This window comes from Chitinophaga sp. 10T418 (genome assembly GCF_056394125.1).
In genome coordinates, this window is the sequence record NZ_JBFTHG010000003.1 from 1 (window position 1) to 461,373 (window position 461,373).

Annotated in this window: 341 protein-coding genes (1 of these 341 only partly in view); 134 read left to right on the forward strand and 207 right to left on the reverse strand. The window is 44.3% G+C overall.

The features are described from left to right. A partial coding sequence (locus tag AC1DCV_RS08285) for a T9SS type A sorting domain-containing protein (RefSeq protein WP_477022751.1) occupies window positions 1-484 on the forward strand: 484 nt, incomplete at its 5' end. Between the two features lie 264 nt (window positions 485-748). On the opposite strand, the gene AC1DCV_RS08290 is transcribed toward AC1DCV_RS08285, so the two are convergent. The 11 genes from AC1DCV_RS08290 to AC1DCV_RS08340 form a co-directional block, all read right to left on the reverse strand. Further along, window positions 749-1,111: a hypothetical protein gene (locus AC1DCV_RS08290; RefSeq protein ID WP_477022752.1), complete on the reverse strand. Its 363-nt coding sequence runs from the start codon at window positions 1,109-1,111 to the stop codon at window positions 749-751. 256 nt (window positions 1,112-1,367) lie between these two features. Beyond that, complete coding sequence (locus tag AC1DCV_RS08295; protein ID WP_477022753.1) at window positions 1,368-2,549, reverse strand: redoxin domain-containing protein; 1,182 nt, start codon at window positions 2,547-2,549, stop codon at window positions 1,368-1,370. A gap of 43 nt (window positions 2,550-2,592) precedes the next feature. After that, complete coding sequence (locus AC1DCV_RS08300; protein WP_477022754.1) at window positions 2,593-4,020, reverse strand: PKD-like family lipoprotein; 1,428 nt, start codon at window positions 4,018-4,020, stop codon at window positions 2,593-2,595. A gap of 20 nt (window positions 4,021-4,040) precedes the next feature. Beyond that, the gene (locus AC1DCV_RS08305) at window positions 4,041-4,745 is read right to left on the reverse strand and encodes a DUF4843 domain-containing protein (RefSeq protein ID WP_477022755.1); all 705 of its coding nucleotides are present in this window, start codon (window positions 4,743-4,745) and stop codon (window positions 4,041-4,043) included. A 13-nt stretch (window positions 4,746-4,758) separates the two neighbouring features. Further along, window positions 4,759-6,174, reverse strand: coding sequence for a RagB/SusD family nutrient uptake outer membrane protein (locus tag AC1DCV_RS08310; RefSeq protein WP_477022756.1), 1,416 nt, complete (start codon window positions 6,172-6,174; stop codon window positions 4,759-4,761). A gap of 10 nt (window positions 6,175-6,184) precedes the next feature. Beyond that, a complete protein-coding gene (locus AC1DCV_RS08315; RefSeq protein WP_477022757.1) occupies window positions 6,185-9,685 on the reverse strand; it encodes a SusC/RagA family TonB-linked outer membrane protein in 3,501 nt (1,166 codons plus the stop codon). Between the two features lie 138 nt (window positions 9,686-9,823). Beyond that, window positions 9,824-10,993: a FecR family protein gene (locus AC1DCV_RS08320; RefSeq protein ID WP_477022758.1), complete on the reverse strand. Its 1,170-nt coding sequence runs from the start codon at window positions 10,991-10,993 to the stop codon at window positions 9,824-9,826. A gap of 85 nt (window positions 10,994-11,078) precedes the next feature. Next, complete coding sequence (locus tag AC1DCV_RS08325; protein ID WP_477022759.1) at window positions 11,079-11,771, reverse strand: RNA polymerase sigma factor; 693 nt, start codon at window positions 11,769-11,771, stop codon at window positions 11,079-11,081. A 584-nt stretch (window positions 11,772-12,355) separates the two neighbouring features. After that, on the reverse strand, window positions 12,356-13,888 hold the full coding sequence (locus AC1DCV_RS08330) for a glycoside hydrolase family 43 protein (RefSeq protein WP_477022760.1): 1,533 nt from the start codon (window positions 13,886-13,888) through the stop codon (window positions 12,356-12,358). Window positions 13,889-14,145: 257 nt separating this feature from the next. After that, complete coding sequence (locus AC1DCV_RS08335; protein WP_477022761.1) at window positions 14,146-15,720, reverse strand: glycoside hydrolase family 43 protein; 1,575 nt, start codon at window positions 15,718-15,720, stop codon at window positions 14,146-14,148. Beyond that, entirely contained in the window at window positions 15,720-16,226 is a 507-nt protein-coding gene (locus tag AC1DCV_RS08340) for a hypothetical protein (RefSeq protein WP_477022762.1), read from the reverse strand. Before AC1DCV_RS08340 ends, AC1DCV_RS08335 begins: the two co-directional genes overlap by 1 nt. A gap of 733 nt (window positions 16,227-16,959) precedes the next feature. Between AC1DCV_RS08340 and AC1DCV_RS08345 the strand changes: the two genes are divergently transcribed. Then, entirely contained in the window at window positions 16,960-20,247 is a 3,288-nt protein-coding gene (locus tag AC1DCV_RS08345) for a T9SS type A sorting domain-containing protein (protein ID WP_477022763.1), read from the forward strand. A gap of 133 nt (window positions 20,248-20,380) precedes the next feature. Here the strand turns inward: AC1DCV_RS08345 and AC1DCV_RS08350 are convergent, their stop codons facing one another. The 7 genes from AC1DCV_RS08350 to AC1DCV_RS08380 form a co-directional block, all read right to left on the reverse strand. Next, window positions 20,381-21,529: a redoxin domain-containing protein gene (locus tag AC1DCV_RS08350; protein ID WP_477022764.1), complete on the reverse strand. Its 1,149-nt coding sequence runs from the start codon at window positions 21,527-21,529 to the stop codon at window positions 20,381-20,383. Between the two features lie 93 nt (window positions 21,530-21,622). Next, the gene (locus tag AC1DCV_RS08355; protein WP_477022765.1) at window positions 21,623-22,540 is read right to left on the reverse strand and encodes a TlpA family protein disulfide reductase; all 918 of its coding nucleotides are present in this window, start codon (window positions 22,538-22,540) and stop codon (window positions 21,623-21,625) included. Window positions 22,541-22,612: 72 nt separating this feature from the next. Beyond that, window positions 22,613-23,899, reverse strand: a complete 1,287-nt coding sequence (locus AC1DCV_RS08360) for a TlpA family protein disulfide reductase (RefSeq protein WP_477022766.1) — start codon at window positions 23,897-23,899, stop codon at window positions 22,613-22,615. Between the two features lie 108 nt (window positions 23,900-24,007). Beyond that, window positions 24,008-25,465 carry a RagB/SusD family nutrient uptake outer membrane protein gene (locus tag AC1DCV_RS08365; RefSeq protein WP_477022767.1) on the reverse strand — a complete coding sequence of 486 codons (1,458 nt, stop codon included), beginning with the start codon at window positions 25,463-25,465 and terminating at the stop codon, window positions 24,008-24,010. A 15-nt stretch (window positions 25,466-25,480) separates the two neighbouring features. Continuing rightward, window positions 25,481-29,038 (reverse strand): SusC/RagA family TonB-linked outer membrane protein, encoded by a 3,558-nt coding sequence (locus AC1DCV_RS08370; RefSeq protein WP_477022768.1) that lies wholly within the window; start codon window positions 29,036-29,038, stop codon window positions 25,481-25,483. 262 nt (window positions 29,039-29,300) lie between these two features. Further along, entirely contained in the window at window positions 29,301-30,506 is a 1,206-nt protein-coding gene (locus AC1DCV_RS08375) for a FecR family protein (protein ID WP_477022769.1), read from the reverse strand. An 86-nt stretch (window positions 30,507-30,592) separates the two neighbouring features. Then, window positions 30,593-31,192, reverse strand: coding sequence for an RNA polymerase sigma factor (locus AC1DCV_RS08380; protein ID WP_477022770.1), 600 nt, complete (start codon window positions 31,190-31,192; stop codon window positions 30,593-30,595). A gap of 302 nt (window positions 31,193-31,494) precedes the next feature. On the opposite strand from AC1DCV_RS08380, the gene AC1DCV_RS08385 reads away from it, so the two are divergent. Continuing rightward, the gene (locus AC1DCV_RS08385) at window positions 31,495-32,475 is read left to right on the forward strand and encodes a hypothetical protein (RefSeq protein WP_477022771.1); all 981 of its coding nucleotides are present in this window, start codon (window positions 31,495-31,497) and stop codon (window positions 32,473-32,475) included. Window positions 32,476-32,599: 124 nt separating this feature from the next. On the opposite strand, the gene AC1DCV_RS08390 is transcribed toward AC1DCV_RS08385, so the two are convergent. From AC1DCV_RS08390 to AC1DCV_RS08400, 3 genes are all read right to left on the reverse strand, one after another. Beyond that, window positions 32,600-33,361 (reverse strand): SDR family oxidoreductase, encoded by a 762-nt coding sequence (locus AC1DCV_RS08390; RefSeq protein WP_477022772.1) that lies wholly within the window; start codon window positions 33,359-33,361, stop codon window positions 32,600-32,602. A gap of 25 nt (window positions 33,362-33,386) precedes the next feature. After that, on the reverse strand, window positions 33,387-34,223 hold the full coding sequence (locus AC1DCV_RS08395; protein ID WP_477022773.1) for a hypothetical protein: 837 nt from the start codon (window positions 34,221-34,223) through the stop codon (window positions 33,387-33,389). Between the two features lie 140 nt (window positions 34,224-34,363). Beyond that, on the reverse strand, window positions 34,364-34,816 hold the full coding sequence (locus AC1DCV_RS08400; RefSeq protein WP_477022774.1) for an Hsp20/alpha crystallin family protein: 453 nt from the start codon (window positions 34,814-34,816) through the stop codon (window positions 34,364-34,366). 149 nt (window positions 34,817-34,965) lie between these two features. Between AC1DCV_RS08400 and AC1DCV_RS08405 the strand changes: the two genes are divergently transcribed. From AC1DCV_RS08405 to AC1DCV_RS08430, 6 genes are all read left to right on the forward strand, one after another. After that, complete coding sequence (locus AC1DCV_RS08405; RefSeq protein ID WP_477022775.1) at window positions 34,966-35,268, forward strand: hypothetical protein; 303 nt, start codon at window positions 34,966-34,968, stop codon at window positions 35,266-35,268. 372 nt (window positions 35,269-35,640) lie between these two features. After that, on the forward strand, window positions 35,641-37,599 hold the full coding sequence (locus AC1DCV_RS08410; protein ID WP_477022776.1) for an amylo-alpha-1,6-glucosidase: 1,959 nt from the start codon (window positions 35,641-35,643) through the stop codon (window positions 37,597-37,599). Window positions 37,600-37,610: 11 nt separating this feature from the next. After that, window positions 37,611-38,897: a glycosyltransferase family 4 protein gene (locus AC1DCV_RS08415; RefSeq protein ID WP_477022777.1), complete on the forward strand. Its 1,287-nt coding sequence runs from the start codon at window positions 37,611-37,613 to the stop codon at window positions 38,895-38,897. 11 nt (window positions 38,898-38,908) lie between these two features. Beyond that, complete coding sequence (locus AC1DCV_RS08420; protein ID WP_477022778.1) at window positions 38,909-39,955, forward strand: polysaccharide deacetylase family protein; 1,047 nt, start codon at window positions 38,909-38,911, stop codon at window positions 39,953-39,955. After that, window positions 39,918-44,111, forward strand: a complete 4,194-nt coding sequence (gene glgP, locus AC1DCV_RS08425) for an alpha-glucan family phosphorylase (protein ID WP_477022779.1) — start codon at window positions 39,918-39,920, stop codon at window positions 44,109-44,111. Before AC1DCV_RS08420 ends, glgP begins: the two co-directional genes overlap by 38 nt. A gap of 20 nt (window positions 44,112-44,131) precedes the next feature. Beyond that, on the forward strand, window positions 44,132-44,590 hold the full coding sequence (locus AC1DCV_RS08430) for a pyridoxamine 5'-phosphate oxidase family protein (RefSeq protein ID WP_477022780.1): 459 nt from the start codon (window positions 44,132-44,134) through the stop codon (window positions 44,588-44,590). A 133-nt stretch (window positions 44,591-44,723) separates the two neighbouring features. Here the strand turns inward: AC1DCV_RS08430 and AC1DCV_RS08435 are convergent, their stop codons facing one another. After that, window positions 44,724-44,960 carry a hypothetical protein gene (locus tag AC1DCV_RS08435; RefSeq protein ID WP_477022781.1) on the reverse strand — a complete coding sequence of 79 codons (237 nt, stop codon included), beginning with the start codon at window positions 44,958-44,960 and terminating at the stop codon, window positions 44,724-44,726. 51 nt (window positions 44,961-45,011) lie between these two features. Between AC1DCV_RS08435 and AC1DCV_RS08440 the strand changes: the two genes are divergently transcribed. Then, window positions 45,012-45,158: a hypothetical protein gene (locus tag AC1DCV_RS08440; RefSeq protein ID WP_477022782.1), complete on the forward strand. Its 147-nt coding sequence runs from the start codon at window positions 45,012-45,014 to the stop codon at window positions 45,156-45,158. Here AC1DCV_RS08440 and AC1DCV_RS08445 read toward each other — a convergent pair. Beyond that, entirely contained in the window at window positions 45,137-45,790 is a 654-nt protein-coding gene (locus tag AC1DCV_RS08445) for a BON domain-containing protein (protein WP_477022783.1), read from the reverse strand. The genes AC1DCV_RS08440 and AC1DCV_RS08445 overlap by 22 nt on opposite strands. A gap of 192 nt (window positions 45,791-45,982) precedes the next feature. On the opposite strand from AC1DCV_RS08445, the gene AC1DCV_RS08450 reads away from it, so the two are divergent. The 5 genes from AC1DCV_RS08450 to AC1DCV_RS08470 all read left to right on the forward strand — a co-directional run bounded on the left by AC1DCV_RS08450 (window position 45,983) and on the right by AC1DCV_RS08470 (window position 52,596). Further along, window positions 45,983-46,801, forward strand: coding sequence for a hypothetical protein (locus tag AC1DCV_RS08450; RefSeq protein WP_477022784.1), 819 nt, complete (start codon window positions 45,983-45,985; stop codon window positions 46,799-46,801). 39 nt (window positions 46,802-46,840) lie between these two features. Next, on the forward strand, window positions 46,841-47,971 hold the full coding sequence (locus AC1DCV_RS08455; RefSeq protein WP_477022785.1) for a site-2 protease family protein: 1,131 nt from the start codon (window positions 46,841-46,843) through the stop codon (window positions 47,969-47,971). Window positions 47,972-48,000: 29 nt separating this feature from the next. Beyond that, complete coding sequence (locus AC1DCV_RS08460) at window positions 48,001-50,709, forward strand: cation-translocating P-type ATPase (protein WP_477022786.1); 2,709 nt, start codon at window positions 48,001-48,003, stop codon at window positions 50,707-50,709. 303 nt (window positions 50,710-51,012) lie between these two features. Then, a complete protein-coding gene (locus AC1DCV_RS08465) occupies window positions 51,013-51,399 on the forward strand; it encodes a DUF302 domain-containing protein (RefSeq protein WP_477022787.1) in 387 nt (128 codons plus the stop codon). Between the two features lie 69 nt (window positions 51,400-51,468). Continuing rightward, window positions 51,469-52,596: a fatty acid desaturase family protein gene (locus AC1DCV_RS08470; protein ID WP_477022788.1), complete on the forward strand. Its 1,128-nt coding sequence runs from the start codon at window positions 51,469-51,471 to the stop codon at window positions 52,594-52,596. 384 nt (window positions 52,597-52,980) lie between these two features. On the opposite strand, the gene AC1DCV_RS08475 is transcribed toward AC1DCV_RS08470, so the two are convergent. Further along, a complete protein-coding gene (locus AC1DCV_RS08475) occupies window positions 52,981-53,379 on the reverse strand; it encodes a hypothetical protein (RefSeq protein ID WP_477022789.1) in 399 nt (132 codons plus the stop codon). A gap of 445 nt (window positions 53,380-53,824) precedes the next feature. Here AC1DCV_RS08475 and AC1DCV_RS08480 point away from each other — a divergent pair, with 445 nt between their 5' ends. Then, the gene (locus AC1DCV_RS08480; protein WP_477022790.1) at window positions 53,825-55,399 is read left to right on the forward strand and encodes a sensor histidine kinase; all 1,575 of its coding nucleotides are present in this window, start codon (window positions 53,825-53,827) and stop codon (window positions 55,397-55,399) included. A gap of 87 nt (window positions 55,400-55,486) precedes the next feature. Here AC1DCV_RS08480 and AC1DCV_RS08485 read toward each other — a convergent pair whose 3' ends face one another. From AC1DCV_RS08485 to AC1DCV_RS08505, 5 genes are all read right to left on the reverse strand, one after another. Then, complete coding sequence (locus AC1DCV_RS08485) at window positions 55,487-56,767, reverse strand: NRAMP family divalent metal transporter (RefSeq protein ID WP_477022791.1); 1,281 nt, start codon at window positions 56,765-56,767, stop codon at window positions 55,487-55,489. After that, on the reverse strand, window positions 56,728-57,684 hold the full coding sequence (locus AC1DCV_RS08490) for a 1-phosphofructokinase family hexose kinase (RefSeq protein WP_477022792.1): 957 nt from the start codon (window positions 57,682-57,684) through the stop codon (window positions 56,728-56,730). Before AC1DCV_RS08490 ends, AC1DCV_RS08485 begins: the two co-directional genes overlap by 40 nt. A 127-nt stretch (window positions 57,685-57,811) precedes the next feature. Next, a complete protein-coding gene (locus tag AC1DCV_RS08495) occupies window positions 57,812-58,099 on the reverse strand; it encodes a zinc ribbon domain-containing protein (RefSeq protein ID WP_477022793.1) in 288 nt (95 codons plus the stop codon). 27 nt (window positions 58,100-58,126) lie between these two features. Beyond that, a complete protein-coding gene (locus AC1DCV_RS08500) occupies window positions 58,127-58,852 on the reverse strand; it encodes a polysaccharide deacetylase family protein (protein WP_477022794.1) in 726 nt (241 codons plus the stop codon). A gap of 26 nt (window positions 58,853-58,878) precedes the next feature. After that, window positions 58,879-59,961: a hypothetical protein gene (locus AC1DCV_RS08505; protein WP_477022795.1), complete on the reverse strand. Its 1,083-nt coding sequence runs from the start codon at window positions 59,959-59,961 to the stop codon at window positions 58,879-58,881. A 441-nt stretch (window positions 59,962-60,402) separates the two neighbouring features. Here AC1DCV_RS08505 and AC1DCV_RS08510 point away from each other — a divergent pair, with 441 nt between their 5' ends. Beyond that, on the forward strand, window positions 60,403-60,918 hold the full coding sequence (locus AC1DCV_RS08510) for a hypothetical protein (RefSeq protein WP_477022796.1): 516 nt from the start codon (window positions 60,403-60,405) through the stop codon (window positions 60,916-60,918). Between the two features lie 102 nt (window positions 60,919-61,020). Here the strand turns inward: AC1DCV_RS08510 and AC1DCV_RS08515 are convergent, their stop codons facing one another. Then, window positions 61,021-61,956 carry a DUF2268 domain-containing putative Zn-dependent protease gene (locus tag AC1DCV_RS08515; RefSeq protein WP_477022797.1) on the reverse strand — a complete coding sequence of 312 codons (936 nt, stop codon included), beginning with the start codon at window positions 61,954-61,956 and terminating at the stop codon, window positions 61,021-61,023. Between the two features lie 385 nt (window positions 61,957-62,341). Here AC1DCV_RS08515 and AC1DCV_RS08520 point away from each other — a divergent pair, with 385 nt between their 5' ends. Both AC1DCV_RS08520 and AC1DCV_RS08525 read left to right on the forward strand, forming a co-directional pair. Beyond that, window positions 62,342-63,085, forward strand: a complete 744-nt coding sequence (locus tag AC1DCV_RS08520) for a hypothetical protein (RefSeq protein WP_477022798.1) — start codon at window positions 62,342-62,344, stop codon at window positions 63,083-63,085. A 535-nt stretch (window positions 63,086-63,620) separates the two neighbouring features. Then, window positions 63,621-65,942: a GH92 family glycosyl hydrolase gene (locus AC1DCV_RS08525; RefSeq protein ID WP_477022799.1), complete on the forward strand. Its 2,322-nt coding sequence runs from the start codon at window positions 63,621-63,623 to the stop codon at window positions 65,940-65,942. A 32-nt stretch (window positions 65,943-65,974) separates the two neighbouring features. On the opposite strand, the gene AC1DCV_RS08530 is transcribed toward AC1DCV_RS08525, so the two are convergent. The 20 genes from AC1DCV_RS08530 to AC1DCV_RS08625 form a co-directional block, all read right to left on the reverse strand. Further along, complete coding sequence (locus tag AC1DCV_RS08530) at window positions 65,975-66,841, reverse strand: helix-turn-helix domain-containing protein (protein WP_477022800.1); 867 nt, start codon at window positions 66,839-66,841, stop codon at window positions 65,975-65,977. A gap of 132 nt (window positions 66,842-66,973) precedes the next feature. Continuing rightward, complete coding sequence (locus AC1DCV_RS08535) at window positions 66,974-68,995, reverse strand: glycoside hydrolase domain-containing protein (protein ID WP_477022801.1); 2,022 nt, start codon at window positions 68,993-68,995, stop codon at window positions 66,974-66,976. 201 nt (window positions 68,996-69,196) lie between these two features. Then, a complete protein-coding gene (locus tag AC1DCV_RS08540; protein ID WP_477022802.1) occupies window positions 69,197-70,927 on the reverse strand; it encodes an alkaline phosphatase family protein in 1,731 nt (576 codons plus the stop codon). A 33-nt stretch (window positions 70,928-70,960) separates the two neighbouring features. Further along, window positions 70,961-72,541, reverse strand: a complete 1,581-nt coding sequence (locus AC1DCV_RS08545) for a DUF5008 domain-containing protein (RefSeq protein ID WP_477022803.1) — start codon at window positions 72,539-72,541, stop codon at window positions 70,961-70,963. 32 nt (window positions 72,542-72,573) lie between these two features. Next, on the reverse strand, window positions 72,574-73,284 hold the full coding sequence (locus AC1DCV_RS08550) for a hypothetical protein (protein ID WP_477022804.1): 711 nt from the start codon (window positions 73,282-73,284) through the stop codon (window positions 72,574-72,576). A gap of 6 nt (window positions 73,285-73,290) precedes the next feature. Beyond that, window positions 73,291-74,805 carry a RagB/SusD family nutrient uptake outer membrane protein gene (locus AC1DCV_RS08555; RefSeq protein WP_477022805.1) on the reverse strand — a complete coding sequence of 505 codons (1,515 nt, stop codon included), beginning with the start codon at window positions 74,803-74,805 and terminating at the stop codon, window positions 73,291-73,293. Window positions 74,806-74,836: 31 nt separating this feature from the next. Beyond that, entirely contained in the window at window positions 74,837-77,950 is a 3,114-nt protein-coding gene (locus AC1DCV_RS08560; protein WP_477022806.1) for a SusC/RagA family TonB-linked outer membrane protein, read from the reverse strand. 50 nt (window positions 77,951-78,000) lie between these two features. Further along, window positions 78,001-79,035 (reverse strand): DUF5007 domain-containing protein, encoded by a 1,035-nt coding sequence (locus tag AC1DCV_RS08565; protein WP_477022807.1) that lies wholly within the window; start codon window positions 79,033-79,035, stop codon window positions 78,001-78,003. Window positions 79,036-79,040: 5 nt separating this feature from the next. Beyond that, a complete protein-coding gene (locus AC1DCV_RS08570; protein ID WP_477022808.1) occupies window positions 79,041-79,697 on the reverse strand; it encodes a fasciclin domain-containing protein in 657 nt (218 codons plus the stop codon). Window positions 79,698-79,709: 12 nt separating this feature from the next. Continuing rightward, on the reverse strand, window positions 79,710-81,233 hold the full coding sequence (locus tag AC1DCV_RS08575; protein ID WP_477022809.1) for a RagB/SusD family nutrient uptake outer membrane protein: 1,524 nt from the start codon (window positions 81,231-81,233) through the stop codon (window positions 79,710-79,712). 52 nt (window positions 81,234-81,285) lie between these two features. Further along, window positions 81,286-84,264 (reverse strand): SusC/RagA family TonB-linked outer membrane protein, encoded by a 2,979-nt coding sequence (locus tag AC1DCV_RS08580; RefSeq protein ID WP_477022810.1) that lies wholly within the window; start codon window positions 84,262-84,264, stop codon window positions 81,286-81,288. 883 nt (window positions 84,265-85,147) lie between these two features. Then, window positions 85,148-87,664, reverse strand: a complete 2,517-nt coding sequence (gene galB, locus AC1DCV_RS08585; RefSeq protein WP_477022811.1) for a beta-galactosidase GalB — start codon at window positions 87,662-87,664, stop codon at window positions 85,148-85,150. 95 nt (window positions 87,665-87,759) lie between these two features. Continuing rightward, a complete protein-coding gene (locus tag AC1DCV_RS08590; RefSeq protein WP_477022812.1) occupies window positions 87,760-89,616 on the reverse strand; it encodes a glycoside hydrolase family 97 protein in 1,857 nt (618 codons plus the stop codon). Window positions 89,617-89,768: 152 nt separating this feature from the next. Continuing rightward, a complete protein-coding gene (locus tag AC1DCV_RS08595) occupies window positions 89,769-92,264 on the reverse strand; it encodes a glycoside hydrolase family 2 TIM barrel-domain containing protein (protein ID WP_477022813.1) in 2,496 nt (831 codons plus the stop codon). Window positions 92,265-92,295: 31 nt separating this feature from the next. Beyond that, a complete protein-coding gene (locus tag AC1DCV_RS08600) occupies window positions 92,296-94,806 on the reverse strand; it encodes a beta-galactosidase (RefSeq protein ID WP_477022814.1) in 2,511 nt (836 codons plus the stop codon). 102 nt (window positions 94,807-94,908) lie between these two features. After that, window positions 94,909-97,104 carry a hypothetical protein gene (locus tag AC1DCV_RS08605; protein WP_477022815.1) on the reverse strand — a complete coding sequence of 732 codons (2,196 nt, stop codon included), beginning with the start codon at window positions 97,102-97,104 and terminating at the stop codon, window positions 94,909-94,911. A gap of 337 nt (window positions 97,105-97,441) precedes the next feature. Further along, window positions 97,442-99,184 (reverse strand): RagB/SusD family nutrient uptake outer membrane protein, encoded by a 1,743-nt coding sequence (locus tag AC1DCV_RS08610; RefSeq protein ID WP_477022816.1) that lies wholly within the window; start codon window positions 99,182-99,184, stop codon window positions 97,442-97,444. Window positions 99,185-99,196: 12 nt separating this feature from the next. Then, on the reverse strand, window positions 99,197-102,544 hold the full coding sequence (locus AC1DCV_RS08615; protein WP_477022817.1) for a SusC/RagA family TonB-linked outer membrane protein: 3,348 nt from the start codon (window positions 102,542-102,544) through the stop codon (window positions 99,197-99,199). Between the two features lie 383 nt (window positions 102,545-102,927). Continuing rightward, the gene (locus AC1DCV_RS08620; RefSeq protein WP_477022818.1) at window positions 102,928-104,091 is read right to left on the reverse strand and encodes a FecR domain-containing protein; all 1,164 of its coding nucleotides are present in this window, start codon (window positions 104,089-104,091) and stop codon (window positions 102,928-102,930) included. 116 nt (window positions 104,092-104,207) lie between these two features. Further along, window positions 104,208-104,798 carry an RNA polymerase sigma factor gene (locus AC1DCV_RS08625; protein WP_477022819.1) on the reverse strand — a complete coding sequence of 197 codons (591 nt, stop codon included), beginning with the start codon at window positions 104,796-104,798 and terminating at the stop codon, window positions 104,208-104,210. Between the two features lie 356 nt (window positions 104,799-105,154). Between AC1DCV_RS08625 and AC1DCV_RS08630 the strand changes: the two genes are divergently transcribed. The 6 genes from AC1DCV_RS08630 to AC1DCV_RS08655 all read left to right on the forward strand — a co-directional run bounded on the left by AC1DCV_RS08630 (window position 105,155) and on the right by AC1DCV_RS08655 (window position 114,494). Then, window positions 105,155-105,754 (forward strand): RNA polymerase sigma factor, encoded by a 600-nt coding sequence (locus tag AC1DCV_RS08630; RefSeq protein WP_477022820.1) that lies wholly within the window; start codon window positions 105,155-105,157, stop codon window positions 105,752-105,754. Between the two features lie 62 nt (window positions 105,755-105,816). Then, a complete protein-coding gene (locus tag AC1DCV_RS08635; protein ID WP_477022821.1) occupies window positions 105,817-107,004 on the forward strand; it encodes a FecR family protein in 1,188 nt (395 codons plus the stop codon). A gap of 112 nt (window positions 107,005-107,116) precedes the next feature. Further along, window positions 107,117-110,653: a TonB-dependent receptor gene (locus AC1DCV_RS08640; RefSeq protein WP_477022822.1), complete on the forward strand. Its 3,537-nt coding sequence runs from the start codon at window positions 107,117-107,119 to the stop codon at window positions 110,651-110,653. A 17-nt stretch (window positions 110,654-110,670) separates the two neighbouring features. Beyond that, a complete protein-coding gene (locus tag AC1DCV_RS08645) occupies window positions 110,671-112,512 on the forward strand; it encodes a RagB/SusD family nutrient uptake outer membrane protein (protein WP_477022823.1) in 1,842 nt (613 codons plus the stop codon). 24 nt (window positions 112,513-112,536) lie between these two features. Beyond that, window positions 112,537-112,920: a BACON domain-containing protein gene (locus AC1DCV_RS08650; RefSeq protein WP_477022824.1), complete on the forward strand. Its 384-nt coding sequence runs from the start codon at window positions 112,537-112,539 to the stop codon at window positions 112,918-112,920. Window positions 112,921-112,964: 44 nt separating this feature from the next. Beyond that, on the forward strand, window positions 112,965-114,494 hold the full coding sequence (locus AC1DCV_RS08655; protein WP_477022825.1) for a sulfatase family protein: 1,530 nt from the start codon (window positions 112,965-112,967) through the stop codon (window positions 114,492-114,494). Window positions 114,495-114,673: 179 nt separating this feature from the next. Here the strand turns inward: AC1DCV_RS08655 and AC1DCV_RS08660 are convergent, their stop codons facing one another. Next, a complete protein-coding gene (locus AC1DCV_RS08660) occupies window positions 114,674-115,705 on the reverse strand; it encodes an alpha/beta hydrolase family protein (protein WP_477022826.1) in 1,032 nt (343 codons plus the stop codon). 483 nt (window positions 115,706-116,188) lie between these two features. Between AC1DCV_RS08660 and AC1DCV_RS08665 the strand changes: the two genes are divergently transcribed. Beyond that, window positions 116,189-118,387 (forward strand): alpha-galactosidase, encoded by a 2,199-nt coding sequence (locus AC1DCV_RS08665; protein WP_477022827.1) that lies wholly within the window; start codon window positions 116,189-116,191, stop codon window positions 118,385-118,387. A gap of 228 nt (window positions 118,388-118,615) precedes the next feature. Here AC1DCV_RS08665 and AC1DCV_RS08670 read toward each other — a convergent pair whose 3' ends face one another. From AC1DCV_RS08670 to AC1DCV_RS08710, 9 genes are all read right to left on the reverse strand, one after another. Beyond that, a complete protein-coding gene (locus tag AC1DCV_RS08670; RefSeq protein ID WP_477022828.1) occupies window positions 118,616-121,753 on the reverse strand; it encodes a glycosyl hydrolase in 3,138 nt (1,045 codons plus the stop codon). A gap of 9 nt (window positions 121,754-121,762) precedes the next feature. Continuing rightward, window positions 121,763-123,676, reverse strand: coding sequence for a beta-N-acetylhexosaminidase (locus AC1DCV_RS08675; RefSeq protein WP_477022829.1), 1,914 nt, complete (start codon window positions 123,674-123,676; stop codon window positions 121,763-121,765). Continuing rightward, window positions 123,676-124,728: a DUF6528 family protein gene (locus AC1DCV_RS08680; protein ID WP_477022830.1), complete on the reverse strand. Its 1,053-nt coding sequence runs from the start codon at window positions 124,726-124,728 to the stop codon at window positions 123,676-123,678. Before AC1DCV_RS08680 ends, AC1DCV_RS08675 begins: the two co-directional genes overlap by 1 nt. A 4-nt stretch (window positions 124,729-124,732) precedes the next feature. Next, window positions 124,733-125,845: a hypothetical protein gene (locus AC1DCV_RS08685; protein ID WP_477022831.1), complete on the reverse strand. Its 1,113-nt coding sequence runs from the start codon at window positions 125,843-125,845 to the stop codon at window positions 124,733-124,735. Between the two features lie 15 nt (window positions 125,846-125,860). Next, the gene (locus AC1DCV_RS08690) at window positions 125,861-127,417 is read right to left on the reverse strand and encodes a RagB/SusD family nutrient uptake outer membrane protein (protein WP_477022832.1); all 1,557 of its coding nucleotides are present in this window, start codon (window positions 127,415-127,417) and stop codon (window positions 125,861-125,863) included. A 12-nt stretch (window positions 127,418-127,429) separates the two neighbouring features. After that, a complete protein-coding gene (locus tag AC1DCV_RS08695; protein ID WP_477022833.1) occupies window positions 127,430-130,861 on the reverse strand; it encodes a TonB-dependent receptor in 3,432 nt (1,143 codons plus the stop codon). 147 nt (window positions 130,862-131,008) lie between these two features. Beyond that, window positions 131,009-132,175 carry a FecR family protein gene (locus AC1DCV_RS08700; RefSeq protein WP_477022834.1) on the reverse strand — a complete coding sequence of 389 codons (1,167 nt, stop codon included), beginning with the start codon at window positions 132,173-132,175 and terminating at the stop codon, window positions 131,009-131,011. A 111-nt stretch (window positions 132,176-132,286) separates the two neighbouring features. Then, window positions 132,287-132,838 (reverse strand): RNA polymerase sigma-70 factor, encoded by a 552-nt coding sequence (locus tag AC1DCV_RS08705; RefSeq protein WP_477022835.1) that lies wholly within the window; start codon window positions 132,836-132,838, stop codon window positions 132,287-132,289. A 166-nt stretch (window positions 132,839-133,004) separates the two neighbouring features. Then, window positions 133,005-133,586 carry an RNA polymerase sigma-70 factor gene (locus AC1DCV_RS08710; RefSeq protein WP_477022836.1) on the reverse strand — a complete coding sequence of 194 codons (582 nt, stop codon included), beginning with the start codon at window positions 133,584-133,586 and terminating at the stop codon, window positions 133,005-133,007. 709 nt (window positions 133,587-134,295) lie between these two features. Here AC1DCV_RS08710 and AC1DCV_RS08715 point away from each other — a divergent pair. Next, window positions 134,296-135,582 (forward strand): EndoS/ChiA family endoglycosidase, encoded by a 1,287-nt coding sequence (locus tag AC1DCV_RS08715; RefSeq protein WP_477022837.1) that lies wholly within the window; start codon window positions 134,296-134,298, stop codon window positions 135,580-135,582. 277 nt (window positions 135,583-135,859) lie between these two features. On the opposite strand, the gene AC1DCV_RS08720 is transcribed toward AC1DCV_RS08715, so the two are convergent. The 4 genes from AC1DCV_RS08720 to AC1DCV_RS08735 all read right to left on the reverse strand — a co-directional run bounded on the left by AC1DCV_RS08720 (window position 135,860) and on the right by AC1DCV_RS08735 (window position 137,842). After that, window positions 135,860-137,062, reverse strand: a complete 1,203-nt coding sequence (locus tag AC1DCV_RS08720; protein WP_477022838.1) for a lanthionine synthetase LanC family protein — start codon at window positions 137,060-137,062, stop codon at window positions 135,860-135,862. 156 nt (window positions 137,063-137,218) lie between these two features. Continuing rightward, a complete protein-coding gene (locus AC1DCV_RS08725; RefSeq protein WP_477022839.1) occupies window positions 137,219-137,404 on the reverse strand; it encodes a class I lanthipeptide in 186 nt (61 codons plus the stop codon). A gap of 27 nt (window positions 137,405-137,431) precedes the next feature. After that, the gene (locus tag AC1DCV_RS08730; RefSeq protein WP_477022840.1) at window positions 137,432-137,623 is read right to left on the reverse strand and encodes a class I lanthipeptide; all 192 of its coding nucleotides are present in this window, start codon (window positions 137,621-137,623) and stop codon (window positions 137,432-137,434) included. A gap of 27 nt (window positions 137,624-137,650) precedes the next feature. Beyond that, complete coding sequence (locus AC1DCV_RS08735; RefSeq protein WP_477022841.1) at window positions 137,651-137,842, reverse strand: class I lanthipeptide; 192 nt, start codon at window positions 137,840-137,842, stop codon at window positions 137,651-137,653. A gap of 421 nt (window positions 137,843-138,263) precedes the next feature. Here AC1DCV_RS08735 and AC1DCV_RS08740 point away from each other — a divergent pair, with 421 nt between their 5' ends. The 9 genes from AC1DCV_RS08740 (at window position 138,264) to AC1DCV_RS08780 (ending at window position 152,523) form a co-directional block, all read left to right on the forward strand. Continuing rightward, on the forward strand, window positions 138,264-139,061 hold the full coding sequence (locus AC1DCV_RS08740; RefSeq protein ID WP_477022842.1) for a LytR/AlgR family response regulator transcription factor: 798 nt from the start codon (window positions 138,264-138,266) through the stop codon (window positions 139,059-139,061). Continuing rightward, on the forward strand, window positions 139,054-142,005 hold the full coding sequence (locus AC1DCV_RS08745; protein WP_477022843.1) for a sensor histidine kinase: 2,952 nt from the start codon (window positions 139,054-139,056) through the stop codon (window positions 142,003-142,005). The genes AC1DCV_RS08740 and AC1DCV_RS08745 overlap by 8 nt, the downstream gene beginning before the upstream one ends. 104 nt (window positions 142,006-142,109) lie before the next feature. Continuing rightward, window positions 142,110-143,318 carry a helix-turn-helix domain-containing protein gene (locus tag AC1DCV_RS08750; RefSeq protein ID WP_477022844.1) on the forward strand — a complete coding sequence of 403 codons (1,209 nt, stop codon included), beginning with the start codon at window positions 142,110-142,112 and terminating at the stop codon, window positions 143,316-143,318. Window positions 143,319-143,473: 155 nt separating this feature from the next. Further along, window positions 143,474-146,272 (forward strand): TonB-dependent receptor, encoded by a 2,799-nt coding sequence (locus AC1DCV_RS08755; protein ID WP_477022845.1) that lies wholly within the window; start codon window positions 143,474-143,476, stop codon window positions 146,270-146,272. Window positions 146,273-146,289: 17 nt separating this feature from the next. Next, complete coding sequence (locus tag AC1DCV_RS08760) at window positions 146,290-147,483, forward strand: Ca2+-dependent phosphoinositide-specific phospholipase C (RefSeq protein ID WP_477022846.1); 1,194 nt, start codon at window positions 146,290-146,292, stop codon at window positions 147,481-147,483. Window positions 147,484-147,847: 364 nt separating this feature from the next. After that, window positions 147,848-150,592: a T9SS type A sorting domain-containing protein gene (locus tag AC1DCV_RS08765; protein ID WP_477022847.1), complete on the forward strand. Its 2,745-nt coding sequence runs from the start codon at window positions 147,848-147,850 to the stop codon at window positions 150,590-150,592. A gap of 255 nt (window positions 150,593-150,847) precedes the next feature. Beyond that, window positions 150,848-151,636 (forward strand): helix-turn-helix domain-containing protein, encoded by a 789-nt coding sequence (locus AC1DCV_RS08770; RefSeq protein WP_477022848.1) that lies wholly within the window; start codon window positions 150,848-150,850, stop codon window positions 151,634-151,636. 98 nt (window positions 151,637-151,734) lie between these two features. Next, complete coding sequence (locus AC1DCV_RS08775; RefSeq protein WP_477022849.1) at window positions 151,735-152,151, forward strand: DoxX protein; 417 nt, start codon at window positions 151,735-151,737, stop codon at window positions 152,149-152,151. An 18-nt stretch (window positions 152,152-152,169) separates the two neighbouring features. Then, a complete protein-coding gene (locus AC1DCV_RS08780) occupies window positions 152,170-152,523 on the forward strand; it encodes a cupin domain-containing protein (RefSeq protein WP_477022850.1) in 354 nt (117 codons plus the stop codon). Between the two features lie 123 nt (window positions 152,524-152,646). Here AC1DCV_RS08780 and AC1DCV_RS08785 read toward each other — a convergent pair whose 3' ends face one another. From AC1DCV_RS08785 to AC1DCV_RS08825, 9 genes are all read right to left on the reverse strand, one after another. Then, window positions 152,647-153,057 (reverse strand): hypothetical protein, encoded by a 411-nt coding sequence (locus AC1DCV_RS08785; RefSeq protein WP_477022851.1) that lies wholly within the window; start codon window positions 153,055-153,057, stop codon window positions 152,647-152,649. 8 nt (window positions 153,058-153,065) lie between these two features. Further along, window positions 153,066-153,308 (reverse strand): hypothetical protein, encoded by a 243-nt coding sequence (locus tag AC1DCV_RS08790; RefSeq protein ID WP_441573843.1) that lies wholly within the window; start codon window positions 153,306-153,308, stop codon window positions 153,066-153,068. 429 nt (window positions 153,309-153,737) lie between these two features. Next, window positions 153,738-154,625, reverse strand: coding sequence for a dienelactone hydrolase family protein (locus AC1DCV_RS08795; protein ID WP_477022852.1), 888 nt, complete (start codon window positions 154,623-154,625; stop codon window positions 153,738-153,740). A 22-nt stretch (window positions 154,626-154,647) separates the two neighbouring features. Next, complete coding sequence (locus AC1DCV_RS08800) at window positions 154,648-155,277, reverse strand: NAD(P)H-dependent oxidoreductase (protein ID WP_477022853.1); 630 nt, start codon at window positions 155,275-155,277, stop codon at window positions 154,648-154,650. Window positions 155,278-155,306: 29 nt separating this feature from the next. Continuing rightward, window positions 155,307-155,756, reverse strand: coding sequence for a DMT family transporter (locus AC1DCV_RS08805; protein WP_477022854.1), 450 nt, complete (start codon window positions 155,754-155,756; stop codon window positions 155,307-155,309). Window positions 155,757-155,811: 55 nt separating this feature from the next. Continuing rightward, the gene (locus AC1DCV_RS08810) at window positions 155,812-156,408 is read right to left on the reverse strand and encodes a Crp/Fnr family transcriptional regulator (RefSeq protein WP_477022855.1); all 597 of its coding nucleotides are present in this window, start codon (window positions 156,406-156,408) and stop codon (window positions 155,812-155,814) included. Window positions 156,409-156,524: 116 nt separating this feature from the next. Next, the gene (locus AC1DCV_RS08815) at window positions 156,525-157,544 is read right to left on the reverse strand and encodes a retroviral-like aspartic protease family protein (protein ID WP_477022856.1); all 1,020 of its coding nucleotides are present in this window, start codon (window positions 157,542-157,544) and stop codon (window positions 156,525-156,527) included. Between the two features lie 130 nt (window positions 157,545-157,674). Next, window positions 157,675-159,219 (reverse strand): aminotransferase class V-fold PLP-dependent enzyme, encoded by a 1,545-nt coding sequence (locus tag AC1DCV_RS08820; RefSeq protein ID WP_477022857.1) that lies wholly within the window; start codon window positions 159,217-159,219, stop codon window positions 157,675-157,677. Between the two features lie 2 nt (window positions 159,220-159,221). Continuing rightward, window positions 159,222-159,884: a DUF4395 domain-containing protein gene (locus AC1DCV_RS08825; RefSeq protein WP_477022858.1), complete on the reverse strand. Its 663-nt coding sequence runs from the start codon at window positions 159,882-159,884 to the stop codon at window positions 159,222-159,224. 196 nt (window positions 159,885-160,080) lie between these two features. On the opposite strand from AC1DCV_RS08825, the gene AC1DCV_RS08830 reads away from it, so the two are divergent. Next, window positions 160,081-161,118 (forward strand): sensor histidine kinase, encoded by a 1,038-nt coding sequence (locus tag AC1DCV_RS08830; protein ID WP_477022859.1) that lies wholly within the window; start codon window positions 160,081-160,083, stop codon window positions 161,116-161,118. Continuing rightward, entirely contained in the window at window positions 161,111-161,788 is a 678-nt protein-coding gene (locus AC1DCV_RS08835; protein ID WP_477022860.1) for a LytR/AlgR family response regulator transcription factor, read from the forward strand. Before AC1DCV_RS08830 ends, AC1DCV_RS08835 begins: the two co-directional genes overlap by 8 nt. Here the strand turns inward: AC1DCV_RS08835 and AC1DCV_RS08840 are convergent. Further along, window positions 161,783-162,619, reverse strand: coding sequence for an AraC family transcriptional regulator (locus AC1DCV_RS08840; RefSeq protein WP_477022861.1), 837 nt, complete (start codon window positions 162,617-162,619; stop codon window positions 161,783-161,785). The genes AC1DCV_RS08835 and AC1DCV_RS08840 overlap by 6 nt on opposite strands. Window positions 162,620-162,743: 124 nt before the next feature. Here AC1DCV_RS08840 and AC1DCV_RS08845 point away from each other — a divergent pair, with 124 nt between their 5' ends. Next, entirely contained in the window at window positions 162,744-163,160 is a 417-nt protein-coding gene (locus AC1DCV_RS08845; protein WP_477022862.1) for a carboxymuconolactone decarboxylase family protein, read from the forward strand. 24 nt (window positions 163,161-163,184) lie between these two features. Continuing rightward, complete coding sequence (locus AC1DCV_RS08850) at window positions 163,185-164,201, forward strand: zinc-dependent alcohol dehydrogenase family protein (RefSeq protein WP_477022863.1); 1,017 nt, start codon at window positions 163,185-163,187, stop codon at window positions 164,199-164,201. Here the strand turns inward: AC1DCV_RS08850 and AC1DCV_RS08855 are convergent. Together AC1DCV_RS08855 and AC1DCV_RS08860 are read right to left on the reverse strand one after the other, a co-directional pair. Beyond that, a complete protein-coding gene (locus AC1DCV_RS08855; RefSeq protein ID WP_477022864.1) occupies window positions 164,198-164,857 on the reverse strand; it encodes a suppressor of fused domain protein in 660 nt (219 codons plus the stop codon). The genes AC1DCV_RS08850 and AC1DCV_RS08855 overlap by 4 nt on opposite strands. A gap of 59 nt (window positions 164,858-164,916) precedes the next feature. Further along, the gene (locus AC1DCV_RS08860) at window positions 164,917-165,072 is read right to left on the reverse strand and encodes a hypothetical protein (protein ID WP_477022865.1); all 156 of its coding nucleotides are present in this window, start codon (window positions 165,070-165,072) and stop codon (window positions 164,917-164,919) included. A 472-nt stretch (window positions 165,073-165,544) separates the two neighbouring features. Between AC1DCV_RS08860 and AC1DCV_RS08865 the strand changes: the two genes are divergently transcribed. Genes AC1DCV_RS08865 through AC1DCV_RS08880 form a run of 4 tightly spaced genes read left to right on the forward strand, consistent with a single transcriptional unit; the run spans window position 165,545 to window position 172,006 of the window. Then, the gene (locus AC1DCV_RS08865; protein WP_477022866.1) at window positions 165,545-168,739 is read left to right on the forward strand and encodes a SusC/RagA family TonB-linked outer membrane protein; all 3,195 of its coding nucleotides are present in this window, start codon (window positions 165,545-165,547) and stop codon (window positions 168,737-168,739) included. 46 nt (window positions 168,740-168,785) lie between these two features. After that, window positions 168,786-170,309, forward strand: coding sequence for a RagB/SusD family nutrient uptake outer membrane protein (locus AC1DCV_RS08870; RefSeq protein WP_477022867.1), 1,524 nt, complete (start codon window positions 168,786-168,788; stop codon window positions 170,307-170,309). Window positions 170,310-170,344: 35 nt separating this feature from the next. Continuing rightward, the gene (locus AC1DCV_RS08875; RefSeq protein WP_477022868.1) at window positions 170,345-170,998 is read left to right on the forward strand and encodes a hypothetical protein; all 654 of its coding nucleotides are present in this window, start codon (window positions 170,345-170,347) and stop codon (window positions 170,996-170,998) included. Between the two features lie 36 nt (window positions 170,999-171,034). Further along, window positions 171,035-172,006 (forward strand): hypothetical protein, encoded by a 972-nt coding sequence (locus AC1DCV_RS08880; protein WP_477022869.1) that lies wholly within the window; start codon window positions 171,035-171,037, stop codon window positions 172,004-172,006. A gap of 37 nt (window positions 172,007-172,043) precedes the next feature. Here AC1DCV_RS08880 and AC1DCV_RS08885 read toward each other — a convergent pair whose 3' ends face one another. From AC1DCV_RS08885 to AC1DCV_RS08900, 4 genes are all read right to left on the reverse strand, one after another. Continuing rightward, window positions 172,044-173,273 (reverse strand): DUF4998 domain-containing protein, encoded by a 1,230-nt coding sequence (locus AC1DCV_RS08885; protein WP_477022870.1) that lies wholly within the window; start codon window positions 173,271-173,273, stop codon window positions 172,044-172,046. Window positions 173,274-173,339: 66 nt separating this feature from the next. Next, on the reverse strand, window positions 173,340-174,593 hold the full coding sequence (locus tag AC1DCV_RS08890; protein WP_477022871.1) for a DUF4959 domain-containing protein: 1,254 nt from the start codon (window positions 174,591-174,593) through the stop codon (window positions 173,340-173,342). Between the two features lie 50 nt (window positions 174,594-174,643). Further along, entirely contained in the window at window positions 174,644-176,554 is a 1,911-nt protein-coding gene (locus AC1DCV_RS08895) for a RagB/SusD family nutrient uptake outer membrane protein (protein WP_477022872.1), read from the reverse strand. A gap of 18 nt (window positions 176,555-176,572) precedes the next feature. Continuing rightward, complete coding sequence (locus AC1DCV_RS08900) at window positions 176,573-179,794, reverse strand: SusC/RagA family TonB-linked outer membrane protein (protein WP_477022873.1); 3,222 nt, start codon at window positions 179,792-179,794, stop codon at window positions 176,573-176,575. Between the two features lie 694 nt (window positions 179,795-180,488). Between AC1DCV_RS08900 and AC1DCV_RS08905 the strand changes: the two genes are divergently transcribed. Then, window positions 180,489-181,025, forward strand: a complete 537-nt coding sequence (locus tag AC1DCV_RS08905; protein WP_477022874.1) for an RNA polymerase sigma factor — start codon at window positions 180,489-180,491, stop codon at window positions 181,023-181,025. 46 nt (window positions 181,026-181,071) lie between these two features. Further along, complete coding sequence (locus AC1DCV_RS08910; protein WP_477022875.1) at window positions 181,072-182,451, forward strand: S41 family peptidase; 1,380 nt, start codon at window positions 181,072-181,074, stop codon at window positions 182,449-182,451. 76 nt (window positions 182,452-182,527) lie between these two features. On the opposite strand, the gene AC1DCV_RS08915 is transcribed toward AC1DCV_RS08910, so the two are convergent. The 7 genes from AC1DCV_RS08915 to AC1DCV_RS08945 all read right to left on the reverse strand — a co-directional run bounded on the left by AC1DCV_RS08915 (window position 182,528) and on the right by AC1DCV_RS08945 (window position 191,297). After that, a complete protein-coding gene (locus AC1DCV_RS08915) occupies window positions 182,528-183,232 on the reverse strand; it encodes a hypothetical protein (protein ID WP_477022876.1) in 705 nt (234 codons plus the stop codon). Window positions 183,233-183,238: 6 nt separating this feature from the next. Beyond that, window positions 183,239-183,997: a hypothetical protein gene (locus tag AC1DCV_RS08920; RefSeq protein WP_477022877.1), complete on the reverse strand. Its 759-nt coding sequence runs from the start codon at window positions 183,995-183,997 to the stop codon at window positions 183,239-183,241. 69 nt (window positions 183,998-184,066) lie between these two features. Continuing rightward, window positions 184,067-185,482, reverse strand: a complete 1,416-nt coding sequence (locus AC1DCV_RS08925; protein WP_477022878.1) for a hypothetical protein — start codon at window positions 185,480-185,482, stop codon at window positions 184,067-184,069. Between the two features lie 75 nt (window positions 185,483-185,557). Then, the gene (locus AC1DCV_RS08930) at window positions 185,558-186,724 is read right to left on the reverse strand and encodes a hypothetical protein (protein WP_477022879.1); all 1,167 of its coding nucleotides are present in this window, start codon (window positions 186,722-186,724) and stop codon (window positions 185,558-185,560) included. Window positions 186,725-186,826: 102 nt separating this feature from the next. Then, the gene (locus AC1DCV_RS08935) at window positions 186,827-186,958 is read right to left on the reverse strand and encodes a hypothetical protein (protein WP_477022880.1); all 132 of its coding nucleotides are present in this window, start codon (window positions 186,956-186,958) and stop codon (window positions 186,827-186,829) included. A 121-nt stretch (window positions 186,959-187,079) separates the two neighbouring features. Then, window positions 187,080-190,307, reverse strand: a complete 3,228-nt coding sequence (locus AC1DCV_RS08940; protein ID WP_477022881.1) for a TonB-dependent receptor domain-containing protein — start codon at window positions 190,305-190,307, stop codon at window positions 187,080-187,082. A gap of 78 nt (window positions 190,308-190,385) precedes the next feature. Beyond that, window positions 190,386-191,297 carry a FecR family protein gene (locus AC1DCV_RS08945; RefSeq protein ID WP_477022882.1) on the reverse strand — a complete coding sequence of 304 codons (912 nt, stop codon included), beginning with the start codon at window positions 191,295-191,297 and terminating at the stop codon, window positions 190,386-190,388. Window positions 191,298-191,556: 259 nt separating this feature from the next. Between AC1DCV_RS08945 and AC1DCV_RS08950 the strand changes: the two genes are divergently transcribed. After that, window positions 191,557-192,003: a DUF1569 domain-containing protein gene (locus AC1DCV_RS08950; protein WP_477022883.1), complete on the forward strand. Its 447-nt coding sequence runs from the start codon at window positions 191,557-191,559 to the stop codon at window positions 192,001-192,003. Between the two features lie 356 nt (window positions 192,004-192,359). On the opposite strand, the gene AC1DCV_RS08955 is transcribed toward AC1DCV_RS08950, so the two are convergent. Together AC1DCV_RS08955 and AC1DCV_RS08960 are read right to left on the reverse strand one after the other, a co-directional pair. Further along, on the reverse strand, window positions 192,360-192,584 hold the full coding sequence (locus tag AC1DCV_RS08955; protein WP_477022884.1) for a hypothetical protein: 225 nt from the start codon (window positions 192,582-192,584) through the stop codon (window positions 192,360-192,362). Window positions 192,585-192,600: 16 nt separating this feature from the next. Then, a complete protein-coding gene (locus tag AC1DCV_RS08960) occupies window positions 192,601-192,768 on the reverse strand; it encodes a hypothetical protein (RefSeq protein WP_477022885.1) in 168 nt (55 codons plus the stop codon). 120 nt (window positions 192,769-192,888) lie between these two features. Between AC1DCV_RS08960 and AC1DCV_RS08965 the strand changes: the two genes are divergently transcribed. From AC1DCV_RS08965 to AC1DCV_RS08980, 4 genes are all read left to right on the forward strand, one after another. Further along, complete coding sequence (locus tag AC1DCV_RS08965) at window positions 192,889-193,950, forward strand: ArsO family NAD(P)H-dependent flavin-containing monooxygenase (RefSeq protein WP_477022886.1); 1,062 nt, start codon at window positions 192,889-192,891, stop codon at window positions 193,948-193,950. 74 nt (window positions 193,951-194,024) lie between these two features. Then, window positions 194,025-194,414, forward strand: coding sequence for an HYC_CC_PP family protein (locus tag AC1DCV_RS08970; RefSeq protein ID WP_477022887.1), 390 nt, complete (start codon window positions 194,025-194,027; stop codon window positions 194,412-194,414). 131 nt (window positions 194,415-194,545) lie between these two features. Next, on the forward strand, window positions 194,546-197,110 hold the full coding sequence (locus tag AC1DCV_RS08975; protein WP_477022888.1) for a TonB-dependent receptor domain-containing protein: 2,565 nt from the start codon (window positions 194,546-194,548) through the stop codon (window positions 197,108-197,110). Window positions 197,111-197,220: 110 nt separating this feature from the next. Further along, on the forward strand, window positions 197,221-197,769 hold the full coding sequence (locus AC1DCV_RS08980; protein ID WP_477022889.1) for a carboxymuconolactone decarboxylase family protein: 549 nt from the start codon (window positions 197,221-197,223) through the stop codon (window positions 197,767-197,769). A 125-nt stretch (window positions 197,770-197,894) separates the two neighbouring features. Here AC1DCV_RS08980 and AC1DCV_RS08985 read toward each other — a convergent pair whose 3' ends face one another. From AC1DCV_RS08985 to AC1DCV_RS08995, 3 genes are all read right to left on the reverse strand, one after another. Further along, window positions 197,895-198,854: a quinone oxidoreductase family protein gene (locus AC1DCV_RS08985; protein WP_477022890.1), complete on the reverse strand. Its 960-nt coding sequence runs from the start codon at window positions 198,852-198,854 to the stop codon at window positions 197,895-197,897. A 200-nt stretch (window positions 198,855-199,054) separates the two neighbouring features. Continuing rightward, a complete protein-coding gene (locus AC1DCV_RS08990; RefSeq protein ID WP_477022891.1) occupies window positions 199,055-200,338 on the reverse strand; it encodes an HAD-IB family phosphatase in 1,284 nt (427 codons plus the stop codon). A 93-nt stretch (window positions 200,339-200,431) separates the two neighbouring features. After that, complete coding sequence (locus tag AC1DCV_RS08995; protein ID WP_477022892.1) at window positions 200,432-201,193, reverse strand: hypothetical protein; 762 nt, start codon at window positions 201,191-201,193, stop codon at window positions 200,432-200,434. A 210-nt stretch (window positions 201,194-201,403) separates the two neighbouring features. Here AC1DCV_RS08995 and AC1DCV_RS09000 point away from each other — a divergent pair, with 210 nt between their 5' ends. Further along, window positions 201,404-201,979, forward strand: a complete 576-nt coding sequence (locus AC1DCV_RS09000; protein ID WP_477022893.1) for a DUF1579 family protein — start codon at window positions 201,404-201,406, stop codon at window positions 201,977-201,979. Window positions 201,980-202,076: 97 nt separating this feature from the next. On the opposite strand, the gene AC1DCV_RS09005 is transcribed toward AC1DCV_RS09000, so the two are convergent. The 10 genes from AC1DCV_RS09005 to AC1DCV_RS09050 form a co-directional block, all read right to left on the reverse strand. Beyond that, window positions 202,077-203,888: an ABC transporter ATP-binding protein gene (locus tag AC1DCV_RS09005; protein WP_477022894.1), complete on the reverse strand. Its 1,812-nt coding sequence runs from the start codon at window positions 203,886-203,888 to the stop codon at window positions 202,077-202,079. A gap of 91 nt (window positions 203,889-203,979) precedes the next feature. Then, window positions 203,980-204,405 (reverse strand): c-type cytochrome, encoded by a 426-nt coding sequence (locus AC1DCV_RS09010; RefSeq protein WP_477022895.1) that lies wholly within the window; start codon window positions 204,403-204,405, stop codon window positions 203,980-203,982. Window positions 204,406-204,411: 6 nt separating this feature from the next. Then, window positions 204,412-205,686 (reverse strand): PQQ-dependent sugar dehydrogenase, encoded by a 1,275-nt coding sequence (locus AC1DCV_RS09015; protein WP_477022896.1) that lies wholly within the window; start codon window positions 205,684-205,686, stop codon window positions 204,412-204,414. A 113-nt stretch (window positions 205,687-205,799) separates the two neighbouring features. Then, on the reverse strand, window positions 205,800-208,925 hold the full coding sequence (locus AC1DCV_RS09020) for a lantibiotic dehydratase (RefSeq protein ID WP_477022897.1): 3,126 nt from the start codon (window positions 208,923-208,925) through the stop codon (window positions 205,800-205,802). A gap of 84 nt (window positions 208,926-209,009) precedes the next feature. Further along, window positions 209,010-209,384: a response regulator gene (locus AC1DCV_RS09025; RefSeq protein ID WP_477022898.1), complete on the reverse strand. Its 375-nt coding sequence runs from the start codon at window positions 209,382-209,384 to the stop codon at window positions 209,010-209,012. Between the two features lie 46 nt (window positions 209,385-209,430). Beyond that, window positions 209,431-209,622 carry a hypothetical protein gene (locus tag AC1DCV_RS09030; RefSeq protein ID WP_477022899.1) on the reverse strand — a complete coding sequence of 64 codons (192 nt, stop codon included), beginning with the start codon at window positions 209,620-209,622 and terminating at the stop codon, window positions 209,431-209,433. Between the two features lie 130 nt (window positions 209,623-209,752). Continuing rightward, window positions 209,753-210,505 carry a LytR/AlgR family response regulator transcription factor gene (locus AC1DCV_RS09035; RefSeq protein ID WP_477022900.1) on the reverse strand — a complete coding sequence of 251 codons (753 nt, stop codon included), beginning with the start codon at window positions 210,503-210,505 and terminating at the stop codon, window positions 209,753-209,755. 5 nt (window positions 210,506-210,510) lie between these two features. Next, window positions 210,511-211,614 carry a sensor histidine kinase gene (locus AC1DCV_RS09040; RefSeq protein ID WP_477022901.1) on the reverse strand — a complete coding sequence of 368 codons (1,104 nt, stop codon included), beginning with the start codon at window positions 211,612-211,614 and terminating at the stop codon, window positions 210,511-210,513. A 621-nt stretch (window positions 211,615-212,235) separates the two neighbouring features. After that, the gene (locus AC1DCV_RS09045) at window positions 212,236-212,610 is read right to left on the reverse strand and encodes a hypothetical protein (RefSeq protein ID WP_477022902.1); all 375 of its coding nucleotides are present in this window, start codon (window positions 212,608-212,610) and stop codon (window positions 212,236-212,238) included. Window positions 212,611-212,627: 17 nt separating this feature from the next. After that, entirely contained in the window at window positions 212,628-213,377 is a 750-nt protein-coding gene (locus AC1DCV_RS09050) for a glycine-rich domain-containing protein (protein WP_477022903.1), read from the reverse strand. A gap of 106 nt (window positions 213,378-213,483) precedes the next feature. On the opposite strand from AC1DCV_RS09050, the gene AC1DCV_RS09055 reads away from it, so the two are divergent. Beyond that, window positions 213,484-214,380 (forward strand): hypothetical protein, encoded by an 897-nt coding sequence (locus AC1DCV_RS09055; RefSeq protein ID WP_477022904.1) that lies wholly within the window; start codon window positions 213,484-213,486, stop codon window positions 214,378-214,380. Here the strand turns inward: AC1DCV_RS09055 and AC1DCV_RS09060 are convergent. The 5 genes from AC1DCV_RS09060 to AC1DCV_RS09080 form a co-directional block, all read right to left on the reverse strand. Then, window positions 214,377-215,300, reverse strand: a complete 924-nt coding sequence (locus AC1DCV_RS09060) for a DUF1266 domain-containing protein (protein ID WP_441573792.1) — start codon at window positions 215,298-215,300, stop codon at window positions 214,377-214,379. The two genes, AC1DCV_RS09055 and AC1DCV_RS09060, sit on opposite strands and share 4 nt — an antisense overlap. Window positions 215,301-215,752: 452 nt before the next feature. Then, entirely contained in the window at window positions 215,753-217,594 is a 1,842-nt protein-coding gene (locus AC1DCV_RS09065; RefSeq protein WP_477022905.1) for a SusD/RagB family nutrient-binding outer membrane lipoprotein, read from the reverse strand. Window positions 217,595-217,613: 19 nt separating this feature from the next. Continuing rightward, the gene (locus tag AC1DCV_RS09070) at window positions 217,614-221,351 is read right to left on the reverse strand and encodes a SusC/RagA family TonB-linked outer membrane protein (RefSeq protein WP_477022906.1); all 3,738 of its coding nucleotides are present in this window, start codon (window positions 221,349-221,351) and stop codon (window positions 217,614-217,616) included. 113 nt (window positions 221,352-221,464) lie between these two features. Further along, complete coding sequence (locus tag AC1DCV_RS09075) at window positions 221,465-222,649, reverse strand: FecR family protein (protein WP_477022907.1); 1,185 nt, start codon at window positions 222,647-222,649, stop codon at window positions 221,465-221,467. 84 nt (window positions 222,650-222,733) lie between these two features. Continuing rightward, entirely contained in the window at window positions 222,734-223,321 is a 588-nt protein-coding gene (locus AC1DCV_RS09080; protein ID WP_477022908.1) for an RNA polymerase sigma-70 factor, read from the reverse strand. A gap of 318 nt (window positions 223,322-223,639) precedes the next feature. Here AC1DCV_RS09080 and AC1DCV_RS09085 point away from each other — a divergent pair, with 318 nt between their 5' ends. Further along, window positions 223,640-224,974: a DUF2252 domain-containing protein gene (locus AC1DCV_RS09085; RefSeq protein ID WP_477022909.1), complete on the forward strand. Its 1,335-nt coding sequence runs from the start codon at window positions 223,640-223,642 to the stop codon at window positions 224,972-224,974. A gap of 102 nt (window positions 224,975-225,076) precedes the next feature. On the opposite strand, the gene AC1DCV_RS09090 is transcribed toward AC1DCV_RS09085, so the two are convergent. The 4 genes from AC1DCV_RS09090 to AC1DCV_RS09105 form a co-directional block, all read right to left on the reverse strand. Beyond that, window positions 225,077-226,366: a DEAD/DEAH box helicase gene (locus tag AC1DCV_RS09090; RefSeq protein WP_477022910.1), complete on the reverse strand. Its 1,290-nt coding sequence runs from the start codon at window positions 226,364-226,366 to the stop codon at window positions 225,077-225,079. Between the two features lie 175 nt (window positions 226,367-226,541). Next, complete coding sequence (locus tag AC1DCV_RS09095; RefSeq protein ID WP_477022911.1) at window positions 226,542-226,961, reverse strand: response regulator; 420 nt, start codon at window positions 226,959-226,961, stop codon at window positions 226,542-226,544. A gap of 10 nt (window positions 226,962-226,971) precedes the next feature. Further along, on the reverse strand, window positions 226,972-231,093 hold the full coding sequence (locus tag AC1DCV_RS09100) for a chemotaxis protein CheB (protein ID WP_477022912.1): 4,122 nt from the start codon (window positions 231,091-231,093) through the stop codon (window positions 226,972-226,974). A gap of 339 nt (window positions 231,094-231,432) precedes the next feature. Beyond that, window positions 231,433-231,840, reverse strand: coding sequence for a c-type cytochrome (locus tag AC1DCV_RS09105; protein WP_441573783.1), 408 nt, complete (start codon window positions 231,838-231,840; stop codon window positions 231,433-231,435). Between the two features lie 260 nt (window positions 231,841-232,100). On the opposite strand from AC1DCV_RS09105, the gene AC1DCV_RS09110 reads away from it, so the two are divergent. Continuing rightward, on the forward strand, window positions 232,101-232,412 hold the full coding sequence (locus AC1DCV_RS09110) for a hypothetical protein (RefSeq protein WP_477022913.1): 312 nt from the start codon (window positions 232,101-232,103) through the stop codon (window positions 232,410-232,412). Between the two features lie 24 nt (window positions 232,413-232,436). Here the strand turns inward: AC1DCV_RS09110 and AC1DCV_RS09115 are convergent, their stop codons facing one another. From AC1DCV_RS09115 to AC1DCV_RS09170, 12 genes are all read right to left on the reverse strand, one after another. Beyond that, the gene (locus AC1DCV_RS09115; RefSeq protein ID WP_477022914.1) at window positions 232,437-233,351 is read right to left on the reverse strand and encodes a helix-turn-helix domain-containing protein; all 915 of its coding nucleotides are present in this window, start codon (window positions 233,349-233,351) and stop codon (window positions 232,437-232,439) included. An 88-nt stretch (window positions 233,352-233,439) separates the two neighbouring features. Then, the gene (locus AC1DCV_RS09120; RefSeq protein ID WP_477022915.1) at window positions 233,440-234,162 is read right to left on the reverse strand and encodes an SDR family NAD(P)-dependent oxidoreductase; all 723 of its coding nucleotides are present in this window, start codon (window positions 234,160-234,162) and stop codon (window positions 233,440-233,442) included. 231 nt (window positions 234,163-234,393) lie between these two features. After that, complete coding sequence (locus AC1DCV_RS09125) at window positions 234,394-235,854, reverse strand: RagB/SusD family nutrient uptake outer membrane protein (protein ID WP_477022916.1); 1,461 nt, start codon at window positions 235,852-235,854, stop codon at window positions 234,394-234,396. A gap of 12 nt (window positions 235,855-235,866) precedes the next feature. After that, window positions 235,867-239,004: a SusC/RagA family TonB-linked outer membrane protein gene (locus tag AC1DCV_RS09130; protein ID WP_477022917.1), complete on the reverse strand. Its 3,138-nt coding sequence runs from the start codon at window positions 239,002-239,004 to the stop codon at window positions 235,867-235,869. Between the two features lie 521 nt (window positions 239,005-239,525). Then, entirely contained in the window at window positions 239,526-240,629 is a 1,104-nt protein-coding gene (locus tag AC1DCV_RS09135; protein ID WP_477022918.1) for a redoxin domain-containing protein, read from the reverse strand. 24 nt (window positions 240,630-240,653) lie between these two features. Beyond that, on the reverse strand, window positions 240,654-242,048 hold the full coding sequence (locus AC1DCV_RS09140) for a TlpA family protein disulfide reductase (RefSeq protein ID WP_477022919.1): 1,395 nt from the start codon (window positions 242,046-242,048) through the stop codon (window positions 240,654-240,656). A 23-nt stretch (window positions 242,049-242,071) separates the two neighbouring features. Continuing rightward, the gene (locus AC1DCV_RS09145; RefSeq protein ID WP_477022920.1) at window positions 242,072-242,965 is read right to left on the reverse strand and encodes a hypothetical protein; all 894 of its coding nucleotides are present in this window, start codon (window positions 242,963-242,965) and stop codon (window positions 242,072-242,074) included. 25 nt (window positions 242,966-242,990) lie between these two features. Continuing rightward, entirely contained in the window at window positions 242,991-244,487 is a 1,497-nt protein-coding gene (locus AC1DCV_RS09150; protein ID WP_477022921.1) for a RagB/SusD family nutrient uptake outer membrane protein, read from the reverse strand. Continuing rightward, on the reverse strand, window positions 244,487-248,044 hold the full coding sequence (locus AC1DCV_RS09155) for a SusC/RagA family TonB-linked outer membrane protein (protein WP_477022922.1): 3,558 nt from the start codon (window positions 248,042-248,044) through the stop codon (window positions 244,487-244,489). The genes AC1DCV_RS09150 and AC1DCV_RS09155 overlap by 1 nt, the downstream gene beginning before the upstream one ends. A gap of 93 nt (window positions 248,045-248,137) precedes the next feature. Then, on the reverse strand, window positions 248,138-249,292 hold the full coding sequence (locus AC1DCV_RS09160; protein WP_477022923.1) for a FecR family protein: 1,155 nt from the start codon (window positions 249,290-249,292) through the stop codon (window positions 248,138-248,140). Between the two features lie 51 nt (window positions 249,293-249,343). Further along, entirely contained in the window at window positions 249,344-249,904 is a 561-nt protein-coding gene (locus AC1DCV_RS09165) for an RNA polymerase sigma-70 factor (RefSeq protein ID WP_477022924.1), read from the reverse strand. A gap of 102 nt (window positions 249,905-250,006) precedes the next feature. Beyond that, window positions 250,007-252,079 (reverse strand): carboxy terminal-processing peptidase, encoded by a 2,073-nt coding sequence (locus tag AC1DCV_RS09170; protein ID WP_477022925.1) that lies wholly within the window; start codon window positions 252,077-252,079, stop codon window positions 250,007-250,009. A 431-nt stretch (window positions 252,080-252,510) separates the two neighbouring features. Between AC1DCV_RS09170 and AC1DCV_RS09175 the strand changes: the two genes are divergently transcribed. From AC1DCV_RS09175 to AC1DCV_RS09200, 6 genes are all read left to right on the forward strand, one after another. After that, window positions 252,511-253,341, forward strand: coding sequence for a bifunctional transcriptional activator/DNA repair enzyme AdaA (locus AC1DCV_RS09175; protein ID WP_477022926.1), 831 nt, complete (start codon window positions 252,511-252,513; stop codon window positions 253,339-253,341). 211 nt (window positions 253,342-253,552) lie between these two features. Next, window positions 253,553-254,296: a hypothetical protein gene (locus AC1DCV_RS09180; protein WP_477022927.1), complete on the forward strand. Its 744-nt coding sequence runs from the start codon at window positions 253,553-253,555 to the stop codon at window positions 254,294-254,296. Window positions 254,297-255,038: 742 nt separating this feature from the next. Next, window positions 255,039-255,458: an SRPBCC domain-containing protein gene (locus AC1DCV_RS09185; protein WP_477022928.1), complete on the forward strand. Its 420-nt coding sequence runs from the start codon at window positions 255,039-255,041 to the stop codon at window positions 255,456-255,458. Window positions 255,459-255,889: 431 nt separating this feature from the next. After that, window positions 255,890-259,846, forward strand: a complete 3,957-nt coding sequence (locus AC1DCV_RS09190) for a Pls/PosA family non-ribosomal peptide synthetase (protein ID WP_477022929.1) — start codon at window positions 255,890-255,892, stop codon at window positions 259,844-259,846. A gap of 126 nt (window positions 259,847-259,972) precedes the next feature. Continuing rightward, the gene (locus AC1DCV_RS09195; RefSeq protein WP_477022930.1) at window positions 259,973-260,509 is read left to right on the forward strand and encodes a GNAT family N-acetyltransferase; all 537 of its coding nucleotides are present in this window, start codon (window positions 259,973-259,975) and stop codon (window positions 260,507-260,509) included. 43 nt (window positions 260,510-260,552) lie between these two features. Next, window positions 260,553-262,040, forward strand: coding sequence for a DUF255 domain-containing protein (locus AC1DCV_RS09200; protein WP_477022931.1), 1,488 nt, complete (start codon window positions 260,553-260,555; stop codon window positions 262,038-262,040). Here the strand turns inward: AC1DCV_RS09200 and AC1DCV_RS09205 are convergent. From AC1DCV_RS09205 to AC1DCV_RS09250, 10 genes are all read right to left on the reverse strand, one after another. Next, window positions 262,037-263,302 carry a DUF2264 domain-containing protein gene (locus tag AC1DCV_RS09205; protein ID WP_477022932.1) on the reverse strand — a complete coding sequence of 422 codons (1,266 nt, stop codon included), beginning with the start codon at window positions 263,300-263,302 and terminating at the stop codon, window positions 262,037-262,039. The genes AC1DCV_RS09200 and AC1DCV_RS09205 overlap by 4 nt on opposite strands. An 18-nt stretch (window positions 263,303-263,320) precedes the next feature. Further along, a complete protein-coding gene (locus AC1DCV_RS09210; RefSeq protein WP_477022933.1) occupies window positions 263,321-264,517 on the reverse strand; it encodes a glucuronyl hydrolase in 1,197 nt (398 codons plus the stop codon). A gap of 22 nt (window positions 264,518-264,539) precedes the next feature. Then, entirely contained in the window at window positions 264,540-265,595 is a 1,056-nt protein-coding gene (locus AC1DCV_RS09215; protein WP_477022934.1) for a LacI family DNA-binding transcriptional regulator, read from the reverse strand. Between the two features lie 30 nt (window positions 265,596-265,625). After that, the gene (gene kduD / locus AC1DCV_RS09220) at window positions 265,626-266,387 is read right to left on the reverse strand and encodes a 2-dehydro-3-deoxy-D-gluconate 5-dehydrogenase KduD (protein ID WP_477022935.1); all 762 of its coding nucleotides are present in this window, start codon (window positions 266,385-266,387) and stop codon (window positions 265,626-265,628) included. 49 nt (window positions 266,388-266,436) lie between these two features. Further along, window positions 266,437-268,662 carry a DUF4861 family protein gene (locus AC1DCV_RS09225; protein ID WP_477022936.1) on the reverse strand — a complete coding sequence of 742 codons (2,226 nt, stop codon included), beginning with the start codon at window positions 268,660-268,662 and terminating at the stop codon, window positions 266,437-266,439. A gap of 22 nt (window positions 268,663-268,684) precedes the next feature. Continuing rightward, window positions 268,685-269,527 (reverse strand): 5-dehydro-4-deoxy-D-glucuronate isomerase, encoded by an 843-nt coding sequence (gene kduI, locus AC1DCV_RS09230; protein WP_477022937.1) that lies wholly within the window; start codon window positions 269,525-269,527, stop codon window positions 268,685-268,687. Between the two features lie 113 nt (window positions 269,528-269,640). Continuing rightward, window positions 269,641-270,909: a DUF2264 domain-containing protein gene (locus AC1DCV_RS09235; RefSeq protein ID WP_477022938.1), complete on the reverse strand. Its 1,269-nt coding sequence runs from the start codon at window positions 270,907-270,909 to the stop codon at window positions 269,641-269,643. A 224-nt stretch (window positions 270,910-271,133) separates the two neighbouring features. Beyond that, complete coding sequence (locus AC1DCV_RS09240; RefSeq protein WP_477022939.1) at window positions 271,134-273,086, reverse strand: heparinase II/III domain-containing protein; 1,953 nt, start codon at window positions 273,084-273,086, stop codon at window positions 271,134-271,136. An 88-nt stretch (window positions 273,087-273,174) separates the two neighbouring features. Continuing rightward, complete coding sequence (locus tag AC1DCV_RS09245; RefSeq protein WP_477022940.1) at window positions 273,175-274,716, reverse strand: RagB/SusD family nutrient uptake outer membrane protein; 1,542 nt, start codon at window positions 274,714-274,716, stop codon at window positions 273,175-273,177. A gap of 17 nt (window positions 274,717-274,733) precedes the next feature. After that, window positions 274,734-277,793, reverse strand: coding sequence for a SusC/RagA family TonB-linked outer membrane protein (locus AC1DCV_RS09250; protein ID WP_477022941.1), 3,060 nt, complete (start codon window positions 277,791-277,793; stop codon window positions 274,734-274,736). Window positions 277,794-278,241: 448 nt separating this feature from the next. On the opposite strand from AC1DCV_RS09250, the gene AC1DCV_RS09255 reads away from it, so the two are divergent. After that, window positions 278,242-279,888: a UxaA family hydrolase gene (locus tag AC1DCV_RS09255; RefSeq protein WP_477022942.1), complete on the forward strand. Its 1,647-nt coding sequence runs from the start codon at window positions 278,242-278,244 to the stop codon at window positions 279,886-279,888. A 96-nt stretch (window positions 279,889-279,984) separates the two neighbouring features. Here AC1DCV_RS09255 and AC1DCV_RS09260 read toward each other — a convergent pair whose 3' ends face one another. From AC1DCV_RS09260 to AC1DCV_RS09280, 5 genes are read right to left on the reverse strand one after another with little or no spacing between them, the layout of a single operon-like run. Continuing rightward, window positions 279,985-281,274: an MFS transporter gene (locus AC1DCV_RS09260; protein WP_477022943.1), complete on the reverse strand. Its 1,290-nt coding sequence runs from the start codon at window positions 281,272-281,274 to the stop codon at window positions 279,985-279,987. Window positions 281,275-281,302: 28 nt separating this feature from the next. After that, a complete protein-coding gene (locus AC1DCV_RS09265; RefSeq protein ID WP_477022944.1) occupies window positions 281,303-281,965 on the reverse strand; it encodes a beta/alpha barrel domain-containing protein in 663 nt (220 codons plus the stop codon). Between the two features lie 3 nt (window positions 281,966-281,968). After that, window positions 281,969-282,967, reverse strand: a complete 999-nt coding sequence (locus tag AC1DCV_RS09270; protein ID WP_477022945.1) for a PfkB family carbohydrate kinase — start codon at window positions 282,965-282,967, stop codon at window positions 281,969-281,971. Further along, window positions 282,967-284,361 carry a glucuronate isomerase gene (gene uxaC / locus AC1DCV_RS09275; protein WP_477022946.1) on the reverse strand — a complete coding sequence of 465 codons (1,395 nt, stop codon included), beginning with the start codon at window positions 284,359-284,361 and terminating at the stop codon, window positions 282,967-282,969. Before uxaC ends, AC1DCV_RS09270 begins: the two co-directional genes overlap by 1 nt. Window positions 284,362-284,370: 9 nt before the next feature. After that, window positions 284,371-285,864, reverse strand: coding sequence for a tagaturonate reductase (locus AC1DCV_RS09280; RefSeq protein WP_477022947.1), 1,494 nt, complete (start codon window positions 285,862-285,864; stop codon window positions 284,371-284,373). 211 nt (window positions 285,865-286,075) lie between these two features. Here AC1DCV_RS09280 and mnmA point away from each other — a divergent pair, with 211 nt between their 5' ends. Beyond that, window positions 286,076-287,185, forward strand: a complete 1,110-nt coding sequence (mnmA, locus tag AC1DCV_RS09285) for a tRNA 2-thiouridine(34) synthase MnmA (protein WP_477022948.1) — start codon at window positions 286,076-286,078, stop codon at window positions 287,183-287,185. Window positions 287,186-287,306: 121 nt separating this feature from the next. Here the strand turns inward: mnmA and AC1DCV_RS09290 are convergent, their stop codons facing one another. The 3 genes from AC1DCV_RS09290 to AC1DCV_RS09300 form a co-directional block, all read right to left on the reverse strand. Then, window positions 287,307-288,464, reverse strand: coding sequence for an RsmB/NOP family class I SAM-dependent RNA methyltransferase (locus AC1DCV_RS09290; RefSeq protein WP_477022949.1), 1,158 nt, complete (start codon window positions 288,462-288,464; stop codon window positions 287,307-287,309). A 177-nt stretch (window positions 288,465-288,641) separates the two neighbouring features. After that, a complete protein-coding gene (gene odhB, locus AC1DCV_RS09295) occupies window positions 288,642-290,225 on the reverse strand; it encodes a 2-oxoglutarate dehydrogenase complex dihydrolipoyllysine-residue succinyltransferase (protein WP_477022950.1) in 1,584 nt (527 codons plus the stop codon). A 101-nt stretch (window positions 290,226-290,326) separates the two neighbouring features. Next, window positions 290,327-293,089 carry a 2-oxoglutarate dehydrogenase E1 component gene (locus AC1DCV_RS09300; protein WP_477022951.1) on the reverse strand — a complete coding sequence of 921 codons (2,763 nt, stop codon included), beginning with the start codon at window positions 293,087-293,089 and terminating at the stop codon, window positions 290,327-290,329. 241 nt (window positions 293,090-293,330) lie between these two features. On the opposite strand from AC1DCV_RS09300, the gene rpsT reads away from it, so the two are divergent. The 3 genes from rpsT to AC1DCV_RS09315 all read left to right on the forward strand — a co-directional run bounded on the left by rpsT (window position 293,331) and on the right by AC1DCV_RS09315 (window position 296,673). Beyond that, a complete protein-coding gene (gene rpsT / locus AC1DCV_RS09305; RefSeq protein WP_331968888.1) occupies window positions 293,331-293,585 on the forward strand; it encodes a 30S ribosomal protein S20 in 255 nt (84 codons plus the stop codon). 74 nt (window positions 293,586-293,659) lie between these two features. After that, complete coding sequence (locus tag AC1DCV_RS09310; protein ID WP_477022952.1) at window positions 293,660-295,384, forward strand: M14 family metallopeptidase; 1,725 nt, start codon at window positions 293,660-293,662, stop codon at window positions 295,382-295,384. 266 nt (window positions 295,385-295,650) lie between these two features. Beyond that, window positions 295,651-296,673, forward strand: a complete 1,023-nt coding sequence (locus AC1DCV_RS09315; protein WP_477022953.1) for a PDDEXK nuclease domain-containing protein — start codon at window positions 295,651-295,653, stop codon at window positions 296,671-296,673. 394 nt (window positions 296,674-297,067) lie between these two features. On the opposite strand, the gene AC1DCV_RS09320 is transcribed toward AC1DCV_RS09315, so the two are convergent. The 10 genes from AC1DCV_RS09320 to AC1DCV_RS09365 form a co-directional block, all read right to left on the reverse strand. Continuing rightward, a complete protein-coding gene (locus tag AC1DCV_RS09320; RefSeq protein WP_477022954.1) occupies window positions 297,068-298,084 on the reverse strand; it encodes a beta-ketoacyl synthase chain length factor in 1,017 nt (338 codons plus the stop codon). Window positions 298,085-298,100: 16 nt separating this feature from the next. After that, entirely contained in the window at window positions 298,101-299,315 is a 1,215-nt protein-coding gene (locus AC1DCV_RS09325) for a beta-ketoacyl-[acyl-carrier-protein] synthase family protein (protein ID WP_477022955.1), read from the reverse strand. Window positions 299,316-299,328: 13 nt separating this feature from the next. After that, window positions 299,329-299,586 (reverse strand): phosphopantetheine-binding protein, encoded by a 258-nt coding sequence (locus AC1DCV_RS09330; protein WP_477022956.1) that lies wholly within the window; start codon window positions 299,584-299,586, stop codon window positions 299,329-299,331. A 92-nt stretch (window positions 299,587-299,678) separates the two neighbouring features. Beyond that, window positions 299,679-300,971, reverse strand: coding sequence for an ABC transporter permease (locus AC1DCV_RS09335; RefSeq protein WP_477022957.1), 1,293 nt, complete (start codon window positions 300,969-300,971; stop codon window positions 299,679-299,681). A gap of 83 nt (window positions 300,972-301,054) precedes the next feature. After that, the gene (locus AC1DCV_RS09340; protein WP_477022958.1) at window positions 301,055-301,804 is read right to left on the reverse strand and encodes an ABC transporter ATP-binding protein; all 750 of its coding nucleotides are present in this window, start codon (window positions 301,802-301,804) and stop codon (window positions 301,055-301,057) included. A 17-nt stretch (window positions 301,805-301,821) separates the two neighbouring features. Further along, the gene (gene darH / locus AC1DCV_RS09345; RefSeq protein ID WP_477022959.1) at window positions 301,822-302,826 is read right to left on the reverse strand and encodes a BtrH-related acyltransferase DarH; all 1,005 of its coding nucleotides are present in this window, start codon (window positions 302,824-302,826) and stop codon (window positions 301,822-301,824) included. A 115-nt stretch (window positions 302,827-302,941) separates the two neighbouring features. Then, window positions 302,942-303,340 (reverse strand): flexirubin biosynthesis protein DarG, encoded by a 399-nt coding sequence (gene DarG, locus AC1DCV_RS09350; protein ID WP_477022960.1) that lies wholly within the window; start codon window positions 303,338-303,340, stop codon window positions 302,942-302,944. A gap of 23 nt (window positions 303,341-303,363) precedes the next feature. Then, entirely contained in the window at window positions 303,364-304,500 is a 1,137-nt protein-coding gene (gene darB / locus AC1DCV_RS09355) for a dialkylresorcinol biosynthesis protein DarB (protein ID WP_441573732.1), read from the reverse strand. Between the two features lie 182 nt (window positions 304,501-304,682). Further along, window positions 304,683-305,603: a hypothetical protein gene (locus AC1DCV_RS09360; RefSeq protein ID WP_477022961.1), complete on the reverse strand. Its 921-nt coding sequence runs from the start codon at window positions 305,601-305,603 to the stop codon at window positions 304,683-304,685. Between the two features lie 323 nt (window positions 305,604-305,926). Further along, window positions 305,927-306,664: a head GIN domain-containing protein gene (locus tag AC1DCV_RS09365; RefSeq protein ID WP_477022962.1), complete on the reverse strand. Its 738-nt coding sequence runs from the start codon at window positions 306,662-306,664 to the stop codon at window positions 305,927-305,929. Window positions 306,665-306,756: 92 nt separating this feature from the next. Between AC1DCV_RS09365 and guaA the strand changes: the two genes are divergently transcribed. The 4 genes from guaA to AC1DCV_RS09385 all read left to right on the forward strand — a co-directional run bounded on the left by guaA (window position 306,757) and on the right by AC1DCV_RS09385 (window position 312,425). Next, entirely contained in the window at window positions 306,757-308,295 is a 1,539-nt protein-coding gene (gene guaA / locus AC1DCV_RS09370; RefSeq protein ID WP_477022963.1) for a glutamine-hydrolyzing GMP synthase, read from the forward strand. Between the two features lie 129 nt (window positions 308,296-308,424). Then, window positions 308,425-309,735: an ABC transporter substrate-binding protein gene (locus AC1DCV_RS09375; protein ID WP_477022964.1), complete on the forward strand. Its 1,311-nt coding sequence runs from the start codon at window positions 308,425-308,427 to the stop codon at window positions 309,733-309,735. Window positions 309,736-309,776: 41 nt separating this feature from the next. Beyond that, on the forward strand, window positions 309,777-310,817 hold the full coding sequence (locus tag AC1DCV_RS09380; protein ID WP_477022965.1) for a ligase-associated DNA damage response exonuclease: 1,041 nt from the start codon (window positions 309,777-309,779) through the stop codon (window positions 310,815-310,817). 3 nt (window positions 310,818-310,820) lie between these two features. Further along, on the forward strand, window positions 310,821-312,425 hold the full coding sequence (locus AC1DCV_RS09385) for an ATP-dependent DNA ligase (protein ID WP_477022966.1): 1,605 nt from the start codon (window positions 310,821-310,823) through the stop codon (window positions 312,423-312,425). Here AC1DCV_RS09385 and AC1DCV_RS09390 read toward each other — a convergent pair. Beyond that, window positions 312,393-313,745 (reverse strand): MFS transporter, encoded by a 1,353-nt coding sequence (locus tag AC1DCV_RS09390; RefSeq protein ID WP_477022967.1) that lies wholly within the window; start codon window positions 313,743-313,745, stop codon window positions 312,393-312,395. The genes AC1DCV_RS09385 and AC1DCV_RS09390 overlap by 33 nt on opposite strands. A gap of 144 nt (window positions 313,746-313,889) precedes the next feature. Between AC1DCV_RS09390 and AC1DCV_RS09395 the strand changes: the two genes are divergently transcribed. The 3 genes from AC1DCV_RS09395 to AC1DCV_RS09405 all read left to right on the forward strand — a co-directional run bounded on the left by AC1DCV_RS09395 (window position 313,890) and on the right by AC1DCV_RS09405 (window position 315,880). Continuing rightward, window positions 313,890-314,384: an Lrp/AsnC family transcriptional regulator gene (locus AC1DCV_RS09395; protein WP_477022968.1), complete on the forward strand. Its 495-nt coding sequence runs from the start codon at window positions 313,890-313,892 to the stop codon at window positions 314,382-314,384. Window positions 314,385-314,414: 30 nt separating this feature from the next. Further along, window positions 314,415-315,023 carry a hypothetical protein gene (locus AC1DCV_RS09400; RefSeq protein WP_477022969.1) on the forward strand — a complete coding sequence of 203 codons (609 nt, stop codon included), beginning with the start codon at window positions 314,415-314,417 and terminating at the stop codon, window positions 315,021-315,023. Window positions 315,024-315,232: 209 nt separating this feature from the next. Further along, the gene (locus tag AC1DCV_RS09405) at window positions 315,233-315,880 is read left to right on the forward strand and encodes a hypothetical protein (protein ID WP_477022970.1); all 648 of its coding nucleotides are present in this window, start codon (window positions 315,233-315,235) and stop codon (window positions 315,878-315,880) included. 19 nt (window positions 315,881-315,899) lie between these two features. On the opposite strand, the gene AC1DCV_RS09410 is transcribed toward AC1DCV_RS09405, so the two are convergent. After that, window positions 315,900-316,484 carry a hypothetical protein gene (locus tag AC1DCV_RS09410; protein ID WP_477022971.1) on the reverse strand — a complete coding sequence of 195 codons (585 nt, stop codon included), beginning with the start codon at window positions 316,482-316,484 and terminating at the stop codon, window positions 315,900-315,902. Between the two features lie 197 nt (window positions 316,485-316,681). Between AC1DCV_RS09410 and AC1DCV_RS09415 the strand changes: the two genes are divergently transcribed. The 4 genes from AC1DCV_RS09415 to AC1DCV_RS09430 all read left to right on the forward strand — a co-directional run bounded on the left by AC1DCV_RS09415 (window position 316,682) and on the right by AC1DCV_RS09430 (window position 319,738). Continuing rightward, window positions 316,682-317,260, forward strand: coding sequence for a porin family protein (locus AC1DCV_RS09415; protein ID WP_477022972.1), 579 nt, complete (start codon window positions 316,682-316,684; stop codon window positions 317,258-317,260). Window positions 317,261-317,359: 99 nt separating this feature from the next. Further along, window positions 317,360-318,217 carry a helix-turn-helix domain-containing protein gene (locus tag AC1DCV_RS09420; RefSeq protein WP_477022973.1) on the forward strand — a complete coding sequence of 286 codons (858 nt, stop codon included), beginning with the start codon at window positions 317,360-317,362 and terminating at the stop codon, window positions 318,215-318,217. Between the two features lie 62 nt (window positions 318,218-318,279). Continuing rightward, complete coding sequence (locus tag AC1DCV_RS09425; protein ID WP_477022974.1) at window positions 318,280-318,678, forward strand: ester cyclase; 399 nt, start codon at window positions 318,280-318,282, stop codon at window positions 318,676-318,678. A gap of 28 nt (window positions 318,679-318,706) precedes the next feature. After that, a complete protein-coding gene (locus tag AC1DCV_RS09430; protein ID WP_477022975.1) occupies window positions 318,707-319,738 on the forward strand; it encodes a S66 peptidase family protein in 1,032 nt (343 codons plus the stop codon). Here the strand turns inward: AC1DCV_RS09430 and AC1DCV_RS09435 are convergent, their stop codons facing one another. Further along, window positions 319,739-321,064: an NCS2 family permease gene (locus tag AC1DCV_RS09435; protein ID WP_477022976.1), complete on the reverse strand. Its 1,326-nt coding sequence runs from the start codon at window positions 321,062-321,064 to the stop codon at window positions 319,739-319,741. 52 nt (window positions 321,065-321,116) lie between these two features. Between AC1DCV_RS09435 and AC1DCV_RS09440 the strand changes: the two genes are divergently transcribed. The 3 genes from AC1DCV_RS09440 (at window position 321,117) to AC1DCV_RS09450 (ending at window position 325,292) form a co-directional block, all read left to right on the forward strand. After that, window positions 321,117-323,567, forward strand: coding sequence for a ligase-associated DNA damage response DEXH box helicase (locus AC1DCV_RS09440; RefSeq protein WP_477022977.1), 2,451 nt, complete (start codon window positions 321,117-321,119; stop codon window positions 323,565-323,567). Between the two features lie 41 nt (window positions 323,568-323,608). Further along, the gene (gene pdeM / locus AC1DCV_RS09445) at window positions 323,609-324,256 is read left to right on the forward strand and encodes a ligase-associated DNA damage response endonuclease PdeM (RefSeq protein ID WP_477022978.1); all 648 of its coding nucleotides are present in this window, start codon (window positions 323,609-323,611) and stop codon (window positions 324,254-324,256) included. A 133-nt stretch (window positions 324,257-324,389) separates the two neighbouring features. Then, complete coding sequence (locus tag AC1DCV_RS09450; protein WP_477022979.1) at window positions 324,390-325,292, forward strand: histone deacetylase family protein; 903 nt, start codon at window positions 324,390-324,392, stop codon at window positions 325,290-325,292. A gap of 12 nt (window positions 325,293-325,304) precedes the next feature. Here the strand turns inward: AC1DCV_RS09450 and AC1DCV_RS09455 are convergent, their stop codons facing one another. Further along, window positions 325,305-325,955 carry an ABC transporter ATP-binding protein gene (locus AC1DCV_RS09455; protein WP_477022980.1) on the reverse strand — a complete coding sequence of 217 codons (651 nt, stop codon included), beginning with the start codon at window positions 325,953-325,955 and terminating at the stop codon, window positions 325,305-325,307. Between the two features lie 100 nt (window positions 325,956-326,055). Here AC1DCV_RS09455 and AC1DCV_RS09460 point away from each other — a divergent pair, with 100 nt between their 5' ends. Continuing rightward, window positions 326,056-326,277: a DUF2795 domain-containing protein gene (locus AC1DCV_RS09460; protein ID WP_012794455.1), complete on the forward strand. Its 222-nt coding sequence runs from the start codon at window positions 326,056-326,058 to the stop codon at window positions 326,275-326,277. Window positions 326,278-326,580: 303 nt separating this feature from the next. Next, on the forward strand, window positions 326,581-327,324 hold the full coding sequence (locus AC1DCV_RS09465) for a hypothetical protein (RefSeq protein WP_477022981.1): 744 nt from the start codon (window positions 326,581-326,583) through the stop codon (window positions 327,322-327,324). Between the two features lie 428 nt (window positions 327,325-327,752). On the opposite strand, the gene AC1DCV_RS09470 is transcribed toward AC1DCV_RS09465, so the two are convergent. The 5 genes from AC1DCV_RS09470 to AC1DCV_RS09490 form a co-directional block, all read right to left on the reverse strand. Then, the gene (locus AC1DCV_RS09470) at window positions 327,753-328,565 is read right to left on the reverse strand and encodes an enoyl-ACP reductase FabI (protein WP_089893210.1); all 813 of its coding nucleotides are present in this window, start codon (window positions 328,563-328,565) and stop codon (window positions 327,753-327,755) included. Between the two features lie 224 nt (window positions 328,566-328,789). After that, window positions 328,790-330,448 carry a DNA repair protein RecN gene (recN, locus tag AC1DCV_RS09475; RefSeq protein ID WP_477022982.1) on the reverse strand — a complete coding sequence of 553 codons (1,659 nt, stop codon included), beginning with the start codon at window positions 330,446-330,448 and terminating at the stop codon, window positions 328,790-328,792. Between the two features lie 32 nt (window positions 330,449-330,480). Further along, the gene (locus tag AC1DCV_RS09480) at window positions 330,481-331,968 is read right to left on the reverse strand and encodes a tetratricopeptide repeat protein (protein WP_477022983.1); all 1,488 of its coding nucleotides are present in this window, start codon (window positions 331,966-331,968) and stop codon (window positions 330,481-330,483) included. A 283-nt stretch (window positions 331,969-332,251) separates the two neighbouring features. Continuing rightward, window positions 332,252-333,004, reverse strand: a complete 753-nt coding sequence (locus AC1DCV_RS09485) for a zinc ribbon domain-containing protein (RefSeq protein WP_079469314.1) — start codon at window positions 333,002-333,004, stop codon at window positions 332,252-332,254. A gap of 3 nt (window positions 333,005-333,007) precedes the next feature. Continuing rightward, entirely contained in the window at window positions 333,008-334,102 is a 1,095-nt protein-coding gene (locus AC1DCV_RS09490) for a Nif3-like dinuclear metal center hexameric protein (protein ID WP_477022984.1), read from the reverse strand. Between the two features lie 60 nt (window positions 334,103-334,162). Between AC1DCV_RS09490 and AC1DCV_RS09495 the strand changes: the two genes are divergently transcribed. Further along, the gene (locus AC1DCV_RS09495) at window positions 334,163-335,674 is read left to right on the forward strand and encodes a carboxypeptidase M32 (protein ID WP_477022985.1); all 1,512 of its coding nucleotides are present in this window, start codon (window positions 334,163-334,165) and stop codon (window positions 335,672-335,674) included. 70 nt (window positions 335,675-335,744) lie between these two features. On the opposite strand, the gene AC1DCV_RS09500 is transcribed toward AC1DCV_RS09495, so the two are convergent. Together AC1DCV_RS09500 and AC1DCV_RS09505 are read right to left on the reverse strand one after the other, a co-directional pair. Then, window positions 335,745-336,437: a rhodanese-like domain-containing protein gene (locus AC1DCV_RS09500; protein WP_477022986.1), complete on the reverse strand. Its 693-nt coding sequence runs from the start codon at window positions 336,435-336,437 to the stop codon at window positions 335,745-335,747. Beyond that, on the reverse strand, window positions 336,419-337,018 hold the full coding sequence (locus tag AC1DCV_RS09505) for a methyltransferase domain-containing protein (RefSeq protein ID WP_477022987.1): 600 nt from the start codon (window positions 337,016-337,018) through the stop codon (window positions 336,419-336,421). The genes AC1DCV_RS09500 and AC1DCV_RS09505 overlap by 19 nt, the downstream gene beginning before the upstream one ends. A gap of 128 nt (window positions 337,019-337,146) precedes the next feature. On the opposite strand from AC1DCV_RS09505, the gene AC1DCV_RS09510 reads away from it, so the two are divergent. The 4 genes from AC1DCV_RS09510 to AC1DCV_RS09525 all read left to right on the forward strand — a co-directional run bounded on the left by AC1DCV_RS09510 (window position 337,147) and on the right by AC1DCV_RS09525 (window position 346,637). Continuing rightward, window positions 337,147-342,021: a PKD domain-containing protein gene (locus AC1DCV_RS09510; protein WP_477022988.1), complete on the forward strand. Its 4,875-nt coding sequence runs from the start codon at window positions 337,147-337,149 to the stop codon at window positions 342,019-342,021. 160 nt (window positions 342,022-342,181) lie between these two features. Next, a complete protein-coding gene (locus AC1DCV_RS09515) occupies window positions 342,182-345,034 on the forward strand; it encodes a PKD domain-containing protein (protein ID WP_477022989.1) in 2,853 nt (950 codons plus the stop codon). A gap of 18 nt (window positions 345,035-345,052) precedes the next feature. Further along, window positions 345,053-346,084, forward strand: a complete 1,032-nt coding sequence (locus AC1DCV_RS09520; RefSeq protein ID WP_477022990.1) for a PorP/SprF family type IX secretion system membrane protein — start codon at window positions 345,053-345,055, stop codon at window positions 346,082-346,084. Between the two features lie 298 nt (window positions 346,085-346,382). Further along, complete coding sequence (locus tag AC1DCV_RS09525) at window positions 346,383-346,637, forward strand: T9SS type A sorting domain-containing protein (RefSeq protein WP_441573702.1); 255 nt, start codon at window positions 346,383-346,385, stop codon at window positions 346,635-346,637. An 83-nt stretch (window positions 346,638-346,720) separates the two neighbouring features. Here AC1DCV_RS09525 and AC1DCV_RS09530 read toward each other — a convergent pair whose 3' ends face one another. Next, window positions 346,721-347,893, reverse strand: coding sequence for a class I SAM-dependent rRNA methyltransferase (locus tag AC1DCV_RS09530; RefSeq protein ID WP_477022991.1), 1,173 nt, complete (start codon window positions 347,891-347,893; stop codon window positions 346,721-346,723). Between the two features lie 128 nt (window positions 347,894-348,021). On the opposite strand from AC1DCV_RS09530, the gene AC1DCV_RS09535 reads away from it, so the two are divergent. The 3 genes from AC1DCV_RS09535 (at window position 348,022) to AC1DCV_RS09545 (ending at window position 350,965) form a co-directional block, all read left to right on the forward strand. Next, entirely contained in the window at window positions 348,022-348,597 is a 576-nt protein-coding gene (locus AC1DCV_RS09535) for a nucleotide exchange factor GrpE (protein WP_477022992.1), read from the forward strand. Between the two features lie 111 nt (window positions 348,598-348,708). Next, a complete protein-coding gene (dnaJ, locus tag AC1DCV_RS09540; RefSeq protein ID WP_441573699.1) occupies window positions 348,709-349,881 on the forward strand; it encodes a molecular chaperone DnaJ in 1,173 nt (390 codons plus the stop codon). Between the two features lie 142 nt (window positions 349,882-350,023). Continuing rightward, on the forward strand, window positions 350,024-350,965 hold the full coding sequence (locus tag AC1DCV_RS09545; RefSeq protein ID WP_477022993.1) for a class I SAM-dependent methyltransferase: 942 nt from the start codon (window positions 350,024-350,026) through the stop codon (window positions 350,963-350,965). A 4-nt stretch (window positions 350,966-350,969) separates the two neighbouring features. Here the strand turns inward: AC1DCV_RS09545 and AC1DCV_RS09550 are convergent, their stop codons facing one another. The 15 genes from AC1DCV_RS09550 to tgt form a co-directional block, all read right to left on the reverse strand. Beyond that, window positions 350,970-352,715 carry a YfbK domain-containing protein gene (locus AC1DCV_RS09550; protein ID WP_477022994.1) on the reverse strand — a complete coding sequence of 582 codons (1,746 nt, stop codon included), beginning with the start codon at window positions 352,713-352,715 and terminating at the stop codon, window positions 350,970-350,972. 45 nt (window positions 352,716-352,760) lie between these two features. Next, entirely contained in the window at window positions 352,761-353,306 is a 546-nt protein-coding gene (gene hpt, locus AC1DCV_RS09555; RefSeq protein ID WP_441573696.1) for a hypoxanthine phosphoribosyltransferase, read from the reverse strand. Window positions 353,307-353,358: 52 nt separating this feature from the next. Beyond that, window positions 353,359-354,807, reverse strand: coding sequence for a glucosaminidase domain-containing protein (locus tag AC1DCV_RS09560; protein ID WP_477022995.1), 1,449 nt, complete (start codon window positions 354,805-354,807; stop codon window positions 353,359-353,361). Between the two features lie 24 nt (window positions 354,808-354,831). Next, the gene (locus AC1DCV_RS09565) at window positions 354,832-355,473 is read right to left on the reverse strand and encodes an O-methyltransferase (RefSeq protein ID WP_477022996.1); all 642 of its coding nucleotides are present in this window, start codon (window positions 355,471-355,473) and stop codon (window positions 354,832-354,834) included. A gap of 250 nt (window positions 355,474-355,723) precedes the next feature. Continuing rightward, window positions 355,724-356,422 carry an LOG family protein gene (locus AC1DCV_RS09570; RefSeq protein WP_441573693.1) on the reverse strand — a complete coding sequence of 233 codons (699 nt, stop codon included), beginning with the start codon at window positions 356,420-356,422 and terminating at the stop codon, window positions 355,724-355,726. A gap of 468 nt (window positions 356,423-356,890) precedes the next feature. Continuing rightward, entirely contained in the window at window positions 356,891-358,015 is a 1,125-nt protein-coding gene (locus AC1DCV_RS09575; RefSeq protein WP_477022997.1) for a TIGR03364 family FAD-dependent oxidoreductase, read from the reverse strand. Between the two features lie 20 nt (window positions 358,016-358,035). Continuing rightward, on the reverse strand, window positions 358,036-358,713 hold the full coding sequence (locus AC1DCV_RS09580) for a phosphonatase-like hydrolase (RefSeq protein ID WP_477022998.1): 678 nt from the start codon (window positions 358,711-358,713) through the stop codon (window positions 358,036-358,038). A gap of 198 nt (window positions 358,714-358,911) precedes the next feature. Beyond that, window positions 358,912-359,505 (reverse strand): hypothetical protein, encoded by a 594-nt coding sequence (locus tag AC1DCV_RS09585; protein ID WP_477022999.1) that lies wholly within the window; start codon window positions 359,503-359,505, stop codon window positions 358,912-358,914. A 41-nt stretch (window positions 359,506-359,546) separates the two neighbouring features. Then, window positions 359,547-360,956, reverse strand: coding sequence for an FAD-binding oxidoreductase (locus AC1DCV_RS09590; protein ID WP_477023000.1), 1,410 nt, complete (start codon window positions 360,954-360,956; stop codon window positions 359,547-359,549). A gap of 47 nt (window positions 360,957-361,003) precedes the next feature. Continuing rightward, window positions 361,004-362,026, reverse strand: coding sequence for a PorP/SprF family type IX secretion system membrane protein (locus AC1DCV_RS09595; protein ID WP_441573688.1), 1,023 nt, complete (start codon window positions 362,024-362,026; stop codon window positions 361,004-361,006). 6 nt (window positions 362,027-362,032) lie between these two features. Continuing rightward, window positions 362,033-365,725 carry a DUF7948 domain-containing protein gene (locus tag AC1DCV_RS09600; RefSeq protein WP_477023001.1) on the reverse strand — a complete coding sequence of 1,231 codons (3,693 nt, stop codon included), beginning with the start codon at window positions 365,723-365,725 and terminating at the stop codon, window positions 362,033-362,035. 194 nt (window positions 365,726-365,919) lie between these two features. Then, window positions 365,920-368,061: an ATP-dependent DNA helicase RecG gene (gene recG / locus AC1DCV_RS09605; protein WP_477023431.1), complete on the reverse strand. Its 2,142-nt coding sequence runs from the start codon at window positions 368,059-368,061 to the stop codon at window positions 365,920-365,922. A gap of 58 nt (window positions 368,062-368,119) precedes the next feature. Next, on the reverse strand, window positions 368,120-369,445 hold the full coding sequence (locus AC1DCV_RS09610) for a citrate (Si)-synthase, eukaryotic (RefSeq protein ID WP_477023002.1): 1,326 nt from the start codon (window positions 369,443-369,445) through the stop codon (window positions 368,120-368,122). 366 nt (window positions 369,446-369,811) lie between these two features. Further along, window positions 369,812-370,891, reverse strand: coding sequence for an LptF/LptG family permease (locus AC1DCV_RS09615; protein ID WP_477023003.1), 1,080 nt, complete (start codon window positions 370,889-370,891; stop codon window positions 369,812-369,814). Between the two features lie 38 nt (window positions 370,892-370,929). Then, window positions 370,930-372,060: a tRNA guanosine(34) transglycosylase Tgt gene (gene tgt, locus AC1DCV_RS09620; RefSeq protein WP_477023004.1), complete on the reverse strand. Its 1,131-nt coding sequence runs from the start codon at window positions 372,058-372,060 to the stop codon at window positions 370,930-370,932. A gap of 210 nt (window positions 372,061-372,270) precedes the next feature. Here tgt and AC1DCV_RS09625 point away from each other — a divergent pair, with 210 nt between their 5' ends. Beyond that, on the forward strand, window positions 372,271-373,410 hold the full coding sequence (locus AC1DCV_RS09625) for a glycosyltransferase (protein ID WP_477023005.1): 1,140 nt from the start codon (window positions 372,271-372,273) through the stop codon (window positions 373,408-373,410). A gap of 741 nt (window positions 373,411-374,151) precedes the next feature. After that, window positions 374,152-374,781 (forward strand): 16S rRNA (guanine(527)-N(7))-methyltransferase RsmG, encoded by a 630-nt coding sequence (gene rsmG, locus AC1DCV_RS09630; RefSeq protein WP_477023006.1) that lies wholly within the window; start codon window positions 374,152-374,154, stop codon window positions 374,779-374,781. Here the strand turns inward: rsmG and AC1DCV_RS09635 are convergent. Then, window positions 374,778-375,659: a cation diffusion facilitator family transporter gene (locus AC1DCV_RS09635; RefSeq protein WP_477023007.1), complete on the reverse strand. Its 882-nt coding sequence runs from the start codon at window positions 375,657-375,659 to the stop codon at window positions 374,778-374,780. The two genes, rsmG and AC1DCV_RS09635, sit on opposite strands and share 4 nt — an antisense overlap. A gap of 90 nt (window positions 375,660-375,749) precedes the next feature. On the opposite strand from AC1DCV_RS09635, the gene AC1DCV_RS09640 reads away from it, so the two are divergent. The 5 genes from AC1DCV_RS09640 to AC1DCV_RS09660 all read left to right on the forward strand — a co-directional run bounded on the left by AC1DCV_RS09640 (window position 375,750) and on the right by AC1DCV_RS09660 (window position 378,814). Next, a complete protein-coding gene (locus AC1DCV_RS09640) occupies window positions 375,750-376,337 on the forward strand; it encodes an RNA polymerase sigma factor (RefSeq protein WP_477023008.1) in 588 nt (195 codons plus the stop codon). An 18-nt stretch (window positions 376,338-376,355) separates the two neighbouring features. Next, entirely contained in the window at window positions 376,356-376,802 is a 447-nt protein-coding gene (locus AC1DCV_RS09645) for a hypothetical protein (RefSeq protein WP_477023009.1), read from the forward strand. 12 nt (window positions 376,803-376,814) lie between these two features. After that, on the forward strand, window positions 376,815-377,024 hold the full coding sequence (locus tag AC1DCV_RS09650; protein WP_441573678.1) for a hypothetical protein: 210 nt from the start codon (window positions 376,815-376,817) through the stop codon (window positions 377,022-377,024). 194 nt (window positions 377,025-377,218) lie between these two features. Continuing rightward, window positions 377,219-377,785, forward strand: coding sequence for a DinB family protein (locus AC1DCV_RS09655; protein ID WP_477023010.1), 567 nt, complete (start codon window positions 377,219-377,221; stop codon window positions 377,783-377,785). Window positions 377,786-377,821: 36 nt separating this feature from the next. Continuing rightward, entirely contained in the window at window positions 377,822-378,814 is a 993-nt protein-coding gene (locus AC1DCV_RS09660) for a patatin-like phospholipase family protein (protein WP_477023011.1), read from the forward strand. Window positions 378,815-378,864: 50 nt separating this feature from the next. Here the strand turns inward: AC1DCV_RS09660 and AC1DCV_RS09665 are convergent, their stop codons facing one another. The 6 genes from AC1DCV_RS09665 to AC1DCV_RS09690 all read right to left on the reverse strand — a co-directional run bounded on the left by AC1DCV_RS09665 (window position 378,865) and on the right by AC1DCV_RS09690 (window position 385,231). Further along, window positions 378,865-380,754, reverse strand: a complete 1,890-nt coding sequence (locus AC1DCV_RS09665; protein ID WP_477023012.1) for a M1 family metallopeptidase — start codon at window positions 380,752-380,754, stop codon at window positions 378,865-378,867. Between the two features lie 66 nt (window positions 380,755-380,820). Continuing rightward, window positions 380,821-381,906, reverse strand: a complete 1,086-nt coding sequence (locus AC1DCV_RS09670; RefSeq protein WP_477023013.1) for a winged helix DNA-binding domain-containing protein — start codon at window positions 381,904-381,906, stop codon at window positions 380,821-380,823. 78 nt (window positions 381,907-381,984) lie between these two features. Next, entirely contained in the window at window positions 381,985-382,653 is a 669-nt protein-coding gene (gene rsmI, locus AC1DCV_RS09675) for a 16S rRNA (cytidine(1402)-2'-O)-methyltransferase (RefSeq protein WP_477023014.1), read from the reverse strand. 102 nt (window positions 382,654-382,755) lie between these two features. Beyond that, the gene (purS, locus tag AC1DCV_RS09680; RefSeq protein ID WP_142683702.1) at window positions 382,756-383,001 is read right to left on the reverse strand and encodes a phosphoribosylformylglycinamidine synthase subunit PurS; all 246 of its coding nucleotides are present in this window, start codon (window positions 382,999-383,001) and stop codon (window positions 382,756-382,758) included. A gap of 46 nt (window positions 383,002-383,047) precedes the next feature. Further along, entirely contained in the window at window positions 383,048-383,815 is a 768-nt protein-coding gene (locus AC1DCV_RS09685) for a CDP-alcohol phosphatidyltransferase family protein (protein WP_477023015.1), read from the reverse strand. A gap of 126 nt (window positions 383,816-383,941) precedes the next feature. After that, window positions 383,942-385,231 (reverse strand): aminopeptidase P N-terminal domain-containing protein, encoded by a 1,290-nt coding sequence (locus tag AC1DCV_RS09690; protein WP_477023016.1) that lies wholly within the window; start codon window positions 385,229-385,231, stop codon window positions 383,942-383,944. 324 nt (window positions 385,232-385,555) lie between these two features. On the opposite strand from AC1DCV_RS09690, the gene pckA reads away from it, so the two are divergent. The 5 genes from pckA to AC1DCV_RS09715 all read left to right on the forward strand — a co-directional run bounded on the left by pckA (window position 385,556) and on the right by AC1DCV_RS09715 (window position 391,573). Then, window positions 385,556-387,157 (forward strand): phosphoenolpyruvate carboxykinase (ATP), encoded by a 1,602-nt coding sequence (pckA, locus tag AC1DCV_RS09695; RefSeq protein ID WP_477023017.1) that lies wholly within the window; start codon window positions 385,556-385,558, stop codon window positions 387,155-387,157. A gap of 228 nt (window positions 387,158-387,385) precedes the next feature. Continuing rightward, entirely contained in the window at window positions 387,386-388,273 is an 888-nt protein-coding gene (folD, locus tag AC1DCV_RS09700; protein ID WP_441573669.1) for a bifunctional methylenetetrahydrofolate dehydrogenase/methenyltetrahydrofolate cyclohydrolase FolD, read from the forward strand. Window positions 388,274-388,387: 114 nt separating this feature from the next. Beyond that, window positions 388,388-389,014, forward strand: coding sequence for a 7-carboxy-7-deazaguanine synthase QueE (locus AC1DCV_RS09705; protein WP_477023018.1), 627 nt, complete (start codon window positions 388,388-388,390; stop codon window positions 389,012-389,014). A gap of 183 nt (window positions 389,015-389,197) precedes the next feature. Next, window positions 389,198-391,090 carry an OmpA family protein gene (locus tag AC1DCV_RS09710; protein WP_477023019.1) on the forward strand — a complete coding sequence of 631 codons (1,893 nt, stop codon included), beginning with the start codon at window positions 389,198-389,200 and terminating at the stop codon, window positions 391,088-391,090. Between the two features lie 21 nt (window positions 391,091-391,111). Further along, window positions 391,112-391,573 carry a DUF1569 domain-containing protein gene (locus AC1DCV_RS09715; RefSeq protein WP_477023020.1) on the forward strand — a complete coding sequence of 154 codons (462 nt, stop codon included), beginning with the start codon at window positions 391,112-391,114 and terminating at the stop codon, window positions 391,571-391,573. Between the two features lie 82 nt (window positions 391,574-391,655). Here AC1DCV_RS09715 and AC1DCV_RS09720 read toward each other — a convergent pair whose 3' ends face one another. Then, window positions 391,656-392,456 (reverse strand): 5'-nucleotidase, lipoprotein e(P4) family, encoded by an 801-nt coding sequence (locus tag AC1DCV_RS09720; RefSeq protein WP_477023021.1) that lies wholly within the window; start codon window positions 392,454-392,456, stop codon window positions 391,656-391,658. A gap of 99 nt (window positions 392,457-392,555) precedes the next feature. Between AC1DCV_RS09720 and dprA the strand changes: the two genes are divergently transcribed. The 8 genes from dprA to AC1DCV_RS09760 all read left to right on the forward strand — a co-directional run bounded on the left by dprA (window position 392,556) and on the right by AC1DCV_RS09760 (window position 403,531). Next, on the forward strand, window positions 392,556-393,662 hold the full coding sequence (gene dprA / locus AC1DCV_RS09725) for a DNA-processing protein DprA (protein ID WP_477023022.1): 1,107 nt from the start codon (window positions 392,556-392,558) through the stop codon (window positions 393,660-393,662). Between the two features lie 175 nt (window positions 393,663-393,837). After that, window positions 393,838-395,310 carry an IMP dehydrogenase gene (gene guaB, locus AC1DCV_RS09730; RefSeq protein ID WP_477023023.1) on the forward strand — a complete coding sequence of 491 codons (1,473 nt, stop codon included), beginning with the start codon at window positions 393,838-393,840 and terminating at the stop codon, window positions 395,308-395,310. Window positions 395,311-395,420: 110 nt separating this feature from the next. Continuing rightward, on the forward strand, window positions 395,421-397,031 hold the full coding sequence (gene lnt, locus AC1DCV_RS09735; protein WP_477023024.1) for an apolipoprotein N-acyltransferase: 1,611 nt from the start codon (window positions 395,421-395,423) through the stop codon (window positions 397,029-397,031). After that, a complete protein-coding gene (locus AC1DCV_RS09740) occupies window positions 397,012-397,803 on the forward strand; it encodes an alpha/beta fold hydrolase (protein WP_477023025.1) in 792 nt (263 codons plus the stop codon). Before lnt ends, AC1DCV_RS09740 begins: the two co-directional genes overlap by 20 nt. 18 nt (window positions 397,804-397,821) lie before the next feature. Then, on the forward strand, window positions 397,822-400,440 hold the full coding sequence (locus tag AC1DCV_RS09745) for a PKD domain-containing protein (RefSeq protein ID WP_477023026.1): 2,619 nt from the start codon (window positions 397,822-397,824) through the stop codon (window positions 400,438-400,440). Window positions 400,441-400,606: 166 nt separating this feature from the next. Next, window positions 400,607-402,433 (forward strand): gliding motility-associated C-terminal domain-containing protein, encoded by a 1,827-nt coding sequence (locus tag AC1DCV_RS09750; RefSeq protein WP_477023027.1) that lies wholly within the window; start codon window positions 400,607-400,609, stop codon window positions 402,431-402,433. A 32-nt stretch (window positions 402,434-402,465) separates the two neighbouring features. Continuing rightward, window positions 402,466-403,221, forward strand: coding sequence for an SDR family NAD(P)-dependent oxidoreductase (locus AC1DCV_RS09755; RefSeq protein ID WP_477023028.1), 756 nt, complete (start codon window positions 402,466-402,468; stop codon window positions 403,219-403,221). A 148-nt stretch (window positions 403,222-403,369) separates the two neighbouring features. Further along, window positions 403,370-403,531, forward strand: a complete 162-nt coding sequence (locus tag AC1DCV_RS09760; protein WP_441573657.1) for a hypothetical protein — start codon at window positions 403,370-403,372, stop codon at window positions 403,529-403,531. 104 nt (window positions 403,532-403,635) lie between these two features. On the opposite strand, the gene AC1DCV_RS09765 is transcribed toward AC1DCV_RS09760, so the two are convergent. From AC1DCV_RS09765 to ruvA, 5 genes are all read right to left on the reverse strand, one after another. Next, window positions 403,636-404,850 carry a sialidase family protein gene (locus AC1DCV_RS09765; protein ID WP_477023029.1) on the reverse strand — a complete coding sequence of 405 codons (1,215 nt, stop codon included), beginning with the start codon at window positions 404,848-404,850 and terminating at the stop codon, window positions 403,636-403,638. 4 nt (window positions 404,851-404,854) lie between these two features. Further along, window positions 404,855-407,137, reverse strand: a complete 2,283-nt coding sequence (locus AC1DCV_RS09770; RefSeq protein WP_477023030.1) for a TonB-dependent receptor domain-containing protein — start codon at window positions 407,135-407,137, stop codon at window positions 404,855-404,857. 63 nt (window positions 407,138-407,200) lie between these two features. Then, a complete protein-coding gene (locus AC1DCV_RS09775) occupies window positions 407,201-407,542 on the reverse strand; it encodes a hypothetical protein (RefSeq protein WP_477023031.1) in 342 nt (113 codons plus the stop codon). A gap of 152 nt (window positions 407,543-407,694) precedes the next feature. Continuing rightward, window positions 407,695-414,960: a T9SS outer membrane translocon Sov/SprA gene (gene sov / locus AC1DCV_RS09780; protein WP_477023032.1), complete on the reverse strand. Its 7,266-nt coding sequence runs from the start codon at window positions 414,958-414,960 to the stop codon at window positions 407,695-407,697. Between the two features lie 36 nt (window positions 414,961-414,996). Further along, window positions 414,997-415,584 (reverse strand): Holliday junction branch migration protein RuvA, encoded by a 588-nt coding sequence (ruvA, locus tag AC1DCV_RS09785; RefSeq protein WP_441573652.1) that lies wholly within the window; start codon window positions 415,582-415,584, stop codon window positions 414,997-414,999. A 191-nt stretch (window positions 415,585-415,775) separates the two neighbouring features. Here ruvA and AC1DCV_RS09790 point away from each other — a divergent pair, with 191 nt between their 5' ends. After that, window positions 415,776-416,789, forward strand: a complete 1,014-nt coding sequence (locus AC1DCV_RS09790) for a beta-ketoacyl-ACP synthase III (RefSeq protein ID WP_477023033.1) — start codon at window positions 415,776-415,778, stop codon at window positions 416,787-416,789. Window positions 416,790-416,875: 86 nt separating this feature from the next. On the opposite strand, the gene AC1DCV_RS09795 is transcribed toward AC1DCV_RS09790, so the two are convergent. From AC1DCV_RS09795 to AC1DCV_RS09810, 4 genes are all read right to left on the reverse strand, one after another. Next, window positions 416,876-418,795 carry a sensor histidine kinase gene (locus AC1DCV_RS09795; RefSeq protein ID WP_477023034.1) on the reverse strand — a complete coding sequence of 640 codons (1,920 nt, stop codon included), beginning with the start codon at window positions 418,793-418,795 and terminating at the stop codon, window positions 416,876-416,878. Beyond that, window positions 418,792-420,717, reverse strand: a complete 1,926-nt coding sequence (locus AC1DCV_RS09800) for an ATP-binding protein (RefSeq protein ID WP_477023035.1) — start codon at window positions 420,715-420,717, stop codon at window positions 418,792-418,794. Before AC1DCV_RS09800 ends, AC1DCV_RS09795 begins: the two co-directional genes overlap by 4 nt. An 84-nt stretch (window positions 420,718-420,801) precedes the next feature. Next, complete coding sequence (locus tag AC1DCV_RS09805; RefSeq protein ID WP_477023036.1) at window positions 420,802-421,497, reverse strand: NUDIX hydrolase; 696 nt, start codon at window positions 421,495-421,497, stop codon at window positions 420,802-420,804. Between the two features lie 47 nt (window positions 421,498-421,544). Next, on the reverse strand, window positions 421,545-422,036 hold the full coding sequence (locus tag AC1DCV_RS09810; protein WP_477023037.1) for a DinB family protein: 492 nt from the start codon (window positions 422,034-422,036) through the stop codon (window positions 421,545-421,547). A gap of 103 nt (window positions 422,037-422,139) precedes the next feature. Between AC1DCV_RS09810 and AC1DCV_RS09815 the strand changes: the two genes are divergently transcribed. The 3 genes from AC1DCV_RS09815 (at window position 422,140) to AC1DCV_RS09825 (ending at window position 424,680) form a co-directional block, all read left to right on the forward strand. Next, on the forward strand, window positions 422,140-423,276 hold the full coding sequence (locus AC1DCV_RS09815; protein ID WP_477023038.1) for a serine hydrolase domain-containing protein: 1,137 nt from the start codon (window positions 422,140-422,142) through the stop codon (window positions 423,274-423,276). A gap of 11 nt (window positions 423,277-423,287) precedes the next feature. Further along, window positions 423,288-423,755 carry an N-acetyltransferase family protein gene (locus AC1DCV_RS09820; RefSeq protein ID WP_477023039.1) on the forward strand — a complete coding sequence of 156 codons (468 nt, stop codon included), beginning with the start codon at window positions 423,288-423,290 and terminating at the stop codon, window positions 423,753-423,755. Between the two features lie 73 nt (window positions 423,756-423,828). Beyond that, the gene (locus tag AC1DCV_RS09825; protein ID WP_477023040.1) at window positions 423,829-424,680 is read left to right on the forward strand and encodes a GNAT family N-acetyltransferase; all 852 of its coding nucleotides are present in this window, start codon (window positions 423,829-423,831) and stop codon (window positions 424,678-424,680) included. Window positions 424,681-424,802: 122 nt separating this feature from the next. Here AC1DCV_RS09825 and fabD read toward each other — a convergent pair whose 3' ends face one another. The 3 genes from fabD to AC1DCV_RS09840 all read right to left on the reverse strand — a co-directional run bounded on the left by fabD (window position 424,803) and on the right by AC1DCV_RS09840 (window position 426,881). Further along, a complete protein-coding gene (fabD, locus tag AC1DCV_RS09830) occupies window positions 424,803-425,693 on the reverse strand; it encodes an ACP S-malonyltransferase (protein WP_441573643.1) in 891 nt (296 codons plus the stop codon). Between the two features lie 132 nt (window positions 425,694-425,825). Continuing rightward, window positions 425,826-426,413, reverse strand: a complete 588-nt coding sequence (gene folE, locus AC1DCV_RS09835; RefSeq protein ID WP_477023041.1) for a GTP cyclohydrolase I FolE — start codon at window positions 426,411-426,413, stop codon at window positions 425,826-425,828. A gap of 54 nt (window positions 426,414-426,467) precedes the next feature. Continuing rightward, entirely contained in the window at window positions 426,468-426,881 is a 414-nt protein-coding gene (locus AC1DCV_RS09840; protein ID WP_441573641.1) for a 6-pyruvoyl trahydropterin synthase family protein, read from the reverse strand. A 114-nt stretch (window positions 426,882-426,995) separates the two neighbouring features. Between AC1DCV_RS09840 and mqnB the strand changes: the two genes are divergently transcribed. From mqnB to AC1DCV_RS09875, 7 genes are all read left to right on the forward strand, one after another. After that, complete coding sequence (gene mqnB / locus AC1DCV_RS09845) at window positions 426,996-427,664, forward strand: futalosine hydrolase (protein ID WP_477023042.1); 669 nt, start codon at window positions 426,996-426,998, stop codon at window positions 427,662-427,664. A 27-nt stretch (window positions 427,665-427,691) separates the two neighbouring features. Further along, window positions 427,692-428,489, forward strand: a complete 798-nt coding sequence (locus AC1DCV_RS09850; RefSeq protein WP_477023043.1) for a 1,4-dihydroxy-6-naphthoate synthase — start codon at window positions 427,692-427,694, stop codon at window positions 428,487-428,489. 32 nt (window positions 428,490-428,521) lie between these two features. Next, window positions 428,522-429,130 (forward strand): RNA polymerase sigma factor, encoded by a 609-nt coding sequence (locus AC1DCV_RS09855; protein WP_477023044.1) that lies wholly within the window; start codon window positions 428,522-428,524, stop codon window positions 429,128-429,130. Between the two features lie 123 nt (window positions 429,131-429,253). Then, complete coding sequence (locus AC1DCV_RS09860) at window positions 429,254-430,261, forward strand: FecR family protein (RefSeq protein WP_477023045.1); 1,008 nt, start codon at window positions 429,254-429,256, stop codon at window positions 430,259-430,261. 98 nt (window positions 430,262-430,359) lie between these two features. Continuing rightward, complete coding sequence (locus AC1DCV_RS09865) at window positions 430,360-433,803, forward strand: SusC/RagA family TonB-linked outer membrane protein (RefSeq protein WP_477023046.1); 3,444 nt, start codon at window positions 430,360-430,362, stop codon at window positions 433,801-433,803. An 11-nt stretch (window positions 433,804-433,814) separates the two neighbouring features. Continuing rightward, the gene (locus AC1DCV_RS09870; RefSeq protein ID WP_477023047.1) at window positions 433,815-435,272 is read left to right on the forward strand and encodes a RagB/SusD family nutrient uptake outer membrane protein; all 1,458 of its coding nucleotides are present in this window, start codon (window positions 433,815-433,817) and stop codon (window positions 435,270-435,272) included. A gap of 6 nt (window positions 435,273-435,278) precedes the next feature. Beyond that, window positions 435,279-436,430, forward strand: coding sequence for a redoxin domain-containing protein (locus AC1DCV_RS09875; RefSeq protein WP_477023048.1), 1,152 nt, complete (start codon window positions 435,279-435,281; stop codon window positions 436,428-436,430). Window positions 436,431-436,520: 90 nt separating this feature from the next. On the opposite strand, the gene AC1DCV_RS09880 is transcribed toward AC1DCV_RS09875, so the two are convergent. From AC1DCV_RS09880 to AC1DCV_RS09920, 9 genes are all read right to left on the reverse strand, one after another. Beyond that, window positions 436,521-437,828 (reverse strand): cryptochrome/photolyase family protein, encoded by a 1,308-nt coding sequence (locus AC1DCV_RS09880; protein WP_477023049.1) that lies wholly within the window; start codon window positions 437,826-437,828, stop codon window positions 436,521-436,523. Between the two features lie 77 nt (window positions 437,829-437,905). Then, the gene (locus AC1DCV_RS09885; protein WP_477023050.1) at window positions 437,906-438,745 is read right to left on the reverse strand and encodes an aminotransferase class IV; all 840 of its coding nucleotides are present in this window, start codon (window positions 438,743-438,745) and stop codon (window positions 437,906-437,908) included. Between the two features lie 391 nt (window positions 438,746-439,136). Further along, window positions 439,137-439,793, reverse strand: a complete 657-nt coding sequence (locus AC1DCV_RS09890; protein ID WP_477023051.1) for a 3-oxoacid CoA-transferase subunit B — start codon at window positions 439,791-439,793, stop codon at window positions 439,137-439,139. A 34-nt stretch (window positions 439,794-439,827) separates the two neighbouring features. After that, window positions 439,828-440,520: a CoA transferase subunit A gene (locus tag AC1DCV_RS09895; protein WP_477023052.1), complete on the reverse strand. Its 693-nt coding sequence runs from the start codon at window positions 440,518-440,520 to the stop codon at window positions 439,828-439,830. Between the two features lie 18 nt (window positions 440,521-440,538). Further along, on the reverse strand, window positions 440,539-441,030 hold the full coding sequence (locus tag AC1DCV_RS09900; protein WP_477023053.1) for a DUF4296 domain-containing protein: 492 nt from the start codon (window positions 441,028-441,030) through the stop codon (window positions 440,539-440,541). An 83-nt stretch (window positions 441,031-441,113) separates the two neighbouring features. Continuing rightward, window positions 441,114-442,043, reverse strand: coding sequence for a type IX secretion system protein PorD (gene porD, locus AC1DCV_RS09905; RefSeq protein ID WP_477023054.1), 930 nt, complete (start codon window positions 442,041-442,043; stop codon window positions 441,114-441,116). Next, on the reverse strand, window positions 442,036-443,262 hold the full coding sequence (gene coaBC / locus AC1DCV_RS09910; protein ID WP_477023055.1) for a bifunctional phosphopantothenoylcysteine decarboxylase/phosphopantothenate--cysteine ligase CoaBC: 1,227 nt from the start codon (window positions 443,260-443,262) through the stop codon (window positions 442,036-442,038). The genes porD and coaBC overlap by 8 nt, the downstream gene beginning before the upstream one ends. A 102-nt stretch (window positions 443,263-443,364) precedes the next feature. Then, window positions 443,365-443,706 (reverse strand): DNA-directed RNA polymerase subunit omega, encoded by a 342-nt coding sequence (locus tag AC1DCV_RS09915; RefSeq protein ID WP_079469388.1) that lies wholly within the window; start codon window positions 443,704-443,706, stop codon window positions 443,365-443,367. Further along, window positions 443,675-444,505, reverse strand: a complete 831-nt coding sequence (locus AC1DCV_RS09920; RefSeq protein ID WP_477023056.1) for an outer membrane protein assembly factor BamD — start codon at window positions 444,503-444,505, stop codon at window positions 443,675-443,677. The genes AC1DCV_RS09915 and AC1DCV_RS09920 overlap by 32 nt, the downstream gene beginning before the upstream one ends. 498 nt (window positions 444,506-445,003) lie before the next feature. Between AC1DCV_RS09920 and mraZ the strand changes: the two genes are divergently transcribed. From mraZ to ftsZ, 13 genes are all read left to right on the forward strand, one after another. Further along, window positions 445,004-445,471 carry a division/cell wall cluster transcriptional repressor MraZ gene (gene mraZ, locus AC1DCV_RS09925; protein WP_106527296.1) on the forward strand — a complete coding sequence of 156 codons (468 nt, stop codon included), beginning with the start codon at window positions 445,004-445,006 and terminating at the stop codon, window positions 445,469-445,471. A gap of 12 nt (window positions 445,472-445,483) precedes the next feature. Next, a complete protein-coding gene (gene rsmH, locus AC1DCV_RS09930) occupies window positions 445,484-446,395 on the forward strand; it encodes a 16S rRNA (cytosine(1402)-N(4))-methyltransferase RsmH (protein ID WP_441573625.1) in 912 nt (303 codons plus the stop codon). Between the two features lie 100 nt (window positions 446,396-446,495). Further along, entirely contained in the window at window positions 446,496-446,873 is a 378-nt protein-coding gene (locus AC1DCV_RS09935; protein ID WP_441573624.1) for an FtsL-like putative cell division protein, read from the forward strand. A gap of 259 nt (window positions 446,874-447,132) precedes the next feature. Beyond that, window positions 447,133-449,241, forward strand: coding sequence for a penicillin-binding protein (locus tag AC1DCV_RS09940; RefSeq protein ID WP_477023057.1), 2,109 nt, complete (start codon window positions 447,133-447,135; stop codon window positions 449,239-449,241). Beyond that, window positions 449,242-450,708 carry a UDP-N-acetylmuramoyl-L-alanyl-D-glutamate--2,6-diaminopimelate ligase gene (locus AC1DCV_RS09945; protein ID WP_477023058.1) on the forward strand — a complete coding sequence of 489 codons (1,467 nt, stop codon included), beginning with the start codon at window positions 449,242-449,244 and terminating at the stop codon, window positions 450,706-450,708. An 87-nt stretch (window positions 450,709-450,795) separates the two neighbouring features. After that, on the forward strand, window positions 450,796-452,055 hold the full coding sequence (gene mraY, locus AC1DCV_RS09950; protein WP_441573621.1) for a phospho-N-acetylmuramoyl-pentapeptide-transferase: 1,260 nt from the start codon (window positions 450,796-450,798) through the stop codon (window positions 452,053-452,055). Window positions 452,056-452,085: 30 nt separating this feature from the next. Next, a complete protein-coding gene (gene murD / locus AC1DCV_RS09955) occupies window positions 452,086-453,426 on the forward strand; it encodes a UDP-N-acetylmuramoyl-L-alanine--D-glutamate ligase (RefSeq protein ID WP_441573620.1) in 1,341 nt (446 codons plus the stop codon). A 93-nt stretch (window positions 453,427-453,519) separates the two neighbouring features. Then, the gene (locus AC1DCV_RS09960) at window positions 453,520-454,716 is read left to right on the forward strand and encodes an FtsW/RodA/SpoVE family cell cycle protein (protein WP_441573619.1); all 1,197 of its coding nucleotides are present in this window, start codon (window positions 453,520-453,522) and stop codon (window positions 454,714-454,716) included. 40 nt (window positions 454,717-454,756) lie between these two features. Further along, a complete protein-coding gene (gene murG / locus AC1DCV_RS09965) occupies window positions 454,757-455,848 on the forward strand; it encodes an undecaprenyldiphospho-muramoylpentapeptide beta-N-acetylglucosaminyltransferase (protein ID WP_477023059.1) in 1,092 nt (363 codons plus the stop codon). 16 nt (window positions 455,849-455,864) lie between these two features. After that, a complete protein-coding gene (murC, locus tag AC1DCV_RS09970; RefSeq protein WP_477023060.1) occupies window positions 455,865-457,220 on the forward strand; it encodes a UDP-N-acetylmuramate--L-alanine ligase in 1,356 nt (451 codons plus the stop codon). 26 nt (window positions 457,221-457,246) lie between these two features. Further along, window positions 457,247-458,335, forward strand: a complete 1,089-nt coding sequence (locus AC1DCV_RS09975) for a cell division protein FtsQ/DivIB (protein ID WP_477023061.1) — start codon at window positions 457,247-457,249, stop codon at window positions 458,333-458,335. Next, window positions 458,332-459,735 carry a cell division protein FtsA gene (gene ftsA, locus AC1DCV_RS09980; protein WP_291922745.1) on the forward strand — a complete coding sequence of 468 codons (1,404 nt, stop codon included), beginning with the start codon at window positions 458,332-458,334 and terminating at the stop codon, window positions 459,733-459,735. Before AC1DCV_RS09975 ends, ftsA begins: the two co-directional genes overlap by 4 nt. 171 nt (window positions 459,736-459,906) lie before the next feature. Next, on the forward strand, window positions 459,907-461,373 hold the 5' portion of the coding sequence (ftsZ, locus tag AC1DCV_RS09985) for a cell division protein FtsZ (RefSeq protein ID WP_477023062.1). The gene runs 381 nt beyond the window's last position; 1,467 of the gene's 1,848 nt are visible here — the first part of the coding sequence; its start codon is at window positions 459,907-459,909; its stop codon lies beyond the right edge, outside the window.

A 461,373-nucleotide genomic window follows, 5' to 3' on the forward strand; every position in this document is an offset into this window, starting at 1 on the left:
TTCGAGTTCGAGGCAATGGAATAAATACGGCACACAGCAGTCTGCTGCCATCAACCTGACTGCGGGCCAGAAATATTACATAGAAGTGCTTCACAAGGAAGGCAGCGGTGGAGATAATGTAGCGGTAAGCTGGCAAGGCCCGGGCATTTCCCAACAAGTCATCAGTGGTAATTATCTTTCTACGTTTGTTCCCGGGGCAGGCGCCACATCCTTTGCCAAAATAGCATCGGACGCCGGTATGAGTGAGGATGCTGTTACCCTGTATCCGAACCCTTCAACAGCAGGAAAGTTTACCATTCTTCTTCCGAAAATTCCAGAAAATACCGTGGTAAGAATTTTTGACAACCAGGGTAGAATGGTTTATGAAAAGAAAGTTCGGGGCAGTAATCAGATAGTGATTGATTCGGGGCTTAAAGCAGGGTTCTATATTGTTATGATCGATTTGAAAACAGGCAGCGTCACGAAGAAGCTGATTGTTCAATAATACGCATACCATCCCGGCATCAAACATGATGTATTGTAAATGATGTTCCTCACTTGACAGGACAAATGAGATTTACTCTCTTTTGTCCTGTTTTTGTTTTAGGAAAAACCATTACCCGGTGCGTATATGAGGCGCATCGCTTCATTGATACGGGTAGTTCGAAGTGAAAATCCGTTAAAACTCAATTTTTCGGGATACATAGAACTTGAAACTACTGTAAAGGTCATGGACAGAGCTCCAACCTGGTATCAAACAAATTGATGGTTATTTATTAAAAGATTCCCAATCAATATTATCTTTTGCCCATTGCTCTGCAGAAGTTATTTCAATTCCCTTTTGAAAATTAAAAGTCTTCTCAAGTTCCCAGGAAACACCTCGTCCTGCTCCGAATATTGAACAATACTTTTTGACAAAATTGGTGGGATCGTTTTTAAGATCATCCTGTATCTCCGTTATGTTAGAGAGTGTGCGCTTAAACTTTTGTCCTGATAATGATTCAGCGATATTAGCTAATTGTCCATATGTAATGGTATCTCCTCCGATATAAACGATTGCATTCTCTATCACCGGTTCTGCAAAAAATAATAACGTCCAGGGAAGAACAACAAGACACCATATTATCAGCAAAAATCAATGGTGAATTTAATGGCAAATGAGTAAATATCAAATAAATCTGCGTTAAACAGCACACCGGCTGCTATTTTTGAAATACGTTGCTTTGAATAAAGTGTTATTAAGCCCGTCTTTTGATATACGCATAATTACCTGTGAGAAAGAACTTTTCTCACAGGTAATATTTGACCAAACTTTCCGGCCCGGCAGTTCCAACCGGGTACCTGATGTTATTCCATTTTGCCCTTAACAGGGCTTTGGGACATCATATTTAGTTAAAAATATTTTCCAACTCTTTATATAATTGCTCTCCACGTAAACCCTTGGCTATAATTTTTCCACTGGGGTCAATCAAGAAATTTTCCGGAATTGACTGGATCATATATTTGCTACCGGCTTCATTTTTCCAGCCCTTCAAATCGGAAACCTGTAACCAGGGTAACTTGTCTGCCTTCACCGCCTTCAACCATGCTGCCCGGTCTTCATCCAATGAGACGGATAATATTTCAAGGCCTTTTTTATTAAAAGTGTTGTAGGCTTTGAGCACATTGGGATTTTCAGCACGGCAAGGGCCACACCAGGACGCCCAGAAATCCAACAGCACATATTTGCCGGCATAATCGGACAGTTTAACGATCTTGCCATCAACACCAGGTTGACTAAAATCAATTGCCTGTATACCGGATCCAATTTGTAACCGCTTTCTTTGATCGGCTATTGCACTGATAATATTTTTTGCCAGGAAAGATGATTGAAGTTGTTTATCGAACTTCTTCAATTTATTCTCCAGTTCCGTCAGCCCGCTTTCTTCACGGGGGATATAGTCACTTAAAAGGTACAGATTAACAAAACTGGCAGGATGCGTACTTGTGTATTCTTCCATATAATCAGTATACTTTACCATCGCTGCTGTTCCTTCCTTTTCGAGGGCGGCAAGTTTCGCGGTATCATTTTTTTTCATGGCTACTTCATACAGCCTCCTTATTTCAGTTCTTCCTGAAATGTTGTTCGCATTTTCAAATAACCCGGCATATTCATCCTGTACTGCAGATCCTTTTATTTGCGGATCCTTTACTGAATTTTCATCCGGGCTGTATTTGCCGGTAACAGAGATATTTGAATTTTCAAGAAACATCGTTAGGACAACAGGGAAATTACGTTCTCCGGGCTTACAGAAAATATAGGCCATGGAAGGTTCATCAACATTTCCCGTGAATATAAAACGGCCATCAGTTAGTTTGGCGGAATCCGTTGTGTAGGCACCGTTACGCACTATTCCTGAAAGGTAAACATACCCTGCTGTAAAGTTCTTCCCTTTAGCATATCCGGCCTTACTCACCAGGCCTTCAATATTACCGGTTAAGGTATATTTTGCATTTTTTACCTGCTGTCCGGACGCAGTCAGGGAAAATAATATAAAACCAAGGAAAAAAAATAGTCTATTGCTGTTCATACTTTTAGTTAATAATAGAAAATGAAAAAAATTATTGCCTATCTCAGTTGGCTGATCTGTAGCTGAGATTTATAATCTCACCAAACCCGGTGAATTTCTTAACATAGGTGTGATTGATAATATCTCCCAGATTATCCAGGTCGAAATAATATACTTCCCCCGCAGTTCCTGTGTTGGTAGCCACCACAATTCTTTTACTGGTGATGGACAACATTTTCAGGTCTTTTATTTTTACGCCATCGGGAAACGTGTATACCATTTTCGAAGAATTCGCCAGTATATCATAGAGATAAATTTTATTACCTGCAGCATAATAAAGATGCTTTACAACCCCGGAAGCAGCAAAAGCGGAGGCTTTCTCTATGTCCGGACTATTGCCGATCTGCTGGCTTAATTCCGGGATTGCCCCTTTAAGCGAGTACAGGTAGCGGATACCGGCATCATCCTGCATAACAAAGTAGATTTCATCAGATGAAATTACAGACTGCGTTCCATAGTCCCAGCCAATCATCTTCTTTCCAACATCAGCCATATTGAAAACAGCGCCCGGACTCGCAGATACAGGACTCAACATTCTGTCGCCCAGCGGAACAGACATAAATCGCCTGTACTTATTATCATAAAATAAGGTGACAGCAGTGGCGGAGTTTATCACCACCGGGAAAAGGGTATAATCACCTGTTAATCTTTCAGAATAAGGCTTCAACACATCCTGGGGATAAAACAAAGGTCCGATGCCTGCATACAGTCCTCCGTCAGCGACAATATACTGATCGTAAGGTATTTTACTCATGGCATACGCGCATGAAGCAGAAAATTGCTTCGGCTCCGGAAAAATATCTGCTGTAGTACCATTCTGAATAAAATTGTCGGCATTGAACCTGTAAACACCCTGGTCAGTATAAAACATCACCAGCGCAAGATTTGCATAACTACTGGTAATACCGGCATTGACCCCCAGGGCCTTTCCAGGGTAACTAGTCTTGTTCACATCTTCCGCCGGAGAAAAAAACACGGAATCGTTTGCCCGGATAAAAGACAACCGGGCCTTCCCATCCTGGTTTGCAGCCACCAGCCACCCCTCATAAAATGCTCCGTTTACAGTAAGCGGATACAACATAAAAGAAGATATACCCGTCTTCACACTTGTTACGGTATATATCAGGTCATATGAGCCTGGTGACAGGTTAACTGCCACTTTCAGGTCTTTCTTATCAGATAATATCACGGCATTTTCTCCTACCATATAGGCCTTCCACTCATAAGTATAACTATCCCCTGAAGGTATAGACTCTGTCAGTTGTGTTTGAATACTAAGTGTATCCAGTTGTGTTATCACAAATGACGAATCAGCTGTTTTGATGGAAACTGTGTTTAGTTTATCATAAACAAACCGCTGATTATCCTTTTGACAGGAAGCCCAGGCCAGCGCCAATATTGCGAGGAATGCTCTGAATATATATTTACGCATGAATTTAATTTTGAGTTGAACTAAAAGGTGACCACGTTGCCGGATTCATCTATCAATGGCCCATTGACGACTTCATATTCGGCAAGGGCATTTCGTAATTTAACCGGCAAATTGTAATAACCATCCACGCCGATTGCATCGGAAGAAAAATCAGAAAGACCGGTAACTTGCACCATAAACCTGAACTTACGCTCACTGAATGTTCCGAATGCACTCTCTACCTCGTCCCAATAAGAAGGTTTAATGATCTTGTTACTCACGTCAATGATAATTTTTTCGAGGCTGGTTGTTCCTCCGGTCTCACGCCCTGTGGCGCCTACCTGAAAATCTTTACCCGGGGCAACCTGGGCAACAAGCCGGAAAGTGGTGGTAGTCATCTCCGGTGAATTCAACAGCACCACAGGATACAGCACAGTTAAAGCGCCGGCCGGCAACGTAATTTCCGGTAGCTCGTAGTCTTTACCCTGCCTGGCTGTTGACCCCGCGCCTGCTGTTACGGAAATAACCCGGGGATAGTCGGCTGCCGCGCCTACCACACGCATTTTAAGAAAAACGGTATCCCTGTTTTTGGAAACCGGGGAATACGCAAAGGAATAATTGAGGCTGTCTGCTTCATACTCATCTACATAAAATGTAATCCCGTCGGGACCTTTATAGGTTGATATATTCTCCTTTTTACAGGCTGCCATCAGAAACAATATGTTGAGAAATAACAGGTACTTCATAAAACAGGATTTATCAGTTGTAGTTAGGATTAAATTCCAGTTCAGCCGCAGGTATAGGAAGCACATACTTACTAAGCGGAATCTCAGCGGTCATAAACAGCATTTTGGTTATCTTTTTTCGTTTATAGTAAAAGAATAACTGCCCTTCCGCGTAAAACTCCTTCTGATACTCTTTAGTGATTTCTTTCTCCAGTATTTGCTGGGTAATGGTACCTGCCTGGAGCTCAGGCAGCGCCCTGTTTTTCCGCACTATATTCAGATAACCGGCGCCTTCTTCCGGTGTTACAGCCGCTTCCGCCATGATATAGTACATTTCAGATAAACGGATGGCTGGTACATGCTGATCCAGCCTGTTTGAATCCAGTGTATTAAACTGATATGTCTGCCAGAATTTAGAAGGAAAGGGGACGCCTCCGTCCTGTTCTATACGGTAAAGAAATCTGAAATCAGTGGCGCCGCCTGCTGCAGTTTCATAAAGTGTGCTAAAGTTGCTGGCACTTCTTGTCAGCTTCTGGTTGGCGCTTCCGTTAAAGCGGAAATATTGCCGTTCCGCCCAGTTCTTTATATCACGCACACGGATACAAAATATCTCTTCATCAATATAAAGACGATCCCGGTAACCTGCGGCGGATGAAGCGGCATAAGGGGTTACAAACGGGAATTTACCGGAGTTCACTACCACAGCAGCTGCCTGGAAAGCGCCCTGTTTGTCTCCTGCGTAAATGCGGATTCTTGCCTCCAGGGCCTTTACAGCAAAATAATTCATCCTGATGCGCCTGTTCTGTGAACCCGTTAAAACAGGATCAGCATCTTTCATCAGATCTTCCGCCTCGCTAAGATCTGCGAGCGCCAATGTCACTACTTCCGACGTAACAGAAGGTATTTTTGCGTATTGGTCAACGGTGGTTTTATAGGGGATAGCCTTCATCGCTGCGCCTGTGGTATACTCAGGACCAAACATTCGCAATACTTCAAAGTGAAGGAATGCCCTGAGCGCAAGCGCCTCTCCCCGTATAAGCGCATAGCTGGTGGCAGAGAGAACATCTTTTCTTTTTTCAGTGCTGACAATGATCTTGTTTACACCGGCGATGGCAGCATATGCCGTATCCCAGATATTATTGGTATATCCAATTACTTCTGCAGATGCAAAGTTCAATGCCCGTGTTTGAACAAATGGCGCGCCGGCTCCAGACACTGCGTAGTTTTGCGCCAGTGCTGACACAAATCCCATTGACAGGTTATCGCCATATAATGCCCGGCTGGCCAGCTGGGAATATACACCGGTAAGCGCCTGTTGGAAACCAATTTCAGAAGCGAACAGCTGATCTTCCGAAATAACAGATTTAGGCTTTACGTCCAGGAATTTTTTACAGCTGCTGAACACCAGAGATGCGACCAGGCATATTATTATAGTCAAACTCTTTTTCATATTCATAATTTTAAAAGCCGGCTCTGAGTGAAAAGGAATAAGTACGGGCAAATGGATTGCTGGTACCACGTTCTATCTGAATACTGCTTGCACGGAAAAAGTCATTGGTGATGGCTGTTACCTGTAAGCTCCGCATGCCAAGTTTTCTTATAAACGGACTCCTGTAAAAGTTATATCCGAAGGAGGCCGAACTAAGTGTCAGGTTATTATCGTTTTGAACAAAACGGGAGGTCAGGCGGGTAGGTTGAGTGGAAACACCGATACGTGTATATGGACTTACATCTCCCGGACCGGACCAGCCGAGATCATATGCCCTCCGGTCTACGTTAAACGCGGGATCCACTGATTCAACACGGTCTATCAGTGTCTGATTATAGAGCTGGCCACCACATTGGTAATTGAAGATGAGGTTGACCTCAAAGCCCTTCAGCATAAAGTTGGTACCGAAATTACCATTCCATTTAGGCTGATTAATGCCCACCGGTACTTTATCTGCTGCATCCCAGGTGAAAGTTCTTTTTCCGTCTTTTGTAAGATAGACTTCCGAACCGGTTGCAGGGTCTACACCTAGCGAACGAACCGCATAAATGGTGTTAATAGATTCTCCTTCTTCAAACTGTATATTGGGAGTGACCTGATCACTATTAGCCACATTGAGTTTATTATTGGAAGCCTTCAATTTATTGGATAACTCTTTCAGAATATTTTTATTAGTGAATCCATTTACGTTCACTGACCATAAGAGACCCTTAGCAGGCTTCTCCAGGATTTTATAGCGTACAGAGAATTCGAGCCCTGTATTCTGTATCTGGCCTAAGTTCTCCGCAAAACTGCTAAAGCCTGTGGATGGAGCAAGGGTGATCTGTGTCAGCGAATTTTTGGTATTCTCACGATACAAGTCCAGCCGGAGATCCAGTTTCTCTTTTAATAATACCGCATCCATACCAACATTCGCCTTATACACATTCTGCCAGCTCAGGAACTCGTTGCCCAGCCCGATGAGGACCGCTCCCAGTTCTCCGAAATAGCTGGTATTTACACCAAAGTTATACCGGGATTGAGCGCTGTAAGCCGGAATATTGAGTGAACCCGTAGAACCGTAACTGGCTCTCAGTTTAAGCCTGTTCACCAGGCTGCTTTTATTGAAAAATGCTTCATTATGGATATTCCAGCCAATACCTGCCGACCAGAATGTTCCAAATTTCTTTTCAGTTCCATATTGTGATGATCCGTCCCGGCGGGCGGAAACATCGGCCAGGAAACGGTTGTCATAACTATAACTTCCACTGTATACCACACCCACTCTCCTGATGGTGCTCTCATCACCGGTTGGTCGCCCGTTTGTTTCGTATTGTGCCGCAAACAACAGGTTATCCAGCTTGTCAAAAGGAAAGCCCTCCGTCACAACAGAGTAATAGTTGCTATTACTGCTGGAAACATTAAACCCAAGCATTGAAAATAACTGGTGAGGTCCCCGTGAGATATTGAGGTTAGCGGTTGTCAGGCTCTCATAGTTAAAACTATTTTCATTTCTTACGGTATAACTTCCCTTTCTGCTGAGGTCCGTTATCTCTGCAAAACGGGAATCCTGGGCGGAATAAAACTGATCTCCCGAGGCATTCTGTTTATTAATACTCAGGCTTGTTTCCATATACAGGAATGGTACCGGCGTATAACGCATCTGGAAGTTATTGGAAATACCAAAGTACTGGTTGCTGTTCACAGAATGAAGACCCGCATCATACGCGGGATTTGTTTGCCTGTAGTAGGTGTTATTTATCCACAGATTCTCCAGCATTTGCTTTGGTTTTCCTTTCTCATCGTAAGGCGCCCAATAAGGATTCATTGTTACATATTCACTGAAGTCGCCGTAAGGAGATTCATTTGACTTATTCTGGAAGATGCGGACAGAGTTTTTGAATTGCAGTTTATTGACCACATAATTAAGATCAAACTGCCCGGAATAATTTTTCCGGTCTTGTCCCTTCATCACGCCTGATTGCAAATCGGCGGAAAACTGTAACCCATAGCGGATCGATTGGTCTCCCCCCTGCAGATACAATGAGCTGCGGTTACTGATGCCATCCTGAACCGGGATCCTGAGCCAATCAGTATTCACGCCGCTTTTCATGGCTTTATACCTTTCATTGCGCAGTACATTCAGCTTGTGCTGAGCCTGCGCACTGGAGGAAGTATAAACTCCTGCCCGCTGTTCAAAATCGAGTTTTTCCGCAGCGTCTAAAAGATGATATACAGACAGGTCAGGAGTCGTAAACCGGAAATCATTGTTGAATGTTACCTGTATCCTGCCTGGCTTTGGTGTAACCGTAGTAACCACCATTACGCCGTTTGCTCCGCGGGAACCGTAAATGGCGGTAGCAGACGCGTCTTTCAGCAAGGTGATACTATTGATCAGGTTCATGTCCAGGTCCACGATACGTTGAAGCGTTACTTCAAATCCATCAAGGATAAATAAAGGGGCATTAGGATTGGCAGAAAGCTGACCGGTGAGATTGGGAAATGAGTTCTGCCCGCGCATCTGGATTTCAGGAAGCTGGTTAATATTGCCACCGGCTACATTATTGGGCACAATCCTGAGGGAAGGATCAAGTGCAGATACAGCTGCGAATACATTATTGGCGCTTACCTTTTTCAGTTCTGCACCGGAAATTGTTTTCGATGCGCCGGTAAAATTATTACCCGAACGTTGGAAAAGTCCTGTTACCACTACACCCTCAATGCCTTTGATCAGCCGGGCTAAACGGACATTTACCATACCGGAAGACAGCATGCGAAAATTGCTTTGGGCATTGCCTTCGGTTTGATCTGGCTGCCCGTTGCCTGTAGTAAAACGTACCGGATCAGGCATAACAGTATTATTGGCCGACAGTCGAAGCCCCATTGGCATATAACCGATAGATGATATGACAATGCTGGCATTGTCCGGTATACTATTCAGCAGAAAACGCCCTTGCCCGTCGGTGGAAGTAGCAATCGCTGTTTTCCATACCATTACTGTGGCTCCCGGAAGCGGGTTTCCATCAATATCAGTTACCTGCCCGGAAAGAGAAGCGGCGGGGACTGTTACCTCCTTCTTTGCCTCAACCGGTACCGGACCTTTCATCTGCAATGCGATGGTATTATCACCCAGCTCATAGATGAATGGCGTTTCTTTAAGCAGCTCGTCCAGGAATTGCTTAAGCGGCATATTCTTCGCAGCAATGGTGATATTGCTGGTTTCCGTCAGCTGCTGAACATCACGGCTCTTAAAAAAAGTATAATAACCTGTTTGTCGTTCCAGCGCATCGAATGCTTTGATCAAGGATACTTTTTTAGCAGAAAAAGTAACCGATTGCGCCAGCCCGGATGCAGACACCTGTAGAAAAGCTCCTGTTAAAAGGAGAATGGTTAGTTTCATTACCAGCAATGTTTGGTTGACAATCTTTTTTTCCCGGACCGCAGCGATATGGCATGCGCCGAAAATGCTTAGCTGATAAGCAGTTTTTTGCATAATTTGCACGTGTTTGGTTGATAAATTGAGCGGCACGCTCTTTAATAACTAAACTTTACACCGGAAGTGGCTCCAATCACTTCCGGTTTTTCTCTTGGTTGGCCTTGTCCTTCTTACATATATTCTTTTATCTGAAATTTATTTTCTTTCTGTTATTATCAGCTTGCGGCCTTCTGTGAGGCGGAAATTAAGCCCTGTACCATCCATTAACCGGACCAATGTTTTCAGGCTGACCTTCCGGCTTACTTTCCCGCCAAACGGTACCTGTGAAATATGATGATCATAGATCACCTCTATATCGTACCAGCGCTCCAGCTGTGTAGCCAATTCTTCTATAGTTACATTATTGAAATCAAAAGCACCGTTTTTCCAGGCAATCGCTTTATTGATATCTGCATGATCAGCCACCGTAATATCGCCGGCTATACTGGCTTCCTGCCCTGGTACCAGGAGAGCTTCGGCTTTCCCGCTACGGATATTTACCTTACCTGTCACCAACGTTGCTTTCACTCCTGGCTGGTCAACGTAAGCGTTTATATTAAAAGAAGTACCTAACACCAACACCTGGGTTCTATCATTAACCAATACCCTGAAAGGTTTGGATGGATTCTCTGCAACCTCAAAATAAGCCTCTCCTGTTAGCTGCACCTGGCGTTCTTTTCCCGAAAAGCGAACAGGAAAACGGAGTGAAGACTCCGCATTCATCCAAACCTTTGAACCATCGGGTAAAACAATGGAGAACTGTCTTCCCCGTGGAGTAAGAACAGTATTCAGCGCTTCTGCGGCCACATCTCCTGACGTGGCATGTGCATAGGCCAGCGCGTCCTTGTTCAGCACGATGTCAACACCTGCCTGGGAGGCGACTGTTCCGCTACCTGCGGTATCCAGCACTACCCGATTCCCATTTGCCAGTATAAGCACGGCGCCGGGGCGACCAGGGGTAATGTCCTGAACAGCGATCTGGTCTTCATGGACCGGCTTTGTTTTTAACCTGTTAACGGTATACCAGCCGATAGCCAGCATGGTAAGTACGGCAGCCGCAACAGACAACCATTTCCGCCGTTCCGGCATAAACCTTTTCACTGGCGTTTCTGCCTCAATCTGCCGGAGTATTTCTTTCAAAACAACCTGTTGCCGCGTTTCATCCCACAGCTGTGCTGTTGATTCAAGCGAGCCCTGGATAGACGCTTTCACGGTTTCATCGTAAGCGCCTGTACCTATGGCTTCTGTAAATGCTGACAACTCGCCGGCGGAAATTTCGTTCTTACGGTATTTCTCCAGTAAGGATTGGAAATAAATCTCGTCCATAAACAGTTTTTAACGCGATACAATATAAAGACGACCACCACGCTAAAAGTGGGTAGTTAAATTGAAAAAAAATMTGTGTTGACTATTATTGCATCAACAGCACCAACAAAATCATTAAAATTTCGGGGTCTTCTATATGAGCCGTTACATAGTGACGAACTGCCCGGGTAGCTAATTTCAGATGGGTTCGTACAGTCTGGATACTGATCTCCATTCTTTCTGCGATTTCAGCATGGGAAATGCCTGATTCTTTTGCCAGCTGAAATATAATACGCTGCTGCGGGGTAAGGGACTCCACTGCTTGTTTCAAAATCCCTGTATATTCTTTGGCAGCCAGGATCTTAATAGGCGAATCAGGGCCGTCGTGAAGCAATTCTCCCAGCCGTAGCTGGTGATGTAGCTGGCGTGCACGCGCTTTAAAAGTGTCGAAAATAATATTCCGGGCGAGTATGTATAGGTAATGTTCTGGTTTTTTTAGCGTTCCCGGCTTTGTGCGGTTTTCCCACATACGCATAAAAACAAGCTGCACAATATCTTCACATAACGACTGATCCCCTTTGGTAAAAACCATAGCAGTATTATATACTGCAGCACTATATTTATCATAAAAAATAGAAAACTGCCTTACATCTTCATCCGGGATCTTTTTATCACTGGCTATATTGATATTAGACTGCTGATTGCCCAACCTTTCGCGTTTGGTCAAATTTAGAAAAAAACCACGAATAGTTCTAATGGCGAGTCGGGCCCTATCGTCAAGCGATATGATTTTGAACAACTGCAAAAAATCGGCAGACAAACTTTCCAGGGAACATTTTCAGCAAGAAATACGGAGGAGAATAAGAGAGCTATAAGCTTTTATAAGTATACCCAACAGTTTCGCCACTAACAGCGCTTCGCACTTAATTTCTCCGGGCTGCGGAAGAAATAGTCTCAATCGAAGGGATGTTAACCGTTAATTACTATTCTTCTTTTCATGGAATTTAAATTTATTGGCTATTGCTATTTGCGGGAGTCACCTGTCTTTTCCCGGCAATTCGTGGTTTATAACAGAAACTGATAACTGAAAGAACAAACTTACTCGTAAATACTTATCAAACATTTAGCTTAAAAAGACTTTTTATATACGAAACCGACTATTTATCTATTTAAATGATAATATTATTAACTATCAGGCAGGCGAAGGAGTTCAGAAAGCAACGCCTCACCCACCAAATGTTTCAAGGTCAATCTCTTTACGTTAATTGATAATAGGATTTAGAGAATGATGCCTGCAAGAAATTCGTTGGTACAAAAAGAGCGGCGACACATATGAGACGTGTCGCCGGGAATGTTTCAATATCAATAAGCCAGCAACCGGAATTAATACGTGAATTTCCATTCATCAAACAAAAAATTCTCTCCATTAAATACAAAATAGATATTCCTTACTCCTTTATCTATTTTCCGTTCTATTTTCTTTGAGAGGGTAGTCCATTCCTTCTCATCACATATAAGGGAAACAAGAGCTGTACCTTTAAGATTATTTACATAAACATCAATTTTACCTTTTCCTCTCACCCTGGCTTCGAATTTGGCAGGAATCTGTTTGGTAAAATCGGCTCCCCGGACCATGAGACATTGTTTATCTGCTTTTCCTTTAGCAACCATATTGCCCGGATTACCCAGTGCTTCGAACCGGACTTGTGCTGAAGTGCCTGCAGTGGTTTCTGCTTGCTGAAGAACAAAGGGATTTAATGGGTTAAGTTGTGACGGACCTTTAAAAGTTGCTTCGCCCATGCGGATATTAACATTTTTCTCATCCACCTGCACTTCGTCGATACATACATTACGAAAACCACCCTTAGTGCCGAAATAATCCTGTAAATACATGGCATGGTAAGTAATATAATATTTTCCTTTAAACTTCAACAGGTGAGTGTGATTATTTGTATAAGGCCCGATATTATATTCACCGGGATTCTTAAAGTAATTATCGCGATACTTCCAACTGTCCGGATTTAAGGGCGTTTTACTTGTCATATAACACATACTGCATTGGGTTGGTTTATCAATATTGCTATAAGGCCATTCAGTACGTCCTTCCCAACTCGTATTATAGGTATAAACCCAGGTTCCATTGATAAAATTAAGGTCGCTTGCCTCAAAAAAATAAGGAGCGGGTATCTTAGCAACATCGCTGGCCAGACTGATCATATCTGCTCCCAATTTGACGATTCCGGAATTACCCGGCATATATTTCGTTTTTGGCGATCCTCCTCCAAAAGTCAGCCAGCCTATACCCTGATCGTCAATAACAACTCCGGGATCGAATGGAGCTTCGCAATCCACTCCGGGGACAGACCGATCGACTATATTCTTTCCTAATGGGTCACTCCACGGGCCAACGGGCGAGGTGGAAGTAAGCATGGCTGTGCCAACACCACTATTGGAGTAATACAAATAGAAATGTGTCTTACCATCTGCTTCCAGTCTGGATGTAATGGAAGGCGCCCAGGAATTCTGACTCCATGGCGATAGCGCTGCTGTATTTATGATGCCATGATAAGTCCAGTTCACCATATCATCGGAAGACATCATGACCAGTGAACGGATATACTGGTATTCATTTTTCCCATCCTTTCCTACATTCTCATACTGTTGATGATCATTCGTGGCATACACATAAACTCTTCCATTGTATTCTACAGCTGTTGGGTCGGCCGTAAATATAAAATCTAATAAAGGATTCGCATTATTGGATGTAAGTTTCGGCGAAACATTGGCGAATTTTTCTTCCAGTTTTTCATTAACCACTTTCGGTTTATCCACATTAATCTGAGMTGCTACATCTTTTTTATGTCCCCAAAAAGAGATGGCAAGGACCGTACTTAATAAGACTTTTTTTCTAAACATATTTTTTACTTTATCTAAAAAACGAATACTCGTTAAGGGTTAATTTCAATTGATTAACTATCCTTTAAGATACTGTAACAAAGAGGTTACTACCTTCCTTCCCGGGATGTTCCCCATTACAACTATCTACATGTGTTTCGATAAAAGCACAGAATACTTCCATCCTGCATGCAATCCAGCAAGTTTATATTTAAAAAATTCTGTGATCCACAAGGATTATGCTCTTCAAACATCAACCTGTCGACCGTTGAATCTTATCATTGAATCGTATCCGTAATATGAAAGAAATCAAAAGCGGCGGTACCACCGGTTATTTTGGTGGCATAGTTAAACAACGCAAAACGATAGCCCATAAAATGTGGAAACGTGTAAGTCATTTTAAGCGTTGTGCCTAATGCTTTCCAGGTTTTTCCATCAAGGCTATAAAAGAAATTTGCTTCATCTTTTTTGTTGGTGAAATCGCACACTGCTTTAAAGAAGACGGTGTTTTGAGTTAATGGTATCGGTTGTACTTCTTTTGGGTTTCCGGTGCTGACATTAATCATCACGATTGACTTACTATCGCCGTCAACTCTTACACCAATCAGTCCGAAGTTCTTTTGCAAAAGCCCGAGGCCTGCGAAGTCGCCGTCTTTCATTTTCGATACATCCAACGAAACAGAACCGCTGCAAACCGGGCCAATAGTGCGCTGGGTCAGCGTATTTCTTGCAAGCAGGAAACTGGTATCAATCCTTCCTGTTTTAAGCGTTAAATACCCTTTGCGTTCTGTTACTGACCATAAACTGTTATCGGGGTTATGATTCCACTGCCAAACCGGTGGCAGGGCGGGCTCTCCTTTTTTGCGTTCAAATTCATCTGAATGCACAATACCGGGAATAAGACCTTTACTGGCAGGCAGATCGAGGGTTTGCGGAACCTTTCCATCTATTCCCAGTACGGGCCAACCATCTTTCCACGTAACAGGAACGAGGTAAGGGATACGACCCACTGCGCCATAATCGCGGAACAAATAAGCAAACCACCTGCCATCGGGCATATCAATTAAACCACCCTGCGCAATACCCGAATCCTGCAATGCCAAACGTCCTTCCCATGGACCGGTGATTTTATCGGCACGATGAATGACTACCGTACGCATGCTTCCGGGAGGCCAGGTGATATTAAACAGGTAATACTTGCCCTTTACTTTAAACAATTGCGAACCTTCTGCACCAAGGCCACCTTCTTTTCCTTCAACCTGGCTCGGAGCGCTGGCGTTTTCAATAGCTACCTGGTTGATGCCCCCCTCCTTTACACCGGTTACATTTTCATTTAATTCCAGAAGGCTTAGTTTGCCGCCTCCGTAAATCACATACACTTTTCCATCGTTATCAAAAAACAAGGAATGATCGCCCAAACATGGCGAAAATGAAACGGACTTCCATGGGCCTTTTTCAATATTTTTTGTAGTGTAGATATGCGTTTTACCAGTAGTTGATGCAAACGTGGTTACATAAAATGTGTTGTTATGATAACGGATGCTGCTTGCCCATGAACCAAGTCCATAAGCGCTTTTGCCATTGGTCAGATTTAGTTCGTCGATGTTGGCAAGGGTATCATAAGCATAGCTTACCAATTGCCAGTTTACAAGATCCTTCGACTTCATAATAGGCACTMCGGGGCTCATATGCATGGTGGTACTGCTCATGTAGTAAGTATCGCCCACACGAATCATCGACATATCGGGAACATCTGCAAAAATGATTGGATTGGCTGCTTGTTGTGCATGAACATTATTTAAAAAAAACATGCCACTCAAAAGCGCAACGCGGAATAAAAAAGTTTTGATCATTATTTAAAAATGGTTGTTTGTGATGGACCAATGACCCAGTCTGACAGCCCCCTCTGAACCTCTCTTAAAAACAGGAGGGATTTAAAGGGCCTGTTTACGCTGTTCCACCAAATTGTAATTTTTAATACGGTCGCCCTGACCGCTATTTCAGATAAACCGGCCATTCGATTACTAACGCCTTGCGCTATATTATAAATTATTCTATTTTTTACAACGCTGAAATTATCAAAGCCAACATAAAAGCCGGTAGAGGTAGCTGATGTGACGTAATTTTTAATCCTTACATGACAACTGGTTTTACCGGTGCCTGATAAACCTGAGAGTGAAGTAACGGGAATCCCCCTTCCTTCACCAGGTGTAGCATCGGTTGATAGTAGCAGTGCTGTATAAGAACCAGTGAAGATCATTACCGCGCTCGGGAAGGTGATACAGAAAGATGGTACAGCTACCAACTTTTTTGCTAATACAAAATTCAGCATCCCTGACAGCAACGGTCGCAATTTCATACACGTGGATTAGTTGCTGTAAAATTAGTGCCAGACTGCAAAAGGCAGGGAGGCAAATGATTCAACAACAGGACCCAAATGTTACAAATGAATGAAATATTAATCTGCCGGAAAACCAATGGCAGAAATTCCTTATGCTAATGACCAGGGTTCCATGGGTCCGTGTGTAACAGGCATAATAAATGTCAATTTGACGCTTATATATTCATTGTTATAAAAAAAGCGACTGACTCTATCGAATCGCCATCATTGACTTGTTAGCCGGAAAGATTGTTGGATGGTACAATGGCTATGTTATGAAAGCCGGAGAAATTATTGCAGCACGGAATATGGCTATCTGCGTATAACAGGTATCTGTATCATTTCCTACCCTAATCTGCGACATTTGAGTACCCTGACCCGGGGGGAATCTTTGTAGTTTTATGGTATTCGTTTAAGAGAAAGATTCCAGTTATGAAAATATGTCTGTTGCGACTAATCCTTCAGGGCAGGCCCCCGTGTATTGACATGTTGTCAGCATCATCGTCATACACCCAAACAAAGGTTAGCGCTAATCGTTTTACCAATTTTTCTCCACACAAGGTCAACTTCTCTTTTCCATTCCAAATTGCAGTCCCCGTTCTAAACCGATGGGATGCTGTGTTCCTGTAGCCATTATGCACTCAATTAATCTGTAAACTATCTTTTCAATTTTGCCTTCTCCGGGCTTAATCTACTTAAACCATTAACCTTTATGAAAACAAAATTACTGACACCATTTAAACAAACGATTATGCTTCTTTTGGATTTCGGATTTTTTAAATCCATAGGAACATTTTCGAAGGTCAGGCAAAAATCACTTGCCATCCTCTATTTACTTCCCGTTGTTATTATGCTTCATGCCTATGAACTGAAGGCCCAATCCACAGCCAGCTATACCTGGAAGAATGTAGCTATTGGTGGTGGCGGATTTGTTTCCGCCATAATTCCGAGTAAAACCGAGCAAAACCTGGTTTATGCCCGGACAGATGTGGGAGGAGCTTACCGCTGGAATGCCACCACTTCAAGTTGGGTACCGTTGTTAGATTGGGTGTCGGACGATGAAGTCGGATATCTCGGTGTCGAGTCTTTGGCCACAGATCCCCAATCGCCCGGCAGAGTCTATATGCTGGTAGGTATCTCTTATTTCAACAGCGGGAAAACAGCCATACTCCGGTCTACCGATTACGGCAATACCTTTTCCGTTACAAACGTTACTACACAATTCAAGGCCCATGGCAATGGTATGGGCCGGCAAACCGGAGAAAAGCTTGTAGTAGACCCTAACAACAGCAATATTCTATATTGCGGTACGCGTTGGAATGGATTATTCAGAAGTACCGACGCTGGTGCTACCTGGAGCAGACTGAACTCACTGGATGTAACCACAACCCCTAATGAAAACGGGATAAGCTTTGTGGTTTTAGACGGAAGCAGTGTTTCAGGAGGAGCTACCCAAAGGATCATTGTCGGAGTTTCACGCAGCGGGAGTACCAACCTGTACAGAAGTGATAATGGCGGACAATCTTTTTCTGCTATTTCCGGCGCTACCACCACTTATATGCCACATCGGGCTGTTTTAGCAAGTAACGGAAACCTGTATCTCACTTATGCCAATGGTGCGGGGCCGTCCGGGCATTGGTCCTTACCGGAACCTATGGATAACGGACAAATCTGGAAGTACAGCATTTCCACCGGTACATGGACAAACATTACACCTTCCGGTTTCAACAGGGCATTCGGAGGCATCAGTGTTGATCCCAATAATCCCAACAGAATTGTGGCTAGTACCATCAACACCTATATGAACCAAAATGGCGCCTGGGGCGACAGGATGTTTCTGAGTACAAACGGTGGTTCAAGCTGGGTGGATGTGGTAGACAGGGGATTTACCATGGATCCGGATGGTATCACCTGGGTTAGCGGTCATGCCATCCATTGGGCAGGCTCAATAGAATTCGACCCCTTCAATACCGAAAAGGTTTGGGTCACTTCAGGTAATGGTGTTTTTAGAAATGATAACATCAGCTCCAGCGGCACCTGGCGGTTTGCAGTAAGAGGGCTGGAAGAAACGGTACCGCTTGGCCTGGAAAGTATCCCCAATGGTCCTGTAATTTCTGTTATTGGCGACTACGATGGGTTCAGACACACCACCAATGTTAGCCAATATGCACCAATTCATAATCCGCAAATGGGGACCACCAGCGGATTGGCAGTAGCTGCTCAAAATACAAACAAAATTGTCCGGGTAGGAAATGCTATGTATTACTCCAATGATATGGGGGTAACCTGGACGCAAAATAGTATGAATGGCTCTCACGGACAGGTGGCATTATCAGCTAATGGTAATACTGTGCTGCACTCCCCGAAGGAATCTTCTGCTACATACCGGTCAACTAATAATGGATCCTCCTGGTCTGCGGTAAGTGGTTTGAGTTTTAATGAAGCAAGGCCGGTTGGCGATCCGGTTAATTCCGATAAATTTTATGCCTATAATCCCGGAAATGGAGCAGTAATGGTGAGCACCAACGGAGGATCTTCTTTTTCCCAAGCCGGTTCAGTTGCAAGCGGTGGCTCCAAAGTCATCCGCCTGGCGCCCGGAAGGGAAGGGCATGTCTGGATAGCTTTGAACAATGGAGGACTCACACGTTCAACTAATTCAGGGCAATCATTTTCCACCATAAGCGGTGTCAGTAATTGCGGAGCTGTTGGTTTTGGGGTGGCTGCAACCGGGACAAATTATCCCACGATTTACATTTGGGCTACCGTCAATAATATCAGAGGCGTTTATCGCTCCACAGACCAGGGAGCTTCATGGGTTCGTGTAAATGATGATACCCATGAATACGGCGGCCCGGGTAACGGGCAATTCGTACAGGGAGATATGAATGTCTTCGGAAGAGTATATATGAGTACAGCAGGCAGAGGTATCGTTTATGGAGATCCCTCCGCCTGTACACCTACTGCGATTACCCCGTACGCACAGATTAATGGCGGAACATGGCAGCAAACAGCCAATGCAACTGTAACTGCCGGAAACAGTGTACAGTTTGGTCCTCAGCCTACGCAGGGAGGGTCCTGGAGCTGGAGCGGCCCCAATAATTTCAGTGCTGCCACCCGTGAAATATACCTCTCAAATGTCCAGGCCAACCAAACAGGGAACTATGTAGCCACCTATACCAATAGCGGAGGATGCCAAAGCACGCAAACCTTTAATATCAGCCTTACAACTGGTACAATATTGAGAGAAGTCTGGACAGGTATTAGCGGTACTACCATCAGTAGCCTCACCTCCAATAGTAATTATCCTAACAATCCTACCAGCAGAGACCAGCTCACCAGCCTGGAAGGCCCAACAAACCAGGCGGATAATTATGGCACCAGGATCCGCGGATATATACATCCTCCTGCCACCGGAAGCTACACATTCTGGGTCGCAGGAGATGACAACACAGACTTATACCTGAGCTCCGGCGACAACCCCGCCAACAGCTCAAGAATAGCCTATGTGAATGACTGGACCGATTCGAGGCAATGGAATAAATACGGCACACAGCAGTCTGCTGCCATCAACCTGACTGCGGGCCAGAAATATTACATAGAAGTGCTTCACAAGGAAGGCAGCGGTGGAGATAATGTAGCGGTAAGCTGGCAAGGCCCAGGCATTTCCCAACAAGTCATCAGTGGTAATTATCTTTCTACGTTTGTTCCCGGGGCAGGCGCCACATCCTTTGCCAAAATAGCATCGGACACCGGTATGAGTGAGGATGCTGTTAGCTTGTATCCGAACCCATCAACAGCAGGAAAGTTTACCATCCTTCTTCCCAAAATTTCAGAAAATACGGTGGTAAGAATTTTTGACAACCAGGGTAGAATGGTTTATGAAAAGAAAACTCACGGCAATAAAAAGATAGAGATCGATTCACGGCTTAATCCAGGGTTCTACATTGTCACGATAGAATCGAAAAGATTTAGTTCCACTAAGAAACTCATCATTAATTAACAAATTTTTCACCAATGACTGGGAATGCTTCGCTGGAGCATTCCCAGTTTCTTTCATAGCTGGTTCTCCATAACCAGCTTTTTCCAACTGCTTACTCATGCAGCTTAACTCAGCAATACGCTACATATCGGCGTCAGTTAGCCGTGTGCATAGGATGAAATATTTCGCTTAATGTTTCATCCAACGCTTTTCCAGACAATGTTTTTCCAACTATAATTCCATCAGGATCGATCAAAAAATTCTGAGGAATTGCCTGGACACCATATGATTTCGCAGCCCTACTATCCCAAAATTTCAGATCAGAAAGCTGAAGCCATAGAAGTCCGTCATTTTTAACTGCCGCCAACCACAACGCCTTGCTGTCAGATTTATCGAGAGAAATACCGACAATTGTGAAGTTCTGGTCCTTGAATTTATTGTAGACTTTAAGCAGGTTTGGGTTCTCTGCCCTGCATGGCCCGCACCAGGAAGCCCAAAAGTCGACCAATACATACTTACCACGAAATGACGAAAGTTTAACCAGCCTCCCTTCTGCATCGGGTACTTCAAAGTCCGGCGCCGGTTGCCCTATTGCAGTTACTCTCATTTTATCCAGGTTAGCGGCCACCTTTTTACCTTCCTTACTATTTTTAATTTTGAATGATAAACCGTCGAACAAGGGCTTCACTACGTCATAGCGTTGCTCATAGGCGATTTTGGGAAACAATTCTAAGCTAAGCATTGATGCAGAATGGGACCTGATGAACTTAATATAGGCATCTTTGGTCATGTCACTAAATCGCTTTCGAAAGCCTTCCACTTTGGCCTCGTAATCCTGCGTGGCTTGTGGCGACAACTTCCCTTCCATGAATTGCCTGTCTTCATCGGTCATTTGTGAAAAGCCGGCATCAACCAGGCTATTAAGATCATTATAATCATTATTCCTGGGCGTTCCGGTTACCTGCACTCCTTCTACTGTAGCTCCATTCGCTTTAATATGAATGCTACCCGGCTCGAGATAAACCGTTATCTGTTCAAGGCTGTTAGCTCTCCCAACACCTTTCGTATCAAAGGTTAATGTAGCGGATACCGGCGAAGTGGACACCGCACCCGCAAATTTGAAAACGCCATCCTTTAACCCGACGGAATCAATGATGGACTTACCTTTCATCGTATACTCCAGGTATGCTTTTTCAGGAGCGTTGCCTGTACCATATTTGCCATTGATAGTAAATTTATTATTACTCTGGGCGAAAGCTGTCAACGGCATTATTGACAAACCGGCTATAATTAACGTTCTCAATTTAAATAAGATTAATTTGGATTCAGAAATCGAATTCCGGTATGAATTGCCACCGGTGACTACTACATTGCCCTAAGGGGAAACGCCTTTCATTTAGTTAAACAGTTCCATCAGCTTTGCTTCCAACTCTTTTCCATGGAGATCCCTGGCAACAATTACACCGTTGTTATCGATCAGAAAATTCCTGGGAATAGCTTTAATCTGATATTTTTTAGTAACAGGAGAATCAAATCCTTTCAGGTCTGCCAGGTTTGTCCAGGTATAACCATCCTTCTCTATTGCCTTTTTCCAGGCAGCGGCATCTGTATCGAGAGAAACGCCAATTACACCCAGCCCTTTGGTCCTATACTTGGCATAAAGCGGAACAAGCGCTTTTGCCTGCATTCTGCATGGCGAACACCAACTGGCCCAGAAATCAATAAATGTATACCTGTTCCCCGAGATGATTGTTTTGGTGGAGATTTTTTTTCCTTTTACATCCGGCAGCGCAAAGTCCTCATACTGTACTGCTTCCTGCATACCCGGCACCTGTACATTTTTTTCATTTTCAGCAGTAACAATAATACCGTTAGCATCATTTACAATCAGCGTATACTCCTTTGATGAAGGAGGAAGACACATTTGATTATTGCATGCCATGTACCTGATCCGGAAATGCAATACTGTCTTCTCATCTGCCCTGAGTTTGATAGTTTGTGAAAACGTAACCCCCTTCGCGTAATAAGCCACAGTTTCCCCGGCAGAAGATGCTGCTCCTTTTTCCTCCATCTCTCCTATCAACTGAACATTCGGATTTTCTCCCCATGTAATAGTAGTAGGCATTCCCATTCCACCATCATAAGACTGTGGATAAATATGAAAGGGTTCGTTGACAGACGCCACGAAGGCAATCTTAAAAGTGAGTGGCGCTATTGAGTCACTGCGGAATTTCCACGAAACCGGGTGGTTATCCTGCGCAATGCCAGACAAAACTGCCAGACTGGTCAATATCAAAAAAATCACTCTTCTCATAAATACATTTTGCAGGGCAAAAGCCACATTCGTTTAAATTCAGTTATTATCATCTAACAGGCGCAAATTGCATTACCCTTTATACCTGGATTTTGTGATCTCTACCATAGACTTCAGTTTATAATACTCCCTGTCTGTGGAACCGGCGTAACCAGAACTAAAGAATCTTATATTACCCAATGGGTCAAATATGATTTTCGTGGGTGTTCCCTGGACATCAAAGAACTTGTTTTCTTCATCCTGTAAAACATCGAGGGTAATCCCTTTTTTCTTCACGAAAGTTTTCACGGTAGCCCTGTCTTCAAACAGGCTTACCACAAACATTTGAAATACATCTTTTTTATAGTCTGCCACCACGCGCTCAAATCCGCTGAAGGCAGCTACGCATGGGGTACATCCTGTAGACCAGAAATCAAGGGCCAGCACCTTGTTTTTATAGTCCCTCAGATGAACGACTTTTCCGTCCAGGTCCGGCAGCGATACTTCTTTTACAGGTTTCGTGGCGTGAAAAAGTGTAAACATTTTACCATCTCCTCCCTGGCTGGGTATTGCACCGTCAAGCGTTGTTTTCGGTGATGCTATGTACAACTTTTCCACTTCCTTATAACAGTGATGGTATGCTTCATCCTTCAGGGATTTAAGATATTCCTCATATCCATTTTCGGTACCCTTTACCTTTTTATATACCAACCTGAATGTATTAACCATAACCGGGTTGGACTCCGCCTCCCTGAATGCTTTACTTAAGGTATCGAATGCCACCTGATACTTACCGGCAGCAAACATCACTACTCCATACCGGTTCAGGTAATTGGATTTTGCATCTTTGAAATAGCGCATTTCGCGCATACCGTCTTTTACCTCCGAAGATTTCGCCAATAACTGTAATGCCGTATCTGTATTTCCCAGTTGAGCATTAGTGGCAGCATTTATCTCCAAAACGGTCTGAGTTCTGCCAATTCCATCTTTCAGTGCTCCTTTGCTCAGATCTTCCAATATCCCGGCTGACACCTTTTCCACATCGCCCGGATTAGTATTTGCATCAAAGAGGTTGTCCAGTGCATAAGTCAGATACAGGAATTGAAGTACGTTGAATTTCGGCCTGGTGTTTTTATAATACCAGTAACGTTCAAAGTTTCCTTTGGTAAGCCATCCCATAGCCAGCTGCGCACGGTATTCCTCATACATGGATGGCTTGGCAGGGTCTATTGGATTTGCTTTCAACATTTCATTGTATTGCTTCTCCTGGTCTTCCACGTTTACTATTGAAGTAAAATCATTAAAGTTATACTTCGCGGAGGGCAATTGCTGTGCGAAGACGGACCCCGAAATCAGCAACAGCAAGATTAACATTTTCATTTTCATCAGATTCAGATTAAACAGTATTAAAAATTTTGAATTATTACGATTGAAATTTCCTGCCAGGTAAATGTGGTACAACTGTATGCTGCCATTAACTTACCAGTTCTATTCATTTTCCACTAATCCCTTGTTCGCGGCCAGCATCCTTTCCCCGAACTTCAGGGCAAATCTCGCGGGCCTGAGCGTATAGGTGGCCACTACGTTGCCGGCGTCATCATAAAGTTTATGTGTGTACTTAACCGTATTGCTATAAACCGGGTCAACTGAAAGCCGGCGCATATCCCACCAGCGCATGCCGGAGGTGGCGAATTCACGAATACGTTCATCAAGGATATAGCGAACCAATGCCTCTTTGCTTGCCGCTATATTGGCAGGTACAGTTGCGATATTTGCAGGCATTCTTTTGGACCGCAACATTTCGAGATCGCTCTTTGCCCCTGCAAGGTCACCTGCCCTTGCTTTAAGCTCTGAGCGCATCAGGTAGAGGTCAGGCAATGAGGGGCCGATTTCCAACCCGGAAAAAAGTGATGCGGAGTAGCGCCTCATTCCTCCCGGAAAGGTTTTGTCGGGATTGAACATTTCCATTCCTGAGAACAGTTCCAGGCGTTTATCTGCCGGATCATATAAGGCAGCCGTTTCCGGAGAAAACACATAGGTATTGGCTTGTTGCAGCTGAAAATTAATCATACTGAGATTGTATATCACTTGTGCATTATTGGCAGCCAATGGATAATTTGAAAGTCCGAAACCGAAGTCTGGAAACCATGAATTATTGTTATCGGGATCAAGCACTATGTTATAATCGTATAACGCGAGAGGCACTGCAGCTTTGCCAAGTTCCGCAAATGCAGCATCCACATGTGTGCTGGCCTCATTAAACTTTGCCATATACAGATAAACACGGCCCAATATAAATTCTGCCGCCAGCCTGGAAAATTTCCGCCTGTGTATTAATGGGCCAAGGTCCGGCAAGGCATCTGTTAAATCCTTTATGATAAAATCATAACATTCCTGTACAGAGGCCCGCACAAATGTTGTTTGCGTTACATCCGCCTTTGTAAGCAGTGGCACCCCCAAATCCGTAGCAGCAGTAGCAGCATTATAAGGCAACGAAAAATCATTCAGAAAATAAAGATGGCAAAGCGCCCGTCCTACTTTGGCCTCCGCCAGGATAGCACGTTTTTGCTGATCGGTTCCTCCCTCTGATTGCATTACTTCGTTTATAACCTTATTAAAGGTATAAATGTTGGTTAGAGGCCAGGTTTCATTGGGAAGCTGATCTTCATCGTATATCCTTGCTTCAAACCTGAACAGTCTTTGCGTTCTGATTTGGGCAGCATCCATATAGGTTGCCTGGGCTGCCATTTCATCACCCATGTATAAAGATGGAGGATAGGAAACCTGCAAGCTCACTGCATTCATTAATTGCTCGTAGTCCAGCGTCGTTTTTGCCACACGGGAGCCTTTAGGCTCAATTTCCAAAAAGTCTTTGGAGCATGAAGTCTGAAGCATCAACAATATAAACAGAATGGGTAATGATACCCTATGAATGGATTTCATCATCTTAAGCAGGTTTAATTAAAGAGTAATGTGTGCGCCAACTGTGAATGTACCTTGTCCTATACGGATATTTCTGACACCTGCAGGCGATTGAAACTCCGGATCGATCCCGAGGTGGTTCTTCTTCCAGAGCATGAGATTGGATACCTGTGCCCTGAAAGTCAATCCTTCAGCATGTAGTCTCCGAACCAATGTCTTACCCACATCATAGGAAAGCGTGATCTCCCTAATCTTTGCATAAGATGCGTCAAATGAATTCAGATTGGAGTAAGTATAGTAATAGATATTTCTGCCGTTGTCAATGGTAGTGTTATAGGCATACCTGGGAATATTGGTTTTATTTTCATCTCCCGGCGCCTTCCAGCGATTAGCAAATTCAGGTTGAAGCGTGTTCTGATAAAGGGGATCTTGCCAGAAATTATTAAAATCACGGAACAATACATGTCCTAAGTTAAAGCTGATATTAATTCCCAATTGAAATCGCCTGTAATAAAATGTGTTGAATAATCCACCTGTCGCGATAGGTTGAGAAGTTCCCGCCAAATGAACGTCTTCTGGCTTGGAGCCATTTTTATCAGACAGTATTTTTCCGTCGGCCTGGATGATCTGTGGATCTCCTGCAGCGTTAAGCCCACCGTTGATGAATTCAAATACAGCGTATGCAGGTTTACCTTCCACAAAGGAAGTTCCAATCATTCCTGTACCGGTTGTGATGGCAGTTGCTGTTGCCATCCTTGTTATCTTATTTTTGTTGTACGACAGGTTCAGGACAGTATTCCAATTGAAATCCCGGGAAATGACATTAAGTGAAGTCAAACTAAACTCAAATCCCTTATTTTCAAGGTCTCCGTAATTACCGATAACAGTTGCATATCCAGTCAACGGCGCCGTCATCAATGAGCCGATCAGGTTACTGGTCTTTTTTATATATCCGTCTATCGAACCGCCCAATCTGCCACCAAGCACTGTAAAATCCAATCCTGCATTATAGACAGTGGTTCCCTCCCAGGTAAGCTTGTCGTTGCCGGGAGTTCCGATAACCAAACCAACTCCCGTTACATAGTTTACGTTCGATGAGGATTGCAGGATATCGAATGATGCTGCCTGAGCAGGCTTGGGTGCATTACCTGTTATGCCATAGGTGAATCTCAGGTGGAGCCGGTCCAGCCATGTAAATGATTTCATAAAGTCTTCCCTGTTCAGCAACCATTTACCGCCTATGCTATAAACGGGCCTGTTTTGAGCAGATTTGGCAAGGCCAAATAAATTGCTCTCATCAATCCTCCAACTCCCATTCAGTGCATACTTCCATTGGTACATGTATCCCAATGTAGAATAGTAAGAGGTGGTTCTTGCGATAGCCCCCTCTCCTCCACCCACATTATTTGATGGTAACACTCTTCCCAGCTGGCCGGATACCGTTCCTGTAATCCCCTTCATGAGTGTATCAATATTTACCGGACGGGAAACCTGCAACTGATCATCCCATCCATAGTAGGTAGCGGATGATGTCAATGGTGTGGTACTTGTAGCTTCCTGTCCTGCCATTACAGTCAGCTGGTGCGGATCCCAGTTCCGATCAAATATCAGCTGATTTCTTACCGTCCAGTTTTTCTGAGACGCATTATTTACATTGAGCATCCCTCCATCCTTTGGCAACCAATACCTGGGCGTGCTGTTTACTGTTGGCGCCTGTGTAAATCCTACCAGCTGGTCTCTTACCGCGTAACTTTCCTGGTACTGAACTGTCCGGTTGTTTCTTGCAAATGTCTGGTAGCCATAAGTACCCTCAAAGCGAAGTCCTTTCAGCAATTGTAATTTCGCGCTTCCCACTACTCTTCCGGATATACTGCTACTCTTTGAATATCCCCTGTTAAACTCATCAAGCGGAACGTAGTCCAGGTTAACCCGGCTCCTGGCAGCATAATCAAGCCTGAGAGAATCGCTGTAATTTCCCAGGAAATTCACTGCCAGCGGATTTCCTGCATTATCGCGGAACCGCTGATAAGGTACGATGGAAACATCCGGGGCCTGCACTCCTATACCCAGATTTGAAGTACTTGCTACCGTATTGGTAAGATCAGTGATGACCGATAACTGCAATTTTTTATTGAAATTGAAATCCTGTCTGACATTCACCTTATACGAATTGTTCCGTTCACCTGGTGTGCTGCTTTGAATACCGGTATAGCTCAGCGATCCATAAAAACTGTAAATGTCACCGCCCCCTGAAAGCGAGACTGTATGATTAGTTGAGGCTGCATTTCTGTAAAAAATACTGGAAATTTCACTCCTGTTATCGATGGCAGCCAGGCTGTCCAGCGCCTTATTCGCCTGCACACCGCTGATTAGCCCCCGGTACTCATCATATTGAATTTGCAGGTGCGGAGGAACCGGAGCAAAAGTCTGTACTGCATTCCAGGTATAATAAGGCGCAAATTGAGGAAAGATTTCCTTTGCGGTAGCAATAAAATCCCTGCTGTTCATTTTCGGGATATAGGACAGATCCGGTTTACCCTGGAAATTATAATACCCGTCGTAATCGACCCGTAATTTTTGTCCGGTTTTACCCTTTTTGGTAGTAATAACAATTACTCCGTTCGCCGCTTTTGCGCCCCAGATAGAAGCTGCGGAGGCATCTTTCAGAACAGTTATATCCTCAATATCCTGCGGATTGATATTGGCGATGGGGTTAGAGGTATTCATAATATTATTACGGGATGCATCACTGGTATTATCACCTGGTAATTCCACGCCGTCTACCACGATCAATGGCGACCTTGTAGAGTTGAGAGAAGTCAAACCCCGAATCAGTAACGGCTCTCCACCCGGTGCATTGTTTACCACCAGGCCGGGTACAAGCCCGTCCAGTCTTTGGAGAATATTGGTACTGCTGGATCTGCTGGCAACAGTGCCCATGTCCACTTTTGCTACTGCCCCCGTATTTCGTTCCCTGCTAATATTCTGATAACCCGTAGAAACAATTTCAATAGCGCCCAGCTTTTGTTCCGAAGGCACCAGAATAACCGAAATCATTTCTGAATCGTTCACCTTCACCTCTTTTTCATTGAATCCTATGAAGCTTATTATCAGCACTGCGCCTTTTCCCGCTTCTATATGAAACAGCCCCTTTTCATCGCTCACAGCTACTATCTGGCTACCTTTAATACGGATAGTAGCCCCGGGCAGAGGATTTTTATCAGCGTCGGTGATTGATCCCGACACTTTTGTTTTAGGCTCCACAGCAGCAGATAAACTTCCATTTTTCCCTGATGCGTCACTATCTCTGCGCGTCACTACCACATTACCCTGCTTTATCTCGAAAGCAAGTTTCTCCGGCTTCAAAATGGCGGTAAGGAAATCATCCAATGGCATCTGCTGTGCCTCAATAGTCACAGGATGCGCATTCTTAATATGTTCATCATTATAGAAAACAGTTACTCCCGTCTGTTTCTMAATAATTTTAAACACATTACGCAAAGGCTCTTTGTGTAGTTTGACAGTGATAGATTGCGCCAATCCTATGGCTTGTGCCTGAACTAAGACGACAGTTAATAAAACAAATGTTAGTTTCATCGCGAACCGTATTTTGGTTGATACCGGACGGCAGGAGAAGCCACGCCAGGCTAATCCTAGCCTCCACGGCTGGTTTAAAGCAGGAAAACGCATACTTTCTGAATAATTTTGGTTGGTTTCTATTGATCCCGAACAAGATGCTTTATTGGCATACCAGGTCATTACCGGAGAGATTCCCGGCATTTTTGGTTTTTACCAAGCGGCCTGCTCAGTGCATTATTTTGTTATCAATAACACTTACTGAATGACTAGTCAACAGCCATCAGGGAAGTATAATTAATGTCCTGTTGCCTTGCAGTTTGTAGTGAAGTCCCACGTTGCTCAAAAAATACAGCACATCGGTAAAAGGAAGGCTTCTCTTAATAGTACCGCCCAGCTGTACCTTCGGAATTGTTTGCTGATAAATTACTTCAATATCATACCACCTTGCAAGTTGCCGCATAGCCTCCTCCAGCGGAACATCATCAAAGTCAAAGACACCATTTTTCCAGGCAACAACTGAAACTGCATTTACATCGTCAAAAACCTGGATAGACCTGTTTCCGGTGGTTGTGAGCGCCTGTTGCCCGGGCTTAAGCAGTTTGTAGGCTGCCCCTTTCATTGCAACCCGTATCGCTCCAGCCAGCAGCGTGGTTCGAACGGATTGCTCATTGCTATATGCATTCACGTTAAAACTTGTTCCGAGTACTTCAACAGAAGGCCCACCTCTAACCTCTACCCTGAAAGGAATGGAAGGGTTTTGAGCTACTTCCGTGTACACTTCTCCTGTAACACTAATAAGTCTTTCCTTACCCGTAAATACTACCGGGTATTTAATGGAACTTTCCGCGTTCAACCACACACTGGTTCCATCTGATAACCTAAGCTGGAACTGCTTTCCTTTCGGGGTAGATATGGTATTATACTGAACTTCTGAACCTGTTCTTTCGTACTCCAATACCTCATTGGTTACTTTGGCAACTGTTCCTCCCTGTAATGTTATCCGGCCATTTTTAACAGTATCCAAAAGTACCTGTGATCCGTCTGATAAGGTAAGTAAAACGCTGCTTTCCCCCTGTTGCGCATTTGTTATCGACTGCACAACACCAGTTGGCGTTTCCGCTTGTTTTTTGTGATATAAATAATAAATACCAACACCAATTATCAATGCCACAGAAGATGCTACAGCCCAACTCCATTTCCGTATGAACGAATTCCTGTGACCAACATGCATACCCTTCCCTGTTGCCTTATCAACAGGGAACTCTCTGCCGGGATAGCGATCCAGGATATTTTTGATCATCGTTTGCTGCTGAGCTTCACTAAAGAGGCCTTTATCCTCTATTTTTTCCCACATGTCCTCCAGTACAGGAATAATTTCCTGTTCAGTAGAAGCCGATTGTAACATATCAATAAGCTCCCGTCTTTCTGCTTCGGTAAACCGGTCATCTGACCATCGTTCCAATAGGTACTGTAATCTACTATTCACAATCAATTTATTTCAACGGATATGATCCATCTTTATCTTAGGAGAAGGCTTTTGTAAAAAAGGGGGTATTCCAATGAAAAAAAAATTTACAACTTTATAATCAGGAAGGAAATTATGATTGGCAGGCCATTATTCCTGATGTAGTCAACGATAGATGAAGAGGAAATCTGCAGGTATTTTTTTACGGTTTCCCGGCTAATCTGCATTTCGGCTGCTATTTCGGCATATTTTTTCCCTTCTAACCGGGCAAGCATCCAAACCTTCTTTTGCTGCGGCGGGAGCCGATCAATCGCATTTTTCACCAATATATCATACGCTTCCTTTAAAGAGGCCTCGTCCTCTGCCTCCAGGCCATCGGCCGCAGTTTGTGTAATTTGATGCCACTCCTCCCGTTTTTTGTACTCTCTGTCGATGTTCTTCAGCATCCTGACTGCATGATGCCTCGAGATTACGAATAACCAGGAACGAAAGCTTTCCACTTCTCTCAGAGACTCCCTCGTTAGCCATAGTTGAGTGAAAATCTCCTGTACCACGTCGGAAGCTATATCCTGATCTTTGGTAATTTTGACCAGGTATGTAAAAAGAAGGCCGGAATACGCTTTCACAAGCATAGCAAACGCCTGCTCATCCCCTTCAGAGATCTGCAGCAGCAGTTGACGGTCACTGTTATGTTTAATGCCTGACAATTAATAAATTGATTGATCCGAATTAGCCACAATGTTATTAAAAATTTCACACAGTTAGTATTAGCTTTTGGCTCATATCATAATATCTCTCTTCGGCAGATCAGACCTATGATCTTAAAACAAGTAGTGATTTTTCCGTTCTTCTCACTCAGCTACCAATTTCCAACGATGGCGGAACAATTGACATCAACGTATCCGAAGGAAAAGGCAGAATCCACTATATTGCAAGTGGAAAAATAATAGGGCGAGTGGATCCATATGAATCGAAAATAAGTTGGGAACTGCCCATAATATAAAAGATAATGACAAAATTTATATTTACAGTGTTATTGATAGCAAGCCTTAATAGCTGTGCACAAGAATCAAAAAGGAAAGCAATGACAACTGAACAAAGAATAGAATATCTTTCTAATAAAGTTCAGAAATTTGCCACTGAACCTATTTACGAATTAGATATCCAATCTGCATTTAGCTTCAGGGTAATGGTAAACGGAGTTCCAGTTTATTCAAACTTTGATGTGATTCCGGGAATAGCAAGAATCAATATTAATTCATCAATTCTTAAAAAAGGGAAACAAAATATTGAAGTTGAGCTTTATCCTGGATTTGACCATAATAGAACTCAAAAACGCTACCTTGACAATGGTGAGAATTTTATTCTGAAAGTAGAAAAAGCCGAATGGAATAAGGATGGTTCAACAGAAACACCGCAAGATGTACTTGAGTTTAAAAATAATGATAAAAATATTGACTACTCAAAGTTAACAGAATTTAAAACCGAACTCAGTTTCGATGCTTCCCTTCCCTATTCCATCAAAGGATGGGAGGAAGGGGAAGATTTGTCTACATTGAATCAAAAAGATTTAGAATTAAAAGTAGTCAGCTTTTATGAAAAAACTATTGCAGCCTTTAAAGAAAAAGATTATGATTATTTGAATACTATTTTTTTAAACGCGGACGCAGAATGGTATCAGGCAGAGTATTTTGCTAAAGATATCATAACAAAACTTCAGTCAGGCAAGGGTAGAAAGGGGAAATCCGTATCTACAACACGTGCGAATTCAGATAAATCTTCACAAAATTTTTATCCTATAGAAAATTACACGATGAAACTTTACGCTAATAACAGATTAGTTAGATTAGAACCGAAAGAAGGTTATAGTCGTGGAGAGTCTTTATTGGGCTATGATGATATCGATAAAAATGGGATGAATAGAAAAACTTTTATAGACATGTTGCTATACATTCCAAAGGGTACACAAACCTTACAAATCATTAGATAGCCAGTTTTGTTATTCCCAGATGACTTCCAGCTCCTTACTTCCTTTTCGAGTACCCCGTTTAGGAGACCGTGGTTATATAAATTTTTCCATATCGCACTTTCCTGCTATTAGAATTTTTTTGGTTTCAAGAAGCAATCCATCCCCCGTCAACCGGCATTGCATGTCCGGTCACAAATGACGCAGCATCGGAACACAACCAAACAACTGCTTCCGCAACTTCAGCTGGTTCGCCAAACCTGCCTATCGGTTCCATGTTCACAAACTGCTGCTCCACTACCTTGTCGTTGCCAGTGATCCTGTCCACCATAGCTGTTCTTATTACTCCCGGGCATACAGCATTCACCCGTACTCCCAGCTTCGCGCTCTCCAGTGCGGCTGTCTTTGTAAGACCAATCACGCCATGCTTGCTGGCCACATATGCAGGAAGACCTACAAATCCGATCAGTCCTGCTACAGACGCGCAATTAACAATGGCACCTTTCCCCTGTTTAAGCATATGGGGCAGCTCATGTTTCATGCATAGCCAGATACCGGTAAGGTTTACCGCAATTGTTCTCTCCCAATTGTCCTGTGTGCACTCCTGCGTTGGCGCAGACACTCCTTCAATGCCTGCGTTATTGAAAGCAAAGTCGAGCCTGCCATAGGCAGAAAAGGTTGCATCGATCATTGCCGTTACATCCCCAGGCTTCGAAACATCACATTTCACAAACAGGGCTTCTCCTCCCATTGCTTCAATCTGTTTTAGCGTCGCCTGTTCCTTGTCTTCTATCCAGTCGGCAACAACCACCTTTGCACCTCTCCTGGCGAAGGCCAGGGCCGTTGCCTGGCCAATTCCAAAGCTGCCACCGGTTACGATAGCTACCTTGTTCTCAAATATCTTTTCCATACTGATTTTTTAATCATTAAATAATTCAGGGATGGGTAATAAATACAGGTATATTGACTGTCCGCAAAATATTGTCAGCATCACTGCGGTGGAAAAACCGGGAAACACCACTCCTTCCATATGCTCCATAGGTAACGATACAATCCTTCCGGTGTATCAGCAGAGCAAGGAATTCTGTTGCCGGTTCACCATTCAGCACAGTATATTCTACGGTATCATAATGCATATCAAGATATTCGTGGAGTTCGCGTTCCCAGGGCATTGCCTGTTTCTTTTTTTCCGCTACATACACCACTTTTACCGGCATATCAGCATATCCCGGGAAAAGCTGGGTAAACTGTTTGATGGCAAACATGGAAGAAAATGTGCCATTGTAGGAGAAGATAATTTCCCTGATGGGCGATATAACTTCCGGCAAAACCATCACCGGGCACTCCGCTTCCGCGAGCAAATCCTTTACAAACCTGGGCGGGTTTGTATCAAATACTGCCGCAAATGATGTACTGTTATTAATCAGCAAAAGATCGGCAAACCTGCTTTCTTCCGCTACTTTCTCTGCAGGTATTCCCGCAGTTTCGTGCACCTTGATCTGCGCATTGCTGCTATCACACATCTCATGCAGTTGTTTCAGATTGTTATCCCGCTGTAATTCCAGTGCAGCCCTGCTTTTACCGGTAATCTGTTCGTAGTTATAAGCATACCCTTCCGGGTACATGTTGGCGATGGGCGTCAGCTCACCTACAATATTATCCAGGCATACCACAGTTAACGGGCCACCCGCTTCCTCAGCAATATATTTAAAGGCTTCCACCTGTTCGCCGGAAAAGTGAAGTACATCTATGGCAGCAATGATCTTTTTCATAATAATTATAATTTAAAACAATTAGTAATGGGTAATAAAACAAGGTATATCACAACCGGTACGGCAGGGTTGTGAGTATTGTTATACAGTTTTTTATAAAACCCGGTCAGAAAAAACTGGCCGGGTTTGCAGATCAACATCTATTTAACAGCAATCTGAATGCTCTTGCCATTCTTCTTTGCATCTTCATTTTTGGGGAGTTTCAATTTTAAAACGCCTTCATCATAGTGCGCTTCAATTTTTTCTTTGCTGATACTTTCAGGAAGATTAAAACTGCGGGAAAAACTGCTGTAATTATATTCCTGCCTGCTGTACTTTTCATTTTTTTCTTCCTTTTCATTTTCTGCTTCTGCGCTGACGGTAAGCACATTGCCCTCCAGGTTGATTTTGAAGTCTTCCTTTTTCATGCCGGGAGCAGCTACTGATAATTTGTAACTGTCTTTATCTTCACTCACATTCACTGCCGGAACGGTTAGCTCTGCTAAGAACCGGCCACCATTGGAATCACTTGTCCATTCCCGCCAAGGTTTAAAGAAATCATCAAATAAGGCTGGAAAGAGTGTACTGCGTTTGGTTAGTGCTTGGGATGACATAAAATACCTCCTTGTTTTTTGGTTAAATAATTTTACGCTAAACTATTATGTACCGATGCATAAAAAAATGATCAATCTCAATAGTAATCCTGATTTTGATCATACCTCTGCGGCTGTGTCCATAATCATCTTTCCGGCTGACCACAGTCATGGTTAGAAGGGTTGTCATTGCGCCGTCTTCCTTCTCCCCGATACAGGAAATTGTATTTTGTCAGGATGGCAGCCCATCTTCTGTATTTGCTATGAAACAATTAACCTATCTCTTACCGGAGCTTAGCGAAACAAGAGCCACCGTGGTACAGATCAAAGAAGAAAAAGAGTTGCCTGCTGCTGAAAGAAAAAGAATTGCAAACTGGCTCAGCAAGCATTTTGAATATACAGATATCACAGCCATAAAAGGTGATTCGGAAAAAGCCCAGTCTGACTACTTCCTAAAAAACAACATGCACTGATAGTTATGGGCGCTTACGGCAGAAACATGATTTCAAGATTATTCAGGCTGAGTCATGCTGATCTGCTGATCAAAACGCCGGCATATCCTGTTTTTATTACCCATTATTGAACCCGAAAAAATAAAATTTATGCAACACATACGTCAATTTCCGTCCATACATTATGTAATCCCCTATGGAAAAGATGTTGCCCTGGACTGTAGCCCTCTTGTTGTCGGTCACCCGCATATCACTGACTTTCGTCAACCTTGCAGATGATGCTGGTCTAAAAAACCGAAAAGATTGATAACAATCATATCTCTGCCTAATCATGATCATAAATAAACATCAACCGCATTGGTACTTTTGGACATACATTAATTATTTCACCCCATGCTAACCATTAACAAAAAACAACCGCTATTCAGGAAACTGGTGCTGGATCAGGCAGAACAGCCCGACTGCCGGGAATTTCTGCTGGTTAGTGATAATGGCACCTACGCAGCAGGCACTTTGTGCAACTGTAACACCAGGAAATACCATGGAATGCTGGTAGCTCCGCAGCCACATCTGGATGAAGATAACCATGTATTACTGTCTTCACTGGATGAAACGGTACTGAAAGATGACCAAACATGGATGCTAAGCACGCACGCTTACCCGAATACATATTACCCCGAGGGCTTCCGTCATATTTATACATTCGACAACAACCTTATTCCAACCTGGACCTATAGATTAGGCAATATGGTACTGGTGAAAGAATGGCTATTTCTGACAATGGACAATACCCTATATATTAAATATACACTGCGGGAAGCCGATGCAGGCGTCACGTTGCGGTTGATGCCTTTCCTTGCATTCAGGAACATGCATACCCTCACTCACCGGAACAACCAGGTAAATGAAACTGTAAAACCAATTAAAAACGGGATATCAATTCAACTCTATCCTGCTTATACTCCTCTTTTCCTGCAAACCTCTGTCAATGGAGAGTTTATTCCCACTGCCGACTGGTATTATAACTTCGTTTATCCTGAAGAACAAAAAAGAGGATATGAGTACCAGGAAGACCTGTATACCCCGGGATATTTTGAATTGACAATAGAACCGGGACAATCCGTATTTTTTGCGGCCGGCATGAGAGCTGCCAACATGGAGAGATTACCTCTACGGATCAACAACTGGTTCCAGGCACAAAAAAAACCCGTTACGCTCTGCGATTACCTGAAGAACAGTGCCCGGCAATTTCTTATTAACAACAACGAACGAACTATTATCAAAGCCGGCTATTACTGGTTTGGTGCCTGGGGCAGGGATACGTGCATATCGCTACCCGGATTAACATTGCTGACCGGAGAGGTATATTACTTCAGGAAAATAACCGACGCTTTGCTGGAAGATATGCGCAATGGTATCATACCTAATACCGGTACCGGCAACAAAGCAGCTTACAATACCGCCGATGCCTCTCTCTGGCTGATTTGGGCCATGCAACAATTTGTTCATTATTATATACCAGAAGAAAAACTCTGGGAGATGTACGGCCCTTACCTTTCCTCCATATTAGACCACTACCGGCAAGGTACCTTACTGGGTATCGGCATGGAGGAAGATGGATTAATATATGCCGGAGCAGAAGATTATGCACTCACCTGGATGGATGCCATCATCAATAACAAACCGGTTACGCCGCGCCAGGGGAAGGCGGTTGAAATAAATGCCCTCTGGTACAATGCTGTTTGTTTCTGCCTGGCAACAGCCGCTAAAGCAGGTGATAAGGACTTTGTAACAAAATGGTCCTCCTACCCCCAAAAAATAAGAGACTCCTTTGTCCGCTGTTTTTGGGATGCAGAAAAACAATATCTCGCAGACTGTGTGAATGTTTCATATATGGATTGGTCCGTACGTCCCAATCAATTATTTGCGGTCTCACTTCCTTTCTCTCCGCTAACGGAGGAACAACAAAAGGCTGTGATAGACAAAATAAAAGAGGAGCTGCTAACTCCGCGGGGACTACGGACCTTATCCCCTCATGATGCAAATTATCATGGACAGTATTGTGGCAACCAGCCGGCCCGCGACATGGCCTATCACCAGGGTACTGTATGGCCCTGGATGCTGGCGCATTTCGCAGAAGGCTACCTCAGGGTGTACAAAGAGGATGGGCTTCCCTTACTGGAAGAAATATATAAAGGGCTGGCTCCGGCCCTGGAAGAAAGCTGCCTTTATACAATGGCAGAAGTATTTGATGGCGACTACCCCCACCGGGCCGGTGGCGCCGTTTCCCAGGCCTGGAGTGTGGCGGAACTTTTACGATTCAGAAATCTGTTGGATAATTATAAATCATAAATATAATTTATATGCGGGTGCTCATGTTTGGCTGGGAATTTCCACCACATATTTCAGGAGGATTAGGTACAGCATGTCTGGGTATAGCAACCGGACTCGTGGCAAATAACGTAGAGGTACTATTTGTGGTGCCCAAAAAACATGGCAATGAAGATGCCGGGGACATTAAAGTAGTTGGCGCAGGTGACGTATACATACCCCAGCCATATGTACATGCAGAAAAATTACAGGAAACATTCTCCTATTTTGAAGTAAATAGCCCGGTAGTCCCTTATCACAGCCCCGAAACATTTGCCACTTCAACTACAACAACCACTGTTAGCAGTAATCAAATCAGCAACAGCCAGGCAATGCGGTATCCATTCACGGGAGGGTATGGAAAAAACCTGATGAAAGAAGTATGGCAATACGCATTAACAGCAGCAACTATTGCCTCGCAACATGATTTTGATGTTATTCATGTGCACGACTGGCTTGCTTTTCCTGCCGGCATTATGGCCAGGGCAGCGAGTGGAAAGCCACTGATTGTACATGTTCATGCTACGGAATTCGACCGTTCAGGAAGCCATATTAATACACAGGTATATGAAACTGAACGGAATGGGATGATGCAAGCAGACAAAGTCATTGCAGTCAGTGAATTAACAAGAAGGGTAATCATTGACCAATACTCCATTCCACCTGAAAAAGTAGTGACGATTCATAACGCGGTGTTACCGGTCGCGGAAAAAGAAAGTGACCCGCCGCCCAAGTCCTTCAAAGAAAAGGTGGTCACTTTTGCCGGCAGGATAACCTACCAGAAAGGCCCTGCCTATTTCATCGAGGCTGCACATAAAATATTGAAAATAGATAAGTCATTCCGTTTTGTTATGGCAGGAAGCGGAGACCTGCTAAAAGCGATGATCTCTTATGCAGCCCAACTACGTATTTCACAATATTTTCATTTTCCCGGATTCCTGAAAGGGGCCGAACTCGACAGGCTACTCGCCACCAGTGATGTATTCGTAATGCCTTCTGTTTCCGAACCGTTTGGTATCATTCCGCTGGAAGCCATCAGAGCCGGCGTCCCTGTTATTATCTCCAGGCAGTCAGGAGTACAGGAAGTATTGCAATATGCTTTGAAAATAGACAGCTTCGACACCTCGGATATGGCTAATTGTATACATGCACTGGCCAGGTATAAAGGTATTCACCGGCTATTGAAACGCGAAAGTACACAGGAACTAAACGCGCTTAGCTGGGAAAAACAAGCATCCCATATTAAAAAACTATATGAGCACCTTATCTCCAATTATTAATCATTTTTTCTATGAAAAATATCTGTCTTTATTTCCAGCTGCATCAACCTTTCCGGTTAAACAAATTCTCATTTATGGATATAGGCAGTGGCATGCCTTATTATAATGAAACTTTAAATAGTGAAATACTCCGGCAGGTATCGCTCCAAGCCTATTTACCGGCCAACAGGGCATTACTGAAACTGATAAAAGCGGGGAACAGGCGGCTTCGTGTAAATTTTTCCATTTCAGGTACCCTACTGGATCAATTTCAAATGTACATGCCGGAAGTGATTGAAAGTTTCCTTGCGCTTGCAGATACAGGCTGTGTGGAATTTACGTCTGATACTTACAGCCATTCACTTGCTGCTTTGAAGAGTAGTGAAGAATTTAATTTCCAGGTAAAACAACATACCGCCAGCATAGCCGCATTATTCGGAAAAACACCCCAGGTATTTCGCAATACAGCGCAGACCTACAATAAAAAAATCGCTGACATGGCCGCAAACATGGGTTTCATTGCAACACTTACCAACAGCGATTTTACTGAAAACAAAATCATCAACCTGTTCAAAGACTATCGCATATTCGGCAAATTTCATGAGCATGCAGACGTGATAGCTGATTTTGCCAAACACTTACCGCCGGAAGTACTGGAACAAAACAATCACCTGATGGCACCGCAGGAAGTCATAAAACTGCTGCCGACAGTAGCTTCCATCATGAGGCCACAAACAACCACCTTGCCTGACGCACTTCATGATTTACAACCCTGGCTCAACAATGATATGCAACAGGATGCGTTCGATACCTTGTATGCACTCGAAAAAAAAGTGCATGCTGCCGGTGACGCACAGCTGACAGAGGACTGGTTATACCTGCAAAGCGCCGACCACTTTTATTATATGGGCATCCAGGACAACGGCAATCCTTTGAGTCCTTACGACACCCCTTTTGATGCCTTTATCAATTATATGAATGTACTGACAGATTTTTCCCTGCGTACAGACAACTCCCTTGAAAAGAAAAAAATGACGACCAATGGACGATATACGCTGGAAGCCGGATTACATCTTTGAGGTAAGCTGGGAAGTATGCAATAAAGTAGGCGGTATACATACAGTATTGATAACTAAAGCCCGTTTGCTGCAGGAACAATGGGGTAACCGGCTGATCATGATTGGCCCTGACCTCCCATCCGGCATCGCCGGCAATCCCGAATTTACAGAAGATAAAAACCTGTTTCCTACCTGGAAAATGCACATGCAGCAAGCCGGCCTGAGGGTAAGAGCAGGCAGGTGGAATATTCCCGGGAACCCATTGGTTATACTGATAGACTTTACACCTTTTTTCCAGCAGAAGAATGAAATTTTCACCCATTTCTGGACAAAGTTCCGTTTAGATTCTTTGTCCGGTCAATGGGATTATATTGAACCCGCTATGTTTGGATATGCGGCCGGTAAAGTCATTGAAGGATTTTACCATTGTCATCTCAACGCTACAGATCATATTATTGCGCAGTTCCACGAATGGATGACTGGCACAGGCATTTTGTATGTAGAAGAAAATATACCCCAGGTAGCCACCGTATTTACCACCCATGCAACTGTATGCGGCCGGGCAATAGCAGGCAGTGGTTCGCCATTTTACAGTTGCTTCGATAACCTTAATGCCGATCAATCTGCCAGGGATTTTAATGTCATCTCGAAACATTCCCTTGAAAAAATTGCGGCGACAACAGCTGATTGTTTTACAAGCGTAAGCCGCTTTACTGCAAAAGAATGTGAAAAATTCCTTGGCAAATATCCCGATGTTATCACACCAAATGGTTTTGACACAAACATGGTGCCCATCGCTCCATTATATGATACTAAACGGAACAGGGCAAGAAATATACTCCTCAAAGTCGCTTCCGCACTTTTGGGTCAGCAGCAACCGGACGACAGCCTGCTCGTGATCAAAAGTGGCAGATATGAATACAGAAATAAAGGCATTAATACCTTTATTGACGCCATTTCATTACTGAATAAAACAAACGGAATAAAACGGAATATCCTGGCATTTATTTTCGTGCCTGCCAATCACACCGGTCCGCGTAAAATACTACTGGATAATCTACTGTTGCAGGCGCCACTGCCCACCCCGACCGGGGAAGTCCTGACACATAATTTACAAGGGGCAGACACTGATCCTATCTTAAATCATATCCGGCAACAGCAACTGAATAACGCGCCTGCCAATCACGCCAGGATCATTTATGCACCGGTATATCTCGATGGAGCGGATGGAATATTCAATCTCAACTATTACGATACGCTTATAGGGTTTGACCTCGCTATATTCCCTTCCTATTATGAACCCTGGGGATATACTCCGCTGGAAAGCGCAGCATTTCACATTCCGGCTGTTTCTACCAGCCTTTCAGGCTTCAGTGAAGCTGTTGGCAGGTTGCCTGGTTTTAATGGCAAAGGAATATTTATAGTAGAGAGAAATGATAATAATGAAAATGCAGCAGCAGCCAACATCGCTGACATTATCTGTAATTATGCCGCTGAAACTCCGGCGCTCATTGCAGCCGCCAGGGAGAGCGCCGCTCATATTGCAGAACAGTTCCTGTGGGATCATCTCCTTACCTATTATTATCAGGCGTATGATCTGGCATTGCAGAAAAGTATCCAACGGGAACAACTTTTTTACAACAAACCACAGGTATCTCCTGCGGAAACAATTATTGAAACGATACCGGCATCAAAGCCGGTCTGGAGGGAAATAACCCTGCAACCGATGTTCCCTGCCGCTCTCCAGCCATTACAACAGATCAGCAGAAACCTCTGGTGGTCCTGGAATCCGGAGGCAGGTGCGTTATACGCATATGCCGATAAAAACGAATGGCGCTATAAACAAAATCCGTGTCTGTTACTAAAAAAAATCAGCCCTGCCAGCCTCCTCCAACTAGAAAAAGACAAAGTCTTCCGGCAGAAGCTGCAAACAATATCGGCAGCTTATGAAAAGTATACGCAACCTACCGATCAACCAGCGCCATTGGTGGCATATTTCTGCATGGAATATGGGTTGCACAAAGACCTGAAACTTTATGCTGGTGGACTCGGGGTATTGGCCGGCGATTATATCAAAGCTGCAAGTGATAACCGGGTAAACCTGGTAGCAACCGGCCTGCTGTATAAAGGGGGATACTTTAAACAAAAAATATCCCCTGATGGTGTACAACTGGCTATTCCGGATGTAATGGAAACAGAAAACCTGCCGGTTTACCCCGTACAAAATAACCAGGGCGAACAGGCAGGCATTGAGCTTGTTTTCCCCGGACGCATCGTATATGCCGCTATCTGGAAAGTAGCTGTAGGACGAGTCTCCCTCTATCTCCTGGATACAGATATAGCAAAAAACAATGAAGAAGACCGGCTGATATCGGCCCGGCTATACAGCAGTCAGCCGGAAATGAGATTGAAACAGGAAATCCTTTTGGGAATAGGCGGCGTGAAAATGATGGAAGTATTGGGTATCCAACCCGATCTGTACCACATCAACGAAGGCCACGCCGCATTTACCGCCCTGGAACGGATTCATATCATGATGCAGCAATCACATCTTAGCTTTGAAGAAGCACTGGAGATTGTTAAAAATTCCACCCAGTTTACTACACATACTGCCGTACCTGCCGCAATGGATATTTTTGATGAAGTCCTGCTCAGGACCTATTTCGCGTACCTGGTAAAAGATTTCAACATCTCCTGGAGTGCCTTTATGCAACTTGGCAATACAGGCGATGAGCATAATCCTGGTAAATTTTCTATGCTGAACCTGGCAGCCACCCTCTCACAGGGAATAAATGCAGTAAGCAAACAACACCGCGGAATATCCTGCGCTATAATGCAGCCCCTGTGGAAAGATTTCAAACCGGATGAACTACATATCACCTATATCACCAACGGCATACATCTGCCTACCTGGATGGCTTCCGCCTGGAGGCCATACTATGACGACATCATTGCCGGTAAAGCCAAACAGATCCCGGATAATATTATATGGAACATACGTAAAAAACTGAAAGGGGATATGTGGCAAGGTATTGTGAATAGACGACAAACAGTTACACCTGCGCTTTACCTGGCCAGTCAAAAAAATAACTTTCCCCCGGAAGATCTATCTATGGAGACGTTGGTGATTGGTTTTTCGAGACGGTTTGCTACCTACAAAAGGGCCTCATTGCTTTTTGCTGATATACAACGGTTGACAGCTATCGTCAACAATAACAAGTGCCCGGTGTTAATTATTCTTGCAGGCAAAGCCCACCCGGATGATGCCGATGGTATTGCGCTATTGAAAAAAGTGATCACCGCAACAGCGATGCCGGCATTTAACGTGCGTGTTTTATTCCTGGAGGACTATGACATGGAACTGGCGGCATTGTTGACACAGGGAGTGGATTTGTGGTTAAATACACCCGAACATAATATGGAAGCTTCCGGCACCAGCGGTATGAAAGCCATTTGCAACGGTGTTCTCCACTGCAGTCCTGAGGAAGGTTGGTGGGCGGAAGCCAACCGCGAAAATGCAGGATGGACATTGGAAACCAGTAACCATCCTGAACAGGATACCTACAGAGAACGATGCGATGCTGCCTTCCTATACGATTTGCTGGAGAAGGAAATTATACCGCTTTTCTTTGACCGTAATACGGAAGGATTGCCCGAAAAGTGGATTAGTATGATTAAAAACGGATTTGACAATATTACACGTGAATTTGACATGACCCGTGCAATTGCCGGATACAACCGCTGCTACAGAGAATTATATGAGAGGAGCAAATTACTGCTGGCCTCGGGATACAAAAACACAAGAGAGCTGGTAGCCTGGAAAAACAGGATTCGCAACGCGTGGCATGAAATACATGTGGTAACAATAGAAGAACCTCAGCGCAGTAACAGCCTGCAGTCTCCGGGAGAAACCTTCCAGGCCAGAATAATCCTTTCTATTGGCACATTACATGTTAATGAAATAAGTGTAGAAGTGGTTTTCTATCATAAACAGCAGCCTGACAGCTACACAACAGTGCAGGAATTAACAGTTGAAACGGTGAGCCATGACTATATCACTTATTCATGCCAGGTATTGCTACACTTTACCGGCGCTCTTGTTTATAGTTTCAGAGTTGTTCCCAGGCATCCGCTGCTGCCCAACCGGCAGGACTTTCCGTTGATGACCTGGATTTAATTGTTATAAAAACCGATTGTATGTTAGGCAAATTAAACCTGGATCAGATTGATCAAGTACTGGCCAATAATGTAACAGGCCGCATCGGGTGTACCGATGGACAAAAAGTATATATAGTGCCCGTCAGTTATGCATTCAATAACGCTTATCTCCTGATACATTCAAAAGAAGGAATGAAAATAAATATGATGCGAAAACATCCGCATATTTGCTTCCAGGTAGACGAAATCATTGATCAGGCAAACTGGCGGAGCGTTGTTTTATGGGGAGATTATGAAGAAATAACAGATCCGAAAGAAAGATTTTATGCCATGAAATTCCTCATAAGCCGGCTGGCTCATCTGCGGGTAAGTGAAACGGTGGGAGTATCTGAGATGCATGAGGAAATGACGACGAAAAAAATACCGGAACATATTATCCGGCCTATTGTTTACAGGATAAGGATCAGTGAAAAAACCGGCAGATTCGAAAGAACCTGATCTACCTGCCGGTAAATGATGTCAGATCAATACGGTAACGCATTTGTGATTGACATCATATTCATCATCCGCTTTACAAATATTGGCAATACCTCCAATAAAGCATAGGGTTAAAAGACATGCTATTGATCCCCTATGCTACGGAAAAAGCTCCAAAATCAGGTAAGTCGGCTGACATCCACCCGGCCGAAATTTGCATCATCCAGCTTTTGTCGACAGGCATTTCCCGTGGCACCAATTCCTCCTTTGGAGCACATGCTCCTTTATGGCGCGGATTACGGTAAAACGCCAGTTTGAGGTTAGGATAAAACTCCCTGAATTTTTCCTGTATATCCACGACCACAGCATCTTCACTAATATAGACATCCATGATAAAAGGCTTATTTTACCTAAATATTAGTCTACCGCGGATTCCCTCAAAATGAGATCAGCCAGTTCGCTGTATGATAGCGGTCATACACCGGCATTCAGGTTACCTGCGCAAAAAATGACCTGGCAATACCGGGAAAACGGTGATATTGCCCGGTCATCTTCCGGCATATCGGTTTATGAATTTATCTCCAGCTGATTAATTACCTCCACAACCCCTGGTGTAGCCCAAATTGCTCTTTCTGCCTCTTCTTTTTCAGTCCAGGAATGAACCTTACCTTTTATCGTAACCGTACTATCTAAAGCATCAACCGTAATTTTATCTGCTTCCAGATCAGCGTTACGCTCCAATGCTTTTCTGATATTGCTTTTGATGATATGCGAGTTCACTGCTGGTTTGAGCTTTATCAGGTTAATCACACCGTTTACACCTAACAGGTTTTTGACAGCATTCTTTGCAGCATCGCGCTGATACTGCCATTCCAGTTCGCCCTCCAGTGTCACCCATCCGTTCTCCACCTTTACAGATACCGTGTCATTCGGAACATCGATATTCCATTTCAGGGCATTTACAATTTCCTCCGCAATTTCTTCATCATTTTTCTGTGCACCATAAGGCAAACGCACCTCGATATCTTCCGCTACTGCTTTTACACCTTTTACTCTCTTAACCACCTTTTCAGCAGCCAGCTTCTTGCTATAATCGCTTACATAGCCGGAAAGAGTAACAATACCATCTTTTACCGTTACTCCAATTTCTGATGGACGTAACATGGGTTCCCACATTAATTCATCTAATATGTCTTCCCTTAATTGCAAATCTGTTTTCATAATAAATAGTTTTTTAAGGTTAAAAAAATAAAAGCGAATGTACCTTCCCTGGCTCCTGTTTTAAATGACAATTATTAGGATGTTTTCTGATCTTCATCATGTTTTTTGGGGCTGACTAAAATCAATATAATGGTTGCCGGAAATCATTTTTCCTGAAAGCATAACCGGGTAGCTTTATCTTAAAACTGATGTATGAAAAAGATATTACTGGCTTTTGATGGCGTCCATTTTGCCAAAGGAGCTTTTGAATTTGCATGCCGGCTCAATGAACTACAACCTATTCTTTTGACCGGCACCTTTTTGCCACGGGTAGATTTATCTGCTTCCTGGAGTTATGCAGCAGGCGGCGGCCCTTTTTTCATACCAACCATGGAAGGCTATAGTGCCGGGCAAATAGAGCAGCATATAAAAACATTTGAAAGCGAATGCATCCGCAGAAATATTGAATACCGGGTGCACAAACATCCTAATGAAGCGGCGATGTCCGAACTGAGAAAAGAAACCCGTTTCACAGATCTGTTGATGCTGGATAGTGAAAAGTTTTATGAAGATGTTGCCATGAGATCGCCTAACGAATTTATCGGTATGGCTGTACATGATGCGGAATGTCCTGTGCTGCTGGTACCTGAAGAAGCGGCTTTCCCCGAAAGCATTGTTCTTGCATACGACGGCAGCGAAAATGCTGCTTTTGCAATCAAGAACTTTTGTTACCTGTTTCCCGAACTTTCTGATAAAAAAGCGATCCTCGTATATGCCACTTCCGGAGAAACAGTCATTCCGGACCTTTTGTCTATAGAGGAGCTGGTAACAAAACACTTCTCCCATCTCACTATACAAAAACCGGAAGCAACGCCACGAAAATATTTCGATACCTGGCTGGCAGAAATCGAAAAGCCTATGCTGGTATGCGGAGCATTGGCACGTTCCGAAGTATCTCAGTTATTCAGGAAGAGCTTTGTGGCTGAAATACTAAGTGAGCACAAGGTGCCCGTTTTCATCGCACACCGGTGATCTTTATCTTCTATAGATGTTTCAATTAAATATCAGGAAATGAAAAACAGTATAAAATTATTCACTATTAATCATACCAGCATTTACCTGCATTGGTCTTTCGGATTGCTGATAGCATTGATGCTGTTTATACAAAGCGCCACAGGAACAGCGGCCAGCGAGGTACTGTGGTCAGTAATAGCTGTTACGGCTGTATTTGCATGTGTAATATTCCATGAGCTCTGCCATTCGCTGGCCGCAGGCAGGTACGGCATTCATACCAAAAGCATCACCTTGCTCCCTATTGGAGGCATTGCTGCTATGGAAAAGATGCCGGAAAAACCGGCCGCTGAAATTGTTGTCAGCGCGGCAGGCCCGATGGGTAACCTGTTGATTGCAGTTGCTTTGCTTCCTTTCATCCCGGGATATCCTCCGTTCTGGAAAGCGGCAGACGTAATAGGATCTGTTGACAGCTATAATTTCCTGTATTACCTCTATGTTGTAAATATAATGCTGGCATTATTTAACCTGATCCCCGCTTTCCCTATGGATGGCGGAAGAATATTGAAAGGAATACTKGGACTACGAATGGATCCTACCCGCTCAACCGCTATAGCAGCATTTACCGGCAGAATAATAGCGGCACTGTTTATCATAGGCGGACTAATCGTCTTTGATATTATCCTGATGTTTATTGGTTTCTTCATCATCGTCAGCGGGGCCGGAGAGGAAAAAATAGTCTATCTGAAAGCAGCAGCAAAAGGTCTGTATCTGAAAGACCTGGCAATAGATACTGCTTCCTCATTTCCTGCAACTACAACAATTGAGGAGGCTGCCGAAAAAATGTTGCACTACCAGGATAAATGTTTTCTGGTGACAGATAATACAACTACTGCCGGTATAATTGACCGGAATACTATTCTCCGTGCGCTATCAGGCGGAAAACATGAAGCAACAATCAGTCAGTTCATGACAGCGGATGTACCAACGCTTAATGAAGAATGTACTATGGAAGAGGCAATTGATAAACTGTCGGGGAATAAAGTAACAGCAATGCCTGTGGTTACGGGGAACCGTATAATGGGCATCGTTAACATGCAAAACATCATAGAATACCTGGCAGTCCATGATATACAACTGCGGGAACATAGCCACAGTGGTGCAATGTATAAATTCCTTAGGGCCAGCTAAACAAAGCACTGACGCAAAAAAATAAAAAGATGAATCTGTCGATCAGGAAGGAAAACGACCAATACTGGGCATTAACGGCTGAAACCATCATCCAGGTCTGCTCAACAGATGCCATCCGGGGATTAACAAAAGAAGAGGCTGTAACAAGATTGCGCAGGTATGGCTACAATAGCATCACCAGTCCCAAAAGCAATCCACCATTATTAATATTACTGCGGCAGTTTACCAGTCCTTTTATAATACTGCTGGCCATTTCAGCGCTGCTTTCCTTCTTCTTCAAAGAATGGCTGGATGGCTTTGCTATCCTTGCGGTACTGATCCTGAATACCATCATTGGCTTCTGGATGGAATACCAGGCCCATCGTTCTATGGAAGCACTCAAAAAAATGAGTGTTGTTCCGGCCAGGGCTATCCGGAGCGGCGAGATGATGGAAATAAAATCGGAGTTACTGGTTCCCGGTGACCTGCTATTTATCGAGAGCGGAGAAATGGTAACCGCCGACGCACGGGTTCTCTCCGCCAATCAATTACAGGTCGACGAATCAACCCTCACGGGTGAATCTTTTCCTGTAGACAAATTTCAACACCAGCTACCGGAAAATACTTCGCTTTCCGACAGGAACAACATGTTATACAAAGGCACTTTTGTTACGAGAGGTAATTGCCGGGCGATAGTGGTAAACACTGGTATGAAAACAGCATTTGGCAAACTGGCCGGTATTGTTCAACAGACCGAACAAACGGCCACTCCATTGGAGCAAAAAGTGCGGTATTTAAGTAAAAAACTGATCTGGATTACATTGGGACTCATTGTTATTATATTCTCCGTGAGCGCGTTCTATGGCACGCCTTTCACACAGATATTAAAGACAGCAATAGCATTGTCTGTTGCCGCCATTCCGGAAGGATTACCCGTTGTAACTACGCTTGCTTTGTCCTTTGGTATGTTGCGGATGGCCAGGCATAATGTCATCGTAAAAAAACTATCTGCCGTAGAAACCCTTGGGGAAACAAATGTTATTTGTACCGATAAAACAGGCACGCTTACACAAAATCAGATCGAAGTATCGCTTATCCATACCGCCGGGCTATCGGCACATGTTCAGGTCGATGCGACCAATTTCTCCATTCACTGGCTGGGAAACCACGTTATCGCAGAAGCAGCTGCCTATGCTCATTTACGCCATATCTCAGCGTTATGCAATACCGCCAGCTATCAGCCTAATAACAGTGGAGCAAATACTTCAGGAGATCCGCTGGAGATAGCCTTACTAAAAATGGTATACGCATCGGGAGTGAAGCCAGCCTATTATCAGCAACAATTCAGCAAAACAGCTGAAATACCATTCTCCTCCGAAACGAGATTCATGGCCACCCTTCATCGGCAAAAGGATCAGGATCTGCCCTACTACGTCGCGGCAAAAGGAGCCGTKGAGGAAATACTTTCATACTGCACTTCAGTACTTACTGAAAACGGGAAACTTCCAATGGAGGAAGAACAAAAGGAAGAATGGAAATCCATTGCCACAAAATATGCCCGCTCCGGGTTCCGCATACTGGCTTTTGCTTACCGGGAAACAACAAAACAGGAACCATCTTTCATGAATAACCTGACGCTGGCCGGCATTATCGGGTTCAGTGATCCGCCAGCAGCCGGTGTTATGGAAGCTATTAAAGAATGTAAAAATGCTGGCATACGTGTGATCATGATTACGGGCGACCACCCGGCAACCGCAAAAAATATTGCGTTGCAATTAGGTATATCCACTTCAGGCAATGATGTAATGCTTGGTGGCAAAATGAAACCTTATGCTCAACTAACAACAGCAGACAGGGCGCTATGGTTGAATACCACTGTATTTGCCAGGGTGAGCCCCGAACAGAAGCAACACCTGGTTAAAGTTTTGCAGGATGAAAAAATGATTGTAGCCATGACTGGTGATGGCGTAAATGATGCCCCCGCGCTAAAAAAAGCAGATATCGGTATTGCCATGGGGTTACGAGGAACACAGGTAGCACGGGAAGCAGCAGACATGATCCTGAAAGATGATAGCTTTACGGCCATTGTATCTGCCATCAGGCAAGGGAGAATTATTTTCGAAAATATCCGGAAATTCGTGATTTTCCTGCTATCCTGTAATTTAAGCGAGTTGCTTGTAATTGCCGTATGCGCCTTATTAAACCTGTCGTTCCAGCTGCTCCCGTTACAGATCCTGTTCATTAATTTCCTGACAGATGCAATGCCCGCACTGGCACTGGGTGTCAGTAACGGCGGTGATCAAATTATGAAACGGAAACCTTATCCGCCCGAAACCTCCATTATTGACAAAAAAAGATGGACCGCCATTTTTGTTTATGCGCTTGTTATCACAACCACTACCCTGGGAGCAGTAGCTATCAGCCATTTCCTGCTCCACCGGCATGATCATTGGAATAACAGGATATACAATAATATCCTTTTTTATACCCTGATCTTCTCCCAGTTATTCCAGGTACTTAATATGACTTTTAAGGGAACGATCCCCTTTCATAAAACGGATGTCTTCCGTAACAAAGCTGTATGGTATGCGATCGTAAGCTGTATCCTGTTGTCTTTGGCTGCTTATTGGATTACGCCGGCAGATAAAATCCTGGGAATTACAGTGATTGGACTGGGAGACTGGAGTATTATATTACTGTGCTCAATGTTAACAGTAGCGATCGTAAGAATCATTAAGAAATTAAAACTAACCATCTGACCCAACTGTTTCAGTCATCATCAGCATCTTCCGGTAACTGAAGGAAGAGGCTCTATAATAATCTTTCCACGTTATTCAATTCTTCCAATGTCCAGCTATCAGCACTTGTAGTTTCCAGCCATAATGTTCCGGCTTTACGAAGTACCTGTGCATTTAAATATTATATACACATAATAGCCGTCTGTGACTTAGATCAATCAAATAGATGACTTAGATCATATATGATGAGGCATTAAAAAAGGAAATTTGAAAGTCAGAAAGTGCTAGAAATATTAATTAAAACATTATTAAATCAGGTCTAAAATGAAGTACTATTTCAACAAAAAAATAAGAGGGGATTTTGAAGAAGTCATTCAACGAGTTACCAATGCGCTAAGCAAAGAAGGGTTCGGCATATTGACAGAAATTGACATCAAAGCAACCTTAAATAAAAAGCTTGGTGAGAATTTTTACAACTACAAAATATTAGGTGCATGTAATCCGCCGTTTGCCTACAAAGCATTACTGGCAGAAGACAAAATTGGTACTATGCTCCCCTGTAATGTAATTGTTCAGGAAAAGAAGCCCGGTAAGATTGAGGTATCAGCCATAAATCCGGTAGTGTCGATGAAGGCGGTATTAAACAAAGATTTACGCAAGATAGCGGCGGAAATAAAAAATAAATTAAAGAAAGTATTAGAGCAGGTATAATATGAGAAAAATTACCAGTGATAGCTGGTAACATCATAGAATCCTTTTTAATCACAGAAAGCCAATGATATGAAAACAATCAAATTTGTAACTGATGAAGCATGGCAAAAGCAATTTTCTGCCGCAGTACGAAGTAATGTGAACCACTACTTCAAAGGAAATGGTATTTCCACTAAGGGGAATTTTACGCTGGTAACACAAACAGTCGCCATGCTATTACTATATATCGGGCCATTTGTATTGTTACTGATCATCCCAATGAATATATGGGTGGCGATGCTACTTACCATCACCATGGGAATAGGAATGGCCGGTATAGGAATGAATGTTATGCACGATGCAATCCATGGTTCTTATTCAAACAAAGAGTGGATCAATAAAGTAATGGGCGGAACCCTATATCTGCTGGGCAGCAATGTATTTAACTGGAAAGTGCAGCATAACATGATGCATCACGCTTATACAAACATTGAAGGATATGATGAAGATATAGCAGGAAAAGGTCCTATCCGGCTTTCGGAATATGCCCCGTTAAAAAAAATTCATCGGTACCAATATATACATGCCTTTTTCTTTTATGGACTTATGACTATCGCGAAATTGGTAAAGGATTTTACCCAGCTCGCTAAATACAATAAGGAAGGGATAACCGAAAAATATCATGTGAACCCCGAAAGAGAGTACGCAAAAATGGTGATTGTAAAGATTATTTATCTGTTCACTTTTATTGGTCTGCCTGTTCTTGTAACGCAATATACGTGGTGGCAGGTTCTTCTTGGTTTTCTGATCATGCACTGGACTGCCGGGTGTATACTTAGTACCGTTTTTCAGATGGCACACGTGGTGGAGGGTGCGCAACAGTTCAGGCCAGACGTAAATGGAGTTATACACGATGAATGGGCTGTTCATGAGATTCGGACAACAGCAGATTTTGCAAGAAATAATCTTTTCCTGAATTGGTACATTGGAGGATTGAATTTCCAGATCGAACACCACCTTTTTCCAAATATCTGTCACGTTCATTATAGAAAAATGGCTCCAATTGTAGAGAAAACAGCCCGCGAATTCAATTTATTTTATAATTCAAAAGCTTCTTTTGGGGCGGCTTTTCGCTCTCATGTCCGGAGATTAAAACAATTAGGGCATCCTGATCCCACCAAGGAAATTTTCATTAATGGGAATAGAATAAACCCGTAAGATCCTGGGTTCATTGGCTGGTATGGAATATAACGGCTGGCCAGGTTGTCAGGGAGACTTATCTGCGGATGCCTTATACATTGTGGCTTTACAGTGATTAATGTTAATGCAACTCTCTTTGTTACCTCCCGGAATAGGCTGATTTGATCAGGTTTGAAAAACATTTTTATCGCTACAAAAATACGAAGATATCTACCTCTAATAGTTCTCCGGTTTAAACGCGCGCTTATCTTACGAATAGTTTGGTATAAAAACGCCAGCTAATCGCCAGAGCTTTTACTTTTGAGATTGAAGTTTTCCTTTTGTCTCAAAAGCATCGATTACAGCAATAACAGCGGCATCCTTGGATTTTCAGGTTAAAACTAACCATCTGACCCGATTGTTTCAGTCATCGTCAGGATCTTCTGGTAACTGAAAGGAGTGGCTCTTTAATGATCTTCCTGCATTATTCAGTTCTTCCAATGTCCAGTTATCAGTACCGGTAGTTTCCAGCCATAATGCTCCGGCTTTACGAAGTATCTGTGCATTTAATCCAAAAACGTAACTGAAGTCATGTTCTATGGCAGCGGCAGTCCTGTAATAGCTGATATCGAGCCATCCGAAACCATTTCGCATTCTTATTTTCTCAATCGGAGTATCCCGAGATATTTTCTCTTCTTCCGGGGAGTATTCTCCTTTTGTATGTGGCTTCCTGTAAAATTCCAGTTTCAGATACGGATATATTGTATGGAATTTCTCCTGTATATCTTTTACCACAGATTCTTCACTAATATATATCTGCATAAAAAAGAATTTTGATCAATACAAGTTTAGCATTGTTATGCTCACCTGCAAATGAGACTAATCATCCTGTTTTATGACTACGGTCATAAAACAGAAAGGAATACCAGGACCAATTAAGCCTTCCAACTACCAGATATGCTGATTTGATTCCATTTAAAAATATTTTTTATTTGTAAGATATTAATTCCTGATCCGCAATACGGATGTCAATTATTGATACCTTTTCAAGGGATGATTTTTTTATTTTGCCTGATAAATTTCTTAACTTCAATTATTGAAAAGTAGTTCTGGAAGCAGCCCCCTACTAAATCAATATTTCCATTAAAGCACAATAATATACTTACAGCGCCCCAAATACAACGCGAGGCGTAAAAACGGATTACACCGTTTGCACTTTTCAGAGAATAGCAAAATCTTCTTTTACTTTATTTTGTTAAATAATAGCATGAGCGTATCAGTTGGTGATATAGATATACACTTCCGGCTCGATATTTTCGCTGCAATCCTGGAGCAGGACCCGGGACTTGTGGCTATAAGAGAACTCGAAAGCGGCAAATTGCTATATATCAATGAAACCGGGAGCAAAATATTGGGAACAGACAACTACCTCTTACTGGAACTGCTCATGGAACAAAATAAGATTGGAACTTCCGATGCCACAGAAAAGTCTGCCAGCAACGGTTTATCCGTAAATGAGCGGCAACTTAAAAATATAAATGGAGAAATATTTATCGGCGCATATGAAGAAATCTCCCTTCAATACAATCATACAAATTATTGCTTCTTCAGGATTACGGAAATCTTATCTCCCCGCCAGTATAGGCAGCAGCTTGACAAAGAACTGAATCGTTTTGAAACACTATTCAATAATGCCAGCATTGGCATCCTCGTAACCAATAAACAAGGGGAAATTATAATAATTAATGATTTTGCATTGCGGCAGTTTGCCTACCAACTGGAAATGTTAGTGGGTAAGCAGGTAGAATTACTTATCCCCCTCCGTGTCCGTGATCGTCATATAGGGCATAGGGAAAGATATAATGCCACCCCTCAAAACAGGCCAATGGGCATAGGCATGAATCTCTTTGCTGTCCGGAAAGATGGAACAGAATTCCCGGTAGAAATCAGCCTTAGTCATTATTCCAACGAAGAAGGGAACTTTATCATCGTCTATATCAGTAATATTACCGAGAGAAAGAAAGCGGAAGAACGGGTCGAAAAACTGTATAATGAGCTGGAGGAAATGGTGGAAGACCGCACCACAAAGTTGCGCAAAACGTTGGAGGAACTGGAAAACTCCAAAGGAGAACTTACAATGGCATTAAGTAAAGAAAAAGAGCTTGGTGATCTGAAATCCCGTTTCATTTCCATGGCATCTCATGAATTCCGGACTCCACTAAGTACGATCCTTTCATCTATATTTCTTATAAAACATTATGATGCAGATCAGGATCAACCGCTGCGCAATAAACATATTCAACGGATTATCAACAATGTAAACCTGTTGACAGATACCCTGAATGATTTTCTTTCTTTAAGTAAAATCGAGGAGGGGAAAATACAGGTCAGAAATACGGTATTTGATATTGAAGAACATATCAATACAGTCATCCAGGAAATGCAGGACATTGCAAAGAACAACCAGACAATTACATACAACCATACAGGGGATAAAAACCTGGTATCGGATCCATCGCTGATAAAGCATATTGTAATGAATCTACTCGGTAATGCTATTAAATTTTCAACCTCCGACAGCCAGATAGAAATCGAGACCACTATAAACGAGACTTCCTTCACGCTCCTCGTAAAAGATAATGGTATGGGCATTTCAGCGGAAGATCAGCAACACCTTTTTGAACGGTTTCACCGGGGAGCTAATGTTAACAATATTCCTGGAACGGGTTTGGGGTTGCATATCGTTCAGCGATATGCAGAGATCATGGAGGGTAAAATCTATTGCAGCAGCAAATTAAACCAGGGTACTACCTTTACTGTCATATTTCCCGTAAGCAAATAATTTACCCCTGAAAAATTCAGGCTGGCTTCCCCCAGATCACCGGATKATCGCTTTTCACAAGCAATCATCCGGCGATTTCAGTTTGTTTCATAGCAGGAAACAGATCAGCGCAATCGCTGCCACAGTCATTACTATCAGCGTTATAAAACCTAAAAGATTAGCAAACCATGTATTCGTATTCTCTTTCATGATCTTTTCATTGTTCCCGATATGCAAAACAATCGCGATTAATACGGGCGCTGTCAATCCATATACGATGGCCGTATACAGCAATGCCCGGAGGGGGCTGATTCCGGAAAACTGCAGTAACAGGCCCGCCATCAGGGAAATAACAATAGATATATAAAACGGCTTTGCCTGGGTAAACTTCTTGTCGAGCCCTCCTGTCCACCCCAGCGTTTCTGCGAGCATATAAGACTGGGCGCCGGTCAGTACGGGGATAGCCAGTAACCCCGTTCCTAGTACCCCTGAAGCAAAAACAAGGTAGGTTAATTTACCAGCCAGCGGCTCCAATGCTTTTGCCGCCTGGTCTACCGTATCAATCTGCCTGATACCTGCCTGGTAAAGCACTGTGCCGGTAGTGAGAATGATGAAAAACATGACAATATTGGAAAAGAACATACCGGTGCCCACATCTGTCCTCATATTATGCAATATCTGTTTATCAATTACAAGAATATTGTTATGCAAACGTTCTTCCGCCTCCATGGTGGCCTGCCAGTAAAAAAGATATGGAGAAATGGTCGTTCCCAGGATCGCGACAATAATTGAAAGGAAATTTTTGTCGTATTGAATCACCGGGATAATAGCATCTCTTGCAATCTGTTTCCAGTCCTGGTCCACCAGGAAGGGAACAATAATATATAATAAAAGGGAAAGACAAAGCCACTTCAGGATCATCGCAATTTTTTGATAAGGATAACGGATAATAACGACCATCAGCAAAAAGGTGGCGAATGTACAGAAAACGGCCACAGGAACTGCCGGGAATATCATATGGCAAACAGCGCCTATTGCCTGGATATTTGCACCGATATTTAGTGTAATAGCGGGAAAACTGAAAAGCAGCATCACATATAAAAAAGGTTTGGGATAATGTTGCTTAAGCGTGGCGGTCAATCCCTGCGATGTTACCAACCCTATCCTGGCACACATTTCCTGCATGCCGGCCATCAGTGGAAAGGTGAGCACCGATGTGTACAAGGTGGAAAGTCCGAACTGGGCCCCGGCCTGAGAATAGGTAGCGATCCCGGATGGATCATCATCACTGGCGCCCGTAATAAGGCCAGGGCCTAAGGTCTTAAATACCTTTTTTATTCCAGCTGGTATTAACGCTGAACGCTTGTATTTAACGATTGTCTTTTGCATATTTCTTCAAAAAGCATCTTTGAATCTTCCTTTTTGCATAATGCTGTGCCGGGATTCAGGGTAGCGGCGGTACCGCAGGCTACGCCAAATTGTGTAGCTTCCAGGATATCGTTGCCGGCAACCAGGCTGTAAACAATACCGGCCAACATGCTATCGCCTGCCCCCACCGTACTCACCCTGCGAACACCAGGTGCTGGTATCTTCACTGAAAGATCGGCTGTTACCAACATAGCACCGGCTTCTCCCATAGATACAACTATTACTTCACAGCGCTTCCTGCTGATGATCCGTTTTGCCACTTCCGTAATTTCTTTTTCATTAAGGGTATTCACACCGGCAAAACCTGCCAGTTCCCGGACATTTGGCTTGATCAGGTAAACTCCTTCGCGTAAGGCCTCTTTTAAAGCCGCACCGGAAGAATCAACAATAAAACGGGCGCCTTTAATCGTCGCAATAGCACTGAAAGAGGCAAATATATCCGCAGGCACGCCAGGCGCCAAACTGCCGCTGGCAACCAGGTAATCTATATCATCTATCCCCCGGATCACTTCCAGTAAATGCTGCCATTCGTAAGTATCCACTACCGGCCCCGGCATATCTAAACGGTATTGTGCATGGTTATTATTATCCGTTACAATCAGGTTTTCCCTGGTATGGCCTGCAATGGGCACACGTAAAGCAGGAACTCCTTCTGAGTTCAACAGGGAATCAAAAAATTTCCCACTATAACCACCTCCCAGGTATATTGCCTTTGCATTACCACCTAACCGTGTAATGGCCCGGGCTACGTTAACGCCACCACCACCCGGTTCAAAAACAGGTACGCTGCATTGTAACTTTCTTTCCGGGACCAGTACCGGGACGGTTGTACTCTTATCTATCGCTGGATTTAATGTAATGGTGACAATTGCGGACATAGCAGTGAATTTTATTAATGAGATCAGACTTATAAACACACCAAAGATACCTGCCGCCTTTCCCCGTGGCAATGACCTGAATTAGGCATTATGCTGATCTTAATCAGGGAAATCAGATGATCATGCTTCAGGAAACCCGATGCCCCGCATCAGCGTTGCTCCCTGCCCACCTCTTTAAATGCGGCAAACGGCCTATAGCTGCTTCCAGTATATCCTCCGGCAACTTTTCCCTATCCATCATCCTGGTCATGTGTTCTTTCATCTCATCGAGAGACAAGCCCGGATGAGTAAACTCGCCGTGCTGGTAACAATATTTACAATACTCCTGGCTGGGGGTTCCGTCCTTCTCTGTTCCCAGGAGCTCAGGTGTGTCAAGCGGCATGCTGCAACTCTGACAAAATTTTCTGTTATCCATAATGTTATTATTTAATGATACACCATCCTAATTTTCTTTGCTAAATCTTAGCATCTCACTTTGTAACCTGACTCCCGACCACCGCCCGTCTGTTATCATACGCCTGATTGTAAATAGTGCATTACCGCGATGCCCGTTTAGCTGAAAGGCTGCCCTGTAACCAGATCTCTCCAGATGACTAATGATTGTATCATTCCATTCTCCAAAGGGATAGGCAAAATACCATACGGGTTTATCCGTGATTTTTTCCAGTGTTTTCCTGGGCCGGAGCAATTGTTTTTCCCAATCCATTTTACCCGTAGCATACAAATGCGGATGATCCCAGGTATGCGATCCAATGATATGCCCCCGGTCAGCGAGTTTCCGGATCTGCTCCGTTGTCATATAACCTGGCTTTCCCAGTGTGACCGTCATTACAAAAAAAATACCTCTAAATCCATAGCGGCGCAGCAAGGAATCAGCTATAGAAAAATGTTCTACATGGGAGTCATCAAACGTGATCATCAACAGCTTCGCCGGGGCTGGGCGCTTTCCTGTTAAATATGCCAACAACTCATCCGGCAATATGGTACGGTATCCACTGTCGGCAAGTGATTTTAATTGCAGGTTCAATTGTTCATTGCTGATATGCATTAAATCATTCTTGTGGCCCGTACCCGCATAAATATTGTGATAACATAACACCGGTATATTTACCTGTGCCGATATATGCTTTATAGCGAAGAAAAAGATAAGTATCATCAGGTATCTCATACAACTATTATAACAGTGACAAAAAACTATTGATATTGGATATACACCGGCTGCGGATACAACTCCAATACTTCTGCAGGTTGCATCAGGTGCCCGCCGGTTATTACGTCATTCTTATAAAATAATTTAAACCCGGTAAACTGTACCGGCTCCCCTGAGATCCAGCACTGGTAGCTGTCTTTCTTTTTCGCTACGCCGCCAAAGCCGTCCATATTCATCACTACCTGCACTTCAGGTTGTATATGGATATTTTTATAGTTTGTCACCATTCCCTGTGTGAAACGGTGTATAACCAGTATTTTGGGAGGCAGATGGTATTGCCGCACCAGCGCGGCAAGCCAGGTAATAGTATAGTTGATATCCTCCGCATCAAAGGTGCCAATTGATGTACAGGGCACCTGTTTATTTTTCATAGAATATTCCGGATCAATACCCACGTGTATATCGGGCCGCGAGAGATACTTTTCCAGTAACGGCAGCTCTCCCTGAAGTGAACTCCAGCCTGGCTGAATATCCAGAAAAACAATGGCATGCGCCTTTTTTGCCAGCTCCAATACTTTATCAATTTCTCCGGATGGCATATGTAACCTGTATTTCCTGTCTTTTCCCGGTTGCGACTGAGCCGTAACGGCGATATAATGTAAAGCAGGAACAACCGGCAGGCTGGTATCTGCCTGCTTCCATTTGTCCACTTCTTCCGCTAACTGTTTTACCATATCATCTCCTGGTAATTCACCCAGTATGCCCATTTTTGCGGAATACAGGTTCCCATAAAAAGCAACAATCCGGTGATAGGGCAACAACGCTCCCGGCAAAGGATAACCAGTATTCACAGGCCATTTGGCAGATGGTTTATTATGCACCAGGTGCAGTAGGATATTATTATACCGGCTGCTATCGGTAGTCTCCGCCCCCTCATGCTCTTCGGTGATATCAACTCCGGGTTGGGAAATCGTCACTTTATGGGGATGTCCCACCTGTTTCATATCTTCCATTTGCCCGATAGATAATAAGTCTATAGCTGTAAAAACATATAATACCAGGATGCCGGTCCATAAAATAACGGCGGTAATAAATGCTCCATTTATAAATTTCAACACCATTTTCATATATGTGATTTTGAAAAGTTCCTGGATTTATCCGCTAAATTATATCACCACGCCTCCAAAAAGAATGACATCGCTCACAGGCATTGTTGATTATTATCAGGGTTTCATGGCTGTATATCAATACATGACAACAATCACCCAAAAGGTATGACCATCATCATTTACCTATCATCAATACCCCGCTAATTTTATAGTCGAAAAAAGCGGCAGCCAAACCACTGCCGGAACAGGTACATAAAACAATCACTTATGAAAAAGTACCCGTCTACATCGATCACCCGTGATCTTTAAAAACTGACGCTGCAATTTTTTATGAAAAGGATTTATTTACATCTTGCAATAACACTAATGACTGGCTTTTGTCAGTGTGCTACTTCCCGTATTACTGGAACATGGAAAGGAAGGGAGATCCACCCTGAGAACTATAAAAACATTCTCGTTATGGCGGTAATACATGGCCCCGACAGCAGTTTACAGGCAACGATGGAAAAACATATGGTCGGGCAGTTAACGGCACAGGGCTGCACCGCTCTCTCTGCGTGTATAAAATATGGCCCACAGGCATTTGCAGCGATACCTAAAGACTCCATAAAAAAAATACTTTCCCGGGATAGTATTGACGTAGTGCTAACCATCGTTCTTCGGGATAAATCAAAGGAAATTTACGATGTCACCGGAAGATTTATCTTTTCCCTCTATCCCTTCCGCGAGAGTGATTTCTGGTTGTACTACAGCGCCATGAATGAGTATCACCCGGTATATACAAATTATACGGAACATACGGCCTGGTTCTGGGAAAGCAATGTTTATGATGTTAACAACGGTGCCTTGGTTTATGCCATACAAACGGCCTCTTTTGACCCCTTATCAGAAGAAGATTTAAGCGGCAGTTATGCTCATCTTCTTGTAAAAGATATGCTCAGGAAAAAGATCTTTCAACCGCATAAATACCATTGATTCACAAAATGAGTACGACTCTCAGATATAAAGCATACCGTCCCGGATGTACTCTGGTCTGATATTTATAATAATTTAATCCATTTGCCTTGACAGCAGGCGCTACTGCATGTACCCGGAAGCAGCCAAAAACCTATCTAAATCTGCTATCTGTTCATTATCCATATTTATCATATAATCGATCGCTTTAGCCTTGTCTGTGGCACGCTCATAATAAGACTTACAGATGGCGTATCCTACAAAGTATCCCAGATCAACACCATTATATAACCAGTCTTTTAACTCAGTTCCCTGCATTTCCTGTTTAAATTTTTGCCATATTTCCTTTTCATGTTCTTTACCATAACGCATGTATGGCGTTTCTAACGGGCGCTGTAACAACAGTTCCGCTATGAAATCGCATAAGCCTTCCGCAATACAAAATCCAAGCAGGTTGGTGTGGGCTTTGTCCTCCATATCTCCGCCTTTATGTTGTGTATGAGAAAGTTCATGTGCCACAATCTGCAAAATACCTTTATTGCCTTTAAAATAACCTTGTAAAAAAGGAGGAAGTCCCACTGAGTTAGTGATGCTGTCTGACGCCCCTATTTCTGTCCCTATCAGTACTTCGGTTTGTGTAGTAGTTCCTCCTGTTCCAATATATCCGATAGTAAAATAAATTGCCGGTCTTTTAAAAGGGGGATATAGCTTTTTATATGCCGCTATTAATTTTTCAATATCTGCTTTACTCTCTTTTACTTTCAGCGTGTTAGGTCTGATAGATGCCCAGAAACCGGGATGAGCAAAAATGCTTTTCTGAAATTTTGAAGGTGTCCAGTTCCTGATGTGGGCCAGTTCTTTTAATCCTTTGGTCCCCTTATCAAGATACATGGTCTGTATTAGTTGTATTTGCTGCGTAGCGTCATTAACAGTATGTATGCTATCGAATGTTTTCCAAAACAGGTCTATGTCTGAATAGTAAATATTCGTTTGTGCGCAGATAGTGGTGGTAACAAATAATGTTAGTAATAAAATGATAGAACTTTTAATAAAGTGCATGTAATAATGGGTTAAGGGAATATATAAATATACCTAAAAAAGAAGCAGAAGCAACTATGCCTGTTTTACTACATGCAGCCAGGAATTTATTTAAAGTTAAAGCCGCATAAATCCTATGATTGATGCAGCTTTCCTGTTTTTAGCAGGTAAAGCTGAAAGTGCATCAAACGAATCTGAAAGGGGATCAGGCTGAAAACGGGTGGAATATCTTTTTTCAATATGCTCTAAATGCCCGTACACTCACATTTGTTATTCTCAAATACACACCGAACTATCGTTGAATATTATACAATACCCATTACACTCCCTTTAGCTAATCTTCAATTTGTCCCGAAAACAGGTTCCCTGAATTATCTTATATTTATAGTAATCAAAATAATCTCCCATGGCAAAACAAATGTCTGTCATTTCCTTTACGGGAAAACTCGGCAATCTCATTGGGTATAAGCGCAATGGCGAATACTTTCTGCGCAGCATGCCCGAAAGCGTGCAGCAAACGGCTGCTACCCGCCGCGCATCCCGGCGCTTTGGCATCGCCAGCAGGAAAGGCGCTTTTATCCGTAAGGCTTTCTACCCCCACCTGGATATCCATTGTGACGGTGGCCACATCAATCGGCTGAACAAGCTACTCATTGCTGCCGGTGAGCATCACGAGGCCATCACAGGCTTCCGCTTCCATCAGCATACCGGAGTAGATCATTTTTTTCCGGTAGCTCCCCGGTTGTACAGTAATGGGATATTAAATATTCCCGCACAAACCATCGCCGGGTATAAAGGCATTGCTGCCCTGGAAGTAAAAGTGATCGCAACACGTATTGATTTTATATCACGCCAGGTGGCAGGTAGCGAAACGGTTACGCTAATGATAGACCCCGATACCACTTTCCAGGAAACAAATGTTTCGCTGGATGTACCCGGGAAGGGTTCACTGGTAGTGGTTTTCCAGGTAAGAGCGATGTACAAGGACGGCCCATCGGGCAACAGACAATATATGGCCGCCGATATTATTGCGGTGGCAGCGCCACAGGTTCCCAAATCTGCTCATAAACGTACTTATCCAAAGCGCACGAAATTGCTTCCCAAACTTACCTATACATACACATATCCAGCTGTCATTCAACTGGAATAAAGCTATTTTGCCCCCGGAGATATTTTGATCAATAAACCCCTTATACCTGCTTCCTTTCAATAGTACATCTCTTTCCTCAGCTACAGCATGCTTCTGAAGCAGCGCTGCTATGGCCAGTTCTGACCTGCATACATTTGCTGATACAATTTCACCCCGGTTATACATCCGAAACTCATCCCCACATCAAGTCCACCTCTACTGCACTGCTTCTATAGGTACTTAGCGGGTACTAAGCATAGCCTGGACGGAATCTATATAATGAAAAGGTAATGTCGGCTATAATGATGGGAGGCTTAATGCGCTTTATCTTAAAAGCGTATTTATAGATAACGAAGATAAAATTCCTTCTAAAAACAGCCGTTTATTAATTTTTGCGTATGATAATAACGAGCCGGAGAAAGCCATAAAAGTCAAAATAACACCAAAATTGGCTAAATTAACTGTCATTCAATGAATACGGAATGTAGACATTTGTAGATTCCCTCAACATATCAAACCTTGAGCAGGCTTAAGTTACAAAACAATTAATGATATAATGCTAAAGAACGGATCGTTAAAGAAATATTTCCTGGGAGGATTTTTGACTGCTGTAAGCGGTTTCGTTGCTGCACAAAAAAAACCGGTGGACTATATTAATCCATTTATTGGCGCCAGTACCAGCATTGCCAAAGCAAGAGATGGCGCCGGCCTTGGTAAAACATTTCCCGGCGCAGCAACTCCATTTGGGTTGGTTCAATTAAGTCCTAATACCATTACAGGAGGCGATAACGGTAGTGGCTACAGTTACGAGCATACAACAGTAGAAGGCTTTGCCTTCACTCAAATGAGTGGTGTTGGCTGGTATGGCGACCTTGGCAACTTTCTGGTGATGCCTGCTAACGGGCCTTTGAAAACTTTCTCCGGCAAGGAAAATGGTGAAAAGAAAGGATATCGTTCTCATTTCGATAAACACAGTGAGAGATCGGAGGCTGGCTATTACGCAGCTACCTTAACAGATTACTCCATACGAGCGGAAGCTACAGCCGCGCCACATAGTGGTATACTCAGGTTTACCTATCCGGCGGGTAAACAGTCACGAATGCAGATCGATCTGGCCCGCCGCGTAGGAGGTACCTCTACAGAGCAATATATTGAGGTCGTGAACGAACATACTATCCGCGGTTGGATGAAATGCACTCCTGAAGGCGGTGGCTGGGGAAACGGTGATGGGAAGCCAAACTATACCGTTTACTTTTTTGCGGTGATGAGTAAGCCACTCAAAAAATTTGGAGTATGGACAGCCGATATTCCAGAAGGCATGAAACGAAAAAGAGAAGATGTTACCAGTGATGCTTACCAGGACATTGTAGCAAATGCTAAAGTAGTATATGGAGCCAAAAAAATGCAGGGAAAGCATCTTGGATTTTTCTCTGAATTCGAAACCAGCAAGGATGAACAGGTATTTCTAAAAGCAGGTATTTCATTTGTAAGTATGGAGGGCGCGGAGAAGAATCTGCAGGCTGAAATAAAAGATTTTGACTTTGACGTTATTCATCAACAGGCAAAATCACTTTGGGCAAAGGCCATGGATAAAATCAAAGTAGATGGTGGTACTGAAGATGAAAAAACAATTTTTTATACCGCACTTTATCATACGATGATTGATCCACGTTGTTATACCGACGTAGATGGGCGTTATGTGGGAGGCGATAACAAAATTCACCAAACCAACAAATTTGTAAAACGTACTATTTTCAGCGGATGGGATGTATACAGGAGTCAATTCCCCTTACAGAATATCATTAACCCCTCCATCGTAAATGATATGATCAATTCACTGGTGGAGCTGGCCGACGAAAGTGGGAAGCAATACCTGGAGCGCTGGGAATTTTTAAATGCGTACAGTGGTTGCATGAACGGCAATCCAGCGGTATCTGTGCTGGTGGATGCGTATAATAAAGGTATCCGGAAATTCAACATTGATAAGGCATACCGTTATGCAAGAAATTCCTGCGAAAAATTTGGCAATGGTGACAAAGGACATTCCAATAATATTTCTGAAACATTGGAACATGCCTATTTTGAATGGAGCCTGTCTATGTTGGCAGACAGTCTGGGTAAAAAAGAGGACGCCGCTCTATACTTCAATCGCTCAAAAAGCTACCGGAATATTTTTGATACTTCGCTCCATTGGTTCAGACCCAAAACGGATGCTGGGCGATGGGTTCCGCTTCCTAAGGACAGCATACTGGCCATGGGATTTGGGTGTACAGAAAGTAATCCTTATCAGCAAGGTTGGTTTGTACCACATGATATTAAAGGGTTGTCGGAATTATTGGGTGGTCGTGAAAACACCGTAAAGGAACTCCAGTCCTTTTTTGAGAAAACGCCGGCATCCATGAAGTGGAATAATTTTTATAACCATGCTAACGAGCCCGTGCATCTTGTTCCGTTTATGTTTAATAAATTAGGAAAGCCTTACCTCACGCAAAAATGGGTAAGAGAAATATGTAGCAGGGCCTATCATAACTCGGTAGAGGGATTGGTAGGCAATGAAGATGTTGGGCAAATGTCGGCCTGGTATGTGCTGGCTGCAAGTGGGTTGCATCCCTCCTGTCCCGGGGAAAACAGGTTCGAAATATTCAGTCCGTTGTTTCGTACTATAACAATACAAACAGATGCTGGGTATGCCAATGGCAGGAAATTTACCATTATTGCGCATAATAATTCGGCCACAAACAGGTATATACAATCGGCCAGGCTAAACGGCAAGGTGTATAACAAGTGTTATATTGATTATAAGAATATCATCAACGGCGATACACTGGAACTTTATATGGGTGATAAGCCGAATGAAAATTGGGGTATGGAAAATTAGATACTACCAATTCATACTGCTAAGGGCAACTCCTAGTAATGTATACGATATTGTTTCAAAAAATTACTGGGAGATAGTCCTTCTACTTCTTTAAAGTGCTTATTAAAATTAGAAAGGTTATTATACCCGCTTTCATAACAGGCAGCAGATATATTATGGGTACCTGCCAGCAATAGTTTAGCAGCATGACCAATTCTAATCTCTTTTAAAATTTCGATAAATGTTTTGTTTGTTTTTTGCTTAAAGTAACGGCAAAAACCGCTGGCGGACATATGAATAACTGCTGCCGTCTCCTCCAGGGTGATGTCCTGCTTAAAATTCTTATACATGTGGTCAAATATCTGTGTAATCCGCTGCTCCTGGGTTGATGTTCCCGTAATGTTGAAATAAGGAGAAGCCAGCACCGTGCTTTCTTTTGAATGAGCGAGTACATCCAGCAATTCTATCATCCAGGCAATTTTCCGGAGCCCCTTTGCACCCAGCATCTGTTCTAAAATAAACCTCGCCTGGATAATCGTATCTCCTGAAAATAAAATACCTCTTGCTGCTCTGCTGAACAAAACATTCAATTCTTTTGCCTCCGGTTTTTCCAGGATCATAGTACCTATAAAATCCGGGAAAAAGTGTACTACATAAGCCGTGGGGGGATGACTGAAATCCTGTACGCCATGGTACTGCCAGCAATGCGGCAGATAGCTTCCTAAAAGTACCAGCTCCGGCCCGTCAAAATCAGCGATGTGATCTCCGATAAACCTTTTCCCAAGGCAATTCTCCAGTAGCGCAATTTCAAAATTGATGTGACTTTTAAAAGTGCTATACTTCTCCATTTCCAGTACCTCTTTCCTGATCGTAAACGATTGATCGGCAGGGAATGTGAAATTCTCATATAAATATTTCATTATTCAGGTCTTATAGATTAACGAACAGGGATACAGTAATTACAGGGGCATAAACAGGCGTGTCTTACCCCGCCTCTGCAGATGATGTAAGACATACCTGTACAAACCCTGTTTATATTAAATAAATATGCATCAGTAAAACAGTTCCAGTACACCTCCTTTGGTTAACATATTATGGTTGATCCGGAAATCAGGCAGATCAATACCATTGAATTTCACTTTCTTAATGATGTCATTCAAGGATTTCCTGTTTCTTGCTACAATCATAAACTGATGGGTTTTATCCAGCTGAATCCTGATTTCATCATATATCGGAGAGGTGATCTCATACGAGGGTTCGCCAACTACCAATGGAAAAAGTCCCATGGAAGCGAATACATACCAGCCGCACATGGTACCATCATCCTCGTCCATTTCAGGAAGAAATCCCACAGGAGAATTCTTAAATATCCTGCTTACAACCGGCTCGGGGTACTCTGCGTTGCCGCCATAAAGGTGTTTCGTCTGTTCCGTAAGCATTCTTTTTACAATGGTCTGCGCCTCTTGGGGCCGTCCCAACCTGTTGAAAATAAAAGGGGCATGTATACCTACTTCATTGCCCTGGTTATTCATACTTTTTTCAAAAAAATAATCAAGTTGATTGGCCAAAGTATCCCTTCCACCACTCATGTTTTCCATCAATGGGAGATATTGCGGCACGGCCCATCTGTATTGCCACCTGCTTCCCTGGTATAAGCCATTGTTACGCATAAGGGCATACGAACTATTGACATGACAGAATTCTTTCTCCCAGGTGGTAGTAAACAGTTGTTGTGCCTTATTTTTATAGTAGATGGCATCGCCGGTGTGATTTGTTTCCCGGGCAATTTCACTCATCGCCCAAAGGTCAATACAGGTTTCCATTGCCTGGTCTGGTCTGCCAAAGCGAAGGCTATCCACTTCTTTTTTTATTGCCTCATAAGCGATGTCCAGATTCAATCCTGTAATACCTTTCCTATAGGCATCCAGCAGTACACAGATGGAATGCTCTGTCCTCACAGTAGGTCCGGATTCGAAATCCGTTGCCCAATCCTTTTTGCCGTGAATATATTGTTCGGCAAGCGACCTGCTGATATCTCTCATCTTACCAGGTTCCAGTAAGGTGATCAAAGGGAATTTTGTCCTGTAATTGTCCCACATGGACCATGAACTATAATAAGTAAAGTCCCTGGCAGTATTAATAGACCCGTCTGTAGCCAGGTATCTCCTGTCGGAGGACGTTACATTTGCGGGGCTTAGAAAAACCCGGTAAAGGGAGGTGTAAAATAAAATACGGTCGTCTGTGGTGCCGCCCTTTACTTCAATTTTATTTAACAGAGCACACCAGTTATTCATCGCCTCCTTTCTGATAGCATTAAAACCAATACCGGCAATCCTGTTATTCTCTGCAGTAGCAGTCTCCACATTCACCGGCGACAGCGCAACCCGCATTTCTACCGGTTTTCCGGAGGCCTTCCCAAAGGACAATTCCAGCACCTTCCCTGTAGTATTCAGGCAACGAAAGGACCTGTCGGATCTGATGTTAAAAAACAGTTTATAAGTGCCCGCATCACAGGTTGTTCCTGCCCGCAGATAACCGGAGATTTCACTATCCGATATTACGTTGTAGCTAACCTCTCTTACTCCGGTAAAGGAGGAGGCAAAATTAATCAGCAGCTGCTGTTCCGTCCCGGCAGGGTATAAGTATTGTTCTACCGCCACATTAGTTGTTGCTGTCAGAGCAGCGGTGACGCCATTATCCAGCTTTACCGAATAATATCCGGGCTCCGATATTTCCGTTGATTTTACCAGGGAGAGTAAAGCATTTTTATCCGCAGGTTTTATACTGAGATTTCCCCCATTACCTCCGCAACCAATACCTGAAAGACGGTTCACAGAAAACCCGGAGATGTTTTTTTGAGCAAAATCATAACCACTGTGACTTCTGTGCACCATATCAGGGCATACCCTTGCCATACCATAAGGTACACATGCGGCGGGATCTACCTGGCCATTGTCCCCGCTGGTGCCTATAAAAAGGTTGACCGGCGGCATCTTCTGCTGGCCCGAAATATTCAGTTGAAAGGCCAGACAAATAAGGGTTATCAATGGAATACTGTGTAAAGGTTTAATCATATTCTGTAATTCGTGTATAAAAACTGATGGTACCAGCAGGCGCCACCATCAGCCCTGCCATAGTATAAGACTGCCGGCGAATGAAATTGGATACCATCGTCTACTTTTTTATAAAATATGCGACCAGGAATGTGTCTGCATTCCTGGTCGCATATTTATACTGCTATTTCCGTTTATAATTTCAGTGATATACCAACCTGGCTATTTTACATTTATTTGTCCTGTAGTCCATGCCTTGCTTTCCAGTTGCCATGCCGGATCGGGAATGACATTCAGCCAGGACAATACAAGCAAGGGAATGTCTTTACCGGCAGGTACCAGGGTCTGGATGTTGGCGGAAGATGGGGGAAGCAACACGGTTGCGAACGGATCCCAGCTATAATTGCCAGAGGGTACACCTTGCAATATGAAAGGATGCCCCAGAGCAGACTTATCTTTAAATATGCCCCCCGCACCATCAGTAGCCGGCCAGTACCCCAGCAGGAAATCCACGAAAGGATGATTATCATCTACTCTTATGGCAGCTGCATCTTTTGCTATTGTTGCGTCATCTATAGCACATTTGAATATTCTTACTGCCGCCATATATACATCGGCCGGTTGATTAACGGAGCCGGGCAGATATCCCATCCTCAACGGAGCCGGGCTATTGATATTACCCTGGCCGGTTATCTCCTTTTCCTCACCAAACTTGCCATCCGTATAGGTTCTGGCATATCTCTTTCCATTCCTGGAAAGTATCACTGCGGCAATGTTATGCCATTTTCCATCGCCGATAACAGCGCCTCTGGCCTGGATATTTCCTTTGCCTGACTGGCCAAAATTTATCTGCCAGTAATTCTGTTCCAGGAACATAACCCATCCTGGCACGCCACCATCGAAAGAAGCACGTTTGCCAAGTATGGAAGGCCAGGTATAATTATAGCTGCCATCCGGACGCTGGTTTACTTTAATATTCAACTCCACCGTAAAAGAAGTGGTATCGCCAAAATTATAGGCATCAATGGCATCCTGCACCGTGGCAAAAACGGCGCTATCCTTACCAAACAGGCGAACGGTGCTTCCGGAAAACCGGGTACCATTAAACGGCCGGTCAAGGAAAAACGGCCGGAAGGTGGGAGCATAAACAATGGTAAATGTATTTAACCGGGGGTTGCTGAATATGGTATTATCATCCTGTTGTGGATCCACAGGAAATGGCCCTCCTATGCTGGATGTAACCACTACCAACCATTTTTCACCTGCAAAATTCTTCCGTTGCCGCAGTTTCCCCAGCATCTCTCCCAGGTACTGATCCATGTTATTGATGGCATCGCGGTATTGCGGAACAGTGGCATCATAACCATAAGCGGCTCCCGCTGCATCCACATTTCCGAAGTGCGCAATAATTAATCCGGCCGTGTCTTTCCCCAATGCATCCAGTGTGGCATTCTTAACCGCCTTATCATCATTTTCAAAATACCCGGTTTTATCTGCACCGGAAGAAAGGTAATCTGCCAGTGATTTTTTTGCACAGAAAAAATTAATAGGATAATTGGGCAAACGGGATTTGATCAGCTTTGTAACCGGAGGATACGCGGCCAGGTTATTACCCGAGAAATCATTGGTGCTCACCCCATGCCGTTGCCGGCTAACGCCGGTCAGCATATCCGCCCAGGAAGTTGCCTGCACCGCGGAGGTATCTGTAAGTGAATTCCAGGAATAAATGGCGTTACTCGTCATTGACGTCAGAAATGGAGGAGCCACCTTATTTACTGACGCCCCTCTTGCTCCGTCAATAATCACATAAAGCACTTTGGGAAGCGGATCATTTGCAATAGTATCATTACCTCCCGGTGTCTGACGCATCATTTTTGCGTCTTTGTTACATGCTGCTATAACGGTAAATATCACCGGTAAAAGCAGTCTGCTTATTTTTTTATATTGATTCATGTATATAGCATATTAGCAATGAAACGATAGGGCTTATTTTAGCAGCAAGCGGGTAATATTTCCGATAGGCTGTCCATTAAATGTAGTAATGTAGCCCATCAGCGTTAGCTGTATATCACCATTAGTTGTTTTTGTTTCCAGCAGATTTGATATACTACCCTGAAATTTACCGGTAGAATTATAACCGGGAACTAATTTCCCTTTGTTATCTATTACCATAAAGCCATTACGCTGTACATTATCATAGCGTCCAAAGTAGCCGGCAGCAACGATCAACCCATTATTTAACTGAAAGCCATAACTGATGCCACCATCCTCCAGGGGACCGGTTGAAAAACCATTGACCGGATTGAAAGATTCATCGACCAGCACTATCCCGTTAAATTTCTTGTTGTTATAATTGATAAAAGCTCCGGCAACAACATATTGCTTTGTTGTGGCATTATAAGTAATGCGTGTAACTGCATTATCACCGCCGGCAGTAAAGGAAGGATCAAGGCTTCCATCTGTGTTGATACGGACCATATTTAAAACAGGCATACCATCATATTTGCTGAATCTGCCAAACAGGATGATCTTACCATCCGGCTGCATCACTGCGCCTGAGATGTAACCGTTGGTGGCAGGTCGCCCCTTATGTGAAACAAGATCGTAGTGATAAGAGGAATCAATGGCACCATCCTGTTTGAACCGGATCACTTGCCCTGCTTCAATGCTGTCAATTACCAGCGAATCTTTCAGGTGGTCCGATGTGGAAACACCGTATCTTTTACGGAGATAGTACTTAAAATTGCCCACTGCAATGGTTCCTCCCTGCGCATCCTGGAACAGTTCCTGAATATAATCATCCGTTCCTCCGTTAAAAGCAGGCACCGTATCCTTTTTAGTGAATGACTGCACGGTGATGGTATCAGGAGATCCGTTAGCATTAAGGCGGCAAATATTAAACATACCGTGTACGCCGCCTCTCTGTTTATCGAACGAAGAAAACCCGCCGGCAATCATCATTTTACCGTCTGGCTGCATCGCGATATCCGATATGGATCCGTTAACGCCCCTGCCAAAAAGCATAGAACGATCCAGCTCCCCACTGCGGCTGATGACGATAATCCCATTCAGGGGATTCACTACGCCTTTATTTTCATAATTAGTGAACCCTCCTACCATTACAAAACGGCCATCCGGCAGCTCCTCCATTTTGTTTACAGGACCGTTGGTACCTGTAGTAACGTGGAAGGTAATATCCGTTTCAATTTTACCGGCTACATTGAAAACCGGTCCGTAAAAAATCTGGTCTCCCACAACCACCTGTACATTACCGGTACTTGCCAGATCGGGCACTTTCACACTAATATGCTGGCTGTCGAGCTCCATTACCTGTGCCGGTTGACCATTGAAAGAAAATACCGCCTGATTCCTGTAAGGCTGCAACCCGGTAATCTTAAAGCTTACAATCGTGCCTGGTGGTGCAGTCACTACAGCCGGCGGCTCAGTCGAAAATTTTATTCCTAAAGGCGCTTTACCTCCCGCATAAGGGTTCTGGAATGTGTTCTCCTTCTGACGGCAGCCATATGCCAACAGCAGGAGCAGTATATAACAGAGATATTTCTTCATATATTGATACTTCTAAGGGTCTGCTGAAATTGTTACTGCTTGTAATGCAGGTAGTCGTTAAAAAAATTACCCGGATCAAATCCAAAGTACTTGTCGTTATCTGCCAGTACATGAACAGCCGCATGATTGGGCTGAATGTTACAGGAAGCCACCGGAACCCGGGTAAAATAATTCGCTGCGGCGCCGGAGGGGTCCGGCTGGTACGACAAATTCAACTGGCGATAACCAACATACTTAACACCTCCGGAGGTAGCATATGTAACACCGATGTTCATGACGGTGTTATTGAGGGAAAGATAATTCTGTCCTCCATACACCTGCAATAAATCAAAATCAATCTGTGGGTAATCTTTCAGCAGGTTTACGCCTCTGAAAATATACATAGACAGGTACTTTTTCCAGACTGCCGGAGGCACGTCTGCAAGCGTTTTAATAGTATCCTTACCCAGCAGGTAAAGACTACGGTTAAAACTTCTGACCAGGTTAGTAACGCCCCGGTTGGTAGGTGCAAAAAATGTCAGGGAGTCTTTATTCAGTATAGAATCAAGCCCCGCAAGTCTGACTATTGTTTCAACGGAATCAAAATAAAACGGCTTTGTGTGTAAGTAGTCCATGACCGTTCCATTAAACACCGGCGAAGTAACACCTCCGTCTTTATAATAATCGTCTTTCTTACAGGAAATAGCCATCAATGCTATCAGCATTAATCCGCCAAAATATTTCAGGAAATTAGTTGTCTTCATGGAAAATCAGTTTGTCCAATAATTATTCAGCTTCATCAAAGGGTTGTTGTCCATCACAGACGTGGCAAGTGGCCAGGTCCATCCGCCACGTGCAAACTGATCAACGGTCAACGGGGTATAACACCATTTCTGGTCCATTACGCGGCCTGTTCTCACGAGATCAAAATAGTACAACCCTTCTCCCATGAGTTCTTTTGCCTGTTCCAGGTATACCGCCTGCCGCAGGTCATCCCCACCAGGCCCGGTGTACCTCGGTGCGCCGGCTCTGTCGCGGATCATATTCAGCAGGTCCGTAGCGTCCTCCGTTTTCCCGGTTTCCATCATTGCTTCAGCAGTCATCAGCAGCGCGGTGGCATACCGGAAGATGATGATATTGTTGTCCGGGTTCACGTCCTCTCCATGCGAAAAAACGCTTGAAAATTTGATAAACTGAAATTGTCCGTTGTCTGCGAACATAGACTGGTCGAACCAAAAATCCTTCCGGCGATCCGCCTGTCCATCGGGATAAAGCATGTGAAGAAACGAGGCCCGAAAAAAGCCAAAACTATATTCATGTCCGGACCGTGGTTGCTTGTAGGGATAGTGCTGCACCATATCCGAAAACGGCGCATAGGCAGTCAACGTTTCACCATAATTGAAATTCTGTGCAACTTCCACCAATCCTTCTTCGCTCCTTCCTTTGAAGATAAGCTCGGAATTTTCTATAGGCAGCAATTTGTAGGAAGCACTTTGAATCAACTCTTTGCCATATGCGACCGTCTTTCCGAAATAATCCTGCTTTTTCCCTTTATCAAATCCGGCATTCCACAAATTCATGTACATCAGCAATGCCAGTGCTCCTCCTTTTGTAGCCCTGACAGCTCTTTTAGCGGGATCTTTATACGTCCATGGAAGATCGTCCTTCCTTTTGTCCAGTTCTGAAATACAATTATTGATGACGGTCACCATATCCATTCTAGGCAAAGGCGTGCTTAAATAAGCTTCTGTATAATAGGGAACATCTCCATATAACCTCACCAGGAACAGATAGGTCAGACATCTGATAAACACGGCTTCCGCTTCATACTGGTGGATGTCTGCAGTTGACAATTCCGGAATGGAATTTCTGCCAAGTTCTTTTTCCAGGATGTTGGTCGATTGAATAACCCGGTAAAAATCCTTCCATTGGGTCATTGCGGCAAAGTTGAAGCCACTGTTCCACTGAGCATTGGCTGCGATCAGGCCCAGCAGGTTGTTCCGCGCGCACACATCTATATAGGCGCGTTGATTCTGATCCGTTTCAGGCGACATTTTCACCTGGCCTCCTCTCAGCTCTCCGGAAGCCGCCATAAAAGAGGTGGTCTGTAACTTATCCCGGAACTGACCATAAATATCACTTACAAAAGATTCAACGTCCGAAGTTGACTTCCAGTAAGCGTTTCCGGATAGTTTATCCACCGGTTGAACAGTGAGGAACTTCTTGCATCCGGAGGAAAACAAAGTCAAACTCAGGAATATAACAGCAGTTAATTTCAGTTTCATAATTAAAAAATTGAAGGAACATATGATCAACTCAAAAATCCACGTTCAGACCCAGGTTATAAGTATGTGGCACGGGATATCCATCTGAACGGTCACGCCCGAGATCCGTTACATTTTCCKGGTTAGGGCCGCGGTATTTCGACCACGAAAACAGGTTGTTGACCGAGCCATATACTCTGACAGAACTCAAGCCAATATGCTTTGTCATTTCCCTGTTGAAAGTATAGGACAAAGACGCGGTATTCAGTTTATAATAGCTGCCTGTTTCCTGGAAAAGACTCTGATTAGCTCTGTAAGGCTGGGTGAGCGGCGCACGCTTCCAATCATAAACATTCGCAAAGCCGGCGTTATCACCATTCTTTTGCCAGTAGGTTACATCGGGTGGCAGCACGGTAATGGCATTTCCTTTAAATGGACTCTGTAAAAACTGCATCCGCTCCACAAGCGCGCTGTTAATAATATCCCTGATGAGCGTGAAAGAACCATTTATATTCAGCGAAACACTTTTATACTTGAAATAAGAACTAAAACCGCCGGTGATCAGTGGCATACTATTTCCCATAATAACACGGTCATTATCTGAAATAATATAGTTACCATCCAGGTCGCGGAATTTAGCATCCCCTGCGTGGAAAGGAACACCATCGGGGGTATGTAGATAGATACCAGTAGCAGGATCCAAAGGCACATCATCATTTGTTGCATACACACCCTGATTCTGATACAGGTAATTGCTGAAGGTATTACGTCCTACCCGGAGATAAATATTATCACCGGAGAGAAACTGACGCTCATTGCCAGGTAACCGCGTTAATACATCTTTATTCAACGCTCCGTTGATGGAAAAAGTCCACTGAAAAGCGCTACTCTTTGGTAAAGGACGGAAGGTAAGACTCAGCTCATATCCATAATTGACCATACCTACCTCATTAGTGATCACCTGATCGAATCCGGCGATATCAGGCAATGGTTTACCACGTGTGAGAAAATCCACCTGCTTATAATAAGTATCAAATATGAGTTCTATACGGCTGTCGAAAAAGCCTGCCTCGATGCCTATATCATATTGCGTGGTGGTAGTTGGCCTCAGGGAAGGATTGGGCAAAGTCCCGAAATTGATACCAATTCTTGATACATTATTATAAGTTTTCCTGAGGTCGTACTGACCCGAAGAGGAAAAAATATCACCATTGGGAACAATATTTCTTCCCCAGCTAAAACGAAGCGAGCCAAATGTGAGCCATGCCAGGTCTTTTGCAAACTGCTCTTTATTGAAGTTCCAGCGCAATCCTAGCGCCGGGTTGGCGGAGTACCTGTTAGACAGACCACTGGCCGAAGATCCATCCATACGGTAGCTAAAATCAAAAATATATTTCTTTTTAAAATCGTAACTGAAAATACCAGCAAAAGACGCCACATGATTTTTATTATATCCCAGCAAGCCTCCCCTGGAAGTAAGACCATCTGCACCCAACGGCCCCTGGAACTGATCGTTCGGTGTCTTTTTCTGTTTGATCACTGCCTGTTGAGAAGCGGAAGAATATATTTCGTTGGAAAAAGACAGGAAAAAATTATGTGTTGCATTAACAGACTTATAGTAAGACAAGGCATTCCTGTTGAAAAGCGTAAATGAGCGATCGTTATACCCATACGCTTCTGAGAAATCATTGTTCGCAGCTGCAGGCGTAAAGTTATCTTCCGTATTAGTACCATAATCGTAGCCCAGGCTGGACGACAGCGATACGCCTTTGTATAATTCGTAATTCACATCCAGATTGATATGATAATTGCCGCTTTTGTTATCATTCTTTGTATTAAGAGATGATAAAGCACTATTGGTGCTAAGGAAATAACTGGGCGGTGGTAGCAAAGAAGATGACTTACCATCTGTTGCTACTCCTTTCTGCAGTAACCCTGATCCTGAGCCTTTGTTCCTCAGGCCGAGAGAAGATGACAGCGCTGCAAAAATACGGAGCTTCTTCGTTGGTTTATATTCCATATTCGTGTTCAGTGAATACCTGCTAAAGCCGGTATTCCTGATCACTCCGGACTCATTATAATAACCAAGATTAACTTTGTAATTGAATGTAGGATCTCCCCCACTGATACCGACATTATGTGTCTGATTAAATGTATTCCGGTAAAAAACTCCTTGCCAGTCTGTACTATTATTATAATAGGGATTCAGACTATCTGCCAGGAGCGGCGTGTAAGCAATATTGTAAATATCGTCCAGCGTACCATAATTGAATATTTCAGCCAGGCGAAAATCCCGCTCCGATTTTCCTCCCATAGTTGGCCGCAGCTTAGGTACCGTGTTCAGGAAAAAATTCCCGGTATATCGTACAACAGGCACCGGTGAATTACCACGATGCGTATTAATAATGATCACACCATATGCGCCGCGCGAACCATATAATGAAGTGGCCTGTGCATCTTTGAGCACTTCTATGCTTTCAATATCTTCAGGAGGAATAAGTGACAGCGGACTTACACCGGGACCTGCTGTTTGAAATCCATAATCAAAATTGGTATTTGCCTGGATCGGCACACCATCTACAATGTAAAGCGGAGAAGTAGGTGTTAGAAATGCATCATCACCTTTCCCTGTTACATTAATGGTGGACAAGCCACGCAGCATAACAGAACCTCGCGCACCGGGGGCGCCGGTATTATTCTGGATATTAAGCCCCGCCACTTTACCCTGCAGTAACTGCTCCACATTCGACACCGGTATATCCTGCAGGTCTTTACCACTTACAATGACTGCCGCACCGGTTACAGATTCACGGGTCTTCTTCTGGTAGCCCACAATTACTGCTTCGTTCAGTTTATTTTCATTCACGCTCATTTGCACGGTTATCTCCCTCCGGGAGCCGGGCTTTATCTTAAAATCAGAGTATCCTAAAAAACGGAATACCAATGGGGTACCGGGATCCACCAGTACGGAGAATTCTCCGCTGCTGCCTGTAACTCCTATTGGCTTGAGAGGGGCACCACCCAAAATGCTCACTCCAACCATTCTTTCATTTGAAGTGGCTTCCCTGACAACTCCTTTGACGGCCACCTTATTCTGCGCGGCAAGCGTCTGCCCTAGCATCAAAAGGCAGCAGGTCAGCATTAACCGGGTATAGATAAATTTCATCTGAGGAAATCATTTAAGTTTTAGAAAATATGGTTTGATGTGGCCAGATGTTACTCATCCCTGAACCTGGGGGTATCGTTATAAAAGTGAAAAGCTATTTCCCAATCCCCTTTTTCGTAAATATTAAAATTGAGCAACAAAGAAGATACAGATCTGATATTGCCTATACCAAGCCGGTCGTAGGAGAATATTACTGCGGCCTGGGAACCGTCATTGTTCGTAAAACGTGTTTTCAATTTAACCAGCGGAACAGGATACGCTATATCGTACGTTACGCCTGTTGCTGTTTTCCTGGGATTAAAACCGTGTACAATAGAGTCCCACGCCGTGCGGTTAAACTTTGCCGGATCTATGGGCAGAGAATCTTTGTCGAAAAACCGGAAGGTCAGACTATTGCCTGTTCCTTTCTTCGTAAAATAAACCCTCACCTGTCCGGAAGACAACGACTTCCCGCTGACATCTCCTGTAATATTCGTTACCGTAGGATTTACATATAGCAGGTTACCGTTACCATCTTTTTTAGCCAATCCGGTAACCGGGTCTAACTGGTTAGGTTCGTATGCCCGTTGCCGGTAGGAGATCAGTCGCAGATCCTTATAAGTACGGTGGCCGCCGGAATTACTCACTTCTACGTCGAAAATATATCCTGAATCGGGCAAATGTGCCAATAACTGATCTGTTGCACCTGCCCATAGTACAAATTCTCCTGAATGTGGTCTTACCTCCCACAGCCGATGCTTCTCCGGTCCTCTCTTTTGGTCAATTTCATCCAATGTTTTTTCCAATCCCGTATATCCTCTCTTCCAGGCCAATACATCCACACTATCCTTAAACACATCGGTTAACTTTCCACTGCTGGTGCGCACGTTTGCTACGCTAAAATTCAGCGGAAGCGAGGATTGCCCGGGGTTAAAGATGTTCGCATAAAATGTGGTTCTACCCAATACCGGGTTAAAGGTGGTAGAAGTATAGATCGCTTTGTCGCTCAGAAAGTCAAGATCTTCGGGCAGATTTTTTTTACACGATACCAGCAGTAAAAAAAACGCTGCATACCCAAAACCGCATAAGTATTTATTAACTGGCATTTTTATTATTTATTTAAGCGTAGAATGAATTCATCAAATCCAAAAGCATGATCCTCTCTGAGTACATGCACTATACCTGTGGTAGTGGCAAGGTTAACAGATTGAGTGCTGGTGGTTACCCAATCACGGTTATACTTTGACTTCCTGGTATCACTATACTCGAGGTAAGAGGGCCCTCCTCCAATAAACCCTTCTGAATTGGTGGTTCTCCGGCGCCCATTCATGGGATAGTTATACTTTACTGTATACATAGTAATACCATCCGCATAATTCATATCGTCTGTGTTGAAGACCCGCCGGAGAATATACTTCGTCATCATCGTGTCCAGCTGTGCGGCGTCGGCCTGTTGTAAATAAACCGGCGGAAGTTGTTTAGACTTCCGGATAGCGTTGAGGTTTTGCAATACAAATCTGAAACTTGTATTGGTAGGCGCAAACAGCGTATACTTGCCCGTTTTCAGCGTATCCGACAAATGAAGTCTGTCCAGCACCAGCAATAAAGAATCAAACCGGCCGGTATTGCTTTTCAGATATTCATAAGTGGTCCCCGGGAATAAGTGCCCGGTGTTACTGTAGTTATAATCGCCGCCGTCCTTTTTACAGGCAGCAGTGAGCAACAGGGTTGCCAATATCAGCACACATGGATTTTTAATTGTCATCATAGATCCGAATAATTATTTCCAATATGGGTTTTGCTTAATGAGTGGATTTTGACGAAGTATATCAGCTGAAACCGGCCAATAAATTCCGCCTTCGCTGATGAGTTTCATAAAAGCAGGATTATTACGTTTGATCTTATTATACCTTACCAGGTCAAACCATCGATGTGCTTCCCCCATCATTTCCTTTCTTCTTTCCAGGAAAATTGCATCGATCAGGTCTTCGCTGCCACCTGCTTTGAAACTGGTTACGTTTCGAATTCTTCTCATACTATTCAGGGCGTCTATGGCCCCGTCAAGACTGCCTGTTACAGCCAGCGATTCAGCATATAATAAATCTATTTCTTCCAGCCTGGTGTAAATAAGACAACTGGAATACAAACGGAAGGAAGGATCTGTTCCGCCTTTCTGTATCACTTTGATCTTGCAGAAAATGGGAATGTCGCTATTGAAATTGGAAAACCATCTGTCGGTATAGTTAGGCTTACCAGTAAGGGTATCGAGTGAAAACCGCAGATCTGATGGTGCGGAAAAAACAGATAAAATTGAATCCCGTGGAACAAATATATCCGGCAATGATTTCCTGACAAAAGGTTCTGCCAGTGTAAAATCTTCTATATGGCCTTCGAAAGTGGCGTCCTGGTTATCAAATTCAAAATTAAGACCGAAAAGCTGGTTGGTTTTGTGCCCCTGGAACATCCCGTTGGGGGCGGAAATCCAATAGGTATCAGGCTCAAAATACATTCCGCTCTTGTTGTAGTTGTCCAGCACAAATTTGCTGTAAGTAGCGGCCGATCTGTAATCACCTTTCCAGGCAGCCAGGTGAGCCAAAACACCATAAACAGATAATTTTCTCGCCAGTACGCTCATCCATCTGGAGCCAGGTTCGTTGTAGTAGTCACCCAGTTGCTGCGGATCACCGGAGCTGTAATTGTATGGCAGATCTGCTGCGGCTGCCAGCATTTCACTCTCTGCAAAAGCAAGTATTTTATCTTTATCTTCTCTTGGCCTGTTTTCAAACGACCCGTCATGCGACTGCTGAACAAAAGGAACATCGCCCCATACAGTAACGAGATAAAAATAGGTAAAGGCCCTTAGAAACCTTATCTGCGCTATATCTACACGCATATTCTGGTCAGAGTATTTAGGATCGTTCTTTTTAACGTCTCCCACTCTTTCCAGGAAAATATTGGATGCATTAATGACGGCATAAAATCGTCTCCAGTTGGTTAATGCATTGAACAGAGGATAAGCAGCATTTAGTTTACCCTTGATGACAGCATCGAGATCGGGTCGTTGTACGGAAACGAAATCTCCATTCCGCAGCTCTCCATACATCCAGAAACAGCCATTGTCTGACAACGCAGCTCTTAATAATCCATAGGTACCCATCAATGCGGCGCGCGTGTCTTTATAGGAGGTCCAGAAATTCTTGTCTCCAACAGCTTTAGTGGAATCAATATTCAGTTCCTTTGTACAAGCACATAGCAGGCACGTTATTAATAGTCCGGTAAACAGCGTCTTATTACGTATTTTCATCCGAATAATCATTTATCTCTATTAATCAGTTTTAATAAAACCAGCGTCCCCTTTACAATTCAACTTTAAGTCCCAGGGTGTAGGTCCTGGGAATAGGCAGGCCATAGCCTGTATCATACCCGTTGAAATTGATCAGTTCAGGGTCACGTCCGGAATAGCGGGTGAGTGTAAGCAGATTGACGGCGTTACCATACACGTATAATTTTCTGACTCCAGCCAGTCGTTTACGCCGTTTCCACCATCCGGTACCGGTGAGATCATATCCCAGCATGACACTGCGGAGCTTTACGAAGGAACCGTTTTCAAGAAACAGATCCTGATCTGTTCTGTAAGGCACCACACTGCTCCAGGGATTATAAACCGGGTATTTCGAATAATCACCGGTTTTAGACCAGGAAGTAATTTCCTTCACGGCATTCATATCAAGCGTACTTTCCCTGTTGATAAAATCAAACTTGTCCGACATATTCTTGTTGAGGATGGTTCTACCCAATACGGCATACAGGGAGAAGCCAAAGCTGAAGTTGCCGTAAGTAAAATCGTTGCTCCATCCGCCGGTGAAAACAGGCAGGTAATGGCCGGTAAGGGTTTTGTCTTTATCGTCAATAGTAAAATCACCATTCTGGTCTTTCCATTTCGGATCGCCTTTCGTCAGTGGAATCCCCTGGTAATTCAGCGGTTGATTGGTTTTGGGATCTACAGGTACTTCATTTCTATCATTGTAAATACCTTCATTTTTCAGCACCCAGAACTGGTCAATTGCTTTTCCTACCTCCAGGTGGCGGTCACCGATGGTTATTTGCTGCAGTTCACCCGGCAGGGCCAGTAATTTATTGCGGTTAACGCCGGCGGTAAATGAAGTATTCCATTGCAGCCTGCTGCCGGGTTTCAATGGCCTGTATGCTACTGTGAGGTCCACGCCTGCATTTCTTACCACCATTCCATTCCTGAACTCACCGGTATATCCATAATCGGAGAAAGCAGGTACACCGATCAGCATGTTTTTATCAGTTCTGCTATATGCGCCGATATTAAAGGAGATCTTTCCACCGGCAAGGGTAACATCCAACCCGGCGTTTAACTGGTCGCTATAGGGCCAGGAAACGCCATTACCGATATAACCATAGGTATAGGGACGCATCAAAGCGGAGATGCCGCCGTAAGAACTAATGACTGGCTCCTTTGTCCAACCCATATCAACGGTATACTGCGGGCCCTGGGCAAATCTGTCGTAGGTGAGCAACCGGCCTATCCGGCCCCATCCTGCAGAAAGAGCAGCATGGTCTATCAACGGGCAGTTACCCAGCAATGCCGGCTTCATTTCCCATTTCACGCTGGCGGTAGGCGATACAAACCACCGGGAGGCCTCCTGCATATTGGACGATGCGTCTGAACGCAACATCAGTGACACTTCCACCTGCTGCATAAAGCTATAACTCAGGCGACCGTATAGTGATGCCAGTCTTTGCCGTTCCTTATCAAGGTATTTATAGACCAGCTGATACAGGAATGCTTTAGGCTCCAGGGACCCATCATCCTTCTGATCAAGCTGATTAATCCTGATCAGGTCATTAGGGCCTTTATAAGCATAGATATAGTCATACTTGTTCTGATCAAACTGCAGGGAATAACCGGCATCGAACTTTAGTGAGTGCTGTTTTCCCCACGGAGCCGCAAAATGAATCGCGTTGTCGAAGATAACGCGCTGTCCATAGCCTGCGAAGTTGGACACAAAGTTATTGGTCTCCAGCAATGTTCCCGGATAGAAGACATCTCTCATATCTTCATTGTAATCGAAGGATAGCTGCGAAGTAAAATTAAAGGTTTGCGTAACATCCGCTTTCAGTCTGAAGAATCCGGCGAAAGCGTTTGCCTTGTTATTGTCGTACGACTTGTTTACTGCCGTCAGGTAGGTACCGTAGTTTTCTTTATTAGGAGACAATGGGTTCGTCAGATCAGGGAGGTACCTCATTTCTGCGAACCTGTCGCGCAGGTAAGTGTTTCTTTTTCGCTCCAGCATGGCGCCGTTCAGCATGGTCGACATCGTCAGCCACTTCAGCGGTTTCATGTTAATAGAAAAATTAGCCGTATACCTGTCCATCCGGGTATTGTCTGCCGGATTTGCATTGCGCACGTTGCCAATACTGAACCGGAAATTGGCACGGGGATAACCGCCGCTGATATTAGCATTAATACCACGGACCGCCGCATTATGATAATACAGATCTGTCCAGTCTGCAGGACCATAATATGCAGGATTGGTAGAATCACGCAGGTAAGATGGATACTTTTTCAAATCTGCGGCGCTACCGTATTTGTCATAAAACATGCCACGGAAACTGTTTTCTGTTGCCGCATTCATCGTGTTAGTATGCGGCTTCTGCGCAACTCCGAACCAACTATTGATGGAAATACTACTACGTTGTAAAGATGCCTGCCTGGTATTAATCTCTATTACACCATTCACTGCCCTTGGCCCATAAACAGCGGCATCGGCGGCATCTTTAATAACCCTGACAGATGCGATATCGTTTACGTCTATACGATTCAGCATATCTGTTGCTGTACCCAATCTTACATAACTGTACTTCTGAATATCGTACACAAAAGGATGAGGCGATACTAATGGTATGCCATCCAATACCACCAGCGGTTGGGATTCATAAACGTCTTTAGGATTGGTAAAAGGTACGGCACTACCCCGTATCAGCATATCAATGGCCGTTCCGGGCTCTCCGGAAGATTCACGCACATACAGACCGGCGACATTTCCCTTCAGTAATTGTTGTATAGCCGGAAAAGGGAGATAATTTAACCTGGAACCGTTGCTGTCTAACCTGATGACTATTGACGAAGAAGTTTTTATAGCCCGGAGACCTGATAATGTTGGCACATTTGCAGTATCCATTAAGGCAGGTACTGTGTCTCTGATGCCTGGTATCATACGCGAACCGCCACTCCATCCATATAAGGTACTTTGCAGACATAGCGATAGCAGGCACGTAAAAGAAATACGTACAGATAAAAGCATAAACAATATTTAATTAAATTAATACGGGTACCGCAGCAGTAGACGGCAACCTGCATAAAAAACTATCCCCCTAAAAGGATCCTGGAATCAGAAAAATATGATGGCTAATGGCATTGCCAGGGAAGCAGACATCGGGAATTATTATTTACCAATAAAACTAGTTGTTCATCAGGATGATGAAATTGTGTACAATTGATCTTCATAGTTTATTTTTTCATTAATTCACATAAAAAAGCAGCAACTGCCAACGCATCTAACAATGCAAAGCCTGACATTCGCAATAAAAATTTTGGTTCAGCTACTTTACTTCACTGAAAAATGAACACGGCAGGGCGGCAATTGATTACGATCCGTAACTTTCTTCTGATATGGCTGACTGATCCTACACTTCAGGAATGGCTACATCCTGCAAAGTGCACTATTGAAACATCTGTCCTCGCGTGCGCTGATAAATACAGCAAACTACAATCAATATTGGTTCATCATATTTAATAAATGAACAAGGCAAAAAATTATTATTCCTAACAATAATCAAACTGGAATTAATGGAAAAAAATCGCTCGGCTTCAAGATCAAACCCAATATACTTTTTCTATCCTGACTACTACAGCTTATATTAACACGTATATAACGGGAATTACAATGACATAAAATTATGTTATTAAAACAATCACCACTCACAACATCTTAACAGAAACATGTGTTTTTTTTGCTTTGATGTAAAATTATTTCTTCAATAAAACAACCTGCTATTCAACTATCGATTGCATGTTGACGACATCATAAAAACGGGCACTAACACATATATGGCGCACAAAAAAACCGGAGCTAAAATCAGCTCCGGCTATTTGTAAAAAAGGGCACCTAATCTGAAAGGTATCGTTTACTTTATTTTCACGGTCGTTACGGCCTTCTTTAAGTTCCCATCACTTTCTGCCGTCACTTTTATAACACCTGCAGCACCTTTCTTCGCCCGGATGATCACCTGCGCCATTCCATTGTAGGCCGCACGTTCCCTGCTTTTAAAAGATACCAGCGAGGTGGCATCGCCATTATCGGTAGCCACGATCTCTCCCGGACCTTCTATAGAAAATTTCACCAGCGGATGAGATCCGGGGACTGTCATCTTATTTTTATCCACCACCAGCAAGGTGATATAACACAATGCGGTACCATCTCCTGGTACCGTTTCCGACTCCGGTTTAAGCACTAAACCATTAGCTTCTCCGGTAGTTTTTACTACATCAGTGGCCCAATACTTTCCGTCCTTATAAGCTATCACTTTTAATTCTCCCGGCTGATATCTCACACTGTCCCATACCAGGCGAAAATCTATTCCCGGCGTTTTAGTTTTCATGCCCAGGCTTTTCCCATTTAAAAATAATTCCGCCTTATCACCCGAAGTATACACATGCACAGGCACCAAAGAATCCACTCTTCCGGGCCAGTTCCAGTGAGGCATAATATGCGCCATCGGATGTTCGGGACGCCAATGCGCCTGATAATTATAAAACCTGTCCTTAGGAAAACCACATAAATCTACTATGCCAAAATAACTGCTTCTGGATGGTGGATTTTTTCTCCGTATTTCAGCCAGCGCTTTTTCCAGTTCCGCCCGCTTTGCGGTATCTGTTCTGAAGTTCAGTAAATTCGTTTCATCAGAATTAAATGGTGTAGGTTCTCCCAGGTAATCGAATCCGGTCCATACAAATTCTCCTAACAAGTGTGGATATTTTGCATTAATACGGAATTGTTCATCCGGCGAGCAACCCCACCCCGGCCATGCTACATCATAAGACGTTACCTGGTAGTTGTTATAATTTTCACCAAAAAAATATTCGCCTCTGGAGCTAACACAGGAAGATGTTTCACTTCCCATGGTAGGTTTGTTCTTATATCTTTCGTCATGATCCCATTTCGCCTGTTGAGAAAAGAAATAGTTGACGCCCATTACATCCAGTGCCATTGCTGCGCCACTGGCCCTTCCTCCATCGGGATCGTTATACGCATTTGAAACCGGTCTTGTCGGATCTTCTCTATGTACAATATCCGCCAGCTCCTTCGTCAGGGCAACATCCTGCTGATCCATTACTTCATTGCCTATAGACCACATGATAACAGAAGGATGATTCCTGTCTCTATGCAGCATGGCTACCAGGTCTTTTTCATGCCATTCCGGGAACAGCTTGTTATAATCATTCTTACGCTTACCATGCTTCCATGCATCAAATGATTCATCCCATACCAGTAATCCCATCTGGTCTGCCAGTTCCAATAACTCCGGGGCAGGAGGATTATGAGACGTACGTATGGCGTTACACCCCATACTTTTCATGATCGCCAACTGGCGGCGAAGTGCGGTGATGTTAATAGCCGTGCCGATGGCGCCCATATCGCTATGCAGACATACCCCTTTAATATCGATACGTTTACCATTCAACTGGAATCCGTCCCTGGCAGTGAAATCAAGTTTTCGGATACCAAAAACGGTGTTATAGATATCCTTCTGTCCATCCGGTGTATACACCGTCGTTTGTGCGATGTACAATGCAGGATGTTCCAAAGACCAAAGCGCCGGATGGTCTAAAGTCAGTTCAGCACCGGTATTCCTGAAGCTGTCAGGAGAAAGTTCAAACGATTGTGGACTGATAGCCGCTATTTTCTTTCCTATATTTTTCCCATCGGGAGAAGTATAAATAACCGTGCTTACAAATGTCTTTACAGGTACCTCTCCCTGGTTTTCTACCCTGACATCCAGTTTTATATGAGCCTGTTTATCAGAAATGTTGCTGGCAGTGATGTATGTACCCCAATGCGCAATATGTACAGGGGTCGTTTTCACCAGCCACACATGCCGGTACAACCCACCACCCGGATACCACCTGGAATCCCAGCTTTCTGTATCAAGTCTTACCGCCACTATATTCTTTTCTCCGAAATGCAGGTACGGTGTAATGTCCATGCGAAATGAATTATAGCCGTAGGGCCATGTTCCCACATAATGACCGTTCACCCAAACTTTGGCATAAGCCATCGCTCCATCAAAATCCAGGAAGATCTTTTTATTCTTATCTTTCCCTGGTATATCAAACTGCTTCCGATACCAGCCTATTCCTTTCCAGGGTAGTTTTCCTGTATTCCCACTTAATTCAATTCTAAAAGGACCTGCTATTGCCCAGTCATGTGGAAGATCCAATTGCTCCCACGCTCCATCTGCAAAGCCTGATTGTTCCAATCCAGCGGTTTCTGTTTTGACAGTACCATCTGTTTGCGTACCAAACCGGGCAAAACGCCAGTTAGCATCAAAAAGTGTCACATCTTCACTTCCTTCCCTGATGAAAGAAGACTGTGCGGATGCATGAAGTGTACACAAGGCCAAACAGACAATTATCAATTCCATTCTCCACCTTCTTATCATAAAAAATAAATATTGTCCGACTAAAGTCGGGGTTTTAAAAATAAAGGCCGTCCATTTACACCATGGTTCTCCTGAAATCATTTCACCTTTTCCAGCAAAATACAAGCTCCGCCTCCTGCTGCCAGCTCAACATCTATAAACTGCTTACGTGTAACCATTGAAGTTATTACACTGTATTTTTCTTTGTTTACCAGGTAACTGGCATCTTTTCCATCCTTTATGATCAATGCCTTATAGTTTCCCGGCTCTGCAAAGTGCAAAGGAATTCTCAATACTCTGGGACTTTCATTCGTTGCTGCAGCAATCAGCCAGTTACCTGTGGACGCCTTACGCGCCATTACAATGTATTCACCAATTTCGCCACTCAACGTTTTACTTTCCATCCAGGGCATTTGCTGAGATGAAATGAATTTCAAAATTTCCGGATATTTATTATAATACTCAGGAATGTCGGGGATAATGGTGGCCCCGGAAAAAGTAATAAGCGTGCGTGCAGCCTCCGCCACAATAGTGGACGGCACCGGACTACCATTATCCACCCGGCCTTTTTGGGTCATATCAACCACACCATTACTCATATCTAAAGGCCCTGCAACCATATTCACAAATACCGAGGTAACAAATGTTTTTGGCTGAAATACTTTAGCCCCATCCAGTTGAGCCTGACAATATTCACGGGTAACTGCATTGGGCCATGTACGCATTTGCCCGTAAGGATGAACAGGGTCGTCATGATAATCTACCATTAAATGATGCTGTGCACATAATTTCGTGATTAACCTGGTTCTGATATTTTTTTCTTCAAAACTCCCCTGCATAAATCCGTACTTAACACCTACTGCTCCCCAATCGCCATACTGTTTTATAATGCCCGCAATAGGATAATTTTTCCCTCCTACATCATTCAGGTATAACCAGATTCCCACTCCCTTTTCTTTACCATATTTAATAAGCTCGTTTACTTCTGCAGCTTTTCCCCCTTTTAAAGGATCCGATTCTTTATTGAACTCCGGACCATACCAGTTAGCATCTAACACCAGCGAAGGAATTTTATTGACAGCTGCAAAATCTACCATCCTTTTCCATGATGGGAGCGACATCTGGTATTTAAATCCATTCACGACTGCACCATTCATTCGCCAATCCCAAAGTGCCACCCCTGGCTTTACCCATGAAAAATCAGATCCTGACTCCGGATTGGGGTTGAGCAATTCCAGCAAATGGGAATCAATCAATTGCCCCGGTGTTCTCCCATACATAATTACACGCCAGGCCCTGGCTCTTTTAGAAGGCACCAGCATTGATGCACGCCCTGCTACCGGCTGCAACAATAAAGGCTCCCCGCTCTCCAGATCTGCTTCATGAATAGCCATATATTGATTATCAGCGGCCTTAATAGTTACAATGGGCCTGCGAATGCCTTTGGCATCCAGTAACTTTTCCGGGCCAATATTATGATTTTCCCCATTATAATACCAGGCATCGTAATTGCCTGCGAAATTGAATTCAGTCAATTCAGTTGCACTTTGTCCATCTTCATATCTAAAAGCAATACCGTCATTATATGCCCTCGCTCTTATTGTATAAACATCAAATACAATCTTTACTTCCTTATATGCGTCATGCACTATACTCCTCTTACCCCAAACTGGTTGCCAAACCGTGTCAACAAGCTTCAGTTGTTTAGATTTAAACACTGGTGCAGTTGAAACATCCAAGCCCATTCTTGAAGGTTGCAGCAAAAGTTTACCATCGGCCATCAACGAATAAAAAATAGTACCATCCGGACCGGCAGTAAACAAAACTTTCAACTTCCCATCAGGAGACCTGAGATCTGTCAATTTTTCCTGACTTTGAGAAAATGAAACATTGGATAGAAGACTAAAGGTCACTAAGAGAAAGAAACTGATACTGAACAATTTGAAAGTTCTCATGATGTATTATTTATAGCATAGCGAAAAGCTTTACTTCATTACCTAAACAATAACCAGATCATACGATGATTTGTATAAATTGTTGCAATGGCTCCGCCGCAAGCATTTTCCACTATACTGTTGCTTTATTTTAAAAAGTGAATACTGTTATATCAATGCGTACTAACATTCAGATGACCTGCATTTAACCCCTGCACAATCGCACTCAATTTTACCGTACCTTTTTCAGTACCGGATCTGAGTAAGAATGTAGCAATTCCCGCCTCTGCATTAACACTATCCGGGCTCACTAATTCCGCATCTCCGGAAACCTTCAGCGTTACAGGAAGATCAGCAGCTGATACCAGGTTATTATGTTCATCTACCAGTTTCACGTATACAAAGATCACATCTCCGTTGGCATTAAAAGGCTTTCCATTGATCCCTGTTTCCAGTACTGCCTTGTATGGTTTTCCCGGTGTAGTGACGCTTTGCTGCGCGATTGCTTTTCCTGACCGGAATCCAACAGCAGTAAGAGTTCCCGGAGCATACGCGATATTACCAAAAGTAAATGGAGGATGCTCCAGGTTATTGGCGTTACCACCGTTAAAATATAATCCTTTTTTATTGCCGCGGCCCTCATGCGATGTTTCCGGTCCGCTGTCAGGCTTTTGAGTGCGCAGCTTCCTGCCATTCAGTAACAACGTAACCGAATCACAATTGCTATAAACAATCACTTTAGAACCGACTGTAGGCTGATCCCAGTTGCTGGCAATAAAAATCACCGGGCCGGTGGAGTTAGTTACATTTTTATTAACTACAGGCGGTTGCTGACTTTTAAAAAAATAATAACTGTATTTAGGAATTCTGAAAATATCTGCTACACCCCAGCCTTCGATACCTACTACACAGCCGGCCAGCCCATCATAGAAAGCCCAGGTCAGGTCACCAATTGAATGAGGATAACTTTTCCTGTTTTTATTATGCTCCCATTGCAGGTTCCACGCCTGTTCCAACATGCCGTTTTCGCCGGCGCCTCTCAGTTGCCGGGTAGAGCTATTACCTCCCCCAAATTCATAATCACCGTACTCCCTGATCAGGAATGCCTTGTCTTTGTAGGTAGTATTATTTCTGCTCCCCGGATCTCCGTTCCAGTCGTCATACGGTACATCCCAGCAGGCTTTTGTAAAATAGGAATCTCCGCTGGTGAAAAAGTTGGCTGCACCTCTCCATTCTTCACGGGCCACCTCTGCCTGTTTGCATCTGAAAGCGGAGTCCGGGTAGGTTTCATTCAGACTCGTTTCCCATAACAGGATGGAAGGATGATTACGATCCGTCCTGACCATCTGCCGGATATCCTTCATCACATTCGCTTCAAACGATGGATGTTTGTTAAAAAACTGCCAGCCGGGAATACAATCGATGATTAATATTCCCAGTTCATCCGCAGCGTCCAGGAATGCCGTCCCCTGCGGGTAATGGGCAATTCTTACAGCGTTCATCCCGGCTGATTTTATCAGCCATGCATCCCTGTAGGAAGCTTCATCAGACAATGCATTGCCTATATAAGGATAATTCTGGTGTCGATTGGTGCCCACCAGCCGGTAGGGTTCCCCATTAATCAGCAACCCCTTCTCCTTTGTTATTTCAAATGACCGGATACCTATTTTCGTGATCCGGGAATCCGTCAGAACATCATCTGATAAAATACTTGTTTTAAGCGTGTACAGCACAGGATGATCAGGATGCCACAGGGACGGCTGATCCATCTTCAGGGATTGCACATATTGCTTATCTCCTTTCGACTCCAATTGTAACGGGTCACTTTTCACCAAAACAACCCGCTTTCCGTTCTTGTCTAAAATCTCCTGCTGAATAATAAACCGCTTCCCCTGCTGATAATTATTTTGCACGTCTGTTTGTACTTCCACCACCGCTTTTGCCTTTGTCACAAGGGGATAGGTGACAAAAATGCCTCCACCCGCCTGCTTACCGGCATTGATAGCATTCGTTACATGCAGCCGGTTTTTTACTTGCAGAAATACGTCTCTGTAAATACCTGAATAATAAACAAAATCAAGTTTCTGAACGGGTTTACCTGGCGGCACTACCGGATTCGCCTGATTGTTCACCCGCAACACAACTTCATTTTCACGTCCATAAACAGCCTTCCCGGACAGCTCTACCACAAATGGCAGATATCCGCCTTCATGGCGCCCTGCATACCTGCCATTTACCCAGATATCGCTTACCTGCATTACGCCCTCGAATTCAATACTAATATCTTTATCCGCTAATTTTTTGTCGAGAAAAAAACGTTTCCTGTAAAATGCCACTCCTTCACGTGGCTTTACAATAACCAGTGGTTCAGGAAAAGCAGTATGAGGGAGCCTTATAGACTGCCATTCCATTTTTTCCACCGTTTCCAACACCACCGACAGCATCGTATCTTTTGATGACAATGATGCTCCTTCCACATTTTCCTTTTCAATCTTAAACTGGTCACTCCAGTTTACGCCAAGCTTAYGGAAAGAATCTACCCGGTTCTTATCCATAAATTCAACGCCCTTAAACTGCCAGTTGTCATTAAACTTCGTGACTTGTCCCCAACTGCGCTGCACTCCTGATACCAGGAGTAAGAAGGATAGGCCGATTATATTTTTAACCATACTTTATAATTTCCACGGATTGAATTTGCAATTATTTATTTGCGGCATAAGGGCGAATCTCCATGGCTTTCAGGAACGCACCACTTTCAGTTTGCCGCAGTCCCATCACCAGCACATTTTTACGGGCAGTCCCGAAATTCAGCCAGCACTCCGGCAAGTAGAATTCACGCTGCGGCCCGGCCTCCCAATGCCTGCCGATATTGTGACCGTTAAGCCACATATACCCGTTGCCAGAAGCACTGATGCGGGCCAGCCAGGAACTTTCCAGCGCCGCCTTATCTGCAGGTAGTGAAAATTCAACCCTATACCAGGTAAAGAGTCCGTTCATTGGTTCTCTTGGTTGAATAAAATTGCCTTTGCGTGAGATCTCTGTAACAGCATCCAACAAAACTATTTTCCAGCCCGCAGGGACATGAGCCGGTAGCTGGTAGCCCAGTGAAATACCGGCTGCATCTGCTGCATACTCCCACTTCAATGGATGCGTAAGCGTTGTATCTGTTAATGACAACCCTGCTTTTCGAATGCCTGCCAATTCCTCCATAGGTACATAACCATGTGCATGTCCCAGATCTTCATACACCACATTTATTTCATTATTCCCCGATTTCAGAAGACCTGATACATCAAAGCGGTTATCATATTCATCGGGCTTTATCCTGTCGTAGCAGCCACGGGTCAGCCAGGTTTGCGCATCGGCTTTTTCCGGGAACAAACGTTTGGCCGGCGTGCCATTTACCGAAACACTGACAATATCACGGGTGAACATATTAAAGAGAAGATATCGCTCATTTTTTACCTGCTGATCATCCAGCTTTACTTTAGATCGGTAAAGACTATACCTGAAATCGTTGACACCCAGCTGTGTTAATGATGCGCCTTCCGGTAACGCTTTCCACCTGGCCATAGCGAGCGGATCATCGGTTTTCCGCGCAACATCAATTCTTATCGTTGCGGGGGAAGGCAGCTGAGAAGCGGTAGTGGATAACGCTTCCGGATACCACACACCGTTCTGAGGAGCAGCGCCGGGAGGAATTACCAATACCTTCGCTCCAAGCGGTTCCAGGTGGCAGGCGATGGATATATTGTCCAGTTTCAGACTGTCGGCAGCGGGGTTACCATCCGCTGTTTTCATCTGCACATGTTGTCCATTCTGATCAATGTTATAAATAGGTTCGGTTGCTTTCGCAATGCTGCCAGGTACAATATCTGCCTGTCCGTTGTAGCTGGCTTTAGCATCACTGTTATTCAGGAAGATGAATTTTGTACCATCTGGTGCGATACGGATACCACCTGTAATATTTTTAGGAACGCCCTGTATATTACAGGGACCTCCTTTGGATCTGAGCAATGGTTGTTCGTACCGGTGAATGAAATTTCCGATGGAGGTAGCCGCATAATATTTGGGACTACAGATGCCGCTCTCACCAATGGCCGCGTTATAATCATACGTAGTCGTCATTCCCCTGGCACCCCAGCCGGCAAAGTGGGTACCACCAACAAACATATAATAGTTGATGCCCGTGCCGCCACCTAACAGCGTCATTAAAGAAATAGCATTAAAATGTCTTGCATCGGAAAAATGTTCTTCGCTGAGCCTGCCGGTTACGGTTGAAAACCATCCACCTTGCATCTCCGTTACAAAACCCGGAGCATCCGTTTGTCTTTTCCGAAGAGATACCATTCGATGTGCACACCCTGCAGCCCCGCTCTGATCAGTATAATAATTATCGCAATCAAATACCTGCGAAAGCTCCGGGTCTTTACTGCCGCGGCATTGACTCGTAAGACAAGTAAATACCGGCACATCTATGCCATTGCGTTTTACAGAACGATACAAGGCCTTCAAGAAAACGGCTTTATCCTTGCTACCATCGGCATCATATTCATTTTCGATTTGCAGCATAATGATGCCCTTACTGCCTTTGGGCTTCCGCGTCAATTGGTCTTTGGCCACAAATTTACAGACCGCATCGAACCAGTGAATGCACCACTTAATATGTTCAGGGTCAGCACTTCTTAACCAGAAATCGCCTTTACCAGGGCCATACATGGCCAACCAGCGTGGATATGCACCCCCTGACCACTCCGCACAAATAAATGGCCCCGGCCTAACAATGGTATAAAACCCAAACTCTTCATGTGCCATTTTTAACCAGGCGCTGAGATCAGAGAAATCAAACTTTGACTGATCTGTAATAGAAGCCGGTGCCACCCGCTCATGCCAGTTCCAGGGAATATAGGTTTCTACTGTATTGAAACCTGCCGCTTTAATTTTGCGGAACCGGTCGCGCCACAATTCCTTAGGGGTTCTGAAATAATGGAAAGCCGCGCTATATATAAATACATCCTTATTTTCAATCGTCATACAATCTCCATCATAGCGGATCCTTTCCGGATGAGGGAAATTTTTTACAGGAGGAAATCCCTGGGCATTTCCTTGCAAAGGAGCCAATACATAAGTGCTCCAAAACAGGCTTACTACAAGAAGCAGTGTAGTGATAATACGTCGTAGCAGCACCGTGGTATAAATAATAATTGACATAAACCGCATTTGAAACGATTACAGGGATCATAAAAAAAAACTTACCCAGTTATAATAACGTGGGTAAGCTGCCATCAAAAATTAACCGATCTAACAAAACGCTTATATTAAACTTGTCCTGGTACGTTTTAGAATTCTCTTCTTACCTAAGGAACCATCTGTATTAACAACATACATCCACCAGGTATTTTTATCTTTTTGCTCCAGGTGATATTTGTTTTCCTCTAATTTCATTTCTTCTTTCAACTGTGGGCTGAAAACGCCGGCCTTCCTCGCTTCTTCCCATACCCGGAAGGTTGTAAACAGTTCTTTTTTATCCGTTCTGTGTTCTATACTGCCCTGGCTGATACCTAACATATAAGTAGCGTCCCAGGCAACTGACTTGGCCTGCAAATTCTCTATCACCTGTACATTCCAGTCTTTCTGTATATTCTGAATACCAAATGTACAAGGGAAGTAATTACTGTTAAATGAATAACGGATATCCTTTCCTTCAATACCCCACTTATTATGCACCGGATCAAACATATTATTTCCTCCGCCCACATTGCAAACGCTCATGTAATGCCAGTTACCTTCAAATACGCAGGACCCCATCACTCTCAGATAAGGCACACCCATTTGCTTAAGATCTCCGAAAAGTATACGAAGAAATCTTTTGAATGGATATTGGCCATGACCCTGGTAGGTAAAACTCTCGAAACCATCGAAGTCAATAAAATTCATACCTCCATCGTGCAGCAGCCGCGCGTAAAACCGGGCATATTCATCGCCGAATTGTGCATCCGGAATGAAGCCGGAATAACAGTTCACCTGGAGTTTTGCTATTTTATCTCCGGCCTGATGAGCCGCTGCATTGGTTTTAAATGTACCTCTCTTAACCCCGGTTAAGGTATAAGGCTTAGTGGTAGTGACGCCACGGTATTCAATCAGTTCCTGACCAACCCTCAGCGCATTCACGGTATTCTGATCCCAGCCACCCCGTTCATTCAGATAGCTGGTATCGGCCACTTGTATAATAGTATCAACCGCTGACACCGGATTAACTATCTGTGTGGCCAATACGGTACATAATCCCGCATTAGGAACCGGGTGAACATCACTGCTGTGAGGCTGTACAAACTCCGTCAGTGTATGCAAACCATAAGCAATACCGTATTTATTGGTAAGGTCTGTTAAATCCTTAATAGGACGTTTTTCGTTATTAAGTCGCACAAATTTGCCGTCCCATCTGTCTGCAGGGTTTACATAATATTCTCCCAATCCTTCATCCTGTACCGCTTTCAGTCCAAGTTGATTAGCATAGGATACAAGGCTGTCGTGCGGGCCGGACCAAGCCAGATCAATTTCAAAATTGGCAGGATCTTTTACCCATTTACCGTTCCGGGTAACATAAGGCAGGCCTTCATTCTTCACTACTTTTTCTATTACTTTCAGGCCCAGTGAATCGGGGCAGGCATATAATGCGATGGAAGAACCAATATAATCTACATCTACCGGAGTCACCTCCATATGCCGGGGCGCCTTAATACCCGGGAAGTCGTTGAAAAGCGGATAGAAAATGGTAAATGGTTTCTTACGATTGCGGGCATGCATTGCGATGGAGATACCATAGGCAGGATCCAGTTGTGCACCATTTCCGTTCATGTACCTGTAATACTCTTCCGGGTGGGAATAGAACGCCACATCATTATTACCATCGCCTCCGATGCGGAACCGCTGCCCTTCCTTCAGATCGGCAGGCAAAGGATATTTCACAGGATCCGGGGTATGAATAATATAACTCGACTGAGACATATCACCATCGCAGGGAAGACCACTGGTTGTATTATCATCGAGGCCGAGCATTCCAATAGCAAAATTATCATCTCTTGCCACTGAAATGATTTCTCCAATATATTTCTTTATGCTGGTTTTGTAAGGCCCCCACACCACATTATCCACTCCATTAGCAGGGGTAAGTGACAACAATTCAAAGCGGAAATAATCTCCTTTGGAGTCTGCTTTTAATATCGCTACAGATCCATTGGGGTAAGTCAGTTGTAAATGGTTTTCTTTTTTCAGCCACTTTGCCCCGGAAGGATAAATCGTATGTTTATCTTTCTCTAATGCCAGCAGTGGGGAACTAAGTCCGGCCGGATTGTAGTCCTTGTTGGTAATGCGGTCTTTAATGCTGACAATATAACCGTCTTTGTTAACCACTAGTGCCGCGTACTTTGTAGACAGCCTGATATCCTGAGCCATGGTACTCTTTGCGAGTATCAGCGAAGAAAAGAGGAATCCTAATGCTATCAGCATCTGTTTCCTGCAATTAATTTTTTTCATTGCAATGTGCTAAATAATATATAGTAAAAAAGGGTGACGATACTTTATAATATCAGGGATTCACCATTAGATTTCAAACTTACAACAATGGATCAAGACAAAATATTCAACTAAAACTAAACATGTAAATATCCAATTGTTAAAAAGGAAAAACAACCTCAAATTTGCCCTCCATTGATGTTATATTGACGACCTATAAGGCAGGGCGATATAGCTATAGCTCTATAATTTATACTGATGAACACATATGAGGAGGATCATCGCAAGGCCAATTTAGTCATGCAGGGGCTTTCACCCCTGCACAGCAAGTTTACAATAATGGATCAAAAGTACCGCCCCAGCTATTATTCTGTTGCAGTTTTGCGTTTCTATCCAAACGGGATTTAGGAATGCCGTAGATATAGTATTGATCCTTAATAGCAATATCTATTTTATCAGTTGCTATTACGGTGATGATAAATTTCTTATACACCTGGTTGATATCATCCATAGGCAATACATCTTTTTCACCTGGTTTTAGCAGATAGGCTAATCCATGGCGTTGATGGAGGTTACGCAGGTATCCAAACATTTTCCAGCGTCTGAGATCATCCCATCTTTTTCCTTCAAAGCAGAATTCAACGAGGCGTTCATTTTTGTAGGCTGTTCTGATGTCGTCCTGCCCAACAGCGGTGATTCCATAACGGCCGCTTGTGCCTGGCAGTATATTTGCCCGGGCACGGATTTTATACAATACATCCAGGGCTTCATTGGATTTATTCAATTCGTTGGCACATTCACCATAGTTCATCAGCACTTCCGCAAATCTTATTTCCGGCCAGTCTAATCCGGAATTCCCTACGTTATCTTTATCGATTGTTTTATCAACCGCTTTCACTCTGTAAAAACTGGAATTTGACCAGAGAGGATCCTGAGTAATCTGGTTATGTGATCCTTCCAGGCCGGTATTACCCGAGTAATTGCTAATGCTTAAAAAATAAGTCCACAGATAAGTGCTATGGTCTCTCATACCCTTCAGGTATTGATTAGGAGCACCGTTGTAATAAATACTGGCGTAAAATCTGTCATCCCGGTTACGGAATAAGGTATCATACGACATGCTGGCCGGATTCCAGGCACTACCATCTTTCATAGGAAAGCTGTTTACCAGCTCCAGGGACGGGCGGTCGGCCCCCACACTTCCACCGGAAAAATCAAGAGGGATAAGGCCAGCCTGACTATAAGCGGCTTCCGGATAATGGTATCTTCTTACCATCACCACTTCTTTGTTGAGTTCATCATCCCAGATTTTGCTATAATCACCATATAATCCCTTTCCTTTTCCTTCCAGGTATTCTTTAGCTGCTTTATTAGCATCGTAGGCTTTCTGCCATTTTGCGGGATCATTGGAGGGATTAAACAGCGGGCTGGCAAAGAACAGGAGCACACGGCCTTTGAATGCCATAGCCGCACCTTTGTCGATCCTGCCAATATCTCCGCTGGTCCATGCATCGGGAAGGAGCGCAATAGCATCGTCCAGGTCTTTAATAACCTGCGTAACGCATTCAGACGTTTTACTTCTTGGTATGGCCAGTGCTGTCAGATCCTGAGTAGGCGCCTGTGCTGTCAGGATCAATGGCACACCTCCATAATTTTTCACCAGGCCATAATAGGCCCATGCCCGCCAAAAAAGCGACTGTGCCTTGATCTGGTTGCGGGAAGTCTGATCGAAAGTTGCCTTGTCAATATTGTCCAGCAGCATATTGACCGTGCGGATCTTGTCATACACGCCGTAACTATCGTCGTTGGAATCGAAGGTAGCCGTTCCGGATAACCACTGGTCTGTTTGCTTCTGATAGGCAACACCTTCATCGGTGCCATTAGCACTGCCAGAAGGATTACCCGGCATTAAATTAGCATAGACATCATCCAGGTACGCGCGGGCAATGCTGGAGTTGGTCCATACATCGGAAGGATTAACTGCTGTGAGGTTCTGTTTATCCAGAATTTTTGTGCATCCGCTAAAGCAACCGGCAGTTGCTATTATGATAGGTAGTATGAATAATCTTCTCATCTTTGACAATTGTTAGAACTGAACATTAAATCCTAATACAAAATTCTTCATGATAGGGTAGCTGGTAAAGCCGCCTATTTCAGGATCATAGAATTTGAATTTGGACAGATAGAAAAGGTTGGTACCAGAAGCGTACACCTGGATATTGCTGATACCCGTAATCTTCAACACTGATTTGGGAATATTATAACCCAGGTTCAGGTACTTCATTCTTACAAAATCAGCCCGATAAGTATTGTAGGTGGATGTTTCCGTATAACCATTGGCACGCGCATCTCCCCAGGCATACAATTTCGGTGTGCTACCTCCTGGGTTGGTGGATGACCAGGAGTCTTCATGATAAATCGGAATTTTTCCTCCGCCTCCGAAGTTTCTACCCCATGAATCATTATAAGTGAGGTCAAATCCTGCCATGCCTGCAAAAAGCATATCCAGGGTAAATCCCTTATAGTTGAAGTTCAGCATGAGTCCAAAAGACACCGGCGCCTTATTAAGGTCCGTGTAATTGCCGATCACTTTTTTATCATAGGAATCTATTTTCCCATCAGGCTTTCCATTGGGTCCACTGATATCTTCAAAATTCATCATACCCAGTTCAGGTTTGGCTCCCAGTATGGTGTAATCCGCCGGCAATTTATCAATATCTGCCTGAGAGCGCAGAATGCCTGTAGCCTGGTATCCGGTGCCATAAGAAGAAGTTTTGCCCTCCGGATTATCATAAGGTTGGGCATTGGTAGCATGGTCTTTAAGAATGACTTTAGTAGTAGCCAAACCAAATGTTCCCTTGATGTTATAAGTAAATGCCTTTGACGGGATACTATTATAGCCCAATTCAAATTCAATACCTTTGGCATCACCTATCCCGTAATTACTCGCAGGTAACTTACTGCCAAATTCTGATGGTAGCACCTTTTCACGTTCCCCAAGGATATCATAGGTATGCTTTTTCCATAATTCAGTCGTGAAACTAAACTGATCCCGGATTCTCAGATCCACACCAATATTTACTGATTTTGATTTTTCCCAGGTAAGAGAAGAGGTGGGAATACCGCCGTAGGTAAGTCGTGGCACGGCACTGGCAGGATTACCAACGTAAAAGATATTTTTGTCGATGTTATATTGCTCCACCCATTTCCATCCACCAATACCATCATCGCCCGTAATACCATAGGAACCACGGAGCTTGATCATATTAATGGTTTTGTAGAAGTTGGAAGACTTATACCAATTTTCTTCTGAAGCCAGCCAACCGCCGGAAACAGAAGGGAACCAACCCCATCGCTGGTCAGGAGCAAACTTAATAGAACCATCTCTTCTAACTGAGCTGGAGAAAAAATATTTCCCCCCATACTCATAGATCAACCTTCCTATATAAGATAAACGGGCATCCTGGGTTTCCTTACCGCCTGTTCCCCAATCACTGTTATTCCTACTGGCGGCAAAAAACTGATCAACAGGAAAAAGCGGGAAATTATTCCTGGACGCACCAAAATAGTAGTCCTGATACTCATATTGCTCATAAACAGCGGTAGCCCCTATATAATGCTTACCAAAATGCCGGTCATAGTTGATCTGCGTATTAAACTGGTAAGCGTCTGATTTCGTATATTCATCACTGATATACTCCAGCCCCGGGTTACCACTTTTCACGGTACCAATGATTTCATCCGATACAATAAGGCTGTTAGGGCCGGTACGTTTAAAGTTATAAAGGGTCTGTTTTTTTCCGAAATCCTTCTCAAAATTATTGTCGATATTCCTGCTATAGGAAGAGTGTAAGGAGAGCCCCCGCACAAAAGGTACGTTATAGTCCACCTTGATTAATGCATCCACATGCTGGTTATTATTTCTCATATAACCACTGTTTTTGATCATTTCAGGCAGATTCCCTAACCATCCCGGATTAACTGGTTTACCATCCATATAGGGGATAGCAAATACATCCCAATACAACAGCTTTCCCCATAATCCATTTAAATCGTCACTACCATCGCTCTGGAAGTTGAACCGGTTGCTCGTTCCATAACTATTCGCCAAATTCAGACTCACCGTAAGATCTTTTGTTATTTTGGAGGAAATATTGGAACGGAGGTTATATTTTTTATACCAGACATTTGGCAAGAATCCGTTCTCATTAAAGAATGATCCTCCGAAATAATAGGTGAATTTATCGTTTCCACCGGATAAACTCACCGAATGTTTCTGGCTATTTGGATTTTTGTATACCGCGTCAAAATTGGCCATACCACCGGGATTAACCTTCATTACCCAATCAATTTCTGCGTCGGAAATATTACCAAAAACTGACTGCGTAGTTTTCAGCGCCGTTTTCATATCCATGTATTTTGGATAGCTGGATACTCTTTCCATGCTAAAAACAGAATTGTAATCCACACGCATTTTACCCGATGTCCCTTTTTTAGTCGTTACCAGTATTACACCGTTTGCAGCCCTCGAGCCATATACTGCAGCAGAAGCAGCATCCTTCAGTACACTGATCTGATCTACCTCATTTGGATCTAATGCATCGAAACTGGTTTTATCTCTGACAATACCGTCAATAACATATAAAGGGTCGCTGGCATTCCAGGAGGCAGACGCGCGTATCCGGATATTAGACCCTGTACCAGGCGCACCGGTAGTAGACCGTACATACATCCCTGCAAGTCTTCCTGCCAATACATTAGACAAGTTAGATGTCGGTATTTTGTCCATGTCTTTTGCCTGAATAGTGGATATGGCACCTGTCATTGAAATCTTCTTCTGAGTACCATAGCCAACTGCTACTACTTCGTCCATACCCACTACGCCTTCTTCCATGGCGATGTCCAGTGTCCGTTTACCACCCAAATTCACCTCCACCGTTTTCATACCAATGAAGGTAAAAGAGATCACGCTTTCAGGTGGCACACCTGGTAAGGTATATTCACCGTTTCCATTGGTCACAGTACCTTTAGAAGACCCTTTGACCTTTACCGTAACGCCCGGTAGTGGCTGACCTTTTGCTCCGGTAACAACACCCCGCAGTACTGATAATGAATCTTTTGGACTTGTTGCTGAGGGAGCTTCTTTCTTTTTGATAAGAATCGTTTTTTCTACTACCGAATAAGTATAATTATTTGATGGAAAACAAAGACTAAGCACCTTATCAATGCTGCTTTTTTCTACATGAATCGATACAAGATCTTCTTTAGAAAGCAGATCTAGATCGCACAGGAAATAATAACCGGTTTGTTGCTGCAACTGCAGGAATACCTTTTTGAGCGGTACCTTGTCTACCGACAAAGATATTTCCTGTGAAAAGCCCTTCGCGCTGACCTGTAAGCAGGCCGCCAACATAAAAACAGCTGTCCATTTCATTACTGAAAAGATTTTGGCTATGCAAGGGCTTATACAACGTACATTACGTGTTCCTCTCCAATCATCTTTCTTCATTTCCGTGGTTTTCTTAATCGTGGAACTACCTGTTGTAAATTGATCGCCTGTATTACCTGGAAGGGAGAAGCATAGGGAGCCTGTTCGCGTGCCCTTGCGAAAATCAATAAATAACATAAATTTGCATTGTTAGGTAATTGAAAACAATTGTTAGAGCGATTGTAAAATATTACAAAACTAACCGGGAGCATTAGGCCGCTTCCGGTTTTTTTGTTACTTGTAATCAGATGCTTTTTACTAGATCATAAATTTTGGTGTTGTTTAAGAGTGATAACAGTTGTGGTTTTAAATTGGCGGAATACTATAATTTAATGAGGTACAGATGTTACAATCAGTTTTTTACCCTCCTGACGGAAATGGACATCTGCTCCTTCCAATATTTTTAATACAGATGACAAAGATTCCTGACGGCTCAGCACTCCAATAAACTTCCGGGTGGGCATTTTGCCCTCAAATTGCACGTCCATATCATACCACCTGGCCATTTTCCTGGTTATGGTGGCTATATCATCATTCTCAAATCTAAATAATCCCTTCGTCCATGCGATAGCGATATCAGTATCTACATTTTTCTTCGTGAATTCATTTGAACCTTCCACAAAACCGGCTTCCTGACCTGGTTTAAGGGTTACTTCCGCCTCATTAGATTGTAGCTTAACAGCACCATCTACCAAGGTAGTCAGGGTCAGTTTTTCCTCTCTGTAAGCGCAAATATTGAAACTGGTACCTAAAACATTTACGACCATCTCTCCTACTCTCACTTTGAAAGGCCGGGCTGCCTGTTGTGCCACCTCAAAATAAGCTTCTCCTGTCAGGACCACTTCTCTTGCAGCGCCGCTGAATGCAGTTGGATAATATAAAGAGGAGGCTGCATTCAGCCATACTTTTGTTCCGTCAGGCAGGATGACCTTGTACTGTCCACCTCTTGGAGTAATCAGGGTATGGTACGCTACTACTGCCGATGCCGGCTGAATAGCTGCATATTCCACCGTTCCGCTGTCCCTCCCGATAATAGCATTTTCTGTTTGCTTGCCAGTCACATGATCAGCGCCCCCATCTAAGGTCAATTCACTCCCGTTGGAAAGTTTCAGTATTGCTTTATTGGAACCAGGCTGATTATTGGTTTTAGCAATCGGTGCAATTTTTTCCTGCTTATTAACCTTACCTGCAAAATAGTAACCCACCGTGAGCAGCAGGAGAATAGCAGCTGCCACTGAAATCCAGCGTTTCCATGCAAATAATCTTAAACGCGGATGATCCACTTCATCCAGCCGGCGCTCCAGTCTTGCAGAAAAGGCATCGAGATCAGGAGCAGGCTCCATTTCCTCAACACCACTTTCGTCCAATGCCTTATAAAAGGTATTGGCATCTACTTCTTCCAACCATGCTCTTAACATCCTCCTTTCTTCCGGAGTCAGTACACCAGCCTCATATTTTCTTAAAAGCGTTATTACTTTTTTTTGCTCCATCATCGTAAAATAGACAGTTGAAAAAGTGAAAACGATACCTCCCGATTATGCTTTCAAAACGTTCCCACATGGGTAAGACTGTTCTCAGTTAAATCTGGATACCATTTCCTGAAAAAAAATTATAAAAAGAGAGATAATATAAGGAATATCAGCGGCCAGTCAGCATATGACCGCAGGTAAGATTTAATAAAATGAATGGAAGAATAGAGGTTCTTCTTTACGGCGGCCCTTGACAAATCAGTTATTACTGCTATTTCATCCAACGATAGCCCCTTCTGTGTACTCAAAAGGAAAATCTCCTTTTTTCTGGGAGACAATTGATCAATGGCCTTCTGGCTTAATTGGTGGTACTGGTTAAAAATAACCTCCTTCTCTACCACATTATCTTCATTATGAATATTTAAAGACGCATGCTTAATTACCTGACGGCGTCTCTCGTTCTGCTTTGCGATATCAAATAACCTGTTTTGAGCCATACGGAATACATAGTTCTCAAAAGACTGGATATTCACTAAAGTTTCTCTCCTTTCCCAGATCTTTAAAAAGCAATCCTGTATAATCTCTTCTGTATCTTCCTGATTCTGGCAAAAAAACTGTACAAACCGATTTAGCCGGAAGAAATAATGTCGATACAAACTGGAGTACGCAGTCCTGTTGCCTGCGGCGACTTCTTTCACTATCAACTCCTCATTTTCAAGTACCTGGTCCATCTTAAAATTTGAGTTCACTGATATGATGAAGGTAATAAAATGGGACTAAACACTGATTGTTCTATTTAAATAAATGGTATTTCTAAAATAAGCAGGCATAAAAAAACAAGACATGCAAATATCCGGYAAGGATTAAGTGCGTAAATATCGAGCTGTTAAAAATGAAAAACAAAGTCAATTTTACCATCAAATGGTACTATATTCTCCAATGGCGCTCCAAATTTCACAACAGACATTTAATGATTTGTTGCTGTTGCGGTAGCTGATAAGGTTTCCCTTTTCATGCAAACGATTATGTTTGCATCTTTATAAATTCTTGTTTAACTTACCACGCACTCCCTGTAAAAAAGCTTGCATTGACAGACAGTAATCATCTTGATGAGAAGGTAATGGTGGCCCTACTCCGGACCGGCCAGCAGGCTGCTTTTGAGAAAATATATGAATTATATAAAGAACGGCTGCTGGGCTTTATTCTGAAGCTGGTGAAGATGGAGGACATAGCCTGTGAGATTTTGCAGGATGTGTTTATTAAGATATGGACACATCGGGAATCAATTGATGAAAACCTATCATTTAAATCGTATATATTCCGTATAACCGAAAATGTAGTGTACGACTACTATCGGAAAATTGCCCGCGACAAAAAACTACAAACAAAGCTATTGGCCATCGCCAGTTCCAACTACAGACATGTGGAAGAAGATGTTATTGGCAAGGAAGAACGGCTATTACTGCATAATGTCATCGAAGAATTACCCCCCATACGCCGCCAGGTTTATAAGCTGCAAAAGCTTGCCGGCAAATCGTACCATGAAATCGGGCAGGAACTAAATATCTCAAGCTCCACGGTCAGCGACCATATTCAGAAAGCTAACAAGTATATCCAGCAACGGTTACGGGCAATAAAATCTACCGATATTATCCTCATCATCTGGGCCTCGCGTTTTTTTTCCTGATTTTTTTTGCAACAGAGCAGGGACTTTTTTATTTCCATCCGTATTAGCATGAAACAACGCATGTGAAAGCGCCTGAATCAACCAAAGATCTATTCGAACGATACCTGAGAAATGAATGCAGCCCGGATGAAGTCCGGCAGCTACTGGAATATTTCCAGGCAGGGGAAATGGAAGATGAAATGAAAATCCAGATCAGAAAATTCCTGTTAGCGGGTGAGCCAGACAACGTTCCGGAACACCTGCTGGAAACAGCCGATCTGATGCATGAAAAAACACTGTCCAAACTTTTCCCAACGTCTGCACCTATATCTTTATACCAACGCCGGTGGTTCCGCTATTCTGCTGCTGCGGCAGTGCTGGGTTTTATCATTACCACAGCATTGTTCACTTACAGATCCGGGCAACATACCCTGCTCGTTAAAAATGAGCAGCACCCACACGCCATCAAGCCGGCTCAGTTTGGGGCCACACTAACGCTTGCAGATGGCAACACTGTTGTGCTTGACAGTGCTGCCAACGGCCTGATTGCACATCAGAACGGGACCAGCATCACTAAGTCAAATGGGGCAATTACCTACGAGCAGGCGGCCACTCCTGCAGATAAGGAGCTTATCAACCAGGTGGCAACACAGCGGGGAAATCATTACCAGTTAGTGCTGTCAGACGGCACTAAGGTTTGGCTGAATGCCGCCTCTTCTATCCGTTTCCCTGCAAATTTCTCCCCGGCAGAAAGAAAAGTGGAAGTCAAAGGGGAAGCATACTTTGAGGTGGCCAGCAATCCCAATAAGCCTTTTCGCGTAAAAATCCTTTCTGCGAAAAGCCAAAGCGAAGTAGAGGTGCTCGGAACCCACTTCAACGTACATGCCTATGACGATGAAGCAACGGCTAAAACCACGCTGCTGGAAGGCCGCATCAGGGTAGTGAGCGGAAATGCCTCCAGGCTGCTCGTTCCCGGTCAGCAGGCAATTATAGGCACCACCGAACAGATTGCCATCAATAACAACATTGATCCGGACCAGGTCATGTCGTGGATCAATGGCGTGTTCATCTTCAATCACGAGGATATCCGCATGATCATGCAGCAGATCAGCCGCTGGTATGATGTGGAAGTAGTGTACAATAATACCCATGCCGGAGAAACCTTTTCGGGGGTAGTGAGCCGCAACAGCGATGTGACACAGGTCTTGAAAATTATGGAAGCCAACGGACTTAAATTCAAAATAGAAAATAAAACCATCATCATACTGTAAACAGGCAGACCATAAAAAAACAGGAAGTGGGTTCAGCACTTCCTGTTAAAACGCAGGTCTGATTTTACAACGCTTAAGTATTGTCAATTTTTCATTCCTACAAATCAAAGTTATGAATTTACTGGATGTCACGCTTTCCATTCCCTGGAAAAAACGTGTGATTAACACTTTTATTACCATGAAACTAACCGCAGGCTTGCTATTAGCCAGTTGCCTTCAGGTAAGTGCCTACAGCTATGGACAAATAGTCACATTACATGAAAAGAAAGTTTCGCTCCAGAAACTTTTTCTAAAGATTCATGAGCAAACAGGTTACCAGATATTTTATAAAGACTGGCTGCTGGATAACGCAGGAAAAATCGATATCGATGTAGAAAATATGCGACTGGAGCAGGCGCTCTCTATCTGCTTTAAGAATCTGCCATTATCCTACACGGTATCGGATAAAAATATCATCATCAGGGAAAAGCAACCTGCCGACCTAAAGCCGGCGGGTACAGAGCAAAATGCCCCCATCCTTATGAAGGGGGTAGTTAAAGATGAAAAAGGATTACCACTGGTGGGTGTAACCATCAGCATTAGTGGTACCGCCAAAGGTGCTATCACCAATGAAAGAGGTGAGTTTGTAGTCAATGTAACCCGGGGAGATATCCTGGTATTTTCTATCCTCGGATACAAGAAAAAAAGTATCACCGTCGGAGATGATAATTTTCTTACAATCTCGCTGGATCTTGACGTTGTTTCCGCAGGAGAAGTAGTGGTGGTGGGCTATGGTGTCCAGAAAAAAGTAAACCAGACAGGTGCTGTGTCTTCTATTAAAGGAGGAGAGCTGGAACGCCGGCCTGTACTGAATGCCACACAAAGCCTGGAAGGGCTGGTACCCGGACTGAACGTATCAGTAGGCTCCAATACCAAACCTGGTCAAAGTTACAACCTGAATATCCGCGGCGTTGGAAACCTTGCCGGCGGCGACGGACCACTGGTATTGGTGGATGGAATCCCAATGGACCTTGCTTCTGTCAATCCTAACGACATCGAATCTATTTCCGTTTTGAAAGATGCGGCAGCCTCGTCTATATACGGTGCCCGCGCGCCTTACGGCGTTATTTTGGTGACCACCAAAAAAGGTAAGGCAGATAAAACGGTGATTAATTACTCCAATAACTTTGGCGTAACCCGGCCGGTAAACCTGCCGCAAATGGCCAATGCATATGACTTCGCCGTTTATTTCAATGCAGCATGTGCCAACGCAGGTGTAGCACTTCAGTATTCAGATGCAAAGCTGGCACAACTGAAAGCCTACGTAGAAAACCCCGGCGTTCATGTGAATCCATTCCCTGAAGCGAAGGATAATTATCTCCTCAATTTCGAAAATACACCTAACGGTGTTGCCAGTACGGATTGGTTTGCCTTTAATTACAAACCATCTTCCTTCCGCCAGCAACATAACCTGAGCGTCAGCGGCGGTAATAAAACAACCCAGTATTTTGTTTCCGGTGGCTATTATGGCGAAGGTGGTGTAATGCGTTTTGCAGATATTAATTACCATCGGTATAATTTAAACAGTACAATAACATCACAGGTAAATGACTGGTTTAAGCTTAAGCTGAACAGCAAGGTAACCGCAGATCAATACCAGGCACCTTTTACGCCAGGTGGTACATTTGAACTAAACTTCTTTCATGACCTCGCCCGCTTCAGGCCAAATGTTTCTCCATATGATTTAAACGGGAATTATAATGAGCTGTCCCTGGTTCCATACCTCCAGTCAGGAAGCGCTTATACTGGTAAGGTGTTTACGCTGATAGTACAGCCGAGCATTGAACTGGAACCAATTAAAAACTGGAAGGTAACTGCCGATCTGAACATCAACAGGGGTTCCTATGATAGCATCAGCACGTTGCTGCCAGGTAAGCAGTATGGTATTGACGGTAAGCAGAGGTATGTCAATCGTTCGGAGTTTGGTATCCCTATCAGTGGTAGTTACGGCAGAGGCCTCGCTACAAATGTCTACATCTCACCCAATATCTATACCTCTTACCACTATATGCCAACGGCGGATCATGAGTTTAACTTCCTCGCAGGATTTCAGCAAGAGTCCTATGACTTCAGTTCCTTGAACGCTGCAGCTACGCCGCTGATTAGCCTCAATACGCCGGGAATCAATTTATCCGGAGTACCGGCAACCACTTCTGAAAGCCGCTATCACTGGTCTACCCGTGGTTATTTTGGTCGCATCAACTATAACTATAAAGAAAAATATCTTGTTGAATTTAACGGCCGCTATGATGGTTCTTCCCGATTTGCGCCATCGCGCCGCTGGGGCTTCTTCCCCTCAGCATCTGTTGGTTATAATATCGTGAAGGAAGACTTCATGAGGGGACTAAACAAAGTATTTGATAATCTTAAAATCCGTGCTTCCTATGGTTTACTGGGCAATCAATCTGGTGCGGGAATGTATTCTTACTTACAAACCATGGGTATATCCAACGTAGGAATAAACGGTGCTGGTCCGAAATGGTATTTCCAGAATGGCCGCGAAGCTAATATCTTTGCTCCTGCAGCATATAACGCATCTAACACCTGGGAAAAAGTGCAGGTAAAAAACCTTGGCCTCGACTTCGCGCTGCTGCAAAGCCGCCTGTCGGGTACCATTGAAATATATCAGCGTGATACCAAAGATATGTTAGGCCCGTCTTTCGATATTGCTGACATGTTTGGCGCTGCAGTGCCTTCCAGCAACAATGCCAATCTGCGCACCAATGGTTGGGAGCTATCTCTTACCTATAAAGGAAATATAGGTAAAGAAGTGAAATTCAATGTAGGCGCTGTACTTTCTGATAACAAATCAGTAGTAACCAAATATCAGAATCCTACTTTCTTTAATCCTTCTGCCACTTTTTACGAGGGTAAACATCTGGGAGAAATCTGGGGATACCGTGCTTCCGGCCTGATTCAGAACGATGATGAAGCAGTAGCATTTAATGCGCTGGATCATTCATTTGTCAGTACTCAATCATGGAAACCAGGCGATGTGAAATATATAGACCTCAACGGAGATAAGAAAATCAGCAACGGCGCCAACCGCCTGGACAGTATGGGCGACATGACCGTTATCGGTAACTCAAATCCCCGCTATGCATATGCTTTCACGGGCGAGGTGGATTGGAAAGGGTTGACTCTCTCTTTTGTGCTACAGGGTATAGCTAAACGAAATTATGCCCCATCATCCGGCGATGTATATTTTTGGGGTTATGGCTCCTATGCGCAGGTGACAGTGTTTAAGCAGCATATGGACTACTGGACACCGGATAATCCTAAAGCATATTATCCTGCGCCGTACACCAACTCGTCAGGTGCTGTAGGTCCATTCCAAAACAAAAGTCAGCAGGTATCTGACAGGTATCTGCAGAATGCAGCCTACCTGCGACTGAAAAATGTGACGCTGAACTATTCCCTGCCGACACGACTAATCAGCAGCGCCCATTTGTCAAAGGTTTCCGTGTTTATGTCCGGCGAAAACCTGTTGACATTTACGAAGCTCAGCAAAATATTCGATCCTGAAACATTGAATATTTCCGCGGTAGGCACTGGTAAATCATATCCATTAACGCAGGTTTATTCTGCCGGTATGAATATCATTTTTTAATTACCAAATTTCCAACGATGACTATTTCAACATATAGATATCTGCAGCTGGCGGTGGTACTGACAGTATTCACATCGATTAGCTGCAACAAAGACTTTCTTAACAAAGCACCTTTAGATACCCTGAGTACCGACAATCCTTTAGCATCCACCAATGAACTACGACTATACGTAGATCAGTTTTATAGTGCCCTGCTACCCGCGCAGCCAGGTAATGTAAATGGTGGTGGCATTGCTTTTGACGATGGCTTCGGAAGTGATAATATGGGCTTTGGCAATACACCCGATTCCAGGATGAATGGAGCTTTGTCACCTAATGGAGTCGCTATTTCCGGCTATTCCAATATACGAAGTATCAACTATTTCCTGGAGCATTACACAAATGCTCAGGGAGATCAGACCTTAATCAATAATTATTTAGGCGAGGCGAAGTTTTTTCGGGCAATCACCTATTTCGGTATGGTAAAAAACTATGGGGACCTGACCTGGGTAAATAAGGTATTGCCTGCGGATGTGAACCTGATGGAAGTCCCCCGCGATCCGCGCACGCTGGTAGTAGACTCCATTCTGGCTGATCTGAGCCAGGCGGCGGCACTATTGCCGGTGCAAGGCAACAGCAGCACCATGCGCATTCACAGAGATGTAGCACTGGCGCTTAAGTCGAGAGTAGCATTGTATGAAGCAAGCTGGGAGAAATATCACCGCGCGAAAAACGATCCTTTCTTTACTGCGGGTATTACCAATGATAAAATCCGGGATTACTTCCAACAGGCAAAGGATGCTGCCAATGCTATTATCAGCAGCGGCCGCTGGAAGATTTTCAATACCGGCAAACCACTGAACGACTACCAAAACTTATTCATCAGCAATGATCTATCTGCCAATAGTGAAGTGCTGCTATGGAGAAAATACAACGTCGGTGATCTTATTGGTAACAGTATCGCTAAGTACGTATCTACCGGTGGTGGAAATATGGGAATTAGTCTTTCACTCGTAGATGATTATCTTACGATCAACGGAACACCTTTCACCACCACAGCGAGAGCGAATGCACAGGCGGTGTATGGAGCAGAATTGCTGCCAACAATAAGGGACCCGCGTTTATCACAAACGGTCGTAGTGCCACGTGTGCAGCAATTGAGGCCAGGTACGATAGCCCCGGCATATCCCGCGTTGAACGGTACGAGCTTTAATATGAATACCACTGGTTATCCGCTGGCTAAGTTTTTAGCGTACAATGATCCCCTGGCTTATACAGACGATAACAAAGATCAAACGCCTGCCATAGCCTTCAGATATGCAGAGGTATTGCTGAATTACGCAGAAGCAGCAGCAGAACTGGGAGATGATCCAGCATCCATTGCTACTGTTTTAAAACCACTGCGCGATAGGGTAGGCATGCCTGTTATGAATGTCGCGAATGAATTTAATGGAGATGTAAATTATCCATTCCATGATTTAAGTCCCGTACTACAAGCTATCCGGAGAGAAAGAAGAGTAGAACTGGCATGTGAGGGATTCCGTTTGGACGACATTATGCGCTGGTGTGCAGCTGATGTGCTGGTGAAGGGCAAAAGGCCCTTAGGCGCGTTATTTACCGGAAGTGACCTCGTTCAGCAAAATACACCTACCGGCTTTTACGGTTCTTCTTTGCTGATTTATGATACACCGCCTGCGGGCAAAAAAGTCAATCTATATCTTTCAGGGAATCCGGGTGATCCTTTACGATATATTGATCCATACAAGGCATCGGCGCCAAATGGTTTTGGATTTAATCTCAAAAGGGATTACCTCCTGCCAATTCAGCAGCGGCAATTACAGCTGACCGGTTTTAAATGGGTACAGAATCCCGGTTGGTAATTTCTAAACTTCAAAAAGATCATTATGCATAACTTGAAAAGATATTCAAAGGCGGCAGTTATAGTTGGATTAATGTTTTGCCTGGCTATTGCCTGCAAGAAAGATAACCAGCCGGTAAAACCGGTGCCTGCAGCGTTTACGGCAACAATGAAGCAAAACACCAGCTTCCCTGCAATCGGAGGTAAAGATACGGTTGTCATCACCGCCGGAACAGATGGCTGGTGGGTAACAATCCCGGGGAGCAGCGCATCATGGTGCACTGTTACGCAAACATATGGAGCAGGAAACTTCCTGCTACCCGTAACGATAGGCGCCAATACAACAGGTGCTCCCAGGCAGGTAGTCATTACTTTAAATCCCAGTTATAATTTACCTAAGGTAAATATAACACTGAATCAGTCGTACTAAGTTTCCTACGTCAAAAACAACAATTAAGCTAATAAACACTAAGTATGAGACTACGAAATTGGATGGGCGTGTTATTTTCGCTGACGGTTTCTGTGACGGCCTTAGCACAGAAAAGACCCAATGTAATCATTATCGTTTCTGATGACCACGCGTATCAGGCCATAAGTGCTTACGGTAACAAACTGACCAGGACACCCAGCATTGATAGAATCGCCAGGGAAGGAGTGAGATTTGATCGGGCCTACGTAACCAATTCAATTTGCGGACCGAGTAGAGCAGTGATATTGACCGGGAAATATTCCAACAAAAACGGGTTTACCGATAATGAACATTCCCGTTTCGATGGCGCTCAGAACTCGTTCATCAAAGAACTTGCAAAGAGCGGTTATCAGACAGCCTGGATTGGTAAATGGCATCTTGAAACTAAGCCACAGGGCTTTACTTTCTGGGAGATACTGCCGGGTCAGGGACAATATTACAATCCTGATTTCATACAAATGGATAGCTCCAAAACAAGAATCCAGGGTTATGCTACCAATATCATAGAAGATCTCGCTGAAAACTGGCTCGATCAGCGTGATACTTCCAAACCATTTTGCCTGGTAATTGGCCATAAGGCAACGCACCGCGTATGGCTGCCGGATACCTGCGATATGGGCATATACGACAATATCACGTTTCCGCTGCCAACAAATTTCTACGATGATTACAATACGAGAAAAGCGGCGGCAGTACAGGATATGTCTATTGCCAAAACCATGACCATGGGATACGATTTAAAGATGTTTKATTCTGATCAGGCAGCAAGCAAAGATGATAACATCCATCGTATGAATCCTGCGCAACGCGCGCGTTTCGATAGCTATTACAAAGCAATTCATGCCAGCCTGAACGCACAGCATCTTTCTGGTAATGCGCTTACAGAATGGAAATATCAGCGCTATATGCGTGATTACATGAGTACAGCAGCATCGCTGGATCGTAATATTGGTCGCACACTGGACTACCTCGATAAGCACCAATTGACAAAAAACACCATCGTGATCTACCTTTCAGATCAGGGTTTCTACATGGGAGAGCATGGCTGGTTCGACAAGCGCTGGATGTACGAGGAGTCGTTCAGAACGCCAATGGTGATGCGTTATCCTGGCGTATTAAAACCAGGCACCGTTAACCGTGATTTTGTAATGAATGTAGATATAGCACCTACCCTGCTGGATGCTGCTGGTGCTAAAATACCTGCAGACATGCAGGGGGAGTCGTTCCTGCCGTTGTTGAAGCATACCAGGCAAAAGGGAAGAGAAGCCATGTATTATCATTACTATGAAAATGGTGAACATTCAGTATCTCCTCAATTCGGAATCAGAACCCGGCGTTATAAGCTGATTCGTTATTACAAACGCGTAGAGGCATGGGAGCTATTTGATCTTGATGAAGATAAGTCTGAAATAAACAACATATACGGCAAAAAGGGCTATGAAGCGATTACGGCGCAATTGAAAAAGCAGTTGTCGGCATTGATTAAAAAGTATGAAGATGTGGAAGCTGAGGAGGTGATGAAGGTAGAGCCGTAACAACTGGAACGGATATATGAAAAAAGCCTCCGGGGATGTTAACCCCGGAGGCTTTTTGTTTAGAAAACAGGTTCAAATGTTTGAATTAAAGGTAAATTAAGCGGTACCTTAAAATAGTTTTCTTCAGTATCCGTTATCATAGCACCGCATCCAGCGCCAATATGTTATGCCGATAAACATCATTTCAAATTTTTCTTAAAAAAATCAGTAGCGAGGCTGTCTATTTTTAAATGTACCTGGTGCCTGTTTACAGAAGGATCATCTACAAATTGAATCGGCGCTTCTTTCTTCAATTCGTTATCTGCTTCACCCAACATTACATAATGCCCGACTTTACCACCGAACTCATAATACCCAGCACCTCCGATCAGCTTATGATATACCCTCGCATTACTCTTAACAGGCGCTATACTATCTGCCAGTGAACCAGTGATAAAAACAGGTCCATGAACATTTTTAAACTGCTGTTTACGGATGAAGCCAGGTCCTGTGCCTGGAGATAAGGCGAAGAAGGCTTTGATGCGGCTATCTTTTAAATCGGGAACATGCCTAGTGGCGGCAAGCAAAGTACTGTCATACAGTAAGCGAACCAACCCCGGATATTCGGGTACCTCCATCTCCCGGCGACCTATGGTGCGGTAATAATTTATCATGACTGGATAATCAACTACTCCACCAGCCAAAGCGATCACAGTATACCCCCCAAATGAAAAGCCCAATGCGCCGATTTTTTGTGAATCTATCACTGCACTAAAATCTTTGTCTTTCAGCAGCTGAGTAAGTGCAAAGCTGATATCCTGTGGCCTTTCCCATCCCTTTACAAATTCAACCTCGATTTTATTATCACTCGTATTGCCCCAGTGATCGACAGCAGCTACAATAAAACCGGATTGAACCAGCCTTTGTGCTAACCATTCTAAAGAAAGCCGGTTCCCACCAGTTCCGTGTGAAACCATAATGAGGGGCAACTTACCTGTCGGTAGACTTCCATCGCGTACCGTGTAATTGCGCAAAAAAGGAGAATACTTTTTATCGCTTATTTTAGGTGTATCCGTTGTTGAATACCATACTTCCGTAACTATAGGCCGGTTACGTTTTTCATCTTTAAAATGAAATGTGCGCCTGCCTATATTGAAGGGCTGTGCGCTCTGTCCAAAAACACCCAGGTGAATAAGTAGTAATAGTATGGTGAGAATTTTTCTATGCATCATAATGCTATAAATAAAATTTCAATTAAATAGTACCCATTGGTAAATTTATGGAATTATATGGTTTAATTTTATCGGGGTTACAATATGTTTAAATTTCCTACTCACCAATATATCTGCGCTATGCAAAATGGCTGATGTAAGATACACTGCATCATTATAGCACTTGTTGCTCAATACCCATCGGAAATACAATTTAAACAGTTTTATTGTGGTGCTAATGTTCACTTTCTAAAGCAGTCCTGTCTGCGAAAATGCGGAGAAACCTGCTCATGGAGCACGCATTCATTATATTTTCACCAATTCTTTACAATTTTTAACCCATGAATGCTAGTACGATTTCCTTTGCATATTTTCGTCAATACCAGGCAATTGGCATCACCTACACTTTATAAAGAATGTAAACGGTTTTATGATTGTTATACAAATCAACTAAAGATCATAAAATGGCCATTCAAAAACAGTTTATTTTATACAACAAATCATATGCACATTTCAGCAGCAGCAAAACAATATTTATTTCTTATTCTGGCAATCAGTTCCTTTAAAATAAGTCCAGCCCAAACCATTGCCATTACGACTAATCACACGGCCATTGTTTTTGAAGTAGATACCAATAAACAGGTACAGCAAATATACCTTGGCCCCAGGCTAAGCAATACATCAGTATATCGGGATGTAAATCCGGACTACCGTAATGAAAATGCAACATTGAATACGGCCTATGCCACCGGTGGTTCCACCTATCTGAATGAACCAGCTATTGAAGTGACGCATGCAGACGGAAACATGTCATTGGTATTAAATTATGTTTCACACCAATCTAAAAATTTATCACCGGACATTGTCCAAACAGACATACAACTACAGGATCCTGCTTACCCATTTTTCGTAACCCTGCACTATAAATCATTCCAGGCAGAAGATATTATCGATGCCTGGACGACCATTTCACATGGCGAGGAAGATAAGGTAGTTCTAAACCGGTATGCCTCTGCTTTTATCAACATTCTATGGCCTCAAAACCATCTCACCTATTTCTATGGTGAGTACGAAAAAGAAATGGAAATGAAACAGTCGTTGCTACAACCAGGCATATTTAGCATACAATCCAAACTAGGAGTACGTACCGCCTGCAACTACAATCCATCATTTCTTATTTCGCCGGCAAAAGATGTCACAGAAAATACCGGTGAAGTTTTCGCCGGAACGCTTGCCTATAGCGGAAATTTCAATATACAGTTTGAAACGCTGAAACTAAATATTGACATGGGCAATACATTAAAAATTATACCTGGAATCAATGCTTATGCTTCTTCATACGCATTAAAACCAAAGGAAAAATTCGAAACGCCACACTTCATCTTTACCTATTCCAATAGCGGTACCGGCCAGGTAAGCCGGAATTTTCATCGCTGGGCGATCGATTATGGCATCTGGAACGGGCGGCAAAAACGATTAACACTTCTTAATAACTGGGAGGCAACTTATTTTGCCTTCAACCAGGATACGATTGTAAATCTTTTTGACGACGCCACTCAATTAGGTGTTGATTTGTTTTTGCTGGATGACGGCTGGTTTGGAAACAAATATCCACGTGATCATTCCCGCGCCGGACTAGGTGACTGGCAGGTTAACAAAAAGAAATTACCAGGAGGTATCGGACACCTGGTAAAAGAAGCAACAAATAAAGGACTTCGGTTTGGCATATGGATAGAGCCTGAAATGGTAAATCCAAAGAGTGAATTGTATGAGCAGCATCCGGACTGGCTAATGGTAGCACCTAACCGTCCGCAGCATTTGTACCGCACACAGTTGTTACTGGATCTGATTAATCCCGCGGTACAGGATTATGTATTTGACGTAGTTGACAACCTGATGAAAGAAGCACCGGGGATTGCTTATATAAAATGGGATTGTAACCGTTCTATGGATAATGCTTATAGCCCCTATTTAAAAAAAGACCAAAACAGTTTGTATATACGTTACACACAAGCCTGGTACAACATACTGGAACGTATCCGCAATAAGTATCCCGATCTCGATATGATGCTTTGCGCCAGTGGTGGCGGTCGGGTAGAATTCGGTGCGATGAAGTACTTCCAGGAGTTTTGGCCAAGTGATAATACTTATCCTGTAGACCGGATACGTTTACAATGGGCCACTTCCTATTTTTATCCTGCCCTCACCGTATGCGCCCATGTAACCGCTGCCGGCCGTGAATCACTGAAATATAAAATGGATGTGGCAATGGCAGGTAAGCTTGGTTTTGATATTGTTGTAAAAAAGCTGAATGATCAGGAGCTGGCGCTGGCCCACACAACGGTGGATAACTATCACCGGCTGCAAAATGTGATCAATTATGGCTCCCTGTACCGGCTCGTATCTCCCTATACTACTAACTTTTCATCATTGATGTATGTAGACAGCGCAAAGAACAAAGCGGTGGTATTTGCCTATAACATGGAAACAATGCAGCAGGATACCTGGCCGGAATGGAAATTCAATGGCCTGGATCCAAAGAAAAACTACAGGGTTACAGAAATAAATTTATTGAAAGACGCCCCGCCTCAGTTCCCCGAAAGTGGTAAGGTATTCAGCGGTGAGGCGCTGATGTACCAGGGACTGAAATGGTATATGAAGAAAATAGAAACCAGCTCTGTACTGGAACTGGAAGCACTTTAAAATAATAATTACTACCGGCATTTACCGATAAATTCGAATCCTGTGCTGCCCGCTTGACTAATCGGAACCGATTAATCAAGCGGGTTTCTTTATGATGCTTTATTTAGGCCAACTATCGTTTACTGAGATAGGATTACAATTTGAGATTTCCCCTTCTTCCCTTCCGGCAGCAAAAGAAATATCATTCAAAATAACGCAGTAAATAGTTATGTGATTTTGCAATTTAGATTAACGCATCACCTTAATTTCATAATCGGTAGTCAATCCGTAATCATAAATATCGTATCCATTCCCTGACGGCTGCGTTTTAATATTATACCATTTACCCGGATCAACCAACCCAGGAGCCGGCTTGTTGTAAAATGGTCCTAAAACATTCTTCAAACTGCCGATTACTGTTACGTCAATCTTATTATTGCCTTTTTTTACGAATTCACCGATAGACAGCCTATTAGGCTCGGACAGGATGATGCCCGCAAATATATCATTGACCTTCACAGCGACCACAGTACCTTTCCATTTACCTAATTCTACCGCATATGATTTGGCGGGATCAGCTACTGTAAATGTCTTCGTATAGGTGATACCGTGACCATATAGCGGTAATCCCTGTTTGCTCCAGTAGCCAAGCTGCAATGGTTGCGGCTTTACAATACTCCAGCCATATTGCGCTGCTTCCAGGCTAAAATCCCCTAAAATATAAACCGGTTCAATTTCAGCATAAACGCTCATAGGAGAAACAGTTACGGCCAATTCATTATCACCCGCTTTTAAATAGCGGCCAATCCTATACACCCCAAACGAGCGATCCAGCCACCAGTGCCCTGGTTCATTTTTAACGTCTATGCCATTAATTTTCACATCATGCCAAAGCCCTGGTTGCTCTATCACCGCTTTAATGCTCCGGAAATCAACGCTATCCTTCACCGTAAAATGATAGACAACCGTGTACCCGGTTCGGGTAGAAAAAGTATCCCGCTTAATGATGGCATCTTTAAACTGGGTACGGTTATTCCATGGGTTGCCCACGCCATCTGTAAATCCGTGGTGTTTGAATGCCGTATTGGAAGCTACTCCTACATGTATGTTGCTATAGTTTGAATCCGGCTGATGTAAATGAAGATCACAAAAATCAATCGTCAGCGTGTTATCTGACAGTCTGCTTACTTCTGTCGTTGAGGCGTTCACGGTAGTCCACTCCGTTGGTCGGACCGCCGTTTTATACAGGGGCATTTTTTTATCAGCAATAAACAGCATCAGACTTCCGGCAGGGGGAATATTAAAGTCGAAATGCACCTCCTGATTAAGCAGCGAATAGTTAATGCGGGAAATACTTCCTGAATTCATATCCATCTGTAACACATCCCGCCCCTGCATGTTGATCCTGCCCGAAGATACCCCGGTCATGCTGGCATTGGTTAATAGCAATAACTCACCGTCAGCCAGTTTGCGGCGTTGGTGATAAATGTTACCGCCGATGCTGTCGCCTTTTCCCCCGGATATATTAAACCCTTCATTGTGGAACAGATGCGGCAAGACATCCCGGTTTACCTCATGGATCTTTTGGACAATGGTGGAAAGCTCCCTGCTGGTAGCACCATCTACTAATCGCAATTGTTCAAAACAGATCACTTGTCCCCCTGCTGCGATATATTCTTTCAGCAAACGAAACGTAGCGCTATTTATATTCTCCATGCCTGGCGGTATCACTACCACCCGATATGCCCGCTTTCCAACAACAAAGCTATTCCCATCAACACGGCCATTCTCTTTGATCACATTCTCTGAACCTAAATCATATTCCAGATATGTTCTTTGCATCATGGTCACAAAATCATTAAACCTTTTGGTGATATCGAAAAAACGCTTGTTCTCACCGTCCCTGGCGTAATACATCCAGGCCGAGGTAGTGGGTTCAATTACGAGGATATTGTTATACTGCTGCCCTTTGGATAACAGGTAAGACAGCCGTATGAAATAATGATTCATGAAACGGTAATAGGGCCACCAGGGTTCATGATAAGAGAAACTTGGCGGATAATCATATTTACGTGCTCCCGTCAACGTCATAAACGATAAATGCTGATTCAAAAAATTAACCCCTAAAACAAATTCCCAATCGGCCAGACGTTTCATATCCTTAAAAGTAAGCTCCCAGCCGGCACCACCATAAGTTTCAGACAGTGTACGTGTTTTACCCAATTGATTGGCCACACTCCCTAATTCCCGAACAGCGCGTATATTGCCAAACTGCACAGGTTTATCTTCATTAAACTGGTTGAAGAGCATATCAATACCCGGCATTTGATGCCATGCATACATGGCCATATTATCTGGCCCATGGTAGGGACTTGGCCAACCATGTTCCCAATAATGCCCGGTCCAGGTAAGTTGATGGTCGCTCATATACGCAGATACAGGTTTCGACCACCGTGCAATAAATAATTCCAGCAAGACCTGGTAATAATTATGACGAACCCGCTTCCAATCGCCCACTTCTTTAAACAGGGATGGCAGATGTAACCGGAGATCGTATCCCCAGTTCTTATAAAAACTATCGAATAAGTCAGGAGTCCAGCGTACACAGTTGTGCCCTTCATTGATGATGGTTGGTTCGTCAGAAAAAACGCCTTTAATTGTTTTGCCAAATTCCTTGCCTACCGCTTTTTCATAACCTTTATAGGTAATGTCGATGAACTTATCGGTAACTCCTTTAGCCATCAGATCTACATAAGACACCCCTATAGGGCCCGCCACCGAGCCACGGTTCGACCTTTGATAATTCACTTTTCTGAATAACTGATAACGTCCGCTTTTACCTGCTTCCTCCTGCACATGATTGGTGATGTCTTTATAAACTCCGTTTTCTTCTTTAAGATAGAAAAAGAATGAAGCAAGATCGCCAGGCAGTTGGGTTACTTCTTCCATATACAACATTTGTCCCTGGTTGTACGCTTCCGGCATTTGCTCACCTACCAACCCACCGGCAAAACCTGTAGGGTAAGAGTTTTCGTCATATATCCAGATATTCAGTCCCAGTTTTTTCCCTTTCTGAAGAGCATATTCAAATAAATCGAACCACTCTTTTGATAAGTATTCAGTAATCAGGCCCGGGCGAGGATGAATGATTACGCCACCGAAATCATTTTTCCGGTAATCATTCAACATAGAATCGATATTGCTTTTGGAAACTTTCGTATTCCATACCCAGAAAGGTACCGTTCCATAATCCTGGCCGGGATTTTTAAATCCGGCAGCCACCTCTTCAAAACGTTCCAATGGCTGTTGTGCCTTTACATTGGAATCAACAAATACAACAGCGACAATCAAAGCGCAATAAAAGAATTGGCAGATGCTTTTCTGCATAGGTGAATATTAATTTTCAGATTTTTTACTATTATCCAGTACCGTGCGCGTGATGATACTTCTACGTCCTGCACGAGTGATAACAATGGTTTTCAGGTTGATTATCTTCCCCCTGGGAATTGTAATGGTTACGGGTCCTTTATATTCGTGATCATAGTCTCCCGGCGGTCGGTTGTTCAGCGTATAAAATATGCTGGCTCCCCTCACAGTAGGCTGTGCTACTTCAAACCTGAAAGTATCAGTTAGTATTGTTGTATCCGTGTAATCAAAAACCGCAGGCACACGGTAGTTAATACCAGCTTTGTCGAATCGTTCCAGATGTACTGGTAATGCTGTGCCGGCGAAACGTGGATAATCTTTGGCCGTTTCATCTGACCATCCTGTTTCCGCCAGCGCCAGCATACGCGGCAGCATCATATATTGGAGTTTGGAAACATCTGGGATGTTTTCTGTCCATATACAAGCTTCCACGCCCATAATGTGTTTATGCTCTCCTGCAGATAATGCAGGGTATTCCGGGTTATACTGATAGGCATTCCGTACCGGCTGATCACCGCCATGGCTGGATGGTTCCTGATCTGAAGTGCTTTGAGCATAATCAAAATACAGCCCGTTATTACCAGGAGCCAATATAATTTCCAGTCCTTTTCCAATTTGTTCGATAGCGGCCTTTTCACCAAACCGGCTCATCACCGTGATTGGCTCCCTGATATCGCCTGCTGCTACCTCATCCCAGGCGATCAGCTTTTTCTGTTTAGACAGTATGATCTTGTTCACCCTTGAAATGAAATAACTTTGCAGCTCGTGAGTGTCATGGATTTGATGTTGTTTCATGAAAGTCTGCACAGCGGAATCCTTCTCCCAATAGCCTTTGTAGCATTCGTCACCACCTATGTGAATGTAGGGGTATGGAAACAAGGTGGCTACTTCTCCAAATACTTTATCAAGAAATTGGTAAACCCGTTCATCAGTGGGATTGAGTGAATTGTCTACATACATTTCAAAACCACCTGTGGAGAACCATTTGGCAAAGGGGCTTCCCGGATTCACCCTCGTATCCGCATTGTGCGTAACACACAGCTCAGGATATGCTGCTATGGCGGCCATGGAATGTCCTGGCACATCTATTTCGGGTACTATTTCGATATGTCTTTCAGCAGCGTAGCGAATTACTTCCTTCACCTGCTCCTGGGTGTAGAAGCCTCCATCTGTAGCGGGTTCACCAGGTTGCGGTGGCAAAGTATTGCCACTGAACTCGATTCGTGGTACACGCCAGGCGCCTACCTTCGTTAGTGCAGAACAGCTTTTGATTTCCAGCCGCCACCCCTGGTCATCAGTAAGGTGCCAATGGAAACGGTTCAGTTTATAGTAAGCCATCAGGTCGAGCAAGTTTTTAATCTGTGCGACTGTAAAAAAATGCCGGGAAACATCCAGCATGAGTCCACGATAGCCAAAACGAGGAGCGTCTTCTATGGTGAGACAGGGAATCGTAGCCGCTTCGTTTTCAGGTGCAGACAACAACTGCAATAAGGTTTGCATACCATAGAACAACCCTGCGTTATTGCCGGTTAGGGTGATGCGGGCAGGTGTTACTGACAGCCTATATCCTTCCTTTGGGAGGTGTTCTGCACCGTTGGTAGTAATGAGTAGCTCCGATGCTTTTGCAGCACCTGTTATCATCTTGTTCCTGAACTTCCCGGTGCAGAACAAACGATCCGTGAAATACTCAACAACACGCTTTTCCCTGACATCAGTCCGGATCACCGTATTCGAATCGAAAACAAAGTTGCCTGTATCCATCTTTAGTGAACGCGGCATGGGGATCAGCGCCGGTATATTTTGCTGCCCGGTAGTATTCTCCACACCAAGACCCAGTAAGGCCAGGCAACAGGTATATATTTTTACGTATTTGTTAAAGTACATTACTGATAATTGTCGTAAACTATTTTTACTTTATAAAAACAGGCACCATTTACTATTCTCGATCCCTGCCATTGCCCACCTGACGTATAGAAATCAACTGTGCTGGTAGACCAGCTGTTGAGCGGGCAGTTGACTGCAGGACGCGGGTTTTTATTAGCATCGGGACGCACCAATACAATTTGTCCGCTTGGTTGATTCCCCATTCCTTTTACAAAGGTCAGGTTGTTGGTAGGTGAAATAGAAAACGTTTTTGTCGTTTTATTGAACACATATTCTCCTCCATTGGTAGTTACCCACAGCAGGTTACTGTTGCCATAGTATGCGCTTATTTCATGGCCCCAGACAGTAGGCAGTGTAACCCGGTACTGCTTTAATTCTGTTAACTCAGGATTAGCATCGCTTCCACCAATCGCCAGGGCTGTCAGGATGTGCGCATTGTTGGATAAATCCTGGCCGGTAACCCACAAGCCATTAATGACCGGATCCCATAATACGGCATGTGCTGCGCCTAAAGAAAACTCCGCATAGGTGTTGTTATCGGCGCCCTGCGAGGACGCGTACACCCTGATCCAATTACCATCAGATGCAGCCAGGGCGATGTTACCGCTGGGTAACAGTTCTGCAGCATGCAGATTCCCATTGATTATTTTCGACCATACACGTTGTCCGGATGGATAGGCAATCACAGCTGCAAAACTATTATCGCTGATAGCCGCATAGTTGGCATCCTCGCGGATTTTCATCTTCCGCACTTTGAAATCAGTGCCGCCACCAAATGTCCTGATATCGTTTGTACTGAAACCCAGCGTAGTGGTTGGTGACCAACTCCACTTTTTTGCATTGCTGGAATTCCAGTCTGTTATCATAGGATCATAGAGCTCTATCTGCTTACTCGCATCGTTGGTTAACGCCAGCTGAAACCCCGGATAGGACTGCACCGCCGGTGGATTAGTGTTGGGGCCGGGAGCTGAATCTGCTCCCGGTTTTTTACTGCAGGCTATTTGAAAAATGATCAAAGAGATGACAGTCCCCATCAGCATTATTCTTCTCATAGGATCAATAATAGTTAGGATCAAATGTTTTTCCTTTATAAATAGCAGCCCCGCTCACCGTACGGGAGCCGGTAGCTGCACCAGTGGCAGCATTATAAAAATTGACTACTGAGGTACACCACTTGTTGGCAGGATACAATGGACAACCTGTGCTGGGCTGTGTTTCCACAAGGGTATTCTGACCGGGTTGACTACTGATGGCTTTTACAAAGGTTCGGTATGCCGCTCCCGGCATATCACTGAAGGTACCGGTGGATATATGGAAAATATGAACACCGCCATTGGTGGAGAGCAGCAACTGATCCGGATTATTCACATCAGCAGAAAGGTCGTGTCCCCAGGCAGCCGGCAAAGGTGAATAAGTAGCCTCTAAATGCAGTTTGGGATTGGTGATAGTGCCTCCGGAGATAGCGGCATTATAAGTGTATTTTCTCAGCTCATTTCCCAGCGCCCAAAGAACCTGGTGTGTGTCATCCCAAAGTACCGCATGAACAGAGGTAAAATGGTATTGCGTATTTACACCATGATTGGGTGAAGGCTGTGAAGATGAATATACACGGATATATCCCTGTGGCCAATCCTCGCCCGCACTGGCTACCACACAATTGCCATCAGGTAATATTTCCATCGCGTGCAGACGGGTGGTATCATTAAAACCCATTACCCACAACTTCTGGCCCTTGGTCCCCGTGCCTGTATAACGTGCAATGGTGGCCAATCTGTACGAGGTGGCGGTGATTACCTGCGCGGTATTTGCAAATACGGTGTTATTCCGGACCTTGATATCCGTAGGCGTTTCCCAAAGAGGTATTTCACTGGTAGCATTGTACGACAATGCGGTAGTTGGCATCCAGCTCCATTTAGGCGTAGTCCAGGAAGCATCTGCCGGATCGTATACTTCAATTTTTTGCGTGGATTGATTGGTAATAGCAACCCAGCAACAGGTAGCCAGTTCTGTTTTTACCTGCCGGCTTTCGGGTATTTTATCTTTTACTGGCATTTTTTGTTCGTCCTGCCGGCTGCAGGAAGCTGCCAATACCAAACATACAAATACTATCAAATTAACACGGGTAGCCCGTAAGCAGGAAATACCTGCTATGCTTCTGATATTTTTCATGATGGTGAATTTTAGTTAGTATCCTGGGTTAGGAGTAAGTTTATCATTCAACAATATTTCAGCATTAGGTATCGGAAACAGCAGCCTGTCTTGTGTAACATTATAGCTTCCTGCCTGCAGATAAGGGTACTGCGCCTTTTGTTTGACACCAAAGTTGGTCATTACTTTAATGGCATTACCGGTGCGCACCAGGTCGAGCCAGCGCTTATTTTCAAAAGCCAGTTCCACTCTTCTTTCTTTTAAAATAATTGCTTGCAGTGCCGCCTGATCAGTGGTGGTGATATTATGTAATGCATCGCCGAAGGCTCTTGCTCTCACAGTATTCAGATAAAACAATGCATCACCTGATTTTCCTTGTTGATTCAGGCTTTCTGCCAGCAGCAATAAAACTTCTGAATAGCGGTACACCGGCCAGTCATCATTGGTTTGATTACCGATAGCATGCGCATGCAGGTATTTCCTGGGAAATGGCCGCCCCACCATGCCTGCAGGCGCCGTGTAACCCACAGATGATTTAACTGCCGTAGCTGTAAAATCATCCGTCGCATTAAAGGTACCCTCTGCAATGGCAATAGATGCATCGAGCCGCAGATCACCAGTTTCATATGCATTGATCAGATCCTGTGTAGGGGTGTTAAAACCACCCACTGTTGTAATGCTGTTGAAGTTTACACCTGTTACCACCGTGGTGTTGGCCATGCGCGGTAAGAAATTGTAAACGGAAGCATCTGTATTAGCCTGTGGCACGGATAAGCCGGTGTTGAACTGAATCTCAAATACAGATTCCTTTCCGTTTTTGTTGCTCAGCTGAAATGCATCGCTATAGTTGGGAAACAGCATGTAACCCATTGTAGTTACCTGTTTTAAGGCAGCTTCCGCGAGGTCATATTTTTTCAGGGTCAGGTATACATCGCCCAGCAGTGTCAACGCTGCGCCTTTTGTAGCACGCCCGGTTTGCGGAAAAGCAGGTACGTCCAGTTTAGCTGCAGCATCGGTGGCATCGGCTATGATGAGATCATATACTTCCTGCAGGGAAGAACGCGGGATATAGGTTTCTTCACGTGTAAGTGGTGCATGTTTATAGATGGGCAATCCGCCATAAAAACGCACCAGGTCGAAATACACAAGCGCGCGGATGAACTTTACCTGGCCCAGAATGGCGTTGCGACTCGCATCGGACAACCTGATATCATCGATATGATCTATGATCACATTCGCTGCCGATATCGCGTTAAAACCGGCATTCCACTTGGCAGGGGTCTGATTATTATATTTATCGTCCAGAAAATCAGCGACTGCATAACGGTTTACAGTAGCTACTGCCTGGTCTGATGATTTATAGTCATAGTGCGTGTTATCTGAACGCATCTCCCCCATTATCCAGGCACTTTTGTTATTATAAAGCCCGCGTAACTGGTTATAGGCACCGTTTACCGCCAAATCAAAATCGCTCTGGGTTTTAAAGTAGCTTCCCAAGGTGACATTGTTGGGATTAACTTCGGTCAGAAATTTTTTACAGGATATCTCGGTCAAACTCAGTATCACTAATATTAAACAGGAAATCTTTTTCATTTTTACTGATTTTTAAAGGCCAAGGTTCAAGCCAAACGTAAATGTTCTTTGCAGGGGATAAGCGCCCAGGTCCTGTCCCTGCTGTGTTACAAATGCCAGTCCGCCGGCACTTACCTCAGGATTGCCCGGGTAACTGGTGAATATGTATACGTTTTGTGCAGATGCGTACACTCTGAAGCTCTTGATATAAGGCGTCCTGAATTTTCTCAGCATATACCCGAGTGTGATATTGTTGATAGAGAGATGTGAAGCATCATGGATAAACAGTGTATTGTCGGTACGATAGGCCGCAGTGGTGTTAGCAAGGGTACGTGCCACCCGTCCATTACCGGGGTTGGCCTCAGAGCGCCAGCGATCAAGCAACTCCGGAGGGCCATTGAACACACCATCCAGGTTGTAAGTACTTTCCTGCATACCATTTTTCAGCTTGTTGCCATAAGTCCCTGACACAGCAATGTTCATATCGAAGTTTTTATACTGAAACGTATTGCTGAGACCAAATATAAATGTGGGGTTAGGATCGCCAATCACAGTCTGATCATCAGGGAAAGTGATTTTACCATCACCATTCAAATCTTTGAACCTCACTGTTCCTGCCTGAGAAAGCGTGGTGGAACCGGTTCCATAATATTTAGGTCCTGCATCGGCTTCCGCCTGCGTTTTGAATATACCATCAAACACGTAGCCATAAAACTGCCCAACAGGTTTATTAACAAGTGTGCGGTAGTCGGTGAATTCAGATAGCGTTGTGGTAGGATTATCTGCAAAGGAAATATTATTTAATCCAATCCGTTTAACAAGGTTTCTGTTGAACGAAATATTAAACGCGGTATTCCATTTGAGTTTTCCAACCAGGTTTTTAGTACTTACTGTAATCTCATGTCCCCATTGACGGATATCACCGAGATTATCCTGCACAGTGGAAAAACCCGAAGATTGCGGAACAGGTAGTACAAACAACAATCCTGTTGTTAGTTTATTGTAATAATCGTACGACAGATTGATTCTGTTGTCAAATAATCCGAGATCAAAGCCTGCATCAAATTGCCGGTTACGCTCCCAGGCCAGGTTCTGGTTGCCCAAACTATTTTGTACTTTTCCCGGAGCCAGGCTACCTGAAAAAGTATAATTAGCATTACCAATACCTGCTGCTGTCTGATAATTGCTTATTTCGGCCATACCGGTCAAACCAAAAGTGGCCCTAAGCTTCAGCAGACTTAATTGTGATATATTTTTGAGGAAGGGCTCATCACTAGCTACCCATCCTGCACCTATGGAAGGGAAAGTACCCCATTTATTTTTATCTCCGAAACGTGACGATCCATCCCGTCTTATAGTGGCCTGCAGCAGGTAACGATCCTTGTAACTATAATTTAAACGCCCCAGTAATGACGCCATTGTCCAGGCATTGAAGCTGGAGGTATTGGTAGTAAAGCGGGTAGCCGCACTTAAATAGGTGACGCTGTTATCCGGAAAATCGCGGCCTACCATATCGCTCGAAAACCCCGTAGATCTCTGGAGAGTAAAACCACCCAGTAATCCCAACGAATGATCTTTGCCAAATTGCTGCTGGTAGTTAAGCGTATTTTCATTCAGCCAGGTATAATCGTTATTAACCGTTGTTTGACCTAAAGCAGTATTATTTCCCGGCGGCGGATTTTCCATCGGCAACGCGTTAAACCCACCCACGGAAGTAGATGGAATAAACCTGTTGCGCGTCATATTGCCAACATCGGTACTTCCAGATGTGCGGAAAGTCAGATGCTCTGTGAGTTTTACTTCTGCAAACACATTGGCCAGTACACGTAACCTGTTAGCATCATCCTTCACTTCGAGCAGTTGTCTTAACGGGTTCGCCCAAACGAACTGGTTGGTAAATCCTGAAATACCAAGTGCCAGTGATCCGTCCGGATTATAAGGTGAGCCCATTGTAGGTATCATGGAGGCAGACGCAAAAATGGCACGCTGCCCATCCACATTAAACCCGGTCCCCTGCCTGTTGTTATGCTCCAGCTGCAGGGATGGCGCTACACCAACGCCCACCTTTACGCGTTTGCCAAGATTGAAATCACCGTTTGCGCGTAAAGAAAAACGTTTATATCCCGTATTTACAAGAATACCCTGCTGATCAAAATAACCCCCAACAACACTAAAGGCCGCCTTATCATTGCCTCCGCCGATAGAGAGGCTATAGTTTTGCACAGGCGCATTCCTCGTCAGTACGCTGAACCAATCGGTCCCTTCGCCATATTGTTCCGGGTTTTGATATACCGCTGGTATACCACCGGTATAGCCTTCGTATTTGATCTTATCTTCATAAAATCCTTTCATGTAAGTAGCCAGCTGTGTAGCATTCATGACAGGAGGTATCAGCTCACGCATTAATGAGGCACTTCCGTAATAGGAATTAAAATTGATCTGTGTAGCACCGGATTTTCCCCTTTTGGTGGTAATGATAACCACGCCGTTGGCAGCGCGTGAACCGTATAAAGCGGTGGACGCAGCATCTTTCAAAAGGGTAAAGGACTCAATTTCATCCGGGTTAATGTTGTTAATATTATCAGGGTTGCCGAGCATAGGCTGCCCATCAATTACCACCAACGGCCGTACGTTGGATGTAAGTGAGGCGGCGCCCCGTATGCGCAGATCCATTCCTTGTCCGGGCCGTCCCGTAGTTTGCGCCACCTGGGCCCCCGGCAGCTTGCCCTGTAATCTTTCTGCGAAGGTACCGGTGGGTTGATCCTTAATATCAACGGAAGATAACGTTGCCACTGAACCCACAATGTTACGCGAACTTTGTTTACCGTAAGCCACTACTACTTCATTCAATTGCGAAGAGGTTTGTTCCAGCTGCACGTTGATCACCGTCTGACCATTGATAGGTACTTCTTTAGATGTATAACCAAGATATCTGAATGACAGTACTCCGCCCGCATCCGGCACATTGAGCGAGTACGTGCCATCAGTTTGTGTGGATGTTCCGATCTGGGAATCTTTGAGCCTTACTGCCACCCCGGGCAACGGATGATTATTGATATCAGTAACGCGTCCTTTAATAGTAACCGTAACTATCGTTGGCTCGGGATTACGCGTCACCACAATCGTATTTTGATGAATTGTGTAAGTAAAAGGTTGACTGGCAAAAATTTTCCGCAATACTTCTTCCACTGTTGCATTGGTTACCTGTATGGCTACCGGTTTGGCATCCTTTAATATTTCAGCATCCCACAAAACATTGTAACCGGTTTGTTTTCGGATCTGACGGAATACCTCTTTAAGCGTAATTTGTTCAGATGATAACGTTACCTTTTGGGCATAGCCTGAGGCGCTGACTTCCATTAACGCTGCGATCATTAAAACAAAGGTCAGTTTCATCATCAACAGGATTTTTTTATGCATAGTGCCGGCTTGTACCTGGCACACGTCAGGTATGTAAAATTTCATTACATTTGGATGTTTGGGTTTAATAATCAGATAACTGTGACTACAATAGCTTTCGAAACTTGTTTTTCACAGGGTAAACTCAAACTGCCCGGGGGCGCAGCAACGCTCCCGGTTTTTTATTGTTCCCTGTTTTTTTGCAGATACTTTTTATGGCATAACTGTGATCCTCCTTCCGTTTATTTTAAAGTGTACGGTACCTGTTAATTCCAGCATATTTAATACTTCCCCAACGTTTTTCGACCTCGATAAACTACCGCCAATAGCTTTTCCGGAAACATCACCCTGATAACTGATTTCTACATCATACCACCGACTGATTTGCCTCATGATACTTTCTACCTTTTCATTATCAAATAAAAAGTAGCCATTTTTCCATGCAACAGCTGCTTCCGTATCTCCATTTTTTATACTGATTTTTCCAGCAGCCTTATTTAGTATGGCTTCCTTACCGGGAACCAGCAGGGCATTTGCGGGACCACAGTCTACCTTTACAGCACCTTCCAACAGCGTAACAACATTGTGCTGTTCATCGGGGTAAGCATTAATATTAAAATGTGTACCTAATACCCTTACCGTCATGGGGGTACCTGATCCAGTATTTACCGTTACCAAAAAAGGCCTGGCTATATCTTTCGCCACCTCAAAATATGCTTCGCCTGTAAGTGTTACCTTTCTTTCATTTCCGGGGAAAGATGCAGGGAAACGCAGGGAAGAGCCTGCGTTGAGCCACACTTTGGTCCCATCCTGCAAAGTCATTTGATACTGGCCGCCATAGGGTGTGCTCAGGGTATTATAAGCAATGGTGGCTGCGGTATTACTGGTCACATTATCATATAACAGGCTGCCGCTGTCCGTCTTATTCACCAAAGCGTTGCCTTGCTGCGTGATAACGCCGTTTTGGGCATCTTCCAACACCACTTTATCACCGTTATCCAATGTTAATATCGCTTTGTTGCCTCCCGGGACAATCTCTTTAAGGTTTTGAACAATATTGGTTTGCTGCGGCGGCCGATGTAGCTGCGGGTAATAAAAATATGCGGCCAATCCAAGTATGAACAGAACGGATGCGGCCGCCGATAGGTAGTACCACCGGCGCCTTGTGTTGATCGCCCTCGTCACCGGTAAATTAATTTGCTGCTGCAGCCGCGTGAACATACGCAGTCGTACCTCCTCTTCTTCATCAACATTATCTGACAGCCATTCAATATCGGCTTGGTTATGATCCTGGTACCAGGCCATTAACGTCTCCTCTTCAGCCTGCGTAATCGTGCCATCCAGGTATTTTTCGATCAGGTGATATAGATTGTCCTTCAACGTGTAGGTTTTATCGTTATATAGATATGTACCATAACTTTCTGTTTGCCCTTAATGGAATTGAATATTTTATTGGCCGGACTTATAGCATTCGTACGTGGGTAAAAATGTTCACCATAAGCAGGGACGATTCAATTTAAGTTTCAGTACTTTCAATGCTTTGGTAAGATGCGCTTCTGCCGTTTTCTCAGCAATACCCATTTTCCGAGCCACTTCCGGTATGGTGAGACCTTCCACTCTGCTTAATTTGAATACCAGGCGACATTGATCCGGTAATGTTTCCACGATACCATTAATTTGTTGCTGCAGAAACCTGGTATAAATCTTTTCTTCGTCCCAGGCAACTATCACCCGATCGGCAGTCTGTTCAATTATCTGGTCTCTCCTCTTCTGCCGCAGGTACTGTTTAAAAACTGACAATCTAACTGCCGTAGCAAGATAAGCGTCGATGTTATCGATACAAAGCTCCTTGCGCCTGTTCCAAAGGCTGATAAAAACTACCTGTACAATTTCCTCCGCAATTATTTTATTCCTGCAATGAGCATATGCGATGGCCAGTAATTTTTTCCAGTAACGATCATAAATTTCGGCAAATGTATGACCATTGCCCTCGCACAAGGACACCATTAAGTCAGCATCTGTTTGTTGCTGGTACTGGCTCATACAACGGGCAAGTTTCCACTACCTACCTTATTTACGGCCATACTCAAAGCTTCTTCAATCCCATCCAATACATCGCTCATCATAACATGGGTATTATGGTTACACAGATATGTACCATAAGGATCACCTTTACCCTTAGTGGTAGAATAATTTTTTCTAAAAAATCTTAAGAAGTCAGCATTTGAAAGAGGAAGATCACCCATAAAAAGGGGCGATTCAATTTGTTTTTCAGTATTTTCAATGCTTTGGTAAGATGTGCTTCCGCCGTTTTCTCGGCAACACCTATTCTTTGGGCAATTACCGGTATACTTAGACCTTCGTTCCTGCTTAGTTTAAATACCAGGCGACATTTCTCCGGCAAAATTTCCACCATGTTGTTAATATGCTGCTGCAGAAATCTGGTATAGATCTTTTCCTCATCCCAGGAGGTTATTATGGGATCGGCGACTTCCGCTGTTATCTGCTCTCTCCGCTTCTGTCGCACATATTGTTTAAAGACAGATAATCGCACCGCGGTAGCAAGATAAGCATTTACATTCTCAATATAAAGCTCCTTCCGCCTGTTCCAAAGGCCTATAAGGACCTCCTGCACAATTTCCTCCGCAATTATTTTATCCTTGCAATGATGATATGCCACGGCCAGTAACTTCTTCCAATAGCGGTTGTAAATTTCAGCAAAAACATCTCTCTTATCCTCGCGCAGGAGCATTATTAAGTCTGCATCAGTTTGTTGCTGGTACCGATTCATGCAATTAGTATGGTACACAAGAATATAAAAATAAATCGAGTTTTTATATCAGTACACAGAATAATAATATTGAGAAAAAATGATACCTAACGGCTTACCCTGGATTCACGTAAGCGACCTTAAATACCGGGAATATGCAGATGGTAGGTCCTTCAGGTAAAATCCCGTTAACGCGCCTTATCTTCATTTAAACTATTTTCCCCGCGCCGAATTATCATTTTTTAAATTCGACTGAAAATTAATATTATTACCGAACGCTTATCTTACTTTCTTCATTCAGGAATATAATCCAGCAGTTGTATATGATTTTAACGTAAATTACAGCTATCTGTCTAACCCATTTTTATCTATCTTAAAGAAAGCCGTTATCGTAAAATTGATTCCATGAACAATGAAGTATAGCCCAACCCTGCATTGTTATGCTTTATCTCACTATTAAAGCACAATGCATTATCACTGGCCGGCAGTAACACATTCAGAAACAACAATATATATCGCTGAAGTGCCACCTCGAACCAGTGTTCCAGTTGTTATGTAAACCAGTATGTTGCCCGAATAAGTCGTCTGAGCAGTGATACCAGCCACCCAGACAAATACAGTTAATTATCACACCCGTTATGCCACACACAAAGGAGGTGGTGCTGAAGTGATCAATGTTAGGTTGTGATTTTACCGCAGGACATTATTGTTCACCATAAAATTCATCCAAATGAAACAGAAGTGTTTATCGTCCAAATTAGTAACCGCATTTATTATCCTGCTCTCCGGTGCCAGCTGCACAAAAGAATTACGTCCTTCAGAAGTATTGCCACACAGTGAATTTAACATGGCTGCCGGAGCTGTTGCCACTGTTACCTCAGACAGCCTGCTGGCATATAAAAGCCGCCCCCATGAAATTTATGCAGCTTTCTACCGCCTCGAAGGCCCCTGTTATGGCCCAGCCCCATTTAATACCAATTTTTCCCAGGTACCCGACAGTCTGGATATATTAATCCTGTTTTGCTTCTCTTCCAGCTCTCTGGTGGCAGGCCAGGTACCCGGATGGATCAATACACTACATACAAAAGGCACCAAAGTGATTCTGACAGGCGGATTAGACCTTGTTCCGAATGCCACACATGATTCTGTTGGCTATGCCATGACCGCAAAACATATCATGGACAGCACAGTAAATAAATATGGCTTTGACGGGTATGACATTGATATAGAAAATAATCCATCCGGCCAAACCCTGACAGATATGGCAGGCGTATATAAGGCACTTTCCAGGTATCTTGGACCAAAATCAGGTACAGGAAAGCTACTCACGTTTGATACCAACCAGAACGGAAACAACAACCTTTTCCAAAAGGTATATACAATGGTCGACTATGTGTGGTTGCAGGCATATGGACGTGGTGCTGGTACATTGCAATCAACATGGACAACCTTCTCTCCTTATATAACATCAACCCAGTTCATACCCGGTTTTTCTTTTTATGAAGAAAGAGGATATCCCTCCAATGTATGGTATGATGTAACTTACCCGGTAAATGGCACCGGCCGCGCGTATGACTATGCACACTGGGAACCCGGTACTGGTAAGAAAGGCGGCGTATTCAGCTATGCGATAGACAGAGACGCTCCATTAACTTCTTCTACCGACAACACCGCTTATGCACCTACTTACATCGTCAGCAAACAGCTGATCCAGATCATGAACCCGGCTGGCGGTGTCAGTGGAACAACCGGCGTGATATTCTACCAGGATTCAAACTATGGGGGCGCAGCTTCACAGCCTATTGTGAAAGGCAACTATACTTTATCTCAATTACAAGCAATGGGAGTGGTGAATGATTGGGCATCTTCGGTAAAGATTCCTTCCGGCTGGACGGTTACCATATATGCAGATGATAACTTTTCTGGTACCTCATGGACACTTACCAGTAATAACAGCTGGCTTGGAGGGCTGTCTCCCAATGCGAATGATAAAATGAGTTCGGCAAAAATCCAGTAGTGCTTATTCTTGGAAAGCTGTTCTTCAATATTCAATTTCGATGGTTGTTCTTACCATCCTTATAAATTCACATAAACCCGCGACCTGGACTTTCTTTAAAGTAAGTGAGCGGGTTTCATGTTTTCAGTAAGGCGATGGGGCTGATTCAGGCGCAGTGGCTTTCCCTTGTCAATGGCAGACGGAAGAAATAGACCGTGTAATCAATAGCTCCCCGGAGCTGACAGGCGATGCTTTTGTAAGGGAATTCCTGGAAAAAGTAAACAGGATATTCAATTACTCATGACAACAGCAAAAATTCATCCCACGGCAAAGGCGCTGCATAATCATGCGACAACAGGGATAAGCCCACACCGCAACTACCATCCAACAGATCCCAGCAATATGCCCATTTCGTATCTGTTCCCTGCCAGGTCCGGATTCCATGAACACCTTTCTCTTCCGGAAAAACTATTTTTCGTAGCGTATTGTTGTGCCATAGTTCTGCGCATTTATAAAACGCTTTATCATTGGTTTCATGCCAGAACCTCCGGTAGAAAGCGGCTATGCCACTGGATCCATGACACAAACAGGTATCCAGGATACCGGCAGTTTCATCGGTATTACGCCTGATGTTATAATGCATGATATCCAGCGCCTCTCTCATCCATTTATCTTCTTTAAAATATTTTCCGCTATACCATAATGCCAAGGCCACATTAAGATCTCCATAGCACCAGGATAAGCGGCTATAGGTACCCATTCCATCCAGGATACCCGGATACAGCCCCCATCGGGCATCCGGGATAGCGATATTTTTATGGTTAATGACAAAGTCGATGCTTTCCGATACCAGCTGTTTACAGGCTTCCTGCATAATGCCGGCTTCATGAATTCTGAGCAACAGTATCTGCAATGAGCATACGCCATGAGCCAGGCTGAATGCATCGGTGCTGGCTTTCTCTGCTGACTCCATTATCAGAAATACAGGTATACTGCGGCCCTTATCTGTCGTCCTGCTGATATCCAAAAGTCCGGTGACAAATTTCTCCAGGAGTACTTTCACTTCTTTCCTGTGGGCATATTCAACGAGGAATGTACATATGCCTCCACTTCCATGCATAAAGTCGAAGTTGCGCTGTTCAATGCAGGCTTCACTTTCTATGATAGCAGCGGTAATAAAACCCGCGGAGAGATGATCTATATCGATATCAATAAAGTCATGTGTGCTCAGGTGGTGCATGAGCCAGAACGGGCCTGTATTTCCTATGCTATATGAATAATTAGTAGTCGCTGTCGGATCAAAAGCATTATATAATTTCTCCAGGAAGTTCACTGCGTTATTTTCATTATCATCTACATATTGCTCGTAATAAAACAGGTAAAACAATGCGCCCCATGGACCTTTGAACAAGCTGTTTTCATAGGATGGATCATACTTTTTCTGTTCCAGTAATGCTACCATATCCTTGTAGATAGCGGTTTGTATCTCTCTTAGTTTCATGAACAGGTATTGATTTAATAAAACAGAAAATCCGGGAAGGCAAGAAGAACAGGTATATTCTTGTTGCATGTAAAAGAGATGGCACAGCTACCTATGCAAAAAGCGCTGCCGCTGTGTACTAGCGGCAACGCTATAAAAGTGCTCCCTACACTGATGTCAGTCAGCGCATTTTACACACCTGGTAGGGGATACATATGTTTCGCAGGTGACGAACCTGGTAGCCACAAATTGCATGGCCGCAGCTCCGCCAACCACTTGCGATTGTTCATGCCTGTTAAGCTCAGCAACGGTAGATTTATGCAGCACCAGCTTTGTGGGCAGGGATATTTTTTTCTTTTTCATACTATGCCTTTAAGTGGGTATTGTTATTTATAAGGAAGTAGTCGGATCTCCAGGACAGCAAAGACAATTAGGTGGGCTCTGCCTGGATTGGGTAGTTATTGGATGTATTGTGAAACCAGCACCACCTTGTATATGCTGTTGCTGTGGTATGCTCAGATTTGCAACAGTTTCCTTTTGCAGGAAAATTTTTTGGTTCAGATCAGCTTTTTTCTTTTTCATACCATACTTTTAAGTGAGTATTGTTATTTATAAACCACTGGTTGGATCTGTAACACAGCAAAGGCAATTTGGCGGTTGCTGCATGGATATCTTAGTTGGTGGATTTAGAGTAAACCCAACGCCCCCTTGTATACCCTGTTGCTGTGGTATACTCAGATTTGCAATAATTTCTTTTTGCAGGAAAATTTTTTGGTTCAGATCAGCTTTTTTCTTTTTCATACGTTATTTTTTTTGATGTGAGAAAATTTGGGCAAATAGTTATCTGCCCGTGATTACAGGTTAAATGTTTGGGTGTCAGTGTTTACAACATTATTACAGATCAGGCGAAGGCGCTCTTGTCATGGTTAAATTACAGGTCTATGGGTTATTATTTGTCCAGGGCTCATGGTAAATATTGTAACAAAATAAAGTTAAAAGATTCGGAATCACTTTCTTTTGAAAGTCCATAAATGGTACTATATTTTTCACTAACGGCAGTTCATCACTTTCTGTACCGGATTATTACTTTATTCATTATATTGCTGATGTAGTGCTGCTACCTGATCAGTAAAGTATTCTTATGAAAGTAATACGAGCAAACTTAACCCGGTGCTTACCCTTATTGTAATTACCACCACTGTTCTTTTTTAACTTCCAGCCCATGTTTAGCCCGATACATGATATACCTGAAAAGGACATCAACATCATTATTGTTGATGATGAACAAGACGCGTGCAGGAACCTCCGTCATTTGTTACTCACTTATATAGATGCGCGTATTGCTATAAAAGGTATGGCATACAATACGCAGGAAGCGGAAAGGCTGATCAGAACACATCAACCGGACGCTGTTTTCCTTGACATCGAAATGCCCGGAGAAGATGCATTCCACTTTCTGGAACGGTTAAAGCCATTGAATTTCGAGGTCATATTTGTAAGTGCTTATGATGAATATGCTGTAAAAGCATTCAGGCTTAACGCGGTGGATTACATCCTCAAACCTATTGACACAACAGAACTCACCAACGCTGTTGAGAAACTGAAGGAGAAATGTCACTACCGGAAGATGGCCCACGACTGGCAAACACAGGCGCCCAACAAAGCGAAGCCCAATCAGATCACACTCAGGAATCACCTGCAGATCGAAATAGTAGATTTCAAAGACCTGCTTTATATAGAAGCTAATGGCAATTATTCCAGAGTATTCTTTCAGCATAATAGTATTCCAAAAAGCATTGTGATGAGTCATTCCATTTCAGAGTACGAATCACTGCTGCCCGATACACTATTCTATCGTATACATAAATCATATCTGGTTAACTGCAGACATATCAGAAAAATACTAAAGGAAGAAAACCCGATGATACTCCTGGATAACAGGTACCGGCTGCCGGTAGGCCGAAGACGTTACAAAGGACTGCTCTTTTATTTAAAGAACAATAACTTCCCGGATGTGTAAACACCTGCATATAATCATTGTAATATGGCTGCTGTCAGGCATCTCCCTGTTATGTGCAGCCCAGGAACTGCCTGTGGTACATTATACTACTGAAAACGGGTTGCCGTCCAATATTGTATACTGTAGCTACAGGGACAGTAAAGGGTTGCTGTGGTTCGGAACAGACAAAGGCCTCGTCATGTACAATGGTATCAGGTTTGAAACCTTTACCACTTTCGATGGCGCACCCGACAATGAAATTTTCTACATCCTGGAGGATCATCACCAACGTCTCTGGATACAAACCTTTAATGGCCTGCTGTGCTATTACAAAGACGGGGTGTTTCATACCCCCGCCAACACTCCCTTCCTGCGGCTGAAGATAACATCTGCCCCCGTCAACATCATCAGGACAGAAAAAGACAGCTCCATTACTATTCTTCGCTCCGCAAACAATGAATTTATCAATATCAGGGATGACACCTGCCGCGTATATCAATTCCCTGACTGGGATAAAAGCCCCGGCGAATATGTTATTAACCTGCAAATGCAGCCCCATGGTACTTACGAACTATATACCAACAAGCGTACTATTCTTATCGACACCAGCAGACAAATACTAAAAATTACACCCACCAGTATTCCCGGCCCCCTCAAAGAGCTACAGGAGCCGGAAGGAATATATACCTTGCTAAGCAATCATACCATCGTTACCAGCAGCGGACAACCTGTATTTTCATTTAAACCAGGGGAGATCAATAGAAATAACATCACCCACTGCCACCTGTCAGACAGCAATGTATTTATTACGACCACTGACAAGGGCCTGTTTATCAATCACCATGCTCCCATTCTTTCCAGTGGCAAGTTCAGTGGTATTACGCAGGATATCACCGGCAATTACTGGCTCACCACCCTGAATGAAGGCATTTATCTTATCGGAAAAGATATCATCCGAAGCAATGCCCACCAGGCCAATTATCCCGGTAAAATAAAATTCGCATTTACCGATAATGGCACACTGTTTTACACCAACAGCGACAATAATCTCTACCGGTTTTACAAAGGAAAAACTACCTGTATACTGCATTACAACAGGTACCATCCAAAAAAATATGCTACACAGGATGAAGCAGGATTTATTTATGCTGATGGAGAATATCACAACTTTTATAATAACGACCACCTGATATTACAACACCTGCATGCACCGGTACCCGACATCAGAAGGAATACAATACAGCCTTCACATAGCCCAGACCTGCTCAATGCAGGAGCCGGATTCAAAGTAATGGCGGAAACTTCCCGGTATTTTTACGCCCTTCAGTCGGGCAACCGAATTATCCGCATCAACCGGAAAGCCGCTAAAACCAGCCATACCACTATATTTGAAAGCCCGACAGCCATCAGCGGAAAACAACGGATATACGGAATGGCAAAGGACCTCCATGACCGTATCTGGTACAATACCAACGACACCATGCACCTGATGACGGATCAACTGAAGATCATCACCTTACCTGCTTTTAATCATATCTCCTTCAAAAGGTTTTATATATTCGGTGATCATCTCACCGGCATTACCCATAACAACAAATTAATCGTTTGCAGTAACATTTATGACAATATCAGGATAGACACCCTTCCCGAACAGCCCTGCATATGGAATAGGATATACAGACTGGATAAAGACCACGTATTGCTGAGCAGCAATAACCAATACAGCGTGCTTAGTTTCGGGGAAAATAAAAATACACTTACTACAGTAGAAAATATCTTTATACCGCAACAAGTATCCTATATCTCTTCTGATTCCACTACCTGTTATTTTTTTAAAGAAGGAAAAATCACTGCCATACCGGTTAACCTCCTGTTAAATAATAACACCGTACAACGGATTTTCTTTACGCACATTAAAATCCTCGGAAAGGTACACCACATTACCGCAGACAATTTTATAATACCCTACCGGGATGCAGATAATATCTCCGTTGCCTTCTCTGCGCTTTCTTTCGGCAGTCCGCTCATATACCACGAATACAGCATTTCAAAAAACGGGGAGGATAACTGGCAACCTATAAAAGGTACAGAGATCAACCTGGTTAGCCCCGGATATGGAGAGCATGTGATCAGGATCAGATGCCGCAGTGCGTCCGGCAATTACAGTGTTCCTGCATCATTGCTACTTACGGTTACCCGTCCTTTCTGGACAACGCCCTGGTTCCTGCTGCCATTGGGAATAGGCGCCATTGGATTATTGCTGCTTACATTCCGTTACACTACGAAATATATAGTCCGCAAACGGGAACTCGCACACGCCGCAAAGATCCGGTTCATGAAATCCGAGTATAAAGCGTTAAATGCGCTAATGAATCCACACTTCATATTCAATAGCCTGAATAATATACAGGGATTGATCAATAACGATGACAAACGTCCGGCGAATGAATATCTGCAGATCTTCTCCAACCTGATCCGCCAGAATATGCATAACGTGAGCAGAGAACTGATCCCGGTCTCAAAAGAGATCACCCTCCTCCATAATTATCTCCGGCTGGAAAAACTGCGCTTTAAAAACTTACTGAATTATACCATTGATGTGGACGAGGAAGTAGACACCGATATCATTACGGTACCTCCCCTGCTAATACAACCCCTGGTGGAAAACGCCATCAGGCATGGACTGCTGCCCAGGCAGTCTGCCGAAAATATGGTCCGGATAAGCATATATGAAAAAGGAGACACCCTGTTTATTGAAGTAGCAGATAATGGTGTCGGCATCAACCACCAAAAGGATAGCATGCTTACGTCTCATCAGTCGTTTGCCCTGAAAAATATCCGGCAGCGCATTATCCAGCTACGGGAAATGTATGGCATGCCCATATCACTGGAGATTAATAATATTGATGGTGACAATGGGGAATCACTGGGCACACTGGCAGTTGTAACAATAGGCATTATATAAAGCCCTCTCCGACCAGGTATTTTTTTCCAAAGACACTGGTAATAATTTCTTAATACTGGTTATGTAGCTTCACGCCTGAAAATCATCATATAAACGGGGATGTCATGAAGTATATTATTTTACTGGGAGCTTTCCAGGCGTTGGTTGTATTCAGCATATTCATCATCGACCATAAAAAAAAGTCTTCGGATAATATATTAAGCTGGTTTTTAATACTTGTGTTTGTTCACCTGGGAAGTGGCTTCGCACTACATACACTTTTCCCCAACGCGGAAATACATAAGCAGTTCTATACTTTTATTACATTAATATATGCACCACTGTTGTGGATGTATGCCAGGCAACTTTCCGGCCGGCATCTGCAGGCGGGCCGGAAAAACTATTATCACTTCCTGCCGGCAATGGCAGGTGCTGTAGTCTATTTTACGATTGCAGGCTACATTATCCTACATGACGGTACTACACCCGCAATGATCATTTATTATAACCAGGTGGTAGGATACATTGCAATGATCTCTTTTCCGCTATATGGCGCTTTGGCCTTGTGGGAATCCCGTTTTATCCCATTCTTCTGGCAATCGGAAATATGGCTGGTCCGCTTTATGGCAGCGGTGTTTATGTCTACCACAGTCTGGATGCTGGTAATGGTGCTCAATAACCATTTACCTGCCACATCCCGGTTCATTGCCGACACGCATCTGTGGGGGAGAATATATACTTACATATCACTGCTGAGTATATGTCTGGCTATCGGAAGGGTAAGGATTTTATTTTTGATGGATACAGGAACATCATTACCACTGTTAGACCATACTCCCCCTGAGACAGCCCCTGCTATTGCCTCCATCGGGGAAACTGTAGAAAAGGAAACAGCACCTGACACTCCGCAGCTACCCCGAAAATCTTTGTTGACGGAAGCACAAAAAGCCACCATTGCCAGGCAGCTCAAACAGTGGATGCATGAAAAAGCTGTTTATAAAGACCCGGAACTTACGCTGGACAAACTCGCTGCAACCATGGACATATCCCGGCATCATCTTTCAGAAGTCCTCAATCAATACATTGGCCAGTCCTTTTATCAGTTCATCAACGAATACAGGATCCGGGAAGTGATCAAATTGATTGATGAGCACAGGCAACAAAAAGATGCGCCCAATATCTTATCGCTGGCTTTTGAGGCAGGGTTCCATTCCAAATCTTCTTTTAACCAATACTTCAAAAAAGTAACGGGCAATACCCCTTCTGCCTATTTGAAAAGTAAAAATGTGGTGGTAATAATGCCAGAAGAGATGGTCAAAAGTGTCCTGACTTAATTGGCTTAACAATAAGCTAACATTACATAATATATTGATTATTAGTCAATAACAGCCTTTTTTGTTTTCATCGATCTATAAAGTCGTACGGATTTATCTACAAGGACGACTTCTTCCAGTCATCGGTTCAACTTTGCGGAAAATTCTTTTTGCCCATGAGCAGCCGACTTTTATTAATGTTTTTGTTCCTGCCTGTTTTCTGTACGGCACAACAAATCAGGGGGAGCATTTTATCCAAAGAGGGGCCCTTACCCTCCGCTACTATCGTTATTGATGGCACCGGAACACAAACAGATCTTTCAGGGGTATTTAATATCACTCTCCGGAAAACCGGGAAGGTGACACTTAAAATCAACTATGTAGGATTTGCCGTTAAAACGGTGGAAATAGATGTCAAGCCGGGATTAAACCAATTGGGAACTATCCTGATGGAACCTGCTAACGGTGTACTCGGAGAAGTAGTAGTGAAAGGTGCTTCCGCCGGTTCGCAGATCCGGGCCATCAGCATTAAAAAGAATGCCCCGGGTATTATGGAGGTGCTGGCTGCCGATGCTATCGGCAAACTCCCCGACCGTAACGCCGCAGAGGCGGTGCAACGTATCCAGGGTGTTTCTATCGAAAGGGACCAGGGAGAAGGAAGGTATGTGTCTGTACGTGGTACACCTATCCAATGGAGCGCCACCCTGCTAAACGGCAACCGCCTGCCCACTGCCAGTCTCGATTATACCGACCGTCGTATACAGATGGATATTTTTCCTTCAGAACTGATAGAATATGTACAGCTGTCTAAAGCCCTCACACCGGATATAGAAGGGGATGCCATTGGCGGTTCCATCAATTTCATCACCAAAGCAGCACCGCTTTCAAAGATATTGCGGATCAATGCCGCCGGCGGATATGGCGACCAGGCCCGCAAAGGCTCTTACAATGCTTCTATTGTGTACGGCGACCGGCTATTGAAAGGCAAACTGGGGTTTGTGGTTTCCGGCGTCATCTGGGATCGTACATCAGCCCAGGACCGTTATAATATGAACTATGATTTTTCCAATCCCAATGCTAAGCAGTCATATTCCATCACAGATCTCCAGTTGAGAGACTATATCGCGCACCGCAAAACCACAGGACTGAACGCCGGTCTGGAATACAAATTCAATGACAGGCATAAAATACAATTCAAAGGTATCTACAGCGCCTTTCTTGATGGGCAGAACGTACGGGAAACCTACTTCTATTTCAACGCCAAAAATGCAACAATTACCGACAGGGCATCCAATTACTTTACTGACCTTTCTTCCGGTGAATTAAGCGGACAAAATGTTTTCTCAGGTAAACTGAGTCTCGATTGGGCGGCCAGTATGGATAAATCAAAGTTTAGGTTTAAAGATCCCGATTATTATCCTATGGCCATCTTCCAGCAGGCTGTCACTTACGATGGCCTGGCTGCTGATGGAAAAAAATACCTGGCTATGGATGCTCCTGATGGAAAAGGTGATGCGATAGATGCAGTACTGCCACATGTATCCTCCACGACTCCTATCAGCGCCGATGCCATGAAACTTTCGCAGGTGATTATGGTGCGCAGCACCAACTGGGAACAGAACAAACGTTTCAGCTTCAATTTAAAATATACACCTGCCGGATCCCTAACCCTGAAGTTGGGTGGTAAGTTCATTGATAAAGACAAGGTGGTGCAATCACCATACAACGTATATGTAGCCGGCATTCAGGGAGCAGCCCCCACAATGAACAGCCTGGGTACAGAGCGATTCCCTTACAATGGTGGCTTCCTGTCTGAAATCGGTTCACCATACAATAATGTTATCATCGATCAGATGGCCCTGAACCAGTTGAAATCATTGGTCACACCGGAAGGCATCAGTCAGCACCACCTGTATCCTTTCCAGGTAGATTCTGCCACTAACGCATCAGGCGCCACCAAGTACTTCACAGGTGTGGAAAAAGTATATGCGCTATACGTGATGGGAGAATATAAGATGTCAGAGAAACTGATACTCACAGGCGGCATTCGAAATGAATACAATAAAGTAACTTTCAACGGCAGCAAAGTAGTCTCTAATGCCAGTGGTAAGCAGGTAACCACGCTCACCCAGGACAACAGCTACAATGCCTTCCTGCCAATGCTCCATGTGAAATATAATGTGACTGAAAATGACATTGTTCGGTTAGCCTATACGCGCACCTTCGCCCGTGCAGACTTCAACAACCTGAATCCCGCTACCACCCAGGACGATGCCAACAAGGTAATCGTTAGGGGCAACGCCGGCCTGAAACCTACATTCGCCAATAACTTCGACGTCATGGCCGAACATTATTTCGGGGGCATAGGTATGGTCAACGCAGGTGCTTTTTATAAAAAACTAACCGACCTGGTTTATACCAATCAGTGGTCTGAAACGATCGGTGGCGTGCAATATGCCGTGAGTGAACCGGATAACCTGCAAGGCGCCTGGCTGGCAGGCTTTGAGGCCGGTTTTGTAAAAAGATTTACCGGGCTGCCGGGCTTCTGGAAAGGATTTGGAATAGATGCCAACTATACCTACACCGATTCAAAAGTGAAAATCCCCCGATTTGCTGACAACAAGAAGATAGAAGACAACAGCGTGATTCCCAAGCAGGCCAAACATATCTTCAACATATCACTGCAGTATGAATATAGTAAGTTCATGGCCCGCATTGCCGGCAACTATAAAGGCAAGTACCTCGATGTGATCCGTCAGTCTGCAGGCCCTGACCATTATCGTTGGTATGCAGAGAACTTCACCGTCGACTTTTCTGCTTCTTATGCCGTCACGCCCAAAATCAGGACATTTCTAGAATTAAATAATATCACCAATACGCCGGTACGCTATTATCACGGCACCTTTGACCGGGTAGAACAGGCCGAATGGTATTCCATTCGCGGACAAGTAGGCGTGAGCGTTAAAATTTTCTAACTAAAAAACTATCAACCATGCAAACAACTATTACCAGGGTATTGGGAACAATGCTGATGGCCTGCGCAACTACCATTTGTGATGCACAATCTTTACAACTGGATACGCTTAAAATAAACCAGGTACAGATACTGGGTACACACAACAGTTATGCCCGGCCCGTGGATTCCGCCGTGCTGGCCTATATTGATCCTATCTTTGAAAAAATGGGGCAAACATATATGAAAAGCATGCCGAAGGAACAACTGGCCGCCTTTCAGGAGTTTCATCCCAACACGGTAAAAATGAGTGAAGGCCTACATTACAACCATCCTCCATTTGATGTGCAACTGGATGCCGGTGTACGGAGCCTCGAGATAGATGTGTATAACGACCCTACCGGCAACCGGTTTAATGACCCCGCTGTATATCGTGAACTACGGAAGAAAGGTATTACGCAGCTGGCATCTTTTGATACAAAAGATCTGGACAAGCCAGGCTTCAAAGTGTTACACATGGCCGATATTGATTTCCGCACCCATTATACCACCTTCAAAGATGCCCTGATCGCTATGCGCTCCTGGTCAGATGCCCATCCCGGTCATTTCCCGATTTATGTGATGATAGAAGCCAAAGACAAGGGTATTCCTTTATTCCCCGGTTCCGCACAGGTGTTGCCTTTTGATGAAAAAGCCTTTGATGCGCTGGATCAGGAAGTTATTTCTCTAATGGGTAAAGACAAGCTGATCATGCCTGATGACGTACACGGAAAATTTCCAACATTGCGCGAAGCAGTCTTAGCTCAAAACTGGCCTACAGTAAAAGCTGCCAGAGGAAAATTCATTTTCCTGTTGCTGCCTTCTATGGCCGGAATGAACCTGGTGTCTGACTACGCTAAAAACAGGCCTAACCTGGAAGGCAGGGGAATGTTCATGCAATCGCTTCCGCAGGATACCTATGCCGCCTTTTTACTGCAGGACAACGCCATTGTGCGTCAGAAAGAAATACAGCAGGCGATACAACAAGGGTTCCTGGTCAGAACCCGCTCCGATATCGAAACGTATGAGGCGAAAGTGAATGATCATACCAGGGCTAACGCAGCTTTTGAAAGCGGTGCGCAGATCATATCCACAGATTTTTTCCGCCCGGGAAACGGATATGGAACACCTTACTTCGTGAACTTGCCAGGTGGCGGTGAAGCGAGGCCCAACCCGGTGAATACACGAAAATAATCACTATACATTTTTTAGTAGCGGAATAATCTCTATGAGGTTATTCCGCTTAATTTTTAGGCGAACCATACCTACGCAAGCTGCGGCTTTATATGTTCAAATCCTGCCCCTCGCACTTCTTCATAAAAATAATTTCAGTGTCGCCTCCTGCCATAATTTGATGAAAACCGTCAATCATAAAAATTCGAAAAATATAATTTAATTACCCTATTTTATGTGAGTGCTACACAGATGCCCTGTTAACGACAACAGGCAGGCTTACCTATATTCCAGATACTTTGATAAACCGCAGGCGTAACAGATCGCGACTATTTAAACCCATCGTATTCCGATATCATATTCCATGAACCAAATTCTAATGACTATGACCCACAACTACCCGTTAATCCGTACAGCATTGCTCCTTCTTTTATTTGTGATGATGATAACACCTTCTTCAGCTCAAACAACATGGCCTGCTGGTCAATTGCTGCCCTCATTTCCCGCAACAGCCAGTCAGCTGGATTTATTTTACAGTAATGGCACCTCTCTGCCACAGCAAAGGTCCTGGCGCTGGGAAGCAGAGGGCGCCTCGCTTAGTCATAAGACAGGGCGCTTAGAAACCGATGGCTGGCTTTGCCAGGTTGGAATCGATGCAGCAAATCAGCATATGATTTACGGACCTTATGATAACACCGTTACGGCAGGATTTAATATCGCTGAATTTAGAATGAAAATTGATAACAACACTGCCAATAATGATTCTGTAGTAGATATCGACGTCAGAGATGCTACTACCGGTGCCACCCTGGCATTTAAGACAATTACCCGGCAGCAATTTCCCATAGCATCTAACTACACAAGTATTAAATTGCCCTTCACTATGCCGGCAGACAACCACAATATCGAGCTACGGGTATTCTGGCGGGGAGCTGCCTATATAAAAGTGGACTGGGTGGGCGTACAGCAGGATAATGCCACTGCCGAAACTTATTTATTCAGTTCGCTGAAAGGCGTTGTTAACAAAACACAACCACGTATCTTCTCCTACGAAGGCGATGCCTTTGCAGAAGGACCTTATACCTGGATGCAGTCTTTAGGTTTAACCTGGACAGAACATACCGACAGGTGGGAACTGATCACTAAATACCGCACCGAAATAGATGGACTGATAGTGTATGATCCTGCACAAACAGCTACTGTGAACCTGGCCACCATGCTCGCAAAAAACAAAAAGGCACTTATTACCTCTCCATCGTTATTAGCACGGTTAACGGCTGCTCCCTATAATTTCCCTGTATTGGTTGATTTGCGTGGCCAGTTTACCAGTAATCTACAGGTATACCAGACGTTGTATAACACCTATTGGCCCACACTGGATCACCGGTTATTGATTGGGTTAAGCCCGGAAGCGCACCAGGGTTCGCTACGGGAATACGCTACTGCATTGGGTGCCGCAGTAATATGGTTAGATCCGAGGGTGTCGGGTGAAAGTGAATTGCTAAACAGCTTTCTATCTTCTATGCCGGCCGGAGCCAACTTTATGGGCTGGTGGCCGGAAGAAGGCTCCGGTGTAACAAGAGCATCCAGCTATGGCATAGCCACCATTGCGAGCGATTATGCCACCAATTTAACGGTTCATAGTGGTATGCCCAGGACGGTCGTTGTTAAACCGATACCGCCAAAACCAGTCCTGAAAAATAAAATTTATGTTGCATTTATATTAAGCGATGGAGACAACTTACAATTTGTTGAACACCTGATGCGCAAGCTTTGGAATAATCCCGATCGTGGCTCAGTGCCTATTGGATGGACCTTGTCACCGGCGATGCTGGATGCGATGCCGGGAGCATTAAACTTCTATCATCAAACCGCCACGAACAATGATAACCTGATTTCGGGACCCTCCGGATACGGTTATGTATATCCAAATAATTTCCCCAATCAGAATACCTTAAACCAATTTGTTGCTAAAACAGAAGACTATAACAAACGGGCAGGGTTCCGCGTTGTCACCATCTGGAACACAATCACAGGTGGCATCAACCAAAATGTTGGAGAGAGCTTTGCCACATATGCACCATCATTACTTGGGCTAACAGCTCAGAATACAGGTGGCCCGCTTAGCATATATAATCAGGTCCTCCCGGGAATGCCGCTTTCCTGCAACTATTGCACCGGTGAACAAGCGATGAAAGATGCTGTTGCTTCTGCTTCTTCAGGATGGAATGGAGCATCACCGAGGTTCATCATTATCCAGGCGCAACCATGGCAGGATGTGAAGCCCACAAATTTTAAAAACGTCATGAATTCGCTCGATTCCAATCATATTGTAGTGCGACCAGATCATCTTTTTCAATTGCTGCGTGAAAAAAATGGCCTTCCCGCCGTTAATACTGATAATAGCCTGGGAGTAGATATTACAGACCTGCCGGGAGGAATACTGAGTGCCCAATATCAAACCGGTTCTCCAACAGGTGAAGAATATACAAATCTCATCGACAACAATCGTAACTCGAAATACCTGACGTTTAATTCTTCTGCCTGGATACAATATCAGGCACCCTCCAGCTATATCGTGAAAAGTTATACCATCACGTCAGCAAATGATGAACCGGACCGGGATGCTATGAACTGGACACTACAAGGATCCACAAATGGCAGCACCTGGAACACTATTGACAGCCGCTCCAATGAAGACTTCCCCTATCGTTTTCAAAACAGGATTTTCAACACTAACAATAACACGGCGTATACATTCTATAGATTCAACATCTCCAATAACAGTGGAACAATTCTACAACTGGCGGAGATCGAACTGTTTGGCAAACCATCATCCAACCTGAATAATGCACGCATCAATGTTATTACAGACCCGAAAATCCAAAAAGAAGGGAAGACCACAAATCAGCCCAAAGGCATCTCGCTGTATCCTAATCCAGTTGGTACCAAACTCTATATTCGTGGACTAAATAATATCGCTACACTCGAGGTATATGATAACAATGGTCAACGTATGAAGCGCGCATCAGGAACAGCTATTAACATTGCGGAACTAATGCCGGGTACGTATTTTCTGAAAGTCAGTTCAGAAGAAATAAATCATACTTATAAGTTTGTTAAGCATTAAAAACTCATCTTACACAACCTGAAAGGACTTCAAGGAACAGACATAAGCCTGTTCCTTTTTCCTTTAAATGCTTTGAAACAATAAGGACGGGGGTTCGCGCCCCAACTAATAACAACAACAAAAATTCAGAATAATTCCAAAAATCTAAAAGAACATTATTAAATTTGAAGCCGGCCCATAAGAAGCCAGTGCGATAGTCGCAACAACCAAAATCGTCAACCCGAATTCTAAACAGTCTCATATCCATAGTAACAGATGATAACAATAAACGATGTAGGAAATATTGCCGCCATGGACAAACCACGGCGTATTATGAAATACGTATTGGTTTACTGCGTTTCTGGCAAACTATCTATGACTATTGACGAAAGAGAATTTCATCTTGCTGCTGGACAGGTCATCACCATCACCTCCGGGCAAATTCATAGCCTGATCAGGCCTCCAAAAACGAAAGGTTATATACTTGAATTTACATTAGATTTCTTTTGTAAAGATGATAAAGACATTGAATTGATTTTCCATAACGGATTGTTTTGCCATTTCGCCATGAACGAAGTGATATCCGTTGATAAAGCGGTTATTGAAGCCCAGCTAAAATCAATTGAGGAGGAATTGCTTAATAAACCATACCAATACCTTATCTCCGTTCATAGCAGGGTAGAACTGATATTGGTGGCAATTAACCGGGCTAAAGTTGCCAGAGGAGATGAAATATGGAAACCCGATGCCTTATTCCTTAAATTCCTGGAAGCGGTAAGGAATAATTTTGAGCACAATTATCCGCTTAGCCAGTTTGCTGAATTGCTTGGCACTACCGAATTAAAATTAAATGAGCTTGCAAAACTGCATACGGGAAAAACAGCGCAAAATGTGATCTATGGGCTGGTGACCTCTGAAGCCAAGAGACTGCTTACTTATGGCAATCTCTCTGTAAAAGAGGTCGCTTATCAGCTTGGCTTTAACGACCCGTTCTATTTCTCCAATTTCTTTAAGAAACAAACAAAATCTTCCCCCAAACAATATAAAGAAAGGCTGACAGCGTAAATATTACATGCTTTTCTCAACATTCTCTATTCTTTAAGGGGCCTTTGTAAGCCATCTTTGTGTCTGATTAATTATCTGCAATTTTAAAAAATCAGGACATGAAAGTTACAGACATAGCCACCCTGCTGTTACGATTGGCACTGGCATCAGGCTTTTTATCTGCCGTAGCGAGTCGCCTTAGCTTATGGGGAAGCCAGTCATCCGGCTGGGCCAATTTCTTAACCTATACAGCACAGGTAAATTCATTTGCGCCCAAAAGTATTATTCCGGCCATTGCGATAGGCAGCACCGTTTTGGAAACCACATTAGGAATGTTGCTGCTCGTTGGCTTTAAAACAAATTATGCTGCCTATAGCGCCGCCCTGCTTTCATTCGTATTTGCCCTGGCCATGACCTGGTCATTTGGTATAAAAGAGCCGATGGACTACTCTGTATTCGCCTTCTCTGCAGGCGCCTTCCTTTTGGCCACCATGCCTTCCTACAAATGGAGCATTGATCAATTATTAATCAACTAACCGCATAAAACAACAAATATGAACACAGACATTCATCATTACATCGTACGAAATAATCAAAAAGAATGGCAGCCATTAATTGAAAAAGGAATTCATTATCATGGCATATCTGTCATTTCCCTCTGCTACGACGAAACAAAGCAGCGTTCCACTACTATCCTGCTGAAATTTGAACCAGGCGCAACATACCCCTATCATAATCATCCTGCCGGTGAAGAAATATTTGTATTAAGCGGTGACGTAATATTGGAAGGGGCTACACTTTTACAGGGAGACTACCTATATACTCCTCCGAATTTCAAACACTCCGTCACTACGAAAACAGGATGTACCATGTTGTTTGTTATCCCGGAAGAAGTAGAAATTCTATAATTGAATGAGGAACGAAATAAGAAGGGTAACAATACATAAGCAGCCGGAACAACTGTTTCCGGCTGCTGTAATTCCGTCTGCTGACGGATCAAATCATTATTACATGTCGATGCAGGATACCCGTTATGCTTGTACAGTCGTCACGTCTTGTTCTGTGACTTCAGTTATTACAAACACGCAGATCTTACAGGCACCGTTACCTTGTTGATGAAACCATCTGCAATTTTTCCGAATGGGGCAACGTGGCAAGTCTTCCTTTGCGGGAACACTATCCAGGTAGGTAACCAATTTGTCTATTACCCCACAGGTTTTACCGGTCCATTGCGAACAGGCGCCTTCAACACATTTATTGGTAAATCTGAATGCCTGCTCTGCTGCAACCTGGCTTTCATTTACTTTCTGAATAAATGTTTCATCGACCGGCAAAGTCTGAGGCAGAATGGCAACGGTACCATCCTCCTGCCTCATCCCCAGCAGCTCGGATCCTGTTTTACACCTCGATGACGGGCATAAAAATTTCTCCTGATCTTTCATAAAAACAGCTATTCAAACCTGATAGAATCCTTTATGATTACTTTATCAAAATCTCTTAGTATAAAGCCCCAGATAATGGGAGAATGAGGCCAGTGACTAACAGGGATCAATACATTGCGGGCCACATTACCAGCACTAATTCCAGCGAGTTCGCCTGTCACTGCTTTCTGAATAGCGCTATTAATTTTATGACGTTGTTCGTCAGTAAGCTTGAGATCACCAAGATCTACAACAAATTTGTTTTCTTTCATAATAAATTGATTAGTGCACCGTGTGAATGGGTGCGGGAGAGTAATGAGGTTATTACAGAGGATTTGAGGTGAGAACAGGTCTCATGTAGTACCAGTACAGCTATTTGAGAGAAATATTTATTCTTCGGGGTTGTAATTAAATCAATTTAAGCGTCATTCTCCATCCTATTTCATGAGACAGTATTCCGTTAAATTGCTATGTAGCCATATKAGTGTTTTTTGGAGTGATAAAATATCAATTGGGGTCGCTGATTATTATAGGCTCTCTGTAACAAATTTAAGAGAATCTCCTGAGAATCCACCAAATACTTTTATAGCTATCTGCTTGTTATTCATGTTATAACACGCAACATATATCAAAACAAAAATCTCATAGTCGCTTAAAAAATTTCGGCGACTATGAGATCCGGAAAGAACTATGTATATTATTTACACTAACTTTTCTGAAAAGAAATCAATAGTCCGGTTCCATGCCAACACTGCTGCGTCCTTGTCATAACGAGGAGTGGTATCATTGTGGAAGCCGTGATTTGTACCGGGATAATGGTAAACGGTATATTCCTTATTGTTATCTGTCAATACTTTTTCATAAGCTTTCCAACCGCTGTTGATACTGGCATCTGTTTCAGCATAATGTAATTGAAGTGCTGCCTTAATATTGGGCACTTCTTCCAAAGGAGCCTGGCCTCCATAAAAAGGAACTGCGGCCAGCAAATCGGGTACTCTCGCCGCCATCATATTGGAAATCCATCCTCCGAAACAAAATCCTACTACCCCCACTTTGCCGTTGCAATACTCATATTGCTTCAGGTAATTGAATGCGGCGATGAAGTCTTCCAGCATTTCTTTCGGCTCTCTTCTATTGTGCAAGGCCCGCCCGTCATCATCATTTCCGGGATAACCGCCTAAAGGACTCAATGCATCCGGAGCCAGGGCGACAAATCCTGCCAGAGCAGTACGTCTCGCCACATCTTCAATATGTGGATTCAAGCCCCTGTTTTCGTGCACTACCACTATTCCAGGTAGCTTCTTTTGATTGCCCCTGGGCATACACAACAACGCTTTTATGGTGCCACCTCCTTTGGGAGATGGATAGCTGATATATGTTGTAGTAATTCCAGGGTCATCTGCCCGAACCTGTATGGCATCTTTGTAATCAGGCGTTAAGAAGGCCATTAGGGAGGCAACAGTCCATCCATCAACAGCATAAGCGGACAACTTTTCTGTAAATGCCTCTTTGCTTAACCGATTGTGTGCATAATCGTTGTATAATTCAAAAACGACTGGTTGGATATTTTCTTTATTGAGCTTGTTCATAACCATATATTTTAAATGGTGTCTATCTTTCTTCAAATAGTAATTCGGTGGACTTTCTTACTTTCAGATGATGCTGCGTTTGATCTTCGGTACTTCTGTAGCCGGTTGCAGCAATCACACAGGCGTTTAAACCGCTTTCTTCTAAACCTAATATGCGATTATAATGTTCCGGTTCAAATCCCTCCATCGGGCAGGCATCGATCTTTAAATCGGCGCAGGCTCCCAATAAATTGCCAAGAGCAAGGTAAGTCTGATTTTTCAACCAATTCGTCTTTTGCTCCGGCGTTTTTTCCGCAATCTTCCCTTTCATAAATGCTCCTCTCGTTGCTGATTGCCCGCTATCTATATGTAATATTCCTGATCTTGTGTGAATATATTCATCAACGTATTCATCCTTCACTGTTGCATAGTTACAGAATATAAAAAGATGTGAACATTCTGTAATCTGGTGCTGATGCCAGGACACCGGCTTCAGCATCTCTTTTAATTCCTGCTCCGCAATGATGATCACTTTGTAAAGCTGTAGCCCGTATGGCGATGGCGTTAATTGAATACTTCTTTTTAAAAGATCCAGCTCTTCTCTCGAAATTTTCCGGGTTGTGTCAAACCTTTTGGTGGCATATCGCCATTCCAGGTTTTTAATGAAATCCATGGTGTTGGTCTATTTTAATGAGTAGTTGGTCACTTTGAACTGATGATAATTATTCCTGACATCATGGCTGCAATTCCGATGATTTTCTTCCATGTAATGGGCTCAACAGGCAAATTCAGCCAACCGAAATGCCCGGCAACGGCGGAAAGTACAAGCTGTCCACATAATCCTAAAGCAATCATTTTCGAAATTCCCAATTTGGGTATAGTGAAATAGTACAGTGTGATACCCGTAACACTAAACAAACCGCCTATAAACCAGAGATACCAGGGGATTTGTTTCGCAGTTTGAAGGCTGGGTAGTTCCTTTGAAAAAAGCAACAGGAAAACAGATGCGAATATAAAACTGCTGATGGATTGTGAAATGGAGGCAAGAATTGGCTTCTTAAGCAATATGCCTAATTGTGTATTAAAACCGGCTTGTACAGCCAAACAAACACCTCCAACAAAAGCTACTATAGAGAAAAAATATTGATTCATAAGGCAAAATTATCCCTAAGCATCTTCATTGTTCTTTACATATGTTGAGAGGGGGCTATTTTTTTAAATCCTTTCGGATCCGGCTCAATTGCGTGGGGGTAACTGCCAGGTGCGATGCAATGTGCTGTAACGGAATTCTTTTGTCTATGTTTGGATATTCTGCCAGAAGTTTCTGATACCTTATAGTAGCATTCTCCATTACCAAAGAAATCTCTCTTTGTTCTTTATCTATTATCCAGTTCTTTTCTAGATAAGCGATATAAAAACTTTTAAGTTCATCGTTCTTGTAGATCGCCTCTTTATATAAGGCGTAACTCATCCTGATAATGGTGGTGTCTTCAATCGCCTGCAGAGTGAATTCTGATGGCGTTTTTAAAAGTGCTGAAACAGTAGATCCTGCAAACTGTCTTTCTAAAAAGATATTTTTATTATAGGTTTTTCCATCGTTATCTGTAAAGAAGGCGATCACAGCCCCTTTGCAGATAAAGTTAAGATGTTTGGAAACTTGTCCAATATTTAAGAGTATCTCCCCTTTATCCAGCTGATGAAAGCTGATAATGTTTTTAAACAGTTCAAAAGTATTGTCTGAAACCGGGTAATATGTCAGGATCTTTTCTTTAAACTCAATTAAATATTTATCTTCTTCAGTCATCTCTTTTATTATACCATGGTACAAAATTCCGGAACAGGTAATGGTGTTCTTCTTTTCTGAAAACCTTCTCTTCTGCTGCCTTCAAACGGGTATTACACTACACTTCGTCATGGATATCATTTCTCTAAAATCAGTTGGTCACGTTGGTTATCAATAGACCAACGTCGAAATTTATTGAGTAAAGTTTTACCCAGCAGAAAGGTATTAGCTTCTTTGGAGGCGCCGATGACGAGATTGTTAACGGTAAACTTCCCCACCTGGACATTATTGATCCGGTATACGTCACACAAAATATCTTTACCACTGGCAAGGGTGTATGTTTGTTGCCCAAGGAAATCATTCCTGGAAACCAGTTTCAACTGAAGTAATTTATTGATCATCGTATCTGACACCAGCATATCGGTAGCGCCGCAATCCAGCATCCATATGTTTACAAGCGGCCCTATTTTCACTTTCAGCTTCGTCATGCCACTAACGGTGATAACATCAATAGAATCGATCCTTTTGTTACCGGTTACATCGAGACTATCGGACATTTTCCACCCGGTGGTAGGAGATATTTTTTTATAGGGATATCCACCACAACGATAAGCAATTTCATTATACAACATAGAATTAGGGTCATTCATGTCCTTAATGGTTTGCGTATTTATTTTCCGCTTCGCCATAATAGCTACGGCACAATCACAGTAGCTGTTTATCCGGCTTTCTTCCAGTGGCTCCTTTTTATTAGCGCGAATATAAGCCGCCATAGAATCGCGATAGCCGATAATTTGCCCGGGGGAGAAGAAAAGATTGTTTTGTGAAATATCTTTGTAACATTGCTCAATACTTGCCTGCAAGGCGGTATCTTCTTCAATCAGTTTAGACAATGCCTCACCGGAATACAAACGGTCATATTCCTTTATCCGCTTTATGGGAAAATGCTTGTCAATTAAATCGGCCTGACAAGTGCAGATCTGAACAGCTTCTTTATTGCTGGCATCGGCTTTCATCCCCTTTATACAACGCCATATCATTGTATTTCTCTCCCACACCCTGGTTCCCTCTTTGGAGCGGATAAATTGATCAACGTCAGCAAACTGGGCGGACACCCCGGTACTGATAAATAATAAAATTAAAATAAGAAAACGCATAAACAGCCGCTATCAGGTTAAAATACAAGTGATGATACCCCGTTTGAATACCTTCATTTCCAGGTCTTCATCATAAAGCAGGTAAGTTAATTAAAAGTCCTGAAAGCTGGCAAATCCGAACCCGGTAGATTCAGACACAAGATAAATTACGCCATTTCCCAACATCAAACCAATCAACAGCATCTGGTTGTTCTGTTGTTGTTATCCCCTTAAAGAAATACTCATTTGTATGAGGATCACAGTAATAATCTTTCCCCCACTCGGGTATGTTGAATACCGTTGTTTCAATAGCATCCATGATGAAGATAATTTCTGCATTGGTCATGATGGGATGTATAGATAACCTTATCCAACCTGGTTTACACGATAAATCTCCCGATCGGACAGAATCCAGTATGGCATAAGATTGCGGCTTATCCACATTCAGCAGCATATGCCCATAAGTGCCTGCACAGGAACATCCTCCCCGCACTTGAATGCCAAACCTATCGTTCAGTAGTTTAACGACTAAATTATAAGGCGCTCCCGATACAATGAAAGAAACAACACCGAGTCTTTTTGTTACCCCGGCTTCCAGTATATCTACTCCCTTTATCTTTGACAACCTGGAAAAAATGATGGCCAGCAGTTCTTCTTCCCGCCGCAGGATATTCGCTACGCCCATCTGTTCTTTTAACCGGATACACATGGCCGCTTTAATACCCTGTAAAAACGGAGGCGTTCCTCCATCTTCCCGTTGTTCAATATCCGTGGCATATTCATGCTGCTTCCAGGGATTACTGTACTTTACGGTTCCCCCTCCCGGCTGGTCCGGTACTGCATTCCTGTAAAGTTTTTTATTAAAAATCAATACCCCAGGTGTACCTGGTCCGCCTAAAAATTTATGCGCTGAAAAATAAATGGCGTCTAAATGTGCATCACCGTCCCTGTCCTCCGGATGCATATCGATATCACAGTAGGCAGCAGAACAGGCAAAGTCTACAAAGCATAACCCGCCATATTGATGAATGAGTTTTGCAATATCGTGATAAGGTGTTTGGATCCCGGTAACGTTGGAGCATCCCGTTATTGCGGCTATCTTATTGGGTCGGTGCTTGAAGTGCTCTAGTAAAGCGCTGAAATGCGCGATATCAACATTGCCATTTTCATCGCATCCGATGATCTCCACGGTGGCAACAGTTTCCAACCAACTAAGGTGATTACTATGATGTTCCATATGCGTTACAAAAACAACCGGTTTCAGTACTTCATCGCAGGACGGGAGTTCACTGGCATGAATGTAATCAATAAAACGCTCCGGTAGTCTCAGTCCCAATATCCTTTGTAACTTGTTGACGGCACTGGTCATGCCGCTACCGCAAAAAAGCAATACATCCGTTTCGCCGGCATTGACATGTGATTTCATAATGCGTTTCGCTTCTTCATAGGCCTTAGACATATAGTTACCAGTAACTGTCGTCTCCGTATGCGTATTTCCAACAAAAGGAAGTATGTGCTGCTGTATATATTTTTCAATAGGCCCATAAGCCCTGCCACTGGCAGTCCAATCAGCATAAATGATTTTCTTTTCTCCAAAAGGTGAGGTAAAGGTTTGTTGATGGCCRATGATATTGTTCCGGTAAACAGCAAAGTATTCTTCTAATCCGCCTTCATGCGGCATCGGTAGCGGTAGCATATTTATCTGGATTTAACCGTAGTGGAAGATTTGAACAAATCATGGGGTTTCTTGCTAAACTGTTCCTGGAGCAACCTGGTGGCAAAGAAAACGGAGGCGATAAATAAGAGCAGCATGACCACTTGTGCCAGTGAAACCTTTTGAATATCCTGCCTGGATTTGATGTCGCATACTTCTCCGGGACAATGCTGTACTCTATTCTTAAAAAAAAGAGGATAGAACAAACAACCCAGACAAATACCAAAAGCCGCCTCAAAGAACAGGAATATCAGGCAAATGAGACAAATGATGCCTGTTATCGGGCTATAGGCATTTACAATTACGAGGAAATAAAACATGATGGCAGATAAGACAATACCAATGCTCCATGCAAATCTTTTTTGCGGTGCGCCCACATATTCGGGCGCCTGGTTACGAACGATCAAACGCCCAAGGATCAACACCGGAGAAAATTTCGGACTAATGAATACCCGTATCAGTAAATCGAGCAGGAAGCCAGAGATGACATATTTTACCAGTATAAAATTGCCCGCAAAGAGGATAAACATCAGGGAAGTATAGGTGGCCAGAAATAGTATACCTGCGGAGGCCCTGATTTCTCTCTCATTCAGGACAGGGATATCATATCCATCTACTATTTCGCCAAACTGCATTAGCTTGTTCATGTTTTGTTTAAATTGAGTTTGAATATTAGGTTGTTTGGTTGTTGATGATACAAGGATAGTGAATCCCCCCTGTTTGTACAGTAAGCTGTCAACGAACAACGGGTTATGGTAAACAAACGGCAAAGTGGCGTCAATCACCGGAGGGCATTAGGAGAAAGAAAAATATTTGCCGACATTTATCCTACCAAACATCAACATGAAAAAACTATCTGACATAAAGCTATTTGAGTTGTACGTGTGGCTGATACCCGCTTTTTTGTTGTTAAACCTGCTTGGTGATGCAATAGAAAATCCCGGCAATTTTCCCCTGATAATTTTTAATGAAATCTGGTTAGTATGCTATTTATCGGTAGCAAATTACTCCCTGTTTGAATACACCTTGCCGAAGCTAAGTCTGAAAAGGTTTATCTCTTCTTTTTTTCGGGTATTGTTATACTGCTTTTTTTTCTCGCTGGGTTTCTATCTCTGGCGGACACTTGGCGTAACATTGCATATCTACACTACGCTGGGCAAACCTATCACCATAGCAAAAAGAATCGGCAACCTGACAGGCTATAGTATAGGATCTGTTTTGTTTTTTGGTATCGTCAGACATATCTACAATTATATCCGGCTGAAACAGTCGGCACAGCAATTACGTATTGCCAGTCAACAAGCGGAGTTGAACTATCTTAAGTCTCAAACCAATCCACATTTTTTATTCAACACCCTGAATAATATCTATTCGCTGGCAAGAGATAAGTCTGACCTGGCGCCTGAATCCATTCTTCGTTTGTCGAAGATACTCCGCTACATGCTGTATGAAACCAGTGGCCCCTATATTGCTATTGAACAGGATCTTAAAATCATCGATGACTACATCGCATTGGAGAAATTACGCTACGATGATTCCCTGCGCGTCAACGTCAATTATGATCTGGAGGATATGAAGCAGTCGTTACCTCCGCTCCTGTTGATTCCGCTGGTTGAAAACGCTTTCAAGCACGGCGTATCTGAAACGAGAGATCTCCCGTTTGTAGATATTCATCTGTCTGTAAAAAACAGGCAGTTACTTTTTATAGTAAAAAATTCTACCGGTGATCCGTCCGGTGAAACCAAAACAAAAGAAAATATAGGTCTTTCCAACCTGCGGCGGCAACTGGAATTGCTTTACACCGACTATCAACTGGACGTACAACAAGGTGACTTTGTATTCACCGCTACCTTAAAAATAAACCTTGCAAGCCATGCCTAAAATAAAGTGCATCATCATAGAAGACGAGCCGCTGGCAGTGAAAGTACTAAGTGATTATATTTCCGAAGTGCCGTTCCTGGAATTACAGAAAGTATTTAAAGATGCCATCTTTGCTGCTGAATTCCTGTTGCATAACGAGGTAGATCTTATCTTCCTGGACATCCATCTACCTAAACTAAAAGGCATGGATTTCCTGAAAACACTAGCCAATCCACCTGCCGTTATTGTTACCACGGCCTACCATCAATATGCCGTAGAAGGGTTTAACCTGAATGTAACAGACTACCTGCTGAAACCTTTTGAGTTTGCAAGGTTTCTAACCGCAGTGAATAAGGTCAATACAGAACAAAAGAAAGGATCAAATGAGAACAGGGACTTTATCTTCGTGAATATACAAAAGCGGAAAGTCAAGATCCTTTTTTCAGAGATATTGTATATTGAAAGCCAGCGCGAGTACATTAAAATTGTTACCACCAGGAATGAGTATATTTCCAAGATGAGTACCAGTGAGATAGAAGAAATCCTGCCAACGGCCATCTTCAAACGCATACACCGGTCTTTCATTGTTTCTGTCAATAAAATAGAATCCTACACGGCGGAGATGGTGGAGCTTAATGGCATATCGATACCTATTGGAAGAGGGTACAAGGATGTGATAGATAAATTATAACCCCTTTCTGATCTCCCTCATCCCTTTACCAAAATATTTCTTCATCATCTTATTCAAATGACTGCTATCAGTAAATCCTAATTCCCAGGCGATTTCCGCTAAAGGAGTAGTCGTATAAATAGCGCGGGATTCAGCAATTTGCAAACGTGATTTGAGTACGAAGTCCTGAAATCGTTCCGCAGCATTCCGTTGAAAATATTCACTGAAATAACTCTCAGCAATATTAAATTTAGCAGCCAGATAAGATACTGATATTTTCTCCGGGTCTAAAATATTAAAGGAGATAAAGTTCCATAAATCGATAAACTTCCTGTCTTTGAATGTACGTCCCTGCAATACCTTTTTCTGGATGTTACGCGACAGAATACCCAGAATAGACACCAACGTATTCTGGATAATAAAAGCGGAACAAATATCTTTTCGCTCGTATTCAAAGAGTACCACATCGAGCAGTCTTCTCACCTGTTTTTTGTCTTCCGGGTCATTGATGATCTCTCCGGGAATCCGATCATGATTACCTAAAATAAAGTTGAGCCGGCTAAACCAGGAGCTATAGTCCAGTTGGTCTTTATCCCCGGACATAAAATAACTTCCGGTAAAACGAATGAACAAAAACAGCGTCGGCTTTTCTATGATATACATGTGGCATTTAGCAGCCGGCAGCAGAAAGATACCGTTTTCCGTATATTTTCGTTTGATGTAATTTACGCTTTGCAGACCTTCTCCCCGAAGGATATATACCAGTTCAAAGAAATTATTTTTCCTGTTCCTCTCGCTCCACTCGTGGTATTCAGCGATCTCAATAGCAAATGTGTCGTGCAGGTAATCCATATAGCAAAAGTACGAACTCCAAACCGGTTAAATATCGCTTTCCAATCACGTTACTGTTTTCTCAGAGGTTATTACCGTTAATTTAACCATAAGAGATCCAATTTTGCCCTACAATAAACGAATCATGGATTACAAAACCATTTCAAAAGAAACGATTGGATTCCTCTACCAGGCACATACCAGCATCCGGAAATCCGGACTGGACAACAAATTGATTGCGCTCGCAGAGTTACGTGTATCTCAATTAAACGGCTGTGCGTATTGTTGCAGCTTTCATAACCAGGAGCTAAGGAACATGGGACTTCCCCAGGAGGTACTCGACAGACTGCCCGGCTGGAAACATTCTAACGCCTTTGATCACCAACAGGAATTGGTGTTGCAATGGGCAGAGGCCATCACATTGATGCAGGAAGATCTGCCCTCACTACGCGAAAAACTGGACAAACAATTTACCCCAAAGGAAGTGGTGGAGCTGACTGCCAGCATTTCCCTTATGAATGCACTCAACCGGCTTCGCATCACGCTGGGAGAAAAAGATTAATTAACATCAAAGCATTATAATTATATGAAAGCTGTTGTATTAGAAAAATTTGGAATTGACCATTTCAACCTCCGGGAAATTGAAACCCCGAAACCTATCCGCAACGAGGTTTTAGTGAAAATCAAAGCAGTATCTTTAAATTACCTGGATGGCATAGTGGCGAATGGAAGCTTTAACGATCAACTCAAATTTCCTTATATCCCCGCATCCGATGGCAGTGGTATTATAGCGGAAATCGGACCAGACGTTACCCAATGGAAAATCGGAGATCGTGTAGCCATACAGTACGTACAAAAATGGACAAGAGGCGCCATCAATAAAGAAAGTAATTCAATAAGGGTAGCCTGGCAAACGCCTGGCGTGATGGCAGAGTATGTATGCATTCCTGAGTATGGACTGGTGAAATCACCGGACAACCTCAGCTTTGAAGAAGTTGCCACACTTCCCATCGCAGCAGTAACCGCCTGGCATGCTTTAATCAACCAGGCTCATTTACAATTGGGACAAACGGTGCTTACCCAGGGTACCGGTGGTGTTTCCCTTTTTGCGCTTCAAATAGCCAAAGCTGCTGGCGCCCGGGTAATTGCCACTACCAGCAGCGATGAAAAGGCAGCAAGATTGAAACAACTTGGTGCCACCGCTGTAATTAATTATAACCATTACCCCGACTGGCATCAACAAGTACTTGCGCTGACAAATGGAGAAGGTGTGGATATCGCCGTAGATATTGCCGGCACGGCAACAATAGGACAATCCTTGCTGTCTGTAAAAGAAAATGGCTTTGTGGGCACTGCAGGCTTCATTACCGGCACCTCTCTTCCCCTGGATATACACGCGCATAAGATCAATATGTCGTTTCTGAGGATTCAGGGATTGGCGGTTGGCAGCGCAGAAAGCTTTACGGCCTTAAACCGGGCCATCGAAGTAGCGGATATACATCCGGTTATTGATAGCGTTTTCTCCATGGAGCAGGTACGTGATGCCTATCAGTTACTGGAGCATGGGAAGCATTTTGGAAAGATTGTTATTACGGTTCCTTAAGACTTCCTGTTCAGATCCGTTATCAGCAAAGGGTTATCTCGTTTTAATTCACTGATCAATGCAGCCACCGTATTAGTAGTAGGGTGCTGCATTATCCTTTCCAGTTCAACGTTTGTTACCCCTACCAGTTGCAGGAAAGATACTTCGCCATGTGGGGTTTCTATTCTTCCCAGTTCAGGATCAAGTGCTATTACAAAACCTGTTATTTCGGTATCAGTATCTAATCTTATGGGGCCTTTCGCAGGTATAAAATGATTTTCCTCAAACCACTTTCCGCTTTTAAACACATATCGTGCAAGGTTATTCATTACGTGTACCGCCCAAATTGGATCCTCTTTATCTTTTGCAAATGGCTTCAGCCGGAAGGTAAATTCAAAGCCCCATTTACTGAACTCACCACCCGCTTTTTCATGATCATAATAAAGCTCGGACATGCCGTAGCTGATAATATGACGATGTGGTTCCTGTTTGGCGGAATCATAAATGCTAACGCCATCTATAGGATCAGTACCGCCTACCGCAAAGTGGATACCGCAGAGCGGCCCGTAATGGCGAGGTTCTGTTTTACCATAAACGCCTTCCAGGGCATTGTCTATTGAAAGCCAGCCAACTGCATCTTCCGTTTTAAATCGTTGTTTATACGCTTCTGGTGTCATGGGGAAATTGGGTTATCTATCTCTAATATAATATTATTTATTAAAAAATACCACCCCGGTCACGCTCCTTGTCTGCGCCTCAGCTCTTTCCCACTCCTGCTGGCCACGAAAAAGAAAAACAACATTATTGCTGTAAATACAGCAGGTATCATAATGTTCATGCCATCCACATTCATGAGGGTAACTATCCAGAGGCCGATGACAAAAGGTGACATCAGCCAGCCAATTATATAGCCAAGTATCCGGGGCCACCTTATGCTCACCGGATCGTTGATTCCGGCTGATTGCTACCGGAGATTGCGGGCTGCGAAAATACTGTTGCACAACAGCCGGGGCATTTTGTGTGCTGAATACTCAAATTCTTATCATTTAACTTCCTGCAAAGAAATACTTTTTATCATCCTGCCTCCCTCCCCGGCAAAAAACCCTCCAGCCAGCCATACTTAACTACAACTTAACAAAATGTAATTACAAGAAGTTAAATTCTGCATATTAATAGAATAATTAAATTCTAATTTTAATGTCATATTGACACTAATTAATTTAGCACCTGGTGATTCACAACGTTATTGAAGACTATCCCTTTTCCCCTTGCTGTTTAGATTACTGTGATCGGCTGTCTGTATAAACCAACCGTGCTTTGCTTACTTAGGCCAATAAATATTAACCAAAATCAAATGATTTAGTATGAGAGAATGCCTTCGACTCCCATTGCTATTATGTTGTATCATAATAGCATCCCTGCATGAAGTAAAAGCGCAACAGCCGGTCATGATATCCGGTATTGTAAAGAGCAACGATGGAACACCTTTACCAGGTGCCAGCGTTGTTGAAAAAGGGTTCCCCGCCAACGCGGTCATGACAGATCCAAACGGAAATTTTACATTGCGCCTGATGCGGGAAAATAATTTTCTTTCCATCAGTTACATCGGCTTTGAAACCGGTACCATCAAAGCTGGTAGCGGCAAATTGCAGATTACATTGAAACCTTCCCAGAAAGCACTGAATGATGTAGTGGTCATTGGTTATCAAAGTGTGAAAAGAAGAAATGTCACCGCCGCCGTTTCCTCTATGAGCGGCAAGGATATCCAGGATATGCCACAAGCCAGCTTCGATCAGATGCTACAGGGACGCCTCGCCGGCGTAAGCGTATTGTCCAGCACCGCAGAACCGGGGCAGCGCTCCAATATCGTAATCCGCGGCGCCACCAACGTTGACTACGGCAACGCCAACGGCGGAAACACCGGCCCACTATACGTCATAGATGGCGTTATCTTCGACATTAATACCATCGGTAGTTCCTACAGTGGCACCAACCCGCTCAGCTTAATCAATCCCAATGATGTAGAATCCATCGATGTACTCAAAGATGCCTCTGCATCCGCTATATATGGCGCACGCGGCGGAAATGGGGTGATCATCGTTAAAACAAAAAGTGCCAAAAGAGGACGACCACAAGTATCCGTATCAGGATATTTAGGCGCCACTACCCAACCCGCATTACGCAATGTAACCACCGGTGCGGCGGAAAGAAGATTAAAAATGGACCTGATCACCCGCCTCGCTCCCTATAACGAAATCCGGGATGGATATATCCCCGCTCAACTAACAGATAGCCTCAATCCGGCCTTTAACAACAATGTAGACTGGCAGTCTATGATGGTAAGAGACCAGGCACTTGTCAACAACCAGGATGTAGCTATTGCAGGTTTTCTTGGCAGCGCCAACTACCGCGTTTCCTTAAATCATTATAATGAACAGGGATTATTAAAAGGATTCTCTATAGACCGGCTATCTCCTAACCTGAGCTTATCCGTAAGTCCCAGGAAAGGACTACAGGTAAACACCAACCTGATGATCACGTCCGAAAAACGTAATCACGGCACCGGCGGTGGCTCCGGGCAACTTTTTGCCTCCTGGAACTTCCCCACTTCTTTTGCACAGCTTACACCGCAACAGATTGCCCTGTTCAACGGACAAGCCAACCCATTCGATGACAATAATATTTTTGCGTACAACGGCTCCATCGGTGTAGTAGATACCCTGGTAAAAAATGTGGTGTTTCATAGCACCTATTCCGCCAATAACTATATCGACAAGTGGGCTTATTTCTCACCTAAGGAATTGAATGGTATTTCTAATATGGCCTTTGATATCACGTCCAGCAACCCTTCCTGGTCGTTTGAAAATTATGCAGAATATAATACACTGATCAACAAACATCATATTAACCTGGTAGCAGGCGCATCTGCCTATGCGGTGAAAAATTACAGCACCTGGGCACAGGCACAAGGCATCTCTGTTACCGGTATACATACACTGCAAACCATTCCTCCCGGCTCCTCCCTGAGTGTGACCAGCAGCCAGCAGAAAAAAACAACGCTGTCGTACTATGCCCGCCTATCCTACGACTACGAAGGGAAATATATGCTGACCGCCTCCTTCAGAAGAGATGCCAGCTCTATCTACAGCCCGGAATACCGATGGGGTACCTTCCCCGCATTTTCAGCCGGATGGATTGTGTCTGATGAGCATTTCTTCCAACCCGTAAAAAATGTGGTGAACTTCCTTAAAGTAAGAGCGAGCTGGGGTGTTACCGGTAATGACCCCGGTTCCTTCTACGCCAAATACCAGAGCCTCTACAATGATGGCTCTTTCCTGGGTGGCAGCACCGGAATTATCGTTCCCAACGGTACTTTCCCTATGGCGGGCGGAACACCTTCTACTTATAATGGCACGCCTGTCATCTCTCCCTACCCTTATTACAACGGCTTTTCCTCACAGGGAATCAGTGCCAGTAATAGTGTGAGATGGGAGAGATTTATCCAACCGGATTTCGGAGTGGATATTTCGATGTTTAATGACAGAATAGGCATTACGGCAGACTGGTACCGCAAAGATGCAAAGGATAAATATTTCTACCAGGTACCGGCCCAGACCACTACCGGTTACCGGTTCTACGCAGGCAACTTTGCGGATGTACGGAACGAGGGAATAGAACTGGCCATCAATACGCACAACTTAAATCCCCGTGCTGCCTTTCAATGGAATACCAACTTCAATATCTCTTTCAATAAAAACTATGTAACCAGACTGCCCAATAACAATCGTGATTTCCTGTTTGGTGAATCCTGGTTCCAGCAAACCCTCACCATGGGCGAGCCTTTATATAACTACAAAGTATACCAGATTAATGGCGCCTTCCCTACAGAAGCCAGTGTACCAACAGATCCTATGACGGGCAAAAAACTCACCTACCTCGGTAAAACGCTGCATGCCGGTGATCCCAGCTACCAGGACATGAACGGCGATTATAATATCGATTATGATGATAAAGTAATTGCCGGCAACCCATTACCCAAAGTAACCGGTGGATTCGGTAACAGCTTTAGTTACAAAGGCATCAGCTTAAATATTTTCTGCTCCTTCCTGACCGGCAGAAAAATTTTCAACGGCTACCTATCCGATGCGTTAAACGGTAGCAGAGCCTATCCCTGGTGGGGAACGAATGCAGGACCAGCAGTACTGACGAATGTATTAAATCAGTTCTGGCAACATCCCGGAGATATGAGCAAATACCCTACCCTGGTGTCTTCTGATGGCTCGAGTGATCGCTATAATATTGCCAGTTCCTATTTTGTGGAAGACGGCAGCTTTCTCCGCGTAAAACAAGTATCGCTGTCCTACAACTTCCCGGCCCGATGGGTACAGTCTATGCGCATACGCTCCTTCAATGTTTTTGGTATGGCAGACAACCTCCTGACGTTCAAAAGAAGTCCGACTATACCTGATCCGGAACTGGTAGATCCTACCACCGGCTCTTCTAACATGGCTTATCCTGCTGTCAGGAAATTTACGATTGGCATCAGAGCGGAACTATAATTCCGGATGTTGAAAATCTTCTCCTCTAACTTTTAAAATATCAGCAATGAAACCAATCAACTGGCTTATTCTGTTTACGATATCTACCATGATCTTTACTTCCTGCAAAAAATTCCTGGATCAGGATCCCGATAGTCAGGCTACCGACCAGACCACCTGGAAGTCCGAAGGAGATGTAAATTCCTCTGTAGCAGCATGTTATTCGCTACTCAGAAGTGCGCTCAATGCTTCTATCACGCATTATGCATATGGCGATTTGCCCTCCGATGAATTCAACAGCGAATTTGTTAGCGGCGGCGATAATGACTCTTATAAAAACGTGGCCAGCATGAAATGGGAAGGAAGCATTCCTCCTGCCAACAGTTATGTAGCACTACTGAAGCTAAGGGTCTATTCCAACTTCTATACTACGATCGCACAGGCCAATCGTTGTCTGCATTTCATAGAATCCATGCCTGCATCTGTATTTTCGGGTAATGATGCAGGTGCACAACAGGCAAAGAAAAATCAATACATAGGGGAAGCCTACTTCGTGCGTGCGTTTGCTTATTTTTATATGGCCAGGGTATGGGGAGATGTTCCCCTGGTAACCAATTACTACCCCGATGTGTCTACCGCACCGCAGGTAGCCCGGTCACCGCAAAAAGATATACTCGCCCAATGCGTGGCCGATCTGACGCTGGCCAAGCAATACCTGCCCTGGAAAGATAATAACTCTGCCGACAAAATTGTAAGAGGTGATAAAGGAAATGTATTTGCCCTGATGGCACATGTCTATGCCTGGAAAAGCAGCTATGATAGCTGCCGCATGGCCTGTGACTCCGTGATCAGTTCTGGTAGTTATTCGCTGGTGCCTGCCAGTGATTATCTTTCTATCTATAAAGGACAATCACCAGAAGGCATTTTCGAAATATCCAACAACCAACTGAAAGAAAGCCTGGTAGCTGCGCGGAGCATATCCGGGCAAACCCTGGCATCGCCTTATATCAACAATATTACCGTTCCGCTATGGCAACTGAATACAGGAGTAGTCAACACCCTCTTCTACGACACTACAGATATCCGGTTTAAAAAATCATTTGTCACCATTGCTACCGGTACTACCAGCTTTATATCCTGCATCAAGTATTCCAATATACAATACATTGATCCCAGTAAACAACCGCAGTTTACCGTGGCGCAAAACAATATTGTCATCTTCCGCCTCGCCGATATTAAACTGCTGAAAGCTGAGGCCATGGCGGCTGGAACAAACCCTGATTTTGGAGGTGCATTGTCTATTGTAAATGAAATAAGAGCCCGTGCAGGACTCACTAAGCCGCTCACTGGTATTACGGGTCGGCCGCTGTTAGATACCATCACCGCAGAACGTGGCCGGGAACTATTCCTGGAAGGTCACCGGTTTTATGACCTGGTACGACTCGCCAGAAATACCGGCGTTGTGAAATTCCCCTTTATTTCAACAGGTGAATTTGCCGCCGGCAAATATTACTGGCCGTTGGATCCCAGCTTATTTCTCACCAATTCGAAGTTAGTACAAACGCCTTTCTGGCAAGGAAAACTTAAATAAAGTAGCGGTCATATTTCAACTAAAAAAAACAAACCATGAAAATGTTACATAAAAACTGGAAAACATGGATCCTTGCTATCATGGCAATAGCTATCATTTCCTGCAAAAAAGACGGCTACCTGACAGATGGAGGAAAACACCCTGTTAATACACCACTGAGTACCTATGATTATTTAAAGCAACACAGCGCTCATTATTTTGATACCACCATACTGCTCATCGATCATTTCAATCTGAAAGATTCCGTCAATAAATCGGCTACCTTTTTCGCCTTTACCAACTTCTCTGTAAAGCTGATGATGACGAACCTGAATGTGACCAGTCTTGATCAACTGTACGACAGTGTTAGTTCCAAACTCATCACACAATATTTATTTGGAGATAACATCAGCCTGGATAATGTCAGCAGTACGCCTGTATCCAAAAGCAACTGGGCAGGCACAACAGCTCCCTGTGCGGTAAAAACCATCACCGGTTCTTACTCGGTATGGCTTTCCGGATCCGCACCTATATTCAGTTATTACTCCCTGCAGTATATAAAGATCAATGGCGCGTTGGATGGCTCACCCGGTGCACCGGAAGGAGATCCCGTAGATATAGCCATTACCTGCCAAACTACAGGAATAAAAACGTCTACAGGCACTACGTTGCATGTACTGGCCAACAATGCACAGCTCACCAAAAGATAATTGTTCAGATTATTCATGCCTAAACCAGCATCATATATGCTTAGCAATAAAATAAACCGACTAATACCCACCTGCCTGTTACTGGCCATCCTGGGGATTTATAGCTGCGAAAAAGTGGAGAAAGGATTTTTGAGTGACAGCATCTACTATATCGAAAATCCTTTTACTATTCAGCAGGGCATCACTGCTACTTCTTCCACACTGGTAGCAGATGGTTCCACGAATCCACTCAGAGTGGTCCTGGCAGGTATACGTAATAAAAAAAACAACGCAAAGGCAGACAGCATGTTCATCACACCTCAGATGATGAGTACTTATACAGATGCAGTTACTTATGAAGATTCTACACTGGCCAAATTGAAAGCCAAATTGAGAGATAGCCTCGTAGCACCTTTTAGCATCAACCCTATCGGAGGGCGTTTGCAATTCACTCAAACCTCTTTGTTTATTGATCCCGGGTCCTACAGCATAGATGTGGCCGTATCTAATGTGAAAGGAGAAAAGACGCTGCGGGATGCATGTAATATCATCGTTACACCGATGACTACCATCGACACCCTGCTTTATAAAAGCTGGACTACAGCTGATGCAGCAGGAAACTTCTATTCTCTTCCGGATAACTTACAGATGGATATCACCCACAATGGACAAGGGCCCAACAAGATCATTTTTCAATGGAAAGATAAAAACGGTGATTTTTTCAATCCGGCAGCAGGAGAAGTGTATGGCCGGGATCAACGCCCCAGTTTCAAACACTGGGATCCCTATTATCCGGAAGTCAAAACAACTACAACCATCGAATATGAATATCCCCAGGGAATTCCGGAGTTGCCGGCATTTCCGTCAACGGCTATTGGGTTCGACAATGGTATTTGCTACTACCGGGTGGATATGAAGTATACAGACATCGGGTTACATGTGAACACCGTTTCTTCTATCAAATACTATGTTACCAAAGGAACTTATACGATTACTTATTATCTCAACAACGTGGTGAGGAAAAAATAAAATGAGTGGAAGCAATTTGCTTCCACTCATTTTATTTTTATTGTTTACTAAACATGGTCACTTCACTTATATTCACAGAATTGGAATTATTCACCGTACGTACTACCCTGATACGTATATAACGTGCCGGTGGCGCTTGTGGGATGAAATCAAACTTCATGGCGGCATTACCATCATCTCCCCTGATAGCAGTGGTGAGCAATGTCCATCCTTTGCTGCTCATTTCAGCAGCCCATCCCGGATCAGTACTTTTCAGGGTCGTAGCCGCATTGGTAATATCTGCAATACCCCATACCTCAAATTCTGCCGGATTATTACAGCAGTTCCTGCCTGTTTCTTCGATACGCCCCAGGTTGTATATTTTGCCCATATCAAAAGTGAGGGTACGTGGCAGCGGTGTATTCGATCCCTGATCATCACTATGGAAAATATTAGGATAACCCTGCGGTCCTACGCTACCATCCCACAATTTGCTCACACGGGTATCTGACTGGTAGATGCCCATATCATTTGGCAGGTCATGTTCCTGGAATAAACTTTTGTCGCAGGCCACCAGTTTAAAGATATCCGGGAAGGTATCGTAACTGTTGGTATAAAAAGTATCCAATGCACCTTTGGCGGGAATGTAGGAAGACTGATAGACAACCGGCTTACCTGCTTTGTAGCTGGGTAAATTAATGGAGTCTGCTGTGCCCGGAATAGTGGCCACTGCCTCCACACCGGCAGCATTGGTGTATTTGATGTTGGTGGCAATGTTAATCGTATCCGGTATGCTGAAAAACAACGTAACGGTACCATCGTCCCGTATTTCATAAGGTTTGGTGACATCAGGCAAACGGTTATGAAGGGTACTCCGGTAAATGTTGCCATAGGCGTGTGCATTATCTATTTCTGTTACAATAGACCTGTTTCCGGCCGCATCAAATGAATACAGAAAAAACGTATAGGCGTACTCGCTTAATCCCGGAATCAGGCAACGCACCGTATCCGTAGGCTTATGTGAAGTGGCGGTAATAACAACAGAATCCTGCCGGTTATTCCAGTACAACACATATTTGCTGATACTGGGATCTGAGCTGGGTTTCCAACCGATGGCCAGTCGGCCGTTACCCGGATAAATGGTAATACCAGATACCGTACCGGGATATTGGATTTCCTTATTGCCGAGGAAATCCCTGAAATCAGTAGCTTTCCGGCTGCACGCTATGAAGAGGAGCAAACCACAAAGTGGCATGAGGAGTTTTGTAACTAAATGATACTTTCTCATCTCATAATATTTTTAATAAAATAACTTTTAAAAGAATACCAGTAACGGGGGAAGTAATCGTAACCGTTACCTGTTATCCCCCCATATGCTGAGTTCCATTATGTGAAAGAATTCATTGCTATGCGCTGCATTGGTAACACATTCAAACCGCATGTATCGTACTTTAGGCAGACTCAGTGAAAAGTTATATCCAAAACCTGCGTTCCAGAAAGCCAGATCAGCGTTGTTATATGCCGGAGATACCAGTCCGGATGGCTGAGCAGGCAAATGATAAACACCCATGTTGATCCAACCGCCTGGCGTTGCCTGACCTAATGGAGGCAGGTTAGTAGTATCCGGTAATATTTCATCCACCGGCTGATCAGCGCGGCCCCACATCACCCAGGTTTCGGGATTACCGTATCCCCAGAGATAAGTACCATCATCCAATCCGCGGCCCCACATGGTAAAGCGGCTTAGCTTGGCTACCTGCCCCATATCAAAAGTGACCCATTTAGGTAATGGTGCCGTAGTAGGATAAGTAGAGTGATAGCCGGGTCTTCCCAGGTTGCCATCCCACATATAACGCAATTCCCATCCAAAGCTGAACCCATCATCAGAATTCAGTTTGTACACATTGAACTTCGACTTATCCATCATGGTTTCGTAAAGTGGTTTAACGGTAGTGTATACCGTATCAGAAATATTTCCAAACTCATCGGCCAGGTAGATCCCAAATTTCCGTGGAATGGTATCATAGCCCCTGATGCTATAGGAGATATTTTCCTGGTTGGTATAGTTCTGATTTTTGATTTCCATTTTACGTGTAGTGGCATCTTCTGTAATGGTGATGATACCGATGTTATCTTTTGCGGTATTGGTCACACTGATGTTCACCCCGCCAAAGTCGGCCTGCATAACAACCGTAGGCAGCGCCTGCAGGTAGGTAGGAGTGCCCGGATGTACGGTCACATTCACCGGATCCGACTTTACATCTGCCCGTGAAACCGCATATAGTTTCACAGTATAATCCTGGCTTTTGGCAAAGCCGCCTACTGCGATGGTATCGGTGTAAAAGGAAGCTTTGGTTTGCCTGCTTTTAGTATCATTGATCAGGTACTCCGCCTGTACATACAATACATTTTTGGAATCCGGCAACGTATAGGTAATATAGGCGCCCCCGTTCCTGTTGATCACTTTAACATTAGAAACCGGTTGTGGCTTTGTCTTATCATTGGATATTACATCATTGTATCCCTCGCTTTTCTTACAGCCCAACTGTAGCATACCTAATGCCATCAGCGGTATTAACACGCGGCTTATTTTATATATAGCGTCCATACAAAAAATTAAAACTGGTTTGAAATGATTTTATGCTTACCCTCCTGTTATCACCAATAGGGTGTTTGTACCAGGTTAGGATTGGTGAGCAAGTCGTAGTCCTGGATAGGAAACAGGTAATCTCTCAACCCGAATACCGGCTGGTATACATTACTTAGCTGATAAAATCCCTGGGGCGTACGCTGTCTGAAGTTCCATCCCTGGAAAGGTCCGTTGAGTACTGCCTGCAGTTCTTTCCACCGTCTGAGATCCCATCCTGCCTGTCCTTCAAATGCCAGTTCTATTCTCCTCTCCTGGTGGATAATGGCCCTTAAACCGTCTTTTGAGCCGTATTTAGAAGGATTACGGGAGAAGTTGGACCATGCCTGTACCACTCCGGGTAAACCAGCCCTTTCCCTCACCTTATCGATATAGCTATATACTTCGGCGCCGGGTCCATTGGCTTCATTTAAACACTCTGCATATAACAACCATAAAGCAGGTAAGCGCATAAAGGGCCATGAATAATTTGTTTGTACGGAAGTTTGTCCGAAGGCGGTTTGCCAGGGCACCAGTTTCCTGGGCCAGTAGCCGGTAACGTTATAACGGGTAGGGGTATACGCAGCAAAACCATTTACGGCGTTTACGTAGTTGGCATTGTTATCGTCCGTGTTGGCAGAGCCAAACCAGACACCACCATCAAAGGCAACATCTGCATAATACCGGGCTTCTCTGTAAAAATTACCGCGGGCAGTGGTGTATCCTTTCCGGATATAATACCGGTGTTCATCATCGCCGGTCTGCAGTTTATAGCGGTTAGCATAATCCCAGGTTCTGTCTTCATTGATAGGTACACCGTTTTGTGTATAAAACAATTCTGATTCTGCCATCGGAACGGAGAAATTGGAGTACACGGCAAACCCGTTGGAAGCTGCATCCGCTGTTACCCGTGGGGAAGCCATATACTGCCATCCAAACTGTGGGTTGAGGGTCCATATCTGTTCGGTGTTCCATGGATCGGTGAGGGCACCCTGCAATGTAAGCAGTTGTTTGGTGGCGTCTGACATATGTACAATGCCTCCGCTTGCCCGGAACTGGTAGAGCGCAGCTCCTGTTGAAACAGCGGCATCAATGGCTGCTTTGCTGGCAACCGCTGCACGTTGCCATTTGGTAGCATCATACGCTGCCGGGAACAAACTTTCTCCTTCCTTTCCTTTGATAGCAGCATAATCCGGGTTGCCATTAAACAACGGGCTTGCCTGGGTAGCCAGCACTTCTGCTTTTACAGCTTTTGCAATCACAGAAGTAATACGGCCGGCTTCTGCACCTGCATTTTGTATCACGTCCGGCAAATCAGGCATGGCCTGATCCAGCAGGGCTACCACATACCCAAAACAGGAATCCACAGACTGTTGTTTGAGCCGTGCTTCAGCAGAAGGTATATTGATGGGTAATGCCACATCTGCAATAGGAATAGGACCATACATCCTGATCAGCCAGTAATGATAATAGGCTTTCAGAAATTTAGCTTCCGCTACCCATCTTTTGCGTTGATAGTCTGTCAGGTCCAGTGGCTGATGTACATTGTCCAGGAATGTATTGCACATGCGGATAGATTGCCACAGGTTCAGGCCCATGTTATACCCATCCCAGTAATTTAATAACGGGTTGAGACTATTCTGCAAACCACGCATGACGTTAAAACCATTATCGCCGCCTTCACCCCCTAAAGTTTTTTTATCCAGCAGGTCTATAGGAAAAATCACTTCTCCGGAACTGGTAAAACCTGCATTGCGCCGTACATCAGCCAGGTTCTGCATACTGGAGTAACAACCAAACAGATAGGCCTGTGTTTCATTTGCATTGGCAAATGAACTGTTCAATGTAGCCACATTGTCCGGAGTGATATCTAAGTATTTTTTACAGGATACTGATAAAATGACCGGCAATACTACCAACAATGTTCTTTTAAGAAATCTCATTGTCTATATTTTTTATACTTAGAAATTAATGTTTACACCCAGGTTAAATACTTTCTGAATCGGGTATGCAAAACCATTACCTGCCTGCTCCGGATCCCATAGTTTAAAGCTGCTGAAAGTGAGCAGGTTCAAACCGCTGAAATACACACGGAAATTGGTCAGGCGCAACGGAGCAATCCATCGCTTCGGCAATGAGTAACCCATTTCCACAGACTTTAATCTCATGAAACTACCATCCCGCATCCACCAGGTACTGGTTTGCTCATTATTGGCAACATGCGAAGTAGAAAGACGAGGCCACAAGGCGTACAGGTTCTGATTTTCTGCTGACCAGTGATTATCGGCGTATGCCTGCAGCAACTGGGCATTGTCTGCAAATGGTGCGGTGGCTTTAGGATCAATGAAAAAAGATTCTCTGGCCAGTCCCTGGAAAAACGCGCTCACATCAAAACTTTTATAACCGAATGAAAAACCGAAGCCGTAAATGATCTGCGGAGTAGTAGGCAGACCGATAGGCACCTGGTCATCCTGGTTAATGATACCATCGCCATTAACATCCCGATACTTGATGTCACCACCTTTGGGGAGTTCACCAAAATTCTGCACTGGTGAATTCGCCGCTTCTTTATCATCTACAAAAAGGCGCTCTGCTACATATCCAAACTGCTGATTAACCGGGTTACCCGCCGCAAAGCGGTAAGCATATTTATACTCCGGCTCTTCCTGCACACGGATCTTATTATCAGTCACAGTGAGGTTACCCATCACATTTAACCACATATCTTTTGACAAAACCTGCTTATAATCCAGGTGCAGATCAAATCCTTTTGAATCTACTTTTCCGAGATTCGCCTGCAGGTTGTTGGAGGCAGCACCTTCAATACCGGCGGTAACAGGAATATAGCCACGCTTGATGAGGATGTTGTAGCGATTTTCGTGATAAACTTCTGCCGTTACATTCAGGTTATCGGCAATCGTCATTTCCACGGCCAGGTTGCTCTTTTTAGAAGTTTCCCAGGTAACATCCGGATTGGGATATGCCTGTATGGTAGTGCCTTTGAGTCCAAAGCTGTTGTTAGTTCCAAAGTAAGCACCCGGGCCATCCTTATCATCCGGCGTTACATTGGAGAGGTAGAAAAAACGCTGACTACCAATATTATCATTACCCACCAAGCCATAACTACCCCTGAACTTCAAACGGGAAATAATGTGCGCAATACCGCCCTCCCAGAATGATTCGTTCGATACCACCCAGGCCGCACCAATGGTAGGAAAGAAACCCCAGCGATGTTGCGGTGCAAATCTTTCTGAACCGTTGTAGCCAAAGTTGAATTCGAGAAAATATTTTCTGTCAAATGAATAGGTAGCCCTTCCGGAAAAACCGAGGTTTCTGTAAGGTAATGATCCTAACAGGCTGCCGGCGTTGCCATAAAGGGTTTGCTGCCGGGTACCTATCAATGTGCTGCTCACATTACTTTTTCCGAAATCACGGTCATAGTTCAGTGCGCCCTGTAAGTAGATATAGCTGTAAATGTTTTTGGCATTCTCCTTATAGTCCAGGAATTCCCGCGCCTGTCCGGGAGAACTGTTCAGCCAGTTCAGTACATACGTATTGTTGTCCTGGTCATAGTTGCCCAAGCCATAAAAGAAGGGAGCATAGGAACGACTCAGATCAAAATAGGAATAACGGTTGGTACTGAAAATGCCTTTGAAGGTGAGGCCTTCTGTAATAAAGCCAAAATCCTGGTTCAGCTCAAACTGCGCCGACATCCTGGATTCGGAAAAGTTTTTATATCCATACATCAGGTTCGCGTAGGGATTATTTAACAGGCTACCATCCGAGCCAAAAGCGCTGCCAAACAAAATGTGTTTGGTATTGGCGTTGGCCGCATCCGGTTCATAAAATGCAGGGAAGGCTACCGGGCTGGTATGGAGCACTTTGGAATATAAATCTGTGGCGATACCGGAAGCATCGCTGGTGATGGGCCCCGTATAGTCGTTGAAGTTACCCCACAACCGCACTACCGCTTCTGTTGTTTTTGTAATTTTCACGTTCACATTGGAGCGGAGCTGGTAGTTTTCAAACTTCATCCCGGAGTTAAAATTATTCACCGGGTTTACCTGTAAAATACCGTTGTCACGGGAGTAAGAGCCGGCGATGTAATATTTAGTCACATCTGATCCACCCTGCACACTGAAGTTAGCGCGCTTCGTAGTCGTTTGGTCTTTGAACAATGTCTTCATCCAGTCAACTGCCGGGTAAACAAATGGATTACTGCCTGGTGCTTTATTGATCGTAGCCTGGGTAGCCAGTATGGTATTAGGCGTATAAAGTGGCTTATTCAGGGGATTCCGGGTGGTAATAGCTTCGTTGTATTGATTCATGAAAGTAATAGGATCCGCCAGCTTCAGGTTTTGCGTAGGTGTTGAAATGGCATCTTCCAACCGCACGGCTACCCTGGCTTTACCGGGCTTACCTTCTTTGGTAGTAACGAGTATCACGCCGTTGGCGCCTCTGGCACCATATAAGGCTGCTGCGCTGGCATCTTTCAGGATAGAAAAACTGGCGATGTCATCTACCTGCAAACGGGCAAGGTCGCTGGCTCCTAACTCCACATTATCTACCAGGATCAGCGGACTGGCGCTATATCCCAGGGTAGTTACCCCGCGGATAAAAAACTGGGAGTTATCTGCTCCCGGCTGGCCACCACGCTGAAACGCAATCACACCGGCCATTTGACCAGCCAACGCATTTGTCAGGTTACTGGTTGGAATTTTCAGGTCGCCGGGATTGATGCTCGTCACCGAGCCTACCACCGCCTCTTTTCTTTGTTTACGGCCAAATGCAGTGACCACAACTTCATCTACAGAAGCCACTACACTTTTTAACCGGATCGGGTAATCCTTTTGCGTGGCATTCACCACAAAACGGTGTTCAACAAAACCAACAAATGTTACCTGGATGGTAGATCCCACTGCAACGTCGAGTATGAATCTCCCATTCCGGTCAGTGGCCGTTCCACTGGAACTCTTTCCGTTTACAGAGACGGTAGCCCCTTCCAGTGATCTGCCGGTGGTGTCAGTCACCGATCCGGTTATAGTCACCTTCGCCGGAGTTTGAGCATAAACGCCGCCTGCCAGCATTAATAGCAGGAGCAACAGGTAGAGCGGAGGAGCTGATAATACCACCGGCAACCCGGTAGTAAATCGCTTTTTGTAGCAAGTAAATTTCCTGAACATATTAAGATCAATTATTGGAAGAATAAACAAATCATAACGTGCATTAAAGCATAGCGATGCTTACCGATTATCCGGCCGGACAAACGGGCATCATAAGTGTTCGTGGCATTTATTAAAAAAGGAGAAAAAGTTTTATTTCATAACGTTTACGTCATTCATTCCATTCATAACCGGGAGCTGCTAGTCTATCGGCATTTATTTGATTGATGTTTTTCTTTTACGGGAATCTCTTATATGATCAATATTTGGCTGAAGCATACCATTCATCTACGGGAATTTCTTTTATCATCTTCATTTTGGCCGATTCATTCCAGTTACGCCGGAACTTGTAATGCTGTCGATATTTGATATATAGCTATTTTGTGTGAAATCGACACTATCCTATACTATACTATCCTATAGCAAATATATATTTTTTTTATGCCTGCCAAAAGAAATGAGTAATTATTTTTTACAATGTCGCAAAAAAAGCCGCGATGAGTTAAATAGCAATCAGGTTGAGAGAAAAGAGCATTAGCGGAAGGATAATAAAGAGCTATTTCTTTCAAAACAAATCCAAGGGATATACTTTTTAATTTATATTCAAATCACTGGTACTTTCTCCCGAAATTTTTGTGCACAAAAAACCCTCCTTAACATTGGTGTAACATAGCTGGCTTATATTTATATCCGGATCATGTTACAACCTCGAACTATGTCTGACAGCCCTCCGAAGGAACTTTTTGAAAAAATATTTGAGGAGAACAATGCAAAAGTGTACCGGTTTGCATTCAAGTTAACCAACGATGCTTCCAGAGCTCAGGAAATCACCCAGTTATGTTTTGTTCGTTTATGGGAAAACATAGACCAGGTGAAGAAAGGGCAGGATGTTTTCCCGTTGTTGTTTGTGTACATAAAACATTTAGTGATAGATGAAAGCCGCAAACTGTACCGCGAAAAGAAAGCACTTTCCCTGGCTGCCCGGGAACAGAAAGATATTTCTGACAGCGGTGAAAAAGTATTTCTTCAAAAAGAATTCAGTTCCCAACTGCATAAGCTGGTAGAAAGAATGCCGGAACAACGCCGCAATGTATATACCCTGAGCCGTGACTATGGCTTTAGTCATAAGCAAATAGGCCAGCACCTGTCTATTTCTCCCGCTACTGTTAAAAATCACCTCACTGCTGCCTTACAATATATCCGGAAAGAGCTGACCAGCCATTTTTTAGTAGATATGGAAAGAAGAAAATAATCATTTCCCGGCCGCCCACTGTACTGAAATCAACAAAAAAGTCTTTATGCGATATACAATTTCTTTGTTCTCCCTTTGGGTGCTGATGGGGTTGACAGCCTGCCGCAAAAAAGATGATGCGCCCGTTGTTCCTACCGGTCCTGTTACCCAGCAGGAAATTAACCAATGGATACTCGATAGCATGCATCTATTCTATCTCTGGAATGATCAGCTCCCGGGTCAGGCAAATAATTCCATAGAAACCCAGGCGTTTTTTAACAGCATCAAAAGCGGAGAAGATAAATTCTCTGTTATCTATAACCCAAAAGATCCGGCTACCATCAAAAGCGATATGCTGTATAAATACGGCATCGACTTTAGCATCATAGACTGGCCACCCGCTGCTGGTGGGGTAATTGGTGTGATAAAGCTGGTGGTACCCGGTTCATATGYTGCAGCAGACGGATTAAAAAGAGGAGACTATTTTACCCGCATCAATGAAACGGTATTAACCACCACGAACAGCACCACACTCCCGGAACAATTGCGCGCTGCAGCGGAAGGTGGCACACTCACTCCCGCGATTATAAAAGATAATATAATTACAGAAAGTGCGCTTGTTCAGCTACGCCCCGGGAAAACAACAGAAAACCCGGTCTATAAAGCCATCGTTATCAACAGTGGCGCAAAAAAAGTGGGCTATCTTTTTTATAATGCTTTTACTGACGGCTACAATAACTATCTGCTGGCCGCTTTCCAGGATTTCAGGAACAAAGCGATTAATGACCTGGTGATTGACCTGCGCTATAATGTGGGTGGCAGTCTCGCCGCCGCCGCTATGATGGCTTCCATGATTGCTCCCGACCTCACAGAAAAAAGCATTTTTGTAAAATACAGTGGCAATGGTAATATGGGCACCCGCACCCTGGATTTTGCGACCACGATGTCTGTTCCTGAAACCGGCGGCCCCATTCTTTTCAGCAGTTTGTCCACCGGACAACTGAAACTCCCCCGCGTATTCATTCTCAGTGGCCAGCAAACGGTATCTGCAGCAGAACTCCTCATTAACAACCTGAAGCCCTATACACAGGTAATACAGATTGGTCAAACCACAGTAGGTAAAGATAAAGGTGCGGTGATTGTATACGATATGCGTACACCACAGCGTATTCCCTGGATCATGCATCCCCTCACCTACCGGCTCAGTAATGCCAGTGGAGCGGGAAATTATACCGCAGGCATCTCTCCTCAATATCCGATCGATGAAATGAGTCGGCAGCCATTGCTGCCATTAGGCAATACCGATGATCCGTTGCTGGCAAAAGCCCTGGCCATCATCAACGGTAACGTAAGAGCGACTCCCGAAAATAATATACGTGCACGAAAGCATATTTATGATGCCCGGGAAAGAGCGGCGATGAACAGTGTGCTCATCTTTCCAAGATAAAAGAAAGGAAAAGGGTTAACAACAATGATATATGCGTAGAAATTCAAACAGGGTTTTCCTCATTACTTCAGGTGGCTTAATGTAGTCTGTTGGCTTTCAGCGCAGACTTCTTCATGGGCAATGGGTGTAAAGTGATATCCTCAACAGCAGTCCGGCTTCCGGTTCCCAGCAGTAATAATCCCCCCAGGAATCCTGTACCGGCAATACGGTAGTAGTTAATATGCAGATGTTGTATGACGCCTGAACTATCATCCGGTACTTTTCCGCCATAACTCAGGTGATTGAGTGACGGTCCATCCGGATTATCCAGTAAACTATTTCTTTTTTCAATAGCAGCTTTTCCCAATACGATGATGCCGGAAGCGCCGTTATTATTGGATTCTGCCACATTTAGCTGTATTGGTAATCCGTTCGTTCCCACTGCAATAAGATGTGCACCGCGGGTAATAATCAGGCCTCCACTATGGCTGCCATCTTTTTTACTAACTGCCGAAGGCAGTACGTTTATAATAGTACCTGCTTCCAGACGCAGTGTGGCCTCATTGGTTACATACACCCAACCATCAATATACCAGGGATGATTAGCTGTCAGTAAGGTATGGGAGGCAATCACATGCCGGATAGTATCAGAAACAGGGATCATTTCCATTTTAATGTCCGGTGAAGCCGCAAGCGTTACTTCATCGTTTTTTTTGCAGCCTGCCGCTATAACGGATAAGCTGCTGATCCCATACAAGAGATATGGAAACAGGTGGGTTATATGTTTTTTAGCAGGGGGCATGGATTATCAGAGATCTATTTCATTAGGAGATATAACGCCGTTATTATCATCACTAATAACAGTTATCTTGGATTTCCCGGCAACCTGATCGCTGGTGAATGCAAAGAATTCAGATCCATCGGGCTGTGTTACGATTGCACCTGTTTCCGGATCGATCAGTTTGGCTGCATAGTAATATACCAGTCCATCTGTTGTTACTGCCTTAAATCTCAGTACCGGAGATAATTTTTTCCGTTCCCAACCTTTCACMACTACATCGGATGGTACTAACTCACCGGATACAGGATCGGCGTAGATAAATATAAGGTCATATTTTTCCTTTGGATAAAAAGCAGGATTCAAATTATTAAACAACCGTACATCCAGCGAGTCCGGCGGTACTGTAGAGCTACTACCTTCAGCGATAAATCCTTTCAGTCCGAATTCTGTACTATATGCAAACTTGAATTGTTGCATACCATTTGGCAAAATAGTAATAAGCGTATCCGCCAGCAAGGTTTTGCTTGCAGCATCATACGCAGCTAACTTCCCTTGTTTGCCAGCCGGAACAACATAAGAACTACCACCGATTACTTTGATAGTATCCAACGGCTGACCATCGAAATACATCATTACGGTGGGTGTATTGGGAAGATTGAGTAAGGTTACATTCACTTTACCGAAGTAGCGTGCTGCCGGCAAATCCCCCTTCCGGCAGGAAGCAATCATTACCACAAAAAGAAAAAGTGAAAGGCCTTTGATAACAAAAAATGACTTATTATTCACGTGTACGCTGTTTATAAAAATTAAATAGATATAATAAAAAATAGACGTTGTATTTATGGCCGGCAAACATTACAACACCGTCCAGACATCAGCCCATGTAGTATTGCCGGCAGGGAAAGCACCAGCAATCAGTGCAGGAGATAACTGAAGCGGAATATAATTAACAATAGCACGGGTTACACTGAAAGGAAACCTCAGTTTCACATCGAGATTAGGATTCGCACTAACATATGCTTTGTTGGTAGTACCTAATGGAACAATACCTGTGAACCCTGAAAAATTACTTTCCTTATCATAGGCATATATATATCCATGTACATAATTGGTATTCAGTATAGAAATACCCTCCAGGTACCTGGTATAAGTATTATTAGGTGGCTCAACGACAGGCAGTGCTATGTCCTGGGAAATACCATAATTAAATCCGATGAAAACAGAACGATTGATCGTAAACTGTGTATTCCTTCTCAGATACGCCGCACGCCCATACTTACCCAAACCTGAAGGCAGGCCATTAGTAATAGAAGCTGCTGCAGGATTCGGTACACCAATAATAGTCATGTAGTTATAAACAGGATGTGTAATGGGAACGGTTGGCGCGCCGTTGAAACTGTTCTCACTTTCAAAGCCATTGGATTGGTTCCTGCTTGCACGGGTGGGATCAGCAATGCCAAGTCCAAAAGAGATGGTACCGGTATAACCCAAATTAGTATAAAACATATCATCCAAAGCATCAATAGCCAGCAGATGAGAGGCATTCACAGTACCGCCGGTGAAAGAAAAAGCATCCGCTTTTGATTTATATACTTCGATGTAATCCAACGTAGTGCCATTCCCTACACCATAAAGGGAAAGGCCGTTCAATTCATTATCCACAGTAAGTTCAAAGCCGGCATATTCAATTCTTACATATTTCAGTATTCCTGAATTRTCGGCGAAATTGAAGTTTCCAGGGCCTCCATAAGTGATATCCACCGGAGCAGAATTAGGCATAACGCCTTCAATGGATAAGGGGGCACCATAATTGGTAGGAGCCTTGCCTATTAATACCAACCCACCCCAGTCCCCAGAAGCAGGAACCGGTTCATTGGACGTAAAAATAATAGGATTGGTAACATTCCCAATAGCATTCAACCTGGAGCCACGGGTAACAACCAGGGCGCCGCCTGCTGTTTCTACTCCTCCGGCAGGAATTCCTTTTATACCTTTGATCAATGTACCCGCTTCAATAGTTACAGTGGCATTGTTCGCCACGTAAACCAGTCCATCCAGTTTATAGATCTTACAACTCTTTAAGGTCAGGTTGGTACTTATTACACCAGAAAGAGTGGTATCTCCACAGGTACCGGCAGCGCCGGATGGGCCACCTGCTACTACTGAACGATCAACATTGATCCTGGTCTTATCCTCCTTCTTACAGGAAACGCTCAATATCATTCCTGCTATAACAATAGGTAAGAAGTAAGTAAAGGATTTCTGATACATTGATTACCACTTTAAATTAAAAAACGATAATAACGTATAGGGGAAATTCCCCTATACGTTACCAGGTAATAAATATTACAGTACTGTCCAGGTATTAGCCCAGGTAGTGTTTCCTGTAGGGAAAGCACCGGCAGCTTTGGCAGGAGACAAAGCTGTTGGGATAAAGTTGCTGATAGCACGGGTTGCACTGAATGGAGCAGCCAGTTTGATATCCAGGTTAGGATTAGCGTTAACATATCCTTTGTTGGTAGTACCAAGTGGAGTGATAGCTGAGAATCCAGTGAAGTTGAATTCTTTAGCATAAGCAAAAACGTAAGCGTGTACATAGTTGGTATTCAGGGTAGAGATACCAGCCAGGTACTTAGAATAAGTGTGAGGAGGCTGAACAGTAGGTAATGCAGTATCCTGAGATATGCCATAGTTGAAACCAAGGAAGATAGAGCTGTTGATAGCAAATTCAGCGTTTCTTCTCAGGTGAGCAGCACGACCATATTTACCAGTACCTGAAGGCAGACCATTAGTAATGGAAGCAGCAGCAGCAGTAGGCTGACCAATGATAGTGATGTTATTGTAAGTAKGATGTGTGTTTGGAGTCACAGCAGCGCCAGTAGCATTGTTGTCACTTTCAAAACCATTAGACTGGCTCTTATCAGCACGGTTAGGATCAGAAACACCCAGTGCATAAGAGATAGTACCAGAATAACCATTATCAGTATCAAACATATCATCCAGTGCATCGATCGCTACCAGGTGAGAAGCATTTACTGTACCACCAAAGAATTCAAAAGCATCATCTTTTGATTTGTACACTTCTACGAAATCAATCAAAGTACCGCTACCAACACCTGCCAGGGTAAGACCATTCAGTTCATTGTCTGTAGACAGTTCAAAACCAGCGTACTCAATTCTCACATATTTCAGTGAACCAGAGTTGTCACCTGGAATGTTATTGGTGGGTCCACCATAAGTTGCATCAGCAGGAGGAGTACCAGTGATACCTTCTACAGTAACTGCTGCTGCATGGTTGGTTGGTGCTTTACCTAACAATACCACACCACCCCAGTCACCAGAAGCAGGTGCTGCTTCATTAGAGGTAAAAATAATAGGATCAGTAGCAGTACCAACAGCGTTCAGCTTTGAACCGCGTGTAACGATCAAACCACCACCGGCAGTACCTGTAGCACCTTTAATACCTTTGATCACTGTACCGGCTTCAACGGTTACAGTTGCATTGTTGGCCACGTAAACCAGACCATCGAGTTTGTAAATTTTACAGCTTTTCAGCGTAATGTTGCTGGTAATTACACCAGTAATAGTGCTGTCGCCGCAAGTACCAGATGCACCTCAAGGGCCACCAGCTACTACTGTACGATCATTTTGTACACCGTTGTTTTCTTTTTTGCAGGAAGTGCCTAACATCATACCCAGCAATGCTGCTGCAGATACGAGGGTTACCGCTAAGGGCTTCTTGTTCATGGGATTTTACTTTTTTAAGTTTAAACAAATCACTAGTTAATAATGGATAGATACCTGATCAGGATATATTTTTCGGTTACGCGTAAAAATTCTTGTGCGCATAGTACCCCTCATCGTTTCATTAAAACTGATAACTGATGGTAGCACTATAAGTACGGCCGGGAGTTAATCTGTAGTTCAACAAATCTCCTGACTGATAATTCAATTGAGACATAGTAGGTGCCTTCCCACCTTGTAAAGCCCTGTTTTCTTCCGCTGAAAATGCATTGCGATAGATGACAGAAAAGCTATTCAACAGATTGCTGACATTTAATTTCACGCCTACCTTTTCTTTCAACAATTTCACCCCTACCTGCATATCCAATGACTCCAGCGGCTTTTCCATTAAAGCATTATAGTAAACGAGGTTGGGTATAAAAACACGATTGGTAACACGGTTATAGGCAAGGCTTACTGAAAACGGTTTGCTGTCATAATACACCCCCGCATTGAGCATGACATTGCTGGCGCCCATTTGTGGACGTTTTTCTTCCTCTCCCACTGTTTCTTTCACAGATACTTTTAACGGGTTAGCCGGATCAAAGAGGCCGATGTTGCTGTTCATTTTTTTCACCCTGGCATCCAGGTAGGTGAAGTTTCCATACAACGTAATGTTACGCAATACAGGTACTTTTGTAAAAGCCAGCGATTTTCTCATTTCCACTTCAACGCCGTAGTTCTTCGCTGACTTACTATTCTTCAACTCAAAACTGTTATTCAAATCCATCTGGTATATCTCCATAGGATAAGAAAGATCTTTGTAAAACAACGATGCAGATATGATTTCACCAGGACCAGGATACCATTCATAACGCAGGTCAATATGTTTGATAGTAGTAGATCTTACAATTTGTGCAAAATACTCTCCACCTAGTTCAAAGTCATACTCCCGGAACACGGATAACTCCCGCAAATCAGGCCGTATGATACTTTCGGAGTAAGCTACCCGAAGATTCATTGTAGGCGTCAGTGAATAGGTTAGATTCGCTGAAGGGAAAAATCGCCAGTTAGGCTCTCTGTTTAACAGTGCAGAATAGTCATATTCTTTTCCAGGCTCCTGTTTGAAACTAGCGAATATAGAATCAAGGTTATCATTTACCTTATTCAAGTTGTAATACTCCGCCCTTACGCCCCAAACCAATCTGAATTTATTGCCAATCCTGTTATCCATCATAGCGAATAAGGCATGCAAAGAAGCCGATCTCCGTTTAAAGTTATCGCCGAAGCCACTCATTGCTACCGTTGTATTGTGCTCTGGTGTAAACGCGCCGGCAAGTGGAAAATAATTTCCGTCCTTGTTCTCAAACTTCGAATTGGTATTCACCACAAAAAATAACCTGTCTTTGTTCCAGCCTGCATAACCACCTTTAAATGTATTATCTAACCCTACATTACCTGCATTTAATTTAAACGGTACTGACACAGCCACATCCCAGTTGAAATTATTCTCCAATGCACGGCTCCACCAGCGCAAAGCGCCTTCAGCAGCACTGCTTCCCACGCTGGAAATATTATATTCATTCAAACCTGCGCCTGCTGGTTGCTTATAGTCAGCAAACATCTGGTGATTATCGGGCTTTTGCCTATCGAGTTTCAGGTAACTGCCTGACCATTTTAACTTTACCCCGCTACGGCCCAACGAATGTTCCCCTTTGAGCTGATTTTGCCACAATGTTGTTTGCATAGCAAGATCAAATAAGGCCAGTGTATTATCAGCGCCAAACTTTCCGTTCTGGCCTTTTCCGAAAATCAACTGCTGATCCAACGTACGCAGATACATAGATTGAAAGCCTATACGATTCCTTTCATTTCTATAACCTACACCGAGCAGGCCGCCAATATTGGTAGCAAATCCATAGCGTTGGCCCTTAAACTGCTGGGGATCGGTATCATTAGGCGATTCCCTAAATCCATCGCGGCCCAGTATCGCATCCTGCGTTGCCAATGTATTCCTGTAACTGGCAGAGGCTACTACTCCCCATTGCTGGCCATTACCTACTCTAAACACATGGCCAAACGATGCCTGGTAATTAGGAGAAACCGGTGCTTTGAATTTAGTAACACCCCAGTTATTACTGAATGATGATCCTTCCTTACCCACCAGTTCGTATTTTTTAATCACATCATCCCTGTCTTTCCAGTCCAGAGACCCCATCAATTTCCGGTGGTCACTCACACTACCACGATATTCATTCCCACTCAATGGCAAAGACAAAAAATCCTTTCCTACTGTTTTATCATTATAGCTGGCACCTACGGCTACATTCAGAAAATTGTTAGTTGGAATATCCAGCGTATTTACTTCTACCAAACCTCCTCCAAACTCCGCACTACGGTCCGGTGTAATTGTTTTCACCACCGTGATATTCTCTACGATATTGGAAGGAATAATGTCAAAGCTGAAATTCTTCCTGTTCAACTCTGTGCTGGGCATTACCTGGCCATTCAGCACCGCCTGGTTATAACGTTCGCTAAGACCACGTACTACCACATATTTATTATCAATAGTAGAAAGTCCACTCACCCGCTTTAATACTTCTCCAATATTTTTATCTGGTGTACGTGCAATCTGCTCGGCACTGATACCGTCGGTAATGGCTGCATTGTTCTTTTGTATGGCGTACAATCCTTCTATAGATGCTTTACGATAGTTACCGGTTACGGTTACTTCTTTCAGCCTGGAACTGTTGCTTTTCAATACTATGTTCAGCGGTGTTGCGCCATTATCTTTTACAGCAATTTCTGTTACTTTACGTGTTTCAAAAGAAACATAGCTGAACGTAAGACTATAAACGCCTGCTGGCAAGGCTATATCATAAGTACCATCTACATTGGTCACAGCACCTTGTCCCCCAAGAACCGCCACAGTTACACCTGGTAAGGGTTCATTCTTATTGTCTACCACCTTTCCGGTGATGCGTCCGCCACTTCTGCCAGCAGCTTTTGGACTGCTTCCTTTACGTAAAGTAATCGCATTGTCTTTCGTCAGCTCAATATCAATCGGTGCATTATTATCTATATAGTTTAATACCTCACCCAATGGGGTTCCGGAAAATCTAATGTCATTCAGTTCGCACTGCTGCAGGTATTCCGGGTCATAGATGAATGTATAATGGGTTTGTTGTTGTAACGACTTCACTACTTTCTCCGCATTCGTTCTGCTTAATTGTAACTGTACTTTATCGGTAAGAGATTTATAAGACTGCGCCATGGCGATCAACGGCGACAAGCTTGTGAATAAAACTAACAGAAAGGTCACATGACAAGACACACTTCTTCCTGTACAAAATCCATTTGTAGATTTTTGCATAAGGCTGTACTTTATTTTTATGTTGATTTAAATGATAGACCCTATCCCGCAGGTCCGTGAAAAAAATGTCATTGTTAACTATTTCTTACGTACGTGGAACGTACTATCATCCACCCGGGTAAACGAAATGTTATGCACATATTCCAGTGTTGATAATATTCTTTCCAATGACATATCCCGGCTGAATTCTCCGGAAATCTTCTTTTTCCCTAATTGCTTTTCTTCCAGTACAATGTTGCAACCATAGCGCTGTTGTAACTTTGCCAATGCATCTGCCAGCATGGTGTTATCGAAATGAATCTTTCCTTTCTTCCAGTCCAGCACTTCATTACTTGCGAAAGACAGTAGCTGCGGATCTTTTCCATCTATATACTGTAACATCTGTCCGGGTAACAATATTTTATTGAAATGATCCTGTGTGCTAACGGCCACCTTTCCTTCCAGTAAGCTTACCTGTATACTGCCGTCTGCCTTATTAGCGGTAGCGATGTTAAAAACAGTTCCCAGCACGGTAGTAGTAAGATTACCGGTGTGGACCAGGAATGGACGCTGATCATCTTTTGCTACTTTGAAATAGGCTTCTCCATTCAGCCACAGCTCTCTGCGCGTTTTATTATAGTCCTGCTGACAAATGAGAGAAGAATGTGTATTCAACCATACTTCACTACCATCTGCCATGGTAAACAACTGTATATTATTGGTTTTGTTACGGAGGGTATCCCACTTCGCCGCCACCGGGCGTTGAGGAGGATGGTGTTGCCAGAAGAAGGTGACCATAGCGATAGCACCCAATACAGCAGCTGCCGCCGCATACCAAAGCCGATGTACCTTAGGCTTAATAACTACTGGTTCATTTGCCTCCGCCCACTTCTCCATCATAAACTCGTCCAGCAAGGGAGTGTCAGTCCCGGAAAGCCATGCTTCAATAGCCGAGGCCTCCTGTTCTGTGCAATCTCCTTTAAAATACTTTTCAAGTAGTTGTTTATCCATATCCCTGCTTTGGGTGTTTACAGAGAGAGTACGTTCCAGGAAGAAGATATTCCTAGTCAGATTCCGGGGTTAACAATTTGGTAATAATGAGATGCCCCCGGGGAAGGAAATAAGGGGCTGTTTGGGGCCGTTAATGCCAGTTATATGGTCTGCCTGGTAGCGCCATCCGGCATTTCTCTGCATTATTTCCCCAAAACAGCAATTTTGGAGAAATCAAAGTCCAGTTCATAGCGGTTCTTTGTACCAAAACATCCGCAACATGAAAACGATATTTGAACAGGCTACCAGGGATGAATTAATAAGCAGGATCAACTCCCTGAACGAAAACAACGTAGCCCAATGGGGGCAGATGAATGTTTACCAGATGGTAAAGCATTGCAGGATGTGGGAAGAAATGATAAATGGCGACATCATATGTAAACGCTCTTTCATTGGTCGCATATTTGGCCGACTGGCGCTGAAAAGTTCAGTGAAAGATGATCGCCCTATGATGAAAAAGGCGGCTGCCAGCCCGGAAGTGATCGTGACAGAACTCAGTGGAGACCTGGCAGCAGAAAAGAAGAAATGGATCTCTTTGATGGAAGGACATGCATACTTTTCAAACCTGGGTTTTATTCATCCCTTTTTTGGAAAGATGACGAAAGAGCAGATTGGGTATTTTGCGTATAAGCATTCGGACCATCATCTCAGGCAGTTTAACAGTTAATGCTTTTAACGAAGCAGGCGGTTTCGGAAAGCTGTTGTCATTGTCCTGGACGGTTCCTGAACTTCCATCCACCGCATGAAATCTATTTCTTTTCCTGGCATAAAAAAACCCTGAATGACATTCGGATTCCGGATGCAAATCTGAATGTGACTCTTTTCAAATATCGCGGAACCTTTAAATGCTGGGCCTCCTTCCGGAAACACACCACGGGTGGAATCGGATATTTTTAGCTGTGAAAATCCGTCAGCGGTCATATCAGCCTTAATCTGATCATATATTTCAGCATGCATAATTCAATGACGACGCCATTCAAATGTCTTAGGATTTTATCCTTATGACGATCATGAGAGAGATCTTTATTTTGTGGCAATAGGATTTTTAATATCACCACATCGCTTTTTGTCATGAGCCCATTGCAACGCCCGGTCATAATTATTTTCCCAAAAATACAATCCATGACCTAACCAGTCAAATGATTTCTGACTGATCTTATAATCATTCGGGTTTTGCAAAAGCGTATCTCTCACAGCTGCGTCACAGCCATGAAAGCCAATGATTAAATTGGGCTTAACATCATACATAAAATTGATTGCTAATTCAGGAGATAGGAGTTACTTTGAGGCACTCATATGGCTTCGTGTAGTTGCCATTTTCATCAAGGATCCCTGCCCGAATAAAGGATTGCAGGGCCTCTTCAACAGAAACTTTTTCTTTCAGTTTACGCTCGGCTAATTCCATTAAAGCATTATAATCCCTTTCACTCATAAAAACATATTTACAACAAAGGTAAAACACACTCAAAAAAAACAAGACTCAAAATGATCAATTTTGCCACATTCCGAGAAAGCTTTATACCTTCACCGGAAGATATAATACATCAGCGATATGATAGCAGCAAACAGCACTATATACGATGTGATCATCATTGGCGGAGGACAGGCAGCCTTGTCAGCAGCTTACTTTCTCCGCAGAACCAACCTTAACTACCTGCTCGTCGATAATGAAATCACCCCCGGTGGCGCCTGGCAACACACCTGGAAATCACTCACCCTATTTTCACCTGCACTATGGAGTTCTCTTCCAGGCGTTTTAATGCCGGGTGGTCAGCATTATTATCCCTCCCGTTTGGAAACTATTAATTACCTGCAGGAATATGAAGCCCGGTACAAATTCCCGGTAGTAAGACCCGTAAAAGTAACAGCAGTAACGAAACAAGGAGACCTCTTTGTATTAACAACTACTGCAGGAGATTATTTTTCGAAAACAGTCGTCAGTGCTACCGGCATTTACACGAATCCTTTTACACCGGATATTCCCGGCAGAGATACCTTCCGCGGTACACTGATTCATGCGGCACAATATAATGAACCCGGACCTTTCGCCGGCCAACGTGTAGCCATCGTAGGAGAAGGCAACTCCGGGGCACAGATTCTCGCAGAAGTATCTAAAGTTGCCGACACCGTATGGGTTACCCGAAAACCGCCGGAATTCTTACCGGATGACATAGACGGTAAATACTTGTTTGATGCCGCCACGCAACAGTATGAAGCCCAGAGACAAGGCAAAGATTATCAACGGCTTTCTATTGGCAAGATAGTCGTGGTCCCTGCCGTAAAAGAAGCACGCGAAAGAGGCGTTTACGAAAATGCACTCCCCCCATTCGACCATTTTTATGAGGAAGGGCTTGGCTGGAACAGTGGATGGAAGGAGCCTGCAGACGCCGTCATTTTCTGCACCGGCTATAAACCCGCTCTTGATCATTTGAAACCACTAGGTATTATACAGCCGGATGGCAGAATTAACACACAGGGTACACGGGCTACAGCCATCAGTGGCTTGTGGCTCATGGGCTATGGCTCATGGACGGGCTTTGCTTCCGCCACACTCATTGGCGTTGGCAGAACGGCGAAACAAACTGTAACAGAATTAACGGCCTTTTTCGAATAACCATAATTATATAAATGATCTCATAATTATGTAACAATGCAATTGAAAAAACCACATAGTTTTACATCATCAACATGAAAAAACTCGTTACGTTCATATTACTATTCCTCTACCTTGGTGTATCCACCGGGGCTACGGTGCACGTCCATTACTGCATGGGCAAAGTCAGCAACTGGGGATGGGGACACGAGAATAAAAAGCATTGCGATAACTGCGGCATTGAAAAGTCTTCCGGAAAAAAATGCTGCAAAGACGAACACAAAACATTTAAAATCACCAACGACCAACAACCTTCCGATAGCATATTTCATACCCTGTCGGTAGTGGCTATGCTCCCTCAGCAATGGGGCGGCGGATACCGGCAGCCGGTACAGACGATAGTGAACATGCTGCCGCAAACGCACGCACCGCCAATACTTACACCATGTCCCCTCTATCTGCGCCATTGCACTTTCCTTGTCTGATGCCTTTCTGCATAACTGATACTACCCTGGTATCAGCACCCACCTGTTACAGGTAATCTCTTTATAAAATTATTTACAAAAAATGAGCGCCGGTCCCCATCAGGATCAGGATCGTCATTAATATAACTGACATGAAAGCATCCGGATTTATCATCTTCCTGTTACTACTTTTTACTACTATTTCCTCCTATGCCCAGGTAAATGCAGATACCACCATTACTTTCAAGGTATCTGGCGCCTGCGAACAATGCAAACACCGCATAGAAACCGCTGTGCAGGGGAAAGGTGTCAGCAATGCCGTATGGGATGTGGACACTAAGCTGTTAACGCTGCGTTACAATACTACCAAAACATCCCTGGATAAAATTCAACACCGTATCCTCGGGGTAGGTCACGACCTGGATCACCAACAGGCAAAAACAGACGTGTATAATGAATTGCCCGCCTGCTGCCACTATCGTGAAATGGAACAAATGATACACGAAGCAAAGCAGGATACCCTCCAAGCTTTAAACAAAGACATCACCATCAAAGGTGTAGTGATGGAAGAAGACAAAAAAGGTGGATTTACACCACTGCCCGGTGCAAGCGTTGTTTGGCAAGGCACCAGCCGGGGCGTGGTCACAGATGCTACTGGTGTGTTCCATATTAAACACGATGGCAACAGCAGCCGCCTGGTAGTTACCTATACCGGCTATCGCCCCGATACCATTACCGTTACCAACAAAGAAGAACTGAAAATTATACTCGCCTCCGGGATTCGTCTGGCAGAAGTGAAGATCACCGACCGGCAGTATTCTACCTATATCTCGTCTCTCAATCCTATCCGCACACAGGTAATGACAGACAAAGAATTATTCAAAGCCGCCTGCTGTAATCTGAGTGAAAGCTTTGAAACCAATCCTTCTGTAGACGTAGCTTACAATGATGCGGTAACCGGTTCCAAACAAATTCAGTTACTGGGATTATCAGGTACTTATACCCAGCTAACAGTAGAAAATCTCCCGGGTCCCAGAGGCCTCGCGACCCCACTCGGTTTAAACGCTATTGCCGGCCCCTGGATAGAATCCATTCAATTAACCAAAGGCATGGGATCTGTTGCCAATGGCTATGAGAGCATTGCCGGACAGATCAATGTAGAATTGAAAAAGCCGGAAAATAGTGAACAACTCTTCGCCAATATGTATGTAAATGATTTTGGTAAGACAGACCTCAACCTGAACCTTTCACAAAAAATCGGGAAGAAATGGTCCACCGGTTTACTACTACATGATGATTTTATCAATAATAAAAAACTCGACGCCAATAAAGACGGCTTCCGGGATATCCCTACTGGCAATCAGTTCAGCGCCATAAACCGCTGGAAATATGATGATTCAAAAGGTTTCCTCGTGCAATTTGGCGTAAAAGCATTAATTGATAAACGTACTGGCGGACAAACAGATTTCAATCCATCTACAGATAAATACGGAACCACTTACTATGGATTAGGTATGAACACCGAAAGATATGAGGCCTTCGGAAAAATCGGGTATGTATTTCCTCAAAAGAAATATAAAAGTATCGGCCTGCAGTTATCCGGTATCAGTCATTCGCAGGATGCTTACTTCGGCACCACTACCTATCATGCAAAACAACAGAACTTCTATGGTAACCTGATTTATCAATCTATCATCAACAACACTACCCATCAGTTCAGAACAGGGTTTAGTTTTTTGTATGATAATTATAAAGAAGATTTCAAACTGGATATTTACAAAAGAACAGAGATTGTACCAGGAGCGTTCTTCGAATATACTTACAGTCCTTCCGAAAAAATAGGCATTGTGGCCGGTATCCGAGGTGATCATAACAACTTATTCGGATTTTTTGTAACACCCCGTCTGAATGTACGCTATGAGCCGGTTACCGGAACTACGATCCGCCTGAGTGCTGGCAGAGGACAACGAACCGCCAATATTTTTGCAGAGAATACCAGCGTATTTGTCAGCGCCAGGCAGGTAAATATTATAGGCGCCGCAGCAGGGAAAGCATATGGACTTAACCCGGAAGTAGCCTGGAATAAAGGTATAAGCGTGGATCAGAAATTTAAATTATTCCAACGCGATGCCCTCCTGAGCGTTGACTTTTTCCGGAACGACTTCAGTAACCAGGTAGTAGCAGACATGGAAAATCCCAGGCAGGTAAAGTTCTACAACCTGGATGGAAAATCATATTCCAACAGTTTACAGGCAGAAGTAACCATGGAGCCGTTCAAAAAATTAGACGTTCGGTTGGCCTACCGTTACTTCGATGTAAAAACCACCTATAGCGGTAAGTTGATGGAGAAACCATTTACCAGCAGCCACCGTGCTTTTGCCAATGTAGCCTATGCCATCAGTGGCTGGAAGTTTGACTATACCGTTAACTACAATGGCAGGAAAAGACTCCCTGGTACCGGCGAAAATCCGTTGGCCTATCAAAGACCGTCCTATTCCAGTGATTACGTACTGATGAATGCTCAGATCACGAAAACGGTTGGCAGGAAACATCCGATGGATTTTTACGTTGGGGGAGAGAATCTCTCCAACTTCATACAACCGGACGCCATCATTGCAGCTAACCAGCCTTTCAGTCCTTACTTCGATGCCTCATTGGTATGGGGTCCGGTTACGGGGCGGATGTTCTATGCGGGATGGCGGTATAAGATTAAATAGTACAGATATAAAAGGTATTCACCCAGGTCCCGAAAAAAATTTTCCGGGACCTGTCCTATTTTTAATAGGTCAGTCCTTATAAGGGTGTAAACAACTTAAAACACCATACAATGGATACTTTTCTTTCTCCCATAGAAAAGCCCGCAGGGCTGATGATGAAAATTGCATATTTCTTTACCCGCAAACAGTTTGGTAAAGTGCTGATGCCACTGAAAGTGCATTCCGCCCGGCTGCCTGCCGCATTTGGCATGTTCTACGGGAAGGTTTCCCAGCTGGATAAGAAGCTGGTGCTGCCAAAGGAAACGGCTATGCTGATACGCGAACAGGTAGCCCGCTTAAACATTTGCCTTTTCTGCATAGATGCGGCCCGTATGACGGCGATCAAAGCATCTATGAATGAAGCCAAATTTGATGCACTGCAGCACTATAACAGCAGCCCCCTTTTCACAGCCGCAGAACGGGCAGTACTGGACTATGTGACGGTGCTGACAAAAGAAAAAAAAGCGGACCCCGATACTTTTGCCCGGATGGCACGTTATTTTTCTGAGCGGGAAATCTGTGAGATCGTATTCCTGGTAGGCAGTGAGCATCTCTATAATTTAACCAACATTGGATTAAACATCCATTCTGATATGCTGTGTGATATCAGTAAAAGATAGTTGTCCCGTTTGTTTTCCAGCCCTCACGGAAACCGTGGGGGCATTTCTATTACCCGGAAAGTGCCCTGCTGTGTAGCAAAACAAACCCTGAACCGCCTGCCCCGACCAGTGATAAAAAAAATAAACTAGGGAATTAATAATATTTTGCCGGTACTCCTGCGACTTTCTAAAAAATCATGCGCAGCTTTTCCATCCGATAATTTAAACGTGGCAGGCGTGGCCACCTGTAGTTGCTTCGTCCGGATCCATTCAAACAGTTGATGTGCCCTCTTTATTCTTTCATCACCGGAAGTTAAATAGTTCCACAAATCGCCACCGGTAATCGTTTTAGAGGTGTCCATCAGCATCGCCGGATCCACCAGTGGCGGATTACCACCAGACATTCCAAAAAACACCACCTGTCCGCAAATTTTTGTTACGCTGAAACTCTCTTCCAGCGTGCTGCCTACACTGTCATATACCACATCTACTCCCGCAGGGCAACTTTCAAAAACGGCCTGTTTCCAGTCTTCTCCATATAAAAGTACTACATCAGCACCTTGTAAAAGCGCGATCTCTTTTTTGATGGCGGAAGAAGTTAACCCAATMACATGCGCCCCGAGCAGTTTACATATTTGTGTCAGTAACTGCCCCACCCCGCCGGCAGCGGCRTGTATCAAGGCAGTTTCTCCCGGCTGTGTTTTATGACTGTCTGTCGCCAGGTAATGTGCAGTCAGGCCTTGTAGCAATACCGCTGCGGCGGTATCAAAACTAATATCTTCCGGTAATGGAATCGCATGTGTAACCGGCACGGCCACCAATGTTGCATTAGCAAAAGGAACATCGGCAAACGCTACCCGGTCGCCCTTCTTAAAGCCGGGTAAATCATTGTTGTCGGCCACGATGCCTGCTCCTTCATAACCGGCAATGTATGGCGGTTCCCCCTTTAAATGATAAGTGCCTTTTCTGCGGTAGATATCTGCAAAATTCAGCCCTATGGCTTTCATTTCTACGAGCAACTCCCCCGGCCGCAAAACAGGGTCGGCCACTTCTTTATATTCCAATACCTCTGAAGTACCAAAGCTCGAAAAGGTCAATGCTTTCATATGCTCATTATTTTTATCCGGCGAATGCGGTAGTCAAATATATCCAAACAATGTCAACTACCGGGAGGCAGTAACAGATTTACTCCTAAATTTGACAATAAATAACAGCCTTAGATAAATGGACTAACTATCCAAAATAATTTATCATAAAAAAAGCCTGCTCTGTGAGCAAGCCTTTTTATGATAAATCAAAAATATCCTCAATACAATACCCGGAAACTAATCGTATCCTTAATATGTTTCAGGTCCTTTAATACCTTTTTATCGTATTCCGCACTAATGTCGGTAATCACATAACCAATCCGCTCATTCGTCATCAGGAATTGTGACACAATATTAATTTCACGATCCGCCAGCACCTGGTTCACCCTTGCCATAATCCCCGGCACATTGCGGTGGATATGAACAAAGCGATGTCCATTCTTTACTTCAGGTAACTGAATATTCGGGAAATTACTGCTCCTGAAGGCATCTCCTCTGTTAATAAACTTAGCGATTCTTTTGGCAACAGATTCCGGCTTTTTGATATTGTCGAAGATCACGACACCCATGTCCGTACAGGCATCCTGCGGAATATGTTTTTTACTGTTACCCAGGTAGCCAATGACTTTTAACTTGGTAGCCTTGCTGAGTTTTTCCGCCGAAATAGATTCTTTATTACCCAGCAAAATAATCCCGGCATCTTTCAGCTGCTTATCTTCCAGCGTGGTAGCATGTTTCACGGTAAAGCCATCTTTCTTCAGGTATTTCACGGCAATATCCGGTACGTCACCAATCACCAGGCAATGAATACGGTTTTTAGGGTAGGAAATAGCTGAAGGCAGGTTATTCACATACAGGAATTCATCCAGACTTGGCGTAATATGATCTGCCTTTTCAGTAACCGATTTGCGTTCTATATTCTCCGTAAAGGCATAAAACTTCTTGATCATACCAAATTCCTTCAACTGGAAATCGGAATACCCATCACCGATGCCATGTATTTCGCCCTGTAATTGCAGCTCTTTCAGCAGTTTCACTTTGCCGCCTTCATTCGACAGTGGGTTATTTTCATCATACCCTACTATTTTCCCTTCGGCATTAAACACAAAAGTATTGGCGTAAATATTTTCTTTTTTTATATGAAAGGGCAACACCACCGGTGTAATAAACTCTTTGAACCCTCCAGACACAATCAACACATCATCTGCATGATGTTTGAAAAAGTTCTTATTTCTTGAAAAAGACGTGGATACCTGTTTCTTTAAATGTTTCACCAGTTGCTTCAGGTGATCTTTGTTGGCTTCCAGTAGCTGCACTCTTGCCGCCAGACTTTCCCGGAAAGATAATTTACCATCCATCGCCTGATTGGTCAGGTCTTCTATTTTTTTATAGATCTGCTCCCTGTCCGGGTGCTCCTGCAATGAAATGCGCGCCAGTTCATCTAATGCTTCCACCTGTGTAAAGGTGCTGTCGAAATCAATAATATAATATTTTTTACTCACGGATTTGTTTTTAAATAGCCTCCTGTTGCGCTAATTGGAGCACAAAAATATAAGTTTAAATAGGATTTAAAAGACAATCTTTCTTTTCCCGTCTTATGGCATCAGGAAAATATCAATGAGCAGGTGCTCGCCTTTGCGCCATCTCAGCCAGCCGGTAAGCGGTGTTTTACATTGGGAAATGTATTGATCACAAGGTGTGCCTTCATGCGGGTTGTCCGCTTCATTGTAAAAGCAGTCATACTTTACCTCTAGCCAGTCTCCCTGTAGTTGTACCGGGCAAAACAGCTCCTGTCCGGCTGGCACAGACAAAGTATCTGCGGCCTCGCCCGGCGCTGTTTTCAGCGGTTGCACACTACCATTATCTCCTTTTGGATTCGCCAAACGCTTTACCCCAAAGGATTGCAGGAGGTACGTTTCCCAGGTTTTAAATACATATAAGGTTGTTTTCGGGAGATATTTAACTTCTTTGTAGTTGATTAAAATACGATACGATTGGGCGGTCTTTCCTACACAAACAAAATGCATGATGCCATAGTCTGGCTTAAAGAATTTCGGGCACACACGTGCCAGGCTTGTATCTTCGGCTGACATATCACCCATAGTCCATCTCTCCGTTAACAAACTATCATTAAACACTTCAAATTTCCTGGGAGCTATCACCAACCCAATACCCAACGTAGATACTTCGTTATCATAGGTACAGGTATTCTCCGGAAGCTTTGCTGTTGTTGGCTTCGCCACGAATAGGGTATCTGTTGGCGCTTGCTTTTGAGGAGATGGCTGTTCACAAGCCAGCAGACAGATACTGAAAAAAAGGACGGCTATAGCCCGTTGCAGGAGCGTGAAGTGTTTCATTGATATACTTTTTCACGGCCAATATACATACTTATTTTACTAATATAATTTTACCACAGGGAGATGATCATTACATGGGCACCAACTGTACATCAGATCATCTCCCGGTGCTATCCATCTCACAGCGCAACAGGTTGTCAGCACATCTTCTGAAAAAAAATTAAAAGAGCGACACACGATTACTTAAATTCAAGGATGAAAACCCTGCATATGCATCAAAAAATCGCCGCTCTCTTTGTCATCTTATTTTTATTCTTTTCCGGCCATATCACTGCCCAGGAAAAAAACGATCCAAACCTCGACATTACCGCTGCTACCGGCCCGGAATACGACTGGCTGAAGCCGATGACCGGTCATTACGAAGTAGACATGCGCATATGGCCTAAACCAGGCGCAGCCCCCATCCCACTGGGCACCTTCAAAGTAACGCGGCAATTTGTCGGCAACTTCCTCCAGGAAATAATGGAACCATTACCCGGAAAAAATACACCACCCTTCAGCCGCATTACCTATCTCAGCTTCAACAAAATCAACCAGCGCTGGGAATATATCGTTATGGACACGCGGTTCCCCATCATGATGTTTGAAACAAGTTTTGATGGAAAAATTGCTAATGGGAAAGAGATGACAACCTACCTGTCTGCATTTCCTGTTCCCACAATGATAGGCAAAGAAACCGCAGGACAGATGGCGAAACAACGCCGTACTTTTAGCATAGAAGGACCCGATCGCGACGTGATGCACCAATACTGGACACTCCCTTCCGGCAAAGAATACCTGCCATAGAGTATGTATATAAACGTGTTTCGCAGTAATCATCCTATAGTCCGCGTGTGGCAGTGATAATAGATGCACTTCCCGCATCTTACAATATTGTCAATCGTTACAGCGCGTCCCACTCTGTATCATCAGGGTCGGACGCTTCCTTTTCTTCTTTGGCCAATAACTCATCTGACCTTCTTTCACCAATCTGTTGACGCCACATCGCATAATAAAGCCCCTTATGCTCTACCAGCTCCTCATGTGTGCCGGTTTCGGCAATCTTACCTTTTTCCAACACAATAATCCGGTCGGCGTGCATAATCGTAGATAAACGATGCGCAATCAACACGGTAATCTGTTCCCGCAATGCAGAAATACTTCTTACAGTATCTGTAATTGCTTCCTCTGTAATCGAATCGAGCGCGGAGGTAGCTTCATCAAAAATAAGTAAGCGGGGTCGCCGTATCAACGCCCGCGCAATGGAAATACGTTGTTTTTCCCCACCTGATAACTTCACACCGCCTTCTCCCAGCTTCGTATAAATTCCTTTTGCAGAACGTGCCAGCAAAGCGTTACAGGATGCCTTGGACAGCGCTTCCAACACTTCTTCGTCCGTAGCATCCGACTTTACAAACAACAGGTTTTCTTTGATAGTGCCTGCAAATAGCTGCGTGTCCTGTGTTACAAAACCCATCTGTCTTCTTAACGCATTAAACCGGATATCCGCGGTAGGTACATCATTGTAATATATTTCTCCTGATACCGGCTTATACAAGCCTACTAACAATTTCACCAGGGTAGATTTACCAGATCCGGATGGCCCTACAAAAGCAATGGTATCACCGGTTTCCACAGAAAAAGAAATGCCATCAAGTGCATTGGAGGTAGCCGTTTTATGCCGGAATACTACGTTTTCAAACCGTAACTGTTGCAGATCCCCGATTTCCACAGGCTCCAGCGGACGCTCTTCCACAGGGCGTTCCATCAGTTTATGAAATAAATATAAAGAGGCTTCTGCTTCCCGGTACTGAATAATGATATTCCCCAGATCCTGCAGCGGCACAAATATAGCCGTGGTGATGAACTGCATGGTGATCAGCTCTCCTGTTGTTAAAATATTGCGGAAAATGAGCCAGAGTAAAATAAACAGGATAGACTGTTTCAGCACGTTGAGCGTGGTGCCCTGTAAAAAGGAAAGGGTTCTTACCTGTTTGGTTTTCTCCATTTCCAGGTCATATATTTCTTTGGTAAAGGTTTTTAAACGCCTTATTTCAGGGAAGGTAAGTCCCAGGCTTTTGACTAATTCTATATTGCGCAGCGACTCTGTAATAGCACCGGAAAGTTGCAGCGTTTCCCGGTTGATAGCACGCTGCACGGTTTTCATTTTTTTGCTGAGCAAGCCGGTGAGCCCACCTAAAAAAATAATCCCTACCACAAATACAGGTATCAACGCCCAATGCTTGGTGATAGCATACCAGATTAAAAATCCCATCCCCACTACCGAGGTAAACAGGATGTTGATAAACGCGGTGATAAAACGTTCGGTATCTGTTCTTACTTTTTGCAATACGGCGAGGGTTTCACCACTCCGCTGTTCTTCATACTCCTCAAATGATAAGCGGAGCGTTTGTTTCAGGCCATCATTGAATACCTGCATCCCAAATTTCTGCACTACCAGCCGCAATACATATTCCTGGAAAGATTTCGCCAAACGGGCCAGTAATGCAATGACCACTGCAATTCCCAACCAGAACAGCACCCCTTTCACCAATTCCGGCTCTGACTTACTCCCGGTCTTGCCTGCATAATCATCAATGATTTTTCCGAATATTAACGGATCCGTCATCACCAGGATCTGGCTGATTCCTGCAAGCAATAAAGACCAAACGACCAACCACTTGTGTGGCTTTAAGTAGTTCCAGAGAATTTTCATAAACAGCAGTTAGCTTTTAGCTTTTAGCCTTAAACAAAGGTAACAACGATTATGTTGCATTTGCTAACAGCTAAAAGCTAATGGCTAAAAGCTAATTTTTCGCCCGGATGGTCTTCACTTCTGTAGCTGTAACTGCACTGGCCTTATTGCCAAAATTGTTACGCACATACGTTAATACATCTGCTATTTCCTGGTCTTTCAGAAAATTATGCGGAGGCATATTATTGGAATAATATTCATCATCTATTGGCTCGGACGACTGCATCCCTTTCAAAACAATTTGTACGAGTTTGGTTTTGTTCCCCAATACAAAAGTGGTTTTTATCAACGGCGGATTCAGGTGTGGCACACCACTACCATCTACCTGGTGACAGGTCAGGCAGTATTGCTCATACACCTTTTTACCCCTGCTTACAGACTGGCTCTGAGCCGGGTTCTTCACGGGTTTCGTTTGCGCTGATAAAAAAGAAAGTGTTGCACAGAGTGCAACACCAATAATCATCATAACTTTCTTCATACAATATTATTTACCGCTATAGCTGATTTTATATACCGTTCCTTTTACATCATCTGTTACATACAATGATCCGTCAGGGCCCTGTGCCAATCCACAAGGGCGGTGCTGTGCCTGGCCGGGTGACTGTATATTGTCAATACCGGTAAAGCCATCTGCAAACACCTCCCAGTTGCCGGCAGGCTTGCCATCTTTAAACGGAACAAATACTACAAAATATCCCTTTTGTCCTTTCTGCCGGTTCCATGAACCATGAAAAGCAACGAAGGCGCCATTCTTATATTTCTCCGGAAACTGATTACCAGTATAGAACAACAGCCCGTTGGGCGCCATATGCGCTGGAAATGCCACCACAGGGTCTATCGCATTCTCTCCGCCTGTTTTATTACCATCACCACCATATTCAGGCGCCAGCATTTTCTTATGCTTGAATCCATCGTAATAAATATAAGGCCATCCTGCATTATCACCTTTCTTCAATGCATACATACACTCTGCTGGTAATTCATTGCCCTGTTCCAGGCTGTAATATTCCGGGAACATATCAAACAAACCATCTCTGCCATGTTGCATTACAAATAACTGGTTAAGAGAGGTATTCCAGTCCAGTCCCACCACATTACGTAAACCGGTAGCATAACGCACACCGTCACCATATGTCTGGTTCAGTTTATCTGCCTTAAACTGCCAGATGCCGCCCGCAGAATCCAATATAGGACAGCCTTCTATACCTTTGGAACCTTTTGCCCTGTCCTGCACCTGGCAGGAGTTAGAGTAAGCACCAATGTTTACGTAGATGTTGCCATCATTATCCAATGTCAATGCTTTGGCCTCGTGCTGATGACGGTTGATTAAACCAGTCACTATCTTGTCCGGGTGTTCCGGGTTGATGATTTCGTATTTATCATTCAGTTTATAACGATACACCTCTTCATCAGAAGAAGTATACAGATAGTTTCCTTTAATCACCATACCAGTACCCCGATAGGTGCCGAAAGATTTCGCAACGCCATTGTGTATAACCGCAATCGCTTTCCCAGGTTTTGAAGATTGTACTTTTACATAGATATCCCCCAGCGGCGTTACTGCGATATGACGGGCTGCTCCCAGGTTTTCTGCCACTGTCTGGACTTTAAAGCCCGCTGGCAGCTTCAGGCCGGCATTACCCGGATCAGCTGTTATGCGACGGTGCAGCGCACTGCTGTCGTCAGTACCAGCCAGGCCGCGGGCAGACAACAAGGTCATGACAGACAAGCACCCCAGCAAAATTATTTTCGTTTTCATGCTATTATAGTTTCAATGAAATAAGAGGGTTTTCAAATCCTGTTCTGTAAAAATAATAAGGTTTTTATTTAATCCGTAAATATTGGATAAATGGCATTTGTGGCTGGGCTACCTTAGCCTCTCGCCACCTTCGAGGCATAGTACTTCATCAGGTAATGATACATCACCAGCTCCTGCAACCGGGCATTGGCGCTGAACATCCTGTTCAGGAACATATGCAGATAATGCGGCAGCAGCGCTGCCGTTGCAGATGCCCTGACCGCCGTCACTTTACCCGCCAGATCTCTCAGGGCCGCACCGCGCACATGCAATATTTCTGCCGACGCTGCCGGCAGCGTATAATCGTTGCCGTTATTATCCAATACCGTCGCAATGAGCCGTGTATGTTGCCGGTACTTATCATTCAATTGCCGCAGCAACGCAGCATCTCCGTAATGCTCTGCAAAAAACTGTTGTTGCAGCTCCCGGAATAATTGTAGTTTCATTAAAGGTCCGTAGCCGAAATGTGTCAGCAGGTCATCAGCTCCCTTCATCGCCAATAACCAGCGATCACTTGTTTCCGTGCCGGATATCAGCGACAATAAACGGACAGCCGCCATACTGTCGTGAAAAAAGAATTGTTCACTCAATTCCATTACATCTGCCCCATAGCGCTCCAGTTCTCTTATATAGGTGTCGAATTGTATCTTCTGTACAATATCATTTTCCAGGTAAGGGGCTATCACCTCCTGCAACTGCTGAATAATAACAGGACTGCTATCCCGGTAATGTGGTAAATGAAAACGGATACGGAGATGATGGTCCGGATCCCGGAAGCGGATAAAGAACCAATGATCTGTTAGCTGCGCCGCCTGCAGCCGGTTTATCAGCGGCGCCAACTCATTTACCAATAGTTTATCCATCCATTTAGTGCCACAGTAAATCTTTACATATAGCCATTCACTGCCCGGAGGAAAGCTTCGTTTCGTAACGCCCACTGCGTCCCTGACAGGTGAAGCCTTATCAAGGCTGCCCTCCCAGACCACAGAGGGGGCCTTGTATCCTGTATTGCAAATCGGTATAATCACTTCATTACAGAAAAAGCCGCTTTCATTCGCCTGCAAACGGGTATCCTCATTAAACAACTGCTCATATAACACCACGTTCCCCTTCTTCAGTTTATCCGTTAACAACATTCCAGCGAATACACTGCGGAGATCGATCAACAGGTCATTATCGCCTTCTGATAGAAGCACCAGGTCTGGCATATGATATTGCTCTTTCAGCAGCTGCAGGGCGGCTTCCGGAGAATGTTGCTGTAACAGCGCTTCGAAACGCTGTTTGGAAATATACCACCTGGCTCTTTCGAGTATAATTTCCTGGTATACAACTCGTGGTAGAAATGGTTGTTCTGTCAGCTGCCCCCAATTCCAATGAATCGATAATGCCTGCTGTTGCTGCAAATCACATAAAAACCGGTAGGCCGATAATCCCCTGGTAAAATTATGTGCGCTGGTAAGCCGCGGCAATACTTCCCTGTCCAGCCGCGCAGAACGCAATACCACCCTGTTATTGCGTACCGATACATACAAATCACTGACGGGTAGTTGAAACTCCTCGGCCACACTGCCGTTTCCGAGAAAAGGGATTTCATAATCGTATAGGGATGGCCGTAATAATACGTTGCCGGTACGGCCTTCCGGTAAATGCACCACTTCTGCCAGGATACAGTCTTTTTCCAGGGCCTGTTCCATGGCAACAAACTCTTTCAGCTTTGCTTGCAGGGCCTCATTACCGGTAGCAAATCGTCCCAGCAGTGCCAGGGCGTTGGGACCGTTGCAGGACCGGAGCAACAACTGGAAGTCGCCACTATCGAGTGCAGCGGCATCCTTAGCGATCAGGGATCCTAACAGTGAAAGAAAAGGTGGTAGTACCGGGGCCTCCGTGACCTCTTTCAGTGCATCCAGGTCTGTATCTGTAATGTGGATAACCATTGCCTGCTGCTGTTGTGCCAGCAGGAATTGCTGCAACACGAACTTCGCCTGCGCATTCCAGGAAATGGTGTCCTTTCTTTTGCCGGCGGGCATTACAAGATCGTCGATCAGCGGGGTGTAGCTGGAATGATCTCCCGATACAATCCCGTAACCGATGCCGGATTCGCTGTCCAATGCCATCATCAGGGGAATTTCCCGTTGCTCATATTGTTGAAGAAATTGTTGTTTAAAAGTTTGCAGATCGGCAGGCATTCCCCGGGTACCCAGTACCGCAAGCCGCTCCAGTCGGTGCAACAGCCGATCCATTACCTGGTTAGAAAGATGGGCAGTGGCAGGCTGGAAGAAAAGATCTACCTGTACCGGATCTTTGGCGGTGATAGTGGGAAAATTTTCTGCCAGCAGCGTTTTAATTTCCAGGTAATGTTGCACTCCGGCTGTTTGCAGGGGAAGTAGTTGCTGTATGCGCTGCAGGACGGGCAAACCCGCTGGTGGCTGCCCGCAGGCCTGTAACTCCCCGATGAGCGCAGAAAGGCTGTCCTGGCTGGTAATAGCCGGCGTTAAACCGGTTACCAGGATCTGGTTGCTGATCAGGGATTCAATAAAAGGAAGGGCTTCTTCCGGAGAAATATCCAGTTTACCCAGTTCCGCTACCAGTTGATCTATCCGGGTGCCTGCCCTGGCGGCGGTTAATATAGCCGTGATATAATCGTTTTGTGTGAAGGCGCTGAGAAAATAATGTCTTTTTTTATCCCGTAACTGGTACTCAAAATAGCGGATAGAGTACCCGATTTCATACAGACTGTTGTTTGGGTAAAAGCGCAATTGCTGCCGGAGTTCCGGCTGTTGTACCAGTTCATTCACCAGCTCAGACAGGTATTCCATGTCCAAACGAGCCACTTTATGATGGCTGTTGGCGGTGGCAGACGAAAATTCCGATGGATAATCACCAATATAACCAGTCATACAACCAGCAAATAATCCGTAAGGTGTACAGCGGGCACTCATTCTCAGGAGGTAGCGATAGAGGGCCATGGGCAATTTAAGGTGGCTGTCCGGTTCTGCCAGCCACTTCAGCATTTCGGCATGCAGGGCCGGACTGGCCAGGAAAACAGCTTCCTGCAACAGTGGGCGGGTATACGTTTCCCTGATCGCCGCTATAAAAGACGCCTGATTATTATGACTCCTTCGGTGTAAGCGGAGTACTTCTTCACATGACAACAGCGGCATTCTGAGCAGGTAAAAGCCGCAACTAGTAAGCAGGGACATATCATTCAAACATACTTAGTTTAGTGGGAAATGAATATTTCCCGATCAGTATGCTTAAATAAAGATAAAAGGTTTTTTATGATGTCAGGTAACGGCTATTTTGATACCGGGAATTACTCTCTCCATTTCATGTACAAACTTCTTGTAGCTGGCTGGTTTACCGAGGTATCCCCTCTTTTCCTTCCAGCAGAGGGAGGCTACTTCACGGCTGGAATAAGCGGTCACAAGAATAAAAACGCAGTCCTTTTTTAGGAACTGCGCTATAATATCTCTTGTATTTCCTCTTAAATTAACATCCAGAAAAACAACGTCCACTTTTCTTTCGGTGATCAGGTTATCGATCGTATCTAACTCTGATGCCTTTTTTACAAGTTTCAAATAGGAAGTTCGTTGGATATAGCTTTCCAGTATGTCTAATGCCAGAGGCTCGTCATCTACTATGGCACATCTGTATTGCATTTTATACCAAAGGGTTAAACAATTAGGAATAGTAAGCACCAGCGGGTTACGCTTCTGAAACAGCCGGGGAAGCTCCCCAGGTAGTTGGAATGGTGGGAAAACTTGAATCTGCCATTCTTACACCTGATTTATCGGAAGCACTCATATTTTCAATCGTAGAAACATCAGCTTTTGAAATAATTTGTTTCTCTAACATTAACACAGGACGATTATTTACAGACGCATTCATTTTTGACATAAGATATATTTTTAATGATTGACGACAGCTATCAATCACCTAAGCTCGCCCTTAGATATTAAACCACATATTTTATTAGACGTAATTCCGGTTATTTTCGACCAACTGCTACTATTACGCGGTAGGATTGTTACTCATCATCATCATTGTAGTTAGCAATGCCGAGTAAGCGCTTAAGATCCTGACGGGAGGCTTTGGAAATGATAACAGTTTGTCCATTGATCACTTCCACGGTGTTTCCCATAATGGACTTAATAGCCTGCAGCCGGATGATGTAAGATTTGTGGATACGCATGAACTGGTCTGGTGGCAGTACATCTTCCATTACTTTCATGCGCATGTAAGTAATGATACTTTTGTCTTTACATACAATTTTGATATAGTCCTTCATCCCTTCCACGTAGTAAATATCATCGAAAAGGACCTTGGTTAACTTATTATTATCTTTTACAAAAAGGTGGTTAGACGGTGTAGGTTTAGGCTTCACAGGCTCCGCAACGGACGACTGCTGCAACCGCTGACTGATATTATTACGGGCTTTATTAACTGCTTTCAGAAATCTTTCAAATGAAATAGGTTTTACCAGGTAATCGACCGCATCGAGTTCAAAACCTGCAATAGCATGTTCTTTTGAAGCAGTGGTAAAAATAACAAATGGTGGATTGCTGAGTGAACGGATCATTTCTATGCCGTTGATATTTGGCATCTGTATATCTGAAAACAGCAGGTCAACGGATTGCCGCTGTAATTCATTAATGGCATCAAAAGCATTTTCACAAAAGGCTACAGGTTGCAGATAGGGAACCCGTCCAATGTAATTTTCCATCAGGTCTCTTGCAAAGGGCTCGTCATCCACTACAAGGCAGGTAATTACTTGATCCATATTTTTTAGTTCAGCGTTAGTGTCAAGACAACTTTGTAATATTCGGGATTATTTTCTATAAATAAAGTATGCTCATTTGGATACAACAGAATAAGTCGTTTCCGGGTATTACTAAGACCAATGCCACCCTGTACTTTTTTACCGGCGGCCATTTCTCCCTTACTATTAGAGATTTCAAATTTCAGTTGATGCGCCTCCACTTCGAGAGAGGCATGAATCCAGCATTTATCTGAGTTAGTGCTATGTGAATATTTAAAGGCATTTTCTACAAAGGGAAACATCAGCAACGGGGCTATCTGCCGTTCTCCCATCCGGTCTGTGTCGCAATCAAACCGGATACTGGCATTTTTTCCATACCGCACGCTTTCCAGCTCTACATAGTTTTTCAGGAACTCTGCCTCCATATCCAGTGGTACCTTGTCTGTATTGGAATCATACAGTGTATAACGCATCATTTCAGACAAGTGCATAATCAGATCCGATGCCAGGGCGTCGTTGCGGATGGATAAAGAGTAAATATTATTCAATGTGTTGAACAGGAAATGCGGATTCAGTTGCGAGCGCAGAAAGCTCACTTCCAGGTTCAGGTTATCCCGTTCCAACCGCAATGTACGGGTAGATCCCCGGATAACATCCAATATCAGCTTCAATGACAAAGCCGGCGCAGTTGTCATCACCACCGGAAAGAAAATCTTCAGCATATGATCGGGCGCAAATGTATCCAGCCAGCCCGCGTCCACTACCCGATGCAGAAAATCCCGCAGGGAAGGATCATTTATCACCAGGAAATTAACCGCATACAGCGCGCACAAATAATTGATAACAGACCAGAAAAAAAAAGGACCGCAAAAACATAACAGTGCCAGGAAAAAATAGCCTTTCAGCAATACTTTAGGGATGATAAAGTAAAATGCTGTGTAAAAGAAAAACATGGCCCCCAGGATATTCCTGATCATAAACAGGATGCTCACGCTGATAGATACCGTAAAGTTGGAACTCATCATAAGCCCGTACAGCACAGACAAACAAGTCCACATGAGCACATGAGACCATATCCGGATATTGGTTGCATAATATTTATCAGACAAAAAGAATGAAAACCATTCCATTAATTTTCGGCTGATATCAGGCGGCTTTGCACTGGTCTTACTTCTAAAAAAAGCTAGCATCTTATCCCTTATATATAAAATTTTACACTACGCAGCAGGTAAGTAATATAAAAATACATTATCAATTCGAATTTTCTTTATCATATCAAATAATATAATTATACAAATATCACTTTTAGTCTATAACTTACACATTATTAGCCCCTTCCAGTACTCCCTAAAGTATACAATGTTGGATACAACAGCATTTTCATCGCGTTTATGAGTCACTTCATCTAATAAGTTTAAAAGGCTAATTTATAATGCTGACTTTTGAAGTACAGCCAGATACAATAGTGACTAAAAGATCTTTGCATTAAAAATATTTAAAAAACAAGGGTGAAGTTGCGCAACAACTTGCAATCATTATACTTTCATCCATTGTTGTTACCATTGTCACTTTATATAAACTAATTAAATAATATTACACCAATCTGGTCAGAAAACCTAGCATATTTCATCCTGCGTTGCTCCAAAAACTAATATTAAATGAAGGGTAATAATATCTACCTGCTAATGTTATTCTATTCTATGTAAACACTATGAGAATCCCCTACAGCTCCTAAAGAGATAGACATCCGTCTATCTCTTTTCATTATATCCCATTCTTCCCAGTTGCCATACTCCCCATTCTGCTATCAGCATCAACACCAGGTACCCCACCGGCTTATGGTGATAAATACCCTGACAAAGTCTTGCCAATCCTAAAACCAGCATAAAAATAAACAACCATTTCAATGGCACATAAAAATCAGCCAGAGAGTCGAATAAACGAGGTAATAATATTGCCAGGCAACTGCCGCCTAAACAAATCCCATAAAACTGCAAAAATAGGGATCCTTTCACTGTAAAAGGACTCCACTGCGCCGTTATTGCATATACGTACAGAAAAGGAGCAAATATAACGATCAGAAGGAATACATATCCCCAGGTAGGGACAATCATTTTTTCTTTCATGATATTGTTTTAAATTTTCAGGAACCACATCCTCCGCAGCCGCCCCCGCAGCCACTTCCGCAACTGCTGCCACAACTACTGCCACAACTGCTCCCGCTGCTGCAGCTACTGCCTCCCCCCGCATCTTTTTTATTTGTGCCTTTATCGTCCTTATTCACTGTGAATGCACCGAAGGATCCCAAAACAAGGAACACAACGATAACGAAGCCTGGGAGGCTGGCGTTACTACAGCCGGGAAATAAAAAGAAGGAAAGCAAGAAGAGAAGTAAGGTTAACCAATATTTGCGAAACAGAGATAATCGCTTTACTGCAGGTGACAATCGGGGAGTAGAATGATCGGGCCAGATGGCTGCGGGAGGATCTTCACCGAAATATTGCCGGTACTGTTGCCGGGTGCTTTCCTCCCACGCTTTGTATTTCTGCTTTTCGGATGGCCCGCCAGAGGAAGGATAATGGTGGATTTTTTTTCCGAGTGTTTTTTCACAAAAGGCCTCCCAGTAATTTTGCGTGTAGATTAAGTGCTGGTGCCATACCTTATCCACTATATCTGAAGGCGAAGCGCCGGTAGGAGAAATACAGCAGAGGTAAATAAATCGTTTGTATTCCTGGATGGCCTTTTGCGTAAAAGCTGCATCCCATTTGTTTTCCCTGGCCAGCTTTTTGGAAAAGGGAAGCGCTGCATCCGGATCATCCAGCCGGAAATCGCTGATTTGCTGCCATAGCAGCGTGCCCGGCGATAAGGCTACAAAGTGATTGTTTTTCATCATAATTTTCTTGTTTTATTTTGTTGATATAAATATCAGTTAATGCCGCAAGACTTAAGTATTCTGCATATCTTACGGAGGCTTATATCTGTATTATAATCGTATTATTATGAGTAAGGAAGAATTGCTTAACCTGGAGCGCTTAATGAATTACATAGCGCATCAATACCTCAAAAAAATAAGCTGGGAAGACGTTTCAAAGACGGAATGGAGTTTTATTGTGACAGAATTCAATACCGTTATTACCAAACAGCAGCGGCATAAAAAATTAAGCGCACCTCCCCCTTTATTTGGTGATAACTATTTCTATGAACACCTCATCATCCGGAAACTGAAAACCGCTAAAAATCAATCTGCCCTGTCTTCCATCAGCAGTCCCAATTTCTCCAAACTCAATGTGATAGCAGTATCCCTGGGATTTAACAGCTACATCGACTTTATCAACAACGCGACAGAAATATTTCCTTTTCATGAACTGAAAATCAATATTCCACTGGCCACCACCAACCATCAGTTACTGGATCACCTGGTAGGATACTGGTATTGCTATAACCGCAATCTGCCTTATAAGTCAGGGAAAAAAGCAACAGAACGTATCTGGCGTTCTGCTTTGGAAATTTATAAATCGGGAGATGAATACCTCGTGGAGCGCACCGGCAAAGACAACCATATGTACTATGGTAAAATAACGTCTTATGCCAGCTATATATTTATTATCATGAACAGTACTACGTTTATCCGTCAACGTCATTTTATAGGCCGGCTGAAAGATGTAGAGGATAAAATGAAAAGACCCGGCTATGCCATTAATGAACTGAACTTTGTCAGCACCTGTGTAAGCTTTAATGAAGAACCTATTGCACTCTATGAAATATTTCACCGGGTGGCGAAAGTAAAAGACTTTGAGAAAACATCTGTAGACCTGGCCTTCGACAGCCCACTACTACCTCAACATATTCTGCTGCACCTGAAAGACAGTGAGCTAAACAGGATTACGGAACATTAAGATAACTGCTGCGTGTTGCTGAATGACAGTACCTTCCAGGGGCTGTCCGGCGCTACCAGCAAGTACTCCATGTTATTGTGCAATGTTTCAAAACTGCCCATTTCTATGCCATTCCATACACAACGGGCAAACTGATAAGAAATAGAAAGATGCCTCCAGGAAGTATACGTTCTTCTGATAAGCGATATCCCCCACATAATATATTCCAATGCCTGGTCATAAGTGATATACCCGGCATCATAGCCGGCACGGCTCAGATTAATGATACGGCCAAAATCCCAGATCAGCATATCGGGCTGTAAGTCTTTATCAATCAGCTTCTTTTCCCGGAACAATTCCAGCGCATCACGGGTGTTGCGTAAACGCTCCATCACCACAGCTTCTTCCAGTTCGTTAGTGGCAATATACTCTCTTAAAAAAGCCTTGCTTTCCTTCATAGACACGGTATTAATGGCCTGCCATATAATATCGTACTCTATACGGTGACCACTGTCCTGCAGCCAGGCAATCATCTCCTGTAATTCTTCCGTACTATCTATGTCCCACCACTCCGACAACTGCTCACGGCAGTCATGCTTATCCAAACCAGTGGTAATATCGTTGAGGTATTGACGGTTTACAAAAGCAATATCTGCCCCGCAGGCAACTGCCCATTGTTGGGCTATGTCCAGGCGTGTATTGGGATTTAACACCACCTGAAGGGGCTCTTCGTCCATATCATTCACGTCAGCATCATCACCGGAAAACATCTGGTTAAACTGCTTTATATTCTCAGCGAACATGTTCATCTGTGCGCTCCAGTCATTATTATGCTCGATGGCTTGTTCCATCTGTTGCTTGTACAGGGCTATCGCGTCTTCGGTAAATCCCATATCACGCAGTTGTTGCCAGTATTGGTCCATAGAATGAGGCTGATCCATAAGGATTCGGTTAAGGGTTATGGCTATTTGACTCTCTGGTATTTACGGGTAAAATTACATAAAAGTTTTTTCATAGAATTTTTTTACATGTCAAATATAATTAATATCTCTTAGTATCCATGATTATCGCTATAAAAATCGGGGCCTCCCGGGAATTGCCCCAGAAGTGGAAAACTGTCTGCTGCGCTTACCTTGCAGTGGCGGGTGATAGTTGCCTGCCCGGAATAACGGCTTTCCCTGTGAAATCCATACAGACAATCTTATCTTGTGCTATTATTCTGAATATATAATGCGAGAATAGCCGGATGATAACTGTAAAGAATACACGCTAATAACAAACAGAGATAACCTTTCATAGTAAAGGGACTTAAACCATCTGCCTATATAAACAACAAAGAGCAGGCCTCATGGCCTGCCCTTCTCCTCCCAACATGGATTCACCACTAATACACTTAATTTTTATCCCACCATATTCTGCCCTTGGTATCGGCTGCACCGGCGCCATAAGCAGGATCTTTTGCTATCATCGTTTGCACCGCTGTATTGTAATTATCCTGGTTGAGCGTAGAACTCACATTCAGACTATTACGGCGGGCAATCAGTAAATTCTTACCACCATCCCATAAGTTTTCCAGGTAAGCAATAGAAGATCCATCTCCTATTTTACCGTTATTACCTGGTCTTACATCTGTGAACTGTGGATAACCAGTACGTTTCCACATAGCCCATGCTTCATCCGGCTGCATTAAGAAATGCACCCAGGATTGTGAATAAATACTGGGTAACCCTTTGTAAGGAATACCGGCAGGTGTGGCAAATGCACCAATACTGATGGCATCTGCATTCGGTACTTTGGTAGCCACCGCAAAAGCCTGGTATTGATTAAAGGAAGCCTGTACGCCTTTGTAAAACCATTGTGAAGCAGTTTGTCCCAGGCCATTACCACCTTTTTCTGCTATCTCTGCCATCATAAAACAGGTTTCTGCATACGTAACAAAGAAAGATTTCATTTTAATGGTAGACCCATCAGAATAAGGTTCATCCGTATGCATCAGGACTTGCTTGGAACGCTGATCAAATCCACCAAAACCACCGTTCTTCACAAACAAACGGGTTTGAATAGCCGATAAGAAGAGCAGATTCTGCGTAGTACCATCTTTCAGAGTAAATGTTTTATTCCTGTCTAAACCGGTAGGACCATAAGTAGCATCACCAGCAGAGGCAGGAGATGCATGCTTACCCCAGTAACGTACCTGGTTTTCCGGCAATGCCAGTGCAGCCTGCGATGCCGCATCCCCATTCACTTTCACAGTCAGATACTGGTTACTGTTATTGCCCATATCATTTTGCCGGATCATAAATCCAATACGTGGATCATTCGTGGATTTCAGGTATTCCACAAAAGAAAAAGACGCATTATAATTAAACAGGATCACGTTGATATCATCCACATTATTATTCCAGTCGCGGGTATGATTGATGGCGAACGATCCATCATTGGTAGGATCTGATAAAGAAGGAGCAATCAGTTTACCCGCAAAATTAGTTGCCACATCATTCAGCACCGCTGCTAAATTCGCAGCGTCACGTTTTTCATAACGTTGTGCAATCTTAATACGCAACGTATTGGCAAGACCCAGCCACTCTCCATAATCGCCACCATAGAATAAATCCTGGTTGCCCAGCGCAAACTGGTTGGTCGTATTATTTTTTAACAAAGTAGCCGCATCTTTCAATTGTTGATCAAACACCTTATACAGGTTAAAATCATAATCGTATTGCGGTAAAGGATATTGCGCATCATTGAATGCCTGGCTGTAAGGTAATGCACCGAAAATGTCAGCTACTCTCCACGCATGATATACATCCACAATAGAACAAATCGCTTTCAATCCCTGGTAAGTAGCCTTGGCAGCATCTGGCAGGGAATTGATCTTGTCGATGATCCGGTGCATATCGCGACCAGTGGAATTGAAGTAGTCGCTGTAAAAAAAGAAATTCGGATTAGGACCGGTGCTCTTGGCAGGATCAGCATACTTTCCGGAAAGACTGCTGTTAGTCACCGCATCTGGTACCACATACTGCATATAGCTTAAGGTGGCTCCATACCTTTGTGCGGGGCGGTCACGTCCATTGATATCAATATCTACGGTAGCCCCGGTGAACAGGAACTCCGGATTTACATCCGGCAGTAAATTCGGATTGGTGTTAATATCTATCAGCGTCTTTTTGCATGACTGACTTACCAAAGCGAGGGTAAGTAATCCAAGTATATATTTATTAGTTTTTTTCATCGTCTATGTATTAGTTGTTTTACAGAGAAATGTGGAGGGTTGCTGCATAGTTGCGGGAAAAAGGTACCCCACCGGTAATGAACGGCCTGAATGGATCATTACTTTGGAGAGACGCCGGATTCTGGCCACCAGTCAATGTTCTGTACAAATAACCAACGTTGCGGGCAGTTAACGTTAACCTCGCTCCCTTCAAATGAATGGAATTGRTAATCGCAGCAGGTAACCGGTATCCCAGCGTGATTTCACGCAGCATTACCCAGGAATTTTTGCTGATAGTACCATTGTTATTCAGATTGGTTTCCCATCCGTAAAAAGTATTATAGTATAAAGACGCTTTAAAAGGTTCTACCAACCCTTTGTCATAAGCTTCTTTAAAGGTCATGCCGGCAATGCTGACAGCTGGTTGTAATGGACTCATCTGTCCTTCGTCAAATACTGCATTTGGAATTACGCCATCATACATGGGTTTTCCACCATTCCACTGCGGATCGGTACGTGCTACGCCTCCGTGAGCCTGGTCGCGGTACTGCAGGGAATTTTTTGGTGTACCCTGTCCCATGGCATAAGCATAAGATTCTGAATATACATAACCACCAAAGCGGCCATCCACCTGTGTAAATAAACTGAAGTTTTTATATCTCACAGTAGCACTTATACCACCTGTTAAATCTGGTTCTACTTTACCCATTTTCGGCGCTGCAGATCCACCCGGTAACTGCACCAGGTTATAGTTCACCATATCATACTGGCCAGCAGGGCTTGTAATTCTGCCGCCATAAGTAATCAGTGGGAATCCAGTTTTAGGATCATTTTTGGTGCTGGCCAGGTAGTCACCCACATTTGTAGTCAATACACCAAAGTCACCACCTTCATAGGCATGTACACTTACACCTTCATAGTTATCACTGAGGTTCCAGTCTTTGATACCATTACCAAACTCAATAATCTTGCTCTTATTATGTCCTAAGTTCACCGCAAAATCCAATCCCCAGTTTTTACTACGGATAGGTGAAATGTTCACTAACAATTCCCATCCTTTGTTCTGGATATTACCGGCGTTAAAGAATACCTGGCTGTAACCTGTTTCCGGTACACCGGCCAGGTTAATCAACTGGTGGAAAGTATTGGTTTTATACCAGGCAAAATCCACATTGATCAGGTCTTTTAACAAACCGAAATTGGTACCAAACTCCCAGGTACGGGAGATCTGCGCTCTCAGGTCCAGGTTAGGTTTTACGTTAGCATTGTATTGTGTGGCAGTACCAACAGAAGCACCGTTCTGATTAAGGATAGTGCCTGGAGAATAACCAACACCTGTCTGGTAGGCACCGGCAATACCAGAGTTACCTACATATGCCAGGGAAGCCCGCAGTCTGCCGGAAGAAATCCATCCTGGCATACTCTTCTCGAAATGATCATAGAAAGAATAAGAGAGGTTAGCAGAAGGATAAAAAATAGAATAATTATTCTTCGCGCCGATGGCTGCTACCGGATAAGTCAGGGTAGATCTCCAGTCGTTACGTCCGGTGATTTCCAGGTTCAGGAATTGTTTGTAATTCAGGTTGAGGATACCACCAACACCAATCGTTAACTGGGAAGGATATCTGGGGCCCGGCACACTGGTAGAACCGTAATAATACTGGTTTTGAATATTCAGGGAAGAGTTACCCAGGAAAAAAACATTGGGTACGCTCAGCTGACCATTGGTGGAGGCTCCGTAGCTTTCGCCGAGTCTGTCTCCATAAATTTCATTGTATAAACGGAAGTCGATGTTCAGGTCTTTATTCATGACATCTTTAGTGGCATGTGCCATAAACAGCAACGTGTAATCGCTGGTATAGCTGCCTCCGGATGAATAATAACCGCCGGTATTATTAGTACCATTACCATAGTCTTTTTCTTCTGTACGTATTTTATAGAAGTTGAAATTACCTCTGGCAGACAGGTCCAGCCAGGGGTTTACCTGTGCTTTCAGCTGCATGTATCCCAGTATGGAATTTTCGTGACGGAAATAATTATTCTTATCAAACCTTGAAAACGCATTCACCGCCGCACCAAGATTGGCGTAGGTATCTGCATAATCAGGTGTATTGTCTGGTGCGCGATACGTTTTATACCAATCACCAAAGTCTATATTTCTTGGCAGGTAGTAGGTATTAAATGCCAGATTTTGTCCCCCGCCATAATAGTAACGACCCTGGGAGAAGAAGTTCTTTGCTTCTGTATTGGAATAACTGATGCCGAAGTCGGTAGAAAATACTTTATTTAATCTGGCGCCGATTTTTAAATCAACGGAGTTTCTTTTCATGCCATTGTTTGGCAATAAACCATTGGTATAGTTGTTGGAATACGACAGGCGATAGTTAAACTTATCAGTAGCGCTGCTGATAGCAATATTATTATTAATGTAATTACCATCCTGGTAAAATGTTTTCCAGTTGTTGGGTTGTGGTGAATAAGGCACCATCTTTTTGGGATTAAAAGCAGCGGGGTGTAAACTACCATCCATTAAAGGTCCCCAGCTGGCATCTGTTTTGGTTTGTGTGCCATCTGGTCTGAAATTACCTTCTCTTTCTACATAGTCTCCCTGACCATATACATTTTGTAAATCCATTGGTGCCCGATACACGCTTTCCTTCTGATAAGTAGAGTTGACTTCAATTAAAAACCCGTCTCCTGCCTTTGCTTTTTTAGTAGTAATAACGATGGCGCCGTTAATACCTCTGGAACCGTAGATAGAGGTAGCTGCCGCTCCTTTCAGTACAGTGATGGATTCATAATCATCGGGGTTCAGGTTTTTCAGCTGAGAACCCGCATCGGCGTTATCTGCATCTGATACGTTATTAGTAATCACATTTCCATCTATCACAAAAATGGGCTGGTTCACGTTATTACCTGGTGTACCTAATACTTTGGCTCCTCTGATCTGGATAAAGGGAGATGTTTGCACGCCAGCCGCTGTCATTACGCTGATATTCACACCGGCTACTTTACCTTGCAGGGCAGTAATCGGGTTCACGGAATTGGTGCGGGTGAGTTCTTCACCTTTTACAGTAGTAAGTGCATAACCTACTGTTTTATCGTTTTTACCGATGCCCAGTGCGGTTACTACTACTTCTCCCAATCCGCTGCTGGAGGGTTCCATCTTTACAGACAGTTTGGTATTATCTCCTACTTTTATTTCCTGTTTTTTATATCCTACAAAACTGATCTCCAGTACGTCACCGGGTTCGGCATGGAGGGTAAATTCACCATTCGAGTTGCTGATAGTGCCCTTGTTGGTACCTTTTATTTTGATAGATACCCCTGCCAGCGGATGTTTATCCATATCGGTAATCACTCCGCTGATTTCGGCTACCAGGGCCATATCGTGATCGATATTGTTTTGCTGATTTTCTTCTTTTTGTTTTACTACCACTGTGCTGCCAACAATGGTATAGGTGAGTGGCTGGTTTTTAAAACATATGTCCAGTGTAGCTTCCAGGGAAGCATCTTTTACATCAATTGTAACGGCATCTGCCTGTCGCATCCAGGATTCATCGAAGAAAAAGGAATACCCGGTTTGTTTTTTTATAGCGCGGAACACTTTTCCCAGCCGTACATTTTTTTCGGCCAGTGTGATTTTCTGTGAGTAACCTTTTGCACTAATCTGCAGACAGGCGGCCATAATCAGAATGGCTGTTAGCTTCATAAACAGGAGCGTTTTGGGCAGTACGCGACGGCTGAAATACCAGGCGGTACGTAGATTTTTTTTCATACTTTAGTAGTGGTTTTGGTTGAGTAATTAGCAATTCGTCCCTACAAATTGTTATAACTAGTATTCTCCAGAACTATTTGCCGCTCTGACTCTCACCTCAGAGCGGTTTTTTATTATGGCAATACGATGATCCTTTTTTCTTCTATTCTGAAATGTACTTTGCTCTCTTCCAGTATCTTCAACACCTGTGATACATTGGAAGTACGTGAAATTTCCCCTCCAAAGCGGCGGTTCGGCACCTTGCCTCCGTATACKATTTCCACATCGTACCAGCGGGCAATTTGCCGCATTACACTGCTCAGGTCGGCCTGATCAAAAGAGAAATATCCATTTTTCCAGGCTACCTCTCCATCGGTGTCCACATCTTTATATAATACAATATTGTTTCCGGGATTCAACTGTGCCTGTTCACCGGGCTTCAGCATCTGTTTGGCATTCCCTTTGGTGACAACAACGCTGCCTTCCAGCAAGGTGGTTTTAATAGTACGTTCGTCCGGATAGGCATTTACGTTAAAGTGTGTACCCAGTACCTGCACTTCCATGCCGCGGGTGGATACAATAAAAGGTACTTTCTTTCCATTACGCAACAGGGGAGCCACTTCAAAATAGGCTTCCCCTGTGATCTCTACCTTTCTTACATTGCCGGAAAAGGCAGCAGGAAAACGAACAGAGGAAGCAGCATTTAACCAAACACTGCTGCCATCAGCCAATACCAACTGATACTGTTTGCTTCTTGGGGTTACTACCGTGTTAAATAGTTGTTCACTATTCCCGCCGGAGGCATTATAAACGATTTTTCCCTGACGATTGGTCACTTTGGTACTTCCCTGTAGCGCCAGCAATCCATTGCCGGCACTGTCCAGTGCAATTTGCTGACCATTGGCCAATACCAAAATACCACCTGTTGTCCCGGGTGCGATATCTCTGCGTTTAGTCGTCGACGTTATTGACGGTGGTGTTGTTGTTTTTTTAAAAGAGAAGAAATAACCACTTATGGCAATCAATGCAGCGATACTGGCTGCCACGGCTATTTTCAGGAGCCGTCTTACCGGGCGATGGTCCTGTATTTGCGGAGCCTCCGCCATCATCGTAGTGAACTTTGCATCCCAGTCCCGTCCACTATGGTCTGTTGCGTCTCTGGAGGCTTCCCATTGTTCTTTCAATACGATGGTGAGCATCTCCATATCTTCCTCCTCTCCTGCCTTACGCAGTAGTTCCGCTAACTCCTCCTTTGAAATCCTGTTGTCGAGATATTGCGCCAACAGGTACTTCCACGTATGAACAGGACCGTTATCCATAATGCAACAATTGTGATAAAAAGCATTCTCCTGTTAGTAAGACGAGTAAAAAAGGAACGATAACTAATGAAGGATAAAAAAAAGTTAAAATTTTCCGATAATGAGGATGACAATCGCTATATCTATCTCTTTAACAAGGTAGTTACGGATGAAGCGTTGGGCGAGTACGATGTGATTATTAACAGTTGCCCTTGAAATATGCAGCTGTTGTGCAATCTGATCATGTGACAGATCTTCTTCACGACTTAACGTGTATACTTTTTTGCATTGTGGTGGCAACAGGGAAATAGCGGTACGCACTTTCTCTTCATACTCGTGTACGATCAGCATAGTATCTGCTCCTTCTGTACCGGCGAGGTCAGTCACCTCATACAAGAGCTCCTGCAAACGGGGATCCCTGGCTGCTGTACGCAGGAAGTCTATACTTTTATTATGTGCAATACGGAAAAGAAAGGCATCGAAATTATGGATCTGTGAAATGAGATCTCTACCAGTCCATATCTTCATAAATACGTCCAGTACCAACTCCTCCGCCACCTGTTCTGATTTTATAAAGCGGGAAATGTAATAGAACAATCTTCCACGATACTGATCAAACAAAGCTTTGAATGCTTTTTCACTACCCGCAGCTACTTCCTGCAGATCAACCGGTTGATGGTGTACTTGTTTCACTGTAAATGGAATATCAGGTAAAACGACAAGTGAACTTAATTTCTATCGCGTAAAAAAACGCTTAATTCATGACGTGTTGCTGCTTGATGGTTGATATTACGTTAAAACGAATGATGAAATCTGTAATGGCATTTCAATACTGTGCTGGTTGATATAGAGAAAATTTTTGCGTCTCTTAACCAAACCTAAAATAAAAAAGCCGATTTACCAAATCTTTGCTTTGCAATCGGTCCCAATAAAAAACACGAAAAACGTATCTTTCTGTGGTAATAAAAACAAGTAGTGTACTTCATACGTTTGAATACTAATTACATTATTATGGCCACTATTTCAGATAATCCAGGCAAAAAGATCAGGGATAAAGTCCCCCGCACCTCCCAGGGAGATTTTAAACTATCATCCAAACGCCCCACTATCCTGCAAGCGATCAACGCCTCCAACTACGACAGGGTACCAGACCTCATCCCCATTCGTTGCGGCAGAATGAGTGTATCCCCATTTGCTTTTTACCGGGGAACAGCAGATATTATGGCACATGATCTGTCCGGTCTCCCGCATACACAGCTATCTGTGCAGGCCATGGGCGATTGCCATCTCATGAACTTCGGCGGCTTTGCTACACCGGAACGTAACCTCATTTTCGATGCCAATGACTTTGATGAAACATTGCCTGCGACATGGGAATGGGATATCAAAAGACTGGCCACCAGCTTTGTGTTGGCTGCCAGACATAATAATATGCGGGAAACGGATGCCCAACAAATGGCCATAGACATGGCAAGCGCTTATAGAGTTGCCATAGCGGAATACGCCCAGATGAATACTCTGGACCTCTGGTACATGAAATTTGAAATGCAGGACCTCCTTAATAAAGCCCGCAATGAAAAAGTAAAAACCATGCTGAAAGATGCCATGGACAAAGCACAAAAAAGCACTCCCGAAAAAGTATTTTATAAAATCACCCAAAGTGTATTGGGCAGCTTTGAAATCCTGGACCAGCACCCACTTATCTACCACCCGATCGACCTGGTGAAACAGAAAGAGATGGTGCAGTCATTTCTGAACTTTTACATGAATACCCTGCAAGCCGACCGGCGCTTTCTTTTCAGCCAGTACAGGGTGATAGATATTGCCCTGAAAGTAGTAGGCGTGGGCAGCGTAGGTACCCGTTGCCTCGTTGCGCTGATGATGAATGCGAAAGATGAGCCGTTGTTCATGCAGATAAAAGAGGCCAGACCAAGTGTATTGGAAGCCTATACCGGCAAAAGTAAATATCAGCATAACGGTGAACGCATCGTACAGGGCCAGCGGCTGGTACAGGCAGCCAGTGATATGTTCCTCGGTTGGAGTACCGGGCTGGAAAACAGGCACTTCTACCTGCGACAGCTGAGAGACCGGAAAATAGCCCCTGATGTGGAGCATTTCGATAAGGAAGTAATGGCCGCTTATGCTGGTCTATGTGGCAGAGTACTCGCCCGGGCACATGCTAAAACAGGGCCTGCAGATATAATCAGCGGTTATTTAGGGAAAGCGGATGTGATGGATCAGGCAATAGGCAAGTTCGCCGTTGCCTATGCAAACCAGACAGAGAAAGATTATGAAGTCTTCGTAAAAGCTATTAAAGCGGGGAAAATCAAAGCGGAAGTGATGTAATGTTGGGCCCCTGTGGCATTGACATCAAAAAAAGAAGAGCGAAAACCAAAGCAGCCATTGCTTTTATCTTCGCTCTTCTTTTAAAATCTTATGACTATAATCCTAGAAAGTTCTGTCTMTTTTATCGATCCTGCCCCTTCTATTCTTAGGTTTAGGTCTTCTTGGATCTGCCTTAGGCATATCCGGATTAGCGCTATTGGCTTCCATTAATGCCGCTTCTTCGAAAGGATGGGGCACAGATGGAATGATTTGCCTGGTCAGCTTGTTGATGCTGTTCAGGAAAGGTCTTTCTTCTGTGTCACAGAAAGAAAGTGCGTAACCTGCGGCACCTGCTCTACCGGTTCTGCCTATACGATGTACGTAAGTTTCAGAAACATTCGGTAAGTCATAGTTGATCACGTGTTCCAGTGAGTCCACATCAATACCTCTGGCAGCAATATCTGTAGCTACCAGCACACGCAGGTGGCCATTTTTAAAGTTGTTCAGTGTATTCTGACGGGAAGCCTGTGATTTATCGCCATGCAACGCATCTGCGTTGATATTGCGCTTCTTCAGATTTTTAGCGATCCTGTCTGCACCGTGCTTGGTTTGTGTAAACACAATGGTACGTTCTATGGTCTTATCTCTCAAAAGATGATCCAGCAGAGACTGTTTATCTTTCTTCTTCACAAAATAAACCGACTGTTCTACCCTTTCAGCGGTAGTAGCTACCGGCGTAATGGTTACTTTTTCTGGTTTATAAAGTAAAGAATTGGCCAGCTGTGCAATGCTTGGCGGCATGGTAGCAGAAAAGAACAGGGTTTGACGCTGTTGCGGCAGTTCCCGTATTACTTTCTTGATATCATTGATAAAACCCATGTCCAGCATACGATCTGCCTCATCTAAAACAAATATTTCCAGATGGTTCAGGTAAATATAGCCCTGGTTCATGAGATCCAGTAAGCGGCCCGGTGTAGCGATCAGGATATCGGTACCGTTACGCAGGGCAATGGTTTGCCTGTGCTGAGGTACTCCACCAAAAATCACATCGTGCTTCAGGCCGGTGTGCTTACCATAGGCGGCAAAGCTTTCATCGATCTGAACCGCCAGTTCCCTGGTAGGTGTGAGAATCAGTGTACGGATATGTTTAAAGCCTTGATTGGCCGGCGTACTGTTATGTAATAACTGTAAAATGGGAATAGCAAACGCTGCCGTTTTACCGGTGCCTGTTTGCGCGCATCCGAGCAGGTCTTTACCTTCCAATACAATAGGAATAGATTGTAACTGTATGGGAGTAGGCGTAGTGTAGCCTTCGGTTTTAACTGCTTTTAAAATGGGCTCAATAAGCCCTAATTGCTCAAATAACATGTTGATATATCTGATGTAATAAATTATAAAATAACGCTTCTTCATCTTTAGCGTTATCACAATTGAGGAGAGCAGTAAAGAAAAGATTTCCGGACTGGAGAGAATAGATACTTCTGTGCTTTATGCTTTTAACTCAACAGACGGAAGCAAAGATACTCTTTTTCCCGTCCCGATGCTGATAAATTAAAAAAATAACATATGAAAGACATTAAAAAGGGCATTATTGGACCTTTTCAAAAAGGTATTTGCMGACCAGTTGCGAAATAACCGCGTTAAATCCTTCATAGGAGTCGGGTTTGGTAATCACCTGGTCCGCTCCCATCTCCAAACAGGTAGCCGCCAGCCTGGCGTCATTAAAGGTAGAATAAATCACTACCGGAATATGCTTCAAACGAGGATCCTCTTTCAGTAATCCCAGGGCTTCCTTTCCATTCATCTGCGGCATATTCTGATCAAGAATGATCAGGTCCGGCAATGCGGAGGTTTCCAGCTGGGCAAGCAACTGAATGACTTTAAGCCCGTTATCAACAGTGCTGAAAGTAAAATCATTTACCATCTTCAATTGTTCTACAATATCATCGAAGATCATTCTGTCATCTTCGTCATCTTCTGCCAGTAATATCTTCTTAAATGGCTTCATATAATGTGCTTTAAATCTCCTGCTGCTCAGGTAAAATGATATGAAAACTCGCACCCTCACCGGCTTTACTTTCTGCAGTAATAAGCCCCTGGTGCTTTTCTACTATTTTTTTAATGATGGCCAACCCGATACCGGTACCCTCGTACATGTCTTTAGAATTCAAGCGCTGGAAAAGGTCGAATATTCTTGACTTAAACTGCTCATCAAAACCAATTCCATTATCCACAATGGATAATCTGTACCATTTACCATCTGCCGCCTCCGCCGCTTCCAGGGACTTCTCTTTAATCCGCTGTGCGCTGATATGGATCTTCGGTGTTGTTTCCGGAGAAGTAAATTTCAGTGAATTACCAATAAGATTTTGAAATACCTGCTGAATCTGGGACCTGTTCGCCATCAACTCCGGCATATCAGATACAATGATCTCCGCATCTTTCTCTTTCACCAGCATTTCAAAGTCTTCCTGCACCTCCTCCATTACCTGGTTCAGATCTATCCACTCAAAACCTGCATTCTCCGTGGTTAATTTAGAGAAATGAAGAATATTGACCATCAGTGATTTCATGCGGTTAACAGCGTGCATGATCTTATTGAGATATAATACAGTACTTTCCGGCAACTCTGTATCATGTTTATCCCTGACCATTTTGGAAAACATGTGGATCTTACGCAGCGGTTCCTGCAAGTCATGAGACGCCACTGAAGCAAATAATTGCAGGTCATTATTGCTGGATTCCAGGTCCAGATTACTCTTTTGCAGTTGCATAGTGCGTTCTGCCACCTTTTCCTCCAACACCTCGTTCATGACTTTTTGCTCATGAACATCCATGTTGGTAATTACCCAGCTGAAAAATTTACCGTCCTCTCCTTTTCTGGCCTTGGCCCGCAACAGGTTCCAGCGGTATTGCTCACCATGACTCAATATTCTTATGTCGCAATTAAAGTCAGTATGAGCTATCGCCGCTTTCTTCCAGGTATCCAGCAACGCCTCCAGATCGGAAGGATAGATCACTCTTTGCCAACCGGTGCCAATGGCATCTTCATACAACAGTTGTGTATAGTATTCAAACTGGCTGTTTACAAAATCAACCTGTCCCGCTTCTACTGAAGTCCAAACCATTAATGGCATGGCCTCTGCCAGGAAACGTTTCTCTGCAATATTGCTGGCAATCCGCTCTTCACTGATAGACAATTCCCTGGTACGATCACGCACTTTATCTTCCAGCTCCAGGTTCAGTAATTTAAGATGTTCTTTCACCTCATTCAGCTCACTATAGCTTTGCTCTATTTCCTGGAATGCCAGTTTCTTATCCGTTACGTCTGTAAAAGTAACCACCAGCCCTCCCGGCATTTTTATAGCTGTCATCTCATACCAGCTGTTCTTCTCCTGCAGGAAAACATCCCGGTCAACGATACTGTCATTCTGCATGGCCAGTAAATACTCCTCAAACAATTCAGGAGTAGACAGCAACGGCAAATCATTCTTCAAACTTTTACCAGTGAGCCGTTGATGTGCCCCGCCAAACCAATCATAAGCCATCCTGTTCACCGTAGTAATGATGAAATCATCCACTACTCCCGAGTTAGATTCAACAGTATGTAAAGCAAAAATAGCACTCTGACTGGCATTGAAAACACTTCGTATAATGTTATTGAGATTGGCGATAGTTGTAATATCCACAAAGGTTAGAATGATGCCCGCATGCCTTCCTTCACGGGTGATATAAGGCATGATACGCATGAGCAGCTCTCTGCCTTTATTCAACTGGACTTCCTTTTCCACCACCTGCCTGGTTCGCTGCACATAGTCAATATCTTCCATCAGCTTATCATACCTGATATTATTGGAGATATGCGTAAAAGGCCGCCCCAGATCACTTTCAATGAAGTTGATCATAGAAGCGGAAGCCGGATTAAACTTGCGTATATTCAGCTGGTCATCCAGGAAAATCTGCCCGATATCTGTACTGCGGAAATAATTATTCAGGTCATCGTTCAGCTCTATCAGCTCTTTTATCTTTAACTGATGCTCTGTATTCAAAGTATATAGCTCTTCATTCAACGATTGTAATTCTTCATTGGAGCTCTGCAACTCTTCGTTGGAAGACAACAATTCTTCATTGGAGCTTTGCAGTTCCTCATTGGCTGTTTCCAGATCTTCTACTGCGAGTTGCAGACTATTTCTTACTTCCTGCAATTCACTTTCCAGGCCGTTGATATAATCCGGATCAATACCATCTGTTACATAAGGAACTACCTCCACCGAAGGAGCTATTTCTACTTTTGTAATGGTTACCAGCGTGTAGTCATTTTCTGCCGATAGTATAGGATTGATCAACAAATTAATCACACCACTCTTATCATCCTTTTTGTAGCGCAGGTTATTAACAATGACCTTCTCATTATTTTTCCACGCCCGGCGAATCTCCTTATTAATCACCAGGGAAAGCTCCTGTGGCAGCATACGGATCAGGTTAAGGTTCAACACCTTTCGGGGTAGCTTAAGCAACTGATCGTAATTGCCCATTGTTTCTTTCACCTCAAAATTCCTGTCGATATATAACGCTATAAAGCCCAGATCATCTGTCAGCGCATCACGAGCGTCCATCCACAGGGAGCGTTGCACTTTTGTTTCGAACTGCTTTCCAATACGGGATAGCATTTCCTTTCCTCTTGCACTGACAGGGGAAGTAAAGGTATCTCCGAAACTGAGCCGGGGCTTTAGGTCCTGCAATTTTTTAAAGATCCGCCACTTATTACTGATCTGCAACATAGTACCCTTGGGATAACCTGGATTTTCGCTGGGCCCCAGGAAAAGAAAGCCTTCCTTGTTCAGCGAAAACTGCAGGGTATTGAAGATGCGCTCCTGTAGTATATTGTTCATATAAATAAGCATATTCCTGCAGGTAACCAGGTCGTTCTTAATAAACGGAGGATCCTTTGTGATATCATGTCTGGCGAAAACAATCTGTTTACGTAAACGGGGAGCTACCACGTATCCTTTCCCTTTTATCGTAAAATATTTACTGAGCATTTCTGCCGGTATATCATTGGATATCGCTAACGGATATACGCCTTGTGACGCTATTTCCAGGTTAGCCACATCAATATCCGAAGCAAATATTTTTACATCCAAACGCTTCCCGGTCCGCTCCAGCACTTTATCTATCAGCATGGCGATAGAATACGCTTCTTCTCCGGTACTACAGGCAGATACCCATACTTTTAACTGTTCATCGGGTTCTTTCGCGAAAATAATTTCAGGAATCACCTTACTTTCCAGTAACGTAAAGGCCTCTGTATCACGGAAAAAACGGGTAACGCTAATCAGGAAGTCATGCGCCAATTCTTTGCATTCATCTGCATGTTCTTCCAGGTAAGCAGCATACTTTACAGGGTCTTTAAAATCCAGTTGTACCATTCTCTTGCTGATACGCCTCAGAATAGTAGGGGTTTTATAATAATGAAAATCATTGCCGCCATTTTTGTAAATCAGTTCAAAAATACGACTCAATGTTTTTTCATCTGGTTCTTTGGTATTAAAAATATTTAAGTCCGGATGCCTGATATCATTGATAATAGCAGCTGCCAGGTCTGCCGGTGTACCTATAATATCAGCATAACCGGAAAGAATGGCGCTATTGGGCATGCCATCAAATTTGGCTGTTTTGGGATCCTGTACCAACACAATACCTCCCTGCTCTTTGATCGTCACAATGCCACGTGTACCGTCTGTGCCGGTACCGGAAAGAATAACGGCTACCGCACGTTGACGCTTATCCATTGCCAGCGAGTGTAAAAAAACATCAATGGCATTGTTAGGCACTTTCTCATGCGTTTTTTCAGACAGTACTAATTTATTTTTCTCTATCCGTATCTGTTTTGTATTGGGGATTACATAAACACAGTGCTTTACCACGGGCTGATTATGGGTGGCTTCCACTACTTTCATCTGCGTATGCCGCGATACCAGTTCTACTAACAAACTTTTAAAATCCGGCGACAAGTGTTGTATGATGACAAAAGACAGGTTATCTGTTTGTGGCATATTATCAAAAAACTCCTGGATGGCCTCCAGACCACCTGCCGATGCACCTACAGCTACTACATAATGATGTTGCACGCTCTTCATATATCCATTTTGGTTAGTACCTGGCAAAAGCAAATGAACAATGGAATACTTTTATAGACACAGGTATTTCCCTTCCTCACCCTGGAAAAAAAACCGCAGCACTGCGGATTTTTTTCCACACTCTCCTCGTTGCACTGCTATACCTTTTTGAAAATAAAAACGGCTTTCAACGGGTATTTGCAGCTGTCTGCTCATCATCTTTGCAATTATTGTTCCAGCCAGGTTGACCACGGTATGCCTAAAGGATACCTTCTTTCTTCATCGCGAAAAAAAGTGAAGCCCGTAAACGAGCTTCACCGGTAATAAATAAAAAAGCCGCTTTGCAGCGGCCCTTTCAATTTACTTTGCAGCTTCCGGTGCTGGATCCGGTTTGGTTTTTGGTTCTTCATTACCATGGTGGCAGGTATAACAGCTGACCGCCATTACTTCGCTACCTTTGAAGAACTTCTTGTTGATACGTTTGGTCATTTTCATCATGTCCCTTGCTGTTCCTTTGTGCGGATTTTCATCGCTGGCGAAATCCATTTTCTTCGGATCGTCTTTCCGCGGCTCGTGACAGAAATTACATTTTACGCCCAACGCAGCATTAAAACCACGCATTACGGTAATCAGCTCTTCATGGCTGATATCCTTTGGCAGTACTTTCAGATTTTTTGCCTTTTCAGGTTCCTGGGGTAATGCAAGTGAGCATAGCGTGCCGGCTGCCAATAGTGCCGCCACTACTACAAAACTTTTCCTGATTTTCATGACCATGGGTTTAAAATAAGTATATAAATGCTTCCTTCAGAAACGAAATCTACAAAAAAGAACAATAGGTTGTAGTTGTCCCTATTCGTTTTTTCACCGGCCCGGCCCCGTATCCGGGAAGCTTTTTAAAGAAAGTATAAAAAAAAGATAAAAAGTTGTCACGTTTTGCGGCGCTGTTTTGTCTTATTAGGGAAGAACGGCTTAAAAGGATCATTAATGCTTCCTCCCGGCTGAAAAATCAACAACATAAAAACTAACATATGAAAATTGTAAAAGTAACTTACACCGTAAAATCAAGCTTTGCACAACAGAACCAGGAAAACGTAAGGGTAGCCATTAATGAATTACGCAAGCTCAATATCCCTGCGATTAAATACTTCGTTAACCTGGGTGCGGATGGTAAAACCTTTACTCACTTTGCCATCTATGAAAACAACGAGGTCCAGCACCTGTTGCTTGATGCTCCATTCTTCAAAACCTTCCAGCAGCAAAGAGATGCGAGCGGGCTTGAAGTAGCGCCTGTCATAGAAGAAATGAGTTTGGTAACTTCTTCCTTTGATATGTTCATGTAAAACAGGAGAAATATAACCTGATCATTAGCAAAAAGATTGTCTGAATGCCAATGGGGTAAGATGGGTCTTTGCTTTGAAAAGCTTGCTGAAGGATTGTGAGTGCTCAAATCCAAGCTCGTAGGCAATTTCGCTCACTGATAAGGTCGTTCCGGTTAATTTTTCTTTCGCTTTTTCGATCAGCTTTTCATGAATATGCTGCTGTGTATTAAGCCCGGTAGATACCTTCAGTAAAGTACTCATATAATCGGGGGAAAGGTTCAGTTGCTCGGCAACATAATTGACAGTAGGCAGCCCTTCTTTTTGGGTGATGTCGTCAAAATAATCATCCAGCAGTGCCTCCAGCTTTTCAAGCACCTGGTGATTCGCTTCTTCGCGGGTAATAAACTGCCGTTGATAGAACCGGTCGGCATAATTGAGTAAAACCTCTATCTGGGAAACAATAATTTGCCTGCTAAATTTATCGATGTTTGATTGATACTCCTGCCTGATATGTTGAACAATGCCGGAGATGGCTGTTTCTTCCTTTTCTGAAAGGAACAGCGCTTCTCGAACGGAATACCCAAAGTATTTGTATTTCTTTATATTTTTTGCCAGCGGCATATTCCAGAAAAAATCAGGATGGACCAGCAACATCCAACCCGACTTGCCTGGCGCGTCCTGATTAATTTCAATCTTAAATATCTGCCCCGGCGCTATAAAAAACATCGTGCCTTCGTCAAAATCATATTCCAGCTGCCCGTATTTTATTTTGGCGTCAAGACCTCTTTTCATAGCTATAAAATAAAAATCATAGGCCCAGCTGATGTCATTGTTCTCCCGCGAATGCTTTATTTTATTATAGTCTATCAGACTTATCAATGGATGTTCGGGTGCAGACAAACCACGGATGCGATGATATTCACTTATAGACTTTATCCGCTGAACATTATTGTTTACCATGAGCAATTTTTTTTAACCTGACAGGCAATTCGAAAATGATATAAATGCCCCCTGCAACATAAACAAATTCCGACTGACACCAGGAATACTACCACGGAATTTCCCCACCATCGTTGAAGAACCTGCCTGTCACTGTAGGATCTGCTAACATTGCCAGTTGTACAATCGGCTTTACACCTTCCGCAACAGTCTTAAAACCCTTAAATCCATTAAGATCGGTTGCAGTATAACCCGGCGTAACGCTATTGACCATTATATTTTCTGGACGCAGTTCGTTGGCCAGCATAACGGTAAAAGCATTCAATGCAGTTTTAGAAGATCCGTATGCCGAAAAATCAGCCCAGTTGGGACGTCTGTCGGCAGACATGTTCATCGTTAAAGACCCCACTTCACTCGACACATTAATGACGGCCGAAGCAGAAGATTTTCTTAATAACGGTAACATGATTTGTGTAGTTTGAATAGCGCCAAAATAATTCGTTTCAAATAAACTACGAATGGTATCCATACTCCCATCAGCAACACACTGCTGCTGTTCACCCGAAATGCCTGCATTGTTTATTAGTAAATCAAGGGAATCGATCTGGCTGTCTAATGCAGCCTTTGCCTTTCTGATCGTCTCTATATCGGTTACATCGATCTGGATGGCGGCCACATTCGCTATTCCGGAAGCCTTCAACTGATCGGCTGCCTTTTGTCCGGTACTCATGTCCCGGCTGCCCATATAAACGAAATCCCCCAACTGAGCCAGTTGTTTGGCGGTTTCAAAGCCAATGCCTTTATTAGCCCCTGTTATCAGAACTGTCCTCATAAATCCCCATATTAAAATTAAAAAATTCCGGATCAATTGCCATAGCCATTTCTCAGTGGAACCAAATCCACCGCAAATATCCCCCCATTTAAGAAAATACCTGTAGCCGAATCCTTCTAGTTTGTAGTCAAATACCGGAATAAACGTTGAAGCCCTGCAACTTTGCAGGCAAACAACGAAGCCCCGCTACTTTTTAGTAACGGGGCTTCTTATTTACAGCGCTCTCCGGAATTAATTATCTACACATAGTTTGTTATAAATCATCTCATCAGATGAAATAGGCCAGATATACTGTGGAGCTGTTGGCTCAATCACCGGTACCACACTGCTTTTTGAAGGGAAGGAAATACCCAGGCGGGTTACTTCCATACTACGGAAGCCCTCACCCAGTAATTCAATATGCTTCTCTTTTGTAATGGCGGCCAGCAACACGCTTGCGTTCGCGAAATCAGCGGTAGTATAAGTAACAGAAGCATCGGACCGATGTCTCACAGCAGATAGCATGGCTACTGCAGTAGCATCTACCGTATTCAACTGCCTGACCCTTGCTTCTGCCACATCAAGCAGTATTTCTGCATACCTGATAACAGGGATAAAATCTGTAAAAGGACTGGGAGTGGGAAACTTAACCCAGTACTTTTTTGCACCCAGCACCAGGATGAAATTTCTTCGTGCATCGGTGGCAGACTTCCAGGAAGAATCGGAAATAATTCCATTGGGATGCAATGAGTACTCACCGTTGCCGGTGTATGGTTTGGAAGAAGGTGTAAAATAATAGCCAATCTGTGTTTGCGTGCCTGGAAAATCACCTGTAGCCCCGGAGAAGGGCAGGGAGAAGATGGATTCCCTAGAGGTGTAAGGAGTAGTAAACACTTTGAATATATCGCCTTCCAGTGCATGCCCACCGGGAGAAACAAAAGGCGCGTTGGCAGATACCAGTTTAGCCGCTTCCAGTATTACTTTATCATACTGTTCCAGGAACAGGTATACCCGGATTTTAAATGCAATGGCACTGTACGCATTGGCATGTGTAATGGCTGTTATTGAACCGGCAGCAGGCTTTGGTAACAAGGCTTCTGCGGAATCCAGGTCCCTGATAATCTGCGCATAGGTTTCATTCACCGTGCTGCGCGCCCTGGCATAACTGCCTATCTGGGAATGACCTTCCCCATGAAGAATCAATCCCGGCTTACTTCCGGCGCCATCCCAATGTGGACGTGCATATAATTGCAGCAATGAAAAATAACTCACTCCACGAACAAATTTCGCTTCACCGGCATATAGCTTAGCAATGGAATCGCCCACTACCTTGTTACCTACGGCATTCATGCCCGTCAAAAAAACATTGACGTTATTAATAGTGATATATCCCTGTGACCAGATTTCCTTTACCTCCTGCGCTTCCCCGGTAGGCACCATTCTCCAGCTGGCATTCAGCGTCACATTGTTGGCCTTTTCATTCACAAAATCTTCTCCCCTTACCTCATTGGCGATGGCAAATTTTCCGACCAGGAACTTCCCGTGTTTCATCACGGAGTACAATCCATTCAATTGACTGTTGATGCGGTCTTTTGTTTCAAATGCTTTGAAGTCAGGAATATCGGTGGAAGGCACCGGATCCAATAAATCTTTCTGGCACCCGCTGAAACCTGCTATAGCTATGACTAATATGTATATGCAATATTTTCTCATCTTCGTTGCAGTTTATAAGTTAATATTAAGCCCCACCGTAATTGTTCTTCCATTACCGATCGTATTACGATCTACTCCCTGACCCGAAGCGTTGTTACCATTGGAAGAAACTTCAGGATCTGGTCCTGGATATTTGGTGATCAACGCCAGGTTTTGTCCACGCAGAAACACATGGGCGCCAGTGAGATGAATGGATTTAGCCATGCTTTCTGGTAATCTGTACGATAACCCTACGGTGCTTAATTTTACGAAATCACCTTTAAATACATTGGCCGCAATCGCGAAAGAGGAACCATTGGAAATGTTATCACCGTTTACTAACCTCGGCATATCCGTTTGATCACCTACTTTCTGCCACCGGTTCAATACATCGGTACTGTTGTTCCAGTAACGCTGATCTCTTAAACCTGCATTGCTGCCATAGTACACATAAAAACCAGTTTGATAGGTAAGCAGCACATTAAGTTCAAAATTCTTGTAGCGGAAAGTATTTTCAAAACCACCTAATACTTTAGGATTGGTATTTCTATACGCCACCGCATCTTTCACACCAATAGCTGGTGCTGCTTTGCCATCGGCATATTTATACTTAACGGCATCCGAATTGCTGAAATAAACCTGTTCATCCTTGGCATTAATAAAAATCCTCCTGCCCGTGGCGGGATCCACACCGACGGTACGCACTACATAAAGCATACTCGCGGGGTTCCCTACCTTATTGATACTGGTTTGTTCCAGGCTGCTGGTCACAAAAGGAATAGCGGTAATATCACCTGCGAGTGAAGTGATTTCATTTTTATTAAACGCAATGTTAAAGGCACTATTCCAGGAGAAATCTTTTTGATCAATCACCGCGGCATTCACACTGAACTCAACACCTCTGTTATACATACTGCCTACGTTAGTAGGAATGGTGGCAATGGTGGCAGTAGTACTGGTGATAGGAATACCAGCAGATGGCATTTGCGGCACAAACAGGATCAAACCATTGATGTCATTGTAGTAATAAGAGAACTCACCATTGATCCTGTTATTCAGCAATCCGTAAGTAAATCCAATATCGGTTTTCTTACTGGTTTCCCAGTTCAGATTAGGGTTACCGGCCTGGTTGAAATAAATAGAAGAATTACCGCCATAAGGAGAAGGCTTGTATAATGATAACGCATCATAATCATTCAGTCCTGCGAAATTACCTACCTTACCATGACTGGCCCTGATCTTGAAGCCACTGAATACATTATCCAATCCTGCATTCTGCCAGAAAGCTTCTTTCGTAATTTCCCATCCCGCAGAAAACCCATAAAAAGTACCTTTCTTGTAATTGGGGCCAAAGGCGGAGAACTGGTCCTGTCTTACGTTGGCGCTTATGTAATATTTCTCCTTGTAATTATAATTTAAACGGGAGAAGGCAGACAATAAATAGTTTTCCCGCCGCAGTAAATACCGGGAGAGATCCACCAGCCACCCGCCTTCACTGTTGTTAAAATAATTATCCATTTGCTTTTGCCGCTGTAATCCATATCGTTCACGCGCATCACGTTGCTGTTCGGAACCCAGCAGTAAGCTCAGGTTATGCTTGCCAAAAGAATGATCCAGTTGCATGGTACTGGTCCACACCCAACGCTTATACTGCGAATAGGTGCTGGTTACATCACCGGTAGAAGCAACGGCATCACCGGATAAATAGTTCAGGTAAACATCATTGTTCAGCATAATGTAATCCGCGCCATATTGTGTTCTCAGGGTCATCCAGCTAAATGGCTTTACCTGCAGATAGATGTTTCCCTGGAAGTGATTGGATTCGGTATTGGAATGATCCAGATCCAGTAATACCTGTGGATTGTAGATGCCGATCGGCAACTTATTTTTACCGCCGCCTAAACCGGAACCACTTACATTATAACTGCCATCATCATTAAATGGTGCTACCAGCGGAGACGTCAGAAAAGCCAGGCGGGCAAGACCTCCGGAGTTAAAGGCTTCTCCTTCGAGTGAACCGGATGAACCGGAGATCAGACTTTGTTCATTGGAATAGTTGATCCGCGCACCAACTGTAAATGCCTTGCCTAATTGCTGATCAATATTGAACAGGAGATTTTTACGTGCAAACTCATTCCTTTTCAGAATACCTTGTTGCTTCGTATAGCCGCCGGAAAAATAATAACTGGTATTTTCCGTACCTCCGGAAACATTTATACTATGGCTCTGAGAAATGGCTTTATCACGGTATACCACATCCATCCATTTTGTGTCGATGGTTTTACCACTGGCATCCTGATTAGGCACATACACATCTGTGCTACCGGCATTTTTCAATCCTTCATTTTTTACTTCCAGGTACTGTGCACTGTTCAATACTTCCGGTAACCGCGTTGGTTTGGTACTACCTACCCAACCACTATAAGATACTTTAGGACGGCCGGCTTTTCCTTTCCGGGTAGTGATAAACACTACACCATTGGCGGCACGGCTACCGTAGATGGCTGTGGCGGCAGCATCTTTGGCAATGTCAATCGATGCAATGTCAGCCGGATTCACGCTGGCCAATGGATTCAATGGCGCATTGGAACTACCCACATCACCGGAAAAAGTAGGCACACCATCAATTACAATCAGCGGATAAGCACTCATAGAAATGGAATTAGCGCCCCTGATACGAAACACCGGTGGATTGTTTACGATGCCATTGGGTACGGTGATTTGTACACCGGCTGCACGACCACCTAAACCGGATTCAAAACTTTGCACCGCCAGCTCTGCTACTGCACTGCCTTTAATAGAAACAATACTGCCCGTTACATCTTTTTTACGTTGCGTACCATAACCTACGACTACCACTTCCGAAATAGCTTTGGCGTCTGGTAACAAAGTAATGCTCCCCGCATTGCTACCGTTAATGGTCAACGTTTGTGATTCATAGCCTACAAAAGATGCTTTCAGGAAGGTTACATTTGCAGGTACAGAAAGCGAGAACTCTCCTTTGGAATCAGTAACAGTGCCGGTTTTACCTCCCGGTAAACTCACAGAAACACCAGGTAATCCTTTGCCTGATTCATCCGTTACTTTTCCCTTAACAGTGTGGTTAGTCTGTGCAAGCAGGGAAGTTACTGCCAATAGCAGTCCTGCCAGCACGAGTAAAATTTTCCTCATGTCAGATTAGATTTAGATGTTGGTTAGACTATTAAAAAATACTACAGTACTGGTTCAGATTTTGGCATGGAACTCCCGTTCCCGTTCAGATTAACTGATCGCAATGCGTTATAAAAACAGTTGTATTTGATATTACAAATAAGTGCTACCGCTGATGGTCAATCAGATTTTAGTTGTGTAAACAAATTAGATTCAGATTATTGGTTGCTATCATGCTACGGTAAAGAAAATACGCAAAAACCCTTTCGATGATATTTTCTACCAGCTGCTTAAAAATAAAAAAGAAATCAATTATTTCATAGCAATAATGAATATAATTAAATTCCCATTTATGAAAATCAATTTTACCTTTCTCTAAGGACTAGCTATCAGCTTCTTATATATTTAAACCTCCTCTCTTTTTTTCATAAGCAGATCTTTCTCCTTGTAAACCTACATAAAATAAATGCAGACAGCCATCAGTGCATAAAAAGAAAAAGCCCCGTATCTGAGCAGATACGGGGCAAATGTTTGACAGACAATTATTTCAGTAACTCACTGAGCTTCTGTTCCAGTCGCTCATTCATGTATCCCATTCCGATAATTTTTCCATCAGGCCCAACCAGGAAATTAACCGGGAGTGCCATTACATGATAATCTTGTGCAACAGGACTGAAAGAGGCTCTCAGGTCAGACACCTGTGCCCATGCCTGTTTATCTTCCGCCACTGCCTGCAGCCATTTTTCTTTTTTATCATCTGCAGATACACTCAGGATTGTAAAGTTTTTATCCTTGAATTTTTCGTACGCTGCTTTCAGCGAAGCATTTTGTGCACGACAAGGTCCGCACCAGCTGGCCCAGAAATCAATCAGTACATATTTTCCTTTGTAATCAGACAAAGAAACCATTTTACCGTTTACATCAGGTAAGCTGAAGTTGGGCGCCACGCTACCCATATCCAGTCCTATGCCCATTGTTTTTTTCAGGAAAACGGCACTGGCAGCACGCTGCACATTCTGTGGTTGTTTACCCAACAGCTCCAGCAACTCATCTTTAGGCATGGTTTTATTCAGTACATTGGCGATGAGGTAAGCAGATACCGAAGACTTGGGATGTTTGCTGATCCATACTTTGGCCACTTCTGACTGCTGCTTGTTAAACGCTTCTATCTGGGGTTGCAGTTCATTTGACGTCAGCATATCACCTACATTTTCTGCTTCTTCCTGCCTGATAATTAATTTTCTTTTTTCAGAAAAAGCTGCCGATGTATCCAGTATCGTATTACAGATGTCTACCCAATCTTTAATAAAAGGAGATCCGCTATAAGTAGCATTCTGAAAATAAGGACCTTTCCCGGTAATCTTCACTTCCCCTGGTTCAAGGAAAAGAATAGTTCCTTTTTTTTCATCTTTAATGCTACCTACACCAATAATAAACACGCCACCACTACCGGTAGTCAGGGTTTTATTAAAAGTGAAGCTATGATTCTTAATCACCGTTGAGTCATATCCTTCCTGGAATGGTGTCCACAAACGCATCATGGTATCGTTCGGTAAATCGGGCAAGGTACCGGTGATGACCACCTTATTCTGTGCGGAAGCATTCAGTGCGGCACCCATTGCCAGCATGGCTAGTATTCTTTTCATAAACAAAATTATTACAGCTAAAATTTATTTTCTCATTTTCATCCACATACCCAGCAGTTGGGTATAAACAGGATCAGAAGGTAATGGTGCAAAGGCAGTCAGGAATTTACCTTCCGTGTCTATCATCAGGTAACGCGGCACACCCGTCAACTGATAATGCTTTACAAACTCCTGCATGTTTTTATCATTTTCATCAGGAGATAACCGCAATTTGATCGCATTACTTTTAGGGTGTTTATCCAGGTAGCTCTTCCAGACAGCTTCTTCATCCCAAGCAATAGACACAAATACAATCGCACCATCCTGTTGGAGAGAATCAGCAATACGTTCAAAATTTGGCAGCTCCGCTACGCAGGTGGCACACCAGGTAGCCCACAAATCAATGATCACCATCTTTCCTTTATAGTCAGATAATCGTACAGATTTCCCCTGCAGATCAGTTAAAGTAAAATCAAACGCCGGGTGACCTAAATTGAGGGGTTGATATGCATGATACAGCGAGTCATAATAGGCGCGGATTTCCGGCTGACTCACCTTCTGCTGTATCAATTCATAGATATCCGTAAAGTGCTCATTGGCTCCATTATAATGCAACGTACTAACCGCATCATTTCCCGCTACCATATGCTTCAAACGATCGCCCACCAGGTGTTCCATCAGGTAGGCCATCCGGCCTTCATCTGCACCGGGCACGCAACCTGTTATATAAGCAGATACATAGGAATCACCTGCTATCAGAGACAGGTACGGATGATCTACTTCCGCATCTTCCTGCAACCACGCTTTAAATAATACGGGCGTATTTGCCGCATGCACATTTTCATCTTTATACCGGGAAGCGTAATAACCCTTCACCCGCATTTTCATCATTTTCAAATACAAATAGGTAAGCGACAGATCTTCCTTTCCGGTTAAACGTGCACTGGTAATTAACCGCATCGCCAGCTCATGTTTTTGTTCCAGGATCTTTTTAAACGCTTCAAAACCGGTACTAAGTATAGCACTATCCCGGAAACGATACAGGCTATCCAACTTGTACAGCAACTGTAAGCGGACAGACTGATTACCGGTAATCACCGCATCTTCACAGTTCACCAACTGTTCATTAAAAGGGCGGCGGCTCATCTTCACCAATAACTGATCACCGGGATGCACTAATACCGGTACGTTGTTAATATAGATCACCTGTGTATATGGGATTTTTAGTTTCCCTTTCCAACTGCCGTTACCGTTAGCCAGATTCAAGCCTTCCGTCATATTTGCGGCGGACATTGGATTCACCCGGTCGAGGTAACTGATGCTGACCATATTCAACCCATTCACGGAAACGCTGACATCTACACCGGGATCAGCCTTTGCGGCAGCAGATGCCACCTGCGTATACAAACAGGCCAATAATAAAATCAATCGGTATCTCATAAAATATAATTTTAAAAAAAGGTTCAGGGTCGATTGCCGATAGCCTGCAGATCTATGCCGTATTTACGCTGGTAATAGCGCAGAATAATACCCCGTTTCACGTTGATTAAGCCGCTTACATCTACCGCTGGCGATAGCAGGGTACGTTCCCATTCGTTGGCCGACTTACTGGTAATGGCAGCGATGAAATCTGTAAAATCCCGGCCAAGGCAATAGGGATTATTCATTGTACGCCCATCATGAATACGAGCTACCATGCCGGCTGCATAAAAATCGTCTTCATTCATATTTATGTAGTCCGGACTATACAGGGCAAAGCTATCCGGCATTTCCAGTTGCCTGGCATTATAGGCGCGTTTCCATAAACACTGGTGCAGCCATCCACGCAGCATTCTTAACTGCTCCGGTGTTTGTTGTGGTAATTTATTATTCGCCCATGCAAAAGCCATCATATAATCGGTGGTAGCAAAACCAACACTGTTCACATATTTAAACACAATCGGTTGCCCAAATTCTGCAATCGACACCAGGGAGTCGATCCGTGCCGGCAATAGGATCCGGTCAGGAAGTACCTGGTGTAAAAAACTATCCGGATACAACTGCAAACATTCCTTTAATAGCAGGTTCAATGCCGGTTCCACCTCTGCCGGGTCCGGCTGCCAGGAGGTATCTCTCAGAGAAGTAGTGATAGCATACTTAAAATCTACCGGGGTATATTTATATAAAATATAGCAGTGATACTTTTTATAAAACGCTACAATCGCATCATCATACGGATGATTTCCCTGCGGTAACTGGTAACCATATTTTTCACCGGAAGGTGTTGGCGCTGTTTCCCGCTTACAGGCAAAAATGCCGGTCAGCAGTAGTAGCAGCCACAAAATATCAGATCTGAAATAACGGAAGTATATACGCATACAGCAATAAATTAAAAGTGATGATTTATTCCGGTAATCTTGCACCGGTACTTTGCGGATTTTGCACCAGTGCCGGGTTACGCTGTAACACCACATCCGGTATTGGTAATACATACTGCGGATCACGCGCTCTCAGGCGATATACTGCCACCGTACTCAGGGAAGGTTTAAATACATGCGTAATAGCCGGCATACCATAACGGCGCAGATCAAACCAGCGATGTCCTTCTTCACTAAAAAATTCCCGGCGACGTTCAGCACGGCACTGCTGCAACATCACATCTGCAGTAGCTAATTCCAGTGGCTGATAAGCACCTGGATCAAAACGATGCTGCCGCAAAGTATTCAGATCATTTAATGCCTGTTGCGCCGCTTCTGCTTTACCATATAACTTATACAACTGTATATTCGCCTCCGCCCTGTTGAGATACATCTCTGCACTGCGCCACGCGGTTCCCCTTACATTCTCTGCGCCCACATTGAATTTTCGCTGGCTGTAATCAATTCCTAAAATCGGCTTCAGAAAATCAGGTACTTCCACAAAATACAGGAAGCCCCGCAAGTCGCCGGCTTCATAGGTTTTAGCCAGTGAAGCAGAAAAAGCATACGCCATATTAAATCCGTAAGGCTTATGTTCTTCATAGCTACCAAACAGCCATATATTTTCCGTTGTCACGGTATTCATTATAAATTGTCCCTCATCCAGGTTGATATTTGAAAAGTCCATCAACTGCGGATGATACTGCATCACCATACCAGCATGGGCAATCGCCTTATCCCATTGTTCCATGAACAACGCTACCCGCGATGCCAGGAAATGCGCCGCGATATAATTAAACCGGTAGGCCGTTTTATTAATCTTATCCACATCCAGCAAAATACAGGCACTGTCTATATCCTGGCTGATCTGCCGGTATACTTCCGCCACTGTATTCCTGGTTGGATATGTTTCATATAAGTTAGCATCCAGTCGCAGCGGTACGCCTAAACTTTTATCCGGAGTAGTGGTACTGTCATTATAAGGCCGGCCATATAAGTTCACCAGCATGAAATAATAATATGCTCTAAGCCCCAAAGCCTGCCCTTTAAGGTGCCTTTTGGCGGCATCGCTGCCTATACTACCATCAACAGCCTGCAAGGCCACATTACAGCCTAAAATGAGTTTATAATAATTCGTCCATGAATTAAAGGCGGCGGCATCCGGGCTACCATTCCGGGTAGCTGCTTCCAGGAAACCGGGTTGCCAGGTGAAAGCAGGCATATTACCAAATACTGCCTTTTGACTGGTAGCCAGCAAAGGCGTATTATAACATTGTACGTCATCATCCATAAACTGCAACTGCGGCTGCAGCACCACATTATCCAAAGGATAGCCATCGCCAAATAATAACTGGCTATAGTCTTCCGTAGACTTTGGCGTCATATCCGTTTGTGATTTTTCCGCAAGAAATTTTTTACAGGAAACCATGCCTGTCAACGCCACCAGGATACAGATGATCCTTGTTATTGATACCCTTTTCATTAGAACATAACATTAAGCGTGAAAGAATAGGATCTTGTAACCGGCAATGCGGTGGCGCCAGTACCCAATGTTTCAGGATCCTGTCCCAGTAATTTTTTGCTGGCAATAGTAAACGGATTAGATATAGCGGCGCCCATATTCACGCCTTTCACACCTGCCTGGCGGCATATGCCAGGCGACAACCGGTAAAAAATATTCACAGTACGGCATCGCAGGAAACTGGCATTAACCACCCGTAGATCTGACAGGTCATACATCTTGTATACATCTTCTCCACTTTGCAAAGAAGGTATCGGTACATGCCTTTCTTCTCCAAAGGCAGGAACATCTGTAAATGCTTCATCACCCGGCTTGCGCCACCTTTGCGCCAGCAGTACCGGCATATTCCATGATGGAAGCGGCGCACCACCATTAATACCTTCTCCGTAAATAGGATTCAGGCGCTTATAATTACCATAGCTCAGGTACATATTCAGATTAAGTGTAAAGGCACCATATCTTACCCGGGGATTAAAGCCCATGGTAATAAGCGGATCTTTCCGCCCGGAATACACCAGGAAGCTGGCAGGATCAGCATTTGCGCCTTTGAAAGTGCCGGTATTGCTAAAACGGGGAATCCCGGTATTATGATCCAGCCCTGCATAGGCGTATGACCATAAACTGTTAATAGGTTTACCCGGAATCAATGCGTTACCCGCTAAATAATTGGTATAGAGATTAGCGTATTGACTGCTAATGATGTTGTTGTAATTTTTTGCATAAGTGAAGTCGCAGGAAATTTCCGTCTTATCAGTACGCAGTGGTACTACCTGCAAAAACAGGTCAAACCCACTGTTCGTCATATTTCCAGCGTTGACCACCATGTTATTGATGCCATATTCAAAAGGCAGCTCTTTGGTCGCCAGCAGGTCCACACTCTTTTTCATATAGGCTTCTGCGTTAAACATGATGCGACCGTTAAACAAAGACAATTCTACACCTCCATTTGACTGGTACGTTTTCTCCCAGCGCAGGTTAGGATAAGCCAGGCTCTTGGTATGCAGTATATATTCGCCGCTACCCGGATCTATCGGTGATGAAGGATAAGAGGCTATCAGCTCCGGTCCTACCTGGTCTACCACATTTCCCTGTGTACCATAGGAAGCATGAAAACGCAGCCCGCTGATAATACGGCTGTCGCTCAACCAGGACTCACGCCCTGCATCCCAGCTACCGGAGAATACCATGTTAGGTAAAAAGCGCTGATTGGAATATTGTCCGAACCGGTTGGAGCCATCGGCCCTGCCGGTTACACTCAATACGTATTTTCCCATTAAACAATAAGTGGCCGCTGCATAAAAACCTATGTTATTATTCAGTGTATTGACGATAATAGGCTTGTGATAATACGTGGATCCTTTGGTAGCATTGCCACCCACATTATATTCATCAGAAAAAAAAGTCTGTCCTCTGTCCGGGAAATACCCCAGTTCCACAGAAGAAAAACCTTTACGTTGTAATGATTTTATTTCATTTCCCACCATAATGGATACCCGGTCACGCGTGCCAAAAACAGCCCGGTTATACTCCAGTTGATTGCGCATATTCAGCGCTACCATGTTTTCATGATTAATATTGGCAATGCCTCCATAAGGCAGGGGAGATGATTTTCTCATACTATCAGTGACGGCTTCGCCAAAATCATATTGCCTGATGTTTGACACCAGGTAGCTACGATCGTACGCGGCCTGCATTCCTTCAGTACTTCCCAACTGACCACTAAGTAAAGTGTTCCACTTCCATGCCCGGGAAATCTGGTAATTCAGCGAGGCGGTTAACATCGTATTAGTAGTGGTGGCCGTATTGGTACTCTGGTTTATTTCATTTGCAAAGTTGTACGTTAGCGGCTTGTGTAATTTATCTGAAAGACCTGCATCCGTCAACAGATCTTTATCTATAGTACGGGAGGCTGTTACCGCGTAGTCGAAAGGATTCAGATTGTAGTATCCGGACGACCTGATATAACTGGCATTGGCACCAATATCTATCGTGAGACGTTTACCTAACACTCCGTGCAGGTTCAACAATACACTGTATTGTTTATTTCCGTCTTCTTTTGCTGCGCCTCCGTTATTGGCATAATTAAAGGAAGTATAATAGTTGGTTTTCTCATTTCCCCCCGTCAGGCTCAGGGAATGGCTGTTACTCAGGGCAGGACGGAATAAACTGGAAAACCAGTCGGTGTTGATCGACTCCATAGCGGCAGTGCCGGCGTTCAATTCATCCAGGGTAATTTGTTTATTCAAAAATTTTTGCACTAAACTTTCATAGCCCACATTCTTTGGGATGTTATAATTCTTCAATCCTTCCTTTAACAATTCCCTGGATAGATCCACCCGCTGCCGGGAATTCATCAGCTGAAACTGGGAATAGGAGGGCCTTGCCTGAAAAGTAAGCGTACCATTATAAGACAACTGTGCCGGTCCACTCTTTCCCTTCTTTGTGGTGATCACAATAACGCCATTGGCTGCACGAACCCCGTAAACGGCAGTAGCAGCAGCATCCTTCAGGAAGGTCATGCTTTCAATATCATATGGATTCAGTCCGGATACGGCATTGCCTATAATGGCAAAGTTGGCTCCCTGCGCACCGCCCATCGCTTCGTTCAGCTGTGCAGGCGTGAGATCTACCGGATCTTCTTTGATCACCCCATCTATTACCCACACCGGCGCCGCATTACCAATAAAAGTAGAAGTACCGCGAATCCTCATTTTAGGTACGGCATTCGGGCTACCGGAATTATTCACTATCATCAGCCCGGGTACCTTGCCCTGCAGCATCTTATCCACCGTCGATTGTCCCGGTTGCATAATGTCTGCAGCATCCAGTTTAAATACCGCTGCGGTAGACATACGCTTATCGATCACCTGGTAACCATTCACCACTACTTCCCGGATTTCCTGGATAACAGAATCCATCATAATCTTCGCAAATACATTCTGTTTCACCCCCACCAGCATGGGCTTCATGCCCAAGCGGGTAACGCGTAGCTTATCTGTCTCCAATACCACCAGGAAAAACATTCCATCTTCCGTTGTATTCGTACCTACTTTGGATGCTACTGCCTGCACAGTTACACCGGACAACGCCGCGCCCTGCTTGTCCGTTACCTGTCCGCTCACCAGAAAACCCTTCCGTTCCGACTGCACTTCCGGTTCAACCCGGGGAAAAATGATGATGCCTGCCAGCCCTGTGCTATAAGTCAGGCTTGTTTTTTCCAGCAGCTGTTTCAACAGGTCCCGCAGTGGCATATCTTTCGCATCTACTGTAACGGGGGGCTGCTGCTCTATTTCTTCTACATTATAGGTAAACCGTATACCCGTAATAACACGAATGTCTTTCAACACAGCCGGCAATGATTTCCTGACTGCTTTGTAAGTAAATTTCTTATCCAGTGCAGGAAAGTCCTGGGCAGATAAGTATTGCGGGCATGACATACATAGCAACAGCAGCAATAAAGACATAGCTACGCCATGCACAGCCCCTGCGGCTGATGGCAGCTTAAATAATCTGTTCATTGTTGTACAGCGATTTTAAAATAAAACGGACATGCTTATACGAAATCCCGTGACCGTTTCAACGATGGTTGATAAATGTTGGTTACTATGTTGTTATTCTTTTCCTGGTTTACTTACAATAATTGTTCTGTTCACTGTTCTGAATTTTACTTTACCCGTAGTACTGGCGATGTTATCCAGTATATCCTGCAGGGCGCCCGTTTTACGCATATCCAGCGTAAAATGCAGGCGCTCCAGGGTAGGGTCATCAAAGTGAATAGTGTAGTCATATTCGCGTTCCAGGCTATGGACAATCTCTTTTAAGCTGGCTTCTTCAAAATAAATATCTCCGTCTTTCCAGGCAGTAAATACTCTGGCATCTACTTTTCGTTTACTGAGCCCCGATGCGGACGCATTATAAACCGCCTGTTCTCCGGGGAGCAGTACCACCGCTGTATTGTTGACCGTAGCACTTACTTTTCCTGTTGATAGTGTTGTATGAATCTGATGATCGTAGGTGTTGATGTTAAAAGCGGTACCCAATACTTTCACCTCCATTTCATTGGCCTTTACAATAAAGGACTGCTTCGCATTCTTGGCTACTTCAAAATAAGCTTCCCCGGTAATCTTCACTTCCCGGCGACTTCCGTTAAATGCAGCAGGATATTCCAGCCTGGAATCGGCATTTACCCACACCTGTGTACCATCTGCCAATACAAGTCTGGCCTGATGTCCACGTGGCACCTCCAGTATATTCATTTCTGTTCCCGCACCAGCCGCCATTCCGGGCTGATACACAATCATAGTATCACTGGCATTAATAGTGGTACCACCTGTTTCCTGCAACTGCTGCTCTCCATTGGCCAATAACACCTGCTGACCATTTGATAATGATAACCGCACTTTTGAAGTAGGCGGCAGATTGGCTTTAACAATGGCCGGCGCTTTCCGTTGCGATTGAAAAAACCGTATACTGGTAAACGTTAGTAGTGCTGCCACTGCTGCGGCGATGCTCCAGCGCAGATAGTGTACACGTTTCAACACCGGCTTATCGCTAAACCGTTCAGCAGCCGGCAGGGAACGTTGAAACCGCTCCCATCCTTCTGCCATTGGAAACTCCTGTTCTTCTTCAGCTGCTTCCTGCAGATAAGGATGTATGGCTCCGGATAGCTGCACTATCTCTGCTTCACCGGCCGACAAAGGCGTCCCTTCGGCGCCCTCTTCCAGCTGATGCAGCAGTTTATCCCAGTTAATATCTTTTTCCGGCATATCCATATACGTTATAGACACTCATTTATGAGAAAGGGTGAATGACAATAATTACTTTATCAAAAAAAATAAATACACCAGGCCACGGATCAACCAGATACACTCCTTACGCAGCATCTGATACGCCAGCCTGATATGTGTTTTAACGGTATTTACAGAGATGTTCAACCGCCCCGCAATTTCCGTATACTTCAATCCATCACGGTTGCTGAGTAAAAAAATAATGCGGCGTTGCTCCGGMAGCTGGTCAATGATCGCCCAAAGCCTTTTGTGTAACTCTTCCCTTGGCAAACCTTCCTCTTCCGGTAGCTCCGCCAGCTCCTCCACATCTGCTATATCAAAAGAAAGCGGCCCTGATTGCCGGAGATAATTTAAAGATGCATTCCGTACCGCACGGAAAGCATAACTGCTGAAATTCTTGACAATTGGCAGTGTAGCACGTTTATTCCAGCAGTGAAGAAAGAAATCCTGCGTAATATCTTTGGCAGTATCCTTGTCGCCGACTACACGAAAAGAAACGGTACATAAGTGAGAATAATGCTGGCGGAATAATGTGGCAAAGGTCGCCGGATCAATGGAGGGCGACAACTCTTCATTATCATATTCCGCCATAACCCCGAACATTTTTATTCATGAAAACTGGTTGATCTTGTATTTTATATCCACAAAATATAAAAAGGAACAGAAAAGCCGGCATTCATGCTAAAACATTTTTCACAAGTGGCTATCCATCTGCTGCATGATCTCTGCTACCTTTAACAGATAAGCATCTTCGCCTGTTGCCTCCATCCACTTTTCATATCGCTGTTGCAAAGCGCTGTCTGCCAGTATATCCGTTCCCGTTAATGTCATTCTTTTTCCTACCGGCAGTTTCCATATATTACCCAGCGTATCTATATGTGCCTGCAGCTTTTGCTGATGTTGCTTAAATGCATCATAAGACAAAGGCACAGGATCCTCCTGGTGCTGCTTCATCCAGGTAGTATTTTCCAGTACACCGGTAAACACCCGGTCTTCTTTCCATAAACGGTTACCCGCTGTAATCAGCTGCTGGTCCACTTCCGGACGCTGTATATCTGAATACAGGGTACCTGGAATAGTATCCCATGGCAACGCCGTAGCATTATCCCGCTCCTGCACTTTCATATAAGATGTAACACCAGGCAACAGAATATCAGGAATCACACCTTTCTGTTGTGTGGATGCTCCATTCACGCGGTAAAACTTATGTTGTGTCAATGCAATGCTGCCAAACAACTGGGTAGGGATGCCTTTGTCGGGATCGCCTGCTTTGCCCATTGGGAGCGTAGCCTGCGCCGTGCCTTTCCCATAGGAAGAAGCACTGCCGATGATGATGCCACGATGATAATCCTGAATCGCTGCTGCAAAAATTTCTGCTGCAGAAGCGCTGTTTTCATTGATCATTACCGTTAAAGGACCTTTGTAAAGCCAGGGTTGTGTGGAGTCCGTATTGTATAACACCACCCCATCTCTCTTTCTTAACTGTACCTTGGGGCCAGGGGGCAGAAAAAGTCCCAGCATCTTCACCACCTCGTCTAATGAGCCACCAGGGTTATTACGCATATCCATTACAATGCCATCTACCTGTGCTTTTTGTAAAAGCATTACTTCTTTCGCAATATCATCCGCGCAATGCACACCATCTCTTCTTTCAAAATCAGCATAAAAAGAAGGTAAATAAATATAGCCGATCTTCTTGTTCTGCTGATGAATCACCGCACTTCTCGCAGCAGTTTCATCTTCTGTCACGATGCCCCGCTCAATGGCCACCATTGATTCTTTGCCGTTACTTTTACGTAATACCAGTTTCACCGTAGTGCCTTTGTCACCGCGGATAAGCCGCGACACATCATTCAATGGCATACCAGCTACTTCTACCATGTCGCCGCTTTTGCTGCTTACCTGCACCAGGTGATCATTCTCCTGCACAAGCCCGCTATGTAAAGCAGCACCTCCATTTATTAACCGCTTGATAAAAATCTCTTCATTCTTCACATCCAGCTCCATTCCCAGCCCATAATAGCGATGCGCCATCTGTTCCTGCAACAACCGCGCATCTGCCGGCGGATTATAAGCGGTATGCGGATCCATTTCAAATACTACTGCATTTACATACAAGGCAAACTTGCTGTCTTCCGCCGTGCTGGCCTGCAAGCTGCTGAAGGAACGCTTAAACCAGCGCTGCACTTTTCCCCTCGCCAACTGCTCCTGTTGCGCCAATGGCAATTTGCCCACACTATCTGCGGTGGCCGATTCCATCATCCGCTTCAACACTTCATAGGTAAGACGTTTACGCCAGATGGCTACACGCTCCTTTTCATCAGCAGGATAAGCCGCATCATGGCGGTTTAACAACACCTGCTCTTTTGAACGCAAAGAAACCGGCTGCTGCAATATGCTGTCTGCTATCCATGCAGCTTCCCTTACCCGCTGCTGATACAAAGGAAAAGCAACATTAAAAAAACGCACATCGCCCTGATGTAACTCGTCATCAATAGTAGTTTCATAGGCTTGTAACTGCGCTATGTCTGCCTGCAAAAACAAAGATTTATAATCATCTATGGCGGTGATAAATCTTTTCCACACGGCCTTCGAATATGCATCACCGATTTCTTTCGGGGAGTAATGATCTCTTTCCAACCTGGCTACCACTAATTTTATAATGCCCTGGCGCGCGGCCTTTAAACTATCTGAGTGATGGTCATAAGAAAATGCCGGTAGCGTAACTACCAGTAATAGTAACAGTAACTTCAGTCTCGCTGTCATGATGATTCATTGATACATCAGGAAGACACGAAAAATCCGGAAAGGGTGAATGAGGGGTGAGCCTGTTTAAAAAAGGCTTCAAGATTAAAATGAGAATAGTTCCAGGACAGCGTATGTTCCAGTTCCAGCAGCTGCCGGCCATCTGTTTCACGGCCAGCTCATCCCTACCTATTTTACTGGTACGCATCCACGTGAGAAACTGGCGGGAATCAATCCTGTATTAACAAAAATCAATCGATTGAAATTATTGTAGTTTCGAAATTAATTAAAACCTCTGCTTTTCCATAAAAATCTGGAACAAACATATTTATGCCTACGTTTTCAGTACCTTTTCATCTTTCCGGCTACCTGTAAATGATTCCCTTTACTTAGCAATAACCGGGTTTTTTACCGACATTCATGCCGCTACCTTTGTTTTAAAATTAAGAGCCATGAACAATTATGATAAAATTGCAACAGCAATAGACTACATCAAAAGCAATTTTAAAACACAGCCTGATTTACAGGAAGTAGCTGCCGCAGTACATATGAGCCCGTTTCATTTTCAACGGGTATTTTCAGAGTGGGCAGGCGTAACACCGAAAAAATTTCTGCAATACCTCACACTGGACTACGCAAAAAATATACTCAGAGAAGAAAAAGCTACCGTGTTCGATGCAGCCTTTGAAGCAGGCCTTTCCGGAACCGGGCGCCTGCACGACCTCTTTATTAACATCGAAAGCATGACACCCGGCGAATACCGCAACGGCGGCAAGGCCCTGCAAATCAATTATAGCTTCGCAGAAAGTCCTTTCGGCAATATTATCGTAGCATCTACGCCCAAAGGTATTTGTCATATGGCCTTTGCAGACGATCGCGATGCAGCCCTCCTATCACTGAAAGAACAATTCCCTCATGCACAGTTTACCCAGGTAGTAGACCTTATCCAGCAAAATACCCTGTATATTTTTACGCAGGACTGGAGCCGGCTGTCTGAAATAAAACTGCATCTCCGGGGTACCGACTTCCAACTGAAAGTATGGGAAGCTCTGCTGAAAATTCCGATGGGGAACCTCACCACCTATTCGCGCCTGGCAGAAGAAATCAGTCATCCTAAAGCATCCAGAGCAGTAGGCTCCGCAGTAGCACAAAACCCTGTGGCATTTCTCATCCCCTGTCATCGTGTTATAAAAGCCACCGGCGACTATGGGGAATATCATTGGGGAAGCACCCGCAAAAATGCCATCATAGGATGGGAAGCAGCACATAAATCCGGAAAATAAGCAGGCATCAGTATCTTGGATCAGGTTGAAAAGTTGGGGAATATCTTTTTTCAATATGCTCTAAATGCCGCATTTGTCATTCTCAAATCTTCCCGAACTATCATTGAATATTAAACAATACCCATTACACTCCCTTTAGCTAATCTTCCATCTGTTCCCAAAACAGGTTCCCCGGATTATGTTATATTTATAGTAATCAAAATAATCTCCCATGGCAAAACAAATGTCTGTCATTTCTTTTACGGGAAAACTCGGCAATCTCATTGGGTATAAGCGCAATGGCAACTACTTTCTGCGCAGCATGCCTCAAAGCGTGCAGCAAACGGCTGCTACCCGCCGCGCCTCCCGGCGCTTTGGCATCGCCAGCAGGAAAGGCGCTTTTATCCGTAAAGCGCTCTACCCCCACCTGGATATCCATTGTGACGGCGCCCACATCAATCGGCTCAACAGGCTGCTCATTACTGCCGGCGATCATCACGCCGCCATCACAGGCTTCCGCTTCCATCAGCATACCGGAGTAGATCGTTTTTTTCCGGTGGCTCCACGGCTTCTCCCTAACGGGATATTAAATATTCCGGCACAAACCATCGCCGGGTATAAAGGTATAGCTGCCCTGGAAGTAAAAGTAATCGCTACACGCATTGATTTTATATCACGCCAGGTGGCAGGTAGCGAAACAGTTACGCTCATGATAGATACGGATACCACTTTCCAGGAAACAAATGTTTCGCTGGATGTACCCGGGCAGGGCTCACTGGTAGTGGTTTTCCAGGTAAGAGCGATGTACAGGGATGGCCCATCCGGCAACAGGCAATACATGGCCGCCGATATTATTGCAGTGGCAGCGCCAAAGGCACCCAAACATACTCATAAACGCACCTACCCCAAGCGGACGAAATTGCTTCCCAAACTTATCTATACACACGCATATCCAGCTGTCATTCAACTGGAATAAAGCGATCTTGCCCCCGGAGATATTTTGATGAATACCCCCTTTATACCTGCTTTCTTTCAATCGTCTATCACTTTCCACAGCTACAGCCTAACACTGAAGCAGCGCCGCTATGACCTGTTTTCACCTCCATCCATTTGCTGATGCAATTTCATCCCGGTTATACATCCTAACCTCATCCCCGCATCAAGTCCACCTCTGCTGCAGGGCTACTATAGTTACGTATCGGGTGTTAAGCATAGACTCAACGGAGCCAACATAATGATACACTTTCCTGATCCCGGCCAAAAATAAAAAGGGCTGCCCGCTTGTGAAGGACAGCCCCGTTTTTGCTTATGAAAATAAGGACCCGCACTGAAAAGCGCCTGCCCGGTTAGACGAGGAAATATTTTACATTGGGTATAAGGCCACAAATAAGATGATAAGTGCAACATACCCGTTGGGCATGCGTAATAAATTACTCATGTGTATTCAGATTTTGGTTTAATAATTTACTCTTAACTCGGATTCTTACTCGACTAACTATCTGCTCAGATGATACGCTCGGTTTATTGATTGTTGTTATTGCACGGTTATCGGCTTCACAATCGTTTAAGCTTACTTAAAAATAAAAAAATATTTTACATTTTCACGTATAAATATCCTTGTTTTCAATAAGAGACAAATATTTACAATAACAATATTTAGTATCAACAGGTTACATATTCCAATATCTCCCTTTTTTTATACCTTGGTCAAAAAAAACATGGCATCCGCGAAAACACCCGTTGGACAAACAACCTCACAAGGCTGGGAAATGGGCATACGCCGTACATTTCCCCTCACTTCGGACCAGGCCTGGGTACTGCTCTTCACACAACCCATTCTGGCATCCTGGCTGGACGATAAAGCCGATCTCCCATTTCAGAAAGGCAATACCTACACCACTAAAACCGGTATCACCATCAGCGTATCTACCGTTACTGTCGGCAAAGTAATCCGTATGAAATGGCAAAGAAAAGACGAACCTACTGCATCTACCCTGCAGATAAGGGCCATTCCCGCTAAAGAAAAAACAACCATCAGCTTTCACCAGGAACATCTGCAGAACGAAGCCGACAGAAACCGCATGAAAGCCTACTGGGAAAATGTACTGGATAAAATAGCCGAAACAATCTTCCCATAAAGCAAATCCCGCGAAACGAACTTTTCAGGGGATCTGGGATGAATGCTTCTCATAAATTTGCAGTGGTAACGGTAATTCGCGAAATATCTATATGCTTCGCTTTTTATACATTCCCCATTCAATACATCCCAGTTGGCTTGTGTATGCTCATCCGCACTGCCATACCGGGCATGACTACACGATTTTATCCGATCGGCTGTTACTGGTGTAGTTTGATGCCAGACCATCAACTGCTGCAGTAACTGTTGTCTGTTTCGCCAGATGTGAACCAGTATGCCTGTTGCCATTTCCTCGGCCGATTCGCGGGACTTTACGAAACATAGCATCTTCTCAGATTATACGCAAATTTTCCCAAACAACCTATTATTTTTAAGGGTATTATAAGCCGCTACTCCGATTCTTACCAGTAACTTTGTCATTACCAAACACCAATGAACCTACGGGAACGCGAACTTATGAATGTTTATAGTATAGTTAAGGGGCCCCAGCAGCCAGATTTGCTCCACCATGAAACCCTGGCAGACATTTTTTCACAGGCTGTGCACGCGCATGCACATCATACCGCGCTGATATTCCAACAACAAACACTTACCTATAAACAGCTGGATCACTGGAGTGATGCGGTAGCAGCTTCCCTTCAATCCAGGGGAATAGGTCCCGGAAGTGTGGTAGGTATATGGTGGCCGCGTGGACTTGAACTGCATGTAGCGATACTCGGTATCATCAAGGCCGGTGCGGCATATGTGCCACTGGACCGGGAAATGCCTGCAGAACGTGTAGAAGGTGTATTGACAGAAGTAAAGGCCGCTGCCTGTTTCAGCGAAGTTCCCCTGCAACTCGATGCAGCCGTATTAACCGTACCACCCGTACCCGACAGCACAGAAACATTCCAGCTCAGTGCAGGTCCTCAACCCGATAACTTCGCTTATGTACTGTATACTTCCGGCAGTACCGGTAAACCCAAAGGTATTCCTATCAGCCACCGGCAGATATGTCACCTGATCAGAGCAGAACAAACCGTTTTAAATATAAGCGCCACCGACAAAGTATACCAGGGCTTCTCTGTATCCTTTGATATGTGGTGCGAAGAAACCTGGCTCAGTTACTTTGTGGGCGCCACCCTCTGGGTAGCCGATGCAACAACGGCCAAAGCCATCGATGAACTGGGAGATGTATTACGCCGCGAAAAAATCACCGTACTCCATGCAGTCCCCAGTCTGTTGGCTATTATGGATGATAACATCCCCACCCTGCGTCTGATCAATGCTGGCGGAGAAGCCTGTACACCACAGGTGCTGGCCCGCTGGGCAGCGCCTCCCCGCCATTTCTATAACAGTTATGGCCCTACGGAAACAACCGTCAGCGCTACTTTTGCGGCATTGAAACCCGGCGATTACATCACCATCGGTCAACCATTACCCAATTACAACATGGCCGTGGTAGATGAAAAACTGGACATATTGCCCGTAGGCGAACGAGGTGAACTGGTAATTTCCGGTCCCGGTGTAGGCGCCGGTTATATAGACCGCCCCGAACTGACCCGCGAAAAATTTGTGGATAAACCAGCATCTATGAGCGAACTGCCCGGCAACCGCTTATACCGCACCGGCGATGCCGCTATCATCTTACCCGATGGTAGCATCGATTTCCAGGGCCGCCTCGATGATCAGATCAAATTACGCGGCTATCGCATAGAACTGGGAGAAATAGAAAACCAGCTCCATAGCATGGATGGCGTAGTAGCCGCCGCTGTAGCCGTTAAAAAAGATGGTAATGACCAGGATCAACTGGTAGGATATATAGTAAAGGGAGATGACCAACCTCTTGACGAATCACAGCTCAGAGCCAAACTCGCCAAAGTATTACCCCCCTATATGGTGCCGGGCATCATACAGGTACTGGACGACATGCCCCGCTTACCCAGCGGCAAAATAAACCGTAAAGCATTGCCCATACCGGCTGCCTTTACGCAGGTCACTACCCATGAAGCTATCGATCCGAATGCACCACTGGAGGACAAAATAAAAATCATTCTCTCTAAAGTATTTCCTGACCGCAATATTGACCTGCAACAGGATTTCTTTACCGACCTGGGAGGCCACTCTTTGCTGGCTGCCGCTGTGGTATCACGACTGCGCCGGGAAGCCAATGTGCCACAGGCTTCTCTCAAAGATATTTATATACACCGCCCCTTACAGGAACTGGTAAATGTTTGGGCAGCCCAACCACAGGCAGGCAAACAACAAAACCGCGTTTTCAATAAGGTACCCTGGTGGAGACACCTTAGCTGCTGGACAGCACAAACAGTAGCCGTACTGGTGATCTTCGGATTATTTGCGATGCAGATATTCCTTCCCTACCTGGGCTACTATTATGTAGAACAAGCCACCAGTCATCTGGGATACGCCATCCTCACTGCACTGATCATGTTCTGCCTGCTGCCACCTGTATTCTCTGCGCTCATCATCACCACTAAATGGGTGGTCATCGGAAAAATGAAAGCAGGCGATTACCCGGTGTGGGGCACCTATTATTTCCGTTGGTGGCTGGTAAAAACTATCCAGCGCCTCATGCCTTCCCAATTCCTGAATGGTACCCCATTATATCCCGCTTATCTACGGATGCTGGGCGTAAAAATAGCGCCGGATGCACAACTGGGCGCCGTTACTATTGGTGCGGAAGATCTTGTAACTATTGGCAGCGATGTAAGTATCAGCTCCCAGGCAGTGATCAATAATGCCTGGGTGGAAGATGGTCTGCTGAAACTACGTACCGTTCACCTCGGCGATCATGCCTATATAGGCAGCAGTGCTATTATTGGTGGAGATACGGTGATGGAACCCTGGAGCGAATTACAGGACCTCAGCTTCCTCTCTGCCAACACCACTGCTAAAACCGGTGAAGTATGGCAAGGCAGCCCTGCAGAATTAAAAGTCACCAAAAGCATCAGCGAACTGCCTCAGCCACTACATGTGTCTAAAGCTACCCGTACTAAATACAGTATCATCTTTTCCCTGTTCCTGCTGGTATTTCCGTTCACCGTATTATTACCGTTATTACCCACCATCATTACCCTTAACCAAATGGATAATGCGGCACCGGATTATAACTTTAACTACATGGTGATTACGCCGGCACTGGCACTGAGCTATATTATTTTATTCACCACGCAAACAGTGGTGCTGACCCGCTTATTGCAATGGGGCATMAAACCCGGTACCTATCCTATTTACAGCGCTTTTTATGCCCGTAAATGGTTTGCCGATCAGCTGATGTCTTTATCCCTGATTGTAATACATCCCATTTTTGCTACTGTATATATTTCCTCCCTGTTCCGTGCACTGGGTGCTAAAATTGGTAAGAACACAGAAGTATCTACTGCCAGCAGCGTTACCCATCCCCTGCTGGAAATAGGCGATGGCGCCTTTATTGCCGATGCGGTAACACTGGGCGAATCAGATGTACGCGGACAACAACTGATCCTCGAAAAAACAATCATTCACAATACCAGCTTTGTAGGCAACAGTGCCCTGATACCACAGGGCTATGAACTGCCGGAAAATATGCTCATCGGTGTGCTATCCACACCACCATCAAAAGAGCAACTGGCAGGCAGCAATGCACGCGACTGGTTTGGGTCGCCCGCCATTGCGCTTCCGCGCCGCCAGGAAAGTCATTTCTTTCCACCTGAACTCACCACTCACCCTTCGCCACAACGCAAACTGGCCAGGGCTACCGTGGAGTTCATACGCATACTCATTCCTGAAACCGTAGTGATTTGTTGCAGTATCCTTTTCATTGCCTACGCACATGACCTGGTTACCGACAAACCCTGGTGGATGATATTGCTGCAGTTCCCTTTCTATTACCTGTTCTTCCTGGGTTTACCGGCATTCCTGTTCACAGTTATCCTCAAATGGACTATCACCGGCATTTACAAGCCGTTGCAAAGTCCTATGTGGACCTCTAAAGTATGGCGCAGTGAAATGATCACCTCTACCTACGAAGCACTCTCTATTCCATTCCTGCTGGAGTACCTGAAAGGCACGCCCTGGCTGCCTGTATTCCTTCGGTTACTCGGCGTAAAAACAGGCCGCCGCGTAGTACTGAACACCGCAGACATCACCGAATTTGATATGGTGGAAATAGGTAACGACAGCGTACTCAACGAAGACAGCGGACCACAAACACATCTGTTTGAAGACCGTGTAATGAAAGTAGGCGCTATCAAAATAGGCGAAAGAAGCAGTATTGGCGCCAGGTCTATCATTTTATACGATAGTGAAATTGGTGATGATGTAAACATCGCGCCATTATCACTGGTGATGAAAGGAGAGAAACTGCAATCCGGTACCAACTGGACCGGCAGCCCGGTGAAACCGGATTAACCATGTAACAGGCAGGGACGTATAATATCACTGCCTGTTACGCATATACTTTGGGAGATGTAATACCCGTTGATGGACACTTATTATAGATCATCCAAGCCGCTATCTTATTAACACAACCAGTTCATGGTAACAATCAAGCCTATACAAATCCGTGACCATTACGCCCTTATCAGTGGCATGATGCAGCAGTTACATATCTCCGAAAAAGAATTTTTTCTAAAAACTGCCACCTGGGAAAGCATTGCGGATAACTATATGCAACATGTCATAGAAACCCAGGAAATCTGCGATGGCACCTGCTTACTCGCGTATGCAGATGATATACCGGCAGGCTTTATTTTTGCCTACCTGGAAGAAGCGGATGAAAGTCGTATAGAAGATTACACGAACGATACCCTCTATGTATCTGACGGCTATGTGGCCGCGGAATTCCGCCGGCAGGGCATTTACAAACTAATGAATGAAAAACTGGAAAGTATTTATATAGAGAAAGGCATACGTAGGATTGTAAGATATACCCTTGCTAACAATGTACGTATGCAACAGTTTTTAGCATCGAAAGATTATGAACCGGTGCGACTGGTATATGAAAAATGGTTAACCGAAGATGGGAAAAAACCGGTAACGCTATTTCCCGGGAAAACCGGCCATCAGGAATAAACCAAAAATCTGCTAACCCCGTATATGCTTGTTAAACGATCCCGTGTTAAACAGGTTTATCATAGTCCTACTTCTCAGCCTTGGCGCATTTACCGCCAACAGCCAAACCATTCAGTGGCAGGAATTTAATCAGCATGCTTTTGACCTGGCCAGTCAGCAACATAAGCCGGTATTGCTGGACCTTGGTGCCAGCTGGTGTCATTGGTGCCATGTGATGGATGATTCTACCTATGAAAATCCGGCAGTGATCAGTTATCTCTCTGAAAACTACATTTGTATAAAAGCCAACCAGGATAAAAGACCAGACCTTTATGCAAAATACAAGGACTATGGCTGGCCCGCCACCATTATATTTCATGAAGATGGCAGAGAGCTGCTAAAGCAAGCCGGCTACTTTAGTCCCGCCGACTTTCTCCCGTTGCTGCAAAAAACGTACAATAGTTACCGTTATATTGAACCACAAAAAAAAGCAGTTATCAATACAGCTGTACCTGGTAAATGGTCGGCTGCCACCGCCGCATTTGTACGGAAAAATTTCTTCGGATACCTGGATATGGCAGATGGTGGTTATGATATGCAGCAACACTTCCTGGAATACGATGGGATTGAATATGCCCTGCGTCATTTTAACGCAAATCCACAGTTAAAGAAATGGCTCCCCCTCACTATCCATGGCTCTTACCGTATCAATGATCCTGCCTGGGGAGGCGTTTATCAATACTCTACCAACGGCGACTGGGAGCATCCGCACTTTGAAAAAATACTCAGCATACAGGCGAGATACATAAAAATATATGCCCAATATTATGCTGCAACAAAAGATAGCAGTGCATTACAGCATGCCCAAAAAATAATCAGCTATCTGGATACTTTTCTGCACAGCAATGAACAACTGTATTACAATTCACAGGACGCAGATTTGAAGGCAGGAGAACATGCAGGCGGTTATTTTGCATTGTCCGCTGCAGATCGCTATCAACAAGGTATTCCACATATAGACAGCACCTGTTATGCAAAAGAAAATGCGCAACTCGCAGATGCTTTCCTGCATATGTATACCGCTACAAAAAATAAGAACTATCTGGCTAACGCCGGTAATATATTGAAGGCCATCCAGGAGAAATTCAGGCAATCCGATGGCGGCTACGTACATGACCGCGCTTTCACCGGCAGTATAGCACTCGCGGATCAACTATATCTCTGCCAGGCGTTGCTACACTACGCACAATTCAGTGGCGATACAACCGCCCTCTCCGCGGCCAAAGAAACAGCCAATTACATGCTCGCACATTTTACCGGAAAAAACAAGGCGCTATACAGTTTCAGTAACAACAATAAGTACCTGCCACCTGATGAAGTACTCAGTGAAAACATAGATGCCTGCCGGGTATTGGAGGAGCTTTCTCAATACGGAAATCCCGCATACAAAAAAGCGGCAGAAAATATATTTAGTTATATATCTTCTCCCGCTATATTAAAAACGATCATCGCCGAACCAGGTATACTGACGGCGAAGGAAATGTTGCATTAGTAATCGATAGAATGATCCTTTTTAACGGTGGCACCAGCCCAGGCTTTCTTAGCCGTCCACGACTGTGCGGGGCCCATCCAGAAAGGATCTCCCATTGGTAAGCCCAGCGCCAGGAAACCGGTAGTGCATAAATACAAACTTCCGGTAGATGTATATACGTCAGCAATTTCCGGCTGATGCCCGCAGAAACCGATCTGTAACCAACCCTTTTTATCGAATGTACCGGGTGTATCAAAAATTCGTTTATTCACAGCCGTTAGTGCACACCGTACCTGTGCCGGTGAAATATCTTCCGGCAGTTTTCTCTCCAGTGCAGTTTGTGCCAGGGCCTGGAAGGCCGCATTGCGGTAAGGCATAGAACGACCCACTACCGGAAAAGTGCCTTCGGGTGATATTTGTCTTTCCAGTATGGCACTATAGCGTTGCATACGTTTCAACGCCAGTTCATAGTTTTCTTTTTGTTCATCATTCTTTTCCACCATTACTTTCAACACGTCCACCAACATAGGTTGTATCACAAAGGAATTGTAATAGTCGTAATGAAAATGTGCACCATCACCATACATACTATCTCCTTTATACCATTCCATGATCTTCTGCACTGCCAGGTCTATCGGCTTACGATCCCAGGCAGCACCATATTTCAGCAGCATGGCTTCTATGATGGCAGAAAACAGCACCCAGTTATTGTTAAACGCTTTGATACTGCGCAAGCTGATCAAAGCATCTATTACCTGTTGCTGTGTTTTGGGCGCCAGCATTCCCCACAGTTCTTTGGGTGCACGCATCAGGCCGTGGGCCAGGAACGCACCATCGACCAATGGTTGCGCATCAAATTTGCCGGTGAAGTTCATGTAATCGGGAGAGGCAGGGTCCACGGCCATGGCAATGGCTTTGCGCGTCATTTCCAACATCTCGATGCGCTTACTGCCTTCCACGGTTTGGTCCGGGCCCAGTTCCAGCCAGGGCGCCAATCCTGCCAGTGTTCGGCCAAATGCTTCCAGGTAAGTGACTTTATCCACCGGCTTGGCATAATCAGGAGCCACTTCTGTAGGCATAGCAGCCTTTAGTTTTCCCTGGCTTAACTTACTGATAACGGGACGGCATATACGAATCAGCAGGTCTACATTGTAGTTCCTGTCATCCGCTGCATCCATTGGCAGGTTTTCGGCCGCCATTGCCTTCAGCAGTCCTTTATCCGAACCGATGGTGCCAGCCACCCCCGCCATGGGAATAGCTTTAATAAAAAATCGTCTGTCCATGGAATAATTGTTAACGCCTTATTTAGCCCACTGTTTGTACCGCAGCAATGCTTCTACAAAATAATAATCAGCATATGTCAACGGTACATCTACTTCTGATTTATGTGGCAAAGATCCCACACTATGCATTAAAATAAAATCATTATTCTCTCCTTCTTTGGCCAGGTAAGCCGGGCTGCATAAGCTGTTCAGCATGGTTTCTGCTGCATTCCAGTAACGCTTGCCTTCCGTTTTGCCTGTATAGCGACTCAGCTCCAGCAATGCAGATGCTGCCACCGCAGCAGCAGAAACGTCACGCAATGCATCAGGAATGCCCGGTGCATCATAGTCCCAGTAAGGTACCAAATCTGCCGGCATTTTTGGATTGTTCAGGATATACTCCGCAATGTGACGGGCTTGTTCCAGGTAAGCTTTGTCTTTTGTGTCACGATACATCACAGTATAACCATACAGTCCCCATGCCTGACCACGTGACCAGGCAGAGCTGTCTGCTGCTCCCTGATGCGTTTTACGTCCTAATACGGCCCCATTAGCCGGATCATAATCTATTACATGATAGGAACTGTAATCCGGACGGAAATGATGCTTCATGGTGGTATTGGCATGTGTACGTGCAATCTGTTCAAACTGCTTATCACCACTTTCACGGGTAGCCCAGTTCAGTAACTCCAGGTTCATCATGTTATCAATGATTACCGGGAATTTCCAGGTGCCATGATCCCAGGATTTAATGCAGCCAATGGTGGGATTAAAGCGGGTAGATAAAGATTTTGCGCTGGTGAGCAGAATGGCTTTATAAGCAGGATCTCTGGTAATACGCAATGCGTTGCCGAATGGGCAATACATCATAAAGCCGAGATCATGTGTACGGGTATTAAACTGTTCTTTTTGTACCAGTGCCATGCGTTTCAGCGCTTCAGCTTTAAAGGCTGGGTCTTTCGTGTATTCAAACAGGTACCAGCTAGTGGCAGGATAAAAACCGGAAGTCCACCAGGTGGAGTTGGAAGTTATCAGGCTGTCATCTTTGGTATTGGTGGTGCGTGGCAACAGGCTGTCCGGTACATGAGTCATCATCAACTTATACTGACGTGCGGCAAACTGCAGGGTAGCATCAGCTTTCACCAGTAATGCTTTGTCTGCTTTACCGGATTGTGCATACGATTGCATCACCATCACCGGTAATAATATTACCGTAAAGAACAGGTTCTTCTTCATAAATAACGTGATTATAAAATGATCATTTCTTTTTGCCATTGATCTTTGCCGTACCGGCGGAAGATTCGCGTGCTATCAGTTGAATAGGTATTATCTCCTGTGAATAACGTGGTACAGTGGAAGCTGCAGTGTTGATCAGTTCCATTAAAGCAGCCACCACTCTTTCTCCCATCATAGCCGGGTATTGGTCTATGCTGGTTACAGGTGGTGTAACTATTTCCGTGCGCGGATCATTGGAATAGCCTACTACTTTCAGGTCTTCCGGCACCCGCACATTTATTTTACGGCAATACTCCATAATGGTAATCGCGGTGGTATCGTTGGAAGCAAAAACACCATCCGGATAAGGTGGTTGCGCGAAAATCTTTTCGCAGGTTTGCCATGCATTTTCACGGGTGAGTTCATGATAAAAAATGCGTGTTTTCTTAAATGGCAATTTATGTTCCTGCAAAGCATTTTTATAACCAGCCACTCTTTCCACATACAGATTGCTCGTCAGCGGGCCGGATATATGTACAATGTCTTTACAACCTTTTTCTATCAGGTGCGTGGTAGCCGTATGTCCACCCAGGTAATCATCTCCCTTGATCACTTTTACATTGTAATCTTTGGGCACCCGGTCAAAAAATATTAATGGAATATTGTTGTCCTTAAATACATCAAAGTGAGAAAAGTCGGTGGTGTATAGCGTAGTGGATACCACCAGCCCATCTACCCTGGCAGAATACAGGGTATTTACCAACGCTACTTCCTGGTCATATGAATCATTAGATTGACAAATGATCAGGTTATAACCATGTTCCTGCAGTTTATTCTGGATGATGGTACTGATAGCCGCAGGAAAAAACATAGAAATACGCGGTACTATCAGTCCGATTGTTTTGCTTTTATTATTCCTCAACCCGGCAGCCAGCGCATTGGGACGATACCCTAGTTTGCGGGCCATCTTCTTCACTTTATCTTTCGTACGTGCGCTGATGTTAGGATTGTCATTCAGGGCGCGTGAAACGGTAGATACGGAGAGTTTCAGCTCTTCCGCAATGTCCACAATTGTTTTTTCTGTACGTTGTTTGCTCATGTATAGAGGCTATTAGCGGTAAATGTTTTGTTATCTTCCCATCCAGCCACCATCCACGGTAAGGATAGTACCATGTACGTAATCTGCTGCCCTGGAGGCCAGGAATATTGCAGGCCCTGCAAAGTCTTCCGGTTGTCCCCAGCGACCTGCCGGAATACGATCCAGTATGCTGCTGCTACGCTGCTGATCCGCCCGGAGAGCAGCTGTATTATCAGTTGCTATATATCCCGGCGCTATGGCGTTCACATTTACTCCTTTGGAAGCCCATTCATTGGCAAATGCTTTTACCAGCGAACCTACAGCTCCTTTACTGGCAGCATATCCCGGAACATTGATACCTCCCTGGAAGGTGAGGAGAGATGCTGTAAAGATAACCTTTCCGCTTCCACGGGCAATCATTCCTTTGCCAATTTCCCGGGTCAGGATAAATTGCGCATTCAGGTTGATGTTGATCACTTCATCCCAATACTCATCCGGGTGTTCCGCAGCGGGTTTGCGGAGGATAGTACCTGCATTGTTGATCAATATATCTATTACCGGTACATCCTGTTCCAGTTGTTTGATAAATGCATATAAGGCGGTCCGGTTGGAGAAATCACACTGGTACGCCTTAAAATTACGGCCCAATGCTTTTACTTCCTGCTCTACCTCACTTCCACTAAGCTCCAGGGAAGCAGAAACACCAATGATATCTGCACCTGCTGCGGCCAGCGCCACGGCCATGCCCTTTCCAATACCACGTTTGCAACCTGTCACCAGGGCCGTTTTGCCCTTTAATTGAAATAAATCCATTGTATAAATATTGGAAGAATTCCGGATGGCTGCATCCGGAATTCCAGAATTATTGAATCGTTACAGTTAAAGGCTGTTTAACCTTTTGTGCAAATGTTTCCAGGTAGCTAAACCATTCTGTGGCGGAAGTAATCCGGCCTCCCTTGTTCCAGGCAGCTCCGAAATAGTATACATACGGCTGTTGATTGCCTGTTGTACCAGGGCTCAGCAAATGTATATTATCCGTTTTCATGCCAGGTACTTCCCGTGCAAATACACAACCCACTCCAATGGTGCCATCTTCGCCATGCGTAGGTTCCCAGTAACCCATTACACCCGTCTTTTCATCCAGTAATACGGTACCTGGCTCCTTACGCTTTACAATACCCGTCACTACCGGAATATTATCTTTGCCCTTAAAAGTATATTGCAACTCCATCTTATTCAGCTGCGAACCAGCGTCCAGTGAAATCGTCTTGGTAACGGTAACGGCTGTATTACCAGCCTGCCAGCTATCATACGTTAAAGCAAAAGTAGTCCGCAAGGGGCCATTATCCAGTGTTTTCCACTGGCGATAATTCTTTGGGTAATAGATCGTATCCTTACCATAAGGTGCGGTATCGCCGGCGCCCAGGGTTAAACCAACACTGTAATAATCCAATCCCTGTCCATTATCATGGTGGTAGTTATCCAGTTTATACCAGGTATCAATCACCATATCGGTGGTACGCTTGGCCCATACATCAATACCGAAGGCCATTTCCTTTGGCACCTGTTCCAGCGCTTTACCGTACATACGGTAAGCCATCCGGTCATTTTCCCATGCGTAATCATCTTTACGTTCAGGTACATACCGACCGTAAGCCCCTGCCTTTACCGGAGCGGGTGTGCCCTCCACAATGGCTGCATACAACTTGGCACCGGCAGGTAATGTTACCTGCAGTAATATTTTCTTTGCTGCTTTGCCGCCTTCATACAACAGCTGATAAGGGATTTCCTGTCCGCCTACCACATCCACTACCTTAAAATTTTTCTGCGCGCCTTTACTCGCTTTACGTATAAAATCGCCATAAGGAATCTCAACAATATCACCTTCCCTGTTTACACCTGTGTTATTGGAGATGACTACTGCAGCAGTCGCATTTTTGCGCAGGTCGTATTTTATCAGTTCCGACCCGGCTAACAGGAACGCACCTACGCCATATACTTCTGTATCATCTGCTGTAGCTTTTCCGGGGGCAGCGCCTATTTCCTGCACAAAACCCAGTTTGCCGTTAGGTTGTACGCAACCGGTAAGTGCATCCCATCCTTTTTGCACGATGGGTAAAAACTCTTTCTCCGGAAGTACCCCGTTATTGATACCCCACATTAACGCATATACGTAAAAACCGGTACCACTTGTTTCCTTTGCCGGATAGTTATCAGGATCCAGTAAGCTGGCATGCCAGGTACCATCGGCAGTTTGCAAAGCAGCAATACGGTAAGCCATTTGTTTATATAACTCCAGGAAACGTTGTTTACCTGCATAACTTGCCGGCATATTATCCAGCATGCGTACCAGGCCACCCATTACCCAGCCGTTACCACGACTCCAATACACATTGGTGCCATTCTTTTCTTTTTTGCCGATATAGCTGCCATCCCGGTAATACAGGCTATCCTGTTTATTATACAGGTACTCAGTTGTTTTCCACCATAGTTTATCGGCGGTTTCCAGGTACCGTGGATAACGGGTAGCGGTAGAAAGGTATGCCAGTGCCGGAGGTCCCATAAACAGCGCATCACACCAGGCCCACTCGCGGTGGTGAATACCATTCTTCCATTCAAGGGATTCGTTATGCGGCGCAGCAACGATGCTATCTGCCAGTTTACGGAATTTATCTACCATCAACGTATCTCCGTACACACTATATAATTGTGAATACAGTTGGCCAACACAATATTCATCTGCAAAAAAACGATCCGGTCCGGTGTTCCAGTTATTGTCCTTACCTACCTGTACCAGGCGGTCAGTAAAAAACGGATTGGCCGTTACCTGCGTGAGCGAGAACATACCGGCATACATCGCGCCGTTGGTCCAGTCGGTAGGCGCATGGTTCCAGCCCTTTGCGGTAATATACCGCCATTGCCAGGAAGCCACTTTCTCCATCTGAGCCCTGACTATTTGTGCAGTATAGGCGTCGGTGAAAGCGGTAGCATGCTTTTCCTTAACAGGTCCGGTAGCATGCGCCGGTAAGCCGGCATGCAGGAAAGACAAGCCCAGCAAGCTTCCTGCGATAATTGTTTTCATCATCATGATAGCAGCTATTATCAGTTCATTAACGTAAATCAGTGATCTTACAATGGTCCATATCACTATAGTCCAGGTTTTCACCAGCCATACCCCAAATAAAAGTATAGTTGCTGGTACCGGCACCGCTGTGCACCGACCATGGCGGCGATATGATAGCCTGTTCATTCTGCATCCATACGTGGCGGGTTTCCTGTGGCTGGCCCATAAAGTGGCATACCGACTGTCCTTCCGGTACTTCAAAATAAAAATATACTTCCATTCTTCTGTCGTGTGTATGCGCCGGCATCGTATTCCATACACTGCCAGGTTGCAGTTCTGTCATACCCATCTGTAGCTGACAGGTTTCCAGCACACTGTTCACCAGCAGTTTATTGATAGTACGGTGATTGGAAGTCTCCAATGTTCCGAGTGTCACCACATCTCCATCCTTTTTAGACACTTTACGTGTAGGATAGGTATGATGTGCCGGCGTAGAATTCAGGTAAAATTTAGCAGGTGTTTGCGCATTTTTGCTGTAAAAAACTACCTGCTGTTTGCCTTTACCGATGTATAACGCTTCTTTGTAGGCGAGTTCAAATTTCTCTCCGTCTACTTCCACAATGCCTTCACCACCTACATTGATCATTCCCAGTTCTCTTCTTTCCAGAAAATAACCTGCTTTCAGAAGATCGATGGTAACCAGTGTTACCGGGCCTTTCACCGGCATAGCGCCTCCTGTAAGATAGCGGTCGTAATGTGAATGCGTCCAGGTAATCTGATCTGCTTCAAAAATGTTTTCTATTAAAAAAGCCTGTCTCAACTGCGCGGTATCCATTTGCTTCACTTCCGCAGGACTGCTGGCGTACCTTGAATCTAACGTGGTGCTCATATAATTCTATCGTGTTTTTAATATAGTGAATAAGCTGTTAGCTGTTAGCGCTTAGCTTTTAGTAAATGCAGCGAAAATMAACACAACATCTGCTAACAGCTAAAAGCTAATGGCTAATAGCTAACGTGATAATCTTTTTTTATTGTTTTACCGGACCATACTTTCTGCGCCGTCCATTCCGCTGCCGGATCTGCCCAGAAAGGATCTGTAGCAGGTAATCCAAGGGCCAGGAATCCGTTGGTGCAAATGTACAGACTGCCGGTAGAGGTGTAAACGTCTGCTACTTCCGGCTGATGCCCGCAAATACCGAGTTGCAGCCATCCCTGTTTATCGAAGGTACCTTCCATTTCAAAAATGTTTTTCATAATAGCAGTCATCGCACAACGAACCTGCGCCGGCGCAATGCCTTCCGGCAGTTGATGCATCAGTGCCAGTTGAACCAGTGGCTGAAAAGCAGCTGTGCGATAGGTCATAGACCTGCCCAACGCAGGATAAGTACCATCCGGTGCAATCATTCGCTCCTGCAGTTCGGAAAAACGTTGCATCCGTTTCACCGCCTGATCGTAATCTGCTTTAGGTCCTTGTTTCTTATCTACTAATACTTTCAGCATGTCGGTAAACATCGGGTGTATCACATAGCCATTGTAATAATCCAGGGAAAACTGCGGTCCATCGCTGTAAAAGCCATCACCGGCGTACCATTCCTGTATTTTTTTGGTGGCCACCATGGTGCGCAACGGCTCCCATTCTTCCCCGATAGATAACAGGAACGCTTCTACCATCCCCGCAAATAATAACCAGTTGTTGTAAGCAGGGCGGATGCGTCTTAACTCCTTCAGTTCTTTTACCACGTTGGCTTTGGTGGCGTTATCCAGCGGCGCCCATAATGCCTCGGGGGCACGCATAAAGGTCTGACACAAATAGGCAGCATCTACCAGGGGTTGTGCTTCTGTCCGGAAGTTCAGGTAATCCGGTGAAGCCGGATTTACACCGTTCACAATTCCCTGCAATACCTGCTCTCTCATTTGCTTACGCAGCTTTCCTTCTGCGGTTACATCGTCTGGTAATGCCAGCCAGGGCGCTAACCCTGAAATGCAACGGCCGAAGGCTTCCAGGTAAGTCACCTTTTCTACTGCCAAACCATACCCTGGTCCTTTTTCCAAAGGCATGTTTTGCTTTAGTGTACCCTTGCTCATGTTTTCCACTACCGGCCGGGAAATACGTTGCAATAGATTTACGTGATAGGAACGATCCGGTATAGCTGCCGTGGCAGCATTGTTCACTGTTCCTCCGTTCGCAGCGGCAGCCAATGCTTTACCAGGAGCCATCGCTCCTGCAAGACCAGCCAACGGCGCTATTTTGATAAAGTTTCTGCGTTCCACTGTAGAATAACTTTGATGTAGTTAAAATTACTGTTGCTATGACCCAGCTATGGCTAAAGCTCTAATGTAATGCAAACGTTTGCAAAAATCAAGTATTTATTTAAAAAAATGGCAACTCAGCCGGCAGTTTAGGCTTTTATCCCTTACCAGAGTCCGGTTATACAAACGAACCTCCTCCCCCGACTTACCACCGCACTGTTATGCCTTCGGGGATTTACAAAAGACTACCGGCTCATTACAAATTGTATCTTATGTTGCCCTTTCAGCACCTGCTTACGCGCTTTCAGACTGATACGGGTAACATGATCTCCCCATACCGGCAATAAGCGGCCATCTGTTACTTCCTGTCTTTCTGTGATCACCTCAAACAAAGCAGGATCATAGGAGATTGTTAAGTTAGCAGTGGGGCCCTTTAAGATCACCTTGCCCGCCGTATTGGTATCTGCCGGCAAATCGGTCATGAAATGTAATAGAAAGGCTTCCTTCCATTCTTTCAGCTGATACGCTTCATCGAGTTGAAGCGAGGTTTTGGCAGGTGCAAAAGTGAAAGTACGTTTCCAGGACTGCACCATAGCGGTTGCCGGATAAGCAGCCGCTATATCCATGCTTAGCCTGTTATTGGCAAAGTGAACGTCATTTGCCTGGAAACGGCGACCATCTTGTTGTTGCACACCATTAATCGTAGGGCAATTATGCCACTGCGATTGCATAAACCACAGTTTATACCGATCCGCACTGAAAGTTTGTTTGGTATAAGTGCCTACCCCTACATCGATCAATGCTGGCTTTCCATCCATATACAATACAAAGTTGCCTACATCATTGTGATTATGGCTCTCTGCATTATGTCCACCCAAAGCAGCAAAAAATAATCCTTTGGAAGTACCCGCCTGTGAGCGTATGGACACTACCTGCAAATCAGGCAACCAGTTTACAGCGGTATAAGGTGCTGCCGGTTTAGTAGCTAGTAAAGCATCCCGGCATTCCAGGTTATAAATAAAGAAAGCCAGCGAAGGTGCTTTTATGTTCATGCTATCCGGATTATCCAGGCGGGATAAATACGCCGCAAAGTTGATCAGCAAAGGATCCTGGAAAGCAGTACCATATAAATATACAGTATGAGGCGGGGGAATCGTACTCGCCGATGCATCCGCAAAGTTGACAAACCGGCTGCTGTCGACATGCATTTTATAAATATAAGCGCCAATCTGATGAATCAGTTCATTGTTGCTCCAGTTGAGTTTATGCGCAGAAGCATTATTCAATAAGGTGATGAACTCTATCAGCTTTCCCCCTGCATGCCCCCAGTAGGTGGGGCCTTCATCGCAACCGCCATCATCGGGATAACCATTCACGAAATTATCCGCGCTGCGGATCGCTTTTTCGATCAGCTTATTACGTGTATCCGTCTCATTTATACTTAACAAAGCAGTTTGTAATACATTGGTATTAATCCAGATGTTCCAGTTATTCACACTGCGACCGGCCCAGCCCATCCACCAGAAGTCGTTACGTTTCAGGAAGGGTTCCACAACACGGTGCTGCAGTTCATAGGTAATCCGCTTGTTCACCATCGGTGAAATTTTATCCAGCCGATCACGTAAGAGGAATTGCGTCCAGCTAAGCGTAGCCGCAGTTTCTCCTGCCACCAGGTCTACTATGGGTTCTGCAGGATCTGCCAGACCACTTCCCGCCTTTTGTACACCCACATGTGCGGGCAATACCCAGGTACTTTCTTCCAATATCAACCACAAGCCATTTACGATCTGTGGTACATACTTTCCGTTGCCGCCAGCCAGTTCCCCCGCTACCAGGGTCGTTAATACCCTACGGCGTTCAGATTGTACCGTTTCAAAATTTATCCGGTTACCATTATCCCGGTATTCCAGGTACAAAGTAGCAGGTAAGGATGGCCAGTTAAATGCCATGGCTTTATCCGCTTCCTTTATCAGGGTCGCTTTAGCCACCGCCGGCAAGGCCGCCATTTTATCTGCAATGGATTTTAACCGGTCCTGTCTCCACTGTGCCAGGTCTTTGAAGACAGTCTCCCCTCCACCACGCTGGTACTCATTGTACAGGTAGTTCCTGTCTTTTTTTTGCTCCTGTGCCAGGGAGTCGTTTGTAAAGCCGATGCCCGAAAAAAGCAATATTGTACAAACTATTCTTTTGATGTACATATGACAATTAATTTTCAGTAAGATAAAAAACACATGCCACGACTACTAGCCGTGGCATGATCATTTTTCATTGGTTTAGGCTATCATTTTATTTTGCATAATCAGGATTTTGTACCAGGTTACTGTTGAGGTCTATTTCTGCCTGGGGAATAGGCCATAGATTAAACGCATTTACGAAATTAATCTTATCAATCTGTTGCCCTGCAATATTGGTCACCACCAATCCATTCATTAACTGGGTAGCAATGCCCCAGCGACGAATATCTGAATAATAAGTGCCTTCCATTGCAAACTCTATCATGCGCTCGTGACGGATAATATTACTCATTTCTTCCTTCGACTTGCCCGCGGGAATCTCCGGCATCTCTACTCCTTTACGCGCTCTTACTTTATTGATGGCGGCATATACCGTTGCATCCGGCCCTGCTGCTTCATTCTGAGCTTCTGCCAGCATCAGCAATACATCTGCATAACGGAAAATTATGAAATTAAGCGGAGAATCCCCTGCACCAAAACCATCTACTTCCAATACATACTTTCTGGTCAGGTACCCCGTAAAGGTAGCGGCATTATCTAAGCGCAGATTGGCGTAGGGAATACCTTTCCAGGTGGCACCAGGTCTTACTACTGTATAATCCAGTCGCGGATCCCTGTTGTTATACGGATTGGCAGGATCGTAGCCAGAACCCGCGTCTGTAATGGCCTTACCATTTTTCATCTCATAATTATTCACCAGGTTCACAGACGCATACACGTTACTCCAGCCACTGGAAAAAGAACTACGGGTAGAAAGACGTTTATCCAACAAACTACCCTGACCCAATCCCGGCGCCAGGTACTGCACATCAAAAATCACTTCCACATTATTTTCTGCACTGGTGGATACAAACATGTTTTTATAATCAGTGTACAGATCGTACCCTAGTCCGGTGATCGTTTGACAGGTAGCTGCGGCAGCATCATATTGTTTCGCCAGCAGCTGCGCCTTTGCTTTCAGCGTTAAGGCAGCGCCCTGCGTAGCATGACCTACCAGTGCAGCAGCATAACTTTTAGGCAATGAATCAGCAGCAGCACCCGCTTCCTTTATGATGAAGCTAAGCAGATTAGCCCTTGTTTCCTTACCTGGTAAAGGATCTCCCAACTTCAGCGTTTTGGTAACCAATGGTACATCTCCGTAAAAATCTGTCAGCTGATAATAATACAGGGCGCGCAAAAATGTAGCTTCTGCGATCAAACGATGATTAGTAGCCGCATTCATGTTCACACCCGGTAATTTTTCCAGTGCCAGGTTAGCACGGTAAATACCATTGTACAATGCTTTGAACTTATTGGCTACCGAAGTAGTAAAAGGATTCATATTTCCTTTCGCAACAGGACCGAAACCCGTGCCCCCATCATCCCAGATAAAAGCCGAAGGTGTTAAGCCATCGTTGTACACATACAAACCAAAAATATCATTATTCTGCAGATCATTGTATATCGCGGTAACACCGGCATTCGCATCCTTTTCTGTTTGCCAGAAATTGGCATCAGACACTTTATCGGTAGGAGTAACATTCAGAAAATCTTTCTTACAGGCACCCAGCGTTAATAAACTGCATGCATATATAGCTGTTAATATCTTATTCATTTCTTACAGTTTAACGATTAAAAGATTACGTTCACGCCGCCGGTGATCACACGCACATTAGGGTATTGAATACCTGACTGGGTATAATCACTTACTTCCGGATCAAGTCCTTTGAATTTGGTCCAGGTAAAGGCATTCTGTGCATTTACATATACACGGATGCTCTGCAGGGTACTGTTAAACATCCTCTTTGGAAAAGTATAGGACAACTGTATATTTTTCAGGCGAACAAAAGAAGCATCCTGCACCCAGAAGGTATTGGCCTGCGTATTATCCGTGTTGGCAGCAGCTGTTAAACGTGGGATATTCGTATTCGGATTTTCCGGTGTCCAGGCATTCAGGAACTCAGCATTGATCTCCCGGCCGGAGCGGATACCGGTAGTATACCAGTTATCCTGGTAGTAACGGTTTACACCGCCTACCCCCTGGAATAAAAGTGCCAGGTCAAAACCTTTGTAACCTGCATTCAGATTCAGGCCGAAATACCATTTTGGAATGGTGTTACCCATATTCACACGGTCGTTGCCATTTACTATCTTATCTCCATCAATGTCTACAAACTTAAGATCACCTGGTTTGTTTAAACCTGCGGTACGCTGTGCCGCCCAGTTTTTCACTTCAGCATCATTCTGGAAAATACCTGCTGATTGTAAACCATAGAGAGAACCAATAGACCAACCTTCTTTAATCACTGCCGCACCGGCAATTGGACTAAAGGCATTGCCCCGGAATTTTATGACTTTGTTATTGATATTACTAACGTTGCCGGATATACCATAACTGAAATCACCAGCTTTATTATTATAACCCATCGTCAGCTCCCAGCCTTTGTTATCCACAATACTCACATTCTGGAAAGGAGCAGTAAGACCACCATACAAAGAAGACAATGGCAGTGGCACGAGTACATCAGAAGTCCGGCGCTTGAACACATCAAATGTCAGGTTGAAATGATCATGGAAAAGATTCGCATCTATACCCAGATTGGTAGTCGTTGTTTTTTCCCAGGTAATATTCGGATTAGCCATGGTAAGTGGTACTAAACCTGCAGCAATGGTGCCGCCATAGGAATAGTTTTGTCCGGAGGAATACAGGTTCATGAAAGAAAATGACTTAATACGATCATTACCCAATTTACCCCAGGAGGCGCGTACCTTCATATTATTTACCCAGGTTGGCACAACATCTTTAAGAAAAGGTTCTTCTAACAAGCGCCATGCTGCAGAGAACGAAGGATAAGTACCATACTGTAATCCGGAACGGAATTTAGAGGAACCATCTCTGCGGAGATTCGCTTCCAGCAGGTATTTATTCTTATAGTCGTAGTTAACGCGACCGAAATAGGAAATAATGGTATAGAGATCAGAAGTACCGCCTACTTTAGGTTGTTCCAGGCCTGCTCCCAGTTCCCAGGTATTGTTGGTAGGGAAGTTTTGTATGCTGCCGGTAAACAGCGTGCCTTTGACAGACTCCCGGCTGGTACCTGCCAGTACATTGAAATGATGATCAGCGCCAAAATTTTTGGTATAGTTCAGTGTTGCAAAATAGGTCAGGTGCAGGTTGGTGCTATCCAGTTGAGACAGGATGGCTGGTTGTTGATCCAGTTGCTGCGCAATCACATTTTTCTGGAAGTTCCACCTGTTCTGAATAGCGCCGGCATAGGCATAACTTTTCTGTCCCATGTTAAAATAATCCGCAGCACCATTCAACTGGAATTTCAGGCCATCTATGATACTCCATTCGCCGTATACTTTGGCGAAAGTTCTTTGCTGACGGTTAGGGCGGAACCAGGTTTCGATGTATTGTAACGGGTTATCCAGCTGTCCGTTTTCATCATCTGTATTACGACCACCATAGCGGGTTCCGCTGGCATCTGTTACCTTCGGTGTCATGCCAGGTGTAGTACTGGCTGCATATGCCAGGATCGTACCTACATCCTGTGGTTCCTTACGGTCTTTCCAGGTGAGCGCAATGTTGGCACCTACTTTTATTTTCTTACTGATCTCATGATCCGCATTCATACGCACCATATACCTGTCCTGGCTGGTATTTTTCATGATCCCTTCATTATGCAGGTAGTCGAGCGACATATAATAGGTAGTCTTTTCTGACCCACCGGATACAGACACGGTGTGCCCGGTCAGTTGTCCCTGCCCAAACAAAACGCCCATCCAGTCTGTATTGGGATACAGTGTTCTATCGGTGGCATTCTTCCAGGAGTCGATCGTAGCCTGTTTAAATGGCAATGCACTCCCGGGATTATCGGATACGGCTACACGATTCATCAGCTGCATATAGGTAGGGTAATCACTTACCATATCAAATAGTTTGGTGGCTTTTTGTACGCCATAGTAGCCGTTGTATGAAACAGACGTTCTGCCTTTCTTTCCTTTTTTGGTAGTAATGAGTACCACGCCGTTGGAGGCACGGGAGCCATAGATAGCGGCAGCGGAGGCATCTTTCAATACAGAAATGCTTTCCACATCCGCCATGTTTACATCGCTCATGCTACTTTCAATACCATCTACCAGGATGAATGGGTTGGCATCGTTGAGTGTTCCTACGCCCCTCACACGAATGGTGGCATTTTCCCGGCCGGGTTGTCCGGATGCCTGCGAAATGCTTACGCCTGGCGCCATCCCGCTAAGGGCGGTGCTGAGATCCGTTACCGGACGGCTTTGCATGGTTTTGTCGAAGTTCACGCTGGTTACAGCGCCCGAGAGGTTGACTTTCTTTTGCACACCATAGCCTACTACCACGGTTTCGTTCAAGCTGGTAGCGCTGGCATCGAGTTTTATTTTTAAGTCAGTTTGTTTATTAACAGGTATTTCTTTTTTATCATATCCGATGAAGCTAAGCACCAGTGTGTCTTGTTCTGATGCGTTCAAATGGAATATGCCATCGGGACCTGTTACAGTACCGGTAGCGGTATGTTTTATGCCTACGGTTACGCCGGGAATAATAGCGCCCTGTACATCTTTAACAGTTCCCTTGATTGATTTTTTTTCCTGGGCAATTGCAGTCTGTACTACGCACATCCCCCATATGCATAGTGAAGCCCCTAGCAGTTTTTTCATAAACGTGTGTTTAATGTAAACGTTTGCATTAAATTGGATAAATTATTCGGATCCTGTTCACCGATTGACTCATTGTTCACTCCTGTCTCTCTAAATTGGAATTTGCTCTTATTTTGGTCTTAAATTAATATAACTAATTTATAATTATCTATTTATCTATTTTTCATTGTTGGAAAATTGCTCACTTTAAGGCCTTATTTCTGCCTGTTAAAATCAAATTTATTGAATAAATCGAATAATACAAACGTTTGCATAAATATTTTTAGAATTGATATATGCCGATAAAACGGTTTGCCTATTCCGGCTAATAGCGATTTAACAATTTATAATTCATTCCTAACATGCTACCACCCGAGATTTCAGCTGTTTTGTCAAATAGTCAAAATGTTATCATGGATTAACATTTTAGTATCATCAGCCCGAGCGCATATTTACTACTTTAGCTGTCATGAACGCTTACTTACAAATTCATCCTGACGATAATGTGCTGGTAGCCCTACAGGATATACCAGCGGGAACCGATATATCATTTAACGGACATAACATTCAACTTCAGCAAAATATTTCTGCGAAACATAAATTTCTGATTTCAGATATACAGGAAGGCGACCCTATTACCATGTACGGCGTACTGGTGGGTAAAGCCAACAAAACCATTTTGCAGGGAGAAAGTATTACAACAGAAAATGTAGTGCATGATGCCAACGCATTTCATGAAAAAGACAGCTCCCAGGAATGGCAGGCGCCCGATGTAAGCAAATGGAAAGATCGCACCTTTATGGGCTACCAGCGTACAGATGGACAGGTAGGAACCCGTAACTACTGGCTGGTGATTCCACTGGTATTCTGTGAAAACAGGAATGTGAGTGTGATCAAAACTGCTTTTGAAAAAGGACTGGGTTTTTCTCCCGCTGAAGTATATAATGAGCAGGTAACTGACCTGGTATCTCTTTACAAAAGCGGTAACCTGGAAGCCATCAAAAACTACGAAGCAGGTGCCCTAACGGAAACGAGCAAACGAAATGTAGTATTCCCTAATATAGATGGTATTAAGTTCCTCACCCACGAAGGTGGTTGCGGTGGCACGCGCCAGGATTCAGACGCACTTTGTGCATTACTGGCCGGCTACATCCATCACTCCAATGTGGCAGGTGCAACCATCCTGAGCCTCGGCTGTCAGCATGCACAGGTATCCATTCTCCAGGAATCATTAAAGAAACTTAACCCGGACTTCAACAAACCGGTACTGGTATACGAACAACAGAAGAGCGCTTCTGAATTTGCCATGCTGTCTGCCGCCATCAAGGATACTTTCCTGGCGCTGGTGGAAGTCAACAAACAAACCCGTCAACCCAGCCCACTCTCCAAACTGGTGATAGGTTTGGAATGTGGCGGTTCTGATGGTTTCTCCGGCATTTCTGCCAACCCGGCGGTAGGACATACCTCCGACCTACTGGTAGCATTGGGTGGTACTTCCATCCTCTCTGAATTTCCGGAACTCTGCGGTGTGGAACAGGAACTCATTAACCGTTGCCAGACAGAAGAAACTTCTGATAAATTTATCCGCATCATGCGTGCGTATGAAAGTCAGGCCCAGTCTGTTGGTTCAGGTTTCTACATGAACCCTTCCCCGGGAAATATTAAAGACGGTCTCATTACCGATGCGATTAAGTCTGCCGGAGCAGCTAAAAAAGGCGGCACCTCTCCCGTAACAGATGTCCTGGATTACACAGAATATGTGACCAAACCAGGACTAAACCTGTTATGCACACCTGGTAATGACGTAGAATCTACCTCTGCGGAAGTAGGTTCCGGTGCTAACGTAGTACTGTTTACCACAGGTCTGGGTACCCCTACCGGTAACCCTATTGCGCCTGTTTTGAAACTGGCTACCAATACCAAACTGGCTACCCGCATGAAAGATATTATCGACATCAACACCGGTACTATTATCAGCGGAGAACACAGTATTGCTGATATGGGAGAAGAAATTCTGGAATATGTTATCAAAACTGCCAGCGGTGAGGTACATACAAAAGCAGAACAACTGAATCAGGACGACTTCATTCCATGGAAGAGAGGCGTTTCCCTGTAGGATATTAACAAGAATAATTTTTGATACTCATAAGAATAAAAACAAACGTCCGGACATCTGCCCGGACGTTTTCTATTTATAAAATGCTACAGTTAATCAATCTAATTGTACTCTCTCCATTTTAGGCGCAAATAAATGCATCACGCCCCAGGCGATCAGGTAAGCCACTGCGCATATGGAAAAAAGAATGTTATAGCCAATACCGATATTACCAATCAATTTATAATGATTCAGCATGGTACCTATCACCATTGGAAATAAAGTACCACCAATAGATCCGGCCATACCGCCAATACCCACAACAGAACTGACAGCACGTTTAGGGAACATATCGGAAGCTGTAGTGAAAATAGTGGCGGACCAGGCCTGATGCGCTGCCGTTGCTAAACTGATCAACGCAATGGCCAGCCATACATTATTGGAATACTGTATGAGCACAATCGGTACCACACAAAGCGCAAAAATCAGCATAGACACTTTACGCGCTTTGAAAACCGGCCATCCGCTTTTGATAAGATGAGAAGATAACCACCCGCCACCGATGCTACCGAAGCTGGTAATTGAATAAATGATAATGATAGGTAGTCCCAGACTGGATTTCATGTTCACATGAAAAATAGATTCCAGGTACCCGGGCAACCAGAACAGGAAAAACCACCACACAGGATCGGTCAGTAATTTACCAAACACAAAAGCCCAGGTTTGTCTGATTCCCAGCAACTTGATCCATTTTACCGGCTTAGGTTTTTCTTCTTCTACTTCCTGGTCAGAATGAATATGATCATATTCTGCTTTTGATAATTTCTTGTGACGGCTGGGAATTTCATACAGAAACCACCAAAATATCAGCCAGATAAAACCAATGGCACCAGTCCACACAAACGCATTTCTCCAGCCATGATTGTTCGCCAGCCAGTATACCATCAGGGGGCCTACTACTGCGGCAATATTGGACCCTGAATTAAAGATTCCCGTTGCAAATGCCCGCTCTTTCTTGGGAAACCATTCTGCCGTGGCTTTAATAGCCGCCGGAAAGTTACCCGCCTCACTGATTCCCAATACAGATCTTACCACCCCAAAACCTAATGTAGTACGCACCAGGCCATGCGCCATCGCCGACAAACTCCATACTACCACAGAAACAGTATATCCCAGTTTGGAACCAATCTTATCTACCAGTGCACCAAAGAAAAGCAAGCCTACGGCATAAGAGGCAGAAAATGCCATCACCAGGTTACTGTAATCTTTCTCTGACCAGCCAAATTCGGTAGATAAATCGGTTTTCAGTAACCCCAATATCTGTCTGTCTATGTAGTTAATGGTCGTGGCTACAAATAAAAGCGCGCATACCCGCCAGCGATACTTACCTAAAGTTGTGGAATTCATTCTAATTGGAATTTATAGAGTGCAAAAGTTACTTCATAGCTTTGAGAAATGCAAACGTTTGCACTATTTTATCTTTCAACCCGCGCCAGTCCTTACTTTCAATCAGAGATTTAGATAATAAATTGGAACCCATTCCCACACAAACCACCCCTGCATCAAACCAGCTGTCCATGCTTACCTGGGTTGGTTCTACCCCACCGGTTGGCATAAATTTCACCTGCGGGAATAAAGGTTTGATCGCCCTTACATAACCCGGTCCCAGCACATTACCAGGGAACAGCTTCACCAGCTTTGCCCCGTTTTTTTCCGCCACGGAAATTTCTGTAGGCGTCATTGCGCCGGGAATCCAGCAAATATTTTCAGATTGGCAGTAAACAGCTGTTTCCGGATCAGTCACCGGGCAAACGATAAAGTCCGCACCCATACCAGCATACACCGCCGCATCTCCTGCATTTTTAATCGTACCGATACCCAGGTACAGATCAGGCATAGTTGCCAGCTTCTTATCCCGGAGGATAGCGAAATTTTTACGGGCATTTTCTCCCCTGCTGGTAAACTCAAATACCCGCAAACCGCCGTCATAACACGCCTGTAGCACTGCCAGGCAGACGTCTGCATCTTCGTGGTAAAAAACAGGAATAATCCCGGTTTGCTCAAACGCAGCAATAATTACATCAGGACTTGGTGCCATATACTATATCAGTTTTATAATGTCTTCAGCGGAAGTGGTATTAAAATCTCCCTTCACAAAAAATTTGGAATAAGCGGCAGCCGCAGCGTAGGAAATGATCTGCTGATCATCCAGTCCCTGTAACTGTGCATGTATCAGCCCGGCCATAAAACAATCCCCGCTGCCTACTCTGTCTACCACATCGTGGGTATCGTATTCGCGTGAAATGCTGATCTGTCCGTTATTGTAATAAAAAGCGTAATAGCGGTTATGCGTGGGCGCATCACTGAAACGGAAGGTAAATGCTACCCGTTTGCAACGCGTAAACCTTTCCGTTATTTCAGCGGCCACCAGCTCTGCCTGTTGCAGGTACACCGCCTTGGTATCAGCTTCCAGCGCAGTGGCATCTAATGTGGTATCCAGCATGTTGTTGGCTGCCCAGATATTTCCCATGACTACATCACAGTACTGTACCAGCTCCGGCATAATATCTACCGGCTTCTTTCCATACTGCCATAACTTACTGCGGTAATTCAAATCCGTAGATATCGTCATTCCCTTACGGGTAGCTGCCTGCAGCACTTCCTTGCAAATCTCTGCCGCATCGGGATTCAATGCAGGCGTAATGGCACTCCAGTGAAACCATTCGGCATCGCCAAGCAAGGCGTCCCAATCCACTGTCCCCGGAACAATCCGGCTAAAGGCCGACCATGCCCGGTCGTATACAACTTCTGCATGCTTCAGATCACTCCCCTGCGCGAGGTAATAGATACCGATGCGCTCACCGCCCCATAATACCCTGTCGGTATGAATACCGCGGTTGCTCAGCTGCTGCAGCACGTCTTTAGACAATCCATTTTCAGGCACCCTGCTGATGTAGGCTACTTCCGTGCCCCAGTTGGCCAGCGCCGCTGCCACATTAGCTTCTGCACCACCCACGTAAATAGCAGCAGTGTTTTGTGCCAGCTCAGGTGACAGACGCAATAATATCTCTCCGAATGTGATAACTTTTACCGGCTTCATTAGAATCCAAAATATGCTTTTGCGTTATAGTAACAAATGTCCTGTACCATTTTTCCCAACCAGGCCGGATCATTTGGCAACTCACCCTGCTCCATATCTTTCCCGATCAGGTTGCACAAAATACGGCGAAAATATTCATGTCGGGAATAAGATAGAAAACTTCTGGAATCTGTTAACATCCCCACAAAACGACTGAGTAACCCCATGTTACTCAAAACATTCATCTGTTTCTCCATTCCATCTTTCTGATCCAGGAACCACCAACCGGAACCATATTGTATCTTACCGGGTATAGTACCGTCCTGGAAATTACCTGCCATGGTAGCAAATACCTCGTTATAGGAAGGGTTCAGGTTATATACAACCGTCTTTGCCAGCTTATCTTTCTTATCCAGCGCGTCAAAAAAAGCACTCATGGCTTCTGCCACGTTCCAGTCGCCAATAGAATCCACACCCGCATCAGCACCTATGCGTTGCAGCAAACGGGAATTATTGTTACGGATAGCGCCCACATGAAACTGTTGTGTCCAGGCTCTCTCCTGGTTCCAACCGCAAACAGCCAGCAATACAGCCGTTTTAAACTGGGCATTTTCATGCGGCGTGGCCGCCGTATGGTGACGGGCATTATTAAAAATAGTGTCCAGCTCTTTGTCGCTCGCGGGCGTAAAATAAAAAGTGCTTAACCCATGATCACTCAGGCGGCAACCTGCTTCATGGAAATAAGTGTGGCGACTTTGCAGGGCTGCCAACAGATCATCAAAACGGTTGATGTCTTTATGCAACACCTCCGACAACTTATCCACGAAATTGTTGAACATCTCAGGATTGTCTACCGCCATCGCCCTGTCGGGGCGGAAAGTAGGCAGCACGCGGGTGCCAAAAGGTTTATTCGCAATTGTCCGGTGATGCTCCAGCGAATCTGCCGGATCATCCGTAGTGCATAGCACATCCACTTTATAGTGCTGCAATAGTGTTTGTGTAGATAATCCCGGTAACTGCGCATTACAATCACGGTATATTCTTTCAGCGGTCTTTTCACTCAGCAGATCGGTGATGCCGAATGGATTTTTCAATTCCATGTGCGACCAGTGATACAGCGGATTACGCATGGTGTATGGTGCAGTGGCTGCCCAGTGGCGGAATTTGGTATAGTCATCCGCCGTTCCGGTGATGAATTCTTCCGCTACTCCGTTGGCACGCATGGCACGCCATTTATAATGATCACCCTTCAACCAGATAGCATACAGGTTCTCAAATGTTTTGTTGCTGGCTATTTCATCTGGGGGCAGGTGATTGTGATAATCAATTACCGGCATGGAAGCGGCGTAATCAAAATATAATCGTTTAGCCGTTTCCGTTTGTAATAAAAAATCTTCGGATAAAAACTCCTTCATAACGAATGACTATTTTTTTTGAAGCTGCGATTGAATAAATACTTTCACTCCTTCATTTTTAAGCGACGCTAAAATAGCTGCTACTTCCGCTGCAAATCCCGGAATAGCGGTGAGATCGGTTTCCCATAAACGTTGATCGCGGCAAATACCAGCCACCATCGCAGGAATATCTGTATGATCGCGCCACCATGCAGCAAAGATGGGCGCATTATCATCTGTAATAACATATTCTTCCTGGCCTCTGTTACCAAAGTACTTGCCATTCTCTTCTCTTGCCGGCCGCAGAAACAGCAGCATGGCAGCAAATCCAAGGCACAGATGCGGCGGCAGCGCATGATACTTTTCCTGGTAGCGAATCAGTGTGCGCACATTGCGTGCGTTCATCTTGGAACTTTCCTGGAAAGTAATACTGATGAGTTTATGCGCAATAAACGGGTTGGCGAAACGATCCAGTACATCTGTGGCAAACGCGGTAGCAGTGGGACAACTATCTGCAATGGTAGGCAGTATTTCCTCCAGCACCACTGACCGGAAAAAATGACTCATATATTCGTCCTGCATGCACTCGTATACCGTATTCAATCCCGACAGGAAAGCCAGTGGTACTGCTGCGGTATGACTGCCGTTCAGTAACCGGAGCTTCTGTTCGCGGAATGGCGTAATACTGTCGGCAATGAGCATTCTGTCATCTCCCTTATAAAAAGATAATACCTCCCGGATATGTTCTCCTCCCTCAATTGCCCATAAGAGATAGGGCTCTACTTCTATCCATAACTGATCAATATAACCGGCTTTAGTGGCTATTTCCGTCAGGTTGCGGGGTTTGCCCGGCACGATGCGGTCCACCAGTGAATTACAAAAATAATTATCCGCATGAATCCAGTCGGTAAATGCAGCGGGCATTTCATTGTAGGCAGCCAGTTGCAATACAATGTCCTTCAATAAGCGGCCATTATCCACTACCAGCTCTGTTGGTACAATCACAAAACCCGTATTGGCGCTTCCTTTAAAGTAAGAAAAACGTTCCCATAGTACCGCCAGTAATTTACCCGGATAGGAAGATGGAACACCCGTAGTTACTTTTTCCGGTACGTACTGAATCCCTACTTCCGTGGTGTTGGAAATGATCGTCTGCAAAGCGGGTTGATGCACAGCTTCCAAAATCTCCTGCCAGTTTGCATTCGATTGCAAAACACGGCTAATTGCTGCGTTAATAAGCACCTGATCTACCAGTTCTCCCTGGGAAACACCTTTGATATGGGTGGTATACAGACTATCCTGGCTGGAAAATTCTGAGGTATCGCCATCGGTAGATTTTACCACAACAATGCGTCCTTGGTAGATCCCCTGCCTGTTGGCGTTATCTACCAGGTAGTCTACCAATCCGCGCAAAAGCACGCCGGTACCAAATTGAAGGATCTTTTCCGGGAAGGAGAAAGTTTTTTCATGAACGCCGGAATCATGCTTTTTTAATATAAGTTCTTTATTTAATAAAGGTAGCATCACGTGTATTTTATACTAAAAGGTTGCTAAAACTAATAAATATATAATTCACAATTAACAATTTATAGTGTTTCGGGAAATAAACGCTATAAAGAGGAGAAAATGCTATCAATGATATAATCAGAATCAATCCGCTCATTGTCAGGATCAATAAAGGATAGATGGCCGTTGGCTGGAATTTAAGTAATTTTGCATCCTTAAACTTTTCCAAATGAGCAAGCATGGTAAAGTGCTGGTAGCCATGAGCGGTGGTATAGACAGTACTGTTACAGCGCTGATGTTGCATGAGCAGGGATATGAAGTGGTGGGTATCACCATGAAAACCTGGGATTATGCATCTGCTGGTTCCAGTAAAAAGGAAACCGGCTGCTGTAACCTAGATTCTTTTAACGATGCCCGCGCAGCGGCGGTGCATCATGGATTCCCGCACTTTGTGCTGGATATCCGCGATGAATTCGGTGATTTTGTTATAAATAATTTTGTCGAGGAATATATTGCAGGACGTACACCCAATCCTTGTGTGTTGTGCAATACACATATAAAATGGCGCGCACTGATGAAACGTGCGGATGCTATGGACTGCGAGTTTATTGCTACCGGTCACTACGGACAAATCCGTCAGCACGACAATGGCCGTTACGTGATCAGTAAAGGTGTAGACGAAACCAAAGACCAGAGCTATGTGCTGTGGGGTATTCAACAGGATGTGCTGGCCCGTACCATGCTTCCTCTGGGTAATTACCGCAAAACAGCTATCCGTCAGATGGCCTTTGATTTCGGGTATCCGGAACTGGCTAAAAAGGCAGAAAGCTATGAAATTTGCTTTGTACCAGACAACGATTATCGCGGATTTTTGAAGAGAAAGGTGGATGGTCTGGAAGAAAGGGTCAACGGAGGCAATTTTGTACTCGCAGATGGCACTATTGTTGGTCATCACAAGGGTTACCCCTTCTATACAGTTGGGCAGCGTAAAGGGCTTGAAATTGCCCTTGGACGCCCAGTATTTGTAACGGAGATCATCCCTGAAACAAATACGGTAGTGCTTGGTAATGAAGACGAACTACAGAAAAGCGAAATGTTTGTCAGTGGTATCAACATGGGTAAGTACGAAACGATTGGAGAAGGAATGGAAGCCACTACAAAAATCCGGTATAAAGACAAAGGCGCACTGAGTAACCTGTACAATGAAAACGGCCAGGTAAAAGTAAGCTTTTATGAAAGTGTGAAGGGTATTGCTCCTGGTCAGTCAGCTGTATTTTATGAAGGCGATGACGTGATTGGTGGCGGTATTATTCAACGCGCAGTACCGATAGTGTTATAAGAACAATTTCATAAGATAGATAAAGCAAAGGGTGAGAAGACGGAAGTCTTCGCACCCTTTTTTATGCTGACAAATTTTTTATTGTTAACTTTTTTGATAATGATCTTACTGTCAAAAAAGATTATGACATCCTTACCGCATACATCGTATCCGCTCCCTTATCATACCCTGCAATCACACCTCCTTTCTCCTGCCGCAAATCACTGATTTCTTCTATATACTTCACTACCTCTTCATTCTCCTGCCTAAATACAGAACAGGTAATATAAATCAACGCGCCACCTTTTTTTAAGAAAGGTATCACGTTATGGGCTATACGTTTCTGCAACTGCTGATACTTCGCTATTTCTTCTTTTTTGAAGAAGGAAATACTTTCAGGGGTACGCCCCCAGGTACCGGAACCACTGCAGGGAGCATCCAGGATAATGCCATCAAATTGTTGGCTCCCCATGCTGGCAGGAAAATTTTCAGCTGTCAGGTCAGCCACACGCGCTTCATAGTTCTTAACTCCCGCTGCCACAAACCGTTGCTGCAGGTTTTCAAGGATGGACCTTCTTACATCCGATACCAGCAACTGCACACCCGGTTGCTGATCTTTCAGGAGAATAGATTTACCACCACTGGCGGCACAACAGTCCCACCAACGCTGCTGCTTTGTGGGTAAAAACAATTCACCGGTTTGCTGACTCGATGCATCCTGTACTTCATACCAGCTTTTCTCCGGCACAATCACTTCTATCTTGGTGCCGTTAGGCAAAGCCACAGTAGTGTTATTGGTAAATACTTCATATACCACAGCCGCTTTATCCAGCAACTGCAATATTTTCTCCAGCCTGTTATTACGCACACGAATAAACAAACGTGGCTGCTTAAGAATAGTGTAGGCGTAGGTGTTAGCATCAATACCTGCTGATAAATCTTCCAGCAAAGGGAAGATAGATGAGGGCATTAATGCGTCAGATAACAAGGCGGTTTTCTCTGTTAATGGCAAGGTAGTGGACTGATTCCAGGCGGGCCTCACTGCTGCCAGGAAATCGTTCGGCGCAGTTTCGCAAAGCAAGGCACCTGTTATTATCCGCTCACTTACCGGAAGTGATTTCCCCCAATGTCCTAAACGGAAATAATGATATACCAATTGCGAAATCCAGCGCCGGTCGCGCCCTCCCATATAGGGATGCTCCTTAAAAAAGGATTTTAGAAAATGATGTAATGGCAGGCTGCCCTGGTAGGCGCCTATAATTTTCTCTGCTGATGCTAAATAATTTTCCCAACGGGTCATACGCGAAGATAAGGGCTAATATTGACGCTACCACATAGCAGCTAACATCGATATGTCATTGTGTATTCATTTACCAACCCAAACTCTATCAGTTACAAGAACATTACTGATCCCAAAAAAGAAGGCGGAGATGAATCATCATCTCCGCCTTCACAATTATATTATTACCAGTTGCTATTATAATTTCAGTAATGCTTTCAGTGGATCTTTACCGAACAACAGTTGTTCAGGATTTTCCAGCATTTCTTTCACTCTTACCAGGAAGCTTACTGACTCACGGCCATCAATGATGCGGTGATCGTAACTCAGCGCCAGGTACATCATTGGACGGATCACTACCTGACCATTTACCGCCATCGGACGATCCTGTATTTTGTGCATACCCAGGATAGCAGATTGCGGAATGTTGATGATAGGTGTGCTCATCAGTGAACCAAATACGCCACCATTAGTGATGGTGAAAGTACCACCGGTCATTTCAGGCATCGTCAATTTGTTGTCACGGGCTTTGGTAGCCAGTTCCACCACTGCTTTTTCAATACCTGCCATATCCAGACTTTCTGCATTACGGATCACCGGTACCACCAGACCTTTAGGAGCAGATACTGCAATAGAGATATCGCAGTAGTCGTGGTATACCAGTTCTTCTCCGTCGATGTAAGCGTTTACAGACGGGAATTCCTGTAATGCAAAGCAGCATGCTTTCGTAAAGAAGCTCATAAAGCCCAGGTTTACTTCATGCTGTTTCTTGAATACTTCCTTGTATTTGGCACGCAGCGCCATAATCTCGGTCATGTCTACCTCGTTGAAGGTAGTGAGCATAGCCGTTGTATTTTTGGCTTCCACGAGGCGGCGGGAAACAGTTTTACGCAGGTTGCTCATTTTTTCGCGGCGTTCCTGACGGGTAAACATTTCCTGACCAATAGCTACACCTGGATTTTGCAGGGCAGCCAGTACATCATCCTTCATGATTTTGCCATGTGCACCGGAACCTTTGATGCTGGAGGCATCCACATGTTTGTCTGCAATCACTGCTGCTGCTACCGGAGATGCTTTCAGATCATTCGGAATGCTGGTAACAGGCGCCTGTTGTGGCTGCGGAGTAGCTTTTGACGCCTGCGCAGCCGGAGCGGCTGCCGGTGCTGCTTTACCCGCAGGTCTTGCAACACTGGTATCTATTTTACAGGCAACATCGCCTATTTTTAAAGTATCTCCTTCTTTTGCTACAGTAATCAGCGCACCCGCTTCTTCTGCATTCAGTTCGAACGTAGCTTTCTCTGATTCCAGTTCACATACCACTTCATCACGTTCTACATAATCACCATTATTCTTGATCCACTTTACAAGTGTTACTTCACTTATAGACTCTCCTACTGTAGGCACTTTCATTTCAATCGTCCCTTTGTTCACTGCAGGTGCGGCAGGTGCTGCTTCTGCTGCTTCTGCTGCCGGTGCGGTTGCTGCAACAGGGGCAGCGGGAGCTGCTGCTGCAGGAGCGGCATCACCGGTTGGTGCGGCTGCATCTGTATCAATGCTGCAGGCTACATCACCGATCTTCAAAGTAGCGCCTTCCTGAGCTGCCGGAGCAATCTTCAGGACACCTGCTTTCTCTGCATTCAGTTCGAAGGTTGCCTTCTCTGATTCCATTTCACATAATACCTCGTCCTGCTGCACATAATCTCCGTCTTTCTTCAACCACTTTGCAATTGTTACCTCGCTAATAGATTCTCCTACCGTAGGGACTTTGATTTCGATAACCATATTTAATCAGTTGATGGTGATACCAGGTTAGCTTTGCGCTTTCAGCTTTTAGCTTTCAGCTTAACATCAAACCAGGTTATTCTGTTTATACTTTTATTTTTTTAGATGTTAAAAGCCGTATCAATAATCTGTTGCTGCTCACGTGCATGTACTTTCGCATAACCGGTAGCAGTAGACGCACTTGGATTGCGGCTGATAACACCATAATTGATCTGCTTCAGGTTCATTTGCAGGAACGCGGCGGCACCCATATTCAGCGGCTCTTCCTGTACCCAGAAGAAGGTCGCACCTTTATACTTCTGAGAAATAGCTTCGAGCTGTTTGATTGGCAGTGGATAGAGTTGCTCCAGGCGAACAATGGCCACATCTTTGCGGTCATCTTTACCTTGTTTATCACTCAGGTCAAAATACATTTTACCTGAACACAGTAACACTTTCTTTACCACTGAAGCATCATCGATGAATGGATCATCCAGCACTTCTTTAAATCCGCCCTGTGTAAATTCTTCCGTAGTAGAATAAGCACCCACATGACGCAGATTCGCTTTTGGTGAGAAGTTAATCAGTGGTTTGCGGAACTGCCAGGTCAACTGACGGCGTAATGCATGGAAGAAGTTAGCTGCAGTAGTAATATTGGTGATCACTACATTCTCTTCCGCACATTGCTGTAAGAAACGTTCCGGACGGGCATTGGAGTGATCTGGTCCACCACCTTCATAACCATGAGGCAATAACATCACCAGTCCATTCTGCGTAGTCCATTTCTGCTCTGCGCTGGTAATATACTGATCAATCACTGTTTGTGCACCGTTTACAAAGTCGCCGTACTGCGCTTCCCACAATACCAGGCTGTTGGGGTTGGCCATGGCATAACCATATTCAAAACCCAATACACCATATTCACTCAGTAAAGAGTTATAAATTCTGAATTTACCCTGTTTCTCCTGGAAATGACTGAGACGGTTGTAGGTTTCGTTGGTATTTTCATCAAACAACACCGCATGGCGATGAGAGAAAGTACCACGTTTTACATCTTCTCCACTCATTCTAACATCTTTGCCTTCGATCAGGAGACTGGCGTAAGCTAACAGCTCACCGGTTGCCCAATCCACCTTGCCTTCTTCCTGGTACAACTTGATCTTATCCTGCAATAGTTTGCTCACTTTGCGGAGGGGAACAAAATTCTCAGGCCATTTCATCAGCCCGTCAAACAGGCGTTTGAAATCTTCTTCCTTGATAGCAGTTACAGGGGAAGATTCGAAGTCCTGCGGTGTAGATTTGCGCAGGGCCTGCCACCACTGTTCCGGTTTCTGGTTGGCGTACGGCAGCGGATGTTGTTTTACTTCATCCAGGCGGGCCTGTAATTCATCCCAGAATCCTTTTTCCATTTCCTTCGCCAATGCCGCTGCATCAGACTCGCCATTATTCAGCAGGAACTGGGTATATACTTCACGCGGATTAGCGTGTTTTTCAATCAATGCGTACAAACTTGGCTGGGTGAACTTAGGTTCATCACCTTCGTTGTGGCCATGTTTGCGGTAACAAACCATATCAATGAACACATCTTCATTGAATTCCTGACGGTAACGGGCAGCCAGCTGTGATACTTTCACCACCGCTTCTGCATCATCGCCATTCACGTGGAATACCGGCGCCTGAACGATAGAAGCTACGCTGGTACAGTAGTCTGATGAACGTGCGTCATCAAAGTCAGTGGTAAAACCGATCTGGTTGTTGATCACAAAGTGAATGGTACCACCTACGTAGTAACCTTTCAGTTTGCTCATCTGCTCTACTTCATACACAATGCCCTGACCGGCTACGGCAGCATCACCATGAATGAGGATAGGCAATATTTTGTCGTAATCGCTGTCATAAATTACATCTGCTTTACTGCGCGCAAAACCGATCACAATCGGATCTACTACTTCCAGGTGGGAAGGGTTAGGCATCAGTTGCAGGTTTACCGGTTTGCCGGATGGAGTGGTTACCTGGGAACGGAAACCAAGGTGATATTTCACATCACCACTACCCATGGTCATATCCGGTACGGCCAGTCCTTCAAATTCATTGAAGATCTGCTCGTAGGTTTTACCCAGGATATTTGCGAGTACGTTTAAACGGCCACGGTGAGCCATACCTATCACAGATTCCTGTACACCATATTCTGCGGCTACATTAAGGATAGCATCCAGTGCCGGAATAGTGGATTCGCCACCTTCCAGACCAAAACGCTTTTGCCCGATATATTTTGTGTGGAGAAATTTTTCGAAAATAACACCCTGGTTCAGCTTCTGCAAAATGCGGCGACGCTGTTCCAGTGACAAAGGTTGTGTCATTACTGCCTCAAATTCCTTTTCCAGCCATTTAGCCTTGTCGCGGGCATTGATGTAAGTGTATTGCAATCCTACTGAGCTGGCATAAATCTGGGTCAGATAGGCAACAATCTTTTCGAGGGAAGCTTTGCCGACACCGATGGTAGTTCCTGCAAAGAATTCTGTTTTGAGATCAGCGTCCCCTAATCCAAAGCTGGCCAGATCGAGATTGGCCTTCCTGTCTTTTCTTTCACGGATGGGGTTGGTTTTAGCAATCAGGTGGCCTTTTTTGCGATACGCCTGTATCAGGCGGTATACGCCCAGTTCTTTTGCCAACTGGTCGTCGCTCACAGGCAACGAAGTGCTGCCTCCTGCTACAGGCGCTGATGCTGCCGCCTTGTTGCCGTTTACACTGGATACTGCAAAATCAAATCCTTCGAAAAATTTAACCCAATCCGGGTCTACAGAGTTGGGATCTTTGCGGAAATCCTGATATAACGATTCTATGTAAGCAGGATGTGAGTTGGTGACGAATGAGAAGTCCTTCATTTACAACGAGTTTTGCTGATCTTCAGTTCAAATACTTTTCTGTTGGTCCCAATATATTAATATATGGGATTGCAAATATCGCTCGTTTTTTGATACGCCGGATGGAAAAAATTAGAAAAAATCAACTGATTATCTGTGATGAAAGACCCTTATATTTGCTCTTCGACGGAAAAACTACATTTAGTTTGTTTTCTAAATGGGAAATAGTTACCTTTGCCGTCCGAAACTTGAAATTTGAAAAATGGCAAACCATAAAGCAACGAAAAAAGACGTACGTCAAAGCAGAAAGCGTAATGAGCGTAACCGTTACTACGGTAAAACTACTCGTAATGCCATCCGTGACCTGAAAGCGGTGACTGAGAAAGCAACAGCGGAGAAAGATTTAGCAGAGGTAGCTTCTATGCTGGATAAATTAGCTAAACGTAACGTTATTCACAAGAACAAAGCAGCAAATCTGAAAAGCAAGCTGGCTAAGCGCGTTTTAGCGTTGGCTTAATTGTTTCAGTAACAATATTTACAGCTCTTCCTCCCAAAGGAAGGGCTTTTTGTTTTTCTCTTCACTTTCGTATAATGAAAAAAATAGCTATCCTCCTCGCCTGCCTGCTACCGCTACTGTCTTCCGCTCAGGACTTTACTACCCGCTACGAAAAGACAGCCGGTCAGGAAACCGCTACTTACCCGGAAGTCATTCAATACTACCAGCTACTCGCCAAACGCTTCCCCCAAATCCAGATGCAGCCCATCGGTTCCACAGATGCCGGATTTCCGCTTCACCTGGTGACATACTCTCCTCAAAAGGATTTCGACTTTAAAAGTCTCCATAAAAAGAATAAACGCATTATCCTCATCAACAACGGTATCCACCCGGGAGAACCTGACGGGATAGACGCCAGCATGATGATGCTCCGCGACCTGGCCCTTGGCAAAATCAAACTCCCCGATAACATCATTCTTGCCGTTATTCCGGTATATAACATCGGCGGCATGCTGAACCGCTCCCCATGGTACCGGGTAGATCAGAACGGTCCCGATGCCTTTGGCTCCCGCGGAAACGCCCAGAACCTGGACCTTAACCGCGACTTCATCAAAACAGATTCAAAAAATGCCCTCGCCTTCCAGCAAATCTATCAACTCACCGATCCGGACGTATTTGTGGATAACCATGTCAGCAACGGGGCAGACTACCAGCATATCATGACCCTGCTGACCACCCAGCATAATAAACTCGGTGGCGCCATGGGCGAATTCATGAATAAAACATTTGAACCCGGATTATATGCCCTCATGAAAACAAAAGGCTATGACCTCGTTCCTTATGTAAATCATTTTGGTGAAACACCCGACAGCGGATGGGTGGAATTTGCAGATGCGCCCCGTTACTCTACCGGCTATACGACATTGTTTCATACCTTCGGATTTGTGCCGGAAACCCATATGCTGAAGCCCTATCCATTACGCGTAAAAGCCACCTACGCCCTGATGGAATGCTTCATACAGTTTACGTCCACACACAGCGAAGCCATTAAACAACTGCGCGAACAGGCTAAGCAAACCGCTATTACACAAAAAATATTTCCACTGTCATGGCAGTTTGATATGAATAAATACAGCCTGATCACCTTCCGTGGATTCGAGTCAGGACACAAGCCCAGCGGCATCTCCGGCCTACCACGACTATACTACGATCGGACAAAGCCCTACACCAGGCAGATAAAATTTTATAACACCGCCACGGAAGAAAATTTTGTGGAGAAACCACGCGCGTATATTATACCACAAGGCTGGTGGGCCGTTATCCATCTCCTGAAAAACAATAACGTACACCTGCAACCGTTAGCGCATGACACAACGGTGTATGTTGAAGTATATCATATTGCAGACTTCCAGACCAATTCCAAACCATATGAAAAACATTATCTGCACACCAATATAAAAGTGAGCAGCAACATGGATTCTATCCGTTTTCGCAAAGGCGATGTTTACATTCCGATGAATCAAACGGCCAATCGCTTCCTGATAGAAACACTGGAACCGACTGCTGGTGATTCATATTTTGCCTGGAATTTTTTTGATGCCATCCTCGCACAAAAAGAAGGTTATTCTCCTTATGTTTTTGAAGATACCGGCGCCGCTTATCTGCAGCAACATCCTGAATTACAGGATGCATTAAATAAGAAGAGAGCAAGTGATACCGCTTTTGCAAATAGTGCCAGCGCTCAACTGAATTTTATATACAGAAATTCTCCTTATGCAGAACCGGAATACATGCGCTATCCGGTATATAGAGTAAAATAGTTTTGTAAGATGATGGAAGCGGAGATATAAGCGGAGCTTGTATCTCCGCTTTTTTATTTTTAATTGCGCAGCCAGTGACTGCATAATTAAATCGATAATGAACAGATCATTTTGCCAATGAACAAAATGAACAATTCATGTTCGTTTGTAACCATTAAATTCATCCCCGTTTACACCTTTGCTAGCTATCTTCAACGTGGTGCAAACATCCTTCTCTCCCATCAGTATCATCTATCTGAAAATTATTCACTAATAAATATAAACAAATGGAAACAGGAGTTTCATATAAGCAATTTATCAAGGACATCAAACAAAACATTGTGCGCAGCAGATATCTTGCTGCCCGATTAGCTAATCAAGAGCAATTGAAACTATACTTCAAACTTGGACAGATGCTTTCTGAGAAATCAAGCGCGGAGAACTGGGGCGCGAAAGTAATAGAACAAATAGCTATGGACCTACAACAACAGCTGCCAGGGCTGAAAGGATTTTCTGCCAGAAACCTTATAAAAATGAGACAATTTTTCGATGCTTACTGCATTCCTGTAATTGCGCCGTCAGTGACGGCGCAATTACAGGAATGCTTTTACAGTATTAGCTTCACACACCATATCCTTATTTTAGAAAAATGCAAACAAGAAAATGAACGCCTCTTCTATATATCTCAAACTGCAGAGCAATGCTGGTCAGTAAGAGAATTAGAACATCACATTAACGCCAAACTTTTCAAACACCAGGGTAATATGCCCAACAACTTCAATAAAACACTTCCTGAAAATATTAAGTCAAAAGCATTGGAAGTATTTAAAGATGAATACCTGCTGGACTTTGTTAACATTGATGATAATGACGATGAAGGGATACTGGAAAGTGATATCGTGAACAACATTAAGAAATTCATTATGAGCATGGGGAAAGGCTATTCCTTCATTGGCAATCAATATAAGCTGACGGTAAACAACAGTGAATTCTTTGTAGATCTCCTCTTCTACAATCGCCACCTGCAATGTCTCGTAGCGATTGAGCTCAAACGGAAAAAGTTCAAACCAGAATATGCAGGTCAACTTAATTTCTATCTCAATGTATTAGATGATAAAGTAAAACTAGCGCATGAGAATCCAAGTATTGGTATTGTACTTTGTAAACAAAAAGATAATACGGTAGTGGACTACGCTATTAAATCCATTGACAAAGCCATGAGTGTAGGCACCTATACCCATTTTCACAGTGTACCGGATAACATGAAAGAATTTTTACCTGATGCGGAAACATTGGCAAAAATGTTATAATAATGCTCAACAACATTAAATCAATACATGCACATTCTTGTCTACAGGTCGAAAAAAGTTCCAGACAAATTAAAAAAAGATAACAATCAAATTCGTCAGACGGTGTCCGACGATTTTGAAAAATTAATATACAAATTGGGTAGTCAGCGACCGCCCAATTACAAACGTCTAATAATCAATTAGATAAAATTCATCAGTCGCTGACTAATGAATTCAATTACTTCTTAATATAATAAGCCTACCACCAATGGGCGAATTACAAATCGATCACGTTTCAGGCAAAAATGATGGATCTGACAACTGCCTATTGACATTCCACAGGGTAACCCTGTTTATAAGCATTGGTAGAAGAGTTGCAACAGTGCCTGGCAGTAGAACTGAGAAGATGCGAAAACTAAACCCTTTCCAACCGCAGCATTACATGCTGTTCTCCGTAGAAATGATTATAAAATAAAATGGAATTAACAGGCGCAGACAACGGCTGCAGTTGGGGAAACCACTGTTGTGGCAGTTGCTGCGCTTTTATGATTTGAGCTGCGAGCCACACACCAAAAGCACCCGCAGTATCATATTCACCACATAAGTGCTTAAATGATATTTGAGGAACACCCGGATAACAACTATCCAGTTCTTCATAAAAATGCTCATGATGGCTGTCGCCATTGCGGCCGGTGATAATCAGATCTGCGCCTGCACTAAAATTTTTCAGGGTAGCAGTCAGCTTTCCTGGCGCAGGTTTATACAGCATTTTAAAACCGGAAATAGCGGCGTAAGTATGGGGCGATGGTATACCAGTGAGCGCAAAAAAAGTAGCCCCTTCTCCTGCAATAGTACCGGGAGATAAATGTTGATACAGCTCCGCGCTGTTCACTGGTGCTTCTTTCCAGAAACCGATACGGCTCTTAATATAAAAATGCTCCGCAGTAATTTCTTCAAAAGCGCCGGTCAATGTATGAGAAGCGCCTTCCTGTATCAGCATCATGCTGTCCAGTAATGCATTCTCAAATGAGAAACCGCGGTGTACAAATGTATTGTTATAGGCAGTGCACTTCTGCTGTAGGGCGATAAGCCCGTTTACAGAATTGTAGGTAGATTGAATAAATGGAGTAGGATTTAAGGCGGTTTCTTTATACTCAACAATTTCCTTGATGAACTTTTCGGTATCCTGTAAACTGCCTTTACCGGTGCCGGTAACAATAGGACCGGGTGTATCCAGTCCACTATCCTGTATACATTTAAGCGCAGCAGTCAGCCCTATTTTGAGCACACGAGTCATGCGGCGCAGACTGTTGCCTGGAATAAATGGTTTATAGTCGGGTTCAATACAGGCAAGCAGGTTACTATCTGTATGTATCAGTGGCGCCGAAAAAATATCCCTCTCGAAAGTTAGCTGCGGGGAAATAGCCGCCATTCCTTGTATGTAACAGTTACCCTTCATATTTGCTGATCACCAKGGAAGCATTATTGCCCCCAAAGCCGAATGAGTTTGAAATAACATTATTTACCGGGTGTCCCTCTATCAGTTCCGTTACCGGGCTGATATGCAGTTCCTCCATTCTTTCGGAGAAATTGAGATTAGGGAATATTAACCCATGTTGTATAGCCAAGATAGCATAAATAGCTTCTATTGCACCAGCTGCCGCCAATGTATGCCCTGTAAATGGCTTTGTAGAGCTGAATAAGGGCACTTTGTCCCCAAACAGCCGTTCCAGTGCCTTGCCTTCAGAAACATCATTATTCAGCGTGGCAGTACCGTGTACGTTGACATAGCTTACCTCCTCCAATGATCTGCCACTCATAGCGAGTGCCAGCTTCATTGCTTCGTAGGCGCCATCACCTTCAGGTGAAGGAGACGTAGGATGGAAAGCTTCATTGGTATTACAATAACCGCTCAGTTCCGCCAGAATACGGCTGTTGTTGGCCTTTGCAAAAGATTCACCTTCCAGTACCAGGTAGGCAGCACCCTCGCCCAGATTAAGACCGGTACGTTGCTGATCAAAGGGACGACAAAACTGCTTATCCACATTTTTCAGGGAGTTAAACCCGTTCAGCGTAAAGCGGGTAAGTGCTTCTGTACCTCCGCATACAACCCGTGGCAGCATACCCTGTTTAATCATACGTGCACCAAACATCAGTGCGTTGGCTGAAGAAGAGCACGCGGTACTAATAGTGGCAATATGTTCCGTGAATCCTACGATGTCGGCTATACGTTGCGTACAATCCGCGCAATCCAGGGTATCTATATATTGTAAAAAAGTGCCCGTTTTATCGCGGTCAATAATATCGAAGTATAACTTTTCCGTATCACACATCCCGCCTACTGTACTGGCGTTGATAAAACCGGTGGGAGCCGATTGCACATCCGTGATACCAGCATCCTGCAATGCTTCCCGCATAGCAGCCATCCCCAGCAAAGTAGTACGGGTAAACCCGTCCTTCACCGGGATACCGGCCAGCGCAAACAATGCTTCGCTGGGATGCTTTACTTCCGCTACCGGAAGCACGCTTTTATAAATAGTATCTATGTAACTGCTATAACCCAGGCCACTGTGCTGTGCCCGCAGGTTATATAAATTTCCGGCTACATTATCACCAATAGCGGTGATCATTCCTACCCCTGTTATAAACACTCTTTCCGCCATGCAGCCAGTTTACTTATGCCGGTTGTTTTGATTCGATAAATTCTGCCATAGACTGAACAGACTGTAAGATCTTACGACCTTCACGTGGATCTTCTACTTTGATGTGATACTGTCTTTCCAGCAACACCATCAATTCCAGGGAATCAATACTGTCAAGTCCCAGTCCTTCTCCGAATAATGGTGCGTTGTCATCAATATCTTCCGGTTTGGTATCCTGAAGATTCAGCGCCTCGATGATTTGTTCTTTCAGTTTCTTTTTTAATTCTTCCATAATGTTGTAGGTTTATCACCTGTTGTTCACAACAGGCGAATGCCCTTGTGGGGAGTAAAAATACAGTTTTACTATTGTTTTGAAAACATTTATCAGTTCATTCTTCTTTTTTCCACCCACCCGGCTATGGCCAGCATAGCCAATCCTGTGAGTATTAATCTCAACACATTCTTCCATACATAATCAATATCCCCATTGCGGAGGTATACGTCATTGATTGCATCCAGTCCCCAGCTAAGCGGCGATAAATGCCCCAGTAACTGCATCTTGGCAGGCATCACTTCCAGCGGGATCCATATACCACCGATGGCAGACAATATTACGATAGAGATCGCTCCGAAATTCAATGCCTGGTTAGGCGTTTTAAATATCGTGCCAATCAGGATACCATAAGCCGTTGCCGCCAGTCCTATTCCCGAAGCTACCAGAACGGTAGCGCCGTGATGGTGTCCCATGACCAGTCTGGGTAAGTCCAACCGTGGCAATAGATAGATACCCACCAACATCATCGCATAAAACTGCAACACACAAATGCCAACAAAGAACAACATCTTGCCCGCCAGAATAGCCAGGTAAGACCCTGGTATCAGCTTCATCCGCAGCAAACTACCATCTTCTCTTTCCCGGATCATATTGCCTGCAATAGGAATTACGATAAAAAACATGGCAAAGATGCTCCATGCCGGCACATTGTGCTGCACAGAATTGGATATTACATCCAGCTGTTTACCTGTACCCGTGCTATGCTCCTTTAATCCAACAGCTTGCAGACGAATCGGTAAAGTATCTGTACTGGCGGCTGTTGAATCTTTACTCCGTAGCTGGTGCTTAATGCGGTCCAGCAACATATCTGTTTCCACCTGTGTAAGGAAATTATCCAACGCCTGATGTATAGCTCCTTTGAATGCTTTCTTGGCCGCAGGATCAAAATAAATGATCACATTCAGCGAATCAGCGGTCTTCTTTACTGGTAAAGATACCGACATACCCATACGCTGGGAAATGTCGTTAACAATACGGTTCGCATTACTGACAATAGCAGCCGTAGCTCCCGCAGGTACAATGATACTGATCTTGTACTTTCCTTCATTCACCAGCTGCTTGGCCCGTTCTGCCGTAATCGGCTGCCCTTCCAGCGAATCAATGATATTGAATTGTCCACCAGACTCAAGGCCTTCTCTTACATAACGGCCCAAACGACCGTGATCATTATCGACCGTTAATATGTCAAATTTGATATCCTGGTAATCTTTAAACGGAGCATCCTGGATCAGCGCCATCACCGTGATTAATACCAGTGGCATCACAAACAGAAGTATTAATCCTGTTTTATCACGTAACAGCAGTTGCCATTCTTTCCTAATTGTTGCCAGTAATCTTAACATAGCCTTTAGCTCTCTGCTTTAGCTTTTAGTGTTCATTTAATCTATTTTCCCGGAATCCCTTTCTGCTGTTTGCCCGCTAACAACTAATCTCTGACTGCATTACCAGTAAAATGTAGGAATACATCTTCCAGGTTATTGCATGCCGGATGTGCATGAATCAGGGCAAGCGGATTTCCCTGTACAATCATCTTTCCTTCGTCCATAATCACTACTTCTTCACATAATGATTGTGCTTCTTCCAGCAAGTGGGAAGTATACAGGATACTGGCGCCCTGCCGGTTGTAGTCGCGCAGAAACTGCAATATCATACTGCGCGATTGCACATCTACACCTGCGGTAGGTTCATCCAATACCAGTAATTTGGGGTCGTGCAATATAGCGGCGATAATATTTGCCCGCCGCTTCATGCCACCGGAATATTTATGAATCTCTTTATGTGCGCTCTTCTCCAATCCAAACAACTCCAGGTAATGCATAATTTTTTGCTGCAATGCCTTTCCTTTGAAACCATACAGGTTGCCAAAGTAAGTGAGGTTTTCTACTGCCGATAGTTGCGGATATAATGCAATTTGTTGTGGAACAATACCAATGATCTGCTTAATGGCTTCCCTGTGTGCAGCATCCTGTTTTAAGCCATGAATCACTACTTCACCGCTGTCTCCACGTACAATGCCACACAAAATAGAAATAGTAGTTGTTTTACCTGCTCCGTTAGGTCCCAGCAAACCGGCAATCTTTCCTTCTCCAAACTGAAACGTAAGTCCTTTCAATGTGGGCTCCGCGGTTCCTTTGTAGGTTTTATATAATTCACTAACTGATATGCCGGACATCATTTCATTCGATATTTTAATTACCACTTCACCTGTGACAGTTTCTTAAAGAAAACATCTTCAGAAGCAGCACATTCCAATAGCATTTCACTGAGTTCTTTGTAAGAAACATTATCTGCCGATCTGCTTTTGCATACTCGGCCTGCCGCAAATGCAAAATTACGCCAGAGATCACCGGTTTTGGTCAGCTCACCTGCCAGTTTACTTAGTTCATCTTTTTTCAACATCACTGCTGCTTCCTGTAAAAATGCAGCATACAGGAAACGGAAGCCTGCACCGCCGGTACCTATCTCTTCCTGCATACGGATAATATTTCCCAGATACAGAGTGGCTTTGCGGTCACCCGGATTTTCTGCATAATTACGTACCCTTTTAGAGAGGAAACGGATACCTTTTACCCCAAACATAGGGATCGGCACCTTCAGCATAAAATGACAGGCCTGTTCAATACCCGCCCTGATCGGCTTTTCAAAAGAAGCGGTTGCAGGTACATGTACCGGATAATACATTTTTCCTTTAGGGGCCGGAAATCCTTTGGCAAAGCGAGCCTGCACCAGGCTTTCCGGATCAATGGTGGTAACGGTATCCATTACAGGATCACTTACCAGGTATTGTCCGTCCTCTTTGCCATATACTACAAGATTATGTGCATTAAAATGGAAACGATAGGAAGCTGGAAAGTAAGACAGATAATAAACACTGGACTGTAATCCAACAGGTATGCCTGCCTCAATAACTTTGTCCAGTGCGGCCATGCCTTTTTCCGGTGTAGAGAATTTTTCAGATTCCATTCTCACACCCAGGCGCTTACATACCCGTTGAAAAATAGCTCCCGGCCATATCCGGTAGGTAGTACCGGGCACACCATTCACCTTTACAAAAGGAAGATGTCCGAAAAATATACCTGCGCCAATACCAAATGCCATCGGCTCACTGATCTGTAAACCGTAATGTCCCAGCAGATTTGATATTACTCCACTTTCGCAATGTGCCGTCTGCGTGTGTTGGAAGAAAGAATTACTCATAATATTTTTTGAAAAGAATTACGAACTAAGAATTACGAATTACGGATTTGTGGGTAGATCTTCGGATATCATCTACCCACAAATCCGTAATTCGTAATTTGTAATTCGTAATTATCTATTTGACCTGCAACAGATCTGTTAAACTCACTTTGAAGGCATCCGCATAACGCTGCAGCATTTTTGGAGAAAGCCGTTTAAAAACACCCGGCTTCATATGCCTTTTTACCTGCCATTGAAATTTCCCGACATAACTTGCCAGTAAAGGCAGATCCATCAGGTTCTTTTCCATATAATAGGCAACGGGACTGATCTCTCCTGCTTCCACGCGGGCGCGGGCAGCTTTCACCCGCTCATTTACTTCTTCCCAGGCCTGGTCCATTGCAATGTTTTCCGGTTCCCATCCTGCACTCTGCACCTGCACATAATTGCCGGAATTATCCACTGCATACATAATCTGCTTGAATGTACCTTTATGCAGGTTATCACCATCCTGCGGTACTTCCTCTTTTTTCATGATGCCAGTTTTAGATGTGACGCTTATACTACAGTAATGTGTGCATAAGCATAAGAAAAACGTGCACTTTCCGGAACCATTAATACCACTTTCTGTCCTTTCTTAAAGCGGCCGGTATTCATCAGTTCTTCCAGCATCAGGTAAGGAGATGCGGTGCCCACGTTACCCACATTGGCCAGATTGGTGAACCATTTTTCCAGTTTCACCGGCACGCCTAAACGGGTAATTTCCTCATCTATTTTCAACCTGAAAAATTCAGAAGAAAGATGCGGCAGGAAGAAGTCAAGTTCTTCCAGGTTGATGTTATGACGTTCTACCAGCTCTTTCCACATTTTTGCTCCGGAAGGAACTATATTTTTACCCAGTAAGCGGGTGTCTTGTTTAAAAGAAAATACACTGTGCTGTGCCCATTCTTCCGGCGTCATATCTATCCAGCCGGTGGTGCTGCCATCTGGTTGCTTGATAGCACCTGCATACATACAGGTTTCCAGTTCATTGGCATATGATAATATTTCTACCCAGTCTACCCGCAGCGATAAACCCTCTTCATTTGGTTTATCCTGGAACAAAGCAGCACTGGCGCCATCAGACAACATCCAGCGGAGAAAATCCTTCTCAAAAGCGATGATCGGATTTTCGTCCAGGCTCTTCAGATTCTCTGCTTCCGGTTGAAATTTCTGGGCCAGCATCCAGGCAGAAAACTTTTCAGAACCGGTACTTACGGCATTGGATGTATTGCCGCAACGAATAGACATCCAGGCATATTTAAAAGCCTGCATACCAGCTGCACAAGCACCTGTAGCTGCAATCAGCTCTACCGGCTGGCATTTCAGGATGCCATGTACCATCGCTGCATGATTGGGTAGCAACTGATCAGGAGAAGTGGTGCCGCAGGCCAGTAATTCTAATTTGCTGATCGGAAATTTCTCATCAAACAATTGTTCTACTGCTGTTGCCGTCATCTCCGCATTGGAATGAGTAGAATTCCCTTCCTTGTCCAAAGAATAGTAACGCGTTTTTATTTTGTTGTTACCCAGAATCTTTAAACGTGCACGGGAAGCCTTTCCATCTACCATGCCGAGAATGCTCTCCATTTCATCATTTTCAACAGGCTTGTTAGGTAAAAATTTAGACAGCCTGGTAATATAAACTTCCTTCATTTGAATATTATTCGTCTTTTAAGGCTACATGTAAAACCTGATCAGAACTGTCTTGCCTTGCCAGCCAGCTCACAGTGATAAACATATTTAAATTTAATATACGTTGTATATAGACGTAAATATAGAATTCTAATTGGAATTACAACTATCACGCCATGGCGTAAAGCTAGCTATAATGCATCTTAACGCAAGGAAATACCCTTATAGTAATCCACCTCACGACGCAGTTGGTTCTTCTTTAGATTTAATTGTATAAGAGAAGTGATCAGCGAGATAGGCGTTAAAACAAAAATCCCTGCCAGCAGCAACCCTCTGTACATAGATACACGTCCCTGCCGGGAAGCAGCACCGGGTCCGCCTTTGGCACTAATGAACCTGGCCCAGAAGCGGAAAGCCTTTATTCCTTTTCCTTCCAGGACTACCAGGTTGGGTACTAACTCTACTGCATCCAGGGAAAGCAGTTGCGGATGCAACTCCTCCCATTGATTATGCAGTAATGCATTTTCTATGGGTCCGGCAAAACGACCGGAAGTAACAATCTCATTCTCCTGCACACCCGCCTGTGGTAAAAAGCGTGTGGCCTCCTTTTTACCTTTAAACGCCCAACGCAGAATGGTAATAACAGATATAAGATTGGGAGATTTATCTACCAGCACTATATTGCCAACCAGATTGGCGCCCGCCTGCTGCAGGTAATTTTTTACTTTTTCCTGCGCATTGAGCCACATATTTCTACTACCCAATAAGGTAATCACCTTTTTACCCTTCAACAGTTGCTTAGCAGCCTCACTTTGCAGAAAAGCAGCCGTAGGCTGTGAAGGAGATAAAAACCAGGGCTGATAAGCCAGTATTACCAGATCGAAAGCTGCATTCACATCCACTTTCAACGGCTGTATTGCCCGCGGAGTAGACTGAACGGTTTCCGGCATGGTATCATAAAACTGCTGTTTTCCCCAGGGGAATGGGAACGGCGTTACAGGCACCAATTGCTCGAACGTAATATCTGCTTTGCCCTCCAACGGCGCCAGCACATGATCAATAATCCTTTTCAATTGCCCTGTCTGGGTATAATATACCACCAGGATCTTCGGTCTTTCGTTCATAAAAGGAATAGGAGTTCAACAATTCAAGACGTAAATCAACAATTCAAATGGCAAAATCCACAATTCAAGCTGTAAACATACAAAAAAACAGCAATCATTCATGTGATTTAATGATAATTTGACGCGAAGTCTTGATGGGATGGGGTATAAAAAAAAGGGGTAATATATTGTGCCCCAGCCAGGTACAGCATCAACCGGTATAAATTAGCGAATGCTGTACCTGGACTCAAGGACTTGTTATGTTCTATTAAAACATTCCTATAAACAGATAAACTGTACGAAATATGATTTCAGAAATGTTAAAGATTTGCCAATGTTAATATCTAATCTTTCTGTATAGATCCGGAACCGGCTACAGAAGAAGATATCTGGGGAGTACCTTTATATTTTACATCTCCCGAGCCCGCAATTTTTGCATTCAGCTTTACACTGGCATATACATCTGCATCGCCGCTACCGGCAATGGAGATATCCACATTTTCGGAGAGCAGATCACTGCCTTTGAAATTACCACTACCGGCAATAGATAAGTTCACCTCTTTGGTTTCTCCCTTCAGGAACATATTGCCCGAACCGGAAATAGATGCCTTCACCGCTGGTGCATTCACTTCTCCCCTGACATTACCAGAGCCGGACAACGCGATTTTCATATCGGCAGTCGAAGTAAATTTATCCGTCAGCTTCACATCTCCGGAACCTGACAAGCTCACCTCATTTAATTCCGGTGTAGTTAAATACACATTCACATCATTATGCGTGCTGATCGAATAGCCTCTTTTCAGGCGGACAATCAGCCGGCCATCTTCTTCTGTCAGTTCCACCAGTGGGATAATATTATCTTCCGCCTCAATAACAGCGGCTTTGGCAGGGCCTTGCGCCACAAACACATTCATGCTGCCTTCCAGTTTTACCCGGTGGAAAGAAGATACCTGCCTGTCTTCCTTGGCAACATGACCGTTTCCTTTTACGCGATTCTGACCGATCACATCACAGGAATTAAGCATTAAAATTGCTGAAAAGGCCACCATGGCCTGACATAGGAGCGATTTTGTTGATATCATGGGTTTGGATTATGCCAGAAAGGTACACCAGATTTCTGAAATTCGAATTTCAAAATCCGAAATTGCCGGAAGGACTTTATCTTTGCACCACCATGACAGAAAAGATACTTATCCTCGATTTCGGTTCGCAGTATACACAGCTGATTGCACGCAGCATCCGTGAACTGAATGTTTATTGCGAAATTAAGCCTTGTCTTCAGCCCATCACCTGGGACGAAACCATCAAAGGTGTTATATTATCCGGTAGTCCATTTTCGGTGAATGACGAAAATGCGCCTATCATTGACATTGCGGCCATTGCTGCAAAAGTACCCGTACTTGGCATTTGCTATGGCGCACAGATGATGGCCAAAGTGTTTGGCGGTGAAGTAGCTAAAAGCAACCTCCGTGAATATGGCCGCGCCTTTATGGAGCACAATAACAAAGAGGAAAAATTATTATATGACATCTCCGCAAAAAGCCAGGTTTGGATGAGCCATGCAGATAGCATTAAACGTATTCCGGAAGCATTTGAAATCATTGCCACTACCGAAAACATACCAGTAGCGGCTTTCAAAAATACTACCCTGGCTGCCAACCCTATGTTCGGTTTGCAGTTTCACCCGGAAGTAACACACTCCCTGGAAGGTAAACTGATCCTGCGCAACTTCCTGTTACATATCTGTAACTGTAGCCAGGACTGGACCCCAGCTGCTTTTGTACACGAAACAGTAGAAAAAATAAAAGCACAGGTAGGCGATAAGCGCGTGGTAATGGCATTGAGCGGTGGCGTAGATTCTACCGTGGCTGCTGAACTGATCCACAAAGCCATCGGCAAAAACCTGTTCTGCATATTTGTAGATAACGGTCTGCTGAGAAAAGATGAATTTGATACCGTACTGGAATCCTATAAACATATGGGATTGAATGTAAAAGGAATCAATGCAAAAGATCTTTTCTACGGAAAACTGGCGGGCGTTTCCGATCCGGAACAAAAACGCAAAATCATTGGCGGCCTGTTCATCGATGTTTTCCAGCAGGAAGCCACCCTCCTCACCGACATCTCTTTCCTGGGACAGGGTACCATTTACCCGGATGTAATTGAATCCGTTTCCGTAAATGGTCCTTCCGTTACCATCAAATCCCATCATAACGTAGGCGGATTACCCGAAAAGATGAATATGCAACTGGTAGAACCACTGCGTTTCCTCTTTAAAGATGAAGTACGCCGCGTAGGCCGCGAAATTGGTATCAGCGACATATTCCTGGGCCGTCACCCGTTCCCTGGTCCTGGTCTGGCTATCCGTATCCTCGGCGCTATCACCCCTGAAAAGGTACACATGCTGCAGGAAGCGGATAATGTATATGTAGAAGGACTGAAAGAAGCCGGTTTATACGACAAAGTATGGCAGGCAGGTACCATTCTCCTGCCGGTACAAAGTGTTGGCGTAATGGGCGATGAACGCACCTACGAATTCACCGTTGCGTTACGTGCAGTAACCTCCGTGGATGGTATGACTGCTGACTGGGCGCATCTGCCTTACGAATTCCTGGCTAAAATGTCTAACGACATCATTAACAAGGTAAAAGGCATTAACCGCGTAGTATACGATATCAGTTCCAAGCCTCCTGCTACTATTGAGTGGGAATAATACCGGAACACTAAAATACTGAGCTATAGTTACGGAGTTGTGGATAGATAGATACTTTTTATCTACCCACAACTCCGTAATGCTTTATTTCACATTCCCCGGAATGATTTTTGTAAATTAGCGCCAATTATGAACCATTTAGTTTCTATAAAACACCTGATATCCGGACTGGTATTATTGGTATTGATCAGCTCCTGCTCTTCTTCCAGGAAAAGCACCAAACGGGTAGACGGACCTCCGCCTTCTTTGAGTAAGCCTGCACCGGCTAAAAAACCGGAAGAAAAGAAAACAACCGCAGCAAAAGCGCCTTTTAATGTGCCGGCATTTGGTAAAGAAGTAAAGAAAGAGACCTACAACATCGCCTTCTTTGCTCCCTTATACCTGGATTCTGTTTTTGCCACCTCCACTGATATTCCCGGCCGCACCATGCCTAAATACGTGCTACCCGGACTGGAATTCTATGAAGGAGCGCAGCTGGCACTGGACACCCTCCAACAACAGGGCTATAACCTGAAAGTGACCGTTTACGACAGCAAATCCAAACAAAGCATACCTTCCATCATCCGCAGCAAAGCACTGGATAATACAGATCTTATCATCGGCTCCGTAAGCAATCCGGAACTGAAAGAACTCAGCGATTTCGCAAAAGAAAAAGAAATTAACTTCGTTTCCGGCACCTTCCCTAATGATGCCGGCATCAGCGATAATCCTTTTTTATATATCTCCAACAGTACCCTGAAAACCCATTGCGAAGCCCTGCAGAATTATGTACAGGACGCTTTCTCCAATAAAAACATTGTGCTGTTCCGCAGGAACACCGCCTTCGAAACAAGACTGGCAGCAGACTTCAAGGCCTCCTACGATAAAATGGACAATACTAAAAAAATAAAGATCAAAGAAGTCATCTGGAATGATGCCACCTCCACAGAGGAAATCTCCAAATACCTGCTGACAGATCGTACCAATATCATCATCGTGACTGCACTGGATGAAACGGGCGCCAAAAACCTGCTGCGCAAGCTCAGCGTTTCTGCCACTACTTATCCGCTGCAGATTTTTGGGATGCCTACCTGGGATGTGATTAAGCTGAAAGAACCGGAGTTTAAAGGCTTACAGGTGTATTATTCATCTCCCTACTATAACGACAAAACAGATGCCTACAGCAGGTATATAAGCGACTACTTCCGCAGAACATATAAGGCACGCCCGTCCGACATGGCCTACAAAGGCTTTGACCTGACCTACTACTTTGTAAAACTGCTGCATACCAACGGCGTTTATTTCAATGGCATGGTCAGCGCATCACCGAAAGTAATTACCAATTATAATTTCCTGCCAGTGTATCTGAAAGAAGGAGAAGCAACACCTTCCTACTTTGAAAATAAAAATATCTACATCATCCAGAAAGGAGATAGTGCAGATATCAAGATGAGTAAATAGTTGCCCGGCAACTGATCTTCTATCGTGCCATGACCCGGGTCATGGCACGATTTTTTTTGCGTATATTCCCTTATATGAATGTGCTGCAATTTACCGACAACGGCATCTATTGTCCGGCAGGCGATTTCTACATAGATCCCTGGAAACCCGTTAAGCGCGCGGTCATCACACATGCACACTCCGATCACGCACGTTGGGGAAATCAATACTACTTATGTGAAAATACTTCCGTCCCTCTGCTACGGCTCAGGCTGGGCAACGACATCCAGGTACAAGGTGTTGCTTACGGTGAGTCGCTGTTTTTTAATGGGGTAAAAGTTTCGCTGCATCCAGCCGGACATATGATAGGCGCTGCACAGGTGCGGGTGGAACAGGACGGCGAAGTATGGGTGGTCAGCGGAGATTACAAACTGGAAAACGATGGCTTGTCGGTCCCGTTCGAACCCTTGCGTTGTCATGCCTTCATTACAGAATCTACTTTTGGGCTGCCCATTTATCGCTGGGAGCCTCAGCAACAAATTTTCGACAACATAACACAATGGATATATGCCAATCAGCAGGCAGGCAAAGCCAGTGTGTTATTGGCTTACAGCCTGGGCAAAGCCCAGCGGTTGCTTTTCCACCTGAAAGATAAAGTCGATCACTTTCTGGCACACGGGGCCATTGCTATTCCGCACGAGGTGCTGCTAAAAGAAGGATGGCTGCTGCCTCCCGTAGAAAGGATTACGCCGGAAACTCCTAAATCTGCCTTTAAAAATGCAGTGATTATAGCACCGCCTTTGGCAGAAGATAACGCATGGATGCGCAGGTTCCAGCCCTACGCGCTGGGTATTTGCAGCGGCTGGATGCAGGTGCGCGGTAATATGCGCCGGCGCAACGCAGACGCGGGCTTTGCCCTGTCAGATCATGCTGACTGGACGGGGTTACTGGAAGCAGTTACGGCCACCGGAGCAGAACAGGTGTTTGTTACCCATGGCTTCAGTAGCGTTTTTGCCCGTTATCTCAATGAAAAAGGGATCAATGCAAAGGAAGTAACCACTTCCTACGGAGATGAAGAACTGATTACTAACCCTGAAACTTAAGCCTTGCAACAATTTGCTCAACTGGTACAATTATTAAGCAACAGCACCAAAACCAACGAAAAGCTGGAGGCGCTGAGCCAATACTTTGCTACCGCACCCGACAAAGATAAAAGCTGGGTGCTGGCACTGTTCTCCGGGCGTCGCCCCAAACGAACCGTCAACAGCACACAGCTAAAAACATGGTGCATGCAGGCTACTTCCATCTCCGAGTGGCTATTTGACGAATGTTATCACACCGTAGGCGACCTGGCAGAAACCATTGCATTATTACTGCCACCAGGCACCGCTCCCATGGCAGCGCCCCTGCACTATTGGCTCGAACAGCTCCAACAACTGGAAAAAGCAGAAGAGAGCATTAAGCAATCCTTCATCCTGGAAGCCTGGAATGCACTGGATAGTGGGGAAAGATTCGTGTTTAATAAACTGATCACCGGAGGATTTCGTATAGGCGTGTCTCAGAAAATGATGGTAAATGCACTGGCAAAAACTTATCATATTGAAGCAGCTACCCTCTCACATATGATCAGTGGCAACTGGGATCCCCGTAATGTAACCATTGAAGAATTACTACACCAGCATACTACCGGCGCAGATGCTTCCCGCCCTTATCCGTTTTACCTGGCCTATGCACTGGAAGGAGCCCCAACCACACTGGGCACGGAAAAAGACTGGCAGGCAGAATGGAAATGGGACGGTATCCGCGGACAAATTATCAAACGGGAAAATCAACTATTTGTATGGTCACGGGGAGAAGAACTGATCACTGAAAAATTCCCGGAATTCACCCAATTGCTAACGGCCCTACCCGATGGCACTGTACTGGATGGAGAAATACTCACTTTCGCCAACAGCATGCCATTGCCTTTTCAAACATTGCAAACAAGAATCGGCAGAAAGAATGTTACCCGCAAACAATTGCAGGAAGCACCCGTTATTTTTCTCTCTTATGATTTGCTGGAATGGGAAGGTAGTGATATGCGGGAGAAACCATTGGCAGAACGCCGCGCCTTACTGGAACAACTGGTACTGCAAACCAGCTTACCAGTATTACGATTATCGCCGGAAATCATTTTTGATACCTGGGAACAACTCACCGCCCTACGCGGGCAATCACGTGATAAAGGCAGTGAAGGACTAATGCTTAAGAAACGAATCGCGGCCTACCAGGTAGGCCGCAAACGCGGCGATTGGTGGAAATGGAAAATCGATCCATTAACCATTGACGCCGTAATGATTTACGCCCAGAAAGGCCATGGCCGACGTTCTAATTTATATACCGATTATACCTTTGCTGTAAAAGACGGAGACCAGTTAGTGCCCTTTACCAAGGCCTATTCCGGCCTCACAGATAAAGAAATTGCAGAAGTAGACAACTGGATCAAACGACACTCACTGGAAAAATTCGGCCCTGTGAGAACCGTACAACCGGAACTCGTATTTGAAATTGCCTTTGAAGGTATTGCTGCTTCCAACCGTCACAAATCCGGTGTGGCGCTGCGCTTTCCACGCATTAACCGTTGGAGAAAAGATAAACCCGTAACAGAAATAAATACATTGGAAGACCTGAAGGAATTACTACGACTGAATGGACACTACCCCGACGCCTGATTTATTACGCTGATAAAACAACAACAGCTGCCCAATAGCGACCAGGCCCAACAGCACCAATACGCTTAATCCTGCCCCATACGCACTCCAGCCCTTTGTATCGGCCACCTGCATCACCAGCCCTACCAACGATAAGCCAAGGCCGCCGCCAAGCGCATTAGCAGTACCATTAATACCTGAAGCCAACCCCTGCTGCCGTTCAGGCACCGACTGCACTGCTAATATCGTTACACAGGGAAAGCTAATCGCCATCCCAAAGGAATTAATACAACCTACCGCACAAAAAATAAATAAAAGCGTATGGTTCGTAAAATAACTACCAATGAAAAACAGGATACCACACAGCATACATACATTACCAATAATTCCCGTTTTCACCACACCCAATCGCTCAAACAAATGAGGCAATACAAACTTTGAAATAATACCAGATAAAATACTGAAGGGGAATAACAACAACCCGGCCTGTGAAGAAGAAAAGTGAAGATCTTTCTGCAGATAAAGTGTCAACATAAATATATAACTCAGAAAAACACTTCCCAGCAGTATAGCTCCTACATTCCCGGTAATCACACCCCGCAAACGGAACAGGCGGAAATCTACTAACGGTGATGTATGAACGCGTTCACGACGCACAAAAAACAGCCCCGCTACAATGAACAAAAACAACAGCGATAAGTATTTCGTATAATGGTCACCGATATTACCCAAATCATGTATCAGCCAGGCGGCCAGCATCATCAATAACGTGATCAGGATAGCACTTAACGCATTATGCACCGGCTTCACTGAATGCTTTTCATCTGCAGGAATGTATACCACTGCCAGCATGATCGCTACACCAATTACCGGTACATTTATAAAAAATACCCATTGCCAGCCCAGATAGTTACTGATCAACCCTCCAATGGCCAAACCTGTAGCAAAACCTATTCCCGCCATCGCTCCAAAAATACCCAGGGCACGATTCCTGGCAGCGGGTTCCGTAAAAGTATTAGTGATGATAGCCATGGCAGCAGGAATAGCTAATGCAACCCCACCTCCCTGTAATGCCCTGCATACCAGCAGCCAGGCGAAAGAAAGCGAAAATCCGGCTGCCAGCGAAGCCAGCACAAATGCAACAGCGCCGGTAATAAATATCTTTTTCCTTCCCTGGGTATCTGCTAAACGCCCACCCAACAATACCAGGCCGGCATAAAATAATACATATACTGTCTGCACCCATTGAATAGCGTCTGCACCAAAACGAAAAAATGATTCCATCTGTGGTATGGCCATGTTCAGCACGGACACGTCCAATGCTTCAAAAAATATAGCCATGCAGGCTACTGTCAAAATGATTCGTTGCTTTCTCACTGTGCAAACCTAAAAAAACATTCTAACAGTAATTTAATCTTAAAAAATTTGGAACAAATACCTGTTTTAAGACAAATAAATAGATATTTGTTCCAAACATATAGTATCATGATCAGCAAAAAAGAACATCATACGGATACACCGCTTCACCTGGATGAAAAAGATATGGGTATCCTGAGATTATTACAGGTAGATGCTAAAATGACGATCCGGGATATTGCTGGTCAACTGAACCTTAGTACTACACCTGTATATGAACGTATCCGTAAAATGGAGCAGGCAGGGGTTATTAAACAATATGCCGCTATTGTAGATCCGCGGAAAATAAATAAAAGCCTTACCGTATTATGTTATATCACCCTTAAAGAACATAATAAAAAGTACGGTAAGAAATTTATTCAGGAGATATTAAACTTTACAGAGGTAACCGAATGCCTGAACATTTCAGGGGAATTTGACTTCATGATAAAAGTACAGGTAAAGGACATGGATGAATACCGTGAATTTTATGTAAATAAACTGGGTGAGTTAGATAATCTAAGCCATACACAAAGTATATTTGTAATTTCCGTTATTAAGGCAACCCACCAGGTGGTTTTTTAGCGTTATGATCTTTAAACATTCTCAATACCTATGTTCAGACTATACACATTATTGTGTGCAGGATGTTTTCTATTTTTCCAGATAAGCGCTAACGCCCAATCCCGGCTGTTTTCGCATGCTATAGGCGGAGGATTGTTTGCAGGTAATAGTTATCTCGGTGCGGGCATCGTTTATTCCCCCCGGTTGAATTTCCTTCGCTTCTCTGACCAATCTGTTCTCTCCTTTGGTACCCATATAGGTCTGGGTACAACCGTCAACGATAACTACAACAGTAATACCGGCGGTAACTCCACCAGCATCTTTATGGCCAATGTCCCCGTACTGCTCACCTGGAATTTTGGTAATGCAGCTACTAACAGGGCTCATATGAAATGGGGCTTTTTTACAGGCGCCGGTTATGGTTTCCTCAATGCGGCCCACGGCGTGGATTTTATTGATGATGAAGAAGTGAGTACCAACCAGATACATGTATCCGGTATTGTACTCAGCGCCGGATGGAGATTCCCGGTAAAAAATCACTCCCTCGGATTACGCGTGGCGTACATGTTCAATAACAACCAATACAATCCCGATATTTCGGGTATTACCACCATAGGTATCGATTACAATATTAATGTGAAGATTGGCCGATCCAAATAATCAAACCTCAACAGTTTCCGCCAATCAACACAGGATTAATCCAATCAGGATAAGTATATGTAAAATAACATTCTCACTGATGTGTTTTCGGGTAACTTAACATCGCTTTTATCCGTCATACACACATGAAATACTTATCCCTTCCCCTGCTTGTATTTTTAAATAGCTTGTTCATTACTACATCTGCCCAGAAAAAAAATTCTTTTCAGATGGCATTAGGTGGTGGCAGTATTCGCGGTGAACACCACAGCGCTGTGATGTTTAACTTAGAGCCCCGGGTCAACCTGTATGAATTTTCAGATAAATCAAGCCTGTCTGTTGGCTCCAGCCTTGGTGTAGGACCTACAGGCCCCAATGATTTCCGCACAAAAAACAAGAAACAAAAATTAATTAACCTTCCTGAAATTGGATATATGGTTAATATGCCCGTTACCCTCAATTATACATTCGGTAATGGCGCAACACCACGTGCCTATAAATACATGGGCTATTCCGTAGGAGTAGGGTATGCCTGGCATGCTGCCAGCCGACGGATAGATGCAGGACCTGGCGTTGATACCACTACCATACACGCAAATGGACTGATATGCGACGCTAAAATTAACTTCCCGGTGGGCAATTCCTCCTGGAGCTTGCATGCTTCGTATATGTTTAATTTCGCCAAAATGAACCCGGATATAAACGCCATCAACAGTATCTCCCTGCAGTATACGTTTGGTTATCACATTCACAAACCGGATGGACGTCGCTATAAAGACCGTGAATATTACCGGGAAATCGCTCGCCGGAAAAGAGAAGAAAAGAAAAAAAAGCAAGACCTGTTTTACGAAACGAAAAGAAAGAAAAAAACGTTGTGAGTATTATCTCCCGAAAAAATCATTTCTCCACCGGATCCATCATGTCAAAGCCCGCATGAAAATCCAGGTAACCGGCAGCAGATTCTCCCGGATCAAATACTACTACCATAGAACAAACCGGCTTTTTACTGCGGGCATTTGAAGTCTCAAATGCAATTCCCGTCTTAGTATCCTCATATACAGCGATGCGTCTTGCTTTATTGGCAGATTCGTAGGTTTGTACTAGTTGAACACCTGGATAAGCTTTCTTAATTGCCACCATACTACTGCCGGCGCCTACTCCCTTCGCCGTTTTAAACCGGGGTGAATTTACACGGATCTGTTTTACATACTGGGTATCCTGCGTACGCATAGCAGTAAACACCGCTACCATATGTGAAGAATCAATGCTCTTATCTTTTTTTCGACTATACCAGATACGCCATGCTTTCATCATCGCAGCATCACCTCCATCCGGCTTACCTAATACAGCGAGGCGCTGAGAGGGCGTTTCCAATGTTATCTGCCCGATAGATTTGCCCGGAACAATCAGCCAGGCCGCCTTTTGAGCATAACCAACAGATGATAACAACAACATAAACAACCCTGTAATCATGTAACGCATAAAATAGCCATTTGAATAACCTTGACAAAAATACTGCCACTATCACAAGATAATTTTATTATATATAAAAGTTAAAAGGATGCGAAAAAAATCATGTAAGGATTTCCTTAACACTTACACCTATAAATTTACGTTTGTAAGGCCTTACTATAGTACCTATTTATAACTGTAACTTTAATTATCCAACAACTCAAAAAATGAAAAAAGCGTTATTGCTTCTGTTGCCAAGTATGGCAGCGGCCCTGGCTACCCATGCCCAACAGGTTAACTATGGTATAAAAGGAGGCCTCAATCTATCCAATGATATCACCAGGTTTGAACGTTACTATCCGGCCTTCTATGCCGGTGGTTTCGCAGAACTTAAATTTAATAAACACTGGGCATTTCAGCCTGAATTATTGTTTGCAAAATCAGGAGACTACTATAGATATACCAGCACTGAAGGCGTTTATTTCTCGAGAAAAACACAAGGTTATCTAAATATTCCGGTGATGGTGAAATACTATATCACCCCCAAACTGTATGTAGAAGCGGGCCCCGAAGCAGGCATACTGCTATATGCAAATGAAAAAACAGAAAGCTACAAGAGGAGCTACCGGCAACAATTCAGGCGGGCTAGTCTTAATGCCGGTGCTGGTATTGGTTATCAATTGCCTTTGGGTCTTGGTGTATCAGCCAGGTATATGTTTGGTGTAAGTAACAAGTCAGAAGGAGGTAGTCTGTATACCAGTAATCTACAAGTTGGTGTTAACTACACGATCAAAAGAAAAAAATAAGCTGGCCCCATCCATTGATTGTAAAGCCCTTCCGGTCAAACACCGGAGGGGCTTTTTTTATACTGCCGGAATAAAGTGGAATACTTTAATTTTGGTAACATGTTACTCAAATTCCCAAAAGATCAGGACGGACAACAAATACTGAAAGCCGGCAACACTCACTTCGCCATGCTGAAAAAGCGCAGTATGGCGGACAAACGCACTATTTTCCTGAATGAAAACGTGATGATATTTGTACTGTCCGGGCATAAACTATTACACTTTGATCGTAACACCGTCAAAGTAGAAGCAGGTTCCCTCCTATTGATAAAACGTGGCTTTTACATCATGTCTGATTTTGTGGAAGATGGCCTTAATTTCGAAAGCCTGCTGATTTATTTTTCAGATGAACAACTACGCAGATTTCTACATAAATTCAATTATACCACACCCGTAAAAACATCCGGGGGAGATCATCTCACCCTCCCTTTAAACCCACTCCTGGAAGCATTCCGGCAACAGTATCTTTCTTATTTTACACAAACTCCCGACACACTGGCCGCTTTATTATCTGTAAAGTTATATGAGATATTCCTGTTACTGCTGGCCACTCCGCAGCAGTCATCCATACTGGCATTCATGCAGCAAATTGTATATGCGCAGCCATCCGACATTGCATTTGTTGTAAAACAACATTTATTCCAACCCCTCACCTTACCTGAACTGGCCAAATTATCCGGACGCAGCCTCGCTTCCTTCAAACGCGATTTTCAGCAACAGTACCATGCTGCTCCCAAACGCTGGATCAATGAACAAAGATTATCCTACGCACAAACGCTGCTGCAAACCACCTCCAAACAAGTGGCCGAAATAGCCATGGAATGCGGATTTGAAAGTACGTCCCATTTTATCCGCATCTTTAAACAAACCTACGGCATCACCCCTAACAGCGAAAGAGCTAAAAAGGCGATTATCTGAGCTATTCGCGTTACCGGCAACTGCTATTCTCCCTGTAATTTTGCATCTGTAAAAACAATATCATGCAAACAATACAGGAAAGGAACAAAGCAGTAGTGAAACGTTTCAACGAAGCATTTATCATTAAAGGAGATCTGCAGGCATTTGAGGAAATAGTAGCACCTGATTTCATTAACCACACCGGGCCTGTTGGCAATAATGACGCCGGCGCCACCCGTGATTTTATCATCAAATTACTACGGCCGGCATTCCCCGATATTCAACTGGAAATTTTTGATATGATAGCGGAAAACGACAAAGTAGTTACCCACAAAGCTTTTACGGGCACCTTCAGCGCGCCTTTCCTGGGACAGCAGCCTACCGGGAAAAAAGCTACCCTCCGCATTATAGATATTGTACAGTTGAAAGATGAAAAATATGTAGCCCACTGGTCTATACGCGAAATAACAACTGTAGGATGATTTGCCAAATTATGCTTATTTTAAGCGTATGAACCGCAAACATTTTCTGTCTGCTCTTGTTACTGCCGGTGCCGGACTACCTGCACTGCAAACACTTGCCGGCATTGGATTACCTGCCGTTTCAGATAAGAAGGAACCATTGGTCCCCTCTTATCTGAAACCCGGTGATATCATTGGCATTACCTGTCCAGCCGGATACATCAAAAGAGAAGAGATACAACCCGCTATCCGCATTATGGAAAGCTGGGGATTCAATATTCGTATAGGCAAAACCGTAGGCGCCCGCGACTTTAGCTTTGGCGGTACCGATGCAGAAAGACTCGCAGACCTGCAGGCGATGCTCAATGATGAAGATATTAAAGCAATCATGTGTGGCCGCGGCGGTTATGGTACCGCACGCATCGTTGACCAACTCGACTTTTCCCGGTTTCAACGGAAGCCCAAATGGGTTATCGGCTTCAGTGATGCCACGGTATTGCATTGTCATATCGGTCGCCACTTCGGGATAGCTTCTCTCCATTCCAAAATGTGTAATAGCTTCCCTGATGACTTCGGGAAAGCAGAGCCCATTGTACAGGATACCATCATGTCTATTTACCAGGCACTCACCGGTAAAAAAATGCAATACAGCACCACACCTGACAGCAATAACCGTAAGGGGAAAGCCAGGGGCATACTCACTGGCGGGAATCTTTCCATCATTCAAAGCATGTCTGCCACCGATTCAGAAATAGATACCAACGGCAAAATATTATTCCTGGAAGAAGTAGGTGAATATCCGTATAGCCTTGACCGTATGTTGGGCACACTACAGCGCTCCCATAAACTGGACAACCTCGCCGGCCTTATCATCGGCGGATTTAACCGGATCAAACCAGATGATCCCGGCGAAGAATTCGGCAGAACAATTTATGATATGGTACTCGAAAAAGTAAAAGATTTCAAATACCCGGTGTGCTTTAACTTCCCCGTAGGACACCAGAAAAACAACTACGCCCTCAAATGTGGCATGATGCACACCCTGAGCGTAGGTGACGATACCGTTACCCTGAAGGAATAATTACTTCACCAGGAAAGTAATGATAAATAATACAGCCAGCACATACATCACAGGACTGATGCTTTTGTACTGTCCGGTTAATACTTTCAGCAATACGTAAGACAACATACCAAATACAATTCCCTCTGCAATACTGTAGGTATAAGGCATCATGACGATCGCCAGGAAAGCCGGGATGGCTTCTGTTACATCATTGAAATCAATTTTTGTAACGGCCCCCATCATCAACATACCTACAATGATCAAAGCAGGAGCTGTAGCAGCTTGCGGAATCATGGCAAAAACAGGCGCAAAAAACAGCGACAACAAAAACATGATGGCAACAGTAAGGGCAGTCAAACCGGTTTTACCACCGGCAGCAATACCGCTGGCGCTTTCTACATAAGCAGTAACTACACTGGTACCTAACAAACCTGCTGCAGTGGTGCCTACTGCATCAGCCATCAGTGCCTGCTTGGCGCGTGGCAAACGACCATTTTCATCCAGCAGTCCTGCTTTATTACACAACCCTATCAACGTGCCTACGGTATCAAAAAGATTCACCATCAACAGCGTAAACAGGATCATCACCATATCCAGGGTAAATATTTTATCAAATTGCAGCTTAAAAGCGACAGGTGCCAGCGATGGTGGTAAACTCACCAGGTGCCCGTTTGCCGGGAAGTGGGTAATACCCAAAGGGATTCCAATGACTGTAGCGGCCAGGATACCTATCAGTAAAGCGGCATTTATATGCTTATACATCAGCACTGCGCTTACAATCAACCCTATCAACGCAATGAGTGGCCCTATACTGGTCACATCACCCATCTTCAGGATCACCCCGTCCAGCTTACCTTCTCCCACATGATGCATACCTGTTTCTATAATACCTGCGTTGGCCATCCCTATCAATGCTATCAGCAATCCTATCCCTACAGAAATAGCATGCTTCAGATTTTCCGGGATACTGTTGATAATAGCTTCCCGTATCCGGAACATAGAAAGGAAAATAAAAATGATCCCTTCCAGGAAAACAGCGGTCAGCGCAAACTGCCAGGTGTATCCCATGGAAGACACAATGGTATAGGCAAAAAAGGCATTCAATCCCATCCCCGGCGCCACGCCAATAGGTAGTTTGGCATACAGCGCCATCACCAGTGTACCAATAGCAGCTGCCAGCGCAGTAGCCGTAATCAGGGCATTAAAGTCCATCCCTGTACGGGAAAGGATACTGGGATTCACCGCCAGTATATACGCCATCGTGGAAAAGGTAGTTAACCCTGCCAGTACTTCTTTCTTAACAGTTGTGTTATGTTCGGAGAGCCGGAAAAATTTTGCGAGCATGCTGCAAAAATAAGCGTTTCATGATTTATCATTTTATCCTAATTTCATCCCTATGCAACAACGTTCGGGTGGATGGAAAGTGATCAACAAATGGTTGGGCGACAAAGAACTGAAGCCCTTTAAATTCCAGGAAGATGCCTGGAAGGCTTATCTGCAGGGCAAGTCCGGCATTGTAAACGCCCCTACCGGCTTCGGAAAAACCTTCTCCCTGTTCCTGGGAGCCGTTATTGCCTGGATAGATGCCCATCCGAAAGACTATCCCCATAAAACAAAAAATGGTTTACAGTTACTGTGGGTAACACCTTTGCGTGCACTGGCCAAAGACCTGGGCAGGGCCATGGAAAGCGCCTTGCAGGAACTGAATGTACCCTGGCAGGTGGGGATTCGCAGCGGCGATACCTCCGTAGCACTACGTGCTGCACAAAAAAAACAGATGCCGGAAGTACTCATCATTACGCCGGAAAGTTTACACCTCTTGCTGGGCCAGAAAGAATATCCCAAAGTATTCAGCCATATGCATACCGTGGTGGTAGACGAGTGGCATGAACTGATCGGCAGCAAACGGGGCGTCATGGTGGAACTGGCACTCAGCCGGCTCAAAGGCCTGCGTGGTGACCAGCTGAAAGTATGGGGCATCTCTGCTACCATTGGCAACCTGGATGAAGCGCTGGAAGTATTGCTGGGCGGCAGTCACAGCAATGGCATCATTATCAGGGCTAAACTAAAAAAGAAAATTGCGCTCAAAAGTGTGATCCCCCATGAAATAGAAAACTATCCCTGGGCAGGTCACCTCGGACTCAAAATGCTGCCGCAGGCATTACCTATCATTCATGAAAGCCAGACAACCCTCATATTTACCAACACCCGCTCTCAATCGGAGCGGTGGTACCAGTCGTTGTTAGTAGAAGATCCCATGCTGGCCGGCGCGCTGGCATTACACCATGGCTCTATAGACATGGAATTACGTATATGGGTGGAAGAAGCCCTGCACAACGGTATCCTGAAAGCAGTGGTATGTACCGCCAGCCTGGACCTGGGAGTGGATTTCCGGCCGGTAGACAGTGTCATCCAAGTAGGCAGTCCCAAAGGAGTGGCGCGGTTCCTCCAAAGGGCCGGCCGTAGCGGACATCAGCCCGGCGCCGTGAGCAAAATATTTTTCCTCCCCACACATGCACTGGAACTGGTAGAAGCAGCTGCGCTGAAAGCTGCCATGGAACAGGATCTGATTGAAAGTAAAATGCCCGTTATACTGGCATACGATGTACTACTCCAGTATCTCATGACGCTGGCGGTATCTGACGGCTTTTATGCCTCCGAGATATGGGAGGAGGTACGACATACTTTCTGTTATCAGCATATTACAGAAGATGACTGGCAATGGCTGCTCTCCTTCCTCACTACCGGCGGCGATGCCTTAGCCAGTTACGATGAATTCAAAAAAATAGAACGCGAAGGCGATTTCTATATCTGCCGCAGCCGCATGATGGCGATGCGCCACCGTTTACACATCGGCACTATTGTCAGCGATGCCATGCTGAAAGTAAAGTTCATGACCGGCGGCTACATCGGCGTCATTGAAGAAGGATTTATCTCCCGCCTCCAGGTGGGCGACTCCTTTACACTGGCAGGCCGCAACCTGGAATACGTGCTGATAAAAGATATGACAGTGCTGGTACGTAAATCAAATTCAAAAAAATCTATTGTACCCAGCTACCAGGGCGGACGGATTCCACTTTCTTCCAACCTGGGCCGCATGCTGCGGGAAAAATTCAATGAAGCACTGTCACGTAATACCAAAGATCCGGAGCTGATTGCCTTGCAACCACTGTTTAACCTGCAGGAAGAACTATCGCATATTCCCAAAGCCAACGAACTCCTGATCGAACAGATACAAACCAAAGATGGCTATCATCTCTTCGTATATCCTTTTGAAGGGCGGCTGGTACATGAAGTAATGGCGGCGCTGCTGGCCTACCGGATCAGCCGTATACAACCGATTACTTTTTCCATTGCCATGAACGATTATGGTTTTGAGCTGCTGTCGGACCAGCCCATCCCACTTACCCATGCCAATGCGAAGCAGCTTTTCTCCACGGATAACCTGCTCACAGAATTACAAACCAGCGTCAACGCCACGGAAATGGCCAGGCGTAAGTTCCGCGACATTGCGGTCATCGCCGGTCTCATATTTCAGGGCTACCCAGGTAAACACAAGGCCAACCGACACCTGCAATCATCTGCCTCTCTGCTGTTCAATGTGTTTGGAGATTATGACCCGCAAAACCTGCTGCTGAAACAGGCTTTCAACGAAGCCTTCTTTTACCAGATGGAAGAAGCCCGCCTGCGCGAAACACTGGAGCGTATTGCCGTCAGCAAAATCATCATCACTTTCCCACAGCGGTTAACTCCCTTCTGCTTTCCTATTAAGGTGGACAGTCTCCGTGATACCATGACCAGTGAAAAACTGGAAGACCGCATCAAAAAATTGATCACGAACGGTTAAGAATTCAATAATTTGCAGGGCATTAAAAAACAGTTGATTCAGTGGTCGGGGAAATATTTCACTTTCAGCAACAGCATTGGCACTTATTGCCCCAGCGGGCAATTTTTTGGGAAGAAGAAAAAGCGCTGATCCTTTCAGATCTGCACCTGGGGAAGGCGGCTCATTTTCGTAAAGCCGGTATTGCAGTCCCTGCGGGCATTGTACAGGAAGATCTTTTCCGTTTACAGCAGCTGATCACCCAGTATCTGCCCATGCGGATCATTATTGTGGGAGATATGTTCCATAGCAGTGAAAATAATGAAGTCCAATATTTCAGGATATGGAGACAGCAATTTTCCCATATCACCGTTGACCTGGTAAAAGGCAATCACGACATTATGCCGGACACGGTATATGAGCAGTTGCAGATCCAGGTACATGAAACCCTCACGCTCCGCAACATTCACTTTATCCATGAGCCTTGTGAAGATAACAACGGTTATCAGTACACCTTCTCCGGGCATTTACACCCTGCCTTTGTTATGTATGGTGCCGGCAGGCAGCGGTTGCGTTTACCCTGCTTCTATTTTGGGCAGCATTGCGGCATTTTACCCGCTTTTGGGCACTTTACCGGCTCGGCCACCCTTGACCCCGGCGGAAAGGATCCTGTGTTTGTAATCGCCGGAAAATCGATTATCCGGGCACAGTGATTATTCAGGGAGATGATATCAGCGGATATTTTTGGGGAGATGACCGGCCGGATTACCAGGGAAAGATAGCAGCAGATATTTTCAGGGATATACCAGAGACGGATTTTTCACAACAGCCTGCAGCGAATAATTTATGAAGATTGCTTATCACAACATATACACGCATCCTTTGCCGGAAGATCACCGCTTCCCGATGCTCAAATACGAACTGATACCAACCCAGCTATTGCGGGAAGGCGTTATCACTCCCGGGCAGTTGTTTATGCCGGCACCGGCCACTCCGGACACCATTCTCTTAACACATACCCCAGCATATTGGCAGCAACTCACAGATCAGACGCTTTCTCCCCGGGAACAGCGAAAAATTGGTTTTCCACAATCCCCGGCACTCACGCTAAGGGAGATAGTGATTGCACAGGGCACCATAGATGTCGCGCTGCATGCACTGGAGCATGGCATCGGCTTCAATGTGGCCGGTGGCACGCACCATGCCTTTGCGGATCATGGAGAAGGATTTTGCCTGTTGAACGACTTTGCGGTAGCAGCCAACTACCTGCTACATCATCAGCATATCAAACAGGCACTCGTTATAGACCTGGATGTACACCAGGGCAACGGTACCGCCGCCCTGTTTGCCAATAACCCCCATGTATATACGTTCAGCATGCACGGGGCACATAACTATCCTTTCCATAAAGAAGTATCAGACTGGGACATTCCCCTGGCCGATGGCATGGATACAGCTACTTACCTCCAATTGCTGGAAGATGCCTTGCCAGTGCTGATTAACCGGGTGAAACCTGATATTGTTTTTTACCTGTCAGGAGTAGATATCCTGTCCACCGATAAATTCGGGAAACTGAAAGTAACCCAACAGGGCTGCCAGGAGCGGGACGAGATGGTTTTCCATGAGCTCAGAAAACACCATATCCCCTGTGCTGTAGCAATGGGAGGCGGTTACTCCACGCACATCCGCGATATCGTGAATGCACATTGTAATACGTTTAAGGCAGGGATCAGTATTTACGGTTATTGAGTCCCGCCTGACTTATATAATCTTCCCATCCCGCATCACCAGCTGCCGGTCGCTCATAGGCGCCAGTTCTTCGTTGTGGGTAACGATAATAAAGGTTTGCTGCAATTTATCCCGGAGTTCGAGGAACAGGTTATGCAGTTCACGGGCATTACGGGAATCGAGGTTACCGGTTGGCTCATCTGCCATGACCACATCCGGATCGTTGATGAGGGCACGTGCCACGGCCACCCGCTGTTGCTCTCCGCCGGAAAGGGCATTGGGTTTATGTTCAAGCCGGTCTTTCAGCCCCAGGGTTTCCAGCAGAAAGAGTGCTTTCTCTCTGACAGCTGCCTTCCGGGTGCCGGCAATATAACCGGGTATGCAAACATTTTCGAGTGCAGTGAATTCGGGCAACAGGTGATGAAACTGAAAAATAAAGCCAATATGACGGTTCCTGAAATCGGCCAGGGCATTCCCCTTTAAACCCGTCAGATTGACATTATTAAGCCATACTTCGCCAGCAGTGGGCGTATCCAGTGTCCCCAGGATATGCAGCAAGGTACTCTTGCCGGCACCAGAGGATCCTACGATGGTCACAATCTCTCCCTTACTGACAGTAATGTCTACCCCTTTCAATATGGGTAAATTGGAATAATTTTTGGTAACATTGCGGGCGGTTAGCATAACCCAAAGAAAAGTAATTAACCGATAAAATAGTAAAAGTTGTTTATTTCAAATTAAATAATACTTTTGCGAAAAATTAAAAAGTAAAAATTTTAATAAGATGTACTGGACATTAGAATTAGCTTCATACCTGGAGGACGCTCCATGGCCAGCTACTAAAGACGAACTTATCGACTACGCCATTCGTTCCGGTGCACCGATCGAAGTAATCGAGAACCTTCAGGAGCTGGAGGATGAGGGAGAAATTTATGAGGGGATTGAAGATATCTGGTCTGATTATCCGTCGCAAGACGACTTCTTCTTTAATGAAGATGAATATTAGCCAGCGTCGCTGACCGCACGCTCCCGTTCCTGCTACGACCAATAACATTTAAGCCGCTCCTGAAAAGGATGCGGCTTTTTTTATGGCGCGTAAGGCTAAAGAGATCTGAAAACCTGGGGGAATATCCTTTTTTCAATGTTCTCTAAATGCCAATACACTCGTATTTGTCATTCTCAAATACCTACTGCACTATCTTTGAATATTAAACAATACCCATTACACTCCCTTTAGCTCATCTTCCATCTATCCCCAAAACAGGTTCCCTGGATTATGTTATATTTATAGTAATCAAAATAATCTCCCATGGCAAAACAAATGTCTGTCATTTCTTTTACGGGAAAACTCGGCAATCTCATTGGGTATAAGCGCAATGGCAACTACTTCCTGCGCTCCATGCCTCAAAGCGTGCAGCAAACGGCTGCTACACGTCGCGCATCCCGGCGCTTTGGCATCGCCAGCAGGAAAGGCGCTTTTATCCGTCATGCTTTTTACAGTAACCTGGATATCCATTGTGACGGCGCCCACATCAATCGGCTCAACAAACTACTCATTGCTGCCGGCGATCATCACGCCGCCATCACAGGTTTCCGCTTCAATCAGCATACCGGAGTAGATCGTTTTTTTCCGGTGGCTCCCCGCCTCTTGAGTAACGGAATATTAAATATTCCCGCACAAACCATCACCGGGTATAAAGACATCGCTGCCCTGGAAGTAAAAGTAATCGCTACACGCATTGATTTTATATCACGCCGGGTGGCAGGTAGCGAAACAGTTACGCTCATGATAGATACGGATACTACTTTCCAGGAAACCAATGTCTCACTCGATGTACCCGGGCAGGGTTCACTGGTAGTGGTTTTCCAGGTAAGAGCCCTATATAAAGACGGCCCATCTGGCAACAGACAATACATGGCGGCCGACATTATTGGGGTGGCAGCGCCGCAGGTACCCAAATATGCTCATAAACGTACTTACCCCAAGCGGACGAAATTGCTTCCCAAACTTATCTATACACACGCATATCCAGCTGTCATTCAACTGGAATAAAGAGATCCTGCCTCCGGAGATATTTTGATGAATAAACCCTCTATACCTGCTTCCTCTAAATAGTCTATCGCTTTCCACAGCTACAGCCTAACACTGAAGCAGCCCTGCTATGGCCTATTCTGACCTCCGCCCATTTGCTGATGCAATTTCATCGGGGTTATACATCCAGACGTCATCCCCACATCAAGTCCACCTCTGCTGCAGGGCTTCTATAGGTACTTAGCGGGTGCTAAGTATAGCCTAAACGGAATCTACATAATGAAAAGGTAATGCTGACTATAATGATGGGGGCTTCCCCAGGTTTTAAACTTGATTCAGCTAAAGGCATAAAGCAGAAAGCTATTACAACGAATGAACTCAGCGAATATTAAAATCCGCTTTGGCCATTCGTTGTAATAGCTTTCTGCTTTATGCCTTTAGCTTTGAGCTTATTTCTCCATCTGGTCAATAACTGGTTTGGATACCCCTGTGAAGGAGAAACCACCGTCATGGAACAGGTTCTGCATGGTCACCATCTTGGTAAGGTCAGAGAACATGGCTACTGCATAGTTAGCACATTCGTCTGCAGTGGCATTACCCAGCGGACTCATAGCATCTGCATAAGTCATGAAGCCATCGAAACCTTTTACACCACCACCTGCAGTTGTTTTAACAGGAGACTGGGAGATAGTATTAACGCGTACTTTTTTGGCCGTACCATAGTGGTAACCAAAGCTGCGCGCAATTGATTCCAGCAGGGCTTTAGCATCCGCCATTTCGCCATAGTCAGGGAATACCCGCTGTGACGCGATATAAGACAATGCAATTACAGATGCCCATTCGTTCAACGCATCCAGTTTGTAAGCTGTTTGCAGTACGCGGTGCAGTGACATCGCAGAGATATCAAATGTTTTGTGATTAAAATCGTAATCCAGATCAGTATAGCTTCTGCCTTTACGAATATTCATACCCATTGCCACAGAGTGAAGAACGAAATCGATCTTACCACCAAAGTGCTCCATGGATTTGTTGAACAGGTTGGCCAGATCATCCATATTGGTTACATCTGCCGGAATTACAGGTGCTTTACAGGTTTCCGCCAGTTTGTTGATCTCACCCATACGCAGGGCAATAGGGGCGTTGGTAAGCACAATTTCAGCGCCTTCTTCCACACAACGCAGTGCAGTTCTCCATGCAATAGACTTTTCATCCAGTGCGCCGAAGATGATACCTTTCTTCCCTTTTAATAAGTTATGAGCCATTTGGTCAAAATTAATTTCGGCAAAAATAGTCGTTATAGTTGAAAAAAAAAGCTGTTAGCTGTCAGCGATGAGCTTTTAGCCTGTTTATCACAGACGAATGGCTTATCACTGAAGGCTAACAGCTGAATATCTATGCTCAACTCCTTGCTGATAAAAGGGAGTGAGCGCCGTATTAAACCTTACAAGGAAATCCTATCCCATACAAGCTAACAGCTAAAAGCTTCTCAAATAGTGACCGCCAGCATTTCCCGGGCATTCTCGAGGGCAGCCGCCGTTGGCTTCTCCCCACTCAGCATCTGCGCAATCTTATTCACCCGTTCATCTTCCGACAGCAAACGTACGCTGGTCGTTACTTTATCTGCTTTGGCGTCTTTATATACGAAGTAATGGGCATCTGCTTTACCAGCTATTTGCGGCTGATGTGTAATACAGATGATCTGATGGGATTTGGCCAGGTCTTTCAGGATCACACCCACCTGACGGGCTGCTTCGCCCGAAATACCCGTATCTATTTCATCAAAGATCAGGGTAGGTAGGGCAACAGATTGTGCCACCAGGGATTTGATACAAAGCATCAAACGACTCAGTTCACCTCCGGAAGCGACTTTGCCTACCGGAGCAAACTGGTTGCTTTTATTGGCGTCAAATAAAAATTCAATGGTATCCTGTCCGTAAGGATTCAGTTCTCCTGTAAGAATATCTATTTTCAACCGGGCATTCGGCATGCCTACCTGTGCAAGCAAAGTATTCACATGTTTTTCGAAAGGGGTTGACTGTTCCTGTCTTTGTGCAGTAATCACGGCAGCGCTTTGCTGCAGGCTTTCTTTCAGGCGTGTTTGTTCCTGCTCCAGGGCTGCCAGTTGTTCATCCAGGTTCAGTACATCTTCTACTTTCACCGCCAGCGCATCTTTGATGGCCAACAGCTCATCGGTAGTATGTACCCCATGCTTTTTGAACAGGCGATAACCCAGTGCCATCCGCTCATTTACTACTTCTATCCGCTGTGCATCATATTGCACCTGGTCATTAATGCTCTCTACTTCTCCTGCAATATCCTGCAGTTCGAGGTAGGTGGATAATAAACGCCCCGATACAGCCGGCATCGCCTTATGAAAAGCAGCCAGTCCCTGCAGGGAGGACTGTAATTGTTTTAATTGCTGTAAAATAGGCTGCTCATCTTCTTTCAGCTGGAAGTAAACACGGTTCAGCGTGTTCTTTATTTCTTCCGCATGACTCAGGGTTTGCAGTTCAATTTCCAGGTCTTCTATTTCATTGGGGCTGAAACCTGCATCAGATAACTCGTCCAGCAGGAAGCGGTTATAGTCCAGTTCCTTGTTGGCACTGTCGCGGTTATCAAATAGCTGTTTGTATTTTTTCTGCACCTGCACATACTGAACATATACCTGGTGGTACTGCTGTAATGCGGCGGGCTTATTTACCAATGCATCAATTACTTCGCGTTGGAAATCTGCGTTGCCCAGTGCCAGGGTATCGAACTGCTGGTGCAGGTCTACCAGGTAACCGCTTAATTCTGTTAGCTGGGAGTTGTTTACAGGCGTATCATTTACAAAAGCCCTTGATTTACCGGTAGCACTTACTTCTCTCCGGATGATCAGTTGGTCTTCCAGGTCCAGTTCATGCTGCTGAAAAAAGGCAGCTACCTGGGATTTCTTTACTTTAAAAAATCCCTCAATAATGCACTTACCTGTTTTATCGAACAATACCCCCGGGTCGGCCCTTTCTCCCAGGATCAGGGAAATGGCGCCTAATAATATGGATTTACCTGCACCGGTTTCTCCGGTAATCACATTCAGGTTCCCTGAAAAGTCAACTTCCAGGTGATCGATAATTGCGTAATTCTTGATGGTTAATCGCTGTAACATAAGTAAGGAAATTCCTTTATGATGTTGAAAGCTTAGGTTCCATTCACCCGCTGAATGCCTGCTTTGGCACGCTGGTCAAGGGAATTCTTATAATCATGCCCTTTCATGCCCAGACAACGCTGATAACATTCCAGAGCTTTGGCTTTTTCGTTTCTCTTTTCGTAAATGTAACCCATTTGGAGGGAAGCCCTGGCGGCATAATATTCCGGCCTGTTGCTACCCACTTTCACCGTTACATCGTACATGGCAATTGCCTGGTCGTCCTGTCCGCTTTCATCGAAAATACGTCCCAGGCGGTAAGCATATTCCAGTTTATCTTCCATTGCCGGGAAATCGGCTGCTTTTTTTGTTTGCAGCATGCTCAGCGCCTTGGGGAAATACCCGCCGTCACTTAGCAACCGCACCCGCAGTAAAAAAGGATTGGGCCACTTACCCGCTTTCGCTTCCTTCAGTGCCTGTTTGTCCGCATCCGTTTCCAGTCCACCTTTCGTCATAATCATGGCCCGGTACTTATCGGCCGCAGCCTGATTCCCTTCCAGGTAATAGTACCAGCTCAGTCGCTGCAAACATTCCTTCACATAAAACTTGCCTTTGAAGTTATTAACAAACCGCTCCAGGTAAATATGCGCATCGGGGTCGAGTTTTGTTAGTTTCAGTAGCCCCATTACATAATTGTAATATTGAATATCCGCATACTCTGCGGTATCATTCCGGTCCTCCAGCACCTTTAGTCCTACTGCTGCTTTCTGATTATTGAGCGATAAGTTAGCCACCATCAGCGCAAACAGGTAATTATTTTTGGTGTCCAGTTGCTTACGTTGCAGAAATTCCCACGTTTCTTCCGGTTTATTCACAATAAACAACATCAGGTAGCAATAATAGTAGTAGGATTCTTCCCTGAACATTTTTGCTTCCGGTGCATTGCTCTCAATGAACTTATTCACATTGGCCATTCCGTCCTTCATACTCCCTTTAAGACCGAGAATATTGGTAATCCACTTATAGCCTTCGGGGATGGTGCCAAAGACTGTTTGCATAGCCCCCAGTAAAAGGTTGTTGGGTACAAAATTGGGAAAACGCTGCTGATTGTCTTTCAGCATCATATATGCTTTCCGGATTTCCCAGGTGGCATCCCACTTTTCATCAAACTTTATCTTGATCAGCGCCCACTGGAATTTGATAGCCGCCTGCGTATACAGATAATACGGAGAGTCTTCGGATCCTTCTGCCATCTTATTCAGCCGGAAAGAACGCAGACTCCTTTTCCCGGAATATTCTGCCGGATCTTCATTAAAGAAGAGCGGGAAAAAATCTGCATAGTTATCCAGAAAATAAGGCGCCAGGTTATCCGGATGCTCTTTTTTCTCTGCTTCCAGTAAAGCCTTTCCCGTAGTAAGGCGCAATTGCATAATCGCATCATATGCCTGCTCACAACGGGTATTAAAATCAAATACTTTCTGCCTGGCACTAACGTTCAACCCTACACTCAACAAAAGCAACAACGAAAAAATAATACGCATACGGGGAAAAATTCCAGAAATTAAAGGCCAAATCTCACATATCATCTTCCAAATCCCAAATAACAATTCACATTTTTTAAAGTTGCATTGCCCCATCCAATTCCCTGCCATAAAATAAAAGAACTACTACGCAAGGTACCTGCGTAACGGCACCGGACACAAAGCTAATATAATTAGTAAAACAAAACTAAATAAATTAGTATATTTTTTTACGCCTATGCCTACACGAAAAAAGGGCATCCTAAGATGCCCTTTTAAATTTCTTATACTGACTTTCGCCTGATTAGATAGTTACGGTTGCTTCCAGGTCGTTGTCTACCAGGATACGGCCGCAATGCTCACAAACGATAATCTTTTTGTGCTGACGGATTTCTGCCTGACGCTGAGGAGGAATTGCATTGAAGCAACCACCACAGGAATCACGCTCTACTGTTACTACAGCCAGACCGTTACGGTAGTTCTTACGGATTTTCTCGTAAGCCTGCAGTAAACGTGGATCTACCTTGGTTTTAGCATCTTCACTTTCTTTACGGAAAGCTTTCTCTTCTTTATCTGTTTCGCCAATGATCTTTTCCAGTTCACCTTTCTTATGCTTCAGGTTCGCTTCTTTATCAGCTACTGCTTTCTTAGCTACTTCCAGGACACGGCTCTTCTCTTTAATCTCTTCGTTAGCATCCTTGATATGCTTTTCAGCCAGCTTGATTTCCAGCGCCTGCATCTCCATTTCTTTGGTGATGGCTTCAAACTCACGGTTATTCTTCACATTATCCTGCTGCTTCTCGTACTTCTTGATCAGCGCTTCAGCCTCTTTGATAGCGTTTTTCTTGCTGGCAACGAAGTCCTGTATACCTTTCATCTCATTCTCAATATGAGACTGGCGGGTGTTCAATCCTTCGATCTCGTCTTCCAGGTCTTTTACCTCCATCGGCAACTCCCCTTTCAGCACCTGGATTCCATCCAGCTTGGAATCAATCTTCTGTAATCTGAGTACAGACGCTAATTTTTCTTCAACGGAGTATTCTTTTACGGTTGCCATGTATTATAAATAATTTACCGGGTTTGTTTTAATCGTAGATTTAAGAGGCGCAAAATTACGGAATTTTTCAGTCAATATATGATAAAATAATTCTACTGTAAACTGCTCACTCTCAAAATGTCCAATATCTGCTATAATTAATTGATTATCAGCATCAAAAAATTCATGGTATTTAAAATCTGATGATATGTAGGCATCCGCTCCGGCCGCTATCGCCTGCTTTAACAGGAAACTCCCTGCCCCTCCACACAACGCCACCTTTTTAACGGACCGACCCCGCAAAGGGGTATACTTCACACAACCTGTCCGGAACTGCTGCTTCACATATTGTAAAAATTGCATTTCTTCCATGGCTTCCGGTAAAATACCTACCAATCCCGAACCCACCTGCTGATAAGCATTATCCAGACTCACCATGTCATATGCCACCTCTTCATAAGGATGGCTGCTCTGCAGCGCCTGCAAAATTTTACCTTCCAAATATACCGGAAAAATTACTTCCAACTTTATTTCTGCCTCAAAATGTCTTTTTCCAGGCGTCCCCACATATGGATTCGTCCCTTCCGTTCCTTTGAAGGTTCCCTCACCAGCCCCATTAAAGCTACACTCACTATAGTTGCCAATATTCCCGGCACCTGCGGCAAACAAGGCGGCCCTTACCGCCTCTATATCCGCCTCCGGCACAAATGTGTATAACTTTTTCAGCAATCCCCGCTTGGGCTGCAACACCCGGCACTCCTCCAGTCCCAGCATAGCCGCCATCTGCGCACACACCCCATTCCGCACGTTATCCAGGTTGGTATGCGCAGCATACACCGCTATATCATTTTTAATGGCCTTAATAGCCACCCTTTCCACATAATTATTCCCATTAATCTTCTTCAGCCCCCCAAAAACAATCGGATGGTGGGCAATCACCAGGTTACAACCACGCGCTATGGCCTCGTCTATCACCGCCTCCGTTGCATCCAGGGTCAACAACACATTGGTTACCTCCCGGTCTGCCTGCCCGAAAATCAGCCCCGCATTATCATAACTCTCCTGGTACTGCAAAGGAGCAAACTGCTCAATTACCTGTATGATCTCTTTTATTTTCATATCTGCAAAAATTAATGGTTCATTCCCGGCATCAACTAAATTTGCAAAAAAATAAGTTTTATGCCCGGAAGCAAATCTACAGCAGAACTATATGCGGATTACAAAATAAAAATGCAAAAAATTGCAGACGTAAGAAATGCCCTGGCAGTACTGGGCTGGGATCAGGAAACTTATCTCCCTGAAAAAGGAGCCGGATTCCGCGGTCAGCAAATCACGACCCTCAGCTCCATTGCCCACGAATTATTCACTGCCCCGGAACTGGATGCCGTATTGCAGGCCCTCAAAGGCAATACCACTACCGATGCGGTGGCACAGAAAAATATACTGCTCTCTACAGAAGATTTTGAAAAAAATAAAAAATACCCGGCCGCTTTCGTTGCGGAAATGTCTACCGTCACCAATGAAAGTTATCATGCCTGGATAAAAGCTCGTAAAGCCAACGACTACAACATCTTTGCCCCCGCTCTCTCCAGGATGATCACCCTGAAAAAACAGGAAGCCGATATCCTCGGTTATGAAGGCCACCCCTACAATGCCCTGCTGAATGAATATGAGAAAGGCGCCAACACCCAAATGCTGGACACTATCTTCAATGAAGTGAAGACAGCCCTTGCTCCGCTGCTCACACAAATAGAACAACAACCCACTGTTAACAAAGATTTCCTTCATCTCCACTATAACCGTGACGCACAATGGAAATTCGGGATCTCCCTCCTGGAAAACATGGGCTATGATATGCAGGCCGGACGTCAGGATATCTCTGAACACCCGTTTACTACCAGCTTTAATCCACAGGATGTAAGGGTAACCACCCGTATCGATGAAAATGACTTCGGGAACATGACCTGGAGCTGCATCCATGAAGGCGGACATGCACTGTACGAACAGGGACTGCCAACAGAACAATATGGCCTGCCTTGTGGTGAAGCCACCAGCTTAGGTATTCACGAATCACAGTCACGCCTCTGGGAAAACAATGTAGGCCGCAGCCTGATTTTCTGGCAACATCATTATCCACGCCTGCAACAACTTTTCCCGGAAAACCTGGGCCAGGTGTCACTGGATGATTTCTATAAAGCCATCAATAAAGTGCAACCCTCCCTTATCCGCACAGAAGCAGATGAACTGACTTATCATTTCCATATCATGATCCGCTACGAAATTGAAAAGGGATTGATAGACGGCAGTATTGATGTTAAAGACCTGAAACATACCTGGAATGAATACTACCGTCAATACCTGCACGTAGAAGTACCGGATGATGTACAAGGCGTATTACAGGATATTCACTGGTCGCATGGCAGCTTCGGCTACTTCCCCACCTACTCTCTCGGTAGTTTCTACGCTGCACAGTTCTTTACTGCGGCACAAAAACAGGTACCCGGATTAGATAACAACATCGCCACCGGTAATTACCAGCCATTGCTGGAATGGTTGCGTCATAACATCCATCCTTTCGGCAGATTTTACACCTCTAATGAATTGTGTGAAAAAGTAACGGGAAAACAATTGGTATTCGGGGATTTCCTTGAATATGCAAAGAAGAAATACGGCGGGATATATAGCTTTTAATAGCTTTTAGCTTTTAGCTTTTAGTAAAATGCAGCGAAGGATATCGCTGCATTTTACTAAAAGCTAAAAGCTAACTGCTAAAAGCTTTCTCAAGTTCTTCCAACGTTATTACCCCTTCCTTCCTACCCACTTCTTTTCCATCTTTATAGAAAATAAAAGTCGGTAAGCTATTGGCGTTAATCGCTTTCATAACGTCCTGGTCTTTACCTCCATCTACAAATACTTTTTTTACCTGGGTATGTTTCTGGAAGAATTTTTCCAGCACCGGCTCCATCTGCTTACAGGGCGGGCACCACGCGGCACCTACATCTGTCAGCACCCATCCTTTTGCAAGTACCGATTTATTATAGTCTGCGATTGTGAGCTGCGGCTGTTTATCTGCCACACCATCTAAAGGTTTGCCCGCCTGCTTCCAGGCATTAATGCCGCCTTCCAGTTCTACTACCTGGTCAAATCCGTTTTCCCGCATCCATTTGGCAGCGGCACTACTACGGCCACCACTCAAACAATAAATGTATACCGGTTTTTTCTTGTCCAGGTATTGCACCCTGTCTTTGAATTCCGCTTTCTTTGTATAATCTGCCTGTAAGGCATTTGGCAAATGCCCGGTGTTGAATTCACTGGCAGTACGTACATCAAATACCTGGATACCTGGTTGTTGAATATCCTTATCAAATGCAGCGGCATCTTCAGATTGTTTCTGCTGTGCCTTCAGTGAACTTCCTGCCAGCAATACCATGGCTACTAATAAGAATCTGCGCATAATTTTTTCAGTTTCGGTATAAAGTTAATAAACAACTCACAGCCCTGTCTGGCCGGATGTGAATTGTAGCAGGGATATAAGGTTTTGAAATCAAAATACGGTGCAAACAATTCCCGGTATTCTGCTTCAGAACCTCCAAAAGGCGGGCCCTCCTGTGTAAAGCTTCTGTTAAATAATACACCTGCAAGATGACCACCAGGTTTTAACAGTGAATGCATATGTTTTACATAATCTGCTCTGCGTGAAGGCGGTATGGCGCAGAAAAATGTCTGCTCCAAAATAAGATCATAACTACCGGTATGTTCAAAAAAATCTTCTTCCAATATCTTCACACGGGTACGGGCAAACGATTTTTGCAGTTGTTCTACCAGTACCGGCGCAATATCCAGTACGGTAACATCACTGAAGGCTTGTCCCGCCAGGTAGGCTGCTTCATAGCTATTCCCTCCACCGGGAATGAGTATACGAACATCCCGGTTATGTACCTGGTCAATATACGCTTTCAACGGAGGCGACACAGCTCCCATATCCCAACTGGTATCTCCGTTAATATACCTGTTATTCCAGTACTGACTATCCATATCCTGAATTCTTTTATGCTAAGTTACGGCCATTCAGCCACATACATAAAACCATCGCTTTTACAAACATTATTGTTATTTTTATACTTTGAATACACCTATGACCGGCCTTAACGCCAACCTATGCCATGAAAAGCCTACTCTATTATTTACGGATTGTCATAAGACATTTTTTTTGTAGTCTGCTGCCTGTAATGGCCATGGCTTTTGCTGCCCATGCGCAATCAGTATCCATTAAAGCGGATAAACTGGCAGCATGCCCACCGTTCCTGGTCAACTTCACCGCCACACTGGATGCGGGCTATCAGAGCATGGAATGGGATTTTGGATTAGGTGCGAATGTTACCAACGATCTTACCCCTTCAAAAACATTCCAGAACCCCGGTATTTACCACGTAAAAATGACGGCTACTTATGGACCTTCAAATATAATCGTCAAACAGATTGATATACAGGTGTATAACAAACCGACTGCTAAATTTACGACCAGCAGTCTTAGCGGATGCGCACCATACATGGCTACTTTTCAGGACCAGTCAACTCCCGGCGATGGCACCATAACAGACATCACATGGGATTTTGGTGATGGCGGCGGCGCTGTAGGAGCAAATGCTCCGCATACCTATACACAAGCCGGCACCTATAATGTCATCAGTGCTGTTACCAACAGCATGGGATGTTCCAGCACCGGCGGGCCCGTATCTGTAAAGGTACAAAGCGCTCCTGCTCCGGTATTTACAGCCGACAAAACACAAAGCTGTACCACTCCTTTTACCGTAAACTTCTTTAATAACACCGTTAATAACTCTCCGGATCCGGTCACCTACTCCTGGGATTATGGTGACGGTACTACTGGAACAACTAACCAACACACCTATACGAAAGAAGGAAAATATACAGTAAAACTAACTGCTACCACCAGCGGCAACTGTTCTGCTCCACTGACCAAAACAGACTATATCGTTATCGCTAAAGTAAAACCAGCGTTCACTTTTTCGGCGCTTTGTGCAGGGCAGAGTATTACTTTTAAAAATACCACCCAGCCAACACCAGATCAGGTAACCTGGGCATTTCCGGATGGTACCACCCAAACAACTGCAGATGCAGTAAAACAATTCACCACACCAGGTGATTACATTGTGAAGATGCAGGCCACATTGGGAAGCTGTATGGAAGAAACACAACAAACCATTCACGTTAATCCGGCACCAGATATAGACCCGGTTGCCACACCGGTAAGTGCCTGTAATACACCCTTTACCACGCAATTCAGTGCACAGTCTTCCAATGCCACTGCGTGGAGCTGGACCTTCGGTGATGGTACTACTGCTAACACAGAGAACCCTTCGCACACCTATACCAAAGAAGGAATCTATTCCATCAGCCTGACCGCTACCAACACATTGGGTTGCAGTAAAACAGTCAGCAAACCGAATTATATTAAAATTATAAAACCAGATCTTTCCATTTATCGCAGTGTAGCAGAAGGTTGTATTCCTTTGTCTGTAGATTTTTATGCGGAAGTAAATATACCAGATCCCATTGTCAGTTATGAATGGGATTTCGGCGATGGTACTACTTCAACTGCAGCAAAACCTACACATATTTTTACCAAAGAAGGTATCTTCTTCGTCAACTTAAAAGTAACAACTGCAGGCGGCTGTATCGCAACCGGTCAAACAATCATTACAGCAGGCATCAAGCCAGTAGTTGATTTCAGCGCTACGCCATTGAAATCCTGTGCGAAAGACCCTGTTCAGTTTACCAATCTGTCTGTACCCCGCGGTACTTCCTGGATCTGGACATTTGTACAGGATAACAGCACGAGTACACAGGAAAATCCAAATCATCAGTTCAATGAAATTGGTAGTCATGATGTGATCCTGGAAGTAAACAATAACGGTTGCCGGGTACAATTAATTAAAAGAAATTATATCCAGATCATTCCACCAATAGCCCGTTTTGCTACCACACCGGATTGTATTGATCCCTATCATCGTAAGTTTACGGATAACTCCACCTTTGGTCCTATTCCTACACCGATAAAAACATGGCTGTGGGAGTTTGGCGAAAACGGTGCTACTTCCACGGATCAAAACCCTGACTTCCGATACCAGACCACAGGTATCAAGCAGGTAAAACTCACCATCGATAATGGCATCTGTACCAGTACCTATTCATTATCTGTTAATATTATAGATGAGAAACCTGTCATTACACCTGACAAGCAAAGAATCTGTAAAACCGAAAAAATAAATATCAGCCTTGGGCCGCTGAATAACGATAACATCAATGAATATAAATGGGATTGGGGAGATGGCAGTCCGATACAAGCCGTTCCGGCATTTAATTTTGACCCAACGAAAGGTATTTCCCACCAGTACAATAAAACCGGCACCTTCACCATTAAGCTAACCATTACAGATAAAAATGGTTGTACAAAAGATGCACCTGTTGTATCCATAGATGTAAATGGCAGTGATCCCGATTTTGACTACACTGGCAAAAGATGCAAGGACGAAATTTTTACATTCACCGATAAATCAACTACCAACACCGGCAACCAGATACTCAACTGGGAATGGGATTTTGGTGATGGCAGCAATAAAGAAAGCTATCCCACACAACCGTTGGGTATTAAACACACCTATACTAACGCCAACGATTATACGGTTTCATTAACGGTAACAGATAAATTCAGTTGCATATCAAAAGTGCAGAAAGTAATCCCGTTTGACCGGGTAAAAGCCGATTTCATGGTACCGTCCAACATCGCCTGCCTGGATAAATCATTTACTTTCGTAGATCAGTCACAGGGCAACGTACAAACGTATGCCTGGGATTTTGGAGATAACACTACCGGTACCGGAAATAAACCGGTAAAAATATACAGCGCACCAGGTAAGTACAACGTGGTATTAAAAGTAACTACCACAGCCGGCTGTACAGATGAAATCACTAAAACAAATGTGATCACCGTACCTGACCCCAAGGCATCATTCACCATTCCTGATGACCTGGATCTATGTCCACCGGTAAAAGTATTATTTACCAATACCTCCACGGATTATAAAAATGCCGCCTGGGACTTCGGAGATAATGGTACTTCCACCAAAAACAATCCTGACGTACATATTTACGCACGCGCCAGAACATACAATGTGACTCTCACGGTATACTCAGAAGGCGGTTGCTCCAGTACTGCTACGCTTCCTATCACTATCAAGGGACCTGATGGTACCATGAAAGCCACTCCCACACAGGGTTGTGTGCCGCTAGGTATCAGCATCAGTGCCACCTCTGTTAAAACAGACAGTTATATGTGGGACTTTGATGATGGTACAGTATTGACTTCTACCACCGCAGTATCTCCGCCACATACTTATGTAAAACCCGGTATTTATTATCCGCGCGTGTCACTGCTGGATAACCAGGGATGCGTGGTGAAAGCAGAAGGAAATGACAAAATCATTGTAGATAAAGCAACCGCTGATTTTACAACAAATGACTTCCAGGCTTGCGGCGGCGGACTGGTGACATTTACCAATAAAAGTAAAACACTGACGAAAGACTCGCTGGCACTTGATTTCGCTAATGCGTGGAATTTCGGGGTACCTGGAAATCCCGATAATACTGCCAGCACTACAGATGGAAAATTCACCTATCCGCAACCGGGAACAACGAATGTAAAACTGGTAGTAACAAGCGCGTACGGATGTACAGATGAAAAAACGCTGCCGGTAGTTATTCCTCCGCAACCGGTAGCAGTGATAGCACCTATTTTACCATTATGCGTATCTGGTAAAATACAATTGTCCGGCAGTGATACTAAAAACATACCGGGTACAAAATGGCTATGGCAGGTAGGTACCGACAAAACATTTAATCAGCAGGTGCCCCCTGAAATCACGTTGAACAGTACAGGTACAGTACCGGTGGTGTTAACAATCACCAACAGCGATGGTTCCTGTCCTGCCACCACCAACGCAAGTATGGTGGTAAACCCTTCACCGATCCTGAATCCTTCACCAGGCAGTGCAGAGATCTGCCGTGGAGCGGCACTTCAACTACAGGCCAATACCACTGCCAACGTTCAGGTACAATGGACAAATTATAATATTTCGGACGCCACCAATGTTTCTCCACAGGTAAAACCAGATATAGATACCGTGTATCACATTACAGCTACTAACGAATACGGTTGTACGAATCAGGGAGAAATACCAGTGAAGGTGACGCAGCCTTTTCGTATTTATGCGCAGGACCAGGAAATATGCGCGGGCGAAAGCGTGAAAATGAATGCCGGCGGAGCACTGCGCTACCAGTGGATTCCGGCGCGGGGACTGAACCGGTCAGATATCCCGGATCCGGTAGCTACACCGGACGGCAATATTACTTACCAGGTAGTAGGATATAATAACAGCACTTGTTTCACGGATACCGCACTTGCCAGAATATATGTACGTGATGCCCCGGTAATAAATGCAGGCCCTGATATCGTAACAGCTACAGGTTCCGTGATACCGTTGCCGGTAAAAGGGAGCGAAGACATCATCAAAATAGAATGGACGCCGGTAAAGGGGCTCAGTTGCTACGATTGCCTGGCGCCTACTGCTACTCCTACAGATGATATTACCTATCATGTAAAGGTGACGAATCGGTTTGGCTGTGTGAGCACAGATGATATTGCATTGAAACTCGTATGTGATGAGGGCAGCATCTTCATTCCCAATAGCTTCTCCCCTAACGGCGATGGACAGAATGATGTTTTTTATGTGCGTGGACAGGGAATGCAGACCATCCGCGTTTTCAGAATATTCAATCGTTGGGGGCAAGTAGTGTTTGAGCGTACCGGTGTTAATTCAAATGACCCTACCAAAGGTTGGGATGGCCGGTATAAAGGAGTAATACTGAATCCTGATGTATTTGTTTATTACGTAGAAATAGTCTGCGATAAGGGCGCAGTGAATTTGTTGAAAGGCAATGTTACCCTTATCAGATAACAACAGATTTTCACATTTTCCGGTACCTGAAAGGTGTTTTATGCCTCTAAAACCGCATAAAACACCTCCAATATCAAAAAATCTGAAAATCAAAAAATTTATATATGTAATTTTTGTTAATTTGTGGAGCTATTCAGTTAATGGAAAACCTGTGTACCCTATGAAATACCTACAGGCAAAGTGTTTATGTACATTGCTGCTCCTGATATCTCTATTGCAGGCAAACACCTTATTGGCGCAGAAAGCGGACTTTACCTATACAGCTGCACCGGGCAACCTGTGTACACCCGTTACTATTACTATTAAAAATACCAGCACCGGCACTCCCCTTGCCTATAACTGGGATTTTGGCGATGGCAGAACCTCACATGATGTTGATCCACAGGTGACTTATACCACAGGTGGGCCCATAAAAATTACCCTGGAAGCGAAATACCAGGTAATCGGAGGCGTAACTACCAGCACTTATTTCCGGACAATGGTAATTGGCAGTACCCCACAGGTATCTTTTTCTGCAGATGTTACCAAAAGCTGTAAAGTGTTCAGCGCTAATTTTACAGATGCCACGCTGGATGCTACCAGCCGCACCTGGGATTTTGGTGATGGCACCATTATTACTACCAGCAATGCCTATATATCACATAATTATACCCGCGCCGGTAAATTTGATGTCACCCTTTCCGTTACTAACAGCAACGGCTGTACGGCCACATTAAAAAAGCCAGCCTATATCGATATCTCCCTGCCTGATATCACACTTTCTACACCATTGTCGGGCTGTGTTCCTTATACGGCGGCCTTTACCGCCACCTCCGCCAATAGTGTCAATGATCCGGTTGCTTCATGGACGTGGAACTTCGGAGATGGAAATACACAAACAACTACTAACGGCAACGTAAATCATATTTTTACACAAACCGGCACTTATAATATAGGCGTTACCGTTACTACACAAAATCAATGTGTTATCACCAAATCATTCGATAAATACGTACATACCGGCAACCCGCCCACCAATGTAAGTTTCAGCGTGTCGCCCACCAGTACCTGTGTGGGAGATCCGGTAAGACTGCTGGCAAACGCTAATTATGCAGATACCTATAGCTGGGATTTTGGTGATGGTACCACAGATGAAGGCAGCAATAATGACATCAGGCATTCATTCAATGCCAACGGCACACTGACCGTTAAAATGAAAGCTGGCAGCAATGGCTGTTTCACCGCTGCGACTCCTGCCCAGGTAGTGGTAACCGGCCCGGTATCACAATTCAATGTGGTACGTGACTGCACCGACAAAAGCAAATTCATCTTTACCAATAACTCTATCGGCATTAATGCTAACACTACTTATGAGTGGGACTTCGGAGATAATACTCCTTTGCTGAATACCAAAGATGCAGTACATAATTATACTACTCCAGGCAATTATACAGTTCGTCTTACTATTGGAGAGAACGGCAATAACTGCCACCATAGCAGCTTCCGGAGCGTCTATTATTTCAGGGCAGATTTCACCGCCGGTGTCAGTTCTATCTGTCGTAGCAGCAAAGCTACCTATGAAGTGCTGAATGTACCACTAGGATTGGTATCCAGCTATACCTGGCAGTTTGGAGATGGAGAAGTATATACCACCACTAACCAAACATACGTAAAAACATGGGCTACAAAAGGTACCTATAGTAATCAGCTAACGATTCATTATAAGGATGCCGCGTATTGCGATGACATTGTCACAAAGCCAAACGATATTAATATACTGGCGCCACAAGCCGATTTTACAACAGGTCCCGCTACCTGCGCAGGTCAACCGGTATCTTTTATTAACAACACCATTACCTCGCCCAATATCCCCATCACCAACTGGAACTGGGACCTGGGTAACGGACAGAAATCTACTTCGCAAACACCTCCCGGGACAAAGTATACTGCCTCCGGCGGACAGGCGATTAAACTGGTCGTAACAGATGCACGCAACTGTATGGACTCGGTGAGTAAAACTATTACTATTCATCCTACTCCTTTTGTGAAAGCATCTGCCAAACAACCTAAAATATGTGAAGGTAATAGTGTTGACCTCAACGCATTGTCTGATGGCACCGTACAATGGCTTTCAGCCAGTACACTGAGCTGCGTTTTTTGTACCGATCCCGTGGCTACTCCGGTAATAAATACCCGCTATCTGGTACAGGCATCTAACGTGTATGGATGTACGGTATTTGACTCCACCGATGTGGCAGTTGTTCCAAAAGTCAATCTCACCGTGAGCAGGGATACGCTCGTTTGCTATGGTTCTTCCATACAAATAAAAGCTACAGGGGCTACCCTCTATAACTGGACACCGGTGACCGGCTTAACCAATAATACCATTGCTGATCCTTTTGCAACACCGTCTACGGACATTACCTACCAAGTAACCGGAACAAACGATGCGCTGTGCCCGATGAGTGCACCGCTTTCTGTTAAAATAGCAGTGAAACCGGTACCTGAGGTCAGTGCAGGAAAAGATCAGACGGTGATGGTAGGCGATGTGGTAAAGCTGATGGCCAGCGGAAGTGCAGATATAATAAGCTGGAAATGGAGTCCGGAAGATTACCTGGATAATACCACTTCTCCTTATGTAACCGCTGCCATACGCAAGCCTATATCTTACAGCATTACCGGCACTAACCAGTATGGTTGCAGGAAAACAGATGTAATGAATGTGGACTTGATCTGCAATACAGATGTGGTGTTTATACCCAATACCTTCAGTCCTAATGGCGATGGACAGAATGATATTTTCTATCCGCGTGGGAAAGGTATCAACTTTATTAAGTCCTTCCGCATTTTCAATCGTTGGGGACAGGAAGTATTCCATCGGGAAAGAATCAATATAGACGATATCAGCGCAGGATGGAACGGTTCCTTCAATGGTAAACCGCAGGCCTCCGATGTATATATTTATTTCATCGAAGCATATTGCGATACCAACGAATTTTTCCAGCTGAAAGGCAATGTAACATTACTAAGATAATTATTTAACCTGGCTACCATGAAAACCGTATACCGCATATTACTGGCGATAGTTTGCATAACAGGTGCAACACAATTGTATGCACAGGATATACACCTCTCACAGTTCTATGAAACACCTATACTCCGTAATCCTGCGCTGATAGGTATTTTCAACGGAGATGTGCGTGTGCAGGCTGTTTACCGTAATCAATGGAACAGTGTTACTGTTCCCTATCAGACAGGCACTGTGAGTGGTGAAATAAAATTCCCTGTAGGTCGTAGTAACGACTACGTCACTACGGGTTTGCAACTCACCTACGACCGGGCGGGTACTTCCAAATTACAGTCTACACAAATCTTTCCGGCGATCAACTATCATAAATCACTCAATGAAGATAAAAGCAGTTTCCTGTCTTTAGGATTCATGGGTGGTTTTGTGCAACGTCAGTTTGACCCTACCAACATGACCTTCAATAACCAATATACCAGCGGACGGTTTGATCCGGCGGCACCTACCGGCGAAGAAGGCAAGCTGGCATTCAAAGGCTACAGCTACCTGGATGCTGGTGTGGGTATAAGTTATAACAGTGTGATAGGGGAAGACGTCAATTACTTTATCGGAGCCGGCTATTTCCATTTTAACCGGGCTAAAATTTCTTTCTACCGGGATCAGAATATTGAATTGCAGCCCAAGCTGACATTTAATGCGGGTATTACTATCCCGGTGGATGAAAGAGTAAAAGTGATTGCACACTACAATCAGTTGCATCAGGGTACCTATTCCGAGTACATTGGAGGTGCTTTGATTGGATATGGCCTAATGAATCAGGGATTGGAGTCAACCCGGGCTATCTACGGCGGTCTCTTCCTTAGGTGGAATGATGCTATTATCCCCACTATTAAGATAGACATGGATAAATATGAGATAGGAATGAGTTACGACACCAATATTTCGAAACTGAGAACCGCCAGTCAGACATTCGGTGGCTTCGAAATATCGTTGGTTTTCAAGGGATTCCTGAACAGCCGGAACTCAACCCTGGAAAGTGTGAACTGCCCGCGGTTTTAAATGAATGATAATCAATTGTTTATAARAAATGTTATCAAGCGTTAAAGTTTACATAAAAAAAGGGGAAATGCTAACAAAATGGCAGGTGGTTTGTTATTTTTATGTGGAAACAGAGGCACTTAGATGAGCTGAATTTATCAAACAAAAATTAGGAAATATTTGAAAAAAACTTTATTTTTATAATACTATGTGGAAAACCTCTACCCTAATTCTCATAACGGTTTTCAGCTTGCTCTCATTAGTTGGCAAGGCTCAAAGCGATAAATCCCAACCAGGTCAGGACGGGGGTGTTAAAAACGTGAGCAAAATAGTGAAGTTGTACCCTAATCCTGCTACTACCAATATTAACTTTGTCATTCAACAACACAATAACGATCAGGTGTATGATCTTATTGTATATAATTTTCTGGGAAAGAAAATAGATCAGTTGAAAGGCGTTGGTGCACGCACTACTATGAATTTAGATAATTACTATAATGGTATTTACATATTCCAGTTACGTGATCAACGGGGCAATCTGATTGAATCCGGAAAATTCAACGTCGTCAAATAGTTTACATCTGGCATCAAAATAAAAAAGGAAAAGTCACGATTTACATCGTGACTTTTCCTTTTTTATTATAAGCTGTAAGTTGATCAGGATACTTCCACGATCAGGAACTTCAGGTAAGTAGTGTTCTCAATGTTTCTTAAAATAGGATGATCCTGTGCCTGTGTCTGGAAAGTTACCTGGCGCAATCTCTTCTTCGCATCTTTGGCAGCTGCATCAATAGTTTGCAGGAACAGATCAGGTGATACCAGGTTAGTGCAGGAAGCTGTTACCAGGAATCCACCTGGCTTCAGCAGCTTCATTCCACGCAGATTAATTTCTTTATAACCAGTTACCGCTTTCTGAATATTTTCACGGCTTTTCGTGAAAGCCGGCGGATCCAGGATCACAACATCAAATTTCTTTTCTTCCCTGGTCCATTGTTTCAGCTGATCAAATGCGTTGACCGCCTGGAACTGACAAATATCCTGCAGGTTATTGAGTTCCGCATTTTTTCGTGCGGTAGCTACGGCTGTTTCTGAAATGTCCAGTCCCAGTACGCTTTTAGCACCATAAAATCCTGCATGACAGGAGAAGGTACCAGTATAACAGAATGCTTCCATTACATCTGCACCTTTAACGATATGCTTAATCTCACGGCGATTATCCTGTTGATCCAGGAAATAGCCGGTCTTCTGGCCATTTACGATATCCACATGAAACCGGAGTCCATTTTCATTAATAATAAGATTGGTATCGAAAGGTTCACTGAGGAAACCCTTTTGCTGAGTCATCCCTTCCAGTTCCCTTACCGGTACATCATTCCTTTCGTAAATACCTTTCGGGGAAAAAATGCGGTTGATAGCATCTACGATGGCATCTTTCCATTTTTCCATGCCCAGGGCCAGTGTCTGAATAACAAAATAATCATTGAACTTATCTATTACCAGCGCAGGCATGTCATCTGCTTCACCGTATACCAGGCGGCAGTTTTCCACATACCCCAGCTTCTGCCGGTATTCCCAGCATTTCAACAGGCGGCGGTAAAAGAACTCCGGATTTATTTCTTCGTTCTTGTCACGGGTCAGCAAGCGAACCAGTATCTGGGATTGAGGATTTATATAACCACGACCCAGGAAAAAACCTTTATGCGTATATACATCTACAATATCACCGGCATTTACATCTCCTTTTATTTCAGCTACTTCGTTGCCAAAAATCCAGGGATGCCCTTGTAATACCCTGTTTTGTATCTGCTTCTTTAAAAAAACTTTAGTCATTTATTGTATTTCGAGGTGCAAAGGTAGCTATTTAGCGGTTAGCATAGCTGCAATTCTGCCTTTTTGTCGCCTAAACCGCTGTTGGCAAAGAAATTGACTGGTTACCCCGCAGACAATTATTACTTATTATGACAGAAAACGAAAAAGACATGCAGACAAACGGACAGGCTAACACTGGTAGCGAAAACGAGAAAGGCATGCCAGAAGAAAATATAAGCGATAGTTCAAATACGAATAATGAGTCAGATGAAGTAACAGAGCTGGAGAAGAAAGAACAGGAAGTAAACGAAATACGCGATAAATACCTCAGACTGCAGGCAGAATTTGACAACTATCGTAAACGTACTGCCAGGGAACGTATAGAACTTATGCAAACCGCCAGTAAAGAAGTTATCATATCTTTGCTGGATGTACTGGACGATAGCGACAGGGCTTCCAAACAATTAGAAAACGCTACTGACTTTGAAGCCGTTAAAGACGGTATCCTGCTGGTGTTTAATAAATTGAAAGCTACCCTGCAAGCAAAAGGACTGAAGCCAATGGAGAGTATCCACACCTCGTTTGATCCCGATTTACAGGAAGCTATTACAGAAATACCTGCTCCCACGCCAGAACTGGTTGGAAAGGTAGTGGACGTACTGCAACCTGGTTATTACCTGAGTGACAAATTAATACGTCATGCTAAGGTAATTGTGGGTAAATAAAATGACGATGTGGCATAATCTCTAATGATTGCCTATGCAAAGCTGACGTAAAACAATTTTTTTTACCGAAACAAAAGCTGGTGCCTGCACCAGCATCAAGTGATTTTTATAATGTCTACCAAGAGAGATTATTACGAAATACTGGTTGTTACCAAATCTGCCTCCCAGGATGAGATTAAAAAGGCTTACCGTAAGGTAGCCATGCAGTTTCACCCTGACCGCAACCCGAACAACAAAGAGGCGGAAGATAAATTCAAAGAAGCAGCTGAAGCTTATGAAGTATTAAGCGATCCCGATAAAAGGGCGCAATACGACCGCTTTGGCCATGCAGGCATGAATGGCAACCGTGGTGGCGGTGGATATGGTGGTGGTGGAATGAACATGGATGACATCTTCTCCAATTTCGGTGACATCTTTGGTAGCGATGATATTTTCGGAAGCTTTTTTGGCGGTGGTGGCGCCCGTGGTGGTGGAAACCGCCGTGGACGCGGTACACGTGGTTCGAACCTCCGGGTAAAAATCCGTCTCACCTACGAAGAAATCGCTAAAGGCGCTAACAAAAAAATTAAAGTAAAAAAATATGTACCCTGCCAACATTGTGGAGGCCTGGGTGCTAAAGATAAAAATGCATTCCAGTCATGTAATACCTGCGGCGGTTCCGGCCAGGTAAGGAAAGTAACACAAACTTTCCTCGGACAAATGCAAACTGTTACCACTTGCCCTACCTGTCATGGTGAAGGCCAGATCATCACCAGCAAATGTGGCCACTGTAAAGGGGAAGGTCGTATGTATGGTGAAGAAATGGTTAGCATCGACATCCCGGCAGGCGTACAGGAAGGCATGCAACTGAGCATGAGCGGCAAAGGTAATGCAGGTGAAAGAGGCGGCGCCCCCGGCGATCTGCTGATCCTCATCGAGGAAGAACCACATGCAGAACTACAACGCGATGGACTCAATGTAGCTTACGATCTGCACATCTCTTTCCCGGATGCAGTGTACGGCACCTCCCTGGAAGTGCCTACCATTGACGGTAAAGCCAAAATAAAAATCCCTGCAGGTACTCAAAGCGGTAAAATATTCCGCCTGAAAGGCAAAGGATTCCCTTCTGTTAATTCATACGAAAAAGGCGATCAGCTGATTCATGTGAATGTATGGACACCACAAACGGTGACCTCAGAAGAAAAAGAAATGCTCGATAAATTACAGTCCTCCGATAACTTTAAACCTAATCCTGAAAAATCTGAAAAAGGATTTTTTGAGAAAGTAAGAGATATTTTTAGCTGAGCGGAAAGCTGAAAGCACAAAGCAAAAAGCTATTTTCGCGAATGATGACAGCGGATGATTATTCATATCTCCATCATGATCATTCGCGAAAATAGCTTTTTGCTTTGTGCTTTCAGCCTTCTGCTCTCATATAAGCGAAACCATGGATTCTAAACTGCAGATGTTCGAAAACCGGCTCACGAAAGTATTCCGGCATATTTCCAAACTGGCCAGACGGCAAAATATTACCTGTTACCGGGTATATGATGACGATATCCCTGAATTCCCCTTCAGCATTGAAATGTATGAAGATCATGTGTACATCGCAGAATACAACCGTAAACATGGCATGGAAGAAGATGCCCACGAAGAGTGGCTCGATACCTGCCTGGAACTGATCAGTAAAGTATTGGAAGTACCCCCCAACAAAATTTGGGTGAAACAACGGCAACGTAAGGAAAACAGGAAAAGCCAGTATGAAAAACTTAGCCTGGAAAGTCATATCATGACTGCCTATGAAGCCGGTCTCCAATTTAAAGTAAACCTCTCCGATTATCTTGATACCGGCTTATTCCTCGACCATCGCATTACACGCGGCATGGTAAGGGAAGAAGTAAAAGATAAAAAGGTACTCAACCTTTTCTGCTATACCGGATCATTCTCCGTGTATGCCGCTGCAGGTGGTGCAGCAAAAGTAACTTCTGTAGATCTTTCTAAAACCTACCTCTCGTGGGCAGAAGAAAATATGCGGCTCAATGGCTTTGATAGTCCCAAACATACTTTCGTACATGCCGATGTACTCCAGTACCTCGATACATTGAAACTGAATACCTACGACCTCGTTATCATAGATCCTCCAACATTTTCCAACAGTAAACGGATGAAGGATTTCCTGGATGTACAGCGGGACCACGCAGATATGCTCAACAAAGTGTTACTGGCCACGAAAAAAGACGGCGTGGTGTATTTCAGTAATAACTATCGCAGGTTTGTAATGGAAACAGAAAAAATCAATGCTGCCAGTATAAAGGATATCACCAATCAAACCCTCCCTTTTGATTTTCAGCAGAAGTTAATCAGAAAGTGCTATCGCCTGATAAAATAAGTGCTTAATGCTTTCCTTTACGCACCATTTTTACCATCTTTAGAAACTCCTTCCGGTAATGACCATTGTCATCGCCCAGGGCATTACGTGCTATTTGCATCACCATGTCTGTATTGCCCGTACCACAATAAGACGATTTGCGCAATACCATACCAAACAACGCTACCGCTGTTGCAAAACGGCAATCATCTGATGCTTTGTCAAAATTTTTCAGCTCCGCAGGAATAATGCCGGGTAAGTACTTTACTGTTGTGTCCTGCGGATCGCGATAAGTTATTCTTATGTGGGCAAGCAGCGTATCCTTCACCGGTGCTGCTGCTGCAGGTATTATTTCATATAACGCTACGGAGCAATGCCCGCTACCTATCACTCCTCCGTTGTATTCACTTTTCATCGTAGTATCTGCCGGCAGTATTTTATTTTCATAACCAATAAGCCTATACGATTTTACCAGGGCAGGGTTAAACCATACTTCCGATTGCACATCGCGGGCAATCGTAAACAGGGTACTGCCGAATTCACGGGCAAATATTTTATTGGCTTCTTCCAGATCATCTATATACGCAAAGTTGCCATTTCCTTTACTGGATAAGGATTGCAGCTTGGAGTCCTTATAATTCTTCATCCCGAATCCCAGGCAGGTCAACAATACACCACTTTCTTTCTGCTGTAGAATCAGTTGTTCCATTTCCTCATCACTGCTGAGACCCACGTTGAAATCACCATCAGTAGCCAGTATTACGCGGTTATTGCCATCCGGAATATATTGCTCTGCTGCAATGCGGTAAGCCATTTTTATGGCGGCTTCGCCGGCGGTAGATCCTCCGGCATTCAAATTGTCGATGGCATTTAGAATTTTAGCTTTCTGATCACCAGGGGTAGATGACAGCATCACCCCGGGTTCCCCGGCATAAGCCACGATGGCTACTTTATCTGTTGGACGGAGGTTATTTACCAGGATACGAAATGCGGCCTGTAGCAAGGGCAATTTATTGGGTGTGCCCATGGAACCGGAAACATCTATGAGAAAAACGAGGTTACTGGCGGGAAAGCTGTCCGTCTCCAGTGCGCGGGCCCTGATAGCAATCTGCAGGAGGCGGTGGCTGGCTTCCCAGGGACAGGTAGTATAGTTACTGTACAGGGCCATACTTTGACCTGCTAACGGCAACGGGTAATCGTAATGAAAGTAATTAATCATCTCCTCAATCCTTACAGCATCCACGGGTACGGGCTCTTTGAGGCGCAGGAAGCGGCGGATATTACTGTAGGCTGCCCTGTCTACGTCAATGGCAAAGGAGGACAAAGGATGGCTGTCTGTGCGCACAAACTTATTTTCATAGATAGCGCCGTAAGTTTCATTGTAAAAGGAGTGAATGCCCATACCGGTATTGCCATAATTAGGGTTGCTGCTATGCAACATTTTAGACCTGGCTTTGGCCATGGCAATGGGGTCTGTATCTTTTCGTACAGGCGATAACGTTACTAGTAGTCTGTCGGATTTACTTACCGTTATCTCTTTGGGTAGATAACCGTTTTGTGTGAGCAATAGTTTGGCGGTAGCCCTGGGGATTACAATTCTAAAAAGACCGAAAGCGTTTGTGACCACATTAGCTGTGTCATCCATCACCTTCACCTGTACGCCGGAAACGGGGCGATGCGATATACTGTCTTCAACCGCTCCCGATACCCAGATTGTTTGCGCTTGCAGCCCTCCACCCCAAAACAACAAGAGTAAAAGGAATTTCTGCATGTATTAAGATAAGATTTTTTCCGGGCACTTGCCCGGAAAAAATAATTATTCTGCAGATTCTACCAGCTGGTAAATAGCAGGCAAATTCCGGCCCAGGCCATCATAATCGAGTCCATATCCTAACAGGAACTTATCTGGCACAGAGAAGCCGAGGTAGTCAATTTTAATGGGATGTACCATTGCATCGGGCTTGGTGAGCAGGGAGGCAACGATCAGTTTTTTCGGCTGTTGATGTTCCAGCTGCGGGAGAAACTGGCTCATGGTTTTACCGGTATCCACAATATCTTCCAGGATTACCACGGTACGGCCAAAGAGGTCTTCGTCCAAACCTATGGCCTGTACTACGTTACCGGTTGATTTGGTTCCTTTATAAGAGGCCAGTTTAATGAAGGAAATCTCCGCCTCTATAGTGAGGTACTTAAACATATCTGCGGCAAACATAAATGAGCCATTCAAAATGGCAATGAACAAAGGGCGCTCTCCCTCCAGATCCTTATTAATTTGTTCCGCCATTTCCTTAATTCGCTGCTGCAATTCTATAGCACTGATGTAGGGCTGGAACTGCTTGTCATGCACTTTGATTACCGACATAATACTTCTACATTTCCTTATTTAACAATTATAAGCGCAAAAAGATCGCAGCTTATTTATTCACCAGCAGGCGCTGACCGATTTTTATATCGAAGCCCTGCAAATTATTCCATTCCTGTATCTGCGTAACAGACTTGTTGTACATTTTAGCAATACCATACAGTGTTTCCTTGGGTTGCACATCGTGGTACTGTGACCCTGCTTTCTGCACCGGCGCTGGTTTAGGCGTTGCTGGAGCTGGTGCAGGCTGCGGCATAGAAGCCTTTGGCGTAGTGGTGCTACCGGAAGTAGTCACCTCTCCTGCTTTCTTCAGATCTTCAATCATGGCAACGGGTATACCACCCTTGGGTTGTTGGGCAGGTTTGGTTTCCGGCACCGCGGTGGGTCCGGAAGCATTTTTTGCCACTTCTTCCTTCATGCCTTCCAGGGCTTTACGCGGAGAAAAATCCTCCGGTGGTTCCTGGTCTTCTTCCTTCAGCACCCGGGTATTTTTAGCTAAGCGGGGAGCGCTGTTGGCAAAACCGTCCAATGTTAAGCGCTGTCCGGCTGCAGGCTCCTCACCTTCATTCATTTTATTACGGCGGCGCAGCCATCTGAGCTGTACCCCTTCTGCCTGGGCCACGTCATGCATGGTTTCTCCATTGGCTACCGGATGAAATTCTTTATTACCCCGCTTACTTTTCTTTTGTAAGAAGATAATCATGTCTTTTGCGGGAGGATTATCATTTTCCAGGTCGTTGAAGCGTACCAGTTTACGTAGGCGCATGTTGCGCTGATCGGCTACCTGGATCAGCGATGTACCAGCCTTTACGTAAACGGCTTTACGGCCATTGATTTCAAATATGCCTTTCGGATAATTACCGGCTACCGGTTTATTGTAGTTATGATTATTTTTTCCGGGAGATGCTTTCGCTTCCTGCTTGGGCGTTACCTCAGCATACACTGTATTATCGACCTCAGTAGCACTGCCTGGGGCGGCCTTTCCCATGGCAATCATCGTATATTGTTGCAGGTTATAGTCTTCTATCACCTTGATCAACTGCTGCGGGTAGGTTTTGTTAGTGGCGTATCCGGCCTGTTTTAATCCAAATGCCCACGATTTATAATCATCTCCGTCAAATTGGAAAAGAAATGCATAACGAGGATTATTATGCAGAAAATCGGAATGATCCCGATAGGAATCACGCGCCGTTTCATACACCCGGAAGCACTCCTGGGCAGCATCATCATCGTATTTAATGGTTTTGCCGGTCCAGGTATTCTTACATTTAATACCAAAGTGGTTATTCGACTGCAAACACAAAGTACCGTTGCCGGATTGTGTTTCAATAATGCCCTGCGCCAGTTTGATAGCGGCAGGCACGCCGGAACGGCGCATTTCCTCAATGGCTAAGTTTTTATAGGTAGCAATATACTGCGGGGTGGTCATAGACTGAGCCTGCAGCACGGAAACGAAGCCAATAAGAAAACTGACAACCAATAAGAATTTTCTTACTTGCATGTATTTTCGGATTTAATGGGCGTGTTATTTCTTCCTGATCATCAGGACACCATCACGGATGGTGAGTAATACCTGTTCGGCACGATCGTCCGCCAACACTTTCTCACAAAAACTGATCATTGCCTTCGCCTGGCGACCCTGCTCATTTTCAGGTGCCAACACCTGTCCGTGATACAGTACATTATCTGCCAGGATAAATCCACCAGGACGTAATTTATCCCATACCTGGTCGTAATATTGCTCATAGCCTGTTTTGTCTGCATCAATGAATACCAGGTCAAATACTTCGTCCAGCTGTTCAATGATGTCGGCAGCTTTGCCTATGTGCATTTTAATTTTATCTGCTTGTCCGCTTGCCTCAAAATAGCGATGACAAAGGGTTTCCAGTTCTTCATTGATATCTATGGTATGCAAAATGCCGTCTGTAGTAAGACCTGCAGCCAGGCAAATAGCAGAATATCCGGTATAAGTGCCCAGTTCCAGGATACGGCGTGGATGAATCATATGACTCACCATGCTTAAAAATTTCCCCTGTACCTGACCGCTTAACATATGCGGCAGCTCTACTTTCAGATGTGTTTCCCGGTTCAACTGATGCATCAGTTCACTTTCTGCGCTGGTGTATTTTTCTGAATAGGCCTCTACTGCTGCCGGTATGAGCTCCATATATTAAAATATTAGAATTTCTGCAAAGCTAAGGAAAAAGCAGAAGGCAGAAAGCAAAAAGGTAAAAGCTATTATAGCGGATGATTACCGGGATGCCCACCTGATATATACGTAAACGTTATTTATGGGTATTTTATTCTGGCGAAAGCTGAAAGCAGAAATCAAAAAGCTATTGCCGCGGATAACCGTTAACGTTAATCATCCCCTGCAATAGCTTTTTGCTTTCTGCTTTTCGCCTTAAGCGCTCCTATCAGAAGTTAGGTCTTAATTTATTGGTGGTGTAGAAAACACGGAAATATTCCACTACTTCTTCTGCGGTATCAAACAACTGCAGCAAATCGAGGTCCTGTGGATTAATGTTGCTTTCTTTTTCCATCATCACGTTGCGGATCCAATCCAGCAGGCCACTCCAGTACTCACGACCTACCAATACCATGGGGGTTTCCTCCATTTTCTTGGTTTGAATCAGGGTAGCAACCTCGAAAAATTCATCCATGGTACCAAAACCGCCCGGCATCATCACAAATCCCTGGGAGTATTTGGTGAACATCACTTTGCGGACAAAGAAATAGTCAAAATTCAGGCTGTTTTCCGGATCAATAAACACATTGGGATGTTGCTCATGTGGGAGGGAAATATTGGCACCTACTGATTTACCATGTGCAGCCTGTGCGCCTTTGTTGGCAGCTTCCATTACACCGGGGCCACCACCGGTAATAATACCGAATCCTTCCTCCGCCAGTTTGGTAGCTATTTCCTGGGCCAGATCGTAATAATGGTTGCCCGGTTTTGTACGTGCCGAACCGAAAATAGATATACAGGGGCCGATTTTTGCCAGCTTCTCAAAGCCTTCAACAAACTCCGCCATAATTTTGAATATCTGCCAGCTGGAATGCGCTCTTGTCTCCGTCCAGTCTCTTTCCTTAAGATTCTTTATACTGCTGTTCATGCGATTACTTTTTATTATACATAAAACACCTTCCACCTGCATATACGTGGAATACTGTAATTTATATAATAATTAGCTTACAGACACTGCATTAAAAACAAAAAAGCAGGTAACTATAGAGAAACCTGCTTTACATTTAACACGTTATGAACGTGCAGCGATGTTTAAAAAACATCGCTGCAGAAACGTTGCTAATGCTGGCAATTAAAAATAAATATTGTTGAAAATGATTCGAAAGTTAACTATCGTTTTATTCAACAGGTGTTTTCATAACGCTTAATCTGAATTTAATTTATCAATTATTTGAGCAATTACCTAATTTAAATTTATCGAGATTACGCAAAGTATCTTTTGTAAAGCGGAAAGCGGAAGGCATAAAGCAAAAAGCTATTATAGCGAATGAGTTAAGCAGGTATTGGCTCCCCTATTGCTCCTATCATTCGCTATAATAGCTTTTTGCTTTACGCTTTATGCTGTTATCTCCTGTGCCAGGCCAAATGACAATGTCATTCCGGCGCCGCCCATTCCATTTACTATCGTTACATTTTTTTCAGGTGAAAACACCAGGTCCGTTTCACCATTGGTGAGTTTTGGATAGATGCCGTGCCATTGCTCCTGTATTGTATAGTCCGGTGCCTGCAGGAAGGTATGCATATATTTCAGGATCAGGTCATTGATAAATGCTTTATCAAATGGTTCGAAGTCCGGACCATATTCATGTGAGTCTCCGATGGTGAGTTCACCGGCGCCATTTTGAGAAATAAGCAGATGAATGCCCCATTTCACATACTCCGGCATCTCCGCCGCAAAACGTTGCTTCAAAGGTACCAGGGCTTTACAGCTATCAAACGCTGAATAATGTGCCAGTGTTAAACCTGCACACAGCGCAGGTCCCAGCTGCCAGTTGCCTGGTTGCGGAATTGTACGCATCATCTGCAGTTTGCACTTTTTCAATGGTGCAGCCGCAAACTCAGCAGGATAAAGCGTTTCAAAGTCGGCTCCGCTACATACAAACACTTCATCCACTTTCCACTTTTCTGCCCTGGTTTCAATGTAAGGCATGTTGATGCCATTTACAGCAGTACCAAAACGAACGGTGACATTCATTTTTTCTTCGAGGTACTTTGCGATGGCAGCACTGGCCTGACGCGGGTTTACAGTCATTTCAGTGGAACTCCACATTGCACCTTTTAATCCGCCGGTTTTAATGGCCTGCGTATATTTTCCTACCTGTGATGGCGTCAGTAATTCAACGTTATATCCGTTGCCGGGAGCTGCCTGTGCAAATTCTTCCAGCACGGCCAGCTCATCTTTTTCATATGCCAGGTGCAGGGATCCCGTTTCCTGACACTGCAGACCCGTAGCGGCTGCCAGCTCCTTCCAGGTAGCACGGCTACGCATGGCACGGTCATGCATTTTTCCGGCCGTTTGCCCTACCGGCCATACCAGGCCGAAGTTGCGGATGGAAGCACTGATCGCTTTACTGTTCCGTTCAAATAAAACAACTTTTTTCCCTTTGGCAGCCAGGTGGTAAGCCATTGCTAAACCTACAATACCAGCGCCTATTACTGCTACATCTGCCTGTTGTTGCATGTTATAAGAAATGAATAGTATTAAAAAATGGAGAGCAGTTCATCCAGTGTAGCCACTAAATGTGTATGCGGGCCCTTCTCCAGTTCTTCACGGGTATATGCGCCGGTGGTAACACCTATCACATAACGGCATCCTGCATTGGTACCTTCTTCCAGATCAGAAATGGTATCGCCGGTTTTAGCCACCGACTGTATACTGCGGATTTCCAATTCTTCCATAATACGGTATATCATGTACGGATAAGGACGACCAAAAGGTACTTCATCACTGGTAGCTACGGCATCTATCAATCCGTTTTTCTGCCAGCCTACTCTTTCAAGAATTACATCGGTGATAGCACGATCAAAACCTGTATCCAGGGCCACTTTAATACCCTTTGCTTTTAATGCGGCAAATACGGCTGATACACCCTCTTTTTCACGTACCGCCGGATTGGTAGCATAGTATGATTTCATATCGGCCACGAAACGATCATGCAACTGGCTGATAAATGCTTCGTCACTGTAACGGCTATCCTGTTTATGCTGCAACAGGTAACGGATGGCATATGGCTTCGCATATCCCATTACTTCATTTACTTCTTCTACTGTTACGGAAACTCCCGCCAGTTGAACGGTTTGCTGTAATACTTTCGCCACATTGGACTCATCATGCAGGGTAGTACCCGCAATATCAAAAACAACTAATGCTATTCCCATCTTTTCCTGATTATTAAAATATTCCGCAAAGATATGTAGTCGGTAAAATAAAGTTTAGCATTTATAAACATTTAACATGCGGTTAATATTGTAGCCAGGATACCTGCTGCCAAAAAGAAAGCCGGATCATCTGTTGAACAGATGATCCGGCTTTCTTTTTATATCTCTGCCTGAAAAAATCAGTAAAAAGAATCCTGTTTAAAACCCTAAACCCGCACCCACTCTGTATATCAGGTTATTGTTGTAGGGAGACCGGTTGTCCTGCAACACATCATATAAAATTGAAATACCAATACCAACTCTTCCACCAACGCTCTGTGTATAACCCGCACCTATTAGCAAACTCGGCACACCATAGTTGGTTTTAAAGGTTCTTTTATCATCTCTTCCAGGTGTGTCATAAACAGTGGAGGACTGCGTTACAAAGTTGTACTCCGGCTGAATATGTATAAACAGCATAGGCAGCGGATATACACGCCCCCATACTCCCCCACCAAAAATGGTATACTTGTCACGTTGTATGGTCCTGTCAGTAACATAATCAATGGACTTGTATTGTCCGTATTGTGCGTTCACATTAATACCGGCCGCGATGTACTCTGAGAAACGATAACCCACCAGCGGAGAAATATCTACATTGGTATAATCTCCAAACACTACTCCCAGAGAGCCTCCCAGTATCAGCTTAGAACGATCAAATCCTTTATGCGTAAGCGTATCTGTTTTATAATATTGGGCATGCGCCAGCTGCACAGCAGCCAGTAAGAAAAAACATATCAATAAACGTTTCATGTTCAGATTTATTAGGTTTAACTATTTCCCGGAAGAAAAGTTTAACAATCAAAAATTTTACCCCGGTTTAATATATTTTTCGGATCAAAGATCTGCTTTATTTGCTTCATGAGCTGCATAGACGTCTGATCAAAAATTATATCCATATAGCTCTTCTGCACCAACCCAATACCATGCTCTCCGGAGATGGTACCACCCAGTTGTTTCACCAGTTCAAATATTTCCCGTATTCCTTCCGTGAGGGTACCATTCCACTGTTCTTCCGTAAGGGTACCTCTGATAATATTTACATGGAGATTACCATCACCGGCATGTCCATAGCATACAGAAAGAAATCCATACTTACTACCGATTTCCTTTACACCCTTCAGCAAAACCGGCAACTCGGCGCGGGGAACTACGGTATCTTCTTCTTTATACACTGAATTTGCTTTCACTGCTTCTGCTACCCGGCGACGCAGTTTCCAGAGTTCATCTTTCTGCTGTGCATCTTCTGCAAACAGGATTTCACCGATATCAAAACTTTCTACCACGCCTGCTATTCCTTCCATTTCCTGCATCAGTACTTCGGGATAGTTACCGTCTACTTCTATCAGGAGATGAGCTTGTATATCGTCTTCGATTTTAACGGCATTACTTTGTACATATTGGGTCACCCATTCCAGGGCATCTCTTTCCATAAACTCCATGGCAGAAGGTGTATATCCTGCGCGGAAAATAGCACTTACTGCTGCGCAGGCACTTTCGGCAGAGCGGAAAGGTACGAGCATCAACAGGTCGTTTTTGGGCAATGGAATCAGTCTTAATACTATTTTAGTGACAATACCCAGGGTGCCTTCGCTGCCCACTATCAGCTGCGTAAGATTATAACCGGTTGCGTTTTTCAGGACATTGGCGCCGGTCCAGATAATTTCCCCGTTCGGCAATACCAGTTCCAGGTTCAGTACATAATCCTTTACCACGCCATATTTCACCGCTTTGGGCCCACCGGAATTTTCGGCAATATTTCCTCCTATAAAACAGGTGCCCCGGCTGCTGGGATCCGGTGGATAAAACAATCCCTTTTCTTTCACTGCATTCTGCAGCTCTTCGGTGATGACGCCTGGCTCGGTGATGACCTGCAGATTCCTTTCATCGATCAGGGTGATGCGGTTAAACCGCTCCATAGAAATCAGGACGCCGCCAAACTGCGCCAACGCACCACCGCTGAGGCCAGTACCCCCACCACGAGGCGTTACAGGCAACAACTCCTGGTTACATAAACGCATAATACGGCTTACTTGTTCTGTGGTATCGGGTTTCACCACCACTTCGGGCAGGTAGTGCAGGTCTTCAGTTTCATCCTGCGCGTAACGGCTCATACTTTCTTCGTCGGCCAATACATATTGCACTCCGGCTATTTCCCGTAATGCCGCTATATGGGCAGCAGTTACTTTATTAAACGTTGTCATGAAACAAAAATAATCATAATGCCGGTTTGGTGGTAATATCCGGCAGGTTAAAAAGAGGGACAGATGGTAGACCTTCTTGCATTGCTGAAAGAGCGGTTGGTGTACAAACCTGTGTATACAATTCCCAATTCATAAGCACCACGGCGATTGTTAGCAGCAGACAATCCAGAAGTGGTAATATCGTAGTTAAACATAAACTTTATAGCATTCAGCTGGTACCCTACCAGGAAAATAGCCGCATCATTGGCCCTGTAGTAAAGTCCACCGAACAGTTGCTGTACCCCATCTCCGGAAAGATTATAGGCAGCATTTGCACCCAGCATCAATTCCTTTGCCCCTGCCTGTGTAGCGTAATACGCTGCCGGATTAAGGATCACTTTGTCACTCATCTTGATACTGGCATTCAGGAAACCAATGTAACGGCGTGGTATAACATTGTTGCCATCATAAAAAGTTTCCCGGGGTGTGTTAATATGTTGTACCGAAAAGCCGGCATTTACATAAATATTCTCTGTAGGAAAATACGCATAGTTCATACCTGCCTGTAAATCAAAATAATTCACACTGCTTTGCGTAATAGGCTCCCCGGTAGGAATCTGCGAATCAAAGAACTTTCCATTCCACTGATCACCAAACGTCAGCTTGGTGATATCCACCCGTTTACCGGCTGAACCGGCGTTAAATCCTAATGACAATAAACTGCTTTGTCCCAGTAACTGATGGTAAGCTATAGACGCATATCCTTTGGTAGAAGTAAGATTGCCGGCACCTGCCACATCACGAAGCAGTACCCCGCCAATACCTACCCATCCATATTCAAGTCTGTCGCGGAACAACTGGAAGTCGCCATACACAGACATGGTTTTATAAGGCACTGGAATAGTGGCCCACTGGTCACGGTAATTAATACCAATACGGTAGTTTCCATCCGGAATAAAACCGGTATTCGCGGGATTAGTTGTCAATGGCGAATTGAAAAATTGTGAAAAGTGAAGGTCTTGTGCATAACCTCCCACAGCAACAATTAACAATATTGCCAGGCATGTTGATAATTTAACAATCTGATTCATGGCTCATCATCTTAACAAGGTTACACTTCCTGATCTGCTGCCTTTCGTGCCATCTGTAAACTCAAGGTTTACAATATAGGCGTAAGCATCCATGGGCTGAATATTTCCTTTAAACCGGCCATCCCATCCGATCCGGGGATCCGAACTTTCAAAAACCAATTGTCCCCAACGATTAAATATTTTAAGATTGAATTTGGTCGCACCAAAAGCTTTCACATAAAATATATTGTTCTTGCCGCTGGGTGCAAAAGCATTCGGCACATCGAACAACGGTACTACTATTGCACTCACCTCTTTACAGGTGGTAGCAGTACATCCTTCTCTGTTAAAGGCAGTCAAACAAACATTATAGGTCCCTGATCTCAGGTATTGATGTGAAGGGTTTGCCACTGAAGTAGTATCTCCATCTCCAAAATTCCATAGGAAATGAGACGCATCCGCTGTGGAAGTATTCACAAATTGAACAGGTGTATTTTCTATTGGTTTAGTAGGCGAATATTCAAAATCTGCTACCGGCGGATTCGCCACCAGTATAAATTTGGAGATACTGTCTTTTTTATTGCAGGTATTTGGATCCAGCACCAGCAAGGAAATTTTCCAGCGACCTGCTTTCCTGAAAGTATGCAGTGGATAAGGATCTGATGAAGTACTGCCGTCATCCTCAAAGGTCCAGGTAAAAGATTCACCACCGAGTGTAGTATTATCCATCTGTAATTCTGTGCCTACACATACCGTATCGGGAAGCGTAAATGCTGCTACCACGTTAATGGCTACACGCAATGCCTTTGTTTGTGTTTGCGGGGCATTACAAAAGTTGGTATCTATCAGTGTTAAAGTGGCATTATAAATACCGGCTGCTTTGTAATAATGGAAGAGTGGGAAGGTATCCAGTCCGGTGTAGAAAGGAGGTGTACCGTCACCATAATCCATGATAAAAGAACTATCTCTGAACTGGTTGGCCGGTGTAACAGACAGGTTGGTGAACATGTATTTCAAACTGTCGCAAGGATCCTGTCTTTTTGCGTCAAAGTTGAAGTCTGCCTTATTATTCCCCAGTTTCACGGTGATATAAGCGGTATCTGATACGTTACAGCTTTCGGGATCAATCTTCACCAGTCTTACACGATAGCTGCCCACTTTGGTAAACGTATGTTTCACCGTATCCAGTTCCTGTCCTCCTGTCTGCAGCGGAGAGCCATCATCAAAAAACCATTCAAATGTTTTACCGGGCCGACGGGTAGTATCCACGAACGTAATTGTTTCCGGTACGCAATAATTCACCCGGCGATCCAGTGTTTTGATTCCTGCTTTTATACCATCCAGGTTAAATGCAATTTTCAGCGCACCGAAGTTACAACCAGGAGGCGGTGTACTGGAGTAAGCACCCGGCGTGGTTGGATACCTTGGTTTGAAATTGCCTTGTACATTACACCAGGCACAGATACCCTGGTAAATGATCCCATTTTTATCAAACCGGCTGGTACCTCCATCTACGTGTTCAAAGAGACCATTACCGCCAAAGAAGCTTCCATATAGTTGTTGGGTAGCATCACGTTTTAATACAAAGAAATAAAAGTCCATACCGTCGGTAGTACGTTGCAATGCATCAGGCGTAGTACGAAGTCCTATGGTACCGGAGTTAGGATATCTCAGGTTGATATTAATACCACCGCCCCAACCGGATACGTATACATTTTCACAACGATCTACCAGGAAAGCAGTAGGTGAAATATTAGGCGCACTGATCATCGATTTGCTACGACCAAAGGTGGTAGAATATACAAACTCACTCAGGTCTGCTTTTAGCTTGCAAATAAACTGAAGGCTGTTGTCATTGTAATAACCGGGAGGTATCTTAATTGGCCAGTTGCCTTCTGTAGTACCTGTTACATACACAAAACCGTTTTTATCCAGCTGAATACCATATATCTGATCGGCAGATGCATTGTCTGACCCCAGAAAAGTACTTTGCAAAATAGTTTTTCCGTCATTGGAGATATGCGCTATAAACCCGTCACATACACCACCACGATAATCTTTATACAACGGAGTTCCTTTTATTGGAAAATCGCTGCTGGCAGTTCCACCAGCCACATACAAGGTATTAAGACCATTTAAGGCAATCACATAAGCAGCATCCTCTTTGGTACCTCCCAGGTAACTGGCCCATACCAGGTCTCCGCACATAGGGTTTATTTTCATGATCACCCCGTCCTGAGAACCACTGATTTTGTCCTGGAAAACACCGGGCGTTACCGGAAAGTCACCCGAGCGCGTACAGCTGGCTACATAAATGTACCCTGCATTATCTATCACTACTTCGCTGCGTGCATCATCACCATAGTTGCGCAACAACACAGAAGGACCCTGAAAACGATCTGCCCTGATATTTACCCCATCGTCTGCACTACCGGCTATAATCAGGGAACCAATCAACGCAGTACCTGTTGCGTTTAATTTGGTAATGGCAATGTCCCATCCTCCCCTGTGATCGGCGCCAATAATTTTTGTACTGGGATAATCAGCTGAAGTAGTTCTGCCGGAAATCACCAGGTTACCCAGGGGATCTACAAACAAACTATGTGGCTGATCCAGGCCATTTCCACCTAAGTAAGTAGCATAAAGCAGTCTGGTGCCGTTCGAATTAAACTTGGAAATGCCGATATCGAAAGCAGAATTACCACCACCGGGTCCCTGGAAAACACTTTGTACGGCCCCGGGCGTTACCGGGTAACCGCTTCCAAATACAATACCGCCGCMGTAAAAATTACCGGCATCATCATAAGTAGCGGTAAAGCCCCAGTTATCTGAACGGGAGCCGGATACAGTAGAGAAAACATAAATCGGATCTATCACAAGTGTATACGCCGGATCATACTCTCCTGATACTTTAAAGCCTACTTTATTGCCATTCAGCTTATAGGCCACCTTTACGGATATACGTTGATTATTAATATACTGGTAAGCATAGGGTAACTGTTCAATGGCATCACCTACAGAAGTATGTACATAGAGTTGTCCTTTCTTCAGTTCCATGCCGGTAGCCCCTTCATATTCCAGTTGAATTTCATTCGGATTAGCACCGGGATGCACAATCAGGTCGTACTTCAGTTGAGATGCTTCGGAGTAAATGTGTGCATCTATACCTGCGTAAATGCCATTATAGGTAACTCCCTGAAACGTTTTCACATTGGAAGCCCACTTGCTGGGATCATTACCCAGGATATAGTTACTCATGGCTTCCTGTTCTTTTTCAGGAGCGATTTGTAAACCAGGAGAGGTGTTTAGAAAATTGATATTGTATGCATGCCCTCTTACATTGGGGAGCGAGCCTGCTGGTCTTGGTGGTGAAGGCACACCGCCATCACCCGGATGCGGGGGAATGGCGCTTGCTGCAGTAGCATTGCGGGGAACAAGCGCAACGCTGTCATGCGCACCAGGGTGCCCATGTACGGCTTCGTCCAGCGCATACATATCTGCTTTGTTATACAGGAGAAAAGTAAAACTTGTTTTCCGCAGGAAGATAGAAGCACCATCCAGCTCTGTTTTATAAATAACGTCCTTGTTCCACTGCCCTTTGTTCTCTATAAAATTCAGCGGGGTGTAATTCGCAGATTGCTGCTGTGCCTGGGCGATTCGTCCTGGCAACAAAAAGCAAATCATCCATCCAATAAGACCAGTCGGGAAGGTAAATTTCAACGGGATTAGATTTATTTTTATACTTAATAACTAATATAATACTATAAACGCAGAAGCCTGTCAAATTGTTACGGTCGGGAAAGCACAAAACTTCTGATGCGAAGAATAATAGGCTAAATGGGAAACAAGGTGAAATGGCTGCCTCAGAAGCTGTTTTACTTTATCACGTCATCAATTAATAAACGTTAAAATCCTCAGGAAATTTTACTCCAGATAGATTTACTTCGCTGGGCGGCCAAAAATTCCTTTAATGCCTGATTTTCAGGCAACAATAAATCGGTGTCTTCTTCCAGTATCTTTTCGGCACTGGCACGGGCAGCATCCAGAATGGGTTTATCTGCGATGATGTCTGCCAGTTTAAAGTCCAGCACCCCGCTTTGCCGGGTTCCTTCAATATCGCCGGGGCCTCTGAGTTCCATATCTTTCTCTGAAATGATAAAGCCATCATTGGTCTGCACCATCACATTAATCCGTTCTTTGGAGTCATTACTCACCTTATTACCGGTCATGAGTATGCAAAAGGACTGTTCTGCCCCGCGCCCTACCCTGCCGCGCAACTGATGAAGCTGCGACAGGCCAAAGCGTTCCGTGCTTTCTATGACCATCACAGAAGCATTGGGTACGTTTACTCCTACTTCAATTACCGTAGTGGCTACCATGATATGTGTATCTCCGGATACAAAACGCTGCATATTGGTTTGCCGCTGTTCCGCCGGCTGACGCCCGTGTACCATACTGATATAGTATCGCGGTTCCGGGAAAAAAGCTTTCACCTCTTCATATCCTTTCATCAGATTTTCATAGTCCAGCTTCTCCGAATCTTCAATCAGTGGGTAAACAATATAAGCCTGCCGACCTTTTTTCACTTCTTCCTTAATAAAATCCATTACCTGCGGACGCTGATATTCAGTGCGGTGTACGGTGGTAATAGGCTTACGTCCCGGCGGCATTTCGTCTATAACAGATACATCCAGATCTCCGTAGATCGTCATCGCCAGCGTTCTTGGTATAGGCGTTGCCGTCATTACCAGTATATGTGGGGGTATATTATTTTTTTCCCATAGCCGTGCCCGTTGTGCCACACCGAAACGATGTTGCTCATCTACAATGGCCATCCCCAGGTTTTTAAACTGTACTTCTTTCTCCAACAATGCATGCGTACCTACCAGTATGTCAATAGTGCCATCCAGCGCCTCCTCCAGTATCTTTCGCCTTGCTTTGCCTTTGATGCTGCCGGTGAGTAAGGCCACCTTTACATCCATTTTTTCCAGCAATTCCGCAATACCTTTGTAGTGTTGTTGCGACAGGATTTCTGTAGGTGCCATCAGGCAAGCCTGAAAACCGTTGTCTTTTGCCAGTAGCATCGACAATAGTGCCACCATGGTTTTGCCGCTACCTACATCTCCCTGCAGCAAACGATTCATCTGACGCCCGTGTACAGTATCTGTTCTGATTTCTTTCAGCACTCTTTTTTGTGCACCTGTTAAGGAAAAAGGGAGATGGTGATTATAGAATTCATTAAATGATTCACCTACTGCACCAAACACATAACCATGTGACTGCTTATGTCTTTTTAGCTTTAACCTGCATATACGTATCTGCGCGATAAACAGTTCTTCAAATTTCAACCGCCGCTGCGCCAGTCGCGCATCATCTTCATTAGCCGGCTGGTGTATCCTGAAATAGGCCATGGACCTGGGCATGAGACGATACTGCTGTAATACTTCCAGCGGAATATTTTCCCTTATCTCCAGGGGAGATAATTGTTCGAGTAAGTTCTTTGTTAATTTTCCTATAGCCTTTGCCGTTAGTCCGCGGGCCTTCAGTTTTTCGGTGGTATAATATACCGGTTCCAGGAATTGTTTCCCGGTAGCAATTTCTTCAGTGAGTAAATCCAGTTCAGGATGCGCCAGCTGTGTTACTCCATTGAATACAGAGATACGCCCAAATACCAGGTAGGCTACATTTTCACGCAATGATTTTTGCATCCACTGCCAACCCTGAAACCAAACCAGGTCTATGGTGCCTGTTTCATCCTTGAAAGTGGCGACCAGTCTCTTGGCCCTGTTTTCGCCCATGACCACCATATTGATGATCTTACCCCGGATCTGCACAAAATCCTCGTAACCGCTCAGGGACGCGATTTTATCGATCCTGGTACGATCTACATAACGGAAAGGGAAATATTGCAGCAGGTCGCCAAAGGTATACACCTTGATTTCTTTGCGCAGCAGTTCTCCTTTCTGGGGGCCTACGCCTTTCAGGTATTCTATCGGATTGGATAATATAGCAGTAAAAGTAGAAATGGCAATTTCGATTTTATGAAGAACAAAAATAAAAAAGGCAAATGGTAAAAATTCACCACTTGCCTCTTTTAGTAAAAAACAATTATAACTATTCGGCTATTGCATCTACTTTACCTTCAACAAACTGTTTCATCCACTCTGTGGTAACAGATTTTGGTCTTTCTAAAGAAAGGCCTAAAGCTCTGTCCCAGCAAAGAGATGCCAGTACACCCAGTGCGCGGGAAACACCAAACAATACGGTGTAGAATTCATATTCTACCAGACCATAATGTACCAGTAATGCGCCGGAATGTGCGTCTACGTTAGGCCATGGGTTTTTCACTTTACCCAGGTCCTGCAGAATTGGAGGAACAGCTTCATATACCATCCACACAATTTTCACCAGTTCATCATTAGGAAGATGTTTTTTCGCAAACTCCATCTGCGCTGTGAAGCGGGGATCTGTTTTACGCAAAACAGCGTGACCGTAGCCTGGCACTACTTTACCATCAGATAAAGTTTTGCGTACATAGGCTTCGATTTGTTCTTTGGTTGGTACGCCACCGCCCAGTTCTTCCCGCATTTGCAGGATCCACTTGATCACTTCCTGGTTAGCCAGTCCATGTAAAGGACCTGCCAGACCATTCATGCCTGCAGCGAAAGAGAGGTAAGCATCGCTCAGTGCGGAACCTACCAGGTGAGTAGTGTGTGCGCTCACGTTACCACCTTCGTGGTCAGCATGAATCACCATATAAAGACGCATCAGTTCTTTGAATCCTTCGTCTGAGTAACCCAGCATATGTGCAAAGTTACCTGCCCAGTCCAGCATGCCATTAGGCTGTATGTGCTGTCCACCTTTATATTTGCGGCGATATACATAAGCAGCAATACGTGGCAGGCGGGCAATGAGGTTCATGGTATCCTCATAAGTATAACTCCAGTAATCTTTTTTATTCATCCCTTCTGCATAAGCATGTGCAAAAGAAGATTCTGTCTGCAACGCCATAATACCCACGTTAAACATGGTCATCGGGTGAGCAGTAATAGGCAAGGCTTCAATAGCATCAAATACGTGGTTGGGTACATGAGAACGGCGACCCCACATGCTGGACAGATATTGTACATCTGCTTCAGTAGGTAATTCTCCAATCAGCATCAGGTAAAATAAACCTTCCGGCAGCGGCTCTGCACCACCTGGCGCTTTAGGCAAATGGTCCCTTAATTCCGGAATAGAATATCCGCGAAAACGAATTCCTTCATTGGCATCCAGCAAGGATGTTTCAGTTACCAGGCCGGTGATACCGCGCATACCCTGGTAAACCTGTGCCAGCGTTACATCTTCAATCTTTTTAGTGCCGTGATTCTTTACCAGGTCTTTTACTTCAATGTTAAGTTCATCTGCTTTAACCTTGAATTTCTCTTTTATGTACCCCATTTTACTGCTATTGTTATTAATGAAAACAAAATCGATCAATAGTCAAAAGTAATGATTTGTTAACGAAGTTACCACCATTTCGTGGTATTTAATGCCAAATTAACAACGATCTGCCGGGGGAAGTATAAGGAAATATGGCCGCAGTAAGGCGCTGTAATTATTTCATTTAAAACATATTAAATAGTATCAATAATAAATATTTATATAGACGTTAAAGAAATGTAAAATTTTCAGAATGAATTGAAAATATTGAAAGAAAAATCTTCGAAAAAATAATGCTGCACACAAAAGAAAGTGAGGATATCAAAAATAAAAAGGCGGCATCACCATCATGATACCGCCTTCAAAAAATCTTTTCACAACGCATCATTTAGGTGCGCGGCGATATAAATAGAGGGCCAATCCACCAAATAATATATTTGGGATCCATACGGCCAGCAAAGGGTTCAGATCTGCCTTCACCGAAAATACCGTTGCAAATTGCAGGAAAATAATGTAGCTGGCGCTGATCACAATACCCACTGCCAGGTGCAAACCACTTCCTCCTCTTACCTTTTTGGCGGCAATGATGCCTCCGATCAGGGTAAGAATAACCACTGCAAATGCAGCCGCTGTTCTCCTGTAATACTCTACCCAGTAGGTATTCAGGCCTTCAGATCCACGGATGCTTTCTCTTTGTATGAACTTTCTGAGGTCGGGGGTGGTCATCGCTTCCTGCAGATTCTTTTCATCTACCAGGTCTTTAGGCAGCAGGGCCAGTTTCAACATGGTATCCTGTTTACTGATCCATTGCTCCTTCAACCCGTTCATGCTGCGCATCGTCACATAATCCAGTCGCCATTTTTTAGAGGTAGAATCCCAGGTAATGCGATCCGCCTTCATTTTGAAGGACATATTTTGTTTATCTACGATGGCCAGGGTAAAGTTACTTCCACTCTTATAATTGGGATCGTAAGTACCAAAGGTCACATAAGTAAAGCTGTCGATACGGGTGGTACGGTTGTATTGCGATTTCTCGTCATCATGATTGTGGAGGTACTTGTTTTCAAAGCCGGTACGGATGCGGTTTGCATTGGGTACCACCCAATAGTTGGCCAGCCACAGGATACCACCAAACAGGAAAGCCCCCATCCAGTAAGGACGCAGAAAACGGCGAAAACTCACGCCTGCCGCCAGGATGGCAATGATCTCGGAGCGATACGCCATCTTGGAAGTAAAAAATATAACCGATAAAAATATAAAAAGTGGAAACAGTAATGCCAGGATATGCGGAATAAAACCGAAGTAATAATCTACTATAATTTCATGCAGCGACAGATGATGTTTCATAAAGTCATCTACCTTTTCTGTCGTGTCTATCACTACAGAAATCAATAGGAATATCATCAGGGAATAAATGAAAGTACCTATAAGCTTACGTAAAATGTACCAGTCAATTTTAGTCATGACCCCAAAGATATTAGTTTATTTTATAGTCCGAACTTTTACAGGCGTGTTTTCAGCTGATTCACCATACTGGTTTTCCAGGTGGCAAAAGTACCGGCCAATATTTGTTTACGGGCTTCCTGTACCAATTCCAGGTAAAACGCAAGGTTATGGATACTGGCCAATGTCATGCCTAAAATTTCCCCTGCCACAAACAAATGACGCAGATAAGCCCTGGAATACTTGCTGGTAGCAAAGCAGGGACTATTCTCATCTATAGGGTTAAAGTCAGTAGCCCATTTTTTATTACGGATGTTAATAACGCCATTCCAGGTAAACAACATGCCGTTACGGCCATTACGGGTAGGCATTACGCAATCGAACATATCTACACCCAGGGCTATATTTTCGAGGATATTCCAGGGAGTACCMACACCCATCAGGTAGCGGGGCTTGTCGACTGGCAGCACTTCGCACACCAGGCCGCACATTTCGTACATTTCATTTTCCGGTTCTCCTACACTGAGGCCGCCAATAGCATTACCGGCGCAGTTGCGGGAGGCAATGAATTCAGCAGAAGCCTTGCGGAGGTCTTTATAGGTACTGCCCTGTACGATCGGGAACAACGTTTGTTCATGACCGTAGGCAGGCTGTGTATCACTGAGGCGCTGAATACAGCGGTCGAGCCAACGGTGAGTAAGGTCCATTGACTTACGCGCGTAGCGGTAATCAGACGGATATGGCGGGCATTCATCAAAGGCCATAATAATATCGGCCCCGATGGTGCGCTGAATATCCATCACATTTTCAGGTGTGAAAAGATGACGGGAGCCATCTATATGTGATTGGAAAACCACCCCTTCTTCCTTGATCTTGCGGTTGGCCGCCAGGGAAAATACCTGGTACCCGCCACTATCAGTCAGAATGGGACGATCCCAGCCATTAAATTTATGTAATCCACCTGCCAGAGATAATACCTCCAGGCCTGGCCTTAAATATAAATGATAGGTATTGCCAAGGATAATCTGTGCCTGCACGGCTTCTTTCAATTGCTCCTGTGTAACAGCCTTTACGCTGCCTACAGTACCAACCGGCATAAAAATGGGCGTTTCTATTTCCCCGTGGGCTGTGGTGATTTTCCCGGCCCTGGCATTACTGCCACTATCTGTAGTTATCAGTTCAAAATTCACTCATCCTGTATTTGAGGCGCGAAGATAAGCATAAAGGAGAAAGCAAAAAGCCATCGAAGCGAATGACCTGAGCGGATAATTTACCCCCAAATACCGAGGGTGCACTTCAATCATTCGCTTCGATGGCTTTTTGCTTTCTCCTTTACGCTTTTTGCTTCCCCCAAACAATTCTTTTACAGATAATAAAAATATTATATTTTTGCCAGCATTATGCTGGAACATCTAAGTGAAATTGCCTTATACTTTTTTGCTACCGTTGCGGGGATACAGATCATTTATTTCCTTTTTGTCTTTTCCCGGGTTGCTTTTTATAACCGTAAATTTGACCTGGACCACGCACCGGACGGGCCCTTTTCAGTCATCATCTGCGCAAAGGATGAAGAGTTAAACTTACAGAAAAATCTTCCGGGGGTACTGCAACAACGGTATCACCATCACATGAAACCTGAATATGAGGTGATTGTGGTCAACGATAACTCCGAAGACGATACCAAATATTACCTGCGTTCTATTGAGCCGGGTTATCCACATTATCGCCACATAGAAATTAAACAGGCGGCCAAGTTCATCCCCGGCAAAAAATATCCCTTATCTATAGGCCTGAAAGGCGCCCAGTATGAAACGGTGTTGCTAACGGATGCCGACTGCAAACCCGGCAGCACTTACTGGCTTTCGTTCATGAGCCAGGGATTCACCGGAGAGAAAGAAATTGTACTCGGATATGGTGCTTACTATAAAAAGCCCGGCTTCCTGAATAAGATCATCCGCTATGAAACTTTTTTCAGCGCCCTGCAACACCTCTCCTTTGCCATGAGCGGCATGCCCTATATGGGTGTAGGCCGCAACCTGGCTTATAAAAGAGAACTGTTTTTTAAACATAAAGGCTTTACCAGCCACCAACACATTGCCAGTGGCGATGATGACCTGTTTGTAAACACTGCCGCCAACAGAAAAAATGTAGGGGTAGTTATTGACAAGCAGGCGTTTACCTATTCAGAGCCTAAACAGAACTGGAAAAGCTGGTTCAGGCAAAAAACCCGGCACATGTCTACCGGCAAACATTACCGCTTCGGGCACAAGTTTGTACTGGGATTATTTTCACTGACACATTTCCTTTTCTACCCCGCCTTTATCATTGGACTGTTTTTCCCGCCACCGGTACTTTGGTACGTGCTGGGCATCTTTGGTCTGAAAGTGCTGGTACAATCCATTATCACCTTTGCCGCCATGCGCAGACTGGATGAAAGTGATCTGTTTAAGTTCAGCTGGCTGATGGATATTTTTATGGTGCTGTATTATATCATCTTTACACCGGCCTTGTTATTCAAAGCGAAAGCCAATAAGTGGTAAATGCGGATTTTTTGTCTTTTTCCGGGATTATACTGATTTAGATGATTTTCAATATATCCCGGAAATACCTTCCCCAGGTTATGTTACTTTCGACTGCTACCTGCCCCGCATCCTGGGGCTTTGGCATTGCTGACAGGAAAGGCGCTTTTATCCATAACACCTTCTATGGCAAATATCCGGTATGACTGCCGGCTTCAATAAGGTACTCATTGCCTCTGGGAGATATTTTGATGAATAAACCCTTTCTACCTGCTTGCTTTAAACAGTACATTTCCCTCCCAAGCTACAGCCTGCTATAACGCGCTACTATAGCCGGTTTTGGCTATACATCCGGAACTCACCCCCGCATCAAGTCCACCTCAAGTCCACATCAAGTCCACCTTTATTGCAGTGCTGCTATAGGTGCATAGCGGGTCCTAAGCATAGAATCGACAGCATCACCATAATGAAGAGGTAATGCTAACTATAATGATGGGGTTCTTAATACGCAATACGTTAAAAGCGTATTTAAAGACAATGAAGATAAAATTCCGTCTAAAATATCCGTGATGCCCGCTTTCGGGCAGCTGGCAGGCTTAGATCTATGGCATTCTTCCTATATAGATGGACTAAAATTTATGCTTAAAATCTACAATATCCCCCAGGTTTTCAACCTGATCTCTAAATCAGTATAATCCTGGAAAAAGACAAAAAATCGCTTTAATCATCAAAAAACAGGCTAATCCTCCCTACTTTTGCGCAATGGAAATTATTTTAAAATATTTCAGCGACTTTACACCAGAGCAGTTGTCGCAGTTTGAGGCCCTGAAGGGATTATATGAAGAGTGGAATGAAAAGATCAATGTGATATCCCGTAAAGATATTGAGGCCTTATATGAAAAACACGTATTACATTCTCTTAGCATAGCCGCTATTGCGGATTTTCAGCCAGGCACACAAATCCTGGATCTCGGTACAGGTGGCGGATTTCCGGGTATTCCGCTGGCGATCTTCTTTCCGGAAGTACAGTTTCACCTGGTAGATTCTATTGGCAAAAAGATCAAAGTAGTACAGGGCGTAGCGGAAGCGCTGCAGTTGAAAAACGTGACAGCAGCACATAGCCGGGTGGAAGATATCAAGAACCGCAAATTTGATATTGTTGTTTCCCGTGCGGTGGCCCCATTGGGCGACCTTTGGCGCTGGAGTAAACCAGTACTGAAAAAGTCGGTAGTACCCGGCAAGCAATTCGAGAAGGGCTTAATTTGCCTGAAAGGTGGCGACCTGGCCCAGGAAATATCAGAAAGTGGCTTAAAACCAAAGTTGCTGAAAGTATATGATATCTTCCCGGAAGAAAGCTTCCAGGAGAAATTTGTGGTATTGGCTAAAAGCTAAAAATACCCGATTTCCAGTGTAGAGTGGCGAATGCCCAGGTGTTCAAGTTCATGACGCAGTTCCTTTTTTAACGCTTCTGTTCCGGCAGCATCCAGTTGCGGATCAACTTTCACCTGGGCGGTGAGTGCATTTTCTGTTGTACTGAGCGCCCACACATGTATATGGTAAATATCCTGTACCCCTTTCACCGCCAGGGCTGTTTTCCTTACTTCCTGCAGGTCAATATTCTTTGGCACCCCATCCATAGATAAGCGTAAACTATCTTTTAACAGTCCCCAGGTACCCAATACGATAACTACCATTACAATGATACTCAACAGGGGATCCAGCCAATACCATTTTGTGTAGATGATGACAATGCCGGCTACAACGGTCGCTAAAGACACCAAAGCATCCGCCGCCAGATGCAGATAAGCTCCTTTAATATTGAGATCCTTTTCTTTGTCCCTGAAAAACAACCAGGCCGTAAATGCGTTGATACCAATGCCAATGGCTGCAACAATAGCGATGGGTGTTCCCTGCACTTCGTAAGGCGCACTGAAGCGACGGATGGCCTCATATCCTATGATACCGACTACAATCAGTAACAGCATCGCGTTAAAGAGGGAAATAAGTATTGTACTTTTGCGATATCCGTATGTATACCCGGGGTTGGACGTTATTTTGGCCAGGCGGAAAGCAAGGAGTGACAGGGCCAGGCTGGCCACATCGCTGAGATTATGGCCGGCATCGGCCATGAGTGCCAGGGAATGGGTGATAAAACCGGCTATAAATTCTGCCGCCACAAAAATCAGGTTAAGGGTAATTCCCCATATGAAAGCCCGGTTAACCTTGGTGCCATCCAGACCAGAACCGGAACCGTGAGTGTGATCATGCATAAAGGACTGATTTCCTGTTCTGTAATTTAAACAGATTTTTTTTCTGTAATTATAAAATATCCTCGCCGTTGCTTCGTCATCCTTATTAAGATGAAACAGCTGGTCCTTACAAATAACATCATGGCCATAGAGCAAAACGAACGCATACAGGCAGCCGTGAAGCAGGAACGCAAGCGATTGCTGCATTTTATCCGGCAACGGGTAAATAATGCGTCCGATGCGGAGGATATTTTACAGGATGTTTTCTATCAATTCACCGAATACCTTAGACTGGGAAGCCAGGTAGACTCAATTACCGGGTGGCTGTTTGCCGTAACCCGCAATAAGATCACCGATTGGTTCCGCAAAAAGAAAGAAACTCCTTTTTCTGACTACACTCGCGAGATAGAAGGCGAAGAAGTATTATTTCTCCCCGAATTACTTTCCGACAAAAACCAGGAGGCCGATACTCCCATGATGAAGAAAATCATGTCTGAAGCCATTATGCAAGCTATTGATGAGCTGCCCGCGGATCAAAGACAGGTATTTCTACAGCATGAACTGGAAGGTAAATCTTTTAAAGAAATGAGTGAGGAAACCGGCATTGGGGTAAATACCCTGCTGTCACGCAAACGCTATGCTGTACTGTTCCTTCGGGAACGCCTCACAGAACTGTACAACGAATTTTTAAACGACTGATTTTAAATTATTAAAGATATGAGAAACGAATACGGCAGAAGAAATGGAGGACGCATCGCCAAGTTCATTGTCTTCGGAATAGTGTTTATGGTAGCGGTGGGATTTGCTACCATGCTATTGTGGAACTGTCTGATCCCTGAACTATTTCATGGTCCGGTGATCACCTACTGGCAGGCACTGGGCCTCCTCTTATTAGGTAAACTCCTTTTTGGCTGGCATAATCACCATAACTCCTGGAACGACAAGTGGAACCGGGGCCGCGAATGGAAAGAAAAGCTCCGCGAAAAAATGTCCCACATGACGCCTGAAGAACAAGATAGAATGAGAGAAGCACTCCGCAACCGCTGCAGACCCGGGTTTGGTAGAACCAGACGCGAGGAATGGGAAAGGTACTGGTCAGATGATACCAATGATACCAGAAAAAGGCCCGAAGATCCCAAAAACGAAGAAAAAGAATCACACTAAAAATATTGTGCGATGATAGGTATATTCAAAACCAATATAGACAGCCTGGAAGACCGTCAGCAGATGATCCAGGCCATAGCATCCAGCTTCCCGGTTGGGTCCTGTCATGTAGACCTGGACGATTGCGATAAAGTATTACGCATTGCCGATTTACAGGTGGAAGAGGATATTATTATAGAATTCGTTCAAAAAAAGGGCTTTGAATGCCAGGTACTGGAATAATTTAAGTTTTTATTGACAGTACATCAATATTCCCGGGCCAACCAGCCGATTTACTATACATTTAACTTTTTTATATGTAAAAAGCTATTGGCCGCCTCGCAAATCTGACGTAACTTCAAAGAGAATGCAGTGGCCCGGGTATATTGACTAAAATGTCTGGAAATGTGTTTTTGAACCCTCTAAATTTCGCTCCTATGTACCTGAACCAGCACGAGATCCAATCTCTCCTCAATAAAAGCTTCGACAATTTCGTAGATTTTGTCGATACGCTGCCGGATATACGTTTTACCGCTTCTCCATACGGTAAATGGTCGGCTGGTCAACAACTCGATCATCTTACCAAGTCTATCAGGCCCATTAGCAGTGCATTGGGATTTCCCAAAGTTACTCTGCGCTATTTCGGCATCAGCCAATCACCCTCACGCCCCTACGATAAACTGGTAGCCGACTATCAACACGCATTGAACAATGGCTTCAAGGCAGGCAGGGCCTATCAGCCAGGCGTGATTTATCAGGCCCAGCGTCCGGCATTGCTGCAGAGTTTTCTTCTTCAGAAAATAAAATTATCAGATAAACTCCTCACCTGGTCAGAAACAGACCTGGATAAATATCGTCTGCCACATCCCCTGTTAGGAAAAATTACCATCAGGGAAATGTTGTATTACATCGCACATCACAATCAACACCATCTCTCTAAATTAAAAGATCAGGAACTGCAGGGCCACACCTGGCAAAACCAATTGCAGCAACTTATATTTTGATTTTTTAATTAAATTGTCCCTACCTAAAAAATCATCATGGCTACCACTGCGTTAGTCATCAGCGGCGGCGGCTCCCGGGGCGCTTTTGCTGTTGGCGCCCTCAAATATTTATATACACAACATCCTCCTATTGCATTTGATCTTTTTTGCGGAACCGGTACCAGCGCCCTCATTGCTCCACTTGCTGCCCTCGGCGAAATTAATTTGCTCGAAAAATTATTTACCAGCAACAGCACGGCAGATATCGTGAACATCAGCACCATGATGCAGCGATTTCCACAAAATAATTCGCTGTATAATGCCACCGCATTAACACATAAAATCAATAATATCTTTACAGACGCCAGGTTTCGTGCACTCCAGCAATTACAGGAAGAAGTATTTGTAGCCGGTAAATGCCTGCAAACAAACCGTACTACCTACTTCTCTCCCGGCAGTGATGATGCCGTAAAAAAAGACTACGACATTGTATCGCTTCATGACAACTATACCTTCCGTGAAGCAGTACTGGCATCCTGTAGTATGCCCGTGTTTATGCCGCCAGTGGAAGTAGCTTCACTACCGGACGATGTACAGCAATTCACTAACGGAGGTGGTGCACACTACAATCCCATCCAACTGGCTATAGATAAAGGCGCTACCACTATTTATGCCATCCTGCTTACACCGGAAATACCGGGAGAAGAAGACCTTCTCTTTAAAAATCTGTTGGATATACTGGAAAGACAGGTAGATCATACCACCAACGAAATGGCAGGAGTGCAACTATCCGGCTTTATCAATGATTCGCTCACTTATATCGAAGCGGTAAAAAATAAAATGAAAGCGGCCGGGATCACTGCCGTAGATGATTATTTCGATGTGCCTGTAAATCCTTTCCATGAAAAGAAAGTGGTAAACTTACATATCATCCGGCCACAACACGCGCTGGATGTACATATGGGAGGATTGGAGTTTATTCCGGCTACCATGAAAGAGATGTTGGAAGCAGGAGAAAAAAGAGCCGCTGAAATGATGCGGGGAAAATAAAAATCTTAAAAAAAACGGGGCTGATTGGTATCAGCCCCGTCTCATATATCTTAGGATACCGCTTTATTATTACTCCGGTCCACATCTGCCATACGCTGGCTGGGATCTATTTCCAGCTCTTTGACGTCGGTCAGCGGAATATTCAGTTCCACTTCGTAAACAGGATTTGTCCAGTACCAAACGGGATCGACTACACGTTTTATAGCCGGATTTTCATTTGGCTTTTCTCCATACATAATAGACAATGGAATGTAGTGCAGTTCTTTATTATCCTTTTTATCTGTCACCATAAAATCTATGGGCATAGGCATATATCCTACTCTGCGCAGGCGCACAACAGTTTTATTGTTTCTCGCAAATACACTATCAATACCATAATCAATATGTTTTACGGAATTGATAAAGTATTGTTTGTACCAGTCCAGTTCTATGCCGCTTTGCTTTTCCATCACACGTATAAAGTCATTTACATTCGGATGTTTGAAGCGCCATTCTTTGTAGTAGCTTAACAGACCGGCATCGCGGTTGGCAGCACCAATCACATACCCCAGCTGCTCCAGGAATACCGCACCTTTGGAGTAAGCAGTAAGACTGTAGCCGTAGTTAGTGTTATAGTGATCAGAATGTGTGGTAGCTGGTTCCTCGAAAGGGCTTCTGGCCAATGCAAAATAACCTGCATAAGAATCTTCCAGGGCGTTGCGTCCTTTCAGAGAATCGATCGTATTATGGATCACATTATTTTCTGCAAAAGTGGTGAACCCTTCGTCCATCCATGGATACAGGCTTTCGTTGGTAGCCAGCATTCCCTGGTACCAGCTGTGCATCCATTCATGCATCGCTACGCCGTATAAACCATCCATCTTTCCATTACCCATGATCAGGGTGCCCATAGGATATTCCATACCGCCATCACCACCTTGAATGAATGAATATTGTTCGTACGGATAAGCACCATAATGTGCTTTGATATAAGCATAAGCAGCAGGAATCATCTTTGCCAGCTGAGGCCAGGTATCGTGTGTATGCTCATTATCGAGGTAGAAGAAATGCGCAGTAAAGCCATCTACTTTCTGGGTAATGTGCTTGTAATCCGGATCTGCGGCCCACATGAAGTCGTGTACGTTCGGCGCAATGAAATGCCAGGTAAGCGTATTACCGGCAGGTTGATTTACTTTCACACCGGGTGTTTCATACCCATGGCCAATCTGGTTGGGGTTCTGCAGGTAACCGGTACCGCCTATTACATATTTTTTATCGATAGTGATTTTTACATCATAATCGCCCCAAACGCCATAAAATTCGCGGGCAATATAAGGGGTGGCATGCCATCCTTCATAATCATATTCACACATCTTAGGATACCACTGTGCCATGGAGAAGTCCACTCCTTCTGCGTTATTGCGACCACTGCGACGAACCTGTACTGGCACCTGCGAAGCAAATTCCATATCAAATACGGCCTTTGAATGTGGCAGGATCGGTTTATCCAGCGGCACTTCCAGGATCGTTTCAACAACCTTGAAATCCTGCGGTTTACCATCACGCTTCAGGGAAATAATTTTCTGGTAACCAATTTCATCGGGTTTCAGTTGAGAGATGCGGTCACGTACCCTGCCGTCCCAGTCGCGGCGCTCGTTGCCTTTTTTATCTCTTCCGATCACTATTTTACCCAGCTCACGGCTACGCACATCCATCATGCTGTTAGGCTGAAAGGCGTTCCAGTAAAGGTGATAGAAAACTTTCTTCAACGTATCGGGGGAGTTGTTAAAGTATTCAAGGTGTTGTTGTCCCTTGAATTGATTGGCCGGCGCATCTACTTTCACATCCATGGTATATTTCACCCGCTGTTGCCAGCGATCAGATTGTGCGCTTAGTTGTAACCAGCTGCCTGCCAGCATGGCGATGGCCAGACAGCTCCCTGTTGTAACCCGATACTTCATTCCGTTTCTTTTTGATTAAACAGCTAAAATAAACATCATTTGGGTATTTTGATGTTTTGACGCGGGTTATTTCAGATCCGCTCCGGTGAATGCAGCGAGGGTAAAACCCAGGAAGTCTGCGTATTGCTGTGCTGCCGGCTCAAAGGCTTTCAGTGCTGCTTTTTTGAGTGGCTTAAATGGTTCAACGGTAACGGTTACACTATCTTTTTTGAAAGTACGTTTCCAGGTGCCGATGATTTGTCCGTTGTGCACCATAATAGGATTAAAAATGCCGTTGATGGTCATTACCTTTTTGGCGAACTGCATGTCTATCAAAGTACTACGATCTTTATAGCCGATAAAGTACTCATCAAAAGCGGGGAGTAATAAGTGGGTATCCGGAACTGCTTTCTTCCTGCCGGGCGCCATCCAATAAGTAGTATCGTTTATTTCCTGTGCCTGCAGGTGCTCCTGCGCACCATTCAGACCTATGCGGGCATCCGTTACTGATAATCCTGACCACTGGGCAAAATCGGGCAGGGTGGCTGGGCCGTGGCTGATAAAATAACGGCGGGCTAGTGTGATCAATGCATCTTGTCTGCTGAGCAAGGTAGATGCCGGCAACCACTCATCCAGGAGTGTATAGGTGAATTGTTTGCCGCTGAGGGGGCCATTACAAATGATCCCTTCCAGGGCAGCATGATAAATAATATGATTCATGCGATGATCATCGGTGGCAATACCTTTCTCCTGTAAATGGGTAGTGAGTTCTTTACGGGTGAGGTGATTGCCTCCCTGTAAGGCTTTGATGATCAGCTGATTTGTTTTGTGAAGTAAGGCATCATCCATGCCCAGCTGTCTTTTCATGCTCCCCATGCGTGTTTTCATATTGGGAGCGATGAGTTGCAGCATCCAGCGTACATCTGCAGCGGCCACCAGGTGCAGGGTGCCTCGAAAAACCGTTGTGCGGATCAGGGATTTATTGCTGAGGGCTTTTTCTATTGCGGCGTCTGTGGTGCCCGGGAGCCTTACACCGATGCCCCATTTGCTGTGTGCATGTTCCTGGGCCTGCATAGCACCAAAGAAAGATGCGATGTCAGCTGGTTTTTTAAAAGAAGTATGGATCAGTTGCTGATGGAGTAATCGTTGTGCAGCGATATCGGTAACTAGCATGGGTAAATGGTTTGTAGTGCAAAACAACAACACGTGGATGACAACGGTGTGTCAACAGCTTCCCCGCTACTAAAATGATTATTCGACGCCTTGTACCACGAGTACAATTTCTCCTTTCACACCTTTCTCTGCGTAGTAGTCATGGACTTCCTGGAGGGTACCGCGTTTATTTTCCTCGAACATTTTGGTGAGCTCACGGCTAACGCTGCAAGGGCGGTCTGGCCCGAAGTATTGAATCAGGTCGGCCAGGGTTCTTACCAGCCTCATGGGCGACTCATAAAAAACGATGGTGCGTTCTTCTGTAGCGAGTTTTGTAAAAAGGGTATGACGGCCTTTTTTGAGTGGCGGGAAGCCTTCAAAGGCAAAGCGGTTCATGGGGATACCGCTGTTCACCAGTGCGGGTACAAAGGCAGTGGCGCCGGGTAAACATTCTACCGGGACGCCGGCACGGCTGCATTCTCTTACCAGTAAAAATCCGGGATCAGATACACCGGGGGTACCGGCATCTGTGAGCAGGGCCATCGTTTTGCCTCCCTGCATTTGCTGCAGCAGGTGCTGTACTATCTTGTGCTCGTTATGCTGATGATAAGCCGTAACGGGCTTACTGATATTGTAATGCCGGAGCAAAACGCTGGAAGTACGGGTGTCTTCCGCCAGGATCAGATCAGCTTCTTCGAGTACTTTGACAGCCCTGTAGGTAATATCGGCAAGGTTGCCGATAGGAGATGGAACGAGATATAATTTCATAATTTAATTACGAATCACGAATTACGAACCTGTGGGGAGATGCAGCCCGGAGACCTTCTCAGATATCTCCCCACAACTCCGTCATTCGCAATTCGCAATTAATTATTGTATTTGTACTTCAAAAGATTCCATTACCTGATTTGCCAACAGCTTCTGGCAGGCATTTTCAGCGATCTGCCTTGCTTCTTCCTGGCTGGCGGCTTCAATTTGCAGAGTAATGTGTTTACCAATACGTACATCTTGTACCTGGCCCAGGCCGAGGTTCTTGAGACCACTCATCACCGCCTTTCCTTGCGGATCTAATAATTCTTTCAGTGGCATCACATTGATATGTGCAGTAAAAGTCATTGTGCTAGAAATTTTGCCGCAAACCTACATCAAAAAATCCAAAATGTTAAACCACTTGTATTTTAGGAGGTACTGCTATTGATAATATTACGTAACATATAAATATAAATGGTACGGTAGCGAATTTCAGGAAAGGTATGCTCAGTATGGTTAATCCGATCAGTAAAAACCGTGGCCAGTTGTCTGCAATGCGCTTACTTTTAAATTTCAGGCTGATCATAGGAATTTCTGCAATCATCAGGTAACACAGCAATGCGATGGTGATATACAGTACCCAGATGTTCTGGAACCAGTGCGCCAGGTTAAAGGGATTAAATAAAAGGATTAAAGGAAAAGAAGCTACCAGCAAAGCTACTGCAGGGGTAGGCACTCCGATGAAGTTTTCTGACTGCCGGGTGTCTATGTTAAACTTAGCCAGGCGGTATGCTGCAAAACAAGGCACCAGCAAGGCCGGAGCGAGGTTGAAGATAGATACATCAAAAACATCCGGTTGTTGAAAATACGCACTACGGAGCAGTCTGTATAACATCATACCGGGTACTACGCCAAAAGTCACCACATCTGCCAGGGAGTCCAGCTCCTTGCCCATAGGGCCTGATACACCGAGCAACCGGGCTACCATACCATCAAAAAAATCGAAGATACCTGCCAATACTACCAATGCAGAAGCCCAGTATACCGGCTCCGGTGTTAGAATCGTATAGTCGGCACCGTTAATCTCCGCGCGGTATTCCGGTGCATGTAAGATGCAGATAATAGCCAGTGCCCCGCAAAAGAGGTTACATAGGGTAAGAATATTGGGTAGTTGTTTCATCTAATAGATTTATTGAACGCAAATTACGAATTATGAATTATGAATTTCAAATTACGAATTACGGGATTTGCAGGAGGAAGTGTTTATCTTCTACCTACAAATCCCGTAATTCGTAATTTGAAATTCTTATTTCATCAGGGCTTCTATTTCATCGGCCGTGATCGGAATATTCTTCATCAGGTCCACATTACCTTCCGCTGTAAGCCAGATATTGTTTTCGATGCGGATACCTAGTTTTTCTTCTTCAATATAAATACCGGGTTCAATGGTCATCACTGCTCCTTCCGGAATAGGCTGATGGAAAGAAGGTCCCAGATCATGTACATCAACCCCCAGGTGGTGAGAGATGCCATGGTACAGGTATTTGCGGTATGCCGGTGTTTCAGGATCCTGGTTTTTCACTTCTTCTTCTGTGAGTAAACCCAGCTTAATAAATTCTTTTGTTGCTTCCACACCTACCATTTCATTGTATTTAGCGATGGTAATACCCGGACGCAGGATAGATTTAGCATAGTTGTGCAGATGCAGACAGGCATCATATACCTGGCGCTGACGCGGCGAAAACTTGCCGTTTACTGGTATACTACGGGTAAGATCCGCATTGTAGCCACCGTATTCTGCGCCAAAGTCCATCAGGATGACTTCCCCATCTTTACATTCCTGGTTATTGGATACATAGTGCAGGGTACGGGCACGATCGCCGGAAGCGATGATAGAGCCATAAGCTTCTCCAGCAGAACGGTTGCGCAGGAATTCGTGCATAATTTCTGCATGAATTTCATGTTCCCATACACCTGGTTTGATGAACTTCAGTAAACGGCGGAAAGTCTTTTCAGTAATATCCATCGCTTCCTGCATCACCTTGATTTCTTCCGGTGTTTTTATGGCACGCAATTCTTTGAAGATAACAGCGGCACGCAGATAATTATGCAGCGGATAACGCTCCTTTGTTTCCTGTGCATAACGGTAATCTCTTACCGGTACCAGGTTTGACTTACGATTATTTTCGTTGGTGTTCAGGTAGATGTTGGCCGCATCGTTGATCCATTGCTGTAATAATGCATCCAGGCTATCCAGCCAAACTACGGTAGACATGCCGGATACGGCATATGCTTCATCTTTACGCAACCTGTGACCATCCCACTTTTCCTTTAACTCGTTAGGTCGCACCAGCACCAATACCTCGCGGTATTTAGGATCCGGATTATCGGGAAACAATACCACCATCGTATCCTCCTGATCAATACCTGTCAGCCAATACAGATCTGAATTCTGCTTGAACTTATACAAGGCGTCACCATTGGTGGGCAGTTCATCATTGGAGTTGATAATAGCGATAGACTGTGGCTTCATTTTAGCCACAAAACGCTGGCGGTTCTTTACAAACAGCTGCGGATCTAAGGGCAAATTCTTCATATCTCTTAATTTCAAATGAGGTTTCAAACCTAGGTAAAATTTCGGAGGTAGAAATATTGCCTGACACTGAATCATCAAATTGGTTAATATCTGCTGTATTAAATGACAAAATCGTACTAATATTTCCTTGCAAATAGGTAATACTATATTATCCGCTTTTTAGTTTGATAATCCTGCAATGAAATACCCGCATATTGAAGATATCGCAATAATCACCCCAAAAACGGTTACTAATTTCTAAATTTCAATGGTATAACACCGATAAAATTTGACAATATCAAAAAATCGCTAGTTTTGCTTTTACACCAAAACAATCTTGCTTTTATGCAAATGAGTAGCGTAAGGAATCCTATTGCTGACTTACGGGGACTTGGCATAGAGAACGTGGCTAACGTTTATTACCAACTTTCACCCGAAAAACTGGCGGAACAAACCATCGCCCGTAAACAAGGGGTATATGCTGACACTGGGGCCCTGGCTGTTAACACCGGTGAATATACCGGTCGCTCCCCGAAAGACAAATTCATTGTAAAAGACAACATCACAACGGACACCGTAAACTGGAACGATTTCAACCAACCTATCTCTGAAGAAAATTTCGATCGTTTATACAGTAAAATTACCCGTTACTTCACCGGTAAAGAAGTGTGGGTACGTGATTGTTATGCCTGCGCAGATGATGATTTCAGGGTCAACATTAAAGTCATCAGTGAACTGCCCTGGGCCAGTTTATTTGCCTACAACATGTTTCTCCGTCCTTCAGAAGAAGAACTGGATTACATGCATCCCGACTGGACGGTGATTCAGGCACCGGGCTGTTTAGCTGATCCTGCCACTGATGGCACGCGGCAGCGGAACTTCTCTGTAGTAAACTTCACCAAAAAAATAATCATCATTGGTGGCAGTGCCTACACAGGAGAAATCAAAAAAGGTATTTTCACCATTTTGAATTACGAATTACCTCATAACAAAAATGTGCTGAGCATGCATTGCTCTGCCAACATTGGCGAAAAAGGTGATACTGCTGTATTCTTTGGTTTGAGCGGCACCGGCAAAACTACCCTGAGCGCAGATCCTGCACGTAAGCTGATAGGAGATGATGAACATGGCTGGACGGACACCGGTGTGTTTAACTTTGAAGGCGGTTGTTATGCAAAATGTATTGATCTTTCTGAAGAAAAGGAACCACAGATATTTCATGCAGTGCGCGAAGGTGCCATGCTGGAGAATATCACCTTCTTCCCCGGCACCCGTACCGTGAATTATGCAGATAGTACCATTACGGAAAATACCCGTGTATCCTATCCGCTGCACTATATCGACAATGCCCAGGAACCTTCAGTAGGAGGCATTCCAAAGAATATTTTCTTCCTTACCTGCGATGCTTATGGCGTGTTGCCACCTATTTCCAGGCTGTCGCCCGGACAGGCGATGTACCAGTTTATTTCTGGTTATACCGCTAAGGTAGCAGGTACAGAAGCAGGTGTTACCGAGCCAAAATCCACTTTCAGCGCATGTTTTGGCGCACCTTTCCTGCCATTGCATCCGGCACAGTATGCACAGATGCTGGGGGAAAGAATGCGTAAACACAACGTAAATATCTGGCTGATCAATACCGGTTGGACAGGTGGCGCTTATGGTACCGGTAATCGTATTAAACTCAGTTATACCCGCGCCATGATCACGGCCGTATTAAACGGACAGCTTGATAAGGCGACCTTCCATGCACATCCTGTTTTCGGATTTCAGATTCCGGATAATTGCCCGGGTGTACCAGATAGTATCCTGGATCCGCGCAATACCTGGGAAAACAAAAGTGCTTACGATGCGCAGTTAACTGATCTTGCCGGACAATTCATCCGCAACTTTGAAAAATATGCCCCAGCAGCCGACAAAGAAATACTGGATGCTGCACCAAAAATTTAAGAATAAATACCTGTGATCTGGTCTTCTCTTGTATATATCAATAAGAAGATTTATATTTAAGTTTTGTCTTATAATTTCCACTAAACAATACGTAAGTTCCTGACAGGCGCAATGCCTGAGCAAAGCAAGTTCCTTTACCGGAGCTTGTTTTGCTGGACTTCGGCGGCTCCCAAACGCTCTTCTCCCCAAATCAGCACTATCAAATCACAGTTTTCCTTACCTTTGCACATGCAAATTTTAGACGGTAAACTAGTTTCTGAGGCTATCAAAGCCCAATTAGCCGCTCAGGTGGCTGAATTAAAGGCCGCTGGTAAAAAAGTCCCTCACCTGGCAGCCATATTGGTAGGTAATAATCCGGCAAGTGAAACCTACGTAGCATCCAAAGTAAAATCATGCGCTGAATGCGGGTATAATTCTACCCTCCTTCGGTTTGATGCACAAATTTCTGAAAAACATCTGCTGGACCAGATCATTCTGCTGAATGAAAATCCGGATGTAGATGGTATTCTCGTTCAATTACCTTTACCTAAACATATCAACGAAGAACTGGTAATCAACACCATTGATCCCAGCAAAGATGTAGATGGCTTCCATCCCATGAATGTTGGTAAAATGGTAAGTGGCTTACCTGCTTTTATTCCGGCTACACCATATGGTATTATGTTACTGCTGGAACATTATAATATTCCTACCAAAGGCAAGCATGCCGTGGTAATAGGCCGCAGCCATATTGTAGGTACACCAATGAGCATTTTGCTGAGTCGCAATACCAATCCAGGTAACTGTACGGTTACCCTCACGCATTCGCATACACATAATCTGGCCGACATCTGCCGGCAGGCAGATATCATTATTGCTGCCATCGGCAAACCGGATTTTGTGACCGCCGACATGGTAAAAGAAGGCGCTGTTATTGTGGATGTAGGTATTAATCGTGTGGAAGATGCCAGCAAAAAGAGCGGCTTCCGCCTGAAAGGAGACGTTAAATTTGATGAAGTGGCGCCTAAATGTAGCTACATCAGCCCCGTTCCCGGTGGCGTTGGACCTATGACAATAGCCGCTTTACTCAAGAATACCTATCACGCCACCATCGGCTTGAAAGGAAGTATGAATTGAGAAAGCTTTTAGCCATTAGCTTTTAGCTTTTAGTCCTTAGCGGTTATTGTGCTTTTTAGCTTTTATTAAATGTGTTACCGGTGGTAAAAAAACCGGAACTTTGTGAAGTAAGTCATGTCAGTAATAACTACAAATATTAAAACAAGTACCCTCCCGCTGATGGAGCGTTTTTACACCATCCAGGGGGAAGGCTACCACCAGGGCAGGGCAGCCTATTTTATCAGGCTGGGTGGCTGTGATGTTGGCTGCGTATGGTGCGATGTAAAAGATAGCTGGGATGCTGACAAGCATCCGCAAGTACCGGTAAATGATATCGTAACAGAAGCTGCCGCCTATCCGGGCCGCATAGCTGTGGTAACCGGTGGTGAACCACTCCTGCACAACCTGGACACCCTCACCAAATCCCTGCATAAACAGGGCTTTCAAACACATATAGAAACATCCGGCTCCTCGCCTCTCAGCGGAAGTTGGGACTGGATTACTTTATCTCCCAAAAAATTCAAAGCGCCTTTACCGGAAATCTGTAAAGTAGCCCATGAACTGAAAGTAGTCATCTTCAACAAAACAGATTTTGCCTGGGCAGAGAAATATGCTGCCCTCGCCGGCAAACACTGTAAACTATACCTGCAACCCGAATGGGAACGCAGCGCAGAAATGACACCACTTATTACGGAGTATATCAAAGATAACCCGCAGTGGACCATGTCCCTGCAGATCCATAAATATATTAATGTACCATAGAACAGCTTTTAGCCATTAGCTTTTAGCTTTTAGTAAAAATGCAGTGGAGATATTAGTACAGTGATTAACACATGCTCATATCTCCGCTGCATTTTTACTAAAAGCTAATGGCTAAAAGCTAACCACTAAATCGCTACACTATTTTTCGATAGAATTTCGTTAATTACATAGCGAATAGATTCTATGAAAAAAACCTTCCTGTTAATACTGGGTAGCCTGTTTGGCATAGGGATGCAAATGCAGGCCCAGACAGTTACTTATGAAACTGCTCCTAAAAAAGCAAAAGCCAGCTTCGACCGTGCAATAGACGCCGTAAGAATTTATCAGACACAAACAGCCATCACTTTGCTGCAGGAAGCCATCAAAGCTGCACCTAACTTTACAGATGCATATGGACAAATGGGATTGTGCTATGTAGAACTGAAAGATTATGCGGCCGCCGTCACTGCTTTTGAAAAATTAAAGCAACTGGACAGCAGCGGCCTGCGCCCGGTATCAGTAGCCTACTCCCGGGCAATGGCAGGTACCGGAAATTTCGTAGGGGCATTACAGTTAATCACACAATATCTTGCCAATATAAAATCTAAAAGTCCTAACGCAGAAAAGCTGAAAGCGAATTATGAATTTGCAGTAAATAACAGCCGTCAGACCGTTCCTTTTCATCCGGAAAATCTGGGTGATCCGGTGAATAGCAAAGATCCGGAATACTTTCCCTCCCTTACCATTGACAGTAAAACATTGATCTTCACCAGGCGCGTAAATGGCCGTAATGAAGATTTTTATATTACGTACCGGGACAACGATAAATGGTCAACGGCACAAAACATGGGTGAACCTGTAAACTCCTCTTTCAATGAAGGCGCACAAAACATTTCACAAGATGGTACCATGCTGGTATTCACAGGCTGCGAATTTCCAGAAGGCAAAGGCAGCTGCGATCTGTATTACTCGGAAAAAACGGCTCAGGGATGGACTGCCCCAAAGAATTTTGGATCGCCCATCAACACACGTGACTGGGAATCACAACCCAGTCTCAGCACCGACAAACAAACACTTTATTTTGCACGTGAAACATCAGATAATGGTGCAGATATATTTGTAACCAACCGGCAGCCAAACGGACAATGGAGCATTCCTCAACGTTTGGGACCTAATATCAACACTGCCGGCAGGGAAACTACTCCCTTTATTCACGCGGACGGACAAACGCTTTACTTTGCCTCCAATGGTCATCCTGGCTATGGCGGACTCGACATTTTCTATTCCCGGCGGCAACCGGACGGCAGCTGGGGACCAGCTACCAACCTCGGTTACCCGATCAATACCATCGATGAAGATGCATCACTGGTAGTAGAAGCCGATGGTAAAACCGCCTATTTCGCATCCGATCGTTCCGATACCCGTGGCGCCCTGGATATCTACCGGTTTGAACTATATCCGGAAGCCCGACCACTCCAAACGTTATATGTAAAAGGCTACGTGTATGATACCCTCACACATGCCCGTTTAGCTACCAGCATTGATATAATAGACCTGCAGGGCGGTTATAGCATTGCTACCGTAAAAACCAACGACAACGGTGACTACCTGGCGCCGTTGCCGGTAGGAAAAGATTACGCCATGCACGTGAACAGAAAAGGCTATCTCTTTTACTCCGATAATTTTTCACTGAAAGATCATAATCCCGGTGTGCCGTTCGAAAAAAATATTCCACTGCAACCGCTGGCCGCCAATGCCAGTATTGTACTACACAATATTTTCTTCGACAGCAAACAATACACACTGAAACCTGCATCTGTTACAGAGCTGAATAAACTGGTCAATTTACTTCAGGATAATCCAACCATTAAAATTGAAATTGACGGCTATACCGACAACGTAGGCACAGATAAAGACAACCAGGTGCTGTCTGAAAACCGCGCCAAATCAGTCGTTAAATACTTAACCGAAAAAGGTATTGCTGCTGCACGTCTTGCTGCAAAGGGCTATGGCGAAAGTGATCCGATTGCCACAAATGATACGGAAGAGGGAAGAGCAGAGAACAGACGTACGGTATTCAGGATCATCAGCTTGTAATCACTCAAATCATCATCCGTTATGAATGCATCAGAATTCTTAACCGCCGCCTCACTTGACAACTATCTATCACGGCTACACGAAACTACGGTACCTGAATGGGGAAAAATGAATGCGGTGCAAATGCTCGAACACCTGGGTCTGGCTATGGCATTTTCCTGCAACAAGCATGAGAAGTTAGCTATTTTAACACCACCTGAAAAAATAGAACGATACAAACAATTTCTGTATAGTGAAATGGAAATGCAGCACAGTCTGCCTTCTCCCTTACAGGGCGATGTACCGCCTCCTCCTCATTCAGACAATCTGATGATAGCCAGGCAATACCTCCTCGATGAAATCAGTGATTTTGATGCATATTTCCAACAGCATCCAACGGAGAAAACGGTACATCATGTATTTGGTATGCTGGATTATGAAGAATGGAAAGCATTTCACAGAAAACATTTTCTGCATCATTTCAAACAGTTCGGGATGTTATAGTACCCAGGCTATCGCCACAAATATAAAGGCCGCAAAGCAGCATTTACCTGCTCTTTGCGGCCTTCAACATTTCCATTATTACTTAGTAGTTTCTCAACCTGCTTTTCATGATGGAATCCTTCTGTTGGGTAGTAAGTTTATATTGAAAATTATACAACGCTCCTTCCCAATCGCCATACATGGGATTGGGTAACACAATGAAGCGGCTACCAAAGCTGGCAGCAGATTGTAGCGCTGCACTATTTCTTTCATCTACCGGTTTTTTATCGAAGATCGCAGCAAAATCACCGAGGTTATCACCAAACAACATCACGATCTCATATTGCTGTAACACCTGTTGTCTGCGGGGTTCTTTACCAGAGGTGGTTGTTTTCAGCAGCAGGTGCTGGTCATCTGCATCCGGAAACTGGTAGCGCTGCAGGTTTTGGAGGGTAACGGCTCTCTCACTTTCTGCGCGGTTGGTGATGTAAAATACTTTTACACCTTTGGATGCAGCATATTTAAAAAATGCCGGAGCGCCGGGAACCGTGTCGGCAGCAACTTTCGCGGTCCATTCCATCCAGCTTTTATCATCGTATACTTTACCGGCCAATGCCTGATGTACAGAGTAAGGGCTGTTATCCAGCACCGTTTCATCTATATCTGTTACTACTGCCAGCGGTTTGCTGCCTTTAGTGGAGAGGTATTGATCCAGTCTTAATGCTGCCAGCTGGTACGCCTGCAGGCACAGGGCTTTGTATTCACCGGATTGTTGCTGCCACAAAGCAGCCCATGCCGGACCGCCCGGTATCAGTGTAGTAGCGGTACTTTTTTCTGTTACCGGTTGAGTGGTTTTACAGGCAAACAACCCGATCATCAGTACTCCTGTCAATAGCCATTTCATCTTCATAAAAATTATCCGTTAGTGGCTGCAAAAATAAATCATGTGGCCCACAAAAAGTGCCATGAGAAAATTGTAAATTATGCGGAAATATTGTTTGTTATGCCCCAGGAATTAATGTATCAGATCGCATTAACCCGGATTCCTCTGATCGGTGATGTGATCATCAAAAAGCTGCTGGAACATTTTGGCAGCGCCGGCAACATATTCAAAGCTAAAAAATATGAACTGGAGAAAATTGAAACGGTGGGAAGCATCCGGGCGGCGGCACTTTGCAATTTTCGTGACTTCGCGCCCATAGCTGCCGAAATTGATTTCATAGAGAAATACAGGATACAACCGCTGTTTTGTACAGATCCTGGTTATCCACAACGGTTGCTTCATTGCTACGACAATCCTGCTATGCTGTATTATAAGGGCAGTGCCACCTTAAATCCGCCCCGGATTGTTAATGTGGTTGGTACCAGGCACCCTACTTCTTACGGGCGTGCGATATGCGAAACACTGGTAAAGGAGCTCGCTGCTGCCGGTATCACCATTGTAAGTGGCCTCGCCTACGGAATAGACATGATCGCCCATAAAACGGCCTTAAAAGAGCAAACGCCTACTATAGGCGTGCTGGCACATGGACTGGACCGGATATATCCTCTTGCGCACAAGCAAATGGCCGTAGAAATGCTGGAGCAAGGCGGTTTGCTGACCGACTTTATGAGCCAGACCCTGCCGGATAAGCAAAATTTCCCTAAGCGCAACCGGATTGTCGCTGGCATCAGTGATGCCACTATTGTGATAGAAAGCGGGGTGAGGGGCGGTTCACTCATCACGGCCGATCTGGCCAATGGCTATAACCGGGATGTGATGTGTATTCCGGGCAGGTTGAATGATCCGCAGTCCGCGGGCTGTAACTACCTGATCAAACATAATAAAGCCGCACTGCTCACGGGAGCTGCCGATGTACTGGAGCTGATGGGCTGGCAGGAAAACGCGCGTCCATCTGTTTCCGGCATAGTGCAACCCGGGCTGTTTCCGGAGTTAACAGCCGATGAGCAGCTGATTATGTCGCTTTTCCGGGAAAAGTCGCGGCGACACCTGGAAGAATTGTACCTGCAAACCCGTTTATCAGGCAGCCAGGTAGCTACCGCTGTGTTCAACCTGGAAATGCAAAGTGTACTCCGCAGCCTCCCAGGCCAGCTCTACGAGCTGATTTAGCAGTTGGTTGTTAGCTGGCATTCAGTTGGCAGGCGGAGAAAGACCCGGTTATATTGTTAATATTATATTAACAAAAAACATTAAAAGCTAAAGGCTAAAAGCTAATATTTTTTCTATTAGCTAAAAAGGTGTACATTTGCGTGCAATTATTTTTTAACTGATTAATAGTTGCATCATGCCTGCGGGAAAATCTAAACCCAAATTTGTAGCTGACGGACTTACATTCGATGATGTGCTCCTGGTACCGGCCTACTCTGAAGTTCTGCCTAAAGAAGTAAATCTCTCTACGCAATTAACAAAAAACATACGTCTGAATATACCAATGGTATCTGCAGCGATGGATACTGTTACTGAAGCCACGCTGGCTATTGCATTGGCGAGAGAAGGTGGAATAGGTATTCTCCACAAGAACATGAGCATCGAACGACAAGCCGAAATGGTGAGACGCGTTAAGCGTAGCGAAAGCGGTATGATCATAGATCCCGTTACCCTGAAAGTTGACGCCACTATCGGTGAAGCGTTAAGACTGATGAAGGAAAACGGTATTGGTGGTATTCCCATTATCGATGATAACAACAAGCTGGTAGGTATCCTCACCAACAGGGACTTACGGTTTGAAAAGAATAAAAAACGCCTTGTAAAAGAGGTAATGACCAGTGAAAACCTGATCACTGCACCAGAAGGCACTGACCTGAAAAAGGCAGAAAAAATTCTCCAGCATTATAAAATCGAAAAATTACCGGTAGTTAACAAACAGGGTAAACTGGCAGGGCTGATCACTTACCGTGATATTCTGCAGTTAACCAGCTATCCTAACGCTGTAAAGGACGAATTCGGCCGTTTACTCGTAGGTGCTGCACTCGGTATCACCGCAGATCTGCTGGATCGCACACAGGCACTCGTGAATGTAGGTGTGGATGTAGTTTGCCTGGATAGCTCCCATGGTCATTCTATTGCGGTACTAAACAACCTCAAAAAATTAAAGAAAGCTTTCCCTAAACTGCAGGTGATTGCTGGTAACGTAGCTACTGCAGAAGGTGCACTGGCATTGGCACAGGCAGGTGCAGATGCGGTGAAAGTAGGGGTAGGACCAGGTTCTATCTGTACCACCCGTATTGTAACAGGCGCTGGTTTCCCACAGCTGTCTGCTGTAATGGAAGCTGCTGATGCACTGAAAAAACTGGGTATCCCGGTAATTGCAGATGGTGGTATCCGTTACACCGGTGATATGGTAAAAGCCCTCGCAGCAGGTGCATCTACCATCATGGCAGGATCTATCTTTGCAGGTGTGGAAGAAAGCCCCGGAGAAACTATTATTTACGAAGGACGTAAATTTAAATCCTATCGTGGTATGGGTTCTATTGAAGCCATGCAGGAAGGTAGTAAAGACCGTTACTTCCAGGATGAAGATGATATTAAGAAACTGGTACCGGAAGGTATTGTGGGCCGCGTTCCATACAAAGGCATGCTCTCTGAAATAGTACAGCAATTTGTAGGTGGCTTACGGGCTGGTATGGGTCTTACCGGTTCTAAAGATATCAAAGCATTACAGGGTGCACAGTTTGTAAAAATTACAGCTGCTACTGTAAAAGAAAACCACCCGCATGATGTGGTAATCACCAAGGAAGCACCTAACTATAGCAGATAATCACAAAAAGATAACAGAACGCCTGGCCTGAAAGTGCCGGGCGTTTTTGTTTTCAGTAATTCCGCACTTATCTTCGTTCCTATCCGTAATTAGAAATTCATCATTATAAAATGAAGAAGCCTTACCTGCTGTTAAGCATTCTGAGTGGTTTAATATTCTGGCTTGCCTGGCCTACTATGCCACTTACGCCGCTTATTTTCATTGCATTTACCCCATTGTTGTATATCAGCGAAAAAGTGCAGCATCGCTGGAAATATTTCGGTCTTGTGTTCAGCACCTTCCTGGTATGGAACGTTGCTTCTACCTGGTGGGTAGGCAATACTACCCTGCCCATGAGTGGCGTATTCGCCAATTGCTTCAATGCATTACTCATGAGCATTCCCTGGCTGGGCTTTAAAAATACCCGTAGAAAATTACCTGAGCCCGTAGCCTACTTTGCCTTAATCGTATATTGGTTAACGTTTGAATATATTCATCAGACCTGGGAATTCAGCTGGCCCTGGCTGGTATTGGGTCATGCATTTGCATTGCGTCCGGGATGGATACAATGGTACGAATATACCGGTACCAGCGGCGGCACCTTCTGGATACTCTGTGCCAATATTCTTATCTATAATGTATGGAAACGTGCCCGCCTATACGATTTTTCGTGGAAGCAGGTATTACGTGAAATCTGGAAGCCGGCAGTGGTGATTGGTTTGCCATTGATTATTTCTGCTTTTATTACGCCCCCTCCCGATGATCCGGCGCGGAAAACAGCGGTAGTGATTGTACAACCCAACATAGATCCCTATGATGAAAAATTCAGTGCAGGATCTGCCATGGATCAACTGGGGAAATTTTTGCKGCTCACGGAACAAAAAGCGGATAGCAATACCCGTTATATTATCTGGCCGGAAACTGCATTGTTTCCGCAGGGCGCCTGGGAAAGTGAACTGAACTATCAACCGGAAATAATGGCCATCCGGGAAATGCTGCGCAAATACCCTAAAGCAAAACTGATCAGCGGCGCCGCTACACTAAAGCATTACAGCAGTACAGAGGAAATCCCTGTTACCGCCAGAACACTGAATGACGGTACCCGCTGGGATGCGTATAACAGTGCCATACAGATAGATACTTCCAAAAGTATACAGGTATACCATAAATATGAACTGGTGCCCGGAGCCGAACTGGTGCCATATGTACGTTACTTATCGTTCATGCAAAGCGTAGCGTTGGATTTTGGTGGTATTTCCGGCAGCTACGGCCGTATGCCCGGCGTGGAAATGTTTACCAATCCTGCAGACAGCATCAACGTTTTCCCGGTAATCTGTTATGAATCAGTATTTAGTAATTATATGGCCACGCATATTAAACCCGGGGCCAATTTATTAGTCATTATCACCAACGACGGATGGTGGGGCAATACAGAAGGTCACCGTCAGCATTTACAATATGCCCGGATTCGTGCCATTGAAACCCGTCGTTGGATAGCACGCTGCGCAAATACCGGTATATCAGCAGTTATTGATCCGGCAGGTAATATTCATCAACCACAACCCTACTGGCAGCAAGCTGTTTTTAAAGCAACTGTAACACCAGGGACGGGTATTACGTTCTATGTAAAAAATGGCGATCTGGTGTCGAAAGCGGCATTAATATTTTGTATCTTGTTCCTGTTACATGCTTTTATTTCACGATTTATTCCCGGTTTAAAACATGCGGAAATCAATCAATAACGGAAACATCACCTGGTTGGATGAGGGCCAGGGCGCAACGGTAGTGCTTATACATGGTTTTGCAGAGAACTCAGGACTTTGGAACATACAAACTACGCAGCTTAAAACCCAGTATCGCGTCATTATTCCGGATTTACCTGGAACGGCAGTATCGCCGCTGTCTTCGCCACTGACTATTGAATCCATGGCGGAGTACGTATATGCGATCCTGTTAGCAGAAGATATCAGTGATGCAGTTGTTATCGGCCACTCTATGGGTGGCTATATTGCACTGGCATTAGCAGAAAAATATCCCTCCGTTGTAAAAGGATTGGGACTTTTTCATTCTACTGCCAAAGCTGATAGTGAAGAGAAAAAAGAAGGCAGACGAAAGTCTGTTAAGCTGATGGAACAATATGGAGCAGAAACATTTTTACGGCAAACATTGCCCAATATGTTTAGCCCCGCTACCAAAAACACCCTGCCATCTGAGGTAGACGCCTATGTGAAAATGGGTATGGAATGCCAGCTCCCGGCGCTGGTAGCTTATTACGAGGCAATGGCCGCCCGTCCGGACAGAACAGGGGTATTGAAAGGGCTTCGGGTACCGGTATTATTTATGATCGGGAAAGATGATAATGCAGTGCCGCTGGATAACGTGTTACCGCAAATAACTTTACCGCGGATCAGCAGCATTCATATTTTTGAAAATGTGGGCCACATGGGTATGTGGGAAATAGCAACAGAGAGTAATGTGATATTGGAGCAGTTTATAGCGTTTTGTCAACTATAATCATAAAAATCGCATGTTTTGAAAAAACTACTTGCCATCCTGCTATGCATGGTGTGCGCCCTGGTGGCGCAGGCCAGTCATATTATAGGCGGACAGGTATACTATAAGTTTGTAAGCAGGAATGGTAACATGATTACCTATACGATCACCCTGAAATTATATCGTATCTGCGGTAATGGCCCCCGGATAGCCAAAATGCCCGATGCTGTTTACCTCTCTGCCTTCGACAAAAAAAATTATAGTAAGCTCGCGGATTATCAAATCACCCGCTCAGGTTTTGAGGAGAAAAACCTGGGGCAGGTAGACCCCTGTATTGTGAATCCTCCGGTGATCTGTTACCAGATAGGAACGTTTACAACCAACATTACGATACCTGCTAACGACAATGGTTACACCATTGCTTTTTCAAGTTGCTGCCGCGATCCGTTCATGCTCAATATAATAGCAGAGCCTATCCCCAACAGCCCCGATGTGGGCACCGGTGCAACTTATTATATTGACATCCCGGGTAAAATCGACAACGTACAAATAATAAACTCCAGTCCAACATTCAATAAGGAAGAAGCCACTCTGGTATGTGCCAGTAAAAAATTCACCTACGACTTCTCTGCATCAGATCAGGATCACGATTCCCTCGCCTATGAATTCTGTGATGCCTTCAAAGGCGGAGCACTCACGGGGGATAACAACATACCTCCTCCTGCGGAAAATCCACCTTATGAGGAAGTTTCCTACATATCGCCGTTCAGCGGTGGTAGTCCACTTGGATCAACTGTTACCATAGATCCCAAAACCGGGATCATATCGGGTATTGCCCCCACAGCGGGTAAATATGTGGTGACTGTATGTGTAAAAGAATTTCGTAATGGTAAACAGATAGGCACCCTGCGCAAAGATTTTCATATTAACGTGACTACCTGTGTGAAACAGGTGACCGCTTCCATGCCTGATAAATACAACGACTGCACCAGTTTAACCGTCACTTTCACCAATAACAGTACACTTGGAAAACCTTACTTCTGGGACTTTGGAGATGGCACCACCCTGTCTACCAACAGTACTGCTGCATTCACGCATACTTACGCCAAAGAAGGTTTATATACAGTGAAGATGTGGGTAGATAAAAACAGTAACTGTGGTGACAGTGCTATCGCGCTCGTGTATGCATATCCGGTATTGAAAGCGGCATTTACGGCTGCTGGTTTTTGTTCGAATAAGGAGACAAAATTTAATTCTTCCCCTACCCGCTCTGATGCCGGAGGTATTGCTTATTATAAGTGGGATTTCGGCAACGGGGACACCACCAATGTAGCAAACCCCAACTACCTGTATAAAACACCCGGGAAATATGATGTAAAGCTTTATGTACGCAATGATAAAGGATGCGAACAAACCATTACCAATCCGATTACTATTTACGATAAGCCTCCATTTAATGCCACTTCAGATACATTGCTATGTGCCAAAGACAGTTTGCATATGTGGGCCAACAGCACGTTACCAGGCACGTTTAACTGGACACCGGACAACTACTTTATACTAAATCCCAACACACCTGATCCTATCGTATTTCCTCCACGTACATCCACCTATAAAGTAACTTTTGTGGATAGCCAGGGATGTGTGAACGATAAAGATATATTGGTAGATGTAAGAACTTCCATACATGTAAAAACTATTGCTGACAGCACGGTATGTACAAATGATGAGATTCATCTGGAAACTACCGCCGATGGTTTGTATACCTACCGTTGGACAGACCTCACCAGGAATAACGTTATATCGTTTAATCCTGACATATACGTGATACCAGCTCCTCCTAAACAAACTTACGAAGTGCAGGTGGCGCTTGGTACATGCCGTGGGGCCGATACCGTTAGTCTTAAAGTGGTAGATCCTCCTAAAGCTACCGCCGCTCCTGATACCACTGTTTGTTTTGGTGTACCCTTAACGTTGCGTGCTACCGGTGGCGCCTATTACCGCTGGTCGCCAGCCTTTTATGTGGATAACGCTTCTTCACCAGTAACCATAGCACACCCCGCAGACACCACCTTATTTACAGTAACTGTAACGGATACACTCGGATGTCCCAAGCCGGTTACCGCCAGTACGTTGGTAAGGGTAGTGCCTAAAGTGTATGCCTTTGCCGGCAACGATACCATTATTATGCTGAACACTCCATTTCAGCTAAATGCCACCGGGGGCGTACGCTATACCTGGATGCCACCAGACGGATTAAACAACCGTAGTATTTATAATCCGGTTACTACGTATAACCACGACATTACATATACCGTTACCGCCTATACGCAGGAAGGTTGTTCCGGTACCGACAATATTTTCGTCCGTTTTATTAAAGGGCCGGATATTTATATACCTAATGCATTCTCTCCCAACGGAGACGGATTAAATGATATTTTCCGCCCACTGCCCGTAGGTATTGTAACCATGGAATTTTTCCGCGTGTTTGATCGCTGGGGCAAGCTGGTATACTCCACCACGGCTTATCTTCAGGGATGGGATGGAACAGTGAATGGTCAGACTGCCGGCATTGGCACCTATGTTTGGGTAGTACAAGGAAAGGATATCAACAATAATACTGTTCAACGTAAAGGTACCGTCACACTCGTAAGATAAAGTTGTCCGAAATGAACCGGATCTGCTCTTTTTTTGTTAAATTCAGAGAGCAGTATCCCCAATCATGAAGAGAGCAGTATTACTGGTATTGAGCTGCTTTTTGTTCCCTATTTTCGCAGCTGGATATCATATTATTGGTGGCGAAATTTTTTATAAAACATTAGGAATGAGCGGAGATAATACACGCTACCGTTATCTCATCACTCTCAAATTGTACCGCGACGCAGATTTTACCTGTGGCGAGCGTCAAGGTTGTATCGACAGATTCGAGAACCCTGTAACAGCTAACGTATTTACTTCCAATGGTTCCAAAGTTTTATCTTCTGTATATCTCTACATTTCTGAAACACGTCCACTCATTGATACGCTGAAAAATCCTTGCCTGGCACCGCAGGCACAACACCTGGAAGTAGCCTTCTATACCGCAGTAATAGAACTGGCGCCCATTCCCGGCGGCTATTACGTGGCGTCACAGCGGTGCTGCCGCGGTGAAAACCTGAACAACATCTATGATTCAGAACATGAAGGTTCTACTTATTATACTACTATTCCCGGTACAGAATCAAGACCGAATAATAACAGCGCTTATTTCAATAAGGATACATCTATTATTATTTGCAGTGCGATGCCTTTTACACTGGATTATGCTGCGTATGATGAAGATGGTGATAGTTTGACCTATAATCTTTGCAGTGCATTAACAGACGGTTCCAGTACCAATGAAAACACGTCTACCACACCACCGCCCTATAATTCCACTGTACGGTATATACCACCTTATTCGGGCAGCAACCCAATGGGTGGCAGCCCGGGCATATCCATTTCTGCTCAGGGCCTGATTACCTGCACACCCAATAAACCGGGAAAGTATGTAATAACAGTGTGCGTGAATGAATACGATCCGTTTACAAAAAAATTCCTGGGCACACATAGCAAAGACATATTGCTGACGGTATTTAACTGCCAGACCAGGATCACTGCCACTTTTCCATCAGTACTGAATAACTGTACAGATGATCCTGCATTACATGTCCCTATCAGCAATTCCAGCGTAGCAGGTTATTCATCTACCTACTACTGGACATTTGGTGATGGCACCGATACCCTTACCGATAATAAAACGATGTTCTATCACCAGTATCCTGATACCGGTGTGTACAAAGTAAAAATGGTGGTGAACCCAGGGCTCTCCTGCACAGATAGCGCAGTGGGTACCATCAACAACTACCCGGGACTGAAAGCCGGATTTACCTCCACAGGAATCTGCAAAGGTGATCTTATTMAGTTTAATGATACGTCCTCTTACCAGTACGGAAATATTACTTCCCATGTATGGGATTTCGGTACTTCAGATAGTGTTGTTACGCCCGGCATACAACGATCGCTCCAACATACCTTTACTAAAGGTGACGTATATACGATTTCACTGACCCTGCTGACCGATAAACAGTGCGAAAAAACCGTCACAAAAAACATACGGATATACGAAGTCAATCCATTTGCAGGACACGATACCATACTGGCCAGGGGACAGCCGATGGTAATGCAGGGCAGCGGTGGTGACTTTTATTCGTGGACACCTTCAGACGGGTTGACCAATCCTGACATCGCGAATCCGGTACTCAACTATAACCGCGACATTGCTTTTAAACTCCGTGTATCCAATCAGCAGGGATGTTTTGGGTATGCAACAGTGAGCGTAAAATATTATACAGGACCGGAAATGTATGTGCCAAACGCATTTACTCCTAATGGTGATGGACAAAATGATCATTTCCGGTTTATCCCCGTAGGTATCACCGCCTACAAATTCTTCCGCATATATAACCGGTGGGGAGTGGAAATTTATGCATCCACAGATTTCCGTACCGGATGGGATGGTACTTTCAGGGGCGCTCCGGCCCCGGTGGATACGTATATCTGGATACTACAGGGAACAGATTTTACTGGTAAAGAAATCATGAGAAAAGGAACAGTAACGTTGATCCGCTGATCCTTTGTAAATTGCATAAAAAATTACATCTCATGGGAATTGTTCTTATCACCGGAGCGACTGCCGGTTTTGGCCAGGCATGTGCAACTACGTATGCCGGTAAAGGTTATGATGTGATTATAACCGGACGGCGAAAAGAAAGACTGGATGCATTTCAAACACAACTCACACAGGAATTTGGTGTAAATGTTCTGGCATTAAATTTTGATGTAAGAAATGAAGCGGAAGTAAAAGCCGTTTTAGGCAATATTCCGGAAGAATGGAGGAAAATTGATATCCTCATAAATAATGCGGGGCTGGCAGCCGGATTAAGCACCATTGACGAAGGAAGTACCGATGACTGGGATGCCATGATAGATACGAACGTTAAAGGGCTCTTGTACGTGTCCCGTACCGTTATTCCGTGGATGCGTTCCCGTACTACCGGCCATATCATCAATATTGGCTCTACTGCCGCCAAACTGGTATATGCCAAAGGCAATGTTTACTGTGCCACCAAAGCCGCTGTAGACGCTATTTCCCAGGGTATGCGGATTGATTTACTCCCTTATCGTATAAAAGTAACTGCCGTTCACCCCGGTGCTGCAGAAACAGAATTTTCACTGGTAAGGTTTAAAGGGGATGAAGAAAAGGCGAAAGAGGTGTATAAAGGCTTTATTCCATTAACACCACAGGATGTAGCAGACGTGGTATACTATTGTACCTCACTGCCACCGCACGTTTGTATTAATGATCTGGTAATGACACCTTTGCAACAAGCCAATGCTTATTACATAGATAAAAAATAACACATAGATGTGATTTGATCTTGTGAAGGGAGTTATTATATTTGGAAACATTTATATATTTTTTGCACACATATAGCTATAGCAGCAAAAAATTTATGCCAATGCGACTAAACTAACTGACTATCCTAAACATTGAAACCATATCCCTATGCTTACATTTATCACTATGTACTTGTTACGTCTGTACTATCCCACGTGGAAAGAAGGATGGCGCCTTTACTTTGGCAGCTCCCGTAAAGGTAACTACGGTCGTTGGGCATCGCGTAAAGATTGGGCCGGACAAAAAGGCTTTTCTTTGGGTTACAGCTGAGAATTTTTTAGAATTTGGGATGTAGGTATTTTTCAATGAACCACGGTTGCTGAAAATCATCTACATCCCAATTTATTTTTAGTCAGGATACCCGCTAATAAAGCCTACTGAACATCTAACCTGGTTACCACCACTTCACTCCTGTTTCCACTACGTTTTTTATAAGCCAGCAGTGCTTTATCCTTCCCCACCGCACTGATCACCGGAAAATTTACATAACTGCTATCCGCCGTAAGGAGACCTGCCATTATCGTTTTTCCATCGGCCGATTTGTATTGAAAGCCCACCCTGCTGTTAAAATCATTTTTCCATTTTACAGGTTCATCCCATACTACCAGTATCTGATCATTTACGGTCGTCATCTGCGGATGTTTTGCCATCGGCGCTTTACTGAGGGGCTCCTTTTGCGTATAGGTTTGACCGTTATCTGCAGAGAGGCAATAAAATGCCCCCTGTCCCCCGCCCATGGTGAACCAGGCGAAATGCAACCCGGTGCTATTGGCGGTCAGCGTTGGCCCCGTATGCGGGCAACCATTCACTACCCAGTTATCTGCACTGATGCGCACCGGCATGGAAAACGATTTGCCTCCATCAGTAGATACCTGGTGTACCATATCACGAATAGAATCGTTGATGATATCCCGGTAGGCAAGATGAATATTGCCATTATCAGCTACATACATTTTAGTACGACAACATTGGCAAATGGTAGTTGCTACCGGCATCGCAGATTGAAAGCCACTTTGTCCGCTTGTCACCGCAAAATAAAGCGTTGATCCTTCCGCGTTAGTTTGCTTCCGGTTATCCAGCCAGATAGCTGCTGCCTCTCCTGCCGGCAATAAAGCCATATCAAAATAACGCTGATCATACCCCGCAGTATCTGTTACCAACGGCACTGCTGCCTGCCAGGTTTTGCCATGATCAAACGACTGTGTATACATAACTTTACCTGCATACTTGTTACGCGGATCATTCGCCTCTACCCCAAACAGCGCAATGACAGTGCCGCCCGGCTTAAACAACAACTTCGGAAGATTTTCATCATGCGGAAAAACACCCGTGGTAGCCGGAATAACAACCGGTTCAGAAAACGTATGCCCGTTATCATTAGATACCGCATAGTACATCAGTCCCTTGTCTGCACTACTATCTTTCTCCACCCAGCTAATCACCGGGTGGCCATCTGTATCTTTCGTTATAAAAGGACAGGAAGCATCCTTTCCTGCATGTGATACAACTACCGGCCCCTCCGGCTGTATCCCGCTGCGATGGCAGGACAACATCAACAACAACAATATCGCGGCTGCAATTGGTTTCATCTCTTTAATTTTTCCCGGTGAATGTATAAGCAACGCCAAAGTTGAACGTCTGCCGTGGGCCCACCCTGTATGTTTTTCCATATGCAGATTTCTCTGCGGTGGTGGCATACAGCTGATCTCCAATGTTCATGCAGTTGAGCCAGCATTCAAATCCTTTAAATGCATATCCTGCCCTCGCATTAAATAAATCATACCCATTGTACACCGAGGTATTAGCCGCATCCATAAAGTACTTACCTATGTGCTGCCATTCTGCGCCGATCCTGAAACCCTTCAATACAGCAGGCTTCCAGGTAACTTCTATATTGGTTATCCATTTAGGTGCACCATTCATCTGGTTATCACTATATACTTTATTACCATCTGCATAAGCTTTAAAAAGATGTTCCGCATATGTACCACTGCTGCGTATCAGCAGACTATTAACAGGCGCATATTTTACATTCCACTCTATCCCACTATGCGTAGTAGCACCGGTATTCCTGTTTTCATAAACGCCATCAGCATTTCTCACACTTATAATTTCATTACTACCATTCATACGATAAATACTCAGATCGGCATATCCTTTATGATTTGCAAACCCAAACCAGCCACCTGCTTCATAATTCTGATAAGTAGCGGATTTCAATACGGGGACTTTAACACCGGTATATAATTCCGAGATATTAGGAGGAGCAAAACCCACACTGTAATTGGCATACAAACCCCTGTTACTGCCGAGGTTATAAGTAAGCCCCAGCTTAGGCGTGAGCGCATTAAAATTATTACGCTCGCTGGGCGCGCCTGTATATGCAGATGGTGTTAAATGATTTTCAAAATTGTAATCCATCCGGTCGTAGCGCAACGCAGCCACCACCCTCATTTGTTGTATCGGTGAAAATTCAAATTGCGTATATACGGCACTGTTAAGCAATCCTACCCGGTAATCAGTTAGTAAGGAATCTGTTTGCCGGTAACTGGCATAATAACCTGCTGCATCTTTTGTGATTGCAATATAGTCCGCTACATAAGTAGCAGGGCTGTAGTCCGCACTCACACCCGCTATCAATGCGGCATCTTTCCAGTGAAATTGTTTCTTATGCTGTACAATAATGCCATAACTGTTAAATCCATCCTTATTGATCTGCCCATTCGCTTTTTGTGTACCTCTCACATCCTGTATCGCATAAAAAGGATTTTGCCCGATAGTATTATTGCGAAAGAAGCCCGTAAAAGTAGTATGGTTGCTGCTGTTCCATTCATGATCCAGAGTACTGCGTATACGTAATGCTTTCACTTCGCGGTAGGTGAACGTCTGGAAATTGCGGTAATTTTTTTCAAAGAAACGGGTACTATCAAGACCACCTGTCTGATCCGTTTTATAATTGATCAGGGTGGCGGCATTGGTCCACTTCGTTTTTTCATTGATCTGGTAGTCTACTTTCGCCGTTAATGCCAGCTTATGAAAGTCGCTATGATCCATGTAGCCATTGTTTTGATTGGCATAATAGCCACTGACTGCAAAACCCACTTTTTTAACGGTATTGGATACACTGAAATCCGCTCTTCTGTATCCCCAGTTACTACCTTCCAGTTGCACTTTGGCGGTAGGTACCAGCGTAGGCGAGGCGGTAATGAAATTCACAGCGCCACCAACTGCTTCGCTGCCATATAAAGAAGAGGCGGGCCCACGAATAACTTCAATGTTCCTCAATGCAGCCATATTAATTTCTATCAGTGCATTATGATTGAAGTCTCCTATTGTTCTGATAGGTATACCATCTTCCAGATACAAAAACAGGCTTTTATAGCCAATAGGCTGACGAATAGCCATGGTATGCTGCTCGTTACCCAGATCCACCATATAAACTCCGCTTACCTTATTTAATACCTGGTCCAGGGTAGTGGCTTTGGTGTCATTCAATGTTTGGGCCGAGATGGTACTGATGGCCACCGGAACAGTTGTCCGTTCCTGCTTATCCCGGGAAGAGGAAACGATGATCTCATTCAGATTGGTAGTTCTTTGCTGGAGATAGATTACCGGCATATGCGCGGCAGCATCAACGGCTATCTGCCGGGTGATGTAGCCGATATAAGATATTTCAATAGAGTCCGTAGCAGGCGCGGATATTTCATATTTGCCCTGTGCATTGGTATTGCATCCTGCTGCGGCATGCAACAGTCTTACATTCACACCAGGTAAAGCTTCTTTGGTTTGCACATCAGCCACACGCCCATATAATTGCTGTGCATTACTGCTAAACGCAGCGATACACGCAATGATGAGTAAACAACATTGTTTCATGTAAATAAAATAGTTTACTGTTCGCCGTAGCAAACAGAGTTAGTCAGGTAGTATAAAGGAATGTCAGGAAACTACTGACTGGGGCGGGTGGAAAACAGATGATACAAGTGTATCCTGGTGAGGGGCCTTATAAAAAGAAATAAATGTAATCTGGTCAGGTAGTGGTGCTGCATCAAACGATTGGATCGCTTCTACAAACATCACTTCATATTTTTCTTTATTGTTATTATTATTCTGGTCCTGTTGTGCATCCCTATCCAGCTCTTTCTTAAGATGACAGCGGCCATTACAGTGCATCTGGGGCTTGTCTCTGTTTTCACAAAGCGCACTGGCGATATAAGACTGGTTCACCTTAAACTGCATCACAATAAGGCTTCTGCTGAAATTCTGCAGCAACAACCCCATAAAAATGCATATAATAGCGAACCCTTTCACGCCGCAAACCTAGGAAATAATTACCAAACCGATATTAAGAAAAACGGATTTATGGTTAGAAAAACGTGCATAATGCGCTCGTTTATGATCTATCCATAAATCCGTTTATGTGTAATACTTTCTTACTGCGACAATACGAACCTGAACGTAATACCTCCACTGGTACTGGTAATGGGGTACGAGGTAGATATTACTGGTATGGTTTGTCTTCTGTCATAGAAGAAACGAAGGTTCAATCTGTTATTCACCACATAGTCAATAGACGGTGATATGCCTATTACTTTCTGCCCGCTGGTAGGAATTGACAAATCTGCATCCAACCGGTTATTGGCGGTTTTATCATCCCGGAAACTCAGGTCCAGTCTGAAGTTCATATCGTTTTGCAGCTTCTTACCTCCATTTTTACTGAAGGAGAAAGGTAATTGTACCCCTCTTACACGATAGCCTGCTCCAATAATAATTTCACTGGAACGTACTTCTGTCAGCTGGTAATCAATGAGACTCAAGCTGAGGGAACGGCTTTTTCTGAACTCTACCCTGGCATTCAGGCTATTTACGAATGTAAGATCCACTCCCAGCAATGGAGAGAAGGACTCGGTCAGCGTAAGGTTAGGTACCAGGAAATAAGGGAAGTAATTTCCGGATACGGTATCCCTGAACGCCGGGAAGCCGGTGAGCCGCGGATCTTCAAAGTACATAGAGGTATTATAGGAGTTCATACTGAGTGAACCTGTGTAAGCATGTCTGACAGTAAAGTTGGTCAGGAATGATTTGAAAGGTTCCAGCTTGGTCAACCCATTATACGTAATGTTCCAGTTGGGTTTAGGAATATAATTACTGAAAGGATTGCTTTTCACGTTATCATTTCCTTGTTTCAACAGGGCTATCTTATCGGGCGATGTTCCGGTATATGCGGCCAGGAATGCTGGTATCAATACGTCCTGTGCATACCTGGTATAACCGTATGCATAGTTTGGATCTTTAGGATCTCCTGTTGGTACGCCGGGATCTTTATTATATGGATTGATGGCACCTAATCTTTTTGAGATCTGGTTACGGTAAGCTTCAAAGTTCCGGAAGGTATTTGAAATACCATCCGATGTATTGATTTTACCAAACATGGTTTTGATAGCAATGTAGGTAATTTCAAAACCGCCCGCATCGTATGGACTCAGGTGCTGGAAATTGCTCGGATCTGTCAGATTTTTGAACAGTTCCGTATGCGTTTTGGTAAACGACTTGGTCATGGTCAGGTCTATACGCAGATCGTTCAAAGGTTCCAATTGCGCCTGTAAATCCCATCTCTGTGTAAACTGTTGCTGGGCCTGTATATTAAATAAGGTGTCCGGCGTAATCAGTCCTTTTTGTGCAAATTTGTCCAACCACTTTCTATCCGGCTGATAACCAAATACGAAATTGAGGCCTGGTGCCATGGTGGCCCAGTTCATACCTATAATTTTGGTACTATCTATATATCCCGGTAACCGGGTACCTGCATTTTCATTATAGTTAAATCCAATCCGTTTCAGCATCATCAGCGGTTTCAGCAATCCTTTCACCCAAGGCGATATTTCATCGGAGGCAGGCTGATTCTGGTTTGGCTGATTAGCCGCAGTTTTGTTGTTCTGATTATTGTTATTGTTGTTGTTAGTTTGTGGTTTGCGGGCATTGATCTGCCGCAGGAATTTCGATTTGTTATAGAGTTCTGTAAACTTGAATTCTGCCGTCAGCGTTTTCTGCTGGGTGTTTTCTATCGCGTTACCCAGGTACAATGCCAGCTGTGAAGCGCCTGTCCACCGGTATTCCGTGCTGTAGCCAAATGCGATATTGGTCCAGTTGAGTGCCGGGAATTTGGAAGTAGGCAGCGTATAGGTGAAGTTGGCGTTGTGCATGTAGTTGGTGTTACGTCCACCTTTGAAGAAGTTCCGGCGTACCGTGTCTTTCTTCGCTGCATCATCTAAACGGCCGCTTGGCTCATCAATACGTGCGTTATTCACCGCATTGAACTCAAAATTGATACTACGGGTAAGATCCCATTTCACAGTATAATACCTGTCGAACGTAAAGTATTTATTATAGGTTTCCGGGAGCTGGTACTTAACATCTCCACCTACGTTACGTACGCGGGTAGCACCAAACTGCCGGGATATATCTACCCGGAAGCTCAGGATAGCCGGTACATAGTTAATGTTGAAGTCGCGGATCAGATCCAGCCAGTGCGATTTACTTTTGATCAGTTTCTTAAACGGCTCCAGGTAATGCGGCTGACCGGCGTAGTTGTACCCTAATCCTCCACGGTGCTTTGTGAGCATGTCATTTTGGATCAACGGATTATGCCGCAGTATCTGGGAGAAGGAATAACTGAGATCAAAGTTTTCCACATCCCACAGATGCCGTTTACCACCACCACCGAGATTTAATTTCCGGACGTTGGTAAAGTTCAGACTTTTGATAGAAGTGAAATCCTGGGCATTTTTCCGGATAGAATCTCTTTCCGCACGGTTTCTGGCCAGGGCCATTTTATCTTTCAGTTTAATATCCAGGTCATAAGGATCATACTCCGGATTGCTGGCGGATTGTGAATAGCCGGCATATACAGGAATAGAGATACCTGCTTTCTTTGGTAATAGTTTACCAAGATCCAGGTTAGCAGCGGCATCATATTGCAGGAAGTTATCCCTGAACCTTTCATTTACGCGCTGATCAATATTTCCGAAACCGGCGGTATGCATGTTACCGGAAACAGAGATGGTACCTAAGTCGGAAAGTTGTACATCCACCCTGGCGAGTGCAGCATAACCACCCTTCTCATCAAAATCAGAGAGGCGCAGTTCATCCAGCCATACCTCAGCGCAATGTGGCTGTCCGTCATCCTTCGGATTTTGTATACCTATCATCATGGTGCGGGCGTCACCCAAACTAGGGTTACCCACTACTGTCATAAAGTTTCCATACTGATCGGCTACTGGTGTTGCCGGGTAAGGCAATATCGGAGAGCAGGAATCACACATGTTACGTTTCTGCTTCAGTGCACTGAGCTGAGACATTACCAGTTCCATGTTATTACGTTCCGGCCAGATGTCCAAAGCTGTTTTAGGACCATTCCAGTCTGTTACTTTCAGCGGAATGCGGTACTCATAATAGTTACTTACAAAGTCGCTACCAATACGGATCACAGCTTGCATCTGTCCGTCTTTCAGGGCAGTAGCAGCACCTACTGCTTCCGCGTGTATATACATCTGCAGTTTTTTATACTGACGCAGATCCATATTCAGCGTTTTGTACAGGGCACGCATTTCACCATCTTTCAGGTTACAAAGCTGTACGGATAAAGACTGCTCATTCAGTTGCAGTGTAGTGTTGTTGGTGCTGATTGTATTCTGTCTGACTACTCCAGGAGGCAACACATAAGGAATAGGTGTGCGGGAAGAGTTTTCTTCAATATTAACAGCAGAAGAATTAAAGGTAGTAGAGTTATCCAATGGAATTGGATCACCCGGACGCAGCTCATACATATACCGGCGCCATTGGTTGCGTACCAGTTCCAGTTTGGCAAAACGTACGATCACGGAATCCGTGAAGCCGGTCAGGAACATACGCATGAAACGGATGGATTTGAAATCCGGTATGTTACCCACTTTCGCGTTATACTGGTTCAATGGCACTTTAAACTGGTACCAGGTTTCCGTTGTTTTCTGATTATTGGGTAAGGTTACATCTGCCTCTATCTTATCCACAATAAAGTTGGTACCTACCTGCATGTTAGGTTTCATATCCACTCTATACTGGAAATATTCCTCTGTTTCATTCATGGTATTATCCCTGTTCAGGTCTTCTGATTCAGGAATATTGGTGGCTGCAGAGGAGAAAGTTGATTTGGGATCAGATACCGGAGAGTTCCCTTCCGGATTGCTATATCTTTTATAGCGCTGCAGAATGTTCATTCCGTTATATGTCGGATCACGATAATGTTTGTAATCATCATTAGCCGGATCCTGCACTGCCTGGTTATATACAGGGCTACCTCCGAAGTTCATTCGCAGTGTATCCATGTATGTTTTATAGAAGGCACCTTCATCCTGTGATTTCAAACCATCGTAACCCACATCCTGGTAGCTGCGGATATTAGGATCATTATCAAAAGCCTGGGTGATCTGCTGCTGGAATTTAGGCAAACGACCCCATTTGGAAGAATCGATCTTATTAGGATCCTGGTGCGGATCAGGCATCCCGTTTTCAAAGAATTTCTTGGAATCTTTGAGGATGTCTTCAGATACGTTACCCAGGTTAAAGTACATTGAGCCCCCGGAACTGTTAGGCTGTTTAATAAATGGATCCTGGATCCAGAACTCAATATATTCAATGTTCGCAGTTTCAAAATCACTGTTATCGATCGCCCTCATGATACCACCCCAGCGGGTTTGTGGTCTTGCCAGCAAACCATCCCGGTTCATCATGATTGGATTGTTGGTAAAGTTGTAGGGGCCTCTTTCTGTAGGATAATAGGCCAGATCAAGGGTACTCAACTGGCTTTGTCCGAAGTCGGTAGACCTGTTTTTGAATACTTCTTTCTGATATACTAACCTCGAGCGGGGGTCGGATTGATCATCTATTGTAATCCCTGACGGCAGACTTGGAGATTTCGGTAATTGAAGGGTAGGTTCAATGATGTACCAGGCCAATTTTGCCCTGTTTTTTCCGTAATCCAGCACATTATTCAATTCTGCTTCCGGGAACATCACCCTACCGGAGGCATCTGTAGCTCCTTTAGGTGTAGAGGCCAGCGCCCAGCTGGTAGCCGGAAACTTCAGGTCGTATCCACTTTTCACGCCCTCAAAATCATCTATATAAGCCGTACCCTGTTTGCTGCCGGGTTCATTCACCAGCTTACTATGGCCTGGGAACAAACGGGCTACTTCACCGGTAAACAATATATTAGATGGAGAAGAGCTGGTATAGTTCGGCAACTTATCCAGGAAGCGGTTCAATCCTTTCCATTCGGAAGCATAGTTCGCATCCAAACCTACCATGGTGTTTTTAATCGGATCCTCTCCGTAGTTCACCTTCTGGTAATAAGGCCTTTCACTCATGCGCACTATTGTACCACCCAAACTTAATTTATCATTGACAATATAATCCAGTCGGGTACCAAAATAGTTGCGGACCTGCTGCCCGAATAGCGCATTATTTTCAAACTGTACATTAATAGGTACGCCGGCGTTCAGCACCCCGCCGTTAATAATTTTCAGCCTGCCCAGGTTATAATCAATAATGTAATCCACATTTTCCCGCAGTTGCTGGCCGCCGGCGGTCACGGTAACGGATCCTGGCGGGATGGTAGTACCGGAGCCCAGGTTAATTTCCGAGGAGCTGGCCGATTTATAGGAACCACGTATCACATATCGGTTCAGTTGTGGGAACTGCTGGGCCACCACTTTAATGGAATCATACAGTACATTATAGAGGTATTGCTTTTCCAGTGCCGCATCTCCGCCGAACGCCTTTTTAAGGCCGGCAGAAAAAGGTTCCAGTGTCGGGAACATGATTTTACCGGTCAGGGAGTTTATCGTATAGCCTTCCACGTAATCGAACACCCCATCTGGTTGCGGATCCAATTGGTTATTCAATCGGTCGAGGTTAAGAATGGTAATGATAGGGGCACCGGCGAAATCTCCCTTTGCATCGGGGATATAACGTTTATCACTGGGTGGACGGCCTTCTGCGCCCGGATCCTTATAGTATACATCCATCCGGAAATCTTCCTTATTTACCTGGAAGGCGCCGGTGGCGTAAATATTCTTCATCATCAGGTCCCATATGGGTAAGGTAGGACGGGCGGATGTTGCTTTCAGCAATTTAAGGAACAGGACAGGCTGATTGGCACTGTTGTTTTGGTCCGGAGGTACATCCTGCGAAAACTCACCCACCTGGTATACCCTTCCGTTGTACGTATACTGATAGGCGACTGCCAGCACTTCATCGGCCTGTAATTGTTGGTTAAGGGAGATGAAACCCAGTTGTTTATTATAGATGTACTCTGTAGAATCAAGTTTGCGGGCAAATGTTTTCTCAAACTCCGAGACCGGTTGCAAGCCTAAGGCGAGCAATCGGCTAACGACCGTTCCCGTATTCCGGCTCATCGGATCGCGGATCAGATTGGAATACAGGTCATTCGTTCCTCTGTCCGGCAGCTTGGAAGTAGTATTGACGTGTATCGCTGTTTTATTAAAAGGATTCTGTTCTGCAAGGTCCATTAAACCCACGATATCACGTGTTTGGGTAGTAGCCCCGGTTTTATTGGTTACCCATACTTCCATACGGGTAATATTTGTCAGTGACCTGATGATTGGCAGGTTAGACATGGCATAATTGAAGGTATCACGGAAGAATTGGGCCAAAAGGAAGTGGCGGTTGTCTTCATACTCATCTGCCCTCAGGTTATAGTCCTGTACCTGGGTACCGCCTTTGAGCATGAGATTTTGCTTCTGTGATTTCTGATTAGAGAGTACACTTGTGACGGTTAAGCGTCCGAACTGTAACTGTGTTTTCACCCCGAAAAGTGATTGGATTCCGGATATCAGGGAGCTACGCAGAGGAAAGCTAACGTTACCGGCTTCTATTTTCTTGATAATTTCATCATTATAGCCGGTATATTCGAGTTTTACCTGGTTTTCAAAATCAAACTGGGATTGGGTATTATAGTTGGTGATCAGTTTCAGTTTATCCCCGATTTTACCTACTACGTTCATGTTGATCCCCATATCAAAATTAAACCCGCCATTCTTTCTGGCTTGTTCTACCAGCACGGGKTTTTTGATATTCTGACCCTGATAGCCGAAGGTCAGGTCCAGGCTACCCTGGGGGCGTATATCCACTTTACTGCCGCCAAAGATGCGGTCAAAGAGGTTATTGCCATTATACAGTGCGGGACCATTGCTGCGTTGGTTCAGGTTACCGAGGGCGCTGGCTCTTTTTTGCCAGTAGTCCTGTTCACTCTGGTGGGACTGCAGTTTATAGAACTCGTCAAAGCTCATGTAGGTAGGGTTACGATAATACTGATTACCGATTTTTTCGGTAACCGTATATTGCTTCGTAACGGGATCGTATTCTACTGTTTTGTTGATATTTGCGGGATCCTTCAGATCAATACCACTTCTGGACCCCGGATCCGTTATATTGGGGCCGCGTCTGTCCTGAAGGGGGTATTTCAAGGTATCTTTTTTTCCGGTAGTATCGATTTTGGTTTGACCTGTAATGGTGGTATCCGGCTTCCAGCTCCTTCTTGATAATTTCAGATTCCCAGAACGATCCCTAGCGGCAGTGTCAACAATGATAAAGGATACAATTGCTATCACGGCAAAAGCACCATAGTATGTTTTTCTTGCCAAGAAAAATAGGTTTTTATAGAGGATTTTATGTATTTATTATAAACTTTTCAGGGCTTTCTTTATGAGCTCTTCCAAGTTTTGCAATAGTGGCTCATTTTTCATAACTCTCTGAATTGCCGATTCTGCCATGTTCCGGGCTATGCCTAGAGTTATCAGAGCATTTAACGCATCTTCGTGCATTGTATTGTTTACAGTAGCAGATAAATGTGTTCCGGTATCCTTGTGCTTCGTTATTTTATCTTTCAGTTCGAGTATTATTCTTTTGGCTGTTTTTGCGCCGATCCCCTTCACGCTTTCGAGCATCCGCTCATTTTCCATCATGATAGCACGTTGTATATCTTCTGGTTGTAAAGACGACAACATCATTCGGGCGGTATTGGCCCCTACACCTGAAACACTTATCAGCAGGAGAAAAAGACTCCTTTCTGCCTCTTCAAAAAAACCGTACAGCGTATGCGCATCTTCTTTAATCTGGAGGAAGGTTAACAGTTTGCAACTTTCCATATTCTGTATCCTGGAATATGTATTGAGGCTAATCTGTACTTCATAACCGATTCCGTTCACATCCAGATGAACAAGAGCTGGTGACTTATACGCCAATTTTCCATTCAGATAAGCAATCATACAAGGTAAAGGTTCAGTAATTTAATTAAACTTTCGGAAATTGATTAATAATGTATTTCGGGTAAACCGGGGCAAAGATGCTAACTTTTAACGGATTGTCAATCGTTAAAGTTCGTCATATTCGACTTTTTTAGGAAATATACGTTTATATCGTATTTTTACGCCTCGTTTTAAACACATATTTAGTTTATATGAATAAAATAACGGCCGCTATTACAGCGGTGGGTGGGTATGTTCCCGATTACGTGCTAACCAACCAGGAATTAGAAAAATTAGTAGATACAACAAACGACTGGATAATAACCCGGACGGGCATTTCAGAGAGGAGGATATTGAAGGGAGAAGGGAAAGGGACATCTGATCTGTGTGTACCGGTAGCTCTTGAAATTTGCAACAAGAGAGGCATTTCTCCGGAAGAAATTGATCTGTTAATTGTGGCCACTGTTACCCCGGACATGACCTTCCCTGCCACAGCCAACGTAGTAACCGATAAAATCGGTGCTAAAAATGCTTTCGGCTTTGATATCAGTGCTGCTTGCTCAGGCTTTTTATACGCATTGGACACCGGTGCCCGCTTCATTGAAAGTGGCCGTTACAAGAAAGTAATGGTAATTGGTGCTGATAAAATGAGTTCCATCATTGACTATACGGACAGGACTACCTGCATCATCTTTGGCGATGGCGCCGGCGGCGTACTGCTGGAAGCCAACACCGAAGGATATGGCTTAATTGACAGTATCCTGAAAAGTGATGGCCATGGCCGTGAATACCTTCACATGAAGGCCGGAGGCTCTGTTAAACCCGCAACTATTGAAACAGTAAACAGCCGTGAGCACTTCGTATACCAGGAAGGCAAAATGGTGTTTAAGTATGCGGTGTCTAACATGGCGGGGGCAGCAAAAGATATCATGGAACGTAATAACCTGACCTCAGAAGATATCGCCTGGCTGGTACCTCATCAGGCCAACAAACGTATCATTGGAGCCACTTCCCAGTATATCAACGTTCCCGATGAAAAGGTAATGATGAATATTCACCGCTATGGCAACACCACTGCCGGTACTATTCCTTTGTGCCTGTGGGACTATGAAAAATTCCTCAAAAAAGGCGACAACATCATGATGGCGGCCTTTGGTGGCGGATTTACCTGGGGAGCCAACTATATCCGTTGGGCATACGATGGCGATCAGTACGGAAAAAAATAAAAATAGCATTTTTGACTTCCGGACGCCCATACTTTGTTTCAGAAAGAAATTCTCCAGAAACACAGTACGGGCATCCGGGATCTATATTATCCCGTCAATATCCCCGTAAATACCAGGTATTTCCCCTCACTCTCCGTTACCTGTAAGCTACCATTCATTTTATCAATAAAGTCTTTTGTAATAGCATAACTCAATGCGTACATATCCTGTTGCCAGTCTGATAAAGTTTTTATAATGGCAGCCGCATCTGTACCGGTATCTGCAATGATGCGGCTATATATCAGTCCTTCACTTCTCCAGGCAGAAATAATTAGCAAACTTCCCGGTCGGGCATAATGCACAGATAGCCGCAATAAGTGCTGGTGCACCATGCGAAGCATTTCCCCATCTGCCGGTAAGGTAAAGTCCTCCGGAACCAGGTTCACCACCACCAAAGATTTTTCAGTAATAGCGGCATACACAGGTTTCAATACTGTTTGTATTGCATCATACAACCGGCATGGGACAGGATGATACGCAAATCCCGCCAACTGCAGGCGTATCCACTTCAGGATATTGTCAAAAACAGACAATGTACTGCCGGAAACATCTGCTATCTTCTTTATCAGCGCAGTCATGGTCACAGGGTCTTCTTCATGATCTTTTAACCGCCCCGCTACATTTGAAATGTAATACAGCGGCGCCCTGAAATCATTGGCGATGATCGTAATCAGCTTATTTTTAAACTCGTCATTGGCCCGCAGTGCTACGCGCTTCAGCGAAATGTCGGTATAACTATCTGACAGTTGCTGTTCCTGCTCCTGCGATGCACTGTATTGCTGATAACGGCTGAAAAGTAAGATGAATAGCAGGATCACAATAATAAATAACCCGGCTATCACAAACTGGCTGTTCCTTTTTTTTATTCTCCCTTTTTCCAGTTCCTGCTGCTGTTGCAGATTACTTTTGGATAGTTGCCGTAAGGCCTGTTCTTTTAAAAAATAATCGATATAATTCACCACATCCCGGTCCGGCTGATAACGGTGTTGAGCGGACATCCGCATGATTTCACCGCTATAATAATTCACTTTGCCCGTATCATTTGCCAACCGGTAGTAGTCATATAAACCGGCTATGGTAGCAAGATTTAATTCTATGCAACCTGCTTGCTTAGCCAGTTCATAAGATAGCTCCCGGTAGTGGGTAGAGTCTATCGTATATCCCATCCCGTGGTAGTTTTCCATGCGATTATATATATCCATCGCTACATATAACAATCCTCGTTTCAATGCTTCGGCAGCCAGCTGATTCATCCTTACTTCTGCCTCTTTTCCACGTCCTTGCTTTACCAGCGTATCTGCCTCATAGGCGTCAATATATAATGGCAGGCGGCTACGGGGGTATTTTTCTGAAATACGCCGTGCGGTTCGAAACGCCCATTGTACGGAGTCCTTACGGGTAGTATCATTATAAAACCGCATCGCATAATTTACCAGCAGTATGCTGTACATCGAATCTGCTGAGGGCGGTAGCCGGCTGGCCATCTTAAAGGCTTCATAAAAATAATTGTTGGCATCTGCCGGCCTGCCCATATTCCTGTAGTAGAGATACAGGTTACTCAGGGTTTTGCAAATACGCGCACTATCAGACAATGATTTATGTAACTGCAATGCCCTGTACGCATAGATGCCGGCAATGTTGAAATCTGTTCTCAGCGCAAAGCAAAAACTCAACACATCATAGGCATCAGCCAAACCTTTTTTATCATGCAGTCTGTCAGATACTTCATATGTTCTGATAGCATACAAAAAGCTACTGTCTATGTTGATCATCATGTACAACGCCCCCAGTTTTCCCAACGTATTTACATAATGGCTGCTGTCCTTCGTCGTTTTTAGTTCCTGCAATAACTCAGGCAGTTGCGGACTTTGTGCGTTTGTGTTGTAAACAGCGCATAACCATACAATAGCTAGCCATAAGGTAGCTAATTTATGCTTATAACGTGCTTCAGTAGAGGTTTTTCTCATTTCTCGCTTGGTGCGCTTTTCAACGATTCTGGGAGCCGGTAATAAAAAGTGCTCCCTTGCAGCTCATTATTTTGTGCATTAATGTCCCCGTCCATTTTATCCATAAAGTCTTTACAGATGATCAATGCCAGACCCGCACCTTTGCCGGATCGCTCCTGTTCATAGGCTTTGCTGTTCCAGGCAAATAACAATGGCAATACCACCGCATCAATGCCCGAACCCTCATCTGTAAAGGAAACTGTCAGCCACCCATTATTCCGTATAGCCTTTATCGTTATTACACCATTTTCAGGCGAAAATTTAATGGCATTGTGTAAAAAATTCCGGTGAATGAACTGCAGCATTTCAAAATCGGCCAACACAGTTGTTCCTTCCGGGATATTCGTTATCAATTGTATTTTCTTTTCGTTTAATAAATGTTGTAAACTTTGCGTTACTGCACGGATCATATCTGTCAGCGAAAATATTTCCGGATGATATACAAAGCCTGACAGCTGGGTACGTATCCATTTTAATATTTCTTCAAATACCCCCAGCGTGGTGGTAGCGGTTTGTTCTACCTCCAGGATCATCTCTGCCGCCTCTGTTACAGTGAGCGCTTTTTCATCTATAAACCCGGTAATATTAACAATGTTGTGCAGGGGTGTTCTAAAATCATGCGCTATCATTGAGATCAGCTTATTCTTGAAATCATCACTATCCTGTAATGCTTTATTTCCTTTGCGGATTTCTTCCTGCAGCGTGGCCATGCTGGCGCTGTTGATCTTTGAAAGCCGGTAAGCCCGGATAAAATACGTCAGCAAGATCACCAGCAGTATGGCGATGGCTGTGATGATGATGAGCTGGTAGTACCAGAAATGGTTAGTCGTTTGGGTATGTTCCAATTGTTCACGCTGCGACTGGTGTTGCATTTTCAAAGAGTCCATCAGCTCATCTCCGAAATTACAGGCCAGGTAATCTGCCTCTCCTGCCTGCATATCTTCCTGTTGCTGTTGCATAATATGCAGGGCCATCCGGCTGTACACTGCTGCGTGCCTGGCATCTTTCCGGTGCTGGTACCAATTAAACAAGGTAGTGACCACCGGCAGCATTAACCCGGTATATCCACCAGCAAGGGCATAGTTAACTGATTGCTGCTGATATAGTAGGGAATCCGCTTTTCTTTGCCAGATCCGGTAACCTGTTAACTGTGCACTGGCATACATGGCGATGTAATTAAGTCCTGCGCTGTCGGCTACCCATATTACTTTTTTCAGCTTTTCTTCTGCTTTCTTTATTTCTCCTGCCCGGAGATCTTCATGGGCTTCAAACAATTGCACATACAACATCCCTAACCGGTCATGATACCTGGCAGTGAGTGCCACGGCTTGTTGCAGCGCCTTTTGTGCGAATACCAATGCTGCCGTATCTCCAGCATTCACCAGGTAGTAGTTCACCAGCACCCATGCCCGTACAGAATCCAGCCCCGGTGCCCAGGTTACTTTCAATGCCTTGTTCAGGTAATTTTGTGCTTCCGCATGTTTACCCTGGTACTGATAATAGGTACCGATGTTCATCAGCGATACCGCCACACCTGTTGAGTCGCCGGCAGCGCGGCAGGCGGTTAATGCATTATCATAAAATAAAAAAGACAGGTAACGGTGGGGACGCAGGGAATAATAGCGGCCCAGGCCACGCAGGGCATCCCGGTGACCTTTGTCGTAGTGAATCCTGGTGGCGATGTCATTAGCCGTTTTTGCATACCCGCCACTGCTATCCAGCTGACAGGGAAGATACAGGGACGACAACCTGTTTAACGCATCCACATACTTCGTGCTATCCGTTATCCCCGATAACGCATGCTTAATTGCCGTAATATCATTATGCTGCCCGCACAATGTTTTTGAAAGGAATAGCAGACAACAAAGGCCCGCATGGCGCATCCATACCATAATTGGGAATCAACAATCCGTAAAATAGTTTTATTTACGGTGCTGACTGCCATCCATTTTGTTCATTTTCAGTCCCTAGATTTCAAACACCAACCCTTTACGTTTCAGTGCTTCATATTTTTCAGGATCGAAGCGGTACAGATGTGCCCCTTTTTTGGAAGATGTTTTGTCTTTTTCCTCCAGTTTTTCCATTACATCCAGGGATAATATCTTCTTACGGAAGTTGCGCTTATCCAGTGTTTTCTGATAAATTTCTTCGTAGAGACTTCTTAGTTGTGAGAGGGTAAATTTCTCCGGCAGCAGTTCAAAACCAATGGGATGGAATTGTGCATTATTGCGGAGCGCTGCCAGGGCATCTTCAATCATTTTGCTATGATCGAAGATCAGCTGGGGTATTTCGTGCAGCTCCAGCCAGTGAGCACCATGCTCTCTGGCCAACGGCTTATCGTGGTTCTTAATGCGTATGAGTGCGTAATAGGCAACGGATATTACCCTGGCGCCCGTATCCCGGTTTACATTGCCATAGCAATGCAGCTGGTTCATATAAATATCATCCAAACCGGTTGTATGTTCCAGCACACGGCCAGCCGCTTCATCCGTACTTTCATCTTCCTGTACAAAGCCTCCTACCAGCGACCATTCGCCGGCCATAGGAGCCACTTTTCGTTGCATGATCAATAACTTCAACCGGCCTTCATCAAAACCGAAGATGATACAATCTACTGCCACCAGGTGTTTAGGGGCTTTAGCATAAAAAGAAGCAGCATTCATAAAGGAATTTTAAAGGCAGAATATCCGGTAAAAATAATAAAATCGACCTATTTTTTAGGTTTAAAACGACTGTAATCGGTAACAGGTATTTTATTGACACCTAATAGTCCTAACATATATACCAGTTGTCCCCGGTAAAAGGTACTATTATTACATACCTGAATAATAACGTCCTGAACGGCTATTTTATAATGTTCACTCTTTTTGAGTGTATAAGCAATGGTATGATTCAACTTCACCTGGTTGGCTTTCCCGACCCATTCTTCCAGTAACAACGATTGTTTTAGCCAGGTAGCACAGGCCACTGCAAAAGAGTCGCTGAAGCCAATGGTAGGATCCGTTGTTTTCTCTGTGAGCTGTAATCGTTGATACCAGGCACTTTCCTCTTGCCACAAGTGGTAAACAGTAGCACGTACCGTTGAAAAACCGGCACCCAGCGGTTCGTCCAGTTGTTCTTCCGTTAGTTTAAGCAACCCCTTTACCAACTGTTGATTAGCCCAGTGGTTGTAAGAAGTGTAGTGCACCAGCATATTTTTCATGTAAAAAAAAGATTAATGCAATCCCGCAGCAAACATCCTACAAATTACAATATTGTTTTTCATTTTAGCACACGATATTTGCGCTCCCTATAATCTCGAGACCATGAATACGCTTACCTATCTAAGCAGGTGCATCATCAGGAACATCCCGCAGATAACCGACTACCGGCACTTTCCCAATGCCCTGATCCGGCGCAATGGTGTTGTCAGGAATTTTGAAGATGCCCGGTCCGGCTGGAAAGAACGCACCATTACGCATACTTACCATGGACGGCCACAGCAAGCGTTGCTATCTGATTTGCTGGCACAAACCGGTTCCACCACCTGCATTGTAATGCAGCAAAACAAAATACTACTGGATGCCTGCTTTAATGGTTACACCTCCAACTCCATCAACACCTCTTTTTCTGTCGCTAAATCTATGGTATCTGCCCTTACCGGCATTGCCCTGGAAGAAGGCGCCATCCATAGTATACAGGATACTGTAGGGAGATATATACCGTCGTATGATGTTCCGGGGCTCCGGGATATTACCATTGCGCACCTTTTGCAAATGTGTTCCGGATTGGAGTACCGGGAAGGTGTAACACCCTGGTCGGACGATGCCCGGATCTATTACGGAACCCATTTAAGGGAACAGGCGCTGAAAACCAGGCTGGTGGAAACACCAGGTAGTACATACCACTACAACAACTACAACCTCCTTTTACTGGGTATGATCCTGGAAAAAACCACGGGGCAGCCGGTGCCTTTATATTTCCAGGAAAAGATATGGCAGCATATAGGCGCCGCCGAGGATGCCTCCTGGAGCATGGACAGCCACGCATCCCGGTTTGCGAAAATGGAAAGTGGGTTCAATGCTATCGCCATGGATTTTGTACGCTTTGGTGCCCTATACCTGCAAAACGGGGCCATCAACGGCAAACAGGTGATCCCCACAGCATGGCTGGAAGAATCTGTGAGTCCTCCGGTGCTTAAAGCCGATACACAAAAATATATCTCCCGGTTATCTCCTCCCCTGTGTAAGTGGACAGGCAGCTCATCCGGTTATTACAAATACCTGTGGTGGGGGCTACAGATGGATCCGCACAATTTTGATTATTTTGCGTTAGGAGCAAAAGGACAGTTCATTTACATTTGTCCCCGCAAACAAGCTGTGATAGTACGTTTTGGTAAGCACTGGGGTAAAACAGACTGGTGGCCCGGTATACTAAAGCAGATAGTTGATTCGCTCGATTAATATTTACAGATATGGAAGATATAACGTTAAGGGTTGCACGAAAAGAAGATTGTCCGCGTTTGATGGAACTGATCCGTGAGCTGGCTGAATTTGAAAAAGCACCGGAGCAGGTAACGGTAAGTCTCGAACATTTTGAAGAAGCGGGTTTCGGTGCCCAACCGGTGTGGAAAGCATTCGTGGCCACCACCGAAATCAACGGCAGGGAAGTCATACATGGAATGGCACTCTATTATACCCGCTACTCTACCTGGAAAGGATGTCGCATGTACCTGGAAGATATCATCGTAACAGAAAAATGGCGTGGCAAAGGTATTGGTAAGTTATTCTTTGATGAACTAATGAAAGAAGCGAAAGAAAAACAATTTAGTGGCATCATGTTCCAGGTGCTGGAATGGAATACACCTGCCATTAATTTCTATAAAAAATATACCACCAAATTTGATCCTGAATGGATTAATGTCAGCATAGAATTACAATAATTTTTTCCGCTCATAAAATTCCGGGAGGGTATGTCATCAATCATTGCTAATATTGATGACATACCATTTCGCTATGATTTTTATTAACGATTTCCGAACCCTTCACAACGTTACCACGCCTCATCTCTGCGACGCATTCAACGCAGCTTTCAGCGATTATATAGTACCACTGCATCTTACGCCTTCTATAATGGAACAAAAGATACAGGGAGAAAATCTGCAACGCAATTATTCCATTGGCGCATTCGCAGGAGAAGAACTTGGTGGTTTCATTTTACACGCAGTAGATAACCTGGTACATCCTACCATTTTATACAATGGTGGTACCGGCGTAATACCAACTTATCGTGGACAACATCTGGTGCAGAAAATGTACTCACAATTTATACCGGTTTACCAGGAACAGGGTATCCGGAAAATAATACTGGAAGTAATCAGCACCAATCTGCCGGCTATCAAAGCCTATACAAACAGTGGGTTCGATAAAACCCGCATCATCCATTCGTTCAAAGGCGAAGTGGATATGCGTAAACCCGCGGCAGACATCTCCATAAAAGAAAATAAAACACCCGACTGGGCCTTGTTATCAACGTTTATGGATATGGAGCCTTCCTGGTCTAATACTATGAGCAGTATTCAAAGAGAAGGTGCATTTACCATTACCTGGGAAGCAACAGCAGATGGAGAAACCGCCGGATATATCAGTGTACACAGAGATACGCGGCGAATCCGAAACATTGCTGTAAACCCCGGTTTCCGCAGACAAGGAATAGGTACTGCATTATTACAGCATGCAGCGGAGGTGCTGGAAGGCCCTATGACGATCATCAACATTGATGAACATTTTCCGGAAATAGGTACATTTCTTAAGCAGGCCGGCCTGGCACATTATTTATCGCAGTATGAGATGGCGATAAGCTTTTAGCAGTTAGCTTTTAGCTTTTAGCAAAAATGCAGCGGAGATTAAGCAATACTTAATCTCCGCTGCATTTTTATTTTCGCTGCATTTTGCTAAAAGCTAACTGCTAATAGCTAAAAGCTCTTGTATCAGTTAATTCCGTTTACCACGGTTTCTTTATTAATTTTCTGGATCAGTCCCTGTAATACTTTACCAGGGCCCACTTCGGTGAATTCATGGCCACCGTCGGCAATCATTGCCTGAACGGATTGTGTCCATCTTACAGCGCCTGTTAACTGATCAATCAGGTTTTGTTTGATTTGTGCAGGATCGGTCACCGCTGCAGCTGCTACGTTCTGATAAACAGGGCAGGTAGGCGTATTGAAAGTAGCGGTATCAATAGCTGCCTGCAATTCGTCTTTGGCAGATGCCATTAACGGAGAGTGGAAAGCGCCTCCTACCGGCAATACTAATGCACGTTTGGCACCGGCGGCCTTCATTCTTTCACAAGCAATTTCCACACCTTTGATGGTACCGGATATTACCAGCTGACCAGGACAGTTATAGTTGGCAGGTACTACTATTTCGCCGGTTTCGGCGGTAACAGCAGCGCATATTTCTTCTACTTTGGCGTCATCCAGTGCCAGTACTGCAGCCATGGTAGATGGTTGCTGTTCACATGCTTTCTGCATGGCATTGGCGCGGATAGCTACCAGTCGTAATGCCGCTTCAAACGACAGTACACCATTAGCTACCAGGGCAGAAAACTCACCGAGGGAGTGGCCCGCTACCATTTCCGGCTGTGAATGTTCAGTACACAGAAAAGCGATAACAGCATGCAGGAATACGGCTGGCTGTGTAACGTTGGTTTGCTTCAGGTCTTCATCTGTACCATTAAACATGATATCAGAAATACGGAACCCTAAAATTTCATTGGCTTGCTCAAAAAGTTCTTTAGCTTTTGCATTGGTGTCGTACAGATTTTTGCCCATACCCGGAAACTGTGATCCTTGTCCGGGAAATACGTAAGCATGCTTCATGTTGATATATTGTGTTTTAGCTTTTCAAATTAATAATTTTCCAAATATACAAGTAAAAGAATTATAAAAACATTTAGGGATTTCTGCCGGGTTTACGCCAGCAAAAATCCCTATATCGTTATGTCTTTTATGTTATTTGGAAATCAGTTTCATGAACTCTGCCCTGGTATCACCATGTTCAAACTGGCCGCTGAAGGCGGAAGTGGTGGTGATAGAGTTTTGTTTCTGCACACCGCGCATCATCATACAGAGATGCTGCGCTTCTATTACTACTCCAACACCTTGCGGTTGCAGGGTTTCCTGTATCGCATCCAGGATCTGGTGTGTTAAGCGCTCCTGTACCTGTAACCGGCGGGCAAATACATCCACTACCCGGGCTAATTTGCTCAGGCCTGTAATATATCCGTTCGGAATATAGGCTACATGTGCCTTTCCGAAAAAGGGCAACATATGATGCTCACACATAGAATATATTTCTATATCCTTTACGATCACCATTTCGCTATATGACTCTGTGAATTTTGCGCCCTCCAGGATAGCACGAGCGTCCTGCTGATAACCCTGGGTGAGGAATTGCATGGCTTTGGCCATGCGCTCAGGCGTTTTCTCTAATCCTTCCCTGGCAGGATCTTCTCCTAACAGGTGCAGACATTCTTTATAATTTTCTACAAGACCGGACGTGATCTTTTCATTGTAACTTTCAATCTTATTATACGCCATTCTTATATGATTTTAGCAAATTTCAAAGGCTGACATATACGCTACCTGTCTTCACTATTTTCCTCCGTAATATTCTACGTATATGCGAGGGGTTTCGTAGAGCTTAATACAATGCAGTTGTACATCTGCCGGCAAATGTTTGGCCAACTGGTCCCAGATAGCAATAGAAAGATTCTCGGCTGAGGTGAACTTACCTGCCATGAAATCTACGTCCATATTCAGATTCCGGTGGTCTATCTTTTCGATGACAGCATCCCGGATAATCACACCTAATGTCTTGGCATTGAATACAAAACCTGTTTCCGGATCAGGATTACCTTTTATAGTGACGTGCAGTTCGTAATTGTGACCATGCCAGTTTTCGTTGGCGCATTTACCAAAAACTTCTTCGTTCTTTTCTTTGCTCCAAGCCGGGTTAGATAACTTATGCGCAGCATTGAAGTTTTCTACTCGCGTTAAATAAATCATTATTGCAAAAAATTTTTGCAAAAATACCACTATTAAATGAGTAGCCCCAAATTATCCTAATTCCTGTCAATTGTTTTACATGGGGAACAATCAATTTTGCCGTATTTTTACGGCATGAAATTACTGGTAACCGCGGCTACCACACTGGAAATACAACCTTTTTTACAGTTCCTGGACCAACACCGCCCAACCTTATCCGCCGCTAATTGCGAAATCGATATCCTCATTGCCGGGATTGGCATGATGCACACTGCTTTCAGTCTGGGTCGGCACCTGATCCTGCATAAGCCCGATATAGCCATACAAGCGGGTATCGCAGGCACTTTCCGCCACGATTGGGAGCTTGGACAAGTAGTCACCGTGAAACGGGAATACCTGGCCGATCTCGGAGCAGAAGACAATGATCAGTTTAAAGATTTATTTGATATACAGCTCTGGCAGCCTTCACAAACACCCTTCACCGGCACTTGCCTGGAGAATACATTTGCTGGCCTGCCTGAGCTGCCCCCACTCTCTATCGCCACCGGTGTAAGCGTAAACCTGGTTAGCGGCAGCGAAGCCGCCATCAGGAAACTGGTAGGTAAATATGATCCCGATGTAGAGAGTATGGAAGGTGCAGCCTTCCATTATGCCTGCCTATTGGAAAATATTCCTTTCCTTCAGCTGAGAAGTCTCTCTAATTATGTGGAAATCAGGGATAAAAGTAAATGGAAGATTCCCCTCGCGATAAAAACACTCAACGAAGAACTGGTAAGAACGGTGCAAACACTGGCCGGCATTTAACAACAGACAATAAAATTTTGATAGCATATGCATTTATCTTTAGGTTTTTCACCTTGCCCGAATGATACCTTCATTTTTGATGCAATGGTCAACAACAAAATAGACACGCAGGACTTCACCTTTGATACCCACCTGGAAGACGTGGAAACACTCAACAACTGGGCATTGCAGGGTAAACTGTCGATTACAAAACTGAGCTTCGCCGTATACCTGAAAGTAAAGGATCAATATGAGCTGCTCAATAGCGGCAGTGCACTGGGACGTGGTTGCGGCCCTTTGCTCATCGCTAAAAAAGATATTCCCCTGGAAGAAATCAAAAACATGACCATCGCTATTCCAGGCGAAAATACCACCGCTAACCTCCTCTTCTCCATTGCCTTTCCGGAAGCAAAGAAGAAAAAAATAATGGTATTCTCTGAAATAGAAAATGCGGTGTTGAATGGCGATGTAGATGCGGGTGTGATCATTCATGAAAACCGCTTTACCTATCAGCTCAAAGGCCTGGTAAAACTGATGGACATGGGCGAATACTGGGAGAAAACTACCGGCAACCCCATTCCACTGGGAGGTATCTTTATCCGTAAAGATGTACCGGAAGCTACCCGCGCCCAACTAGATGCACTCATACACCAAAGCCTGCAAAACAGCTACACCACCTATCCGCATCTCTCTGAGTATGTGAAATCACATGCACAGGAAATGGACGAATCAGTTATGCGTCAACATATCGACCTCTATGTAAATGATTTCAGTCTTGACCTTGGCAGTGAAGGAAAAGCAGCAGTAGCAGCGCTGATGACAGCTGCGAAAAAAATCGGTCGTTAAACCAACTGTTTTTTTCGTTCTTTTGTTACGGTATGATCGAAAACAAGGATACAGACCTGTGGAACAGGTTCCGGCAAGGAGAGGAACAGGCGTTATATGCATTGTATGATCAGTATTATCATCTGCTCCTTTTCCTGGGCCTGAAAATATGCGCGAGAAGCGAACCGGTGAAGGATTGTATTCAACAGGCCTTTCTTTATCTCTGGGAGAAAAAAGAAGGCCTCGGTACCGTTACCAACGTACGGAGTTATATTATCACCTCCTTCAAACGCAAACTGCTACTGCATCTGCAACAGGAGAAAAAAGACAATGGACTATTATCGTTGTGGCTAAACCAGGACCCCGGCGATGACATACCCTCCCGGGAACAACTATTAATACATCAGCAACAAAACAAAGAAGCCATCAGGCGTATACAGGAAGCGATTACCTTACTCAGTCCACGGCAGAAAGAATTAATTAACCTTCGCTTTTATGAAGGCAGGAATTATGATGAAATAGCAGATATCACCGGACTTACACACCGTACTGTTTATAATCATTTGTATGAAGCACTGAAATCCCTCAAACAATCACTGGAACAGGATCTCAAATCGGGTAACCTCAATTTGAGAATGCTGTTGCTGTTACTTCCCTTATAAATTCCCTTAGATTTTTTTCAAGAAAGCACGCTTAAAATAAAAAATATCAAAATCTGAATATTTACCGGTCTACACCCGGTAAAAAGGAGACGATTGTCGCTCTACTTTAAAAATGGATAGGGAATGCAGCCAATAGAACTGACCGAATTAGATCTGTTACTCGATGATACCTTTCTGCAATATATCCGGCGGAATAACGATGGAGCTATTGAGAAATGGGAAACGTACATCGCACAACATCCCGAAATACGGGAGAAAGTGGCCGCAGCGGTGGAACTATATTATAATATCAATACCAGCGAAGCGGAAAGCGACAAAGCCACTCAGCTCACCCGCCTTCAACAGGCGGTAAAATCAACGGCTCCGGCGCGGGTACGCCGTATTAACTGGCAAAACTTTGCCTGGCGGGCAGCCGCCGCTGTACTTTTCCTGGCGGGCATTACCATGCTATGGAAAAAATTGCAGCCCAACACAACACCAGTTACCTTCCTGGTATACTCCAGCGAATGGGGACAACGGAAAATGCTGACTTTACCAGATGGATCTGCTGTTCTCCTGAATGCCAACACCACCGTTAGGATACCTTCTGATTACGGGAATAAACACCGGCATGTAGAATTGGTAAAAGGCGCCGCCCTGTTTGATGTAACAGGCAATACAGATGATCCGTTTGTAGTCACCAGCAAACAAATACAAACCACCGTACTCGGCACCTCCTTCCTGGTAAAATCATACCCATACGAGCCACAGTCCACCGTTTCCCTGCTCAGCGGAAAAGTGCGGGTGAGTGAAAACTCCGGCAAAGCCAGCGCCATAACACTTACACCGGGAGAACAGGCCAGATGGAATGAAACGGCACAGGAAATGACCAGGCAATCATTTGATACCATTGCCGTACATACCTGGAAAGCAGGAAAACTGGTATTCAACAATGCCAGCGTCCGGGAAGTAGTTACTCAATTGGAAAACTGGTATGGGATACCATTCGAGATAAAAGGAAATCTGTTAAATGCAAAACGCTTCTCAGGAGCCTTCGACAATGATAAACTTGAAAAAGTACTAAACATTTTTTGTTTCACAGCCGGATGCAATTTTCAAATACAACCGGATAAAGTAACGATTCAATTTTAATAAAAGCGTTTCCACCAAAATCGCTGAAATCGGGATCACCAGCAGGCTGCCGGCGCCTGTAGTGACCATATCAACCATTACATTTTAAAATCTGATGCATGACTTTTAATTATGCGCGCCTCCGTGCGCTGTTAAGCACTGCTATAAAATGGCAGTTTCCAGCTTTGGTGTTGTTGATATTGATAACCAGTATACAGGCATACGGGCAGCAAAAAAAAGTAATTCCCCTGCAGGATATTTCTATGCAGACAGCCTTTCGTAAAATTGAGTCCACTTACCAGGTGAAATTCTTTTATGTCGCAGGCACTTTACCTCCGCAACATATTACCCTCCCTTCAAGAGCGAGAAATATCCGGGAACTGCTGTCTGAACTGGAAGCCGCGTCCGGCCTTGAGTTCAGACTCAGCGGCAATATGATCGGCGTAGTAAAACACAATAATCCATCTGGTGTAAACGGGCCACCAGACCTGGTAAAAGGTACTATCACCGACCATAAAGGCCAGCCACTGCCCGCTACCACCATCCGGGATGTGATTACCGGCAAAGGTGCGGTCACAGATGCGAACGGCGCTTTTGCCATCGCCACAGAAGACGGCCATCCGGTTATGATCACCAGCATTGGCTATCGCGCTAAAACACAAACCATATCCGGCACCGATAACCATATTATACTCGAAGAGGATGCCACCAGCCTGGGAAGCGTAGTGGTAATGGGTTACACCAATAAACAAGCCGCAGAACTAACGGGCGCCGTACAAAAAATCTCCGGCAACCAACTGCGCAGCTCCGTATCATCTGCCAACATCCTGTCTATGCTGAAAGCAAAAACTACCGGCATGTACATCGTAGAACCCAGTGCCAGTGCAGGTGCCAAAGGACAGGTATTACTCCGCGGTGTTTCCTCTCTTCCTTCCGGCACCAGCTCTTACTTCGGACCACTCATCGTAGTGGACGGCGTCATCTCTAATTCACAATCATTGCAGGATGTGGTAAATCCCGCTGATGTAGAAAGTATTACCATCCTGAAAGATGCAGCATCCACTGCAATTTATGGCTCCAGAGCAGCACAGGGCGTTATTGTGGTTACCACAAAAAGAGCCGGTCAAAACAGCGGCGTACACGTTACGCTCGACACCCGGTATGGCGCCATCAAACTAAACCGTGCTATCCGGTTTATGAATACATCGGAAAATATCGCATGGATGGATAAAATGATGGAACACAGATGGGCAGAAACACCTTCCCTTCAACAGGAATTTCCCACCGCGGCCGACTTTATCCAACAACGAAGAATTTATACAGATGATGATAAATCAAAAGATTTTGATTGGGAAAAAGCAATGTACGATAATGGTAACTTTTCCGATGTGAGCCTTGGCTTAACGAGCGGCAACGATAAAACTACTATCTATGCGGGCCTTGACTGGTACAAAGAAAAGGGAATTACGTTGGGTAATACCTTTGACCGCCGTAACCTGCGCCTGAACATCGAACAAAATTTTTCATCTAAAGTAACCGGTGGTATCAATACCAGTGCCATCATCGATAAAACCATCACCCGAAATGCTCTACCACCGCTGTATCTGACACAACCTTTTGTAACACCTTATAAGGCAGATGGCTCACTGGCAGACAGTATACCGGTGAAACAATCCGACAATTTCGGAGTACCGTATACCACTTACACCCAAAATTTCCCGGCAGAGCAAAAGTATGATAATACGGCTATTGCAGACAACCAACACTTTACCGGCACCGGATGGCTCAGTTACAAAATATTGCCCTGGCTAAGCCTTAAAACCGCCAATACCATCGATTATATCAATATGCATAGTAACTCCTATCTGGATCCAAGAAGTTTCTCAGGAAAATATGGAGGTTACCCTTATCTTTTTGCACCAGGCGCATCAGGCATGAATGGTACCCTTTCTATTTCAGATTCACGCTTCTTTAATTTCATTACCACCAATACACTTAACGCCTCCAAACAGTTCGGCAGCCACAACTTCAGCTTCCTGGCAGGAACAGAGTGGGCGAAGCGTCATACCGAAACATCCACCACAGGTTACTATAACCTGTTGCCGGGTGAACGGAATGCCGGCGCTGCTAAAAACTTCGGTGACATCAGCAGTTATGTATCCGGCCGCCCGTACCGTCCTACAGGTACTTATACAGAACGCGCCAGTTTTTCTGCCTTCGGTGAACTGAACTATAACTACGCATCCCGTTATTTTGCGGCGGCCTCATTGCGCACGGATGCATTCACCAACTTTGGCCGCAACAAAAGATATGGTACTTTTTATGCCATCAGTGCCGGCTGGATGATTAACCGGGAAGCTTTTCTGGCCGATGTAAAAAGCATCGACCAGCTGAAGCTGAGAGTAGTGCACGGTACTTCCGGAAGGGATGTCGGGGATGGCTACCTGAACCAAACGCTCTATGGTACTAACAGTCCTTTTCCATATGATAATCAGAATGGGATAGGCTCCGCCATTACACAACTGGAAAACCCCAATATCAGCTGGGAAACAACCATCAACAATACGCTGGGCATTGACCTGGGATTATGGAACCGTGTGGTACTCACCGCTGATCTCTATTCCAAACTCAGTAAAAATCTGCTGCAGCAGGTGTATGTAGGCTCTGCACAAGGTTCCTTCCAACAGTATCAGAATGTGGGAGAAGTACTGAACAAAGGGCTGGAATTAATGCTGAATACCCGGAACATTGTTTCCAGGGATTTCAGTTGGACTACCAACTTAAACATCAGCTTCAATAAAAACAGTATACAAAAACTATATAACGATTCGTTGCTGGATGATTATAGCCGTGCCTATTATCGCTATAAAGGAGAAGATATCAATACCATTAAAGCCGTTCGTTATGTAGGTGTAAATCCTGATAATGGCGCACCACTATTCCAGAACTTTGACGCCTCCGGAAAACTGCAGGCAGTGGAAGGGATAGGCAACTATGGTGATCTGCGAAACTTTCAGCGCGTGGGATCTGCGACCCCTAAATTCTTTGGTGGTTTTACCAACACGTTCACTTATAAACAGTTTTCATTAAGTGCAGAAATATGGTTCCAGGTGGGCAACTATACCGCCATGAGCCTGATCAATAACTTCCAGGATCCAACGGCTCCCTTTGGCGGCAGAAATAATGTGAGCTGGCAATCATCTCAAAAAATATGGCAGCAGCCCGGCGATAAAAATGCTAACTACCCGGATGTATACAGCAGCAAGATGGATGACTGGAGAGTATTTACCAGCAATTCATCTCTTATATATGGTAATGCCAGTCATGTGCGCATGCGCAATATACGACTAGGTTACGACCTATCACCAAAGGCATTATCTAAACTGCACGCACAACGTGCAGGCGTATTCGTGAGTATGGACAACGTATTTGTGATCAAGCATAAAGATTATGTGGGGGCTGACCCGGAAGGCGCTCCCATCGGCGATGCCGCCTTTACCGGCATTGGTATTCAAAATGCCAATCCAAGACGTATTACTGCTGGCCTTAACGTAACTTTTTAAACTACTGCAACATGAATCGGAAAATATCTATAGCATTTTGCTGCCTCATTGCATTAAGCGCCTGCAATAAACAACTGGATGATCTTCGTCCGCATAATGTGATTACAGAAAAAGTGCAGTTTTCAACACCTGACGGATTTGCACAAGCCGCACTGGCCCTTTATCCTATGGTAACCCTTGGGGTTGGCATGGAAAACAATGCCTTTGGCTATGGCGGTACGGCCATGTTCCTGCCGGAAGCACTGGGAAACAATATCCACTCACTGGACCTGGGTCCTAATATGAACAGTGATGCGTTTAATTATATCAACTCAGCAGATAAAAATCACAGCTGGACTTATAATTTCTGGCGTGCCAGTTATTTTGCTATTCTACACGCCAACAAGCTGCTCGACAACGTAGCGAAGGATGAACAAAATCCGGTGATCCTGCAGGCGAAAGCAGAAGCACTGTTTATGAGGGCATTTGTATACTTCAACCTGGTGCGTTTATACGGTAAGCCGTACTACCAGGATGCCGCCAACAGCCCTGCTGTAATGTTGATCACAACGGCTGCCAATAACAGTGATGCTAAACCGGCACGCGCCAGCGTAAAAGCCGTGTATGACCAGATTATAAACGATCTGGAAACCGCTATGCCATTATTCAACCAGGAGAAATCCAGTAGCTATGGCAGTAAAATCGCCGCAACTGCGTTGCTGTCACGTGCTTATCTGTATATGGGTGGCACCTTCCAGCAGCCAGCGGTTCCCTTCAACCAGAAAGCGGTAACGAATGCCACAGCGGTCATCAGCAGCAACAAATTTGTTTTGCTGCAGGGCAACGCTTATCGTCAGTATTATAACAGTAACAACAAAAGTAACCAGGAAGATATTTTTGCGGGCAACATGGACTATGGCAATTCATCTATCAGCCAGTTATATGCTTACCCAACCAGGTCCGGCTACACAGGCGGTTATTATCGTCCTTCTTCCGCACTGTTGTCACTAATATCTCCACAGGATCTGCGGTCTTCACATTACATAAAAAATGTAACACCGGGTTTAGATAAAGATACCATTGCTTCCGTGAAATACATGTATCTCTATACCGCCCTCTTTAGCAAATCACCTTTCCACTATATCCGGCTGGCAGAGGTATACCTGAATCGCGCAGAAGCTTATGTCAAACTGGGTAACAACGATGCTGCCTTAACAGATCTGAACGCCATCCGCAACCGTGCAGGGCTGCCATCCGTAACCCTTTCCGGCCAGGCACTCTTTAATGAAATATTGCTGCAACGCCGTATAGAACTGGCTTTCGAAGGCCACAATGCTTTCGACTATTTCAGAAACGGCTTACCAATGGTCAGAAATTATGCATCCGTTGGTAGTGGCCCTATCACGATAGAAGCCAGCAGTAACAAAATACTGCTCCGCATTCCACAGGAAGAAATCACACTCAATCCTAATCTTACTCAAAATCCATAATAGTATATGAAAAAAATAATCAGCGTACTATCATTACCGTTAGTCCTTGCACAAGTAGCTACTGCACAACAAAAATTCAGTATATACGGTACCGTTAGCGGGAATGCTCCTGCTAAATACTATCTGCAATACAACAATGGCCAAAAATATATTACCGATAGCTCCATTGTAACAAACGGCAGGTTCAGCTTCACCGGCGTAATACTTCAACCAACACCCGGTATATTTTCCGCCAGACTCTCCCAAAACATGAGTGGCGATAAAAGCGAACAAGCCTATCTGTTCCTGGAACCTACTGCTATGACCATTACCGTACAAAATGGCGATCTCGCTACCACTGTCCTGAAAGGTTCTGTGAGCAATGAGGATAATGTAAAGCTGGAGCAGGAAAAAGAAGCTGCTACCGTCCAATACAAACCGCTGCTGGAAGCCTTACGCAATGAAAAAGACCACGACAAAGCCGGCGCTATCCGCGAACAGTTGGCACCTTATTTTGAGACCAACAGCCAACTGTCAAGAAAATTCATCCGGGAACATCATAACGCTTTCCTCAGCCTTTACCTCATGCGCTTTGAAGTAGGGAGCATGTCACTGGATTCTGCCAGATACTATTTCAACAGTTTAAGCAAAGCTTTGCAACAAAGCAAAGATGGCCAGAAGATAGGTAAGGAAATTAAACAACTGGAAGAGGGATCTCCCGGCAGTGTCGCTTTCAATTTCAGTAAAAAAGATATCAACGGACAACAACTGAATCTGACTGATTTCCGGGGCAAATATGTACTGCTCGATTTCTGGGCCAGTTGGTGCGTTCCTTGCCGTGCAGGTAATCCGCATCTGCTGGAATTATACAAACAATACAAGGATAAAGGCTTTGAGATTATCAGTATTTCAGATGATGACCGCAATCATGATGCCTGGAGAAAGGCAGTAGAAAAAGATGGTATAGGCGTCTGGAAACATGTACTGCGTGGACTGGATTGGGACAAGCGTAACAAGAACCTCCCAAATCCTGAAGATACCAGCGATCATTTTGGTATTCATTCTTTACCTACTCAAATTCTTGTTGATCCCAAAGGTATGATCATTGCCCGCTATGGCGGTGGTGGAGAAGAACATGAGGCACTCGATAAAAAATTGAAAGACGTTTTAAAGCAATAATTCAAGAGCAAAAAGCCATCGAAGCGGTTGATTTTAGCGGATAACCCGTTATTCATTCGCTCGGATGGCTTTTGCTTTCTGCTTTCCACTTTATGCTTTCTTCAATGCCTTCCCGTATACTTCCAGCGCACGCTTCCGTGCTTCTTCATGTAACACAACAGGTTTTACATAATCAAACCCTTCGAATTCAGGTACCCATTTACGGATATACTGCAAGTCTTTATCAAATTTCTGTGTTTGCAATGTTGGATTAAACACACGGAAATAAGGAGCAGCGTCACAGCCCGAACCCGCCGCCCATTGCCAGCCACCATTATTTGCCGCCAGGTCATAATCCAGTAATTTCGCGGCAAAATAAGCTTCTCCCCAACGCCAGTCAATCAATAAGTGTTTGGTTAAAAAACTGGCAGTAATCATGCGCACGCGGTTATGCATGTAGCCAGTGGTATTCAGTTCCCGCATGCCTGCATCTACAATAGGATAGCCTGTTTCACCTTTACACCATCGTTCAAATTCGACTGCATTATTACGCCAGGTTATTTTATCGTATTCTCTCTTAAAAGAATTTCCTACCACATGTGGAAAATGCCAGAGGATCATCTGGTAAAACTCACGCCATATCAATTCTTTGGCAAAAGTAGTATTGAGCTGCATGGCATGCTGCATCAATGCCCGAATGCTGATGGTACCAAAACGCAGATGAATACCCAACCGGGAAGTACCACCTATAGCAGGAAAATCACGGGTGGTATCATAATGTTTGATCAATGCTTCCGGTAGCGCTGCTGATGGAAATAGTTGCTCCCCTGCCACAAATCCTATCTCTTTCAGTGAAGGAATTTTCACAGGTAGCTGTTGATGGAGATGTACAATATATTTTTTACAGGGATAAGGTTTAAGATAAAAAAAAGTCAGCTTATCATGCCACTTTTTACTGTAAGGTGTAAAAATCGTATATGGTTCACCGTTATCTTTCAGCACTTCATTTTTTTCCAGTATTACCTGATCCTTATAAGTATGAAATGAAATATCTTTCTCCCGGAGTTGCTTTTCTATAGCGGCATCCCGGCTTCTGGCATAGGGTTCATAATCATGATTGGCATATACTGCAGCTACGGAATATTTCGAAGTCCAATGTGCAAATGCAGCTTCGGGGGTACCATAAAAAAAATCCAGTGAACTGCCTTTCTGCTGCAGCTGTTCCTGCATTTCTTCCAGTACTGCATGAATAAAAGTAAGACGGCGATCCTGTTTATCTTCCAGATCATTCAGAATATTGGTATCAAAAACAAATACTGGTACTACCGGTATTCCTGCGCGCAAAGCATAATAAAAAGCGGCCTGGTCTTCCAGTCGCAGATCACGGCGAAACCAGCAGAGACTAACTTTCTGTTCCATCTTTATCGGATATTTTTTTGCGGAGATAAGCGTATGAGACACTTCGCTAAAAGCTAAAAGCTAATGGCTAACTGCTTTTACAGCATTCCCTCATGCAATACTTCATGTAAAATAGCAGCAGTGGCATTGCCGTAACTGCTGTCGCGGAAAAGGCCTACCCAGCGGATACCGTAGATGGCATTCGTTAGAAATATTTCATCCGCATTTTCGAGGTCGTCAATATCGAGGGGGCTTTCCTGCACCTTAAAAGGAAGTTCTGCTTTCAGAAGATACTTCCTCATGACACCGCAAACACCTCCTTCCGTCAGCGGCGGCGTATAAATTATTTTATCCCGTACGATGAACAAATTAGCGATGGTGCTATCAGCCACGCGGCCATATTGATTCAGCAGAATGGCTTCATTCAACCGGTGTTGTTTGGCATACATGGCCGCCATTACATAAGGCAGGCAGTTATTGGATTTAACTGCCGATAACTTATCGCAACTCTTTTTCACATCCGGAAATATATCCGTTACCAGGCCATTCTGATTTAATTCCAGTACAGTTTTACTTAATTCCCAGGATTGAATAATGTAATTGGGCAGGTTGTTGATAGGATCATACAAACCACCATCAGAGCGAAATATAGCCAGTCGCACCCGGGCCATATGTGACACATTATTTTTGTTGCAGAGATCAATAATCTGCTTTACAAAATATGCTTTGGTAAAATGAGTGGGAATATCAAAGTGCAGCAGGTGTAAACTGGCGAGCAACCGCTCAAAGTGCAGGTCTGCCAGTAATACATTCCCCTGGTATACTTTCAGGGTTTCAAAAAATCCATCCCCGTATCTGAAAGAACGATTGTCGGCAGTAAAAATCGGGTCAGCCGCAGGAATGTATTTACCATTGTAACAAAGAAATCCAACTTGCACCTCGAACTATTTTAGCAAGTTGAAAGGTACCAATTATTTAGCGATTTCAGAAGTTTGGGATTTCCGGATTTTGTTTCAGGTAAGTATGTATTGCTGAAACAAATATCTGATTTTAAACCAATCCGGCGGAAGCTGGCACCAGCATTCAGCTTAGACAAGTCATTGTGGGCCTGTTAATTCCCTGGTATATGAATAGTTGATGCAGCATGACAAATCAAATCCTTTTTATAGTGCCTATTATAGGTTCGGAATAAACAAATAGACTAACAATGTAAACTTATAAATATTAAAATTAATCATATAGTAAAAACGACTATCTTATAAAATACGAATGCCCTGTGTTCCTGAAAAGGAAGCAGGGCACGGGCACGTATATACGTAAATTATCCGGTTAGATATTCATCTCCGGAATTTCACCTTCTACAATCAACTTACCGGCGGTTTTGGAACGGATTTCTTCTACACTTACACCTGGTGCACGTTCCAGCAACTTAAATCCTTCTGGAGTAACATCCAGCACTGCCAGCTCTGTTACTATCTTCTTCACACAATTAACACCTGTAAGCGGGAGTGTACATTGCGGCAGCAGTTTACTTTCTCCTTTGGGATTGGTATGCATCATAGCCACAATGATATTCCGGGCTGAAGCTACAAGATCCATCGCACCTCCCATTCCTTTCACCATTTTACCCGGAATCTTCCAGTTGGCAATATCGCCTTTATCAGAAACTTCCATAGCTCCCAGCACAGTGAGGTCTACTTTACCGGCGCGGATCATACCAAAACTCTCCGCAGAATCGAAAAAGCTGCCACCAGCCAATAGGGTGACGGTTTCTTTACCGGCATTGATCATATCAGCATCAATATCTTCTGCTGCCGGATAAGGGCCCATACCCAGTATCCCGTTTTCAGACTGCAGCATAATGGAAACACCGGCGGGGATATAGTTGGATACCAATGTAGGAATACCAATACCCAGGTTCACATACATACCATCCTGCAGTTCCTGCGCTATTCTTTTGGCAATGCCATATTTGTCGAGCGACATAAAATCAGATTTGAAGAGTGGAGAATTTGATGAACTAGATCTTTACAGTCTTGCGTTCAATCCGTTTTTCATAATTACTACCCTGGAAAATGCGGTGCACATAAATGCCCGGCACGTGGATCTGGTCAGGGTCCAGCTCTCCCGGTTGCACCAGGTGTTCTACTTCTACAATGGTAATATTCCCTGCTCTAGCCATAGAAGTGCTGAAATTCCGCGTGGTTTTGCGGAATACCAGGTTACCCATGGTGTCGCCCTTCCATGCTTTTACAATGGCATAATCCGCGTGCAGAGCCAGTTCCATCAGGTGAGGCTTTCCATTGAATTCACGGACTTCTTTGCCTTCAGCGATTTCTGTACCGTAACCGGCAGGCGTAAAAAAAGCAGGAATACCCATTCCTGCCATCTGGATACGGGTGGCCAGTGTACCTTGTGGAATCAGGTCTACTTCAAGTTCTCCCGCCAGTAACTGTCTTTCAAATTCTGCATTTTCACCCACATAGGAAGACATCATTTTCCTGATCTGCCGTGTTTTTAACAACAGTCCCAGACCAAAATCATCTACCCCGGCATTATTGGAAATACAGGTAAGATCTTTCACCCCTTTTTTTACCAGGGCAGTAATACAATTTTCCGGAATCCCACACAAACCAAACCCTCCCAGCATCAGCACCGCTCCATCCCGGATATCTTGTAAGGCTTCGTCGGCATTAGCTACTACTTTGTTCATGTTTTGGTGTTTTATAGATTAAGGCTGCCGCTTAATAAACGGCCGGATGGTATCGGCCTTCGGCAACAACAGTACGCTGTCTGCATACGGGAAAAGACTCTTTACACGAAAGCGCAGGGGCGCGTTTTCTTCAATCGGGTTACCCAGCCGCTGCTTCTTGGCAGCGATATCTGTCTGCACCATTTGCATCACTTCTTTTAACCTGCTGGGATGACTTTCATAATATTTATAACTCTCCATAAATTCCTTTACGGTCACTTTATGGACATCCAGTATCTGTTTGTAATAGATCTTTACTTTTTCCTGTCTTACGGAATCATAATTCGGAGAATAGGTGAGCGACAATTGTTGCTCATTACTGTAAGCATCAGCAATAGACATATCTTCCAGGATACTGGTCATTTTCTCCCTGGACAGATATTTAGACGGTACATTATCACCATCACCACAGGCGAACAAAAACAATACTAACAAAGCCAGGGTGGTGGATTTCATCATTACATTATTCATTATCGCTATTAGCTTTTACCTATCAGCTTTTAGTTTAACGCGAAGGATTTACCTTACGGCTAACTACTAAAAGCCAATGGCTGTTACTTCATCTGTTGATATTTCTGTGCATTGGGTACGTCCATCTGGGACAGTAGCTCCGCAGCACGGCTTCGTTCCTGCGGCATTGCCTTGGAGAATAGCTTCTGCAGTTCATCCCCCTTGGCACTGAAAAATGTTTGCATCAGCATGGAGTTGGGAATGTCCTGATGAATGGAAAACAGCATATTCAGGCAATTCAGGATGGTTGCACGGCCTTTGTTCACATCATCGTACATCACATCCAGTCCCTGCCGGTGATACTGGTACATCACATCATGAAACTGCAGGAATTTCGCGTTCAGGAGATTATCCTGCAGCCAGTAGCGGTTACGGTTCCCTTCAAAGGCCTTCCAGCCGGAGATATCCTTTCCATCCGGGGCATTATTGACAATGTTAAGTGCTTTTTTGAAGTACACATCGCCACCGCGTGGTGAAAAAGAATCATAATCCAGTCCCAGGATCACATTTACATAATAAGCAAGAATAGCCGTGAGATTGGATGACAGCGGATCGTTGCCCACTATGCGGGTATCGCTGTATTCCAACTGCTGAAATTCAACATAGCGGAATACCACGTTATTGTCCTGGATATTCAGCAGACTGGTAACATAACTGCTGTTAAAAACCGGTCTGGTGGCTTGTATGGTCAGTGTGGCCTTATAACTATCGGCCCCGGAGGTACCGGTTACATTAAGCAAAAAATTACATTCTATCCGTTCCGCCGGTGTAAAGGCATCGTTGGCCCAGTGGCGGTTATTGAGGAATTCCCGGATGGAATTTTGCAGGGTAGTAAATATTTTCTTGTCTACCCCCTGTACCTGGCCGGCCACTACAGATACGTTGGCTCTGATTTCCTGGGCCTGAACGGGGCGGCAGCAGAATAATACAAATGCGCCTGCTATCAGCAGGAGGAACGGGAAACGGTTATGCATGTTGCAATTCGATTATAGCGGAAACAATATCCTGTGCCACGGCTTGTTTTGATTTCAGCGGGAAACTGGTTTCTTTCCCGTTTTTATCAAACAGCGTTACTTTGTTGGTATCATAGTTAAACCCGGCACCTGCGTCTGCGAGTGAGTTCATTACAATCATGTCCAGGTGCTTTTCCCGCAGTTTTTTGAGGGCATATTCCTTTTCATTGTTTGTTTCCAGTGAGAAGCCGATCAGCAATTGCTGTGGCCCTTTCTGGTCGCCCAGTGAGCGGAGTATATCAGGTGTTTTTTCAAGATCTATGTGTAATTGGGCTTCCCCTTTCTTAATCTTCTTATCCGCCACATTTGCAGGGCGGTAGTCTGCCACTGCGGCGGCGGCCACTACAATCGCAGCATTTGGATAACGGGCCGTTACCTGATCAAACATTTCCTGGGCGGTTTGCACCCGGATGGTGGTTACACCGGTATGGATGGTTTGCTGGGAGGTAGGTCCCAGTACCAGCTGTACGTTGGCGCCCGCATCTGCAAGGGCTTCAGCAATAGCGATTCCCATTTTACCGCTGGAATGGTTGCTGATATAGCGCACCGGGTCAATATGTTCGATGGTAGGTCCGGCTGTTACAATAGCCGTTTTACCACTTAAAGGCTTGTTCCTGTTATTGTTTGCCTTCGGCAGATGTTGTTGCAGCCAGGCGACTATTTGCTCAGGTTCCGCCATCCGGCCTTCACCGAACAGGCCACTCGCCAGTTCGCCGGAGGCGATGGGTATTTGCTGATGACCATAGGAGATGAGTTTGTCCACATTGCTGCGGGTAGCCGGGTGATGCCACATATCTTCATCCATGGCGGGGGCAAATATAACCGGGCAGGTGGCAGAAAGGTATACCGCCAGCAGCAGGTTATCACAAAGGCCCAGGGCCATTTTGGCGATGGTATTGGCTGAAGCGGGGGCTATAACCATTACATCGGCCCAGCGACCCAGCGCAACGTGGTTATTCCAGCTGCTATGATCGCTGATATTCATCGGCACCTCGTTTTTGGAGAGGGTGGCAAGAGTGAGAGGGGTAATGAAATCGGCGGCCGCAGGTGTCATAATCACCTTTACTTCAGCGCCCTCCTTTACCAGCAGGCGGATCAGGGTTGCCGCCTTATAGGCAGCAATGCTGCCGGAAACCCCCAGCAGGATCTTCTTTCCTTGTAGCATCTTAATAGCGTCCATGGACATATATAAAAACAAAAGCGGCAGAAATCATTCTGCCGCCATGAAATTAATATTTTTATTTTTCGCAATCGCGAACCTCACAAAATAATGTGTGGCGGATTAGCTAAACAAATCGTCGTCGTTCTTGCGGAAATAAATTTTGCTGTCCAGGAATTCCTGGGTAGCCTGGATAGCCGGATTTGCCAGTCTTTCGTAAAAACGGGAAATCTCAATCTGCTCCTTGTTTTCGTGTACTTCCTCGAGGTTGTCAGTATGACTGGCAAACTCTTCCAGTTTGGAATGGAGCTCCTCTTTCACGGAAATATTGATCTGATTGGCGCGTTTGGCTATCACGGCAATAGACTCATATAAATTACCAGTTCTGTTCTTAATGTCGGTAGTATTTTTGGTTTCTACCCAGGGATTAAGGCTACTGGTTAGACTTCGCTTTAATTTGCTCATTATCCAGTGTTTTAATGTTGTTTTGCGCTAAGGTATAAAATTTTTCGGCATCGAGCTTCAATTTGCTGTTCGGGTAGTGATCCGCGAAGTCCAGATATTCGTCCAAAACGGTGGCGTAGCGCTCTTTTTGTCTCTCCGGAATACTGTTTTTAGCATAATTATAATAAGCTCTGATGGCCATTACTTTGTATCCATCGCTTTTATCAGAGTCCGGATAGTTGCGCATCAGGTTTTTGAAGGCAATACCAGCTGCTTTGAAAAAGCCCAGGTTATAGTATAATTCAGCGCTGGAGAATTCTTTCTTTTCCAGCTTGCGGCGGCACAACTCTATTACCAGGTTGGCTTCCGACACTTTATCAGCGGTTGGATAGTTATTGATGAAGGTTTGCATGGCAGCAATGGCCTTCATGGTATTGGTCTGATCCAGTGACACTTTAGGCGACTGCTTGTAGTAGCAATAAGCCTGCATATAGTCAATTTCCACTGCTCTGGGGCTGTTAGGGAACAGATCCAGGTAATTCTTAAACTGGAATGCCGCCTGAACATAGTCCTTCACATAATAAGAGCAGTATGCGAAATTATAATACATAGGCTCAAACTTCTCAGTACCCTTATACACCTGTACGAGGTCAGTGTAGAGCGTTATCGCCGTATTGTATTTTTTCTTCTGGAACAACTGGTTGGCGTAGTCCAACTTCTTTTCAAAGTTGTTGCTTTTCTCTATTCTCCGTAATTGGTTATTACAGGAGGTAGATACGATAACCGCAAGAACACTGATGTACAATAAAAATTTCCGCATAAAAGAGTGGCAAAATTAAGAATTAAATGTAAATGTAAGGCAGAGAGATTTTGATTGCTGTTAAAATTTTGCAAAAGAGGGAATTAAATCGTCGAAAGCGGTGTTTTCCACCACCACCGGAGTTGCTGACAATTTTCCCACCAGGGTGTGGAAAATTGCCTTTTTGACATAAAAAATGAGCGGAAAAAGTCTCAAATTAGAAAAAAAGCATACGCATAAATATTAAAACGCCTTATTTTCCCACCAACATCACTTTCAGGAATGACAGGCAGGGTAGGCGATTTACCAGATATAAACATCTATACCGCTATTATCAACACATTATCCACATGCATTCTTTTACAATGCACACAATCGGTGAATAAATGGTGGCAAAGGGCCTCCTATGCAGGCGATCCCATCTGTGGAAAAAATTTATAAAGTATTTTTTCGTTAAAAAGTGGGAAAAAGTGTTATTTTGTGTTAGAAAATGGATTTTCAAGGACTTTGCCCCATGGTATGACAGGATTTCTCGGTGAATATGAATCGACGCTGGACGCAAAAGGACGCTTTCTTTTACCTGCTGGATTTAAAAAGCAGTTATCAGACGGGGCCGGAGGACAGTTTGTGATTAACCGAGGGTTTGAAAAATGCTTGTCCCTGTATCCCATGAACGAATGGCAGCCCATTTTTGAACGTATCAGCAAGTTGAATGACTTTGACCCAAAAGTAAGGGAATTCAGGCGGTACTTTCTAAACGGAGCCACCATTCTGGAGTTAGACAGTGCAGGAAGACTGCTGGTACCAAAAAACCTGCTGTCCTACGCTAATCTGGAAAAAGATATTGTGCTGGCAGCAGCATCCAATAAAATCGAGATCTGGGATAAAGGTAAATACCAGGAGTTCTTTGAAAATTTCTCACCAGGAGCGTTCAGTGATCTGGCACAACAGGTAATGGGAGGAGGAGATAACAACATTTCAATTTAAAGAGGGGAGCATATGGGCGAACAACAATATCATTTACCCGTTCTGCTGCAGGAAACAACGGAGCTGTTACAAATAAACCCGGAAGGGATTTATGTAGACGCCACGTTTGGAGGCGGGGGACATTCGAAAGCCATACTGGAGAAACTGGGTGAAAAAGGACGACTGATAGTATTTGATCAGGATGAAGATGCTTACCGAAACAGGATCATAGACGAACGCGTCACCTTTGTACAACAAAATTTCCGTCATCTGCAACGCTTTCTGAAATTACATAAAGCAGAACAGGTAGACGGCGTACTGGCAGATCTGGGCGTTTCATCGCACCAGTTTGATACAGCAGAAAGAGGATTCAGCACTCGCTTCGATGGCGATCTGGACATGCGAATGGATACGAGAACCGAATTTACTGCCGCACAATTGCTGGCCACTTGGGGCGAAGCACGGTTACAACTGATTTTCCAGGAATACGGAGAAGTAACCAACGCCAAAACCCTCGCACAAACAATTGTAAAGCAGCGCAAAACACACCCCATGCGCACCATCACTGACTTCAAATCCGTGATCCAGCCCATCGTAAAAGGCAACCCGCAAAAATACCTGGCGCAGGTTTTCCAGGCATTGCGTATAGCCGTTAACGATGAACTGGGCGCTCTGAAAGATTTACTGGAGCAAGCTACCAACGTACTCAAACCGGGAGGCAGACTCGCCGTCATTACTTTCCACTCGCTGGAAGACAGGATGGTGAAAAATTTTATGAAGACAGGAAGTTTTGAAGAAGCACCCGAAGATCCGTTTGCGAAAGAAACACCCCCTAAATTGTTCAGATTAATCACAAAAAAACCGGTTACCGCCAGCGATGCAGAATTGAAGCTTAATGGAAGATCCAGAAGTGCAAAACTGCGGGTGGCCGAAAAACAAGCGTGACGCGGCTTTAAACCGCTCACCACATCCTACCCTATCCTATACACATCTGTTTGATTTGCGTTCAGGTTTATATTGTCAATTTTTTTAAAAGGCATAGAGCGTGTTGCAGGAAGAAACTATAGAAACAAACCAGGACATTCCGGCTGAAGAAAACAATATTCCCCCGGAACAACGAAAAGAATGGCGTTTGCGCATCAACTACAGAGCGTTGGTGCAAAACATGCCCTTTATCGGCTTTTTGGCTTTCCTGGCCCTGATCTATATTGCTAACAGTCACCTCGCCGAAAAAAAAATCCGACGTATAAACAAACTTGGCAAAGAAATAAAAGAGCTGAAGTGGGAATACATCAACGTGAAAAGTGAGCTCATGTTTCGAAGCAAAATGAGTGAAGTCAGTAAATCTGTAGAGCCGCTGGGACTTAAACAACTCAGCTCCCCTCCACAAAAGATTGTGCTGAAAAAGGATACAGAAAAATGAATTTATCACTGATGCCTGACGCTGCCCGCCTGACTTGAACTCAGGTCGGGGATGCTGGTAAATCAAATCAATGGCAAGCATCTCAAATACAAATGCAGCCAGTGTCAGGTATCTTATTATTATAAGCTGTTAGCTATTAGCTGCTAGCCCTTCGCCACCCATGGTTGAGGGCATTAATGCTAAAAGCTGATAGCTAAAGGTAAAACAACACTAGTCTAAAAGCTAACTGCTAATGGCTAAAAGCTAATAAAATGAATAAGTGGATGTAAAAAAGGACATATTGTGGAGAGTGTATCTGTGCCTGATCGGCATGATGCTGTTTGGCGTGGCCATTCTGGTGAAAGTATTCTATATCCAGAACGTACAGGGAAACTACTGGCGCAGCATGGCTGATAGTCTCCATACCGGATACGTTGCCCTGGACGCAGAAAGAGGCACCATCTACTCTGAGGAAGGCAGAATGCTGTCTACCTCTATTCCTTATTTCGACATCCGCATAGATTTTGCCGCCGATGGCCTCCGCGACAAAAACGGGAAAATATTCAAGGAAAACCTGGACTCCCTCTCCTACAAATTGTCTGAAGTATTCGGTGATCGCAACAAGATTGCCTACAAACAATTACTGCAGGAAGGATATAAATCAAAGGACCGCTACTTCTTATTAAAAAGAGACGTACCCTTTAATCAATACCAGGAATTACGCAGCTTCCCCATGTTTCGCCTCGGCAAAAACAAAGGCGGTATGATCGCTGAATCTAAAAGTAAGCGCATCAACCCCTTTAAACTGCTGGCTAACAGAACTATCGGGCTCGCCCGCGAAAACTCTCAAAGCGTAGGTATCGAAAGAACCTACAACGAATACCTGAAAGGCGTTACCGGTAAAAGACTGATGCGCCGCATTGCCGGAGGTACCTATGTTCCCGTTGATGGCTACGACATCGAACCCGAAAACGGACGCGATGTGGTAACTACCATCGATGTAAACATGCAGGACATCGTGGAAACAGCCCTCATGAACATGATGGTGCAAAATGAAGCAGACCACGGTACTTGTATACTCATGGAAGTGAAAACAGGTAAAATAAAAGCCATCGCCAACCTCGGTAAACAACCCGATGGCAACGGTTACTGGGAAGATATGAACTACGCACTGCAGGTAGCGGAACCAGGTTCCACTTTTAAACTGGCTACCATTATCTCAGTGCTGGAAGATAAATACGCCACCATGAATAGCATGGTAAATATGGATGGTGGACACTGGCAGGTAGGACGCAGAACGGTATTCGATTCCGAACCGCATCCCGGCCCGCAGAATGTAACCGTGAAACACGCATTCGAACTCAGTTCCAATGTAGGAATGGCTAAACTGGCCTACCAGTTCTATAACCGGCAACCGAATAATTTTGTCGCCCATTTGAAAAAATTACGGCTCGACCAAATTACCGGTATCGACCTGATAGGCGAAGGAAGACCAGTGATTAAAACCACTGCTTCCAAAACATGGAGCAATACTTCCCTGCCATGGATGGCATTCGGATATGAAGTGCTTATCAGCCCGTTGCAAACCTGCATGTTATATAATGCAGTAGCGAACAACGGTAAAATGATGAAACCCTACCTCGTCAATTCCATTCAGGAATATGGCCAGGTAGTAAAACAATTTGAGCCTACTGTAGTGTTAGATAGCATCTGTTCCCGAAGCACGCTTAAACAGGTACAGGCCATGCTGGAAGGTGTGCCAATAGAGGGGACCGCTAAGAAATTGCGTACTCCTTATTACAACTTCGCCGCGAAGACAGGTACTGCACTCGTGGCAAACGGCAACCGTGGATATGCAGACAAAATCTACCAGTCATCATTTGCTGGCTATTTCCCGGCAAATGATCCACAGTATACCTGTGTGGTAGTCATAAAAAACAAACCGCATGCTTTGCGCTTTTACGGCGCAAACGTTGCGGGTCCCGTGTTTAGGGAAGTGGCAGATAAACTGTATGCCATTGCAGTGGAAAGACAAAAACCAATGCAGGCTACAATGCAACTGGATACCTTGCTGTCCCTGAAAAATGGAAAAGGCAGCGAATGGAAACAAATCCTGGGTACCCTGCAACTGCCAATAGGTACCGCTCCAGCCAATAACAGCTGGGTAAGTGCCAGGGTAACAGATCGTAAAATTGCCTTCCAGGCCGTAGCGCAAACAAAAGGCGCCGTACCGGATGTAACTGGAATGGGATTGAAAGACGCACTGTACCTGCTCGAAAATGCAGGCCTGCGGGTAGTGGTAAAAGGCGCCGGAAAAGTGAAAGTTCAATCACTCCCCGGCGGAACTAAAATAGGAAACGAACAAACAATCGTAATAGAACTGAGTTAGATGAAGACGCTGCGCGACATATTGTATAATGTAAGCATCCTGGCGGTGCATGGTAATACAGATATTACCATCAACGCCCTGACAACCGACTCCAGGTCCATCGGAGCCGGAGATGCTTTCATTGCGGTGAAAGGAGTACATGTGGACGGACACATATACATTGAAAAAGCCATCGGGCTGGGAGCTGTAGCAGTGATCTGTGAAACATTACCGGAACAATTATCTGAAAATGTATGCTATGTACAGGTAAGCAACAGCGCTAACAGCACTGGTATCATGGCAGGCAACTTCTATGATAACCCCTCTCATAAAATACAACTGGTAGGGGTAACCGGTACCAATGGGAAAACCACCATCGCTACCCTGTTGTTCCGATTGTTTACCAAACTGGGATATCATTGCGGACTATTATCTACGGTACAAAATCAGATAGGCGATACCGTTATACCAGCTACACATACTACTCCCGATCCCATCAACCTCAATGCCCTGCTGGCACAGATGGTAGATGACGGTTGCCTGTATGTGTTTATGGAAGTAAGTTCTCACGCCATCCACCAGCAACGTATCGCAGGATTAAAATTCGCGGGAGGCATCTTCAGTAATATTACCCATGATCACCTGGACTATCACAAAACTTTTGATGAATACATCCGGGTGAAAAAATCCTTCTTTGACAATCTCCCGGCAGGCGCATTTGCCATCACCAACCTCGATGATAAAAGAGGTACCGTGATGCTGCAAAATACCAAAGCGAAAAAGGCTACCTATAGCCTCCGCACCCTGGCTGATTTCAAAGGAAAGATCCTGGAAAATAATCTGACAGGACTCGTGATGCTGGTAGGTGACACTGAAGTACATTTCCGTCTGATCGGCGAATTCAACGCCTACAACCTGCTGGCAGTATATGGCGCCGCAGTACTGTTAGGTATCGATAAAGCGAAAGTCTTACAGGCACTCAGTGACACACAAGGCGCAGAAGGCCGGTTTGACTATATCATTTCAGACAAAGAACAAATTATTGCTATAGTTGATTACGCACATACACCGGATGCATTGAAAAATGTACTGGCAACCATCAAAAATCTGCGGAAAGGCAACKAACAGGTGATTACAGTGGTAGGTTGCGGTGGCGACAGAGACACCACCAAACGCCCTATCATGGGAGATGTGGCCGTTGAAAACAGCGACCGCGTTATCCTTACATCTGATAATCCCCGCTCGGAAGATCCCGTGGCGATTATCCATGAAATGGAAGCCGGTGTGCCCGTTCATCTGAAAAGAAAAGTCATTTCCATTGCCGACAGGAAAGAAGCTATTAAAACAGCGCTCTCCCTGGCTAACAGAGAAGACATCATTCTCGTTGCCGGCAAAGGACATGAAAAATACCAGGAAATCAAAGGAGTGAAACATCACTTCGATGATAAAGAAGTGCTGCTCGAGATGATGAAGCTGATGGACAAATAAAATTAAAACTGAAACGAGATACTTAATAATCCAATGACTTAAAAGCCTGTCTCCCGAACAGCGGAGGACTGGTTACGACTAAAACATATGTTATATTATTTTTTAAATTACCTGAAAACAGAATTTAAGATCAGCGTCATCGGCGGTGGTATGTTTCAGTATATCACTTTCCGTGTAACGATGGCTTTATTGCTATCGCTGGTTATTTCATTGCTGTTCGGTAAAAGGATTATTAGGTTTTTACAACGTAAACAAATCGGTGAAACCATTCGTGAACTGGGCCTTTCCGGAGAAAACACCAAAAAAGGAACCCCGACCATGGGTGGACTGATCATCCTTTCGGCGATCGTTATACCCACTTTACTCTTTGCACAAATCGCGAATGTATATATCTGGCTGATCTTATTATCTACTGTATGGTTAGGTTTGATCGGGTTCCTGGATGATTATATCAAAGTATTTAAAAAGAATAAAGAAGGACTGGCCGGAAGATTTAAAATCATGGGACAGGTAGGACTGGGCCTGATTGTTGGTTGTACGCTTTACTTCAACAACGATGTAGTAGTGTCCCGCGAAGTAATGGGTGCTAAGAAACTGGCGCCTTATGAAAGGCAGATCACCAACCATCCTGAACGTGTAACCCGCGATGGACACCGGTTCGTGGATGTTAAAACGCCCATCACCACAATTCCTTTTGTAAAGAATCATGAGTTCAATTATTCAAAACTGATCTCCTGGATTCCCGGAGCAGAAAAATATACGTTCATACTCTATATACTGATCGTCATCTTCATTATTACTGCTGTATCCAACGGCGCTAATCTGACAGATGGGCTGGACGGTTTGGCAACAGGGGTTTCAGGGATCATAGGTGTAGGCCTGGGTATCTTCGCCTACGTATCTGGTAATATTCAGTTTGCGGAATACCTGAACATTATGTATATCCCCAACCTGGGAGAGTTGTCCATATTCATTGCAGCTTTTGTAGGCGCCTGCATAGGATTTCTCTGGTACAATGCTTATCCGGCACAGGTGTTTATGGGCGATACCGGAAGCCTGGCACTGGGCGGTATCATTGCATCCCTGGCCATCATTGTAAGAAAAGAATTACTGATACCCATCTTCTGTGGCGTATTCCTGGTAGAACTGTTATCTGTAATGTTACAGGTATCCTACTTCAAATACACCAAGAAAAAATATGGCGAAGGCAGACGCATACTGAAAATGTCACCACTACATCATCATTACCAGAAAATAGGATATCACGAAAGCAAAATATCAGTGCGCTTCTGGATCATTACCATCATGTGTGTGGTGGTAGCCATTGCAACACTGAAAATGAGATAATATTAAAACTAACAACGAAGACTAAACGAAATGGAACATAAACTCATCATATTAGGAGCCGGAGAAAGTGGTATAGGGGCAGCCTTGCTGGGAAAACAGCAGGGGTATGATGTATTTGTATCTGATGGAGGAACAATAAAAGATAATTATAAACAGGAACTGGCGGTAAACCAGATCTCTTTTGAAGAAGGACATCATTCCTGGGACGTTATACTGGAGGCCAACGAAATTGTAAAAAGCCCTGGTATCCCTGAAAAGTCGGAGTTGATGAAAAAGGTACGCGAAAAAGGCATACCCGTGATTTCTGAAATAGAGCTGGCCTACCGTTTCTCGACAGGTAAAAAGATCATTGCCATCACCGGCAGCAACGGCAAAAGCACCACTACGGCCCTCACCTACCACATCTTCAAAAACGCAGGATTGAATGTGGCGATGGTGGGAAATATTGGTATCAGCTATGCAAGGCAGGTGGCAACCGCACCAGCGGAGTATTATGTGATTGAAATCAGCAGCTTCCAGCTGGATGACATTAAGGACTTCAAACCCAATGTGGCCATCCTGCTGAACATTACGCCTGATCATCTGGATCGCTACGATTATAAAATGGAAAATTACGTAGCCTCCAAATTCAGAATCGCCATGAACCAGACAGCGGAAGACTACTTCATCTACTGCATGGATGATCCTGAGATCATGCGACATTTAGCGCAGCAACCCATTTATTCAGCATCAATACCTTTTACCATCATGAAACCACTGAAAGAAGGCGGCTTTATTGCCAACGACCAGTTGAACATCGATGTCAACGGAGATCCGGTTATCATGTCCATGTATGACCTGTCACTAAAGGGAAAACATAATCTTTATAATTCGATGGCAGCAGCAATTGCAGGCAGAACCATGGATATTAGAAATGAGAAAATCCGCGAGAGTCTTACTTCGTTTGAAAGCCTCGAACACCGGATGGAATATGTGACGAGCGTAAGAGGAATCGATTTTATTAATGATAGCAAAGCTACTAATGTAAACTCTGTTTGGTTTGCACTGGAAAGTTTTGATAAACCCATTGTCCTGATCATGGGCGGTGTGGATAAAGGCAACGACTACGATGCCATCCGGGATCTGATAAAAGAAAAGGTAAAGGCTATAGTTTGCCTGGGTGTTGACAACACCCCCATCTTTGCAGCCTTATCAAAAGATACACCGGTGATGATCAATACCACCAGCATGCATGATGCAGTGCAGGAAGCCTTTAAACAGGCCACCAAAGGAGATATTGTTTTACTGTCTCCCGCCTGCGCCAGTTTCGATCTCTTCAAAAATTATGAAGACAGAGGCCGGAAGTTTAAGGATGAAGTGAAAGCATTGTAAGAGGTATTGGAATAAAATAAATGGACCAAACTAAGAATTAACAACAAAAAGCAGGAAAGCTAAAACCTAACTGCTAAAACCTAAAAGCTAAAAATGATCGGATTGCTCTATAGAACAAAAGGCGATAAGGTTATCTGGACGATAGTATTTTTTCTATCGCTGGTAAGCCTGCTCGCTGTATATAGTGCTACCGGCTCACTCGCTTACCGTGAAAGAGGCGGCCATACGGAGTATTATCTCCTGAAGCAGCTCACCGTACTGGTAATGGGGCTGGTGATCATTTACTTTGCACACCGCGTGAACTATACTATTTATTCCCGCGTAGCGCAGATTGGCTTCCTGGTATCCATACCGTTACTGGTATATACACTGGCCTTCGGCCGACATTTGAATGATGCCAGCAGGTGGATCAGTTTACCTATCATTAACCTCACCTTCCAGACATCGGATGTGGCTAAATTAGCCATCTTCATGTATGTAAGCAGGCAATTGTCCAGGCGTCAAAACCTGATCACTGATTTCAAAAAAGGCTTTTTGCCTATCATCATACCAGTAGGCATCATCTGCGCACTGATCATGCCAGCCAACATGAGTACTGCGCTGCTATTGGGCGCCAGCTGTATGTTGCTCTGTTTTATAGGCAGGGTGCCGCTAAGGTTCCTCGCTTCTATGGTGGCGGCAGGTGCGGTATTGGTGGTATTACTTTTCATGGTCGCCAAACTGACGAGCATGGAAATGCGTACCAAAACCTGGGAAAAGCGTATCGACAACTTCATGCATGGAGATCATACAGATATGCCTTACCAGGTACAACAAGCCAACATCGCTATCGCAGGTGGCGGCATTTTAGGTAAAGGACCCGGCAATAGTACACAACGTAACTTCCTGCCGCACGCCTATTCTGATTATATCTATGCAACGATTATTGAAGAATATGGCATGTTTGGCGCCTTCCTGATACTGGCAGCTTACATGATATTATTACTGAGGAGTATCAGGATTTATAAAAGATGTCCGTATGCCTTTGGTGCATTCCTGGCAGTAGGGCTCAGTGTTACACTGGTAATACAGGCGCTGACCAATATGGCGGTAAACGTGCAGCTGTTCCCGGTTACAGGGGTTACCCTGCCACTGGTGAGCATGGGTGGATCTTCTGTTCTATTTACAAGTATGGCCATCGGAATTATCCTCAGTGTATCCAGAAATGTGGAAGAAATGGAAGGAAAGCAGGCAGAAAAAGAACGTTTGGAAAGAGTAATGGCGAGTACAGAAAACGCTGCAGTCGCTTAATACGTATTTATATAGCATCAATCGTAATTAGTATAACAATATGCAACGCAAAGTGATCATAGCAGGCGGCGGTACCGGGGGACATATCTTCCCCGCGATAGCGATCGCGAATGCGTTGAAAAAATTGCAGCCGGACATCAACATACTATTTGTAGGTGCCACCGGGAAAATGGAAATGGAGAAGGTGCCACAGGCAGGCTATCCAATCGAAGGATTGGAAATCGCAGGATTTAATCGCAGCAATATCTTCAAAAATATACTGCTGCCTTATAAAATCTGGAAAAGTTTGCGCCGCGCAAAGGCCATCCTGAAAAACTTTCAGCCCGATGCAGTAGTAGGTGTGGGCGGATACGCCAGCTTCCCGATGCTGAACAGGGCGCAAAAAAATGGTATTCCTACCCTGATACAGGAACAAAATTCCTTTGCAGGTAAAACGAATAAAATATTAGGTAAGAAGGCGAAGAAGATTTGTGTGGCATACGATGGAATGGAGAAATTTTTTCCGGCAGACAAACTGGTGATGACCGGTAACCCTGTCAGGAACAACATTTCACAATCGGCTGTAACAAGAGAAGATGCCCTGCATCATTTCGGCTTACGCACCGATAAGCAAACCATCTTTGCAGTAGGCGGCAGCTTAGGCGCTAAATCCATTAACGAGGGTTTACAACCTTTGCTGAAAATGATAGTGGATAAAGACATACAGCTGATCTGGCAAACTGGAAAGCTGTACTATGAAACCGCTAAAGCAGCTGCTGCACCATATGAGTCGCACATAAAAGTATACGACTTCATTAATGTGATGGACTTTGCCTACAAAGCAGCAGACGTAGTGTTATCAAGGGCCGGTGCATTGGCCATTGCAGAATTATGTGTCGTGAAAAAGCCCGTGATATTTGTGCCTTATCCTTTTGCAGCAGAAGATCATCAGACTTCCAATGCGATGAACCTGGTAAACAAGCAGGCAGGTTTAATCATTAAGGACGAAGAAGTAAAATCACAATTAAGCAGCGTGTTGTTCAGCCTCCTGCAAAACAAGGCGCTGATGGAACAGTTGGAAAATCATATCGGCAAACTGGGCAATCCCAATGCTGATATGGTTATTGCAAAACAAGTATTGGAAATTATTTAGCGATTTAGCAGCATATATGGATTTGAATAACATACAAAGGGTTTATTTCATCGGTATCGGTGGTATTGGCATGAGCGCCATTGCACGCTTTTTCAATGAAAAAGGAGTGAAGGTAAGCGGTTATGACCGTACTTCCACAGCGCTTACAAAGCAGCTGGAAGCAGAGGGTATGCAAATCCATTATACAGACGACATTAACGCAGCAGATAAACAAGCTAACCTCGTGGTATATACGCCGGCGATACCGGCCGCCCACACAGAGTTGCAGTGGTTCCGGGATAATGGCTATGAAGTGGTAAAGCGCAGTGATGTTTTGCAGGAAATTACACGTTCACTGTTTGCCATCACAGTAGCTGGCACACATGGTAAAACAACAGTTTCTACCATGATCGCACACCTGCTCACCGACAGTGGGTATGGCTGTAATGCTTTCCTGGGCGGTATCAGCGTGAACTATAACAAAAATTTCTGGAGCAGCAACAAACAAGTGGCTGTTATTGAAGCAGATGAATATGATCGCTCTTTCCTGAAATTAAGTCCGGATGTAGCGGTGTTGACTGCCATGGATGCAGATCACCTCGATATATACGGCACGCCGGAGGCAATGGAAGACGCTTTTATTCAGTATACACACAATATTAAGCCCAATGGCACGCTGATTGCTAGGTTCGGCCTGCATCGGAACAGCGAACTCAATGCAACAAACAAGTTGTTGTACAGTTTACAAAACGATGCTGCCAACGCTTACGCTGCCAACATCCGCATGCACAACGGCGGATATGAGTTTGATGTAATGCAGCAGGATTGGATGATCGACAACATTTCCATGCACATTGGCGGAATGCACAACGTGGAAAATGCGGTTGTMGCCATCACCGTAGCACACCTGCTGGGAATAGATGCTGATAAAATAAGAGCTGCCATCGCTAATTTCAAAGGAATCAAACGCAGGTTTGAATACGTGGTAAAAAATGACAGGCAGGTATATATCGATGATTATGCACACCATCCGGAAGAATTGCGCGCTCTGATTACCAGTGCAAAAGCATTATTCCCCGGTAAAAAATGTACAGTTGTTTTCCAACCACATTTATTTACCCGTACCCGTGATCTGGCAGATGGTTTTGCTGAAAGTCTTTCTCTGGCAGACGAAGTTATATTACTTCCTATCTACCCGGCACGTGAACTGCCTATTGAAGGGGTTAGCAGCGAAATGATTGCAGCAAAAATGACAGTACCAGTAAAAATAATACCGAAAGAAGAAGTAGTGGAATATTTAAAAGCAAAAGATACCCCATTGCTGATTACTGCCGGAGCAGGAGACATCGATCAGTTAAAAGAACCGATTGCAAACGAATTAAAAATGAAGTAAACATCACAACATAAACTTTAAAATACTTGTCTAAAACAACCACAATATTAAAACGCCTGGGCATCGCTCTCCTTTGGGGAATGGCATTGTCTGGCTTTATAGTATTGCTGGTAGCGGCTATACAAGATAAAGACGCCGGCAAGTGTAAAGGTATACAGGTGAAGTTTGAAGGGAAAGATGACAACTTTTTTATTGAGTCCAAGGATATAAAATCCCTGATCACAAAAGATAAAAGTCTGAATCCTGTAGGCAAACGGATTGGTGACATCAACATATCGCAGCTGGAAGCAATAGTGGACCAGGATCCGTGGGTAAAGAATGCAGAGATTTATTTTGATAACGGGCAGCAACTAAATATCAAAGTAACGCAACGCGAACCGGTAGCAAGGGTATTCACGTTTTCCGGCAATAGCTTTTATCTCGATGGAGCCGGAGAACATATCCCCGTATCAAGTCGTTATGCTGCCAGAGTGCCTGTATTCACCGGCTTTCCCACAGATGCGGAAAAGCTGCAGAAAGCAGATAGTCTTTTAACCGCACAGATCGTAGACATGGGGAGTTATATCGGCGATGATCCTTTCTGGATGGCACAGGTAGAACAGTTAATGATTACCGAAGACCGCAGGTTTGAGTTTATACCTAAGCTGGGAGACCAGGTCATCGCTTTCGGAGAAGGGATAGATATAGATAAGAAATTTACCAAACTGTTGGCTTTTTACAAAGAAGGATTGAATAAAGTAGGCTGGAATAATTATACGCGCATCAACATCGCCTTTGACGGTGAAGTGGTGTGCACCCGCAAAGATGGCGTAGTTCCATTGCAACCGGTTTTCAAAACGGATAGTTTGAAATTGACGGCTCCGGATGAGCCGCCGATATCGGACAGCGAAGACTCTACTACAGCGGCGCCGGCAACGGTAAAACCGGAACACGCTGTAGCGGCAAAACCGGAAAAGAAACCGGCACCGGCAATAAAAGAAAAGGTCAAAACGCAGCATGTAAAAGTGGCAAAAAAAGAAAAAGCAGCTGCTGCGCCGGCCAAACAACAACCTAAAGCAGTGTATAAGCCAGGGAATAAATCTGTTAACACATCAAAAAAACAAAAAACGCCATGAATCAGGAAGCTCCCATCATTGTAGGACTCGACATAGGTACTACGAAGATTGCTGCCATTGCAGGACGGAAGAATGAATACGGGAAACTGGAAATCCTGGGATTCGGTAAAGCTACATCGTTTGGTGTGCAGCACGGTATGGTGCTGAACATTGACCAAACAATAAAAGCTATCAGGCAAGCACTCGAAAATTGTTATGCATCCAACCCCAACCTGGAGATTAACGAAGTATATGTTGGTATAGCCGGTCACCATATAAAAAGTTTGCAAACCCGCGGCGATATTGTGCGCAACGACACCGATGCGGAAATCTCCCAGAAAGATATTGACCAGCTGATCAACGATCAGTACAAAACAGTTATTCCCGCGAGTGATCAGATCATCGATGTGATCCCGCAGCAATATATAGTGGATAGTTTGCAGAATATCACCTACCCTATTGGTATGTCTGGGGTGAAGGTGGGCGCAAACTTCCATATTATTACCGGCGATAAAAACGCCATCCGCAACATTAACCGCAGCGTGGAAAAATCAGGTCTCAAAATCCGTGACCTGGTATTGCAACCACTTGCCTCTGCAGCTGCTGTTATGTGCGACATGGACTTTGAAGCAGGTGTAGCCATTGTTGATATTGGTGGTGGTACCACTGACCTGGCCGTGTTTTACGAAGGTATTCTCAAACATACTGCAGTAATTCCTTACGGTGGTGAAAACATTACCAATGACATCAAAAACGGGCTGGGTGTATTAAAAACACAGGCAGAACAGATGAAAGTGCAGTTTGGTTATGCACTGGCAGATGAAGCTAAAAGCAATGCCTATATCACCATTCCCGGATTAAGAGGTCAGAGCCCCAAAGAAATTTCAGTGAAGAACCTCGCGCACATCATACAGGCGCGGATGAGTGAAATACTCGATTTCGTAGTATATCATCTCAAACAAATCGGTATGGATAATAAAATGCTGAATGGCGGTATTATCCTCACCGGTGGCGGATCCCAACTGAAACACCTCATACAGCTGACAGAATACACTACCGGCGCAAGCGCTCGTATAGGTTTCCCCAATGAGCACCTTGCAAGTGGTCACATAGATGAGCTAACCAAGCCTATGTATGCTACCTGTGTGGGCTTGATCCTGAAAGGATACAATGATTTTGAAAATGATCGTAAAGCACTGGAAGAAAATTATGTAAAAATTAATACAAGCTATCTTGCCAAAGAACAGGCTGCACAGTCAGTTACTCCAACAGACGACTGGATAGAAGAAGCTGCCCCCACCAGCCAGGAAATACAGGACAGGAAAGCAAAAGAGCGGAATGCGTCATTAAAGAACTTCCTGGACAAAATGAAAACAAAGATCATTGATATGTTCACAGAAGAAGAAGATGCAAAACTTTAAAAGTTAAATGGCGCAATTGTTGCAAAAACGAAACGTTAATACAATAAGAATTAAGAACCGATAATTAATAATGACAGGACAAATGAACCATAGTAACAGTAAAGCATATACGCACTTAATTCTTAATAGTTCATTATTATTTATCGTACTAACCCATAAAAGTATAGAGTCATGATACATTTTGATCTTCCTAAGGAAAAATCTTCTATCATCAAAGTCATCGGCATAGGTGGTGGAGGAAGTAATGCGGTGAATCATATGTATAGCCAGCGCATTGAAGGGGTAAATTTCATTATTTGCAATACCGATGCACAAGCTATTGCTAATAGCCCAGTTCCCAACAAAATTCAGTTGGGACCTCACCTCACCCAGGGGCTGGGAGCCGGTGCAAATCCTGAAATAGGGAAACAGGCGACAGAAGAATCCTTTGAAGAAATCAAAAAAATACTGGAGGTAAATACCAAAATGGCCTTCATTACTGCCGGTATGGGCGGTGGCACCGGTACCGGTGGCGCTCCTATTATCGCCAAAATATGTAAGGAACTGGGTATTTTGACCGTTGGTATTGTTACCACCCCGTTTTCTTATGAAGGTAAAAAAAGGATGCTACAGGCAGACGAAGGCGTTTCCCGCCTGAAAGAGTATGTAGATACCCTGCTGATCATCTCCAACGATAAATTACGCCAGAAATTCGGCGACCTGAAATTCAAGGCGGCCTTCGAAAAAGCGGATAACGTACTGGCTACTGCCGCCAAGTGTATTACGGATGTAATCAATTCTACCGGTCAGATCAACGTGGATTTTGCCGACGTTTGTACCGTTATGCGTAACGGTGGCGTGGCGATTCTTGGTGCTGCACTGGCAGAAGGTGAAAACCGTGCGCAAAGGGCTATCGAAGACGCATTGACTTCTCCGTTGCTGAATGATAACGATATACGCGGTGCTAAATGGATCCTTATCAACATCTCTTCTTCCGAAGGTGAATTTGAACATACACTGGATGAAATGGATATTATCCAGGCCTATGTGCAAAGCCAGGCCGGAGAAGATTGCGATGTGATCCTGGGTGTGGGCTATGATCAAACACTGGACAGACAACTGGGTGTAACCATCATTGCTACCGGTTTTGAACAAAAACCAATCACACAGCAAAAAATCACTCCCTCCAACCCGGAGCGCGTAGAACCTAAAATTGTAATGCAATTAGGGAAAGATGGCGATGAAAAAAAAATGAGCGTACAACAGGCACAGGGGCTGCTGTTCCAGGAGCCACAGGATCTGATGGCACCACGCCTCATGGAACCAGTCATCACACATCCTGAACCTGTGATGGCTTATACACCACCTCAGCCACAACAACAGGCGCCTATTGCACCTGCACGTCAGAATTATGTACTGAATATCCAACAGGTACCACCAACACAGCCTCAACAGCCTGACCAGCAGCAAATACAACAACAAATCCAACAGGCCCAGCAACAACTGCAGCAAATGCAACAACAACAAATGCAGCAGCCAATACAACAACCTGTTCAACAGCCGGTTCAACAAATACCACCTGCACACGCCCAACAGCCGAATGTCAATATCATTCAGCCACAAACGGGTAATGCGGCAGGAGGATATTTAAACAGACCG

Coding starts and splice junctions, on each gene's coding strand:
- AC1DCV_RS09010 (WP_477022895.1), bottom strand. CDS start 204,405: ATGAAGAAAGTTATGATGATTATTGGTGTTGCACTCTGTGCAACACTT.
- AC1DCV_RS09645 (WP_477023009.1), top strand. CDS start 376,356: ATGAGAAACGAATACGGCAGAAGAAATGGAGGACGCATCGCCAAGTTC.
- AC1DCV_RS09895 (WP_477023052.1), bottom strand. CDS start 440,520: ATGAACAAAGTAGTAGCTAATGCCGACGAAGCCTTACAAGATATCCGG.
- dnaJ (WP_441573699.1), top strand. CDS start 348,709: ATGTCTACCAAGAGAGATTATTACGAAATACTGGTTGTTACCAAATCT.
- AC1DCV_RS09640 (WP_477023008.1), top strand. CDS start 375,750: ATGAAACAGCTGGTCCTTACAAATAACATCATGGCCATAGAGCAAAAC.
- AC1DCV_RS09670 (WP_477023013.1), bottom strand. CDS start 381,906: ATGCTAGTTACCGATATCGCTGCACAACGATTACTCCATCAGCAACTG.
- AC1DCV_RS08555 (WP_477022805.1), bottom strand. CDS start 74,805: ATGAAACTGAAATTAACTGCTGTTATATTCCTGAGTTTGACTTTGTTT.
- AC1DCV_RS09020 (WP_477022897.1), bottom strand. CDS start 208,925: ATGTCCCTGCTTACTAGTTGCGGCTTTTACCTGCTCAGAATGCCGCTG.
- AC1DCV_RS09375 (WP_477022964.1), top strand. CDS start 308,425: ATGAACCATTTAGTTTCTATAAAACACCTGATATCCGGACTGGTATTA.
- AC1DCV_RS09565 (WP_477022996.1), bottom strand. CDS start 355,473: ATGGAGCTCATACCGGCAGCAGTAGAGGCCTATTCAGAAAAATACACC.
- AC1DCV_RS08750 (WP_477022844.1), top strand. CDS start 142,110: ATGAAGTATATTATTTTACTGGGAGCTTTCCAGGCGTTGGTTGTATTC.
- AC1DCV_RS09045 (WP_477022902.1), bottom strand. CDS start 212,610: ATGAAAGAAAAAATGATTGTCCCTACCTGGGGATATGTATTCCTTCTG.
- AC1DCV_RS08310 (WP_477022756.1), bottom strand. CDS start 6,174: ATGAAAAAGAGTTTGACTATAATAATATGCCTGGTCGCATCTCTGGTG.
- AC1DCV_RS08960 (WP_477022885.1), bottom strand. CDS start 192,768: ATGAGTGAAAGGGATTATAATGCTTTAATGGAATTAGCCGAGCGTAAA.
- AC1DCV_RS09460 (WP_012794455.1), top strand. CDS start 326,056: ATGTACTGGACATTAGAATTAGCTTCATACCTGGAGGACGCTCCATGG.
- AC1DCV_RS09535 (WP_477022992.1), top strand. CDS start 348,022: ATGACAGAAAACGAAAAAGACATGCAGACAAACGGACAGGCTAACACT.
- AC1DCV_RS09400 (WP_477022969.1), top strand. CDS start 314,415: ATGTTCAGACTATACACATTATTGTGTGCAGGATGTTTTCTATTTTTC.
- AC1DCV_RS09005 (WP_477022894.1), bottom strand. CDS start 203,888: ATGAAAATTCTCTGGAACTACTTAAAGCCACACAAGTGGTTGGTCGTT.
- AC1DCV_RS08625 (WP_477022819.1), bottom strand. CDS start 104,798: ATGGACCAGGTACTTGAAAATGAGGAGTTGATAGTGAAAGAAGTCGCC.
- AC1DCV_RS09615 (WP_477023003.1), bottom strand. CDS start 370,891: ATGACTAAAATTGACTGGTACATTTTACGTAAGCTTATAGGTACTTTC.
- AC1DCV_RS09880 (WP_477023049.1), bottom strand. CDS start 437,828: ATGGAACAGAAAGTTAGTCTCTGCTGGTTTCGCCGTGATCTGCGACTG.
- AC1DCV_RS08830 (WP_477022859.1), top strand. CDS start 160,081: ATGAAAAAACTATCTGACATAAAGCTATTTGAGTTGTACGTGTGGCTG.
- AC1DCV_RS09115 (WP_477022914.1), bottom strand. CDS start 233,351: ATGGTAAACAATAATGTTCAGCGGATAAAGTCTATAAGTGAATATCAT.
- AC1DCV_RS09480 (WP_477022983.1), bottom strand. CDS start 331,968: ATGCGTATTATTTTTTCGTTGTTGCTTTTGTTGAGTGTAGGGTTGAAC.
- AC1DCV_RS09550 (WP_477022994.1), bottom strand. CDS start 352,715: ATGCAGAAATTCCTTTTACTCTTGTTGTTTTGGGGTGGAGGGCTGCAA.
- AC1DCV_RS09395 (WP_477022968.1), top strand. CDS start 313,890: ATGATCAGCAAAAAAGAACATCATACGGATACACCGCTTCACCTGGAT.
- AC1DCV_RS08480 (WP_477022790.1), top strand. CDS start 53,825: ATGAGCGTATCAGTTGGTGATATAGATATACACTTCCGGCTCGATATT.
- AC1DCV_RS09040 (WP_477022901.1), bottom strand. CDS start 211,614: ATGGAATGGTTTTCATTCTTTTTGTCTGATAAATATTATGCAACCAAT.
- AC1DCV_RS08345 (WP_477022763.1), top strand. CDS start 16,960: ATGAAAACAAAATTACTGACACCATTTAAACAAACGATTATGCTTCTT.
- AC1DCV_RS08840 (WP_477022861.1), bottom strand. CDS start 162,619: ATGGATTACCTGCACGACACATTTGCTATTGAGATCGCTGAATACCAC.
- AC1DCV_RS08870 (WP_477022867.1), top strand. CDS start 168,786: ATGAAACCAATCAACTGGCTTATTCTGTTTACGATATCTACCATGATC.
- mraY (WP_441573621.1), top strand. CDS start 450,796: ATGTTATATTATTTTTTAAATTACCTGAAAACAGAATTTAAGATCAGC.
- AC1DCV_RS09710 (WP_477023019.1), top strand. CDS start 389,198: ATGAAAAAAACCTTCCTGTTAATACTGGGTAGCCTGTTTGGCATAGGG.
- AC1DCV_RS09280 (WP_477022947.1), bottom strand. CDS start 285,864: ATGCTACCTTTATTAAATAAAGAACTTATATTAAAAAAGCATGATTCC.
- AC1DCV_RS09875 (WP_477023048.1), top strand. CDS start 435,279: ATGAAAAAAATAATCAGCGTACTATCATTACCGTTAGTCCTTGCACAA.
- AC1DCV_RS09575 (WP_477022997.1), bottom strand. CDS start 358,015: ATGCAACAACAGGCAGATGTAGCAGTAATAGGCGCTGGTATTGTAGGT.
- AC1DCV_RS08815 (WP_477022856.1), bottom strand. CDS start 157,544: ATGCGTTTTCTTATTTTAATTTTATTATTTATCAGTACCGGGGTGTCC.
- AC1DCV_RS09825 (WP_477023040.1), top strand. CDS start 423,829: ATGATTTTTATTAACGATTTCCGAACCCTTCACAACGTTACCACGCCT.
- rsmH (WP_441573625.1), top strand. CDS start 445,484: ATGGGCGAACAACAATATCATTTACCCGTTCTGCTGCAGGAAACAACG.
- AC1DCV_RS09130 (WP_477022917.1), bottom strand. CDS start 239,004: ATGAGGAAAATTTTACTCGTGCTGGCAGGACTGCTATTGGCAGTAACT.
- AC1DCV_RS09790 (WP_477023033.1), top strand. CDS start 415,776: ATGAATAAAATAACGGCCGCTATTACAGCGGTGGGTGGGTATGTTCCC.
- AC1DCV_RS08605 (WP_477022815.1), bottom strand. CDS start 97,104: ATGCTGATAGCATTAGGATTCCTCTTTTCTTCGCTGATACTCGCAAAG.
- AC1DCV_RS09310 (WP_477022952.1), top strand. CDS start 293,660: ATGAAAAAAATAGCTATCCTCCTCGCCTGCCTGCTACCGCTACTGTCT.
- AC1DCV_RS08360 (WP_477022766.1), bottom strand. CDS start 23,899: ATGAAAATGTTAATCTTGCTGTTGCTGATTTCGGGGTCCGTCTTCGCA.
- AC1DCV_RS09110 (WP_477022913.1), top strand. CDS start 232,101: ATGAAAATTGTAAAAGTAACTTACACCGTAAAATCAAGCTTTGCACAA.
- AC1DCV_RS08550 (WP_477022804.1), bottom strand. CDS start 73,284: ATGAAGACAACTAATTTCCTGAAATATTTTGGCGGATTAATGCTGATA.
- AC1DCV_RS09360 (WP_477022961.1), bottom strand. CDS start 305,603: ATGAACGAAAGACCGAAGATCCTGGTGGTATATTATACCCAGACAGGG.
- AC1DCV_RS08850 (WP_477022863.1), top strand. CDS start 163,185: ATGAAAGCTGTTGTATTAGAAAAATTTGGAATTGACCATTTCAACCTC.
- AC1DCV_RS09765 (WP_477023029.1), bottom strand. CDS start 404,850: ATGAAACCAATTGCAGCCGCGATATTGTTGTTGTTGATGTTGTCCTGC.
- AC1DCV_RS08465 (WP_477022787.1), top strand. CDS start 51,013: ATGAAGTACTATTTCAACAAAAAAATAAGAGGGGATTTTGAAGAAGTC.
- AC1DCV_RS09890 (WP_477023051.1), bottom strand. CDS start 439,793: ATGTCGCTCGACAAATATGGCATTGCCAAAAGAATAGCGCAGGAACTG.
- AC1DCV_RS08905 (WP_477022874.1), top strand. CDS start 180,489: ATGTCTGACAGCCCTCCGAAGGAACTTTTTGAAAAAATATTTGAGGAG.
- AC1DCV_RS08565 (WP_477022807.1), bottom strand. CDS start 79,035: ATGCCAGTTAATAAATACTTATGCGGTTTTGGGTATGCAGCGTTTTTT.
- AC1DCV_RS08955 (WP_477022884.1), bottom strand. CDS start 192,584: ATGTATGATGTTAAGCCCAATTTAATCATTGGCTTTCATGGCTGTGAC.
- AC1DCV_RS09840 (WP_441573641.1), bottom strand. CDS start 426,881: ATGATTTATTTAACGCGAGTAGAAAACTTCAATGCTGCGCATAAGTTA.
- AC1DCV_RS08440 (WP_477022782.1), top strand. CDS start 45,012: ATGAGATCAGCCAGTTCGCTGTATGATAGCGGTCATACACCGGCATTC.
- AC1DCV_RS09810 (WP_477023037.1), bottom strand. CDS start 422,036: ATGAAAAATATGCTGGTGCACTACACTTCTTACAACCACTGGGCTAAT.
- AC1DCV_RS08600 (WP_477022814.1), bottom strand. CDS start 94,806: ATGTCAATTATTATTTATACCACGGTGCTGCTACGACGTATTATCACT.
- AC1DCV_RS08875 (WP_477022868.1), top strand. CDS start 170,345: ATGAAAATGTTACATAAAAACTGGAAAACATGGATCCTTGCTATCATG.
- AC1DCV_RS08385 (WP_477022771.1), top strand. CDS start 31,495: ATGACAAAATTTATATTTACAGTGTTATTGATAGCAAGCCTTAATAGC.
- AC1DCV_RS09050 (WP_477022903.1), bottom strand. CDS start 213,377: ATGATGAAAAACAATCACTTTGTAGCCTTATCGCCGGGCACGCTGCTA.
- AC1DCV_RS09860 (WP_477023045.1), top strand. CDS start 429,254: ATGCAGCCAATAGAACTGACCGAATTAGATCTGTTACTCGATGATACC.
- AC1DCV_RS08575 (WP_477022809.1), bottom strand. CDS start 81,233: ATGAAAATACGTAATAAGACGCTGTTTACCGGACTATTAATAACGTGC.
- AC1DCV_RS08710 (WP_477022836.1), bottom strand. CDS start 133,586: ATGAATCGGTACCAGCAACAAACTGATGCAGACTTAATAATGCTCCTG.
- AC1DCV_RS08450 (WP_477022784.1), top strand. CDS start 45,983: ATGAAAAAGATATTACTGGCTTTTGATGGCGTCCATTTTGCCAAAGGA.
- AC1DCV_RS09545 (WP_477022993.1), top strand. CDS start 350,024: ATGGATTCTAAACTGCAGATGTTCGAAAACCGGCTCACGAAAGTATTC.
- AC1DCV_RS09330 (WP_477022956.1), bottom strand. CDS start 299,586: ATGGAAGAATTAAAAAAGAAACTGAAAGAACAAATCATCGAGGCGCTG.
- AC1DCV_RS09560 (WP_477022995.1), bottom strand. CDS start 354,807: ATGCAAGTAAGAAAATTCTTATTGGTTGTCAGTTTTCTTATTGGCTTC.
- coaBC (WP_477023055.1), bottom strand. CDS start 443,262: ATGGACGCTATTAAGATGCTACAAGGAAAGAAGATCCTGCTGGGGGTT.
- AC1DCV_RS08505 (WP_477022795.1), bottom strand. CDS start 59,961: ATGAAAATGGTGTTGAAATTTATAAATGGAGCATTTATTACCGCCGTT.
- rsmI (WP_477023014.1), bottom strand. CDS start 382,653: ATGAAATTATATCTCGTTCCATCTCCTATCGGCAACCTTGCCGATATT.
- AC1DCV_RS09390 (WP_477022967.1), bottom strand. CDS start 313,745: ATGGCTATATTTTTTGAAGCATTGGACGTGTCCGTGCTGAACATGGCC.
- AC1DCV_RS09260 (WP_477022943.1), bottom strand. CDS start 281,274: ATGAATTCCACAACTTTAGGTAAGTATCGCTGGCGGGTATGCGCGCTT.
- AC1DCV_RS08745 (WP_477022843.1), top strand. CDS start 139,054: ATGTGTAAACACCTGCATATAATCATTGTAATATGGCTGCTGTCAGGC.
- AC1DCV_RS08715 (WP_477022837.1), top strand. CDS start 134,296: ATGAAACAGAAGTGTTTATCGTCCAAATTAGTAACCGCATTTATTATC.
- ruvA (WP_441573652.1), bottom strand. CDS start 415,584: ATGATTGCTTATCTGAATGGAAAATTGGCGTATAAGTCACCAGCTCTT.
- AC1DCV_RS09705 (WP_477023018.1), top strand. CDS start 388,388: ATGTCAGTAATAACTACAAATATTAAAACAAGTACCCTCCCGCTGATG.
- AC1DCV_RS09770 (WP_477023030.1), bottom strand. CDS start 407,137: ATGAAACAATGTTGTTTACTCATCATTGCGTGTATCGCTGCGTTTAGC.
- AC1DCV_RS08685 (WP_477022831.1), bottom strand. CDS start 125,845: ATGAAAAATATCAGAAGCATAGCAGGTATTTCCTGCTTACGGGCTACC.
- AC1DCV_RS09590 (WP_477023000.1), bottom strand. CDS start 360,956: ATGACAACGTTTAATAAAGTAACTGCTGCCCATATAGCGGCATTACGG.
- AC1DCV_RS09760 (WP_441573657.1), top strand. CDS start 403,370: ATGCTTACATTTATCACTATGTACTTGTTACGTCTGTACTATCCCACG.
- AC1DCV_RS08915 (WP_477022876.1), bottom strand. CDS start 183,232: ATGCCCCCTGCTAAAAAACATATAACCCACCTGTTTCCATATCTCTTG.
- AC1DCV_RS09505 (WP_477022987.1), bottom strand. CDS start 337,018: ATGGATAGTCAGTACTGGAATAACAGGTATATTAACGGAGATACCAGT.
- mraZ (WP_106527296.1), top strand. CDS start 445,004: ATGACAGGATTTCTCGGTGAATATGAATCGACGCTGGACGCAAAAGGA.
- AC1DCV_RS09510 (WP_477022988.1), top strand. CDS start 337,147: ATGAAAAGCCTACTCTATTATTTACGGATTGTCATAAGACATTTTTTT.
- AC1DCV_RS09055 (WP_477022904.1), top strand. CDS start 213,484: ATGAGTAAGGAAGAATTGCTTAACCTGGAGCGCTTAATGAATTACATA.
- AC1DCV_RS09415 (WP_477022972.1), top strand. CDS start 316,682: ATGAAAAAAGCGTTATTGCTTCTGTTGCCAAGTATGGCAGCGGCCCTG.
- AC1DCV_RS09650 (WP_441573678.1), top strand. CDS start 376,815: ATGATAGGTATATTCAAAACCAATATAGACAGCCTGGAAGACCGTCAG.
- AC1DCV_RS09135 (WP_477022918.1), bottom strand. CDS start 240,629: ATGAAAAGAATACTAGCCATGCTGGCAATGGGTGCCGCACTGAATGCT.
- AC1DCV_RS08530 (WP_477022800.1), bottom strand. CDS start 66,841: ATGAAATATTTATATGAGAATTTCACATTCCCTGCCGATCAATCGTTT.
- AC1DCV_RS08610 (WP_477022816.1), bottom strand. CDS start 99,184: ATGAGAAGATTATTCATACTACCTATCATAATAGCAACTGCCGGTTGC.
- AC1DCV_RS08430 (WP_477022780.1), top strand. CDS start 44,132: ATGTTAGGCAAATTAAACCTGGATCAGATTGATCAAGTACTGGCCAAT.
- AC1DCV_RS09035 (WP_477022900.1), bottom strand. CDS start 210,505: ATGGATCAAGTAATTACCTGCCTTGTAGTGGATGACGAGCCCTTTGCA.
- AC1DCV_RS09520 (WP_477022990.1), top strand. CDS start 345,053: ATGAAAACCGTATACCGCATATTACTGGCGATAGTTTGCATAACAGGT.
- kduD (WP_477022935.1), bottom strand. CDS start 266,387: ATGGATTTATTTCAATTAAAGGGCAAAACGGCCCTGGTGACAGGTTGC.
- AC1DCV_RS09690 (WP_477023016.1), bottom strand. CDS start 385,231: ATGAAGAATTTGCCCTTAGATCCGCAGCTGTTTGTAAAGAACCGCCAG.
- AC1DCV_RS09795 (WP_477023034.1), bottom strand. CDS start 418,795: ATGAGAAAAACCTCTACTGAAGCACGTTATAAGCATAAATTAGCTACC.
- AC1DCV_RS09210 (WP_477022933.1), bottom strand. CDS start 264,517: ATGAAGAAGAACCTGTTCTTTACGGTAATATTATTACCGGTGATGGTG.
- AC1DCV_RS08570 (WP_477022808.1), bottom strand. CDS start 79,697: ATGATGACAATTAAAAATCCATGTGTGCTGATATTGGCAACCCTGTTG.
- AC1DCV_RS08470 (WP_477022788.1), top strand. CDS start 51,469: ATGAAAACAATCAAATTTGTAACTGATGAAGCATGGCAAAAGCAATTT.
- AC1DCV_RS08675 (WP_477022829.1), bottom strand. CDS start 123,676: ATGTACTTTAACAAATACGTAAAAATATATACCTGTTGCCTGGCCTTA.
- AC1DCV_RS09125 (WP_477022916.1), bottom strand. CDS start 235,854: ATGAGAAAATATTGCATATACATATTAGTCATAGCTATAGCAGGTTTC.
- AC1DCV_RS09195 (WP_477022930.1), top strand. CDS start 259,973: ATGGTAACAATCAAGCCTATACAAATCCGTGACCATTACGCCCTTATC.
- AC1DCV_RS09065 (WP_477022905.1), bottom strand. CDS start 217,594: ATGAAAAAAACTAATAAATATATACTTGGATTACTTACCCTCGCTTTG.
- AC1DCV_RS08355 (WP_477022765.1), bottom strand. CDS start 22,540: ATGAGAAGAGTGATTTTTTTGATATTGACCAGTCTGGCAGTTTTGTCT.
- AC1DCV_RS08620 (WP_477022818.1), bottom strand. CDS start 104,091: ATGATGGAGCAAAAAAAAGTAATAACGCTTTTAAGAAAATATGAGGCT.
- AC1DCV_RS09100 (WP_477022912.1), bottom strand. CDS start 231,093: ATGAAGAGCGTGCAACATCATTATGTAGTAGCTGTAGGTGCATCGGCA.
- AC1DCV_RS08730 (WP_477022840.1), bottom strand. CDS start 137,623: ATGAAAAAGAAAAAAGCTGATCTGAACCAAAAAATTTTCCTGCAAAAG.
- AC1DCV_RS08495 (WP_477022793.1), bottom strand. CDS start 58,099: ATGGATAACAGAAAATTTTGTCAGAGTTGCAGCATGCCGCTTGACACA.
- AC1DCV_RS09320 (WP_477022954.1), bottom strand. CDS start 298,084: ATGGCGGCTATTTCCCCGCAGCTAACTTTCGAGAGGGATATTTTTTCG.
- AC1DCV_RS09660 (WP_477023011.1), top strand. CDS start 377,822: ATGGCTACCACTGCGTTAGTCATCAGCGGCGGCGGCTCCCGGGGCGCT.
- AC1DCV_RS08835 (WP_477022860.1), top strand. CDS start 161,111: ATGCCTAAAATAAAGTGCATCATCATAGAAGACGAGCCGCTGGCAGTG.
- AC1DCV_RS09570 (WP_441573693.1), bottom strand. CDS start 356,422: ATGAACAGCAGTATAAAGAATCTTAAGGAAAGAGACTGGACGGAGACA.
- AC1DCV_RS08775 (WP_477022849.1), top strand. CDS start 151,735: ATGAAAGTTACAGACATAGCCACCCTGCTGTTACGATTGGCACTGGCA.
- galB (WP_477022811.1), bottom strand. CDS start 87,664: ATGGAATTGATAATTGTCTGTTTGGCCTTGTGTACACTTCATGCATCC.
- AC1DCV_RS08435 (WP_477022781.1), bottom strand. CDS start 44,960: ATGGATGTCTATATTAGTGAAGATGCTGTGGTCGTGGATATACAGGAA.
- AC1DCV_RS09740 (WP_477023025.1), top strand. CDS start 397,012: ATGCGGAAATCAATCAATAACGGAAACATCACCTGGTTGGATGAGGGC.
- hpt (WP_441573696.1), bottom strand. CDS start 353,306: ATGTCGGTAATCAAAGTGCATGACAAGCAGTTCCAGCCCTACATCAGT.
- guaA (WP_477022963.1), top strand. CDS start 306,757: ATGACAGAAAAGATACTTATCCTCGATTTCGGTTCGCAGTATACACAG.
- AC1DCV_RS08580 (WP_477022810.1), bottom strand. CDS start 84,264: ATGCTTTTATCTGTACGTATTTCTTTTACGTGCCTGCTATCGCTATGT.
- AC1DCV_RS08860 (WP_477022865.1), bottom strand. CDS start 165,072: ATGTCACCTTTTGTCATCGGCCTCTGGATAGTTACCCTCATGAATGTG.
- AC1DCV_RS09800 (WP_477023035.1), bottom strand. CDS start 420,717: ATGCGCCATGCGGGCCTTTGTTGTCTGCTATTCCTTTCAAAAACATTG.
- AC1DCV_RS09635 (WP_477023007.1), bottom strand. CDS start 375,659: ATGCATGATCACACTCACGGTTCCGGTTCTGGTCTGGATGGCACCAAG.
- AC1DCV_RS08415 (WP_477022777.1), top strand. CDS start 37,611: ATGCGGGTGCTCATGTTTGGCTGGGAATTTCCACCACATATTTCAGGA.
- AC1DCV_RS09495 (WP_477022985.1), top strand. CDS start 334,163: ATGCCCGGAAGCAAATCTACAGCAGAACTATATGCGGATTACAAAATA.
- AC1DCV_RS09855 (WP_477023044.1), top strand. CDS start 428,522: ATGATCGAAAACAAGGATACAGACCTGTGGAACAGGTTCCGGCAAGGA.
- AC1DCV_RS08760 (WP_477022846.1), top strand. CDS start 146,290: ATGCAAACAACTATTACCAGGGTATTGGGAACAATGCTGATGGCCTGC.
- AC1DCV_RS08800 (WP_477022853.1), bottom strand. CDS start 155,277: ATGGATTTCATTAAAAACCTGGAATGGCGATATGCCACCAAAAGGTTT.
- AC1DCV_RS08765 (WP_477022847.1), top strand. CDS start 147,848: ATGACCCACAACTACCCGTTAATCCGTACAGCATTGCTCCTTCTTTTA.
- AC1DCV_RS09465 (WP_477022981.1), top strand. CDS start 326,581: ATGGCAAAACAAATGTCTGTCATTTCTTTTACGGGAAAACTCGGCAAT.
- AC1DCV_RS08475 (WP_477022789.1), bottom strand. CDS start 53,379: ATGCAGATATATATTAGTGAAGAATCTGTGGTAAAAGATATACAGGAG.
- porD (WP_477023054.1), bottom strand. CDS start 442,043: ATGCATAACCGTTTCCCGTTCCTCCTGCTGATAGCAGGCGCATTTGTA.
- AC1DCV_RS09410 (WP_477022971.1), bottom strand. CDS start 316,484: ATGCGTTACATGATTACAGGGTTGTTTATGTTGTTGTTATCATCTGTT.
- AC1DCV_RS09245 (WP_477022940.1), bottom strand. CDS start 274,716: ATGAATAAGATATTAACAGCTATATATGCATGCAGTTTATTAACGCTG.
- AC1DCV_RS09250 (WP_477022941.1), bottom strand. CDS start 277,793: ATGAAAAAACTGCTAGGGGCTTCACTATGCATATGGGGGATGTGCGTA.
- AC1DCV_RS09580 (WP_477022998.1), bottom strand. CDS start 358,713: ATGGGAATAGCATTAGTTGTTTTTGATATTGCGGGTACTACCCTGCAT.
- AC1DCV_RS09405 (WP_477022970.1), top strand. CDS start 315,233: ATGGCATTAGGTGGTGGCAGTATTCGCGGTGAACACCACAGCGCTGTG.
- AC1DCV_RS09685 (WP_477023015.1), bottom strand. CDS start 383,815: ATGAAACAACTACCCAATATTCTTACCCTATGTAACCTCTTTTGCGGG.
- AC1DCV_RS08770 (WP_477022848.1), top strand. CDS start 150,848: ATGATAACAATAAACGATGTAGGAAATATTGCCGCCATGGACAAACCA.
- AC1DCV_RS08295 (WP_477022753.1), bottom strand. CDS start 2,549: ATGAACAGCAATAGACTATTTTTTTTCCTTGGTTTTATATTATTTTCC.
- AC1DCV_RS09720 (WP_477023021.1), bottom strand. CDS start 392,456: ATGAAATGGCTATTGACAGGAGTACTGATGATCGGGTTGTTTGCCTGT.
- darB (WP_441573732.1), bottom strand. CDS start 304,500: ATGAAGGAAGTTTATATTACCAGGCTGTCTAAATTTTTACCTAACAAG.
- AC1DCV_RS08695 (WP_477022833.1), bottom strand. CDS start 130,861: ATGAAATTTTACATACCTGACGTGTGCCAGGTACAAGCCGGCACTATG.
- AC1DCV_RS08665 (WP_477022827.1), top strand. CDS start 116,189: ATGCACATTTCAGCAGCAGCAAAACAATATTTATTTCTTATTCTGGCA.
- AC1DCV_RS08365 (WP_477022767.1), bottom strand. CDS start 25,465: ATGATGAAATCCATTCATAGGGTATCATTACCCATTCTGTTTATATTG.
- AC1DCV_RS08785 (WP_477022851.1), bottom strand. CDS start 153,057: ATGAAAGATCAGGAGAAATTTTTATGCCCGTCATCGAGGTGTAAAACA.
- purS (WP_142683702.1), bottom strand. CDS start 383,001: ATGACTTTTACTGCACATATCAATGTGATGCCACTGAAAGAATTATTA.
- AC1DCV_RS08535 (WP_477022801.1), bottom strand. CDS start 68,995: ATGATTAAACCTTTACACAGTATTCCATTGATAACCCTTATTTGTCTG.
- AC1DCV_RS09435 (WP_477022976.1), bottom strand. CDS start 321,064: ATGCTCGCAAAATTTTTCCGGCTCTCCGAACATAACACAACTGTTAAG.
- AC1DCV_RS08590 (WP_477022812.1), bottom strand. CDS start 89,616: ATGAGAACTTTCAAATTGTTCAGTATCAGTTTCTTTCTCTTAGTGACC.
- AC1DCV_RS08540 (WP_477022802.1), bottom strand. CDS start 70,927: ATGAATCAATATAAAAAAATAAGCAGACTGCTTTTACCGGTGATATTT.
- AC1DCV_RS09120 (WP_477022915.1), bottom strand. CDS start 234,162: ATGAGGACAGTTCTGATAACAGGGGCTAATAAAGGCATTGGCTTTGAA.
- AC1DCV_RS09870 (WP_477023047.1), top strand. CDS start 433,815: ATGAATCGGAAAATATCTATAGCATTTTGCTGCCTCATTGCATTAAGC.
- kduI (WP_477022937.1), bottom strand. CDS start 269,527: ATGAGCACCACGTTAGATTCAAGGTACGCCAGCAGTCCTGCGGAAGTG.
- AC1DCV_RS08525 (WP_477022799.1), top strand. CDS start 63,621: ATGCTAAAGAACGGATCGTTAAAGAAATATTTCCTGGGAGGATTTTTG.
- AC1DCV_RS08780 (WP_477022850.1), top strand. CDS start 152,170: ATGAACACAGACATTCATCATTACATCGTACGAAATAATCAAAAAGAA.
- pckA (WP_477023017.1), top strand. CDS start 385,556: ATGCAAATGAGTAGCGTAAGGAATCCTATTGCTGACTTACGGGGACTT.
- AC1DCV_RS08725 (WP_477022839.1), bottom strand. CDS start 137,404: ATGAAAAAGAAAAAAATATCCCTGCCCACAAAGCTGGTGCTGCATAAA.
- AC1DCV_RS09715 (WP_477023020.1), top strand. CDS start 391,112: ATGAATGCATCAGAATTCTTAACCGCCGCCTCACTTGACAACTATCTA.
- guaB (WP_477023023.1), top strand. CDS start 393,838: ATGCCTGCGGGAAAATCTAAACCCAAATTTGTAGCTGACGGACTTACA.
- murG (WP_477023059.1), top strand. CDS start 454,757: ATGCAACGCAAAGTGATCATAGCAGGCGGCGGTACCGGGGGACATATC.
- AC1DCV_RS08900 (WP_477022873.1), bottom strand. CDS start 179,794: ATGTTCAGGAAATTTACTTGCTACAAAAAGCGATTTACTACCGGGTTG.
- darH (WP_477022959.1), bottom strand. CDS start 302,826: ATGAGTAATTCTTTCTTCCAACACACGCAGACGGCACATTGCGAAAGT.
- AC1DCV_RS09815 (WP_477023038.1), top strand. CDS start 422,140: ATGAATACGCTTACCTATCTAAGCAGGTGCATCATCAGGAACATCCCG.
- AC1DCV_RS09000 (WP_477022893.1), top strand. CDS start 201,404: ATGCATCAAAAAATCGCCGCTCTCTTTGTCATCTTATTTTTATTCTTT.
- AC1DCV_RS09105 (WP_441573783.1), bottom strand. CDS start 231,840: ATGAAAATCAGGAAAAGTTTTGTAGTAGTGGCGGCACTATTGGCAGCC.
- AC1DCV_RS08545 (WP_477022803.1), bottom strand. CDS start 72,541: ATGAAGAAATATCTCTGTTATATACTGCTCCTGCTGTTGGCATATGGC.
- AC1DCV_RS09430 (WP_477022975.1), top strand. CDS start 318,707: ATGAACCGCAAACATTTTCTGTCTGCTCTTGTTACTGCCGGTGCCGGA.
- AC1DCV_RS08755 (WP_477022845.1), top strand. CDS start 143,474: ATGAGCAGCCGACTTTTATTAATGTTTTTGTTCCTGCCTGTTTTCTGT.
- AC1DCV_RS09470 (WP_089893210.1), bottom strand. CDS start 328,565: ATGGCTCATAACTTATTAAAAGGGAAGAAAGGTATCATCTTCGGCGCA.
- AC1DCV_RS08340 (WP_477022762.1), bottom strand. CDS start 16,226: ATGAAATTGCGACCGTTGCTGTCAGGGATGCTGAATTTTGTATTAGCA.
- AC1DCV_RS09270 (WP_477022945.1), bottom strand. CDS start 282,967: ATGAAGCCGGTAAAAGTTATCACATTCGGAGAGATATTATTGCGTCTG.
- AC1DCV_RS08810 (WP_477022855.1), bottom strand. CDS start 156,408: ATGACTGAAGAAGATAAATATTTAATTGAGTTTAAAGAAAAGATCCTG.
- AC1DCV_RS08795 (WP_477022852.1), bottom strand. CDS start 154,625: ATGAACAAGCTCAATAAAGAAAATATCCAACCAGTCGTTTTTGAATTA.
- AC1DCV_RS08305 (WP_477022755.1), bottom strand. CDS start 4,745: ATGAAGTACCTGTTATTTCTCAACATATTGTTTCTGATGGCAGCCTGT.
- AC1DCV_RS09420 (WP_477022973.1), top strand. CDS start 317,360: ATGTTACTCAAATTCCCAAAAGATCAGGACGGACAACAAATACTGAAA.
- AC1DCV_RS09015 (WP_477022896.1), bottom strand. CDS start 205,686: ATGAAAACGAAAATAATTTTGCTGGGGTGCTTGTCTGTCATGACCTTG.
- AC1DCV_RS08950 (WP_477022883.1), top strand. CDS start 191,557: ATGAAAACGATATTTGAACAGGCTACCAGGGATGAATTAATAAGCAGG.
- AC1DCV_RS09150 (WP_477022921.1), bottom strand. CDS start 244,487: ATGAAAAGGGTATCAATAACAAGGATCATCTGTATCCTGGTGGCGTTG.
- AC1DCV_RS09455 (WP_477022980.1), bottom strand. CDS start 325,955: ATGCTAACCGCCCGCAATGTTACCAAAAATTATTCCAATTTACCCATA.
- AC1DCV_RS08615 (WP_477022817.1), bottom strand. CDS start 102,544: ATGAAATGGACAGCTGTTTTTATGTTGGCGGCCTGCTTACAGGTCAGC.
- AC1DCV_RS09025 (WP_477022898.1), bottom strand. CDS start 209,384: ATGCAATACAGATGTGCCATAGTAGATGACGAGCCTCTGGCATTAGAC.
- AC1DCV_RS09315 (WP_477022953.1), top strand. CDS start 295,651: ATGGAAACAGGAGTTTCATATAAGCAATTTATCAAGGACATCAAACAA.
- AC1DCV_RS08740 (WP_477022842.1), top strand. CDS start 138,264: ATGTTTAGCCCGATACATGATATACCTGAAAAGGACATCAACATCATT.
- AC1DCV_RS08405 (WP_477022775.1), top strand. CDS start 34,966: ATGGTTAGAAGGGTTGTCATTGCGCCGTCTTCCTTCTCCCCGATACAG.
- AC1DCV_RS08855 (WP_477022864.1), bottom strand. CDS start 164,857: ATGACACCAGAAGCGTATAAACAACGATTTAAAACGGAAGATGCAGTT.
- AC1DCV_RS08790 (WP_441573843.1), bottom strand. CDS start 153,308: ATGAAAGAAAACAAATTTGTTGTAGATCTTGGTGATCTCAAGCTTACT.
- murD (WP_441573620.1), top strand. CDS start 452,086: ATGGAACATAAACTCATCATATTAGGAGCCGGAGAAAGTGGTATAGGG.
- AC1DCV_RS09145 (WP_477022920.1), bottom strand. CDS start 242,965: ATGCGTATATACTTCCGTTATTTCAGATCTGATATTTTGTGGCTGCTA.
- AC1DCV_RS08980 (WP_477022889.1), top strand. CDS start 197,221: ATGGATACTTTTCTTTCTCCCATAGAAAAGCCCGCAGGGCTGATGATG.
- AC1DCV_RS09625 (WP_477023005.1), top strand. CDS start 372,271: ATGCTGGAACATCTAAGTGAAATTGCCTTATACTTTTTTGCTACCGTT.
- AC1DCV_RS09920 (WP_477023056.1), bottom strand. CDS start 444,505: ATGCGGAAATTTTTATTGTACATCAGTGTTCTTGCGGTTATCGTATCT.
- AC1DCV_RS08650 (WP_477022824.1), top strand. CDS start 112,537: ATGCATAACTTGAAAAGATATTCAAAGGCGGCAGTTATAGTTGGATTA.
- AC1DCV_RS09485 (WP_079469314.1), bottom strand. CDS start 333,004: ATGGCAACCGTAAAAGAATACTCCGTTGAAGAAAAATTAGCGTCTGTA.
- AC1DCV_RS08705 (WP_477022835.1), bottom strand. CDS start 132,838: ATGAGCCAGTACCAGCAACAAACAGATGCTGACTTAATGGTGTCCTTG.
- AC1DCV_RS08520 (WP_477022798.1), top strand. CDS start 62,342: ATGGCAAAACAAATGTCTGTCATTTCCTTTACGGGAAAACTCGGCAAT.
- AC1DCV_RS09255 (WP_477022942.1), top strand. CDS start 278,242: ATGAACGCTTACTTACAAATTCATCCTGACGATAATGTGCTGGTAGCC.
- fabD (WP_441573643.1), bottom strand. CDS start 425,693: ATGAAGCATGCTTACGTATTTCCCGGACAAGGATCACAGTTTCCGGGT.
- AC1DCV_RS09365 (WP_477022962.1), bottom strand. CDS start 306,664: ATGATATCAACAAAATCGCTCCTATGTCAGGCCATGGTGGCCTTTTCA.
- glgP (WP_477022779.1), top strand. CDS start 39,918: ATGGACGATATACGCTGGAAGCCGGATTACATCTTTGAGGTAAGCTGG.
- AC1DCV_RS09425 (WP_477022974.1), top strand. CDS start 318,280: ATGCAAACAATACAGGAAAGGAACAAAGCAGTAGTGAAACGTTTCAAC.
- AC1DCV_RS09610 (WP_477023002.1), bottom strand. CDS start 369,445: ATGGGGTACATAAAAGAGAAATTCAAGGTTAAAGCAGATGAACTTAAC.
- AC1DCV_RS09225 (WP_477022936.1), bottom strand. CDS start 268,662: ATGATGATGAAAACAATTATCGCAGGAAGCTTGCTGGGCTTGTCTTTC.
- uxaC (WP_477022946.1), bottom strand. CDS start 284,361: ATGAAGGAGTTTTTATCCGAAGATTTTTTATTACAAACGGAAACGGCT.
- AC1DCV_RS09185 (WP_477022928.1), top strand. CDS start 255,039: ATGGCATCCGCGAAAACACCCGTTGGACAAACAACCTCACAAGGCTGG.
- AC1DCV_RS08500 (WP_477022794.1), bottom strand. CDS start 58,852: ATGAGATACCTGATGATACTTATCTTTTTCTTCGCTATAAAGCATATA.
- AC1DCV_RS09820 (WP_477023039.1), top strand. CDS start 423,288: ATGGAAGATATAACGTTAAGGGTTGCACGAAAAGAAGATTGTCCGCGT.
- AC1DCV_RS08390 (WP_477022772.1), bottom strand. CDS start 33,361: ATGGAAAAGATATTTGAGAACAAGGTAGCTATCGTAACCGGTGGCAGC.
- mnmA (WP_477022948.1), top strand. CDS start 286,076: ATGAGCAAGCATGGTAAAGTGCTGGTAGCCATGAGCGGTGGTATAGAC.
- AC1DCV_RS09850 (WP_477023043.1), top strand. CDS start 427,692: ATGCATTTATCTTTAGGTTTTTCACCTTGCCCGAATGATACCTTCATT.
- AC1DCV_RS08880 (WP_477022869.1), top strand. CDS start 171,035: ATGCTTAGCAATAAAATAAACCGACTAATACCCACCTGCCTGTTACTG.
- AC1DCV_RS08645 (WP_477022823.1), top strand. CDS start 110,671: ATGACTATTTCAACATATAGATATCTGCAGCTGGCGGTGGTACTGACA.
- AC1DCV_RS09335 (WP_477022957.1), bottom strand. CDS start 300,971: ATGTTAAGATTACTGGCAACAATTAGGAAAGAATGGCAACTGCTGTTA.
- AC1DCV_RS09665 (WP_477023012.1), bottom strand. CDS start 380,754: ATGAAGTATCGGGTTACAACAGGGAGCTGTCTGGCCATCGCCATGCTG.
- AC1DCV_RS08300 (WP_477022754.1), bottom strand. CDS start 4,020: ATGCGTAAATATATATTCAGAGCATTCCTCGCAATATTGGCGCTGGCC.
- rsmG (WP_477023006.1), top strand. CDS start 374,152: ATGGAAATTATTTTAAAATATTTCAGCGACTTTACACCAGAGCAGTTG.
- odhB (WP_477022950.1), bottom strand. CDS start 290,225: ATGGTTATCGAAATCAAAGTCCCTACGGTAGGAGAATCTATTAGCGAG.
- AC1DCV_RS08510 (WP_477022796.1), top strand. CDS start 60,403: ATGGCGGTAATACATGGCCCCGACAGCAGTTTACAGGCAACGATGGAA.
- AC1DCV_RS08490 (WP_477022792.1), bottom strand. CDS start 57,684: ATGTCCGCAATTGTCACCATTACATTAAATCCAGCGATAGATAAGAGT.
- AC1DCV_RS09300 (WP_477022951.1), bottom strand. CDS start 293,089: ATGAAGGACTTCTCATTCGTCACCAACTCACATCCTGCTTACATAGAA.
- AC1DCV_RS09155 (WP_477022922.1), bottom strand. CDS start 248,044: ATGAACAGATTATTTAAGCTGCCATCAGCCGCAGGGGCTGTGCATGGC.
- AC1DCV_RS09755 (WP_477023028.1), top strand. CDS start 402,466: ATGGGAATTGTTCTTATCACCGGAGCGACTGCCGGTTTTGGCCAGGCA.
- AC1DCV_RS08515 (WP_477022797.1), bottom strand. CDS start 61,956: ATGCACTTTATTAAAAGTTCTATCATTTTATTACTAACATTATTTGTT.
- AC1DCV_RS08805 (WP_477022854.1), bottom strand. CDS start 155,756: ATGAATCAATATTTTTTCTCTATAGTAGCTTTTGTTGGAGGTGTTTGT.
- AC1DCV_RS09450 (WP_477022979.1), top strand. CDS start 324,390: ATGAAGATTGCTTATCACAACATATACACGCATCCTTTGCCGGAAGAT.
- AC1DCV_RS09140 (WP_477022919.1), bottom strand. CDS start 242,048: ATGAGATACCGATTGATTTTATTATTGGCCTGTTTGTATACGCAGGTG.
- AC1DCV_RS08975 (WP_477022888.1), top strand. CDS start 194,546: ATGAAAGCATCCGGATTTATCATCTTCCTGTTACTACTTTTTACTACT.
- AC1DCV_RS08825 (WP_477022858.1), bottom strand. CDS start 159,884: ATGAACAAGCTAATGCAGTTTGGCGAAATAGTAGATGGATATGATATC.
- folE (WP_477023041.1), bottom strand. CDS start 426,413: ATGGCGTATAATAAGATTGAAAGTTACAATGAAAAGATCACGTCCGGT.
- AC1DCV_RS09340 (WP_477022958.1), bottom strand. CDS start 301,804: ATGATGTCCGGCATATCAGTTAGTGAATTATATAAAACCTACAAAGGA.
- AC1DCV_RS09655 (WP_477023010.1), top strand. CDS start 377,219: ATGTACCTGAACCAGCACGAGATCCAATCTCTCCTCAATAAAAGCTTC.
- AC1DCV_RS08970 (WP_477022887.1), top strand. CDS start 194,025: ATGAAAAAACTCGTTACGTTCATATTACTATTCCTCTACCTTGGTGTA.
- AC1DCV_RS08995 (WP_477022892.1), bottom strand. CDS start 201,193: ATGAAACACTTCACGCTCCTGCAACGGGCTATAGCCGTCCTTTTTTTC.
- AC1DCV_RS09290 (WP_477022949.1), bottom strand. CDS start 288,464: ATGACCCGTTGGGAAAATTATTTAGCATCAGCAGAGAAAATTATAGGC.
- AC1DCV_RS09175 (WP_477022926.1), top strand. CDS start 252,511: ATGAACAATTATGATAAAATTGCAACAGCAATAGACTACATCAAAAGC.
- DarG (WP_477022960.1), bottom strand. CDS start 303,340: ATGAAAAAAGAGGAAGTACCGCAGGATGGTGATAACCTGCATAAAGGT.
- AC1DCV_RS09170 (WP_477022925.1), bottom strand. CDS start 252,079: ATGACAGCGAGACTGAAGTTACTGTTACTATTACTGGTAGTTACGCTA.
- AC1DCV_RS09380 (WP_477022965.1), top strand. CDS start 309,777: ATGGCACGATTTTTTTTGCGTATATTCCCTTATATGAATGTGCTGCAA.
- AC1DCV_RS09440 (WP_477022977.1), top strand. CDS start 321,117: ATGCAACAACGTTCGGGTGGATGGAAAGTGATCAACAAATGGTTGGGC.
- AC1DCV_RS08940 (WP_477022881.1), bottom strand. CDS start 190,307: ATGCAAAAATCTACAAATGGATTTTGTACAGGAAGAAGTGTGTCTTGT.
- ftsA (WP_291922745.1), top strand. CDS start 458,332: ATGAATCAGGAAGCTCCCATCATTGTAGGACTCGACATAGGTACTACG.
- AC1DCV_RS09960 (WP_441573619.1), top strand. CDS start 453,520: ATGATCGGATTGCTCTATAGAACAAAAGGCGATAAGGTTATCTGGACG.
- AC1DCV_RS09595 (WP_441573688.1), bottom strand. CDS start 362,026: ATGAATCAGATTGTTAAATTATCAACATGCCTGGCAATATTGTTAATT.
- folD (WP_441573669.1), top strand. CDS start 387,386: ATGCAAATTTTAGACGGTAAACTAGTTTCTGAGGCTATCAAAGCCCAA.
- AC1DCV_RS08885 (WP_477022870.1), bottom strand. CDS start 173,273: ATGAGAAAGTATCATTTAGTTACAAAACTCCTCATGCCACTTTGTGGT.
- AC1DCV_RS09585 (WP_477022999.1), bottom strand. CDS start 359,505: ATGAAACGTTTATTGATATGTTTTTTCTTACTGGCTGCTGTGCAGCTG.
- AC1DCV_RS09915 (WP_079469388.1), bottom strand. CDS start 443,706: ATGAGCAAATTAAAGCGAAGTCTAACCAGTAGCCTTAATCCCTGGGTA.
- AC1DCV_RS08640 (WP_477022822.1), top strand. CDS start 107,117: ATGAATTTACTGGATGTCACGCTTTCCATTCCCTGGAAAAAACGTGTG.
- AC1DCV_RS09515 (WP_477022989.1), top strand. CDS start 342,182: ATGAAATACCTACAGGCAAAGTGTTTATGTACATTGCTGCTCCTGATA.
- AC1DCV_RS08690 (WP_477022832.1), bottom strand. CDS start 127,417: ATGAAAAAGATTTCCTGTTTAATATTAGTGATACTGAGTTTGACCGAG.
- AC1DCV_RS09030 (WP_477022899.1), bottom strand. CDS start 209,622: ATGTCAAAAATGAATGCGTCTGTAAATAATCGTCCTGTGTTAATGTTA.
- AC1DCV_RS09060 (WP_441573792.1), bottom strand. CDS start 215,300: ATGGATCAGCCTCATTCTATGGACCAATACTGGCAACAACTGCGTGAT.
- AC1DCV_RS08485 (WP_477022791.1), bottom strand. CDS start 56,767: ATGCAAAAGACAATCGTTAAATACAAGCGTTCAGCGTTAATACCAGCT.
- AC1DCV_RS08410 (WP_477022776.1), top strand. CDS start 35,641: ATGCTAACCATTAACAAAAAACAACCGCTATTCAGGAAACTGGTGCTG.
- AC1DCV_RS08670 (WP_477022828.1), bottom strand. CDS start 121,753: ATGCAGAAAAGCATCTGCCAATTCTTTTATTGCGCTTTGATTGTCGCT.
- AC1DCV_RS09180 (WP_477022927.1), top strand. CDS start 253,553: ATGGCAAAACAAATGTCTGTCATTTCTTTTACGGGAAAACTCGGCAAT.
- AC1DCV_RS08445 (WP_477022783.1), bottom strand. CDS start 45,790: ATGAAAACAGATTTGCAATTAAGGGAAGACATATTAGATGAATTAATG.
- AC1DCV_RS09900 (WP_477023053.1), bottom strand. CDS start 441,030: ATGAATAATGTAATGATGAAATCCACCACCCTGGCTTTGTTAGTATTG.
- AC1DCV_RS09530 (WP_477022991.1), bottom strand. CDS start 347,893: ATGACTAAAGTTTTTTTAAAGAAGCAGATACAAAACAGGGTATTACAA.
- AC1DCV_RS08865 (WP_477022866.1), top strand. CDS start 165,545: ATGAGAGAATGCCTTCGACTCCCATTGCTATTATGTTGTATCATAATA.
- mqnB (WP_477023042.1), top strand. CDS start 426,996: ATGAAATTACTGGTAACCGCGGCTACCACACTGGAAATACAACCTTTT.
- AC1DCV_RS08935 (WP_477022880.1), bottom strand. CDS start 186,958: ATGAACAAGAAGCCCTTAGCGGTAACCCTCGTATCTGCAGCAGCATTG.
- AC1DCV_RS09205 (WP_477022932.1), bottom strand. CDS start 263,302: ATGGACAGACGATTTTTTATTAAAGCTATTCCCATGGCGGGGGTGGCT.
- AC1DCV_RS09500 (WP_477022986.1), bottom strand. CDS start 336,437: ATGCGCAGATTCTTATTAGTAGCCATGGTATTGCTGGCAGGAAGTTCA.
- AC1DCV_RS08895 (WP_477022872.1), bottom strand. CDS start 176,554: ATGAGATTTCTTAAAAGAACATTGTTGGTAGTATTGCCGGTCATTTTA.
- AC1DCV_RS08735 (WP_477022841.1), bottom strand. CDS start 137,842: ATGAAAAAGAAAAAAGCTGATCTGAACCAAAAAATTTTCCTGCAAAAA.
- AC1DCV_RS08890 (WP_477022871.1), bottom strand. CDS start 174,593: ATGGACGCTATATATAAAATAAGCCGCGTGTTAATACCGCTGATGGCA.
- AC1DCV_RS09085 (WP_477022909.1), top strand. CDS start 223,640: ATGGCCACTATTTCAGATAATCCAGGCAAAAAGATCAGGGATAAAGTC.
- AC1DCV_RS08660 (WP_477022826.1), bottom strand. CDS start 115,705: ATGATGCATAGAAAAATTCTCACCATACTATTACTACTTATTCACCTG.
- AC1DCV_RS08315 (WP_477022757.1), bottom strand. CDS start 9,685: ATGCAAAAAACTGCTTATCAGCTAAGCATTTTCGGCGCATGCCATATC.
- AC1DCV_RS09265 (WP_477022944.1), bottom strand. CDS start 281,965: ATGGCACCAAGTCCTGATGTAATTATTGCTGCGTTTGAGCAAACCGGG.
- AC1DCV_RS08320 (WP_477022758.1), bottom strand. CDS start 10,993: ATGGACGAGATTTATTTCCAATCCTTACTGGAGAAATACCGTAAGAAC.
- dprA (WP_477023022.1), top strand. CDS start 392,556: ATGCCCCAGGAATTAATGTATCAGATCGCATTAACCCGGATTCCTCTG.
- AC1DCV_RS09805 (WP_477023036.1), bottom strand. CDS start 421,497: ATGAATGCTGCTTCTTTTTATGCTAAAGCCCCTAAACACCTGGTGGCA.
- AC1DCV_RS08720 (WP_477022838.1), bottom strand. CDS start 137,062: ATGAAACTAAGAGAGATACAAACCGCTATCTACAAGGATATGGTAGCA.
- AC1DCV_RS09215 (WP_477022934.1), bottom strand. CDS start 265,595: ATGAGCAAACAACGTACAGAAAAAACAATTGTGGACATTGCGGAAGAG.
- AC1DCV_RS08400 (WP_477022774.1), bottom strand. CDS start 34,816: ATGTCATCCCAAGCACTAACCAAACGCAGTACACTCTTTCCAGCCTTA.
- recN (WP_477022982.1), bottom strand. CDS start 330,448: ATGTTACAGCGATTAACCATCAAGAATTACGCAATTATCGATCACCTG.
- AC1DCV_RS09775 (WP_477023031.1), bottom strand. CDS start 407,542: ATGGGGTTGTTGCTGCAGAATTTCAGCAGAAGCCTTATTGTGATGCAG.
- AC1DCV_RS08395 (WP_477022773.1), bottom strand. CDS start 34,223: ATGAAAAAGATCATTGCTGCCATAGATGTACTTCACTTTTCCGGCGAA.
- AC1DCV_RS09160 (WP_477022923.1), bottom strand. CDS start 249,292: ATGCCGGAAAAAGATATTAACTGGGATAAACTGCTGCATCAGCTGGAA.
- AC1DCV_RS08845 (WP_477022862.1), top strand. CDS start 162,744: ATGGATTACAAAACCATTTCAAAAGAAACGATTGGATTCCTCTACCAG.
- AC1DCV_RS09865 (WP_477023046.1), top strand. CDS start 430,360: ATGACTTTTAATTATGCGCGCCTCCGTGCGCTGTTAAGCACTGCTATA.
- rpsT (WP_331968888.1), top strand. CDS start 293,331: ATGGCAAACCATAAAGCAACGAAAAAAGACGTACGTCAAAGCAGAAAG.
- AC1DCV_RS08945 (WP_477022882.1), bottom strand. CDS start 191,297: ATGGATAAACAACTACTTGAAAAGTATTTTAAAGGAGATTGCACAGAA.
- AC1DCV_RS09490 (WP_477022984.1), bottom strand. CDS start 334,102: ATGAAAATAAAAGAGATCATACAGGTAATTGAGCAGTTTGCTCCTTTG.
- AC1DCV_RS08965 (WP_477022886.1), top strand. CDS start 192,889: ATGATAGCAGCAAACAGCACTATATACGATGTGATCATCATTGGCGGA.
- AC1DCV_RS08420 (WP_477022778.1), top strand. CDS start 38,909: ATGAAAAATATCTGTCTTTATTTCCAGCTGCATCAACCTTTCCGGTTA.
- AC1DCV_RS09240 (WP_477022939.1), bottom strand. CDS start 273,086: ATGTACATCAAAAGAATAGTTTGTACAATATTGCTTTTTTCGGGCATC.
- AC1DCV_RS08680 (WP_477022830.1), bottom strand. CDS start 124,728: ATGAGAAGAATAATGCTGATGGGGACTGTCATCTCTTTGATCATTTTT.